Genomic DNA, 457,735 nt, shown 5'->3' with positions numbered 1-457,735 from the left:
GGAGCATTTCCGCCATGCCGGCGTTCAGGAACCCGGCCAGAGCCAGCCACGCCGCCATCCGGTAAAAACGCCCCTTATTCATCATTCCGGGAGTACGGGAAGCAGCATTCCGTTCTTTCAATAAAAGAGGAGCGCCGCAGGCCCCTGCGGGAACGGAAGATAAAGGCGGGCGGCGGTGATTTTTTTCCCAAGAACAGGACGTCCTGACGGATGTATTCATTTCAGCCGGCGCAAGGGTTTGCGGCGCTCCCCGCCCTTTCTTTAAAAAAGGCGCGGCCATGTTCGCCGCGCCCCGGGTTAAATCCGTTTTTGCGCCTATTTGCGACCGCCAAAGAGACCGCCCAGGCCTCCTCCAAGCCCACCAAGGCCTTTCAGGCCGCCAAGACCGCCGCCCATGCCGGGAAGGCCGGGCATCTTGCCCCCTTTCCCCTTCATGGCGCCCATCTGTTTCATCATGGCGCCCATCTTGCCCTTGCCGGACATCATCTTGCGCATTTCGGAAAAGTTCTTGATGAGCTTGTTCACCTCCATCAGGGAGCGGCCGCAGCCGGCGGCAATGCGGCGGCGGCGGGACGGGTTCAGCAGGTTGGGATTGCTCCTTTCCTTGGCCGTCATGGAGAGCACGATGGCTTCCATGTGCTTCATCCTCTTGGGATCTAGCGCGCCGTCCGGAAGCTGCTTCTTGATTTTGCCGAAGCCGGGGAGCAGGCTCAGCAGGCCTTCCAGCGGCCCCAGGTTCTGCATCATCTTCATCTGGTCCAGGAAGTCGTTAAAGTCAAATTTGCCGGACATCATGCGGTCCATGGATTTGGCCGCCTGTTCCTCGTCAATGCGGGCGGCGGCATGCTCCACCAGCCCCACGATGTCACCCATGCCCAGGATGCGGTCCGCCATGCGGCCGGGGACGAAGGGGCCGAACTGGTCCAGCTTTTCCCCCTCGCCGGAGAATTTGATGGGCTTGCCCGTCACGGAACGCATGGAGAGGGCAGCGCCCCCGCGGGCGTCCCCGTCCAGCTTGGTCAGGACGATGCCCGTGACGTTCACGGCCCGGTCAAAGGTCTGGGCCACGTTCACGGCCTGCTGGCCCGTGGCGGCGTCCACCACCAGAAGGGTTTCCCGCGGGGAGAGGAAGGCGTGCAGGTGGCGCAGCTCGTCAATCAGGGCTTCATCCACTTCCTGGCGGCCCGCCGTGTCAAAGATCATGACGGTCCCGTTCTGGGTCCGGGCCCATTCCAGGGCCTCACGCGCCACGGCCACCACGTCCCGGCTGCCGGGAGCGGGCTTGTACACGGGCACTTCTATCTGTTCCGCCAGCGTAGCCAGCTGGTCCACGGCGGCGGGGCGCACCAGGTCGCAGGCCACCAGCAGGGGGCGGCGCCCCTCGTTTTTCAGGCGCAGGGCCAGCTTCGCGCTGGTGGTGGTTTTGCCCGCGCCGTTCAGGCCCACTACCATGATTCTGGCGGGGTCCGTCAGGTCCAGTCCCACGGCGTCTCCGCCCAGCAGGGCGGCGATTTCATCACGGAAGATTTTGACGATCTGTTCCCCGGGCTTGATGGATTTGAGCACTTCCTGCCCCATGGCCCGCTCCTTCACGCGGCCGATGAATTCCCGGGCCACGCCAAATTCCACGTCCGCTTCCAGCAAGGCCAGCCGGATGTCCCGCAGGGCGTCCGCAATGTTCTTTTCAGAAATCTTGCCCAGGCCCCGCAGCTTCCGGAACGTGTTATCCAGTTTATCAGCTAAAAGTGAAAACATAATCGTATGATGCGCCAGACTGTGCCACATTTCCCGCCCCCCGTCAACAAGTGCGCCCTGCATGGGACATGATGCTTGACTTGCCGGGGGCTTCCCCCCATCTTTTCCCGCATGGCACCTTTTGACCTGAAAGAGGAAATTTTACGCCTGAAAAAAGAACGCAACGCCATCATTCTGGCGCACAGCTACCAGACCGGGGACATCCAGGACATGGCCGACTACGTGGGCGATTCCCTGGGGCTGGCCTACAAGGCGCAGCATACGGATTGCGACGTGATCGCCTTCTGCGGCGTCCATTTCATGGCGGAGACCGCCAAGATCCTCAATCCGGACAAAACCGTCATCCTGCCGGACGCGGACGCCGGCTGCTCCCTGGAAGCCTCCTGCGACGCCGGGGAACTGGAAGCCTTCCTGAAAGAGAACGCCGACAGGAATTATTACGTGGTGGCGTATGTGAACTGCTCCATCGGCGTGAAGGCTCTGGCGGACGTGATCGTCACCTCCGGGAACGCCGTGAAGATTGTCTCCCAGGCTCCGGAGGACCGTCCCATCCTGTTCGTGCCGGACCAGAACCTGGGCGCCTGGGTAGGCCGCCAGCTGGGACGCCCCATGGAGTTGTGGAACGGGGCCTGCCACGTGCACATGGAGTTTACGCGGGACCAGATTCTGGCCCTGAAGGAGAAGCACCCCGGCGCGCTGGTGGTGGCCCACCCGGAATGCACGGAGGCCGTGCGCCTGCTGGCTGACCACATCTGCTCCACGGAGAAGATGATTCCCTACTGCACGGAAAGCCCGGCTTCATCCTTCATCATCGTCACGGAATCCGGCATCCTGCACCGCCTGCGCAAGCTGGTGCCGGGCAAGGAGTTCATTCCCGCCCCCACGGAGCAGTGCTCCTGCAGCACCTGCCCGTACATGAAGATGAACACGCTGGAAAAACTGTACCTGGCTCTCCGGGACCTTTCCCCCGCCGTGGAACTGCCGGAAGACCTGCGCAAGAGGGCGGAAGCCCCGCTGCTGCGCATGCTGGAGCAGTCCAAATCCTGACCTGTTTCCCCCGCATGATACGCCTTTCCGACCACATCGCGGCCGCCGGCGGCTGGCTTTCCCTGGAAGCCTTCATGCAGCTGGCCCTGCACCACCCGCAGGAGGGGTATTACTCCACCGCCATTGAGAACATCGGGAGCCGCGGGGATTTTTCCACCACCCCCACGCTGTCCCCCATTCTGGCAAAGGCCGTCGCCGCACGCTGGAAGGAGGCCTGCGCCCGCTGCGGCAGGCGGCTGCCCCTGCTGGAGATAGGCGCCGGTTCCGGAGCCCTGGCCGTCAAGGTCCTGGAACAGCTGGGCTTCTGGAACCGCCTGAATACGGATTACGTGATTGTGGAGTCCCTCCCGGCTGCGCGAATTCCAGCACCTTCTGCTGGGGAGCCAGGCCAAGATTTACTCCACCATGGAAAAGGCGCTGAAGCACTGCGGCGGAAAAGCCTTCATTTTCTCCAACGAGCTGGTGGACGCCTTCCCGGCCCGCGTGTTTGAGTACACGGAAGAGGGCTGGCGGGAAGTGGGGCTTACCGTAAAGGACGGAGCCGTGCGGGAGGAACTGCGCCCCGTCCGTCAACAGCCGCTTTTTTCCCACATGCTGGAATATGATTCCCAGCCGGGGCAGCGTCTGGAGATTCACGATTCCTACGCGCGCTGGTTCACCGGGTGGCTGCCCCTCTGGAACATGGGCGTCATGACGGTCATCGACTACGGGGACGAAATGGAGCGGCTTTACTACCGCCGCCCCCAGGGTTCCCTGCGCGGGTATAAAAGCCACCAGGTGCTGACCGGGGAGGAACTGTACCGGCACCCCGGCCTCACGGACCTGACCTGCGACGTGAATTTTACGGACCTTCTGGAGCTTTCCCGCAACTGCCTGGGGGATACGGTCACCCTGATGACCCAGCGGGATTACCTGCTCCCCTACGCGGAGAACACGCCGCAGGACGCCTTCCTGACGGACGAACACGGCGCAGGAGGCCATTTCCACGTGCTGATCCAGGAACGGCTGTAATGTTCGTCATTCCTTTCCCGAATTTGCATCGTTAAACTTCCTGTGTGCCCCTATGTTCGATCTTTCCGATTTTTTGAAAGATATTTTATCCTCATTGATTGGACCTCCCGGGAGTGGCAGGGATGACGAACAATCCCGGAGGCGTCAATGGACGGGTATTATTCTCCTGGCAATCGTCATGGAATCTCTGCTCTTATGGATACATATGAACAGCATGGCGGCTCTTGTTCTCGGCATGGTCTTTGCCTTTTGGCTGATCGCTTATATTATTGTCCAATCCCTCCGGAATCATGACTATAAATAAAATTGCCGTGGTTATGCCTAGGGGAAGTTTAGATACGAAGGCCGGGAGGCCTTCGTTCCCAGGCGACCGCTTCTCATGCATGTCATTGGAATTGTCCCATCCCGGATTTCCTATCATGACCGCGCTTTTGGGAACAAGGGCCTCCCGGCCCTTGTAAATAAGTTAGTCCATAACATCCCGGCCTTCCGATAACAAAGCTCATCCACCAACTTCCTCCTTCCAACTCCTTTCACAAAACCATGTTTGACCTTCTTTCCTTTCTGCTGGATATCCCGTCCCTTCGAGCAGAGTTTTCCCCGCGCGCCAGACATGACGGGGAATCCCCGTACTGGCGTTTCATGGGCATCCTTCTTCTGGGAGCGGACCTGGCCGTGCTGTTGTTAGGAGACATCACGGAAAGCATGCCGGCTCTTTTAGCCACTATTGCCCTCAGCCTCTGGCTAGTCGCGCACCTTGTCATCCGCTCCTCCCGGCACAGGGATAACCGAGGATAAAGCATCCTCCCTCCTTCCCAAAAGCACCCTTCACGCCAACATTGCAGGGAAACCGGGTCTACCCTCTATTTCCACTTTCAGGGCAGTAAAAACATGATGCATTCATTCTCAAAGCATCCTGTATTTCCTTCCATGGGCCTGTCATAAAATTTTCTCCTTTTTGAACGCAAGCCCCCACCCGGGACTCTAACCTGCATCAGTAACAAACCGGGCGGCGGGAGGTAGAGAGACCGCCACCCATTATGGGGAGTTCTGAGTTTCATAGGTAATATAGTTGGATAAAAACCCGCACGGGGGAAACCCTGTGCGGGTTTATTCATCCCCGCTCCGGGGCACCCGGAAAACAGGGCCGGAACAGGCCGCAGAAAATCATGGCTGAACCAAATTAAGGCTTGAGAGTTGAAGGCATCTCGCTAATCTGGCTTCAGCAAGAATCATCTGTTATCATGGTCACCACGAACGAACCGAATGTTTACGAAACAGGAGTACTGGACTCCAACGCGGAAGGCAATTTTGTCTACACCACCCTGGACGCCGCCATCAACTGGATTCGTAAAAATTCCCTCTGGCCCATGCCGATGGGACTTTCCTGCTGCGCCATCGAGTTCATGGCCGTGGCCTGCTCCCGGTATGACCTTTCCCGCTTCGGTTCGGAAGTAACGCGCTTTTCCCCCGCCAGGCGGACGTGATGATCGTGGCCGGCACCGTCACCTACAAGATGGCCCTGGCCGTCCGCCGCATCTGGGACCAGATGCCGGAGCCCAAGTGGTGCATCGCCATGGGCGCGTGCGCCTCCACCGGCGGCATGTTCCGCTCCTATTCCGTGCTCCAGGGCGTGGACAAGATTATTCCCGTGGACGTTTACATTTCCGGCTGCCCTCCCCGCCCGGAGGCCATCCTGGAAGCCCTGCTTACCCTCCGCAAGAAGCTGGATACCCAGCAGCCCGCACGCACGTTCTTCAAGAAGGAGGAACCGCGCGAAGCCAACGCCCCCGTGCCGGTCGAGACGGAAATGCCTCTCGAATAAACCTTTTCCGACCGTTTTACTCCGTTCCATCTTTTACCATTTCTTCTCCATGCCTTCTCTAGAATCACAGATCAAGACCGCCGCAGACAACGCCCAGAACCGCTTTGGGAAAGACGTCATCACGGACCGCTACGAGTTCCGGGGCGACATCACGCTGACCGTCGCGCGCCATGCCGTGGCGGACGTAGTCCGCTGGCTGCGGGATTCCGCCGGATTTGACATGATGGTGAACCTCTGCTCCGTGGACAACATGGGGGAAAGCCCCCGCTTTGAAGTCAATTATACGCTGACGCAGGCGGAAACGGGCGTGAACCTGAGCCTCAAGACGAAGGTGGACGACGGAGAGGAAGTGCCCAGCGTCACGGAAATCTTCCAGTCCGCCAACTGGCACGAGCGTGAAGTATGGGACCTGATGGGCATCAAGTTCTCCGGCCACCCGGATTTGCGCCGCATTTTGATGTGGGAAGGCTATCCTTATTTCCCCCTGCGAAAGGATTTCCCCGTTCAGGGCGTACCTACTGAACTGCCGGGCGTCGCCTTTACGGAGGCGGCCCCCACCCAGGGAGCGCCGTTCGCCACGGAACAGGGCCGCTGCCCCAGCGCCTGCCGCGAACCCCGGTCCCATAAATTCTAGCCCATTTTCCAGCCCCGCAAGGCGGGGTCCCTCCCATGACCCGACTCCCCCTCATCCTGCCCGTATGTATCATCAGCCTGCTCAGCGGCTGCCAGGACGCCAACCCGGCAGAGCGGGAATGGAAGGACCAGTTATATAAAAACCTGGCGATCGTGGGAGCCAGAAACTGGATTGTCATTGCGGAGTCCTCCTTCCCGGCCTATACGGGAGCCGGCATCAAGACCATGGTCTCCGACAAGACGTCCGATGAAGTGCTTCTGGACGTGCTGAACATGCTGGAGGAGGAAGCCCACGTGGTGCCCCGCATCATGATCAGCTCGGAATTGCGCAGCGTTACGGAGGATTACGCCCCCGGCATCAAGCGCTACCGCAATAATATCAATAAAATGCTTCCGGGACGCCAGCATTTTGAATTGATGAGCCGCACGATCAATTCCCTGATCGAAGACGCCGCCAAGCAGTTCAACGTGCTGGTCATCAAGACCAAGACATCCCTCCCCTATTCCAACATTTACATTGAACTGGATTCCGGGTACTGGAATTCGGAATCGGAGACGGCGCTCCGCAAATCCCTGGAGGCCAAGGATGCGGTCAACCGCCGCGCGGCCCAGGACAGGGTGCTGGACGTGCCCCTTACGCCGGGAGCCGCCCCTGCGCCGCAGGACCGCAAGGAGAATCCCCCGGCGCCCGGCGCGCCCGCATCCACCCCCACGGACAACCTGCCGGAGCTTCCGCGGGAAAACCGCCAGCCGGCCTCCCCCGCCGGGAACCAGGCTCCCGGTGTGCCCCCGCCGCCCATCAAGGATCCGCTGGGAGGGAAAACCGCCATTGCCAGATTTTCATGAACCATCATATGGACAAGGCCACAGAAGAACGCCTCCGCGTGGAGGCATGGGTAGGGGACGCCATTCTGGCGCTGTACGTCAGGGAATGGATTCTGGCGGAGGAAGGAGCGATCAACGGAAAGCTTTTCATCGAATTCACCAGCAATGATTTCCTGCGCCGCACCGGCAACGCCACAGGCGTGGAAGCGGAAATAGGCCGCACCTTCAAGGCAGGAGGCCTGGAAGCGGCCTATGCCTGGATTGAGCATCATTTGAAGCCCCGCATGGAGGAACGCTGGCACACCCTGCGCAGAAAAGCCCTCCGGTAGCCTGCCGCCGCCATGTCCGCCTCCGGAACACCCCTGCCCTGGGACCGGGACAACGGCCCCTGCGTGATGGCGCCCCCATTTGAGGGATTGGGCGGAAGAGGCCGCCGCCTTCCTTTCCCGCCGGGGCATGGATGGGGTCACGGCCTTTGCCACGTCCGGTTCTTCCGGTTCGCCGCCCAAAGCCATTTTATTCACCCGGCGCGCCCTGGACGTCTGCGCGCGCGGAGCCCTGGAACACCTGCACGCGGAATGCGGGGACTGGTGCTGCCCCCTGCCCGTCTGGCACGTGGGGGGCGCCATGATTTACCTGCGCGCGGCCCTGGCCGGGACCGCCGTCCATGCGCTTCACGGCAGGTGGAATCCCCAGGCCTATGCGGACCTGATGAAAAGCTCCGGGGCCTGCTGGTCCTCCCTGGTTCCCACGCAGGTGGTGGACCTGGTCAATCTGCGCCTCCGCGCGCCTTCCACCGCCGGATGCATCATCGTAGGAGGGGGGCGCTGGACATGGAGACGGGCAGGAAAGCCCGCGCCCTCGGCTGGCCCGTGGTGCAGAGCTACGGCATGACGGAGTCCGGCTCCCAGCTTGCCACGGCTTTCCCCGGCGATCCGTACCACACGGACTGCCTTTCCCTGCTGCCCCACTGGGAGGCAAAGACGGATGAGGACGGCCTCCTGCGCTTCCAGGGGGAAGGCAAGCTGTGCGGCCGCCTGATGACGCAGCCTCATGGAGGTTTTCTGCTGGAACGGGTGGAGCCGCAGGAGTGGTGGAGTACCCGCGACCTGGTGCGCCTGGAGGGGCGTCTGCTGACCTTCCTGCGCCGGGCGGACAGGCTCGTCAAAGTCCTGGGGGAACTAGTGGACCCGGACGCCGTCCAGGACGCGCTGCGCCGCCGTGTTCCGGAGGCGGTAGTGGAGGCCGTTCCGCACCCGCGGGCCGGAATGGAGCTGGTCGCCTGCGGTCCCGCCGCTGTGCCGCTGGAACGAGCGTGCCGCGAATGGAATGCAGCTGCTCCCGGCCCCCAGCGCATCCGGGCCGTCATGGAAACGCCCATTCCCCTGACGGTGATGGGAAAACTGGACCGCCGCCAGCTGCGCGCGCTGCTGGAGGAATACCCGGAAAAACTGCGGGAGGTTTAGTGAGGCGCATCCTCCCGGGGCTCTTTTTTAAATAATCCGGACTGGATGGACTGGATGGACCGGATGGACGGAAGGGGCACAGGGGAGGCTTAATATCCCTTGTTTACTTTGTCCATTCCGCCTTTCCCGGCTATCATTATCCTTTGCCTTGGGAGCTGCCGCACACGTGCCCGGAGCCTCCCGTCACAGCTTCATTTGTCTTCTTTAAAAAAAGAACGTGACATCATCAATAATTAAACATTCAGGCACGTGAAAAACGCTTGTAGGGCAGAGGTTTTTCCTGTTAGAAAAGAGTTGATCCATGCGTGCCCGTCTTCTGCTTATTCCCTTTATTTTTTCCGTTCCGGTTCATGCCCAGGACGTTCCGTCCCAGGCAGGGGCAAATCCACCCGTGCAGGTGGAGCAAGTCCCGGTCCGGGACCTTTCCCAGCTGCCCATGGACGGCGGCTGGACGTACGGGGAATTGCTCGGCAAGGCTGCCGCGGGAGACTTCCGGGCCAACATGCTGGCCGGGGAGTACTGGATGGGGCTTTATTACCTGAACCGGGGGGACCTGCCGCTGGCCTGCCTGGAGCACATGCAGCATTTCTTCCGTGAAGCGGCCGCCAAATCCGGTCATCCGGCTCCCAAGCTCATGATGACGGACCCCTACGGGATTTTCGGGATTTTCAAGGCGCAGTCCATGCAGCCGGAGCACGCGGAATGGCTGGACGCCTGCCGCAAGCTGGCCGAGAAGGGAGACCTGGACGCCGTCACGGCGCTGTACACCGTTACGGACCTGCCGGAAGCCGAGTTGAAGCGCTACCTCGCCCCTCTGGAAAAGAAAGCCGCCTCCGGCGACCAGGACGCGCTTGCCCAGCTCGCCTTTATCAGGGTGGACTGGCTGAAGGAAGACCCCGGCAAGGTGCTTGAGTCCCTGGAGAAGCACCGGAAAAACGCCAAACCGGTTCTTCTGGCCCGGATGGGGGAACTGGCCCTTTCCCTGGGCGGGGGACCCTCCGGCAACGATCCGGACGGCAGGGAGTGGCGGAACATGGCCGTCCAGCCCCTTTCCCAGGCCGCGGAGAAGGGACACGCGGCAGCCATGCGCCTGCTGGCGGAGATGACGAAGGGTACTGCCGCGGAGCAGTCCGGAAAGCTTCTGGCGGAATTGCGCTCCAGGGGAGATTTGGAAACCCTGCTGGGCGACCTCTCCGGCTGCATGAAGGAGAAAAGGGGAACCGTGGACGGCTACCTGCTCCAGACCCTGTTTGACCAGGCCCGCAAGCTGGGCAGCAATAATGCCTATGCCTGGTACGCCCAGTTGGTTTCCGAAGCGAAGCCACCGCAGGAGCAGGAGCTGCGCAAGGCCGCCCTGGACCTGCTGGCCCTTCATGACGAACGGGGCATGCCCTTCCTGAAGGAACCGCTTTCCCTTCCCCAGAAAAAGCTCAACCAGCTTCCCCCTATGCCAAAACGCACAAGGAGCTGGAGCTGGCCTCCCAGCTTGGAGACGCGGATTCCAGCGTCCAGCTGGGCGAGCTGTGGAAGGAGGAACTGGCCAATACCATGGATTCCATAGGCAAAGCCCATGAAGCGCAGGAGAACATGCGCACGTGGTACAAGCAGGCGGCGGAAGAAGGACATCCCCTGGCCAAGCTGCGCCTGGCCCAGATGGAAAACCCGGATTTGATGGACAAGCCGGCCGCGGAACCCGCCAGAACGCTGCTGAACGACTGCCTGGCGAAAGCCGCCTCCGGGGACTTCATTACGCTGAGAGGCATTTCCGAATACGTCACGCCGGAACAGTGGGAGGAGCTGACCGCCAGCCTCCGCAAAAAAGCTCAGGAAGGGGACGCCCGCAGCCAGGCGGACCTGGCCTACCTGATGCTGTTCAGCTACAGGAGCGAGGAATCCGGCTATCCGGAAGCCCTGGCCTGGGCCCGGCTTTCCGCCGGACAGGGGGATCCCTGCGGCATGTACGTGCTGGGCCGCGCCCTTATTTACGAATTCGGCTTGGAAAAACGCATGGCGGAAGGGGATTCCTGGATGTTCCGGGGGGCCCTGAAGGGCCATGTGGACGCGGCGGACATGTGGAGCTCCAATAATGAAAACCTTCAGCCTTACAGCGCCATGATGCACGGCCTGGCGGCACGGGGCCACATTCCCTCCCTGCTCTTCCTCGCCAACCAGGCGGCCTATCCCCAGGATACGGCGGAAACGGCGGCGCAGAACGCCAGCCGGAATACCTCCCATTCCGCCTACCAGCAGGTCAAGCTGAGCTTGAATAGCGAGGAAGGAAACACCCCGCCGTGGCTCCGCAAGCCGGGGCAGAAGGATAACGCGGAAGATACGCTGACGGACGCCGGAGCCGTCCCCCCGGATGACGCCGTCCGGCAGGGAACGCCAGGCCCCTGCCCCGAAAACCATCAATCCGGAAGCCGTGAAGTTCTGGGAACAGGCCGTGGAACTCGGCAGCCTGACCGCCCTGGACGAATTGGCCAATTATTATGAAACCGTGGCCGGGAACGTGCAGGACCCTGCGGAACGGCAGCAGCTGCTGGCCTCCGCCATGACGGCGGCCACCGCGCTGGTGAAGAAGGAGGACGTGCGCGGCCTCAAGAGGCTGGCCCGGTATTACGAGCAGGGGATCGGCGTGCAGCCGAACAAGGAGCTTCACAAGGATTATGTGCTGAAAGCCGCCGCAACCAAAGACCCGGAAGCCCTGGTGGAAAAGGCGCGCCTGCTCATCAAGGGAGAGGATATGGAGCCGGACCCGAAAACGGCGATGGACATCCTGACCAAGCTGGAACAGAACCAGACGCATGCCGTGCCCGGCATGTATTTCCTGCTCGGCTACCTGCATGAGGAAGGGCTCGGCACTCCGCAGGATATGGCTCTGGCCTACCAGTTTTACATTAAGGGAGCGGAACAGGACGACGCCAAGTCCATGAACAACCTGGGCTCCATGTACGAACGCGGAACGGGCGTGGCCAAGGACCTGGCGGAAGCCAGGAAGTGGTATGAACAGGCGGCGGAGCTGGGGAATGAAGACGCCCGCGCCAATGTGGAGCGGGTGAAGGAAAAGATTAAGAAGAAGGCGGGGAAATAGGCTGCGCCTTTGCCCGGTGAATGCCCCGGAATGGGTTTGCGGGAGCAGGGAGCGCCGCAGGCCTCTGCGGCCGGCTGGGAATGAGGTGAGGAAAGCGAGCGCGATTCTTCAACGGGACATTCCCTGTTTTTAAGATGAGGAGGCCCATTCAAGGTTCGTGCATTCTGCCATGCGTGGCTGTTCGGGCCGCCCGCATGGGTATATGGCGCTCCCTGTTCCGGCCATGCCGTGCCGGGACGGATTTTGCTTTCCAAGGCGTAAGCAGGGGCGGAAAGGCACCTCCACAAGGAGGGCTGCTGAAGTTTTCCCGTGTCACTTTCAGGCGCAGGAAGCGCCGCTTCATGGCGCTGTCCTGCACGGGCTCCGCATCCCGGAATTCGGCAGACGTTTTTCCGGCGGTTTCCACTTCCCCCAGGGAAGTCCAGTTAACCAGGTCCGGGGAGACTTCCACTTCATGCTTTACCTCCGCCGCCTGAGGATTTACCGGCCACCGCAACACCAGATGCCTGCTTCCTTCAACGCCTTCTTCCACGGATACCTTCGTCACGCTTCCGCAGGGTTTCAGCGGGTCCAGGCCCGTGGCGTATTTCATCAGGTTGGTGACGCCGTCCCCGGCGGGAGCGGCATCCGCAGCCGTCCGGTCCGCCGTGGCGTCCGGCGGGAAGGAGTCCTGCACCCACTTGTCATAGCCCGCCAGGTCAGCCCCGGCCTGCGTGACGGTGACGGCGCATTCCTGCTTGTCGGAAGCGCGGAACACCACCGTTCCGGACCGTCCGGCGGCAGATTTGTTTTCCGACGCCGTCAGGATGACCGTGGTCCGGCCGATGCCGGAAGCGGCGGAAACGGAAATCCATTCCGGGGAGTCCGCCACCACCCAGCCCAGGGCTTCCTCTTCCATTTGAATTTCCACATCCACCGCCCCTCCTGCGGCGGGAACGGACGCCCCCACCCGGGACAAGCCGAACGGTGAAGCCGTGACGGGAAACGACGTGGAAGACACGTAGCGGTTGGCGGCGCGCAGGAGGGAATGGCGGTCAAAGTAGTTATTGCTTCCGGAAGCGTCCGCCACGTCCAGCCCCATGTCCCAGTACATGAAGCCGGCCAGCTTCTGGTCGCTGATGTATTTGGCTTTCTTTTTGACGGTGGTGACGCCGTTGTAATGGAGCGTCAGATTGAGGCCGGAATAGGAATAAACGGCCGTGTCATGATCGGGGTTGTCCGCTTCCGGACAGTTGGCGGCTATGTCCCTGTAGCCCTTGATGTAGTCCCCCGGCTTTTTGCCGTCAGGCAGCCCGGCGGTTCCGGGCGTTCCCTGGAATGGGGCGCTCAGGATGATTTTGTTGTCCGGAAAGCCCTGATTCCGGAATTTTCCGCAGGCGGAAACCATGCTGTTATAAGTATTCACGTCAATGGCCGGCCCGTAGTTCTGGAAGGTGAAGTAGTCCACATACTGCATGTACGCGGCGGGGAACCAGTAGGCGACGGTATGCAGGGAGATGGAAAAGAACATGTCCGGATTCGTCTCCCGGATGGCCTGGGCCAGTTGCCCGTAGTTGGTCCACTTTCCATCCCCCTGGTACAGCCATTCAAAGTCCAGGTCCACGCCGTCCAGCGGATATTTTTTCAACAGGTCCCTGATGCCGTCCGCAAACCTCTGGCGGGCGGCGGCAGCCGGCAGCATGGCGCTCCACGCGCCTCCGGCAATGCCCAGGCGGATGCGCATGCCTCCCACCCCTTCCGTCATGCTGCGCAGCGTGCGGACATGTTCCGCCCAGGAGGCGGTATCACGGCCGAAGACGTCGCTGTTCCCCCAGTGAGCCACGATGAGACGGTCATTCCAGTTGGGCTGTACTTCCGTGCCCAAACGGTTGACGGGCCGGGCCAGATGCCACACGCGCATGTCGTCTATTTTCCCCTTCAGGTTCCGGCCCACGACGGCATTCGGCGTGCCGTTCATTTCCCCGGCGGCGACCGCTGCCGTCTGCAGGGGGAACCGTTGACGTAAAAGATGCCCGTCCCCGCCGTGGAATTGCGGATGAAGGCCAGCCAGAAGTATTCATGAAGGGCTACGGCGGGCAGGTCCGCCTCCCAGGCAGCCGTGGAGCCCGCCTGCAGGCGCGCCTTGTAATGGCCGTCCGCCCACGCCAGCGTCATGGACACGCTGTCGTTTTCAAACAGGGTGACGTTCTGCTCCCCGGCGGATAGAGCCAGGTTCACTTCAATCGTGAACGCGTTGGCATTGCTGCCCGCCAGCAGTCCGTTGCCCACGTTCATATAAGCGTCTTCTCCGGTGAATTCCAGAACGTTCGTCCGCGCGCCGTCAGCGGGGAGAAGCTGCACGCCCCGGCTTTCCGTCACGTCGTTGTCCGGGTAGGAAAAGCTGATGTCCCCATTGGCGGCGGCGGAAGCGGCGCCGATGTAAATGATATCCGAGTTATTGATCATGTGGGGCCGGGACGGCCAGTTCCACATGATATGGCTTTCGCGGACGTATCCGGTCACCAACATGTAGCGGAAGGCGGCGTTGTCCGTGACGATGGAGAATTCCGTGCCGGACGGCGTCACCGCCTGGTACGGGCGGGTGAAGGAGCTGCCCGTTTTATCCGCGAATTCCGTCCACTTGGCGTCCCGGAAGTCTCCGTCCAGCCGCCACAGCCCCACCAGGCGGCCATACCTGGGGTGGGCCATGGGCAGCGGCCCCGTCAGGAAAAAGTCGTCCGCTCCGGTCCCCAGCTCCGCATTCCAGAACCGCAGTTCGTCCCGGGCGCCCTTGAACTGCGCAGCCAGCACCAGGCCTGTCCAGCCGTTTTTCATGGAGGCCAGGTAAGGCGCGGCAGGAGCGGTTCCCGCCAATGTTCCGTCCACATACAGGCTGACGTTTTCCGTTCCCAGGGCCACGGCCACATGGTGCCAGGTTCCGGCGGCGAAGGGCTGGCCGGAAGCCTCCACGGAGGCGGGAGTTTCCGCATTCCCGGATTCCAGATGCAGACGGCCTCCGTTCAGGGAGAGCGTGGAAGCCCCCAGGGAAAGAATAGCGCCGGAGGCGGCGTCCCCATCCGGCCTGACCCAAAGTTCGCAAGTCATTTCCCCCGTTCCGGTCCAGGCATCCGCAGGCACGGGAAGCGCCACCGGGGAGGAAAGAACGGTCAGCGCCCTGTTGTGGAGCACGCTGATGTGACCAAGCATAAATAGGCGAAAGGGTGAAACGGTAATTATCCGAAAGGGTCAACCCGGAAAATTTGAAAGGGTCAGGAGCGTGTTGTGACACGTGTCACTGCTTGGTGGAAGGGGACGGCTCACGGGTGGAGAAGCGCATGAGTTCCGCTTCAAAGTGGAGCGGTATGTCCCCGGTGGGGCCGTTGCGGTTTTTGGCGAGGTGAAGGCTGGCCTGTCCTGCCAGTTGTTGCCGCTGGGCCTCGTCGTCCGCGTAGTAGTCAGAACGGTAAAGCAAGCCTATCATGTCCGCGTCCTGCTCAATGGAACCGGACTCGCGCAGGTCAGACATGCGGGGAATCCCCACGCTATTTCCGGTGCGCGTTTCCGGTCCCCGGTTAAGCTGGGCCAGGACGATGACCGGAACCTTGAGTTCCTTCGCCAGGGCTTTCAGTCCCGCGGAGATTTCCGCGACTTCGCGTTCCCGGCTGTTGGCGGCTTGCTTAGACGTGGACCGCATCAGTTGCAAGTAGTCTACGCCAATCGCGGCAAGGCCCCCCAGGTCCCGCATGACGCGGCGGGCCTTGGCCCGTAGCTCGTTGATGGAAATGGCCGCTGTATCGTCAATGACCAGCTGGGCCGCCCCAAGGTCCGATACGGCCCGCTTGAAATGCTGCATTTCCAACTGGGTGAGAGTACCGCGCCGGACAATCTCCCCGCGGCGGACGCCGGAACGGGCGAAAAGAAGACGCTCCGCAATCTGCACGGCGGGCATTTCGCACGAGAAAAGCAAGGTTGGCTTCTTCTTGTTCAGGGCGATATGCTCTACGATATTAAGAAGAAAAGAAGTCTTCCCCATGGAAGGCCGGGCCGCAATGACGAACATGTCCCCAGGCTTGAGGCCGTTGCTCTTGCGGTCCAGTTGGTCAAACCCAGTGGAAAGCCCCTGAATCTGCCCCTTGCTGGCAATGAACTGTTCAAAGTTGGTGACGGCCTCCTTGACGATGGAAGCCAGACTTTGGCCGTCCGCGTGATTCTTGGCCCGCTCCCGGATTTGAAAGATATGAGTCTCCACGGCATCCAGGAGGGCCGCCACGTCCTCCGGATTGTCGAAGGCCTGCGTCATGGACTTGGTGGAAGCGTCAATAATGGACCGCAAGAGGGACTTATCGCGCAGGGCGCGGAGATAATGCTCAAAATAGGCCCCGGTGGTGGTGAACGTGTAAATGTCCGCCAAGCCTGCGCTCCCCCCACGGCGTCCAACTGGCGCATGTCCGCAAGAGCTTGCGTTATGGAAATAATATCCAGGGGCAAATTGGCGTTGTACCGGGCGAGGAACAACCGCCACAGTAACTGGTGGGCCGGGATGTAGAAAAAATCCTCCGTCACGCCGAACGTGACGGCCTGGGGCATGTAAGTCGCCGGGTCCATGACCAGCAAGGCCAGGACGCCCTTTTCCGGGCCGGGGGCCTGGGGAATGTCCCTGCACCCGGCAAGAACCGCGGAGGAAGGATCGTGAAAGGAAGTCATGAATCAGTAGCGGCGAAGGGTTGGCGGAAGGTCCGCGGCGGCCCGGCGGAGGTTGGACATGACCGTCGCGCGGGCAAGGGAAGGAAACGGGGAATAACAGGGGTTGCCCGTCGTGACCACGTCATAGCGTCGGGCGTAGGTGGTTGCTTGGGCCTTGCCCCCGCATCCCCACCGCCATGCGGTAAACAGGCCGTCCCACCGCTCCGGCGTCCACGGGTAGTACATCTTGCTACCGTCGTAGTGGTCCAGGATGTAGCGGCCTATCGTAATATCCTCCGGACAAATAGGAGAAAGCGGGGCGTCCTGCATGATGGCGGAAAGCTCCCTGGCGATATGGCCCCGGAGGGCGTAGCAACAACCGTAGGCGGCTTGCCGCTCGTCCCCGCATGCGGAAAAAGGAATCTCCGGATTGGTCAGCATGGGCTGAAGCCAGGAGCGGCCAATAAGGGCCGTATCCGGGTCAACCTTGAGGACAATATCATCATCCGCCGCCTCATTGGACAAAAGCGCAAGAATCCCCCTGACGGCCTCCGGGCCGTTGAGGTTGCGCCCGCGGTCAAAATCCGTCGTGACAATGTCCGCACCATAAGAACAGGCGTCCCGGTACTGCTCCGGCATGGGTGAGTTGGAATCATCAGCGACAATGACGCGCGCCTCCGGGAACGTCCGACTGGCACACGCTACACACTCCACGGCCTCCGGGCCGTTGCCCGCATAGGTAGGTATATATATAGTAGTCATAAATCTTACTCGGCGGGGCCAGGAGCGAAAAACGTGGCGGCGTCAAAAATGCAGTAGACGGCCCCCAGCGCATACTGCTTAACGGAACCGTCAGCCGCCACATCAGCCAGATGAAAGGCGTATTGCCCGCGGATGCCCGTTGCCTCCGTGGACAGGATAAACGGCGTCAGTGTGGCCGTGCTCGGTTGTTCCGGGGCCAGCCACGCACCCTCGAAAACGCCCCACACGTCAAATTGCACGACAAGCCAAACGGCCCCGGAAGTGGCGGAATGAGTAACCCAGCCGTCAGCGTCTCCCTCCAATGCGGACGTGCAGAAACGCCCCTGGAAGTAAACGTGGCCGGGCCGGACTTTTACCGCCGTAATTTTGCCAGTGTCGTCTTTTTCGACTTTGACGCGGAATCCTTCGTTGCCGTCTTCCGGCTTGGCCTCCTGCACGTCGCTCTTGGCAAGCTCACAGAACACGGAACCCAGGATGAACTGGCGCACATTGACGAACGAGGCGGGGTTGCCGTCATCCTGGAAAGGCTCCGCGCACGTGCTGATCGTCGCCAACTTGAAGCTATAGGAAACGCTTTTTTGTTTTTCCCCGTCCTTGTCCAAGCCGTCCGCTCTAAGCGGGGTTTCCTCGCCCTTGGAAGTTGCCAAGGAAAAACTTTTATAATTACCGTCCCCATCACATTTGACATTGAGCCAGATGTCCCCCTCCTTGGCAGGAGCAATTTCCCAATTTGCCGAGGCCTCCGAAACAAGCTTGCCGAACGCATAAATGTTGCCGCGCCGCAAGTATGCGGCGGACGGGCCACCGTCCTTATTAGCCACGGCCAGCACACGCCACCCCTCGTTACGGGAGCCATTGGCGTAAGTAATGCACCCGGTCAAGTAAGACTCATACGTGATGTCATCAATAGACGCCCCAGACCCGGAATTGGCACCAACGAACTTACCCAAGACCAACCGCACAAACCGTCCTCCGGGCTGTGAATCTCTCGTGGAAATAGTGGCGGATGTGATACAGTCGTGGCTACTGTCTCCCCACACCAAATCAAGATAGACCTTTTTGTTTTTTTCAGCTTTTAAGGAAGGATAAGGGACAACGTCCATCTTGACGCTGTTTATCCTGGGAATGATGATCCGTGTACCACCCGCGTGGACCTCCAGAATCCTACCAGGATTGAAATAGGCCGTCCAGGTTTGCCCCTCCTTGGTCATGGAGCGTAAGGAAAAGCCGCCCTTGTTGTCTGCATACCGCCCGCCTGTCCAGCGTCCAGAATTAGGGACAGAAGGAAGCATCGTCTGAAAATCGGACGACCTGTTTAGCGCGTCCTGGATGGCATCGACACTGTTATTCCAATTGGCCGCCGTCAGAACAGTGCCCTTAACCTTGTGGGGGAGTTGATACATAAGGCTATTTTCCGTAGATTTCTGAATCCCAATTGCCGCCAATGTAGGTAATTTGCGTGACCGTCTTGCCGTTGCGGCGAGTAACACCCCCACCCGCGCAAAGCCAGACCTGACCCTCCGGCAAGTTGGGCAATCCAGCACGGGAACTAATTTTCCCGGAATCGGAAATATCCACCTTGCTGGGGATGGTCAGACGACACTGGGTATAGGCAGCCTTGTAGTGGGTCTGCCCGCGCAAAATTTTAGAAAGTAGGGAGGGAGGCACTTTGCCGTTAAGCTTATCTGTCAAGCTGACGCCTTTTTCATCAGACAACTGACCTCCCATCAGGGCGCACAGGTCTTTCAGGGTGGTGTTGTCCAGGGCATCCACTTCCCCCTTGTAAAGTTTGCATTGCGTGATCGGTTCGTCGACCAGGGCCACGGTGATTTCACTTTCCCGGCCGTCAAATTCAAAAGTGGGGTCATCAGGATTATCCGGATTGTCCGGGTCAGGCGGCTCTTCCCGCGTGGCTGAATAAGTCAAAGTAACAAAATCAATCTTGTTGCTTTCGTGGGTTTCGATGCTGATGTCTGTCAGGGGTAATCCTTGCTTGATGGAATGGATGCGTGGAACTAATGAACGAGCCTCACCCTTAGGACACTTAAAATACTCCTTGAGAGATTGGGTGTCATAAGTCTCATTGTATTGGGACGGCTTCCACCATGTCAGCACGCCTGACGGGATACCTAAAATGTCATTGTTCATATTAACCTAAAACAGCTAGGGCACCGCCCTGTTTCTGCAGCAGCTTGTCGAGTAGTTCGTTGGTCTTTTTCTGCTCGGCGAGTTGCTTTTGCGGCACGTTTTCAGCAGAGAGCATCATCCGGCCATATCCACCACCGCCAACTTTGGCGAGAGACCCAGCCAGCACGGTTTCCCAACTGACTTTAATTTTGGGGGTATCATCTACGGTTTTTTGACGCTGGGGTTTACCCTTGGCGGCATCTTCCTTTTCTTTGGCAGTCCGTGCCGCATCCTGTTTTTCAAGTGCTCCCGTGATGCGGTCGCTGATAGATGCCATCTCGGCTTTAATGCCGGAGGTGTCCATGACATCCGCCGCGCTGGAAAAACCTTCGGAAAAGGCGTGTTGTAAGGCGGAAAAGTTATCAACAACCTGTCCAAGAATGCGGTCGCCGTAGGAATCAATAAATGACTTGGCGGCCCCTCCCGCCTGAGCGGCACCCTGGTCAGCGTCCTTTTCAAACTCGCGGGAAAGACCGTGCATCCAGGCGGCTTGCTTCCCCATGCCGGGGATGTACTCAATCAAGTTGGCGATACCCTCCGACAATAACGCCAGGATACCATTGACGGCTGTCCGCATGACGCCGACAAAAGCGTTACCTACCATGCCCCAAAAAGCAGCATCCGTCAAAATGTCAAAGACCATGACGCCAGTCTTGAAGGCTTGGATGAGAAATTGAGGGATAGCTTGGAAAGCTCCCATCAGGGTGCGCCATAAAAAATTCACGCTCTCCTGAAAAGCGAGAGTCAAGCCCAGCTTGGCGAGATTCCAAGCCTCACCCTGTTTGAACGCTTCGATCATGAATCGCATGGCATAAGCAATAGTTTCCCCTATTTCACGAGCCTTGACCGCCATATTTTCGATAGTGCTGATACCGTCGTCCAGCAGAGGCTTGAGTGCGTCCATGATGGGTTCTCCAAATTGGGCACGGACCTCGGACCAGGCGTCTCCCAGGGTTGAAAGCTTGCCGTTCCACGTTTGAGACTGCAATTCCATCCCTCCGGAAAAGCGGGCCAAATCCTCCGCGGCCACCCTCCAAACCTCCGACCCCTTCTTGCCCTCCGCCTGGAGCTTCTCCAGCTTGGTCCGAACCTCCGGAGTGATGGCTCCAACCTCCTGGAGACGCTGCATAGCTTCCCCTACGGGACGGCCTGAATCCAATCCGGAATACAGGCGGCCAATGGTCACGGCGAGCTCTTCAAAGGGCGTGTTAGTACCGGAGGCTACGTCGCCAACCATCGTTAGCCCCTGGCCCGTGGACAGCGCGCCATCTGTCAGGGTTTCCAGGGTGCGCGAGGCTGCGGCAATCTCCGGTAACTGGAAGGGTGTGTGTGCGGCAAAATCCGCCAGTTCCATCATGCGATCCTTGGCGGCCTTGGCCGAACCAAGAAGCGGGATGAATGCAGTCTGCATCGTCTCCCGGTCCGCGGCTTCACCAACGGCAGCCTTGGCCTCCGTCCAGGCGGCATGAAGCCCTTTGACGGCCAGCGCGGCCCCGGCCACAGCCGCGCCGACAACAGCCATGGACCCGACGCTGAACGTCTTAAACCCGCCAAGAGACGACCGGGCCTCGGTCAAAGGTCCGTTAAAACCGGAGTTGTTCAGCCGGAGATTATATTCTACGCCGTTGCTCACGATAGGTTTTTCAGAAGTTGAAGCTCTAAAAAGGAAAGGCCTCCGGAATCCGCGCCATTGCGCTGGGCAATGGCAGCCCTTAGACACAGGGCGCGGGCCACGGCGATATCCAGGACGGCGTCAAGGCTCCATCCATACTCGGAGCAGAGCAAATCCACCAGGGTCAGCCACCAGCCCACACCCGAACAATTCACGGTTTGCGGCCCGTCGCCTTCTTCTTTTTCCCCGTCCTCCGCTGGGGCAAAGGACGCCTTAATGACATCCGCAATCCTGCGCCCAGCAGCAGGTAGCATGGAAGGGGAAATGCTATCCGCCCATACGTGCAAGTCCTCTTTAAACGTCCCGGCATCAAGGGCAGCGGCAAAGGCGTCACGGTCCGCGAACAACCACATGAACGCGGTTATTTCGTAAGCGGAGGGCTGGCCGCCAAGTGCGACAAAATTCACGCCAGCAGATTCAAGGAGCAGCAAATCCCGCATGGTCAGGGATTGCCTCTTAGCAAAAGCATCCTTAACAACATCCGGGAACAAGGCGGCAGTGGCCGCGGCAATATTGGTAGAGGTCTTAGACATGCATTGACTATGGCACAAAACAGGCCTCAGCTTGTCCACTGCGGCCTGGATGGCAAATCATACCGTCATGAAGTGATTGAAGAACGCCACAGCGGCAGAGTCCTCAATCAGCAGGGAGGGGTCATCATCAGGTGTAAAAGTGCGGATTGCCCCGGTGCCGTCCTGCCGGGCCTCCACCTGGAGAGACACCTTGTCCGGGCCAGCCTTGCGTGCCCATACCTGCGTTGCAGCCCAGTTTTCTCCCTTGCCCTGGATAGCTCCGGCAAGGGCTAAATAGATAGGGGCCTGTTCTTCTGGCAACTCCACAAGGGGCATTTCATCACCATAACTCCAACCGTCAGGCTTGGGGCCTAAAAATCTGATGGTGCCTTTCAGGGGGTCAAATGCGGTGCCTTCCGTTTGGGAACGGTCATAAATAATGTGTATTAACATGATAGTGTAGCGTTAAATTAGTTAAGTGCTCTAGTGCCGATATAGACTTTCCCTGTATCGGACGTGATATAAAAAGTAGTCGCGCCTTTTTCGGGGAGGGCGGCATATTGTTCCTCTGTCAAGTCCGTTCGGACTTGAGCCCAGCGGGCATCTCCCTCTGCCCTGTTAAGCAGTGATTTGTCAGTAAGGCCAAGACTTCCGGCATTTGTCTTAGTGATAGACGTCGAAAGGGGAATGCCATCTTTAAATTCAATACAAATGTTCCTAACGCCGTTAGCTTTGCTAATGACCATTTTGCCAGAATTTGCATACACACGAGCCTCACTGCCCATGGACGACAATATTAGAAGCCCATCGTTTAGAACAAGCCTCTTGCAAAAAATATCGCCCTCCACATTTAGCGATTGCTCCATCGTCACCCCTCCGGAAAAAGTAGCCCCGCCAAAATTCCATGTCCCACTTGTCGTCGCCCTGGTTGGATTGTCCGGGTCAAAACCGATGCTATTAGGACCAAATTGAAAAGTACTAGCCGCACATGCCCCATCTATATCAATGGGAGCCAGCCGTGGAAGGCGAAGAGCAGAGCCGGGAATAGGGAGTAAAATATCTACATACTTGTCCGCAGTATTATATTTGATACGGCAAAATCCTGACCCACCGCTATGACCTAATTCCACCCCGCTCTCGTCCGGACTAATGTACAACCCGGTTATTGTCGACGCTTGAATGCCATAATCATCATAGCAGACAATGGACCCGCCAACCCCCAGACCACCCTTTAGGGTTGCCAGCCCCTCCACCGTCAAAGACTGCGCCAGAGTGACGCCCCAAGAAAAAGACGCCGGACCAGCAACGTCAATACGCTGGACAGAGATATTAGCCGTGATGACATTACCAAGAGTAGTTGTTTCGCCTGTTGCCGTAACCCCCCCCAGGAAGGATTGAGCACCAGACCATGTATTACTTGCTCCCAGTCTGCCATACCGCGCATTAAGCTGTTCTTCGGTCAATCCGTCTTTCCCCGGTTCCCCGGCGTCCCCCTTCGGCCCCTGGGGGCCTTGCGGCCCCGGTTCCCCGGTTTCCCCCTTCGGCCCCTGGGGGCCTTGCGGCCCCGGTTCCCCGGTTTCTCCCTTCGGCCCTTGGAGTCCTTGCGGTCCCGGTTCCCCGGCGTCCCCCTTCGGCCCCTGGGGGCCTTGTGGCCCGGTCAAATCCTGTTCAACCATGTACCTTGCTTGCTCATAGGCCCACCACGCCAAATCAACGGAGTCAACGGACACGGTCACGGCGTCGCTAAGGCGCACAATCATACGGTGTGTGGACGGGTTGCCGCCATCCCTAGGGTCAATCCGTTCCGCCACCGTCACCAATCCGGATAGGATGCGTTCCCTGGGCGTTTCCGGTGCAGCCTGCAACCAGACTTCCCAGGACAACATCCCCAGACCTTGAGGGGGGATATGCACCAGAACGACCCCATCAGCGGCAATGGTCATATCCAGGCTGGTTACGGTTTCCCCTGTCTTGAGCGTGGCGGCGAGGTCGGCGGCGGACAGGTCCAGGGGAACGCCTGCTGCGTCCTGGATAAGGAGGGAGACGTCATAGGCAGTCCCCCTGGCAAGGGACAGATTGGCAACGGCGGCAATCATGGCGGCAATTAGACTGTCTCTTCCGAATTCTCCGCCTGGGCTGGTTCCTGGGCTGGTTCGACAGGGTCCTTAACGAAGGGCAGATGCAGCAGTTCCACCGTGTATTTCTGCGCGCCTGTGCGCTCCCTGGAATCGTCCAGATTTTCCACGTAATAGTTTTTACTTTCAAATTCTACCTTGTCCCCAATCTGGGGCACAGGCAGGGAGGATGCTTTTTGACCCTGTTTGCCTCCGCGGATGACATCCAGCGTCACGGTCTCTTGCGGGTCCCAGTAGACCACGGATTCCGTGTTTCCGGATTCCCCAACGAATTTTTCACTGGAACGGGACGGCTTGCGTTTGACGGATGTGACAACGCCCCAGGGGACGGTCACGCCGTCAAGCCCGAAGCAGATGTCATTACCGCGCACGATGTAGGAATTTTGTTCAGCCATATATTATATAGTGTATGAGGTTAGAATTCGGTTTCAAAAGACGTGACTTCCACGGTCATGGTCCAGACCGCCCGGCCCGGCGCGTCTTCCCAGACGATGGACAGGGGGGCCGCGGTTCGGGGCTTGCAGATGACCAGGCCATCCTGACCCAAGGAATTCCACATGAGCTTCTGCAGCACGCGGTCAGTCATGTGGTTGGCGGTGTCCATGTCTCCGCCGGGAACGCCAGTAGCGGCGGCGGAGATGAACAAGGTCACTTCGCGGGAAATGTCCGCCTTGATGGGCATCCCTCCCTCAATATCGTGGGAAACGTTGAGGGCACCGGGAAGAACGAAAATGACGCTGGCCGGATATTGGTTGAGGTCCGCCAGGGCGGCCTCGTAGGTCAGGACATTGGGAGCCGTGACGCATTGGGCGATTCCGGCTTGTTCGAGTTCCGCAGTTACGGCGCGGAGCAACCATTGTGTGTCTGTAATCATATGATTTTACGGTTGGAGCCATAAGCAATGGCTCCGGATTTTTTGCCGCAGGAAGAGGGGAAAGGGAACGTGCCGTCCCTAACCTCCTGCAAGGCTTTAAGTGCTGCATCATAGGCGGTCCGCTGGTCGTCCGTCGTCTTGTGCAGCAGCTTGACCAGATCGAACACGGCGATATCCCTTGCCCATCTGGTCATGAGATTGGCCGGAACCTCGCGGCCCTGGCAATATCCATCCACCAGGGCCGCCGCACTGAGCATGTTGTCTGCCACGGGGTCTTCCCCTGCCGGGGCCTGCTTGCGGATGTCGGCGAGCTGGCTGGCCGTCAGGGAGGCCAGGAGGTTGGATTCTGTCAGGAGTGTTTTCATGGGAGGATATAGGCCCGGCGCGCTGGCAAATCGGCAGACACGCCGGGCAATTCATGCGGGGTTAATTTTCTTATGCTCCAGCCGGGATAGCAGGCATCAGAATCAAAGCATCATTGAGTCCGACAGCAGACCCGAAGAAACATTCAAAGGTCAAGAAGTGCTTGCCCTTGCCCTCGGCGTAATGGCGGCGATAGGACAGGGTAATTCCGGTGTCGGGGTCCGTGATCGTTCTGGTTTCGAGGTAGGCTTTGGGTTCGCTGGGAGTCACGGCACGGGTGGCAACCGCCATGGCGGCAGGATGCACCACAAATCCGTTAGGGGCAGCAGCCGAAGGCGGCAGAATAGTAGATTCGAAAAGGTCAAAACCCAACAGGCGGGGAATGACCCCGTCGCGAATGTATTCCGTGCCGCCGTAAGCCAGCGCAGATGCAACCTGAACGGAAGAATCCTTAGACAGGGCCGTATAAGCGGAGGGAGAGGGGAAATAAGTGCGGTTGGTCTTCGGCACTTTCAGGGTCCCCATCTTTTCCCGCGCCAGCACGAGCAGGTCGGCAACCGACATTCCCGCCGTCGGCGTTAATGTCGTGGGATAATTGGCTTTGGTCATTTTCGCGAACGTATCCGTGATGACCTTGGCTGCCACAGCATTCCCCATTTGTCCGGCCCATATTTTCAGGTCGGCAGCAGAGCTTTCCAGGAATTGTCGGTCCGTCAAGCCAACTGTGGCTTTGGCATAGCCATCCAGCGAGACCGATACCGCCCCAAGTGTCCCCGTGTCGGTTTCATAGTCGTTTTCTTTGTCGGACGCTTCAATAGACCCAATCAAGGGCACCTTCAACGTGTCACCGCGATTGGCCGCGTCCTTGGAGTAATTCCGGGAAAACATGTTGAGAGCCGCAAGGGATTCTTTGAACGCTTCCAGGCCGTCAGTAACGATGATGTCATCGTTCAGTTTAATATCAATAGTAGTAGACATAGCTATTATATATAGTGTGTGAGTGAATTTTCAGGGCTGTTAGTGCTTCGAAGAAAGCAATTCTTTCCGGTGCTTCGCGAAAAACGCTGTTCGTGCAGCAGGGTCTTTAATGGCATCATAAGAGGCCAGCAGGGCTTGCCCCTGGGGATTGCCGTCCTTGTTGTCCTCCGGCTTGTAAGCCGCCTGGAACACAGGATTGACAGGCAGGGAGGCCAGCAGTTTTTTTGCATCCGGATTTTTCAGGAGGGTTTCCTTCCAGGATGCTTTCATATCAGGCGAGATTTTCCCCTCCGCGCAGGCGGCTTCCACGGAATCTTCCGCGGCCTTGGCCTGCATGTCGGAAACAATCTTCTGCGTTTCTTCCAGTTGCTTTTTCAGGGTGGCGTTTTCGTCCTGTAAAGCTTTGATTTCTTCGTCGGTCATGGTTGTCGTTTCTGTTTTTGTGTTTTCAGGACCACCGCCCGCAGGGGCGGAGGCAGAAAGGGATTGAATGGCTCTGAATGCGGCCCGGTTGACCAAACCGCCCATGTTGGCGGAAGTACCTGTCACGGTGCAAATGCCGTCGCCGTCCGGCTCGGAGAGGTCGAAAGAAGGAGAAAAACGCTTGAGGGACTTGCCCTTCTTGGCCCGCCCCTCATCGGTCCAGGAGACTACCAGGCGGATGCCTCCCGTCTTGGGGTCATCCCCTCCCCAGTACACGCGGTTAACCCAGGCGGATGCCTCGCCATCGGCATGCAGGAAATCAATATAAGGTGCATCTCCCGTCCCGGCGTCAAATTCAGCCTGGTACCTGGCGCGGCATTCTTCCACGCGTGCTGCCGCGGCCTCGTCAACCAGGATGGTCACGGTTACGACCTTGCCCTCCGGAGTGTGTGGGGAAACCGTCTGGACGCCGGGGGGCATCCACTGAATGTCGTCCGTATCGTCATCCGTCAGGCCGGACGCGGAGAAGTTGGCGTAAAACATCATGCCCTGACTATGCCACAGACGGAGGGTCAGCTTGGACACCGAGGCCTGAATGGTAATCAGGGGCGTCCCTGGCGGCGAAGAAAGATGCGGGCGGCACTGTTGACTGCCTTCAGTACTTTGTCGTCGGGAGGCAAAGCCCGCGGGTCTTTGGGGATGCGTTGCCCTCGCTTGAATACATAGTACATTTTTTGTCCGAGAGCCAACCCCACCGGGCGGCCTCCGGACCAGACAGACCGTAGGTCTTTAATGACGCGGGGACTTTTTCCGTGGGCTTCTGCTGTGACCGGGATAGCCAACATTTTGGCTTTCTTGGGGGTAATGTTCCCCCGTAAATGTGGATAGCCACATGGGGATGGTTAATGCGGACCATGATGCCGCTACCTCCTACCATGGGAGCCGTGCAGGAATTAGCGACAGCCAGCCAGAAATTGGTCCGCGTGCCCCCCAGCCGGTTCGGCCTGGCGTTCTTGGCCCGGAAATGGCTGATGAGCGTGTTCCTCATGGAAATCCCCATGATTTTTTTTAGGGCAGGCTGGCGTGAGGCCAGTCGTTCCAGTTCCGGCGTCACCGTGTCCCTAGTCAATTTCAGGTCAATGCTCATACGCGGGGGACGGAGGTTTTGCCGATAACTGCCGCCGTGCCCATGGCGTGTTCCATGGCTTCCGCCAGGGCGGCAGGATGCAGGCTTTTGAGCAACTTGCCGGATGCCAGGTAGTCGGCCACCATGCGCCGGAATTCGTCGTCCGTGAGGGTGTCGTCACAGGCGGCGCGGGTCAGTTTTTCCAACCCTGGCCGGGCATCCCCCAGCCAGGCGTCCAGGATGTCCGGCAGGTCCCGGAGGATGGACTTGTTCAAGGCTGCCAGTTGGTCGTCCCTGGTCATAGAGAGGCAGCCGCTTTGTTGAGTTCCCCCAGATAGTATTCCCTGGCCGCGGAGGGCATGCCATCCAGGGCTTTTGCCATCAGGGCCGGATTGCCAATCCCGGAGGCGGGAGGCGTGATAACGGCTTCCCCTGCCGCGGGGGCTGGGAAGCCCATATAGCTGTAGGCCCATGCCTGGGACACGGGGAGGCCGTTGCTGACCATGGACGTTAACGCCAGGGCTTTGGGATATACTTTGTCGTCTCCCTGGCTTTCAAACAATTCTTCATCATCACCGGGCATAGGAGCTTCAATTGTCTCGTAGACGTAGCTCTTGGACAAGGGTATCCCCTTGTCGAGTATTTTGCCGATACGGTCCACGGCGGCATTGCGGTCTTTGACTTCCTTACTAGTGGGGGCGAAATAAGGCAAAGACGAATCTTCATTTCCAGCTGGTCCGTTAAAATCGAAAACGGCAGTCAATAACTGTTCATTCATGACTTCCGCGACCCAGTCCGCGGCGGCGTCAATGATGTCGCTCCGGACATTGTAGTGGACTTCTCCCAAGGCACGGCTCCCGGCTTCGCCCGGCGAGGAGGTCAAGGTCTGCCCCAATATCAGCAGGTCGCAGGCGGTATCCGCCATATCAATCATCTGGTTTTGCGGGTTATCGCTGCCCTTGTTGGACGGCTCCTTGAGTTCAAGAGTGCTGCCAGTAGGTGCGGCAGCCCAAGCGGCGGCACCCATGTTTTCAAGCATGGACTCCATAATATCCTTTAACTCCGGGTCACTCTTGTCATAAGTAGCCCAGCGGATCGGTTGCCCAAAAATTTGAGCGAAATTTAGCAGCCAGTCCGCGCTAAAATTGGCCGCGCACCAATACCAAGCAAGAGAGCGCAACAATGCCCCGCCGGACGGATGGCCGAAAGAGACGTTATTGACAGCCACTAAGAATTTGCTCGGGAGGAAATCCCCTAGGGTATCAGACCCAGGGGACCGCATTCCGAACAATCCGCTTTCCACGTCCCATCCATACCAGCGGGGATGGACTTTCCGCGTTTGGCGAGGAAGCCACGCTTGCGGCATGTGGACACAGCCACGAACTTCCCAGTCAATTTCCCATACTGTGACCCCGCAGAACCAGCCGTCAAGCAGTCCGTTGACTGTCCCACGCCAACCTTGGCCGTTCTCGCGGTAGTTACCTTTCATCCCGTCCCTGGTACGTTCGGCCAGATGTTTCATCTCTTCCCGTCCTTCCTCATCCTGGACATTCCACTGCAGGCCGCACACCGCATTTTTCAGTTCGGTTACATTCTTCACCAACCGCGGCCAGGTCCGGCACATGAGGTCATACAGGGCATGTTCTTCTTCAGGGCAATCTCCGTTCAGGGATGCGTCAAGTACGCGGGCAATGTAATCCGGAGTTACCCAGGCTAGGTCCGGCATCATCCAGCGCGGACGCGCAGGGGGTATGAGGATGCGTTGTAGGTCGGATGCCTGACGGGCGTTTTTAGCCGCTAAAATCTGCTTGACGGTCATTGACCCGGCTGCGGGTGGCAAGCTCGCGCTAGAGGGTCCGCGGTGCGCCGCGGAGGCAATATTCTTTTTGAGGGTGATGGTCATGTTTATTTACGGTTTAAAGTTCTTCTCTTGTGGTGGTATTTACCCCGGCCACGGCCCATGATGACGCCGTCCACCGTTTCACGTGTCCAGGTGCCTTCTTGCGCTTTCATTGTCAGGGAATGATAGGCGAGAGCCAGGGCCCAGAAGAGGTCGGCGTGGCCGCTGTCGGTCCGGTCCGCGTTGTAACAGACCAGTCCCGTCTTGGTGTAGCCTTTTTCAATAGCGGCAATATGAGCTCGCAGGAGGTCGTGGTTGGGGATGATGATTTTTCCGGCTTCCATAGCCCGCGCCAGATTGGATGCTAGTTCTTCCTTTGTAGCATTATTGAAAATGACGCCGCGCACTTTGTGCCCGTTCTTCCGTTCCTTGGCGTCCATAACATACTTGTCGCCTATACTTGTCTGGTCGATGACTACCAGCTTCACGCCCTCCGTTCCGGTCATCTCGTCGAGTTTTTTGTCCCGGCTTTTCCAGGAATGGTCTTTGTGATAGTACACCAAGCGGACGATAAAGCGGTCGTGCCAGGGCTTGAGCGCAATGTAACAGTGCAGGTCCGACATGCGCGCCACGTCCACGCCAATCCCAAATTCTCCTTCTTCCTCCGCAATATTCCCCGCGGCGGAAGCATAACGTTCATTGGTACATGCAATGATCGTGTCCCAGGGGATAAGCTGCCCCGCCGTATCCTGCGGTACGCACATGTATTCTTCCAGATAATCGGCTTCTGTAAGACATTTTGCCCGGCAGGATTTGAGGAATTCCTCATGGGTCATTGACTTGCCCGTCTTGGCGTTGATGCGTTCGACAATGCCTGCATTCACCGCGTCCACAATGGTGACTTTATGGAAGCTCCATCCCATCGGATTGCCGTTATTGACACAATCGTTAATGAGCTGGTTAAAGACGGATTGTTTGCCGCGGTGAGTCGAGATGACGATGCGCTGGCCGCCCCACTGCGTCACGGCGGAGGATACCTTCAACAGTTTCTGCTGCTGTTTATGAACCGCATATTCATCCAGTACCACACAACCACGCTTGCCTGCCAATACATCCGGGTTGCTGGACAGGGCAAAAATGGTCCGGCCTGTGGAAAAAGTAATGCTGAAGACCGTTTCGTCTTCAATGATTTCTTCTCCGAGTTCAACGGCCCCAAGATTATAGATTTCCGCCCATTTTTTGCAGTCATCGACAAACAGTTTTGCCGCAGTCTTGTCCCGCGAGCATATCCACCAATCATATAATGCGCCTTTTTTGACGCAGGCACGCACCGCCTTGAGGGCGGTGTATTCCGAAAAGCCCTCCTGGCGGCCTTTTTCCACCAGAATATTGTCGCTTTCGTCTTCCAGGTAACTCGCCTGGTAAGACATGCTCCGCGGCATCCGTTCCGCCTTCTTGATAACATGGACCTTGCTCATGGCGTTAAATCAGGTTCATGGCATTTTCAATGGCGGCAATTTGTTCTTCCGTGAGGCCATTGCCGGATTGGGCCTTTTTCTGGCTGGCCGCTTCCGCCGCGGCGGCTTCGCGGTTTTCCCGGCGGATGTCCGCCATTTCCCGGCGAAGGGACATCATGAGTTTGATAATATCCAGCATCTTGCCGGGCTTGTCGGCAATCATGGTTTGGATGTCGGACACGTCCAGGCCGTCAAGTGCGCCTTCCAGCATGTCCATGGCAGCCGCCAGTCCGGCTTCCGCAGGGCCTCCCTCTTCCGTGTATTTTTTGAGCAGGTCCACTTTCCAGGCATAGCGGTCACGGGCGGCAACCAAACGTTCCTGGCGGGCTAACCAGTCCTTGTGTGCGCCCTTGCGGTAATTGGTGACGTTCTGGGCATTAACATTGGGGTATCCCTCCGCGGCACACAAGGATGCCACATCACGCCAGGTTCCACCGTCGGCCAGACATCGGCTGACGGCATCCTGGACCCTGGCAGGCATGCGGCTGATTGCCGCCGCGGCTGTCCGGACGGTGGTCATGACAGCAGGGCCTCCTTTCCCGCGGTGAGAATTTTCCAGCGGACGCCAAACGGAGAGGGAGGCAGGCGGAGGACATATCCCAGGGCAGACAGGGTTTCCAGTTCCGCCTCTACCTGGCGGTGGTCAAATCCGGCAAGCCTCACTTCTGTAACCAGTTTTTCCGTGGACATGGAGAGGCCACCGCTGATGTTCAGCAGTTCAAGGATAAGCTGTCTTACTTTCTGCGCTTCGGTCATGATGGTGGGATTTTAAAACAATTCAGGCCGCGGCTTGCACACCGCGGCCTGAATGGCAGTTACTTCTCCGTAAGGCGGCCCCCTTCCAGGCGGCCTATTGACCGTTGGAGGCCCTGTAAATATTCGTTGGTGTCGTTTCGTATCTTGATGATTTCCGTGATGATGTCTTTTTTGTCCTGGGCCTGCGTTTGTTCCAGCCTGTCAATGCGGCCATCAATGCCATTGATACGCTTGTGCAGCACTTTCACATTGTCCATTGTGGCGGCTTGACGGCTTTTCAAGATGGATACAGGCTGCTTTTCAATCTCGACGGATTGTGGTTTCCCCTGGGACTTTAGCCGCACCCACGCTTGCAAGGCGTTACCGACAACAGACGCGACGGTGACGGCCTGCCACAGGAATTCACTGTTTTCCATGTTGGGGCTAGTAGTTGGCAATGCCTACGGCAATGGCTCCGCACAGATTAGAGGCGTTTTCAAGGGCCGTTTCATAGTCGGCATCGTTGTCGATGAAAAACGGCTCTACAATGACGCAGGGAGCCACGGTTCCGCGTAGCTGTGCGCCGCCGCGCTCTGTCCCGGTAATGGGCTTGATGCCCCGGTCCGGCAATCCCAGGGCCTTGACCATCTGCGTCTGGATGCACTGGGCCAGACGCTTCCCGCGGGGGGACGCATGCCAGTACAGGGTTTCCGTGCCGCTGGCCGTCTTGTTGAAAGCATTGGCATGCAGGGCCACAATCACGTCGGCGTTGGCCTCATTACAAGCCCGCACGCAGGCAGTCATGCCCGTGCCTCCCCCTTCCGTTTCCCGGTTGACGATAACGGCCCCGTGGCCGTAACCGTTGAGATAGTTAACCAACAACTGGGCATACGACTTCCAAAAACGGTACTCGCTCATTCCGTAATGGCTATTTTCCGCGCCAGGCGCGGACGGGCAATGTCCGATGTCGATACATACTTTCATGATAGTTTTTCCTTTCTATACAGGTTCCGGGCGGGATGACCCCGCCCGGAAAGGTTGGGGTTACTTGACTTGCTGGACAACGGGAGGGACGGACGTTTCCGGGGCGGCCTGCGTCCAAACCAGGGCATGCGTCTTATCGTCCCAGGTCAGTGTCCGGCCATCACGGGTGAGGGTGTATTGACCGTTCTGGATGCTGATTCCGGTATGGCCCGGAGGGTCGGCCTGCGTCTTGGAAGCGCAAGACGACTGGGTCAAGGACATCCAGGCGACGACGGCTCCAATGATGGCCCCGGCAAGGACCTTGGCCCAGTTGGAGGGGATTCTACACGCCATCAGGATGCGCGTGATGATTCCGGCAGCTTCTTCCTTGTTAATGTTATTCATGGTTCTTCATTTGTTAATTACCCTATTTATAGGAGGGCGCCATTTTGGCACAAAAAAGGCCGCACCTTGTACGGCGCGGCCTGCATGGTAAAATGTTGTGGAGTTTTTAGTTGTTAAGCTCTTTTTCAGTTAATTCCTTGACAAACTTGTAAACCTTGTATGACCTTTCTCTATAGGTATAAACACCAATGATGCGTGCTTCTATGTCCACAGAATCACCTTCCGCTAATGGTTTTCCCTTGTATTTGTGCAGCAGCACAACCCTGCCATAATCAGGCTCCCAAGTGACAATGGTACGGCCAGCAAAGGCAGTCCAGCTTGCGCTCCCCATGTACATGAGCATGCCTTGAGGCACTTTTTGATTAAAGTACATTCGTATCTTTACAGGTTTTTCCTTAGCTAATTCTTCTTTAGGCAACGGCTCAAAGGTGTATTCTTTTTCCTCTGCCTGCCCCGTCCAGGAAAATGCCAAAGCTAAAAACAAAATAACGTAACGCATGCCAACCATATAGGATAATCGCCCAACACCTACAAGCCTAAATCTTCTTAATCCATCCCACCATAGCGTCTTTCAGCAGGCATAATTTTTCCTCCGCCTGCAATGCCCTATCCCTCCATATTTTAACTTCTGACGCCATTCCTTCTTCTTGAGTTTGCAGCAAGATGGAGAGGATTTTGTCCCGCATGCAGGATGATACATCCCCGCCATTTTCCAAGCGGACGATATGCAAAACGCTATATCCGGACAACTCTGCAAGGTTCGACAAAGTCAATCTTGTCTTTTCTCTCAACGTCTTAAAGTCAATCTGTTTACACATAGGACTAACACCTTACAAAGGATGACTTGTCCCGGCAATGTATCAATTCTTCAATGTGTCTCACGTGAGACACGTTTTTTCGGCGTTAACGATTAACAATAAGTACTTATACTTTAAAGGCAACTGTTCACCCGTGAACAAGTGAGCTAAATTTTTTTAAGCCATCCCTGCATGGCTGATTTGAGTTGATTGAGCTTTTCCTCTGCGCGTAACGCTCTATCTCGCCAATGCTGAATTTCTGTTTTGTCACCTTCTTCTGTTTTTTGTAACAGGATAGACAGGATTCTATCTCTCAGTCGTTTACTTCCTATGTCATTTAATTCTAATCCATTTATGGATGCAATGCTATAGCCAGACAACTCTGAAAGCTGGGAGAGAGTCATTCCAGATTGTTCACGGAGGCTCTTGAAATTTACGAGATTTGTATTTTTCTCTTGCATGTTTACGAAATATGTAATACGAAAAGTGTATGTTAACGCGTGTACACATTAAAAGCAATCGCCAACTCTCCCCGGAGGTTTTGGCCGCGCGGGAAATTTTGAAGAGGAAAGGGTGGTCTTATAGGACTGCGGCCCCTTTCCTTGGTGTTACCTACCAGCAAATAAGCTTTGTCCTCAATGGACATAGGCAAAGCATATCCCTTCTTCGTCGCATTCATGCCCTCCCATATCGGAGAGGGAAATAACAACTTCAACCCCAAATACGAAAATGAACGAACATCAACGCAAATATGCCCGCCGTGACCGGGAGGACAAACAGAAAGCCCTATATGGCTGCCCTCTGGTTTTCGCGCCAGAAGAAGAAAAACACGCTATCCGCTGGGGAGCCGTCATCCTGGTCGCCTGCCTGGGTGTGTTCCTCTGGATTGTCGCCTTGGCCGTCATCGACTGTATTATTTACCGCTAATAATCATGACCGCGCCACTTACTGACAAGGACTGGGATGCCGTAAGCCCGGAGTTAAAGGTCCTGTGCCTGCTGCGTCTGCTGCGCCGTCCCGCTGTAAGGAAATGGGCGGCGCGTGAATTCGGTTTCCCTCCATCCGGTTCCCTCACCCAGCGGCAACTGGCCGCCTGGTGCGGCGTGGATGAATCCACTATCAGCCGATGGGAACGGGACGCCATCATTAAAATGCGTGGAGCCGCCAGACGATGTGGCCTCACACAAGAAATTTCACAATACAAACACTAAAAAATATGAGCAAAAAAGACATTACTCAAAACATGCTGAATTGCCTGGCGGAATACGCCAATAACGTGCGACGTGATTTAACATCCGCTTGCGCCAATGCGCTGAAAGCTGGGGCCTACCTCAACCATATCCGCACGACGAACAATATCCCCATGACGGACGCCCTGTCCCGGATTGGATTGAGCCGTGCCACCGCCTATCGCTGGATGGACGCGCACAATACCGCTTGCAAAATCCTCGAACTACAGGCTACCCCCTCCGTTCTGGATGCGGATTTCGCGGGCCATTTGGCCGCTCTGGACGACATTGCCAAGGGCATGAGCCTGTCCCGTCTGGCACTGGGGGCTCCGGCTCCTAGCTCCGACATTGCTCGCTTGGACATCCTCCAAACAGGGGCGGAAACCGCAGAAACGGAACAGGAGGAAGAACTCTATAAGCAAGCCGTGGAAAACGTAGAGTCCGGGAAATGGACTCTTATTCAGGCCATGCGGGCAGTCGGGGAAAGGCTGCCCAAGACATAGCCATCGAACGCCGTAAAGACCCCGTGTATATCGAAATCGACGAGGAAAGCAAGAAGCCCGTCGGAATCCTCCCGAAAGCCATCACCAGTCTTAAAACGGGCCTCCAAAACTGGAACGTCTTTGACGGTGAAGCAAAACGCGTCTTTGCCCAACTGTTGAAGGAAGTTCTTAGTGACCTGCCGGAAGAGCTTAAAAAGTACCTCTAACTTTACGCGACTATGAATCACGACGATTTGATAGCCAAACTTCAAAAGCTGCTCGCCCTCGCCCAGCGTGGCGAGGGCGGGGAAGCCGTCAATGCCCGCGAATTGCTGGACAAGATGATGGCCAAATACGGCATCGACGAGGCCAGCCTGACCGACATCCGCACCTTGAGATGTGCCACAGACTCCGACGCAGAAAAGGAACTTCTGATTGTTGTCATCAGTTTTGCCCTGCAAATTCCAACGGTCCAGGTGGAAGCAGACATCATCGTCCGCACAGATGATTTTGGGATGGACCTGAAAATGACGGTGGAACAACATGGATTGACTGCCGCTTTATTCCAACATCACCGTGTTGGGCTGGGAAGGTCCATTGAAAAACTGGCCTCAGACCAATCCAGGCAGGCAGCCTTAATCCATGAGGAAATAGGCCGTCTGACCTCCAAAATAAGAGACCTGAAAGCCATCTCCGGCAACCTCAAAAAGACCCAGGAGAAGGCCCTTCAAATGGCCGTGTGCGCGTATGTCAACCTCAACAACCTGGTTGATTATGCTGGGTGGAAAAACGCCACCTCCGACGGTTCTGACGCCATCCAGTCCGCCATGGCTTCATGCGTCCAAATGGACACCAACCCCAACCAACTTCCGGCACAACGCCTGGGCAACGATAACCAATCCGATGATTGATTTACCCATCATAGAACGGCAAATCCGTCTTAGGGCGGCCTATCGTTCCCTACGCCATAGTATCTACAGTGACCGTGAATTGTCCCGTATGGAATGGGAGCGTGATTGCTGCCGCTATCCCCTGCGCGGCTATTTCAGGCAAAGAATGTACGAGAACATTAAAGCAGCCTGGTTCCTACGTAGCATCAGCAGGGGGACGTACCGCATCATCATGCGGAGTCAAAACGCATCTTGGGATGATGCCACCATCAACCTCGGCAAGGGCAAATGCCATTTTTCTAAATAATTCCTGATTCAATTTATCATGGCAATACTTCCAGACCATTCTTTCAACGCCTTTTCCGCAGGCCGTTCCGGGCGACCTCGGAAAGTGGAACTGACGGAGGAACAGAAAAAAGAACTGGCAGCCCTCTACCTGGCGACCAACGCCACCAGGAAAAGCGGCAGCATGACGCTGGCGTGGTCCATTTTTGCCAGCCAACACCCGGAACTTGGATGGGATGCCGCAGCCAAATCCAGCAAGCACATCATTCCAGCAGTGGCGCGGGATGTTATGAAACATGCCCGGCCCATGGTTGGATACCATCGTGGAGGAGAACGCAAATTAAGGGAATTAGCCTATTCCCCAGGACTCCTCCGCCGCAACCTGGACGGAGGACTGCTGCGAGCCGGACAACGCGCGTCCTGGGACGACGCCACCATTAACTTTGGCGTGTGCGTCCCATGGCCTTGGAGGGGAAGCGGCGACAAGTGTGCTGAAAAATATGGCGTGCGCCTGGGACGCTTCCAACTTTTGGTCTGCCATGACGACGCCACCAGCTTCATTCCCGCCTACTCTTATATTATCAGATACGAGCAAACCTACCGCGGGGAGGACGTGGCCGGAGCCATGATACGCACCTGCCGGGACGTAGGCATTTTTGATTCCTTCGTATTGGAAGGAGGCGTCTGGAAAAGCGACCGTGTCCAGCGGTTGCTGGACGGCTTAGGCATCCGCCACATTGACGCGAAAGGAAGACCCCAATGTAAATTAGTAGAAAACTTCTTCAATCGTCTCTGGTCCGTCCTCTCGGTGGTGCCCGGCCAGGTTGGCCGCTACCAGGCGGAAAACAAATCAACCAGCGAAAAATACGTCGCCTGCCGCAACGGACGCCAGGACCCGCGCACCCTTTTTCCCATGCTCACGGACGCCCTGGCCGCCATTGACTGGGCCATTAACTACCTCAATACACATCCGGTGGAATCCCGCGAGTACGGCAAGTGGATTCCCCGCGACCGTTGGGAGGCGGACCTTGCGGCGCATCCCATGCGCCAAGTGGATGCCGATTTCTCCTGGTTGCAGGCTCCGGCCATCGTGAAGCGCAAAGTGGTCAGGGGAATGCTCCGGGCTACCGTCCCCGGCCCTCTGGGGGTGCCGCAACGCTGGACCTTCAGCGCGCCGTGGCTCTGGACCGAAGAAGGAAAGGAACTCATGCTCCACTTTGACCCCTTGGGCGAATGGCCGCTTTCCGCCGTCGTGACGGCTCCGGGAAGCGTCAAAGTCCTGGGAGAAGTCTCCTGCACCAATCCGGTCAGCATGGGTGGATGTGGCGAAGACATTTCCCTTCAAATCCGCCAGATTGTTCGCACGGAATATCGCCTTTTGACTGCTACAGGAAAAACGGGCCGGGAATCCACCCTCCGCGCCCTCAACGGTCAAACCTCTATTGCCCAGGGCGTCAAAGGACAGGACGGCGACGTCACCGCGGACACTCCGCCGGACGCTGTCCAGGTTCCCGCTAAGGTGCGCGCTTCCAAGCTGGCAGACCCTCTTTCCCGCGCCGCGGCAGAGGACAGCCGCTCCACTGTTCCCCAACCAATCACCCCCGCCACGCGGGACGACTTCGCCGCCATGCGCCGCCGCGCCCGGCAGGCAAACACAGCAACCACCCTCAACTTCTAAAAAATCATGAACAAATACGAATTATCAACACATCCGGACGTTGGCAGCCTGGCGGACAGGCAAGCCAGCCTCCACCTCAATGACCAGGACTTCTGCCGCCGTGTAGGGTTCTCACTGGCCGCATCCTCCTGGGGTAAAATCAAGGCCGGCACCTGGTCCGGCAATTGCGACAATGCCCTGGTGGCCGTCCAGCAGGCCCTTGCCTCCGGTGACGACCAGCCAGCCGCGCCCGTCGTGGATGGGGACACCGTTCTTCTTCCTCATATCTCCCTGGCCGTGGACGCCGTAGAAGCGGCCTCCTGCACCAAAGACGAGCATCGGTTGGTTTTCATCGTCGGAAAAACAGGTTCCGGCAAATCCAAGACGGCGGCCTATCTGGCCTCCAGATTCAACGGAGCTATCATCAACGCGGCCCCGGCTTGGGAAAAAAGTTACCTGCACGCCCTGGCCTCCATCGGCGCGGGGCTGGGCATCGGCAACTCCTGGCGGTCTGCGGGCGACGCGGAACGCTCCATCATTCAAGCCCTCCAGACAGCCCCGCGCCTCATCATCATTGACGAGGCCAACCACTTCAACAGGGCAACTCTCAACTTCCTGAAAACCGTCCTCAACCTGACGCGGTGCGGCTTGGTCCTGCTGACCCTCCCGGACCATATGGCCCGCATGTCTGCGGACAGCCGCGAAGAATTCCCCCAGCTCCTGCGACGCAGCATCGCCATCATCCATATCCCCAGCATCACTGGGGAGGAAGTATCTGCCATTCAGCGCGGACTATTCCCGCAAATGGATATCCGCAACACCTCCCCCATTTGCGCCCTTGCCAACCAGTTCTACAACCTGGACACCGTCCGTCGCGTGCTGGAAGAAATCGACGCCGGACAAACGCCGGACGCCGCCGTCAAGGCGGTGCGCCGCCAAATTCAGGCCATCACTCCAACCCAATCCCTCAACTAGCATGACCGCTCCCGCCACCATTGAAACGGAAACCGCCGCGCAATTCATCAGCATGGCTCTCTCCACTTATGGAGTGCCGTTCCAGGTACTTTCTCCGACTCCTTACCCCGACAAAATCGGCATCCGTCTGCACCCAGAAGAGCAATACTGTATCGTCCACGCGGAAGCTTTCCTGGCCTGGATGTCCACCACACGGCCATCCCTTGACAAACTCCGCGCCACTCTCGACAAAAAAATCAAACTAAACCGTCGTCATGTCTAACTGGACCGTAACCGTCCGCAGGAAGAACGAGATGAAGCCCACCCACCATCTCTGGCTTAACAGGAACATATGGTGGCTGGTCATCTCCCTATATAATAAGGAAACACGCAAAACGATGCGGCACCGTCAAAGTCTCCGGACGGAGGACCAGGCCGTCGCCATCAAACGGCGGGACAAAGTTCTGCAGGCTCTCTATGCCGCCTACGGAAAGGAAGAAAAATAATATGGTCAGAGAGCCGGAAGCCATGCCCTTTTGGGAAGCCCTATCCCTCTTGGAAGGGAAAGAAGCCGTCGCCTCCGCCATGACCACGGCGGAATGGCGGCGCATGCCCGTGGCTGTCCGGCTCAAATCTCAATTTTCCGCCACGCTCACTTCCGTAAAAGCCGCCAAGGCCATCACGGATTACCTGACGGGCTATGTCCGCGGAGACAAGGCCGTCAATGACCTCGGCCAAGAATACCAAGTGTATCAAGGCCGGGCGGAATTCGTGGCCCAAATGAGGGACATCATGATCGAGGAGGGCTTCGGCAAAGTTCTTCATGACGGGACGTTGGACCCGGAAATTCATGACAACGACCTCCGGGACCTGCGCGGCTGCCGCCGCCTTCAACTCATCTTTGACACCCAGACGGAGCAGGCCGCCTCCTACGCCCAATGGCAGGAGGGACAGGACCCGGACATTCTGGACATCTTCCCCTGTCAAAATTCGTCCGCGTCCGTCCGGTTCACACGCCGCGCCCTTACCATGATGCCGCTATTGGCACCATCCGCCGCAAGGATGACCTGGCCTTCTGGGTTTCCCTCAATCGGGATTTTCAAGTTCCATGGGGGCCTTGGGGCTTCAACTCCGGCTGCGGTGTGGAGGACGTGGACCGCGACGAGGCAGAGGCGGAAGGCGTCATCAAGCCGACAGACAAGGTCCAGCCAATCGCCAAAGACTTTTTGGAAGGTCTGAACGAATCCATCCGTGGCCTGGATGACCAGGCGCGCCGCTATATTCAAGCCCAGCTTGATAATCAGGTCCGCTTCCTGGGTGATTCCGCGTTTTTCAACCCCAAGGACCAGCCGCTGCCCGTTGACCCGGCACAGATCCCGCCCGTGCGTCCGGCCAAAACTCCGGAGCAAATCGACGCCCAGAAAAAGCGCATTGGAGAAACCATTGCCGCTCGCCAGCAGCGGCAGGCAGACCAGCGCGCCGCCGTGGAAAAAACAGCCAAGGAAGACTTCCGCGCCCGCAGGGACGCCGCCCTTGGACCTCTCCGGGAACACAGGGACAGCTTGCTCCAGCAAGTGGCGCAAGACAAATCTATTGAGTCCTGGATGGCTTATAGAGCCGCGGATGAAGCTTACATCAAAGCGGCGAAATCCTGGAATCCCGGAGGCATGCTTCACAAAGCCATGATTAAGGACATTGCCCAGCGTCAAGCAAAACTATGGGACAAGACCTATCGCGACTCCCTCCGCTTCCTAGGCACGGAAGGCATGCTTGTGCCTAAAGACAAGCGAGGCATGATTGCCCCGTCCTCCGTCATCATTGACTCACATCTACGCATCAAGGCAGACAAGCCGCGCAAACTCTCCCCCAACATCCGCAAGGGGCTGGACCTCGTTACATCCATTGTCCCGGCAGACAAGCTCCCTTCCGGGCTGGGCCTGCAAATCGTCAAAAACAACAGTCTCCGCGCTTTCCAACTGGACGGAAATATTAAAATATCCGACCAGCACGCCCCGTCTGTCGTCGCTCACGAGCTGGCCCATGCCATCGAATTTTCCAACCCTGACGTTCTCCGTAAATCCGCAGCTTTCCTGTACGACCGCGGGGAGGGGATGCCTGCAAAATCCTTATCCAAACTTGAACCGGGAGTTAAATACAAATCCGTGGAAAAAGCCCTGGAAGACAAATGGAAGGAACGGGGAGGACGGGCTTATATTGGCAAAGTTTACGTAAGGGGCTATCATTCGGAAATGAAAAGGGAGGACTTTGTGGCAAACGTCCAAGGCTCTGAAATCCTGTCCATGGGAATTCAACGCCTACTGGAAGACCCCGTCAGATTCCGCCAGCAGGACCCGGACTATTTTAACTTCATTAAATCCCAATTAAGCCGCATATGATGTATCTTACGAAATCCCAGATGGATAAAATGGATGCTCTTTTTGACGCCCAGGAACTCCCGGACACGTTTCCCGAAGACATGGAATATGCCTTCATGGACTTGCTCGCTCCGGAAATGACCCTGGAACGTTATCTTGCCATGCCGGAGCAGGAGCGGAAGAAATGGTGGATTAACTGTGACACCCAGCCCGCAGCACCTACGGGATTCACGGACCCGGAAAACGGAGAAGAAATCTACGCCACCCACTACTACTTTGAGCCTGCCAGTCCGGAAATCCTCGACCGAATTTATTAATATGAAAAAAGCAAAACAACTCGAACTTCCTATTGCCTATCCTGAAAGCGGACGCTGGTTCGTTCCGGTCCGGCAATATAAAATAGACGAAAGGACCTATGCCCTCCGCATGGGCAAGCCTGTCCAGTTGGGCACCTCCTACGAAATATCCCGTGAGTTCCGCGTTGGCCGCCGTGTTCTGGCACGTCTGGCTGATGCTGGATTCATCGAACGTCTTCGTCCCACTCCATTCATGAGCATGTACTACTATGCCGACGTGGCTTCTTTTTTGGAACGCACGCGCCAAGACCCCAATTTCTGGACGGAAGCGCGTCGGGAGGCTTATCTGAACGGAGAAAATCCAGAAGAGGCTTCCATTATTCATTAGAGGCACGGAGATTATCCAGGGCGAGCCGTACAAGGCCGCCCTGTTTTTTTATATACTCCGCCGCATGTTCACCAACTCCCCTATTATCTGCGGTGATTCTCTTCCGGTCATGCGCGGTCTTCCGGACCAATCCTATGATGCTATCATCACTGACCCCCCTTATGCTTCCGGAGGATTGACGACCGCGGAGCGCAAGACTTCCCCGGCACGCAAATACATTTCATCCGCCAAATATCTTTCTTTCGAGTCGGATACACGGGACCAGCGTTCCCATTTCCTCTGGTCTGTCATGTGGATGCAGGAGGCTTTCAGGCTCACCCGCCACAGCGGCTGGTTCATGTGCTTTACAGACTGGCGGCAATTGCCGACAACCAGTGATGCCTTGCAGGTGGCAGGCTGGACTTGGCGTGCCCTCGTCACGTGGGACAAGACGGAGGCTTGCCGCCCGCATCAGGGTATGTTCCGCAACCAATCGGAGTTCATCTTGATTGCTACACGCGGGAGCATTGGCAAAGAGCAGGACCGCCCGCGCGTCTTTCCGGCTGGCGTCTGGCGGGAATACCTCCGCCCAGGGGACAAGATGCACCTCACAGGCAAGCCCGTCAATCTTATGACCCATCTCATGAGCGTTCTTCCTGCGGATTCCTGCCTTCTGGACCCCTTTGCCGGGTCTGGCACTACTCTTCTCGCTGCCCGGCAACTGGGCCACACGGCCCACGGCATTGAGCTTTCCCCTGACTATGCCCGTATCGCCAGAGACAGGCTGGCAGCACCCGCCAACTAGCCGCGGAGACTCCGCGGACGCCTCGCCACTCCGCGCGGAGAGCGACCCAGAGAGCGTGGAGAGGGTGTCCCACATGGGACAAATGACCCTTTCAGAATTTCAGGTTTCACCCTTTCAGGGAATTATGTGTGTAAATGCTCCCGTGACCCTTTCGTCTCCCCTCAACAACCTAGTAATTTCAAGGCTTTTCAACCTTCTTCAACCAATTTCCACCCTTTTCAACTATTTATGCTTGGTCACACTGACGGGCTTCGGCTCCGGAGCGGGAGGGGCCGGGGTATCATCCGTGCGGACAGTCAGCGCATTCAGATTCAGGGTTCCGGTTCCGGCGGAGCTGCCTTCCTTCACCACGTCAAAAACGAGCGTCCCTGCCTCATCCGCTGCCGCGGTCCATTCCACCGCCATGTAGGTATCCGCGTCCGCCGTGTTGACGCCCCCTTTCCACGTGTCTTCCGTGCGGGAACCGGTGGAGGTCTGAAGCGCCTTCACGTCCACATGCTCTCCGGACACCAGGGAAACGGACTGGTACGCCGGCTTTCCGTTGCCCAGGAAAAAAGAAACGGCATATTCCTTGCCCGGCGCCAGTCCGGAGAGGGAGACGCGCACCGTCCCGGCCCGGACCGCCATGCCGTTGGTAAACAATTGCAGACTCGTATTCAGGGCTTCCCCATGATTCGGAAAGGAGAAGGCGCTTTCCGCCTGCAGCACGCCGCCCGGCTGCCCTCCGCGGGTTTCCCCTTTTCCCGCCACGTTGAATTGGCGTTGTTATAGCACATGTTTCCCACGCTCGCTTCCGATTTGGCCGTTACCGCCAGATAAACGGAGCGGCCAAACAGCGTTCCAGCCAGCACGGGGAGGAAGAGGCTTCCAGGTTATTCCTCCGCAGGGGCACGCTTTTCAGCGTGGAGGATGGCGTGGTGGTCACCACCCCCATATTCGTCCAGCCCGGCTGTGCCGCAGAAGCCGCATTGCCGAAGTCCACGCCAAAGGATTCCACCGTTCCCGCACCCTGCCCCGGATTCCCCAGAGCGGAGAGAGCCACCGCCACAAGGACGCCGAAGAGAGATTTCTTTTTCATAGATATAAGGTTATTAAATAATCTAACAGATAGACTTCTGCAAATAAAAAATGCCGGAAAGGAGGGATGAACAACATGGGCGGTCCATCCCTTCTTTCCGGACATCTCGTCAAAGATAATGCTGAATGCTCCTTAGTTTTTGCGCCGCCGCAACAGCAGCGCCGCCAGTCCGAGCAACCCCAGGGATGCCGTGGCCGGTTCGGGAATGGGTTCGGTTGCCAGCATGAATCCGTTCAAGCTGACATCTGCATTTACCACATCCGCGGCCGCTCCGGCGGAGCGTTCATAAGTGAGCGTCACCTGGCCCGAATTGTTTGTGGTGAATGCCCATTCCATCCCCACGCCGGAAGAATCCGTCGTCCCCTGGAAGGTTGAACCGGTCACCGTTCCCGCTCCTTCATAGCCGTCCATCAGGCTGCCTGTGACATTGCTGACACCGCCCGAGAGGGCCATGCTGGTTTTATTGGTTGAGAAACCGTTGTTGCCCAGAACGTACAGATAATAGGTGGTATTGGCCGCCAGGCCGCTCAACGTGAATTGCAGGCCGACGGTCTGCCCCTTCACCCCGTTGCACTTGCCGGAAATGGAAGATTGCGCCATGCTGTCCGGGAAGAGGGAGTTGATGGAGGGGGACGTGCCTGTCGCGTCCAGGTAACCCGCATTCATGGCGGCGGTGCTTTTGTACGCCATGGTGAGCGTGACGTCCTGACCGCCCAGATTGCCGAGAACCACGGACGGGGAAACATTTCCCCCGTTTTTGCTCAAGGAAGCAATGGAGGCGTAGGAGGCGGCTTTTCCTCCCGTGATGGAGGAAGCCTGGGTAGCCACACTGATCCAATCCGGATCCCCCGCAGAGGAAGAACCCAGATTAATTTTCAGGGAAGCCGCAGAAGCCGCGGAGACGGCACCTGCCAATAATAGCAGAATGAATGATTTCTTCATGGTTTTAGCCAATTCACAAGATATATGCCGGATTTGGAATCCGGTATGGATGTTACAGCCGTGAAAAATTGTTCTTCCTGATGCTCTGCAACATTTCCCCATCCCCCTTTTCACAGCCTTATACCGCCGGCCCTGACGGCTACCGCCGCCAACATGCAGAGACGGTCAGTAATGATCGCCGGAACAAAAAGAAAGCCTGTTATATCAGGAAATCCCTACGGCAATTTCCAGGATATTGCCAAGCCAAATTTCCTTAAAACGTTTTTCTTTCAATTTTGTAGGCTTGACTCCGGATTCCAAATCCGTCCGTTTTATAACCCTGTCCTGACCAATAAGTTATTTTTTATCATTTAAAACCGGAATATTTATGATTTCCAGACTTGACCAAATATTCTTTTTCTGCATTTCCACGAATTCCATTAATTATTCCGTTTTTCATGGAGGAAGATGGTTGCAGCCATCTACGGTTCCACATCCGGAACCAGCAATAAAAAACGGACGGTTTCCCGTCCGTTTTCTGGAAATTGAAGTGTTGAACTACCGGATCAGTAGTCCAGTTCACCTCTCATGACCCGGCGCTCGAATTCGGCCACGTCCACCACCTGGCCGGTCAGCCGGGCGTGTTCCGTGGCAAAGGCCATGACATGGGAGTGGGCGGATTCTTCAATGGAGGTGGTCATGTCCGCCGGAGAGGGAACCGTCAGCATGTCATCGTAAAGGGCTTCCACCAGCCCCCAGTCACCGCCGCCGTGGCCCTGGTAGCCGCCAGCCAGTTCCTCCAGCTCCACCACGCGGGTTTTTCCGCCAAAGTGGGGCGTGACGGTGATTTCACCGGGGCCGTTTTCCTTGTAGAAGGCTCCGGCGCGGATTTTGCCTTTGGTGCCGTATACTTCAATATGGCGGCCCTGTTCAAAGGCCGTCATCGTGAAGGTGCCGGTCAGGCCGCCTTCAAAGCGCATGATGGAAACCTGGTGGTCCGGCTGGTCGTTGTCGCACTGGAGGTAGTCCCTGCCCCACGGGGAGGTTTCAAGCCATTCGCAGATTTCCTCTGCGGTGGCTTCCTGCGCGCGGTCGTAAACCATGCCCAGCCAGCGCTTGCATTCGTCGTCCGTGGCGTATTTGCGGGCGTCCCAGGGGTCTTCCCCCACCGGGGTGGTCCAGTCCGTGCAGCGTTCCGGCCGGGGGGAGGAGCGTTTTTTTCGTGAAGAAGGTGAGCTCCCCGAAGCTGGCTACGGAGAGGCACTTGCGCCGCCCCATGAGCCAGTAGAGGATGTCCATGTCATGGCAGCATTTGGCCACGATCATGGGGGTGGAGGTTTTGCTGTTGCCCCAGTGGCCGCGCACGAAGGAGTGGGCGAAGTGCCACGCCCCCACGCCTTCATTGGCGTTGAAGGTGATGACGTCCCCTATTTCCCCGCTGGCGATGATTTTTTTCAGGGTGCGGTAGAACTGGGTGTAGCGCAGCACGTGGCACACGGCCACGCGGCGTTTCAGCTGGCGCGCCAGGTCGCGCAGTTCCAGCGCTTCCTTCAGCGTCTTGGCGATGGGTTTTTCCAGCAGGACGTGGTAGCCCAGCTCCATGGCCTTTTTGCACGGGGCGTAGTGGTAGTCGTCCTGCGTGCCGATGATGGCTACGTCCGCCAGGCGCGGTTCCTCCAGCAGGGAGGCGGCGTCCTTGAACAGGCGGATGGAGTCCCGCTCCTCCTCCGGGGCAAAGTCACGCACGGCTTCCGTGCGCTGCTTCACGGGGTCCGCCGCGGCGGCGATGCGGTAGCGGTCTTTTTGTTCCATGGCCAGCTTCATGTAGGTGCGCGTGCGGGAGCCGCACCCGATGCCGGCGAGAGAGAGTCTTTTTTGTTCAGGCATGAGGGTTATATTAGAGATTGATTTAAAGGACGCCGGATTTGACAAGCAGAGCTTCCGCGTCCGGATCACGGCCCATGAAGTCGCGGTAGAGTTCCGCGGCAGGCTTGCTGTTGCCCTTGCTGAGGATGCAGCGGCGGAAGTCGCGCCCGGTCTGCGGGTTGAGCACCCCTTCCTTCAGGAAGCGGCTGAAGGCGTCCGCTTCCAGCACTTCCGCCCATTTGTAGGAGTAGTAGCCGGAGGCATAACCCGTGGGGTCCGCGAAGATGTGGGTCAGGCGGCGCGCCACGGAGGGACCGCGGTGGGTCATGGGCACCCGGTAGTCCGCCAGGATGCGTTCATCCGTTTCCTCCAGCGGAGCGCCCTTGTACTGCGGCCAGTTCACGTGAAGCTCCAGGTCCAGCTTGCCGAAGCAGAGCTGGCGCATGAAGTCCGTGCCGCTCATGTAGTTGCGGGCGGCGCGCATTTTGGAGAACAGTTCGTCCGGGATTGTTGCACCCGTTTCATAGTGCGCGGCGAAGAGGTCCACGGATTCCCGCTCCCAGCACCAGTTTTCATTGATCTGGGAGGGCAGTTCCACAAAGTCCCAGGCCACGTTGGTGCCAGCCAGGGATTTCACCTCCACATCAGAGAGGAGCTGGTGCAGCAGGTGGCCGAATTCATGGAAGATGGTTTCCACCTCCCGGTGGGACAGCAGCGCGGGCTTGTCCCCAACGGGCTTGGTCATGTTGCCGACCATGAGGCCCAGATGGGGCACGCGGGGCTTGCCGCCGCGCGGGGGTTCCCCCACGCTGAGGTAGTTCATCCACGCTCCGGCGCGCTTGGAGTCCCGCGGATGCCAGTCCGCATAAAAGGAACCGAGATGTTCCCCGCTTTCCGCATCATGCAGTTCATAGAACAGGACGTCCGGGTGCCATACTTCCACCGCGCCTTCCGGCACTTCCCCGGATTCACCGGGCTTGAACGCCACCGTGGGGCGCGGCGTTACCGTGATGCCGTACAGGCCGGAGTAGATGGAGAAGAGGCCGTCCATCACCTTTTCCACAGAGTAGTACGGGCGCAAATCTTCCTCGTCAAAGGAGTAGAGCTCGCGGCGGCGTTTTTCAGACCAGTAGGCGGTTTCCCACGGGGAGAGCTTTTCCACGGGTTTTCCGGTTTTTTCCTCCTTGTACCGCCGTACGGCTTCCATGTCTTTCAGGAAGGAGGGCTTCACCTTGTCATGGAGGTCATTAATAAAATTCAAGGCGTTGGCTCCGCTCCCGGCCATGCGGCGGGAGGTGGCGTAGTCCGCAAAGCAGCCATACCCCAGCAGATGGGCCTTTTTATCCCGCAGTTCCAGGATTTCCGCAATGAGGGCCTCGTTGTCATATTCCCCGTCCTTCCCTATGGAGCAGGAGCCTTCCCACATTTTACGGCGCAGTCCGTCCGAGTCCGCAAATTGCATGACGGGCTGGAGGGAGGTAAATTTCTGCGTGAAACGCCAGCGGGGGGCTTCTTCCGTGCCGTGGCCGTTGGCCAGGGCGTCCAGCCGGGCGGCTTCCTTCGCGGAGTCCGGCAGGCCGGAGAGTTCCGCTTCATTTTCCACGATGAGTTCCCAGGCGTTGGTGGAGTCCAGCACGTTTTCCGCGAATTTCTTGGTCTTCAGGGAGAGCCGGGCTTCTATTTCCGCATATTCCGGCTTTACCTCGTCCGGCAGGTCCGCCCCGCTTTCACGGAAGTCCGCCAGCGTTTCCTGAATGAAGCGCTGCCTGACGGGGGAGAGGTTTTTCACCCAGTCACAGGCCGCGGCTGCTTTCAGGACCGTCCACAGGCACGGGTTCAGCGGAACGGAGGAGGAGAAGGCGACCACTTCCGGCAGCATTTCCCCGATGGCTTCCCGCTGGGCAGGTTCGTCATTGACGGAGTCCAGATGCATGATGCGGCCCCAGCCGAGGTGCAGTTCCTCAGAGGCTTTTTCCAGAGCGCCGAAGGTGCTTTCATAGGTCAGGGAGTCCAGCGGCTGGTCGCAGATGGCCTGGATGTTCGCCCTGGCGCGGGCGATGGCTTCCATAACGTCCGGCTTGATGGCGTCCGGCGTGAGCCGTGACCAGGAAACGAGGAAGGAGGGGTCCAGATAGGGATGGTTCATGTTGCTTGATGTATTTGTTATTGAAAATGAAGATGGCCTTATTCCGGGAATACAGGAGTTCATGGGAGCTCCGGCCTTCCCTGCGGCGGCCATGAAAAGATGAAGTTTACCATGTTTTAGGAGAATCCGGAGGAGCGGCGTTTGCCTGTTAAATATTTTTAATGAATGCTGCGGGGTTCCCGCCTACCAGGGTATGCGGACCGACATCCTTCGTTACGACGGAGCCGGCGCCTACGATAGCCCCTTCACCCACCGTGACGCCGGGACAGAGAACCGCCCTGGAACAGATCCACGCCCCTTTTTTTATCACTACAGGCTTATTTTTCAAGATGAACAAGTTGCCGGCATCATGATTGGACGTCAGTATGGAGACCTGCGGCCCGATCAGCACGTCATCTTCTATCGTGACGCTTCCCGCGGCCATCACGTCCAGGCCTTCATTGATGAATACGCGCTCGCCCACCGAGACGCAGTGTCCGCGGTCAATCTGGAAGGGGGAGAGATGTTGGAGGATTCGGGGAACCTGCCCTCAAAGAGTTCATTCACGAGCGCCCGCACTTCCCCGTCAAACGGTGGGAGCGAATTGATTTTCTGGCAAAGCGTGCGGCTTCTCACCGTTTCCGGCCACAGTATTTCCTTGAATTCCCTGGTGTTGATCGGTTCTCCGTTTTTCAGTCTTTCGTAAATATCCATGTTGTTCGCCTTTCCAAAGTTTTTATTCATCCCAGTCCCTTTCCCGTCTAGTCTCCAGTCCGTTCCATGAGAAACGGCAGGATGGCAGGATGGATTATTTTCCGGCGGCGCGGGCTTGTTTCAGCGTGTCCAGCACTCCGGCATGGTTCGGGAAGCGTTTGAGCGCCTGTTCGCACATGTCCGCGCATTCCCGGTATTTCCCGGCCTTCAGATAGGCGCGGGCCAGCTTCCATTCCACGGGGTACGGCACCACGGGGGGCAGCAGCAGGGAGGAGAAGCGCTGGCTCCCGATGGCCTCGGACATCCAGACGCTGGCGGAGTCCGGGAACATGAGGGAGCGGATTTCAGAGGAATACAGGCTTCCCATCTGGAGGCAGCGAGCCCAGTAGGAGACGCTCATCTGCCGCCGGGCGGCGTCCGCGCCGTCCATGAGCAGGCGCAGAACGCCGGACAGTTTGTCAAAGGCGGACGCCACGGCGCCCGGCCTGCCCTGCCTGGCAGAATAACAGGCGCCCATGTATTGGGTGACCACTGCCGCCATGCCGTTGCTCAAGTCCGGAAATCCCTTGGGCAGCGGTCCCGGAGAAGCCTTGAGCACAAGAGCCTGCGCGGGCAGGTCAGGCCGGGCCAGCATCAGGCGCGCGGGCAGTGTCCTGGCCTCCCATATTTGCAGGAGGGTGCCGGGGGCCAGCGGATGCTTTTTGTCCAGGGGAACGGAAGCGGCGCGGGCGGCGACGGCGTTCGCCTGCCTGTAATGTCCGGCGCAGAATTCGGAAACGGCCCGGTAAAGGATGGAGCGGAACCAGGCGTCATCCAGCGCGGGGGAACGTTTTCCGCCTTTTCCCAGGCCAGGCACAGGTTTTCAGAGTCCTTGAAGGCGGCGCATGCCCCTTCATAGTCCCCCGTGCGGAACAGGCAATGGCCCAGCAGATGATGGGCGGACGCGGAGAAGGGGTTGGCGGCCACGGCCTTGCGGGCGGTTTCCACCGTTTCCGGGGAAATGACGGGAGCCACTTCCTCCAGCAGGGCGCGCATGAACAGGGCGGCCTGGGAGCCAGGGCGTTCTTTCAGGACGGCGTCCACCACGCGGACGGCCTCTTTCTGCCCCTCTCCGGGGTTGCCCTGCCCGTCAAAGCCGTCCCGCAGGAGCATGGCGTAAAAGAGGGGTGCGTAAGGGTCGCGCTTCCAGGTGGAGCAGATGGTTTTCCACGCTTCCTGCGCCTTCACGGGCCCGTTCATCAGCAGCACGGCCAGGGCGTCCGCATAGGCGCGTTCCTGTTCCGGACAGTCCGGACGCAGCGCCAGCTCCTTCATGCGCTTCATGGAATGGACGCGCTGGTCCTGAAAAGCGGGTCCGGCGCCCATCAGGCTCATGCACCTGCCCCAGTGGGCCATGAGGCAGTCCGGGTCCAGCCGGAGCGCGGCGTCAAATTTCCGGAAAGCACGCATGTCCCCGAAGGTGAGCAGATGCGTCATTCCTTCCAGCACCAGCATTTGCGCGGCAGGAGAGGAGGAGCCCACCATCATCGGCTCCACGCCGGGCGGCAGCACGGCAGGCTGTGCCGGAACGCCGGCGCGGAAGACGGCCTCCCGCCAGCCGTTCAGGGACGGGCTGCTCATCCAGTACCCGTGTTCCCCGCCTCCAGCAGCGGAACAGAATCCCGCCATGGCGGCGGCCAGCAGGACATGGCGGAAAGAGGTGTTCATAAGGAAGAAACGGTTACATTCTGTCCGGAAGCTGGATGCCCAGCAGGCCCAGCCCGTGCTTGAGGGTGCGGGCCGTCAGCTCGCACAGGGCCAGGCGGGAGTGCCGCACCGCCCCTTCCGATTTCAGGACCGGGCACGCCTCATAGAAGGAGTGGAAGGCGCGGGCCAGGTCAAACAGGTAGGCGGCCAGCACGTTCGGGCGGCAGTCGTCCAGCACCTGGGGCACCACTTCCCCGTAGCGGGCCAGGAGGCGGGCCAGGTGGATTTCCGCATCTTCTGAAAGCTGAATGGGGGCGGACCAGTCCAGCGGGCTGCCGTCCAGCTTGCGGAAGATGGAACGGACGCGCACATAGGAGTTCTGGAGGTACGGGGCCGTGTCCCCCTGGAGGGCCAGCATTTTGTCCCAGTTGAAGACGTAATCCGTCATTCGGTTCTGGGAGAGCTCCGCAAATTTTACGGCTCCTATGCCCACGACTTCCGCCACGCGCTTTTTTTCCTCCTCCGGCATGTCCGGGCTTTTTTCCTCCACTACGCGGGCGGCGCGTTCAATGGCTTCATCCAGCACGTCCTGGAGGGAAACGGTGTCCCCGGAACGCGTCTTGAACGGCTTGCGGTCGTCTCCCAGGATGGAGCCGAACGCGATGTGGCGGTAATCCCCATCCATGCCGCGGCGGCGCTGGGCGGAGAATATCTGGCGGAAATGCAGGGCCTGCGGTGCGCCCACCACGTACCAGATGGAATCCGCCCCCCACGTCCTGATGCGGTGGTCCAGCGTCGCGAGGTCCGTCGTGGCGTACAGGAAGCCGCCGTCCGCCTTCCGGATGATGCAGGGGTTGGCGCGCCATTCCCCCTTGTCCTGCACGAGGAAGGGGTCTTCATTGGGCGGCACGGAGCCGTCGGAAAACACGCAGATGGCGCCGTCGCTCTCCCGGGCCATTCCGGCGGCGATCATGCCGTCCACCAGCGGAGCCAGGGCGTCGTTGTAAAAGCTTTCCCCCAGCCAGTAGTCAAAGTGGATGTCAAGCTGGTCGTAGATTTTGGAAAGGCCGGATTTGGAGACTTCCACGCAGCGCTTCCAGATCGCCAGGTTTTCCCCGTCCCCGGCCTGGAGCTTCACCAGCTCCGCCTTGCAGGTGTCCAGCAGTTCCGGCTTTTCCTTGCACATCAGGTTCACGTCCTTGTACACCCGCAGCAGTTCGTCAATGGGGTTGGCGGCCAGGGCCTGCTCGTCCAGAATGTTCTTCCAGCCCCACAGGATCATGCCGAACTGGGTGCCCCAGTCCCCGATGTGGTTGTCCGTAATCACGTTGTGCCCCACAAAGCGGGCCACGCGGGAGAGGGCGTCCCCGATGATGGTGGAACGGATGTGGCCCACATGCATGGGCTTGGCGACGTTGGGCGCGGAAAAGTCAATGACGATGGTTTTGGGGTCCTGCACCTTCTCCACCCCCAGACGGTCGTCCGCCAGCATGGCCAGCAGGCGCGCGGCGTAAAATTCCGGCTTGATGCGGAAGTTGATGAACCCGGGTCCGGCGATTTCCAGGGAACAGACGCCGTCCTGCCCCATCCGGTCCACCACCTGCTGGGCCAGAGCGCGGGGATTCGTGCGGCACCGCTTGGCAAGCACCATGGCGGCGTTGCTCTGGTAGTCCCCGAACCGCAAATCCGCGGAGGGCGTCACCGAAGCGCAAAAATCAGCGGGAAGCTCCTCCCCCAACACCGCTTTCAATGCGGCGGACAACTTTTCTTCAAGAATTCCGGGTATGGTCATGTCTGCCCAGATGAACGGACATTCCAACGCCGTAGTCAAGGCGCAACTGTCATGAAGACATATCTTTTGACCTGCAACCCAGCCCGGAAATTGCCCGGGAGGACCATTGGGACGAATGAGACCGGTGAGACAATTGCTTTTACGAGCTTCCCGACTTTCTCCTCTGCTTCCGCAGCCGGGTCATTCTCTCCCTTAAGCCTCCCTCCTGCAAAAACCGTTCTTCCAGTACATTCAATTGTTTTTTCAAGAGAAAAGCGGCCTGATAAATCAGACAAACCGCCATATTCGCGAACACTTCATCGTTTCTGGAATGAGCCAGATTTAAAAACCATTCCGAATGGTCATGCCGCAGGGAGGCCTTCCGCATCAACAGAGATTCGGGAGAATCCTTATCCCATAGCCTCAACCCGCGCATACGCAAATAATCTTCATAGTCCAGCAGAAGCTCTTCCAAGCTGGCCCGGGCTACATTGGTCAGCTTGATTTCCGTTTCACGGGAAGTGGCGGAAGCCATGCTCCCCTCCGCAATATTCTGCTTGCCGGAACGCGCCGCCTGCACCATCTGGTCAGTAGTACGCGCATCACGACTCAAGTAGCGTCGCAGAAAGCTACCGTCAAATCGTAAATGATTTGGGCGTTGCGGAATGAAAGAAGCCGTCTGTAGCCGCCTCCCTTAGGCAGTAAACGCCCGTCATCCATCTGTCCTCCCTTCCCTCTCCGTCCCAAAGGACCCAGCCGTCCCCATCGTCCCATTCACGCGCTTCATCGTTTTATGGTACGATGAAAAAAGGGAGACTCAATTTTTTTCTCCCCGTCCCTCCCCGCGAACCGGGCGGCCAGCGCCCGAATCCGCCTTTTCCGTCAGCAGGCCTTTTCTAGAAGGACCGCATTCTGGAAGCCTTCAGCCATGCTTCCAGTTTCCTGGAGGCCTTTACCTCTTTTTCCCGTTTCTTTTCCGGCACGGACTTTCCGGAGAAAGCCTTCGCCAGAACCAATGCCAGTTTTCTTTTCATTTTCATTCTATTTTTCTATAGGGTTTGCTCCACCGGGAGCGGAGGAATTCAGGAAGAATCCCTGCCGTATCCCTTCGGGGAACACCGCCTACTTACTGTATGCAGGAAGTTTAGTCCATTAGAAAAAAAACGATTCCTTGTCATACTTGATACAATAAGGAAGAGAAAGCCCGCAGGCCGTTAATCAAGAGACTTTTCCAGCAGGTCCGCATCCTTGGCCGCAGAGGGGTCAAAGGGGCGGCCTATCTTTTTCATCTCCATTTCCACACGCTGGTGTGACGATTCGCCCTCCATCATGACGTCCAGGGAGCGTTTCAGGGAAGCCAGGTTGGACGTGTAAAGCTTCTGCCGCGCCGCCGAACGGGAGGCCAGCACGCCCCGCCGGTCAAACAGGGCCAGCACCGTATAAACGTCCCCGTTTTTCCCTCCGGCAATCAGGCCGACGCCAAAGAGGGGAATATTGCCCAGGAAGTCGTTTTTAGCCTTGTGGTAGCGGTAGGTCCACAAGACGCCGTTTTTCATGGTCACCACGTCGGAGGGCTGGCCCAGAGCGTCGTAAACGTCCGCCTTGGAGGATTTTCCCGGCGCCAGCCTGCCGTATACTTCCGGGGACGCCACGGATTTGTTGCCGTATGTGACGGAACAGGCGGCCAGGGCCAGGCAAAGGGCTCCCAGGAAGGGCAAGAGGACATAACGCATCTGCATGGAGGAAAGGTACGTGGCCCGGATTCCAAGTCAATCCCGCAGCCCATCATTTCCCGTGGATGCACCGGAAAGGCCGCCCCGGGAAGAAGCTCCCGCCCGGAGGCCCCCCCTACTTCTCGCCGAAGTCATATTTCTCCGTCTTCCACAGGAACATGCGCCGGTACAGGTGGTATTCCGTCACGCAGAGGACGGGCATGCCGATGATTCCGATGAACGGCAGCAGGCGGAACAGATGGCGGCACAGGAAGAGCACCACCATCAGGAAGCTTTCCCTGAATACGGTCATGTACAGGGAATACGGGTTGATGAGCGTCCTCTTGTACAGGGAGGAGGCCAGCAGCGGCCCCAGGATGGGAATGATGCCCAGCACGACCACGGCCGCAAAGGTCCAGCCCCTGCGGCGCCCAACATACGCATCATACTGGTCCACGGATTGTTCCCCCTGGAGCACCGCCTTTCCGCAGGCGGGGCAGCGCTGGTTCAGCGTAGGCTCATGGAGCGGCTGGCCGCAGTAGAAGCACCGCCGGTAGCTGCGGAGGACTTCCTCATGCCTTTTCCATCCGGTGGACGGAATCACGGTGCGCAGCCTGGAATAACCAATCCAGTTCAGGGCGCGGGGTTTGGGATTGGACGTGCCGCACTTGGGGCAGTGCAGGCCGCACGGGTACATCATGGTGCCGCATTTGGAGCAGAAAATGCGGTGGTCGTATTCCCGGCGGCGGCAAAAAAGGTAGTAGGCCCCCAGGGCCAGCCCGCCCAGGAGGCCCAGCGCGATCACCACCCACGGATACAGCAGGGAGTAGGCCACCAGGTATTCCGTCCAGGAGTGGTCGGACTGGTGCATGAGGGATTCCGGGCCGATGGGGTTCTGCGCCACGTCCGGAAGGCCGCTCACGTATTTTTCACCCATGTCCCTCAGCGGCCCCGCGGGGAGCCATTGTTGTATGGGAATGGGTTCTCTCATGATTTGGCATGCATGCAGGGTTCACAATACAGACAGGATTTCCCCCCGGTTTCCGTCAAAAAAGCCTGTGTCATCCAGCATACGGCGTCCCCGGCGGAATAGGGAGGGGAAAGTGGGCCATGGACGGAAAATTCCGCCGGGAACGTGGAAGAGGCCCTTTTCATCCGGGGCTTTTCCGTGTAATATTCCCGCCATGCCAACACTCCGCCAAGCCGCCAAGGACGACATCATGCTGATTCATGAACTGGCCCTCCAGGCTTTTCCGGCCACTTACCGGGACCTCCTTTCCCAGGAGCAGATGGATTTCATGATGGACTGGATGTATTCCCCCGCCAATCTGGAGAAGCAGATGGAGGAAGGGCACGTGTATTTCATCGCCTCCCATCAGGGGGAGGACTGCGGCTACCTGTCCGTCCAGCCGGAAGGCCCCGGCGTCTTCCACTTGCAGAAAATTTATGTTCTGCCCGGCTTCCAGGGGCTGCACATCGGCAGCTACCTGTTCCGCCAGGCCGTCAGCTACATCAGGAGCATCCACCCGGAACCGTGCCTGATGCGCCTGAACGTGAACCGCTATAATACCCGGGCGGTGGAGTTTTACCGGCGCATGGGGATGCGGGAACTGGAACGCGGGGATTTCCACATCGGCCACGGTTATTACATGACGGATTACATCATGGGGCTGGATATTGCCTGAAGCGTTTTTCCCATGGGAACGGGCCGCCGGGCTTCCCCGGACCGGAAGTGCGCAGCCCGTCGAAACAGAACAGGCGGGACAGCCGAGGAAACAACCGGAGAAGGCAGCGCGGGGCGCGAGCTTCCTTCTTGACACTCAATGCGGGATTCTGCATCATTCATCCTATGAAAACCTTTACTGCCCTCATTCTGTCCGGCTCCATTGCCGCCATGACGGCCCCGGCTTTCCTCCACGCGGCGGACAACGGGAACGGCGCCAAAGTCACCTACCCATCCTTTGACGAAGGCAGCCACCTCCACGGGCCGAGAATCAAGGCTTCCGACCTGAAGGGGAAGGTGGTGTTTTTTGAATACTGGGGCATCAACTGCCCTCCCTGCATCGCCAGCATGCCGCATTTGCAGGAATTACAGGACAAATTCCAATCCAAGGGTTTCACCGTGGTTGGCAGTCACCGCCAGGGGCTGACCCCCAGGGTGAAGCAGTTCCTGGAGGAAAAGAAGATTACCTTCCCCGTCTATCAGGGGCTGGATATTCCGGCGGCCTCCTGCCCGGGCGGCCTGCCGCATGCGGTGCTGATCGGGGCCAACGGAAAGGTGGTGGCCAAGGGGCATCCCACCCAGCTTTACGACCTGGTGAAAAAGGAGGTGATGAAGGTGGAACGCGGCCTTCCCATCCTGGAAGGCGTGGAGCTGGACAAGTACAAATCCCTGGCCAAGACGGTCGTTTCCAACGGCAGCAACATCGAGTCCAAGATCACGCCCCTGCGGAAGAAAACGGACGACGAGGAGGCCCAGGCCGTCTGCGCCGCTTTTGACGAATGGCTGGGAGACGCCAAGGACATGGTGCAGGCCCAGATCCAGTCCAACCCGCTGGAAGCGGTGACGGCCATCACGCGCCTCAAGACGGCGGTCCCCTCCGTCAAGGAGTTCGACGAACCGCTGGCGACTCTGAAGGCGAACAAGGACCTGCCGAAGCTGGCCGACCTCAACAAGAAGATTTCCGCCCTGGAACAGCGCAAGGCGAAAGGGAGAAAGGTTTCTGAATCCGACCTCAAATCCCTGACGCAGGCCGTGGACAAATTCGCGGAGTCCGATAATGAAGCCACGCAGACCGTTGCGGGCAATCTGAAAAAGAGCCTTTCTTCCCTGGCTGTGCCAGAGGCTCCGGAAGATAAATAAGCCTTTCAGCCGAACGGCATTTCATCCGGAACAAACAGGCGTTTACGGACGCCTGTTTCTTTTTCTCCGGAAGCTTTTTTCTTCTTCCCGGATAAGACATCCGGAGCGGAGAGAACGGAACAGGTTGCCCGGACAAAGGAGGAGAGAGCCCGGTCATCATCCAGTTCCGTCATCAGGAAATGCGGCCTGGCGCCGGGATAGGGACTGCCCTGCTCCTGCTGCGGAAGCAGCTTCAGGCCCGGCTCCGTGATTTTGACAAATAATTGGTTGTCACATACCAGGCCGAAATATTTCCGGTCACAGTACAGGCCGTATTCCCCAAACATTTTTTTGAAGGAAATGTCCCCGGCATGCCGGAGCTGGAAACAGATATATTCTACAACATCCGGGGAAGAAGCCATGCTCCATGTTCTCATACCTGCCCCGCCTTCTGCAAGCAGCAAACTCCGGCCTGCGGCCTACCGGATTGGAAAGCCCCGGCACGGTACGGAATGGGGCGCTTCCTCCCTCTCTTTTCCGCCGGGATTTCTGCACCCCGGAATGCCCCGTCTTCCACCGCTTCCGCATCCGGAACCTGCATTTTTTCCAAGAGCAGGCGCAGGAACGGCCAAAAGGCGGTTTTTACCCGTCCACGCACATTTTTTCCCAGTCTCCGGAAATTCGGCGGCGTTCTAATAAACATTGACAGTGACGGCTAAAAACGCCATTAAACACGCCGAAGCAACGGGGAATTCCGTGAGAACCGGAAACAGTCGCGCTGCGGTATCGGGTTACAAACCCTCAAGGAACGCTTTTCCGCCAGCGTTCCGGTCAGCCAGTCCTCCCATTCCGGAGGGTGAAGGCGAGGGGGAGGTTGGAGACCCGGAGTCCGAATATCCTTGCTCCGGTTCACCATACCTTATCAACGCATGATTGAAGCATCCTCTTACGTACCGGGGGCATTCCTGCCCCTTTCCTCCGTTTTTCTTGCAGGACTCACCCTGTTTTCCCTGCCTGTGCTTTCCGCCGCCCCATGCAGGGCGGAAGCGTCCCCCGCCCCGGCGGAACAGGCGGCGCCGTCACGGCAGGAAGGGCTTCTTCTCGTGGCCTTCGGGACCAGCCACCAGGACGCTACCGTCTCCTACAAGGAGCTGGAGAAGGACATGCTGGCCCATTATGCCCCGGACCGCCTGAAGTGGAGCTATACTTCAAGCATTATCCGCAGGAAGCTTGCCGGACGCGGAACCCCCGTTCCCTCCGTGGAGGAAAATCTGGAACAGATGGCCCGCAAAGGCATACGCACATTGCGCGTCCAGTCCCTTCACATCGCCCCCGGCGAGGAGTTTTCCCGGATGGAGAGGCAGATTGTCAGTTTCCTGGCGCGCCATCCGGACAGCTTTGACCACGTGTTCATCGGCCGCCCCCTGCTGGAAAGCGAACGGGACAGGAACGAGGCCATCACGGCCCTTCTGGAGCATTTCCCCGCGGAACGGAAGAAGGATGAAGCCATCCTGCTCATGGGGCACGGCCAGCAGGAAGGACGCTGCGACATGGTGCTTTCCGACTTCGCCCGCGAGCTGAACGACCGCGACAGCCTGGCGTTTTTCGCCACCGTGGAAGGAACGCGGGGGTGGCCCCCATTCTGGAACAGCTTAAAAAGTCCGGCGCCAAGACCGTCTGGCTGGCCCCCTTCATGCTGGTGGCCGGAGACCACGCCAAGAACGACCTGGGCGGGGATGAGGAGGATTCCTGGGCTTCCATGCTCAGGAAGGAGGGCTTCACCGTCAAGACCCACCTGCGTGGGCTGGGGGAAAACCCGGGCATCCGCGCCGTTTTCTCCCGCCATGCCCGGACCACGGAGGACGACCTCATGACCCCCAAACAAGCGCATTGACATGGCCAGCCCTGGAAAGTTCTACGGGGTGGGCATCGGCCCCGGAAATCCGGAATACCTCACGCTCAAGGCCGTCAACGTCTTCCGCTCCGTGGACGTGGTGTTTACGGTGACCGGACCCAACAGCGATTTCAGCATTTCCGAAGCGGTGGTGCGTTCCGTGGGCGGCGTGAAGGCGGAGTTCCGCAAGCTGGTTTTCAGCATGTCCCGCGACGCGAGAACCAGGCAGGAGCAGATTGAAAAGAATACGGCCATTATTGAGGGAGTTCTTTCCCGCGGCCTGGACTGCGCCTTTGCCACGCTGGGAGACGCCATGACCTACAGCACCTTCGGCTATATTCTGAGCCTCCTGCTCAGCCGGAATCCCGGCCTGCACGCGGAAGTGGTGCCGGGCGTCACCTCCTTCTGCACCCTGGCGGCCCGCAGCCGCCAAATACTGGTGGAAAACGGGGAACGGCTCCGGGTCATTCCCGCCTTCAAGCCGGAGATGGCGGATTCCCTGGAGTTCCCGCCCGGAACCACCACCGTTCTCATGAAGACCTACCGCAGCCGCGCGCGCCTGATGGAGCGCATCCGGCGGGAAAAGGACATCCGCGTCATTTACGGGGAAAGGCTCGGCATGCCCGACGAGTTTATTACGGACGACATCGACGTCATTGACGCAAGGCCGGAAGAATACCTTTCCCTGATGTTCGTCAAGAAGGCATGAACCGCACCAGGCACTCCCGCACCTATCCCTGGCGCCGGCCCCTCCGCTGGCTCTGGCTGGCGCTGGCCCTGGCAGCCTCCGGAGTCATGGTGGTCCACATGCCCGCCGGCATGGGCGCCGGGGGATCGGGAAAAGCCCGCACAGCCATGAAGCCTGCCGGGGAATCCACCCGGGAAACGCAGGCGGGAGGGGAAAAGACGGAAGCCGCCGCTTCCAGCCCTGCCCCGCCGCCCAAAAAGAGCCATCATTCCCGGAACACCCAGGTTCCGGAGACAGGCGCGGGAAAAATTCTGGCGCGCCTTCCCCAGATTGGCAGCCTGATCGGCCTGGTGGCCGTGGCGGCCTTCATCGGCGGCATTGCTGAAATCTTCCGCTGGCATCTTGCCCTGGGCAAGCTGTTCGGCGGACTGGCCCGCTGGGCCCACCTGCCGGAAATCATCAGCCTGTCCATCCCCACGGCGCTTTATTCCAATGCCGCCGCCAACGGCATGCTGGTGAGCAGCCACGCAAAAGGCAAAATTACTCATTCCAACCTGATTGCGGGCGGCATGGTGAACAGCTACCTTTCCTACGTCTCCCACTCCCTGCGGGTGGCGTATCCGGTCATCGGCGCGGTGGGGCTGCCCGCCATCTGCTACTTCGGGTGGCAGATGGGCTTCGGCTTCCTGTTCATAGCGGCCGTGCTGTTCCTCCACCGCAGGAAGAGCCCCGCCGCCGTGCCGGATTCCGGGAATGCCGGCGCCGTGGCCGCCGCGGAGCACGCCTCCCCGGAATGGCGCACATCCCTGCGCCAGACGTGCCTGCGGGTGCTGGCGCTTGTTTTCCGGATGCTCTGCCTGACGGTCCCCCTGATGATCGGCGTGGAATGGCTGATGAAAAACGGCCTGTTTTCCTGGTGGGAGGAACATGTGCCAGACTGGGTGAACCGCATTTTTCCCGCGGAGCTCATGAGCATCGTCGCCGCGCAGATGGGCGGCCTGGTCCAGGCCGCAGGGGTGGCCGCCAACCTCCGCAGCCACGGCATGGTCACCTCCTCCCAGATTCTGCTGGCCATGCTGGTAGCCAGCGCCATCGGCAACCCCATCCGCGCCCTGCGGCGCAACCTTCCCTCCGCCATGGGCATCTTCCCCACGCGGGATGCCCTGACCATCGTGGTGGTCATGCAGCTTTCCCGCATGATCGGGGCCATCCTTCTTATTGCCCTGACGGGACTTTTCATCCACTATACCCACTGACTTCTCATGACCTCTGAATTTAACATCCGCTGGGACATGCCCCCCGCCGCCATTGAGGCGGAAAGCTTTGCCGCCATTGAACGAGAGTTCCACGGCTGGGAAGAGCTGCCGCCTGCCGAATGGAAGGTCATGCGGCGGCTCATCCACACCACGGCGGACCTTTCCATCGGCGAGGGGCTGGCGTTCCGCCATGATCCCATTCCCTCCGCCCTGGAGGCGCTCCGCAGGCACTGCCCCATCTTTTGCGATTCCAACATGATCCGCGCCGGACTTTCCGTGGAACGGCTGAGGCGCGCCCATCCCGGCTACGCACGGGAGGACATCCACTGCCATATTTCCGATGCCGACATTGCGGAACAGGCCAAATCCACAGGCAGGACGCGCGCCATCTGCGCCGCGGAAAAAGCGCGCCCCATCCTGGACGGAGCCATCGTCCTCATCGGGAACGCTCCCCTTTCCCTGGCCCGCATCGCCCGGTACGCGCTGGAGGAAGGCATCAGGCCCGCCCTGATCGTAGGCATGCCGGTGGGCTTCGTCAACGTCGTGGAATCCAAGCTGCTGACCGGGACGTGCCCCGTCCCGCAGATTGTCCTGGACGGGCGGCGCGGCGGGAGCGCCCTGGCCGTGACCACCCTGCACGCCATTCTGGAAAACCTGCCCGCCTCCTAAGTTTTCCGCATTCCAAAAAGCCGTCCCCCATCCATGTCCGCCCCCCTCCGCCAGCCGCTCCGGAAAGGATTTTCCACAGGAGCCAATGCCGCCGCCGCCATCACGGCCGCATGGAAAACGCTGAACGGGGAAGAAATCAACGGACCGCTTCCCCTGCTTTTCCCGGACGGGGAGACGAGAACGCTTCCGCTGGCAGACTGCGCGCCGGGGTTCGCCCGCATCGTCAAGGACGGAGGGGACGACCCGGACTGCACCCATGGAGCCGTGCTGGAAGCGCGCGTAAGCGCAGCCGTGCCGGAGCAGGCCGCCCGGGAAGATTATCTCCTGCCCATTGGCCGGGCCCTCCTCATCCTGCGCTCCGGCGGAGGCATAGGCCTGTGCACGCTGCCGGGCCTGGACTGCGAGCAGCACAAATGGGCCATCAACCACGGACCGCGGCGCATGATTACGGACAATCTGGCACGCGCCGGCATGCGGGAAGGGTGCTGGCTGGCGGAAATTTCCGTGCGGGACGGGGAAAAGCTCGCCGGGAAAACGCTCAATCCCCTGCTTGGCGTGGTGGGGGGCATCTCCATTCTGGGCACCAGCGGCATCGTTCGCCCGTACAGCCATGAAGCCTACATCGCCACCATCCGCATCTGCGTGCGCTCTACCCGGCTTTCCGGCTTCAGGAAGGCCGTGTTCTGCACCGGGGGCCGCACCGCCGCGCTGGCGAAGACCCTCCTGCCGGAATACCCCTCCATTTCCTTCATCTGCATTGGGGATTTCATTGCGGAAAGCCTCCAGAGCGCAGGTGAACAGGGCATGACGGAAGCCGTAGTGGCCTGCATGCCGGGCAAGCTCTGCAAGTACGCCGCCGGATTTGCCAACACCCACGCCCACAAGGTGGCCCAGGACATGCCGCTCTTTCTCCGCACGGCGGAACGCCATGCGCCGCTTTCCGGGAAGCGCGCCGGGGCATCCTGGCCTGTTCTTCCGTCCGCCAGGCGCTCTCCCTGACGCCGGAAGAGGCCCACCTTTCCATTTACCGCGACCTCGCCGCGGAAGCGCAGCGCCAGTTCCAGCGCCACGTGCCCGGCCTTCCCGTCCGTTTCCTGATTTCCGGCTTTTCCGGCAACCTCCTTCTCGACATACCTCCATGCCACCCCTGACTGTTTTTTCCTGCGGCACAGGCCCGCTTCAACCGTCCCCGGCCCTGCTTGGCAAACTGGCAGAGGCACAGAGCATTTACGCCTCCTCCGCCCTGCTGGAAGCCTGTCCCCCTTCCGACGCCCGGCGCATCCCCATCGGCAAAAACGCGCGGGAACAGGCGCGGGAAGCCCTGGAAGAAGCACGGCACGGCAACAACGTAGTGGTGCTGGCCTCCGGAGACGCCCTGTTCCACGGCATGGGCGGCACGCTCCAATCCCTGGCTTGTGACGGAGACCGGCTGGAATTCATCCCCGCCCCCACGTCCTTCCAGGCCCTGTTCCACCGCCTGGGCATGGCGTGGGACCGCGCACGCTGCTTCAGCGCGCACAGCACGGAATATATTCCGTGGGGGAAATTCTGGCCCAGCCGCTCGCCGTCATCTACGGAGGCCATCCCTTCACCGCCTGCCGCCTGGCCGCGGCGGCCATGGAGTTCCATCCGTCAGCGGCGGGGCGTTCCGCCGTGGCGGCCCAATGCCTGGGAATGGCTGACGAGCGCATTCTGCAAGGAACCCTGGCGGAGCTGGCCAGGGAGGAATGCTCCCCTACTTCCATGCTCCTGCTGCTGCCGGACAACCGCCCCGGAGCCGCGCCCGTCCTGCCTCTGGGACTGCCCGCGGATTTTTATGAAAAGGAGAACAACCTGATTACGGCGGAGGAAGTGAGGGCGGTCATCCTGTCCAAGCTGCGCCTTCCGGCCTGGGGGGTGCTGTGGGACGTGGGAGCCGGGAGCGGCTCCATCGGCCTGGAAGCCGCCGCCCTGCGCCCCGGACTTTCCGTGTACGGGCTGGAACGGCAGGCTGGCCGCCTGGAACTGATGCGCCGGAATTGCCGGCGCCTGGGCTGCGTGAATTACACCTGCATGCAGGGAGAAGCGCCGGAGGCCCTGGACGCGTTGCCCAAGCCCGACCGCATTTTCACGGGAGGAGGGGGCGCCGGGCTGGAATCCATCATGCAGGCCTGTTTTGACGCCCTGAACCCCGGCGGCCTTCTGGTAGCCTCCGCCGTAACCACGGAAAGCGAGCACCTGCTTTACGGCTGGAACGCCGCCGCACGCACGGGGATGTTCTCCCTGGACATCGCCTCCGAATCTCCCATTGCCGGAACCTACCACCATCTGCGGCACGGCAACCGCATCACCCTTTTCACCTATTCCCGCGCATGAATACCGCCCGTTTTCCCATCCATTTCATAGGAGCCGGCCCCGGAGCCGAAGACCTGATTACCGAACGAGGCGCCGCCCTCCTGAAGGAGGCCGACGTAGTCGTGTATGCCGGGTCCCTGGTCAACCCGGCGCACCTCAAGCGCTGCCGCCCGGAGGCGGAACTTCATGACAGCGCCAGAATGAACCTGAAGGAACAGGTGGAAGTGATGGCCCGGGGCGTGCTGGAAGGGAAAAAAGTGGTGCGCCTCCACACGGGGGACCCCTCCATGTACGGAGCCGTCGCGGAGCAATTCGACCTGCTTGACAAGAAGGGCATTGAATCCATCGTGGTGCCGGGAGTCAGCAGCGTTTTTGCGGCGGCGGCGGCCCTGCGCACGGAACTGACCTATCCGGGACTCGCCCAGAGCCTGGTGCTGACGCGCACCCCGGGAAGAACGCCCATGCCCTCCGGGGAGGCCTGCGAGGCCTTTGCCAAGACGGGCGCCACGCTGGCGTTCTTCCTCAGCGCGGGCAAGCTGGACGAACTGGCCGCACGGCTGGTCTCCGCCGGGAAATCCCCCGATACGGCGGCGGCGGTGGTGTACCGCGCCACCTGGCCGGATGAAAAAATCATCCGCGGCACGCTGTCCACCATTGCGGCGGAAACGGCGCGGGCGGGCATCGGCAGGCAGGCCCTCATCCTGGTGGGTGACGCCATCGGCGCGCACGACTGCGGGCAGTCCCTGCTCTATCACGGCCAATTCAGCCACGGCTACCGGAATGAGAAGGAAGACGAACGGTTCGACGGAAGCTGCGCGTTTTACGCTTTCACGGAAAAAGGAGTCCGCAAGGCGCAGGAGATTTCCCAGTCCCTGGGGAAAACCGTTATCCATTCCGTAGGCAGGGCCGGGGAAACGGAAGGTGTCAAGCGGGTTCCCCCGGAGGACTTCGACCCGTTGCTTGCCCGGCAGTGGAACCTGTTTGACGCGCACGTTTTCATCGGGGCCACGGGAATTGCCGTCAGGAAAACGGCTCCCCTGCTCCGGGACAAGGCCACGGACCCGGCGGTAGTTTGCTGTTCGGAGTCCGGCTCCCACCTCATTCCCCTGCTTTCCGGCCACCTGGGCGGCGGCAACCGCCTGGCGCGCAGGCTGGCCCGCATCAGCGGCGGGGAGGCCGTCATCACCACCGCCACGGACACGCGGGGAATCACCGCCTTTGACGAAGCGGCAGCCAGGGAAAAGGCCTGCGTTCTCAACCCGGACGCCATCAAAACCCTGAATGCGGCCCTGCTTGCCGGAGACACCGTATCTTTTCACGGTCCGCAGGAAATCCACGAACGGTACTGGCGGGACTGTCCCCAGGTCATTCCGGCGCGGGCGGATGGAGCGGAAGCCGCGGAAAAACCGTACGTTCCCGCCGTCTATTGGGATGAAGAGCCCCCGGAATCTGCGGGGGAGCTGCCGCCCTGCTTATTCAGTCATCCTCCTTCGTGCTTGGAATAGGCTGCAAAAAAGGAACGGAACCCGGGCTGCTGCAGCAATACGCGGAAGGCTTTCTTGCCCGGCAGGGAATCTCCCGGTCCCGTATCAAAGCCCTTGCCTCCTGCACGCTCAAGGAGCAGGAACCGGCCATCCTGGCCCTGGCCGCAACATGGAATGTGCCTTTCCATGTCTTTGAGCCAGCCGAGCTGGACGCGGTGGAAATTCCCACGCCGTCAGACGCCGTCTTTGAAAAAACGGGGACTCATTCCGTTTCCGAGGCTTCCGCCATTCTGGCCTCCGGGGGTAAAATCAGCACTCCTAAAACCGTTTGCGGCGGGAACGTCACGCTGGCCCTGGCAACGTGCCCTCACGGCAGCCGGAACAAGGCCCGTCAAGGAGCCGGAAATGTCATCGTCATCGGGCTGGGGTCCGGGTCTCCGGGCCAGCTTACGCCGGAAGCGGCGGCAGCCATGGAGCAATGCACCTGCATAGCCGGCTACACCAAATACCTGGATTTCATCCGGGAACGCATCCACGGAAAAAAGATGATCCAGACCGGGATGATGGGGGAAGTGCCGCGGTGCACGGCCGCGCTGGAAGCGGCTCTGAACGGGGAAAATGTCTGCATGGTCTGCTCCGGTGACCCGGGCATCCTGGCCATGGCCGGGCTGCTCTACGAAATGAGGAAGGAAAACGAACGCTTTTCCCCGGTCCGCATTGAAGTGCTCCCGGGAATTACGGCGGCCAGCATTTCCGCCTCCGCGCTGGGGGCGCCCCTCCAGAACGGCTTCTGCCTGCTCAGCCTGTCCGACCTGCTGGTCCCTGCGGAGGAAATCCGTGCCAACCTGGAGCAAAGCGCCGGAACGGCGCTGCCCGTGGTCCTTTACAACCCCGCCGGACGCAAACGCCGCCATCTGCTGGAGGAGGCCCTGCGCATCTTCCGGAACCAACGCGGGGGAAAACCCTCTGCGCCTACGTGAAGCACGCGGGGCGCCCGGCCCAACGGAAATGGGTGGGGACGCTGGACGAATTCCCGCTGGAGGACGTGGACATGTCCACGCTGGTGCTTCTGGGAGGCCCCCGGACCATCAGGGACGGAGACGTCCTTTTTGAACGGAGAGGCTACGCCGACAAGTACGGAATATCCTGACCTGATCCGGAAAGACAGCATCCGCAGAATTTGCCTGTTTCCCATGAATAAGCCTTTTCACGCCTTCTGCATCGCCTCCACCCAGTCCGGGGGAGGCAAAACCACGGTATCCCTCGCCCTGATGGCGGCGCTCTCCGCCCGGGGATTACGCGTGCAGGCCTTCAAGTGCGGCCCGGACTACATTGACCCCTCCTTCCACCGGCAGGCGACGGGATTGCCTTCCTTCAATCTGGATACGTGGATGATGGGGAAAAACGGAGTCCGTTCCCAATGGGCACGGCACGCCTCCTGCGCGGACATCGCCATCTGCGAGGGAGTCATGGGCCTCTTTGACGCCAGAACGCCTGAAAGCCTGGAAGGAAGCACGGCGGACTGCGCCCTCACGCTCGGCCTGCCCGTCCTGCTGGTGGTTCAGGCGCGCGGCATGGCGGGGTCCATTGCCGCCGTCGTCCGCGGCTTCTCCCAGCACCATCCCGGCCTGAACATAGCGGGAGTTATTGCCAACGGCGTGGGAAGCGCCGCGCACGCGGACCTTCTGCGCCGGGCGCTGGACCACCACAGGATGCCGCCGCTGGTGGCGGCGTTCCCCAAAAACGCGGAATGGACGCTCCCGGAACGGCAGCTGGGCCTGGTTCCCGCGGAAGAGGAAGCCCGGCAGCAATCCTGGTTCCTCCGGCTGGCGGCAGAGGCAGAAAAGCGCGTCAACTGGGAACTGCTGATGAACATCACGGAACGCAGACGTCCGGAACCGCTGAAAGTTCCCCTGCCGCCCGCCCCTCCCCGCGGGATTCTGGCCGTAGCCCGGGATAATGCCTTCTGTTTTTACTACGGGGACAACCTGGAACGGCTGAAGCAAACGGGCTGGGACATCACCTGCTTTTCTCCGCTGGAAGACACCGCCCTTCCGGAAGGAACCCAGGCCCTCTACCTGGGGGGCGGCTATCCGGAAACCTTCGCGGGCCGTCTGGAAAGCAATGAGGCCATGCGGAACGCCATCCTGGAATTTGCCAAGAACGGCGGAGAAATCTTTGCCGAATGCGGGGGATACATGTACCTTTGCAAGGAACTGGCGCTTCCGGACGGGACAAGCAGGAACATGTGCGGAGTCATTGACGGAACGGCCCGGATGGGGGAAAAGCTCCGTTCCCTGGGATACCGGGAAGCCGTGATGGAAACGGGAGCCCCGTTCGGGCTGCCTTTCACCCGCATCCGCGGCCATGAATTCCATTGGTCCCGAATTGAACTGAACCGGCCCTACCCGCCCCTTTACACAGTGACGGACAAGAATGGAAACAAGAGCCGGGAAGGAGTGGCGGATGGGAACGTGAAGGCCGGCTACATCCACCTGTACTGGGGAACGGAAACCCCGGACCACCCGCAGGAGCCTCAGCCGGGGCTGGGGCGCGTCATCCTGCTCAACGGAGCCTCCAGCGCGGGGAAAAGCACGCTGGCCCGGACCCTGCACCGCCTCATGGAGGAGGACTCCATGATTTTTTCCATGGACGATTATCTGGCCATGAGCCGGGGAAGGCATGAAAACGCCCTGGACGCCGTCCGGGAAACCGGGCTCCCCTTCATCGAGTCCTTCCACGCCGCCATTGCAGAGGCCGCGCGGAAAGGCGCCCTGGTCATCGTGGACCACGTCATCGGCGAATCCCGCGCCTGGGTTCAAGACCTCCTGAACCGCCTGAGCGGCATTCCCCGCGCCCTCATCAAAGTGGACTGCCGGGAGGACATCCTGCTGGAACGCGAGCGGAACCGTACCGACCGGACTCCGGACCCGGCCCATGCGGAGCGCCAATACGGATGCATTCACCAGAATTTCCCGCATGACTTCTCCATAGACACATCGGAAGCGACGCCCCGGGAATGCGCCCAGAAACTCATGGAACAACTTCCACCGGAATTCAGGGCGACGCAGGAATGAAGAGAGGAATGGCCGACGGCGGAGAACAGGTTTACCTGAGAGTTTTCAGAAGAGAATATCTTAAAACTCAACATTCCTCTGAGCCTTGATTCCCTGCTGAAAGGCATGCCTGACGCATTCAATCCGGCTCACGGTATCGGCCACGGCGATCATTTCCTCCGGAGCATCCCGGCCTGTCAGGACAACGACCTTTCCGGGGGTAATTTTTTTCAAAGCATCCACGACTTCCGCAACGGAAATGAAGCCGTAATTCAGGGGGTAAAAAATCTCGTCCAGAATCACGGTTCCCACGGACTCATCCGCCAGCTTCTCCCGGGCCACCCTCCACCCGTCCCGAGCGGCGGAAGCGTGGCGTTCACGGGACTCTTCATCCCTGGCGCGGCCCGTAAATCCGGCCCCGGAACACACCACCTCCGCATTCGGAAACTGCCGGAGAGCCACCACCTCCCCATAGGAACCGTCGTGCTTGATAAACTGAATTACGGCCACTTTCCCACCATGCCCCAACGCGCGCAGGGCCATGCCGAAGGCGGAAGTCGTCTTTCCCTTGCCGGGCCCGGTCAGGACAAGAATGCGGGAGCCTTTCATGCCCGGCATTATACAGCCCCTGAGAGTAATACCCAACCCAAATTCCCCTTGATTCCCGGCGTAAAATGCACTACCGGGCTCCGCATTCCCCTGCTGGTCAGGGAGAAAGCATCTCCACCGGCAGCACAAAATTTCATGAAGCACAGGCACTCATGCCATCTCCGCAAACCTGCGGGCAGACGTGAATAGGACTTTACAGAACCGCCCTCCTCACGGTAGCTTATGCCCGCGCTTGTTGCATGGAGAGATGGCAGAGCGGTTTAATGCAGCGGTCTTGAAAACCGCCGTGGGGCAACCCACCGTGGGTTCGAATCCCACTCTCTCCGCCAGTTTTCAGATTTTAAGATGAGTAAAACCCTTGGTTTCTCAAGGTTTTTCGTTTCCAGGCTGTAGTGTTCTGTGCTGTGGCATGAATCTCCTGTATATCTTTTCAAAAGGGACCTATATACTTAGTAACAAGTAAATAACTCTAATTTTTATCTATCTTCCATGATCCATGCGTTCAGATCGATATATTCCGGTGGGGCGGATTTTCCTTTCAAGTCGTCAAAACAGCAATCCGCCATGCGCTTGAATATTTCCGGATATTGCTGAATGAAGTTTTTTGCACTCTTGCATTCATCTTTTTCCCCCAACCGCAGGGGGGCGAGAAATTGTAAATGATCTGGAGAGAATCAAGGAGATTCCGGAGATTGTTTTCCACTTGTTCCGGGTTACTGTTGCTTACATGGAAAGCGTACGCACAAGTATCGATTCCTTGCGCCCGGTTTTCCTTAAGCAGCAACGACGGATTGACCCGGAGACGTTTTTCTTGAGGACAGTTTTCCTCTGTATGCCGGCTTTCCCGGCCGACGTTCCACGGCATTCCAAGAATTCCCGTCCGGACGGAAGGATAGCGTTTTTTAATGCATGAAGCGAGAAGAAGGCAGGCAACGGCTTCTTCCGCCCTCCCTGCCAGGAGAATGCGCTTCGCATGCGGGGTGGCGGCGAGAAATTCAAGGATATCCCGTTTCATGTTGTCCAAATGGTCTTCCAGGTTCCAGGAAGAATAACGGATACGAACGACGGGACGCCCCGTTGAATGCAGCCACGGTTTTTCCGGGGCGCCGCAGAGAGCAATGACATATTCATCCGCAATAGAAGAGTCCGGCGCCATGAATGAATAGGAAGAGAACCAGTAATTACCGTCTTCTCTGCGAAGAAAGGTTTCCTTTCCCCAGTAATCCCAGCCTATGACGAGTTTTTTGTCCGAGTATTCAAGGATTTCGCCTCCATCGTTGCAATTTAAACGCTTTCCCCTGTTTCCCGTGATGCACAAGCCATCCGTCCAATCCTGCTGGCGCAAATGAATAAGGGAGGAGGCATGGGGAGGAGATTGAAGGAAGGCGGCTTCTTCCTTCTTCCGTAAACGGTAGGCGCCTTCTTCCATTTTCGTAAAGGTTTCCACGCCCCATTTATCCCATTTCAATGTGATTTCCACTCCGGTCAGAGACAGCACGTCGGCTTCATCCCGAGGGCCGTCCAGGCGCATGGCCCGTCCATTGCTGATTTTCATGCATCCTTTCCAGTCAGAATGGATGATGTCCACGAGGTGTTCATCATTTCCGGCATCTGTAGAAGCACCGTTCTGCATTTTCCGGAATTCCTCGGAAACAGTACCTCCCCGCATGATGGAAGCATTGCTTTTTTGCATAATCAGATGGCTGTGAATTCCCCGCTTTTTCAGATAGGGAGCTATGTCAGCACACCCGTGTTCCAGCATGACGGTCTGGAATAGCTGATCTTCCGCAAAGCCAAATTGATAGAATCCCGTTTGCCTTAAACAACGGTACATGGCTTCCTTCATAGCCGCGCGGTCGGTTTCCCAAGCCAGCAGATCCTCCATGACCCGCCGCGACATGACTTGAGCCGGCCCCAGGGCCAGCAGGAAGGATTTTTCCAGATAAGGGTATCCTTCATGCCGTTTCAGCCACAGGCCCTCCCCACGGTGGCAGCTTGAATAACCATCGGGCAACAGGGCATGAAAATCGGCAACATGCCGGAAGTAGTCCGGGTCATAGAAGTCATCATCGTCAATCTTGGCAAAAAGGTCATAGGATGAAATATCCAGGCCACGGACGGTATCCATAAAGTTGGTAAGCTGGTTTCTGTTAGGGCAGAGGCGCAGCGTCACTCTTCCGGCATCGATGAACGGCTGCACATGGGGAAGCAGAATCCTGCGGGCCGTTTCAGCCGAAACTCCCTTAACTGCTGCAAATACATGCAGATGTGGATAGCTCTGGTTCATCATGCAGAGAATCTGGCGAAGGAGGTCTTCCACCCGCTTGTATGATGCAATGCATGCCGCCATATTGAATGGCCGTCCAAGTGGCCGTTTTTGAGAAGGAGAAACTGTTTCCGAAACCGTCCATGGTTTCCCATCGTCATACCGCGGCATAAAAACTCCCCCGTGAAGCAACGGTTCGTCCTTTCCCTCCATGGAGGCAGGCTGCCGCCCGGCTTTTCCCTCCCTGAAAATTTTCTTGAAAAACAAGGCAGCTTCATCCAGCAGGCCATCCACGCCAATCTGTCCCTCGTCAAACAAGGGGCCCTTGAAGTAGGAGAGGTATTCGTCAACATTCCTGTCCAGGTGCTCCACATACCGGACCAGTTCCGCATGATTGCGAAAATCACGAGCATTGATGAACCGCCCGGGGTTGAATTCGCGGCAGGCATCCGGTGCTCCCCAGTAGACGGGCAGGCTTCCGGCAGCAAAAGCATCCGTCAGTTTTTGCGTTATGTAACCGGGGGAAGCATAGTTTTCAAACGCTATGGTGAATTTGTACCGGGAGCAGAATTCGACTTTGTCTTTAACGATCATGCCCGTGTTGTTCAGAAGCTGGCCGGAACTGTCTACGTATTTGTATTGGGAAAGAGTTTCCAAAAAACGGACGGCCTCCCGGAATTCTCCCCGGAATAGACGAAATTACAGAATTTTTCATGCCGATTGAGAATATCCCCTGGAACGGAGGAGTATTGTTCAATGTGACCCGTCCTGCGGATATAGTCGGCGTTTAACCACGCAGGAAAACGAAAATGACGGTCCCCGGAAAGCGTTCCATCTCTCAGGCTTGTCAGGGAATAGCATCCTTCCTTCCAGCGCGGCAAAACAGGTTCTTCCGTATAAAACAGACGAGGACCTTTAAAGGAACGTGCGGCATTTCCAAAGATTGAATAAATCAGCAAGTCGGCACGGGCCAGGTCATCCACAAAAACAGCGCCCAAACGTTCTTTCAAGATCAGGCCCAGAATGTGGTTTTGCGGTTTGAACCCGGATTCAAAGTCGGTAAAAGCTACGCAAACGGGAGAGTCCATCCGAGTGGCGTGAGATAAGAGTTTTTCCGAGAAAACATGCGATTTCCTGTCCAACCGGCATCAAACGGAACTAGTCCAGGCGGAGATGCGCATACGGGCTTTTTGCCTCCTGCAATAACGGCAGAATACGAGAGAGAAAGCACTCCTGCAGAGCCGGATTTTGAGAAAGAGGGATGACTTCATCGTCATGAAATTCCCGGATGACATTTTTGTATTTAGCCGCTTTCATGAAGTGCATCCAGCAGGCATCAGGATAAGGGGTCACCTGCGGATGAGCGGTTATATCCACTTCGTAAAGCGCCGCAATTCCAAAGCGGGGCAAGTTGTTCATGCCGCAGATGAGGGAGTCGCCACCGCCATTTACCGGCCGAGGACCATAAATCATCAATCTTTGCTGATGAACCAGGGTATTGTGCCCCCCGGATGGAGACGCAATCCTCCGGACCGGATATCATTTGAAAGGCCGCTTCCAGTTCCCGGGTAAAATAAATTTGGTCAGCGTCTATTTTAGAAACGCAAAACAGCTGCCCTTCATAAAGACGGCGAATGAATTCCATGCCGAAATTCAAGTAGGTGTCAATTCTGTTTTCCCGGGGAAGGCTCCTCAAGTCATCCACGGAATGAGGAGGAACGACATGATGCGGATAATGAAGAAAGCTGACCCGGCATTGACAAGCGTGGCAAAGGTGATGTTCCCATTCCTTGACCAGATCAATGCTGCGGTCATCCATATCCGCCCAGAGCACCACAACGTGGTCCAGAACGGGAGCTACGCTCAACGAACATGGGATAACTGCGTTTTCTTCATTGAGAACACGGAGAAAACCTATCCGTTTCATGTTTTCGGCCAATTTTGTTTTTTGTGATTGGCATTCCATTTTTTTGATTAGGGATTTTTAATTATTGAGGGATTTTGCGAAACGCCTAGGCGGATATACGCAGATTTCTCACCTCCCCATGGTTCCCGCTTTCCGTTTCCATCATCCGGAACATTTCTTCAATCCAGGATTGAACCAATGCCGGCTTTTCCTTTACCAGATGTACGATTTTTCCGTGAACAACAGTATGATGTTCCTTGCTGCCAGCCTGATAGGCATATGTTTTCAGAAGGTAAGGAGCCAATCTGTTCGTCGCTTCTTCATCAAGAGTCCAATGTTGACTGGTACTGTAAAAGGCAAACAAACAAAGTCCGGAGGATTCCGGCTGCTGAAGCAGTTTGAGTGGATCTCCATAACGCTCCAAAAGATTTTTAAACGGTCTTTTTTTCCTTATCTGTTCATGAGATGGGGAAACTTTTATTCCCCGGTATACAGGAGACTGTCCACTTAAATCCACCGGCCATGGGCATCCCCACACGCCAATATGAAGATGCGGGAAATCCTTTTTCAATCGCTGCGCCAGAATAAGGGCTGCAAACGCATCCTTGCAAATCCCCATCAGCAGGACGGATTGAAGCCGGGGCATCTTTCGTATTCCTTTTTCAACATCACGATACATGCGTTCCAGCAGCAGCAACCCCTCCCATTGATGATACCTCATGCCGATAAAAGGACGGCTGGAATGCCGGAACACGGAGTTATAGCCGTCATACGGGTTGATGAGCAATTCCCGCGCGTATTTGTTCACTTCATTGATGGTAGAAGAATAATGATAGTCAAGGTACTGATATTTACCCTCTTCCATCCTCAGAAATTCTTCAGTCCCCCAGTTATCCCATTTAAGAACGAGTTTGTTTTCATCATGTTGAAGTATGGTTGCGTGGTCATTGCGGTGAAGCCGGCGTCCCCGTTTTTCATTCATCTGAAATTGGTCTGTCCACTGAGGATGGCTGATGAGAATGGTGTCCACGGGAAGCAAGTCCGGTGCGGGAACATTCCCCTGGGAAGAAACCGGCGGCGCCGGGGCGGAGTAATGAAATTCACCGGCGGCATCTTCCAGAATGGGAATGACTCTTCCGCTGTCAATGAGGGACTGCATGTAGGCATTTTCCGTTGGCGCATGATGCTTTGAAGAACCCGCAGCCCTCAGGTTCATATCCGTATCTCCCAAATAGTAAAGCTGGGCTTCAGGGAATAAATAGTCCGCCAGACAAAGCGCCTTGCTCAACGTGGTAAAATTGCCCGTGCTGCGGTGAACTTCCCCCGGCATGAATTTCCAGTTTTCCAGCCCTTCCCTACAAGCAAATTCATTGGAATAGCCCAATTCTTCATTGTTGAAGTAAATTTCCGGGACTCCGCGTAAAATTTCCATATGCCTTTCCTCAGGGGAAAAAGCCAGGTATCCGGCGAAGCAGGAAACAAGAACAATATCCGTCCTTTTTCCCGCCAGACCGGAATTCAAGTTATCCATTTTGCTGATTCTCATTACTTTGTCGCAAGAGTCGACAAAAGAGGAATAGTTGCGTTTCAAATCACGTTTATTTGAGACGATGCAAATGCGTTTTTTATGCCCTTCTGAAGCCAGAAAACATTGCCAGTCTTTAAATTCACCTAACCGTGACAAGGCTTTCCACTCTTCTTCCGTATCAATTTGCAGACAACAGGGAAAATCATTCGGGTAAGGGCAGGAGCCGTCATCAAACATCGTACCCGATTCCAGAAATTTTTTCCGGGTAACAACATTAATATTTCCGTCAAAAAAATAGAAAATTTCTTGGCGTCCTGTTCCCGATGCGCCAGATGGAAATGTCCCTCCATGTGACCAATCATTTTGGTTTTGCGGGCCGTGTAGGCGGATTGAATTTTCCCTTTTTCCATGTCTTCCGCCATTTGGCGCAACAGGCCCCGACGACGGAAGGGAGAAGTCGGCTGAAGTACGGCGAATATGTCACAGGAGAAACGGGTCAATACCTGGCGTACGCAATTTTCCATTCGGCGGTCGTCCACCGTCTCCCGGAAGCACCGGATGCCTTCCCGACGGCAGCGTTCCAGAACTTCTTCACTGTCCGTACTGACAACCGGAACAAATCCTTCCTGGAGGGCATAGGAAACGGAATACAGGAACAGGGGCCTTCCATTCAACAAGCGCCTGTTTTTATCCGGACAGCGCTCCGAATGTTTTTTAGCCGGAATAATGGCCAGCTTGCGGATGAATTGGGAAGCCGTGTCCTTCCCTTCCGGACAGAACACGGGAAACGGAGTTGCCGCCAGCGATTGGGGCAGCAGAAGTTCCGCCTTTCCCGTCCATTGTTTTCCGTCATCATGACGGGACATGACGGGATAGCCGTGATGCAGACGGCAAGCCTCCGTACGCGGCCTGCCAGTCCGGCATATATTCCCGCTGCATGAAATCATGGAAAAGAATTCTGCCAGACGGTTCATATATTCTCCGATGTCCGGCTGGCCCGGTACAAAAACGGGACCGTCCATATAACTGAGGTAAAGGTCTTCATCCTGATCAAGACGAATCACATATTCAGCCAGGGCCTCCGGGGTGGAAAAGTCCGCGGCATTGACGAACCGGGATGGATTGGCCTCCATCCCTGCATCGGGGGCTCCCCAATAAATGGGAAGGGAAAGAGCGGCAAGAGAATCAAACAGTTTTTCAGTCACGTAACCAGCAGCCGGATAGTTTTCAAAGGCAATCGTGAATTTGCAGGAGGAGCAGAAAGCTATTTTATCCCGAACGCAGGAGCCCATGTTGTTCATGACCATCCCGCCGCAATCTACATGCTTGTACCGGGAAAGCAGGCGCAGGAAATGAATTCTTTCCGGAGCATTCCCATTGGAATACACAAAGCTGCAAAATCGGGTATGCCTGGACAGAAGGGATTTTCTGTCTTTGGAGTATTGTTCTATTTTTCCCGTTCTTCTGACAGGGCCATTGTTCATCCAGCAGGGCATCCTCAAATGACATTCGGGATAAGGAATATCTCCCTTCATGAATGAAATGGCATAATCGCACTCATCCCAACGCGGTTTGACGGATTCCCCCGTATAAAAAACTCGAATCCCCTTAAAGTTCTGATGTTTTTCTCCAAAAACGGAGTAGATTAAAAAATCCGCCTGATCCTGGTCATCCACAACGGTCATGCCCAGTCTTTCCGTCAAAACCGCGGACAGAATATTATCATGTGGATCAAATCCCGGCCAGAAGTCCGCAAAAGCGGCACGTTTGACCTGCCGGGAATTTATATCTGTTGCCTCAACCATGCGTGACCCCCGTGTTTTTGAAGAGATTTATCCTTTACGATCATTTTTACTTTCGGTTTGATCGCCATGAGATTTTTTTGATTAAAGTCCAATGTTTCAGGGAATAAATATTCAGGAGATAAAACAAGGGGATGCCGGCCAATCACATATTTATTGAGGTGGCTTTCATCGTGCCAAACGGCAATGACACCGTCCTCAAGATCCCGCCTGACGGCATCCGCCAACTCCCGGCACATGCGGAGATAGTCTTCAGCCCTTCCCCCGTTAAAGCCTCCGGCGACATAATATTCTCCTTCGGAATGGAGCACCCGCGCCCGGGACATTCCATTTTTTTCGTAGGGGTAAGTGGAACGGGGGCGTTGGTAGTACCCCGGATGAAGCGTCACCATGAGACCCTGCCGGTTCATCGGGAAAATTTCCTGACCGACAGGCCCTACGGGAAGCAAAGTTCCATTCATGAAATAAATGTAGTCATATTGCTGCAATTCCTCCCGAACGGTTAAAAAAGTCTCAAACCTTCTCAAGGTTTCCATGGGCCACGGATAAAACGGCTTGCGGACAAGAGTCACGTCATCGCCGGTTTCCACTTCCGGATGATCCGTGAACAGAAAATAATGCACATCATGCCCTGTCAGGAAATATTGTTTGGAGGCCGCATAAAACTCCTCCCAGAACGTCATATAACGCCCTGTGGCTATAAACAGGACAGCCACTTTTTTCCGGGGAGAAAAAGGTTCCTCCTGTCTGCCGCCGCTCGACAAATAGAAGGTTCCATCCTCCATCTTTTTAAACGCCTCCACGCCCCAGCAATCCCACTTGAGAGTTATTTTCTCATCAGTGACGGAGAGGACGTCCGCTTCGTCGTCCCGTTCAAAACGGCGCGCCCTGTTCCCAAAGACACGGACAATATCATGCCATTGCGGATGATGCACTTCCATGAGACGCTCCTCATTAACCTGATTCGTAGAAATGTTCCAGTTTCTGCCCCGGAAATCTCCCGGAACCAGCCCTCCGCGCATCACGGAAGCATTGCCGGTCTGAATCGCCAGATGCATTGGCAGGGCCATTTCCTGTACATACCGGGTGCGGTTGCTGCTTCCGGTATCCAGCATCATCATGTGCATGAAGTTGTCTTCCGTAAATCCATACCCGGCATGACGGAGCCTGGGCGAGATTTGGGATATCATGTGAGGATTGGTCTCACAAATTATTAATTTTTCCAGCACATCCCGGCTCAATACCAAGGTGGGGCCAAAGCAGCCGAAAAATCCGTTTCCGGAGAAGGGATACCCTCCACGCACGCTTAGATATTCGCCCGGCCCGCAATAAAAGCTGCTGAATTCCGGCGGAAGATGCAGATGGAATTTATTGACTGACTTGAAATAATCCCTTCCGTACAAATCATCGTCGTCAATTTTGGCGAAAAGATCGTAATCGGAAACGTTCAAATCCCTTATCGTGTCCAAGAAATTGGATAGCTGGTTCTTGTTGGGGAAAAGCCGCATCGTCAAACGGCCTTCGTGAATAAAATGTTCAAAGAGAGGGAGCACTGTTCTGCGGTACGTGCCTTCCGGTATCCCCTTGACAGCTGCGAACACATGAAGATTCGGATAGCTCTGATCCATCATGCACCAAATCTGCCTCTGCAAATCCGTCAGACGCTTATAGGATGAGAGACAAACAGCAATTTTGCAATCGGGTCTCTGCTTAGTCCGTTCGTGCTGGTAAAACAGATTGTGGCGGGCCACACGGATCTTGAGGTCTCCATGGCTGTTGGCAGCCTCCAGGGCAATATCAGTCGGCAACCGGTAATCGGCAAAAACCCGGGCCACCCTGGGGCGTCGGGCAGCAGGGATGACGAGAGCATGCGTTCCCCATACGTAGGAGGTATTGGCATCCGTCTTTCCCGTTTTGAAATCTTCAAACAAGATTTCATCAGATTCCCCCGGAGCCCCTTGCGGAGACCATACTGCATGATGGAACAGCCGGAAAATATCCGTCTCCGGATGCTCCTTCATTTCCTTCCTGAGAGCCGTTTCCAAGCGGGAAGAAGCCACCATCGGCACGGCATCGCTTTCTCCGAAAATAATCAGGTCACTCCCAGCATAATTTCTGTCCTCCAGAAGACGTATGAAAGATGCCCTCAGAGAACGGACGTGCGAACGTTCCGCAGACGCCGGGGACCGTCCCAGGTAGGATGCACTTTCCTCTTCCCGCGCATCCCTGAGGGGGAAAGATCCGCGGTAGAGGGATAGAGCTCCAGCTCGTAACCCATCCGGTGCAATTCCGAAGCTCCCTCCGACTTTTCCCCAGGAGACACAATCAAAACACATTTCATAAAATGTACCTGTTAAAGTTTAATCCATTGCGGGCAGAAAATGTCCTGCTCGTCCTCAATCTTTCCGGTAAACCACTGTTTTTGAATAAAAACCCTCTGCTGGTCTCCAAGCCATGCCCCCCACCAGGAAAAGGAGGAACAGGAAAGGACGAGTTCCTGCATGGACGTCAATTCCCGGAGGGCGTCCAGCGTCTCATGCTCATCCATGACTATTTCAAAACGCGTTGCTTCCGGAACGCCCTCCATCAATTTCCGGGCCAATTCCGGAGAATCGGAAAAGACGACCAGCTTACTGATGTTGCCGGAAAGCCTCCGTAAAGCTTCATTAAGAAAGGGAACATCCGGCGTATGGTACATGTCTGTACGGTCAAGATAGTCCCCCATCCTTATATGAACGCCGGCCACGCCCTCCTGGACGGGAGCAATAAGAGGAGCAAACAGGGAACGGATTTCTTCCGCAACATCCTTGAAATACCGCTCACTCTGGAAATACCCTCTCAAGGCGCCGTAGCGAACCGTTTCAGGAATGGGATGGTAGGAAAATCCGGGCTCCCTGTATGTCACGGGATCGTTATATCCGCCGTCCGGGCACAGCGAACAGGCCTCACCCAGATAAGTCATCAGCTCCCAGGTCTCGGAACTGTATCTCCAGGGAATACGGCATCCCACACCCAGCCGGAGAGCATGCGCATAGGCAGCAGCTATCTGGAACAGATGATTGCACGTACGCGAGCCGGGCATAAACTGCGTCGTGACGTAACCGGGAGATGCCGGAACAGAAGCGGGACGCAAGGATAAAAATTTACCGGTAACAGTCTTCTGCGGTTTCCGGGCATCCAGGCAAACCGTGCCCAGCAGGTCAAAAGGATGTTCATCCCTGTCGGATCGCCTTTCAAGACACTGAAGGTGCAAATGGCGGGAATTACCCGGAGCATGCTGGGAAACCTGGAACCCCAGCTCTTCCAAAACATAACTCAGGAAATCGGCAGACCACAGGGATTGTTGCTTGTAGACTTCCATAAATGCACACAAATCATTCTCCGGAGTGTGATTTCCTTTCCCCTGTTTCTTCATGTATTGCCTGAACGCAGGCGTCATCACCCCGCGCATCAGGCGCACGTCCCGGAAACTTAATCGTAAGATTCCTCCGGGTTTTAGAGCACGGAAGGCTTCCGTGAAAAATCGGCAGGCCTCTGCAGACGTTACTGTTCCAATGACATGCTCCAGATAAAAAGCGTCTACGGAATCGTCCTTCCACGGGAGTGGCCTGGTAATATCATAATTGGGAGCGTCCAGATTCAACCAGCCATTCAACCTCCGGGTGCCGCACCCCAAATGGATATACAGCAGAGGAGATTGGTCCATGATTTCCACGTTGCCGAAAGAAAGACGGCGTTCAGCCCATAACCGGGCCAGGGACGGCATGTCCGACCGCTGGAATATCTCCGTTTCAGACCCGATAAACCGTTCTCCCTCCAAAAGGAGCTGCTCCATAGGCCACATCTGCCATTTCAGCTTCAGTTCACCCTTGGAGCCAATGCTCCACCAGCCATAGCAGGAAGTATCCCGCCTCCTGAACGCCCCGTTGGAATAAAACAGCATTTCCCCTTTCCAATGAAGATGAACAACATCGCACACAGCGGAGGGAATTTTGTAATTAAACGAATACAGGGCCTGCATGATGTCGGGAGAACACCAGTGGGCCGTTACCATGTCATTATCCCGTTCCGGGTAATAAACATTGGACATGTAAAGCCGTTTCGTGGATTTCAAGCGGCCTCCGAGCCTGCCTGCCAGTTCACCTACGATCACATCCTCTGCCCCGCATTCCGCAAAACCCGGCGCATTCACCAGCTTTTCCACCATGCTGCGCTTCAGCAGGTAGCCCGCCCCTCCGCTCGGTGAATTGCGAAGCGCAACCATCGCATCCCCAATCAGATCATAATCTTCATCTATCAAGGAGGTCAACCGGCTCAATTCCAAATACGTATCGTCATCACATTTAAAGAGCCATTCAAATTCGTAATTCTCCAGCGCGTAACGAAAGAAGGATTTCACTTTTGCGGGGAGCTCATTGTAGCCATCGGGCGCATCAAGCCCCACCGTATCTTCTTCTTCCCCTCCGGAACCCGGTTTCCTCCTACAAAGAACATGCATTCAACGTTCTGCGCGGGATGGGCCAGCCAGGTAGACCTTACCGCTTTCCGTTTATCTCCCGTTCCATGGCATGAACAAATGCCTACGACAATATTTGTTTTCTTTTTCATGGTTTTTCCTCCCATTTCTAAGCCGGCAGTTTTTCCACCGCGTCAAAGACTTCCTCCCAGCTGGCTACAGACGCTTCCAGCCCTCCAAGCTCCAGTCCACGCTCCCGCGCCGCGTGGGCCATGTCGGACCTCAGGTTGGGCTCGTAGGCCATCTTGCTGGCGTAGTAGATAAAATCCCTTTCATGGTCGCACAGCCATCCGGTCTTGCCATGCTCCACCATCTGCCTCCAGCCTCCACGGTTGTCCACCACAAGCACGCTTCCGCTTGCCATGGATTCAAAACCGACACGCGGCCAGTTCTCCGTCGTGTCCGTCGGCTGGAGCACGATTTGGCAGTGCTTGTAAAAGTCCTGCTGGCTCACCTCCCTCTGGTCGCGGGCCGTGCGTATCCAACTGTAAGGCTCTCCGATTTTCTCCCGGCTCCTCTGGTCAAACCCCAGAAAAAGGCCACGCTTGAAGACAGGCGCCACGAAATATTCATAAATATGGAGCGTATTGGCCGCAAATTTGCTCGCGTCCTGGCGCGAGATGCGCCCGCAGCCGAAGTATTCCTGCGTCCTCTCCTCAATGAAAGGGAAGGATTCGTTGTGGAAGTAAGGCTTGAACGTCATGAAAGCAATGGTAGGGTCGTCGTTGCAGCGCTTGAGCAGGGGCATGTTCTTCTGCCTGACTTCCTCGTTCTGGTAAAGGAACATGGCAATGAGCCCCTGCTTCATGAGTTCCTTTTCCTTGTTGAAAAGCCAGGTCATGCAGTTGACAAAGATGGTGCGTTTGGTGCGCTGGCGAATGGCGGGCATGTTTTCCAGAAATTCTCCGTTGCAAAATCCGATGATGGCATCCCCTTCCTGCAGGACTGTCCAGTCATTGGGAGCGTGGATATGGACGCCCAGACGGATCATTTCCAAATAAAGGGCTTCATTTTCAAATCCGCCGTTGGTGGGGATGATATGCACGTCAATACCCATGTGGAGCCAGACCAGAATCTGGTGGTGGAGTTCGGTTCCCGCGCCCCCGTAGAGACTGGGGAACCCGTTGACATAGATCTTTTTCAATGTGGTGCTCATGAAATAATGGAGTTAGATGTTGAACGAATTCATTGATGGACGCTAGCACGCTGCCTTTTAAGCTGGCAATGGGTAAATTTTGAAAATATGGCAAAGAAATACGTGCCACCGGAGAAGAATCCCCTCCCTTTTCCCACGTTGCCATCCGCCTCAAAAACTCACCAAATATCATAACGTTCCCGACGTGTTTACGTTGCTGGTTTTTGATTCATGGTAGTCGCAACCATTGAACAAACATCATTTCATTACCATGAACAACACTTTCAATATCGGCGCCATGGACACCGTCTATCCCTTCATTCCCATGTACCCCAACGGACAGCCCCAGGGCAACTTCCTGGTCAACGGACTCTCCGCTCCCGTCCTTATCCCCAAACGAACTGCTTCCAACAACACCCGGCACGAATAGTCCGGATACCTCAAGGTCATGGCTCCCGCCACCTGTTTTCTCCACCTTCACGCCCACTCCTCCATCTCCCTTTCCATCCCCACCAAGGATCTGGAACTCTCCACGGAGCCGGGTTCAGACGCATGGTATAACCGAACATCATTGCTTATATTAATTTTATTATTTATTTTAAATATATTATATTTTTTATAAGTATTTTATTATATGATGAAGAAAATCAAAATTTGAGTAAATATTATAGCTTGCACTCTTTCTCTTATTTTCATGATTATAGCATCTTCAATGTGCTGGGTGAAGCCGTGGACGAACGCGGCGCGCTCTCCTGCTCCGGCATGAAAAGCATTCACCGCAGCGCTCCGCCGCTGGACGAGCAATCCACCAGCACGGAAGTGCTGGAAACGGGCATCAAAGTAATCGACCTCATCTGCCCTTTCGCAAAATCGGCGCCTTCGGCGGCGCGGGGGGGGAACGCACCCGTGCAGGGAACGACTTGTACAATGAAATGATAGAATCCGGCGTGATTAACCTGGAAAAGCCGGAGGAATCCAAGGTGGCCCTGGTCATTGATGGTTTTACAGTGAGCCAGACGAACCATGCGGGCATTCATTCCTCGCAGGAACGCTCCTATACCTCTACAGGCATGATTCTGCATCAGACGGATGCCCGGGGCAATGCCACAACGATTGAAACTGACTTAGACGGACGACCAGTCAAATCCACGGATGCAGCCGGCAACGTAACCACCACCAGCTACCTGCCCTGCTGCGATGCTGTGGCTTCCATCACCGATTCCATGGGAGGTACTACTTGCTATTCCTACGACATCCAGGGAAGAAAGATAGCCGAATACGGCACGTCCCTCCAGCCGGCCAGTTTCGCCTACGATGAAGCCGATCGTATGGTCTCACTGACTACTTTCAGGGTGGACGAAGGGGACATCATCACTGATCCTTCCGGCCGCGCCGACGGGGACACTACCACCTGGCTCTACGACGAGGCCACGGGAATGGAACTGAAGAAAACCTATGCCGACGGCTCCTGCGTTCTCAGAACCTACGACCAGTTCAACCGTCCGGAAACCGTCACCAAGGCCAGAGGCATTGTCACGACGTACGCCTATGCTCCATTGACAGGAGAACTTGTCTCCGTCTCCCACAGCGACGATACTCCGGGATGGGAGTTCTCCTGCAATCATCTCGGGCAGATGACTTTTATCCGGGACGCCTCCGGCCTCCGGGAACTTTCCCATGACAGTTACGGCAGAATGGTTCGGGACACTTCCTTTGGAACGGTAGAAAGCAGCCTTCAGGAAGACTTCGACACGTTCGGACGTTCCACCGGCTACCGCCTCATGACCGGAACCCGCACGGTGCAGCACTCCCATCTTGACTACGATCGGAAAGGTGGCATGATTGGGATGAATCTGGATGGTTTGGCCTCTTCCTTCACTTGGGAATACGATGAAACCAGCGGCTTCCTCAACCGGCTCACCTACCCCAACGGCATGGTTCGCAGCAACATCTATCTACCATCCCAAGCTCAACCTCGTGGCTTCCATTGGCTATGAGAAGCAGGGAAATGGAGGCATGGCCGCCGGCCATGAATACCAGTATGATGCCCTGACGCGTCCAGTTCAACGCCGGGACTCCTGGGATGGAACCACTCCTGCCACGCTAAGAGATTTTACCTACAATAGCCGCAGTGAATTGACTGGAGATCAACTCAGGGAGAGAGGCAGCTACAGCTACCGGTACGACAACATCGGCAACCGCAAGACTGCACGGGAACTGGAGGAAGAAGTATCCTACAATGCCAACCGGCTCAACCAGTACACGGACATTACCAGAAATACGGAACCATTCATTCCCACTTACGATGCAGACGGTAATCAGACCAGGATCAAGACCTCGACAGGCATTTGGAAAGTGAGCTATGATGCCAATGACCGCCCTGTGTTATTTTACTGAAGAAGACGGAAGAACCGTGATTACTTGCTCCTACGATTACCAGGGACGCCGCTTTGAGAAAAAAGTAGCAGTTAATGGTTCAACTGTCAGCCATGCATGGTATCTATACCAGGGCTATTTGCAAATAGCTGAACTGGATTTGATGCGTCCTTCTTACAGACTTGTGAAGACCTATCTGTGGGATCCTACAGAATCGACTGCTACGCGCATCCTGATGATGACCAACTGGAAGGAGGATGGAACAAGTGTCAACGAGCATCTTTACTTCATGCATGATATGCTCAAAAACGTCACTTCCATCTTCGACTGTAAGCAGACGCGAAGGGCGCGCTATGAATATGCCTCCCTTGGAGCCCTAATCACGGCGCAGGGCGACAGGGCTCAGGAAAACAAGTTCAGGTTTTCCTGCGAGTTCATGGACGACGAGCTTGGCCTGATCTACTACAATTACCGCTACCTGAATCCTACAGATGGCAGGTGGATTAACAGGGATTCTATTCGGGAATACGGAGGACGAAACTTATATGGATTTATCAAAAATAGAATTTTTAAACAACTTGATTAACTTGGTCTATATATATTAATTAATGCTACTGAATCTGTAAAATACATATATCATGATGGACTGGTTTTTCCTTCAAATTTGTCAGATGCCTATGAAGGAACAATAGGTCATTGTCCAAAATGCGGATGTGTGTTAGTATGGATCCATGGTTATAATACTACTCTAGCAGAAGCGATGACAAGATTTGAAGTGGTTGAAAAAGCTTATAAGAGTTCGGAAGGAAAATGCGATGTTTATGGGTTTGCGTGGAACGGGAATCCTGGTGCTTCAAACTTTAAAGACGCGGTAAAAGGTTCTAGATTTACAGGATCAGGTGCATTTTCTCATTTTCTTAGAGATTTAAAAGCCAAATGTCCTAACATAAAAGTACATATCGGAACTCATAGCTTAGGAGCTGGAGTAGCTCTTGAAGCATTGGCTCATGGGGAAGATATCGGCAATATAGGCAATGTTTTCTTGGCCAATCCTGCAGTTGACAATGAGTCTCTGGAACCAGGAGAAGAATTTGAAAAAGCTCCTGCTAATGCTGATTCTATTCATTTAGCAATCAGCAAAGAAGATGATATTTTAGAATTCGTTTATCCACTTTCTGAATTCAATGTGGCTCTGGGAGAGAATGGCCCAGATCATCCCGAAAATGTGCCAGCAAATGTAATAACTCATGATTTTACGAATGACTTTGGCGACAACCATGGCGCTGTTTATATCCCTTCTAATAATTCGAATTTTTGGAATATAGCCAGCGGATTATTTAAATGATGAATAAATTACGCATTTCTCATAATTTAATTATGCTAGTTTTCTATGAAAATAAAAAAAATGAACAATAAATTGGGAATAGTAAAATTTCTGGTTGGAGTTAGTATATTTATAATTACATTATTCATATTTTTTCCTCTTCCGTTGGTTTATACCTGTCTTTATATCAAATATAGCGTAAATCCATCCGACATAACCCCAGAAGTTTTTGAAAAAACAGTTGATAAGAAACCAAAAGATTTACATAGCTTGTTAAGCATTTTTCGTAAGAAAAGCACATCCATGAATCAATATCTTTCTAAAATGAAAAATATTGATGAAATCCGCGATGACTTAAAGAAAGGAATGCCATACCTAATGAATAAGGTTAAATTTGATAAAATTAATTGGTTTTTTAGTGAAAAAGATAAAGAAAAAGTAAAATATATATACGACATCCCCCTCTTCTCAACATGGTCTCAAGCAGAGGGAATGGGTAATTATGATGCAGTTGGTTACTTTTTTCTTGATGATGAATTGAAAATTCTGAGGATGGAGTATAGGATGTATGATATTAGGTTCCCAATATCTTGAGGGAAGAGCCACGCCTGATATTTATAAAGTGCATCCAAGTTATATGATTCCGATACATATTTTTAATCCCAATGATTCTTTATTGAAGGCAGAAGAGTTATCCAAATTTGCTTGTTGTGTTAAATGAAAATTAAAGAAATATCATTCTGTAAAAGCTGTTTACAAATCATAAAATATTATTTACCTATTTTAAATATAACAAAAAATCTATGCATGATTCTTGTTTTTTTCATAAAAATCATCCACATGAACTTTAAAAACTACAAGTATATCATAAATTATTTAACATGAAAACTAATATTATATTCCTTTCGATTTTTTTAGCATTAAACTTATTAGGATTCTTGTACATCCATAACCCCCAAAAAAGAAGAAACAAGAAATCCCTATATTCCACCTTATTATCTACATTACAATACTCCTGCCTACATTGTAGGAAAAGATATGATTAGAAATTCATTACAATCATACTGGGATTTGTCGTCAAACATGACTCCACAACCAAATCTTAATCCGTATGATAAAAAATGGAATGGAAGCGAAGCAGCCCTTATGTTAGCGGCAGCTATCGGGGATATTGATACCATGAAGAAATTACTCGAATTAGGGGCTGATATTAATGTTGCTTCAAATGAAATGAAGCTACCCTCTATGACCTTTCCCTACAAAGAAACTGCCTTACATTATGCTGCTCGTACAGGACAAATAAGTGCCTACAATTTTCTGATTAAACAAGGAGCTAACCAGAATTTGAAAAATACTGACAGAAAAACAGCCAAGCAATTACTGGAGGCTAAATTAAAAAATAATTAAAATTATCCTGTCTCTTCGGAATGAAATTTATAATAAAATGGATAAAAAATAATAAGAAAATCAGTTTCTCTATTATAGCATTATTGGCTTTGCTCATCTTTGTCCTTTATCCTGGCAATGATATTACATGCCTGGACATAGTACCCCCTGCGACAGCCAATGTTCAATCTGCCCAGGCCGGAGATGTGTTAAAAATGGATATTCCCCATTCGGAACACAAGCTCACCTTGATTTTCATTCCAAAAGGAAGTTACCCAATTACAAAATCTGGCCATCGTACGGAAATTACTTATCCCTACTGGCTGGGGAAGTACGAAATCACACAGGAGGAATGGGAAAAGATGATGGGATGGATCCCGATTCCGGAATTGGAAGACAGATGGACCATCACAACGGGCGCACGGTACCCCATGTGCCAGGTATCCTATGATGAATGCCTGGATTTTTGTGATCGATTAACCGAGATTGCACGACAACAGGGGATTCTTCCGGAAGGATATTGCTTTTCCCTGCCTACGGAGGCACAGTGGGAATTAGCCTATTCCTGCGGCAAGGAAATCGTTCTTCCCGATAATCTTGAGAAAGTAGCATGGATGGATTTTCACGATGCCAATACAGGGGCCTATCCTGTGGGACAAAAAGAACCCAATGCATGGGGGTTTCATGACATGTTGGGCAATGTATGGGAGTTATGTGCGGATTTTTATCATTCTCATCGTTTGCATGGCCGCAATCCCGTCAACTGGAAAACGGATACCGGCAATTTATCAACCGATACTGGTTTATCAGTCACCTCCCTCGGGGAGGAGTGTTTTCTTTCATACCTGATAATGAGAAAGAGATACCTCGTGAAAGATATCATGCTGATTCAAGAAGAGCCAGTACCGGATTGAGAGTAGCGTTAGTCCCGGTTCAGCAACATCAATTACTGAAAAAAAGGTTAAAACACTTACACCCTGTTCCGGATTGGTTGATGGACATTAGGTACTCATTTGAACTAATCTACATGTATATGAAAACATATTGGAAGACTTTAACGAATTTATGATCATTTGAAAAATATTCCTGTTTTTGTTTTGGACTATTTCCCAAATGCCGTACCAGTTTAACAGCCAAGCTTGGCGATTGTCGTTTTCAGACGCAGGAAATGCCAGTACATTGTAACACGGATAGTGTTCGGTTTGACAGCAGCGAACGAGCCGGCTCCTATTTCCGGCAAATCTGTTTCCCTTGCGCTCTGTGAATGCACTGGTTAACGAATTTCTCGCAGTCTTTCACAGCAGCAGCACTCTGGAAGGAAGTTAGCCTGCGGTCATCTGGGGCGGTAAGACGCCTACAAAACTAGAGAAATCTTTACGATGCCTACGAGAAGGGCGCTGCCATCCTGTCTTTTCAGAGAGGACTCATCAGAATAGCGTGAGGAAGAGGATTTTCGGAAATTCCCATCATCTTATTGCACGCTGCATTACCGGCGCTGATCACTTGATTTCCTTCTGCATGTAAACAATGTCAAAGGTGCGGCCCAGTTTAAAGCCGATGTTTTTCAGGCGCCCGGCATGGATAAAGCCCTGGCTAGCGTGAAAGGACATGCTTTGTTCGTTTTCAGAGGATATTTCCGCAATGATGTGGCGGATGCCCTGCTTCACGGCATCCTCTTCCAGACGGCCCAGGCACATCCGGCCAATGCCCCGGCCAAGATGGGAGGGAGCAATGAAGTAAGTGACGGTGGCCGTTTCCCGGAATGTGGGTACAGGCTTATACGCACTCAGGAAGCAGAAGCCCACTACTTCCCCGGTCCGGCAGTCCACCACGGCATACGCCGGATAACCTTTCACGCGTTCCAGAATATGGGGATAAAAGGATTCCGGCAGTTCCGCATCCGAGAAAGCAGCCGTTCCGTTCATCACGTAATGGTTGAAGATACGGATGACGGCCTCCCGGTGGGAGTCTGCCAACGGTTCAAATACTATTTTTTCCACCATATTCATTGCTTATTGTTTCACCGCAGTGCAAAGATTTTCTAAAGAATGGCTTTCATGCCTTTACATCCGTTCCCGCCTGCCTCTCCGGTATTTGCCAACCACTGCCGCAGGAATAAAAGGGCTTATGCGGAACACAGCCTTGCACTTCCTTTAAGACATTTCCAGCAGTAATTCCGTTCCGCCATTTTCAGAATAGCTGATTTTTCCTTTAAAAGCATTTCGGCGCCCTGTGACCAGGCCAACGCCCGCCGTCAGCCTCCATCCGGTCCTTTTCTCCATATAAAAGGACCGTTCCAGTAATTCCGGAACGGTCCTGAAAGACAAGGTTTTTGTTTTAACGGGTTACACGCTGTCCGGTTCCAGCTCCCGGCGGATGTATTCCGCCGTGGGGAGTTCTTTTTGGCTATCTGCTCCGGGGTTCCTTCCGCCACGATGGTTCCTCCGGCTTCACCGGGGCCGGGGCCCATGTCGATGATGTAGTCCGCCTCCGCCATGATTTCCGTGTTGTGTTCGATGACGATGACCGTGTTTCCCTGGTCCGCCAGACGGTGCAGCACATCGATGAGCAGCCGCACGTCTCGCGGATGCAGGCCGATGGAAGGTTCTTCAATGAGGTACAGGTCGCCAGGCAGTTCCTTGCCCTTCATCAGGGCGTTCCGGCTGACGCGCCGCCCCTTGATGAGCTCCGTCACCAGCTTGAGCCGCTGGGCTTCCCCGCCGGAGAGCGTATTGGAAGCCTGCCCCAAGGTCAGGTAGCCCAGGCCGGTTTCCGCCAGCAGTTTGAGCGGGTCTGAGATGCGGGGCTGGCTTTCAAAGAATTCCGCCGCTTCCGCAAAGTCCATCTGGAGCACGTCCGCAATGGTTTTCCCCTTGTACCTCACGGTCAGGGTGGCGGCGTTGTAGCGCTTGCCCCGGCAGGTTTCACACGGCACGTAGCAGGGGGGCAGAAAGTCCATTTCCAGCTTTTGCATGCCCGTGCCCTTGCAGGATTCACAGTTACCCTGCCCCGTGTTGAAGGAAAAGCGGCCGCGGTCGAAGCCCAGTCTGCGGGCGTCCGCCGTTTGCGCGAACAGGGTCCGGATGTCGTCCAAAAAGCCCACATAGGTGGCGGGCGTAGAACGGGGCGTCTTGCCGATGGGGCTTTGGTCCACGCCGTACACCATGCGCAGCGTGTCAAACCCGGAGGAGGTTTTCCACAGCTTTTTCTGGTCCCGAGTGAGCTTGTCGCCGATGGCCTGGCGCGCCGCCAGCCGGATGGTTCCCGTCATCAGGGAGGTTTTCCCCGCGCCGGATACGCCGGTGAGCACCGTCAGCCGCCCCTTGGGAATGGCCGCATTCACGTCCTTCAGGTTGTGCAGGCGGCAGCCCTCCACCCGCAGCCACGCGGTTTCATCTTTTCTGGCCGGAACCCTGCGCCTTTTCCCGCGGTAGGGATGGCGCGGCTTATGATGCAGGGCCGCGCCCGTGACGGAGTCCGGCATGGCTGCCAGTTCCTCAAAGGTGCCCTGAGCCATAATCCTGCCGCCATGGATGCCGGCTCCCGGCCCCATGTCCACAATGTGGTCCGCACGCTTCATGGTGTCTTCATCATGTTCCACGACCAGCAGGGTATTGCCCCGGCGCTTGAGTTCATCCAGTGTACCCAGCAGCAGTTCGTTGTCCCGCGGATGCAGGCCGATGGTGGGTTCATCCAGCACGTAAAGCACGCCGCGCAGGTGGGAGCCCAGCTGGGATGCCAGGCGGATGCGCTGGGTTTCCCCGCCGGAAAGCGTCGTGGCGCTGCGGTCCAGGGAGAGGTAGCCCAGCCCCACCCGCTGGAGGAAGTTGAGGCGCTGCGTGATTTCCGCCACCACGTCACGGGCAATGAGAGCTTCCTCCCGTTCAAATTTCCATCCTTTGACCAGTTCCGCGGCGGCTACGGCAGGCAGGGAGGCGATTTCACCGGGAGTCACTCCCTGAAGCCGCACGGCGCGCGCAAATTCATTCAAACGCACTCCCTGGCAGGCGGGGCAGATTTTCACCCCTTTGTCATCGTCCGCCTGCCGCGCCAGTTCCTTGTCATATTTCAGTTCGGCTTCCAGCAGAGATTGCGCCTGGTCTTCCTTCATCTTTCCCTTGCCCACGATGCCATGCCCGCGGCACACAGGGCACCACCCGCGTGGAGAGTTGAAGGAGAACGTGTACGGTTCCAGTTCCGGGAAAGATTGCCCGCAGGAGGCGCACGCAAGCTTGGTCCCCATCAACTCCGGCCGGCTGGAACCGGGCGGAAGCACTTGCAGGAAACCTTCCCCCATTTCCAGCGCGGCATGCACCGCTCCGGCAAGTTTTTCCGGGTCCAGGAGGCCTCCGGACGTGAAACGACCAGGTCCAGGTCATGGCTGGAATAACGGTCCAGCGGCTGGAATCCGCTCAACGGAACCAATTTGCCATCCACCCACATTTCCTCATATCCCTTTCCTTCCGCCCAGCGGGCCAGGTCCGCGTAATGCCCCTTGCGTCCCCTGACGAGGGGAGCCAGCAAGGCCAGACTGCCGTGTTTTTTCAGCTGCCGCACCACCAGCTCCACCACTTCGGATTCCGATCTTTTGCCCACCGGCACGCCGCACTGCGGGCAGTAGGCCTGCCCCAGCTTGGCATATAGCAGACGCATGAATTGCCAGATTTCCGTCACGGTGCCCACAGTGGATTTGGTGCCGCCGCGGGACATGTTCTGTTCAATGGCCACCGTGGGGGGCAATCCGGTCAAGCGGTCAATGTCAGGGCTTTCCAGTTGTTCCGTGAATTGCCGGGCGTACGGGGACATGACGTCCATGAAACGCCGCTGCCCTTCCGCAAAAAAGATGTCGAAGGCCAGGGAGCTTTTCCCGGAGCCGGAGAGCCCGGTCAGCACGGTCATTTCTCCGCGCGGCACGTCCAGGTCCACGTTTTTCAGGTTATGGTGGCGCGCTCCCCGCAGGGCCATCACGCCTTCCGGTATGTCCACGTCAGCGGATTCCGGCATAGCGGCGTCCGCCGGATCGTAAACGGAAGGGCGCCCTTCCAGCACATCCCGGAGGTATTTGCCCGTATATCCCTTCCCGGAGGCTACAATTTCCTCCGGCGTTCCCGTGGCTACCACATGGCCGCCGCCTGCGCCGCCTTCCGGCCCCAGGTCGATCACGTAGTCCGCGGATTTGATGAATTCCGGGTTGTGCTCGATGACCAGCAGGGTGTGCCCCTGCTCCACCAGTTCCCGGAACACGGCCAGCAGAATTTCAATATCGGCAAAGTGAAGTCCCGTTCCCGGCTCGTCCAGAATCAGCATCTTGGGGCTGTTCGCGCCGGATCCAATCTGGTCCAGCAGGATTTTAGCCAGCTTCAACCGCTGGTTTTCCCCGCCGGAGAGAGTGTTCAGCGGCTGCCCCAGGGTCAGGTGCCCCAGCCCTACGCGCTGAAGCACGCCCAGCTTGGAAGCAATGCGGGAGGCCTTGGCCCCTTTTTCCGCTCTGAAGTATTCCAGCGCGGCCGCCACCGTCATGCCGAGCACGTCCGCAATGTTCCTGCCGTCGCGGTACACGCTCAGCACTTCACTTCCGTACCGGGAGCCGTGGCACAGCGGGCACTGCACGAAGATATCTGAAAGAAATTGCATTTCCACCTTTTCACTCCCCATGCCCATGCAGCGCGGACAGCGGCCGTCGCCGCTGTTGAAGGAGAAGAAACCGGGCTTCATGCCGCGCGCACGGGCCGTTTCCGTCTCCGAGAAGAGGGAACGTATTTCTTCAAAGACCCCGGCATAAACGGCAGGAGTGGAGCGCGGGGTCCGGACGATGGGGCTCTGGTCCACCATCACCACTTCATCCAGTTGTTCCCAGCCCTTGATGGATTTGACATGGGCGGGTTCATCCTCGCATACGGCCCCTTTTTCCACCAGAGCGTTCAGGTACAGCACGTCGTGCGCCAGGGTGCTTTTTCCAGACCCGCTGACGCCGGTCAGGCAGGTGAAGACGCCCAGAGGCACTTTCACGTCCAGCTTGTGCAGGTTGTGGCGCGTGGCGCCGGATACGGTCAGAAATTGACGCGGCTTGCGCCTCTTTTTAGGCACCGCGATGCGCCGCCTGCCGGAAAGGAACGCCCCCGTCAGGGAGTCCGCAACTTCCCCAATCCGGGCAGGTTCTCCGGAATAAACCAGTTTTCCCCCCTCCCGGCCAGAGCCGGGCCCCATGTCCACCAGGCTGTCCGCGGCACGCATCACCGTTTCCTCATGCTCCACTACCACCAGCGTATTCCCGCGCTTTTTAAGCCGGTTCATGGCGGAAATCAAACGGGAAGTGTCGCGGGGGTGGAGCCCTACGGTGGGTTCATCCAGCACAAACAGAGTATCCGTCAGGGAAGCGCCCAGGCAGGTCGTCAAGCTCACGCGTTCAATCTCCCCGCCGGAAAGGGAGCGCGTGGGACGGTCGGACGTCAAGTAGCCGAGACCCACTTCATTCAGATATTCCAGGCGGCTTCTGAGTTCCGCCACGGCATGCTTCAAGCCGGGGTCTTCATCCGCGCGCGGCGTGACGTATTGATCCACCCAGGCCAGGAGTTCGTCCATGGGCATCCCGGAGAGTTCCGGCATGCTTCTGCCGCCCACCTTGAATTGCAGGGCTTCCGGCCTCAGGCGCAAGCCATGGCAGGAGGGGCATTCCTGATAGGTGCGGAAACGGCTCAGGTACACCCGCACATGCATTTTATGCGTGCGGCTTTCCAGGTACCTGAAAAAGCCCGCAATGCCGTACCACAGGCCTTGTTCATACATTTCATCCGGATCCTCTCCGTCCCCGTACAGCAGCCAGTCCCGTTCCCACTGTTTCAAATCCTTCCACGGTACATCCAGACGAACTTTGCGGGCATTTTTGCGCCAGCCGCGCATCAGGTCCTTCTTGCATTCGGAAAACACCTTGCTTTCCCCTTCAAAAATATGGATGGCCCCGTCATTGACGCTGAGCTCCGGCTTGATGCACCGGTTGTAGTCAATGGTGATCACGCGGCCATAGCCGCGGCACTCCGGGCATGCCCCCGGGGGGAATTGAAGGAAAACAATCCGGGCCGCGGCTCCATCAGCGGATGCCAGTCCCCGCGGAATTTCATGGCGGGCAGCCAGATGCCGTCCACGCGGGGAATCACATGGGCCACGCCGCCACCCAGGCGCATGGCCGTTTCCAGCGCTTCCAGCCTGCGCTCCCGCTGGTCTTCCGCCAGCCTCACGCGGTCTTGAATCACCAGCAAAGGAGCCCCGTCTTCCAGGGTCCATTCCTCGTCCTCCAGCCGGAGGGCCTCTCCATGCGCAAAGGCGCGCAAATACCCCTGCGCCACCAGGTTCCTTTTCAGCGTGGGCAGGTCCACGGATTCGGGCCGCGCCACTTCCAGGCAAACCATCACCTCCGTTCCGGAAGGAAATTCCTCATGCAGCTTTTCATCAATGGAGCCGGGTGTTTCCGGCTTGATTTCCCGTCCGGTTTCCGGATATATCCCCACGGCCAGACGGGCGAAAACGAATTTCCAGTAATCGTTCAGCCCTGTCATGGTTCCCACCGTGGAGCGGGACGTCCTGACGGAGTTGCGCTGATGCAGGGCGATGGCCGGAAGAATGTTCTCCACGGCATCCACGTCCGGCTTGTCCATACGGTCCATGAACTGGCGCACGTACGGGGAAAAGGTTTCCATATAACGCCTCTGCCCTTCCGCATACAGCGTGTGCATGGCCAGACTCGTTTTCCCCGATCCGGAAGGTCCCGTCACCACTGTCAGCCGCCCCAGGGGAATGTCCACATCCACATTCTGCAAATTATGCTCACGGGCGCCGCGGATGCGGATGCGCCCATCCTCACAATGACTCATAGGGTAATTATATCATCAATTTGGAATCATTCCAAGAGAAGTACCTGTCATGAACCATGGGCCATCACACGGTTCCACAACAAAACCGGCCAAAAAAAAGTTTACGTTTATCCTCTTTCCCAACTGATCGTCTGCCTCTTTCCATGTATGACGCAGCCGGAATGCAATGGCATGCGCCTCCCGTTTCATGCCTAGTGCTCAAGCGCCGGCTTACATGCTCATGCACGGGCATTCTTCAATTAATGCAGGCAAAATTTCCTCCTCCGGACAGGAACGGAAGTCTTCCGGAACCGGAAGTATCATGGCCGGAGGACCGCCTTCCGGAATCTCCATGGAAGGCAGCCGCACGGGCAACATTTTTCCGGGGCGCCTGTTCCATGAATAAGACCGGCCATGATCGTTCCCATCAATCCGGATGAGCACGGCCCTTCCGGCACGAATCATCTGGCTGTCCTGTTTGATCTCCACGTCTATCAATGCTCCTTTCAACGCGGAGCATCGAATCTCCAAGGAGACGGAAGAAAACCTTTTCCGGCTCGTAACCGCGTACATGAATGGGGAAGGAAGAGAACTCTTTCCCCTTTCTTCCAAAGGATAACAATAATAGGTGACGGATTCGATATCCGAAATCCACTTTCCATGAACATATTGTTCCCGGTCCGGCCTGAGCCAGGGAAACAGGTATTCCACGGAATCATCCAGAAACGCAGTTTTCCTGTTCCTCAACGAAAGCCTCATCCATTTGAAAAACAGCTGTTCATCATCACAATAACGGCGCAAGAGCCAATAGGCTCCCAGAACGGCCATGCATCGGTTGATGAGGACGGCGTTTTCCCCGTTCCCTCCATCGTCCAGCCATGTTTCCTTCATCGCGCCGGAAGCGTTGCAAATCACATGGAAACGCAAAGAACGCTGCGGATCTACCCTATCCAGCATATCATCCAGAATATCCTTTTGCCGCGCCTCCACGATGCACTCCGCCAGTGAGAAAAACTTCCCCCGTTCTCCAACCCGTGAACCATGCTGGAAAATCCGGCATTTTCCAGCCGCACCATGCCCGCCTTCGGCAGGTAAGAAGCGTCATGTTCCATCACCAGGCGCGTTCCCCGAATTTCATCGGGCATCCTCTCCATCAGGATGCGGTACGCTGAAAAGCCGACGGCGCAAACGGCCAGCACCGCACATCCCATCCCCAAAAGAGGCTTCATTCCGCCTTCATACCACAAACAAGCGCCTCCACACAGGAATTTCCGTTAACATTCAGATAACAAAAACGTCTCTGAACGGAACCTCCCTCCATTACTATTTATGTTTCTCCCACCCTCCCAAATTTATTCCGCACAGGGTAATATCCACGGAATCCGTTCCCTCGGGCCATGGGACAACAAGCCTGTAACCGTCCGCATAAGGCACCTTCCGGGAAGCTCCGGGAGTGGAATGAGTATACAGAGCAATGCGCATTTCATTCCCCTTCATGGAAACTTCCGCATACAAATCCCCGTGGTAATGGGAATCAAGTTCAAAATGCATGAAAAGGTTGCCGTCCTCATCAATCCCCTCGGACAGCAAATTCACTTCCTGCTGTTTTACGGCGCCGTTTTCCTGGCAGCCGGCCATCATGCAAACAGCCGGCAGAAAAAGGGCCAGCCCGGCGGAATGGAATACTCCGTACATGCTCATTCTCTCCTTTCCCCTATACACTCCTACAGGGAAAAGGGAGAGGCAAGGAAAAACGGAAGGAAGACAGAATGATGCCGCCCAAATCCAACCTATTACGTCATCATCAAAGCAAATGGAGGGCCGTGCTTGCAATTCTTCCGGCAGCCGCTAGTATTTTTCGATTCTTAGACCGCTGAAAGCGACTCTACCTCGTCAATTTTCAACAAGACAAAGATGATTAAGTGGATTCTAACCAAGATTGTCGGTACCAAAAACCAGCGTGAAGTGCGCCGTCTGCGCCCCATTGTGGAACAAATCGTCTCCATTGAAGAATCATGGAACGGCAAGGGTCAGGATTTCCTGCTTGAAAAAACGAAGGAATGGCAGGGCTATCTTCACCGCTTCCTCCCCATGAAGCTCCCCCGTGCGCATTGTGGAAGCCGCTCCCAGGGAAGAGCTGGAGGAAATAGCCGCCAAGCTGAACGCACGCTTTGAATCCCTGAAAGACGAATTTGCCGCCCTCCCCACGGTGGAAGCCACTCCCGCCTCCATTGAAGAGGGGAAGGCCGCCTGGAATAACATCACCCCCCAGTTTGACAAGCTGCGCGAACGCTACCTGAACCAGATCCTGCCGGAAGCCTTTGCCGCCGTCAAACACGGCGCCCGGCTGCTCTGCGGGGAAGAACGCGATATCTGCGGACAAAGACAACTGTGGGACATGGTCCACTTTGACGTGCAGCTGCTGGGCGGCATCGCCCTGCACCGCGGCTACATTGCGGAAATGGCCACGGGGGAAGGCAAAACGCTTGTCGCCACCCTTCCCGTATACCTGAACGCGCTGACCGGCATGGGCGTGCACGTGGTGACCGTGAACGACTACCTGGCGCGCCGCGACTCCGAATGGATGGGGATGCTCTTCCAGTTCCTGGGGCTGACGGTCGGCTGCATCCAGAGCATGATGCCCTCCCAGCTTCGCCGGGAGCAATACGCCTGCGACATCACTTACGGCACCAACGCCGAATTCGGCTTCGACTACCTGCGCGACAACGGCATGGCGACCTCCAAATCCGAGCAGGTGCAGCGCGGGCACTACTTCTCCATTGTGGACGAAGTGGACTCCATCCTTATCGACGAAGCCCGTACGCCTCTCATCATTTCCGGTCCCGCGGTCGTCACCCGGGAACAGCAGTACGATACCCTGCGCCCCGCCATTGAACGCGTGGTGAAAGCGCAGACGGACCTTTGCAACGAGCTCATGTCGCAGGCCCTGAAAGCCCAGGAAGAAGGCCGCACGGAAGAAGTGGGCCGCTGCCTGTTCAAGGTGAAGACAGGCCAGCCCCGCCACCGCGCCTTCCTGCGCGCCATGCAGGATCCCGAGCTGCGCCGCATCGTGGAAAAATATGAACTGACCCTTTACCAGGATACGCGCAAAAAGGAACTCTACAAGCTGAAGGAGGAAATGTTCTTCACCGTGGATGAAAAGACCCACGACGCCGACCTGATGGAAAAAGGCCGTGAAGTCATCTCCCCCGGCCACCCGGAGGACTTCGTGCTGCCGGACCTGGGAACCGCCTTTGCGGAAATGGATGAAGACCCCCGCATGACGGAAAAGGACAAGCTGCGCCGCAAGAATGAACTGACCAAGCAGCTTGATGAAACGGGAGCACGCCTGCACACCACCTCCCAGTTGCTGAAAGCCTACTGCATTTACGAAAAAGACGTGGAATACGTCGTCAAGGAAGGCAAGGTCATCATCATTGACCAGAACACGGGCCGCGAAATGCCGGGGCGCCGCTGGAGCGACGGACTGCACCAGGCCGTGGAAGCCAAGGAAGGCGTGGAAGTGGAGCGTGAAAACCAGACCTACGCGACCATCACTATCCAGAACTACTTCCGCCTGTACAAAAAACTGGCGGGCATGACCGGCACGGCGGAAACGGAAGCCGCGGAATTCCATGACATTTACAAGCTGGACGTCCTCCCCATCCCGACCAACCGCCCCTGCATCCGCAAGGACCAGAACGACCTCATCTTCAAATCCCGCCGTGAAAAATTCAACGCGGTGATTAACAAAATTCAGGAACTCCATGACAAAGGCCAGCCCATCCTGATCGGCACGGCCAGCGTGGACGCCTCTGAAACGCTCTCCCGCATGCTCAAAAGGGCCAAAATCCCCCATGAAGTGCTGAATGCCAAAAACCACCAGCGCGAAGCGGAAATCGTGGCGCTGGCCGGCAAGCGCGGAGCCGTCACCGTCTCCACCAACATGGCGGGCCGCGGTACGGACATCAAGCTTGGCGAAGGCGTGGCCGACCTCGGCGGCCTCTTCGTCCTGGGCACGGAACGCCATGAATCCCGCCGCATTGACCGCCAGCTGCGCGGCCGCTGCTCCCGCCAGGGAGACCCCGGCGCCTCCCAGTTCTTCATCTCCTTTGAAGACGACCTGATGCGCAACTTCGGCGCGGCGGAACGCATGACGAAGATGATGGAACGCCTGGGTGTGGCTGACGGCGAAGCCCTGGAACACAGCTTCCTGAACAAATCCGTGGAATCCGCCCAAAAACGCGTGGAACAGCGCAACTACATGTGGCGCAAGCACGTGCTGGACTATGACGACGTCATGAACAAGCAGCGTGAAATCGTTTACGGCTACCGGAATGAAGTGCTTTCTACGGAAAACCCGCGGGAAATGATTTACGACATCCTGGAAGAAGTAATCGCCACCCGCGCCCATGAATTCCTGGATCCGGACTCGGAAGGCCTGACCCATCCGGACGAACTGCTCGCCTGGATGAACTCCTCCTTCCCGCTGGGACTGACGGCGGACGCCGCCAAGCTGGAAGAACGCCAGATGGATGACACCATCGCCTTCCTCATTGACAAGGTCAAGGCCACTTATGAAGACAAGGCTTCCCGCGAACGTCCGGAATACCTGGACCACATGGAACGCCAGATCATCCTGGGGGCTATTGACAAAATGTGGCAGGAGCACCTGTACAACATGGACTCTCTGCGGGAAGGCGTTCGCCTCCGCGCCCAGGGCCAGAAGGATCCCCTGGTGGAATACAAGTCTGAAGCCTACGACCTGTTCGTTACCCTGATGGAAAGCATCAAGGGTGAAGCTATCGGCAACCTCTTCAAGAGCACCACCAACCTGGATGCGTTTGAAGACTTCCTGGCCAGTCTGCCCCAGTTTGATTCTTCCGATGAAAATCAGGAAGACGGCGCCAACCTGCCGGAAATAGGTTTTGACGGCATGCCCAGCGACCTGCTCTCCGCCCTGCGGGAACAAGTCTCCCGTGCACGGGAACACCAGTCCGCACAACAGCCGGAACAGGAAGAAGCTCCAGCCGTCATTTCCGACGCCACCACCATCGGTGAAGGTTACCAGCCCGCTGTGGCGGAACCCAAGCTGGTCATGCCCAGGCGCAAGGTCAGCGTCGTGCTCCGCAAGGAGGGAGCCGCCCAGGCGCCGGCGGAAACGCCTGCCGCCGGTGAGGAAGAAGAAATCGCCGTCACTCTTGACTCCCAGGACTTCGCGGAAACCATGGACAACCGGGATTCCGCCGATACCCGCACGTTCTAAAACATTACGCATCACTTACAGGACGGAGGAAACGGGTACAGCCGTTCCCTCCGTCTTCAAGCTTCCGGGCCGCCCTTGACCACGCTCCCTCCCAACAAATCCACCAACGTCCGTTCCGTGCTGGAGTACGTCCCGTACTTCAGGGACAAAATCTTTGCCGTGCATGTGGAACGCCCCCTGGTGGATTCCGAAGAGCTGGTGGACGCATTGCTGGACCTGGACGCTCTTCAGGAAATAGGCGTCAGGCCCGTGCTGATAGTGGAAGGAACGGACGCCTCCGCGCTGTACGAACACACGCGCGTTTGTGAAATGCGCTCCGCCCTGGTGGAAGCGCCGTTGAAAGGCGGTCAGCTTGTCCGGGAAAGAGTCCGGGAAATCCTGGGGAGGCATCAGATCCCCGTGGTGGCCTCCGGCCGTTCCGGCTCCTTTGACCCGGAATCCGTCCGTATGGCATTCAGCCTGGGAGCCTCCAAATACATCGCCCTGCTCAACGACCATAAGGTTCCCTCCCGTGACGGACGCCCCATTGCCGCCATTCTGGAATCGGAAGTGGCGGGCCTGGAAGGAGAAGTAACCCACCGGGAACTACTGGACCAGGCGGCTGAGGCCTGCCGGACGGGAATCCCCCGGGTACACCTGCTGGACGGCAAAATGCGAGGCGTACTGGTGGAGGAACTCTTCTCGGAAGAAGGCGTAGGCACCATGGTCCACACGGACTCCTACCGGGAAATACGCCCCTTGAAGGAGGAGGACATTCCGGAGCTCCTCTCCATGATTGCCCGCTCCGTAGTGGACTCCAAGCTGGTCAACCGGAACTATGAGGACATCGCCGCCAGAATGGATGACTACTACGTGCTGACTCTGGACGACAGCATCGTGGGCTGCGTTGCCGTCTATCCCTACCCGAAGCACCGCAGCGCGGAACTGGGCTGCCTGTACATCAAGCACCGCCATGAAGGCCGCGGCTATGGCCGCGCCCTGTGTGAATTCGCCAAAAGAAAAGCGGAGGAAATGGGCATGGAATTTATCTTCGCCCTCTCTCAAAGCGCCGTCCACTACTTCCGGGACCGCATGCACTACGCGGAATTCTCCCGTGACTGCCTCCCTCCGGAACGCCTGCGCGCCCTGGAACTCAGCGGCCGCAAATCCGGGGTTTTTGGACTGAGACTTAAATAAAAACGCGCTTTACCTGTTTATTCAACTTCAGTAGCTTCGCCATTCTCGCGTCTATTGACTGGAATTGAGGAAATCTCTTATTTTCTGACGGTTCTTCTTTACCGTTTGCCCCCATGAAGACCATTCCCCAAATAGGAGCGAATACAGGGCAGGCCATCTAGGTATTCCTTCAACTTTCCAGGTTGACGTTCATTGCAACTCACGAGTCATTATTCATTGAGATTTTTATGAAAGTTTTTATAACTAGTCTCATATAAAAAATCTTACGCCTCTCTTATAGATTTTCATTGAATAATTAGCGCAGACAACTAGTTAGTTTTAACTTAAATAACAATTATCAAATATATGCGACACATATACCGGGGGGAAATCGGGGAGATCAAGTGGCGCAATGCTCGCATGTCTTGTGCCTATGCCCTGATGGCCATGCGGACCAAGGCGGGTATTTCTCGGAAGATGATGGCTGCGGCTCTTGGATATTCTTCTCGGTGTATTTTCGTCCATCGAAATGGCAAACAACGAAAAGATCCATATGCCTGCCCTCCTGAAATACGTGGAGGTGACGGGATTGCCTTTCAAGGTGTCAACCGTTCCGAAGAAGAGGAAACCAGGAACTTCCAGAAAAAAATGACAGTTTGAGGAACAGGTTTTCTTGCAATAGCCCAAAAACGGAACGTTTTTTCGTGGAAAGGCGAATGCTATTTTTCCAATTGCGAACACAGTGGATTTGTCTTTGTGGGGTGGGTTATATAATATTTGCCGAGGACAGTGAGGAGGGCTGGTAGCGCAGGAGAGGGATGGCACTGGGATGGACTTTTGTCCTAGGCTTTACAGGTTTTCGCAACACGCTCTTGCGAGATTTCCTTCCCTTCGGTACGGAAGACACGGCAATAACCCTACCGTCTTCCAACTGAACCTTGAAGGGGAAGCCCGTCACCTCCACATACTTCAGAACGGCGGCCATGCTCATCTTGTCATTGGTCGCGCTTTCAATCGCGGAAATGCGCGGCTGGGAACAATCGAGTGCCGCAGCCATCATATTCTGCGAAATTCCTGCCTTGACGCGCATATGGGCAAGAGCCGAGGAAACGGTGGAAGCGGCAGCGATCCGTTTGGCTTCCTCCATGATCTCGGGCGATACACAGTCTCTCAGGTCATCTTCGACCGTTGCATAACGCTTGTTCTTTGACAGATCGATCGGAACGTATTCTTTATTTTCCATGGTTACAGAAGAGGTTGAATTAAAATTGTGAGACATAATCCTTGCAGTATTTATTATCCTTGGACTGTCTTTGTTTGTCTCCGGCACAAATCAGATGCAACTCGTAAGCTTGAACATAACAGTAAAAACATGTAGGCAAGTTTGAGCAGCGGATGCGAGCGGTTGCTGTGCGATGGCGTGGCAACCCGACGTATTCCCGGTGAACGTAGGAATACTCCACCATTCGCATGGGATTGCCGTAATCTTCCAGATGAGCCCGGTATTCGTCCAGGTTGCGAATCATTTGCGCGGTCTCCCGAGGATAACGTTTACCCATCCACTTCATATCGCGTACAAATTGATCACTCGGAATAACCTTCCACTCGCTCATGTCGTCAACATAATCTGCAGATGATGTTTTATCAGGCAATCCTCACAAAATTTCAACATCGTTCCTCGCAAATCATCCCTCGTCCCTCAAAAAAGCTCCTCCTCTCCCCTACCAGCCCCCGCAGCATATTAACCTGTCTCTCGAAAATCGGTTCCTCTACCACCGCATTCATTCAGTCGATAATAACAAAGTGCTAGTAAGTGATGATTATCATTGACTTGTCTATTATTGTATTTTTAACTAAGGAAAACTATGAAAATACTACTTCTTTTTGATGTTGATTTTGAAATCAATAAAAACAGAATTTGCGACTTTCTTAATAATAAAACTACGCATCTTAAATTTGTTAATGGCGGCGATATAAACATAGATTCTGATATAATATCAAAACCGGATTCCTTTATATCCATTTTAAATAAAATTAATAAAAAAATTCATGAATTTGATAAAATTTTTTGTTTTACAGAAAAACAATATATAGATAATTATTTTTTCCATGAACATAAAAAATTGTCCATTTTTTCTTTTTGGGGATGGATTTATTTAACGGACTTATCGAAGAACAATGGCTTATTATATTTTATTGTTGATTATTTGGCATTATATATTGATGATACAGCTTTTAGACATAAAATCACAACAGGTTGCATATATGATTTTTTGCAAAATAAGACAGGAATTGATGATGGAATGAGGCAAGCCAGGATTTGCCCAACTTGTCTAGAACGAATTTCTAATAATTTATCTTCGCCTGAACAAATTAATATTTTGGAGGATTTAAAAATTCTAATGAATTTTCTTTCTGATTCTTCAAAGTGGAATCAAGATATATTGGACCTCGTAATTCCACAACATCAAAGTATAAAGAAAAGGAAATCTAAAAAATCTGGAGAGATAAATGTTGTGATAGCTTCACCTAGTGATGCTTGGTTAGAACGGAAGAATTTATTGGAAAAATTAGAAATTCAATTTAGACGTGGACATCATGAATCATATTGTTGTAAACGTTTAATCGTACATGGTTGGGAAGATTTAGCATCTCAATCAGGGTATTCTCAAGATATTATAAATCGTCAAATAATTTGCAACGTTGATTTTGTTGTCGCAATATTCAAATATAAACTGGGAACTCCAACAATTGATATTGCGACAAACCAAGAACGTTCCGTTTCAGGTACAGCGGAGGAGTTATTAACAAGTTTGAATAATTCGATGGCCGACAAGCCTCTGGGTATGGCTTATTTCTATTCAAAAGCTCCTTCCGTTTCTGTTGATTTAGATGATCTTGAAATAATAAAAAATGACTGGGATAATTTGCAGAAATTCAAAAAAGATATACAAAACAAAATACTATATAAGCCGTATACTGAAACTGGTGATTTATTGCAGATTATAATTTCCGATTTGGAAAAAAATATAATTGATTATTTCGAATAGATTTCAAGTTTAATTAGTGTTAGTTCAATTCGATTGTTTTTAGTATTCTCTATGAGGGGAAGACATGGGGGAGTCAAAGATATGCACCATTCCGAATTGAGAACAACAAACACAGGTATGCATTTTCATAAATTTGTATGTCAGGCTTGATTTCTCGCCGTACTTCTTACCACAACTCCTCCTTCCACCCGCGCCCCTTCGCCTATTGTGTGTATTGTATCATCACGCATTGTAAGTTAAAATGTCTATCTTATTTAGAGTTTCTTTCAGTACATTTAACTGATCTTCATCAAGGCACGGATACACTTGGGACAAAGAGCGACAAGATCACGCTTCTCCATCTCAATGGGGTCTTCACTGCATGCCAAGGAACAATCATCTCGGAAAACTTCTCCATCGCCTCCTTGCGTTGATCGTCCGAAGGTCGGATATGCAGCTGGTGAGACATCCCGGAATCATGCCCCACAATCTCGCGGGCAAGAGCATGATCCGCCCCTGCCGCATGCAGAACCGTGGTGGCTATTGCCCGCAGTGAATGAAACGTATTCGGACAAAATAGGCTGCACATACTCATCCACCCACTTCAAGGTAAAATATGCTTTTCCAGGAGAGCGATGATTGGGATACGCATTTTCAAGAATGGCTCTCTCGGACTCTGGTATTGATCCCGCCAATACAACCGCCTCATCAGCCTGCTCGAATTAAGTAATTTCACCTGTCCATTGCTTCCAAAAATGATTTCAGTGTCTTGCATTCTGTCTTGCATTTTCACCAAAAAAAACCGCAAGTGCTGATAATCAAGCACTTGCGGTTATAAAAAATGGTAGCAGGGAGGTGATTTGAACACCCGACCAAAGGCTTATGAGTCCTCTGCTCTACCACTGAGCTACCCTGCCGTTAAGTGGTTGGTGCTGGAAAGCGGGGAGATATTTAGCCCGGATTGGAAAGAATGTCCAGATTTTTTTATGGGTCAGGAGCATTTTATCACGACAGCCCGCTTCTCCATCCAGAAAAATCATTGACGATGAATCGTTCTTTTCCTCCAACCGTTTCACACAGCCTGCCGCCCAGGCCGTTTCCTGCGTCCGGACACTTGCGGCGCAGAGCGTCCTTATTCCTCCAGTCCCACGCCATTTACAGAGCGGGACAGGAAATAGAGGCCCATGAAGATTTTCGGGTCTACCACTTTTCCCTGCCCTGTCTGGTCCATCAGCCAGCCATGCACCAGCGGAAGAGGAATGCGGTGCACGGTGATGTTTTCATGAGCCACCCCGCCGCCTTCCGATATTTGGTGTAGCCCTTCCGCCAGGTAGAAGGATACCATTTCCGTGGTCAATCCGGGGAGGAAGGCCCCGTGAACAGGTACGTCCAGGCATCCGCCCGGTATCCCGTTTCTTCTTCCAGTTCACGCCGGGCGGATTGCAATGTGCTTTCCTCCCCTTCATCTCCGGAGATGCCCGCAGGCAGTCCGATGGTGAGGGCATGCAGGGGAACCCGGTATTCCTCCACCAGCAGCAGTTCGCCGTCCTCCGTCACGGCCACGATCATGACGGCTCCATTGGCATTGACCCGGCGCACGTATTCCCACCTTCCTTCTTTCAAGAGCTCCAAAATTTTCCCCGGCAGAGGGAATAATATGTTTCCCCGGTTTGTTCCATCTGTTCCATGATGCAGCCACGTTAGGTTTCCCGGCGCCTCTTGTCAACCATCCCGGCTGCCCCCTTTCGGAACCTCTCCGGGACCTTCTGGTCCGGTGCCTGTAAGTGCTTGATTTACGGCGGCGTAATTGTTTCCTTTTCGTCACACACCCCAATAACAAAGTAGTAATTCACTGATAATAAAATAATTATAGTGTCATTCAAAGAATATACTCAGGAGGACTAAATTATTGAAGGAAGCAAGACTAAAATATTTTTTGGTGTGGAACCCCCGTGGAACGTAGAGCCGCGGAACGATGACTCACGCTGCTTCAAAAAGATATTTTTTCCTCAGGCGCAAATCAGTACTTTGGCGCTTCCGTCGACCGGGGTGTCGAGCTGAAAGCGGATGAGTTCGCCTTCTCCATCCCGATGGACGCCACGAGCTGTCACGGCTGCGGATGAACCCATTCCGGTTCCATCCGCGGGCGGCCTCGTAGCGAGACGGAAGGCCTCACAGCCATTTATAACCAGCAACATCTTTTATTTTCACAACAATGACGCCACCATCAGAATTGTCAGCCACCTGGTCCAGGATCACGGGAGCCCTGCAAACAATCATGTCTCCGGAGGTGTATGGATTGTGGTTTCCCAAGTTTTCCCTCCTGGAGGATTCCGGAAAGACGCTGACGCTGGTGTGTGACGATCCCATGGCCGCCCTCTGGGTGGAGAACAGCTATACGCCGGAGCTGAAGCAGGCCGCCATGCTGGCCCTGGGCACGGAGCGCCAGGTGAAGTTCATCTGCGCGGACGAGGTGGCATCCCTGCCGGCCGCCGAAGGCCAACCACAAAAGGCTTCCTCCCGCTCCAAAACGCCCCAGGTGCAGGATTCCCCTGCCGCTCCGGCCAAAAAACAGCGCAGCCAGGGAACCCGGGCATGCCTGAATGATTTGTACACGTTCGATTCGTTCGTGGTTTATGAAGACAGCCGCTTTGCCTATCAGGCAGGGCTGTCCATCGCCCAGTCGGAACGGGCCCTGTTCAATCCCCTTTTCCTGTACGGGAAGTCCGGCGTGGGGAAAACGCACCTGCTCCAGGCCATCGGCCATGAGGTGCTTCACCAGGATTCCTCCGCGAATGTGGTGTACGTCACGGGCGAACAGTTCGCCAATGAGTTTATTGACGCGTCCCGCACCCAGAACGGGCAGAGCTTCGCCAAGCTGCGCCGCAAGTACCGCAAGGCGGACGTCCTGCTGGTGGACGACGTGCAGTTTATTTCCGGCAAGGAGAAGACGGTGGAAGAGTTCCTGCATACGTTTGACGAGCTATTCCACGCCCACAAAACGATCGTGATTTGCGCCGATGCCGCCGCATGCGATATTTCCAACCTGGATTCCCGTCTGGCGGCACGCCTGGAGTCCGGCCTTACGGTGGAGTTGAATCTTCCGGATGATGACGCCCGGCTGGAAATCCTGCGCAGCAAGCGCGACCGGGCCGGCATGAACGTGTCTGACGAGATTCTGGAGTTCCTCGCCAGCCGCATCCAGAAGAGCGTGCGCCGCCTGGAAGGGGCCCTGCTCCGCGTAGCCACCTTTACCTCCCTGTCCGGGGACATGCCGGACATCGCCAAGATCGAGCAGCTTTTGCGCGATATCCTGCGGGAAGAAACCAGCCGCATCCTGACCGTGGATTCCATCCAGAAGCGCGTGGCGGATTTTTACGAGCTCAAGGTGAGCGACCTGACCGGCAAGCGCCGCCCCAACAGCATCGCCTTTCCCCGGCAGATTGCCATGTACCTGAGCCGCCGCCTGACGGAATGCTCCCTGAAGGATATCGGCCAGGCCTTCGGAGGCCGGGACCACGGCACCGTGATCCATGCCAACAAGCTGGTTGCCTCCCGCATGGAGGAGGACGTGCGCGTGCGGGATATCGTCCTGCGGCTGGAGGAGGATTTGAAGGATTGATTTTCCTTCCCGGCAGCCCTTCCCCAGTAATGTTGGAACAGCCGCTGTTCCTTTTCAGCATGTGGTGCTTTTCAAGCGGCGGCGGCGTCTCCGCGGCACAGGGGAGAATAAGCTTGAGACGGGAGCGGTTTGGATTAGAATCACCCTGTTCCCATTGATTCCATGATCCACGCCGACCAGCTTTCCAAAGAGTTTGGCCGCTTTCAAGCGGTAAAGAATGCCTCCTTCCAGATTGAAAAGGGGGAAATCGTAGGGTTCCTGGGGCCGAACGGCGCAGGCAAGACCACGACTTTACGCATGCTGACCGGCTACCTGCCCCCCACTTCCGGGACCGCCACGATTGCGGGATTCGACATCGTTAAAAATCCTCTGGAGGCGCGCAAGCACCTGGGCTACCTGCCGGAGCACGTGCCTCTTTACGACGACCAGCGCGTGACGGAGTACCTGAAGTTCCGCGCCAGGCTTAAAGGCATTTCTTCCAAGCAGATATGGCCCGCCGTCTCCAAGGTCGTGGAGCAATGCGGCCTGGACCCCGTGCGCCGCAAGATGATCCGCACCCTTTCCAAAGGCTACCGACAGCGCGTGGGCCTGGCGGACGCCCTGCTGGGTGAACCGGACCTGCTGATTCTGGACGAACCCACCAACGGCCTGGACCCTAACCAGATACGCCAGATACGCGAGCTGATCAAGGGGCTGGCGGCCAACCACACCATTATTCTTTCCACCCATATTCTGAGTGAGGTGGAGATGATCTGCAACAAGGTCATCATCATTGACCAGGGGACCATCAAGGCAGCGGATACCCCCTCTAACCTGACGGCCAACCTCCGCGCCGCCGGCAAGATTACGCTGGAGTTCCGCGGGGATCTGGAGCTGATTACGCAGAAGCTGGAAAGCCTGGAACACGTGAAGAAGGTCATCCATGAAGGCACGGACGCCGATGGCTGGCATACGCTGACCGTACGCGCGGAGGCCGGAACGGATACCCGTGAGAAGGCCGCGCGCCTCCTTGCGGAACAGGGCTGCCCCCTGCGCCATATTTACCGCCACACCCCCACCCTGGAAGAGGTGTTCGTGGAAATGACCCGTAAAGATTAACCGCCCGTTTCTTCTCCCTCTCTATCCACCACCCCGCATTTTCCTTTTCTCCCCATGTCTCCGGTACTTACCATTTTCAGAAAAGAACTCAGAAGCTACGTGATGACCCCGTACGGATGGGTCATCCTGGCCTTCGTCATGGCCCTGCAGAGCGTTTCCCTGTCCGGCACGCTGAAGGCGTTCCAGCTGGCCCCGCAGAAGGAAGGCATTTTGTTCTTCATCCTGCATTCCCCCATGTTCTGGTTTTATTTCCTGTTCATTTTCCCGCTGCTTACCATGCGTTCCCTGGCGGAGGAAGAGAAGACAGGAACGCTGGAATCCCTGCTGACCACGCCCATCAAGACATGGCAGGTAGTCCTGGGCAAATATTTCTCCGCATACGCCTTTTACATCATCCTGTGGCTGCCCATGCTGCTGTACCCCCTTCTGGCGGACTGGTCCAACCTGATCGTGCAGTGGATTTACGGGTATGATGCGGGCATGGTCCTCCCCTACCGCCTGGCGGACTGGGCCGGGGCGTACGCCATCCTGCTGCTGGTCGGCGCCTGGTTCACGGCCATCGGCATTTTCGCCTCGTCCCTGACGGGCAGCCAGATCATTTCCGGCATCATCACCATCGGCCTGCTGGTGCTGATTTTCTTCATGGGGCTTATTCCCGTGGTATGGGAGAATTCCCCGCAGCGGGGATTTTCCACTACATGTCCTGCTCGGAACATCTGGACCGCTTTTCCGCCGGGCTGGTTGATACGCGCCCTGTCGTCTTTTACCTGACCATGACGGTCTTGACGCTGGCCGTCACCATCCGCATCATTGACCACCGCCGCTGGAAGCACTGATCTACCCCGCCTTTTCCCTTTCACCCCTTTTCATTTTTATCTATGAGCGAAGCACCAGACAACCCCGCCGCGGCCACGGAATCCCCCCTCCCTCCCGCCCGCAAGGTCAGACGCCCCTGGATGACCTGGATCAAGCTTTTCCTGCTGTTCCTCATCGTCGTATGCCTGAATTACGTGGGCTGCCACGAATATTACCGCCGGGACCTGACGGAAGACCAGCGTTATGAGATTTCCCAGCAGAGCATCAACATGCTGAAATCTCCGGAAATCCAGAACCGCAAGACGCCCGTCAAGATCACGTTCGCCTTCCTGCGCACCACGCAGAATTACACCCGCATGCGCTCCCTGCTTGAGGAGTACGAACGTTATTCCAACGGGAAGGTGAAGGTGGAGTACGTGGACCCCCTCCGCCAGCCGAACAAGGCCCGGGAGATTGCGAACATTTACGGGATTGAATTCAAGAAGAACCTGGTCATCATCGATGCCCGGGAAGACACGGAAAAAGCGCTCAAGACGTTTGAAGGCACCCAGGTGGACGCCGCCCACGTGCGCATCCTGCCCGGAGACGCCTTCGTGGTGTACGCCCCCAGCCCGGACGGCAAGAGCATGAAGGCGGTGGCCCTCCAGATTGAAGACATGATGACCGCCGGCATTTACGGGGCGGCCAATGGAGAACCCCGCAAGATGTATATTGCGGCGGACAAGAGCAATTTCAACGAGGCGCTGAGCAACAGCCAGGAGGAAAGCATTTTCACCACGCTGGGGAAAATCTGCCGTTCCGTCAACCTTCAGCTCGTTCCCATCCGCATGAGCGGCTTGAAGGAGATTCCGGAAGACGCTGCGGGGTTCATGATCATCGGCTCCAAGTACGACCTGTCCCCGCAGGAGGCGGAAGTGCTCCAGCGGTACTGGGCGCGCCCGAACGCCGCCATCCTGGTCATGCTAGAACCCCAGCAGGATACGCCCAAACAGCTTTATCGGTTCCTCCGTGAACAGGGCCTGCGCCCACAGAATGACCGCGTGATGCTCCGCAACAGGGGCAACCGCTCCGTTTTCGAGATTAACGCCATTTTCGCGCCCTCCCTGAACTGCACGCGCGAATTCTGGAATTCCAGCACCGGGCTGGAAGGGGAGAGCATTTCCCTCATCCTGGATTCCGACAACGCGGCCATGGAGCAGAAGCGCATCACGCCATACCCCCTGCTGGTGACTACGGAGGATTATTACGGGGAAACCAAGTACAACCAGTTCCCGGCCCAGTTTGACGCGCGGGAAGACAACCCGGGGCCCCTGATGATCGGCGCGGCCCTCATCCGCGGGAACGCCGGGGACGTAAACCAGAACAAGACCACCGGACGCCTGGTGCTGCTGGGGAATACGGACCTGCTCCAGCCCAGGCAAATCAAGCCGGAACAGCGGGACTTCATGCGCACGCTGGTTGGCTGGATGACGGACCGTGAAGAACTGCGCGGCCTCGGCTCCCGCCATGACCTGACCGTGAAGCTGAACCTGGACCGCAACGCCCTGGGCATTCTGGAACTCCTGACAAACATCGGCCTTCCCCTGCTGGCGCTTCTGATTGCCCTGATTATCTGGAACACGCGCCGCCATTAACTCCACCACGCCCATCACCGGAAGCACATGCGCACATTCCGCTTCATCCTTCTTATCCTCGTCACCCTCGCCGCCATCGGCGCGGCGGTGCTCCTGACCATTGACGGCAACCTGTCCCGCATCATCGGGCGCACCGCCTTCAGTTCCGGAGAACGGCTTTTCCCCTATACCCGGGAGGAGATGAACGAGGTTTCCTGGATGCGCATCAATTGCATGGGGGACGTTGCGGAGTTCCGCCGCAAGCCCAACGGCGTCTGGTGGTGCGAGAAGCCGTGGGACGACCGCATGGACCCGCGCGCGGCGGCGGCCATCCTCCAGTACACATATTCCACCAGCATCGTGGACGCGCTGCCCCTGCACAAGATTGATTCCGCCTCCCTGAAGGAGTTCGGCGTGAAGACGACGCCCGTCACCATCACCCTGAAGGAGATGAGCGACGACGGCAAGCGCTCCTCCACCGTGGCCCGCTACACGCTGGGGTCCCTCGCTCCCTGGCTGGTGGACGATCCGGAGAACAAGACCACGGACGATACCACCTACATGCAGACGGATTTCTACGGGCGGGACACCCGCATCCTGGTGGGCACCGGCAATATCCTGCCCCTGTTCAAGTCCGGCATCCGCCAGCTCCGGGACCACCGCCCCCTGCTCCTGCATCCGGCCATGCCCGCCTCCATTGAAATCAACAACCGAGGCCAGCGCATCGCCCTGGAGCGCAAGACTCCCGGCAGCCCCTGGAAAATCACGTACCCCCTTTCCCTGGATACGGACCCGGCCATGATGGACGTGCTGCTGGGCACGCTCCAGAAGCTGACCGCCGTGCGCGTGTATAATCCGGAGGAAACCAGCGTGCCGGACATGACGGACGACCAGATCACCTCCGTCTCCATCAGGAATTTCACAGGCCGCCCCACGGAGGACGGCAAATCCCTGCAAACGGAGGAACAGCCCGTTACGTTCGCATTTACCCCCCTTCCGACAACGGAAGCCTGTCCGAACTGGTGAAGGCCACCGTTTCTGACCGCAAGGCCGTCTTTGAACTGGCGCAGACGACGGAGACCAACAAGGAGGTGCCCGGCGTGCGCAACATTCCGCTGGACCTGGGCCTTCTGCGCTCCAAGCAGTTGACGGACATCGGGGATTACAAGATCACCGGGCTTTCCATCCGCAAGAGTTTTCAGGATTACCCCACCATCGCCCGCTTTATTCAGGGTGATGAGAAAAAGGGCATCAAGCCCACCTGGCTGTACACGGCGGAAGGCTCCCGCTACCAGGAGGCCAATCCGGAGCATCTCGTTTCCCTGCTGAAAACCGTCAAGCTGGGGAAGGTGGCCGGCTTCGCCTCTGACAAGGCTACGGACCTTTCCGTGTACGGGCTGGACAATCCCAGGATGACGCTCACCATGTCCCTGCTGCCCAAGCCCGGTGAAGAACCGCGCCCCCCGTGACGGTGTTTTTCTCCAAGGGAACGGACGGTTCCTGGTACGCCCGCCAGGCCGGCAAGCCCACCGTCGTCATGCTGGACAGCGCCTACATGAAGGACCTGCTGACGGACGCCCTGGCCTGGAAGAAAAAGATGCTTTTCTCTTTCAGCAGGTTCGACCTCAAGGAAATGCATCTGGAACGCATCGGCTCCGGCGGTCCCCTGATCCTGAAATTCGACCGTCTGGACGATTCCTGGACCGCTGCCAAGGATGGGAAGGATGAAACCCTGAACATCAATCCGAACCGCGCCAACCGCTATCTGGACGAGCTGGAAAAGATGGAGGTGAGCACCTGGCTGCCCTATACGGACGCCACGGCGCACGAGGCCCTGAAGAACCCCGTTTTCCGCCTGAAACTCATCCTCCAGGTTTACAAGGAGGCGGCCCCCGTGCAGTCCCAGGCCGGCCCCAGCGACATCACCTTCGCCCCGGAACCGGAGACGGAGGAAAAAGTCATCACGCTGGAAATCGCTCCGGCAGGAGAGGCCGGATACAGCAGGTTTTATTACGGCAGGGTGAATACATCCCCCAACTACTTTATCCTGAACATGGACGCCGTGCGCCTGCTCGGCGCCAGCCTCTCGGAAGACAACTGACCATTCCTCCCGCATGAGTATTGATCTGCAAACCGTTACCGCTTTTCTGGACGGAATCCTTTCCGTGGATTCCATTCCGGACGCATCCCGCGCCCTGAACGGCCTTCAACTGGAAAACGGAGGAGCCGTTTCCAGGGTAGCCGCCGCCGTGGACGGCTCGGAGAAGGCTATCCATGCGGCATTGGAGACGGGGGCGGACCTGCTCCTCCTTCATCACGGCATTTTCTGGCAGACCATGCAGCCCATTACCGGCATTGCATACCGGAAGCTGAAAGCCGCCATGGACGGGAACCTGGCGATTTACGCCGCCCACCTTCCTCTGGACGTCCACCCCGTGTACGGAAATAACGCCCTGCTGGCGAAGGCCTGCGGAATCCGGCCATGTTCCAATGAAGGACTGGACTACCACGGCGTTTCCCTGGGTACGCACGGGGAATTCCCCGGCACGTGCCGGGAGCTGGCGCAGCGGCTGGAAACCGTCCTCGGAGCGTCCATTCAAACTTTCTGGGCGGACTCCCCGGCTGCCCCGGCTGGCGACGTCTTCGTCTGCTCCGGAGGAGCCGGGGACGACCTTGTCCAGGCCGCAGCCCTCGGCTGCCGTACCTACGTGACCGGGGAGGGTTCCCACTGGAACATCCCCATGGCCCATGAACTGGGCGTCAATCTGGTCTTCGGCGGCCACTACTTCACGGAGACGTTCGGCGTAAAAGCCCTGGGGCATCTGCTCAAGGACGTTTACGGTCTGGACTATGCCTTCATCGACCTGCCGCCCTCCGCCTACAGCCATTGACCAAACGCCACGGATCATGAATCTGACCACGGACGATGCCGACGGGAAAATCCGCCTGGACCAATACCTTGCCGCCCACCTTCCGGAGCTTTCCCGTTCCAGAATCCAGAGCCTGATCAAAAGCGGGGACGTATTGGTCAACGGCACTCCCGCCAAGCCTAAAAACCCAGTTTCCCGCGGTGATTCCATCACCGTCCGCATTCCGGAGCCGGAACCGGCGGAAGCACGGCCGCAGGACATTCCCCTGGACATCCTGTATGAGGATGAAGACGTGGTGGTCATCAACAAGGAAAGCGGCATGGTCGTGCATCCTGCCGCCGGCAACCCGGACGGCACCATCGTGAACGCCCTGCTCCACCATTGCGGGGACCTCTCCGGCATCGGCGGCGTGGAACGCCCCGGCATCGTCCACCGCCTGGACAAGGATACGTCAGGCTGCCTGGTCATTGCCAAGAACGACGGAGCACACCAGTCCCTGACGGCGCAGTTCGCGGCCCGCAGCACGGAAAAACGGTACCTGGCCGTTGTCCAGGGCATTCCCTCCCAAAGCTCCGGCACGGTTTTCACCCACATTGGGCGCCATCCCGTGAACCGCCTGAAAATGGCGGTGGTCAATCCGGGCACCGGGAAAGCCGCCATTACGGACTACGACCTGCTGTGCGCAGACCCGGCCACGGATTCCTCCCTGGTCCTGTGCACGCTCCACACGGGCAGAACCCACCAGATACGCGTGCACATGCTCCATCTGGGCCATCCGCTCATCGGGGACCCCATTTACGCCAAACCCGCCCGGCAGAAGGCGAAACCCGGCAGGCTCATGCTCCACGCGTGGCGGCTGGGCTTCGACCACCCGCGCACGGGAAAGCGCATGGAGTTTGAAGCGCCCATCCCGCCGGAATATACGCCGTGGCTCCAGCTCTTTCCCAACGGGCTTTACGGAGCCGTTCCGGAGCCGCGCCCGGTGAGGAAAAACGGGGAGCAGAGCTGAAGCGGCCCTGTTTTCCGTATTTCGGAAACGGCGGAGGGAGCGCCAAAAGGCAAAGGAAGCCCCTATTTTTTGCCTTCCTCCGGCTTGCAGAACTTGCGCCAGTCTTTCAGAAGCGTGGCGGGATGCCCTGTGATGATGATCTTGCCCGTGCCATCCACAATTCCCAGCCGTGGAATGGAGCCTCCCGGCTTGTAACCGGGAATACCGTTCCCTTTCTTCGGCTTGACGATGGGGAATTTCATCCGTTCCTCCTTGGCCCATGCCTTGGCGGCCTCCTCCGTCTTGTCACAGGAAAACAGCACCAGTTCCACATCATCGGTCTGGCGGATCTTCCGGTAGGTCCGCACCACGTGGGGCATTTCCCGGCAGCAGGGGCCGCACCAACTGGCGGAATACAGGAAAAGATAATATTTGGCTTTTGGGTTCGGCCTGTCCTTGGTTAAAAAATCGGCTTTTTCCAGAGCCTTCCCCACGGCGGAAACGGCAGCCTCCCCGGCCTTGGGAGCCGGAGTATCCGCGCTGGCGGAAAACATTCCGGCCACACCGCATCCGGCGAGCATGAGAGCAACAGAGCACAGTTTGATGGATTTTTTCATAGACCCATCATTATCAATAAAAAAATAACGGTCAAGCAAGATTATTCGCCGGAGCGTATTCTGAAGAGGAGGAAAACAGGCAGGTAATGCCGGCTTCAGAAGGCCGGGAAAAAAGCTGAACGAAGGAACAGGAATTTGCATTTGTTTTTCACCTGCCGGGAGCGGGAAAAGAAAGAATTCAGCGGCGCGCCGCACCACGGTTCTTCAGGAAGAAGGCCGGAACCTAACTTGGCGGCTGGACAGAAAACGCACAAGAGCTAAACCGCCGATTTTTTGGCGGCCCCCATTCTCCCGGCAAAGGCTCAACAACCGCCCCCGCGTCCCATCAACAAACAGCCAACCGGGAACAAGGGCCTCCCGGCCCTTGTAAAAAACAGTCCAACATAAAAATATTCCCTTATGCCCCCTTTTTGGGCGGAGCATTCAAATCCACGGTCACCTTCACGGGAACATCCATGGCCTTGACGCCCTTGCTGGCCACCACCGTAGCTTTCATTTTAGCGGGCATGTTCTTTACCTGGTACGTATAAGTGCGGGAAGGAACGGAACCGAAGCTGAACGAACTTTTGGACACGCCGGGTATCTCCAGTTTGCCGCCCTCCGCGTCAGTCAGCGTTATTTCCTCCACATGGAGCGTATCACTGAATTCCAGTTCCACCTCACCGGAAGCCTTGCCGTGGTCCTTTGCATCCTTCACGGTGATTTCCATGCCCTCCACCTTGAATTTGGCGCCCTTCCGCGCGTCAAACTCCTGGCCCGGAAAAGTCCTGCTTCCTTTGGAAACCTTCATGTTGACCACTCCGTCCAGCTTCAGGGGAAACACAGGTTTCTGTTTCAGCCTCAGGGAATGTTTGGCAAAGGCTCCGGAATCCGCAATACGGGTAAAAAAATTGTCGAATTTGGCTTTTGTCCTGGCGCCGCGGCCATCCGTAACTTCAAGCTGTGAGTCCTCACCGCCCTTAACGAATTTACAGCCCTTGGGAGCAACGAAACCCAGCACCACCTCCACGGCATCCTTATTTCTGTTAAACATGTCATCCACGCCGGCAGGATCAGGGAAGGACAGGGAGACCTGGGAGACATAAACGTTCACGGCCTGTCCGCTGGCGCAGGCTATCTGGGAAACGGCGCCCAGGAAACATGCCACGGCAGTCGGCAACAATGTTTTTTTCATCATATTAAAGAGAGGCAAACCTACCCTGCATCTTCCGTGCATGCAAGAAAAATCCGCCATGGAGAAGCCCCCCCTTTAATCTTGATTTGCCCCCGCGGAACCGCTACCCTGACGCGGCTTTAAACACACAGCTTTCACAGAGACATGGAGAACACTCAACACGGGGATTCCGCCTCCCCGGCCAATCCCCCCCGGCAGCAGAAAAGCGGAAACACGGATGAACAGACCATCGCCCTGACGAAGGCGCGTCTGGCCATTGACGAGGTGGACGCCCGGATTGTGGAGCTGCTTAAGAACCGCGCCGAATGGGTGCATGAAGTCGGCCGCATTAAAAAGGAGGGGAATTCCCCCATCTTCGTTCCCGAACGCGAAACGGCCCTGCTCAGCAAGCTGAACCGCCTGAACGCGGGCGTGCTGCCGGAGGCCTCCCTCCAGGCCATTTACCGTGAAATCATCTCCTGCTCCTTCTTCCTGGAAGGGGGGCTTACCATTGCCTACCTGGGCCCCAAGGGCACATGGAGCCACCAGGCGGCCCTCAAGCAGTTCGGTAAAAGCTGCGAACTTATCCCGTGCCAGAGCTTCAAGGACGTGTTTGACATGGTGGACCGCGGGAAGGCCCAGTACGGCGTGGTGCCCGTGGAAAACTCCTCGGAAGGCTCCGTGACCGCCGTGATGGACCTCTTCGTCACCTCTCCCCTCAAAATCTGCGCCCAGATCAATCTGAACATCCGCAACAGCCTGATGGCGGACATCCCGCGGGAACACATCCGCATCCTGTATTCCCATCCGCAGGTTCTCGGCCAGACGCGGAACTGGATTCTGCGGCACTTCCCGAACGCGGAGCTCGTGGAAACCTCCTCCACCACGAAGGCCAGCATCCTTGCCAAGGAGAACGCCTCCATGGGCGCGGCGTCCCTGGGCTGCCCGCTGGCCGCGGAACTGTTCGGCCTGAACATTCTGGAAGAAGACGCGCAGGACCAGGCCTGCAACACCACCCGTTTTGCCGTCATCGGCCGCCAGGAAACGCAGCCCAGCGGCAGGGACCGCACATCCCTGCTCATCCGCATCCAGCACAAGCCCGGCACCCTGGCGGAAGTCATCAACTGCTTCCAGCGGCACAACAACAACCTGATCCGCATTGAATCCCGCCCCTCCAAGGTCATCAACTGGGAGTACGTCTTTTACATAGACGCCGTAGGCCACATTCAGGAATCCCCCCTACGGGAAACCCTCCCGGAGCTGGAACAGCACTGCTCCATGCTGAAAATCCTGGGCAGTTACGCGGATACGGACGTCATTTGACCGGCTTAATCTTTCTCCCCCGCTTCATACCACCCTGAAAAACCATGAAAATCGCTACGATTGCCGCCCTGGCCCTCACCCTGGCACTTCCCTCTCTGGCCCAGCAGTCCGCCACTAAAATCGTTACGGAGAACGGGCAGCCCACGCTGGCCCTGGATGAACAGTTCGCGGCCCGGCTGCGCAGCGGCAGGACGGAACAAAACGCCCCCGCCACGGTTCCCTCGGAATTCTCGGCAGCCGCCCCCGGACTTCCCCTCCCCGCGGACGCCAACCACGCCGCTGTGAAGGAAACGGCGGAAGAGCGCAACCGTCGCATGGAATGGTGGAGGGACGCCAAATTCGGCATGTTCATCCACTACGGCCTGTATTCCGGGCTGGCCGGGGAATGGAAAGGCAAGCCCGGCGGTTCCGAATGGATTCAGAAAAACGTGGAAGTGGACACGGATTCCTACGCTGCGGAAGCCCTGCCCCTGTTCAAGCCCAAGGAAGGGCTGACGGAAGAATGGGCCCGGCTTGCCCGGGACGCAGGGTGCCAATACGTGGTGCTCACCAGCAAGCATCATGAAGGCTTCGGCCTGTTTGACAGCGCCCAGACGGATTACGACTCCAAAAGCGCCGTGAACCGGGACATTATCCGCGAATACGTGGACTCCTGCCGCAAGCGCGGCTTGAAGGTAGGCCTTTACCACTCCGTCATCGACTGGCACCACCCGTCCTATGACAACACCATCTGCCCGGACCTCTGCTATCCCGCGGGACAGGCGGAAATGCTTAAAAGGAAAAACATCCCGCGGGACCACGCCGCCTACCAGAAGTACCTGCACGCCCAGGTCCGGGAGCTGATGACCCGTTACGCTCCCATTGACATCATGTGGTGGGATTATTCCCAGGGAGCCATGGAAGGGGCCAGGGGCTGGAAAGCGCCGGAACTGATGGACATGGTGCGCTCCATCAATCCCGGCGTCATCATGAACAACCGCCTGTACGCCTATTCCGGCCTGAACCGGGACCAGGCCGGCACGCTGGACCTGCGCTGCGGGGACTACATCACCCCGGAACGCTTCATCCCCCGGCGCGGCTATCCCGGCGTGGACTGGGAATCCTGCATGACGGTGAGCGACAAATGGGGCTACAACCGGTATGACACCAACATCAAGTCTCCGGAAACCGTCATTGAAAAACTGGTGGAATGCGTCACCAAGGGAGGCAACCTCCTGCTGAACGTGAACCCGATGGCGGACGGAACCGTTCCGGAAAAAGTGGCCGCCACCATGCGCGGCGTGGGCCAGTGGCTCAAGATCAACGGGGAGGCCGTGTACGGCACGCGGGCCTTCACGGAACTGGACCAGCCCGCCTCCATCAACCGGCAGGGGGACATCTTCGTCTTCCTGGTTCCGCCGCCGGACAAGGGACCGGCCCAGCCTCCCAGCGAAGGGACCATGAAGGAACTGACGGAAGGCGCGGAATACGCCCGCATGCAGCCGCTGGATTCCACCGGATACGAGGACGAGGAAGGAACCTCCGTCTCCCTCCCCGCAGGCTACTCCAAAGCGGTGCTGCTGGGAGACAACACCGCCCTGCCCGTCGTCAACGGAACGGTTCTGTTCAAGGCGCACGAACACTCCAAAACGCCCTGTTCCGTCATCAAACTGAGCAAATAGCCCTCTTTTCCACTCATTTTCCTTATGGAGGAAGACCTTTTTTCCCTGGCGGCCGGCAAGCAGCCGTCACAGCAGGCAAAGGATGAAGCGGGATCCCAAGCCGGAGAACCGCAGGAAAGCGCCGCCCCCGTCCAGCCCGGCAAGACGAAGGAAGACGTGCGCAACCGCGTGGACTACCTGCGTTCCGAACTGCGCCGCCACAACCGGCTGTATTACGAACAGGCGGAACCGGAGATCTCCGATGCGGAATATGACGCCCTGTTCCTGAAGCTTGAAAAACTGGAAAAGGCCCATCCCGAACTGGCGGAGCCGGATTCACCCACGCGCCGTGTGGGGGGCGCCGCTCCAGGGCTTCAACCAGATCAGGCACGCAGTGCCCATGCTGTCCATTGACGACATTTTCGAGCAGCGCGACGCCCCTGTTCCGGACGAGGAACTGGTGGAATTCTACAACAAGCTGGTCAAGGCGCTGAAAACGGAAACGGTGCCCGTCTCCGTGGAACCCAAGATTGACGGGGTAGCCCTCTCCATCATGTACCGCGACGGGCGGCTCGCTTATGCGGCCACGCGCGGGGACGGAGACGTGGGGGATGACGTGACGGCCAACGTCCGCACCATCCGCAGCGTCCCCCTCACCCTTCCCGCTGGGGCCCCTCCCGTGCTGGAGGTGCGCGGAGAGGTCTTCATGCCCAATGAAGCCTTTGCCAAACTAAATGAGGAACGGGACGCGGAAGGTCTCCCCGCCTTCGCCAACCCGCGCAACGCCACCGCCGGAACCCTCAAGCAGCTGGACCCCCGGCAGGTGGCCGCCCGTCCCCTGGCCTTCCTGGCCCACGGGCTTGGCGCGTATGAAGGGCCGGAACTCACGAATGTAAAGGATTTCTGGGACATGCTCCGCCACTGCGGCATTCCCTGCAATGATCCGGTGTATTATACGGACAGCCTGGAATCCACCCGTCAGGCCGTGCGGGACATTGACAGGCTCCGCCACACGCTCCCCTACGGCACGGACGGCGCCGTCATTAAAATCAGCTCCATGGCCACCCGGGAGGCCCTGGGAGCCACGGCGCGCGCCCCCGCTGGGCGGCGGCGTACAAATTCCCCCGGAACAGAAGGAAACCGCCCTGCTGAACATCATCGTGCAGGTGGGCCGCACCGGGGTGCTGACGCCCGTGGCGGAACTCAAGCCCGTGCTGCTGTCCGGCTCCACGGTGGCGCGAGCCACCCTTCACAACCAGGATGAAATCGACCGGAAGGACGTCCGCATCGGAGATACCGTGCTGGTGGAAAAGGCGGGGGAAATCATCCCCGCCGTTCTGAAAGTGAACCTTTCCAAACGTCCGGCGGATGCCAGGCCCTACAGCATTCTGGAAGCCACGGGGGGCCTGTGCCCCGCGTGCGGCAACCCCATCATGAAGGAGGAGGGAAAAGTGGCCTGGCGCTGCACCAACTTCACCTGTCCTGCGCAGGCCGTGTCGGGCATCACCCACTTCTGCTCCCGCTCCGCGCTGGACGTGGAAAGCATCGGCTCTTCCGTGGCGGAAGCTTTGAGAAGCTCCGGCCTGGCTGCCTCCGCGCTGGACCTCTTCTCCCTGAAGCTGGAACAGCTCGCCAACCTGAACCTGGGCACGCCGGAGGAACCGCGCCGCTATGGGGAAAAGAACGCCCAGAAAGCGCTGGACGCCCTGCAAAACGCGCGCGAGCTTCCGCTGGAACGCTGGCTCATCGCCTTCGGCATTCCCCTGGTAGGGGAAGTAGTCGCCAAGGCGCTGGCGGACACGCACCCGGACCTGGAGCATGTGGCGGACTCCTCCTACCTCCGGGACATCGTGCGCCTGGACGAGCTGATGGAACAAGCCGCCAAAACCAACCCCAACACCCGTGAAAACAGAAAGGCGGTGAAGGAAGGCGCGCTTTCCGCAGAGGCGGTGCAGGAGCGCCATCAGGAACTGACGGATGAAATCGACCGCCTGACCGCCCCCTATCTGGAAACGGGCTACCTGCGCAAGAACACGGCCAAGTTCAGCTATGGCTCCGAAATCGGCGTGGCGGCGGCCAAATCCCTCCAGAGCTTTTTCACCTCCGCAGCGGGGAACCATACGATGGACGTTCTGCGCGGCCTGGGCATCAATCCCCAGTCCCAGTCCTACCGGGCCAACCTTCTGGAAATCCCGGCGGGGGCCCTGTCCGGCAAGACCTTCGTCATCACCGGAACGCTCAGCCAACCGCGGGACTACTTTGAACAGCTCATTGCCGCCCACGGGGGAAAGCCACCGGAGCCATTTCCAAATCCACCTCCTACCTCCTGGCAGGCAGCGGCGGCGGCTCCAAACGGGACAAGGCCCTCAAGCTGGGCGTTCCCGTCATCTCCGAGGAAGACTTCAACAAGCTGGTCGGGGAATAGGCCGCCATCCCTACCCTACTCTGTTTCCCATCGACGCTACAGAAACCCGTTCCCTGCATCATGCCGCAGGCTTCCGCCTGTTCCATCCCGCCGGAGCTCAAGGCAAAAACGCCCAATGTGCCCCCTCCGTCCACCCCTTCTCCCTTCCATGGTCCGTCTGATTTTTTCCGTGTGCCGCATTCCGGGAATTTAATTCCTGAATCCTGCAAAAAAGCTTGCTACGGACCGTCATCTGCTCCCTAATAAACCGCGTATGCTGAACCTGCCTAACGCTATTACCCTGACACGGATTGCCCTGGTAGTCGTCTTCACGGCAGCAGTCAGCATCGCGGACCAGTATTCCTGGGGATACCTGGCCGCACTGGTCACCTTCATCCTGGCGGCCTGCACGGACTGGCTGGACGGCTACCTGGCCCGCCGCCTGAACCAGGTCACCACCTTCGGCAAGCTCATTGACCCCCTGGCGGACAAGATTGCCGTTTCCGCCGCCTTCATTTACCTGACGGGCGTGGGGCTATGCCCCGTCTGGGTCACCATTCTCATCATCAGCCGGGAATTCCTGGTCACGGGCCTGCGCCAGATTGCCCAGGACCACGGCGTCATCATTCCCGCGGGCACGTCCGGCAAATGGAAAACCGCCTTCCAGCTGGCTTTCTGCATCGCCTCCCTGCTGGCCCTGACCTGGACGCACACGCCGGAATACCTGCCCTCCTTCCTGGACCAGCTTGCGGCGCTCTGCCTGTGGCACGGATCCGGAGCTTCCAATTTCCTGTACCAGTTCACTCTGTGGGGCTCCATCATCCTGACCGTGTATTCCGGGGCCGTTTACTGCGTGGGCGCGCGCAAATTCTTCCAGCACTAAGGGTTCCCCGCCAGGTTCCCGGCTGTTCTTCCCTCCGCATGCCGGAAAGAGGAATGTACATCCACAGCTTGAAACCGAACAGGGGAATCTTCTCCCCGGGTACCCCGGCGCCCTTTCATCACCATCCCATATGCCGACAGAAAAATGGAAAACAGCGATAAAAAAGGCAGCCCATGAAAGGCAGCCTTTTCATTATTTTCTGAACTCCATTCAGGCAGATTATTTCATGATAAGGGTTAGTGCCGTAACTTGCTTGTTTTATCTCACGAGCTAGCCAGAGGCGATTTGCAGAAGTTTTCCCAGCTCAAATACGGCAGGCTTTCTGCCGCTTCCTTCTCTCACCTTCCGCACCAACCCGGCTTCGATGATCTGATTCAGGAGATTGCGAACAGTCATGTCTTGGCAGGTGTTTTCCTTCTCCTTCATTTTTTTAATAATTTGAGGCCTCGTAAAGATGGGGGTCTCGAAAATGCAATCCAGAAGCAGATGAGAGTATTCGGAATGGGTGATGTTCCTGAAAGCATCTTCTAGTTCGTTATGAAGTTTGTTGATCTCTACGGCGCGGTTGATGTTTGCCGTGGCCTGCTCCACCATCGCCCGCAGGAAAAAGGAAAGCCATTCGTTCCATTTATTTTCTTCATGGACGGCATTCAAGCATCTGTAATATTCGTCCCGGTGAGCTTCCAGATAGGCGGACATGTAAAACATGGGACGGTGCAAAATGTTCTTGGCATAAAGAAAAAGAGGAATCATGAGCCGTCCGATTCGGCCGTTGCCGTCCAGAAATGGATGAATCATCTCAAACTGAACGTGCATCACGGCTGCCCGAACAAGAGGGTCCAGCTGAGCTTTCTCCTCAATGCTCCAATCATTCACCATGTAGTCCAACCAGTTTTCCATCAAGGCTTCCACGTGCACCGGATCGGGAGGAATGTAGGAGGCCTGTTCAATCGGGCAGCCGTGGGAACCTATCCAGTTTTGTACCTCTCGGAAAAGGCCGGGGGACTTTGTGTTGCCGCGCACGCCTTCCAGCAGAATTCTATGGATTTCCTTGACCAAGCCAAGGCTCAACGGCCTTTCTCCGAGACTGCGGGATGCAAATTTCAAGGCTGACCGATAATTTTTAATTTCGTCAATGTCCTCCCTTTTGCTTTCGCTGAATGATATGCCAGCGTCTTGTTCGTACACTTCGTCAATGGTTGCCTGCGTGCCTTCGATTTTGGAAGACAGAACTGCTTCTTGAGTCATGAAGGGTGACAGGAGAATGTCAGGATTGACCAACGTCCTTACTATTCCATCATAACGAGCTACAGCTCCGTTGGCTTTTCCCAGGATATCGGCAAATGCGTTTGCATCAATTCTTTTTAGAACAGGCAGATATTCCGGAAGATAAGGTGTCTTCATCACAACTTTGTTGATAATGAAAGTAGGATTCAAAGTCAACAAATGATTTCGTTGACTTTATATTATCATCAAAACTGTTTATTTACATCAAAAAGGTATTTCACAGTCAACAAAGTATTTTGATGGTATTTTGTTTTCATCAACGAATAGTAATTCCGTTTTACGCACGGTTCTTACCGGAGGGCAGTCCATTCCTTTTGCCAGGCTCTTGTGAGAATTTGCTTGGAGGCTCCGTCAGTTTCCCAGCCTTCCGAGAAGGTGCAGAGAGGGTCGAAACCAGGAGAGCAAACATCTTGCATAGGCTCCATTGCCCAGGCTATTTCGCCAGTTCTCCTCTGCTATAGTTTCCATAACTATGCAACACACTTTCAAAGGAAAATGGGCACAGGGGCCGCACACTGCCGAGGTTCCGCAACGCGAATCTGACTCTCCTCAGGAGGCGTCCCGCCAGACTTCTCAGGAAAACACCGGAAAACGGAATCCTGACGCAATAGACGTTTTTATTTCTCTTGACGGATATTCTGCGCCGTGCTTATATCGTGCTGTTCCCGCCAAATGGTGCTTGGTTGTTGATTTTTGATAGTCATTTGCGGTTGGCGGAATACGGGCGTCTCCGTATTGATCCTTTCAGTATCGCTCCTGCGGGCTTCTTTTTGTTCCGCTATTGTCGTGATTCCGTCAGTTCATTGCAGCCGAGGCGCATTCACAGACACATCAATAAACATGGTATCAACCACATTCAGGGAGCTTGGCTTGTCGGCTCCCATTCTCCGCCAGCTGGAGAAACTGGAGTACAAGACCCCCACCCCCATCCAGGCAGCCTGCATCCCCCTGCTGCTGCAGAACAAGGACCTGATGGGACTGGCGCAGACCGGAACCGGCAAAACGGCCGCGTTCGCCCTGCCCCTCATTCAACAATTTTCAGAACATCCCAGAAAGCCGCTTGCCCGCCAGGTAAGGGCGCTCATCCTGAGCCCCACCCGGGAACTGGCCGCGCAGATTCATGACAACATCTGCGCCTATGCCAAAGGGCTGAACCTGTCCACCGCCGTCATCTTCGGCGGCGTGGGGTACGCCCCCAGTTCAAGAAGCTGGCCGGCGGCCTGGATATTCTGGTAGCCACGCCCGGCAGGCTGATTGACCATCTGGAACGCCAGACCGTCAACCTGGGCGGTGTGGAAACCCTGATTCTGGACGAAGCGGACCACATGCTGGACATGGGCTTCGCTCCGGCCCTGAAAAAGATCGTCGCCAAAATCCCGAAGAAACGCCATACCCAGATGTTCTCCGCCACCATGCCGGACAACATTCTGCAACTGGCCCAGTCCCTGCTTCAGGAACCGGAAACGGTGATGGTCACCCCCCGGCCGCCACGGCGGACAGGGTGGAACAGTCCCTCTGCATGGTTGGCTCCCAGGCGGAAAAAAGGCCCCTTACCCTGGATCTGCTGGAACAGCAGGAACAGCCGGGCCGCACGCTCATCTTCACCCGGACCAAGCACGGCGCGAACCGCCTGGCCTCCTTCCTGACCGGAAAGGACCACCCGGCCTCCGCCATCCACGGCGACAAGAGCCAGGGCACGCGTGAACGCATGCTCCGGGAATTCCGTTCCGGGGAAACGCCCATTCTCGTCGCCACGGACATCGCCGCCCGCGGCATTGACGTGAAAGACGTGCAGCTCGTCATCAACTACGATCTGCCGGAAGAACCGGAAGTCTATGTGCACCGCATCGGCCGCACGGCACGCGCCGGAGCCGCCGGGCAAGCCATCGCCCTCTGTTCCCCGGATGAAATCAAAAAAGCCAGGGACGTGCACAAGCTGCTGGGGCGCCTCCTTCCCGTCCATTCCTCCAGCGCCACCATACCGTCTGAATTGCAGACGGTTCCCGGCACGCACAGGGAAAGGAAAAACTCCATGCAGGAAAACCGTTCCGCCTCCCGCAGGGGGCCGCGGAAAAGTTACGGAAGGCGGAATTCCGCCGGAAGGCAGGGAAGCCGTGCGGGCGCATGATTTTAATCATTCAAAAAAACTTTTGAACGAAATCAGGGGCTGCACAGTCTCACTTGCTACAAACGGTTCACCGGACCGTTCCAGTCGGGAAGCTTCAACCGGAGTTTCAATCATGAAAATCATCTCGTCCATCATCAAGACACTGTGCGTGGGTACCGTCGGTTCCCTCGCCTGCCAGGCCGCCATGCAGGCTTACGCGGATGACGTTCCCTCCACGTTTGTGGAAGGCAACTATTCCCCGGAAGTAGCCCGCTACGTGCAGAGCATCGCAGGCGTGGCGCTGGCCTCAGGCATTCATGATTATGACGAAAACGCTACCAGCAGCTACCAGGTTCTGGCTCAGGTTCTCAACAGCGGCAATGCAACGGAATTGCCGGACGACCTGAAACGGGCCATTGAAATGCTGACCAGCTACGTCCCCGACCCGAACGCGACCATTCAGCCGATTCTGACTAAAAAACAGATTGAGAGGATGGAGCAGATGGCGGACCGTATTGAAAACCTGATGGAGGAAAAATACGGAGTGGACCTGGAAGACTGCATGAATATCATGAAACGTGCATTGGCCCCGTCCATTCCCGACATCCTCCGCTCCTGTGACATGGAAGGCACGCAGCTGCCGACCACCACCGTTTTCCGCCCCAGGCTGGGCAAGGCGCTGAATGAAGCTTATGCCAGGCTTGCCGCGTCAAAACTTCCCGCCGCCGGCACGGCTCAGTAACCGGACCACTTCAAAACGACCGGGAAGATGATCCCGATTCCACGGCATGCGGACCCCGTCAAGGTTCCCTGAACAGAAGCCGCAGGAAACGGAATGATCTTCCCCGTCGCCAGGAAAGGAAACAACAGCCAGCGCCGGCGACACCACGCAACACTCTCCGGATGTCCTCCGATGCAGGGCCAATCCTTCGGACCGCGGTGCAGCGATACGCTCACCCCCCTTCACTCCCAAGCAACGGCATGCAACATCGGCACAACCGGGTGATGCACCTGACAGGCCCCGTCCTTCCCGCACTGCGGCAGGAATGGGGCCTTTTTCATGCCCGCCTCCCGGAAGGAGCCTGCCTTCCCCTCTTTTGACGCCTCCGGCGCGGAGCACCTCTCTCCCGCAGGAGAATGCATTTTTTGCACCATCCGTGAAAGAAAGATTCTCAAGTCCGGGTATGTATGGCAAACTAAGGACTCAAATCCTTCCATATAATTACCATCCATGGATAATTCATCATCACGCCGTCGTTTCCTTCAGACCCTGGGTCTGGCTACTGGCGCCCTGGCTGCCGGTTCCTTCGCCAACGCCCAGGAAGTAGCTCCCCTGGCTCCCAAAAAGATCATCGTTCCGGACCCGAACAACATCGGTCCCATGACCACGTGGCCCCCGCGCAAGCCCGGCGCCATCTACATGGGCGGCTTCAGGGCCCCCAAGCTGGACAAGGTGCGCGTGGCCTTCGTCGGCGTAGGTGAACGCGGCTCCATGCACGTGGGCCAGATGGCCGTCATTGAAGGCGCGGAAGTCGTCGGCATCTGCGACCTGTACAAGGACTGGGCGGAACGCAACGCGGCGCTGGTGGAAAAGAAGACGGGCAAGCGCCCTCCCATTTTCACGAACGGCCCGGAAGACTACAAGCGCATGATGAAGGAAGTCAAGCCGGACGCCGTCATCGTCTGCCCCAGCTGGGAATGGCACTGCCGCGTCACCTGCGACGTGATGAAAATGGGCGCCCACGCCTTTGTGGAAGTCCCCATGGCCGTCTCCATCAAGGAACTCTGGGAAATCGTCAATACCTCCGAGGAAACCCGGAAGCACTGCATGATGATGGAAAACGTCAACTACGGACGTGAAGAACTCATGTACCTGAACATGGTGCGCCAGGGCGTCATCGGCGACCTGCTGTACGGGGAAGCCGCCTACATCCACGAACTGCGCGGCCAGATGAAGCAGGTGGACCGCGGCACCGGCTCCTGGAGAACCTACCACTACGCCAAGCGCAATGGCAACGTCTACCCCACGCACGGCCTCGGCCCCATCGCCCAGTACATGAACCTGGCCCGCAAGGACGACTGCTTCGGCAGGCTCGTTTCCTTCTCCAGCCCGGCCCTGGGCCGCGCCGCCTATGCCAAGAAGAATTTCCCGGCGGACCACAAGTGGAACAAGCTGGACTTCGCCTGCGGCGACATGAACACCTCCATCATCAAGACCACCATGGGCCGCACCATCCTGGTGGAATGGGATGAAACCAGCCCGCGCCCCTACTCCCGCCTGAACCTCATTCAGGGCACCCTGGGCACGCTGGCCGGCTTCCCGACCCGCGTGGCCGGTGAAAAGCTGGGCAACGGCAACTATCACGAATGGATTGAAGGCAACGAAAAACTGGCCCCCATTTTTGAAAAGTACGATCACCCGCTCTGGAAGAAAGTCGGCCCGCTGGCCCTGAAGATGGGCGGCCACGGCGGCATGGACTTCGTGATGCTTTACCGCATCATCGAATGCCTCCGCAAGGGCGAACCGATGGACCAGAACGTATACGAAGGCGCCTTCTGGTCCTCCGTCTCCGAGCTTTCCGAATACTCCGTGGCCCAGGGCGGCATGCCCCAGGTGTTCCCGGACTTCACCCGCGGAGACTGGAAGACGACCGCCCCGCTGGGCATCGTTCAGTAAAAAACTCATTCCCCATCCGGCCTGGAGCTTTTCCGCCTTTACAGCGGGCTTCCAGGCCGGAGCGGATTCCCCGTTCAGAAAACAGGCCGCTGCAAGGCGTGCCTGTTTTTTATTGGCGTGAACAGCGGTTGCAGGGGTAAAAGGAGGCAGGCTGTTCCATTGGCAGCCCCCCTGTTCCTTGATGGAACGGGCGCTCACGTTCATAAAGACGGAGCATGAAAACCCGCAATAAGCATTGGTTCCCTGCCTGCTGTTAGTGAAAAAGGCAGGAAAGGAAGAATGCCTTGCACCCGGAAGGTGCAACCGCACAGCCTGAATAATTTATGAAAGCACCGGCTCAACTCATTTCTTGAGGATTCTCTTTAGATTGGCGACGTCCAACAACAAATTCACCGTTTCAAAATTCCCCTTGTAAAACACGCCCCAGTTATTGAAGACGCAGGGCAATTCCTTTGCCTTTTGCAGCGTATCCACCCTGATGAGAGATACCGGAACATCGTTCTCTCCACAGTACCGTTTTATGATCTCAATGTTTTGATACACAAAGGGGCATTGCATATCATAATAAATTGTCAGCTCCCGGCTCTCAATTCTCCCCTTTTTGGCATTCGGCGCAAACCTCGGCGTTGTTCCGTCAAAGGAAAGAGCAAGCAGTTCATAGCCATGACTGGCAGCATCCACCGCCTCAAAGCCGAACTTCTTCGCAAAGGATTGATCGGCAAGCCACGCTTTCTGTTTTTCAGCTCCGAGCATGCAAACGCCGGATTTGCCCTTTTCCCTGGCATCAGCCAGACAATATTCCATCAGCAATTTTCCATACCCTTTCCCCTTGTAGCTGCCGGAAACCCACAAGCAATATATATAATAGTAGTTGTCCCCAAGGATGGGAACCCAGGCCGTCTCCAGAGGGGCATACTCAATGAAAACCACTCCCTTGGCATTTAACTTTCTAAAGACGTGGCCTTCCCTGATCCGGCCGGAAAGCCATTGCCGCTTTGCTTCAACGCCCGGATGGGGGGCCCGGCTGCGGATAATGCAGCATAAATGTTCACTGGCCAGATTGTCCGCCGTTAAATTGATAAAATCCGTATTCAAAGGCGCATCTTCCATTCTACTAATTTTAATATCCGCCTGTGGAAATGTCAAAAACTCATTCCATGCCCCGACTTCCCGTTACAGGCACAAGCCCTTTTGTTCATCCAGGCATCAGCGGGCGCATTACTCCCTTGGCAAATGGGGCACCTTACAACAGAAACAAGGCTGTACCTGCTGAAAAACAGCTGTAACGGCGTGAGAGACATCGGTCCTGAACCGTTCTGAAGATTCCTCAACTGCCTTTGACGGGCGTCTCCGGCGTCAGTTCATACGTCTTTTCCGTGCCATTGGCGGCCACCTTGACGGATTGGGCCACCGGGGAGGAAAGGCGGAACTGCGTTACCCTGCCGTCCTTCCAGTCCATGTCCACGGTAATGTTGCCGCGGGCTTTCAGCCCACGCACGCTCCCGTTTTTCCAGGCTTCCGGCAGCGCCGGCAGGAGATGCAGGCGGCCGGTGCGGGACTGGAGCAGCATCTCCGCAAAGCCGGCCACGATGCCCATGGTTCCGTCCACCTGCATGGGCGGATGCGTGGTGAACAGGCTGTCCATCATGCTGTGGCGCATCATGCCCCGAATCATCTCATAAGCCTTTTCCCCGTCCAGAAAACGCGCCCAGAGGCTGGCGCGCCACGCCCAGGTCCAGGAACGGCGGGAATCCCCCGTGGTTCCGCGCGCCAGCAGGGATTTGCGGGCGGCTTCCGCCCATTCCGGCGTCTTTTCCGGGCTGATCCGGCTGCCGGGATAAACGGCAAACAAGTGGGAGGTGTGCCGGTGGCGCGGGTCCCAGGAGCCGCCCGGCTTGCGGGCGATCATCCATTCCAGCAGCAGGCCGTCCTCCCCCACCCTGGGACCGGCCAGAAATCCCTCTTGGCGGCCAGTTCTTTCCTCCAGGCAATGTCCACGCCCAGGGTTTCCGCGGCCTGTACGGTATCATGGAACAATTCCCACACGATCTGCTGGTCATGCGCGCAGCCGTCCTCCCTGGGGCCGTGTTCCGGGGACCAGCCCATCGGAGCCACCAGCGTTCCTTCCTTCACGTCCTTCAACTCCCGGGAGATTATTTCCGGCGTCACCTTCCTGTCCTCCGTCCGGAAGTTGCTTCCTCCCGCGTGCAGGGGCTTGAGCTGGCTTTCCCAGAAACGGCAGATTTCCTTCATCATCGGGTAAGCCGTCGTTTTCAGATACTCCCTGTCCATCGTGAACAGGTAGCGTTCCCACAGATGCAGGGCATACCACGCGGAAGCGGGCTTGTTCCATTTAAATCCCTGGCCCCCGTAAATGTTCTGGGCCGTCCTGGACGTCCAGCCCGGAGCGGGCTTGCCGCCAGCCGTCCTGAACTCTTTCTCCTCCCGGGTGATTTTACGCGCGGCGGGCGCCATTTCCCGGATGTAATCCACCAGCGGGTCATAACATTCCGCCAGGTTGGAGGGGAGCACTCCCCAGTAGCACATCTGGATGTTGATATTATTGTGGTAGTCGGAATCCCACGGCGGAATCAGGCTGTAATTCCACAGGCCCTGGAGGTTGGCGGGCAGATTCCCCGGCTGGGAGGAGGAAAGGATGACGTAGCGGCCGAAGTTGAACACCAGTTCCTCCAGATCGGGATCACGGGCGTCCCTTCCGGCGTCCACCGCCTGCCTGTACCTCTTCAGCCTCTCGTTGACGGGGAGTTCCGCCGTGGCGTCCTCCGTCTCTCCCAGGTCCAGGGAAACGCGGTGGTAAAGCTTGCCGTAGGCGCCCCGGTGGGCGGCTTTCAACTGCTCCGGAGCCGCCTTGAGCGCACGGGCCAGAACGGCGTCATTCCTCTTGCGGGGCGGCTCCCCCTTCCAGTTCCGGGAAGCGTCCAGCACGTAATCCGTAGCCAGGGAAACCAGCACGCGGCAGGAATCCGCCCGCCGGACGGTGATGGAGCCGCCGTTAGCCGTGACACTTCCACCCCTGGGAAGAACGGCAATGCGCGCCTCATAGGTCAATCCGTTCTTCAGGGAACCCTGCATCAGAATCATTCCCCTGCCCCCTCCGGCCGTGGCCGTAATCCTGTCCTGAGGATGCAAGGTCGCCAGGCGGAAGGAGGCTTCCACGGAACGGGGCCTGTCCCCCTGCACCGTCATGGAAACCACCTGGTGCGGAACGCTGGCGAAATACTCCCTCCGGTAACGGACTCCCCCGGAGTTGTAGGACACGGAAGCCAGCGCCTCCGCCACATCCAGCGTCCTTTTATAATCCTGCACGTTCTCTGCTGCCGGATACGTGATTTCCAGCGTGCCGAACGGCTGGTAGGATCCGAATTTGACGGAATCCGGCCCCTTGTCCTTGGCTTCCGCACTGCAAAAACCTCCGGACCACATGCTGATTTCCGTCAGCTCCAGGCGGTCCTTTTCCACGCCTCCGTAAATGAGCGCTCCTATTCTTCCGTTGCCGATCGGCGTGGCGTCCTTCGCCCAGGAGTTGTCCCCGGTTCCCTTCTGGGGCCGCGTCTCCTTCCATTCCGCCGGACGGCTGAACCGGACCAGGGAGGATTTCCATGCCGTTGATTCCTCCGCCGCGCGCAGGACGTCCCCGTGGAACAGAACACCAAGAAGGAGAAAGAAGAACGGACGCATAACGGAAAGATACTACCATATATCCGGAGCCTTTTCAAAGCCATTCTTTCCGCCGGAAAGGACGCTTCCGGATGACGCCAAAAGCCGCAATTCCATGAAATTTTTCCTCACTGCGGAACCGTATGTAGGCTTGAGGAACGTCCCATGCGCACGCATTTTCCACCATTTTCCCCCGGAGTGGAACGCCGTTCCCCAAAACAGCACATACTGCCCCGCCATGCTTTCCTACTGCACCAACATCCATCCCGCCGAATCCTGGGCGGAAACCCGGGAAGCCCTCCAGACCCACGTTCCCCGCATCCGGCAGGAACTGGCCGCACTGAATTCCCCCTGAAGGACCGCCCCCTGGGCATCGGCCTGCGCCTGTCCGCCAGGGCGGCAGCGGAACTGCTGGAAACGCCGCACGCCGTGGAAGCCCTGAAAGCATGGCTGGACGAACACAACGCGCGCGTGGAAACCCTCAACGGCTTTCCCTACGGGAACTTTCACGGCCAGCGGGTGAAGGAACACGTTTTCCAGCCGGACTGGACCACGCCGGAACGTTTTGAATACACCTGCAACCTGTTCCGCATCCTGGCCCGCATCGGGGATGAAAACGCAGACAGGCTGACCGTCAGCACGCTCCCCGCCTCCCACAGCTGGTTCCATGCGGAGGAGGAGCGCATGTTCTCCCGTCTGGACGCCATGAGCGGATTCCTGGACGTGCTGAGCAGGCAGACCGGACGCCTGATGCAGCTTGGGCTGGAGCCGGAGCCATTCGGCCATTTCCACGATACGGAGGGCGCCATCCGCTTTTTCAACGGCCTGCGCAACCACTCCCGCCGCCCCGAACTCATTGAACGCCACCTGGGGCTGACGTATGACACCTGCCACTTCGCCATCCTGCGGGAGGAACCGGCAGACACCCTCTCCGCCTGGGAGGAAAACAACATCTCCCTCTGCAAGGTGCAGTTCTCCAACGCCCTGGAATGCCGCATACGCGGGGAGGAAGACCTGGAACGCCTCCGCCAGTTTGACGACGGCGTTTATTTCCACCAGACCAGCATCCTCCACCGGGGCAGAACCATGCTTTTCCCGGACCTGCCGAACGCCCTGGCCTACGGGCGGGATTACGCGGAGGAAACGCGGGATTCCCAATGGCGCATTCATTACCACATTCCCCTGTACGCCTCCCCGGAACCGCCCCTGCGGGGCACGGAGGATTTCATCCTGAAAACGCACGCCTTCCTCCGCAGCCATCCGGGCCTGAACCCCCACCTGGAGGTGGAAACCTATACGTGGAGCGTCCTGCCGGACCATCTGAAAATTCCCCTGGCCGCCCAGATTGCCCGTGAACTGCATTACGTTGAAACCCTGTAAGAGATGACCCGCATTCACAAACACGCCGCCCTGACCGCCGGATTCCTGCTGCTGGCCTCCGGCCTCTCCTCCTGCACCCTCCTTCCCGCTTCCTCCTCCGGCGGCCCGGATACCCCGCGGAGCCTGGGCGCGCGCATGGAAAAGCATACGGAAGTCCTGCAAAAAGACATCGGGCCCAGAAACGCCCGGCAGCCCAAATCCATGGAAGCCGCCGCCAAATACATCGCCGGAAGCTTCTCGGACATGGGTTATGCCGTCACCTTGCAGCCCGTTTCCGGAGGGGATGCGAAAAAGGGGACCGCCATCTACAACGTCCTGGTTTACAAGCCCGGACTGTATTCCAACAACCAGAGCATCGTAGTGGGAGCCAATTACGATTCCAGCGAACGGCTCAACAACGGAAGCGGAGCGGCCCTGCTGCTGGAAACGGCCAGGGGCCTCAAGGACATTCCCACCAACCACAACATTTACTTCGTCGCGTATGCGAACGGAGCGGAACCCGCATCCGCCTCCTCAGGAGCCTCCGTCCACGCCAAAACCCTGAGCGGCAGCATCGGCGCGGCCAACATCCTGGGCATGATCAACCTGGAACCGCAGGAACTGGCCGCCGCTGCGGAGCAGAAACAGCCGGAACCGGAATCCCCGCAGGAAGCCGTGCTGTTCATGACCACGCTCCGCGGCAAGGAATTCGCGGGCCAGTGCGCCACTCCCTTCACCAAATCCTGGGAGCAGGCTCCCCCACCTTCCACCGGGAGCCCTCCGCCATTGCGGGCAATGACCGCCATTACGCGGCGCTGGGCATCCCCACGGTCTCATGCCTGTGCAAGTACGCCATTACGGATTCCCATACGGAGGACTATGTGCACGCCCTGACGGACATGATTCACCAGGTGGCGGACAATGACGTGCCCAAACCGGAGAAAAACGCCGCGGCGGACCAGAAAAAACCCTGACGCCTCTTTCTCCCCCTCTTCTTTTACCGGGACAGCTTTCTTCTTCCGTGGCCGCCGCCCAGCATCAGCACGGGCATGAAGGAGAGCGCCACCAGCGCAATGACCATCGGCATCCAGTTGTCGGAATACCGCTGCATCAGGAAGGAGGTCAGGGAAGGCCCGGCCAGCGTGCCAATGGAGTAGCTCAGCAGCAGAAGCTGGTTCATGGTCACCAGCTCATCCCGTGAGGCCTCTTCACACCCCCAGGCCATGGCGACGGGGTACAGGGAGAAACCCGCCAGCCCCAGCGCGATCAGGGAGGGGGCCATCAGGCCGCCTTTCAGCACCAGCCCCGCGCATGCGGCCACCACCAGCAGGGACTGGCATTTCATGACGAAGGCGCGCCCGTATTTGTCCGCCAGCCGTCCCATGGGCCACTGGCCCAGAATAGCCGCGGCAATCAGCAGGGCCATCCAGTACCCCACGGAGGAGTGGTTCATGCCCTGGTGTTTCAGGAACAGGGGCATCAGGCAGTAAATGGTACCCAGCACTACGCCGGAAATCACGCACCCCACCACGCCCAGAAACACGCTGCGGCGTTTGAGCAGCGTCCGAACCTCCACATGGGTGGAAGACAGGGCGCCCGCGGAATCAGACTCCAGGCGGGCAAACAGCAGGGGAATCATGCCCACTGCGGACAGAACGCATACCTCCGTCACCACCAGGGACATGTCGCTGGGAAACCAGCCCAGGAGGAGCTGGCCCAGCACCGTTCCCAGATAATAAACCACCAGGTAGGAGGCCAGAAGAATGCCGCGGGTTTTCAGTGTTCCGGCCCTCAGCAGGGCGCTCTCCACCACCACCCAGACCAGGGCGCAGCTTATCCCCGTCAGCAGCCGGAGGCCGCTCCAGGCCAGCGCGCCTGGAAACACAAGCAGCAGCAGGGTGGACGCCGCGCATAAAACGCACGCGTACTGGTAGCTCCCCTTGAAGCCGGCCTTGCGGATCACCCCGCCGGCCATCAGCGTGCCCGCCAGGTTCCCCAGAAAGAAAAAAGCCCCCACCAGCCCGGCCTCCCAGGTGGCGGCGTCAGACTGTTCCATCCACAGCGGAACCACCGTATTCAGAACGGCAAACGCCACCGTCTGAAAAAGAAGCCCCGCCAGCAGCAGGGCAATAGGCCAGGTAAATGTACGCATCACGATAAAGCGGGGACTATAGCACCAAAGCCGCAGCAGTCAACCGCCTCTTCCTCCGGAAATAAAAACAGGGAAAGCATTCCCGCAGAACAATACATAAATTATTGATAATAAACTATCAATAAACCATTAAAAAATATAGTGGACTGTCATATCCCCCGGCGCAGGGAGGCGGGCAGAATCTTCATCTGCTCCCGGTACTTCGCCACCGTGCGGCGGGCGATGTTCACCCCCTGCTCCTGAAGCGCGGCGGCCAGCCTGGCGTCACTGAGGGGCTTGGAAGAATCTTCCTCCGCAATCAACCGCCGCATCAGCTCCTGAACGGCGCCGGACGCCACGGCCTCCGCGCCCGCTCCGCCCAGGGAAGCGCCCCCCTCCGCCGGAACGCCCGCGCTGAAAAAGGCCCTTAGCTCCTTCATCCCCCACTTGCACAGCAGGTACTTGTCCCGGCACGCACGGGAAACCGTGGACACGTGCACCCCCATTTCCTCCGCCACCTCCTCCATGCCCATGGCCTTCAGCCGGGACGGCCCGAACCTGAAAAAATCCTCCTGCCGCCGCACGATGGCGCGGGCCAGGCGCAGCACGGTCTCCTGCCTCATGTCCAGGGCGCGCAGCAGTTCCTGCCCTTCCCGGAATGCCTTGCGGAGATACTGCCGGAGCTCCCGGCTGCCGGAGCTCTCCGCCATCAGCTCCATGTACCGTTCATTCATGGACAGGCGCGGCAGGTACTCGGAAGTGAGGACTACATCCAGACCCCCGGAAGGCCCTTCCTCCACGATGACGTCAGGCAGCAGATGGGGATTGCCGCCGGGAGCATAGGCGCAGCCGGGGTCCGGCGTCAGGCTGCGGATCACTTCCAGAGCCTCCGCCACGGCTTCCGGCTCCACGTCCAGCAGGCGCGCGGCCTCCTCATACTTGTGCGCCGCCAGCTCCCGCCAGCAGCGCTTGACCAGGCGGAAGGCGAGCGAACGCTTCAAGCCGCGCTGTTCAAGCTGAATCAACAGGGAATCCCTCAAATCCGCCGCTCCCACGCCGGGAGGGTCCATCCCCCTCAGCACGTCCAGGGCTTCCTCCATATCCCTCATGCTGAAGCACTCCCGTTCTTCCAGCTCCTGCGGGGACTCCGTCAGGAAGCCGCGGTCGTCCAGGGCGTCAATCAGCAGGAACAGGGCGTCCCGGGCGCGCCCGGTCAGCGCGGAATGCTGCGCCTGGTCCGTCAAATGGGTTTTCAGGGATTCCGGAGCCACCACGGACTCATACATGAAATCGCGGCGTGCGGCGGCCTCCGCGGATGGGCGGCCTTCCGGCGTAAACTCGTTCCAGCCGTCCTCCCGCTCATTCCAGGCGTCTCCGTCCGGACCGTCCTCCAGGGCTTCCGGAGAAGCGTCCGGCAATTCCTCAAGCATGGGATTGGTCTCCAGCGCGTGGCGGAGAAGCTGCTTCAATTCCAGAGCGGAGGCCTGGAGAATCTGCATCCCGGCCTGCATGGACTGGGAGGCGGCCATCTGGCGCGCCATTCCATGCTGCAGGGATACCTCACTCATACCGTCACAAGCTACACCACCCCCCGGAATCTGGCAAGGGGGAACGCCCCGGCGCAAGAGCTGCCAGCGCACAGCAGAAGCGGAAAAAAACAACAACTTTTATGTAACGTTTTAAAAAAAACATGCGTATACTATGAAAGTAAATGAAAACCTTGCGTGCAATTGCGTTCTCCCTCCTGGCCTCCCTCTCCATGGCGACGGCGGCCGACCTGCCGTCCCCCCGCTCCCGTTGCCGCGGGAACAACCCCAATGGTGGAGGCAGCAGTATGAACAACAGGTAGAGCAGGTGAAAAACAATCCCTGCGGCGTCCTTTTCCTGGGAGACTCCATCACGGACTATTGGAAAAGAGAAGGAAAGCAAGTATGGGAAAAGGAATTCAAACCCTACCATCCCTGCAACTTCGGCATTTCCGGAGACCAGACCACCAACCTGATTTACCGAATCACGGATTCCGGCATACCGGCCCAGACGGAACCCAAACTCTGCATCGTCATGATCGGCACCAATAACACCGGCCATTTCAAGGCTGGGGAAGCTCCGGAAAAAACGGCCATGGGCATTCTGGGCGCCGTGGAGCACCTGCTGGTCAGGTTCCCGGACACCCATGTGCTCCTGCTGGGCATTTTCCCCCGCGGCACGGGGCCGCAGGACAAGCTGCGCCAGCACAATGACAAAATCAATGCCGTCCTGGCCCAGTGCAAACTGCCCCGCACCACCTACGCCAATATCAACAAGCGCTTTCTGGACCCCGCAGGCAAGCTCCTGCCCGGCATCAGCAGGGACAACCTGCACTTTACGGAAAAGGGTTATGCCATCTGGGCAAACGCCGTGCTGCCCTACATGAAAAAATACTGCAAGTAATCCTCTCCTTTCTTCTTCACCGCATGACGGACGGAAGAAATGTCCCTCTTCCAGCATTCAGTTTATGGAGCCGTAGCGCCGGGAATATCATTGGGGGAAATTTACGGCTCCTGCAGAAACATTTTCAGGCCTTTATGCTTGAGAATTTCACTACTCAGGATTAAATTACTTCGCTTAATACCCTTTGAAAATGAAATTTATTCTCGTTAGTGTAGCTATCTTCAACGTATTATGTGTATGTTCCGGACTTAGAGAACTGTGTTTTGATGAATGGTTCCATAGCACATTTTCTATTATATTTTCATCTATTGCCGCATTACTTTTTACCGTCTCATTCATTTTCTTAAGCAAGAAAATATGCAAGTAATCTAAAATATTGACTTTGAGTAAATTAATGAATAAACAAAATTTTTATCTATCAAGGGGAAATTCTAAAAACAGAGAACACCACGAATTTTCCCATTCTCATTATCTTCTTCATGACAATCGCTATTCCGTTGAATTACTGCACCTGGGCGTAAAAGAAACCGCCAACGCCAAATTAACTGATCCCCCGATCACGCAAAGGCTGTTATTCAGCAGTTTTTGCATTTGAAAAGAGTAATATTGCATAGGCGAATCTCCTGACGAAAAACGGGAAAGTCTCTCTACAACAGACTTCCATGCATTTGGGCAGTCCCTCATGGGGAATGTGCCGATTCTTCTCTCTCCCATGCACCCGGAACCCGGAAAAAACCGCGTGGAACAAAAAAATTGCTTTTTCCCGGGGATGTCCTAGAGTGCCTCTCCGCAATGAGCATGCCGCTTGCCGACTTGTTATTCCTGGCTTTTGCCCTCTCCGTAGACGCCTTCGTCGTGGCGTTCTCCTACGGCTTGCTCATTAAGCAAAAACGTTTGAGCAACGGAATCAAGCTTTCCCTCTCCACCGGGGCGGGACAATTCCTGATGCCCGTGCTTGGCTTCCTGCTCACGGGAACCGTGCACCAGTACATTGCGGCCTGGGACCACTGGCTGGGCTTTGTCGTCTTCACCTTCCTGGGGGTCAACGTCATCCGCGAGGGCTGGAACCACCGCAACGAAGAAGAGCAGATGCCCCACGTCACCAGCCTGACGCTGCCCACTCTTCTGGCCGTGGGAATTGCCACCAGCATAGACGCGCTGGTGGCGGGCGTCAGCATCTATCTCTCCTCCGCCCAGTGCGGCACCACCCCCACCCTCCACGCCGTTCTTCTTCCCGCCGCCGCCATCGGCTTCACCACCTTCCTGTGCACGGCGGCAGGCTTCTTCCTGACCCGGCGGCTGCACCGCTTCCCCACGTTCCACCTGGAAGCGGGGGCCGGGCTCATCCTCATCGGCCTGGGCGTCAAAATGCTCTGCGACCATTTGTGCTGAAAAATGCTCCGCAGCGCATGATAAAAATACTGTTCCGGCGCCGTAGTAAGTCGGAAAACAAACTGGCTCCGGCCCCTTTTTTCCGCTATCCTTAAACAAGCTTTTCCACATGAATATTTCACACCTTCTTCTCTGCACCGCCCTGCTCGCCGCACCCGTCTGCATGGCGCAGGATCTGACGGAACCTGAAACGGAAGCGCCGTCCGCCGCCGGCCAGCTTCCTGCCCCCCTGGCGCAGAAAATAGCCGCGGGCGACTTTGCCGGGCTGCAAACGGAACTCCGCTCCTCCCTCCTGAAGGCTGGGGAACAAACCAAATCCGGGCAAAAACTGCTTCAGGACAAGCAATACCGCCACCTGCTGAACATTCACGAACTCCTGCGCGTCACGGGACCGGACAACGTGAAGGCCGTTTTCTCCAAAAGCCCGCAGGACGCGGCCTTCATCAAGGCCTTTTTACAGGACCCGGCGTGGGTGGAACTCTACCTGGGCGCGGGCCTGATTCCGGAAAACTCCCCGGAAGGGCTTCAAATCCTTTCCGACATCTGGAAGGCGGACGGTAAAAACGCGGACTTCCGGGACTACCAATCCCTCGCCACCGGACTTGCCTCCGTCTTTTCCACAGGCCCCATGGCGGGAAAGCTGAAAACCAACTCCGCCAACAGCAACCCGGTGCGCCGTTACCAGATATTCAAGAAACTGCATCAGGAAAACAAGCTGCATCCCGGCTTCATCAAGCTGCGCCCGTGGGAAATGCGCTTCGTCGTGGGCCATACGTGGGACGACAAATCCTACGAATGGAGCAATGAGCACGTCAACCTCCCCTGGCGGCGCTATACGGACGCCTGCTGGGCCGCCCCCTACACGGGCAACAACTTCTTCGGAGACACCATCCAGGGGCCCCTCTTCTACGTGCCGTGGCGCGACGTCAACACCTCCGCGGAAAACACTCAAGTCATCGGCGGCGTCTGCGGCGGCCTCTCCTACTTCGGCACCATGGCGGCCCAGGCCCACGGCATCCCGGCCTACCCGGTGGGGCAGCCCGGCCACTGCGCCTATGCGGTGCGCGTGAAGCGCGGGGAATGGAAAGGCGGCTTCGGCGGACCGGACGGAGGCATGCACAACCACATCTTCGGCAGCCAGGCCCCCACCTCCTACCTGCTGATGGAAAACGTCTTTGCGGACAACGCCAAGGCGGACCAGGCCTACCTGTGGGCCGCGCAGGCCCGCCTGGACGAAGCCGCCGGCAACAAGGACAAGGCCATCCAGGCCTGGGGGAAGCGCTCAAGCAAACCCCGCTGCACCCGTTCTTCCGCACGGAGCTTCAGCGCCTGCTGATGGAAAAGGAAGGCATGCAGCCCATCGACTGGTACGTGTACGCCAAGGACGCCCTCTCCCACTACAAGGGGAACGGCTTTGCCGCGTTCGACATCCTGAAGGACGTGCAGAACAAGTTCCTGATGGACATCCCGTCCGAAGACCGGATCGCCTGGTTCCGGGACCTGCATGAAACCATCGCCACCACTCCCACCTCCTGGGCGGTCAAATTCCAGCCCGTGCTGGACTCCCAGTCCGCCTTCCTGACCAATCCGCAGGAAAAGGCGGCCTATCTGGAAACGGTCCTCTCCACGCACCTGAAAACGGGGGACGGCACCAACTTCGGCCAGGCGCTGGAATGGGCCGTGAAAACCTTTGTGGAAAACGGCCAGGCGGACGTCTTCTCCAACGCCTTCGCCAAGGTAGCCCAGCAGACGGGGGAAGCCGGAGCCTCCGGAAAAGCTCCCGATCCCAAGAAGCTGAAGGAAGCCTACGGCAAAGCCATCTATGCCACGGAAATGGCCCGCTCCATTCCGGCCTTCCAGACCCTGAGCAAGGCGGCCGCCTCCTTCTCTGACGCCGATACGTCTGCCAACACGGTCAATGCCGCCATCCCCCAGGGTTGGAAGCTGGTGCCCGCGGACGGCATGGTCAGGTGCTCCACCACCTGCCAGTGGGACAGCCCGTGGGACCACATCAACCTGCTGCGCCCCTGCGGCGGCTCCCAGCATACGGACAAGGAAGCGAACCCCAACGTCATTGTGGAACTGAAAAATGGCGTGAACCTGGCCGGGCTGGTGGTCACCAAGCGCAACGGCAATGAAGACCGGATGAAGAAGATGGAAGTCTCCACCTCCACGGACGGAGCCACCTGGTTCCCCCTGGCCGCCACGGAAAACATGCCCAAGGAATGGGTCATCACCGCTCCGGAAGGCACCAAGGCCAAGTGGATCAAGGTGGAAGCCAAGAACGCCCAGCCGGAATTCATGCACCTGCGCCACATCCTCGTTTACGAAAAATAACCCCTGCACCCTTTTCCATTAACGCCATGTTTCATCATCTCAACATCGTTCCCGGCCTGCTGGCCGCAGCCCTCCTCCTGTCCGCGCCCGTCCAGGCGGCCCTCCCGGCCTACAGCGCCGTGAAGGACGAGGCCAAAACCGTCAACAAATACATGATCGTCGTGTGGGCCGGCACGGACTGGTCCCCCAAATCGCGCGAAGTCACCCGCGCCGTGGAGCACCTGGCCAAGGACTCCCCGGAACCCGTCCTCTGGTGCATCCAGGATGAACGGGAGGAAATGACGGAAGAGGAAAAGAAGCTGCCCAAGCCTCCCGGTGAAATCTGGAACATCCCGGCCATCCAGGTGGTTTCCCCCGCCGGCGGCATGGTCTTCCTGTCCGAAGGCGTTTCCAAGGAAACGCTGCCCGCTGTCATGAAGCAGGCGCTGGAAGCCGTGAAGCAGCAGGAAAAGGCCAATGCCCTGTGGGAAAAGGCGGACGCCTCTTCCGGCGCGAACGCGGCCCTTCTCTACGGGGAAGGCCTCCAGCAGCTTCCCCGTACGCGGCCTCCGCCAGGAAGGACATTCTGGAAAAAATCAAGAAGGCGGACCCGGAAGACACCAGGGGCATGCACTTCAAATACACCTTCAAGCACCTGCCCTATATTGAAAAGGTGCAGCGGATGGTGGAAGACTCCGGCAAAAACGGCGGCCAGAAGGACTACAAGGCCGCCCATGCCTATGTGGACAAGCAGCTCAAAATCCCCGGCCTGACGCCCCTGCAAAAACAGCAGGTCATGGCGGCCAGATTCTGGCTCTACCGCAGCGAGGGGAAAAAGGACCAGGCGCTGAAAACCCTGGCGGACATCGCCAAAATCTCCCCCAAGACTCTGATGGGAACAGGCGCGCAGAACTACTACCGCTTCCTGACGGAACCCGTCACCCTCAAGGAGCCGCGCTTCACGGGCTATGACCTGCGCCCGGAATTTACGCCCACCCGCGTCAACATCGGCAGCATGCTCAACGGCCCCGGCAACTACAAGATCACCTTCAAGATGAACAGCGGCGGCTGCAACATCCGCAATCCCCGCTTCATGAGGGGCAGCCGTGTGGTCAGCGAACTGCCCAAGGACCAGCAGGACAAAAACGGCCGGGAATTCACTCTGCGCCTCTCCGGTTCCGAAAAGCCGGACCTGGTCTTCGACTGCCAGGGCCAGGGCTGGTTTGACGCGGACTGCGACATCATCGTGACCAAGGAGTGATCTCTTTAAGGACCGTTTGCAGTATTTTCTAATATTTTAACACAGCAAGCCATCCAAATGATGGCTTGCTTTTTAATAATTTATCTAGTAATCTATAGTTGTTATGGATAATAACCTATGGATTGATAACTTGATATCTAAAAGAGGTTTTTCAAAAGCTCAAGCAGAAGAGGTGCTTGGCGAGGCTAAGAGGTTCGTGAAAAGTGAAGTAAGCCTTGAAGAAATAATGGAGTATATAATTGAAGAGGAGATTGATGACGTAGAATATGCCGTCGAACTAATAGAAAACCAAAAAGATATTAGTTGGGCAACAGATGAAGATGGCAATGTTGCTACTTTCGATGAAATTTTTGGTGACGACTAGTAAAAAATAATGTTATCCGCAGGAGAGAACCAAAAAGTCTTTTTTTGCAGGCACCTTTTGTTAGATACTCAAAGAAAATTTGAATCTATTGCATCTAACAGACACTTACATGTATGAAGGTAAAACTAACCTTCTTTTTTAATTCTTCGTCAAAATCACTATATTTTACACTTAATTTCATCCATATATTGAAAATACGGCGGTATAAAATATATTCTAAACACTGTTACGAGACAGATATTTAAGGGTAGTTTTTCTAGTCTTTTGTCTTGTGGAGGATCTTTTCCGCCAGCTTGCGGCGGTATTCCATGCGCTCCTTGATGCGCAGTTCCAGCCCGTTTCCGGTGGGGGTGTAGTAAACGCGGCCTTCCGGCAGGTAGGCCTGGGGGACGTAATGTTCCGGGTAATCATGGGAATACAGGTATTCCAGCCTGGCGGCGTCCGCACCGCCGGCGGCGGCCAGCTTCTTGCGCGTGGGCGTCCGGAGGTGCTCCGGCACGGCCAGCGTTTTTCCGTTGCGCACGTCATCCATGGCGGCATTGATGCCCATGTAGGCGGAATTGCTCTTGGGGGCCGTAGCCAGGTAAACGGTGGCGTGCGCCAGCGGGATGCGCGCCTCCGGCATGCCGATCATTTCCGCCGCGCGCGCCGCGTCCAGCGCCACGCGCAGGGCGTTGGAGTCTGCCAGCCCCACGTCTTCCGACGCGGCGATGACCAGCCTTCTCCCGATGAAGCGGATGTCCTCCCCGGCTTCCAGCATCATCCCCAGCCAGTACAGGGCGGCGTCAGGATCAGAGCCGCGCATGGACTTGATGAAGGCGGAAATCGTGTCGTAATGGGAATCTCCCAGGCGGTCGTACTTGATGGCCTTGCGCTGGATGGATTCCTCCGCTACGGAGAGGTTCACATGGATAACGCCGTCTTCCCCGGCAGGGGTGGACAGAACGGCCACTTCCAGAGCCGTGATGGCCTTCCGGGCGTCTCCGTCCGCCTTGGCGGCCAGGTGGTTCAGGGCTTCCTCCTCCATGTCCACGCGGGAGGCTCCCAGCCCGCGCTCCGCGTCCGCCAGGGCACGCTTCAGCAGGGCGGCCAGCTCTTCCTCCGGCACGGGTTCCAGCGGGAAAACCTGGGAGCGGGACAGCAGGGGGAAGTTGATCGCAAAGTAGGGGTTCTCCGTCGTCGCGCCGATGAACCTGACCGTTCCCTTTTCCAGATGGGGGAGCAGGACGTCCTGCTGCGCCTTGTTGAATCGGTGCAGCTCATCCACGAAGAGGACGGTTTTCCGCCCGTGCATGCTCATCCTCATCTGCGCCTGGGCGATTTTCTCCCGGATGTCCGCCACGTTGGATTCCACCCCGTTGAGCATCATGAAATGGGCGTTCGTCGTCCGGGCGATGACGGCGGCCAGGGTGGTCTTCCCGCAGCCGGGAGGACCGTAAAAAATCAGGGAGGTGAACCTGTCCGTTTCAATCGCGCGCCTGAGCAGCTTTCCCGGCGCCAGCAGGTGCCTCTGTCCCGCCACTTCATCCAGAGTGCGCGGACGCATGCGCGCGGCCAGGGGCATGGCGGACATATCCGCTCCAGGCTCGAAGCCTTCTCTCGCGTCCGCTTCCTGTAAACTGAACAGATCCATTGGAGGTATTTTACCCGCTGGGAAGACCGGAGAAAAGGCCAATCCCCGGAATCCGGCAAGTTTCACGGAGGGAACGCCGTCCCCTCCCCGCAGAAAGAGGAGGAAAAAGAGAGGAGAAGAAATTACCCGCCCCGCCAAACGGCCATCAGCCAGGGGAGCCCGCGGCAACCGGACTCACGCCGCAGAATGCCCCTTCCCCGCGGCGTCCAGTGGAACGGTCAAGCCCCGCTTTAACCGGACACGGACCAGCAGGACAGCATCAGAACCATGCAGACAGGGGCAAGAATACTGAACAGAAGCCCCGTCACCGCCAGCATCCTGCGGTTCACCTCCCAGTAACGGAGGGAGGCGATCAGCATCCAGATGGGAAGCACAATCATGTGGATGAGCGCCAGAAGCCCCCAGCCTGCCAGCGCCAGCACGAAAAGCCAGGGTTCCGAGCCGTCCGCATCATTGCTCGGCATGAACAAGCCGAAGATACGGTACACGAATAAAAAGGAGACGAATGCGGCAAAAGGTATCCATCCCCAGCGGGCTTCCTCCTTCCGGCGGGCCATGACCAGTTCAAGATAGGGATCATTAAACGCAGCTAGATGATTGGCAGAAGTACTTCTGAAGGGATGCATATCGTTTTTGGTCTCTATTATTAACCCTTCCTCCTGTCAATGATATTCAATCCCGGCGACCGCCCTTCCTGTAAGAAATCTTTTTCTCTAACAAATACGAAATATCAACTTCCGCCAATCATCTTATTGTAGCTGCAAAGTATTGCCTCATTCCGGGAAACCTGCTTGATGATGAATGAATTTTCATTCCTATCGGAATGCTATGCTTCTGCCATTCCCATTATGGCAAAATGTCTTTTTGAATGATTCAGATGATAGCATCGGCGAAATTTGTCATACATGAGCCATTCCGGCATGAAAAAGACTGTCTCCGCCGCAGGAGCGGAGACAGTCCCTGAATGATGATGAACCGGAAATTCCGGAGAGTTACTTGCCCAGAATTCCCTTGAAGTATTCCAGCGTTGTCGCCAGGCCTTCCGGCAGGGTGTGCTTGGGCTGCCACCCGGCGTTGCGGAGCTTGTCCGCACAGGCGCGGGAATGCTTCACGTCGCCGGCGCGTTCCGGAGCATGGAGCACCTTGGAGGAGGAACCCGCGGCCTTGATGATGTTCTGCGCCAGTTCTTCAATGGTGATCTGGCCGCCGTACCCGGCATTGAACACGCCGGTGACTTCCGGATGCTCCGCCACGAAGGTGAGGGCCCCCACGATGTCCTTCACGTAAATGAAGTCGCGCGTCTGGGTGCCGTCGCCGTACACGGTGATGTCTTCTCCCTTGACGGCTTTTTCAATGAAAATGGGCACCGCGGCGGCATAGGCCCCCTTGGGGTCCTGCCGGGGGCCGAAGACGTTGAAGAAGCGCACGGCGGCCGTGTTGACCTTGCCTTCCGCCCGGAACATGTTGAGGTAGTATTCCCCGTCCAGCTTGGTGATGGCATAGGGGCTCTTGGGTTCCGGGTACATGGTTTCCAGCTTGGGCACGGTGGGGTTGTCCCCGTAGATGGCGGCGGAAGACGCCAGCACGATTTTCTTAACCCCGGCGGCGGAAGCTTCCTCCAGCACGTTCAGGAGGCCGTTGACGTTGATGTCAATGCACTCGCTGATCTTGCTCATGGATTCCGGCACGGAGACGAGCGCGGCCATGTGGAAAATGTAGTCCACGCCCTGCACCGCCTGGCGAACCAGTTCGCGGTCGCAGATGGAGCCTTCAATGAAGGTGTGCTTGAGCCCGTCCAGGTTCTTGAGGTAGCCCGTGCGCAGGTTGTCCAGCACGCGGATTTCCTCCGCCTTGTCCTGATAGTGTTCCACAATGTGGGAACCGATGAATCCGGCGCCGCCGGTTACGAGAATCTTCATGTGTTTTTCCGATGTTGGTAGGTATTGGTTAGTAGCGGTCCACAACGGCCTTCATTTCATCCATCTGCGCCTCGATGGATTCCACCAGGGCCATCTGCGTGCGGCAGCGGTCCAGGTTATGTTCCGGGCGGTGAATCTTGAAGTACACGTCTCCGGACAGGTAGTCCGTCAGGAAGCGGATGCCGCATTCCATCGTGAGCAGCTTGCCGGAGAACGGCAGAAGGCTCTTTTCCAGGGGCGTCAGGAAGCTCTTGGCGGAGCTCAGGTAACCTTGAACCAGGGCCTCAAACATGAACATGCGCATCGTGACCTTGGAGATGTCCTTTTCATCTTCCGCGGCGGGAGACGTGGCCGTGCGGATCATGTCCCCGAAGTCGTAAATGGCGGAGCCGGGCATCGTAGTGTCCAGGTCGATCACGCATATGCCTTCCCCGGTCACGTCGTCCAGCATCACGTTGTTCAGCTTGGTGTCGTTGTGCGTGCAGCGCAGGGGCAGTTCGCCGGATTTCAGGTAGTCCACCACCAGATGGCAGTCAGCCTCACGGGAAAGGTACCAGTCTATTTCCTTCTGCACTTCCTTCACGCGGCCCAGGGGGTCGGACTGGATGGCTTCTTTCAGAGCCGCCAGGCGGGAAGTGGTGTTGTGGAAATCGGGGATGGTTTCAAACAGGGGTTCACCGGGAAGGTCCGCCGTGAGCTTCTGGAACTCGCCGAAGGCGCGCGCCGCTTCCTGGCACTGCCTGGTGGTTTCAATCTGGTCATAAGTGCGTGCGCGTTCAATGAACGGGTACACGCGCCAGCAGTTGCCGTCCGCGTCCAGGGCGTACGGCTTGCCGTCCACGGAGGGAACCAGCGTGAGGGTGCGGCGGTAGGCTTCCGGGCACTGCTCCTCCTTCAGGCGCTTCAGGGCGTGGTCCGTCACGCGCTTCACGTTTTCCATCAGGGGGATGGGCTGCTTGAACACGTTATGGTTCACGCGCTGGAGGATGTAGCGGAGGCGCTGCCCCGCCTGGTCCACCCAGATGCAGTAGGTGTCGTTGATGTGGCCGCTGCCGTAGGAGTAACCGTGGACGAAGTCGCCCCGGAGATCGAACAGGGATGATACAGCCTTGAGATCGTGCATGGGAAAAGAGGCTTAGTTGAGCTTTTCAGGGTATACGCCCTGCTTGATGAGTTTGTTGATGCCTTCCACAACCATGGGCTTGTCCCCGGGATAGGTCATGCCGAACCAGGTGGAGGAGGTGGGAAGAACGGCGCAGTCCGCGCGGTCTTCATGAATCAGGGCGTCCACCACGGTGGGAATGAAGCATTCGCTCTTGGGTTCCTGGCCGTGTTCCTTCAGGAAGTCAATGAAACGGTCTTCCGTCAGCTCAATAAAGGAGGGGGAGAAGAGCCAGAAGTTCATGGAAACCAGTTCGCCGGGGTCCACGGGCAGGCGTTCGCCCTTCAGGTTGTTGCCGCGCACCACGCCGTCTTCATCAGCCTGGATTTTCACGAATTCCTCCACGCCGTCCAGCAGGCCTTCCTTGATGGAGCAGATGCCGCGGTTCACGTCCCCGTTGTCGGAGAGGGTGTTCTTCAGCGGATAGCCGATCATGCCGTAATGGGCCTTCCCGGGTTCATCCGTGGTGGAGGTCAAGAACTTGGCGGCCTGCACAAAGGCATCCGCCCCGTAAAAGTCATCCGCGTTCACCACGGCAAAGGGTTCCTTTACCACGTGGCGGGCGGCGCGCAGGGCGTGGGCGGTGCCCCAGGGCTTTTCACGTCCTTCCGGCACGGAAAAGCCTTCAGGCAGGTCGTCCAGGGACTGGAAGGCGTAATCCACCTCAATCTTGCCGGCAAAGCGGCTGCCGACCTTTTCCTTGAAAATATCTTCAAAGTCACGGCGGATAATGAATACCACTTTTCCAAAACCGGCCCGGATGGCATCATAAACAGAATAGTCGAGAACGACTTCACCATTGGGACCCATCGGGTCAAGTTGCTTGAGACCGCCGTAACGGCTACCCATACCAGCTGCTAAAACAAGAAGTGTAGGCTTCATAATACGCGGGTCATTATGACCAAGCCTCCCCGTTTGGCAACTGGAAAATGCCGGAAAACCGGAGAAATCCGCCCGTTAAAAAACGTAAGAGCACCAAAGGCCCAGCACCACTTTTTTGAAATCGTCCCGCCCGTAGCCGCAATACCACCCCAGGAAAGGCTCCAACCGCAGACTGCCGGAAACGGCCCACCGCGCGCCCGTGCGCACCATCAGTTCCTTCAAGCCGTTTCTCCCCAGGTAATCATGGGAAAACCCCAGGGAAACCGTATTCACCATGGCGACGGATTCACACAGCAGGGGCTGCCAGGTAACGCCCCACTGGGAGTACATCCCCTCCTGCCCGGAATCATACAGGAAAGAGCCGCTGAAGGACCAGGACGGCATGGGGTTCCACTTGAGGGACAGGCCGGGCTCCGTCCCGGTTTTCAGGGGGCAGGAATCATACCACTGCCCGTTGACAAACAGTCCGGCTGTACACTCGTCCGCCAGGTAATACTGAAGTTCCCCGTGCAGGGTGGTCTGGCTGAAATTGCGCCCCTGCCAGTTGCGGATGGCGAAGAGTTCCCCGCTGACCGCCCAGGAATCCGACAGGGAGGCCCCGCCGGAAATCTGGCCTTCCACGGAATTGGGCCCCATCTTTTCCCCGCGGTGGATGTAGTCCGAACGGTAGCCGCCCAGCAATTCCCCACCCATGCGGATGGGGGAACGGCCGTCCACCTCCGTCAGGGGCGGGGGTCCGTCATACCCCCGTACGGCCTGCACGGCGCAGCACAGGATGATGGGAAACAGCCTCATGAAGGCCTTTTAACACAATCCCCTGCACCGCACCAACGCCAAAACGGTGCATGCACATTCTCCGGGCTTGGCAAAAGGGGAATCTGCCCTTACCCTCTCGCGCATGATTCATTTCACCCTGTTCGGGATACCTGTTTACATCCGCCCCAGCTTCTGGGTGGTGCTGGCCATCTTCGGCGGCGCTCTCAGCATCAACAGTGTGGAAGGCCTCATTTATCCGGCCCTGTTCGTCATTGCCGGCTTCGTCGCCATCCTGTCCCATGAAATGGGGCACGCGCTGGTGGGCCGCAGGCTGGGCGGGGGCCAGCAGACGATCGTTCTGGAACTCTTCGGCGGCCTGACGAGCAGCCACGGCATGCAGCTGACCCGCGGAGGAAGGGCCCTCATGATTCTGGCGGGCCCCATGATGACCCTGCTGCTGGGCATCATCAGCCTGTGGATTACCTGGAACATCGTCGCCCCGGTCATGACCGCGCACAACCTGACCTTCTGGGACCTGGCCATCAGCCCCTTCACGGCGGCGGCCATCTCCCCCCAGCTTTACATCCTCTCCTGCCTCATCATGATCGGGGAATGGTGGACGATCCTGAACCTGCTGCCCATCTACCCCCTGGACGGCGGCCAGCTGATCGCCCAATTCATCCGCTCCCCCAAAAAAGTGTTCATGACCGGATTCATCACGTCCATCATTATCGGGCTGCTCAGCTTCCAGCTCTTCCACGGCTACTTCATTCCCATATTCATGGCCCTCTTCGCCTACAGCAATTACCGGGAATACAGAAACGCCCCCTTTTAATATTCCGAGCTTCCTTTGCGGGCCGCGCCCGCTCCATTCAACATACCATCCAATATGTCTCAACAAACTGCAATCACCCCCACCCGCGCCCAGGACTTTCCCGAGTGGTACCAGCAAGTCATCAAGGCCGCCGACATGGCGGAGAATTCCGAGGTGCGCGGCTGCATGGTCATCAAGCCGTGGGGCTACGCCATCTGGGAACTCATCCAGAAGGACCTGGACCAGCGCTTCAAGGACACCGGCCATACGAACGCCTACTTCCCCCTCCTGATTCCGATTTCCTATCTGGAAAAGGAAGCGGAACACGCTGAAGGCTTCGCCACGGAATGCGCCGTGGTCACCCACCACAGGCTGGAAGCGCAGAAGGATGAAGCCACCGGAAAGACCCGCATGATTCCCACCGGGGAGCTCACGGAGCCCTTCGTCATCCGCCCCACCTCGGAAACCGTCATCGGCGCGGCCTTCGCCCGCTGGACGTCCAGCTACCGCGACCTGCCCCTCAAGGTGAACCAGTGGTGCAACGTGATGCGCTGGGAAATGAGGCCCCGCATCTTCCTGCGCACGGCCGAATTCCTGTGGCAGGAAGGCCACACGGCCCATGAAACCCGGGAGGAGGCCATTGAGGAAACCCTCACCATGCACAAGGTTTACGAGGACTTCCAGCGGGATGTGCTCGCCATTCCCACCATCCCCGGGGAAAAAACGGAGGCGGAACGCTTCCCCGGCGCGGAACAGACCTACACGGTGGAAGCCATGGTGCAGGACCGCAAGGCCATCCAGGCCGGAACCTCCCACTTCCTGGGGCAGAACTTCTCCAAGTCCCAGAACATCTGCTTTGCCGGGAGGGACAATACCCAGCAGTTCGCCTGGACCAGCTCCTGGGGCGTCTCCACCCGCATGATCGGTGCGCTCATCATGATGCACTCCGACGACGACGGCCTGGTCTGCCCGCCCCGCGTGGCTCCCCAGCAGGTCGTCATCATCCCCGTTACGCCCAAGGAAGAAAGCCGCCAGGCCATTCTGGACCACTGCGAGGAACTGGCACGCACCCTCCGCGCCAAGAATTTCCATGGCCAGCCGCTCCGCGTACTGGTGGACAGGCGCGACCTGGGCGGCGGCGCCAAGAAATGGGAATGGGTGAAGAAGGGAGTGCCCGTGCGCCTGGAAATCGGCCCCCGGGACCTGGAAAAAGGCTCCGTCTGCCTCCAGCGGCGCGACCTGCCCGTCAATGAAAAATCCTTTGTTCCGGAAAAGGAACTGGTTGAGACCGTCACGGACATTCTCCAGAACATCCAGGATACTCTGCTTCAGCGGGCCATCGCCTTCCGGGACGCCCACATCCGCCCCGCCTCCACCCTTCGGGAACTGGAAGAAAACTTCTCCGGAGAAGGAGACGCCGATTGGCTCCAGGTGCCGTGGGACGGCTCCCCGGAAGAGGAAGAGGAACTCGCCAAGCGCCTGCGCATCTCCATCCGCTGCATCCCGCTCGGCGAACTGGGCCGCGGGGAACCCGCTCCCTGCATCCTCACCGGCCGCATGACGGAACGCCGCGTCCTCTGGGCCAGAAGCTACTAATTTCCCATTGACTCCCTCTCTTCACGGGACTGTTCCAGGGCACGGAAAACGCGCCTTCCGAAACAGCCCCGTTTTTTATGGAAACAGGGAGTTCTTCAAGATTTTACACATTCTTTCCGCAAAAACCGCTTCATTTCGGACACCGACGCCATTCTGCCGTTATAAGGGATAAATACATGCTCTTCCGGTTAAGACCACACCGAGATGCCGACCACAGTCATCCCTTGGAGGATTGCGTCCCCTGATGGCGGGACAAAAGGGACAACCTGCTGGCCTTCGCCCGGTTGAAAGCGCAGACCGGCCTGGACTCGGAAGACCTGCTGGCGGAAAACGTCAAGCGGCTCGTCCGCGCCGTGGCGGAAAACCGCCTGGCCCCGGAGCCGGATGAATTCACCCCGTACGCCTTTACCGTCATCCGGATGCCCCAGGCCCAGCAACTGCTGAAACCTACGGAACCACGCTGCAAACGATCGGTTAACGAAGATACGGCGCTCAAGAACACCATCTGCCGCGGCAATACGGAGCAGGTTAATTTTATCTGGAACAGGGAGCCAACGTCAATGCCGTACATAGGGGACGATTTCCATGCTGGACCACGCCAGGAACCGCCATGACGCCGCCAAGGAAAAACTGTTGCTGAAACATGGAGCCAAAACGGCCTCGGAACTGAACGAGCAACAAAACGCCGCCTTCCCCGAAGTCAAACCGGAACAACCGGAAAAAGCAGCATGGCACCTTCCCGTCCTCCCCGCTCCTTCCACAGAAGCATCAGTCCTCTTTAAAAGGTACGGCAGCATGGCCCTATTCCGGTGAACATGAATTTTTCTCTAAAAAAATCTTGCCAAATCCGGATAACCCTATATATTTTCTGCCACACGGATGCCGCAAGGCTCCGGTCATCCAAAGCGGATGTAGCTCAGGGGTAGAGCGCAACCTTGCCAAGGTTGATGTCGTGGGTTCGAATCCCATCATCCGCTCCAACAGTTTCTGTAAGAAAACCTACGCAAACCTTGATATTGCTAGGGATTATGAATAAAGTACACGTAAGAAAACTTACGTAAACCATATTACAAAACCCTTACAGGAAATATTACAGGTATGAGCAAGCCTTTCTACAGCGGCCGTCTGTCCATCAACAAGGAAAAATCTTCCCCTTACTGGATGGTAACATTCCAAGGGCCGGACGGCAAGATGCGGCGGCGCTCCACCAAGGTGCCTGTGAATGGCGGAGAGTTCGAGGGCGACCGCATCACAGCCAAGCTGGCGGAACGGCTCGCCTACCAGCGGGGTGTGCAGATTGCCTGTGCGGAGGCGGAAGAATATCAGGCGCACAATAATGTATCCGTGCGTGCCTGGTGCGACGACTACGTGAGGCGCAAGGCGGCGCTGGTGTCGGAAGACACGGCACGCAACGCCAGGACGGCCTACAAGCATTTCTACGCTTATCTGGGCGGTCGGGCTGATGCCCCGCTACGCCTGATCACCAAGGCGGACATCAAGGGCTTCGTGGCAGCCCGCCGTGAAGAGGTGCGCCAGAAGACGGTGGCCAAGGATTTGGCCGCCCTTTCCCAGGCATTCACGGACGCCGTGGATTCCGAAGTGATTGACCGCAACCCGTGCACCGGCGTTTCCATTCCCCCGGACCGCGCGGGCGAGAAACTGCACAAGGAAGCGTTCACCCTGGACGAGATACGCTACATGATTGAGCATTTCCCTCCCCTGTGGAGTTCCGCGGTACGCTGCTCATTTGAGACCTTCGGCCAGAGGCTGGGGGATATTTTGAGGTTGAATTGGAGTCAATTTGACTGGGAGCGCCGCGTCGTGCGCTTTGACACAGGCAAGACGGGGCGCTGGATGGACCAACCCATGAGAGAAGGCTTTTACCAGTGGGCGCTTGCCCGCTGGAAGGAAGAGGGGGAACCAGCGGACGCATTGCTTCATGCCCCGCTCCTTGCGTTAGGGGATGGGGCTTCCGCCCAGTTCGGGTTGTTATTGAGAACGCACGGCATCGGCGTGGTGCACGGAGCTGCCGGTGGCCGCCGTCGGAGAATGAACAGCAAGTCATTCCACAGCATCAGGGCGACGGCCGCCACCATGTTGCAGGCTTCCGGCGTTTCCCAGGGGCTGGCTATGGAACTGGTGGGGCATGATTCCACCGCCGTGCATAGCGTATACATCCGCCCCTCCGCGGACCAGTTGCGTTCCGCCGCTGAATCCCTGCCGGAACTCCTGCCTTAAAAAAGCCCTGCTCCCAGACCAGGAACAGGGCTTGCAGGTAAAAAGCCGGGTTGACTTCACGCACCCATCAGGCGCATGTACTTGGTTCTTACCTCGGCAAAGCGCGGATTGTCAGAATTGTGGAAGGCTGCGTAATCCGGGTGTTCCGGGTCGTGCATCATGCGCTGGGCTTCGCCGCGGGCCTGTTGTTCCTGTCGCCCGGGTGGAACCGGAAGGGCCGGTTCATCCAGGAGCCTGCCTACCGCATCAAGGATTTTGTACATGGCCGGATGATCGGCAATGCCCATCTCATTGAACACGCTCTGCTCGACTCCGGCCATGCGGCACAGGCGCGCAGCCATTTGAACCGCTCGCATCTGGCGGGCGTCGCTGTCACGGCCCCATTCGCCATCAAGCTTGCTCCACGCCTCATTCATGGCCGCCTCCTGGGCCCGCTGCTGTTCGGCCGCATTGGCCGCCATGCGGGTGTCCATGTCCTTAATGAAGGCTGAAAGCCCCTCAACGGGCAGCCCGTGAGCCTTGCCGGTTTCGGTCAGTAGATTCTGCAGCGTCTCGTCACCAGTGAACGTTTCGTCAAAGGCCAGCACGTAATCCTCCTGGGCGGGAGGTTCGGTCTTCCCAGGCTCCGGATTTGCCGGAGGCGGGTCAGCCGGTGGATTGGCGGGAGCCGTGTTTGGATCCGGCACGGGGTCGGCCAGACTGGGGCGGCCAGGCGCAGCGGGAGGGTTAGGATTCCCTCCGCCTCCATTATCAGGGGCTTCTTCACGGAGGAATCGGTTGTGGTATAATCTGAATAAGGACATAGTGGTTACTCTGTGGTTTCTTCTTCTGGTTCGTTGTTGTTGCCTACTACCATTTCGATGAACAAAATCATCTCGCGGTAGGCATCTCGGCGCATGGCGTCAAGGGGGTCGTAGGAACCGGCCGCCCCCTGGAAACAGGGAAGGTCGGTCTGGAAATGTTTCTTCAGCTCCGCCAGAACTTCCGGATTTCTGAAAGCTTCCCGGAAAATCCTTCTGCGGTGCTTCATGCGCTTTTCGTACTCATCCTGGGGATTTGTCTTCATGCTGTTTGTAAAGCTTGTTGCGCCTGGGCGTTATTCCTGTTTGCCACGGAGGACTGTTCCGCAAGGGCAGCCTGCGTGGCCGCTTCCTGCTGCTGCTTCCTCTCGGTCTCCTTCTGCTGCATCTCTTCTTCCGACGCCTTGCACTCCATCGGAGCGCCCTTGGAATCGTAAATCAGCTCTCCGGCCTTGATGAGGTTCACAATATCCAGCAACTCCGGCCGTCCGGTCATCTGGGATAGGGTGCCGATGGATTCGAGGGCCGTCATCAAGCCGTCCGTCTGCGTCCGGGCAATCGCCTGGGCGATCTTGCCCATAAACAGCACCTGTGGAACAGCCAAACGCGTGGGGACTCCCCGGCGGTTGGTCTCAAACACGCCTGGCACCGGGTCCGGCAGCTTGCCGGCGCGGTACAGCAATGCCATAATCCGCTGGCACATCATCCGGAAATCGCTCACGAATAACGTGAAAGAGGGGGTAAATCCAAGCACCTTTTCAGCTTCCCGGGCCGCTACCTCCGTGGCCGTCATCTGGCGGTCAATGCGGGAAACGGTCTCCAGCATGGGAACGTAAAAAGCCTCTTCAATCTTGGCGTACAGTCCGCGCAGGTATTCCAGTCCAATATCATACTGCCCTTGTGTACCCCATTCGCGTGGGAGCCCGAGATTGGCCGCTTCGGCAGAAATGGTGGTTTGGCCGCCGGCGCGCAAGTCTACATCACCGTACTGTGAAGCCAGCAGGAAAAGCCTTGGGTAAGCCTTCGTCTGTCCCAGCGTGTACAGAATCTTCTCCATGTCGATAGCCATGCGAATGGTGCGCCGTGCGTGCCACGCAGGACTCACCCCGTAGGGACTATCGCCCCAGCGCAGGAAGCGTGTTACCAGGAACGGAAACTCGTAAAAACCGCTCTCAAACACAATCTTCTTGTCGTCCAGGGAAATAATCACGTCCTGCCACGGCCTCTTCTTGGCTGGCAAATTATTGGAAAGCAGCCTGCCAGCCTGATTGGGAAGCACGCACTGAACAAACTCGAAAGAATCCGTATACCGGCGCTTTGCATCCTTGAGAGCTCTCCGTACCTTGGCCCCCAGGGCTTCTTCTCCCCATTTCTGTGCAGCCTGGTGAGCTGTCAGCCTGAACCAGCGCACCAGCGTGTCCACGTCTCCGGACTCCGATTCTGCAATGGCATAAGTGCCCGTGGGGATGTGCCTAAAAATCAGCTGTTTGTTGAGATTCATCTCGGAGAACATGCAGCCGGTCCCGGTCAGGCAACGGTCCAGATATACCTCGTGCATGACTGAATAGAAATTGGAAACGGCAAGCTCCCGCTCCATCACTTCCGTGGCCTTGTTGTACCAGTCATTCAAGGTCTGATTCCCATCCTTCTTGTAGCCAACGGGGCGAAGTGTGAACCATCGCCTGTCCAAAGGCGTGATGTACGTCAGGTGGGCGGAAGCCAGCTTTTTCAGGCTGTTATTGGCAACATCACTGTGCTCCAGTCCGCCGCCGTTGTCCGGTACGCTGTCTGGATGGGCATTGCCCGTGGCTCTGGGCATGATGATGCGGCGCATTTCATCCCAGCCGCCTTCAAAGGCGGCGCGTTCCGTGCACAGGTTATCCGCCAGGGCAATGTAATCGCGTACCTCCATGACTGTTATCCCAGGGTTTTGCGCAGCGTGGACAGGCCGCCGGACAGATTCGGATTATTCACCGTGTCGGACAGCTTCAATCTGCGCTTGCTCTTGGTCTGTACGTCCTCCGATGCGTCCGAAACGGACTTCTCCGTGGCGGCCGGGTTCAGAGGTTCTTCTACTGCCGGCGGGGTCGGGGCTTGTGTGACTTTGGGTTTGAAGATGGAGCCCATGGTAATTTACTGGTTGAGGTTATAGGCATCCACGCCCTGCGCGATGGCACGGGCAATGGCGCCGGGAGTATCGCGTAACACGGAAGCGTCTCCGGGGTTGGACAAGAAACCGCACTCTACCAGCACTGCCGGCGGCACGGTCTTGCGGAGCACATACAGGCTGGTCTTGTTTGGCTTACAGGACCGGTCAGGACGTGCCTGTACATGGTCAGCGCGCCCCGGCATGAGCTTGCACAGCGGCCCGGCAATGGCTTTGGCCAATGCTTTGCCCCGCGCAGAATCCGTGTAAGAACCGTCGCTGTGGTAATTGCGGTGATGGCAGACATGGGCACCGCAGGCAGTAGCTGATCCCGCAGAATCACAGTGTAGGGAAAGGGAAATATCATAGCCTCCGGCGTTGATGGCCCTGACGGTGGCGGCAAGGTCGTCGTCGTTATCCATGCGTGGAAAGTCAATGACGGTGACGGCGTGCCCCTGGGTCCGCAGCATGGGGGCGAGATGGTCCGCGATGGTCTTGGCCGTGGCGTGTTCTTCCAGTCCGTTGCCGCGGGAGCCGGTATTGTTGGCATGTCCGATGTCTAAAGCGATATTCATTTGTTCAGGTATTGGTTGATAAGGTGATCTGGTACGTCGTATTCCGCGTAGGTGCTGTTAAGGTGCCATTCTTCGTGCTGGGCCTTGTAGGCTGTACGCTGCTTTCTGCTCGGCAGGATGTGCATTTCCTGCTTGCGTCCAGGAGTTTTAATGACGAGTAGGTAAAGGTATTGTTCCGGCATGGTTAATTAAGTTATAAACTATTTCCTGTAGAACTGGTTAGAACTTGTAAGAAAAACTTTACAGTTGGGGGTAGTCCCGTTTTTGGAGCTGTTGCTGGTGGTAATTCTCCAAATGCTGGAGACGAGTATCCATCGTCCGCAGAATCTCCGCCGTATGAGCCGCGTTGGTAGTCTGTTCCTTCACCACCTCGCGGAAATCCAGGTAGATGAACACGGCTATCACAAAACCGCCGAAAGTGACGATCTCGCGCGTATAATCACGGATCACTCCCAGATATTCCTTGAGGGGTTTGCACATGGCCTTACTTTTTAAGGGATTGAACGACGGGCGGCACGTCAGTGGTGGGCTGGGCCTGGCTGTAGGACAGGCGCCCCGGTTCCAGCACCACGCACGCGCCGTCCCTGCATATCTCCGTCCGCTCCGCAGTCACGTCTATGGTATGCCCGCAGCCTCCCAGTAAAGCGGACGCCGCATAGGCCGCCCCCGCCAGGACCATCCACAAAAGGCGTTCCCACCATTTCAGGCCGGGTTTAGTTTTGCTTTTTTCGTAGGCATTCTTCATGCCCTGCTTCCCCGCCTCCAGGGCGGCCTTCTTTTGTTCGTCACTTAACTTACTCATGGTTTTGCTTTGTGAAGTATTTGAAAAATGCCACGGCGGCGGGGTCCGTGATGACGAATTCCGGGTAGTCCACCCGCGTGAACGTCCGGCGTCCGCCCTGGGTATTGACGGCCTCGACGGACAGCGCCACGGCATCGGTGGCAGTCGGCGGCCTGTCGACGTCATCTCCGTGAGTTGTCACCTGCACCAGCCTCGCCCATACCTGGGAGGCTTGCCAGTCCTCGCCCATGCTGGCAATCGCGGCCACCGCTGCCGCCAGGGCCGGGGCTTGGTCGGCTGGGATGCCGTCCTGCGTGTAGCGGTAGGAACACACAAAGCCGTTGCTGTCTGGAAATCTGGCGGTCATGACAAATTCGTCCCACTGTCCTGGGTTGGGAAACTGTAAATGTATCTCTTGCATGGTGTTATTGCGCTAATTGGTTGATTTCCACGACAGCGGTCTGGGCATAGTGGTGGCCGACAAAAACCCACACTTGCCGGGGTTGCCCGGTCGTGTTGGGGGCAAGCGTCAGGGTGATTTGGCCGCCTCCGGCTGGTATCTGCTCCGCGGATTGGCTGCACCATACGGCGGCGGGGTCATGCCCGCACATCGTGTCGTTAATGGCGTACACAGCCTCCGCCAGTGTGGAGGATACCGTCAGCGTTACTTCACCGCCTTCCGCTCCCACCTCCAGCGCGGAAGCCGTCACCTCCGGCACGGGCTTGACCGTCGCATCACGCATCACAACGCGCTCCATGATCGGCCAGACATCGTTGACTCCCAGCGCGGGGGCTGTGTCAATCCTCATGCCTCCCATCCGCAGCCCCACTTGCATGGTACTGCTCACCTCGTGAGCCTTGGCTTTTGCCGTGAAGCAGGCCGTGTTGCCGCTCCCGCAAAACAGGCTCGTCATCGGCATCACGTAGTGGCCGTCCACAAACATCTCCCAGCGATTCTCAACATTGGCGTGGTCAGCCGATTGCCGGGGAGTTATCGCCACAGAAAGATAAGTAACGCTGGGCGCCAATGCCCACATATACTGCTGATCACCTACATCCCGCCCGTAATCCGTGCCGCGCAACAGGCAGGACGTGCTGCTGCCCAGGTAGCCCTTGGGGTAGATCGTCACCTGCCAGGCGGGCGTCATGTCTCTGCTGGTTGCGCCGTTGACAGAGTTGATCAGCGGGTATCTGTAATTTGCATTATCCCAGGCATAATCTACCCAATGGATGGGATGCGCATAACAATCCGCCGCCGGATTGGTCGCCGAGGAATAGCCTTGCGCCGTACTCCCCAGCAGGATAGACACCTTGTCAGAGCCGATGATGCGCCACACAGAGGCGGCGGCATAATCTCTATTACGGCTATTGCCCATGTAGTTGGCAAACTTCCACGCCCCAGTGCTGCAACCAATCAGAGATACGCCGGCAGCCTTGGTCATCGTGACCAGCATGTCCTGCCAATCGTTACTGTATACGCCCTCCTTGATGGATACGTTGGCCGTGCCCACATTATAAGCGGCGAACATCTGCATCTGCCTCACAATGGTAGTTACCCAGGAGGGGATCAGGGTCTCCATGTAGTACCCCATCCGCCGCCAATCATCTGCGGCCCGCTGCTCTATCAGCGCCTCGTAAGAGATAGCCTCCTGGGCCGTGGCAGGCAGCGGCACGCGAACGCCGCCGTTGGCAGTAACGGTGCCCGTCGCAGTCAGACCGCCGGCCAGCGTCATGTTGCCCGCCGCGTCCACCTGCGGGATGGCGGCAAGGGCCTGCTGGGCTGCGGTGGCGGAGTCAGAGGCATTCTTGGCGGAGGTTGCCGCATTGGTTTCCGCCGTCTTGATTCTGCCTTCCGCCTGGTCTATTTCCCCTTTGGCGGTTTCAGCCTGTTCGACAAAGGGCGTGATTGCCTCCATGGCTTCCGCCTGGACCGTCTGCACTGCCTGCACGGCTTCCGTCTTTGCCGTTTCCACGGCTGTGACAGCAGCGCCTTGTGCGCTGGCTACCTTGTCCGTGGCGGTTTTCTGCGCTCGCCCTACAGCAAGAACGGAATCAGCTTGCTTGGCTTGTATGGCGGAAACAGCCTCTTCCCTGGCCGCGCTGATCGTCTGTTCTCCGTTGCTGACCGTCTGCGTAAAATCTGAAACAATCCCTTCCACGGCTGCCTTGGCGTCATTGGCGCTCCTGGCGTCACGGGCTGCATCAGCAGCGGACGTGCTGGCAGAGGCCGCTGAATTGCCAGCCGCCACCTTGGAGGCTTGAGCGGCGCCGGCATAGCCTTCCGCTTCATTGGCCCGTTCCGTGGCTGTAGTGGCTGCTCCGGTTGCCGTCGTGGCTGCCTGACTCGCTGTTTCCGCGTCCGTGCGGGTACTGGAAGCATCCTGCTGTGCCTGCTGGGCGGCGAGGGAAGCCGCCGTGTTGGAAAGCCACTGCGCCTTGATGGTCTTGCCTGCCTCGATAGGAATCGCAATGCCCATCACCGGAATATCGTATACCGTGGAAGCCTCAATGGGGGGACCGACTCCACGGCACCGATGTAACCCGCAAATAGCCGTAAATCCTCTCCGGATTCGTCCTGGGCGTGGATGGCATACGGCCAGCGGCCAATAGGAAGGGCGGGAAAGGTAAGCTCCAGGTAATTCTCCTGTTCGCCATGCTCGATTGTGATGGGCAGCTCTCCTTCCTCCGTTTTCACGGTGCCCGCAAAAGAAACGCCCGTTACCGGGAACGGAGATTGAGTCACGTCCTCACGCAAAAGCCAGCCTATGCGCTTGGCATAGCCGGCTGTCGTGGACAAATGGCGTGTAATCCCCAGAAAATTAAGCATGCCTCCTTCATGAGGCAAACCCGGAAAAATCTCAAGTTGCCGAGTGTCACTACTTTTTGCCGGACTTTACGGGAGGATCAAATGGCAGGGACGCCAAAAGAATCATAAAGTTCTCTCCTGCATCTACTTTCATCTTCTCTGGTGCATAGGCTCCATCCATCTTGTTGAGCTCGGCAATGGCTGCAATTTTCGATGGCATCTTGAATTTCATGCCATTTTCATCAATGGAAGACTCTTGGCAAAGCTCTGACGTGTTGTCAATATCACCGATGGGAGTTGTCACAACGCGGGAAAGCCATTCCATGCGTTCCTGCTTGGTCAGCACGGCGGATTTATTCAACTGGGCGTTCAATTCGTCAATCATTCGCACAATTTCAGCATCTTTGGACAAACGGGAAGCCGCCTTACTTGCCGCTTCATTGCTCATGTCCTTGCGTTTGTATGCCTTACGGTATGCGTCCGCCTTGGACAATTTTGTCTCTACCAAGAGCCTTGCAAACTCCTTCTTCTTCTCCGTCGTCCTGGATTTGTTACCCTCTCTCTTCATACCAATATTTTACCCTCCTGTTTTTCGGTGTGTCGAGTTGCCGAGTGTCAACGTTTCTTGCCAGTAGCATCAACCTGCTGGCTTTGAATCCTCAACTCCATCGAGGAAATCACGCCCCTGCTTGCTCAAATAATGCACACAGGGACGTGATCCCGTCTTCACCACGTCGCCAGTCTTTGCAAGGTAATCCAGCCGATGGGATACATTGCTGGGGTCCAGATGGCACCTGTCAGCAATCTCCCGTGACGTTCTTCCCGGATGATCTCGGACCTCCATCAGGATAAGCAGTTGCGACGGCCGCACCCTCTGGCGGACAATGTTCCGCAACAGGTCTTTTCTGACTGACGACTCGTTCATTCTCCCTCCCTTCTCATGTAGCGTTCAAAGCAGTAGTCCGGCGCGTCCTCGACCCTGCATACCACGTTTTCGCCCCGGTACAGGCGGGAGGCGATACGGGCATCCAAATGTTCCCCGATATGTTTCGGCAGCAGGTTGGAGGTGAGCATCGTCCATTTCCCGAGCCGTCCGTCAACAACACGGTTCAGCGCGGACAGAATGGAAGGCGTGGTGTTCTCAGCTCCGATGTCGTCCAGAATCAGCACGTACACCTCTTTGACCAGATACTCCACGAATGCCCAGTCCCCGGAACGAAGCATGGAAACCACCTTTTGCCACTTCCAAAGCTGGATTGGAATCGTGGGGCGCTCTTTGACCAATGCAGTCCTCACGGACTCCGCCAGATGCGTCTTGCCCACCCCGGAAGCCCCCAACAGGGAAAGCCAGCGGCGCGGACGAACCTTGTTCACCACGTCGTTGATGAACCACTGTGCCTCGCGGTGCATGGCTTGAACCTCTGGGTGCACTCGCTCGTCAAAGCCGCCCATATCGTACCGTACAGGCTTGTAATTGCGGACAATCCCGTTTTGAGATGGCGCAAGGGCAACTTGCCCAGCCAAGTGTTGAATATCATCCATCATTCGTATCTCCTTCCTGCGTTGGCGTCCTTCCGTCCAGATGGACCTTGTTGCCGCCCATGCTGCACATTATTGGTTGCCCAGGAGCGGGCATACTTGCGGGCCGCCGGCTTCCAATCGGCAAGAGGAATCCCCTTGCTGTCCCGCCAGCCACGGGCGCTGAAATCATCAAAAAACGACTCTGCGCACCGTTTCAGTTCGTCTCCCTTGGGAGTCATAAGCTGGGCCGCCATGAAAAGCCGCACTTCCTCCGCACTCCGTGGGAACTGTTCTACACCCCTGTTTACAGAGCACGGCTCCGACTCCGTATACGTCTTCGTCTCCGTCTCCGTATAAGCGGTGGATTTCCGTGACTCACCGTTATTCACCGTGGATTCCCGTGAACTACCGTGACTCACTGTATTACACGGTGAATCACCGTCAGGAAGCGGGAACTTGGGCTTACTCTGTCTGCGCTGCCCGAAATTGATGATCTGCACATAATCCTTGCCCCCGACACAGTATGCCCTTACAAGCCCGGCTTCCTCCGTTTCATGGAGGCAGTCTTGAATGTCCTGGTTACTGACTTTGTCAAGGTGCAGGGGAAATAAGCGAGTCCTCAATACCGTTGGTCGAGCGTCAAACAGGCCGTAGTCATCCGCCACCAGCAAAAGCCGATGGAAGAAACACTCGGTTCGCCACGACAAAGCCGCTACCTTTTCCGAATCGAGAAACCCTTCTCGTATCATGCGTGATGTTGCCATATCAAAAAAGCGTCAGTTGGGGGTTGTAGTTGAGCCACAGGCATTCAATCTTCTTGCCGCCCTGTGTGTCGTGGGAGACCTTGCATTCTTTCCGCCAGCCGTCCAGATAGGCGGAATAAAGCTCGGAATCGTAGCCGGATAGGACAACCTTGCCTTTCAAGGTCTGGAGGAAAACAAGAAGCCGTTCATGGTCCTCTTGGTCGTACTCATGCGCGTACCTCACGCGGTTGCCGAGGGTAGATTGCACATAGGGAGGATCCACGTAATGCAGTGTATCCGGCGTATCGTACCGGGACATGACCTGCAGAGCATCCATGTTGTTGATCTCGATATTCCGGTTCCGGAGTTCGGCCGCACATTCTCGCACTACGGCCGGATATTCCCGCCATGTCTGCGGGTAGGGTGTTGTTCTCAATAGACCATTACGTTTGAACCCCGGCTTGTGAATACCTCCGCCGTAGGACATCATGGAGTTGACGGCAAAGCGGAGAGCATCTTCGACTGGATCTTCCGCGATTTCAAATGACCTGGCATAGGCTTCTTGTGCGTATGGCGTCAATTCCAACAGACTGGCCAGCCGCGCGGATTTTTCCGTATCGCGCAAAACCTCGAAGAAGTTCACCACCCGGTCATAAAGGTCGTTATAGACCTCCATCCATGCAGGCTGCTTGTTAAGCAACACAGCCCCGGAACCTCCGAACGGTTCAACATAGATTTTGTGAGGCGGGAAAAAGCTGATAATCCAGGGGGCGATTCTGTTCTTGCCTCCAAGGTATCGGGCCAGAGCCCTTTTCCGTGGTGCTCTAGTGTTCATAATACAGCCACCTTTCCATGCCCCTGATTCTGCAATGTGTACAACAGGGGCGCTTCTTGGTTATCCCACGCCACAAGGCAACTCGGAGCGTTGGGCTGGTTGCCGGGCGTTTCTCCGTCCGGGCGGCAAAAGCGGATGCGGCCTTTCCAGAGGAACAGATACCGGGCACGGTGCAACACACACCGCTGAAACCAGCGCGTGTCCGACCTCATGAAAATGAGCGCCAGCCCTCCGCCCTGGTGCATACTCATGCGCTCCATGAACGCTTCTGCTTCATTCCCATAAGGAGGGTTAAGCCATACGCGCCCCTCCCATGGCATCAGAAGGCCGTTATCCTCCACGGTGTAGTTAACACGGGCACAATCCCACGGGCGCACAGTAGCGGCGCAGGGGTCCACATCAAAATGCCCCAGCAGATCCAATACGTAGCGCGGAGTGAGCCAGACGTTCGTGGTTTTCTCGGTTTTTGGAGTGTTAAACGTGTTCATTCTCCCTCCTTTCTCGGCTCCCAGTTATTGGGAATTTCGTCGTCAATACCTGTGCAACAAAAACAAGGGGAACCAGATTTCATGTCGCGATGAAGGTGCATGCAATTTTTGCAATTTCGCTCCTTTAAAGACATCCACGCCCTGCACGCGGCCCGCTTCCGCCATGTGTCGCGGATAAGTGCATTTAATCCGCACATGTTGCGTTGCATATGCCAAAAGGAAAGCCCCATATCGGGCACATCCGCGAAATACTTTTTGCTTCTGTGGGCTTTAAGCCAGCCGCGGGAGCGCCCATACTCAAACCAGGCTTTCTGCTCAGGCGTCATTTTCTTCCTCCTTGGTAGGGGTCCAATCACGACAGCAGTTTTTTAGATCGCTTATGATTCCGTGGGTGTAGCAAAAATAATCACCTTCGTTCATTTCACAGTTTGCACACGATTTTTTGAATGGGAACCTCCTTTCAAACACAATTTTTACCTGCCCTGCCTTCGCCAAGTCATGCACACGGTCAATCCCCGCACAATCCAGCGTCCTGTCGTCAATCCCCATGGCCTTGCAGGCTCCGTCCAGGTACGCTTTGCAGCGGGCAAGGCAGTTGTCCGCGTCCGGCTTGTTGCCCTTGAAGTACCAGATCACCCGGTAATGCGTCGGCTGCATCTTGTGGCCCTTCAGGGCTTCCTGCGTCACGGCACCGGCCATTGTTCGGGCGCGGCGCTTGGCAGACGTCTTCTTGTAGCCGGCCACAATGGCCCCCCTCTGCGTGAGAGGGGCCTTGGCGTTGGGCGACAGGCAGCGCGGCGTATGGGGCAAGGTAATGGTCAGCGTGGTCATCATGCCGCACCTCCCCCTATCTCCTTCACGGAGCCATCAGAGACTTTCACTTCTGCGCACCCTGCAAGCGTCTTCCGCAGCCAATCCTTGGACTCGGCTACCTTGGCGCCAGCATCCGCGGCCTTCCGCACGGAATGCACCAGCTTATCCAGGTCGGTAATCCCCACCTTGCAGCAGGACGTGAACGCCGGTGCCGTGATGCCATCGGGGAACAAACCGTTGAGGATTTGAAAGGCCGCCGCGGCATCCGTGATCGTAAACGCCTTCTTGCCGGGGGCCAGAACCAGCCCGGGAATATCCACTTCGGCTTTCAGATCCGCCTTCACTTTACCTTCCACGGAAGCCGCCCACTTCTTCGCCAGCTTGGCGAGGTCATAAGCTTCCCGACGCTTTTCGGGGGTCCACTGCTCCCAGGCAGCCGTTAAATCCCCGGACGTGACGTTCACCAGGGCCAGAGACACTGCCGGGCAGGAAGACTGGGCCCGGCAATACCGGCAAGCCTTCTCGCTGGGTTTCAGCGGAGCGTGTTCGTCCTGCGCCAGCTTGATGCAGGTTTGGAAAAACGCCCGTGCCTGCTCCACGCTCTCGCGAGTGTACCGGCACACGGCAGGTTCCTTCCGGCTCGCATAAGGCTGCAAAATGCAAACAAACACCTCATCTATCATTTCAAATTCAGGCAACCTGTAGCCACACTTGGAATCTGCCACCAGCACGGCCAGGGCGCTCAACTGCAAATTGCACTCGGCAGCCGCCACCGGCAGGTGGCCAAACTTGTAATCAATCACCAGCGCTCTGCGGCCCCAGTAAACTACCAGATCAGGCTTCCCGGAAAACATTCCATCCTTTTCAAAATACCGCACTTCGCGCATGAACTGTTCTCTCAACAAATCCTTGCTGAAATCCGACATTTCCAGGTACTTCTCACACAGGGAAATTTCCGTCTCGCGGCACCAAGCCACGGCTTCGGCGTCCTCCGGGTCCTCCGGCATTGTCCCTTGCTCCATGTGGACATGCAGCATGGTTCCCAGGGCGGCATCATCGCTCTCTTCGTCCACCGGGCACTTCCTTTCTGCATTCCAGCTTCCGGGGCAGAGGAAAAGCCTCTGCATCCCGCTGGCGCTGGGCAGCCCCTGCCGTTCGTCCTCGATGATCTCTGTATCAAACATAAGGTCAGTAAGTCAGGGGTTAATGTTCAAAAGTGCCAAAGGAGGGCGCATCCTCCGGTACATCCAGGCCGGGAATACCGTCTTCCGGCGCCGGAGCGGTTACAGGCGGCGGGGCCTGCGTCGTCTTGGGGGCCGCCTTGGGAGCGGGAGCAGATACAGGAGTCTTCGGCAGGTCGGGTTTCCTGGCGGGCTGGTCGTCATCCGGGAACACTTCCTTCACCCGCACCATACCATCAACAATGCCGTTATAAATATTGCTTAAATCTCGCAATTCATTTACGGTCATTTCTTCAAGCTTGTGCCCCAATTTGGTTTCGAGCAGGGCGCGCGTCACTCCATAAGCTAAAAAATTAGCTTCCAGGGATCGGAGAATATCAGCCTTATCACGCTTAAATCCACTCTCCTGCGTATTTTTTACGGCTTCCAGCGCTTCATCAGTCAACCAGCCGGGAAGTACCTGCAAGATGCAGGCGCGGATGCGGCGAGAAGCCATATTGGCGCACAGTTCGTAAACATCCCGTTCGTTATCAAGGGCGACACGCAGCATTTTTCCAGTCTTTTTCCCTTTGGAATCAGTCTCATTCTTATCGCGGGTATGAGGTACAGAGAAAGCAATTTCCCGGCGAACATTGGTCTCCTTGTCAAAACAATAGGCAAGACATTCGGACACATTGCAGCCGTTTCCATCTGCTCCCTTCGGGTCCCAATGGCGGGCAACTTCCTTCCATCCGGCTTCCGCATTGCCCCATGCGCCAATCAGCGCTTCCGCCAAGCGGATGCTAGGGCCCGTCACGGTCGTATTTCCGCGGGGATAGGAATAAGTGGCGGATTGCGCCAACTTCGGTTGAGCACAAGCCTGTTTCATTCTCAAGGTCACTTCAGCTAAATCCCGCGGAAACTGCTTGGCGATCCAAATGGAAGCCAGCACGGAAGTAACGGCTGCATTGCTTGTCATGGCAGCCAGGGCTCCGCCACTGGCGGGAGCCTGAACGGCAAAAGGATTGCCTGGTGCTTGATTGGTGAGTTCGTTTGTTGTATTCGTATTCACGTTATTAGTATTCTATTGGGTTAGTTATTGATAACAGGCCGGGGACCAGTTGGCGCTGGCCCCGGCCAACTGAATCAGTCTTGGCATTCCTCGCATTCGCAGCCCGCGATTCCGAGCATGTCTGCAATGGGATTTAAGCCAGCTCTCCTGTGGGCTTCCTTAAAAGCAAGCTTCACTCCCAAAGAAATAGTTTCGGGATTGCCGGAGAAACAAATTCCGGAGGCTTCCAAGTAGCCACGAGCCGCAAGCCATTCCGTACTTTTTGCGCCGGCCATTTTCGTAACAGCTTTGCAGGTAGAAGTCCTGCTGTTCACACTTTCACCCTTCTCAATCTTGATATGCAGAATGACAGGGGTCTTACACTGATTCACAAGCTCTTCCAGGCGGTTATACGCTTCTTCAATCATATCCACGGTGACGGGTGCTTGTTCGGCTACTGGATCGCAGCAGCATGCTTCGTCTGACGTGCAGGGCCAGGGCTGCGTATTCTTTTCTTCGGTGGTATTATCCATTGTATTGGTTTTCTATTGGTTATTGCTTTCCTCGAACCTCGAGGGGCGGGACGGTTTTGCGAAGCCGTCAAAAGCTTTCGGGCAGTCGGGCGTGAATCCGGAATGCGGACTCTTCCCCGCCTGTAGTTCGTTGTTGTCCATTTCCACGATGAGCCACGCTGTACCGGCAATGAGCAAACCACAGGCACCGCCAGCAATCAGGCGGCATGTACCAATGGCCAAGGCTCGAAGTAACGCCTTCATTTGCTCATTCCTCCTTCTCCATATTCCCGCAGGAGCGCTCTTCGGAACTGCTTGCCGTGCACCTTCATCTTGCCCTGCTTGCCCCAGTACAGGACCTCAATCACATGCCCCTTGTCCTTCAACTCATGGACGGTCTTCTTGATCACATCCCGGTCGGAATCGTACAGGAGAGCAAGAGTCTTGCAGTCGTAAAATTCTGTTTCAGGGTAGGTCATAGTATTTCATTAGGTTACAGTTCGTGCCAGCCGAGTAGCTTGAGCACATCAATCAGTTCGGGTTCCAGGTCAGTCATGGTGTCCGTCAGGGTTGTCCGTCGTGGCGTGATCCCGTTCGTACTGCACCAGGGCGTTTTCGAGGGCCGCCACTGCGGTTTCGTGCTCCGCCATCAGCTTTTCAGCGTCTGCGTGGCTCACGGCTACGTCGTCCACGCGGATGCAGCGGTCTTCGGTGTCGTATTCGATAATCATTGTTAGAATTGAATGGTTCCTGGTTATCGGGTACACTCTTGTGCATGGATTGGCACCCGTTCATTCAGCAGGCTCTCAAACTGCTCGGCAGTAAAAAGCTCGCAGCCATCATCTGCGTAACCTGGGTACTTCTCCACATCGCGACTGCATGCCCTTCTCAATTCGTCCAGCTCACGGCATTCTGCCAAAAAAACATGTACATGCTGGACCTGATCGCTTTGTTTAGTACTGCCTGTCTCATTGTTTCCTCCTTCACAATGGGGTGCAGATACCTCAACCCCCATTTGAGCAAGTTCTACCTCAAAAGAACGGCAGTAAAAAAAATAAAGCGCATCCTCAAAGCTCCGGAAAGCGATGACTATAAACTTCTCATGGCTCTTCACAAAACTCCCAATACGCATCTTAACGTCTATGATCCACTTGTTAAAAACCTGCGTTCCTACTGCGTCATCTGCAGGACAGGGGATGCCCTCCTTAGTGACAATCTCGTAACTTACAGAGGCCCTTTCGACCTTACTCACTTTGCCAGGCAATACATGAATACGCATTGCAGGCATTAACTGATAAAAGGTCTCCGGATTCTCTTCTCGGAACATCATCAGGTCTGTTCTTGTAAGAGGCCTATTCATGCCGCGGGCTTCTTGGGTTCGGGGTTCTTCTTCTGGGCTGAGGGAAGCCCGCGCCTTTTGAGAATGTCAAGGAAGGCGTCTTCCGGAGCCTTCCCGGATTCAACGCACTCTTGGATGAGTGCCTTGCTTGCCGCCTTGTCTGCGGCAATTTTTTCGATGGGGATTTTGATTTCGATCATGGCTGTAAATCGTGTTTCTGGTTTCTGTATTACGAAAAAAAATGTATCTGTCAACGATATTATTCAAAATATTTTGTATAACGCTCGCAAAAAGGACTTGCAGATTACTAAAAATCTCGTATTGTTAAGGGCATGGACGCCCTAAAGCAGGAGATTCAGGAATGGCTCAAAGTGACCGGGAAAAGCAGGAAGTGGTTAGCAGATCAGCTTTTTGTTGACAAACGAACTGTGGACGCATGGCTTTCTACTGCTGGTAAAATTCCTCCTGCCAAAGCGGAGTTGATTAAAAAGCTGATGGAGCCATTGTCTCCAGGCGTGACTGGTGAATGCCGTGGTGCCCTGGACCTTGTTCTGAAACTGGACGCTGAAACCTACGGTCAATTTGCTGCCTGGGCTGCGCAAAGCGGATTTGAACCTACGGCGGACGGTATTGCCAAATGGGCGGTGCAGGTGGCTCACATGGCAGGGGAACAGGGCTCCCGGTCTCCGCGCAAAACACAGGACGCAGACTAAGGCTCTTTCATAGCCAGGTATGTGGTGGTGTTGGGTTGTTATCTTCATAACTTGGTTTTTTATTGGATTGCGAAAACATTTTTTCTCTCATATCTAACAAAAGTCAATAAATATTTCCCATTGGAGAAAATATCCAAGAAAAGCCTTGCCAAGATTTCCTGTATGCGAAAAATGCACGTATGGATGACCTCAAGGCTAAAATCAGGGTATTTCTGAAAGACACCCGCATGACTCGGGAAGAACTGGCGCACCGCTGTGCTGTCAAAAAAGGCATGATAGACAAATGGCTGTCTACAGTCCCTATCCCCGCTGACAAGCAACGGCTGCTGGACAACCTCATTGATAGCCACTACGCCAAAGTATACAGGGAAACAGACGTCCATATCAGAGTATCTAATGAGCGTTACCGGCTTATCCAGATTGAGGCGGCCAGACGGGGTCTGACGACAGAGGAATGGCTTGATGCTACGCTGCATCTTCACACGACTATGCCGTACCGTAGGCAATAGTTTTCCACTATTAAAAAGTCCGCTATGGTGGTTGTTTGTTTTCACATTTTCTCAGAGTTGGTGAACTCAAAGTAATAAAAAGATGACTTCTAATCAAGAGGGAAAGTTGTTTTTTATTACCTTTCCCCATAATAGATTGACATTTAGTCATAAAAATATTACTCTTGTTTCATATGAAGCAAGACCTCGCAGAAGTGAAAAGCTGGCTCAAGTCCCAAAAAAAACATTACTCATGGCTTGCCGAACAATGCCACGTTTCAGAAGGGGCGGTCAAAAACTGGTTTTCTAAGGGACACATTCCCACAGCTAAGTTCCTTTTCATTCAACGCCTAATGAATGAAGTAAGTGGGAGAAACCCTATTTCAGGTATCACAATTGATTTCACGGATGAAGAATGGGAAGCTATTTCTAAGATACTGGCTTCCAGTAAGCAAACCTTCATCCAGTTTGTTAATCAGGCTCTTGCAAACGCCGCTCAGGAGTATTTCCAAAACGCAATCAAAGAAAAAGTGGTCTCCCTTAAGCAGTTTTCCCCGGTTGATTCATTGCCAGCTGTGGCCACCATAAATAACCAAAGTTACTCTCTGAACGTGATTGGCAATATCGCCGCCGGCGGCCTACAGGCAGGAGACACTGTTCCCTATGCTATCAAATCAACGCGGCCGCTTGGTAAAAATGAATACATACTGCGAGTAGAAGGCAAGAGTATGGAACCGATCATCATGGACGGCTCCCTGGTTGTAATGCGTAAGCACACTATACCGCCCATCCCCAAGGTCGGAACCATTGTCGAATATTATGATGAACGGGGAGTCACTCTCAAAAAGCTGGTCCGGAAAAAGAATCCGGAAACAGGGAAGCTGGAGTACACCCTGCACCCACTCAATCCGGAGTTTGGCGACATCGAGCCGATGGACGGCGGGAAGATATCCGGCGTGTACGTGGAGACCCTCGACAAGTGGGAAAAGGCGTAAATACCGAAATAATGATAAACGTGTTGCAATTTGTATCTTTTATGGTATATTACACACCTTTACGTTAGATTGCTTCGCCCCTTGGCCTTCGGGCCAGGGGGCTTTTTTATGAAATGGCATTATTGCGCTTTCTTCAAATCTAATAGTTGTACTTGTTGCTTATAATCTTCCCATATATCAGCCAGTGCGTGATATGTTGTTTCATATTCAGGAATAGGTTTCGCCTGCATAATCCAATAGCAATAAGGATAGTCTAAAAATTTATCTCCAAGTATAACTTTAACTACAAAAACGCCTGCAACATCTCGATGCTTTTCAAAGAATTTTGTTTCATCTTTCCATAGATTGCGTGGCTTTAGAGCGTCTAAAGCTACTGCGTCAAGCATGGCTTTCTTCTTTTCATCAGTTTTAATATGATATTTTATTTCTGTAACTATTTCACGAATTGCTTTCTCCTTGAAAGTGCTTCCAAATTGGCGATATGCGCCAGACTGAATATCCAGCCATGCCTGCCCAGGGTTATTCTTCACGACACTTTTAAAATGCAACATAAGAGCTTCAGAAGGAGATTCCGTATTGTACTTTTCTTGCTTAATACGCCTCCATACATCATTAATACGTCTTTTGTGAGCATTTCGCACTTTGTTTGAAAAGTCATTCCAAACAGCACGAAAATTTCTTTAGAGTTATTGAATATAGGAGCTTCCTTTCCTTGGCCCTTCCAATAAAGCCATGGATATTTAATGTTCTCTACTCCAAATAAAGCAGTGAATACGCCTATTCCTAAATCATATTCTTCGTCAGGCGTGGCTGGGGCCTGGTAGCCTTCCGCCTTCACCAGCCTTTTGGATTCGTCATCGGCGTCATCCCCCAGGGCCAATGCTGAAAATACCTTCAGGCGGCTTTCATCGGGCCTGAACTCCGGAAGCTTCCGAGAACTCGGCGCCTGTCCCCAATCCTGCAAGGAAGGGGAAGCGGTATTCTCCTGTAAATGGTCAAGGGAATCGGGAAGCAGGTTGGAATGCTTCGCATCCTGCGCCAGTGGGAAAAAGTCTGTCAAAGGACGATCTATTCCGTGGGATAAAGTAGTAAAAAGTATGGAAAAAGTGTAGAGCAAAGCGCGCATGGTAAACTCTACATACACCGTACACTCCTTAATATTCAATCTTATTCCGCCAACTTGAACCCAGGTTTGGATAAATTCGCCACTCCAGCCACGGACAGTAGCCAGGAGGCCACGGAATCAACCGCCTTGTTTCGGCTCCCGGTGCCCGCTCCGGCCACATAGGCGGCTGCCTTGGCATCCAGCAGAATCAATTCCGCCCAATCGGCAAACGTCATCTTCTTGTCTCCGGTGACAGTCTTCCACGTATTCCTAGCCGCCCGGTGAATCGCGGAATAATCAATCACTCCGGATGCGGTGCCCACGTAAATGCGCTGGCCAGTCGCCTGCTTGTAGCCAAACTCCACCGCCGCGCCCAGCATCGGCACGCCACCAATCATGGCAACGGGAGCCCCCAGCATGGCACCAAACCATCCTCCGTTCTTCTCCCACTCGTCCTCGTCATCCAGCAGGGCATGCCACAGGGCAATCACCGTCTGTTCGGCAACGGACATCACACCATATAGAGCAAGAGCCTGCCCCCAATTCCCGGCGCTCACATGGGACACGATCATCCCGACCTTATTCAGCACCTCGGAACTCATGAAACAGGCCATCTTCGCAAACAGGCTGGTGGAAGTCCCCAGCATGCTCTTCTGGCTTTGCGTCAGCGGCTGGGCCACCAGCTCCAGCGCCCTGGTCACGCTCTGCATGCACAAGGCGTGCATCTCTTCCTCCGTCATCGGGGAGCCGGTCCTTCTACCGGCCTCCTCCAGCTCGGCCCACTTTGCATTATACAGGGCAGCCATGGACACGGCATTGCTCCACACGTCCATCTTCTCAATAGCCCTCATGCCGGCCATGGAAAACCGAATCGCTCCGGTGTAATTCTGGTCGGAAGCATACCCCATCAACTGGCTCACCAGCTCCGCCTGCGCGTCATTGGATCTCGCCCGGAAAGCCTCCGTCTTCATCATCTCAAACACACCCATGCGTCCGGTCATGGACATCGTCTGCCCCAGATGCAGCAGGAAACTACCCATGCCCACCTCCCCGGCAAACATCCCGTGCATCAGGCCGCTTGTCTGCTTGATCATCGTCAGCACGTTCCAGGCCAGAAGAGCCACCGCCTTGGCGCTCTGGAAGCGGCTCGTCGCCTGGGCCCCGGCCAGCAGGGCACCCCCCTCCATCACTCCGGCCCCGTCGATCACGTCCAGCCAGTGCCGCAGCGAATCAATCCCGTGGCGTCCCATATGCTCCTTCAAGGACGCTGCCGCCTCCTTGTCCGCCAGGATGCCGCGCCAGCGGGAAGTAATATCCGCCGTGCAAATATAATTCTCCACCTCGGCGCTCGCTGCCTGGAACACGGCCTCGCAATCCATATTCCAGGCCAGGTGTAAATTGTGCTTCCGCCTGGGAATCAGCATCCCGTACTTCGCCCCGCCGGCCACGGCATTCGTCTGCTCCCCGAAGGACGCCTTCGTATCAAGCTTGTGGTCCGCCCGGAACACGGCCCGGAAATAATTCTCCACCGCGGGGAAGGGAACCCCCTCCCGCTCCTCATACACGCGGGCCAGCAGCTTTCCCTGCCGGTTCATCAGCTCCCGCAGACCATAGCCGAACGCCAGCCCTTCGGCGCCAACAAACTCGCGCAGGCGGGCAACCTCCGCTTCTCCAATGCCTTCATTCCGCATCGTCTCCACGTACTCGGCCTGCTCATAAAGTAAAATGGCATACATCGCCTGGGCACGGGAAACCTTCAACGTCTCTCCCTTCCTGCCCGGACGGACTACCTCCGCCTTCGCCGTAATATTCTTCCTTCTCCTGGCCCGTCCGTCTCCGGCCTTCACCAGTTCGTCCAGCTCGGCAAGCTGTCGGCGCATCTCCGGAATAAGCGCTTCCGGCACGGATGCCTTATCGTCGGAAAGCCCCCGGTCATTGTACTCCTTCTCGATTGCCCTGCGGCGCTCCTCCCTCTCTTCAAAAGACAGACCAACCCACTCGCGGGCCTCGGCGATCCTCACCGTGCGCTCCACCTTCACCAGCGGATTCAACACCACGCCGGAATCCCCGGTCTTCTTGAAATCAGAAAGAACTCTTGCCACGTCCCTGGTGCGTTGAACGCCAAAACACCGCTTGACCAGGGCCGTCACCTCCCGGTCCCGGGTATGCTTCATATTCCTCAACGCCACATTTGCTTCGGCAATCGCAGTAACCTCGGCATGCGCCAGAGCGCGCAGGGCGGGAATCTTCCTCCATCCATTCAACATCTGGGAATAGGACTGCAAGCCGTACTTCAGGTACTTGGCTACCTTCGTCTTCGTGGACGCCTTCGCATCCTCTTCCGCGTCACGCCCTCCCTGGGGCGTGGCCTGCCCAAGCCCTTCCACAATCTTCTCGGCCTTGAACTTCGTCCGCCGCCTCTCCTCGTCCAGCCTGGCGGACCAGGCTGTCCGCCCCGTCGTAATAAACAGGGCAAGGGCGCGCACGCAGGCGCGCGTCTGCTCCAGTCCCATCCCGGCCAAATGCCCGAACGTGTGCCAATCCTTCAATTCCAGCTCGGCCGCATCCCGTTCCTCTTCGGTGGACTGGTTGCTGGAAAGCACGCCCTCCAGCTCCAGCATCCGCTTCTCCTTCGCCTCCTGGTCCGTATTCATCATGGCGACTATCCCGTGCAGATGCCTGTAATCCTCCGCGCTCAACTTGCCCTTGTTAAACTTCCCGCTGGCCTTCTTCGTCGGCTGCACGGCCTTGATGCGGGCAACCATCTCCGTCCGCATCTGGTCGATGGCATACCGGTCCGCCTGTTCCAGCGTGCGGGCCAGCAGCTTGTCGATCACGGCATCCATGCGCTCGCTGGTATCGTCCATCAGCGTCTCCTTCTTCAGCTCATCGGAAAGCCATGTCTGTCCGTCCTCCAGACGGGTGGCAAGATTCTCGGCGGCTTTCATGTAGGGATAAAGGCCGAACCTGTACCCCTCCGGCAACGTCTTGTAAATGGACGCCACCACGGCCATCACCTTCCCGAAAGCCTCCGCTCCGTCGCCTGGCTTCAACTTGTTGGACGCACAAACCCGGCGCCATGTCTCCAGTGCTTTTGCCGTCTGGCTGCACAGCACCTCCAGACGGTTCTTCCGCGCTTCCCGTTCCAGCGTCACCCAAATACTCTCTTCTGTAGCAAGAGAGAAAGTTGCCTCCGGATCTGTGTAACCCTTCCACGCGCCACCCGTACTTTCATCCGCAAACTCCGTGATCTTGATGTCATTCTCGTCAAAAATCACATAGTTATACGTCTGTTGCAACTTTCCGCGGGATAGACTGTCTGCGTATTTAATCCCTTTGATTCCGGCCTCCAGCAAAGCAAGACTCGCCTCCTTTTTAGCATCCTGTTTAGTATCATCCCCTCCATCCCAGAAAGCGTCAACCAGCGCGACATAAATACCCTTGCCGCTTACATCCTCGCCACGGGCACCGGCCACATTTCTGGCATATTCAACGGCGTACCTCACCGCCTCCACCGGAGAGGAACTCAACAACTCTTCAATGTCGCGTTCCATGTACTCCCAGCCCAGCAAACTACCCTCATCAACATTCAGTTCTACTCGGTAGTTGGACGGACTGCCAGCAGCAACTTCTATTTCATCCAGATGGTCAACCAAAAACTGACAAACTACATTTTCTGCATCGTTCAGGTTTTTCGTATCGGGGTAATTTTTCGTATAATTCTCATTAACGCGTATATCCTCCCTCAATTTATCCTTAATGGCATCTATCTTCTTCTTGTCTCCTCTGGCATCAGATAAATCGCCAAGAACGGCATACACCGTATCTAGTGCACTATCCATAGCTACACGACTGATATTCTCCGGAAGTTTGATTCTATCGCGTAATCCTCGTGCCATATCATCCACGTTGGAAGCCTCCAAATCCTTGAACCTCCATGTCGCCACATCCTGCGCAAACTGGTTCATGTAGGCTTTATTTACCTCCTGATGCTCTGCAAAATACAGCCCCCATCCATACGCCTGTGCTCCCTCGCCTCTCCCCATTTCCTCCGTGGTGAACTTCCGAAAAGAATAAGGGGAGGCATGCAGGGCGGTAATGGAAAACGTCACACCCGGTTCTGTAATAACTGCATTTCCTGCTTCCAGATGCCCATCCCGGAACAGACCCTGCTCCTGCGCATTCGCGATAGAGAAAGACACAATCGCCTCACCAGGATATTCCAGTGTTTCATTGAACGGCTTTGACTCCCTGCGTTCTCCGTCCCACAGGATACGCCTCTGCACATTCCGACTCTCAATCTCACCAGCGGAACGCGCATAGCCATCAAGGCTCCCACTCTCATCCAGGCTACTCCCTCTGGCAAAGCCTTCAATATCCTGAATGGCGTGCTGAACCTCATGCAAAAGAGTGGAAAGCTGCGTCCCTATCGGCCCGATGTGGGCCAGATTGATCGCAATGGAGCGTTCTTCGGAATCATAATAACCACGGGCTGAATCCTTTCTATTCTTGTACGCCAAAATATACATCTTCCGCAAAGATGGATAAGCCTCATACAGCTCATCAAAATTCAGTACATCCTCAAGGCGCCCGCGCCATACGGGATTCTTCCTGTACCCCATTCCCTTGGACCACTCATCAAACATGCTCAAGAACGAAAAACCCTCCGGAGTCTTCAAGCTTGCCTGACTCGCATCAATCTCCGCCCGCATCTTGCCGTCGTCACGCCCTTCAAAAGCACGGTTGGTGTACTTGATCCATGTCTTGGCATTCGAACCAACCACGGAAAACGTTGCCGGAACAATGGCGCCGTCGTCAAACCGGCATTCCACTTCATTCACGTTGACAACCTTGGCCCCTTGTGGTAAGGAAGAAACATCTCCCCCGCCAGCGGATTGGGACGGCAGAGCGGCCTTGCTTGCTGATCCTGGACCTAGGCGCGCGGTGCCGCTATTCGCGTTTGCAGGTTGTCGCTCTGCAAGGGGGAGCTTCTTTCCGAGTGGCTTCTTGCCCTGCCGCACTGGATAAGCCGAGACAATGGAATAAAACCCGTCCTTCCGGTCCAATTGCAGTAGCATCCATGAAGAAGGCTGCCTGCCCTTGACCAGTAGCTCACGACCGGGCGCCACCTCGTAAAGCTCGCTCACATTCGTCAGAATGGAACTGATATAGCGTTCCGGGGAACGGTCTTGCCAGAAAGAAAACCCGCGGGAAGCCAGGATATGGGTCAGTCCATAACCGCGGTGTTCCCCAACATCGGACCCCACCAGCAGCCGCACCGGCATGGCGGGCTGCCCCTTACGACGCGGAACCACAAACCAATCAGGACTTCCGTCTTCCCGGGTGACGAACGTCTCCGGCCCCAGGACAGATCCGGAACTGTCCATGGCAACCACGGAAAACGTCGCCCCGGAAACGGGCACATGCTCGAACGGATTCACTTCACTCGTGCCGTCCCAGGCAAGGGCGCGGTCATGAAGGCGCAGCGCCGGGTCATGGGATTGCCATGCCCCCTTGGCTCTTTCCAAATCATGAATGGCCGCATTCAAGTCTGCGTCCGTCTCCAGACGGATGCCCATCCTGCCCGCCAAATCCTTCCGCCGGCTGATTCCTCTGGACTTCTTCAGGAGGGACAGGCGTTCGGTAATCAGGGCAATCCCCGGGCCGTAAAGCGGGCTACCTTCTCGCAATCCTCCTGCCAGGACGTATCGTTGCCGAATAGATCAAACGCCTCACCCTCCCGGGACTTCTCCGCAGCCACCCGGTCAGCCTCCTTCACATAGGCTGCCACGTAATCCCACGACTTCCCCTTCTCGCGCAACTGCATGGCAAGCATCTGCCCCGCCTCCATTCCGGACAAGTGGCATACCTTCCATGCTTCGTTATCCGTAATCACCCCGTTTTTCAGGCGGGTAAACACTTCATCTCCGGCGAGGGTGGCAATATCCCAGCCCATCACATTGGCCGACCCGGGGCGCAAATACCCCTGCGCCTCCATCTCCTCCCGGCTCATTCCGGAATTCCTGACAAAAAAGGCCACTTCCAGCGCGGACGCCTGGCCGTCCAGCATATTCTGGCCGACGTCGTGCATCTTTGCCCAGGTGGCGTCATGCGTCTCATCTTCCTGATACACATAGGCCGGAATAAACTCCACCCCGTCGCGTGCGGCCAGATCAAACCGGTGCCGTCCGGTAATCACATGCAGGGCTCCATCCCTGCGCCGCCAGACGGAAATGGGCTGGGCATCTTCCCGGAACCGTCCCTGGAGTTCGCGCCCCTTCACGGCTCCGCGTTCATTATGATCTCCCTGCTTGAACTGTTCCACGTCCGGAGCCAGGGCCAGGGAATCCACCCGCACCTGGGCAAACACGCAATCCGGCGCCACCCGCACAAACGCATGGTCGCGGAACCCAGCGCCAGCCTCTTCATCGTGTTCGGCCTCTTCTCCCACCCCTTCTAGGGCGCCTCCGGCATCCTCCACCAGTGGAGCGGGGGATGCTGGATTCCCGGTAATGCCAGTCACGGGATCCGTTCCCGCCTCCTCTTCCGCGGTATCTTCCACATCCTCCGCGGCATCCATCTGCGCCATGGACTCTTCCAGCGCCTCCAGCTCACCCAGCGTCATCGTGAAATCCCCCGGAGCCCTGCGGGAAGCAAGGTCCGCGTGCACCATCTCCACATCCAGCCCCTGCGCGGCATCCATCCGCGCCTGGCGGAAAACGCTCTCCGTACTCACGCCCACAGCTTTTAGAGCGTCTGCCAAACCTCCATGTTCTTCCATGAACTTCTTTCCCTCGTCTGTAGCTGCAAACTCATTCCATTGTTCTCCAACGCGCATGATGCGGGCGGAATCCTCCAGATTTTTCAGAGCGAACTCTGCGGTGTCCTTCACCCACTGGGGCACGGGCAGGTTCTCAATATCCGCCAGAGAGGAAGACAGGGACAGGCTGGAAAAACTCTCCACCACGTCCGAGGCATCATGCGCAGGACCTTCATACGTCCCCAGACTCACGCCATACCTTCCCAGCACGGCGTCCGCCGCCTGCAAATGCTCCCACAAATCCTGCCAGTCCTTCCCGGTCAGGTTCATGTAATGGACCAGGGCGGACTCCTGCACATCCTCCATCACGTTGGCTGTCCGGGCATGGCCTCCGGCGTAAAGCAGCAGGGAACTTCCCGGGTCGGCCGCCATCGTGAACCGGTGGGCGGCGCTGGCCGCCGTCGTGCCGCTCCTGATCTCCTCGGACCTTTCCCTCGTTATCTCACCGGAACGCACCCCCTGCTCAAGACGCCTCTCAAAAGCCGCCGCCAAATCGGCAATAGAACCAAGCTGTACTTTCCCCATCACTTCGGCATCCGTCCTGCTTCTGGCCTCCTGGAGGGACACGCCCTCTTCCCGGACAATCGCGTCAATCCGTGCTTGGGCACGGGCGGCTACATCCATGAACCCGGGAACGGTCATCCCTCCGGTTTCGGCCGCCGCTCTTCGGTACTCCGCAGGCGCTTCCTCGGAAAGCATATCCAGCGTCTCAATAAAATCCATCTTCCCGGCTTCTGAAACGACGGCATTCCCAAGCACGGCATCCTGCATCATGCGAACCCCATTCAGATAGGCTCCTTGCAGCACTACTTGAACAAGAGCATCCGTCTGCTCCTCGCTCATCTCCACGGTCCTGTCTTCCTCCATCTCCACGCCGTTCACTACAGCGCCCTCCCGCAAGCTCACTTCGTACCTGTCCGTTCCCTCCAGCTTGCGGATGCGGCCAATGTGGGCCTTCTCCAGCACCTTGTCCAGAGCGCCGGACATCTGGTACAGCCGGGCCTCCTGCCGGTCCGCCAGCTCGGCGCCGGCCTTCTGCGCCCGTTCGGCGGCTCCTTCGGGATCCTTCAAAATATCAGTCTCGAAATAACGTTGGGCCAGAGCCGCCTTGTGCTCCACGGTGGAAAAAGACGCCATCTCTTCGGCGTGCTTCTTCGTGTACCCGGCCAGCTGGGCCTGCTGGGCATCCGTCACGAACGCCGCCACCTCCTGCTTCATCCTCGGAGCGTGGCCGGCGGCCATGGCCGCCACAAACAACGCGCACCCGCCGGACTGCTCCACATCCCCCATTGCCTGAAGCACGGGCCCCACCACCTCGAAATCCTTCGGCTTCACCTCCATTCCCGTCATCCCGGACAACTTCCGGGCCGTCCACTCGAACACCTCTCCAGCCAGGGGTTCCGCTCCCATTTCTTCCACGTAGGCAAATGCCGGGGCAGAAAGCATCTTGCCGGTTCTCGTCCCGGCAAAAAACGTGCGCCCCGGTACCTTCGCGGCCAGTCTTGCAAGAGTGCCGGTGCCCGTCTTGGTCAGCAGCTTGTTGATGGCGCCCATGCGCCCAAACACGGAAAACACCCCGAACCCTTTTTCTTCCACCGTATTCCGCAGTCCGTTAATAGTCACATCCACCAGGGAATCCCCGTTGCGGGCGGCGGTATTCCCGGCATGCCCCATATCTCCGGCCATGGCCAGGGCCCAGCCTCCGGGAGCCATATAGGAAAGGCTCTGCCCGGTAATATTCCCGGATCCATTGATCGCCTTGACATACCAGGACGCATCGGGACTCGTGCCTCGCATCCGCTGGCCGAACTCGTGCATGATGTCCTGCATCGTATTCAGCGCCCCGCGTCTTTGCTCGTAACGGTCGTAGAGCTGCCTTTGCCCATCAAACGTCCCCTTCATGCCCAGTGCGGATGCCACGGTGTTGGAATACAGGTTCTCCATGCCTTCCATGCCCGGCGCATCACGCACGGCTTGGACCGTTTTGATGCCCAGGCTTTCCACGCCGCGTACTGTATCGGCAAAGCTCCCGTACAAATTGCGCCAGAAAGAAGTGGAGTCTGTTTGGCTCTCCTGAACCTTCCGGTCAACCGCGGTCATCAGCAGCCTCAACGCCTGCTGGTCCAGCACCTCATTTCCGTTGACATTCACCGTCAGCAGATCGGCCATGTCCAGAGCGTCGGAACGCCAGACATCCTCAAACCCGCGCCTCTCGACAAAAGCATACGCCCGCCGCGCCCGCATGATGGAATCGGCAGCCTCCTGCGGCCTCTCGGCATACTTCAACAAATCAGCAGGACACGCATCCCAGTTGCCTTCCTTCCCGGCTACGCAATCCACCATCCGGCGGGAAATTTCTTCCTGTTCCTGCTGGACTCTTTTCACCCGTTCCTTGTAGGCGGCATCCTCCACGCGTGTTCTCTCGGAAAAATCCTGCCACACAGCGCGGTGGGCACCCCCCATATCCTTGAACCGCGGCGCTTCCTTGCCTTGCCGGGCCCAATACAAATACGGGTCGGCGGCTTGGTCCAGACCAAACAGCGAAACGCACACATCCAGCCCCAGGCATGCTTCTTCGTCCGGCGTGGCCGGGGCTTGGTAGCCTTCCGCCTTCACCAGCCTTTTGGATTCGTCATCGGCGTCATCCCCCAGGGCCAATGCTGAAAATACCTTCAGGCGGCTTTCATCGGGCCTGAACTCCGGAAGCTTCCGAGAACTCGGCGCCTGTCCCCAATCCTGCAAGGAAGGGGAAGCGGTATTCTCCTGTAAATGGTCAAGGGAATCGGGAAGCAGGTTGGAATGCTTCGCATCCTGCGCCAGTGGGAAAAAGTCTGTTTCAAACATAGTAATTAGTTAAGCTTTAAGTTGGAAATAATATTCGGAAACTCCCTTCACCCAGTGGGAATTCAGTCCTCTGGGGTCATTGGACGCTCCGGGCGGGGCGTACTTCTTGCCGATGGCGGCAATCGTCGTCAGCCCCTGGCCCAGATAATTGCGGGCGAGCTGCCGGGCCATGTAGTCAATACCGGCCTCGACCGTCTCAAATGACCGCGGACCTCCACCGTTCGGACTCACGCCCATGGCGTTTTTCTTATTCCGGAAAGCGGAGCTGGTTCCGTTGCCCGTTTCATGGATGGCAATAGCCATCAGCAAATCAGGGTCCACGCCGTACTTCTCCCCGGCCCGCCGGAAGGCGGACTCGTACTGCTGAAGAGCCGGGGAAAGAACCTGGGCGGCCTTCTGCGGGGAGGAAACGGGCTGGTTCAGCACATCGGCCGCCCCCTGCTGCGGAGCATAAAGACTCTCCTGGTCCTCGTGAAGCTGTCGGGCATACGCGGTGGCATCCTCCGGAGAATCGAACACGCCCAGGTGTTTACCCGTCTTCTTGAACTGCTTCACGGCATCGTCTTCGGAAAGAACCTTGCCGTCCTCGGAAACGGTAGGAATCAGGTACTCCTTCCCGTCCATCTCCACGGAAATGGAACGCACTGTGCTGATGGAGCCGTCGGCATGGCGGACGACGGGGCGGGCGCTCAAATCAATATTGCCGGGCTCGATCATGCCGGGCACCTCTTCGGGGGCGAAACGGACGGTCGCATTCCCCTTGTCTCCTGCGAGCATGATCAGGCGGTTGCCGTACTCGTCGCCGGAAAGCTCAATTCCCCTGTTGGGGCCTTCGTAAAACCCTACCACCGGAACCTCATTATAGGCTTTGGACTGGTCCATGGTGGCTTTCAGGCAGGGGCGGCTTCCATACTTCTGGACAAGCTTCTGGTACATCTCCCTGGGCACATAGGCCCCGGCGCGCCTGCCAGCCACAAAGGACATGGGCACGGCCAGGGGAGCGCTGTCTTTCCCGACCTCCACCTGCGGCGTGTAGGGAACCTGATTCTCCTGGTAGTCCTTCCACTCCTTGTTCTTCCGGTCGATGAAATCCTGCCCTGAATCCGGTTCCCTCTCTCTGGTATCTCCTACCTGTGCTTCGCTGTCGAAAGCGCGTGAAATCTCCCTGGACTTATCTACGATACTCAAATTCTTCTGCTGATCGTATTCGTTCAGATCCTTGGCCTTCTCGGCGGCAAGCAGGAAAATCTGCATCCGGTCATCATGAATGCTCGCTTCAGGATTCCGTTCTCGCCAATATGCCATCTGGACGCGGACATGTTCCTCAATCTGGCTTTCCACCAAATTTCTGGCAGCCTCCTTCTCCTGAATCTTCTTTCGGTCGCCTTTCTTGTACGCATCCTCAACAGATGCGGACCTGTTCGGGATATACGCCCCGTCCGGAATATGGCGCAGCACCAGCCCGATGTCATTCCTGCGGGCTCCCTTGGCGGCATCCAGCCGGGAATCCAGCTTATCCATCACCACGGCGCGGATGTATTCCTCATTTCCATCATAAGCGCCAAGCTTGGACCACTTCTGTATGGTTCGGGTGGCAATCTGTCTTGCCTCATCCCGGTCCTTGGGGACAGGCAGTTTATCCAGCTCCATGCTGAAAGCTCCCCGTATCTCCACCTTGTCCTGTTCCGTGATCCGGCCTCCGTTCTTTTGAGCATTGCGGGCCCACTTCCACATCTGTTCGGTGGCTCCGTTGGGAAGCTGTTTTTTCAGGGCGTCAATATTCTTCTCCTGAATATTGCGGCGGTCCTCTGCGGTTAGAGGGGCGGGTGTAGCTATATCGGCCAGCCGGCGGCGTATCTCGCGTTTGGCCCGGTCCAGGTCAAGAGGATTCAGGTCATTGTAGAGCCCCTTGTTGACGGAAGACGCTGCATGAACAGGGTCGGCGGCAACGCTGGAAAACAAGGCCGTCTTTAAATTCTCCTGTTGCTTTTCATATCTGACCTTGCTCCCTTTAACACGCAGAAGTTCTGCTTTTTCAGGGGAAATGGTGTTGGAGTGCTCTGCATTTGAAATGGAAGACTCATACCCACCCCAATCTTCCTTCTCTTCGGCCAGCTTCAAATTGGTATCAAAAGCCTGCCTGGCAACACTCAACTGGTGCTTGGCAGCCAGCCCCCAATAGCGTTCCGGCAGACTCGCCTTCACGGACTCCATCATACCCCGTGCCTTGATGGCGCTCTCCGGGTTGAAAAACGTCCCGCCCAAATTCTCAATCCGCTGTCCGAACTTGTAAGCCAGATCATCCAGACGTCCCTTGATAATGGAGCCATCCTTGTCAAAAACACTATCCTTGGTCCCTGGAGCGTAGGAAAGCAACTTGGAAAACTCGGCGTCGGACTCGTCCCGTATGCGGCGTAGCTCTACCTCCTGCCGTTGCATCTCTCCGAAATCGGAAATCCTGGAAAACGCCTCGGCGCTTCCCTGCAAGCCCTGTTCGGCCTTGTGGATGGAGGCGCCCAGCATTTGACCCTGGTCCCCGTTGGCGGCATTAGCCGCAGTTCCGGGGTTCGCTTTGGCCGCCTGCAGGGACGGCCCTCCGTATAAAGGAATCTCTTTCATCGTTTCGTGTTATTGGTAAGTTGATCAATGGGAAAAACATGCACCTTCGGGCCGCGCAAAAAACGCTGCCAGGCCACATGCGTGAACCCTCTCCCGGCAAACTGCCGAGCCAGGCGGGCCAGTTCCCGCGGCTTCCCGGCGGCCCACCATACAAACAGGCACCCTTCCGGAAGTGGAGGAACCTCTTCGGGAGGGAAACTCAACTCTTCCAGCTGGTCGGCAGGCAGGGCCAGGCACACTTCATCCGGGGAAACAAACGCCAGCCCCAGGGAAGCGCAATCTTTCACATCCGTCCACAAATCCCGGCCCACCTCCGCATAAGCGGTCACGGTCGCATCAAAAGCATTCATAATCCCATGCTCCGGTAAGGATTCCACTTCTGTGTATAGTTATAAAAACTGAAATCACTCTTGGCCGGACTCGCCGCCCAGGCCCCTAGCTCCATCATGCCCAGGCGCGGGTCTGCCGTGGAACCGGGAAACACGCTGCCGGCCAGCCCTCCCAGGTTAAACCCGGCAAAAGCTCCCTGCGCGGCTGTCGTGGAACCGAACGCTCCCATCCCGGCGCCAATGCCTCCGGCCAGCGCGCCCAACCCCTGAATCCCCGTGGAAACCAGGGCTCCATTCGCCGCGGACCTGTAAGCCGCCGCCTGGTTCTGCGCACTCACCAACGTGGCGTCTCCCTCCCAGCGCTGCATGGCCGCCTCATGGCGCTTGTTCTGGTCATTGATAGCCGCCCCCAGGGACATATCGGAAATCTGTTTTTCCAAAATCTCTGCGGTCGTAAGCTCCGCCTGCAGTCCGCTTCCCTCCGTCGTCAGGCCGGACGCCCCGCGGGCGGCGCGCACCGAAGCAGTGGCGGCCGTCTGGTTGCGCCTGGCCGTAGCCATATTCTCGGCAGTGAGACGCAGAGCGGAAGCGGACTCGGCTTCCGTATTGGCTGCGTTCACGTAAGCGGCATCCCTCGCCGCACGTCCCTGCGCCAGGGCGCTCTTCGCGTTGCCCTTATTCGTCGCGTATGAACCAATGCTTCCCATAACCCTATAAAATGGAACGGTTTAAAATATCCATCAACGGATGCTGGTCATTGCTTCCCCGCTGGCTCACGTCGTGGTGGAGGGCGTCGGCAATGTAGCGCCTGTACAAATCCAGGAACACGCCCACATTCTGCGGCTTGCCCGTCACCGTCGTAGCCATCTTGGCGGCCAGCAGGCACTTCACGGCCTCCACAAACATTGGCGCATTGTCCGGCAGCGTCTCCGCCAGGGCCAAATCATTGGACAAATACCACACATAGAGGAGAGAATGGCTCTCCTCGCAAATTACCGTGCGGCCGGACATGCGCCAATGCCTGGCATCCACCTTCAACAGCTTCAGGCAATCCTCCGGCACTGTAAACCGTCCATCTTTCTCCGGGCATTCCAATACGGTTTCCTTCGTGGCAAACGACCACGGCCCGTAAGACACCGCCTCCAGCATCACGGAGGGAAACCACAAATCGCACGTTCTGGCCGCAGGAGAATCAAGCACATACTCCTGTTCCCCCAGCAGGGAAAGGCACTGTGAAAAAAACGTCAGCTTGTCCATCCCTCAAAAATCGCATGAGGGCGCACTTCGTTCAAGTTGCCGAGTGTCACTACTTTTTGCCGGAGGTGATTTACAGGCATCTCATGCGCGCGTCATACACCCGAGTAGAATAGTTGACAAAAACTAATTGGTATGTATAAATAAATGTGCGTCCGGGAAGAGTCGGTTCGACTCGCCGCCTGCTTAGGCAGGCCACCCTGGTCGCTTTTTTTTGTAAAATTACAGTCCTTAAAAAATCTCTCAGAACAATGTTCCTCTTTTACGTTGATGAATCCGGAACACCGGAAATACCGGGAGTTTCCGATCATTTTGTATTGGCTGCCATCGGCATTCCGGTGGATAAATGGACAAAATGTGATAAGCAAATCAATCAACTAAAGACCAGTTACAGCCTTTCGGAAGCTGAGATCCATGTCGGGTGGATGGTTCGCCACTACCAGGAGCAGGAGGAAATAGCGGATTTTGAGAAAATGACACCGGCAGAAAGAAGAGAAGCTGTCACAGTTATGCGTGAAAAAATCATTCAAAAACGCAAATCTGAAGGAAAGGACTACAAGCAATATAAAAAGAACTATTCTCAAACGGAATCCTATATACACCTTACTTACTATGAGCGACAGAGGTTTCTTCAGGAATTATCCTGCATGGTTGGGAAATGGTCGTCTGCCAGAATATTTGCTGAAATAATTGATAAAAACGAATACACTCCGAGAAAGCCCGCCCTGACTCCTAAAACACAGTCATTTGAGCAAATAGTTATTCGTATAGAAAAATACCTGAAAAGCATCTCAAACAGGGACGACGGAAGGGGTAAACGTCGTGGACTCATTATCCATGACAACAACCCAAGTGTGGCTCAGCAACACACGAAAAACATGAATTCCTACCATAAAAAAGGAACCTTCCTGGCAGGAGTTCATCATATCATAGAAACACCTCTCTTTGTCGACAGCACCCTGACAGGTATGGTGCAAATCGCTGACTTGTGTGCTTATGCGTTAAAACGATACGCAGAAACTGGAGAAGACGCTCTTCTAAAGCCTTTATTATCCAGAATAGATCGTGTTGGTTCGGATTTGGTTGGAGTAAGGCACTACACGAGCAGAAAATACTGTAAATGCTTCTTTTGTAAACCAGAGCGATTGCCTAAAAGCGTATTTCGAACCAGAAAGAAGTAACCCTTCTCTCAATAAAGCATTCCCCTCAGAGCATCAGGGCGTTTATGCGGCCTCCTCACCTTCTCCGCCACCCCGGCATGTCCGGAAACCATCCCGTGGCTCACCGCTTCGGCAAACGTCCTGGCTGCATCCGCGCCGTGGGAGCAGGCGTCATGCAACGGCATCTCCCTCACGCACCCGTTGGAACCCGGCGGCAGGCTGCGGTAATACTCCAGGGAACCTATCCCGGAAGGATACTTCTGCCCGTCGATCTCCGGGCGCCGGCTGCACCGCTCGTGGAACGTGCAGTAGCGCAGCATATTGCGCAGGGCGTTAATCCCGGTCCATATATCGGACGTACGCGGCACGATTGCCGTGCGGAACCCCGCCTTCTGCAGCACGGCATCAAAGGAAGTCTTGGAATAATCCCGCCTGGACGCATCATGGGGAAGCAGGTGCAGGGTAATGGGGCCGTACTCCTTCTCCCTCATCCGTATCTGCCCCACGTAATAATCAATCGCCTGGTTATTCCCGGCAATGTAATCCAGCACGTAATACTTCCCGCCAATCACCTGCCAGAGCCAAATAGCCATGAAATCGCTCAATCCCAAATCCCAGGAAGCATAAATCGGGGCCACATCATCCGCTTCAAACTCGGCGGCTACCCTCCCCTCGGCCCGGAGGGTGGAAATCCACCTGCCGTAAATGGCGCCCTCCACGGAAGTCTGAAGGGCTTCTTCCGGAACCGTCGGAAACTCCTGCTTCACCTCCGGCCCGTTGGCCCTGTACTGGGTGGCATACCAAGCCTTCTGCCCCTCGGTCAACTCAATGCCGTAGCGCTTCTTTAAATCGGCAAAATACTCCCTCAAAAAATCGTCCAGCCTCGGCTCCACCCCGTCCAGGGAATACTCCCGATGCTGGAGCCAGGAGAAAAAGAAAAACCTGAAATCCAGGCTGGAAAGAGGCTTGCCCACCACCTCCATGGCCTGTTCCATCAACTGGTAGGCCAGTCCAGCCTTGCCACCCTCGTGGGTGGACTCCATCACCACCACGCTATTCTTCCCGACGGCATTCAAAGCCCCTGTCCGAATCTTCTTCGCCCGGGCCGGATCGTGCAGGGCCGTATAGGAAAACTCGGAAATGTGAAGGAACTGGAGGGTGGAACCGCGCAGGTTCGTACCCACATCCACGGAGCCGTTCGTAGACCAGGCCATGCGCTGGGTCCGGCTCTCCACCAGCGGGCAGCTCTCCTTGATCTTCTTTCCCAAGGCAGCCAATGCCCGGTCTTCCATCGTCGGATTATCCGGCAAATAATCCAGATGCTCATACGCGAAAGCGATCTTGCGCAGCTTTGCCTGTCCATCCGGAAGCGTCTTGTCGATAATCCCGCAATGCTGGTTCTTTCCGAACAGGCAAAGGTCCAGCATGTAAATGGCGCAAAACGTGGAAATCCCCAGCTGGCGCACCTTCAGGATAGTATTGCGATACCAGAGGTTATTGAAAAGCTCCTCCTGGGCCCAGTTCGGGCGGAAGCGCACCATCTGCCCGTCCTTGTCCTCAATCCAGTAAAGATGATTCAGCCTCCACCACCGGTCGGCCAGCAGCTCCTTCCAGTCAGGTCTTGTCTCAACAGGCTCTGTCATTGCGTATCAATAGCTAAAAACTCAAGGGGGCGGTCCCGGAAACCCGGATGCCAAACTGCACGCCGCGCCGCCACAGGGAAGCGGGGAGCAATTCATGCCATCCGCGTTCCATCGTCCTGGTCTTTCCCAGCCGATCCCAGGTGGAGCCGTCATTGGAAACCTCAATTCCCGCCGGCGCCGTGTCGGAAGCAAAAAATACGCGCACGGCTGCAGCCTGCCTGTCCTTGCCCATGGACTCCACTACATCCAGCGCGTTCGTCACCACGGTAGAAGTGTAATCCCAGCTCCCTGCATCCACGAACGGGCCGTCCGGGTCAAACACCTCAATAAACCGGCCGTCCTCGCGTTCCGCAATGACGAACAGCAAATCCTCCCCGGTCCCGTTGGGCAGCACCACGGCGTTGGACATCCTGCCTTCGGTCCTGTGCCGGTGCCAGGCATGAACCTGATGCATGGAATTGTAGGTCATCAAGGCCATCGTGCCGTCCGCCAGAGTCATCACGGCACGCGGATGGGGCTTTCTCATGAAATCTCCGGAAGTAACGCCGCCGCCCTGGGCCAGCACATGATCGGCAAACACGGTCAGGTCACGGGAAACGTACCCGTCGGACTCGTAATCGTACCCGTACTGGTACACGCGGCCACCACCGCGCTCAATATACAGCACCTTGTCAGTCGCCATCATGGCCGGAACGTCGGAGGATCCCACAAAGCCGTGGTTGTCCGCCCGCGCGTTGGTGGCAGTCATCACGCCCTGACCACCGGAAACAGCCCACTCGGCATCCGCTGTTCCCAGCAACAGGCGGCTGGACTGGGCCATCAGCCAGCAAATCCGGTTCTGCGTCGTCGTGGAAAGCGTGAGAGCCAAGGCGCTGTCATCCTGTTTGCCCACCTCGAAATTGTTAAGGTCATCGGTCTTGCTCAACCACACCGTCTGCGGCTGGGCCTGTGTGGCAGCCAGGACAAGGCGCTGTTGGAATACATCCACCAGAGAAGGGAACCCGTAGACGTCCCGGAACGCGGCAAAACTCCACATCAGGGACTCCCCGGATGGGGGACGCCCTCCGGAATCGTGGACACATTGTCCCACAAGGAATACTCCGCGGAGGCCGTCAAGTCCGTTACCTCTCCCTCCAAGTGTCCTACACAAGCAGGAATCGCTGCGGAAGCCGCCGGCCACTGGATGACGCTGGAAAACGCATTGACAAAGGGGAGGTAAACCAGGTAAAAGCCATCCTCCGGAACCGTCCAGGAACCGGCAAGGGTCGTGTGCGTGGAAATGCTGTGAGAACCGCTGTTGGGGGTCCAACTTAAATACTTACCGACCATGGCGACCTGCTCGTTGCGCTGGCCGGCGTACATCCAGATGTACCCTTTCAATTTGACGACCGTCCCTGCCGGCAAGAACCGGGTCACCCATCGGGAGCCGGTCTGCTGGTTGGCTCCGATGGAAAAATTCTCGGCGGCCACATCCCACTCGACACGGACAGTCTGCCCTTTGACCAGATCGTCCGTTGTCAGCCCTTTGGGCTTGATGACCAGGTTATCTCCATCCACGAGGACAGAACCTTGGAACGTCCAGCGGCCCTGATCCATCACCAGCGCCTTGATGGAGGGCACCCCGGACTTGGAAAAATGAGCCTTGGCGGTAGGCTCCAGGGGCAGAGAAAAGCGCAGCACGTCGCAGGTGGACACGGAAGCCGGAGCGGGCGCATCCTCCTGGACCTCCGGCTTGACGACGCCGGAAGCCACGCCGGAAAGCTCGGCCTGGCACTCGGCAGCCTCCAGGGTGCTCCCATTATTGAGGGTGATCCGAAATGTATAAAACCCGCTGGAAGGCGTGGTATAAACATCTGTCTTGCTCTCCCATAGCGTTGTGTACTGCACATCCGCAGCGGAATAAGCCGTCAGCTTGACCACCGCGCCGCGTCCCCTGTTGTAGATGTCCGCCCCCAGGTTCACGTCAAATTTTGCTCCTGCAGGAAGGTAAACCGTCCGCATCCCGCGGGCGTCCAGGGCAATGCGCCCGGTCTTGCGTGGCTCCGTCCACCCAAAGCGGACCGTCTGCCCGTCGGCGAGATCATCCGCAGGAATCCCCCTGGGCGTCACATCAATGCCGGCCTTGCCAAGCGTCAGCACGGCGGAAGCTCCCGTCATCTCCACATCATCCACCCACACGCGGCTTGCCTTGATGGAGGATGCCGTACTTGTCAGGTAATGCCGCAGCGTCGGAGTTGCCGGAATCGTGAACCGCTGCACGGTGGCCGGACGGGCGCCGGAACGCAGCTGCAGCACCACGTCCTTGCGGTAGGCGTCCACCACCAGCTTATTGCCGCAGGCGTCAGCGGGGAACCCCTGGCTGGGGTCGGAAGCGTTGGAAAGCTGGGACTCATAGAGCATCAGGCGCAGGTAGCATTCTTCGCCCGCCTCGTCCCCGGTAATCTGTAAATTGGATGCCGCTCCAATCCTGGAAGTGGAGGAACCGAGCAGCTGCCAGTCCTCTTCCGGATAGCGGCGCTCTATAGCGTAGGTTCCGTACCATTCTTTATTGCACCAGAACTTCCACGTGCCCTTGCAGGTAATCGTGTTGGAATGGCAAATGACACCCTTGTGGAAATGGTCCGGGTAATCCGCCGGAGAGGTGAGGCCGTCCACGTAGTGGGTTGCCCCGTTGAAATCCTTGTCGCATGTCCACCAGGACCAGTAACTCCCCTCATTCACGCACAGCTTCTTGCCGGCGGTGAAGGCACTGGCCGTGGTAAAAGCCTTGGCAATCACCCAGCCCTGGCGGATGACCGCCCCTGTACTGTACCCGGTCTGCTGGGGCACCGTCACCTGGATGCGCATCACGTCCCCTTCGTTGGTGACGGCATCGGGATCCTCGGAATGATCACCGAAAGAAATCCTGTAGCATCCGTCATCCAGCGTCAGCCGAACCGGGAAATCCCGGTACTCCTCATACCGCCAGGGGCGGGCCTTAAACTCATAGGGAGCCAGGGAAAACGTGCCGTCGTCATCCCGCTTGAGAACCATGAGCTCGTGTGAGGGACAAGCCAGAAACAGCATGCTGTTGACCTGCTTGTGCCGCAGAGATGCAATGTCGGCCGCCGTCCAAACGGAAGGAAGGGAAGCCACCACATCGCCATCGACGGACAAGACGCGGAGCAGGGCTGGACTTACCTCGACAAGATAACGATCACTGGCGGAATACACGTAGGACACCATCATGGACCCTTCCAGCGCGGCCATCACCCTCTTCATGCCGTGCCGGCGGGAAACTCCACCCGTTTGGGAGACATCCACATTCTCCAATACCGACGCCCCCCGATGATATACATCCAAATCCGGACGCGCGGCAATCCCAGGCGAAACCTCGCCCCCGTTGAAGGAAATCCTCTTCATTTGCCTTCCAATATAAATGGAGGGTGAAAGCTGGCGCAAGTTGCCGAGTGTCACTACTTTTTGCCGGGAGAGCGAAAAGGGCCGCCCCCTTGCAGGGACGGCCCTATGGACAAACCAACGAGGAAGAATTACTGAATGCCGTAGGCAATGGCAAAGACAAGCTTCTTGCCGGCGGTTACTGCCGGCGTGCCGCCCACCTTCGCATAAAGCATCGTCGTGGAATCCATCGGCTTGCCGGAAACCGCCAGGGAACCCTTCGTCAGCTGGTAGGTTCCGGCCGCGGTTACGGTCAGGGAGGCGGAATAAGCATCCGCCATGTCCTGCGTGCCTACGGTCAGCTGCAGCGTCCCCACACCTTCGGAAATAATGTGGGAAAGCTGGGGAGCACGCGGGCGCCGCAGGGAACATTGCAGATGGCGATCAGGTCATCGGCCGCCACGGATGCGGGCATCGTGAATTCCGCCGTAGCCACATGGACCCCGGCTCTGGTATGGATGGCCGCAAGCTGCGGAACTGTTGGCAGACCGATGCGGTCCGCCAGGGCGAGCTGTTTTTCAGCAATGGTTGTTTGATACGTTGCCATGATGATTTAATGTAGGATTGAATGTTTTAAACAAGGGGCTTGCACTTGATCTGCAGGAAGGCTTCTTCGCGCATGCGAGTGGACCCCATGATGGTCTTGAGGCCGATCTGAATGGTATCTTCCTTGTCGGTTCGCTTCTCCACCGTCACCTTGTTCTGCTTCCAGGAGCCGAAATACAGGGAATTCTTCATCCACATGGGGCAGATGATGTTTCCTTCCTCGTCAATCGGCAGATTGGGAGCAATGACGAACTGAATGCCCATGATGGGGTCCAGGGCGCCGTTGGTCTTGCGAAGGGATGCAAAGCCGAAATCGGTCTTCTGCAGGCGCTCGTCATTGATCAGGGCTTCACGCATGCGGGGAGTGATGGCGCAGCACACCTGGTCGCCGTAGGCGTTGGAAGCGTCGTCGAGGATACCGTTCTCCTGCAAGAGCGTAATGCCCCGGTTGAGCTTTTCAATCGTCATCGGGCATTCCTTGGCCGTGCTTCCGGTGTGGTTGACAGGCACGACATTTTCAGCCAGCAGTTCCAGCTTGTCCATGCCGTCGTTGCCGGCAAACGCCGTTCCGAAAATGCCGCCCTTGGAGGGAACGTAAAGGCCGCCCTGCTTTTTCAGGCCGAACAGTACGTCGTCCATCTTGCGGGCCGCGGCATACTTGAGGGCATTGATGGTTTGGGTGACGGGGGCATCCAGACCATGCAGGAAAATGTCGTCGTCTTCATCGTAGCCCAGGTGCTTGGAGAAGCTCACCGGAAGCATCCGGCGCTTGAAGTAGTCAAGTTCATCCAGAACAATGTCCTGCATGCGCCCCTGCTTCTCGTCCAATTCCGTGGTGCCCACGAAGCTGAACTCCTGAAGCTTGCCCGTCAGGCCGGACTTGATCACGCAGAAGCGTTCCAGGCGGGAAGTAGCCTGCTGGATCTGCTCCTGCCACTGGTTGTCGTAAGTCTCCTGATAAAGATCGGAGATGGGAAGGGTGTAATTATTTGGCATGTCTCCATCAGGAGGCATGGACAGGACTTTTGCAAGTTGCCGAGTGTCAATTCAGTTGTAGATTTGACAATTCGCGGAAGGGTTATTGAAATCGAAGCATCCCGGCAGGCATCTTTTTTGTCATACAGGCATTACAAAAGTGTTACAGATTGGCGTAAATATCTGATTGTAATTTATCACAAACCCATCATCCGCTCCATTTTTTGCCTTCGGGGTTATTGCAAACCCCTCATTTTACAAGGCCTCCCTTGGTAGCAGATTGTGTGATATTCAGTCCTATTACATGGTTTTGTTATGCACTATGCTATACATCGACTTTTCGGTGCATAGCAGATTCAAAACCGCTAACACCACAACATTATGGCTGGAATTATCAAAAGAAAAGACACTTGGTACGCCTGTTTCCGAGTTGGAGGCAAACTCAAGGTTCGTACCACCGGCATCAAGAATCACTCCCTTGGTTACTCCAGGCAAATTGAAGAACGCCGCCATGAAAGAAGCTGAACTTCAGGCGCGCATCATTGCAGAAGAGCTGGAGAAGGAAGCAAAAGGGGCACTTCTAAATGCCGATGTTATCGTTTCACTCGCCGGGAACAAGGCCAAGTCCGTCCTGCGAAACAAAAAATACATGCCCAGCGTCAAGGATCATCTGCATCAATGGCTGGCGAACCGTCCCAACCGACGCGCCAATCTTCGTTACGGGAAGGCTATCCGGTGTTTTCTCGACTTTCTGGGACCCAAACAGGAAATGCCCCTGGACACGGTGACGGAGGCCCAGGCGCAAAGGTTCATGGAAAAATATTTGGAATTGCTGAGTTCCAAGACGGTAAGCATTTACCTATACGGTTTGAATGCGGCCTTTCAACAGGCAGTCAACGAACGGCTTTTTCCGTACAATCCTTTCAAGGGGGTGCGTCCCAGCAAGATCAACCGTGCCGATGCTACCGAAAGGCGCGCTTTCACAGTCGAGGAAGCTCAACGATTGACCGAAATCCTGCCGGGAGAATGGCCCGACATGATACGCGTCTGCCTTTATACGGGAGGCCAGCGTTTGGGCGACATCGCTACCCTCCAATGGAAGCAAATTGACATGGAGGGTGGAATCATTTCGATGACGACCCAAAAAACCAAGAGACACATGAACAACCCCATCATCTTGCCTTTGAAGGAAGTGCTGGACAGACGACTTGCCAACCGTGCGAGCGATTACGTATTTCCGGTAGCGGCAATGCGTCACGCGCAGGCGGATCATACGTCGAGCAAACTTTCCATCGAATTCAACGCTCTGCTGAAGAAATTCGGATACATTGAAAAGAATCCTCCAGCAGCGAAAGGAAACAGGCGGAGACTTGCACCTCTGAGTTTCCACAGTCTGCGCGCAACGGCAGTTACTGTTCTGCGTCTGGCGAATGTTCCTGCGGACTTGTGCCGGTTCATTGTCGGGCATGATCCTCCTTCTGCCAGCGGGGATCGGCAAGCATCCGGACCAGAGAAGCACGGCGGGATCGGACCTCCGGCAGGTCGCCATGGCGCCAGCCGGGGGCATAGGCATGCAGCGGAAGTTCTTCCGGTTCCGCATCATCCAGGCAGGAGGCGTCCTGCATGAAAGGAAAGGCTTCCACGGCATACCCCAGCCGGAGGAAGTCTTTTTCACCTTCCAGGAGTTCTCCCGGCGTCTGGAGCAGCAAGCAATGAAGAGGCATATTCATGGAGAGACAGGGAAACAGTCCCTAATCCTACTGATTTATTCCAAGAAAATCCACCATGAAAATGATACCAATCTCTCATTGATATTCTAATTCGACGCTTATGTAAAATTATCTCTACAAAGGGTTATCAAGTAGTTTAAGCAAATCCCGGGCTTGCTCATGCCCTTGCTGGGCCGCTTTTTCCAACCACTTCCGGGCTTCTGCCTCATTTTCTTCCGTTCCCCTTCCTAGTTGATAAAGCACACCCAATCGAAATTGCGCGTTAGCATTCCCTGATCTGGCCGCTCTTCCATACCATCTGAATGCCTCCTGATCATTCTGTTCTACTCCGGAGCCTTCCTGGTACATCCATGCCAGGTTATATTGAGCATCCACATGCCCTTGTTGAGCCGCGGCAGAAAACCATTTCACAGCCTCCTGAGCGTTTTGGGGAATACCATTTCCTTGAAAATACAACATTCCCAAGTTATTTTGGGCATCAGCGAATCCCTGTTGAGCCGCAAGGGAAAACCATTTGACCGCTTCTTTTAAATCTTTTTCAACTCCTTTTCCCTGGACATACAAAGTACCCAGATTATTTTGGGACGGAGCATATTGTTGCCTAGCCGCAGCAGAAAACAACTTGAAAGCTTCCCGCCAATCCTGTTCAACGCCCTGACCTTGCGCATACAATACTCCAAGATTGTGTTGCGCTGGAGCAAACTGCTGCAGGGCCGCAGCAGTATACCATTTCACGGCTTCTTTCCAATTTTGCTCCACTCCTGTTCCTTTTTCATAAAAAGCGCCCAGATTGTACTGAGCCGGAGCACATTGTTGCTGGGCCGCAGAAAAAAACAATTCAAATGCTTTTCTCAAGTCTTCTTTAATCCCTCGACCTTGAGAATACAACACGCCAAGCTCAAGTTGAGCCGGAGCATATTGTTGCTCCGCAGCTTTTGAAAGCCACTTGAATGCTTCCCTATCATCTTTTGCAATCCCCTGTCCTTGTGAATACATGATTCCAAGATTACACTGGGCTTTAGCATCTCCCTGTTGAGCCGACTTTTTTATTGAATCTATCTGCGCAATACTAGAACAAGAAGATGTCTGAGACATGGCAGAAGGAAGAGCCGCTTCCTGGGAAGGATATGCAACCGAAGTCAAAAAAAGACATGCAAATATGTTATATATATAAAATTTAATCTCCCTTCGCTTCAACAGAGAAGGGAGATTAAGAAATGGAATAGCATCAGGATAATTTGACATTACGATATACATATATCATAACACCAAAATATCAAGCATTTTTTAGAAAGTAATACTTATCCCTCCAAAAAACGTATATCCTACATGTCCTCCATTAGTTGGAATGTTAACATTTCCACCAACCCTCCATGAACCACCTCTACTGCCAAAAGAACCACTGGCACTTGCCCCGAACCCAACGCTTGGGATGGCTCCTTGGACTGGGCTGACATTTCCTCCTGTCGTAATCCCGTTTGAACCTATGTTCACGGTACCAGTTGCAGATCCCCCCATCCAGAATTTCCGATAGGGTGTGTAAAAGTGCCAGTGAAACTAATTTTAGTCCCTTGGTCTCCAGAGCCATCACCGCCACCTTTTCCCTTATCTGTTCCTCCAGTTTTTGAAGTAGTCTTCCCCAAACTATCTTCCGCCTTTTTGGCGATCATCATGGCAATTTCTTCCAGTTTCTTTTCCAGATCTTTGCCGATTTGGGTACAAACTTCATCCGGAGTTCCTTTGGGAGCATGCTTTTTACAAAATGCAATACATCTCTGCTGGGCTTCTGCCCGAGCCTTCTTCTCCAGTCTTTCTTTAAGTTGCTTCAAGACATTATCAAGCTCAATTAATCCAAGATAATCTATCGACAACTTATTACTTACAAAGCAGTAGAGATTGAACCCGGCATTTTCCGCCATCGGATCGCGGTTGATCCAGCGTCCATCAAGTACGTTGTAGTAGCGGTAATTGTAGTAAACCAGCCCAAGGTCGTCATCCAGATATTCGCTGGAGAATCGGAACGGATTGATCTCCGCCGCGTTTCCTTCCATCTTGATGATGTCTCCATAGGGGCTGTATTCATACAAGGCGCGCCTTCCTCCCTGGATGCCGAACAAGGCCGTCGTGTTCTTGAGCAAGTCGTGCGTGTAGTACAGGTCTTCCTGATAAACACCGGCTTCGTCAAAGACACTCATGGCAAGGATGCGAGTCGCTACGGACTCCATCGGGTCCCACAGATAGGTCTTGCGCAGGATGGGAGAGGCCGTCTCCGTCTCATTGGTGGCGTCCAGTTCCGCTACCTGCAAATAGCCCACGTAGATGAAACGCTTCCTGGACACCAACGTGTTCCCGTCGTAGACGGTCTTCTCTACACGTCGGTTCAGGTAGTCGTACACGCATTCAATGCGTTTAGTGTCCTTGGTGAAGGCTGTAGCCTGATTCTGAGCGTTGTAAGCTACCGTCCAAATTCCGGTTGCGGTTTTTACCAGGGTCTCGTTGCCGTCTGCATCATATTCCGGGAAAATTCTCCCGGCAGGGAGGCAGGTGCCGCATCGGGAATGGAGTTGATGATGACGTGAGGACGGACGGACGTGTATTGGTTGAGCGGATTGGTTACATAGATGACCATGTTGCCATGTTCCAGGGATGTGGTCCGGTTGCCCATGTTGTCATAATGGTAGCTATAGCTTCTGCCGCTGCCCAACGAATCGGAAATCACTTCACTGCGGTCATTGTAAGTGTAGGTATGAACAAGATCCGGAGTAGGAGTATTGAAATAATCCTTCTTCGTCGCCGGGCGTCCCAGTGCGTCATACGTGTAATCCACCTTGGCCGGGTAGTTCTGACTTCCTGGGCGCAGGTAGTCCATCTTGACCACCAGGTCCCGCTTCTCTTCCAGCGTGTACCATCTCTTCAGCGTATTGGGATAGTTCAGCGTCTCCAGCAATCCGTTGGCGGCATTGTAGCCATAGGTAAACGGAGTCGCCACCGCGTTGAGGGAAACCGTGGAAGGCCTTCCTGCGGAATCATACCCCCAGCCCGTTTGCAGAACAGTACTGCCTCCGTATTGCAGGCTGTAGCCTGAAGCTCGCCCGTAGGCGTCCTTCACTGCCGCTAGGGAACTTTCTACAAGTCCCAGCGTGCTTTCCCCTTCCACTTCCCCGTACTGGTTGTAGGTGAAGATGCGCGTCCCGCTGGCATCGGTAATGCCGGTGAGCTGGCCCAGATGGTTATAGGCCGCCGTGATGGAGGGAGTGCCGTCGCCATAAGTCTCGCCTGTCAGCAGCCCGGTCAGGACGTCATAGCTACGCGTCATGACGTTTCCTCTTCCGTTCGTAAAGGTGGAAACACGGTTGAGCGTATCGTAGCTTGTGTCCTCGTGGGTTTCATCCGCATAAGTCTTGCGGGTGGGCAACCCCGTAGCGGCGTTGTAAGTCCAGGCCGTCATGTCTCCATCCGTTCGTTCTCGCGGATCAGTCGTGATAGCTTCCGAGGAACCGCGGAACGTCGTCAGGCCGGTGATCTGGTCCGCATCGTTGTAAGAGAACACGGCTGGCTGAATCGCCGTTCCCCATTCGGCCTCCTTGCGTCCCCTGGCGTCATAGGCATAACAAGCCGTCTTGCCCATGGCGTCGGTGATGCAGGTAGGCTGGTCCAGCGGCTGCCCGTAGGCATAGGACGTGCTGTTTTCCGCGGCATCCGTCACGGAAAGGAGGCGCAGGGCTGTATCGTACACTTCCGTCGTGGTATTGCCGCGGCTGTCCGTATAGGCCATCGTCATGCCTTGGGCCGTATAGGAGTGGCTCTGGCTGGTGGAAATTCCTGCATAATCGGTCACAGTGGTGGTAAAACCGTCCACGGTATGAATCACGGCTGCATCCGATACTCCGGGCTGGGTCACTTTCCGCACCCTGGCGGCAGGTTCCCCGTATTCCGTCCAATCGGCGCTGTCATGCCCCCTGGCGTCCGTCGTAACCACCTTGCTTTCCAGCACGGGGTTCAATGAAGAAACCAGCGTAGCTTCCTTCCGGACAATGGGCGTGCCTTCCGCTGCGTATTCCGTCGTCGTGACAAGTCCGTAGACGCCCTCTTCCCGTTGTTCACGGGTGTAGGTATATTCCATAACCCGTGAATTGAGCGTGGTCGGTTCATCGGAAAGAGCGACGGTTTCCTTCGTCTTGTTGCCAAAGGAATCATATTCATACAGGGTGGGAGCCAGTGTTTCAAGCTGGTCGCGGACAAGCTGGCCTTTGGCGTTGTAAGTCAGATGGCGGTAATTGCTTCCATTCCTCGTATGCACCGTTGCCACACGGATTTGCTGGCCGAAGCCGTCCGTAATGACGCGTCCCCGGACAACGCGCGCCGTCCCGTTGAGAACGGTCGTTGTCACGCGGAGGCCGTCGCTTGCCATATCGGTTTCAAACTTGAGGTCCTGCTGGCCCGTCCCGTGCTGGCGCAGGATCGTTCCATCCGCATGGCGCTGGGTGATGAGCGTTCCTCCCATGGGAGTCGTGACGGTTTCCGTCAGGCCATTCGCGCTGTAGCTGTGAGTGGTTATCCGTCCCAGAGAGTCTGTCTCGCTGGTGATGCGTCCCAGCAGGTCGTAGGCCGTTTCCGTGGCGACGCTCATGGCTCCAGTGTCGGTCCGAGTCGCAGTGGCCCGGTCCAGGGCATCCTTCGTGTAACTGACGATGGTTTCCGGAGTTGTCGCTGTAGCGGAACGGATCGTCTCAACCAGCAGCCTCGCACTGTCGTAACCGTAGTCTGTCCGCACGCCGTCTTCATCCTTTTCCCAAAGGATGCGTCCGTCGCAGATGGATTCCTGTTCGGAGACGCGCCCGTTGCCACGGGTGCGCTTCGTCCAGCGGTTCATTGTGTCAAATTCATAGTCCGCGCTGTCCGTAAGCGTCCAGGTATTGTCGGAAAGCAGTACATGGCTTTCTTCCCTCACCGTATTGCCCTGAGGGGTAATGAAGGAGACTTTTCTGACGCTCAATCCCGGAACCACTTCTCCGTTGACGCGGGTTTCCTGCGTTTCCGTATAAGCGGCTCCATGCTGCGTCGTGGCGGCATATTCATAATGGGTCTGCACGCCATTGACGGCCTGGGTCATCTTGGTGCGGCCCTGCGCGTAGCTGTTGGGAGCGCTCCCCAGCCACGTTTCCTGCACTTCGAGCTGGACGGTCTCCGTCTCAAGAGCGGTCGTGCGGATTTCCACGCGCCTGACATGATCGGCTTGGCTGTACGTGTAGGTTTTCTTCCACAATTCAATGGGGTTATTGGAACCGTCGCGCATGAGGCGGCGTTCTTCGGCAACATCGCTGCTTACTTCGCTGTCTCCATCCCCGGTCACATACCGGTATGTCGTGTCCTGGGATTTGCCGCCGCACCAGGGCTGCCTTTCCAGCGTCAGGCGTCCCAGCATGTCGTAGGACCATTCCCATACGCCTCCATCCGGGCGCGTTTCCTTCTTCTTCCTGCCGTAGTAGTCGTATTCATAGATGGTCGTCTGTGCAAGATCGCTGCCATAGCCATCCACTTTGGTAAGAAGCAGGTCGCCATAAGCCGTCGTCTGGTACACTTCGCAGACATGGGAGGCGGCAGCTCCGTCTTCTCCCCTGGAAACCGCCGTAACGAGCTGCCAGGTATCTTTCTCCAGTTCCGTCCGCGTCCGGCGGGTCACGATGGCTTCAGCATCCGTTCCCTGCGCCATGTTCCAAGCTTTGCCATTAAGCCACCATTCCGTTTTGAAATCCAGCCTTCCCGGCGTCTGTTCGGTGACGGAGAAACGGCCCGTGGCGGCATCTCCGGCCATCACGAACTTCTTGAACGGTTGTCCCATAACAGTGTAAAGCCCCTGTTCATCCTGCCCGGTAATCTGGGAAGGAGTGTAAAGGGCAATCGTATAGCCGTCAGCCGTGACGGCTTCAATGTTGAGCAGGCCGTCCCAGAGGTTCCATACCTGGAGGAGGTCTCCTGCACTGTCCCTGTTGACGCGCAGATAGGCGCCAATCTGCTCGGCTGTGTAAATATTGCCCCACCTGGTCGTGTAGGAAACAAGGGCTCCGGTTCTGGCGTTATACACGGCAACGCTCTTGTCCGTCTTCATCCACTGGACGCACAAAACACCGTCCACCGTTGTGAAGAAGGCACGGTTCCCGGAAGACGTAAACTCGCCGACGATCGTCAGCGTTTCCCTGTCCACTTCACATTGAACGCAAACACGCCCGGCTCCCGTGACAATATCAAACGTGCCTCCAGCCACAATGCCGACTTCCGGAATATCCAGGAAGCTTGCCAGCATGGAGTCGTAGCAGAGGGCATGGGGATGGTTCAGCCCATCGGTGGAATCGGTCGCCAGCAACTCAATGGAGCCGGTGGAAATGCCGCCCAGCCCGCGGAAATGGCCGAAGTCAGCCCCCCAGTACATCAGGGAAGCGTCGCTGATTGCCTGTGCGTTTTCACCTCCGGAGGAAGTGTTCCCAAAAACGGAAGCCAGGCTCCTTGATCTTCCTGCCGGGGGCGGAGGGCAGCCCCCTCCTTGACCATCAAAATTGCAACAATCACAGGTTGGCTTTTTCTTACCGCCTGCGGTAGCGGGGCCTTCCTTGTCTATATAGGCTTTAAGATCGTAATCGCAGATGGAAAGGTTTTTTTCCTTGGGATCGTAGTCGATGTTGCTCTGTTCCACATGCAAGGTGTATTCACCGGATTTCAAGGTGAACTCACCGCTTTCCTGGGTCCATTTGGCATGTCCTCCCTGCGGGCCTTCTCCTCCAGAAGTCATGTCGATGGTTTGTTCCCCTACGGACATCTTGCCCCAGTCATCCACGGTAAGGGTCATGTTGCACGTCGCTTCCAGCGGTTCCGGGGATTCGGGGACAGGATTCTCCGTTGTTGGCTCGGGAACGGGGGCGGAGGGTACCGTAAAAGAGAAATCAACGGTCTCCATATGATCACCGCTGTCGGACGGCCCTCCCTTATAGTAGCTGCCGGAAGAGGAGAAATCCCAGATAACATGCCAGGGTTTGGGTTCAGGTTCGGGTTCCTCATTCAGAACCATGGCTCTTCCACGGGCTGCTTGAACCATTTTGGGGCTGGAATACCACCTCTGGTAGACGGGAACGGAGGAAACTCCGTTCTGAATGTTCATGGAATTATTTGTTTTCATGATTTTAATTTAATTTGTTGATGTTGATATGATAGTGCAGCCGCCCTGGAAAATGCCCGGAAGGCTGGCGGCTGCCAGGGACCTTTCCGGGAGAAATAAACAGAAAAAAAAGTGCAGTGGGTTATCTCCCTCGGCAATTCATGGGGTGTGATAGCATAACGTTGGATATTTTGTAAAATAATGGATTTTTTGTATTGTCTGAATAATTGATGATTTTTACTTTACAGACAAACATCCGGACACGTTATGCTATCGCACATTTATACCTATGCCTCTTTGCAGGGCATCAGGAAGACGGTCTTGTTGTCCAGGCGCGTGGCACCCAGGGCCAGCTTTCACGGTGATCTGTTCGCGCACGTCCACGTATTCGGAACGGGCCTCCACGCGGAACTGCGCGTCCCGCCACACCCGAACTTGACGCGCGAGCGCAGCCACGCGCAACAGAGCCGGTTACCCTGCTCATCAATGGGCAGCATGTTGGTCACCAAAAATTTCACCTTCAAAAACTCGTTGACTTCCCCATTAGTCAGGGAGGAAAAGCCGTAGTTCCTGTTTTGTGTTTGTTCCATGAGCACCATATCCATGTGCTGCTTGGGGGAAATAGCCACCACAATGTCGTCCCCCTTTCCGGCGCGCCAGGCGTTGATGATCTGGTAACGGCACTTAAGTTCGGCAATCTTGTCGAGATCATACCTGCAACTGTCCTGGTGCCTTTGGCGACAAAATCCACCGGGATCACCTGGAAGGAGTTTTCCGACGTGTCGATGGCCTCCACCGTGGAACCGTCATCCCCCGTATAATTGATTCCAAAACTTCCGCCGCAAATGCCTTCCTCCTGGGTGCGGATGCGATAGGTGTTGTCCGTGTCCTCCGTCATGCCCAGAATCACCTCGTCGTGCATGCGGGAGAGGGCGTTGCGCTGCTCGCCCATCAATTCCGCGGCCCGCAGGTCCAGCGTATCCATTTCCAAACAGCCAGGGGAATATCAACAGCATCACCAGTTCCAGGGACGGCATGCTGAGTTTCAGCCGTTCCTCCAACAACCTCACCATCTCCCAATACGGAGTCTCCCAGGTTTCCAGGAATGTTCGCGGAGAAGCCGTCCCGCAGGGAGCTCCCGTCAAGGTTTATTCCTACGAGTGGAACCCCGTCAAAGGGGCGATGATCATTACAAGCCGAAGCCCCCCTCCGGAATTCCGCCAGAAAGGAAAAATTGGACCATACCCATCCATTTTCCGTTCTTACCCGTTTTTCTACACGGAGCCGTCCCCCGGGAAACAGAAAACTGGGTTGAGACAATGGAATCCCCTTAAGTGGCATTAGCAGCGTTCATTTTCATTCCTGGCAGATAATACCCCGCAGCCGGAGAGCCATTCCGGGCGTTCTGCCCGTATGCTCCTGCTTTGCCGCTCAAAAAAGCGCCAGCATGAAAGCGGACGGCCTTTCCCATTCCATCCGGAAAGCGGTAACCGCTGTTAAGACAGACTCCGGCACCCCTATCTGCACCATCTCTTCAACGAAAGAGCTCTTTTTCTGGTCGTTCAGATAAGGTCGGTGTCGGCACTTCTATACGCCGTCCCAATTCTCAACCCGGAATAAACCAATGAATAATACGACTCAATCAGGGACCTCTCCAACAGGTCCCGCTACAACCAATAACGCTCCGGCGGTAAAATCCGTCCTTCGCATGGGGGTATTTACGCTCGCCATGATTAACGTTTCCGCCATTGTCAGCTTGCGCGGCATGCCGGCGGAAAGCACGTACGGACTCAGTTCCGTTTTTTACTATATTTTTGCAGCGGTCTTTTTCCTGGTGCCCGTCTCCCTGGTAGCCGCGGAACTCACCACCGGATGGCCGCAGAAAGGCGGCGTTTACCGTTGGGTAGGCGAAGCCTTCGGCAAAAAATGGGGGTTCCTGGCTATCTGGCTGCAATGGATTGAAAGCACCATCTGGTTTCCGACCGTGCTAACCTTCGCCGCCGTCTCCCTGGCTTTCATGGGACCCGGACAGCGATGGGATGAAGCTCTTGCCGCCAACAAGTGGTATGTGCTCATCGTGGTGCTGTGCGTGTACTGGGCGGCTACCCTGCTCAACCTGCGCGGCATGAAAACTTCCGCAGGCGTCACCAAATGGGGCACCATCATCGGAACCATCATTCCGGGCGCCATCCTGATTCTGCTGGGCCTGAGCTATTGGGCCGGAGGCAACCCGATTCTGCTGGACATGAGCTGGGACAAGCTGATACCGGATATGAGCAATTTCAACAACCTCGTTCTGGCCGCCAGCATCTTCTTGTTCTATGCAGGGATGGAAATGTCCGCCGTGCATGTGAAGGACGTGAATGATCCCGGCCGCAACTATCCGCTGGCCATTCTGATTTCCGCCATCATTACGGTACTCATTTTCGTTCTGGGCACGCTGGCCATCGGCTTCATCATTCCGAACTCCCAGATCAACCTGGTGCAGAGCCTGCTGATTTCTTATGACAGTTACTTCAGCTTCTTCGGCCTCGGCTGGATGAACTGGATTCTGGCGCTTGCGCTGGCCGTAGGCGTTCTGGCCCAGGTAACAGCGTGGGTGGGAGGTCCTTCCAAAGGCTTGTACCAGGTAGGCTTGGCTGGCAACCTGCCGCCCGTCATGCAGAAGCGGAACAAGAACAACGTCCAGATGGGCATCCTGCTCATTCAGGGCTGCATCGTCACCCTGCTTTCCATCATGTTCGTGATCATGCCTTCCGTGCAGTCCGCCTACCAGATTATTTCCCAGCTTACCATCATCCTGTACCTCATCATGTACATGCTGATGTTCGCCTCCGGCATTTATCTGCGCTACCGGGAACCGAATACGCCCCGCACTTTCCGCATTCCCGGAGGCAAGACCCTCGGCATGTGGATTGTAGGCGGCCTCGGCTTCCTGGCCAGCCTGGCGGCCTTCCTGGTGAGCTTCATTCCGCCGAACCAAATTACCGTCGGCAGCAATACGATGTACATTATGCTTCTGGTGATAGGCACCTTCATCTTCGCCGGCATTCCTTTCATCATCCATGTCATGGCCAAGCCCTCCTGGAAGCGGCCTGTGGATCCTGAAGACGCCTTCGAACCCTTCGGATGGGAAAAAACCAATGGAACCCATTCTACAGTAACCCCAATCCATACCATATCCCATGAGTAACGTCCCTTCCAATGAACAAATCCAGACGGCTGTGGACAACGCGTACGCCTACGCCAAAACGGTCCAGGGAGGCAAAAACGCCTCCTACATCCCCGCTCTGGCGCAAGTCCCCTCAGACTTGCTGGCGATTGCCGTAGTCACTGTCAACGGAGATATCCTGACCGCAGGCTCCGCGGACACGCCCTTTGCCATTGAATCCATCTCCAAGGCCTTCAACCTGGCCTACGTCATGGATCTGATCGGAATGAAGGAGCTGCGCACGAAGATCGGGGCAGACCCCACCGGGGAGCCCTTCAACTCCGTGATGGCGATTGAGCTGCACGGCGGCAAGCCCCTCAACCCCCTGGTCAACGCAGGGGCCATGGCGACAGTCAGCCTGGTCAACGGTTCGGACTCCGATGAAATATGGGCGAACATGATCCATAATTTCAACAACTTCGCCAATACGGCCCTGACCGTGAACCAGGAGATTTACAAGTCGGAAAGCGCCACCAACCAGCACAACCGCGGCATCGCGTGGCTGTTGGACAGCTACGGCTATTTTTACAATACGCCGCCCATGATCGTGGACCTGTACACCCGCATGTGCTCTCTGAACATCACCACCTCCCAGCTGGCGCTGATGGGCGCCTGCTATGCCAACGGGGGCGTCAACCCCGTCAGCAAAAAGCGGGTGGTGAAGGATGAGAACGTTTCTCCCATCCTCGCGGAAATGTGCATGTCCGGCCTCTATGATTCCACAGGGGACTGGATGTACAAGGCAGGCGTTCCGGCCAAGTCCGGCGTGGGCGGCGGCCTGGTGGCCGTGGTCCCCGGCAAGATGGCCATGGCGGCCTTCTCCCCGCCCCTGGACCCCGCCGGAAACACCGTCAAGGGCCAAGCAGCTCTTCAATCCATTATCAAGGAATTGAATCTGAACCTTTTCCGGAGCTAATCCGGGATGAGAAGGTAAACCCGCGGAGCCAAGATCCGAAAGGATACCCGCGGGTTTACTGTATCCCGGCCACACGAAATAACGCGCCGCCTTCCGCGCTTGCCGGAAATTGACTGTCCAGCCGCGGGCGTTAAGTCCTGTTTGAAAAATTGCACCGCTGCATGGATACGCCGTCTTCCATGGCATGGAAGCCATGCTTTTCATAAAAGGCGGCGTTCCTGCTCTCCTCCGGCATGATTTCAATGTACAGGTAGTCCTTGTACTTCTCCTTGACCATTTCCATCATTTTTCCCGCAATTCCCCTGCCGTGATAGTCGGGATGCACCAGGACATAGTGCATGTAGGCTACCAGCTCGCCGTCGTCCAGCAACCGCACCAGCCCGACCAGCCGGTCGCCATCCCACGCGGTAAATACCGTGGACGAATTCATCAGGGCCTTGTACAGCCGGGCCGGATACTGGCCGGAAATCCATCCAACGGACAGGAACAGCTCCTGCACTTTTTCCCTGGTAAACTTCTTTTCTTCCGTAAAAACAATCATTTTTCCCCTTGGTTCAAGATGATGGCCGGAATGCAGCGTGACACCCGCATGCCGGGCAATGGGGCAACGTCATCTGCCGCTCCCGTCATAGTCCTTATGATAAAGACCGCAGACCCCGGAGACAAGCAACTATCATCCCTTCCTTCATTCTTCATTAAACAGCATGAGGAGAGCCGGAGGGGCTTGAGGCACTCCTCCACATTGATCACATGGAAGTTGGCTTCCGGGCCAGCCCCGGCCGTTCTCCATGGAAGATTAAGCCAACGCGCCCTTGTAAAAGGCTTTCCTGCGCCGGAACCGCAGAAGTTGTTTTTCCGTGCCCTTCCCGTGTTTTAAGGACTTGCCACCACAGCATTTTTCCTTAGAGTCTTTCCGGTATGCTTGAAGCCCTGCAAAACGCCTTTTTCCAGACCGGGGACGCGCTCACAACCTGGCTGTCCGCCTTCAGCAGTTTCCTGTGGGGATGGCCACTGCTCATCATGCTGCTTGGCACTCACCTGTACCTCACCATCATCCTGCGCTTTCCTCAGCGCTACCTGCTGAAGGCTCTTAAACTGTACTTTGTGAAGGACCATACGGACAAAGGGGACATCTCCCCGTTCAGCTCCCTGATGGTGGCCCTGGCCGCCAACATCGGCGCGGGGAACATCATCGGCGTAGGCGTGGCGATTGCCGCAGGGGGGCCCGGAGCCATCTTCTGGTGCTGGCTCACAGGCGTACTGGGCATGGCCACGCGGTATTCGGAAGGTCTGCTTGCCATCAAGTACCGGGTGGAAAACAAGGACGGCAACATGAGCGGCGGTCCCATGTTCGTACTGGAACGCGGCATGAAATGCAAATGGATGGGCGTGGCCTTCGCCGTCTTCACGGCCATTGCCGCCTTCGGCATCGGCAACCTGACGCAGGGGAACGCCGCGGCGGAACAGCTCCATCACGCATTCTCCATTCCCTCATGGGGAACGGCCATCGTGCTGACTGTCCTCACGGCCATGGTCATGCTGGGGGGCATCCGGAGCATTGCCAGGGTATGCGCCTTCTTCGTGCCGTTCATGGCCGTCATCTACATTCTGGGGTGCCTGTATATTCTGGCCGTTCAGGCGGACTACGTCCTTCCGGCCATCCGGTACATTCTGGACTGCGCCTTCACGGGGGAAGCCGCCGCAGGGGGCGTGGTGGGAGCGGCCGTCATGACGGCCATGAGGACCGGCGTAGCCCGCGGCCTTTTTTCCAATGAAGCCGGGCTGGGCTCCGCCGCCATCGCCTCCGCCGCCGCACAGAACCGCAACCCCGTACGGCAGGCGCTCATCTCTTCCAGCGGACCGTTCTGGGATACCGTGGTCATCTGCGCACTCACGGGCATTGTGCTGACTACCAGCATCCTCGCCCACCCGGATATTTCGTCCAGTGACGGCCCCCGGCTCACTACGCTGGCATTCAGTAAAATTCCTTATGTGGGCTCCCCCTCCTGACGGTCAGTTTGGTCACTTTTGTAGTCTCCACCATCCTGGGCTGGTCCTACTTTGGGGAAAAAGCCCTGGAGTACCTGGGGGGCATCCGGCTGATCACGCCTTACCGCGTCATCTGGGTGGCGGCGGTCTTTACCGGCTGCGTTTCCAAGATAGACCTGGTATGGGTGTTTGCGGATTGCGCCAACGGCCTGATGGCCCTTCCCAACCTCATTTCACTGCTGGCCCTTTCCGGCGTGCTTGTCCAGCAAACGCGGTACTACCTCTGGCAGCACAGGCTGGACGATTATGACGATTCCCACATTCCGGAAGGCAGATAACGATTTTTTTAAACTCAGATTCAAATAATTCTTGCCTTTCGGCCTCCGGTAGTATTTACTTCGCCGCGCAGTCCCTGCAAACCTAAAAGTCGCGTTCGTCTAGCGGTCTAGGACTCCCGCCTTTCACGCGGGCAACACGGGTTCGAGTCCCGTACGCGATGCCAGCTTTACCGCCGCAGCAGTTACGATGCTTCCGCCCCTCCTTACCAGGGAAGGCATATTGGAAAGACGTAATGGCTGCGGTTTTCTTTTGGTCCGGTTCCTCCGGAATCAGGAAAGCGCGGACAGGACAGCAGGAAGCGGTATCCCCCTCCTTTTCAAATTCCGGAACATGTCTTACATCCCCCGGATTTGGCTTTCAGAAAGCCCTGTTATCTTTTAGAATTTCTTACACGCAAACGCCATGGATTACACACCTCTCATTGAAAAACGCCGCCAGCGCCTGGAAGAATTGGAAACGGTCATTGCCGAACCGGATTTTTTCAATGACCAGAAGCGGGCCTCGGAAACCATGAGGGAGCACCGCCGCCTGAAGGAACTGATGGAAACGTGGGATTCCCTGAATGCCACGGAACAGCAATTGGCGGACAATCAGGAGCTGGCGAAGACGGATGACCCGGAGCTGGCGGAACTGGCCGCCATGGAGATTCCCGAACTGGAAGCCGCGCTGGAAAAACTGCGCAGCGACGTGCAGTACAGCCTGCTTCCCCGCGACACGACGGAAGACCGGGACGCCATTATTGAAATCCGCGCCGGAACGGGCGGGGATGAAGCATCCCTGTTTGCCGGAGACCTGCTGCGGATGTACCAGCGTTTTGCGGAAGAACGCGGCTGGCGCTTTGAGCATCTGGAAAGCAGCCCGTCGGACGTGGGCGGCTTCAAGGAAGTCGTCTGCCGCATTGCCGGGGAAGAAGTGTTCCGCTTCCTGAAGTATGAAGGGGGCGTGCACCGCGTGCAGCGCGTGCCCGCCACGGAAACGCAGGGACGCATCCACACCTCTACCGCCACCGTGGCCGTCATGCCGGAAGCGGAGGAAGTGGACATAGAAATCCGCCCGGAGGACCTCCGCATTGAAGTGTGCCGTTCCGGCGGCGCCGGCGGCCAGCACGTGAACAAGACGGAATCCGCCGTGCAGATCTGGCACATCCCTACGGGCGTCTATGTCCGCTGCGAGGAAGAGCGCAGCCAGATGAAGAACCGTGAAAAAGGCATGAAGATTCTGCGCGCCAAGCTCTTTGAAGCCAAGAAGCGGGAAGAGGCGGAAAAATATTCCGCCGCACGCCGCAACCTCATTGGCTCCGGCGGCCGTGAAGAAAAAATCCGGACGTACAATTTCCCGCAAAACCGCCTGACGGACCACCGCATCGGCTATACGTCCCACAATCTGGACGGCATCCTGATGGGGCAGATGGAAGACCTGATCATGGCTCTCCAGCATGCGGAAATGCAGGAACGCCTGGCGGAAGCCGGCATGTCCTAACCCCCTTTTCCTTTCATGAAAACCCTACTGGAAGTTCTTCAGTCCGGCACGGACTACCTGGCGCGCCAGGGCTGTGACGAGGCGCGCGCCACCATGCAGCACCTGATGGCCCATGTTCTGCACTGCAACCGCACGGCTCTTTACTCCCGGTTTGACAGGCCTGTTGAAGAAGCGGAACTGGCTCCCCTCCGCGAGTTGCTGAAACGAAGGGCGGCGGGAGAACCGCTGCAGCACCTGCTGGGGTTCACGGAATTTTTCCGGAGGGATTTCCTGACGGACGCGCGCGCCCTGATTCCCCGCCCGGAAACGGAAGAACTGGTGGAAATGGTGTTAAAGAAAATCCCGGACCGTCCGGTACGCGTGCTGGACATGGGTACCGGTTCCGGCATCATCGGCGTCACGCTGGCTCTGGAACTCAAGGAGCGCGCGAAGGAAGTCGTTCTGGCGGACATTTCCCCGCAGGCTCTGGACCTGGCGCTGGAAAACGCCATGCGGCTGGGAGCCAGGGTCTCCACCGTCCAGACGGACCTGTTTGAAAACATCCCCCTGGAAAAACCGGTCCTGCGCCAGGAAGGAGCGGATTCTTCCGCTTCCGTGCCTGAGGAGGAAGAGAAGGATGCCGGACGGGAAATGCGCTTTGACGTCATCGTGGCCAACCTGCCCTACATTGCGGATGGAGAGGAGCTTGCCCCGGAAGTCATGAAAGATCCCCATACGGCCCTGTTCGGAGGCCCGGAAGGCTGGGAAATCATTGAACGCTTTCTGGCCCGCGCCCGGGACTACCTGAATGAAAACGGCTTCGTAGCCCTGGAAATCGGACATGACCAGGCGGCAGCCGTGACGCAGATTATGGACGGCTACGGCTATAATTACATTGAAGTGCTGAAAGACATGAGCGGCGTAGCCCGCTTCCCCTTCGGTTATCATTAACAATTATTCCTTCCCCCTTTCACTCCATGCAGGCGGCGCGCATTCTGGTTGACGGACAAAGCGATCTGGTGCTGGACTACGGCATTCCGCCGGAAGCGGGGGACGTCAGGCCGGGCTGCCGCGTGCAGGTTCCCCTGCGCAACAGGACGGCCACCGGCACTGTTCTTACGCTGTCCGAGCCGGACCCTGCCTGGAAGGACAGGCTCAAGCCCATTCTGAAACTGATCGACCCGGAACCCTTGATTTCTCCGGTCATGATGAATCTGGCTTCCTGGGCGGCGGACTATTATTCCGTAGCGCTGGACCAAATGATCCGCTGCCTGCTCCCGGAAACCGTCCGTCAGGAAAACACGGCGGAAAAAATGCGGAAAATGGTGCATCTGGAAAAACGTCCGTCCCGTGAGGAGCTGGATGCCCTGTACCGCAAAGCGCCCCGGCAGGCCCAAATGCTGGATTATTTTTCATCTGCGGAACAGATGGAAGCGCCTCTGGCCGCATTCGGCACGGGGGCTCTGAACATCGCCCGCAGCCTGGCGGCCAAGGGCTTCATCTCCCTGAAGGAGGAATCCGTGCACCGCGACCCCAGCACCGGAGAGCAGTTCGTCCCCAGCCAGCCCATGAAGCTGAACGACCAGCAGCAGAAGGCGCTGGAAGAAATCACGGCCATGTGCACGGCGGAGCACAAAAAACCGGTGCTCCTGCAAGGAGTCACCGGCTCCGGCAAAACGGAGGTTTACCTTCAGGCCGTCTCCCAAATGGTGAAATCCGGAAAATCCGCCCTGATCATGGTACCGGAAATCTCCCTGACGCCCCAGACCGTCCAGCGCTTCAAATCCCGTTTTGCGGAACTGCCCTCTTCCGTGGCGGTGCTGCACAGCCTCCTATCGGACGGAGAACGCTTTGACGAATGGCACGCCATCCGTTCCGGAAAAGCACGCATCGTCATCGGCCCCCGTTCCGCCGTCTTCGCCCCTCTTCAGAACCTGGGGCTGGTGATTGTGGATGAGGAGCATGACGCGTCCTACAAGCAGGAAAGCTCCCCCGCTACCACGGGCGGGACCTGGCCGTGCTGCGCGCCCATCTGGAAGACTGCGCCGTGGTCCTGGGCTCCGCCACCCCTTCCCTGGAAAGCATCCATAACGCCCTGACCGGAAAATATTCCCTGGTGAAGCTGACGGAAAGGGCGGACGGCCAGCAGCTCCCCCTCATCCGCATTCTGGACATGAAGACGGAGGGCAGAAACAAATCCGGCCCCAACGTCATCTCCGAGCGGCTCAGAATGTCCATCGACCGGCGGCTGGACAAGGGGGAACAGGTCATCCTTCTGCTCAACAGGCGCGGATTCGCACGCTCCATCCAGTGTCCGGACTGCGGCCACGTGGTGACGTGCCTGCACTGCTCCCTGCCCCTGACCTACCACCGTACGGAGGACCGCCTCATGTGCCACCTGTGCGGGTTCAAGGCCCTGCCGCCCCGCACCTGTCCGGAGTGCAGGTCCGCCAATATCATGCTCCAGGGGTACGGTACCCAGAAGGTGGAGGAAATCCTGCGGCGCACCTTTCCTGCGGCGCGCATCACGCGCGTGGATGCGGACGTGGCCCGGCGCAAAAACGCCGTCAGAACCATTCTGAACCAGTTCCGCGCCCATAAGATAGATATTCTCCTTGGCACCCAGATGATTGCCAAGGGGCTGGACTTTCCCAACGTGACGCTGGTGGGCGTGCTGAACGCGGACCTGGGTCTCCATATCCCGGATCCCCGCGCGGGAGAGCGCACCTTCCAGCTTCTGACGCAGGTGGCGGGCCGCGCCGGCCGCGGCGACCTTTCCGGGGAGGTCATCATCCAGACCTTTACCCCCCAGTCCCCTTCCCTGCAGTACGCCCGCCATCACGATACGGACGGCTTTGCGGCGCAGGAGCTGGAAATGCGCCGCTCCTTCGACCTGCCGCCTTTCACCCACATCGCCGTGCTGACCATACGCTCCCAGCATGAAAACATGGCGGAATTCGCCACGCGCACGCTCGCGGCGCGCCTCCGCGGCATGCTGCCCCCTCCAGCCACGATGACGGACCCCATGCCGGCGCCCATTCCCCGCGCACACGGCCAGTTCAGATTCCAGATCACGGTCAAGGGGCCGTCCGCCCGCATCCTCTCCCGCACCCTGCGGAAGCTGGTGCAGGAAGCCGGGCTGGGGGACGACCTGACCGCCGTGATCGACGTGGACGCCATGTCATTCATGTAAGCCGCCTTGCCAAATCCGGACGGCCGCATTAAAATTCCGGCACAACACAACTTACTATTATGCTGCTTCATTTCTACAAGATGACGGGCGCCGGAAATGACTTTGTCATGGTGGACAACCGTGACCTGGAACTTTCCTCCGTGCTGGACAAGGAGACCATTGAAGCCCTGTGCGACCGCCGCTTCGGCATCGGGGCGGACGGCCTGATTGCCGTGGAACCGTCCCGGGGCAAGGGGGAACCGTGCGCATGCGCTATTACAATGCCGACGGCGGAGAAGCGGAAATGTGCGGCAACGGAGCCCGCTGCTTCGGCAACTTCGCCGCGGCCCTGCTTCATCACGACAAATCCGCTCCCCTCCCCTTTGAAACGATGGCCGGCATCGTGACCGCCACCTTTGAAAAGGACGGGAATGTCACCGTGAACCTGACGGATCCCCACTCCCTGCAGCTCTTTGTGCTGAATGCGGACCCGGCGGTGGGGGCGGACGTCCACTTCCTGAATACAGGCGTTCCGCACGCCGTAGCGTTTCTGGACAAGCTGGACGGCCTGGACGTTCCCCGTCTGGGCGCCTACCTGCGTTACCATAGCGCATTCTCTCCAAAAGGCACCAACGCCAACTTCGCCAGGATCCTGTCTCCGGGGCACATCGCCATACGTACTTATGAACGCGGCGTGGAGGATGAAACGCTTGCCTGCGGAACGGGCATGACCGCCAGCGCGCTGCTGCACGCCGTATTGACGGATGCCCCTTCACCCATTCAAGTGGACGTAGCGGGAGGGGACACGCTCAAAGTAGGCTTCCAGCGCACGGGAGACCGCTTTACCAGCGTGACGCTGACCGGACCGGCGGACCTCGTCTTTACCGGAGACATAGAACTCTGACCGGCTCCTCGCGGAAAAACGCCGTTGTCCTCCGTCATCAGGGAGCATGCCTGTTCAGCAGGGAACACTCTGCCTTTACATAACCGCCGTAATTGTTGCAGAATGCCTTGTACACGGCAGGGCCCATATTCGTCTCGCAATAATACTTTACGGTAATGCAGTCCTTCTTGCGTTCCACATTCAGAAAACGGCTGGACAGCAGAACCAGGTTGCTCTGGTAATTCCACAGGGCCATGTCACGCGCCATTTCCTCATTGATCTTCTCACAAATAAAACTCTCCGGCGGGGGAAACAAAATGGCGCTGACAACGCTGATCAGGCAAATTCCGGGCACCACTCCTATCGCAAGCACTCCGTGGCACTTCCTGACAAAGGGGATGTGGTTCCGGAACTTCCGGAAGAGGAAGAAACGGAACAAATAACCCGCCAGCAGCATCACCGGAAAGGAAACATTCACGTACTCAAAAGCCAGGCTCATTACTCCAAGGGCAAAAAAGCCGATGCCCTTCCACACCTTCCTGTACACCGGGATGCAGGCGCAAAGAAACACGTACAGAATATATCCCAGCAGACAGAGGAACGGGAGAAGCGTTCCTGTAAATATGTGCTCCACCATGCAGTCCCACGGATATTCCCTGCTGGGAGCACATGCCTCATGAAAAAACATGCACACCATGCTCAGAATCACCAGCCCGGCAAGGAGGATGGCCTTTACTTTTCTTGATTCATACAGAAGCCACAGCAAAACGACGCCAAAAGGCAGTAAATAGCAGCCGATACTGCTGAACACAGTGGACAACATGGGAATGTGAGGAAAGAAATTCATGGCTTGGATAGGGACAACTGGCTGGTTAACGACTCAAAGGCATCTGTGACTGTGGCAACAATAATTGGAAATAAAATAAATTCAAACATTCGTTTTCAAATAATGCAGAAAAAATCATATTCTTCTCATAAAAAACCGTTCAGCACGACTCTCCAACTTGACAAAACAACCTTCTGGAAAAGATAATAACGCTCTGATGAAGCACTCTCTTTTCCTCCCGGCGGCCATCCTTCCTCTTCTCCTCTCTCTGCCCCAATGCAGCCGCAAGCCGCTCCTTCCGGAATACACGCCCCTGTGTGCCGGAATGGTGCCCGGAAAACACACCTCCCCCCGCGCCCTCCAGGCACGGGAAAACAGAACCTACCGGGTTGGCCCGAAAGGCGGTGTGTATTACATCAATTCCCACAATAAAAAAGTCTACATCAAATCCAGGAGGATTCAATAGAAGACCACGCAAACACCCCGTAACTTTCCAAATGGGAAACAAATAATTGCTTTACCCGTCCCTTATTTTATTTTTGAGAAAATATTCCGTCTAAAAAACTCATCAAACTTATTTTCTTCTTGCCAAAACGGAAGAGGACGGGTAATGTCTGCCGCACCACAACATTAAATGGTGTCGGTAGTTCAATGGTAGAGCCCCAGATTGTGATTCTGGTTGTTGCGGGTTCGAGCCCCGTCCGACACCCCATCCCCTTTCCTTCATGAAAAAGAGCACTTATGGTGCTCTTTTTACTATCCATCCGCATGCGCAATCCAGAATTCGTCAAAGCCGCTTTTTCCGCCATTGCGCCGCGCTATGTGGCCACCAACCATGTACTGAGCATGGGCGTGGACCTGCTCTGGCGGCAGCGCGTCGTGCAGCTCGTCTCCGAATGGAAGCCGGAACGCCTCCTGGACCTGGCGACGGGAACCGGGGATCTGGCCCTAGCCATCCTGAACGCCATGCCGGAAATCCGGCTGACCGGTTCCGACTTCTGCCAGCCCATGCTGGACGTAGCGGCCAGACGCGGACTGGACAACCTGGTCTGTGCGGACGCCATGAACCTGCCCTTTTCCTCCGCCTCCTATGATGCAGTCACCGTCGCCTTCGGCCTGCGGAACATGGCCAGCTATCCGGACGCCCTGCGGGAAATGGGCCGCATGCTGCGGCCGGGGGGCCATTTGCTCATTCTGGATTTCTCCCTGCCTGAAAACCTGCTGAAAAGCCCCTACCGTTTTTACCTGCACCGCATCCTCCCCGTCATTGCAGGCTGGATGACCGGCCACCGGGAAGCCTACGACTACCTGGCGGAAAGCATTGAAGCCTTTCCCAGCGGCCAGGCCATGCAGGACCTGCTCCGGGACTGCGGCTACAGCAACATCACGGCAGAACCCCTGAACGGGGGAATCGCCAGCATCTACACCGCCCAGCGATGAGTGCGGGTGACGCGAGAGAGGGCATTATCCGCGGCAGGGCGTCGCGCGCCCGCCTGGGGGGTAAACTTGCCGGACTGTCCCTGCCCCGCCAGATCGCCGTCATTGCCTTCTGGCCCTTCCTGGAACAGCTTCTGAGCTTCTTCGTCACCTCCTCCGACCTCTTCATTGCTACCAAAATCGGGCTGAACGCGCAGGACACCATCAACATCTCCGACGGCATGGGGGCCGTCGTCTTCCTCATGTGGTTCGGCTTCGTCATCCAGGGGTCCATCATGATGGGGGCCACGGCCATCGTCTCCCGCATGACCGGAGCCAGGGATTACCCCCAGGCGCAGCACGGGCTGCACCAGGCCGCCATGCTGGGACTGCTGGCCGGCATCATCTCCTGCGGGCTGCTCTTCGCATGCAGCGGCTTCCTGGTCACGCACGTGCTGACCATGAATGAAGCCGCCAGGGCCTACGCCCTGCAATACGTCTATGTGGCCGCCTTCGCGGCCCCCTTCAGCGGCGTGGTCTTTGCCATCAATGCCGCCCTGCGCGGCTCCGGAGACACGCGGCTGCCCTTCTGGATCATGATGGGCGTGGGCATCCTCAACGTCATTTTCAGCGTCACCTTCGTCTTTGCGGACGCCCCGCTGGGCGGCTGGCGCATCGGAGGCATTGCGGCGGGAACGGTCTGCGGCTACGGCATCAGCATGTGCGCGCTCCTCTTCATCATGCTGCGGCGCAGGAAAAAAATATTCGCGGGAAGAGAAAACGAATCCCTGGAAGAACTCGTCAAGGAACGCGGGGAACACTATGCTCCGCCGCTGTACCTCAGCTTCTCCCATCTGCGGCCGGACATGGGCATGCAGAAGCGCATCCTGAAAATCGGGCTGCCGCAGGCCGTGGAAGTCTTCGGCATGTGGGGCATCCAGATGTTCTGCCTCTCCATCATCAGCGAACTGCCCATCAAGGGCGTGCTGGGCGTCCACAACATCGCCGTCCGCATTGAATCGTTAAGCTTCCTGCCCGGATTCGCCATCGGCATGGCGGCCTCCACCCTGGTGGGGCAGTACCTGGGAGCCCGGAACGCGCTCATGGCCCGCATCACCATCTGGAAATGCATGCGGTACGCCATCATCTTCATGACGGGGCTGGGCGTGCTCTTCTGCGCCTTCCCCTCCCTCTTCATGGAGATATTCTCCAATGGCAACATGACGCTCATTGACACCGGCATTCCCGTGCTGCGCACCATGCTGCTGGTGGAGCCCTTCTTCGCCGCCTGCATCGTGATGAAAATGTCCCTGCGCGGCGCGGGCGACACGCGGAGGGTCATGTTCATCTCCTACGGCATCATGGGCTTCTTCCGCGTCGTCTGCACATGGGTCTGGTTCAAGCTGGCTCCGGAAACCATGACCCTGTGGGGCATCTGGCTGCTCTTCGCCTTTGAAATGGCCGTCCAGTCCACCATCCTCTATAAAATCGTCAAGGGCCGGAGCTGGACAAAATTGCAAGTCTAACCTCCCGGACGCCTTTCCCGGACGCGTGCAAATCCAAAACGTGATGCCTGCATAAAAACTTTGCTCTTCCCGTCAAATTCTGCTATCGTTTCTCCACGTTGTTCTTCAACGGGCTCGTAGCTCAGCGGTTAGAGCAGGGGACTCATAATCCCTTGGTCGTAGGTTCGAACCCTACCGGGCCTACCATTTTTTCTTGAGTGGCCTTACCTATGCCTCTATTTTGCAAGATTTTCCACCGCAAACGGTTCTTATGGCATTCAGATTTTGTCATGCTTTCCGCCACGCACGGCTTTTTCAGTTTATAATGGTTCCAAAATAACTGATGCACCATGTGATGGCTGAATGCACCAATGCTCACATAAAGCATTCCGGGCTAGGAGCGGTGAAACAGTTTTTTGTTCCACTTTTTCAAACCTGCCTCTAATTTTTCCCTGGGGGTTTTCTTCCTGCCACTCAAATTGCGGATGAAAAAATCCCTGTAGTTATTGACGCAAAATCCGTTTCCCCTTCTCCTCACCTGTTCCACGGGAGAAGTAAATATCTCAATTAGAGCTGCCTTCAGTCTGGCCTCCTTTTCCTGAGCCCGTTCAATCTGCCAGGGGAGCCGTTTGGGTTCAGCCATCATGGCGAGCCATGATTCATCATCTTCATCAATTCTTTTGATTTCCGCTACAACTTCGTCCAGAGATGAATACCGGTGGCAATTAATAAATGCCCTGGGATTATAGTCCTCCTCAATTAATGGATTTCCCCAGTAAATAGGGATGGAGCGGGCCAGAAAGCTCGTGATTATTTTTTCTGTTGAATAACCCCGGTACCAGGCATTTTCACACGCAAAGGAAAACTTATAGGGGTTTTTCAACAGAATACTTCCCTTGAGCCAGTCATCGGACTCCCTGGGAACGGAACAGGGTGTATTGTTCAAATGCTTTCCTATGGAATTGATCTTCTTGTATTCAGAAAGCCGGGAAAACAACTGGATGCGGTAGGGATGCCCTTCTCCATGGGAGTAGATATAATTGCAGAATCCGCTTTTCCGGTTCAGGACATCAGCCACATTTTCCAATGGCAGCTGATCCGCCTGGACACGGTAGGAGGATAAAAAAGGCATCTCCAGAACGCGCCCCCCATGATTGGCGGAATCAAACCCTATGTGATAATCGAACAAATTCAAATCTGGAGCGAGGGCTTCTCCATATACATCCATGATCGTAATTTTTCCTATGGAATCCTGTAAAAATTGAAGATATGTCTCTTTGGAAGAGGTATACAACCAAGGGAAGGCAATAAGAAAATCTGCGTTGTCCCTGTCTATTTCCAATTCAAGAATAGATGGATCTATCTTCCTGAAACGGCATAGAAAACCATCAATCTGCCATTCCTCAGCGCCCTGCATAAACCCGATTTTTACTTTCATTCCCTGTTTCTCAAATTGATGGGCATTATACAGTCCCATGTAAGCTAGTCAATCTGAACGAAGACAGACTCAACATCCTCATATATTCCATGCAAGCTTTTTAAATCCATCAGGGAGCCGTACAATCTCATAGTATATTTCCTCTTGAAAAAAGCAGGTTCACCGACCATAAAATACCAAATTCAGTCCACCTGTTATTGATGGAACAACCAACCTTGCCATCTCTCCGTGCCTCATATAATAGAACTCGTGTTTTTACATGGAATTCCCTCTTCCTGTAAAACGCCGCCCGGAAATCCTGAGGAGAATTTCCGGACGGCGGAGATTTACGCATGAATGGTGTTCACCATGGCGGCCAGGTCGTCGTCATACACGAACTTGCACTGATCCCCACGCTGCTTGAACAGTTCAAACAGGCGCGGCATGTCTGTATCCGGAACGGAGAAGCCCAGCGCATCCAGGCGCATTTTCACGGCATGCCTCCCGGAATGCTTGGTCAGGGGCAGTTCCGTAGCTCCCCAGCCAATTTCCTCCGGATCCATGATTTCATAAGTGCTCCGGTTTTTCAGAACGCCGTCCTGATGAATGCCGGAACCGTGGGCAAAGGCGTTCGCCCCAACCACAGCCTTGGAGCGCGAGACGGGCAACCCGCTCATGGCGGCCACCATGCGGCTGGTCCTCACCAGTTCCTTCGTCCGGATTCCGGTCCCCGCGCCGGAAAAGAAATCCGGGCGAGAATGCAGCGCCATGACGACTTCCTCCAGAGCGGTGTTTCCAGCCCGTTCACCGATGCCGTTGATGGTGCCCTCCACCTGCTGCGCCCCGGCACGGATGGCAGCCAGTGAATTGGCTACGGCCATTCCCATGTCGTCATGGCAGTGGACGGACAACCTGGCGCGGCTCACGTTGGGAACATTGGATTTCAGGTAGGAAATCAGGCGGTAGTATTCCTCCGGCATCGTGTAACCCACCGTATCCGGAATGTTGACGACGGCGGCGCCCGCATCAATCACGGCTTCCACCATTTCCGCCAGGAATTCCGGCTCCGTTCGGGAGGCGTCCTCCGCGGAAAACTGCACTTCCCCGCATAATCCGGAAGCCATGGCGACGGCCTTGACGGCCATCTCCCTGATTTGCCCGCGGCTTTTTTCCAGCTTGTATTTCCGGTGGATGGGGGACGTAGCCACCACCAGATGGATGCGCTCCCGGTCTCCGGCAGCCTTCAATGCCTCATGGGCGGCAATAATGTCCTTCTCCACACAGCGTGCCAGCCCGCAGACGCGGCTTTTTTCCGTGCGTTCCGCCACGGTGCGGACAGCGTGGAAGTCGCCGTCCGAGATGACGGGGAAGCCCGCCTCAATTACGTCCACTCCCAGAGCTTCCAGCTGCATGGCAACCTGTATTTTCTGCTCCACGGTCATCGCCGCGCCGGGGCACTGTTCTCCGTCTCTCAGCGTCGTATCAAAAATATGTATGTGTTCTTTCATTACAGTAAAAATGTTAAGGGTTCGTTCCTTCGGAAACTGCGCACGGAAAACGTTCCTGTTATGGAATCATTCCTTTGGCGCAAATCAAGACCAGCCGTTTACTTCCTTCGCGCCGGAACGGCTCACCGGCGCATATCAAGATATCTTCACGGACTACCGTCCGAGAAGCAGCAATAGACGACCTTGAAGGAACAGGGTGTTCATCTTGCTTATTTTTACCATAACTCCGCCCTGAATGGGGGAACAAGGCAGACGATGCATTTTTGACACGGTTTTGTCAAGAACGGCGGGATGCATGACTTTTTCCGCAGAAAAAACCGTGCACGTCCCCCTTGAGGAGAAGCTACATTTCCCGGTGGGAACGTATTTCCTGAATGGAGATGGACAGGGAGGCGCGGCCCCGGTACACGTTCCGGTCAATCGTAAAGGCGATGTCCCAGGGTGGATTGGGGAGTTCACGCTCCGCCCCGTTGAAGAAGATGGCGTCACGTTCCACCATTCCCTGCCGCATGAAGAGTTTCAGGTGGTTGGTTCCCACGCGCTTGGGCGGCTCCGTGGGGAAGACATCGGAACTCATGAAGAGGGGCTGGGGATTGGAGTTGCCGAAGGGTTCCAGCTTTTCATAGCTGTCCAGCAGGTCCAGCGTCAGCGCCTGGAAGGAGACTTCCATGTCTATGTTGAGCACGGGGCTGCGCTGTTCCTCCGTCGTGGTTTCCGAGACGTACCGGTTGAAGGCCCGGCGGAAGTCGTCCATGCGGGCTTCCTCAATCACCAGGCCCGCCGCCATGTCATGGCCGCCGCCGGAAACCAGCGTATCCGCACAGTGGTGGATGGCCTGCACCAGGGATACGCCGGGAATGGAGCGGCCGGATCCCTTCCCCACGCCGCTTTCATCAAAGGCGATGACGAAGGTGGGCTTGTGGTACCGCCTCATGAGCTGGGAGGCCACGATGCCCACCACGCCGGGATGCCACGCGCGGGAACCCAGCACGATGACGTTGTCCCGCTCCGGATCAAAGGAGTTGTGAAGCATTTCCACCGCATCCGTACGGATGGCTTCCTCTTCCTCCTGCCGCTTGCGGTTGTGGGAGTCCAGCATCTGGGCAAGCTGCACGGCGCGCCTGTTGTCCATGGTCAGCAAAAGTTCCAGCGCATCCATGGGGGAGTCCATGCGCCCCGCGGCATTGATGCGGGGGCCTATCCTGAATCCCACGTGCGCGGCGTTCAGGAAGCCCGCGTGGTTGGCGGAGTCTGAAGGGCGGATGCCCGCTATTTCCGTCAGGGTTTTCAGGCCCGTATGGCGGCTGTGCGCCAGCCTTCCCAGGCCGTGGCGCACCAGTATCCTGTTTTCATCCACCAGGGGGACGATGTCCGCCACGGTAGCCACGGCCACCAGGTCCAGATAAAGTTTCAGGTCAAAGGTTTTCAGCTTCCGCTCCTTCAGGAGGGCGTGCGCCAGCTTGAAGACCACGCCCGCGCTGCACAGGTAGGTGTACGGGCTGTTTTCCTCAATTTTGGCATTGACCACCGCTACGGCGTCCGGCCGGCCCAGCGGCCCCGCTTCATGGTGGTCCAGAATGATGACGTCTATTCCCAGGCTGTTGAGCATCTCCACTTCCTTTACGGAGGAGGTGCCGCAGTCCACCGTAATAAGCAGGCTGGGTCTTTCCGCACATTCGGAGAGACAGCGCTCTATGCCCGCCTCGCTGAGTCCGTAGCCTTCCCGGGAACGGACGGGTATGAAGTACTGGGGGTCCAGGTCATAGGACATCAGAATGGCTCGGAGAAGCGCCACGGAGGTGACTCCGTCCACATCGTAGTCCCCGTAAATGCACACGGTTTCCCCTTCGTCCACGGCCTGGAAGATGCGTTCCACGGCGGCCCTCATTTCCCCCATCAGGAAAGGGTCGCTCAGGTGGGAGAGCCTGGGGTCCAGAAAGAGCTCCGTTTCCGTCCCCCCGGTGAATCCGCGCTGCAGCAGAAGTTGCTTGACCAGCAGAGGCAGTTCCGCGGGAAACGCTTTCAAGACCGGATCATCCTCCTTCACGGAAGGGCGGAGAGTCCAATGAAAGCCCGGTGTCATGGCAGTATTTTAGCCCCGCATCCAACAGGGTCAAGGTTGTTTCCACAACAAGCTGCCAAAGCGGGAAGAAGAAGGTGCCTAACCTGTTTCCGGGAGAATGGCCGCCGTTCCCGCCGGAATGCGGGTTCCTCCTTCCCCCATAATGCATGGAAACGGCCTTCACGCTGCATTTCCATCTTTTCAAAGAGAAAAGCTCCGTCCGGGGAAAATCCGAACGGAGCCGCAGCATCAGGCATCAGCCCTGAAACAACTATTTCCGGGAGGAAAAGATCACCTCATTGATGATCGCGTCCGGCTGGGGGGCCTTGTAGGTCAGGCGCACGGCAGTGGTCCCGGCCGGAATGGCAAACTCGGAAGCTCCGGGTCCGGCGTTCCGCTTGCCCACCGGCGTCCAGGATCCCTCGCCGCGGCGCACCTGGATGGCGAAGGCGGCGGACCCTACCACGACTACCTTGGCAGCCTTGGGGTTGTCCAGATTGGGGACGATCACGTCCAGGGGCTTGTCAGCACGGTAGACCGTTTTCAGGTTCCTGTCGCTCAGGGAGACCAGGCTGGTGCCGGGGTCCGACGGGGGAACGTCAAATTTGAACATGTTCAGAACGATGTCCTGTTCCTTGCCGCTTTTGTTGACCAGTTTCATGCCCTTGATTCCCTTGGGGAGCTGGTTCGCCCTGGCAATGAAGTTTTTACCCTGCTTGTCCAGCTTCTGCACCACGGGCTTGGCGGAGCCTTCCACGTCCAGCTCCACTTCTGCCCAGGAGTTGACGTCATCCCGTTCCAGGTTGACTTCCAGCCAGGTGGCGTCCGTGGGGCCTTCCAATTGCAGGGAGATGAATTCGCCGGGCTTCATTTTGTGCGTTTCCATCACGCGGTTGATGCGCACGATTTTGTCGGATTTCTGCACGGAGACGCCTTCCAGCCCCGCCACGTTGGAGGCGGCCATGGCTGAAGGAGGCGTGTTGACGGCTATTTCACGCACGGCGGTCCAGACGGCGCGGCCGTTGTCCGTTTTCTTCGGTTCAATGACGCGGTAGCGCACGGCACGGAGTGAGACGGGCTTGGGCGCCTTCCATACCACCTGCATGCCGGAGGTTTCCGGTCCCAGCGGCTTCCAGGTTTTCAGGTCCCGGGAGCCTTCCAGCTGCCCCCTGGCTACATAGTCGCCGTCCTTGTCATTGCGGCCCATCAGCACTTCCACGCTCCGTACGGGAATCGGCATGCCGTAGTCCACGCCATACCAGTCTCCCGGCTCGCCGTAAGCGCCGGAATGCCAGAAGGAGCCGCGGTCTCCGTCACAAAAGAGTTCCGCCTTGTCCATATTGCCCCCCTTGACCAGGGGCTTGGGGGAAAGGGCCGGAGTGCCCGCAATAGCGGGGAAAACTTTTTTGGAAACGGTGTCCGCCAGTTCATTGACGGCGGGGGTCATCACCCGGGAACCGGTTTTCACCACGGAGCGGTACAACTGGCCTTCCTGGTTGTGGCGGCGGGAAATGCCGTCCATGGCCGCCAGGGCCTGCGTGGCCTGCACCAGCTGGGTCACGGCGTCCCTGGTGTTGTTTTCCTCCAGCGCCGCCACGGCATGCTGGCCGGCGCGGCCCAGTTGTTCAAAGGCATCCACCCACGCGCCGATTTCCTTCATCAAGCGGGGGTTGTCCGCCTTGGCCCGGATGACGGGCGCGGCGGCGGCCATGCGGGCGAATTCCTTCTTGAGCAGGGCCGTATCCGCTTTGGCCACCTTGCCTTCCCGGGCGGCTTCCAGCACGCGCTTGACCACGGGTTCTATTTCCACGGATTCCTCACGGCGGTAACCGTGGCCGTTGGGCCCCTGGTCGGAGTTGTGGTTCACAAAGACCTGCATGGCTTCCGCCGCCTGCGGGAACAGGCGCTTGACGCCTTCCTTCCAGGATTCCTCCGATTTGAAGCCGTTGATATTCCAGGTGTAGTCCGCAAGGCCGAAGAGGGAGACCTTGGAGGCCTCCGGCTTGTCCATGGGGTTGGAGACGAAGCCGCCCATGGATTCCTTCGCGCCCGGTTCCGTGGCAAGGCCGTACACGCGGCCCATGCACAGGTTGGAGCGGCAGTAGTCCGTTACGGGGAAGTTCCACCAGACGTAGGAGGGACGCTTGATTCTCTTGTTCACCCACTGCTGGCCTTCCAGCGTGATGTCATGGCAGACGGAGTCCCCCGTCCACATGACGTGGATGGAGGGGTCCAGACGGTCGCCCAGAATGTCCAGGTAGGTTCCCGGCTTGGAGTCCGCCCAGCCGCGGTTGTACTCCGTAGGGCACATGACCAGGGGGGTGACGTCCTTTTTCACCTTGACGAATTCGTTGTTTATCTTGTTGAGCAGGAGCGCCTGCATGTCCCCCCTCTTTCCCTCGCCGAAGATGTCGTCAAAGAACACGGCAAAGGACCGGACGCCCAGCTTGTACATCATCTCAAATTTTTTGATGACGTTGTTCATGTCCTCTTCCGTCCACTTGATGTCCTTGCCGGGGTGGATGGCCCAGACAAAGTCCACGTGGTTTTCCTTCGCCACCTTCACCAGTTCCTTGATCTGGGCGGCCTGGTCCGCGGGATAGGGGTCCCGCCAGTGGGGGGAGGAGTGGTAGGGATCGTCCTTCGGCCCGTAGATGTATGTGTTCATCTTGTTCTGGCCGTAAAAGCGCAGTTGGCTCAAACGGGCCTCATGGCTCCATGGAGTGCCGTAGAAGCCTTCCACCGTTCCGCGGAATTCGATGTCCGGCCAGTCCGTGATTTCCCCTACGGGCAAGGTCACGCCTTCGCCGCCGGCCTTCGTGCCGAGCTGCCGCAGCGTCTGCATGGCGTAAAACGCGCCCCGCTCGTCATGGGCGCCTATGGCCACTTTGCCCTGCGGGGAGACGACCAGCTTGTAGGCCCCGGATTTTTCCGGAACGCCGTTCAGCAGCTTGCTGGCCGCCGTCTTGGCGGAGCGAATCACCACGGAAGGCTTTCCGGAGAAAGCAACCGTCTGGGAGGAGAGCTTGGACTGCTGGGGAACCGGGTACACGGCAGGTGACGCCGCAAGGGCGGAGCCGCCCAGCAGGGCAGCCACGCTCAAACCACATTGAAGAAGTTGAAAACCATTCATGATGATGCGCGATAATGGAATCAGAAAACACTTTCCACCTCAAGAAAAAACCGTCCGCACCCATTCCTCAATACGTCAACCCGGGAAAGGCGCGGAAGGAGGCTTCCAGGCGGCGCGCCTTCCGGTCTCTTCCCCGCGAACGCTTCCTGTGCCGCCTTGGCCCATTCCGCCCCCCGCATGAAATCCACCGCCGGGACGGCTCTCAGCCAACGGTTCCGTGCGGCTCTTTCAGGACAGGCGGCCATGTACCTTTTTGCGTCTTGCAGTCCCATTCTTCCGGTGTAGAATACATTTTCCCTACCCCTTCCCTCCCCATGGAATTTTTCATTCTTCTGCTGGTCCTCGGCCTGCTTTCCGGAATGGTCTTCACCTTTGTGAAGGCCTGCCAGGTCGTTTCTCTGGAACAAAAAGTCCGCACTCTGGAAACGGAAGTCTCCGAATTAAAGGAACGTCTGAATTCCCGTTCCTCCCCCCAGAGGCCCCCCGCGGAAACCAGAAAGAGCCTTCCGCCCCCTGTGGAAAGTCCGGTGCAGCCCATCCGTACGCTTCCTGCCGCCGCCCCGGTACGGGAACCCGCCTGCGCCCTTCCCTCCCGGCACAGCCTGCAGCCGGTCCGGAACGCCAGGCCCGCACCGTCGCGCCCCGCGTCCTTTTCCTGGGAATACTTCATCGGCGCCAAGCTGCTCTCCTGGATAGGAGGATTTGTGCTGTTTCTGGGAACCGGGTTCTTCGTCAAGTACAGCATTGACAATGATCTGATCTCTCCGGAATGGAGGGTAACCCTCACGTATCTGGCTGCCGCCGGCCTGCTGGGCGCCGGCCTGTCGCGGCTGAGGAAGAAGTACCCCATCCTTTCCGGCACGCTGACCTCCACGGGCATCCTGGTCCTGTACCTGGCTACCTGCGCCGGACGCATGTTTTACGAGCTTCCCTTCTTCACGACGGCCATCGCGACCGTTCTGCTGGCGGCCACCACGGCGGCGGCCTTCATCCTGGCGGTGCGCCTGCGGTTCCGCATAATCGCCTTCCTGGGCATCATCGGCGGTTTTCTGACCCCGGTCATCCTGTCCACCGGCCAGGACCATACGGCCTCCCTGTTCCTGTACATGACCATCCTGAACGCCGGGTTGCTCGCCGTCGTAGCCGCAACCAGGTGGACAGGAGCCGGAGGAACCGGACTGGCTGCCTATACCATCCTGCTGATGGGCTGGTTTGACGAATACGGCGGCCCCTCCCATATTCTCGCCGTCGTCATCCTGTCCATCTGCACCCTGCTCCTGTACGGGGGCTACGGCCTTTATGCCGGCACACGGCAGGCTGAACCGGACCGGAAGGGAGGTCCCTTCCTGCTGGCCTTCTGCGCCATTGCGGTCACCTGCCTGACGGCATTCCGCCTTCAGGCGGAGTGCAGCTTCCGGTTCCTTTCCCCTTCCTCCCACCTGCTTCTCCTGCTGGCGGGCATGCTCCCCATGATCGCCCTGCTCCCGCTGGCCCGCGCCAAAAGCACGTATTGGTCCTGCTTTCTTCCCATGGGGCTTTTCACCATTTTCTATTTTTACCAGTCTTCCGCGGAAGAAGCCTCGCAATCTGCCCTCTGGATATCCTCCCAGCTCCAGGGCCTTTTCTGCCTGTTCATGATTCCGGCGTCTTATGCGGTGCTGTCCGCACGCACGCCTTCCGGAGGGGCCTACCTGGCGGAGCTTCAGCCCGGCGTCAGGATTTCCTGCTTCGCCACGGCGGCTCTCGCGTGGCTGCTGGTCATGCACCCGCTTTCACCTTCCCCCTTTTACGTTTTCCTGACGGCGGCCACGTTCTGCGGAATGGCGGCATGGCACCGGAGAGGGCAGGCCCTGATGGCCGCGGCGGCCGGGTACACGATTGCGGCGTCCTATCAGGACATCCACCCTGCCGGTTCCGCGGTGATTTTCCTGGCGATCTTCCTGCTGCCCCTGCTGCTGGTCCGGCGGTTCCGCAGCGGCTTGCTGGCCTGGAGCGCCTCCGCCCTGGCATTCCCCCTCTTCTACCTTTCCTGGTGGCTCTTCGGAACGGCCCACCATCCGGAGGCCACCCATTTATGGGATTCCACCGTCGCGCTTGCCTGTGCGGCGCCTCCGCTGCTGGCGGCCCTGGCCCTGCGGCGGCTACCGGAGGAAACGCTTTTGAAGCGTTCCGCCATCCTCTGCTTTTATTATGGAGCAGCCATCGGCATGCTGACGCTGGCCATCGGCCTCCAATGGACGGGCGCCCCCCTGACCGTAGCCTGGTCCCTGGAAGGGCTGGCCCTTCTGCTGCTGTGCGGCAAATTTCCCCTGCCCAGACTGGCCTGGACGGGATTTTTCCTGCTGGCCTTCCTGTTCGTCCGCAACGGCCTGTCGCAAGCCTTCGTGCAACTTGACCCTGCCGGAATGCAGGCCCTGCGCACGATGTTCGCCACCATGGTTTTCTGCTGCATGGCCGGAGCCTGGTGGGTCCAGAAGAAAGTGACGCCACGCCTGCCGGGGGGCCGCAGCTCCGGCCTCCGCGTTCTTGTCGCGGCCCTGAATATTTTCGGGGCCATCCTGCTTTTCATCTGGATGAATACGGAAATATCCTGCGGCTTCGCCGCGCCGGGAGACCGTCCGCTGATGATCCAGTTCGGGAGCAGCGTGGCGCAGGACCTCACCATTTCCATTGCCTGGAGCCTCTTTGCCCTGGGCCTGATCGCCACGGGGTTTGACATCAGGTCTTCCAGGGTGCGCATGGCGGGACTCGCCCTGCTGGGCATCACCCTGCTGAAAGTCGTCTGTTATGACATTTCCAGCCTCGGGCAACTGTACCGCGTGGGAGCCCTGGTGGGGCTGGCCGCCATCGTGCTCATCTCCTCCTTCCTGTACCAGAAGTTCACCATGAAGCTGAGGAACAAAAAGAAGAGCCAGGGAGAGGCCCCGAAAAGTTAGCGTCATCTCACTTTGGAAGACAAATTTGACCATTGCATCACTTGAAGGGCGGTTCATAATGCGGAACATGCTCCGGCGCATTCTGATTCCTTTTCTGTGTCTTCTGGGCCTGTTCTGCACTCTTCAGGCCCAGGACGCCCCCGCCCTGAAAATCGCGACCCTGCACCCAATTCTGGGGGATATGGCCCGCGCCATCGGCGGCAGCCACGTGCAGGTGGCGGACCTGCTGCGCCCCAACGGCAACCTGCACAGCTTTGAACCCGCTCCGCAGGATATCGCCGCCGCAGGGCAGGCGCGCCTGGTTCTGGCCTCCGGCAAGAATCTGGAGCCGTACCTTCCCAAGTTGAAAGACGCGCTGGGCGGCAGGGCGCAAATTCTGGACCTGGGGGCCTCCATTCCGGACGTTCCCGTGGCGGCGGACACCGCAGACCATGACCATGGGCACGACGGGGACTGCTGCGCCCACGGCCCCAACGATCCCCACTGGTGGCACACCCCGGCCAATATGAAACGCGCCGCCCGCGCCCTGGCCGCCGCGCTCACGCGGATGGACCCGGCCCATGAGCAGGATTACAAGGCCGGACTGGCCCGGTGGAACAGAAAAATGGACCAGCTTTCCTCCTGGGCCAGGAAGGAGCTTGCGGACATTCCGGAAGCGGACCGCATCCTGGTGACGGGGCACGCGGCCATGAACCATTTCTGCAAGGAATTCGGCTTCCGCAGCATCAGCATCCAGGGGGTGAGCCGTGAAGACGAAGGCAATTCCGCCCAGCTGGCCTCCACGCTGAAGAAGCTGCGCGCAGCCGGGGTAAAGGCCCTGTTCCCGGAATATTCCTCCAACCCCAAGAGCCTCACGGAGATCGCCAAATCCCTGAACATCCCCGTTGCCAAGCCGATCAATACCGACGGGCTGGCTCCGGACGGCCATACGTTCGAGTCCATGTTCAAGCAAAACGTCGGCATCATCAAGGAAGCCCTTTCCCCGTCCCCCAGGCCATGACCAGCACACCCCTGCGCCAGTTTTTCCCTACTCTGGGAGTCGTCATCCTGCTGGGGTTCTTCCTTTATAACATGACGGCAGGCACCCCCGGAGCACAGGAAGCGGACCTCTCCTCCCCGCGGCGCAGGCCGCGGACGTTCCCACGGTCATCACGGTCAGGTGCGCCCACCGTCCGGAATTTCTTTCCATCTCCCATGGAGGCCGTGTCCTCTGGCAATCCGGGACGCCCGGCCTGCATGAAGAAGTGGAATGCGGCCTTCCGCTGGAAGACGGCTCCGTGACGCTCACCGTTTCCGCCCGCTGGCCGGAAGGCACGCCGGACACCCCCGTTACGCTGGAACTGGAACCGGAGGGCAGGCCGTCCTCCTCCGCCACCCGCTGGTCCTTCGGCCCTTCCCTGAACGACAGCTACTTCTTCTCATGGAAATAAACAGTCCAGCCCCCCACTGCGCCCAGGACCACATCTGCTGGGGCGCGCATGCCAGCCACCCGGACCGCCACCGGCTGGAAGTGCGGAACCTCAGCGTGTATTACGGGAGCCTTCTTGCCCTGGACGGCATCAGCTTTTCCATCACCTGCGGCCACACGCTGGCCCTGATGGGCCCCAACGGCGCGGGAAAATCCACGCTGATCAAGGCCTTGGCCGGACTGCTCCGTCCTGATTCCGGGGAAATCCTGTGGAACGGCAGCCCTCTTCACGATACGCCGGGAGAAATCGCCTACCTGCCCCAGCGTTCCGACGTGGACTGGTCCTTTCCCATCACCGTCCGCGCGCTGGTGGAAATGGGCCGCTATCCGTCCCTGGGACTGTGGAAAAAATTCGGGCGCCATGACCGGGACATCGTAGAAAAATCCCTTCACGCGCTGGGCATGGAATCCCTGGCGGACCGCCAGATTTCAGAACTTTCCGGAGGGCAGCAGCAGCGGGCATTCCTGGCGCGCGCCCTGGCGCAGGAAGCCCACGTCCTGCTGCTGGACGAACCCTTCACAGGGCTGGACGCCCCGGCCTGCCAGTCCCTGGGGCGGCTGCTGGATTCCCTGGCGGCGGAAGGACGGCTGGTCATCGCCTCCCATCACGACCTGAACACGGCGGCGGACATTTTTGACACCATCCTGCTGATGAATCGCGAGCTGGTCGCCTTCGGCCCCCCGGGGGAAGTGCTTGCTCCCTCACGCATCCGGGAGACGTATGGAATGGAACCTCAACCGGAAACCCAAGTTTCATGATGGACGACTTTCTTCAATTCCTCCGCGAACCCATCGCGCAGCGCTCCCTGCTGGCATGCGTCATGATCGGCTTCGCCAACGGCTTCGTCAGCGGGCTGGTCATCCTGAAAAAATCGGCTCTCCAGATCGGCACGCTCTCCTGCGCCCTGCTGCCGGGCATAGCGGTGGCGGTGCTCCTCTTCGGCCTCACCCGCTGGAGCCTCCTGACGGGGGCCGTGGTGGCCGCCCTGCTGGTGGGCCTGGGTTCCCTATTCGTCTCCCGCACGTCCCGGCTGAACCAGGATACCGCCCTGTCCATCCTGCACACCACGGCCTTCGCCGCGGGTTTCATCGTACTAGTGCGGCTGGGCCTGCAACAGAAAATTGACGACTGGCTGTTCGGCTCCATCATGAGCCTGTCCGACTCCGACCTGTGGATCGCCTTCGCCATCAGTTCCGTCAGCGTCCTGATCCTGCTTCTCTTCCGCCGCCCCATCCTGATCTACCTCTTTGACCCGGACATCGCCACCACGCTGGGCATTCCCTCCCGCCTCATCAGCTACGGCATCTTCACCCTCATCATCCTGGTGCTCGTCTCTTCCCTCCAGGCCGTGGGGGCGTTCCTGACGCTGGGGCTTCTCGTCGGTCCCGCCGCCACGGTGTACATGCTCACCAACAAGCCTTCCCACCTCTTCTGGGGGGCGGAATCATCGGTGGACTGGGCTCTTTGCTGGCCTTTTACCTGTCCTTCCCGCTGGGCTGGCACCTGGGCGCAACCATCATTCTGGTGCTGGGAACCTTCTTCTGCGCAGCCTACTTGTATTCATCACGGTGCGGGCTTCTAAAACAGCGCAGAAAGAATTCTTCCTCCATACAATAACAAGGCCCGTTTTCATGACAATCCATGACACGCAGACTACTAGTCCGCCGTGGGGGTCGCCATTATAATGCGGGTTGTGAAAAAATGTGAGATATGCTCTGCACCGGCAACGGTGTTCCTGACACAGATCATCAACGGGAAATCCACCAAATTCTGCCTCTGCGCCAAATGCGCCCAGGAGCGGGGCCTGCTGGACCCGGACGCCTTTGATCTGGCGGAGAAACTGTTCCCGAACCTTCAGGGCCAGTTCGGCAAGGAAGGCGCGGCGGACCCCGCCGCCCCCATTCCGGCCCTGCAGTCCCTACCGCTCACAAGCTGCCCGATCTGCTCCTTCACCCTTCAGGATTACAAAAATGTAGGACGCCTGGGCTGCAGTGAATGCTACAACGTCTTTGAAGAAGAGATACTCCCTCTTCTCACCCAGATTCAGCCTGATTCCCACCATCACGGAAAAACGCCCGAACGGGCGGAAAAGCGCGAAACGGAAACCCATACCATCAGTGATCTGGAACAACAACTTTCCCTGGCAGTGGCAAGAGAGGATTATGAACGCGCGGCCAAGCTCCGCGATCAAATCAAGCAATTGCGCACGCCGACCAATTAACGTACATGCTCTTTGACGACTTACTAAACAACCCCGCCAAATGGATGGTGGAATCACGGGATGAACACGACATCGTTCTCACCTCCCGCATCCGCCTGGCACGCAATCTGACCGCCACCCCTTTTCCCGGCTGGGCCACGCGCCAGCAGAGGGAGGAAACGCTGAAGCTCACCTCCGGTGAAGCGCGCCAAATCCCCGTCATGAAGGGAGGCTATTACGCGGAACTCTCCGGACTCACCCAGCAGCAAAAACAGCTGCTGGTGGAACGCCACCTCATTTCCCGGGAACTGGCCGCGCGCTCGGAAGGCTGCGCCGTTCTCATCTCACGCAGCCAGAACGCCAGCATCCTCTTCAATGAGGAGGACCACCTGCGCCTTCAGTACATCCTGCCCGGCATCCAGCTTAAAAAAGCATGGGGAGCCATCTCCAAAATAGACTCCGAACTGGAAGCCAGGCTCCCGTACGCCTACAACACGCGGCTGGGCTACCTCACCGCCTGCCCCACCAACCTGGGCACGGGCATGAGGGCCTCCGTGATGATGCACCTGCCGGGCCTCGTCATCTCCGAACAGATGCAACAGGTCGTCCAGGCGGCCGTGCAGCTCAACATCACTGTCCGCGGCCTGTACGGAGAAGGGACGGAAGCCACCGGCAACCTCTTCCAGATTTCCAACCAGACCACGCTGGGAGACAGCGAGGACCAGATCGTGGAACGCATGACCCGCTTCACCTCCGACCTGGCCCACCAGGAATGGAACGCCCGCAGGCGGCTGCTCCAGGCTTCCTCGCTCCAGGTAAAAGACCGCGTTTCCCGCGCCTACGGCCTCCTGACCAACGCCACCCTGCTATCCACGCAGGAGGCGCTGGCGCTGCTCTCCTTCCTCCGGATGGGAGCATCCCTGGACATCTTTTCCCACCAGGCATTAAAAAACGTCAATAAAACCATACTGAACATTCAGCCGGCCCACCTGGCCCGCCTGTCCACTACGGACCAGACAACTCCCGAAGACAGGGACCAGATCCGTGCGGACATTATCCGGAAGGAACTTTCCGGAAACTGATGCAACAACAAAACTTCTTTACAATACATGAACAATTTTACGCCTAGGGCGCAACAAGTGCTGGCGCATGCGCGCCGGGAAGCGGACCGCTTCAATCATCATTACATAGGGACCGAACACCTGCTCCTCGGGCTGCTCAAGCTGGGCAAGGGCGTAGCCGTCACCATCCTGGAAAACCTGGGGGTGGAGCTTACCGCCGTGCGCAGGCAGGTGGAGGAACAAATAGGCCGGGGCACGGAGCCCCAGGCGGAGGGCAACATCCCGTACACCCCCAGAGTCCGCAAGGTCCTGGCGATGGCCAACCGGGAAGCCCAGGAACTCAACCACACGTATGTGGGCACGGAGCACCTGCTCCTGGGCCTCATCCGGGACGGAGACGGCGTGGCCGGACAGATTCTGCGCCACTTCGGCGTGGATTTGGAACAGGCGCGGCGCGAGCTGCTGGACGTACTGACGCCCAAATACCAGATGGATGCGGATGAAGACAACATCATCCCGGACGACGATGACGACGAGGAGGAAAATGAATCCCCCGCCATCCCGACGGACGAGCCTTCCTCCCCCTCCTACTCCAGGCAGCAGAAATCCAAGACCCCCGCGCTCCAGGCCTTTGGCCGGGACATGACCCAGCTGGCCCGGGACGGCAAGCTGGATCCCGTCATCGGCCGCGCCTCGGAAATTGATCGCGTCATCCAGATTCTGTGCCGGAGGAACAAAAACAACCCCGTCCTGCTCGGTGAAGCCGGGGTGGGCAAAACCGCCATCGTGGAAGGGCTGGCCCAGGAAATAGCCCAGGGCCATGTTCCGGAGCTCCTGCGCAGCAAGAGGGTCATCTCCCTGGACCTGGCGCTGATGGTGGCCGGCACCAAATACCGCGGCCAGTTTGAGGAACGGCTCAAGGCCGTAATGGATGAAATACGCCGGGAAGGCAATGTCATCCTTTTCATTGATGAACTGCACACCATTGTAGGCGCCGGATCCGCGGAAGGCTCCATGGACGCCTCCAACATCATCAAGCCCGCCCTCTCCCGGGGTGAGCTCCAGGCCATAGGCGCCACCACGCTCAACGAATACAGGAAACACATTGAGAAGGACGCCGCCCTGGAACGCCGCTTCCAGCAGGTGCAGGTAGGGGAACCCTCCGTGGAGGACACCATCCAGATTCTTGCCGGCATCCAGCCCAAGTATGAGGAACATCACAAGGTGCATTATACGAAGGAAGCCGTTGAAGCCGCAGCCAGGCTCTCCCACCGCTATCTGACGGGCCGCTTCCTGCCGGACAAGGCCATTGACATCCTGGATGAAGCAGGGGCGCGCAAGCGCGTCTCCCAGATGACCCGCCCGGACCACATCAGCGACATGGAAACCCGCATTGCGGAAATCAAGGAACGCAAGGACAAGGCTGTGGAAACCCAGCTTTTTGAGGAAGCAGCCCGCCTGCGCGACGAGGAAAAACAAGCCAGGGCGGAACTTCAGAACATGCTGGAAACCTGGCGCAATTCCTATGAGACCAATTACGTTCCCGTGACGGATGAAGACGTGATGAGCGTGCTCGCCAAATGGACGGGCATCCCGCTGGCCCGGATGGAGGAAAAGGAAACCGCCAAACTTCTGCGGATGGAAGAAGAGTTAAAAAGCAAAGTCATCGGCCAGGACGAGGCGGCCTCCGCTATCGCCCGCGCCCTGCGGCGCAGCCGCGCGGACATCAAGGACCCGCGCCGCCCGATCGGCTCATTCCTCTTCCTGGGTCCCACCGGCGTGGGTAAAACCTATCTGGCCCGCAATCTGGCGGAAATCATGTTCGGCACCGCGGACGCCCTGATTCAGGTGGACATGAGCGAGTACATGGAAAAACACACCACGTCCCGTCTCATCGGTTCTCCTCCCGGCTACGTAGGCCATGACGAAGGCGGCCAGCTCACGGAAGCCGTCCGGCGCAGGCCCTACTCCGTCATCCTCTTTGATGAAGTGGAAAAGGCCCATCCGGACGTCATGAACCTGCTTCTCCAGATTCTGGAAGAAGGAAGCGTGACGGACTCCCTGGGACGCAAGATCAACTTCCGCAACACCATCATCATCCTGACCTCCAACGTGGGGGCCGCCTCCGCCAAGCGGCAGAGCGCCATGGGCTTCGGGGCCATGGCCGCCGACAACGCGGACTACGCCGCCATGAAGGGAAAGATTCTGGAAGAAGCGCGCAGGCAATTCCGCCCGGAATTCCTGAACCGCTTTGATGACATTTCCGTCTTCCGCATGCTGGAACGGGATGACCTGGAACGCATCGTGCATCTGGAAGCGGACAAGCTCATCTCCCGTCTCAAGACCAAGAATATCACGCTGGCCCTGAGCCCGGAAGCCCTGAGCCTGATCATCAAGAACGGCTACGACCCGCAGTACGGCGCACGCCCGATGCGCCGCGCCATCGAACGCCTGCTGGAAGACCCGCTGGCGGAATCCCTGCTGAGGGGAGACGTGAAACCCGGCGATAAAATTGAAGCCGTGGAAACGGACGGAACGGAGACGCTCACCTTCCTGCACATCAAGGATAAAACCCCGGCAAAGCCCAAAACGCCGCGCAAAAGGGCTCCACGGAAGCCCAAGGCGGAATAAAAGCTTTCCGGTTTTTCAACCGAGGCCCCTGCATGCTGGCATGCAGGGGCTTTTTCTTTGACGGATTACGCAAATATCCGTTTTTCGCTGAAAGAACCATTTACCAGCCTGTGATATATTATAAATATGACCTTTTACTTCTCAAAATTCTATTCCTTTTCATGCTGACAAATCTGTTTGTCTTCGCAGAAGATATACAGAAAAACAGGGAGCGGGAAGCAGCGCGTTCAGTAATCATGCGGACCGTTCCGTCCCTGGCCAAAGCCCCGGAAAAACTGCAATTGGAAATTATTGAAAAAGAAGACGGGCACGATGTTTTTGAAACCAAGGCCTCCGGCGGAATACTGAATATCCGGGGAAGCAGCGGTACAGCCCTCTGCCGGGGATTCTATGATTTTCTGAAGACAAACCGTCTGGGAATGGTCTCCTGGGATAATAAAGATATCCGCTGGCCGGCGCAACTGCCGGACGCCGCGCCGCGCCGCATCGTTTCCCCTTTCCGCAACCACTATTACCTCAATGTGGTCACTTATGGCTATACGATGCCTTACTGGACCTGGGAACGCTGGGAAAAAGAAATAGATTGGATGGCTCTGCACGGCATAGATATGCCTCTGGCCCTGGTTGCCACGGAGGGAATCGCCATACGGGTATGGAAACGGCTGGGACTGACGGAGAAAGAAATAGAAGAATTCTATACAGGGCCGGCACACCTCCCCTGGCAGCGGATGGGGAACATCGTCAATCATGACGGCCCCCTGCCCGCCAGCTGGCACAAGGAACAAATCGCCCTGCAGCACCGCATCCTGCACAGGATGAAATCCCTGGGCATGACCCCCATTTGTCCTGCTTTTTCCGGTTTCGTTCCCCGGGGAATCCTCCGCCTTTATCCGGAAGCGAAGCTTCACCGGCTGGGGTGGGGAGGCTGGCCTCAAAAAAACCACGCCCATTTTCTTTCTCCGGAAGACCCCCTTTTCCTTAAAATAGGACGCCTGTACATGCAGGAATGGCAGAAGGAATTCGGCAGAAACACCTATTTTCTTGCAGACTCCTTTAATGAAATGGAACTTCCTGAAAACAAAGGAGGAGCCGAAGCCCGCAACAACATGCTCAGTTCCCTCGGAGAACAAATTTACCGCTCCATTTCCTCCACCAACCCGGATGCGGTATGGGTCATGCAGGGATGGATGTTCGGATACCAGCGCAATATCTGGAACGCAGATACCCTGAAGGCTTTGCTCAGCAAGGTTCCGGATGATAAGATGCTCCTTCTGGACCTGGCGGCGGATTACAACAAGACCTTCTGGCGCAACGGCATGAACTGGGACGTCTTCAAAGGTTTTTTCAATAAACCGTGGGTTTACAGCGTGGTTCCCAACATGGGCGGCAAATGCGCCATGACCGGGGTAATGGATTTTTACGCCAACGGCCATCTGGAAGCCTTGAACTCTTCATCCAGGGGGCATCTCTCCGGAATGGGCATGGCCCCGGAAGGGATAGAAAACAATGACGTTATCTACGAACTGGTTACGGACGCCGCATGGAGGGACCGCCAGGAGGACGTGGAACAATATCTGGAAAATTATTGCCGTGCCCGATACGGAAATTATCCGGACAGCATGAAGGAAGCCTGGAATCTGTTCCGCCGCACAGCCTATTCCAACTTAAAGGACCATCCCCGTTTCAACTGGCAAATGAAACCCGGCACCCGCGGCTGTTCCGTAAACACAAGCGAAGATTTTCTGAAAGGCCTTTCCCTGTTCGTCAACACTCGCGGCCTGGAACAGTCCCCCTGTTCCGCCAGGATGCCGTTGAGATGACCGCCCATTACCTTGGCATACGCATGAATGAAGCCATCCTGGCCGCTCTGGAAGCCCTGGATGAACAAGACATGGAGAATACGGAAAAATGCATGGAATATTTCCGCAAATACGCCCTTCGGGCGGATTCCTTTCTGGAAGGACACCCCACCTGGAGGCTGTCGCGCTGGTTATCATTTGCCCGGTCTCACGGAACTTCTCCGGAGGAAAAAAACAAGTATGAACAAAACGCCAGAAGGCTGGTGACCAGATGGGGGCCTCCCGTAGACGACTACGCCGCCAAAATATGGAGCGGCCTTATCAGGGACTACTATCTGCCGCGCTGGGAACACTTTATTCAAAGCCGTCTTTCCGAAAAAAATCCGGATATGGGAGCATGGGAGGAAAAATGGGTCCGTTCCACTGGCGTAAGCGCGGCGCACGCTCCCGGAGATCTGGTCAACGCCTGCCGCCAGGCTATCCGGGAGGCGCCGCCCCTGCCTTCTTCCCTGAAAAGAAAAGCAGCCGGGTCAATTATAGGAAACTGGACCTCCGCAACGGTATCCACGGAATGGAGTTATCTGGACTGGCCCGTTTCTTCCGCTGATCTTGAAAAACTCCGGGGGTGCGCTTCGTCTTCACTTCCGGCAGCCATGCCCTGGAAATAGACGGCGTCGAACTCCTGGAAAACGGCAAAATAATCGCCCGCGACCAGCACGCCGGATTGGCAGGCAAGCCTTCCCGCGGGAATTTCTACAAACTTTCCCTTCCCAAGGGAATCCATGCCAACAACGGATGTTCCCTCAGAGCCAGGGTCCGCTCCGTGGGAGGAAAATCTTCCAATGGAAAATTGGAACTGATTAAAGAATGAACGGCTTGAATTTCATTCGCTTTCCGGAAGGAGCCTCATGAATCCGTACCCGTGCCGTTTCCTGACCGAACCAGGAAACGGCACGCCCGGCGTCCCTCGGAAGCCCCGCACAGAACAATCGGACGGAAAGTTACATTTCGAACCGGTGCAGGTTTTCCACATGGGAATATCCCATCTTCCTGAGCGTTTCCAGCGCCTTGTCCGCCCTCTTGCCCGTACGGCAATACAGCAGAATCACGGCGTTTTTATCCGGAAGAAGCTGCGGAGCCCGTTGTTCCACCTCATCTGCCGGAATATTCAAGGCTCCCTCCTTATGTCCCGTGCGGTACTCATCCGGAGTTCGGACATCCACCAGCACAATAGGGCGCGCCATGCCGCTTTCCGGAGACACCACCATGGCGGCGGGAACAGGGGCGCGTTCCGCATTCCTGCCTTTCAGCCAGACGAAGAGGGCTGTCAGCCCGGTCACCATGACCACATACAAAACCACGTTTTTCACGCGGCCACTTCACTAAACCGCGGCGAAGTAATCAAGAGAAAATACCGCCCAGCCCCCGCACGCAGGCGTCATCTGCCCTCCGGCCCGCTCCGGCGGCCCCGTTCCACGGGAAAATAACGCTCCGTCCGCAAAAGCGGGAAGGGAAAGTTCTTTCCCTTCCCCCCATATTCGGAAAGGCCGGAGAATTGTCCCCCTACCCCTCATCATCAATCACCACAGCCTGGGAGGCGAATCCAAAAGCGGGGCTTCCCCATTCCACTACATCCCCGGGTTTTAAATATACCGGAGGCTTCATCCCCATCCCCACGCCTCCCGGAGTTCCGGTGGAAACCACATCTCCGGGCCATAAGGTCATGAACCGGGAAACATAGGCAATCAGGCGCGGAACAGGCCAGATCAAGCCGTCCGTATTGCCGCTTTGGCGCACTTCCCCGTTCACCTTCAATTCCAGGGGAATGCCGGCTCCGTCCCCAAGTTCATCAGCGGAAATGAACGTGGGGCCCATTGGGGCAAAGCTGTCATAACTCTTTCCCTTGGTCCACTGTCCGCCATGTTCCAGCTGGTTGGCCCTTTCCGAATAGTCGCACATCAGCGTATAGCCGCTGATAGCCCGCGCGGCCTCCTCCGGGGAAGCGTTTTTCAGCACCTCCTTAATCACTACGGCCAATTCAATCTCATAATCCAGCTTGTCGCAGCCGGGCGGATACAAAACGACATCGCTGCAGGAAGTAATGGCGGAAGGCGATTTCAGGAAAACAGCCGGTTCCTGTACGGAATCCCCGTCAAACTCCTTCGCATGGTCTGCATAGCTCTTTCCCAGGCACACCAGCTTGGAAGGGGAACAGGGCAGCGCGGTATCAATCGTCCATTCAGGGTCAACAGCTTTGGCGGCGGTATTATCCAGAAACGCGGCAATGCGCTTTATTTCCTCCCCGCAGGATCCCGTTTCCCCGCAAATGCAGGCATCCACCTCGGCAAGCACGGAGTCCGCCGCCAGGTATTCTCCGCGGCTTTCGCTCCACAGAGCCATGACGCGCTCCGCCCGGTCATTCAGGTAAAATCTGATCTTCACCCTTCCATCCTACAAAGCTCCTCCTTTTAGGCAAAGGGAGGTTCCGTCATTCTTTGCTCCGGAGGTTCTCTTCCGCCGCCCGGACGCTCTGTGAAAGCATGCAGCGCGTAGGGCTTGCGTTACCGGAGCAAAACATTATCATGCCACCGCTTAACATCATTAACCTATGTCCGATCAAATCTATTTTTTTGACACTACCCTGCGCGATGGAGAACAATGCCCCGGAGCATCCATGAACCTACGCGAAAAGCTGGAAGTGGCGCGGCAAATGGAACGGCTGGGCATGGACGTGATTGAAGCCGGCTTTCCCTGCATCTCCGACGGCGACTTTGAAGCCGTGCACACCATCGCCCGCGAAATCAAAAAATGCCGCATCGCAGGGCTGGCCCGCTGCGTGAAGGCGGATATTGAAGCGGCGGCCAGGGCCCTGGAACCCGCCGGGGAACGCGCCCGCATCCACATCTTCCTGGCAACCAGCAAGCTGCACATGCAGTTCAAATTGAAAAAAGCGGAATCCGAAATTCTGCGCATGGCGGCGGAAGGCGTATCCTATGCCAAGCAATTCGTGCAGGATGTGGAATTTTCCCGGAGGACGCTTCCCGCACAGACCTGGATTTTCTGACCAAAGTCGTGGAAACAGTCATCGACGCCGGCGCCACGACCGTCAACATTCCGGATACTGTGGGCTACACTACTCCGGACGAATTCTACCGCATCATCCGCCACCTGAAAGAAAATGTGCCGAACATCGGCAAAGCCGTCATCTCCGTGCATTGCCACAATGACCTTGGGCTGGCCGTAGCCAACTCCCTGGCAGCCGTCCGCGCCGGAGCCCGCCAGGTGGAAGGAACCATTAACGGCATCGGCGAACGCGCCGGAAACGTGGCTCTGGAAGAAGTCATCATGGCCCTGCGCACCCGCGCCGGGCAATTCGGAGACGTCACGGACAACATCAACACGAAGGAAATCGTCCGCACTTCCCGCATCGTGGCCCGCATGAGCGGCATGCAGGTGCAGCGGTCCAAAGCCATCGTGGGGGAAAACGCTTTCGCCCACTCTTCAGGCATCCACCAGCACGGCATCCTCAACTGCCGGGAAACCTATGAAGTCATGGATCCGCAGGCGGTCGGCTGGGGCGCCACGGAACTCCCGCTCACCAAGCATTCCGGGCGCGCTGCCGTCAAATCCAGGCTGGAACAGCTGGGCCATGTCCTCACGGAAGAGGAAGTCAACACCGTCTTTGAACGCTTCAAGAAAGTGGGCGACTCCAAAAAATTCGTTTATGATGATGATCTTTCCGCCATTGTGGACGACTCCCTGCATGCCTCCACCGGCCTATGGGAACTGGACTTCCTGCAATTCGTGGCGGGCAGCCACGCGCGTCCCACGGCTACGGTGGGACTGCTCAAGGAAGGCAAGAAATTTGAAGACAGCTCTACAGGCAACGGCGCCGTGGATGCCGTCATCAAGGCTATTGAGCGCATCACTAAGCGCAAAGGCACGCTGAAAGGCTACAGCGTCAACGCCGCTTCCGAAGGGAAGGACGCTCTGGGAGAAGTCACGGTTCATGTGGACTTCGGCCAGCCCAAGCCCATCGTGGGCAAGGGAGCCTCCACGGACGTCATTGAAGCCTCCGCCCGGGCCTACCTGAACGCGGTCAACCGCTCCATCCGCATGGAAAACATGCCTCAGCCCAACAATCTGGACGCAGGAGCCATCTGACCCGGAGCGCCCCGGTACGCATGCGCGAACGGGGCGCACCTCCGCACGGCGTCCGCAGGACAGCTCCTATGGCTTGCTTTTCTCCTGCTTCCGTGCCATAAATTCCAAGCCTTTTACACCGTACAACCCCATGAAAGCAACACTACTCCTTCTCTGCCTGGCGTGCAGCGCGCTGGCAGCTCCTCCAACCAAAAAACAGCCGGAGCCGGCCAAACCGCTGCCTCCGCTGGAAAAAGCCACCATTGCCATTGACGGCCACCCGGAAAGCGTGGCTGCGGACGCGGAGGGCAACATCTACTTCACCTGCATCGGCGCCAAACTGGCGCCCACGGAAAAGGACAAGGACGGCTACCTGGGCGTTATCCCGCACGGCTCCACGGAACCTAAAAAGATCACGGACGTGGACACCCTGGACGCTCCCAAGGGGCTCCTGTACCAGGACGGCTTCCTGTACTGCACGGATGTGGACATGGTCTACAAGATAGACGCCAAAACCGGCACCATTGAGGGGTATGTGGACCTGTCCCCCTCCCGCATGAAATTCCTCAACGACCTGGCGTTCATCAACGGCAGGCTCATGGTCTCCTCCACGGATACCGACCAGATTTTCTACGTGGACACGAACACCAGTTCCTACGGGGAGCTGGTCACCAAGCAGCCCATCTACAAGCCGAACGGCCTGGCCTGGGACCCGGAAAGAAAAGTCATCTACCTCTGCGAATACGCCACGGATGAAAAAGGCAAGCCCAGCGGCCGCCTGCTCTCCATCAACCCCGTCTCCCGGGAAGTCACGGAACTCTCCAAGGAACGGGGGCAATACGACGGCCTGGTGTACCGTGACAACGCCCTTTACTACAGCGACTGGTCCAAGGACAAAAAACCGGAAGCCATCCGCAGGCTGGACCTGAAAACGGGGCGTTCCGCGCCGGCAGCCACCGGTCCCATTGAAGGCGCGGCGGACTTTATCCTGTATGACTCCATGATCGTGGTTCCGGGCATGGCGGAAAAGAAAATCCACATCATGCCCATCGGCGGGAAAAAATAAACCGGGCGGTTCCGCTCTTCAACTCCCCTCTCCGGGCCGCCGGCGGGCATTTCCCGCGCTGGCGGCCTTTTTCAATTTACGGCTTGAAGTACACGTGGGGATGCGCTTAGTTAATGGGGATATGAGCAAGATTTCAGACCAAATCATGGAAGGGATGAAAACCGCCATGAGAGCAAAAGACTCCGTCACCCTCAACACGCTGCGCGCCCTCAAGACGGCTCTGACGAACACGGCCATCGCCAAGGGAGGCCTGGGAACCCAGTTGGAGGAAGCGGAAGAACTGGCCGTGGTCCGCAAGCAAATCAAGCAGCGCGAAGACTCTACGGAACAATTCCGCTCCGCCGGACGCCCGGAACTGGCCGACAAGGAAGAAGCGGAAATCGCCGTCCTCAAGCAATTCATGCCTGCTGAACTCACCGCAGAGGAAACGGAGGCCATGCTGGAAGCCGTCCTGAAGGAAACGGGAGCCTCCACCAAAAAAGACATGGGACAGGTCATGAAACTCATGCAGGAACGCACCGCCGGCAGGGTCAACGGCAAGGAACTGGCCCGCATGGTGTCAGCCAGACTATCATGAAATGCTGTGCCGCCATCATTGTAGCGGCCGGGTCCTCCCGGCGCGCCGGATTTGACAAGCTGCTGGCCCCCCTGCACGGCGTCAAGGTGCTGGAACGCAGCATCCGGGCCTTTGCCAACTGCCGGGAAATCACGGAAATCGTGGTCGTCTGCCCGGAAGAGCGCTTCCGCGCCATTGATGCTGCGGACCTGGAGACGGAAATACCCGTCACCCGCGTGGACGGAGGAGCGGAACGGCATGAATCCGTTCAGAACGGCCTGGCAGCCCTTCTCTACACGCCGGAACTTGTGGCCGTGCACGACGGAGCGCGCCCCCTTATCACGGTAGAGCAAATCTCCCGCTGCATCCAGACTGCCAGGGAATGCGGAGCGGCCGCTTCCGCGCATCCCGTGACGGACACCTTGAAGCGCGCGGACGAAGAACGCTTCACCCTGCCGGAGCAGGTGGACCGGGACGGCCTGTGGTGCATGGAAACCCCGCAGGTCTTCCAATACCCGCTCCTGCTGGATGCGTATGTGGAAGTCACGGAACGGAACATGCAGGTGACGGATGAAGTAACCGCCCTGCAGCTCATCGGCCATCCCACGCGGCTGGTGCACAACCATGAGCCAAATCCCAAAATCACCTGGCCGGAAGATGTCTCCCGGGCTGAAACGCTGTTGGAACTCAAACACCTCCGCAAAGACTCATGACCGGCCTTCTGTGTACAGAACCCCGCGCCGTCCTCATTCTGGGAACGGGCTACCTGGGAAAAGCGCTGGCGGAGAGCCTGCGGAAAGCCGGTCACACGGCCCTTACGGCGGACATTGACGCACAGAAAGCCATTTATGAAGCGGACGTCACGGAGAGAGCCTCCATGCACAGCCTGGCCGCCCGCATCCCCTCCCCCCACATCATCGTCATGTGCGCCAGCACGCGGGGAGGCTCAGAGGAAGCCTACCGCAGCCTCTACATCCGCGGAACGCAGAACACGCTGGAAGCCTTCCCCGGAACGCCGGTCATCTTCTGCTCCAGCACCTCCGTCTATGGCATCACGGACGGACGCTGGATCACAGAGGAACATAACGTCTACCCCGCCTCCGGAAAAAGCGGCCTCCTCATTCAGGCGGAACAGGCGGTTCTGGCCGCGGGAGGCACCGTCGTCCGGCTGGGAGCTCTCTACGGGCCGGACCGCTGCGTGCTCGTCTCCCAATACTGCAAGAAGGGCGCGGCCCTCCCCGGAAACATGGACAGGTGGATCAACTACATCCACCGGGATGACGCCGTGGCCGCCCTGCACCTGCTCTGCACGCTCCGGGAACCGCCCACCGGCATCTACAACCTGACGGACCGCACCCCCATGCAGCTGGGAGAAATTTACTCCTACCTCTCCGGACTGCTGGGCATGCCCGCGCCACAGCCCGAACCGCTCCAGGCGGAAGCGCGCCGCGGCTTTTCCAGCCAGAGAATCTCCTGCTCCCGCCTTCTGGCCCTGGGCTGGGAGCCGCTCTACCCAAGCTTTGCGGACGGCGTGCACAACGTGCTGGAAGCGCTGGAAGCGGGGGAGAATAAACTCCCGCCGCCGCTTCTTCTCTTCATGCCCAGAAAATGCTCCGGGCAGGCATGAAAAGAGAGAGAACAAACGCAGGACGCATACCGGAACAGGCGAGGCGCCCGGCCAGCCTCCCCGCCAGTCTTTGACTCTCCCCTTTCTTGACTTGCCGGGCGCGAACAGGCAAAATCCTGCGCGCAATGCGTATCATCACAGGACTTCAACCCAGCGGCAAGCTGCATGTCGGCAACTACTTCGGAGCCATGGAACCAGCCGTCCGCATGCAGGAACGCGGAGAATCCTACTACTTTCTGGCGGACTACCACGCCATGAGCACCGTTCACGACGCGGAGACCCTGCGGGAAAACTGCAAAAACCTGGCGACGGACTTTCTGGCCGTGGGCCTGGACCCTGGAAAATGCGTCTTCTTCCGCCAGTCCTCCGTGCCGGAAGTCAATGAACTGGCCTGGATACTCGGCACCGTCTGCCCGGTGGGCCTGCTGGAACGCTGCCACTCCTACAAGGACAAAATCGCCAAGGGGTTCTCCCCCAGCAACGCCCTCTTCACCTACCCCGTCCTCATGGCGGCGGACATCCTGATGTATGACTCCGACCTGGTGCCCGTAGGCAAGGACCAGAAGCAACACCTGGAAGTCACCCGCGACCTGGCAGGCAAAATGAACGAACAATTCGGCGAAGGCACCTGCAAGCTGCCGGATGCGCTCATTGCGGAAAGCACGGCCATCGTGCCGGGGCTGGACGGGCAAAAAATGAGCAAAAGCTACAACAACACGCTCCCCATCTTCGGTGAGGAAAAAGCCGTCCGCAAGCTCATCATGAAAATCCCCACGGACTCCACCCCTGTGGAAGATCCCAAACCCACGGAAGGCTCCGTCATCCTGCAGCTCTACAAGCTCTTCGCCTCTGCGGAAGGCTATGAAGACATGGTCCGCGACTTCAAAAACGGAGGCTGCGGCTATGGCGACTTCAAAAAACGCCTCTTTGACGCCTACTGGGAATACTTCCGTCCCGCGCGCGAACGCAGGGCGGAACTGGAAGCCAACCAGGACTACGTGCACCGGACGCTGGAAGAAGGGGCCCGCAAGGCGCGGGAAACGGCCTCCGTAGTGCTGGACAGGGTGCGCCGGGCCGTGGGCCTGATCTGAACCGGGAATGGAATGCCGGGAGAACCGGGGACAGCACACGTTTTTTAGTGGCATGGAAAAGCACGGAATGTTATACAGGAAGATATGAAGAATATTCTGGTAGCCATTGATTTCTCCAACGCCACGGACGCCGTCATTCATCAGATCGGCAAACTGGCTTGCCCCAACGACAGCATCATCCATCTGCTCCACATTGTGGAACCCAGCATCTGTTATGAAGTCTCCGGCGTGCTGCCGGATGAAGTGCCTGTCCCCGTGATGGACCAGACGGAGGAAAACGAAGTCATCTCCATCGCAAAAAACCATCTGCAAAAAACGGCGGAAAAACTCTCCCGGCTGACGGACGCAACCATCATCCAGGCTGTGGAAGACGAATTTGAAATCAGCGAAGCGGTCATCAACTATGCTGAAAAACACCACATTGACATGATCGTGGTGGGCAAGCACAACCACGGCTTCCTTTCCACCGTCTTTCTGGGCAGCGTAGCCAGCTCCGTCATGCGGAAATCCCCCGTGCCCGTGCTGGTGGTTCCCGTCACCAAGGAAGAGCAGTAAAAACCGCCATCCGCACCAGTCCCGTCCCACTTCATGATTACCATACTCTTTATAGGCGATGTGGTCGGCGAACCTGGCCGCACCGCCGTGAAGCACATGCTGCCGGAACTCAAAAAGGAGCATGGGGCGGACTTTGTCATCGTCAACGGTGAAAACGCGGCCGCAGGGCGCGGCATTACGCCCCGTCTGGCGCAGGAACTGCTGCATGCGGGAGTGGACGTCATCACGACGGGGGACCATGTATGGGACCAGGCGGAACTGGCTCCTTGGCTGGACTCCGAACCGCGCGTGCTGCGCCCCGTCAACTACCCGCAGGGGACACCGGGACACGGAAGCGTGGTGGTGGAAACGCCCAGGGGAAAAATAGCCGTCATGCAGGTGCAGGGACGTTCCTTCATCCAGCCGCCGCTTGAAAACCCCTTCCTCATCTCGGAAGCGGAAGCCAAAAGACTCAGGGAGGAAGAAGGCGTGCAGGTCATCTTTGTGGACATGCACGCGGAAACCACCAGTGAAAAAATCTCCACCGGCTACAATCTGGACGGACTGGTCTCCGCCGTCATCGGAACGCACACCCACGTGCAGACGGCGGATGAAACCATTCTGGAACACGGCACCGCCTACCTGACGGACGCCGGCATGTGCGGCCCCGCCGTCGGGGTGCTGGGCCGGGAACGGGAACCCATTATCCAACGCTTCCGCACCTCCATGCCGGCCAAATTCCCTGTGGCGAACTGGCCCGTGCGCCTCTGCGGAGCCGTCGTGCAGGTGGATGAAGCCACCGGGAGGGCCCTCAACATCGCCCGCATCAGCAAAATCGTGGAAAAACCGGCCTCCTGACCATGCAGACTGCCACCGCCTTCCTCTTATCATGCCTGTTGACGGCGCTCTGCGGATGTTCCGGACACAACGGAAACGCCGTGAGGGACTACCAAAACATGGCCCACAGGGAAGGCTGGCATCGGCTTCCCGCATCCTGCTTCCTCACACCGGACGGACAGCCGGCGCTCCAGTACAGCCTGCTCCGGCAGCATCCCTCACTCACCCTCACGGAAAAGCGGGATAACCGGCAGCCCGTCACCCTCTCCTGGAACAACGGAAAACTGGCCGTAGCATGCAGAAATACGGCTGCCATCGCCATGCCCTCCTGCGGACGCATGGTCCTCTTTACCGTCCGGCAGGACGGCATCGTACGCTACCAGGATAAAAAAGACGGCATCCCCCAGCAAAACGGGGGTGGATGGGACATGCTGATTGCTGTGCATGGAAACACCTGCCTCATCTGCTGGAACCGGGGCGCAGGCCTTCCCGCCTCCTGCCGCCCGGAACAAACGGCTTCCCCCCGCTATTATATCTTCACGATGGAAAAACGGAAGGGCCCTCTGGCACCCGTCTTCTCCTTAATTCCCCACTCCGGCTCAAACACGCAGCCATGAACTATGAAGCCAGATTCGGCGGCATAGGCCGCCTGTATGGAAGGAGCGGGCTGGACATCCTCAGGAACTCCCGCATGGCCGTCGTCGGCATTGGCGGCGTGGGTTCCTGGGCGGCGGAAGCCCTGGCGCGGTCGGGCGTCGGCGCCATTATCCTGATGGACCTGGACGACCTCTGCATCACCAATACCAACCGGCAAATCCACGCTCTGGAAACCACGATCGGACAATCCAAGACGGAAGCCATGGCCGCCCGCCTCCGGCAAATCAACCCGGAGGCGGAAATCATCTCCATCAACAGTTTCTACACGGCCTCCAATGCGGAAAAACTGCTGGAGACGAAACCGGACGTTATCATTGACGCCATTGACTCCCTGATTCCCAAGGCCCATCTTATTGCCTCCTGCTACCGCAGCAAACAGCCGCTGGTCACCTGCGGCGGCGCGGGAGGACGCGTCAACCCCGCAAAAATAGAAATAGGCGACCTCTCCCGCACTAAGGGAGACCCCCTGCTCTCCAGCCTGCGCTACAAGCTCAAAAAAGACTACGGCCTACCGCTGGGGGAAAAAGCCCGGAAACTGAAAATCCCCTGCGTCTTCTCCCAGGAAACTCCCGTCTACCCCACCTGCGACGGAGAAACCTCCTGCACGCGCGACCCGGAATTCCAGGGGAAAATGGGCTGTGACTCCGGATTCGGCTCCATCACCCACATCACGGGCACCTTCGGCTTCTTCGCGGCTTCCGCCGCCATTCAAACGCTCTTAAACAAGAAAAAAACACCATCACAGCCATGAACAAACTCCTGCTTCCCCTGCTGGGGGCCGTCCTCCTTCCCGCATTGACCCAGTGCAACTCCCTGGAAAAAGACATCGCCGGCATCAACGCCCGCAATGCGGAAATCGCCCGCGAACCCAGGGGCAACTACTTCGTCGGCCGCCGTTACCATGTGCCGGCAACGCGTTTCTGGGGGTACCTGCGCCAGCCGGGCCAGACCTGGAGAACGGCCCAGCTCGTCATCATGGATGAAAGCTCCTGCCGGACTCCGGACCGCCTGCCGGAATACGCCGGGAGCCCGCGCTACGCCTATGATAACAACTATGAATACAGGGTCTACGGCAAGTACACGGGCAAATACGGCTACGAGCCTAACTCCAACCTGAGGCTGCCCATCTTCAAGCCGACCAGGTTTGAAGCTGTCAGCACCGATCCCGGCTGGCTCTTCAAACCCTCGGAAAAATATGACACCAAGGCCGTCACCCTGCGCCCGGCCATCATGCCCGTGGCTACCTCCCTCCCGGTCCGCTAAGAAAATCCCTCTTCAAAAAACGGAATCGAAAGGATAAAAAGAAGAAAAAGCTTGATATCTTCGTTCCTCTGCGCTAAAAACTCCCCGCCTTAAGGCACCCATGCTCGGGTGGCGGAATTGGTAGACGCGCTAGACTAAGGATTTAGTGTCGATAAGACGTAGGGGTTCGAGTCCCCTCTCGAGCACCATATAACCTTCTTTAAGTTAATTACTTAGAGATGGTTACTTGTTTTTGGGAGAGAGGAGCCAAAATTTTATTTTTTGACGAATTGGGGGACATTCAGGGGACATACTTGTTGTCGAAAAGCATTGTAAAATAAGAAGAAAATACTCTTTTCTCTAGATGAAAATCTACACTAATTTGTAGCTGTCTACAATGTAATGACGAAGAACCCAATTTCTTGGGTTATCGGAGATATTCAATTATCTTTGCTCCATGTACTCAAATCGTACATAGCTCTCTCGAATAGATGATAGTTTCCGGGTACCCATGTGGCTTGGACACTCGGGAACCAACATGACGGAAAAGCACTACCGGGAAGGCGTTCGTGCTGCCGAAGGCAAAGCATGGTTCAATGTGTTGCCGGAAGAAACAGGTCATCAACATGCTGTTTTTGTTGATCTCCATCTTCAGATGTAGTAATCGATTTCTGTTGTCCGTTAGTCGCCATCGAGCGCAGGACTCCTTGACTCTCTCAAGCGTTTCATTGGGTTTTCTATAAACCCGGGACGTACAAGGAATGGTGGTCTAGCTCCTCATACCAGTTCTTTGAGTTCCACCTCCAGCGAGTTCGCCGGGGTTCCACGACAGGGGCATTTTTCATATTACTTAATAAGGTTAATTGTCCTGCGTTCTTGATGAAGGCAGGCACTCCGGCATAGCCGGGAAGGAGACTCGCTGAGTCTCATCACACTTGAACGGGATATCCAAACGAGATCCCTCAACTTTACTTTAACACCCCTTCAGCACAAGTACCTGAAGGCACCATTTTACCACCGAAACCTATTCCAGCTTCACAATCAACAATGAATAATTCTGCTATATATATTACTGTAGGTAATCCGTACCAAAATTCATCAGAAGTTCCTCTTACCCACGAAGACGCAATTCATGAATTAGCCAAAGATGCTTTCACGCTAAACGGTATCACCTCTCTTCCCAGAATCACTGTGGACAAGATGGTTTTTTCTGCTACTTACACATTACAAATCGACCCTGCATTTTCGACCATTCAAGAGAAACACTCCATTCTCAAGCATTTGGTCGAGACACTCAGTAGCTCGACCAACTGGAAGGAAAATACGCCCTATCCAAGGGGACTAATATACGGAGGATACTCCGACATTGAGGAAGAAGAAAAGGCATCACGAAAGCCACGTTTTAGTGAAACGAGTATCAGGAAAATTGGTTACAAGGTACATCCAAGAAAAGATTATCAGCCTTATTACTGCACAGGACGATTCCCGGATAAATTTTCCTTTATCTCACCAGCAACTCTGGCGGAACCAGCAAAGCCTGATACATTAACTAAACAGCTTCATCTCCCGGTAGAAGATGAGAAAAGCTTCGATCAAGGCCATTTTTACAACTATATGAATATTTGGATAAAGACGGCGCCATTATACACTGCGAGCTGAAGTGGACAGTCAACATATTCTGCAACCCGCAAAGATCACTTTACCATCACCCGGAGCTTTCGACAGAATGGAGTAATACGCCAGAGGGAGTAATACGTTCGTTCTACAGGAATCCTGAGATCAAAGCAAACAAGGACAACATCATTCCCGGAGACATGAATCAGGATATCTTTATCCAAGGGATGAAGAACACATGTGCTGGAGTATTGCGAATTGCCCACGAATCTTTGGTTCATGCTGTTAATGAAACTCGGATGAAGGAATTCGTGTGTGATGGCTATTTATCTTGGGAGAGCTCTTTGTCTAGTGGTGACATCAAGCTCGTTGAGACAGACTGGGCATTTCCCTGCAATGATGCTCCCTGTTTTATTTCAACCTTGCGCAAAGTGTTAAAGTCGACTGGGAAAAAAGTTACATCCCGAGATTACGGGAAAAACAATGCTACTGACGAACCTCGAAATGCGGTTGTCGCCTACTGCAAAAGAGGAGTAGAGCTGTCTATTTACGCAGAAAGCTTGAACATGATCCGTGCAGAGCTGCGACAAAAAGGAAAAACAGGACTTAATGCGTACAGGATAGGCGGATGTTCTATGGCAACATATGTTAATCCGCCTGTTTTTGAAGCACTCATGGAAAGAGTTTTTTCTGGCAATGAGGTCAGCACATCATGCATTGAGTAAGATAATAGACAGTATCCCTGCTTTTGAATTTAAGGATCCACAGGAAGATCCTAGTGGATTCATCGCTTGGATGTGGCAAAGTGAGCCCAGAGAAAAGCATCAAGAAACCGTGCAGGAAATTATCAAATGGTCCATATCTGGATGTGACCTTCACACTAGCAGTCTGTCGAAGAAGGCCCAAAATTTATTACGTCGCCTCGCTGCTAAAAAAGCACTTCTTAGTTAGATCAAAAACATTCTATCCTCTCTTCTAATCCTGAGCTCAATAACTGTAAGACATAGCCTTCCGGGGCAGGCATACGCCTCAACGGTTCAATGCTACGATACGGGTCTCATGGTTACAGCCGAGCGAAGCCACCATCCCAAGAACCCATGAATAATTCTCCCATCGACGTATTCATTGACCTGCCTTCCTCCCCGGGGCCTGTACCAGCAGGCAGGCTATGGGCGCACTTTCACCACGTCACGCAACACGCTTTTCACGTAACGCACCCATCAGAAGATAAAAAAATTGCATGCCCCCGCCAGGAACTCACACGAAAGCGCAAGTTCCTGGCGGCTATAGCTGATTATCCAAACGCCGGAGTTAGTATTCTGGCCGGGGCAGCAGTGCCTTCTTCCTCTCGCGGCTGAACCGGAGTCACCATAGGCACTTCGACAGGAGGTTGCGCCGGGGCAGCGGTTGCCTCGTCTGCGACAGCAGACTCGACAAGCTCTTCTGACCTTGCCTTGTCGACTTTTTCGCTGTGTAAGACGACAAGCGCTCCCTGGCGCCCTTGACAAGTCCTCAGGATGACTTGACGCCTTTATAGACACCTCCCTCCATCTTATGGCTTACATGGCGTGTGACCTCACACGCAATAAGAGCCATCACAGAGGCAGTGACGATACTGGCTTCGACAACATTCGTGATGCTGTCCGTAACAGGATATTCGGATTTCGTATTCATGATCTTGGATAAATGATTCGAGTATAATTACTCTCATCAAGTATACATAGCACGAAAACGCCTGTAATTTCACAAATAAAAAGCCCCGGCTCGAAAGTCGGGGCTGCTCTATGAATATATAGGCAATGGAAGTTATTCTTCGTCGTCAACAACGGTGAGTCCAAGCCCATGAGGTCCTGCCGGATTTCCATCCGGAACAGGGTAAGCCGCCACAGCCTTTGGCGTCGGCGCAGGCGACATCTTATCCTCCGGTTCTTCCTCCTCAAGGCCGGCCAGGGCCTCTTCATCGGTCGGATTGCGGAACTCCTTGAGCAGGTCGCGCATGATCTTCACACGGTAAGCGCAAGGCATTCCGAGGATGTTCGTATTGCCTACCGTGATGATGCAGCCGTGTTTGGCGACAAAACGGATATCCTGGGCGTACTCCCGCAGAGCGTTTCATCCAGCCGCCTTACCTGATGGGAAAGACTGTAGATGGACATAAATTAACACAATATGCTGATATTGTATCAATTATATATAACGCGCAGAATTTCCGTTTTACAAAGAGGTCAATTGGGCCGTCCATTGTGTGATCCGTATGACAGAAATGCATTGTGAAATAAGGGTAAAAACGGCCTGAAAGTGTACACACTTTGTACCCAGGTTGGGGTCGTTTCATGAAATTGACCACTTCCCCATCAAAAACAAGAAACCCTCTCCAAGCTATTTACTTGAAGATGGTTATTGTTGGTGTACCTGAAAGAATTCGACTCTGTACTCCTTTCAGACCAGAGTTTACTTGGCAGATTTCCGAATTGACCTATCTGCGAGGTGAAGCTGCAGAGGAAACGAATTAAAGAGTATCGCCGAACGCTTCTCTGAAATTTGTTTTCACAGGAGCCTTGATTCCTCCGGGGTTTGGTTGGGTAATCTGGTTGTTGGATGGTGGGGTATAAGTACCTGTATGTTGGGCAATCATATTCTTCAATGTCTTATTCACAGAATGCTGTGAAGCAGCACTCAGCAATGAAAAATCCGGAGTCCATGTTCCGTCAGATTGTTTGGTAAAATGGCCGCGAACAAGGATGCCGCTCCCCACAAGACGAGAATCAAGCATAATGGTTTGAGCGATATCAGCTTCATGTACGATATCTACGAGGCGTTCTTCATGAATAATTCCAATTTTACCGGGAAGGCCAATGGGATTGACTGTATAGCCTTTGAGTCTGGAGGAAGATATGTGTCTAAGGTGTCTAAGCACATATTGAACAGTGGCTCCTCCCAGAGAATGCCCGACAAGAATAAACTGGTGTTTGGGATATTTTCCCAGAAGTTCGCGAGTAACTCGTAAGGCTACTATAAAGCGCCCCATGTGTTCCAGCTGCTCATCAGAAAAAATCATTTGCCCATCGTCCAGGGCATCGGCAAGAGTCATGCTGCCCCTGAAAAGAATATAGACAGTATTCGTTATTTCAAGGTTGCCGGGATAGGGGGAATTCAGAGAACGATTCGCCTTGGCCATCAAGGCATAGGTCAATCCCTCATCGTTCAGGTTCGGTTTTTCCAGAAGGAAATATCCCTTGTCCTGCAGACGAGTTAAATCATTGCCCCAAGCGTTCGCATCCAGATAGACAAAGGAAGCCATTTCCGTCATATCAATCAATTCCTGCCGCTCCTCGTAAGGAAGAGTATGAAAGAGGGTCATGGAGTTCCAGGGCGATTTGTCTACTACTTCCTGTTCAAAGAGTTTGATAAAAACTCCAAAGACGATCAACATCATAGGAATGTACAGGAAAAATGCGACAAACGGCCCGAAGCTCTTTGATATGATCTGGTAAGGCAGCTTTAAGATCGTAAATGCGGTTGACCCGAAAAATTTGATTAATCGGGCAAATACGGCAAAAATACCCATAGCATTCAATTATCTGCTTCGTCCCTCTTGTTCCCGGCTGCGTTCCTTCTCTTCGAAACGTCCCTGCTTTTCTTCCCGAAAGCGATCTTGTTGAAACCGTTCACGTTCCTTTTGGCGTTCCTTCTCGGCTTCCTCATGCTGTCTGGCTCTCTCTTTTTCACGACATTCCTCCTGCCACTGACGATATTGCTCTTCCTTTGCCTCTTGAGTCTTACGTTGTTCCTCCTCCCATCTCTGTTGTTCCGTGTGGTCGTCTTCCCGGCCCTGGTTCATTTCCTTTCGATTTTCCATGCTCTCTTGCCGGGCTTTTTGCTCCATGGCTTTGGCACGATCCAGTTCCATTTGGGCTTCATGTTCCTCCTGTTTGGCCTTTTCCACCTCATTATTCAGTTCTTCAAGCTTTTTCTGATGTTCTTCGAGGCGTTCGTTGAAGGGACGTCCATCATCCGGAAAATTATCCTGATGTGCATTGCGTTTAGATTCGATATTTTTGCGTTTTTCTTCGCATTCACGTAAACGATCTTCTGCCTGTTCTCTCATTTCCATGGCTGTCTGTTTATTTTCTTGTGAAATTGTTGCTAAAATAGGGGTTGGAGGAAGCTTTTCCAGAGAACATGTGATCGCTGTAATAAGTAAGGCGTTCCGCCAGAATGGGAGGAATACCCTGGACGAAAGTGAGCACAGCTTCGCGATTCAGGCGACGAACTTCGTCTGGATTGAGAAGGTTTCGTGTAATTTCCGAAAATGATTCGCTTTCACTCTTATTTTTGACAAATTCCGTAAACTTGCCGCTTTGACTGTGAGAAACGGATTTGCTGGTTATGGTGGCCGCCCCCAGCATCTCGGAGATATACTTGGCCGTTTCGTGATCGTTAATACCGAAAAACTGCTGAATCTTGGCATTTGCCAGAAAGGTAGGCCAGTCGTGTTCATACAGTGCTTTAAGCTGGGAAAGATCCTGCCATACCATCCAGATGCTCATGCCGTATCCGGCCAGCAGACTCACCGCTTGTTTCATCATGGGCAAAGAACCCAGCTGGGCCATTTCGTCCAGCATGAAGAGAACAGAACATCCGTCTACCGGTTTCCGGCTGCACCTGGTCATCGCGGACATGGCCATCGTGACCCACAGACGAATAAGGCGCGAATAGCGTACCAGATGCTGCGGAGGAATAATCATATAAATGGAAACCCCTCCTATGTTTTTGAGATCGGCCAGGTCATACGTACCGATACCACCGTCATTCATATCCCCCAGAGATTTGCAGGCCAGCCCCGAGTCCAGGAATTCCGTGTGCTTGAGGGCATTGGATATGATGCTCTTTAATTCTTCATTGCCGGTGGAGAGGATTTCATTGCCCGCACGGCTCAGCAACCCTCCTACAGCAACCGTGTCCTGGCACATGGAATCCAGAATGAAATTCCCAATGACGTGGAAAGGTTGAGCCAGTAACTCCCGCACTTCGGACAGATGACGCAAGCGGTGCGGACCTTTCCCGCAGATAACGGCAAGAATAAGTCCTCTGAGCAGGGTACGGGCCTTGTCATCCCAGTGCGGATCCTTGGCGCCGGCATCTCGCACAATGATAGCATCGGCAATATTGGCGGCGATATCGCCCAATTCCGGATTTTGGGTGAGATAGGTAGACGTTGGTTTCCGATAGTCGACAAGGCTGTCAAGCGGGTTAATGCTGTCCGTTTCTTCCGTCATCACATGGAAAGGATCCAGACAAATGATTTCCTGACGGAACATTTTGCGGCGGAAGTCAGCCGTAATGGCGTAATTTTCCCCTTTCGGGTCAATGACCAGTACAGAGCCGGGATAGTGCAACAGATTCGGAACTACCAGACCTACGCCCTTGCCGGAACGCGTAGGGGCTACTGTAATGATATGACCATCTCCTGACCAACCCAAAAGCTGATTTTCATGTCCATTGCTGATCAGGCTGAACAAACCGGACATCAGTGACCCCATGGAAGCCTCATAGCCCTGACGTATGCCGGATACCAGTTTTTCAGGATTGACCAAACGTCCCAGCACCATGCAACGATTGGCCGGTTCCCGTTCCACAAAGTCCCGTCGAATTCGGCTGTTGATAAAACAATCCGGCGAATGTTGGAAATTGGGGAAAGTAAACAGGCCTTCCTCTGCCAAATCATGAGCATTCGCCCATCGGGCACTCCCGTAACAGTCTGTATTTTTATTGGCCATACATGTATTATTTGCTTTCCGTCACTCTCTTCTGTGAAAGAATCCACAGAAGAGGATCTTCTACGCGCAAAGCCGGCTCCTTTGTGCTGACGCCGAAGAAAAGCTTTCGAGTGAATACTTTGCAGGCTTCCATAATGTTCACATCAGCCGCTGCCACCCAACTTTCCATTTCACAACTCACCGTTTCCATTTCTTCCTGATCAAGCGAGCCCCGGTACGAGCTATCGCGGCATACCAGACGTTCGGTTGTTTTCAGTCTCCAACGGCCTGTGTAATTGATGTCCGGGCATGCCAATGCATCAAGTTTGGAAACGGCAACAGCCAGCGGTACTGCAGGACATGCACGCCCCAGCTTCAAGAGGAGACGATGGGGTTCCGTTCCGTTCAGAGGCGGCAAAACGATGTTGGTTGTTTCCAGTTCATTCCGCAGTGCTTCAACCTGCAAAGGATCCACAAGACAAACAATACCCGAAAGCGCTGTCATGAGGGCGGGAGAAAGCTTTTCTTCGGTGACTTCGGCGAATACGATCAGGCGTCCCTTGTCTGACTTTCTTTTACGAATCAGATACATGGAATTTTTGCTTGAGCCAGCATCTTGTTCCATAATCGTCCAGCCGCATATCTCACTAAGCTTGCGAAGTTGATTGATCACAGCGCGGATATAACTGCTTTTTCCTGAACCGGCCGTACCGGCAATGGCTATGATGAGCGGCTTGCCCTCTCTGTTAGCCGATATGCCCCCTTTACAAATCGGGCACGCACGGAATGACAGGATACGGTCGCAGATCTTGCAGGTACTTTTGTTATTTCTGGTGCATGAAATGCTTGAAGGCGTACCGCCGATTCCCAGCTTTTGCAAAACGGAAGGGGCGGGGGGAGGCAATTTATCTCCGCAAGAAGGTTTGAAAAACAACAACTCCTTGTCGTTGATTTGCTTGTAACAATGTGGGCAATATAATTCGCCAGCCATATGTTTATTCTATGGAAAGAGATTTGCGATTGAAAATCAAATCGTAGTGCGAGTCTTCAGATACAAAGGGCATGAAGCAATTACCGGTTGCAACCATGTTATCCGGAATGGAGACTGATGCCCGGGATTGTCCGGAGGCTTCAACTGCCAGAGCTTTCTTCCCATCCTGTCTGGAAAGAGGAAATACGCGACGAGCGCACCGTACCTCCATGGCAGGAATGCCTTTTTTGCTTTTTACTTCAAATACCCACCCTTGACCACGTTTAGCTATCCGGCAGTTCACCCTGTTCCCTCCGCCCGGAGCGGGAGAATACACGTTGCGCGGGGCAGACCAGCTTGAAGAGGACGTATGCCCCACTTGCATGAAAACGGAAAAATAATAATCCTTGTCTTCCATGACGGGAATAATGAGCTCATGTGCTTGTTCGGAGCCGTTACGTTTGGAAGTACGTATCTCATTGGCGTTCAAGTCATCCGGATTTTCAACGAATGATTTGTTTCCATAGACTATGGTCACTTCGCTGCAGCCTTCCGGCCAGGTCCATTGGAGGTATATTCGGCCTGGATTTCTGCGCAGGCGAAGATTTTGCAATCCGCCGTGCCGGCCCGTACATATGAGAGCAGTATCACCCTTGATCACCAGAGGAATGAGGAACTTCCCGCAGAGATTGATTTCTCGAAGTATGGTAACCTGGGCATCCTTGTCGGTTTCTCCGACTGTTTTGAAACGATTGGCTGTTACTATGCTGCCTGGGGTAATCGGCACTTTGTCGGAAACCATCCAGCGCACTTCATCAGCGCCGGAAGGCAGTTCCCAATGAATACGGATATCTGTTCCCAAACATTTGTAATTCCACTGGTCAAGTTCCAGTCTCGGCGGGGGAAGTTGAGGCGTACCGGAACCATGGGCGGTTAATTCGTGTCCGCTGCCATACAATACCAGCAGATATCCGTACTCCCGGCCATTGGTCAATCCGGTATCATGAAAACTGTTACTGCCTCCATCGACCGGCAGGCGTGTGCCATCATTGATGGATTCAGGTTCTCCCCCTTCTTTTCGGATGAGAGTGGCAGACCACCCTTCCGGTAATGCGCACCATGTGAGCCGGGCGCTGCCATCCCCCATGGAAACATGGAAATCCGCTTCCGGCAGCACCATGCCCTTGCCGCCCGCAAGGCCCTTTAGAATGCGCTTGTTCACTACGGCAAAAACGGCGTAGCCATATTCCACGCCAGGTTTTGCCAGCTTGTCCGTACAAGGAGAGGCCGCACCGCCGCCAAGCTCTTCTCCATCATCCGGACTAACGGGAATCCCATTGCGTTTGCGACGCAGCATGTAATTGATCGGAGTACCGTTGGCATCCGGCAGGCGGTCAAGTTCATTTCCTTGATGGCGAGCCTTGAGCCAGACGATTTCCAGCTCTTTTCCTGATGCCCGCACACTCTTGATGACCGGAGGTTCCAGCGTATCCAGCAATTTGGCTGTTCTGGCTTTTCCCAGTTCATCCAGAAGCGCACGGGCCGGCACATAATCCGGGTAGGTACGCAGAATCCCTTGTATTTCTTTCTGAGCCGTATCCAGTTCTTCACTGCTTCCCTTAAGACTATTTCCGCATTTTTCCAGACTTTCATACACTTTCCGGGCAGCATCAAAGTAGGTGCCGCACTGACGGCATTGTGGGCTTGAAGCATGAATGGGCTTTCCGCATTTCGGACACATGATACGGAATAATTCACCGCATTGAGAACATCGGCTGCTGTTGGCTTCATTTCTGGACTTGCACTTCGAGCACTCCGTGAATTGTTCCTGCCACGGGAAAGGAACCTTGTCCTTGCCCTGACAACACCGGCGGTATACCAGCCACTGCGCGTCTGCGGCATCCAGCCCCTCGGCGCATAGGGTATCGTATAACCTGGTGTAGTATATGGGCGATATGGTACCGGGTGAACCCTCCACATAGTTTGGAAAGGCAGCAAACACACGTTCGCAAATTTCCTGCCCCCGCCATGCGTAATCGTAACGTTTCTTTGATTCTTCGTTCTTGAAGTATTTGGCGCCAATAGTCGTAATCTCTACCTTAATGGTATTGATCGGATTATTGGCGGATCCACCCTTGTTGGGTTCTCTGCTCTTATCCGAATTGATTTTGAGCAGTTGCTCGGGCGAAAGAGAATTCTTGCAATTCAGATACTCATAAATACTAGCTTTTCCCGCAGCTTCCAGGCAACATTTCAATTTCTGAATATCGCGAGACGCAGAAATCAGGTATACAGGATGGCCGTTTGCCGGTTGGGGAGGGACCCTGAGAGCTTTACATGATTTGTCAACCGCCTGACTGCTGATGACAATGCCCAGTTCATCGGCAAGAGAGGAAACCGAATCTATTTCCAGCTGTACATTATTGCAGATGTTCCGGAAGATTACCCTGGAAATCTGACCGTCGACAGCGGCGTTTTGCAGGAAATTTCTGACTCGTTTTTGTTCATTCTTCAGGGCTTCTTCTGCCTGCTTTTGAAGAGATTGAGGATTTGAAAGAACCTTTTCCATCTCGGGAACGGCTTCCATCCATGTCTTCCTCAAAACATCATCCTGAGGGGCGCTGCTCCACTCGGCAGTGCATTGCTTGAGCCTGGCCAATGCGTTGTCAACATTGGTCTCCAGAGGATTGAGGGATAAATTCAGGATTTCAAAGTAATTTCTTTTTTTCATACCCGTTTCAACAGAAAATAAAGTGAGTGGAAAACTCTCAAGAGAGAAGTTATTCGATGGTAGCTCGCTCCAACTCTTTCCTCATGGCGTTCAGCTGTTCCGCCGGAATTGTACAGGCCGTCTGAACTTCTCCTTTGATTTCCTGACCGGAGGCAGGATCCCGTGAGAAGATGGTGAGCAGCCCGCTTTCATCCAGCTTGAAAACGGTTTCTATGGGAGACTCAGCCGGGAGTCCCGGTTGAATAGGCAGATTTCCTTCCCAGATGAGACGAGCGTCGTTGGGATCAATTCCTTCTCTATTGAGTTTTCTCTCTTCTTCGGGTGTGGCTGGATATTCAACCAGATTATCCACTACTTGTATATGTACGGTACTTTGATTGTCTTCAATAGTATAACTGGGCATGTTTGCTTCGACAGGCAGGTTGGTATTCCGGTAAATGAGGTTATAAATACGCGACACCTTATCGGAGTAACGGAGTAAAATTTGACCGAAGCTGCGGCTGCATACATTGGAACATGGAGTCAGTATGTTGCTGACCGCTTCCAGGGTAAATCCGCTGTCATCCGCCAACTCCTGAAGCTTCCCTTCCGTTTCCAGCGTAAATTCACCGGTATCGTCTGCTTCTAGAGTGAATCCATCTCCAATCTGTTCGCGCATCAGATGAGCCAGTGCGGAGATAGCTGCACCCTTGGCTACCGATTCGTCCGGATCATAGGAAATGGGAGTAATCCCCAATTCTCTTTCAACTGCAACGGAAACCTGAGGCATGTAGGTACTGCCTCCCACCAGAATGATTTCATCGATTCTGTTTACTCCCTTTCCCCGGGCAATATCCAGGGCGCGTTTCGTTCCACTGATTGTACTTTGAAGAAGGGATTCCGTCTCTGAATCAAATTCTTCACGTGTGATGTGGGCGTATAGTTTTTCGCCTTCGAATTTATAGGAAACCTGTGCCTCTGTACGAGATGTAAGTGTTTTCTTGGCCTTTTCAGCTAATAACTGCATATCCTGACTGGCGGCAGGGTCAGACAAGAGGTCGATTGCGCTTTCCGACGACATCTGCAAACGGTCCACCAGCATTCCTTGCATGACTTCATCCCAGTTTTTTCCACCCAAGTGATGATTGCCATCGGTACAGACTACATTCAGTCCCTTGGGGGAAACATTAATAATGGTCACGTCGAAGGTTCCTCCACCCAAATCGTAGACCAGAATATTGCGTTCTTCGGCATGGTGGTTTTGGGTGAGTCCATAGGCCATGGCGGCGGCAGTGGGCTCATTGAGTATTTCCAGAACATTGAGGCCGGCAATCTCCCCGGCCGCCTTGGTGGCTTCGCGCTCCTGATGGGAAAAGTAGGCCGGACAGGTAATAACCACATCCTGAATTTCCTGACCCAGACGCTCGGACGCATCATTCACCAGTTTACGCAGAATGCAGGCCGAGACCTGCTCCGGCCTGTAAGAACCCTTTGAACAGGAAAAGCGGTAGTTCTCCGAACCCATTTCGCGTTTAATGAAGGTACACACTTCGCCGGGACTCATGGAAGCCTCCTGCTTGGCTTCATCGCCTACGACAATTCGATCGTCATCGAACCAGACAACGGAAGGCGTCGTGCGTTCGCCTTCACTGTTCAGCAAAACCTGGGGTCGGCCATCCCTGCCCACATATGCCACACAGCTGTATGTTGTGCCCAGATCAATTCCCACGGCTATCCTGTTCATGATTTATGTTGGTTAATCGACCATCTCCAGATCGGCTACAACTTCCTCCAGCTTTTTCCGTTCTTCTTCACTGAGGACTCCTTCTACCTGGAAGGGCACAACAATTTTCTTGTCATTAGTAACATCCCGGGCAGTCAATTCGAGCCGGCCTTCAGGATCCAGCGCGAATGTTACTTCAATAGGAGCCCCTGCGGGCAAGCCGGGAGTCAATTCCATGGTTGCTTTACCAAGTTCCAGGCAACAGTCCAGATCCGCCTGTTTTCCCACAATGTTATTGGAATAGACGATGAGAGGCAGAGTGGCTGCATTAGCGGCAGAAACAGGGAAAGCTTGAGTATTGTTACAAGGAACTTCATTCTGTTTTTCGATCAGGTTGTAACAGACAAATTTACCTTCCTTGTTCTTCACCCGAATACCGATACTTTTGGAAGCCACCGTAATCATCTCGGTGTTAACCGCAGTTTCAATCGTTTCAGGTGCCAACGAAAATTCGTCTGCAACTTTCTTATTTGCCTCGTCTTCGAGTTTTCCTGTCGGGGTATCGGGATTTTTTTCCTTCAGATCTTTAAGAACCTTTTCATAAAGATCCCTGATAGCCTTATTATTCCCATAGAGGGCAGCGCCCTTGGAAACAGCATGGTTGGGCTCATACAGTTTGGGCTCTACCCTCAAAGTGTCCTTGTAGCGGCTGTTAACCATCTCCATCACCTGCGGCATATAGGTAGAACCGCCGACCAGCAGGAATTCATCTATTTTTTCCACACCTGTTTTTTCACGAGCCATGGCAATCATGGCATCCGTGAATTCTATCGTACGGTTAAGCAGAGGCTGAGTCGCTTCATTGAATTCCTCCCGAGTCACACTCACCTTGCTCTTGCTGCCGTCGCAGCAGGTAATGCGGGCAGTAGCTGTTTCTTTCTGGCTGAGACTCATTTTTGTCTTTTCCACTGTCGTGATCAAGGCAGCCCTGGTTTCCGGGTCGGCCATCAGGTCACCTGCCTCGGGGTTTTCTATGAGAAGCTTTTCAAGCAACAGGTCACGCAGAGCGGCATCCCAGTCAGCCCCCCCAGCTTGTGATCTCCATCGGAGCAAATGACCTTTACTCCCTTGGGAGAAATCTCCACGACGGTCACGTCGAACGTACCGCCGCCCAGGTCATAGACGATGATCTGCCTTGTCTCCTGTGTTTCTCCCTGATCGTTTCCGGTTATCCCCATTCCGTAGGAAATAGCTGCGGCAATGGGCTCGTCCACAACGGCCAGTACATTGAGTTTTGCCAGTTCGCCGGCTGCTTTCGTGGCCATGCGTTCGGCTTCATTGAAATAGGCAGGGCACGTGATGACGACATCCTTTACTTCGTGGCCGCTCATTTCAGCGCCTTTCACCATGTATTTAAGAATGAGGGAAGAAATGGATTCGGGAGAATGTTCCTTATCCAGGAAAGTTTTACGCCAGGTTGTTCCCATTTCACGCTTGATCAGGTGGACAAAGTTATCCGGATCGGTATAGGCGGATTCCTTGGCACCTTCCCCGACGACAATACCGCCATCTTCAAAGAAGACGGCGGAAGCTGTAATGGAACCGCCGTCCGGGTTATTGATGATTTCAACATTGCCGCTGTCGCCCACATGGGAAATGGCGGAATACGTGGTACCCAGATCGATACCGTATACTTTGATTTTAGTGTTTTCGCTCATAATGAAAATATGTGTGATGTCATGGAATGGATGGCAGAGGAAAAAGTGATTATTCCGTTGCCAGTACGTAGACGGCTACTTTTTCGGGGCGGATGACTTTTCCGTCTTTTTCGAATCCCCAGCGCAAAGAGGCCTGAATGGTTTTGGCCAGGGAAGGATCGTCGGTCACAACGGTCTTGAGTACGCTGTGGCGTTTGTGATTGAAAGCGGCCCCTGCTTCGGTACGAAAGGAATCGATGTCGTTGTTTTCGAGCAGGTCGCGCAGGTCTTCGGCATGGGCCAGGACCAGTTTCTGGAGCTTGGCATAGTTTTCCGGAGTGGCTTCCAGAGCGCTGTAATGTTCGGCGCTTCGTTCCGCACCGTCGATCTCAGCAATAAGATCCATCACGATAGCCTTGTTGAGTTTTTCATGTATTTCACGGCGGTAGGCATCGAGTTCCTGATATTGCCTGTCAATGATTTCCTTTTTGGAGGCGTCATAGCGCATTTTGCTGTTGAACTCTTCCTGAAGGCTGGATATTTGCGATTGCAGGGTGGTCAGGATATTCAGTATGGGAGTCTGGTCAGCTGTCGCCTGGTGAGGGGTTGGCTCTTCAATGACGGACTGAGGAGAAGAATCCGGGGCAGCTTCCGGAGAGGATTCCAATTCAGGGCTTGTCTCCGAATGAGTATCTGACGCAATTTCCTCCGGCACGGCTGCAGGAACAGACTCTGGTGAGGATTCCGCTTCAGCATCTGATCCGGTTTTGCTCTCCGGTGTGAATTCCTGCCGCAGCTCGACTTCGGAGACGGGGCCTTCTTCCGGCTCCATTTCCTGTGGAGATTCCGGTTGATCCTCCTGCTCCGAAGCGGTTTCCGGAACGGAAGAACCTTCCATACCGGAATTTTCTATTATGATATTTTCTTCAGCTGATTCAAATATGCATTCGCTGATGCAGTCTTCTGGATTATTCTGGTTAGTCATGATGGTGGTGTATGAATTGATGGAGAGGGAAAGATAAGTGCGGGATCAGGCGGGAATATTTTGTAACAGCCATTTGGCGAGAGCGTAAACGCCGGGACATTCGTTCAATTCCTGGTCGCTGGAGGAGATGGAAAAAAATGCCGTATTTCGGAAAAGATCGGCTTTTCCGAGAACATCAGCCCATTGAAGGTCATGAAGGAAATGACGGCAGGCGGCTTGATCCGCACCGGCATCAAGCTCACATGCTCCATCAAAGGGAAGAATCTTGCCATTCGACCGGATGACCACGGCGCATTTAAGCTTTTGCAATCTTGCTTTGTAGGCCGTGCTCATCAGTTCATGCCACTTGTCGAAGGCTTGTGCAAATGAGGCGCTGCCAGCCGTTTCTTCCACCACAAAAACGGCGCCTTGCAAAAGAGAGTAGAAGGGCATGGCATCCAACGAATTAATAGAGGCCGCATCGCTTCCTTCGAAATCGCAAATTTGCAGGCAAAGCGCAGGTTGTTTGTCGTTTCTCTTGCGGCTGAGCAACAATTCGATGTAGTTGTATCTGGGTTGAGTGCAGGTGGAATTGATGCGAGGAGTATCGTACGCGTACCACCGGGGTACGGATACGTTTCCCAAGGCTGAAACAAGGGCTCGCAAAAGAGAAGTCCTTGTTGTATCCGAACCGGCTACACAGGTGACAGGCAGCATGCGGACCCCATTTTCATTCGTTTCTTCGCTGGAAAAACGGGAAGTTTGCAGTTTAAAGAAAGATAGAGGAAGAATGAAGAGTGCGGACAGGAGAGCATATGCAGCCAGAACAGCCAGAGAAACGATCGGGCGCATGATGTAGACTTCCACCATGGATACCAGCCTGACCAACAGGTTTCCCTGAGCAGATAGCTCCCGGTAAACCTTGACAGGGGCAACGATGCTGGCTTTACCGGCTCCCAGAAGTGTTTGCGACCAGATTTGCAGAGCAGTGTTCAGTCCCTTGCTTCCGGCATATTTATGGCGTGTAATACGGTTGATTGAGAGAATATTGGACAGAACCATTCCCAATACCCACAGACTGTATCCTGCGTAGAAACCGTACTCGATCGAGATATCTGCCACTCTGCGCGTTTCCTCCTCCAGATAACCGGAGATGATAAAACTATACAGCAACGAACCACCGATAAGAAGAACAAAGGCGAGACGGCCAAAGTTGATGTTGGACGGTTTATTCATGTACCGTTATCACGTAGGAGACAAACGTAATGAGGAAGCTGGCTACATATTTCCCAGTTCTGCCTCAATATCTTTGATTGCCGCGTTGATCGATTCCTTATCCTGTAGTGAGGAAGAGGCTTCCTTGCGGGCTTGCAACTCGTTACGTTTTTTCAGAAGATCGTTTCGAGTATTAGCGTAACTACTTGTCGTCTTTTTTATCTTATTGTATGTCGCTTGTTTGATCGACTGTTCCGACAGTAGACTTTGACGGCGCTCCATAGCCTTATCGGGAGACCAGAAAATACCTCCTTGGGTGGGATCTCCGGTAGTGCTGCAGGAGGAGAGCAAGGAACAAGCGACAACAAAAACGCTTGTTAGACAGAGGTGATTGTTCGTATTCATAAGAAAGGCAGGTTCATTAAATGGGAATTTTTTCGGAAATATAAGATTCGTGTCTTACCGGGCCTGGTGGAGCCAAGCCCGGTAAATAATTTTTGACTTTTATGCAGAAAGGGTAGAAAGAGCTTTCTTGTGTTTTGCCAGAGAATTGATTTCATGACTGAGCGTGCTGATTTTGCCTCGCAGAGCGATTTTTTGATTGCCGGAAGCATTATCGGCTGCTTTTCGCGCCAGGGTTACTTCTTCATTGAGAATAGAAATGCGCTTATCTACTTCCCTCGTCATTTTTTGTGATTTTGTTTTGACGTCGGAAGAGGCGAGATGCCTTTTTTCTTTTTTCAGATTGGCAATAGACTGAGCCAATTCCGCGTTTCTGGATTTCGTCTGTGCAATGAGCTTGTCCATAACCTGATTGCTGTGTCTGATTTGTTCTTCTACACTGGCGTATTCTTTTTTCTGCTGGACAACGTAATCCCCCCAGAACCAGCCGGCGATTGCGCCAATGCTCCCCCAATGGCAGCTCCGATAACAGTAGATTTAGTATCACCTCCTATAGCCTGACCTGCCAGAGCTCCCACACCAGCTCCGCCAGCTGCTCCTATTCCCGTAGCCTGAGCATACGTCTTTGTTGTATCTGACATGTTGGCACAGGAACCCAGACCGAAGGTTAGTACGCCGGCTTCCATGAGTAATACGAATGATTTCTTAAAGTAATGTTTGTTGTTCATGTTTATTGGTTGTTGCTGATAGTTTTCTGTCGGGAGTATTCAATGGGGGTGAAACCTTTGCTTAGTTCGGCAGGAGTATCCTGAATGTCATCAGACAATCCTGTGATTTGACCCTCCGCATCCAGCATGACAACGGTCTTGCCATACACATCCAGCCGCGCTCCGTCTGCATCCAGAAAGATTCGTCTGGTATTTATTTCCAACATCCGGTCTTTTCTTCCTACGGAGGTTAGCCTGACAACGCGTACGGGAAATCTGGCAAGGAACCCGTTCATACTTTCCAGAATATCGTCACGGGATGTTTTGATATCCAATGACATATTAAGGATTTCTTCTGAAAACATGGTAGAAATGGATTCTCCCTCAGGATACCTGCCGACCAGAAGGTGCAGCATATGATAGGCCTTCTTTTCCAGTAATTCGGGGGTTAGTGCTTTCGGTTCTGCTTTCGGTTCTGCTTTCGGTTCTGCTTTCGGTTCTGCTTTCGGTTCTGCTTTCGGTTTCGGTTCAGAGGAAAGTGGAGTTGCCGGGTCAAGAATTATGGGAATGAACTCTTCTGGTTCCTCGATCTGCCTGTTCAGTCGATCTGCAATATTGTAGTGGTTAAAACAGAAAACAGCAGCCATGCCGGCCAGAATGAAGAACGGCAGCAGAGGACCAGTTTGTGAGAGATAACGAGCTGTAGAATGGGGCAAACCGCAATGGCTGCACACATCGCCTCCATGCGTTTGATTGCAAATACATTTAACCAGTTGACCCGATCCCATAAATTTTCTTGTCGGAGAATACGATACAGCATTCATAATGCTGATTCCGTGTTTATTCTTTGATAACCAAACATTAACAGGAATAACCCATGACAATTTCATCCATAATTCACGGAAGAATCAGAGAAAAAAATCCCCTTAAATCCTTCCCAATTATTTCAAAAATATCATTTTGATTTTTTTTTGACATCAGCATTATGAATGAAGAACTCACTGAAAATCTCATTGCAAAAGAATTACTGAAGAAGGTCGACCTTACACAGTGCGATTTGGCTCGTCTTGTACTAGAAGCTATTGAAAATCTGGGGAATTTGGCTCGGGGGCTCAACCGGGTAGAACTGATTGTTCTTCTGCGCAACACGTTGCAAAAAGGAGTGTCCGTTGTAAAATCTGCCACTCATACAGTCACTTTGGAAGTAGCAGCCTGGGCAAGTGTCGATGCCCGGAAGGATTTGAGGCCGTCATCGAAAAGAGACTTGCGCCATTTCGTTCGTCGGATTCTACGTGTCGAGGGTATTGCCCAATTGCCTTTGCGTTCCATGACTCCTATTCAATGCAAGAAAATTTTAGAGACGGCATTCGGTTCAAGTCCAAGCAGTTATACGAAGGGTCGCGTCATTCTTCACAGCATATTTACTTACGGCATTCGCCAGGAATGGTGTGATGTAAACCCGGTAATCCGCATTGAAGTGCCCAAGATAAAAGAAAGGTACATTGAGCCGCTTTCCCTGAAGGATGTGGAAAAACTGAAGGAAGCAACTACACGCCCCGAATTCAGGAATATGCGTTTTTCCTTGAATTTGATGCTTTACGCCGGAATCAGGCCGACTGAGGTAAGCCGTTTGCAGAAAACTGACTTCCAATGGGATGAGCGTCTGGTAATCGTGCGGTCTACCGTCAGTAAGACTGGCGGCGGCAGAGCCGTACCTCTAAGAGGGATTCACAATATCAGGAAGAAAGACCGCTATATTCCTCGAAATTGGAAACGCAAATGGAAAGCTTTGCGCAGAGTTGCCGGTTTCCAGAGTAACTGGGTGCCCGATATTTGTCGCCACACGTTTGCAAGTTATCACGCTGCTTATTTCCGAAACCTGTCGGAGTTACAGATGGAAATGGGACACCGTGACACCTCACTATTGAGGAGCCGCTATATGGCTCCTGTTCTGCGAAAAGATGCTGCTGCGTTCTGGCGAGAAGCTAAATAGTAAGGCAAGGGACTCGGTATGCGAAACCAGAACGCAAGTGCTTTTCCTGGTGCCTCACCTGATGGCGGAGTACATAGAATGGAGTCATGGGTACATGACGGCAGGTAATAAGCCGTCACATATAGATGACGCGAAGGGAATAGATTTTTCAAATATGATTGATAAAAAATGGATATGGAAACATTTTATCAATCATATCAGGACATTCATCCTATGTCTTGATTCATGATGCCATTGATCGTGCTCATCAATGAATCAAAAGGCTCCGGCTCATCAAAGAGCATGGCAGAAGTCTGTTCGTAGTCCCTTTGCCATTTTTCTCGCAATTCAAGAGAATCCGGGATCAGTTTCAAATCCGAGGGAAGCAATGTATCGTAATCGACCCATGTCTGCCAATGGTAGAGCTTGCGTTTGTCCCTTACATCGAAGAATAGCTCCTTATCAACATATCCCGCTCGGATAAGGGCTGCCGCATCATAATAGTGGCGTGCCAGCCTGGCCTTGATATTCCATCCTTCATGCGGACGGGTATTATTCTCATGGAGAATGAAACACTTCTCCCAGAATGTTCGGAAAGGGCTAATCGTTCGTACTTCAGTCGAATCTGAAAACTCCGGAAATCCTTCCCCAATGTAAGAATCGACCATCCTGGCTTCGGATGGTTCCGTCTGAGCTCTCCCGCTCAATTCGATTTTGACAAAAGGACGAATGTAGAGGCTTTCATTCTGTTCGAACAAGGATGGATAATGGATTAAGAGGACAAATGGATCACGGGCCGTGGACAGATCTTCCAACTCGATATGCACATTCTTGATTCCCATTTCTTTCATCCTCTCCTCCATGAGAGGCAGGAGAACATGCTCCATCATCCTCCGGTAGTGGGGGCGAATCTTACGCAATTTAGCATCCCTCTGGCTGGCGGATTGAAACGCTGTCGGCTTATCTTCTTCACCCAGTTCAGTGAAGAAACGGGGAGATAACGCAACATCGATATCCTCAGAGAAACGGCGTATGATCTTGTACGCTTTGGAGAGGGACGTCCCGCCTCTGAAGCATAGATAAGGATTCAAGGAGTCTTCCCGAAAAAGGATATTCAGAACCCGGCATACCCAGAAATCCTTTTCAACAATAGAAGGAATGATACCCAGCTGCTCGCCAATGTGGCGGCACAGGAATATTCAATCTTCGGATGGGAGACCAAGGAAATCACTCATGGGAGACAGGGGGCGCTATGACTTGTTGTAGAATGGGGCGCATCCATACAGGAACAAGTTCCATATCACGAGATAATTGTTCCTTTTCCGTATCGGAAAGCCGCTTGGTTAATTGAGTGACCACAAAATCACGATCTATCGACTTCCTGCCCAGCGAGCGCAACGCTTGAACGACCAATCCCGTAATACTCCCCGACAGGCGCATCAGTTTCGGAGATGTCTTCTTGAAGCGGAGTTTCCATCCACCTACGTGAACCGTTGCAGAAGGTCGATCCGTCAAATACTCGTACCGCCCGGCCATTTGGTCGGAAAGCCACAAAGCGTTAGCGGCATGGATTCCATTAGGTAAAAGACGAGCTTCATTTTTCCTTGCCCAGGCTTTCGCTACCTGTTCCGGGTCAGTTGGTACAGGCAAATTAAATCTCTTGTTGGTCGCTGGGATCTCATAGATACCGGGAAGGATACGCTTGAGCTCGCCATCCCTTGCCATGCGAGAAAGCGCTTGATCTACTGCTGTCCTGGGCCAGAACGCAAGAAAATCGGAAGAGGTAATAACCTCTCCTTTTGCCTTCTCGGAAAATATTTTTTCCCTCAGCTGGCTCCTGATGCTCCCCTTCATGATTAAAAAGTATTGTTTATCTGACTAAAGTCAATAAAAAATGCTGTTTATCTGACTAAAATGACTGAAGCAAAGATCAATTAACCGCATCCGGGATGATAGAAAGGTATGCTTCAGCATCCTTACGGGAAACACCCTGCCTGTAGTGGGATTCGGTCATCTGCGTTCCACTATGTCCCATCCAGCGGGCAACATCCGGCAAGGGATGGAGAGCTGCCTGATAGGAAGCGAATGAGTGTCGCAACGCATTCTTTGGTATCGTGATGCCGGCTTTGGCTGCCAGCTGGTCCAGGCGATAGCCATATCTGAGTTCGTCATCCCGGGTCATTGGCTCCCATTCTCCTGCGGCCAGCCATGCCTTGATTTGCGGGGAGGTGGGTATGTAACGATCCTTCGTTTTCCCCTTGGGTCCCTTCGCGATCTCACGCGAAACAAAGATATCGTCATGTCCATCCGGTTTGTCCTTGTATTGAACAACCTCTGAACGTCTTAGCCCGCACAATCCCTGTAGAACAATACGGGAAAGCATGGGGCGGTCATATTTTAATGCCGCCTCAAGCAATTTCCGGAATTCGTCCGGGGTAAGAATCCCGATGGAGATGTGATCCCTGGAAGGAGCGACGGTCAAGGAGACCGGGTTTTTCTGAATCAGATCGTGCTGAATGGCCCAGAGAAAAAAGGCATTCAGCGTACCCCGGTACCTGTATTTGCTGGTATTCGAGAGGGGCTTTCCCTGATACCGGAACGAATCCAGTTTGTCATTGATTTCGGCGGCGGTGATTGATGACAACTCCCGGTTGGTCCAGCCTTGCTGCCATTTATCGAGTTCATGAAGGACGTTCTTATGGTGGGCCGGCTGGCATTGGCCCCGATCCAGCATCAGCTGCCTCTCCTTTCGATACTGAGCCATGGCGTCATCCAGAGATATACCCGTCGAGGGTGGTTTCGGGGTAGTAATGTCAACATGATCAGCAATGACGCTTAATTGTGATCCGAGTAAATCCTTGATTTCCTGCTCTTTGGTATCCGTGAGAGCATCTTTCCACCACGAAAGGAGATCAGTTGCAAATGCCTTTACCTCTTCCGGATCTTCATGCTGGTACAAATATTGAAGCGTATGTTGCAGAAGGTTGTTGTCCCTACCAAATTTTCTCCACAAGCGGATAGCGAACATTTCGACCACGGATTCTCCCTCTGCAACCATATTGAATATTGCCAGGGCATCGTCGATATGCCCCTTGTCATACATATCGTAGAGAGCCCGGGCTTCGTCGTAATCGCGGAAGGTGCGCTCTTTCCATTCTCCCGTGTCCTTGTCAACAAAGCGGAGCCGCCAGACTGAAGGGCGACCTTTCTTCTTTACTTCAGTGAGTTTGACTTTGCTGCCATATCGGCCTTTGGCATGCTTCCTCTTCATGTAACGAGAGTAATGGTTTACAGAAAAAGCTTCAAGACGAATTAGGGGACAAACTGGGGGACATATTCGTAAATTGCTTACAATGAATAAAAGTGTTTAGATTCAGGTTCTAGTGGGGGTTCCCCGTGAAGGTTCGAGTCCCCTCTCGAGCACCATCCCTTTTATACCGCAAGTTGCTGTTCATAAGCGCTTGCGGTTTTTGTTTATCGACAATTGCAAGACAAACCGCAGTATATTTATACAACTTTTATCAACACGAAACGGGAATGTGCTGCAAGAAATGAAAGGTCCTCCCTCTTGTTTACTCGCTGGAAACAGTTCAGGTAAAAACCAATGAGGGAAGCTGTGTATTTACGATGCCCTTCAAACGCCCCCTGCCATCAGGGCCAGGACTTCCACGCGGTTCGGCATGGAGCGGATGGCTCCCTTGCGCGTCGTCACGATGGACGCGGCGGCGTTGGCGAATAAAAGCATGTCCGCCAACTGTCCGTCCGTCAGGTTTTCCAGCCCTGTTTCCAGAATCCAGTCCAGGCAGGAACCAAAAAAGGCGTCTCCGGCGCCCGTCGTGTCAATGGTATTGACCTTCAGGAACGTAGGCTGGTAAACCAGCGTGTCTCCATAGGAAGCCCAGCTCCCTTCCCTGCCCCCTGTTACGAGGATGAGGCGGAGATTGCTGAATTCCCTTTTCAGGGCATCCAGCCCTTCCTTCATGGAGGAGCACCCGGTGAGGAACAGAAGTTCCTCCACCTCTATTTTCATGACGCTGCACGCGCCGCAGCCGTAGAGCATTTGCTCCCGGGCCAGCTCCAGGCTGGGCCAGAGGGGAGGCCGGAGGTTGGGGTCAAAGGAGACGAGGGCACCCTTCTCCCGGGCATGGCTGACGGCATGCCTCGTGGCGCGCCGCACGTCGCCGTGCGTCATGGAGATGGTCCCGAAGTGGAATACGCGCGTGTTTTCCACCAGCGCCATGTCCACCTCCCCGGAGGTCAGTTTCATGTCCGCGCCGGGATTGCGGTAGAAGGAAAAATCACGGTCGCCATGTTCGTCAATCTGGACGAAGGCCAGGGTGGTGTTGACTTCCCGGGAAGAGACCAGCCCCGAATCGTCAATGCCTTCCTCCTGAAGCGTGCGCCGGAGCATTTTCCCGAACATGTCATGCCCCACCTTGCCGATGAAGGCGGTCCTGCGCCCCAGCCGGGACAGCATGGAGAGGACATTGCAGGGGGCTCCCCCGGATTGGCCTGGTAAACGGGCAGTTCCTGGGCGCTCACTCCGCAGGGGGTGAAGTCCACCAGCAGTTCTCCGAGGGCTACGACGTCATACATGCTTTTCCAAATGTTGAAGGTGGTCCTTCCGGCATAAAGGAAAGCCGGGAGAGATAGTAAAGCATAGAACGCGCCGCCTGTTCCGGGAAAGGAAAAAGAGGTTCATTCCAGTCATGCCGGCAAAGGACGTACTGCCGGGGTCCCATCGCGCCCTGTGGAAACCGTGCCCGTAAAAAAATCCGGGATTTTTCCGTGAACGGTCCCCTGCGGCGCGTGATCAATCCGCCGGATAGGGAAAAAGTCTGGCATATCCCTAACACCCGCCTCTCCGGAAATGCCCATTAGTATGAGACGGCAAATACCATACCTCATTTCAAGATGATGAAGAAGGAACTGAAACGACAGGGCAAGGCGAAGATTCCGGGGGCTCCCGTCCCCTATGACAGGACAACCATTCAGCCGGGGATAGTCCATATAGGAGTGGGCAACTTCCATCGCGCGCATGAAGAGTTTTACACGAACCAGCTTCTGGGCATGGGCGGCCGTGACGAATGGGGAATTTCCGGAGTGGCGCTGCTGCCTCAGGACGAACCCCTTTACAAGGCGCTGAAGAGCCAGGACGGCCTTTACACGCTGACGGTCTGCGGCCGCGACGGCAAGGACGAGTTTTATGAGATAGGCTCCCTGGTGGATCTGGCGTGGGGGCCGAAGGATCCCGAAAAGGTCATCGACAGGATTGCGGACCCCCGCACTAAAATCATCACGCTGACCATTACGGAAGGGGGATACAATCTGGATAAGGAAACCGGTGAGTTCATGCTCAACAGCAAGGACGTGAAACATGACCTGGAACATCTCGACCATCCCCGGACGGTTTTCGGGTTCCTGGCCGCCGGATTGCGGAAGAGGCGCAAGGACGGCGCAGGCCCCGTAACCGTTCTATCCTGCGACAACCTCCAGCACAATGGAGACACGGCCCGGAAAGCGTTCACTTCCTTTATCGAGGCCCAGGATCCCGGGCTGGCGCAGTGGGTGAAGAAGAACGTGACATTCCCCAACAGCATGGTGGACCGCATCACGCCCGCCGTCACGCCGGACGACGTCAAGCGACTGGACGCGCAGAGCGGCGTGGAAGACGCCGCCCCCGTCTATTCGGAGGATTTCATCCAGTGGGTGATTGAGGATGATTTCATTGCCGGGCGCCCGGACTGGGAAACCGTGGGCGTGGAGTTTACGGACGATGTTTCCGCTTATGAGAATATGAAGCTCAGCCTGCTGAACGCGTCCCACTCCCTGCTGTCCTACCCCGCCTTTCTGGCCGGGTACCGCCGGGTGGACGAGGCGGTAGGGGATGAACGGTTCGCCCGCTACTTGCGCCTTTTCATGGACCGGGACGCGGGCCCCTACGTTCCGCCTCCGGGGAATACGGATTTGGAGCTGTACAAGAAGACCCTGCTGGAACGCTTCGGCAACAAGGCGGTGAGCGACCAGATCAGCCGCTTGTGCTTTGACGGCGTTTCCAAGATTCCCGTGTATGTGATGCCCGTTTTAACGAAGATGATCAGGGACGGCGCCGACCTGGAACGCCTGGCGTTTTTCGTGGCCGCCTACCGCCATTACCTGAAGCACGGAAAGGATGACCGGGGCCAGGCTTATGAAGTGAACGAGCCCTGGCTGACCAAGGAGGACCGGAAGCTGATCGCCAGCGACGACCCGCTGGATTTCCTCGCCCTCTCCCCCTTCCGGAGCACGGATTTGAAGGCGGCGGACAAGTTCGTCAGCCAGTACCTGGGCATGGTGGAGAAGCTTGAAAAAGACGGCGTGCTCTCCGTTCTGGAAAAATTGGTTCTTCCGTAGTCATACAATCCTTCATGCAGCCCGTCTCCTGTTCCGGGCTGCATGAAGACACCTTCCCGACCTCTTCCTTTCCGCCGCATTCTCACCCTTCCCTCCTCTCATGGAAACACAACCGCATTCACGCCTGGGTCCCTTCCTTGCCCTGACTTTCATTTATTTTCTCGTCGGGTTCCTGTCCACCGTGAACGGCCAGTTCCAGGGGCCTTTGCAAAGCGCCTTCCTGCCGGATGCCGGCGCCTTGAAAAACACGTTCATCACGCTAATTCCCTTTTTCTTTTTCCTGGCGTACCTGGTGAACGGAAATATCGCCTCCCGCTGGATCAACCGCTACGGCTACAAGACCACGCTGATACGGGGGCTCCTGTTCATGGTGCTTGGGCTGGCCGTCTTTTTCCTGTCCGCATGGTTCACCGTCCAGTTCGGGGACCTGCGCACGACGATCGCCGGGGCCAGCATCCCCTACGGCTATTTTATTTTTCTGGCGGGGTCCTATGCCATGGGCACCTCCGCCACGGTTTTGCAGGTCGTCATCAACCCCTACGTGACGTCCTATGAATTGAAGGGAACCCAGCCCGTCCAGCGCCTCAACATCGTCTGCGCCGTGAATTCCTTCGGAACGACGATCGCGCCGTTTTTCGTGACCGGCATCCTGTTCGCTGGACTGCCCATGGAGAGCGTCCACGTGCGGCAGCTGATGCTTCCCCTGCTTATCCTGGGCGTCCTGATTGCGCTGGTCACCCTGATGACGAAGCGCCTTTACCTGCCCAACATCCGGGACACCACGGCCGGAGAAGGAGAAAAACTGGAACGCAGCATCTGGTCCTTCCGGCATTTGACATTGGGCGTGATCGCCATTTTCTTTTATGTGGGCGCGGAGGTGTCCGTGGGCATCAACGTGAACCTGCACGCCCTGGAACTCAGCAATTCGGATGAACCGCTGCTGTTTCTGGGCTCCAGCAACCTGGTGGTGTGGGGGGTGGACCTGGGCATTCCGGCCCTGCTGGCCTCCCTGTACTGGGGCGGACTGATGGTGGGGCGCATCGTTTCCAGCTGGCTGAACCATATCTCCCCCCGTGTCCAGTTGACGGCGGCAACCTCCGCGGCGGCCATCCTGACGCTGGTCGCCATTTACACCCATAACCTGTGGGTGCTGGTTTCCGTAGGGTTGTTCCATTCCGTCATGTGGGGCTGTATTTTCACGCTCGCCACCGTGGGGCTGAAAAAATACACCGCCAAGGCTTCCGGCATTTTCATGATGGGCGTGTTCGGCGGCGCCGTTTTCCCCTTCCTCCAGGGAGCGCTGACGGACGCGCTGGGAAGCTGGCGCTGGTCATGGATGCTCGTCTTCCTCTGTGAGCTGGTCATGCTTGCCTATGCCCTTGCGGGTTCCCGCGTCAGGAAAGAAGACCTGCTGGAAGGAACGGACTGATTTCTTTTCCGGGGAGAAGCCGGGTCCGGCGGAACAGCCCGTCCCATGCTCCGGGAAGTTGATTTTCCCTCAGGGAAAACCATCATGTCCTCCGCCTCTTCTTCATGGAATGATGCGCTCTCAACCATTTCATTAAGAAGAATCATGAAAGAAATAAAATCATTCAGTCAGGGACAGTTGATTCGCCAGACAGGGAATATTTATCCTTCCGGAATATGTCTGGGCCTGGTCACTTATTGGCTCATTGCATGCCATCGTCATGAAGAAAGTCAATTCTGGGCCGATATTGAACACAGCATCAGTACGCCTCGTAATCAGTCCATTTCAAAGGCATCCCTTATCTATGGAGAGGGATACGCGGCAAAAGCCTCCGTTTTCCATGAACAAAACGACATGGCGGATGTCATTGTCCGTAGCCGTGAAAAAATGGCTATTGAAGGGGGAATGCGGATGCTGCATAACGAAATGGTCCCAGTAAACTTCTTCCAAAATAATTTTATGGATTACGCTATTTCCAAGATTTTACAACAGGACGTCACCTACACTATTTTAGCCATTCGAGGAGCCGAACCTAATGGACACGCCATCGGCATTCACCACGAAAAGGGGAAGGTGCACATTTTTGACCCCAACTTCTTCGTTCTGGAATGCGACAGCGAGACCGATCTGCCAGGAGAACTTAAAGAAGCATTTCTAACCATTGATCATCGCTACCAAGGCAGGTTTAACAATATCTTTCACCTGGATGCTTTTTATTAAGGAAAAACTACCACTCATTCCTGGGATGAGTCCTCCGCAGCAGGAGGCAAATTATTGACGGTAATCCTTCTCAACTTCCATGAGAAGTTGAGAGGGATTTTCCTTTTCCATAATCGGCAAGTCTTCATCTCAACCCTCATACCTCACCGGCGCGAAACCATGTCCCGGAACTGGCGGCAACCAGGTTTATTTCGCATTTTTCTTCATGATTTCCCTCTCATCCTGTAACATGCGCCCATGCAAGACAGAAGCAGCGGCTTTCAATGGCCTGCCCAGTGGACCCCTGATATCCTCGCCACCCTGATGTTTGTGGTGCAGGACGGAAAGATTCTCCTGATACGCAAGAAGAGGGGGATCGGCGCGGGGAAGGTGAACGGACCCGGCGGGAAGTTTGAGCCGGGGGAAACGGCCCTCCAGTGTGTGCTGCGGGAGGTCCGGGAGGAACTCTGCATTGACGTTGCGGACGCCCGGGAAATGGGCGTGCTGAATTTTTCCTTCACGTGCGGCACCATTCCGGAAATCCGCTGCCACGTGTTCATGGCGTCCTCTTTCAAGGGCACCCCTTTGGAAACGCCGGAGGCAGAGCCTTTCTGGTGCCCGGTGGACGGGATTCCCTACGATTTCATGTGGCAGGATGACCGGTTCTGGCTTCCCGCCATGCTGGACGGGAAACGGTTTGAGGCGTTTTTCACGTTTGAGGGGGACCGGATGCTGGAGTTTTCCCTGAAAACCGGGGATTGCCCCGGCAAGGAAAAACAGGCGCCCTCCGCCTCCCCTTCCCTCTGAGCCATCCGGGAGAAACCGGACTTTTTTTCCTTCCGGCTCTCCCCCGGCAGCATCAATGTTCAGAAGGAGACGGAGACGCCCAGCGCCGCCTGATGCTCCAGGAAGGATTCCCTGAAATGCGCCTGGTAGGAGGCGAAGACGGAGCATCTGTCATTGAAGACCATTCTGGACAGCAGCTTGACTTTGAATGACTGCTTTCCGGGAGAGTAGCCCTTCCCCTTGTACCGGGATTCCCGGTATTCATCCCCTTCCCACCAGCCGTCCCGGAACGTGTAATGGGGATCGTTCCGGTAGATGTCCGGGCAGTAGCTCCCGGACAGGGCATTGATCCATACGGTGTTTCCGGACAGGCGGAGAACGTGTTCCAGCGTCACCCCCATCGCCAGGGACACATTGTCAAACGTGCCCCGGTTGTCCCGCCGCTGGTTATCATCATCGTCATCGTCCCAGTCGTCGTCGTCCCACCAGTAATCCCCCCACCAGGAGGAATCGCCGTAACCGCCCCGGTCATCCCTTTTCACCTTGTTGGCTCCGTGCACATACGTTACTCCCATAAAGGGGATCACGCTGAAGGAGTTCGTCACCTGATAGCGCCAGGAGGCGGAAAGCCCCGCCTGGAACGTTTCCGAGTTCCACTTGGAGGCGTTTCCCCACGCATCACTGTGGCGGCATTTGTTTTCCGTACTGCCGAAGGCCGCATTCGCGGCAAGAAGCAGGCTGGACCGCGGGCCCGTTTCCCGGAAGAAGGCGCCGTACAGGTTGGCCATCCACGCAGACTGCCGGAAGCGGTCTCCCTCTAGGGGACCGTCCGGATAGTCCGGCATTTCCTGAATGTTCTGGTGCCCGAACATCTGCCCGAACGCCAGACCCAGCAGGGAACCGGATTTTTCTCCATACGTGCCGTAGTCATACCCCAGCGCGTAGCCGGCGGCTGAGTAGTCAAAGGAAGGCTGGTTGTTCCGGATTCCGGCATCGCCAAAGCTGCCCAGAGCGCCCGCCCACAGGTTGGACGGTCCCTTCTGCTGAAAACGGGAGATATTTATCTGGGCGGAGGAGGCTTCCACCAGCGTCTGCACATAAGCCGCGGACGCCCACATGGAATCCAGCGTGGTTTCCGGACCGCTTTCCGGGAACTGGTTCCAGGATTCGGCGCGCACGGCAGGCAGGCATCCTGCCAGGGTCAGGCTCCATAAGGAAATACGGGATAGTTTCATGATCGGGTATGATGGGTTTAATGGTCGGATGTTGGAACCGGCCTTCATTTTTCAAGCGCACGCTGATGCCTGTTTTGTGTATCAAATGCATTTCCCATACTCCGGAGAACTCCTCCCTGCCCGTCCCCGCCTGCCGTTCATGCATTCCGGACCGGTTAGTATTTTTCCTGTTTTTCCCTGTTCTTTTTCTTCAGGAAACGCACCCCTCTGACCGGCTCCCGTTTTTCCCGTCACCGCGGGATAAGCGGAGGGGTTCCGCTTCTCCGTTCCGTCCTCTCCCGGCCTTCAATTTGTGTTCTTTAAGCTTTTCTTCACGGCTCAATAATGATAAAGGTGCGGGAGCAACCGTGTGATCCTTGATCGTTCACTTGCTGGCTATTTCAATTCATATTCCATTATTCGACATGTATACCCCCGAATTCAAAAACATCCTCACTTCCACCCTGGACGGACTGCGTGCGGAAGGTCTGTACAAGGAAGAACGCTTCATCGCCTCCCAGCAATATTCCCAGGTGACGCTAAAGGACGGACGCTCCGTCATCAACATGTGCGCCAACAATTACCTGGGCCTGGCCAATAATCCGGAAGTGATGGAGGCCGCCAAGAAAGCCATTGACGAATGGGGCTTCGGCATGGCTTCCGTGCGGTTCATCTGCGGCACGCAGACCCTGCACCGCCAGCTTGAGGAACGCCTTTCCCAGTTCCTCGGCACGGAAGACACGATTCTGTTCCCCTCCTGCTTTGACGCCAACGGCGGCCTGTTTGAAGGCCTCCTGACCGCGGACGACGCCATTATTTCCGATTCCCTGAACCACGCCTCCATCATTGACGGCGTGCGCCTCTGCAAGGCCAAGCGCTTCCGCTACGCCAACAACGACATGGCGGACCTGGAAGCCAAGCTCCAGGAAGCGGATGCCGCCGGAGCCCGCGTGAAGCTGATTTCCACGGACGGCGTGTTTTCCATGGACGGCATCATCGCCCAGCTGGACAAGATTCACGAGCTGGCCGCCAGGTACAACGCCATCGTCCATTTTGACGACTGCCACGCCACGGGTTTCCTGGGCAAGCGGGGCCGCGGCACGCACGAATACCGCGGCCTGTTCGGCAACATAGACATCACTACCGGCACCCTGGGCAAGGCCCTGGGGGGCGCCTCCGGCGGCTATGTTTCCGGCCCGAAGGAAGTGGTGGACGTCCTGCGCCAGAAGGCGCGCCCTTACCTGTTCTCCAACAGCGTGGCCCCCGCCATCGTGGCCGCCTCCATCAAGGTGCTGGACCTGCTGGAACAGTCCACGGAAGCGCGCGACCGCGTGGAAGCGAATACCAAGTATTTCCGCGACGCCATGACGGCCGCGGGCTTCACCATCGGCGGCAAGGACCACCCCATTTCCCCGGTGATGCTGGGGGACGCCGTGCTGTCCCAGAATTTCTCCGCCCAGCTTCTGGACGAAGGCGTGTACGCCGTCGGCTTCTTCTACCCCGTCGTTCCCAAGGGGCAGGCCCGCATCCGCACGCAGATTTCCGCCGCCCACACCCGCGAACAGCTGGACAAGGCGATTGAAGCCTTCTGCAAGGTGGGCAAGAACCTGGGAGTTATTTCCTGATTCCTGCACCCTCCATGACTTCGGACGCATCACCCATGCCCGGCGGCAATCTGCCGACGCTGCCCGTCAAACGGGTGGTGCGTCCCACTCCTTCCATTCCGGACCACGAAGTCGTGCGCCAGATAGGCAGCGGCGCATACGGGGAGGTCTGGCTGGCCAGGTCCCTGACCGGGGCGTGGCGCGCCGTGAAAATCGTCTGGCGTGAGGATTTTGAGGATGAGCGCACGTTCAACCGTGAGTTTGAAGGCATCCTGCAGTATGAACCCATCGCCCGCAACCATCCGGGGCTGGTCCACATCCTGCACGTGGGGAGGCACGACCAGGATTCCCCGTTTTACTATTACGTCATGGAGCTGGGCGACGACGCCCGCACCGGGGTCCACATCACGCCGGACGAGTATATTCCCCGCACGCTCCAGACGGACAAGAAGTTTTCCGGCAACAAGCCGCTGCCCCTGGATTACTGCCTGGAGGTAGGCAGCCAGCTGGCCCACGCCCTGCTGTACCTGCACAGCAAGAACCTGACGCACCGGGACATCAAGCCGGCCAACGTCATCTTCGTCAACGGACGGCCCAAGCTGGCGGACATCGGCCTGGTGGCCCATCTGGACCAGCGCAGCTTTGTAGGCACGGAGGGGTTCATCCCCCCGGACGGCCCCGGCACCCGGCGGGCGGACGTTTACGCGCTGGCCAAGGTTTTATATGAAATCAGCACGGGAAAGGACCGCATGGATTTTCCCGCGCTTCCGGATGATCTGCCGGAAGGCACCGTGCGCAAGAAGTGGCAGGCGTTCAACACCATCATCTGCCAGGCGGCGGAACCCCGCGTGGAGGAGTGCGCCATTGATTCCGCGGAAGAGCTGGCGGAGAAAATAGACGTTCTGCGGGGGTATGAAGTGCCTACCCGCTTCCGCCTCCAGAAGAAAAAGAAGCGCCGCAAGCTCAGGCGCACCCTCCAGCTGCTGGCCGCCGCCGTCGCGGGAGCCCTGACCGCCTACTGGGGGGCCCTGTGGCTCAACAATAGCCAGCATCCCGCGGAGGAACCTGCCGCGGACGTGCGCCCGGAAACCCACTCCTCCGCACCGGAGGAGGAGTCCCGGACCGGGTACGTGCTGGTGACCAGCTCCCCGGCGGGAGCGTCCGTTTATGATGCGGACGGCAATTACCTGGATGAAACGCCCTACGGCCCCATTGAACTGCCCTCCGGTTCCTCCGTGGCCTATACCATCAAGAAATCGGGCTTCGCGGACAAGGAGGAGGCGGGAACCGTCAAGGGCGGCTCCACGCTGGCCCTGGGCGGCGTGCTGAAGGAATACCATCCCCCCACGGACAGCCAGCCGTGGAAGGATACGGAGGGAGTCACCTACATTCCCGCGGAAACGCGCCATGTGGCGCAAGGCCCTCTCACCGCCGCCCTGTTCAACAAGTTCCTGAAGGAGGACCACCAGAAGGGAAACTACCAGATGAAGAGGGAGCAGGCGGAACCGGGCCATCCGGAAAAGGACGTGGCCCTGCTCACGCAGGACGGCATCACGGCCTACCTGGCGTGGCTGAACAAGAAATGCGAACGGGAGGGACTGCTGGGCAAGGAGTTTTCCATCAATGCGGACCCGCTGCCGCAGACGTCCGGCAGCGCGGACGGCCACAGCGCCTACGTCCTGAACGTCACGCGCGTGTTCCAGGTCCCCATCACCGTCACCACCAATCCGCCGGGCGCCAGCGTCTTTTTCAACAACAGGCTGATCGGCCGCACGCCCATTGAGGAATACGTCAACCAGGTGCCCTACGTGATTGAAATCAAACTGCCGGGGCACGCCACCATGCGGCGCCGGGGGCTGGACCCGCAGGATTTATACCTTTCCCTCCAGCTGGAGCCGGACAAGTCCGTCGTCTTCGGCTCGCCCTGGACCAACAGCCTGGGCATGGACCTGGCGCCCGTGGGAGGAAACGCGCTGGTCATGTCCCATGAGGTGCGCGTGAAGGACTTCCAGCAGTTCCTGAAAGCCACGGGCAGGAAGGCTCCGGCTCGGCCCGGCTTCCCCCAGGGGGAAAACCACCCGGTGGTAAACGTCAGCAGGCAGGACGCGCGCGCCTTTGCCAAATGGCTCACCAACAAGGAGCGGGCCCAGGGCCTGATCGACCAGCACGACTCCTACCGCCTGCCCAAAGACGAGGAATGGAGCTCCTGGGTGCGCCTGACGGATGAAAAGGGATCCTCCCCCTATGAAAAGACGCTGCCCCATGAAAACTCCCGGGAGGTGTTCCCGTGGGGGTTCTCCTGGCCGCCGCCGGACAGAACAGGCAATTTTGCGGACCAGTCCGCCCTGATTTACCTTCCTTCCTCCCGCGTCATCGTGGGGTATGAGGACGGGCAGCCGTACACGGCCCCCGTGAAGACCTTCCCGCCCAACCATCTAGGCCTGTACGACCTGGAGGGGAACGTCATGGAATGGGTGGACGATTCCTACGGAGGGCCGGAGTCCCTCCCCATCCGCAATTACGGAGTGGCCCGCGGAGGCAGCTACCTCTCCTTCCGCCCCAAGCAGCTCACCACCTCCATCCGCACCCCCCTGCCGGAAAACACGCGGGATGACGCGCTGGGCTTCCGCCTCATCCTGTCTTCCGACCGCCCCGCCGTTCCCACGGCACCCTGACGCCGGGGCACACCGCCCCCGCAGCAGCAGATTTCCCCTGCTCCTCCGTTCCACGCAACAAGCCGTTCCCTAAAGGGAAAGGTCCGCTGCAGCCCGCAGGCCGCCCCGCCTCTCCGGGAAAATGGTTGAAAGGGCCTCCCGTTATGCTACCTTTTCCCCGCACCCTTTTCCCGAATGAAAATCATCGCCATCGCCAACCAGAAGGGGGGAGTGGGAAAAACCACCACGGCCATCAACCTGGCCGCCGCCCTGGCCCAGCTGAAGAAGAAAATCCTTGTCATTGACCTGGATCCGCAGGCCAATGCCACCAGCGGCATGGGCATTGACGGAAAAGACATGCCCAGCCTGTACCCGGCCCTGCTCGGCCAGCTTGCGGCGGAAGAGTGCATCCTGCCTTCCGGCAGAAAACGGCTGGACATCATTCCCTCCACCATGGACCTGGCCGGCGTGGAAATAGAACTGGCCCGCTCCGGCAACCACCTGACCCGGCTCCGGGAAACGCTCGCTCCCCTGCGGGAGTCGGATGCCTATGATTACTGCATCATGGATACGCCTCCTTCCCTGGGAGTCCTGATGACCTCCGCCCTGGCCGCCTGCGACGAAGTGCTGACTCCCCTGCAATGCGAATGGTTCGGGCTGGAAGGATTGGCCAAAATCCTGCACGTGACGGCGCAGATCTGCGCCAGCGGAGCCAATCCCCGCATCAGGCATGAAGGGGTGCTGATGACCATGTACGACGGCCGCACCAACCTTTCCCGCCAGGTCATTGACCAGGTGGAACAGCACCTGCCCCAGATGCTGTACAAGACGGTCATTCCCCGCTCCATCCGGCTCGGGGAAGCGCCCAGCTTCGGCCACACCATCTTTGAACACGATCCTTCCGGAACGGCGGCGGAAGCCTACCTGAAAGCCGCACGGGAATTCATCAGACGCCACAAATCCTGAAAACGCGAAGGAACGGCTTTCACGGGAACGGACTTCATGAACATGGCGTACAGGAAGGACAAGGCAGAAAGAATCCCCCGCCTTCATCTCTCCCTTTAGGTTTATTCCTTCCATTCTACTTGCGCCGTTTTAGATACTACGCACAGGCGGCAGTCCTGATACGGAGGAAAACAGGCATTCACCTTGACTTGCCGCACCCGGCATATGAGAATGCCTCCAGCTCCGCTTCAGGAACTTTCCCTCATGCCAGCAGAAGAAGGCCAGCCAGACGACCAGCCCCGGACGACAGGGCAAGTCCCGCCTCCCGCTCCAACGACAGGCCTGGAACAGATTCTGCCCGGACGCCCCCCTCTCCCCCACGCGGAAGAAAAAGGCGCCTTTTTCGTTTACCAGAGGGAGCTGGCCCCCGGCACGCGCCTGGAACAGTATGAAATCATCCGCGTCCTGGGCAGCGGGGGCTTCGGCATCACCTACCTGGCGAAGGACCTGTTCCTGAACCGCAACGTGGTCATCAAGGAAAACTTCCCCTCCAGCTGCTCCTACCGGGACCCGCTGACCGGGCATATCCGGCCCAACAACGAGCACGACCTGGAAAACTACACCTGGGCCCTGAAGAGTTTCCTGAGCGAGGCCCAGACGCTGGCGGAGCTCAACCATCCCGGCATCGTCAGAATCCTGTCCGTTTTTGAAGCCAACGGCACCGCCTACTTCGCCATGGAGAACATCACCGGGCTTTCCCTGGACTACCTGGGGGAGAAACTCCACAGCACCGGGCACCGCTACACGGAGGACGAACTCAAGGGCCTGCTGACCCGCCTGCTGCGGATTCTGGACTACCTCCATTCCAGGCACATCTACCACCGTGACATCAAGCCCGGCAACATCCTGCTGACGGAGGAAGGCACGCCCGTGCTGATCGACTTCGGCGCGGCGCGCCATGCCCTGAAGCTGCATGCCGCCACCGTCCTGACCACCCAGGGGTATTCCTCCCCGGAACAGGCGCTGGGGAAAACGAACATCGGCCCCTGGAGCGACCTTTATTCCGTAGGCGCCACCTTTTACGCCCTCCTCACGGGCCACCCGCCGGAACGGGCGGAAGTGCGCCTGACGGAAGACGGCATGCCGCCGCTGCACAGCGACCCCGTGCTCACCCGCTATTACTCGCGGCAGTTCCTGCTTTCGCTGGACAAGGCGCTGGCTCCCCAGACCAGCTGCCGCTACCAGACGGCCCGTGAATGGATTCACGACATTTGCGCCATTTCCGGGGAAGAATCCTCCGCCACCATCCAGGTATCCCCGGCGGACATCCGCCACATTCATCCGGAAGGAATGCCGCATCCCTGCGCGGAGAAGAATTCCGGGAACAAAAAGGCCACCGCCGGGACGGGCGGACTTCATTCCTCCTCCCGCAGGCTGTCCGCGCGCACCCTCCGCCGCAACCGCCACATGATGTTCCTGATGGTGGGGAGCGTCTGCACCCTGCTGCTGGGCGCAGCGGCGTTCTACCTGATGGACTACCTGAAAAAGGCCCCCATGGGCACCACCATCAATACCATCAAGGAGGCCATCCAGCAGCCGGCCGCCAACGGGAAGGAATTGGCCCCTCCGCCCCGGGACCTGGCATCCATCCGCATCCCGGAGCTCAGAATGACGGAAGACGCGGCGCTGGAACCGCGGACGCTGAAGGAATTCCAGCTGCGCCTGGACGATACGATTCTGACCCGTTCCGGCATCCCCTCCATCCTGCCGGAAAAGCTACGCATCTCCTGCATCTACCTCCAGATTATCCCTCCGGCCACCGGAGGGGAGGAACTGCACCTCACCATCCGGGACTCCAACGGAGCCCTGGTGGACCGTTCCGTCAACTCCGTCCCCTCCTTCACGGTGCCGGGGCAATCCACCTCCACCTTCTTCTTCCCGGCCCTGCCGGAGCTCTCCACGGACCGCGCCTACACATACGCCTTTGAAACCGCCGCCCACAAGGCCGTCCCCATGCAAATGGCGTGCTTCAAAAGCGAGACGGAACGCACGGAGGAGGCCTTCCCTAAAATCCGCTTCATCATCGCCCCCGCGGCGCCGGAACCGGCCCTGATGCATGACCCTGCCTACAAGGGGCTCGTGGCGGCAGTCACCACGCCTTCCCCGGGGCACGGGAACGTTCTCGGCCTGGCGAACGCCACGCCGGACATGCTGGCGGCTCTGGAACAACTGTCCAAAGCCGGCTACCCGGTGGCCCAGCAGGTATTGGGGAAACTCCTCATGTCTCCTGACTGCCCCGGCGGCCCCAGGCCGGAAGAAGGGGTGGAATGGCTCTACCGTTCCGCCACCGGAGGATGCTATGAGGCCATGAAGGAGCTGGGCATCCTGCTCATGGACATCCCCTCCTATTTTCCCCGCCTGCCACAGCAGCCCCCTCTGGCCTCCCGGGATTACGCCCAGGCGGCGCGGTTCCTGAGAATGGCGGTCCAGTACCGGGACCAGGAAGCCCTGTACCTGCTCTCCCTCATGTACTCCCAGGGCTGGGGCGTGCCCGCCTCCCCGGAGCTTTCCGGCCTGATGATGGAACGTCTCAACGGATCCGCCTACCTGACGGACAGCCTGAACCCGGAGGCGCCCATTGCGGCGTACTGGCTCCCCCTGCCGCTTGCCAGGGGGAATCCACCATCCTGCGCTTCACCGTTCCGGGACCGTTCGCCCCATCCCAGCTCAAGGGCGTCACGCTGCATAACACGGGCATGAAGGATGCCTTCTCCATCAGCAAAATCAACATTCTCCAGCACGGACGCCTCATTCTGGACATCATCTCCCCCCAGGAAGTGCTGCCCGGCAAAAGCTCTGCCCCCATCGGCATCTCCATCCCGGAAGGCCTGCTGGCGGATACGTCCCTGCCCCTGGAGGTGGAAATCCTGCTGACGCCCGGAAACAGCAGCGGCGTGGTGGAAATGCCGCCTCCGGCGGAAAAGAAACGTTCCAGAAACGGAACCGATTAAGATTCAGCATCTTTTCATAAGAAGCAGAAGCCGGGGACCCGTAAAACAGCCTTGATTCCCGTCACGGGAATGCTACAAAAGGAACATGACTTCCCTTACTTTCCTGCGCCGCACGCTCCCCTTTCTGGCCGCCTTCCTGATGGCCTCCTGCGGTGACCCCACCGTCTCCTACTGGAAAAAGGCGGCGGACATCAATACGGAATACTCGGAAAAAAGCGATGCGCTGGTGCAGCGCCTCCTGAAGCTGAAAAAGAATCCCACCCTTCCCGGCCTGGCGGAAAGCAGCAGGGACGCGGCGGACCTGCTGCGGGAGCGGGACGAAGAACTGGCGGACCTGAGCACGAAAGACGTGGACCCCGCCGTGGCGGCCTATGTGGAAGAAGACCGCAAGCTCTTTGCCAGAGGGCGGGAACTGGCGGAACGCTACCAGCAATACTTTGAAAAATACCTCAAGGGAGGTCCGGAATTCACGCCGGACCCGTCCCGGGCCGTTTCCCACATAGGCCGCGGGCGGCAGGAAATACGCAAAATCCTGGCTGAAGCCCGGAAACTGGAAGAACGGGCGGAAGCCCTGAGGAAAGAAAAATCAGCCGCGTTTGAGGAGGAGCTTCCTCCGCTGCACTTCCGTCTTCCGGAAATGAAGCAGCTGCTGTCCAACCGTTAAAAACCGCCATAAACCATCTTTCCGGCTCCGGCTTTGCACGGGAGGCGCCTCCGTATCCCTCCCCCTTTTCGTTCATCAGCCATCCATGAAGCTTCTTCCGGCCCTTTTCCTCCTGCTCATTCCCTCCCTTTCAAGGGGGAGCGGCATGAAACATTCTGCAGAAAGGCCATCAAGCTTCAACTAACCAGCTTCTTTCCGAAATACCGTTATTTCCTATTCACCGGCAGTTACACTTCCCCCCGCGCCGTACTCTCTGCAGCTGCCAGTCCAACAGGACTGAGCATCAGAAGCGGAAATGGAATTTCTTTGAAAGACACGTCCATCAGCATTTCCCATCATTCCTATGAACAGGAAACAGGCAAAGGCATATTCTCCCTGGGCCTTCTGGTTAAGGACCGCCCCTTCCCCCAAGACGGAAGAATCCAGATCAAGGGAAAGGTGCCGGTGAAATGCGCGCGGCTGGCCACTCTGCCAGAAACGGAAATCGATCTCCGTCCGAACGCCGCGTATTCCATCCCTCTCTGCATCTCCTCCTTTCTTGAGGAAGGGACGGACGTAGCCAATCTGGAAAAATGCCCGCATCTGGACATAAGGGTGAATCCGTATACGGAAACCAACACATGGAGCATCGGGCTCATTTATCCTGTGAGCTTCCCCTATGCCGGCATGGTATTCCTTGACCGGGAGGGACACAGGATCCCCGTGAAAACAGAAATGGCGCGATGCCGTTCGGGGCCGATCGAATTCCACCCGTTCACCTGCACTTTCCCGGAAAAATATGATCGCGTCCGCCTTGTCATTCACTATGCGGAAAAGCAGGAAACCAGGAACTTGCCCATCAACGCCGCCGTCTCCCGGGAAGACGCCTTGAAAGCAATGCCGCCCCATCCGGAAGGTGGCCGGATTCCCGGACAGCCTTCCGCAGAAACAGCGCATCTTTTCCAAAAACGAGATTGACACCCGCGGTTCTTTCCCCTAGTATCCGCGCACAACATCAGCGGCGGGGTAGCCAAGTGGTAAGGCGACGGTCTGCAAAATCGTTATTCGCGGGTTCGATTCCCGCTCCCGCCTCCATGTTTACTTTCAAACGTTTACGCCTTTAGCGTAGCAAGAAACGTAGTAAACCTCTTGTTTTTAGCTCCACATTCGGAGCAAGTCTTGTCCCGGGAGGGGGGGTACGGTATGAGTTCCAGCCCCTCTGTTATCCACGCTCAAGGAGACGCGCTTGACTACCTGTTGCATGCGCACGGAGAAACACAGGAGCAATGGAGCGCGCCTTTTGACGCCACGCCCATCCTCCCGGAACTCTCAAAAGCACTCTATGAATGCGGTCTAAACCACCATCAACTTGACGTGGTAAAAGAAGAAATAGCGGATGCCCGTTTGCATATCCTTATCGGTATTTTCACTATCCTTTTTCGCAACGGCCATCACCCGCAACGCGTTACCCGGAACGTTTACAAGCTTGCCAAACTCTACTGTCCAAAATCCGTAGAAAACTTGTCGCATTCTGACCTTGCTCTCCTGACCAGTGATACCATTTCCGCATCATCCATGCGGGCGCACGCCTGCAACGATTTCCTTGACTCCTTAACACCCGATCAAGCGCAAGCTCTTATCGGGAAATACGGGAAGACTGCCCTGCGCAAGCTTGCACAAGTATCTTGGACCAGCCGGAAGGCTCAAAAGAAATCCCGCAAAAAAAGAAGCAGGACGCCCCCAAACCGCGCACCCGCAAACACCCGGAACTCAACCTTGATCTGTAACGGAAAAGGACGAAGATGGACACGAAAGCAAGATACCCCGCTATAAGCTCACCCAAGCTTCCAATAAACGCTTTTCCTTCCTGCTCAATTCCACTTATGGCGGCAAGACGTTCCAGTTAAATGACGGCCGCACCGTCAAATGGGACTCCCGCGGAAAAAAGCGAAGTAAGAAATACACTTTCCAAATTACTTGATAAAAGCTGATAAAAGCTGATAATATTTATCTTGACAAAAAGTGGTTCTAGCACATATTGGCATTACTACTAGTTCGTGTATCGCATACACCTCTAAAAAATCGCCCCAGCCTGCGTCACCAGGCCGGGGCTTTCTTTTAGCTAGTCAGAACAATAATAAGTTCCATCAGCCGTACTACTAATTCGGGGTTAAGTATCACATGTTACACCTCCTTTCTTTAGTCCGGGACCAACCCGGCAAGCGGATATACAGGAATATCCCCTTTATTACAATTTATTTACAACCGCGCAAACTGAAAGTGCATCCAGTCATAATCCCGCTCCCGCCCCAGGGACACGCCGCCTTCATCTTCCACGAACTCCCAAAAGGCATCATAATCCGTTCCAGAAAGGCGTGCCTGCGGCCGATGAACTTTTAGGCCGTTATGGTCAGGGTCCATTCTACCGCAATCCCCCAAGAATGCATTGACGGCCGGCTAATGGTCATTCGGTAGCTTCCGCCATTGCGCCAGGCCGCCGCCCCTTGGCTTCTCAAGCTGCTGCCCGGACACAGGAAGTGCTGCACTCCTTGGCAAAAGTGACAGTTAGAGTTAGAGTTTAGACAACAAAAAAGCCGTACCCTGTGAGGACACGACTAGAGAGAGGAAGGCAATGTGACTTATCAGGCGTATCTATTTGTAAAAGAAAAAGAAATGAGCGTAAGAATTGCTAAAATTCCAATGATTGCGTATCCTGTGAATTGAGCGTTTCTCAGTCTTTGCTGATGCTTATCTTGAATATCCATTTTTTGCTTGTTGATGTCACGGCGGACGTCGCTAAGCCTGGTTTCTAAAATTTTTTGCGTCCAGTAGGTCGTTAATTGTGTTCTGAAGCTTTTTAACGGAGAGTTTGTGTTCCTCGTGGAGTTTTAGAAGGTCCTGGTGTGCTTTTTCTCCTACGGGCACTTTTGCCACGAATTCTTCAGAGTGTTCAAGGTGTGCAACTGGTTTATTATGCGGAGAGTTCAATTGCATAAATTTTTCTTCCGCCCGGTCCATTTGGACCAATTCTTTTTCCATAGTATCTATGGATTCCATGAGTTTTCTGTTTTGCAGGGCAACCGCTTTGTTCATGTTCCTGTGCTTTTTTTCCATGGCTTCCTTGGCTTCAATGATTGCATAAGAGGTTCCACGGCCTCCAGCCCTTCCGCTTGCCATTGATGCGCGGGCGGCGGACCTCATAGCGTCTTCCCGTCTTGCTATGTCTTCCGTATCACGTTTAATGATGTCAGCAAGTTTCCTATTATTAAGAGTTATCTGTTGTTTATTTTTATCAAGTAATTTAGCTATTCTGCCCGTCGTGTTTTAAAAGTCGCCAGCGTGACTTCCCATTCCTTAGCAGTTAATTCACGGTTAGCTAGTGCTGTTTCCACAGCGGCCTTTTTACGGCGTAAAGCCCGTTCCGCGTTCTGTTGTGCTGTTCGTTCCTGTTGTGCTTGTGTTTGTTTGAGGATAGTTTCTAACGCATCCCTCTTGTTCCGGAATGTTTCTTCTTCCAGGTCAAGAGTGTCATAAGATTCCTTTATCTTTCTCTCCAGATTATTGATTTTGGGCTCTGTAGTGAGTTGCAGCTTTTCCAGTTGAGAGTTCAGTTCATTTACGTTCTGGTCGTGTTGTACTGTCAAATGGTTATTGTACCATACTGTTCCAATGATGGCTAGGATAGTAAGGATGGATAGCAGATAGCGCATAGTTTTTGTAGCAGATACCGCCGTTATATATTGGCATTATTTGGCATGCAAGTTTTTTGTATTGGCTTGGTATTGGTGAATCAGGTTGTTTTCACACTTTCAAGAATGAGGGAGGGAACTCCCGTAAGTACGCTTTTTTGCGGCCTTGGTTAAATAGTTCTTGCCTTTTGCGCGGTGGTTGTGTTTACTCCGTCGCGCAGTCCCTGCAAACCTAATGTCGCGTTCGTCTAGCGGTCTAGGACTCCGCCTTTCACGCGGGCAACACGGGTTCGAGTCCCGTACGCGATGCCAGTTTTTTCTTTTCCTTCCGTCTTGAACCGGAATCTTTTTTACGCCATCCCCCCGGTATGTTTCTGGATTTTTCCACCCGTTGTGGTATGGTTACTTCCGCCATGGCAGCCCAGAACGAAATTATGCTGAACGGAGCCCCGTATGGACTGGCGGAACCCTGTTCCGTTTCCCGGCTTCTGGAACTCTTGAACATGAACGGCAAACCCGTCGTCGTGGAGCACAACGGCTCCGCGCTCCTGCCGCAGGATTTTTTCCGGGTTACGGTTTCTCCCGGAGACCGGGTGGAAATCGTCTCCATCGTCGCCGGCGGCTAGGCTCCCTTTTTCCTTTATTTCCCTTCCCAATCCGTCACCGCCATGCCCTCCATCCACGTCATGTCCCCCACTCTTGCCAGCCAGGTGGCGGCGGGCGAGGTGGTGGAACGCCCCGCCTCCGTCGTGAAGGAGCTGGTGGAAAACAGCCTGGACGCCGGAGCCAGATCCGTGCGGGTGGAGATACGCCGCGGAGGCGTGGGCCTGATCAAGGTGACGGACGACGGCTGCGGCATGTCCCGGGAAGACGCGTGCCTGTGCGCCAAGCGGCACGCCACCAGCAAGCTTTCCTCCCTGGAGGACCTGTTTGAAATCACTCACCTGGGCTTCCGCGGGGAGGCCATTCCCAGCATTGCCAGCGTCTCCCGCTTCAAGCTCTGCACCAGGCAGCAGCAGGCACTGGAGGGCTGGGAAGTACGCATCGACGGCGGGCTGGAGCACGAGCCGAGAAGTTCCGGCGTCTCCCCCGGCACCGCCATTGAGGTCTCCGACCTGTTTTACAATACCCCGGCACGCCGCAAGTTCCTGAAATCCGCGGAGACGGAGGCTTCCCATGTGGAGCACCAGATACGCCTGCATGCCCTGGCCTATCCCCAGGTGCGCTTTACCTACAAGCGGGACGACCAGCTCGTCTTCGACCTTCCGGCCACGGCGGACCTGCGCGTCCGCATCTCCGCGCTGACGGATGCGGCTACGGCGGCAGCCCTGATTCCGATAGAAACGACCATCGGGCCCGGCATTTCCGTCACGGGCTTCCTGCTCCCGCTTTCCGAGGCCAGGCGCACCAGAAAGGGGCAGTACGTCTTCATGAACACCCGCCCCGTGGAGGACCAGCTCATCAACCGGGCCATCCGGGACGGTTACGGCGGTTTTCCCACCGGGCTGCATCCGGCGCTCTTCCTGTACATGGAGGTGGAGCCCGCGCTGGTGGACGTCAACGTGCACCCCGCCAAGAAGGAGGTGAGGTTCCGCCGTTCCGCGGACGTGGTTAATACCATTGTGGAGGCGATTGCCAACACCCTCCAAAAACACGCCCGGCAGGAAATTCACGCTTCCGCCGCCGTGCCGGAGACGGACGGCGGCCCTCCGGAACCGCCTTCCGCCGCGCCGCATGGGGAAACACCCTCCCGGGCGGACAATTCCCAGGCCTTCCCTCCGGCAAAACCCCGCACGGCCCCCGCTCCTTCCTCCAAACTCCCTTCCCTTTCTTCCCCCGCCCCCAGCAGGCAATCACGGGAGGCTGTTCCTCTTCCCCCTGCGCCCCATTCCCCTGAAGCAGGTTCCCGCCACCCAGGGGAAACTGGATTTCCAGCATCAGGCGGAGGGCGGCGGCGCAAGGGACGCCTGCGGAAAGGCCGCTCCGGAGAGGGACGCCACCGCCGGGTTCACCTATATGGGAACCCTCCACCAGCAATTCGCCCTGTTTGAAACGCCGGAGGGCCTGGTGCTGATGCATCCCAGGGCCGCGCGGGAACGCATCATCTTTGAACGGCTGCGGGCGCACCGGGAAGCGCCCATGCCGTCCCAGCAGCTTCTGGACCCGGTGATACTGGACCTGGACCCGCGGGATTTTGCCGTTATCCAGCAGTTCGCACCCCACTTTGACCAGGCCGGAATGACCGTCACGCCCTTCGGCCAGAACACGATCAGGATAGAATCCCTGCCCGCCCTGCTGGAACTGGAGAACGCCCGCGCCTTCCTGCTGGAGCTGGTGGACCGCCTCACCCAGTCCGAATTCAGCCGGAACGCCAAACGCATGGCTTATGAGACCTTCATCGGGGAAATCGCCAGGAAATCCGCCTGGAAGGAACGTATTTCCCCGCACCGCGCCCCGGCCATCCTGAAAGAACTGCTGGCCTGCGAAGTGCCGTACTGCACCCCGGGCGGCAAGCCCACGCTGGTGAATTATTCCATTCCGGAGATCAAACGCAAATTCGGCATCCAGGCGTAACGGGCCGGGAAAGCGGAAGGCCGGATACCTGGTCTTTCAGCTCCACATTTGAAATGGAAGGCCGCGCAGAAGAGCAGCAGGCCTTTGCCGCGGCCGAAAGGAAACCGGGAGCCAGCGAAGGAATGTTCAAGAGAATGAAGGAATACGGTTTTTGAAAGTGCGGCCTTTGTCCGTGCATTCATTCAGAAGCATGCGGCGCTTCCTGAAAGCCTTCTTTCAAAACAGGAGGTAAATGCCATCCTTCCATGAAAGCCGTTTTTCACTCCATTCCTTTTATCTCCCTTTCCTCCCCCTTTTCCGGCCCATCCGGTTTTAACGCGCGGGCCGCCGCATCCATCCCGTCCTGTACGGAAGCTTGCTCTTGGCAAGGGGGGGTCCCGCGTTTATAATGTTACCTTCCCTGTCGTCATCCAGCCCGTTCCCAGCCATGCCAGACCCCGCCCCCAGCAAGCCTTCCGCACCACGCATTGCTGAAACCGCCGCCGGAAAAGCCCTGATGGCCCTGCTGGCCCTTTTTTACGCCCTTCTGGCGACGGCGGCGGCAGGTGGGGAGTGGCACACCCTTTTTCTTCCCGCCTGCCTTCTGGCGGCGGCCCTTCTGCTGTTCTGCTTCTGCATCCTCCGGGGGTACAAGATTCCCAGCCCCGGGCTGCCGGGATGGCTGGCGCTGGGGCTGGGAGGCGGCTATTTCCTCCTGCGGGCGTGGTTTTCACCCTGGTTTTACTATGAGGGAGTGGCGGACCTGGGCCTCATCGTCACGGCCATGGCCATGTTCATGGCGGGGGCGTATGCCGGAGCCGGGAATGGGGAAAGGAGCGTTCTTCCCGTGCTGGCGGCGGCGCTGGGATTGCTGAACGCCCTGCTGTGGGGGTACCAGAACATGACGGGTACGGAGGCCTCCTGGTTCAGGCCGGATTATTCCCTGTTCGGAACGGAGCTGCGCAACATCGGGCTCTTCGGGTACAAGAATTTTCCGCTCATTTCCTGTCCGTCACGGGATTTTTCCTCTGCGCGTACAGCATGGCTTCCGCCAGGAAATGGGGCATCAGCCTGTTCACGGGGCTGGCGCTCGTTCTCGTTTCCTTCACCTGCAGTTCCCGCGCCGCCTTTCCGAATGCGCTGGCTGGCGTCACCCTGTGCTTTTTCATTTATACCTCCAGCGTTTTCCGCAATAACAGGAAATTTTATACGGCGGCCATCCTGTTCATTCTGCTTCTCTTCCTGGGAGCGGCTTATGCCGTGCTGGACCTGGCCAACGGAGCCGGAAAGCTGGCCTCCCTGCTGGATACGTTTTCCTTCGGGAGCCGTCTGGACCTGTCCAGACTGGCGTGGGCGCTGGCGGACCAGGCCCCATGGTTCGGCCACGGCAGCCGGATGTTCACCAACCTTTCCACGGAATTTTTTGCCGGGGCCAGCCTCCCCAATTTCGCCCACCATGAGTACGCGCAGGCCGCCTGCGACTACGGCTATGCCGGGCTGGGGCTGATGCTGGCCCTGCTGGCCCTGTTCCTCGTTTCCGGCTTCCGGAGCGTGCTCCAGCTGGCGGGGGAGCGCCAGCGCGCCAATCCCCTGGGGCCGGCGGCCTTCTGCGTGCTGTGCATCGCCGCCTTCCATGCCTATGGGGAGTTCATCTGGCACAATCCGGCATTGCTGGGCGCCAGCGCCCTGTGCTGCGGCATTACCTGCACCGCCTCCCTTTCCCGGGTGAAGGCCTCCCGGCGCGCCGGACGCTGGTTCCAGGCCTCTGCCGCGCTGCTGCTGGCGGCGCTGGCCCTGTGCTACGCGTTCCGGGCTTTCCCGGTCTGGAAGGCCTCCCTCCGGCCCGTTCCGGTTTCCTCCAACGAACGGCTTCCCATGCTGGAAGAGGCCGCTTCCAGCAGCCTGGACCCGGACCTGGTGCGGCGCAGCATCCTGCATGCCGTGGGCAGTCCTGCCGCTCCAGACGAGGCGCGGCTCAGGGAACTGGAACGGCAGGAGGAAGAGGCGGAATTGCGGAGTCCCGGCAATCACGGCCTGGCAGCGGCCAAAAGCCTGCTTTACATCCGCCAGGGGCGCCTTGCGGAGGCGGAGAGGCTGCTGCGCCCCTATGTGGAGAGTCCCGGCAGGTTTGACGACCGCATGTTCGCCTGGACCACCATTTACAGTAATATGCTGTATTCCTGGAGCGCGGCCATTGCGGCCCAGTCTCCGGGGCAGGCCCTGTCCATGGCGCTGACGGCCCAGCGCCTGATGTCCGCCCAGACGGATCAATGGCTGTTTCACGGCTCTCTGAATCCCCAGGTCAGGAAGGAACACGACCTGCGCCTCAGCGAGCTCAAGATGCTGATCCTGACACTGCAATACCGCGGAGCCGTACCCGATGCCTCCTGGCGGAAGTAGGGGCGTCCTGATATTTTCAGGCCAACCCCGTTCCTGCGTTTTCTAAAATGAAGTTCTGATAAAAGAAAATATGAAATACTTGAATCAAGAAATAGAAAGCGAATTAAGAAACCGGGGAGCGGAACTGATACGTTTTGTCAGCATATTCCATTTAGACGAAAAGCAAAACAGGCAACTCCCGAACGCCATTGTCTTTGTACTCCCGCTGACCGCAGAGTATGTCAGGACGGTATTTGATACTCCCGATTACGTACAAGCGCGGATAGATAACAATTACGATTTCGATGATGATGAATTTTCACAAACTGAACATAAGGCGGGGGAAATAGCAGACGATTTAGCCAGGTTCATTGCCGGAAAGGGTTATAAAGCCATATCGCAATCCGATACGGGGCTGGTGGCTGATGACGTATTCAATGATGAAACCAAAGAGTCAGTATTACCTCATAAAACAGTCGCGCTACTTGGCGGATTAGGGTGGATTGGAAAAAACAACCTGTTAATTACTCCCGAATATGGCGCAGCACAATGTCTCGGTACGGTTTTAACTGATGCTCCACTGGAAACGGTATTACATGAACCTCCATTTCCAAAGTGCGGAAGGTGCAGCGCTTGTGTCAATATCTGCGAGAGAAAAGTTCTTAAAGGTAAAATTTGGAGCATCTCTGTTTCAAGAGATGAGATCGTTAACATATATGGATGCAGCACCTGCCTGAAATGCCTTGTGCATTGTTCCAGAACACAAATATATAAAAAGAGGAATATTAAATAAAGAGTTTCAGGATTTATGCCGGTGAACTATTCCTGAAATGAAACAGGCGACTGGATAATCATGTGAATCAAGCAATTATCCCGCGCGGAGCGCCAGTTTATTTCCCTTGAATTCCCCGGACAGTTTCTGACGAAGAAGGGAAACCCGCGTCCTTCATTCATTTAGCCCATGCTTTGGAGCAGGCCTTCAATGTTACTTCCGGTCCAGCAGCTTATCTCCCCAGGGTAATTTTATAAAATTTCTGTATTCATCGGATTTTCAATCCGTTGTCAACAATAATTCATTTAAGGCAAGATTTTTTAAGCCTTATCCGGTACGCTTATTCACTTTTTCCGGACACGAGGAGGAATAGGATGAAAGAGAAATAAACCCTTGGTTTCAAGTTCATAACGCTGTCTCTGCGGATTGAAAATCCCCCAGGCTTCGGGAAGTTTTGCGGACACAGCCGCAAAACCCAATCCAAGAACAAATTCCAAATTAATGACTCCGAGACTTCCTCTCCCCCTCCTCGCCGCCCTGCTCCTGTCACAGGCCGTGCCCCATGCAGCCGCTTCCAGCCCCATTTCCTGGGATGACCTCGTTCGGGACTGGCAGGACGAGTCCATCACTGAAACGGTACTTGACCTGAGCGGGGACGGTTCCGTTGCAGAGGTAACAAGCAACGGGGGCGCCGTCACCGTCTCCCAGGGAACTTCCCTGGCGCTGAATGGAGGCCACCACACCATCTCCTCCACCAAGCAGAGCGCCCAGGTTTTCACCAGCAGGGCGTTTGACAACCGCGGCACACTGGAAATCAGCGACTGCACCATCACCGGCAATTTCAATACCGCCGTGAGCTGGTTTTCCTCTTCCTCCGGCGGCTCCATCGCCAACGGTGAGAACGCCAGGCTGATTCTTTCCGGATGTTCCTTTTCCAATAACGGAATGGTTTCCCAGACAGACGGAGAAGGAGGCGCGCTTGCCGGGGCGGCAGGTTCCGTGATGAGTATCCAGGGGTGCGATTTCACCAATAATTACGTCTCCTTCCATGAACCGTGTCTGAACAGCCCCCAGCAGTACGGCGGTGCCATTGCCAGCTTTGGCGCCGTTACCCTGAGCAACTGCCGTTTCTCCGGTAATTACACTTCTTACCTGAATGCCGGGGCCAATGGCATGAGCACGGCGGCGGGAGGCGCCGTCTCCATGGCCACGTACGGGGCGCGCCTGGAAGGGGATGCCCTGGAATTCCACGGGAATTACGCCATGGGTTATGCAGCCTCCGGTGGAGCCGTGAACTTGAATAACAATGCCTCCATCAAGCTGAGCAATGCCTCTTTTACAGGGAATTATGCCTTCTGCACGGCTCATTCCACCAGCGCAGGCCGTGCGTGGGGAGGCGCGCTCAACCTGGAATCCGGGTCCACGGGCACGCTTGTTTCCTGCGTCTTTAACGGCAACCATGTCTCTTCCATGACGGAGACGGCATCAGGAGGGGGGGCCATCCACAATTTTATCGGCTGCACGCTGACGCTGGTGAATTGTTCCTTTTACGATAATTACGCTTCTTCCGCAGATGCGTCCCTGGCGCAGGGAGGAGCCATTGCGAATGAAGGGCGGCTCCGGATTATCGCCAACGGGCGGGACAGCATTTTCCGAGGCAACAGGGACCACGTTCCGGCACTGGGGGGCGGCGGCGCTTCCAATGCCATCCACTCCCTGTTTTCCACCGGCATCGCCCTTTACGCCGGGAACGGCGGCTCCCTGGTCTTTTACGACGGCATCCGGGGGAGAACGACAGGAACATATTGACGATCAACAAGCCCGGTGCGGAAGGCTATCCCGTGGACGGAACCGTCTTTTTCAAGGACGGAGCTTCCATTGACGGATTCAACACGGAATTGTACCAGGGAAGCCTGTGCATGGGGGAGGGAACGGCCATCCGCGGCTCGCTGGATGCATGGCAGGGAAGCAGTTTCATCATTGAAGGCTTTACGACGATGGACGGCCAGTACAGCGTGCATGCCGTGAAGCCGGGTGCCGTCCATACCGTGCTCGTCAGAATGACCGATTCCATGGCGGCGGCCACGGAAGAGAATCCCGTATGGAATTTTACGGAAGGTTCCTCCATTGCCGCCTTTGCGGGTTCCCTGGAGTTCGTTCTGGACGTCAGCCGCCTCAGCATTCCCTATGATGAATTGCACCCCTTCATTTTTTCCCATGAGGGGCAGACGCAGGAGCTGATGGACAGCGTCAACGGAGCCAAAAGCGTGCGGCTGGTGGATGCCGACGGGTGGAGCTACAGCGTGGACGGTTCCTTTTTCGATTACCTTTCCGGACAGAATAGAGGCCTTGTTCCTTCCGGACCGGACACGGGGGGCTGGCGGCCCCCGTCCGGCGTGGGAGGCGTGCAGGGCAATTCCCAGTGGACCGCCGTGCGCAGCCTCCGCAGTTTTGCAGAGGCCGCCAGAACCAGGGAGGGAGAACGGCTGAAGCCGGACGGGCGCGCGGCTTTCTGGATCACGGCCACGGGGGATTATTTCACCCAGGCCTCCCAGGCCGCGGTGGAAGGCTACCGCTTCCGCTCCCACGGGTATTCCGTGGGCGGGAGTTACGATCTTTCCCGGTCTGGACGGCGGGGGCGCCTTCGGCCAGAGCTTCGGGACGAACGATGTGAACAATGACCTGGGCAGCTTTGACCAGGACGCCGTCATGGCCCTTTTCCAACTGGCGCGGTCCGTGCAGGTGAACGCGGAAGATTCCCTGCTTCTGGGCGTGCAGGGGGGCTATGGCACCGCCCGCAGCAAGGGGGGCGTTATTTCCCCGGACCTGGCCGGAGACCGCCTGGAAAGCTCATGGAAGGACAGAACCTGGCTGCTCGACGTACAGGGAGCATGGACAAGGAGGCTGAACCGGAAAACGCGGCTGGGCCTTTATTCCGGCCTCCAGTACGCGGGGAGCGTTCAAAGCGCCTCCACCGCCGCAGGGGAACGCCATGCCTACCATCTGGAAGACAGCTCCGCGAATGTCCTGCGCGGTCGCCTGGGGGTGGAGTTCCACCGGAACGGCTCCCTGCTGGGACGGGAAGCGGCAGGCTACGTCCGCACGGGAATCGCGCACGATCTGGACCGGAAAACGCCGCATGTTTCCGTACGTGGAACCTCCCGCTCCTGGACGGCCATGGCCGTCAACCCTGGCCGTACCGTCCTGGAGGCTTCCGCCGGATTCCATGTCAGCCTGTCCGGCAACTGGAGCGCGGGCGTGGATTACAGTCTGGAAGCCGGCAACCGGCAGCTGAACCAGAGCGGAAGAGCAGGCGTTATGATGGAATTTTAAGTGTCTTCAGCCACATGTTCTCCGGCACCGTCCCCTCTCCGGAACGGTGCCGTTTTTTTGCCGTTTTCCCCATCACCAAGCCGTTTCCATTCACGGCATCGGGCGGCGCATGTCCCGACGCAGCTCAACAAAAGCAAGCCTTGCCCGCTCTATTCCTTCATCAGACTTTTTTCGTATGAATATAACCATCAAACGAATTTATGACCCGAAGGAAACCGGAGACGGCTACCGCGTGCTGGTGGACCGTCTCTGGCCCCGCGGGATTTCCAAGGAAAAGGCTTCCTGGGATGAATGGCTGAAAAATGTGGCTCCGTCCACGGCGCTCCGCCAGTGGTTTGCGCATGATCCGGCCAAATGGGACGCCTTCCGCCGGAAGTATGACGAGGAACTGGACGGGAACAAGGAGGCCGTTTCCCATCTGCTCCAGCTCGCGCGGAAGGGAAAGCTTACGCTGCTGTATTCCGCCAGGGAGAGGGACCACAATGAAGCCGCGGCCCTGAGGGATTATCTTATGCAGCGGTCTTCTTCATAAGCAGGCGCGCATTTTTGAACAAGCGCCGTTTACAGGCCCAAATGCTGTCACAGGGACCTATGATATGGCCGGATTTCTTCTCTCGTTCATGAACAGGCGAAGAAAATGGAAAGGAGGTGAAACAACATGGCAAGTAGTTCCCACATGGGTGGAAATCACAAAAGCGGTTCTTCCAAGAAGCGCTCCGAAACCACCACGAACAAAACCGGGCAGCGCGTCAAGCGCGATGCTTCAACCGGGCAGTTTATGAGCGATAAAGGCTCAAGCTCCAAGGAAAAACATTAATTCCCCGTGAGCTCTCTGCTTAATTCAGGTTCCGGACTTGGTCCGGAACCTTTTTTTATCCCTGTCCGCTCCGGAAAAAGCGGAAGAGCGCACCCCGTCAGCGCAGGTCCAATTCTTCAAACGCACGAAGGCCGAGGGCCCCGGGCTCCTTCCGGTCCCCGCGGACCACCACGGCAAAAGGTTCTTCCCTGCCCGGCGCGTAGTACGCCGCACGCAGGACCAGTTCATCCCCTTCCAAACGGGCGTAAACGCCCACGGGCGTGGAACAGCTCGCTCCCAGGCGCACCAGGAAGGCGCGTTCCGCCAGAGCGCAGGCGAAGGCTTCCGGATCGCTGATTCCAGCCAGCATTTCCATCGTCTCCCGGTCGGAAGAGCGGCATTCCATGCCCACGATGCCCTGCCCCACGGCGGGAATGAAGGCTTCCACCGGCAGGGGGCGCATGTAGAGCTTCCTCCCCTCCACGAGGGTTTCCGGCGCATACAGCCCCAGGCGTTCCAGTCCGGCCCTGGCCAGAATTACGGCGTCCCAGCCGGGATGCTCCGCCAGCTTCGCCAGGCGCGTGGGCACGTTGCCCCGCAGGTCTTCAAACCGGAGGCCGGAACCCCAGTACGTGCGCGCCATCAGGCGGCGGCGCACGCTTCCGGTAGCCAGCGTGCCGGAGCCGTTCCAGTCCGGCTCCCTCGTAATAAGCACGTCTTCTACGGCGGCGCGGGGCAGCACGGCGGCCAGCGTGAAACCGGGGGCCAGCTCGCTGGGCACGTCCTTGAGGCTGTGCACCGCCACGTCAATGCGGCCTTCCAGGAGGGCGGTTTCCAGTTCCTTGATGAAGATTCCCTTGTCCACGATGCCGGAAACGCGGGCCACGTCCGCCAGCGGCACGTCCGTGCGGCGGTCCCCGGTGGTATGGATGATTTCCCGGCGCACGTCCAGTTCCGGATAACGGAGGGAGAGGGCGGCCCGGACCATGTCCGCCTGGGCCAGCGCCAGGGCGCTCCCGCGGGTGCCGATGATAAGGGTGTTTTTACTGGTCATAAAGCGCGGAGTCCGGAAAGTATTTGGAGATGTTGTCCTGGATGATGGCTTCGCACCGGGAGACTTCCTGCTCCCGGCTGCGCTTGGCTTCATCCGCCAGCTGGGTGAGGGTGTCGATATCGTAGAGGTACACCTCGTCAATATCCGCCACGTCCGGAGAGATGTTGCGCGGCACGGAGATGTCAATCAGGAAGAGGGAGCGGTACTTGCGGGGCGCGCGCAGCGGCAGCAGCGTCTCCCGGGTGATGATGCAGTGGGGGGCGGCGGTGGCGGCCACCACCACGTCAATGTCCCTGAGGTAGTCCCCCCACACGTCGTACCGGATGGCCTGGCCGCCGATCATGCCCGCCAGTTCCACCGCCCGGTCAAAGGAACGGTTGGCTACATAGATGCCCTCCGCCCCGCGGGCGTGCAGGGCGCGGCCCGTGACGCGGCTCATCTCCCCGGCTCCCAGGATGAGGACGCGGGTGCCGGAAAGGTCGCCGAAGATTTGTTCCGCCAGCTCCACGGCCACGGACCCCACGGAGGTGGCTCCGGCGTGAATCTGGCTGTCCGTCCGCACCCTCTTGCCGATGGTGAAGGCTTTCTGGAAGGTCTTGTTGGCGCAGGCCGCGGTCACTCCGGCGTCCAGCGCCATCTGGTAGGCCGTCTTCACCTGCCCGAAGATTTCCGTTTCCCCCAGCACCATGGAGTCCAGCCCGCTCAGGACGCGGCACAGGTGCTCCAGGGCATCCGCCCCCAGATGGCTGTAAAAGTGGGAGGCCATGTCCACGTTCCCGCGGCCCGCTCCCAGGAAGTGGGACAGGATGTGTTCCTGCGCGCTTTCCGGCCTGTCAGACCAGTAGTAGATTTCCATGCGGTTGCAGGTGGAAAGCACTACGCACTGGTCCACGTCCGGCAGGGAGCGGATGCGCCGCCCCTCCTCCTGGAGCCTGTGGGACGGCACGGCAAAGCGCTCCCGTATTTCCACGGGAGCGGTCCGGTGATTCAAGCCTAAACAAACCATTCTCATCAGCTTACCAGGAAAATGCTCATGGATGCAATAAAGAGGGCCACACAGCAGTAGGCCAGGGCGCGCCCCGGCATGCCGCGGCGGTAGATGAACCACAGCAGAATGCTGTAGCCCAGCGTCAGCAGAATGACGATGGAGGTTTTGGCCCCGTTGATGGGGAGATGCCTCTGCCAGCCGAGCCATTCCCCGGCCAGAAGCAGGAGGAACGCCACCAGAACCAGACGCTTCATGCTGGCTTCCAGCGTGCGGATAGGGGGCAGAAGACGGCAGGTGCCGGGTATCTGCCGCCTTTTGAGGCATTCGTTCTGCATGCAGAACGCCACGCCCGCAGCGGCGGCCAGGCCTCCGGCTCCGTAGGACATCATGGCTACGCCCACGTGCGCCGTCACCCAGAAGTCATGCGTGCCCTGCACATCCGCGCCGTACAGGCCGATCAGCAGGGAAAGCGCCGTCAGCACGGCAATGGCCGGAGCGGTGAAGATGCCCAGCACGGACATGCGGTAGGCGCGCCCCAGAAGAAGGTAAAAGAGGTTGATGGTCCAGGAGAGGAAGAAGAGCACCTCCGACGCGCCGCGGATGGGGCACATCCCCGTCTGGTACGCCTTGACGCAAAGCGCCCCCGTCTGGAGCGCAAAGAGGCACGCCATCCAGAGGTGGGCGTATAAAAACCGGCGGCCGGAGGCCAGCAGGCGCCAGCCAAGCCCCGTAAAAGCCAGGGACAGGACGAGAGATGCAATGGCCCACCAGTTGTCGTTCATAAGTCCTGTACGGAAAGCAGCTCAGGAACGCAGGTCCCGTTCAATGACGGCATACGCCTGGTGGTTGTGGATGGATTCAAAGTTTTCCGCCTCCACCCGGTACCAGCTGAAAGCGGAGTGGCTCTGCGTTTTCAGCGCCACGTTGCGCACCAGGTCTTCCACAAAGACGGGGTTTTCATAAGCCTTTTCCGTCACCCATTTTTCATCAGGCCTTTTCAGCACGCTGTACAGGGAACAGCTGGCGCAGGATTCCACCAGGTCAATCAGGTCTTCAATCCAGACGGGCCGGGAGGCGAAGCGCACGGAGTAGGTGACCAGCCCGCGCTGGTTGTGGGCCCCATAGGCGCTCATGGCCTTGGAACAGGGGCAGAGCGTCGTCACCGGGACGACCACCGTCAGCTTGAAGTCCGCCAGCTTGTTATCCGCTTCCGCCTCCATCTCAAACCGGACCACGTAGTCCATGAGTCCTTCAATTCCGGTTACGGGGGCGTTTTTGGCGCGGAAGAACGGAAACTCCATTTCCACATGGGAGCGGCGCGCGGACAGGCGGCGGAGCAGTTCCCGGGGAATGGCCAGGGCCGTATGCACGTCCAGCAGGGGGCCGTGCTGGTGCAGGGCCTCCACAAAGCGGCTCATGTGCGTGCCCTTGAATTCCTCCGGCAGGTCCACCGCCAGGGAAACCGTCGCCACGGTGGACTGGATGCGGTTGAGCTTGTCCTGGATCTGGATGGGAAAGCGCAGCCCCTTGACGCCCACCCGGTCAATGGAGATATTGCGCGTATCCGTCTCGGACTGGGTATCTTTCAGTTCCTGCATGCGGAAGGAGGATGTTGGCTGGAAATAAAGCGGGAGTCTGCCCTGTTACCGGACAAACTCCCGCCTGCAAAGACAATTTCTACCGAAAGAGATTTCCTTGGGGCTTGTTACGGCAGAAGGTTGATGGAACGGGCCCGCTTGATTTCACGGGTCACCTTGCGGTGCATCTTGGCGGACAGCCCGGTCACGCGGCGGGGAAGAATCTTGCCGGTTTCAGAGGTGAACTTGGACAGGAAATCGGGGTTGAGCAGATCGACCTGATCCATCGGGATGTCGAGACGGCGGCGCGGCATCTGGCGATTGCACGTGCGGAAACGAATACGACGTTCTACAGTCTTGGGTTCAGTGGACATAGTAATAAAGATAATCGATGAGCTGGACCGCGGTTAACGCATTTCACGATGAAGCGTGCGGCGCTTCAGGAAAGGATTGTACTTAACCTTTTCCAGGCGGCCGGGGGTACGCAGGCTCTTCTTGTTGCGCGTGGTGACGTAGCGGGACGTAGGCTTTCCTTCGGCTTTAGCCTCGGTGCATTCGAGGATGATGATGTCTCTTGGCATGATGAAAATGTGTTACGGGGGAGGATTTATACACTATTCTTCGTCATCGTCAAGAGAAACAGATAAATCTACATCATTTTGTCCTCCCGCAAAGCCCAGGGCCACTCTGGGGCGGAACCGGGCGTTCTGCCCTTTTTCCTTTTCCCACTGGGCCTGGCATTCCACCGTGAGCCGCGCGAAGGGAATGGCCTCCAGCCGCAGGATGGGAATGACCTTGTATGACATTTCACAGATGCCGTACGTTCCGTTGTCAATGCGGGCGAGCGCCTGTTCAATCTCATACAGGCCGTCCTGTTCCTTGGAAAGCAGGCTGAGCGCAAAGTCGCGGTCATAGGCGTCGCTCCCGGCATCTGCCTGGTGTTCTCCGGAGCCGGAGGCTTCACTGCCTTCCGGATGGTTCCGGAGGGTGTCGCGGGCCACGCCGCTCATGTTGTCCAGGGCCCTGTCGCGCAGGTCCATCAGATGCTGGCGCTGCATCTGCACAAAGGGTTCCCATTCCGGATTGGCGGCCAGTTCAGCCTTGGCGGCGGCGATGGCTTCCGTCTGCTCATCCGTCAATTCATTCTTTGCGGCAGCGGGAGCCGGGGCGGCGGGGGAGGAAGCGATTTTTCTGGCCGGGGCCTTCCGGGCCGTTTTCGGTTCCGTCTTCTTTTCCACAGCAGCCGCGGGGGCAGCGGCCTTTTTGGCGGGCTTGGCGGCTTTTTCCGGTTCAGCGGCCTTTTTCCTGCAGCACTTTTTCCTGGCCGGAGCCTCCTGCTCTACAGCGGTCTTGCAGGCGGACTTCCCGCAGGTCTTTTTCTTGGGGGCCGGAGCTTCCTTGGCGACGGTCTTGCTATCGGTTTTCTTGGGAGTAGGCATAGGAGGTGTCTCTATGGGCTGAGGTTGACGATGTTTCACGAACAGCGGGCGAAACCGCCCAACTGACTAGACTATGAGACACTACAAGCGCTCAAATGTTCATTCAAGAAAATTCAGCTATGAAACAAGTCATTTTTCCCGCTGCCCCGCCTGCCTTTTTTTTAACGGAAGCATACTTCTTTTAACCTTTTCAATGCCCGGCAAAATTCTATATTGGTACCATATGACAGCTTCAACCATTCCCTCCATCGGCATTGACTTCGGGGGCACCTCCATCAAGCTGGGGGTCGTCAAAGGCACGGAAGTGATCGCGCACGCGCCTTCCATCGCCACCCAGGAATACGGCAATCCCGACCAACTGATTGAAGCCATCGCCCAGTTCGTGAACATGCTGCGGCTGAACCATCCGGAAGTGCAGGCCATCGGCATGGGGATGCCCGGCTTCGTCAATTTTTACCAGGGCACCGTTTATACGCTCACCAACGTGCCCGGCTGGAACAACGTTCCGGTAAGGGACATGCTCCAGGCCGCCTGCGGACTGCCCGTGTACGTGGAGAACGACGCCAACTGCATGGCCTACGCGGAGTGGAAGCTGGGAGCCGGAAAGGGGAAAAGGCACCTGGTCTGCCTGACCCTGGGCACCGGCGTGGGCAGCGGACTCATCGTGAACGGGGAGCTCCTGCGCGGGGCCACCTGCTCCGCCGGGGAACTGGGCCAGACCAGCATCGACTACCGGGGGCGGCTGGGCCATTACGGCAACCGCGGTTCCCTGGAGGATTACGTGGGCAACCGGGAAATAGCGGCGGACGCCCGCACCCTGTATGCCAGCCACGGCGTTGACAAGGCCATTGTGGACTGCAACCCCATCGCCCTGGAACGGGCCGCGCTGGCGGGGGATGAAGTAGCCGCGCAGGTCTGGCGCGACCTGGCCGTAAAGCTCTCCTGCGCGCTGATGAACTGCTGCTACCTCCTGAACCCGGAGGCCATCATCATCGGCGGCGGCGTGGCCAAGGCCAAGACCCTGCTCTTCCAGCCCCTTCAGGAGATCATGAAGACCCAGCTTGCCGCTCCGCTGGTGGAGCATCTTGAAATCCTCCCCGCCCAGTTCGGCACGGAGGCGGGTATCCTGGGGTCCGCCCATCTGGCGCTCAACACCCATTTCGGCGAAACGTTCCGGGCCTGATCTCGTGTCCACCTCCCAAATACTGAGGCTCACCCGCAAGCTGGAGCTGACAGCGGAACAGGAGCAGGATTTTCTGGACGCCATGCAGGCAGGGGACCGTTCCAGAAGCGCGCTGGTCATCACCCCGAAAGCTCCGGAAGGCTACCTGCCGCCCCTGCCGGCGGAGGAAACGCCGCGGGACTGGGGCCACCCTTCCATCCTGGCGCTCCCGGCGGGAGAAGCGGAGGCCAGACCCGGCTCCCTGCCGGACTACGAACGCGGCTATTACTATCCCCTGGACCTCTCTTCCGTCTGGGAGACGGCTCCGCTGGCGCATCTGCCGTTCCGGCCGGAACGCTGCCTGGACATGTGCGCGGCTCCCGGCGGGAAAAGCATTCTGGCCCAGACGCGGATCGCCCCGCGGGAGCACGTCTCCAACGAGGTGCACCCGAAGCGCCTGGGCATTCTGCGCCACAACCTGCTGCGCTGCGGCTTCACCGGCGTATATACCCAGCGTCTGCGCCCGGACCAGTGGGCGGAGCTGGCCCCGGGCTGCTTTGACCTCATTCTGGCGGACGCCCCGTGCAGCGGTCAATCCCTGCTGGCCAAGGGCATTCCCAACCCCGGCTGCTTCAACCCCTCCGTCACCGGGGGCAACGCCAAGCGGCAGCGGGGCATTCTGCTGGCGGCCCTCCAGTGCCTGGCGCCCGGAGGCTATCTGCTGTACACCACATGCACTTACGCCCCGGAGGAGAACGAACGGAACGTCCTGTACCTGCTGAAACGCTGTCCGGACCTGCGGACCGCAGCCGTGCCGGAGCTGGAGCCTTTCCGTTCCGCCCTGACGCAGGAGGCCTGCTACCGACTCATGCCTTTTCACGGCGCGGGCGCGGGCGGCTTCACCTGCCTGCTGCGCCGGGAGGGAGAGCATGCGCCCCAGCCTCCCCTGCCGGACGAATTGAAGGCCTGGCCCATCCATGCCATGAACCGACCAACACCATGAAGATAGGCGTTTTTTCCGACATGCACGACCGCACGGACCACCTGGAGCTTGCGATGCGCCAGATGCGCCTGCTGGACTGCGGACATTTCATGTTCCTGGGCGACTGCACCACCCCGGAGAGCTTCCAGCGCCTGATTGAACTGACGTGGGGCCTCCCTCTGGACGCCGTTCCGGGCAACAACGACTACGAGCTTGCCATTATGCGCCAACTGGCCGTCTGCTCCCCGGCGGCGCGCCTGCACCCGGAACACGTCCTGCTCACCAGGTACGGCATGAAGTTCTCCCTCTCCCACTATCCCAAATACGCCATGCAGGAAGCGCGCAGCGGCAGTGTGGACGCCGCCCTGTACGGCCACACCCACCAGGCCGTGCGGGAAATGTACCGCGGGTGCCTGCTGGCCAATCCGGGGAACTCCAGGGCAGGACCGGCCGCATCGGCTTCGGCATTCTGGACACGGATTCCCGCATCATGAACCTGCATTCTCTGGATTTCAACGCATGATGAACATCCTGGACGTCTGCTGCGCCCTGATTGAACTGCCCTCCGCACAAGGAACCCTTCTCCTGGGAGCCAAAAAGAAAGCGGGGCAGTCCAACGGGCTTTTTTATGAATTCCCCGGCGGAAAGGTGGAACCCGGAGAGAACGCCCGGGACGCCATCATCCGGGAAATACGGGAAGAACTGGGATGCGCCGTCCATCCCGTCCGCATGCTCACCCCCGTCCGGCACCGGGAAAGGGAACGCATCATCCGCCTCATCCCCTTCCTGTGCCGTCTGGAGCCCTGCGCCCTGCCCCGGCCCCTGGAACACGAAAGCCTGGGCTTCTTCTCCGGCCGCATGCTGGAAAAACTGCCCTGGGCTCCCGCAGACCTCCCCGTTTTAAGGCAGTGGATGGAAGAAAACCGCTGACAAAACGGCAGCCCGTTCAGCTTCAACCACTCCGCGGAGGATTGCCTGCGCATGTCTGAAAAGATTCCAAAAACACCTTGGATCATTCCCCCTTCTGGGGTATATAAGGTGGTGGCTGCTGCACTCGTCATTACCTGGCAAAGTGGCCCGAACCGATATTACAACCTAATGGGGGCAGCCCCGACGCAGGGCTGACTATGTCCTATACCGGAAAAGTCAAAACAGCGGCGGAAGTCCCCGCTCTATTGAGGCACGGGAACGTGGCTCACAGCCAGAGACGGTGCAGCGGTGTCTTTCTCTTTCCCTTGCAGCCGGGAACCCCGCCGGGGCCTGTTTTCCCGATGGCCCCTCTTGAATCCGCACCGGAATCAAAGCATTCCGGCACGGCTGCTTTTATTGCTTTTCCCCGCACCTCTGCGCCCCACGGCATTTCCTGGCAGGAAGCGCACACGCGCTTAAAAGGAACGCATGCGCGCGTTCGCCACCATGGCCTTCAAATATTTCCGGGCCTTCCGCTCCCGCTCCTTCCGGGGCGGCCGGGAGGAACGGCAGAAGGAATGAAGCAGCCTGAACATCAGGTCAAATAAATCGTTCTTGTACATATGGTTGATTGGTTGTTTCCGGATCGTGCGATCCTTCATCTTGTATCCAGCAAGAAGCGTGCCAATTTTTACCCATGGATGAAACACGATGGTTATCAATTCATTCCTGGGACCATTCCGGAAACGGCCTTCCTCCATATTCTTACAAATCCATAAAAAAGGGACAGTCCATTACGATAATGTAATATTGTTAGTTTATAAATAACAACTGTTAACGAACAAAATAAACCCTTAGACATTTCCGGAAATCATGGTAGGATCACGCCCTGTTGCGAAAAAGTTTTTAACATCTGTGCAACTTTTTCATTATTGCGAAGTATATTATAGTCGTGAAGGGATTCATCAAACTCATCATCGTCATTGCCGTTCTCGGAGGCATCTGGTTCGCCTGGGAACAGTGGAAGGGGAACGAAGCGATCCAGGTGGACTACCAGACAGAGCCTCTTGAGAAGGGGGACCTGATGATCACCATTGACGCGACCGGCGTCACGGAACCTGATGAACTGGTGGACGTGGGCGCCCAGGTCAGCGGCATCATCATGGAGTTCGGCAAGGATCTGGACGGCAAGGTGGTGGATTATTCCAGCCCGGTGAAGGCGGGCCAGATGCTCGCGGAAATTGACAAGCTGCCCGTGCAGCTGGACGTTCAGCGTGCGGAAGCCTCCAAGGCGCAGGCCATCGCCGGAATCGCCCGCGCCAAGGCGGACATCCAGCAGGCCAAGGCCAAGCACCAGCAGGCCAGGCTGGACCGCGAACGCGCGGAAAAGCTGGGGCCAGGGGATGCCCTTTCCAAGTCCAGCTACGACCAGTACATTGCGGATGAAGAGACCGCACGCGCCAACGTGGCCGTGGCGGAAGCCTCCCTGCAGGAAGCGGAAGCTTCTCTGAAACAGGCGGAAGCCGCGCTTAAGAAGGAAATGCGCAACCTGGAATACACCACCATCCAGTCCCCGGTGGACGGCGTGGTGGTCAAGCGCCTGGTCAACATAGGCCAGACGGTGGTTTCCAGCATGAGCGCCTCCAGCCTGTTTTACATTGCCACAGACCTTTCCAAGCTGAAAATCTGGGCCGCCGTGAATGAGGCGGACATCGGCAGCATCCGCAAAGGGCAGGAAGTCCTGTTCACCGTGGACGCCTTCTCCGGCCGCAAATTCAAGGGAACAGTGGACAAGATACGTCTGGACGCCACTATGACCTCCAACGTGGTCACCTACATCGTGGACATTGACGTGCCCAACCCGGACAAGCTCCTCATCCCCTACCTGACGGCAAACGTCCAATTCGTGGTGGAGGACATCCGGGACGCCTTCCTCGTCTCCAACGCCGCGCTCCGCTTCCGTCCGGAAACGGAACTGGTCAGCGCCGAGCAGAAGGCGGCCTTTGAACGGATGCAGCCGGAACTGGCCGCTCCCGCCCAAAACGGCCAGAAGAAAAAAGCCGTGGTCTGGGAACTGCGGGACAATCTTCTTTACCCCCACCTGGTCACCAGGGGGAAAGCAACGGCATGCTGACGGCCATCACGGGAGAAACGCTCCGGGAAGGCATGGAAATCGTCTCCACGGCGCAGATACTGAACCGCTCCGGCAACTCGGAGGACGAAGCTTCCGCCTCCGCCGGCGGGGAAAATCCGTTCGCGCCCAAGATGCCGCCGCGCCGCAAGCCGAGCACAGGCAACACGAAGGCTCCCTCCGCCTCCGGCAACGGCGGCCCGCCCCCGCCTCCCTGATCCGGGGAAACGCCTCCATCCACCCGCTCAACCATTCCTTTTTACCGCTTCAAGCACTACAACAACGTGATCCGCTTACGTGACATAACCAAGGTGTACCACCTGGGGGAAATAGACCTTCAAGTGCTCAAGGGCATCACCCTGGACATCAAGGAGGGGGAATTCGTCTCCCTCACGGGGGCTTCCGGTTCCGGAAAGTCCACTTTGATGAACATCCTGGGTTGCCTGGACCGCCCCACCTCCGGCCATTACTACATCGCCGGGGAAGACGTAGCCAAATTCAACGCCGCAGAGCGCGCCACGCTCCGGAACAAGCGCATCGGCTTCGTCTTCCAGAACTTCAACCTGCTCTCCCGCACCACCGCCCTGGAAAACGTGATGATGCCCGCCGTGTACGCCCACCCCACCCTCAGCATGAAGGCCATGCGTGAGCGTTCGGTGGAGCTGCTGAACCTGGTGGGCCTTTCCGACCGCATGGACCACACCCCGGCCCAGCTCTCCGGCGGCCAGCAGCAGCGCGTAGCCATCGCCCGCTCCCTCATCAACAACCCCAGCATCCTGCTGGCGGACGAACCCACGGGGAACCTGGACTCCACCACCTCCAAGGAAGTGCTGCACATGTTCAAGGACCTGAACCGCCGCCAGGGAATCACGGTCATCCTGGTGACGCACGACCCCAAAATAGCCGCCTTCACGGACCGGGCCATCAACATGGCGGACGGCCTCATCTGCGAAGGGATTTCCGACACGCTAAGCAAAGACGACGTATGAAATTCCTTCCCCTCCTTAAAACCTGCATCAAGGCCCTGGTGCGCAACCCCATGCGCGCGGCGCTCACCATTCTGGGCATCATCATCGGCATTGCAGCGGTGATCGCCATGGTGGAAATCGGCCAGGGGTCCACGCTCCAGATTAAAAACACCATCGCCTCCATGGGGGCGGATACGCTGAACATCCGCCCCGGCGCCATCTCCAAGAGCGGCGTCAATACCGGCGCAGGCGGCCGGGCCTCCCTGACCAACGCGGACTGCGAGGCCATCGCGAAGGACTGCCCCATGGTCCTGCGCGCCACGCCCGTAGTGCGCGCCAGCGGCCAGGTCATTTACGGCAACAAGAACTGGAGCCCGGAAACCGTGGAAGGCGGTTCCGTGGAATACCTGAAAATCAAGAGCTGGTATGACATGGACCGCGGCCAGCCCTTCTCCGAGGAAGACGTGGAGCAGGCCAGGCGCGTGTGCGTCATCGGCCAGACGGTAGCCAGGGAGCTCTTCGGGGATGAAGACCCGCTGGGCAAGGACATCCGCATCAAGAACGTCATGTTCAAGGTCATCGGCATCCTCCAGAAAAAGGGCGCCAACATGATGGGCCGCGACCAGGACGACTTCATCATCCTGCCCTGGACGAGCATCCGCTACCGCCTCCAGGGCCTGGGCGGCGGTTCCGCCTCCACTTCCTCCGGCAAATCCACCACCACCTTCAACCGGGCGGACAAATACACCGCCAATTCCGTGGATTACTACACGGAAACCACGGACCAGCCCTACACGGACGCCCCCCACCCGCGGCGCTTCAACAACATTGACTCCATCATGGCGCAGATTGCGGACCCGGAGCGCTCCTCCGAGGCGATCGACCAGATCACGGAAGTCATCCGCGCCAAGCACAACCTCAAGGACGGCCAGCTGGACGACTTCCGGGTATGGGACATGGCTGAAATGTCCCGCGCCATGAGCAGCACCACGGAGGTAATGACCAACCTGCTGATGATCGTGGCCATGATCTCCCTGGTCGTAGGCGGCGTGGGCATCATGAACATCATGCTCGTCTCCGTCACGGAGCGCACCAAGGAAATCGGCCTGCGCATGGCGGTGGGCGCCCGTCCGCAGGACATCATGCGCCAGTTCCTGCTGGAAGCGGTTCTGCTCTGCGTGGTGGGCGGCGCGCTGGGCATCGCGCTCGGCAAGGCCATCTCCATCATCGTCAGCCGCACCATGAACTGGGCCACCGCCTCCTCCCCGGAAGCCATGGCCCTGGCGGTGGGCGTCTCCGTGTTCATCGGCCTGGCCTTCGGATGGTATCCGTCCTGGAAGGCGTCCAAGATGGACCCCATCGACGCCCTGCGACACGAATAACACCTTACTTCTTCCTTTCCCATGTCATCCATGTTCAAACATCTCCCTCTCCTGGCCGCATGCTGCCTGAGCTCCTGCATGGTAGGCCCGGACTTCCGGCCGCCGGCCAACGACCTCCCCGCCGCCTGGGCGGAGAGCAGGCCCCCCCGCAGCTCTGACAAGGACCTGCGCTCCTGGTGGAACATCTTCGGGGACCCCCAGCTCAACCGCTTGGTCTCCGCCTCCCTCAACAACAATCCGGATATGAAGGTAGCCCTGCTCCGCATCCGGGAAGCCAGGGAAAGGCTCCGCGTCTCCCAGGCCTCCCTGCTGCCCTCCGCGGATGCCAGCGCCGGCTGGAGCCTGTCCCCGGACCGGGGCTTCCGCAGCTCCACCTCCCAGGACTTCACCCTGGGGGCGTCCACCTCCTGGGAGCTGGACCTCTTCGGCGGCAACCGGCGTTCCATTGAGGCCTACCGCGCCTCCCTCATGTCTACGGAAGCCTCCGCGGGCGCCGTGCGCACGGCCCTGCTGGCGGACGTCGCCACGGCCTACTTTGACTGGATCACCGCCTGCGAACAGCTCCGCATCGCCCGGGAACAGCTGGAAATCCAACGCAACACCCTCACCATTGCGGAAAAACGCTACAAATCGGAATTCGCCCCCCGCCTGGACGTGGAACAGGCCACCTCCACCGTCGCCTCCACGGAAAGCCGCATCCCGGCGCTGGAAGCACAGGTGGCCTCCGCCAAAAACCAGCTCTCTGTGCTGCTGGGCACGTACAACTCCCGCGTGGAGCTGACGCTCCCCAAAGCCTCCGTCTTTGAAAAAACGCCCGTCGTGCCGGTCGGCCTCCCCTCCGAACTCCTGCGGCGCAGGCCCGACGTCATCGCCGCTGAAGCGGACCTGCACGTGGCCGTAGCCAACGTAGGCGTAGCCGTGGCGGACCTGTACCCCCGCTTCAGCCTGACGGGATCCCTCTCCAGCCGCGGCGGAGACTTCGGCCAGCTCTTCCGGGAAAACAACAACGCGTGGTCCCTGGGCGGCAACCTGCTCCAGCCCCTGTTCCAGGGCGGAGCCCTGAGAGCCACGGTGCGCGCCCAGAAAGCCGCGGCGGAACAAGCCGCGGAAACCTACCGCAAGACGCTCATCACCGCCGTCTCCGAGGTGGAGGACGCCCTGATCGCCTACGGCAACTACACCTCCCAGATGCAATACCTGCACAAGGAAAACAACGCCAACAGAGAAGCCTTCCTTCTCTCCCGCACCCTGTACATCAACGGCCAGACGGACTTCCTGAACGTCATCACCGCGCAGCGCTCCTGGCTCAGCTCCGAGGAATCCTTGGTCACCATGAAGCAGAACATCCGCAAAGCCGTCGTGCAGCTCGCTCGCGCCCTGGGCGGCGGATGGTAAAACCTGCTCCATTAAGTAGGCAAGAATTTCCATTTCTGAAAAACGGGACTCTGATTGTTGAATAAATTGAGAATTGCCGATTTTTCGGGTCAGATTCTTGTTTTCGCATTCATTGATCCTGTAAAACTTTCCGGTTCCCGGTAAATTCAGCTACCAAATGAAATTATGATGAACCTCTTGGCCCATAGGTTTGAAGCTCCTTGCTTCTCCATTTCTACAGAAAATAAATCAAAAGGGGAAAATAATAAAATCATTTGATACGGATGCCTCATGCAACTGTAAACTGTACCTGGATTCTGTGAAATGAGAATGGAAGCAAGAATGTTCAGCAACAGGTAAAAAGAATACCGAAGCACATCAAAATCGGTTGAAGTCCGGCAACCAACAATCAGACAATCACTGTCCTTGTTATTAATTGATGAAATGCCAGGCAGAAGAGATTTGTCATCTCTTCTGCCTGTTTTTAGGAGTGTGATTACTATCTCAGGAAAAGACGGTAATATTTTTGACGTCTCCGGCGTGTTTACTTTGCTGGTTTTTGTTCTCATGGTAACCGCAACCATTTAATAATTTTACCTTCATTACCATGAACAACACTTTCAACATCGGCGCCATGGACACCGTCTATCCCTTCATTCCCATGTACCCCAACGGGCAGCCCCAGGGCGACTTCCTGGTCAACGGCCTCTCCGCTCCTGTCCTTATCCCCAAACGAACTGCTTCCTCCCCCACCCGTCACGAATGGTTCGGGTACCTCAAGGTCATGGCTCCCGCCACCTGTTTTCTCCACCTCCACGCCCACTCTTCCATCTCCCTTTCCATTCCCGCCAAGGATATGGAACTCTCCACGGAGCCGGGCTCTTCCACGCCTCTCCGCCGCCAGATCCAGTTTGAACAGGGATACTACTGGTGCCATATCGTCCACCAACACCAGCCTGCCGCGGAGGACCAACAGGAGTTCTGCATTGCCCTGGTAAGCGACAAGGAAGGAGAGCCCGACCTGGACTATTACCTGCTGGCGGAAAACACGCCTGCCGGCAAGGAAGGAGAAACCGTCCTGACTCTGGTCAACCTGTACCAGGAGGTGGAAGAAGGAGATTCGTCGAGCAGTTCGGCAGGGGGAGGAGATTCGTTTGAGTTTGATCCCAAGCCCAGCAGCAGCTCGAGTTCTTCTTCCAGCAGTTCGAGCTCTTCCTCCTCCAACAGTTCGTCTTCCAGCTCCCTGCAGAGTTCTTCGGCTCCCGAGCCTCCGGATTCCTCCAGCAGCGCGCCGCCTTCTTCTTCCAGTTCGTCGTCTTCCAGCAGTTCGAGTTCTTCCTCGTCATCTTCTTCCAGCAGCTGGTCGTCTTCCAGTTTCCACAGCAGTTCCTTGCCGCCCCAGGAGCCGGATTCTTCCAGCAGCGCTCCGTCTTCCAGCTCCTCCTCGAGCAGTTCGAGTTCATCGTCTTCTTCCAGCTCGTCTTCCAGCAGCAGCTCTTCGTCATCAAGTTCTTCGAGCTCAAGCTCATCTTCCAGCAGCAGTTCAAGTTCCCTTTCCTCTTCTTCCAGCGAGCCGGACCAGGAAGAGGAACCCTGCCCCTGTGAATGTGAGTGCAATGAGGAAGGGGACGAACACTGTGTCCAGACACAGCCCACTCCGGGGGATCCCGAGGGAGAGCAGGATTGCCAGGGCAACGCCTGCATCAACCCTTCCTCCCCGGCAGGACCCACGCCTCCGGCTCCCGCCAAGTTCATCAGGACGGCACGCTCTGCCACCACTAATGCCCCGGCTTCCAGCGGCTTTTCCATGCGCTACAACCACCCCATGGCCTGGAGCGCTTCCTTCTCGGCTGACGAGCGCCGCGTCACCGTCAAGCGCCCCTCCGGAAGCCATCTCTATTTCAAAGCTAACGAGGGAAGCAGCGATGCTTCTCCCATCGGCTCTTCCAGGAAGGTCAACTACCGTGTGAGGCTTCTCAACGAAGATCTTACTCCCAACCTCCAGGGTACTCCCGCCTTCATGGACATGGTTCTTCCCGGCGGCATGGTCCTGCGCTTCTCGGCAGCCACCGGAGAGGTCGTGTCGGTCACCAGCTCTTCGGGCCATGTGATCTCTGCCGAGGAGTACTTCAGCAAGGTCCAGGTCACTTACCATCAAAACGGCTCCCTTGCCAGCGTTTATTCCCGCGCCCAGGGGTTGATGAGAAGCATTCCCGAAGGCGACAGGCTCACCCTGGAGTGGTATGCTCCCGGCAAGACCATCCCAGACGGGGAAGGCGGATTCACCGTTACCGGAGAGCCCTACAAAACGGCCGTCTATGAAACCTCGCTTGAAAACGGAGTCAAGGTCACCCATATCACCAACCGGCGCGCCGGTCAGGAGCCGCATTTCATCGAACGCCGCGAAGAAGGCAACAAGGTGACCATCGTCAAGGGGGAGGGAGAGGAGCGCATCGTTCGCACCATTGAACGCAATGCATTGACCGACTCCAAGTGGGAGCGCATTGAAACCATCCAGGGCATCAACGAGGAAGCGCCCGCCTCCTGTACCCGGACAGTGAAGAAGTATACCGACGGCGGCTGGCTGACCATCAGCCGGACGGAGGGATACAAGACCCCTCTGGCCCGGACCACCCTCTATACCTACAACGACCAGTTCCGGATGTCCCTGGAACTCAAGCCCAATGGCGGCTATACGCGCTACGAGTACGACGAGCAGGGACGAGTAGTGCTGCAGGCCTCTCCCTGGGCCGGAGGCGGTGAAAAGGGAACACGCACGACTTACGCCGACTTGCGCTTTAACGACTTCAGACCCGCCACGGAAACTGAAGTAATCATTGCCGAGGACGGGACGGAAACGGCGCTTCTCAAACGCACTTACACCTATGAAGACAGCCCGCAGGTGAACCGCACCACGGTCACGGAAACCGCGCTGGGAAGCGACCAGGTTCATACGAGTGTAGAAGAGACTTATGGGGAAGGAGCCGAATATCCCTACGCCCGGGGCAGGCAAAAGATGAGCCAGAGTATTGACGGGGTGCAAACCGTTTATACTTACGAAGCCGCCGCGGAATACGGAGCCATTCACCAGGTGACGGAGACCGTGCAGGCCAACGGAAGCATCGTTCCGGGACAAAGCACACGAAACGTGGAATACATCGCTGAAAACGGCGCCACCACCAGGAGAGAACAATACGTTCACACCGGAGAGGACTGGTCGCTGATTGCCTCGGAGGACTACGAATACGACGACGAGCAGAGGCTCATCAAGACGACCAAGGGCAACGGCAGGACCAGCACGACGGAGTGGATGTGCTGCGGCCCGTTGAGGGAAACCGACGAAGACGGCATCACCACCGGCTACGGCTACAACTCGGCCAAGCAGCTGGTGGAGACTATTCGGGCTGCGACGGAAACCACGCCCGAAACGATTATCTCCTACACGAAGGATGCGGCGGGAAGGACAATCGCCACGCGGCGTGACGTGGGTCCCATGACGGCGACGGAAAGCACGGAGTACGACGATTTGGGGCGGGTGATTTCTTCCACGGACATGCTGGGACGCACCACCCGAACCGGGTACGGCGAAGACGGACTCACCACTACCACCACCACCCCGGCAGGCGCTACGCTGATTACCAAAAAGTACTATGATGGAACCATACTCTGGCAGGGAGGAACGGGGCAAAGAGAAGTGGAGACCAAGCTGGAGTTGAGCGAAGAAGGCATCCTGACCACGACCTTGTCCAAGGGAGTTGTGCTGTCGCGGATTCTGAAAAATGGCTTTGGTCAAACCGTCCGGCAGGAACATCCCAATACCAGGGGCGGCTTTATCGTCACCAGGAACTTCTACAACGACAAAGGACAATCGGTCCGCTCTCAAACGGAGGATCTTGCTCCTACCCTCACGGATTACAACGAACTGGGGCAAGCCGTGAAGCAGACCGTTCTTCTGGATGAACTTCATCCCAATGACACCACCAGAAACAGGATATCGGAAAGTTCCTCCTGTTACCGGGTTCGGGAAGACGGCGTCTACCAGGTGCAGACTTCCACCACCTGCAACGCCGACGGATTCCCCCTCACCCAGACCACGGAAAACATGGTTTCCAGACTCAGCGCTGTACTGGAAAACAAATCCATCACCACGGACGTCTACGGCCAGCAGAACATCCAGTGGACGGAGTACACCTCTCCAACCAGGCGCACTTGGTTCAGCCGCATTCCCACTTCGGAGATCACAGCTGAATCACTGGTCGTGGACGGTTTTGAGACCAGCCAGACCGATCACGCTGGAATCCGTTCTTCACAAACCCGTTCCTACGCCTCCACGGGCATGGTTCTCAAGCACACGGACGCCAGAGGCAATGTCACCACCACGGAAACCGACCTTGCGGGACGTACTGTCAAAGTCACCGATTCTGCAGGCAACGTGACCACCAACAACTACCTGCCCTGCTGTGACAATCCCGCCTGTATCACCGATGCCCTGGTGGGAACGACCTGCTATTCCTATGACATCCGCGGCAGAAAGACAGCCGAATATGGCACCGCCATTCAGCCGGCCTGCTTCGCCTACGACGAAGCCGACCGCATAGTGGCCCTGACTACCTTCCGTGCAAACGAAGGCGACATCACTTCCGATCCTTCCGGCCGAACCGACGGAGACACCACCACCTGGCTCTATGACGAGGCCACGGGGCTGGAATTGAAAAAGACTTATGCCGACGGTTCCTGTGTTTCCAGAACCTATGACGAGCTCAACCGTCAGGAGACACTTGTCAAAGCCAGGGGGCTTGTCACAACGTATAAGTATGCTCCCTTTACAGGAGAACTCATCTCGGTTTCCTACAGCGATGGAACTTCTCCCTGGATCTTTTCATCCAACCATCTAGGGCAGATAATCTCCGTCTATGACGCTTCGGGTCTCAGGGAATTTTCCTATGACAGCTACGGCAGGATGATTCAGGACACTTCCTTTGGACAGGTGGAAAGTTCTCTTCAAGAAGAATACGATGCCCAGGGGCGTTCCAACGGATACCGCCTGATGCTCGGCACACGCACCGTGCAGCACTCCCATCTTGACTACGATTCCAAAGGCGGCATGATTGGGATGAATCTGGAAGGCATCGCTTCTCCCTTTACCTGGCAGTACAATCCAACCAGCGGCTTCCTCAACCATCTCACCTACCCCAACGGCATGGTCCGCCAAAACACCTACCATCCCACACTCAACCTCGTAACCGCTATCGGTTATAAGATGGAGGGAAATGAGGAAACAGTTGTTGGGCATAAATATCAGTACGACGCGCTGATGCGTCCCGTCCAGCTGCGGGACTCGTGGGATGCTACCACTCCTGAGACGATAAGAGATTTTACCTATAACAGCCGCAGTGAACTGCTGGAAGACCGCATCAGCCGGGGAGGAAGCTTTGCGTACTGCTATGACAACATCGGCAACCGCAAAACAGCCCGGGAACTGGAGGAAGAAGTAGCTTATGAATCCAACCGGCTCAACCAGTACACGGATATTGCCGGGGGAGAAGAAGATTTTAACCCCGTCTACGATGCCGACGGCAACCAGACCCGCATCAGGACCTCAACGGGCATATGGGAAGTGTCCTACGACGCCAACGACCGCCCCGTCGTCTTCGCCAGCCAGGATGGCAGAACAACCATCACCTGCGGCTACGACTACCAGGGCCGCCGCTTTGAGAAAAAAATCACTATCAATGCAGTTACCTCTTCTCATTCCTACTATTTATACCGAGGCTATTTACAAATAGCTGAGCTGGATCTGATGCACTCGGAAGCCATGCTGACGAGAACCCATGTATGGGATCCGACGGTGCGTACGGCTACACGCGTCCTGATGACGACCAGATGGAAAAGGGGAGTGACAACGGAAGAGAATTTTTATTTCATGCACGATGCTCGAAAAAACGTGACTTCCATTTTCGACGGCCAACGAACGCGAAGAGCCCGCTACGAGTATGCTCCTTTCGGCGCCCTGCTTACAGCGGACGGAGACATGGCACAATCCAACAAGTTCCGTTTTTCCTGCGAGTTCACAGACGATGAATTAGGGCTTGTCTACTACAACTATCGCCATCTTAATCCGCTCGACGGTAGGTGGATCAACAGGGATCCCATACGGGAACAGGCAGGACGTAATCTTTATGGATTTGTCAGCAATCATTGGGAATGGGATTTCCTGGGACTTCTTCTAACAAAGGATGATATTAATGTCACTGGAACAGATGAAGTAAATGTTATAGAAACGCCTGCTGGATTCATTCCAGAAGGAGTGGGAGAAGATTCCATATTTAAAATTCAAGCTACTGATCCCAACGTTTTTGCAAATACTCAAGTAAAAATAAACCGGGCATCAATCTCTGTTATATGTGGTAAGGCAAAAGCTGCCAAAGCAAGCCCGTGTGAAGTAAAAAGTGTTTCTCTCCAAGCCAGTGTGATTATTGTGATTAATCAGCCGGAAGATTTGACGTATTATAATATTGTTGCGGAGAATGGCATGGTTTTTAAAATTTCAAGTGACTATGTTTACAAATCTGTTGGCGCTACGAATTCCAGTGTTTATGCTCCATATGACTGGGTTTACAGTAAGGAGATGGATCATGTGAAAGATTTTAAAGCTTGGTTAGCCGGGGAGGAATTGAAAACTGCAATTGTTGAAGAATTGAGTAATGGCATTATTTATTTTTTTACCTATGGAAGTTGCAAAGAGAATGCAACTAAGCGTACTATTTCTGTTCTGGATAAGCAGTACAATACGGCAATAGCAAACACAAAAGAAACTTATGACAATGGTCCAAATGCTCCTCATACTTGGAAACGAGTGAATTATCCAGAAATTTCTGATGAGATTGCAAATATAGTGAAGGATCAAGTTGAGGGTGCTCTTTTACCAAGATAAGAAAAATGATGAAAAATAAATTCATACTGGAAATCATCTGTTTAATGCTCTTTTTTCCTATTCATGCCGGGGCATGGACAGTTCAGAATGAAATAAGAAATGACCGAACCTCAATAAGTCTACAATGGGTACAAACGTCATTTGCTGGTTGTTTTGAGAGTTTGCCCTCTTCTGTATGGAGTGAACGCTTGATTCCAAGGAAGGTTGAAGGGGAAGTGTACCTCGGTTTTTTTCTGGAGAACGTGTCTTCATCAAATATTGCCATTTCCGATGTATCTTTTGAGACGTTCGAACTTTTTCGGAAAGAAGGAAAACAGTGGGTAAGAGTCTATCCAGAGCAAAAATTAGGGCGTTGCGGAATAAGTTTGCGTGAAGAAATTGCTCCTAAGACAAAAATGATGATCTTCTTTGCCGTACCTTCTTCACTTCTTGCAAGTGGTTCGTACATGATCAAAAGCTATTGCAACGTTGAACATGACGACAACATGCTGGGCACTATATCATGGCTGACGGGAATATTTGTAATCCCCAAAATTTTGGAAATAAAAAGTTATGGGGATACAACCGGCCATGAGGGAATCTTAGAATGTACCGGCATCGTAGCTGATGAATCGTCGCGGACCCCTCAATTTTATTTGTCAGTCGTTTTAAAGAATGAGACGGATCACCCCTTACAGGTTCCTTTAACCGGGTATACGGGACCTTTGAACGTTGACATGAATTTTCGGTTGGTGGAAGTAATGGAGAATCATGAAAAAATCATCGGGGAAGCTGGCAGGGAAACAAAAAAAGAAGACAGGAAAATTCTGTTGCCGGGAGAACGTTTGTACATTCGAAGTGACGGATTTCAGAAGTATACGGCTGACGCGCACGATCGAAAATTCTTCAATCCTCTAAATTGGAAGGATTTGATTGGTAAAAGATTGAAAGTTACATCCATAAAATGGAGTTCTCAGGAATTTTCTATCAATAGACAGGGAAAGCTGGTAAAAGCGGAAGTCAAAGAATGAAATTGGAAACGGGCTTCTTCAAGAGATAAAAATAGGTTATTTTCTACTGCGGAAAGAAAAATCCAGCTTAAAATTGTTCAATCGAAAAATCTTGTCTATTCCCTTGGAGCGAATCTGGGAATTAAAAGCAAATCAAGGGACTTCATCCGCTTAATGTTTTCTATCTAGCTGCTATGGAAAAGGAAGCGGCATTGACAAGAATTATAATAAAAACGTTCTACTGGACAGCAAAAGGGACTCAACAAAATACTTCCTCACCTTAATGGAGAAGGTGGAAGACGCTCTGATTGCCTACGGCAACTACACCTCCTAGATGCAATACCTGCACAAGGAAAACAACGCCAACAGAGAGGCTTTCCTTCTCTCCCGCACCCTGTACATCAACGGCCAGATGGACTTCCTGAACGTCATTACCGCATCTCACTGCACTATCCCTTGCGGATGGGCAGCGAGATGCGCTTTTACATACCGGAATGCATCAAGACATGCTGCCGGAAAACAATGACCAGCATTGGAATTTTCATCATCCCACCCCTGTTTGAAAGAAGCATGAATAACCGTCTTACAAATATCACTATTGTTCTCCTCGCTGCCGTCTCACTCGTGGAGGGGAGCATTATCTGGCATGAAAAGAGCATCCGCCTCGATTCTCAAAAGGCTGGAACGGAAGAAAAAAGCGAGTGTGCCGACCATAGAGATGACGATTTCGTTCCGGATATTTCTTCCCAGTTTCCCCATCTCTATTTCAAAAACCAGGAAACGCAGGACTCTCTATCTGCTGAAGTAGGAACTCTTATTATTGAAAGAACCCAATCCAGACAATCCGCTGAAAATAGGGAATATGCCGAGACGGAGACGCATTTTATCAATCCCAATGAAACCGCTCATCTTCCTCCGGAAATAAAAAATACGTCTGTCTTATCCATTCTCTGGACATCCGACTCCGTCACCACCAAAACGGAAGAGAATTCTCTTTTCATGGAAATCGGCAAAAAATCATTATCCCCTTTGAAACTAACACTCACCCTAAGGGCCAAAGACGGAATGGGCCGGGAATGGAAACTGGCATGGGTGAAAGCAAATGAAGATTAACCTGATATCCGCCGCATCAGGAACACAAGCTCCCGTCAAATCATGTAACAGCCACTGAGGCGCGAATAGGACTCTATTACCATACGGAAAAAGATCATCACACATATATAATAATGAAAACCTTTAAAACGATAGCTTCACACAGGACGGAATATGAACATCCCATCAAATTGAAAAAGGGGGAAAGCGTTACGCTGGGGGAAAGAGCTCCGGAGGAAAACTGGAAGGACTGGATATGGGCGGAAAACAGTAAAGGGACAGGAGGCTGGGTTCCCGTTCAATTGATTGACTTTCCGGGAGACGGAACGCGGGGAACGGTGCTGGAAGATTACAGCGCCAGGGAATTGGACGTAGACCCGGGGGAAGATATCCTCAAGATCAGGACGCTGAACGGGTGGACGTGGGTCCGGAGAACAAGCGACCGGGAGGAAGGCTGGATACCCAATGAGACCATTGGAGAGGGAGCGGCGCAGGCTTCCGAAAACAACCGTACTTGAAAGAGACGGCGCATACGGAAAATCTCCCTCCTACTCAGGAAGAACGGTTTTTCTTCCTCTGTCCTCCGGTTCTTTCCGGGAGAAAGGTCAGGCCCCCGGCCTCTCCTCCATTTCCTTCATCACTGCGCTGATAAGGTTCCGGGTCTTCACGCCGGGCAGCACGTTCAGGTCCATGCGGTTCATCGCGTAGCCGAAGGAGAGGCCGCAGACCGGGTCCGCAAAGGCGTGGGAGCCGCCCGCCCCGGCGTGCCCGAAGCCGCCGGAACCGAACAGGCGGCGCAGCTTGCGGCCCGTGACGGGATCCGCGGGATCGTGCATGAAGCCGCAGGAAAAGGCAGTGGGCGTTTTCAGGGTCAGGTCCGGGCCGTCAATGACAATGTCCTGCATCCAGCCGCGCACGGCGGAAGGGAATATCCGTAGTTCATCCAGCCCCAGGCAGGCCTGGTAGAATTGCGCCATGCCGCGGGCGGAGGCCACGCCACCGAATGCCGGGGCTCCGGACGTCCACGCTTCCGGCGTGTTCATCTGGCGCACGCTGTTCAGGCCTGTCAGGGTGTTGAACGCGCGGTTCACGGGCGTTCCCTTCTTCATGTATTCCTGATAAAACGGCGTGCCCATGTTGGACATGTCCATCTTGCCGGGGTACAAGGTCGCCACCCGGCTGAATTCGGATTCCGGCAGGCGGATGTAAAAGTCCAGGTCCAGCGGCGTACGGATGTATTCCTCCCAGTAACGCCAAAGGCGTTCCCCGGTCAGGCGCAGCATGAGTTCATCCAGCATCACGCCGTAGGTATGCGGATGGTAGCCGTGCTCCGGGGCTGCCACGCCGGAACGGTTTCCTCCAGGGCGCGCACGCAGTCCTCATGGTCAAACACGCTGGCCGTCCGGGAAAAGGCTGCCAGGCCGCACTGGTGGGACATCATCTGCGCGATGGATGCGTAAGGCAGCGGGAATTCCGGCCACAGTTCCCCCATGCTCATCTGCGGTGAGGCTCCCTGCCGGTGCAGGGCCAGCAGCAGGGCGGCGGAAGAGGCTCCCTTAGTAGCGGAGTAAACGGGCACCAGCGAGTGTTCCGTCCACGGGCGCGTTTCATCCGCTACGGCAAACCCGGAATGAAGGGAAACGATTTCCTTTCCGTCCTTCCAGACGGAAACGGAGGCGCCCAGTTCCCCGTAGTCACGGAAGTTCCTTTCAAACGCTTCAACTATCTGACGGTCACTGTTCATCCCCTTAAACACCCCGTCGCTACCTCCGGAGTCCGGGCGGAAGGTTACTCCCCCCGGTCATGTAAAGCAAGCCCCGGCCCTGCCTTGAAAAAGACCCCTGAAACAGAGGGCGGGAGCCCATAGAACGCGGCAGAAGGAAAGTTTTCCGGTACCTTGCATCTTCCACTTCCTCCTGGCGCAGCCTCCTGAGTCCTCCGGGGCCAGCCACTCCGGCATCAAGGGAGAGGAGTTGCAGGCAAAAGAAAAAGCGCATCAGACACGGGAGAAGAAGCAGTTTTCCATACGATTTCCCCCTTCCAGCGATGGCATGCTGCTCGCATCATGCCTCCCGCGCCGTACTTCACCCAGCTTTGATTTCATGAAGGGCCAGCACCAGCAGCCGGCTGCCTTCCACCCTGAATTTCACCTCCCAGCCGGAAAACAGGAGGCCGTAAACCCGTTCCGGATCGTCCTGGTACTGCGGGCGCGGATCCAAGGCCAGCGTATCCGCCAGCGCTTTCCGTTCCTCCGGGGTCATGGTGCAGCCAAGAGCGGCGGGGATTTCCACGTCCAGCCGTTCATAGGGAACAGCCGTAAATCCTTCCGAAGCCTCCGGAATGCAGTCCGCCAGCGGAACATATGGCTTGATGTCCAGAATGGGCGTGCCGTCCACCAGATCCACGCCGGAAAGGTGCAGCACCGGGCCATCCTGCGGGTGCAGTTCCACCTTTTCCAGCCTGACGGCGGACAGGCCGATGGGGTTGGGACGGAACGGCGCGCGCGTGGCGAACACGCCCATGCGCACGTTGCCCCCCAGCCGCGGAGGCCGGACCGTAGGGCTCCATCCCTCGTTTACGCTTTCACTGAATACCCAGATCAGCCACAGGTGGGAAAACCCTTCCAGGCCGCGGACGGCATCCGGATGACGGAACGGCGGCTCAAATACCAGCCGCGCACGCGCACCCGGAACCAGCCCGCTCTGGCGCGGTACGCCGAACTTGTCCGGATAACACGTGCTGACGCGGGCGACAGGATGCAAGCGGCAGTTAATAGCTAATAGTTAATAATTAACAGTCTCCGGTCTTTCTGCGTTACGCTTTCGTCAGAAGCAGTGGAGCTGTTCTCCGAGCACTACGGCTTCCACCTTCCCTTTCAGGGTTTTGCCCAGGAAAGGGGTGTTCCGGGCGCGGCTGCGGAGCGTTTCATCCGTGACGGGCGTTTCACCCTCCGGGTCAAACACCACCAGATTGGCCGGAGCGCCTTCTTCCAAAGAAACGGGAGCCAGCCCCATGAGCCTGCGGGGAGCGTCACTGCAGGCGCGCGCCACCGTCTGCCAGGACATTTTCCCGGGTTCCACTAGATACTGGTAAATGGCGGGCAGGAACGTATCCAGCGCAATCATGCCCTGCGGCGCGACGACGAAGTCCTGAAGCTTGGAGAACGGCGTGCAGGGCGTGTGGTCGGAGACGATGCAGTCAATGGTGCCGTCATTCACCGCGGCGATCAGGGCGTCCACGTCCGACTGCCCGCGCAGGGGCGGGAGCGTCTTGTAGTTGGTATCGTAGCGGCCCACGTCTTCATGCGTGAAGAGAAGGTGGTGGAGCGCCGTTTCCGCGCTCAGCCCGGCGGTCACCGGTTTGCAGCGGCGCAGGATGTCCACGCTGCCGGCGGTGGAAACGGTCTGGACGTGCAGGGAGTTGCCCGTCTCCACGGAAAGGCGGATGATGGTTTCCATGCCTATTTCCTCCGCGCAGGAGGGAGAGCCCGTCAGCCCCAGGCGGTAGGAGGTGGTGCCCGGGTGCATGGTGGCCTTGGCCGTCAGGGACGGCACGTCCCCCCGCAGGGCGAAGGTGAGGTTCAGGTTGCTGGCGTACTGCATGGCGCGGTACAGCAGCAGCATGTTGTCCGGCGTGCGGTCCCCGTCCGTGATGAAGCGCACGCCCTTGGCGCGCAGGGAGTCATAGGAGGCCTGCTCTTCCCCGCCGTCCCCCTTGGTCAGGCAGCCGGAGGGGATGACCTCCACCAGCGCGTCCGTGCGGCATATTTCCATGAACGTGGTGATCTGGGCGGCATTGTCCATCACGGGATCGGTATCCGGCATGGCCATCAGGCCGGTCACGCCGCCATGCAGGGCCGCCGCGGTAGCCGTGGCCACGCGCTCCTTGTCTTCCCGTCCGGGCTGGCACAGGTGGGCGTGAAGGTCAAACAGGCCGGGCAGAACCAGCTTTCCGGAGGCGTCTAGCACCTTTTCTGCGGCATCCTCCGGGAGCGTCCCGGCGGGGGCCTTTGCGGCGATTACCCCTCCGGAAACCAGAAGATCCACCGGAGCGGAACCGTCCGCCGTCCGGGCATTGCGAATAAGTACGGAAGTTTTCATGAGCAATCAGTGCTGGGTTTGCGGGGTGAGATGGTAAAGGATGGACATGCGGCAGGCGATGCCGTTTTCCACCTGCCGGTTGATCAGGCAGCGCTCATAATCCATCGCCAGGTCGCAGATTTCCACGCCGCGGTTGACTGGGCCGGGGTGCATGATATACAGGCCTTCATCTGAAATGCGCTTCAGGCGTTCTTCCGTGACGCCGTAAATCTTGTTGTATTCCCGGGCGCTGGGGAAGAAGGGGGCGTCCTGCCGCTCCTTCTGCACGCGCAGCAGGTAAATCACGTCCGGCTTCCAGGCGAACGCCTCGTTGAAATCGGAAAAGCGCGGGATGCCGGAGTGCTCCGTGCGCGGCACCAGGGAGCCCGGCCCCAGGTAGGCCACTTCCATCCCCAGCCTCTTCATCAGCAGGGAAGTGGAGCGGGCCACGCGGGAATGCAGGATGTCCCCCACGATGAGCACGCGCTTGCCCCTTACCTCCGGAAACACCTCCCGGATGGTGAAGGAGTCCAGCAGCGCCTGGGAGGGATGGGCATGGGCCCCGTCCCCGGCGTTGATCACGCTGGCGCAGGTATGGCGCGCAATCACATTCGGCAGGCCGCTGTTGTAATGGCGCACGATCACGTAATCCACCTTCATGGCCTGGAGCGTGGCGATCGTGTCCTGCACGGATTCCCCCTTCACCACGGAAGAGGTGGACACCGTGAAGTTGGTCACGTCCGCGGACAGGCGTTCCGCCGCCACCTCAAAGGAGGAGCGGGTGCGGGTGCTGGGCTCATAAAAAAGCGTCAAAACGGACTTCCCTTTCAGGGCAGGCACCTTTTTGACGCTTTTGGTGAAGAGCTCCTTCATCGGACCGGCCGAATCCAGCAGCGTATGAATTTCCTCGTCAGTCAACGAGGAGATGTTGAGAAGGTCCTTGCGGGGATTCATGGAAAACGGGTAATGGATTGAAAAGTGTCTAGTGGGAGGAGATGATTACGCGGTCCTCGCCGTCGGCCTCCTTCATGCTCACGATGACCTTGGCTCCGGCGTGGTCCAGCACATGGCCCGTGTAATCCGGCTGGATGGGCACTTCCCGCCCTCCGCGGTCAATCAGGCACGCCAGTTCAATGCGGGCCGGGCGGCCGTAGTCGAAGAGGGCGTTCAGGGCCGCGCGCACGGTGCGGCCCGTGTAGAGGACGTCGTCCACCAGCACCACCCTCATGTCATCCGTGGAAAACGGCAGGTTGGAGGAACGGAGGGAGGGGCGGGCCTCCAGCTTGAAAATGTCATCCCGGTACAGGGAAATGTCAATGGCGCCGTACTGGGCTTCCACGCCCAGCTCCTTCACCTTGTCCACCAGCCTCCGGGCGATGACGTCCCCCTGGCTGAGCAGGCCGACGATGGCGAGCGGTTCCCCGGGAAAGCGGGCCACGATGCCGTGGGCCATGCGCTCCAGCGCACGGGAAATCCCCGGGCCGTCCAACACGATTTCCTGTGACGGAGGAGGAGTCATCTGATGGGAAAGGAGTGAACGTTACAGGCCGGCCAGCTTCAGGATGCGGTGGGCGGCCATGGCGGCATTGACGGGGGTCTTCTTGTGCAGGCCCACCGTGGTGCAGGGCACTCCGCCCGGGCACTGGGCGATCGCCAGCAGGGCGTCAATGCCGTTCAGGGGGCCTCCGGGAACGGGCACGCCGATGACCGGAAGGGAGCAGCTCATCACCACCACGCCGGGAAGGGCGGCGGACAGCCCGGCCACAGCCAGAATGACGGCCTTTTCCCCGCTGGCTTCCAGCTCACCCAGGAACTTGACCAGCTCCGGGAGGTCGCGGTGGGCGGACAGGACGGTTTCTTCATACGGAACATTCTCCTGCGCAAAATACTCGCGGGCGGGTTCCATAAAGGGCTTATCATTCGGGCTGCCGTAGATGACGATGACTTTCATGGCTGTGTGTGCGGTTGTGAAACTTGCAGATTATGGCCCCAAGCCCCCTGCCCTGGCAAGACTTAACCTTCAAAAAAAACGGCGGGGGCCGCGGGCGTGAAGGATGCCCGGACGGAGGCGCAAAAACTCCGGAACGGCCTCACCGGGCACACGCCTTTTCCCCCATTTCACCCATCTCTTTCATGGTCTGCCTGTGAAACCGCCTCTTCCCCTGTTCCGCGTCTCCACTGCCCGGAGCTTCCGGAAGGGTCTCCCGCATCCTCCGGAATAACCGCCTTGCCTGACTCAAGGTCCTTTTTCCACTGGTAAAGGCGCTTCAAAAGGTCAGGGGCGCTTTCCCCTCCCTCTTCATCGTCCCACGGTCCAGCCAGTCAATCAACGCATTCATGGAGCGGCCCAAATCATATTGATGGTCAAACCGTTCCCTGGCCTCGTCCAGACTGGCCATGAGATTCTGCACAACGGATATGTCTTTCCGGGAAAAATCTCCCTTCCAGTATTCATCCACCATCTTCAGGACGTCAATATACGACTCCCGGAAATCAGGCGGACATTCCGCCTCAAACCGTTCCGGCATGAGGTCAAACATGCTTTTACTCCTGTCACCGGACGGAGTTCCCCGTTCCAGGGAAATAATTTCACAGCACAATTCAAGCATGACACGGTACTTGAGGATAGCCGCGCGGGCTTTCCTGAACTGCTGCACTTCCAAATCCACATTCGGCATGAGCGGTTCCACAACGTCCTGTCCGCTCAATACGCCACAACCGCATCCCCATGCCATACCCGCCAGGGAAAACCATTTGAATAATTTCATCGCCTTTTCAGCGGTGAAAACCTTTTTTCTTTCCCGCACCGGAAACAGCAACAAGCCCAGCCTTCTCATCCTTCCTTCCTCTCTTGGGATATAAACTCCACAGGAACAGCCAGTTTCCCGGACTCCAAATCCTTCTTCAACCGGAGCAAATCCTTCAGGAATATTTCAGGGGCATCATTCCTTTTCCCGGTCTCCAACCGCTTATCAAGCCATTCATTGGACAAATAAATCGCTCGTTCTATTCCATACCGCTCATCCAGGCGTTTCATCACAGCCTCTATCGCAGCACATTCCTTTTTCCCTTGCGGCGTCTCCATCCATTCGGGATTTTCATTCAACGCGGCTTTTATTTTTTCCACATGCTCCATCCATTCTTTCCGGAACATCTCCGGACACCCGGCTGAAATATTTTCAGGAAGCAGATTCAGCAGCCGCTTGCAAAGCAGCCCCGCATTAACATTTCCCTTAATATCAGATTCCAGGATGGCAATCCGCCCGCACAAGGTCCAGAAAAACATGTACCTGGCAACGGCGGCACGTTCCCGGGCAAATTCCGGCGTCTGCCGGTACCTGTCCACATTCGGCATGGAGGGTGACGCCACATCCTGCCCCTGCGCCATTCCCAGGCAGCAGCCCGCCAAGCCTGCGGCTAAAATCAGCTTGATCATTAGTTGATAAGAGCATCTGCCGGGGATAAAGTCCATCCTTATTCCTCCTTCTCCCCACACTTTTTCTCCGGAGAGACAGCCCCTTCTTTTTCCGGAGGAGGAAGACTGCGTTCCACATCCTCCATCTGCTCCATCAGGGCCGTGATGAGCGCTTCCCGGTCTGTGGCCGCTTTCATCTGCCTTCTGAGCTCCCGGTCCACCTGCTGAAACCTTTCGGAAAGCGGATACCGGGAAACGACGGGAAGCAGCAATTCATTGCATGCCTTAACATAAACGCCGTACTCCCGGATCAATTCCTTTCCCGCCAGCTTCTCTTTTTCCATACGCTGAAGAAAGGCCTTGCTCATGGCATCCACCAGCCAAAACACCTTGCGGTAATCCGGGGGACATTCCTCCACCAGTCTGACGGGAACGGCTATGTACGATTCCAAAAAAGCGCGGTGCACGCCCTCCATCGGCATCCGGTCCAGCAGCGGCGCCCTTTTCTCCAGATACAGCATGCTCCACATCATGAGCCGGATAATGGCGTCCCGGTCCCTGAACAGTTTTTCCTCCGCACTCTGCGCCTCCCGCACGGACGGTTCCTGCGTAAAAGCAACATCCTGCCCCCGCACCATTCCCAGCCAGCATGCCCATGCCAGAACTGCACAGAAAACTACATTCAGCATCATCTTATCAATCCGGTTTCTTCTTCCATTCCTTCATTTTCCCCTGGAATTTTCAGCTTTCCGGCAATCAGGTCGTCCTTCATTCGTTGAAGCGCCTTCATGCGCTCCTCCCTGTTCAATCCTATCACCTTGCTTTCCAGCATCCGGAAAAAAGAGAACTGCGTTCCCTCAAACGGTATTTTTCCATCATGGGAGCATTCATTTCATTGCATCGGTTGCAATATTACTTAAAAACCTTGTCGAATTGTTCATCATCCATTTTTTCCGTCTTCATCCTGTCCAGCAGTCTGGCGGATTCTTCCCTGCACGCCTCAAAGGTTTTCCGGTAATCAGGCGGGCACAACTCCAGCATCCGGGGAGGCGGCGCAGAGTTCATGCGAACAATCATGGCGGCCACGATTTCCCGTGTCTCCCGGCCTTTCATCTCCAGCCTTATCATCGTTCCCAGAACGCATCCCAGCATTTCCACCCGGTCAATGGCTTGCTGATACCGTTCCAGGGCCTTCCCTTCCTCCGTCTCCAAATCCACGTTCGCCATGGAAGGCGCCGCCACATCCTGGGACATGGCGGGGAACGCCGTCAGGAATGCAGAAACCACCACCCGCCGGAACAGACTTAACATGAAACCACGTTACAGGAGCCCTTCACATGCGGTCAACATTATTCTCCCTGTCCGCTACTGCGGAAAACCAGACAGGCAGGTCCGCAGCAACCACAGCAAACGCCCTGAAGGCAACGAGGGGGGCTGCCCGGTAAAAACTGCTCTTCCTCCTCTCGCCGCCCAGCTTCTATCCCTCCTGCTTCTGCATGATTTCCGCAGGAATAACCACTTCTCCGGATTCCAGCTTTTCCTTGATTCCTTTAAGACGTTTGAGCATTTCCTTTTTGCCGGCGCCATCCTCCATCTCCAGGGCAGAAATACCCGCCTTCTTCATCATCCAACCCATCACCGGCTGTATCGCCTCCTGCACCATGTATTTTTCCATCAGCAGGCGTACGTCTTCCCACGCACCCATCTCCAAGTCTCCGGGAACGGCTCCAGACTCCTCCATCTTTTTCTCACACGTATCCTTCCATTGCCGTACTGCGCATCTGAAATCTTCCGGACACCGGGCAAGCGCGTTCATGGGAATGAACTCCCAAAAATGTTTTATTCTCTTTTGCAGATCCATTTTCTCCGCAGGATCCTCTTCCAGCATTAAAATCATCTGATTCAAAACCAGTACAACCATAAAACCGCATATGGCGGCACGCTCCTCCTGAATTTTTTTCCCGGTCTCGGAATCCAAATCAACGACAGGCATTCCCGGTGAAGCAATATCCTGAGCACGGGAGAAAGAGGGAACGCCCCGCATAATAATAAAACAATCAATAAAAAGCGACTCATGCCAGCCATATTCACAGCATACCACGGGACCGTCCGCGGGCAATAAGTTTTCCGCCATTCCGTGCCGGGGCCGCTTCTTTTCCCATTCATGGACCTTCCCGCACAGCCGCCCATACGCCGGATGCCGTGGATTCCGGGCATCCGCCGCAACAGGCTTGCCCTTTCTTCCGGAAAAACGCCGGAGCGGAACAACTACCGGACTTATTCCTCCACCGTCTCCGGCATGACGAGGCGCCCTGAACGGACATGATCGCGAAATTGCTTGAACGCTTGGGCAAACGAGTCCTGGTCCATGTTGCCGCGGGCGTTGACTTCCCGCTCCATCCAGTTCAAGGCCTGGCGGCACATGTCCTCCATGCCGTATTCCGCCAGAAAGGCCAGAACCTCCGGGTCTTCCGGATTAAACGGCTCGGACTGCAAATCCCTTTTTCCGTCCGCCGCCTCTTTCAGAGCCTGAACCCTGGCATTCATCAGCTTTTGGAGCTTTTGCGGGCATTCCTTCAATTCCTGTTCAGGAAAAGCCGCCAGTATCAGGGGATAAAGGTCCTTTTCCCTGAATACCTCGCCCTGGTTTTCCACGACCGGCAGGAGAACGGCTAAATAAAGCAGCACGAAGAATTTGCGGATAGTCGCCTTCTCCGCCGCCAGCTTCTGCCCGGAAGGCGTTTCCAAATCCACATTCGGCATTCCGGGCGCCCCGACATCCTGGGCGGCACCGGACAGCGCAAACAGCACGGGGCACAGCAATAAAAAGTTCAGGGGCATTCTCATGGTTCACTTTTGGACAGCGGGGCTTCCCGATCGTTCGAAATCTGCGGTAATCCCTTGTTCCTTTAATATTTTACGTTTCCGGGACGTCTTCACCGGGAAAACTTAAAACCTCCACGTTGCGGAATGGGAGCCGCGGAAAGCAATCCATCCCTTCCACGGCTTTCCGCACGTTCGCTCCACCAGGGGCAGATTCCGCCACCGGGCAGGAGGTAAAACGGAAGATAACGGCTTTCTTCTCAAACATCTTCCATCACCTCCCCGTCCTCCATTTCCTCAGCCTCGCCAATATTTTCGGGAACCACGACTTTCCCGGCCTCCATCTCCTCTTTCAGTTCACGGATGCGCCGGGCTTTAAACGCGGGGGTGTCACTTTTCCTGAAACCCAGCCTGGAAGTTACCCAGCGTGCAATCCGTTCCTCTTCATCCTTCAAGCCGTACTTGAACAGCAAGGCGGCCACTTCTTCATCCGCCACGTAAGGCCAGACAATATTCTTTTCAAGCCCGTCCAGGAATTCCTGTATCTTGCTCTTTTTTACAACGACCAGTTCCTGAAAATCCGCAGGACAGCGTTTCAGGGCATTTTCCGGGAATTCCTCCAGGATTACCTGATAAAATTCCGTAGCCAGTCCGTTGCCGCCTCTGATTATTACTTCAAAGGAAGGAAGGTTCCGGACAAGGCACAACTGGGCAAGAAAGCTTCGAATTTCTTTACGATTCCTTTCCCGCACCCTTCCTTCCTCCGTATCCCGGTTCAAGTCCGGCACGGCGGGAGGAGCAATATCCTGGGCGGCCGCCATTCCCGATAAACTTAAAACGATCAGAAAACGAACCATCTTACCCATGAAGACACCATACCACAAACATGCATTCCGGCAATACCGTTCCTCCAGCCGCTTCCCTACCGTCTTGCACGCCCCAATCATTTCCGGAACTAAAGGCTGTTTTTACAAGGCCAACGGCGGGAATGCCGGAATTTGCACGGCAAAGCTTGAAAAGGGATTCACGGAGCGCCGCATCCCTCAACGGGACATCTGCCGCGCCATGGCCTCCGCGCAGCGGCGGCCGTCCAGGGCGGCGGAAACAATGCCGCCGGCATACCCGGCCCCTTCCCCGCAGGGATACAGCCCTTCCAGCCCGGGATGCTCCAGCGTGGCGGGGTCCCGCGGAATGCGCACGGGGGAACTGGTGCGCGTCTCGCAGCCGATGAGCTGGGCGGAGGCCCCGGCAAAACCGCGCCATTTATGGTCAAACTGCCGCAGCCCTTCCCGCATGCGCCAGACGATTTCCCCCGGAAGCAGTTCATGCAGGGGGTGGGATGTAATGCCGGGGTGGTAGCTGGTGGGAAGCAGGGAGGAGGAAACGCACCCGTTCAGGAAATCCTCCACTTTCTGGGCCGGGGCCTTCTGCATGCCTCCGCCAGCGCGGCTGGAAGCGGTCTCCAGCGCCTTCTGGTACGCCACGCCCGCCAGCACGCCGTGCTCCCTGCAGAAGGATTCCGTATCTTCCGGATGCACGCTGACCACAAAGCCGGCGTTGGCAAACGGGGAATCCCGCCGGGCCAGGGACATGCCGTTGACCACCACCTCGTCATTTTCCGTAGCGGCGGGAACAATGAAGCCTCCGGGGCACATGCAGAAGGAGTGGACGCCGCGGTCCCGAATGGTGGTCGTCACGGAATAGCGCGCCGCCGGAAGCTGTTCCGGGCGTTTCCGGTCCGGGCGCAGATGGTACTGGCGGGCATCCACGAACGCCTGGGGATGTTCAATGCGCACGCCCACGGCAAAGGGCTTCTGTTCCAGGGCCAGCCCCTCCGCCAGCATCATGCGGTACACGTCCCGCGCGCTGTGCCCGGTAGCCAGCAGAACGGCGTCCGCCGCAAATTCCCGGCCATCCGCACAGACCGCGCCGCGTATGCGGCGGCCGTCCGCGGAACGGAGCAAATGCTCCACCCGCGCGTTGAAATGGATTTCCCCGCCCGCGCTCAGGATGGATTCCCGGATGGCTTTCACGACGTTGGGCAGCAGGTTGGAGCCGATGTGCGGATGGGCGTCCGTCAGGATTTCCCGCGGCGCGCCGTGGGCCACGAAAATTTCATAAACATCCCGCACGGGGCCGCGCTTGGTCGCGCGCGTAAACAGCTTGCCGTCCGAGAACGTTCCCGCGCCGCCTTCCCCAAAGCAGTAATTGGAATCCTCCATCACGGTGCCCTGCCGCAGGATGGGGGCCAGGTCAAACCGGCGGGAGGAGACGGCCTTCCCCCGTTCCAGAACTACGGGCTTCATCCCCAGCTCCAGGCAGCGGAGCGCGGCGAACATTCCGGCAGGTCCGAATCCCACAATCAGCGCCACCGGGGCGCCGGGCCTGACGGGAGGATAGTCCCGGGAAAGAGGTTCTTCCGGAGGCAGCGGGCCGTCCACCCCCGCCAGCAGACGAAGCTGGAACAAAATGTTTTTCTGCCGGGAGTCAATGGATTCCTTCACCAGCCGCAATTCCCTGATGCGGGAGGGGGAAATGCCCAGCTTTTCCGCCACGGCGGCGCGGCGCGCGCGGTCGTCGCCGGCCTTCTCCATCGGCAGAATCACATCCACCGTTACGCCTTCCCCTCCGTTCATGGGGCCTCCTTCCTCGGCCCAGGCTGCTGCTGCGTGATGCAGTGGATGGCTCCGCCTTCCAGCACCAGCTTGCGGGCGTCCACGCCGACTACCTGTTTTCCGCTGAAGCATTCCCGCAGAATGCCCAGGGCGCGGTCGTCATTCCGGGGCTGGTTGAACACGGGAACGATGACGGCTTCATTCACGATGAGGAAATTGGCGTAACTGGCCGGGAGCTGGTCCAGCCGCCAGTCCTCCGCATGGAGGGGGTCCGGCATCGGGAGGGGAATCACCTCCACGCCGGAACCGTCCACGCCCCTCAAATCCTGCAGGCGTTCATTATTTTCCGCCAGGGCGCGGTAATGGGGGAGGATGAGTCCGTCTCCACGATGGAGACCACGGCATCCCGGCACACAAAGCGCACCATGTCGTCAATGTGCCCGTCCGTATCATCCCCCTCAATGCCGGAACCGAGCCAGAAAATGGACCTGGCGCCCAGCATGCGCCGCAATTCCTCCTCAATCATGGCACGGCTCCATTCCGGGTTGCGGTTGGGATTCAGCAGCACGGATTCCGTCGTCACCAGCAGGCCGTCCCCGTTGCCTTCAATCGCGCCCCCTTCCAGAACCATGGAGGAGCTGCGCACGGGAAGCCCCAGGGAAGCGCCGATCAGGGAGGGAATGCCGTTGTCCAGGTCCCACGGAGCAAATTTGCCGCCCCAGGCGTTAAATTGCCAGTCCGCCAGCATCAGGGAGCCGTCCTCCATGTCCTGCACGAAGACGGGGCCGTGGTCCCGGCACCAGACATCGTTGGCCGGATGGTTGAACAGGCGGTACTGGTCCTCCCGCACCCCGGCGGCCTGCATCGCCTGCCTGATGCCCGGATGAAGGGGTTCCGCGGCATTCACGCACACGCGGGCATGCGGGGCAATGGCGGCGGCTACGCGCCCGTAGGTCTGCTGCAATTCATCCAGGCCGCCCTGCCACAAATCCCTGCGGTGGGGCCAGGAGAGCCAGACGGCGTCCTGCGGTTCCCATTCAGCGGGCCAGCGTACATCGGGTTCCTTGCTCATGGCGGTACGGGGGGTCAACTGGGCTGCTCCTGGAATTCGTAAGGCTCTTCAAAGGCCTTGCGGAAACTCATGAACCCCTTGAAATCGTCCAGGGAATCCTCCGGCTGCTTGGAAAACACATCCTCCTCAATCAGCAGGAAAACCATCTCTCCCACATTTTTCCCGTTTCTCAGCCCCCATTCCTTTAATACGGTGGAGGCCATGGGGCCGAACTGGGCGAGGGCGTAATCCCGGAAGCCTTCCAGCAATTCCTGCCCGCTGACATGCCGCTGGGAGCCGTTTTCCTGCTCTTCAATGCGCTGCATGGTGAAATCCAGCGCATCTTTCAGAAAGGAATACGCCCGTTCCGCAAAACGGGGATCCTTCCGCACAATGCGGCTCACGGCATCTTCAAACGTAGGGGTGGTCATAACGGCTCACCCCTACCCTATACGGGCCCCTGTGAAAATCAAGATTTTTGGGAGCGCGCAAACTTCACGGCTTTCCTTCCTTTTTCCCGCATTCCGGCCCTTCATAAGTTCCCATGAACAGCACGGCCCGGTCCTCCGGGCTGTAAATGAGCCACAGGAAAGGACGGTTGAATTCGATCTCCGGCCCCCTGCCGCGGGGAGGAGCGCCGGCAAATGGATCCATCTCCCCGGCAGTGGAAGCGGACGCATCCAGCCCTTCCTCCCGCACTCTGACCGCGCATTTCTGGTACACGCCATGGATTTTCAACGGCTCCGGCGCGCAGCTCCCCATCCGTGAAAAATCGGCGCGGCCGGTAAACGCGTCCTTCATTCCCAGCGCCTCCAGGGCCTTTTTCAGGGAAAGCGTGGGGGAAGACTGGGAGAAACGCGGCAGCCGCAGATGGTATCTGGAATATTGCTCCAGGGGCTTTCCGCCGGGCTTCCGCGTTTCCTCCGCGGCATCCCGGGCGGACAGGGAGGACAGGATGCCGTTCCATTCCTCTCCGGTCATCCCGTCAATGAATTGCTTCATCTTCCTCCCCTCCGGAGGAAGAACGGCCATGAAAACGGGCGCGCCCTTCCCTCCCGTAAAGAACAGGCTTGCCCCCCGCACGCCGTCCTTTTCATAATACATTCCTCCCTGCCGGGGCCATGACCTCCCCTCCGTGAATACCTGCTGCTTCATCATGGGCACCTGGCAGGCAGAGCCGTCCTCCCGGACAAAGGTCCGCGGCGCGGTGTCCCGCCCTTCAAATTTACTGTCCCAGAACGCCCTCAAATACATGGCGTTCACCAGCACAAGCACCGTCCGGTCACTCATCCGCTGCGGATTCAGAAGATTCCTGATGCGGTTTCCCGTATTCGTTGCCGCCCAGGCGTTCACCTGCCGCACGGCTTCCGCCATGTTTTCCCGGAAGGGCGCCTGAGCCACGGCATCCGGCCCCACGGCCTTTTTATAGGCGTCTTTCAACTCCACGGACCGGTCTGCAAAAATGCGGTTGGCGGAATAACAGCGCAGCGAGCGCGAAAAATCACCAGACAGAAAAGTCCAGTCCCTCCTGATTTTTCCGTCTCCGGGCAATACGGCCGCCATCTGCTTCTCCGTTTCCCCCGCCGCTCCCGGAAGCATGTAACGGAGAACTTCATACAGGGAAAAAGGGGAAATCATGACACTGCCGCCGCTTTTCTCCATGCATGCCCGGAACAGGCGCAGCTCCGGAGGAGCGGAAACACCGGGAGACGGAGCAGGCGGAATATCCGCCCATGACACGGAGCCCAGAAGAAACACATATGCCAAAGTCCTGAATATCATACTTCTACCTTATCAGATAGATACATCGTGGCAAGTTTTACGGACTGATGCCGCCAAAAAGCTCCATAAGCAGGAAGGAAACCTTGCCAGCCTCTGGTCCGTTTGTTATGAATGGAATGCTTTATGTTTCGTCCCTCCATCATGCTTCTGGCAACCATGCTGTGCGTTTCCTGCGTATCGCACCGGCCTATCCAGGACAGCAGTTCTCCGCCCATTGACGCGGCCAACCCGCTGGACGGCACCCCCGTGGCCCTGGCGTGGAGCTCCGGAACGCAATTGATGATGGGGGTGGACACGGGAGCGGTCCAGACGTCCCTGCTTTTCTCCCCCGCGGTGGAATCCATCGGCGCCCGCCTGCGCGGCAGGGGCGCCATGCGCACGGCCAATGTGCCCGTTTCCCTGAAGGATGACGGAGAACCCATTTCCCGGAAGCAGGACGTGGTGATGGTGGACCAGGCGCCGTATGACGGACTGCTGGGCTGGGAGTGCATCCGGAAGTACGTGTGGAACATCAACTATCCCAAACGCTCCCACCGCTTTTTCAACAAACTGCCCTCCAAAATACGGAGCTGGCACAAGCTTTCCCTGATACCCGGTTCCGACTACCCGCAGATTGCGGACAAGCACGGCCGGCGCATCATTCTGGATACGGGCGCGCCCCATGCCGTCTACATCTCCAAGAAACGCTGGAACGCCATCAAGCAGGCCTATCCGGACGCGTTCGTCAGCGTTTATTCCGGCTACAGCCCCGCCGCGGGCGGCTTTTACGCCCATGAATGCATGCACGTGAGCTCCTTCCAGCTCGGCCCCCTGGAATTGAAGAACATCCTGCTCTGCGAAAGCTTCGCCAATCCGGAAGTGATGGGCATTCCCGACGACATCGACATCATCCTGGGCTACGGCGCGCTGGCCGCGCGCCAGTTCTGGCTGGACGGCCCGGGGAACGCCCTTTATTTCAGCTCCACCAGCCACCGGATGCCCGCGCCCTCCTCCTTCAACCTGATGGGGGGCACCTTCATCCAGGACCGCAACGGGAACGGCCCCATGAAGGCTTACGTGGCCGAATGGTCGCCCGCGTGGGACGCCGGCCTCAGAACGGGGGACGTGCTCGTTTCCATCAATGGGAGAAAGAATCCGTATCCGGACCTCGTAGAATATGTCACCACCCAGCGGGGGGCACAGGCAAGCGTTGTGGTCCAGCGCAGGAACAGACTGGTGCGCATTCACTGGGAAGTTCCGGCCGCGCCCCCTGCCGGGGATTATTACCCCACGCCCCAGGCCATTACGGAGCAGGAGTTTGAAAACCACGTCAAGCAGCAGGAGGAAAAGGAACAGCCCCAGGATGCCGCGGGAGACCAGCAGCCCGCGCCCGCCGCGACGGAAACTCCAGAGGAGGCCGCCCTCGCGCCTGACGGGAAAACGGACAAGACCCCCGCGGCCTGAGCCAGCCCCTATCCAGCCATCTCTCTACCACCGGCATGAACGACGCACAGCAACAGGATTCACAGGAAGCCGCCGGCGACTGCCGCATTCCCTCACCCTTCCAGAAAAAGACCTGCTGGTACGCCCTGACGGGCGTCGCCATCCTGGTGATGCTGTGCATCGCGGCCTTCGTCATCTTTGAAGTGGTGAAACTCTTGGGCTTTCTGGAACCGGTGCTCCTGCCCATCCTGATTGCCGCCGTGGTGGCCTACCTGCTGGAACCCATCGTCTCCTGGCTGGTGCACTTCAGATTCTCCCGCCCCTGGGCCGTGGTCACGGTCATGTTCGCGGCTCTGGCCGTCCTGGTGGGCTTCGGCGCCACTATCCTCCCTCCCCTGATCCGGCAGACGGATGAGCTGATCGACAACCGGATGGAGCTCTGGGACAAGACCTCCGAGCTGATTGACTCCACCATTGAAATTCCCTTCATCTCCCGCACCATTGACAGCGTTTACAGCACCAGCCTGCGGGAACTGAATACCGGCCATTATACGGACGCGGAGGTCCACGACCTGAGAAACGCCCGGACCGCCCGGGAAAAACTGGGGGCGTACATGACCATCAATTCCTCCTTTTACCAGGACAAGCTGATGAGCTGGCTCACTTCCGGCGGAAGGGCCCTTTACAGCACCATAGGCATCATGGTGAGCATCCTGATCACGCCCATTTTCGCCTTTTATTTTCTGCTGGAAGCGGATAAGATCAGGGAGAAATGGCCCAGCATCCTGCCGCTGAAGGCCTCCAAATTCAGAAAGGACGTGGTGGACACCATGGAGGAAATCAACGGATACCTGATTTCCTTCTTCCGCGGCCAGATGCTGGTGAGCATCATTGAAGGCATCCTGATCGCCATCTGCCTGAAACTGCTCGGCCTGCCGTACGCCGTCACCATCGGCGCGGCGGTCTGCGTGCTGGGCATCGTGCCCTACCTGGGCATCATCACCGCCTTCATTCCCGCGGTCCTGCTGGCCTGGTTTACGTGGGGAGACTTCCAGCACGTGCTGATCGTTTCCGGCATCTTCCTGGCCGTCAACCAGTTTGACGGATGGGTCATCCAGCCGAAAATCGTGGGGGATTCCGTGGAGCTTCATCCGCTCACGGTCATGTTCTCCGTGCTGATCTGGACGCTTATCCTGGGCGGCCTGATCGGCGCGCTGCTGGCCGTCCCGCTGACGGCCGCCATCAAGGTTCTCTACAAGCGTTACATCTGGCAGAATGCCAGCATGCGCCCCATGACGGAGCCCCTGCCGCCGCCGGAGGAGCCTCATTAAAAGCGCCAGTCAAGACCGCGCGGCCCTTCCCCCGGCAGAATCCCGGCATTTTTCCAACCATCTTTTGATCAACCGCAACACCACACACCTGACAACATGAACAAACCCGCATTACACCTGATGCTTGCCCTGGCGGCGGCAGCGGCCTGCCCGGCCGCCACCACGCCCCAGGTCAAGCCGCCCAAAGCCATCGTCATGATTTACGCTGACGACCTCGGCTATGGAGACGTAGGCTGTTATGGAGCCAAGGGGATTCCCACCCCTTCCATTGACAAGCTTGCCAAGCAGGGCGTCCGCTTTACGGACGCCTATTCCACCACCTCCGTCTGCACTCCCTCCCGCTATGCCCTGTTCACCGGGGAATATCCCTGGCGCAAGGAAGGCACGGGCATTCTGCCGGGGGACGCCGCCCTGATTATTGACACCAAGAAGCCCACGCTGCCCAAGATGCTCCAATCCCACGGCTATAAAACCTACATGGTGGGCAAGTGGCACCTGGGCCTGGGGGAAAAGGGAAAGAAGATTGACTGGAACAAGCACATCGCCCCCAGCCCTAACGAAATCGGCTTTGATGAAAGCTTCATCTTCGCCGCCACGGGCGACCGCGTTCCCTGCGTGATTCTGGAAAACGGCAACGTCCGCAACCTGGACCCGAACGACCCCATTGAAGTGTCCTACCAGCACAACTTCCCCGGTCTTCCGAACGGGAAGGACAACAAGGACCAGCTCAAACTCATGTGGAGCCACGGGCACAACCAAGCCATCATCAACGGCATCGGCCGCATCGGCTTCATGAAGGGCGGCAAGAGCGCCCTGTGGAAGGATGAGGAAAACGCGGATGTGATCACGAACAAGGCCATTGAATACATCCAGAAGAGCGCCAAGGCCAAGGAACCGTTCTTCCTGATGTTCGCCACGCATGACATCCACGTGCCGCGCTGCCCGGAAAAACGCTTTGTGGGCAAGAGCCAGCATGGCGTGCGGGGGGACGTTACCGTGGAACTGGACGACTGCGTCCGCCGCATCACGGAAGCCCTACAAAAAGCCGGACTGGAAAAGGACACCCTGGTGATCTTCTCCAGCGACAACGGCCCCGTGCTGGACGACGGCTACAAGGATTTTGCCGTCCGGGACAACGCCACCCACTCCCCGGCAGGCCCCTTCCGCGCCGGCAAATACAGCATTCTGGAAGGTGGCTCCCGCATTCCGTTCATCGTCAAATGGCCCGGAGTAGTCAAACCCGGAGTGACGAGCAAGGCCCTGTTCAACCAAATGGACCTGGCCGCCTCCCTGGAACAGCTTCTGGAACCCGGTAAGGCCAATTCCTTCCGCGACTCTGAAAACGTGATCCCCGCCCTCCTGGGCAAATCCGCCAAGGGACGCGACTACCACGTCATCAACAGCACCGGCAAGGCTCTGGCTATCCGCCACGGCAAGTGGAAGTTCATTCCCGCCGGCGTAGCCATCCGCGACGGGATCAACGGACTGGGAGCGAAAATGACCAAGTCCCCGGAAGGCGGCAGCCTGTTCGACCTGGAAAAGGACCCGAAGGAACTCAACAACGTAGCAGCCCAGCATCCGGACATCTGCGAGCAGATGAAAGCCAAGCTCCAGGAAATCCGCCAAAGGCCGGAAACCAAGGCCGACAGGGCGGACCTCCTTCCGCTGGACGACTAACACCCATTCAGCCTGAATCATGAGAGAATCCGCCACATGCTCCCTGTGCGGGCACGGGTATACCTACCCGGCCGGGCTGGATGAAAAAGCCGGCATGCACTGCACGGCGTGCGGCGTACTGATTCACGTTAAAACGGGGCTTCCCTTTGGGGAAGCCCCCTCTTCCCCCTCCGGGCAGAAACCGGAAAACGCCGTAAAAACACCGGCATCCCTGCCCCCCGTCAAGAAAAAGCAGCCGGCTTCTTCCGGACGGGACGCGGATGGGCGCGACCTCAGGGAAACAAGCCGCTCCCGGCTCACTGCCGCTGGCTCCGGCACTGCCGTCCCCGCCGTGTCCTGGTTGGCATGGGGCCTGGCCCTGATTGCACTGGTCATGGCTTTCATCTTCCCCTCTTACGGGAACGACTCCACGGACCCGCTATATATGCTCCAGCGCCTGCCCTCCATGGTCTTCGGCTGCACGGCGGCCATTCTGTTCATTCAGGGGCTTGCGGCCATGCGTCGCTAGCAGAAGCCGGGCTTCCGCAGTTCCCTGGGAAACAATCCGGAACAGGCACCGGCTCAAAGCCGGCCAAACGGCCCGGCCGCCTTCCCGCAAATCCGGGATTTTAAGCTTGCCTGTCAAATTCGCAGGTTCTAAGTTACTCCCCGGTAATTTATGGAACGGGAGGCAGAGGCGCAGGACAACAGGTGGAGAACCAGGCTGGACGCCGTCCTGATGCACAGGATATGGGGTTCCCTTATCTTCCTGTGCATCGTTTACATCATTTTCTTCCTGAGCTTCGCCATCGGCGACCCTCTGGTCAGGCTCATCCAGACAGGCACGCAGATGTTCAGCATCTGGGCCTGCCGCATGCTGGAACCGTGGCCCCGCCTGCAATCCCTGCTGGGGGAAGGCGTGGTGGGCGGCGTAGGCGGCGTGCTGGCCTTTCTTCCCAACGTGGTGCTGCTCTTCGGAGCCATCACCCTGCTGGAAAACAGCGGATATATGATGCGGGTCTCCCGCCTCATGAGCCGCATCATGAAAATCATGGGCCTGAACGGCAGCAGCTTTGCCCCCCTCCTGCTGGGCTTCGGCTGCTCGGTTCCCGCCATCCTGTCCACCCGGAGGATTGAAGCGCGCAACGACCGCCTGGTCACCATCGCCGTCCTGCCCATGATGAGCTGCGCGGGTCGCCTGCCGATTTACATGATGTTCGTCTCCGCCCTGTTTCCCTCCCGCCTGCAGGCCACCGTATTGTTCGGGATTTACGCCAGCGGCGTCCTTCTGGCCCTGTGCTGCGCCCGGCTCCTGAAAAACACGCTCTTCAAGACCGCCCAGAGGGACTCTCTCCACCACATGAAGCGCCTGCGCCTCCCCTCCCTGCGGAAGGTGGGCGCCCTGATGTGGTCGCGGGCCTTCATGTACGTCCGGAAGGCGGGAACCTTCATTCTGGGGGCCTCCATCATCCTGTGGTTCCTGAACACCTACCCCAGGCCGGAGGAAGGAACCGCGCCGAATGCGGCAGCGGCCATGGAACATTCCTACGCCGGACAAATAGGCCACTGGATGGAACCCGTCACGCAAGTGGCCGGATTTGACTGGAAGATCAATTCCGCTCTTCTGGGCGCTTTTGCGGCCAAGGAAATCTTCGTCACCCAGATGGGCATTCTCTATGCGGTGCAGGACGGGGACTCCGGCCCGGCAGCCCAGCAGACCCTGAACGCCCGCCTTAAAGCCAGCTACACCCCCCTCCAGGGCATCAGCATCATGATGTTCTGCCTGATCGCCCTCCCCTGCATCGGCACCGTCACCGTCGCCAAACGGGAAGCTGGCACCTGGTGGTTTGCTCTGGCGCAATTCGGTGGATTGACCCTGCTGGGGTTTCTGACAGCTACGCTGGTGTACCAGACAGGACTGTTCCTGTAAGAGCCGGATGCGGAAAAAACGGCGGCAGGAAATATTTCCGGCAGGCCGGAATGGCGGGGAAATGCCATACGCCCCTGGAAAGTCCGTCCCTTCCCGGCAACGCTACTGGCCCCCCTCCTGGGAGCGAAGGCCATCCGGCCTTCGGATTCGCTCTGGCTTCACAGTCAACGGAAGAGAGCTTTCCTTCTTCCGTTTTTTGCCACCGCTGGCAAGAAGCAAGAGCCACTTGTTCCCAGGGAGGAGCCCATCGTGTACCGGGAACAAGGAAACCTCGTTTCCGGCAGCGAAGGGAATTCCCTTACATACAAAAACCGGAGGGATTGTCCTCCCTCCGGTTCCGAATACGGCCGATGAAGCCGTTTAAATCGTCTTGATGACGGAAGATTCGTCGTCCTCCCTGTCATCGGAGGAAGCGGCCTTCCTGGTGGGCACAGGCGTCTTCCTGACCTTTTCCAGGGCCTTGTCCACCGCCGTAATTACCTTGTCTTCCCCGGTTTTCTGGCTGGCCAGCTCATTATAGATTTTTTCCTTGGCTTCATAATCAGCCTTGGCGGCGGCATCGTTCGGGTTGGCCTTGAATTTGTCCTCTGCCTTGAACAGGGCTTCCTCTGCGGCCTGGAACTTGGGTTCCACCACATTCCTGTGGTCTTCCGCCGTCTGCTTGATGCGGCCCAGCAGGCGGATCACATAGGGGCGGTTGCTGAGCCTCTTGAAGGCGGAAACCAGGAACTGGCGGCGTTCGCTCGTCTTGGCGTCCGCTATCAAGGGCTCGAACAGCTTGAGCGTGGCGTTGTCATCCCGGTCACGGTCCACGGAGAGCACGCGGAGAATGGAATCATGGGCCTGGGAACGCACGCGTTCATGCAGGGATTCATCCTTCCACGCCTTGAACAGGTACGGAACGGCGTCATCCGTGTTCCAGTCCCCCCAGGCGGTGATGATGGCGAGCGCCTTCTTGGGGTCTTCCTTGTAGCTCTTTTCCATCATGTCCAGCACCTTGGGATCGCCGGTGCGGGCCAGCAGCTTGTAGAGGACCTTGACGTTTTCCTCCGGCATGTTCTTCTGGTACTGGAGCAGCTTGGAAGAGAGTGCCATGCGCTTGGCCGGGGGGCTTCGTCAATCAGGTAGCGGGCCGTGCGGAAGGCGGAGGAAACCAAATCCTGGGAAGCATCCTTCTGCTGGAGAATCTTCATGACGTCGTCCAGGTCGTCCAGCTTCATGGCAAAGCGCATGTACTTGAGCACCACGGCCTGCTTGTCCTGAATTTTCTTGTTCTTGCTATCACTGATGGAGGCGTACAGGTCTTTCAGCATGTCGCGCATGGCGGGGCTGGAAGATTTGGCCAGCAGCGTCACCATCATGGAGTATTTCTCCTTGCTGTACCTGCCGACGTTTTTCTTCATGTCTTCCACCACCTGGCGAGCGATGTTGTCATCCATCTGGGCCATGATGGAAACCAGGTGGGCGGCGCCGGGCCAGTTTTCCCGGTTTCCCTTGGCTCCCCTCACATTGGCTAGGAGCAGGGCGGCGTCCTCCGCATTGGGCACCACCTTCACGTCCGGAACACGGCTGAGATTTTTGGAATCAAACAGGCGGCTGCGGCCCAGTTTGCCGCCTTCCACCACCAGTGCATTCAGGCGCGCGTTTTCCCCTTCCACCTGGTCTTTCTTGCTGTTGGTATGCCAAGCATAAATTCCTACCCCGGCAGCGGCAAGCACCAGGGCGCATACCCCGTAAATGACGCCCCTCAGCAGGGATTTGGATTTATCCACGGAGGCGACCATTTCCCGGGTGGTTTCCGTGCCGGCAGGCGGCTGGATGCCGCCCGTGCCCGCAAGAGGAACGCTGGCGGTGGGAGAAACGGATGCGGCAGCCACGGGCTGGGAAGCCGCGGCAGACGCCACGGAAGGAACGGGCGCGGTCCCCACAGGGGATTTCAGCACCTTCAACCGGGGCACGGCGCTTTCCGCCGGGGCGGCGGCAGGGGCTTCCTCCGCCGGGGCAGGAGCCGGGGAAGTCTTTAAAACTTTCAATTTGGGAATGGAGCCTGTGGAAGCCGCGGCAGACGCCGGAGCAGCCGGTTCAGACGCCTGAACGGCAGCGGGAGCCACGCCGGCGGCCTGCGCCAGGGCAGCGGCCTGCGCGTCCGCCAGGGCTTTCTGGGCCTCCGCCACCTTGGCAAGGGCATCCTGAATCTGGGCATCCACCGCCGGACCGGGCAATGGTTGGGAAGCGGCTTCCTTTTCCTCCTGTTCCGCAGCAAGACGGGCCCTTTCCTCTTCCGCCGCCACACGGGCCGCTTCCTTCTCCGCGGCAATGCGAGCGGCTTCCGCGGCCTCCTGCTCCGCCCTGATTCTGGCGGCTTCCTCCTCGGCGGCTATTCTGGCCGCCTCTTTTTCCGCAGCGATGCGGGCGGCCTCCTGCTCGGCTGCCGCCTTTTCCGCCGCAATCCTGTCCGCCTCCGCCTGTTCTGCGGCACGGCGCGCGGCTTCCTCCTGTTCCTGGGCCAGCTTGGCCTGCAATTCAGGAGTGAGGAAACGCGGTTTGGCAACTTCCACGCCTTCCGCGGCGGGGGAAGCAAACTTTACTTTGGGCGCTGCCGCAGGGGCTGCCGTTACCAGGCGGCGGCGTAATTTGGGAGCCTCTGGAGAAGACGGGGTTTCTGGCTGGTCGGTCATGATGATAAAATGGCTGGAAGATTGGGGCGATTTTACACGATCCCTCCGGCTCCTGCAATCTCAAAATCCGGACTGACGAAGGGACGCGAAATTCTCCGGAACTCCTGATTCAACAAGGAATTCAGGGAAAAAGACTTCATGCGGCGCAGAAAATAAAAAAGCGTTTAAACATCCCGCAAGCGCCCTTGCACGGAATGTTAAACAATTCAAATTTTAAATAATAAAAATCATGAATAAAATAAGCATATTACCTCTGAACGTCAACAATATGCCCCCTATATTTAAACAGTCTTTTAAATTATGTCAAAATACTTGCTCTTTTTGCTTGCTACCCTACGGACCTTTGATTAAACAAATAGCCACTCGTCAATATCATGAACTCCAACGACAGCACCAAAAACAAGAGGCGCTATACGCCTGAAGAAAAACAATCCGTTCTTGACTTCATCGCTGAACGGAAAACTCAGAACAAAAGAGGCGCCCAGAAGGAAGCCGCTGAACGCTTCGGCATCAGCACGGTAACCATTTCAAGCTGGATGAAGGCCACCAAGGCCAAGCGCGGCCGCAAGCCCGGCACCAAAAATACAGCCGCTCCCAAAGCTCAGCCTCTCGCTGCGGCCCAGCCCGCGGACCTGCGCCGCCTGGCAGCAGTCCTGGAAGAAATCGCCGACCTTGAAGCCCAGACAACCAAGCTCGACACCCTGCGCGCCGAAGCGGAGGAACTCAAAAACAGACTTACGGCCAAACAGGCCTGATTGCGTTTAGCCATTCCTTTTTCCGGTAACCGGCTTTCCTTAACGGAAGGCCGGTTATTTTCTTTCCGGAGATCGCACTTGCCCCTCCGGAACAATTCCTTTAATATTTGCGCCCGTGACTCAACCCGCCCACATTGCTCCCGCGAGCCAGTCCGTGGAAGGCATGTATGCCGACTACTTTCTGGATTACGCCTCGTACGTCATCCTGGAACGGGCCGTACCCAAGATCAATGACGGGTTCAAGCCCGTGCAGCGCCGCATCCTGCACGCCATGGACCGGCTGGACGACGGGCGCTATAGTAAAGTGGCGAACATCGTGGGGGACACGATGAAATTCCACCCGCACGGCGACCGCTCCATTGCGGACGCGCTGGTGGGGCTGGGACAGAAAGGGCTGCTCATTGACACGCAGGGGAACTGGGGCAACATCCTGACCGGGGATCCCGCGGCGGCCTCCCGCTACATTGAAGCGCGCTTCACCTCCTTCGCCCGTGAGGTCGTCTTCAGCCCCAAGGTCACGGAATGGCAGCTTTCCTATGACGGCAGGAACAAGGAGCCGGTCAGCCTTCCCGTCAAATTCCCCCTGCTCCTCGCCCAGGGAGCGGAAGGCATTGCCGTAGGCCTTTCCAGCAAAATTCTTCCCCACAATTTCAACGAACTGATTGAAGCCTCCATCGCGCACTTGCGCGGCCAGCCCTTCCAGCTTCTGCCGGACTTCCCGACCGGAGGCGTGATGGACGCCACCAACTACCGGGACGGGGAACGCGGCACAGGGCGCGTCCGCATCCGGGCGCGCATCCTCACGGAATCGAAGAAGCTTCTCCGCATCACGGAAATTCCGTTCGGGGTCACCACGGAAATCCTGATTGATACCATCGTCTCCGCCGCGGAAAAGGGGAAGATCAAAATAGCCCGCATCGAGGACAATACGGCCCAGCACGTGGACATCCTGGTGCATCTCCCGGCCGGAGTGGACCCGGAGCAGACCAGGAAAGCCCTGTTCGCCTTCTCCGCCTGCGAGGTCAGCATCTCCCCGAACGCCTGCGTCATCGTGGAGGAAAAGCCCCGGTTCATGTGCGTGAGCGACATCCTGCGCTACAACACGGACTCCACCAGGGAAATCCTGCGCCAGGAACAGGAAATACGCCTCAAGGAACTGAACGAGGCATGGCACCAGGCAAGCCTGGAAAAGATTTTCATTGAAAACCGCATTTACCTCTCCATTGAAGATTCCGAGACGTGGGAGGAAGTCCTCGGCACCATTGACCGGGAATTGCAGCCGTTTGCCGCCCAGCTGCGCGCGCCCATCACCAGGGACGACCTGGTGCGGCTGACGGAAATTAAAATCAAGCGCATCTCCAAGTTTGACGCGTTCAAGGCGGACCAGCACATCCGGCAGCTTGAAGCGGACATTGAACAGACGCAGAAGAATCTCAGCCAGCTCACCAAATTCACCATCCGCTGGTTTGAAGCCCTGCGCAAGAAGTACGGCGCAGCCTATCCCAGGAAAACGGAAATCTCCTCCTTCGGCTCCGTGGACCGCGCCCAGGTGGCCGTGGCCAATGAAACGCTGTATATTGACGAAGAAGGCTTCGCCGGGTACGGCGTCAAGAAGGGAAACCCCGTCTGCAAATGCTCCACGCTGGACGACGTGCTGGTCATCGACAGCACGGGCGTGCTCAAGATCGTGCGGATTCAGGACAAATTCTTCGCCGGTAAAAACCCCCTTTATATTTCCGTCATCAAGAAGGATGATGACCCCGTGTTCAACCTGATCTACCGGGACGGAAGGGACGGCCCCGTGTACGCCAAGCGCTTCCGCATAGGCGGTTTCACCAGGGACAAGGAATACCCGCTCACCCGCGGCGCGAAGGGAACGCGCATCTTCCACTTCTCCGTGCATGAAACGGAGGAAAACAGCTCCCAGATCAGCGTGAACGTCTATCTGAAGGCCGTGCTGAAGCTCCGCAACCTGGTCAGGCCCTTCCACTTCGCGGACCTGAGGATTAAAAACCGCGGGGTCCAAGGCAACATCATTACCAAACATCCGGTGGAGCGCGTCTCCCGCATCATGCCCCCGGCGAAAACCGGAGACGAGGAAACGGAGGAAGAAACGCCCTCCCCTTCCGCTGCCACGGAACAGGCGGAAAACACGTCCGTTCCGGATACGGAGACGCCGCAGGCCGGAACATCTCCCGGACCGGAGGAACCTCCTGCCGGACCGGCACTGGAGCAGGGCTCCCTGTTTGACTCCTGAAGCGGTTAAAATGAGGCGCGCCATGCCTGCCACCCCATTTTCGGCTTGCCACCATGGGCCATCTTCTGTAGATATGGGCCACCTCATTCACCACGCCGCTTTAGCTCAGTGGTAGAGCACCCGCCTTGTAAGCGGACGGTCGTCAGTTCAAATCTGACAAGCGGCTCCATTATAAACCCCTCAAGTTCACCGCTTGAGGGGTTTTCTTTTTCTTGCCAGGGAGAACCCAGTCCCACGTCAGGCCGCACGTCAAAACGGAAAAGGCCGTTCCCTCCGGATTTGTCCTGAAACGGGAATGCGCGGCATGCCGTTTCCGGTTACGCCCATCCTGAACCGGAAACGGAGCCAGGAGTTCATACTGCCCGCAGTATCCGGAACACGACGGGCCGCATTCATAAAAAAGCCCCCTGGCACAGAGGCCAAGGGGCGAAGTATCCTAACGTAAAGTCCTTTGACAGTGGCACCATTCCCAACGGGACGCAAGACTTAATCATCCTTTTTGCGCATAATAAATTCCGGGTGCACCGAAGCAGTCGCGGAAACCCCCTGTGCCATGCTTCGGAGAGGAGCGCCACTTTCCTGAATGGCTCCCAGAGTCCGGGGAATATCCGGAAACGATTCCACGGCGTCTTTAATGCCGCCAATCTCCGGAAATGGAAGGAATCACTATCCCTCACCGGGTTTTGTGAATTTCAGGCGTTATGCTTTTTGTTTTCAATGGTTCATGAATAGCCTAGGAATAAAGGGCCCAGCGCCGCCGGGGAAAGAACGGCACCCCCATACAGGGACGCATCAAACCGCTCCGGAGACGCCTCATTTATCCCCGGCAGCCGTGCATGCAGCTCAAGCGGCGGACCGTTCATTGATGGAAAACGGCAGGTCAAAAAGCCATTCCCCCCTTGAAGACGCATTCATTGCAGGTCCGCCGAACCTCCACCATTATTGGAACCTATGAATACTACAGAAAAAAAGATGGCTGCGGCCATTCTCCGCTTTGAAGACGATCGCGTCACCGGGCCGGCCTCCCTGCGCGTTTCCCGCCTTCCTGCCGCTGACAAGGGCGGCAAGTGGGAAATCTGCGGCATCTGCGACGGCTTTGAACCCGCCGTATTCAACCGCCTCAAAGCCTTGCTTGACGCCGGAAAACAGGAAGAAGCCTGGGAAGGCTGTCTTCAATATATTCTGGACAATACCGCCGCCGTCCGTTCCTGGATTGGTTCTGACGCCCATCCGGGCATTGAGTTCTTCCTGCGGGACCATTATTTCAATTCCGGCAGCAAGAACACCGGGAAGATATTGCAGCGAGCCTTGAACGACCACGGCGCCGGAATTGCCGTGGACGGCATTCCCGGAAAACAAACCCGGCAAACGCTGCAAACCGTTCTTGCAGAATCCGGAGAACGCAAACTCCTTGACAGCCTTTACGAGCGACGCGAGTCGTTTTATTGTTCATGCAGGCAGTTCAGCACCTTCGGTAATGGCTGGCGGAACCGTTGTAAAAATGCCTACGAGTTCGCCGCCGCCCTGGCCTAGCAGGACTTTCACCAGAAATGCCGCGAACCGGGAAACGGCCGGCGCCTTTGAATGCCTAGAATGCTTTCATCAGGGCGTCCTCCAGCATGCAACAAAAGCATCCATGCGGTTTTCCGCATGGATGCTTCCGTTTCTTCAACAGGGTCAGGAGAGCGGTCCGGCAACCGCAGACGCCGCCAGCAGGCGGCAGAACCGGGAAGAAGACAACTTCATCAGCCGCCCGTCCCCGCGCTTGCCATGCTGGGTCAGAATCCATGGCAGGGAAAGAATTTCCCGTTCATAAGTCAACAGTTCCCGCACCTCTCCCGCCAGAAAATGGAGATGCCAGGCGTCGCACCGTTCCGGTTCAAACCGGCAGCGGACATCGATAATCCTGCCGAAAGGAGCGGAGGAATCCACCCGGCGCGCCATCAGGACAAGCTCCGGGGTACGGACATAGACATCCTGGCAGCGCCCATCCTCATCCATCTCTTCTTCCCTCCTGCCCGCAGCCAGATAATAGGCGGCGGCGGCTGATAAAGCGTTCATGCCATCCCCCTTTCGCCACAGGCCATTCACTTCCGCAATTCCCGCCGGGACAGCTCATGCAGAACCGCTTGTCCCGGCAGGTTGCGGACCGGACGGCACGGAATCATTTGCCTTTCCGGATTCTCTGGATCACAGGCTGTACCTCCGTCTCCGGCTGGGCCTGGGAATAGGACAGGCGCCCCGGTTCCAGCACCAGGCAGGCGCCATCCCTGCATATCTCCGTCCGCTCCGCAGTCACGTCTATGGTATGCCCGCAGCCGGAAAGGAGGGAGGACGCCGCATAGGCCGCTCCCGCCAGGACCACCCACAGGAGGCGTTCCCACCACGTCAATCCGGGCCGGTACTTGCTTTTCTCATAGGCGTTTTTCATGCCCTGCTTTCCCGCTTCCAGAGCGGCTTTCTTTTGTTCTTCCGTCAGATTGAGCTTCATCGGCGGGCGGGGGCAAGGGGTTCAAGGAATTCAGGTGCGCGCTGCGCCGCAGCGGTTCCGCAGGGAAAGCCCGCGCCATGGCAGGATTGTTCATTGCTGTTCATCTCGTTCATTTGTTGGTTCATGGCCTTGAAACGCCCCCTGCCCTGCACGGGACAGGATATCCGCAGCCTGCCGGAAACCAGCGCGGCGGCAGCGGGCCGTTCAAGGCACCGCCATCTTTGACCTGCCCGCGGGGTGGGGCGCAACACGCCTGACACGTCCGGGAACATGGAGGATGAAACCGGCCGCACAAGCGGGAATTTCCGCTGCGGATAACAAATACCCTGTTGAAAACGGAACCGGTTCATGCTAGTTTCTTCCCTGCTATGGCAAAACCGGCTCTGGGGAAAGGCTTTGACGCCCTTATCAATCAAAATCTGTCTCGTGAATCCTTGGCGGCTCCCCAGGCGGGAGACGTTGTGCATCAATTATCCCATGCCTCCATTATTCCCAGCTCCCTCCAGCCGCGCGCCATCTTTACCCCGGAACAACTGGCGGAGCTGGTGGACTCCATCAAGGAGCACGGCATCATCCAGCCGCTGATCGTCCGGAAAACGGAAAGCGGCAAGTATGAGCTCATTGCCGGGGAAAGGCGCTGGCGCGCTTCCGGCATCCTGGGCCTGTCCACCGTGCCCGCCATCATCCGGAAGGCTTCCGACAAGGACGTGCTGGAGCTGGCGCTGATTGAAAACCTCCAGCGTGAAAACCTCAGCCCGCTGGAAGAGGCCTCCGGCTACATGCGCCTGAAAACGGAATTCCGCATGAAGCAGGGGGACATCGCCAAGCGGGTAGGCAAATCCCGCGCCGCCGTAGCCAACAGCATGCGGCTTCTGGATCTTCCCCAGGCGGTCCAGGACATGCTGGGCAACGCCTTCATCAGCGTGGGACATGCCAAGGTGCTCCTGTCCCTCAAGAACCAGGACCAGCAAATCCAGCTCGGGCGCGACATCGTCAACAAGGGCTACACCGTGCGCCAGACGGAGAAAGCCATCCAGAAGCTTCTCAATCCTCCGGAACCGGCGGCTCCGCCAGAAAGCCCTCCTCCCCGCAGTACAAGAAGATTTCCAGCGTGCTCGCCAAACAATTCGGCACGCCGGTAAATATTTCCGGACAGGGAAGCCGGGGCTCCATTGAGATCACCTTTTCCAGCAAGGCCGAATTCGTCCGCATTCTTGAACTTCTGGGCCAGGATGAATGGTCCGCTTCCAAGTAAACCTTCCACTCCGTCTTTTTCCCATGACGCCCCGCATCGGACTCATCCTGCTCACGGCCCTGCTGATGCAGTGCGGAAATCCCGTGGAAACGCCCCTTCCGGGTGCGGAAACCATTCCCGCCCGGCTCCAGGAAACAACCCACTTCAACGGAGGAAACGCCATGTTCCACGCCGCCCGGATGACGGAGATGGGGGACCGGGGTTCCGGCACTCCAGGCTACCGCCAGCAACTGGACTACCTGAAGAAGGAACTGGCCAAACACGGCTGGACCTGCCAGGAGCAATCCTTTGAACAGGAAACGTCCAAGGGCCCCATCCAGTTCGTCAACCTGCGGGCCCGGTTTGGCAAGGCGCCGGATTTCCAGGCTCCGGTCCGGGGACTGCTGACCTGCCATATCGACACCAAGCAGGGCATTGCCGGCTTCACCGGGGCCAATGACGGGGCTTCCGGCGCAGCGGCCATTCTGGAAACGGCCCGCATCCTGGCCGGGGAACCCGCGCGCGCCGGGGAATTGGAGCTGGTGTTTTTTGACGGAGAAGAGAGCTTTGCGGAACACATGGACAGTGACGACGGCCTGTACGGCTCCAAGCACTATGCCGCCGCCATGCGGAAGCCGCTGCCCAAGTGGATGATCAACCTGGACATGGTGGGGCGGCAGGGAAAAAAGATACGCATCCCGGTCATGACGCCCCAGTCCATGTACCGGGTTTATTCCCGCGCCATTCGTGAACTGGGCTATTCACCGGAGGAATGGGGGGTCTCCGGCTACGCCATTCTGGACGACCACGTCCCCTTCATGGACCTCGGCATGGATACGCTGAACATCATCGACGATTTTCAGGACGGCAACTGGTGGCACACGTCCAAGGACAACATAGGCATTCTGGGTGAGAAATCCTTCAAGCAAACCGGAGAAATGACCCTGCATATCCTCCGCCAGCTGCTGCCCGACCCGCCCTCTACCTGACAACCAGGCCTGAATCCCCAACTACCCCTATCCTCCCATGTCCTTCACCTCTCCCTGGCTGCTATGGGCCCTCTTTGCAGCCTCCATTCCCATCATCATTCACCTGGTCAACAGGTGGCGGCACCGCTCCGTCCATTGGGCGGCCATGGAATTCCTGCTCCGCGCCGCCAGGGAAACCCGCGGGACGAAAAAACTGCTGCACTACCTGATTCTGGCGTTGCGCGTCCTGGCCGTGGCGGCGCTGGTGACGGCCTTTGCGCGGCCCCTGCTCAGCAGCTTCTTCGGCTGGGGGAGTTCCGGACTGAATGAAGTCCTGCTGGTTCTGGACCGTTCCGCCTCCATGGACGCACGGCCGGACAAAACCAACTCCCTGCGGGACGCCATCCCGCCGCTGGTGGAATCCACCTTTGCGCAGCTTGGCCACTGCCGCCTGTCCCTGCTTGATTCCGCCACCGGAACCGTCACCCAGATTCCCGCCCCGGAAGCCCTGGCGGACCTGACCGTCAGCAAAACCACGGACGGCGGCGCAGACATTCCGGCCCTGCTGCAAAAAGCCATCCCGTATCTGGAGGAGTCCGGTTCCGGAAAGACGGAAATCTGGATTGCCTCAGACATGCAGGCCTCCTCCTGGAGGCCGGATTCCCCCTCTGGCCCGGCGTGCGCCAGCGGCTGGCCGCTCTGGCCATTCCCCCCTCCATCCGCATCATGGCCCTCCGCGACAGGCCGGAAAGCAACCGCGGCATCAGGGTCAGGCAGGCCCAGGTGAGCAACGGCAGGCTGGTGCTGGACCTGGAGGTGCTGCGCCAGGGTTTCAACCCCAACCAGCCGGAGGACGTGCCGGTACACCTTTCCGTGGATAATGCCGCCGCCTCCGCCACGCTGCAACTGGCCGGGGAAAGCACCGCCATCAGGAAGGAAATTCCGCTGCCGCAGGGGAAGGAATCCGGCTTCGGCTTCGTTTCCCTGCCTCATGACGACTTCACCAGGGATGACATTTCCTTCTTCACCTTCGCCCCCCGACCCCTCGCCAACATCCTGATCTGCGGCCCTTCCGGAGAAGTGGGGAAAACCCTCTCCCTGATGTCCGCCCCTCCCGGCCTGCCCAACAGGAAGGCCACGATGCCCGGCAACACGCGGGCGGCGCAGGCCGCTCTGGCCTCCCAGTCCATGGTCGCCTGGTACGGACCGCCGCCGCGCGCGGAAATGGAAGAAAAGCTACTGGCCTTTATTGAAGAAGGGGGAATCGTCCTCTTCCTGCCGGACGATACGGCCCACGGCACGCGGCATCCGTTCCTGGGCGTCTCCTGGGGAGCGATGGAAACGGCCCCGCCCGAGGAGTACTACCGCCTGGAAACATGGGACCGCCAGCGCGGCTTCCTCCGGGACGGTTCCGACCAGGCGGCCATTCCCGCCAACCGGCTCCGCGCCGTGCGCCGGAAGCCCCTGCTGGGCAAATACCGCACCCTGGCCTCCTGGGATGACGGCACCTGCGCCCTGGCCCAGGTCAGGGCCGGAACGGGTTCCGCCCTGTTCCTGGGGACTCTGCCCAGATATTCCTGGTCCAACCTGGCGGACGGCCACCTGCTGCTCCCCCTGCTCCAGCGCATGGCGGACCGCGGGGCGGAACGCTTCTCCACTTCCATCTCCCTCCGGGTGAATGACCCGGCCCTGCCGCAATCCGCCACGGACATCCCCGTGCGCATGGACAACGCCCAGGGCAGCCACCCCTCCGGCTCTCCGGCGGACACGGCAGGCGTGTACCGCCTGGGAGCGCAGACCTATGCCGTGAACCGCCCCTGGTCGGAAGACAATCCGGACCAGATTACGGATGAAAAGCTCCGCCTCCTTCTGCCGGAGGCCTCCATCAGCTCCATGCAGAGCACGGCGGAAACGCCCTCCCTGGTGCAGGAGGCCTGGAAACTCTTTCTCATCATTTCCCTCGCCTGCCTGTTGCTGGAAGCTTTCCTGTGCCTGCCCAGGCACACGGCCAAACGCCCCTCCCCCACCATCCGCCCATGAGCCTGAGCCTTCAACCTACCGCTTTAAGCGTCCTCCTGGCCGTCCTGGTCATGGCGGCCGGCGTCTGGATGAGCCGCACCGCCTGCAAACGCAACCGCCGTCCGCTGACGTTCAAGCTGGAACTCCTGCGCCTGGTGATTCTGGGGGCCATCTGCTTCCTGCTCTTCCAGCCGGAATGGGTCGTCACCTCAGCCCCGCAGGAGAAGCCCAAGGTCTCCATCCTGGAGGACCGCTCCGGCTCCATGGAAACGCAGGACGTGGAAATCACCCCCCAGCACGTCGTTACCCGCACGGCCTACGCGCAGGAGCTGATCAAGGGCAACAGCACGGAATCCCTGAAAGACACGCACGTGGTGGAATCCGCCGCCTTCGGCTCCCCCCTCCGCCGGATTCCCCGGATTACGCCATGGCCTGCACGGACCTGGCCAAGCCGCTGGAGGACGCCATGCAATCCTCGGACAACCTGCGGGCGGTCATCATGTTCACGGACGGCGGCCACAACGCCTCCTCCTCCGTGCTGACGCAGGCCCAGCGCATGCGCACCAGGGGCATTCCCCTCTTCATCATTCCCGCCGGCAGTCCGTACCCCCTGCCCGACCTGGCCCTCCAGGACGTGAAAGCCCCCACCTACGGCATCATCGGGGAGACGGTGCAGATCCCCTTCACCATTAAAAGCACGCTGGGCAAGGAAACGCGCACCACGCTCACCCTGGCCTCCAGGGACACCGGAAAAACCGTCACCCGCACGGTCACCATTCCGGCCCAGGGGGAAGTGTCCGACGCCGTCCTGTGGAAGATAGAAAAGGAAGGGGCGGAAACGCTGGAGCTCAAGCTCCCCGTCCAGCCCCAGGAACGGATGCACAACAACAACGCCTCCTCCTTCAGCATCGCCGGCAGGAGGGAATCCATCAAGGTGCTGGTGATCGACACGCTGCCGCGCTGGGAGTACCGCTTCATCCGGAACGCCCTGTACCGCGACCCGGGCGTGGACGTGCATACCCTGCTCTTTCACCCGGGGCTGGAGGAAATGGGGGAAGGCCCCGGCTACCTGGTCAAATTCCCGGACAGGATGGAAGACCTGGCCCAGTATGACGTCATCTTCATCGGAGACGTGGGGCTGGGCCCCAAGGGGCTGACGGAGGAACAGGCCGCCCTGCTCAAGGGCATGGTGAAAAACCAGGCCAGCGGCATCGTCTTCCTGCCCGGCTACCAGGGCAAGCAGATGGAACTCCTAAAATCCGAGCTGGGAGACCTGATGCCCGTCACGTTCCTCACCGCCAAGCCGGAGGGAACCACCCAGCCAGCCCCCTCCCCCTCATCCTGACGCCGGAGGGGCGCGGCTCCCTCCTTACCATGCTGGCGGATACGGAGGGTGAAAACGAGGAAGTGTGGCGCAACCTGCCGGGCTTCAACTGGTACGCCCCGGTGGAACGGCCCAAGGCCGGAACCACCGTCCTGGCCGTGCATGCGGCGGACAAAAACGCCTACGGCCGCATTCCCCTCATCGTCACCCAGTCCTACGGCAACGGAAAAGTCCTCTTCATGGGGACGGACTCCGCCTGGCGCTGGCGGCGCGGCGTGGAGGACAAATACCACTACCGCTTCTGGAGCCAGGTGGCCCGCTGGATGAGTTACCAGCGCAATATGGCCGCCGGGGAAAGAATCCGCCTGATTCCCAACCCGGAACGCCCCCGCCTGGGGGATACGCTGACCGTCAACGCCATGGTCTCCGACAAACTGGGGGCGCCTCTCCAGAACGGGGAAGTCTTCCTGGACATCACCGCCCCGGAAGGCACCGCCAGCCGCGTGCAGATGGACAACATGGACCACACCTGGGGTTCTTTCACCGCCTCCGTCAAAATCAACCGCCCCGGCACCTGGAAGCTGACCGCTTCATCCTCCGCGGAACCGGACAAATCCGTCACGCTCCCGGTCATCACCATGGGCGAGACGCTGGAAAAAACCGGCCAGCCCGTCAATACCGCCCTGATGGAGGAAATGACCTCCATCACGCGCGGACGCATGGTGAAGGCGGAAGAAATACAGCAGCTCATCAAGGAAATCAAGGAGCTGCCCGTGCCGCCGCCCATGGAAACGCGCATCCTGCTCTGGTGCAGCCCGTACACGCTCGCGGCCCTTCTCTTCCTGCTCACCCTGTTCTGGATAGGCAGAAAGCTCAACGGCACCATCTGACCCGGTGCGCTCCGGATTTTCCGGAAACCGGAGGCTTTTCCACCCCTCCTTCCGTCATTTCTCCGCCGCCTTTTTCCCGTCCGCAGCGGAAGGGGCGGACGGTGAAAACTTCAGCTTCACGCCCAGTTTTTTCCAGGCTGCGGCCATTTCCCGCTCCACCTCTTCCGGAGCCTTCCCGTCCAGCAGAACGGCGTGCGCCCCGTTGACGTCCTCCGCATCCCAGGCTTCCAGGTAACGCCTGAGGCGTTCCGCCTTGCCGTCCCCTTCCAGATGGCACCAGTACACCGTCCATAACAAATCGGCCCAGTACCGGGACGCGTCCCCCTTTGAAGGGAGGCCATGGCCTGCGGCGGAATGAACGGAATCCCGCGCCAGCAGGTCCGCCAGGGCAGGCAGCGGCTCCCTGCCCGTGCGCACGGCGCGGGGAAGCATGGCAGCCAGCCTTCCCGGAAGCTTCCGGAATACCATCGCCTCCTTCTCCATGGGAAGAAAAGCCATGTACGCGGAAAAACCGTCCACCAGCCAGTGTTCCAGGTCCATGGACTGCGCCACCCAGTGGGTGACGGCAAAGCGCGGATCCACCGCGTCCAGCTTCAGCGGCTTTCCCTTTTTATCCCGCAGCAGCAGGGCCGTAAAACTGGTGGGGGAAAACTTGAGCCTCCCGTTCCGCAGGCCCGGCGCCTTGTTGAAATCCTCTTCCTGAAAACATACCCTCACCAGATACTTGCGGGAGGGGCGGCGGGCCACCGCCAGATTCATGGGAACGGCCGCCAGGGCGGACAGAATGGTTTCAAAACGCCGCGCCAGGGCCATGCGTTCCGTTTCCGGCAATTTTCCGGGGGACTCAATGACGAAATGGTCCGTTTCATACACGCTCAGCTCATCCGTCTCCTGCACGGCCTTCACCAGCAGATAGCCGGGCGCGGCCGCCCTTTCCGGCCACGGAGCGTCCCAATTCGGCTCCAGGGGAACGTAACGTCCGCCGGACGCACCCTGCGCCGGAGGGTTCTCCGCCCCCACATCCGTATCCGGAAGCGTGCCGCCGGACTTCACCCATTCCAGGATATACGCCTGGTCGGCGCCGGAAAAAACGTTCTTGGGAACGGCTACTATCCGGCCGTCCTGAAGCTTCAGGTCCACCTCCGCATCACGGACGGCCACCAGCACGGCTACGACGGTAGCGCCCCGGTCATTCGTCCAGATGCGCGCCTGAACGCTTCCGGCCAGGCTCAGTCCTGTCAATACGGACAGTATCTTTACGGGCACGGTCATAGGGCTCCCTTTGTCCGCACAAGCTACCACATTGTCCCGCGGACGCAATCCTTTTTCCGTCCACCCTTGCTCCGCCGGAACCCGTTCCGCCAAAAGAACATGGAGCGGCTCCGCGTCATGGCTTTCCTCCGGAGGGGTTGACACGTCCCAGTAAAACCCATAATCTTATGGAAGAAAGGAAAAGCAGGCATGCACATCAGTCCCCTCAGAAAAAACATTCCGCTGACCGTCGTCACCCTGGCGGCCCTGGGCATCATGCTCTTCCTGTTCTTCATGCACCCCTCCACCCCGGAGGAATCCCTGGAATTCTACACGCCGGACGGCAACGGCGTAGGCTCCTTCCGGGTGGAAATCACGGACATGCCGTCCAACCCCGCCTATACGGAAGTGAAGATCATCCCGGAGGACATGGAGCCCTTCCAGCGGTTCATGTCCAAATTCCGCAACAAGCCCGTCACGGCCAAAATCCCCTCCTACGGCAGCCATGTAGTCGTTCCTGGCCGGGACATGCAGTGCGACGGAGTCCTGCGCCTGGCCGGGCATTGACCGGCAAGCGGAGGCTGCCTTACAGCTTGTCTCCCTTTCCCACGTCCTTCGCCCACTTCCGGGCCAGGAAGGAACAGACCATCAGCTGGAGCTGGTGGAAAACCATGATGGGAATCACCAGCAGCCCGATGGGCGCTCCGGCAAAAATCACGTTCATCATCGGGATGCCGGTGGCCAGGCTCTTCTTGGAGCCGCAGAAAATAATCGCGATGCGGTCCTCCCGGGAGAAATGCAACTTGCGGGAAAGGAAGGCCGTCAGCCACAGGGCCGCGGCCAGCAGAATGCCGCAGAAGACAAGCACCTCCACCAGGGAGAGCCAGGGCAGGTTCTTCCACACGCCGTTAATCATCGCATGGCTGAACGCCGTGTAAATCACCAGCCAGATCGTGCTGTGGTCCGTCCAGGAAGTAATGTTCCGGTGCGTGACCACCCATTTGCCGATCCAGCGCTGGGCAACCTGCCCGGTCACAAAGGGCACCAGAATAATATAGCAGATGTTCAGGAAGGTGGAAAAATCCACGCCTCCCTCCCCTCCGCGGGACCACACCAGCCCCACCAGCAGAGGCGTGAGGAACACTCCCAGCAGACTGGAAACGGAGGCGGAGCAGATGGCCGCGGCCACGTTCCCGCCCGCCATGGAGGTGAACGCTATGCTGGACTGCACCGTGGAAGGCAGCATGCACACGTACAGCATGCCCATGCACAAATCCGGCCCCAGCACGCTGTTCCACAGCGGCATGCTCAGAATGCCCAGCAGGGGGAAAATCACGAAGGTGCTTGCAGCCACCAGGCCCTGGAGGCGCCAGTGCATCAGCCCCTCCCACACGGAGCGGCGGGAAAGCTTGGCCCCGTACAGGAAAAAGAGCAGGATGATGGCCGCATCGCTCAAGCGGCTGAACACCGTATCCCACACGCCGGAACAGGGAATCAGAATCCCCGCGCTCACGCTGACGATGAGGCCGACGGTAAAGCGGTCCAATTTGGAAAGGAATCCCAGCATGGAGGAAGGAAGAAAGGTGAATGCCGTTTCCGGCTCCCTACTTGAAGCGCACGGCGTGCTTCTTGCTCAGGCGCAGAACGCTGCCGGGGGCCAGCTCCGGCACGGCGGCGGGGTCCGTCACCTTGGCGTCGTTCAACTGGATGGCGCCGGGCGTGAAATGCTCCTTGCGCAAAACGCCGTTGGACTTCTTCACCTGGAAAACGTTCTCAAAAAGGAAGGCCACCAGGGCCAGCGCATTCATGCCGGCAGGCAGGGAGGCGATTTCCACTTCCGGCAAATCCGCGGCGGCCAGGTCCCTCTTGGAGAAACGGGTTTCCCAGTCCGCGCGGGCGGCGTCCGCGGCGGCGGAGTCGTGATAGCGGGCCGTAATCTTCCAGGCCAGCAGCTTCTTGGCTTCCATCGGGTGCAGACCCATGTCCCGCTTCTCGCCCAGCAGCACCTGGTAATAGCGGTCCATCAGCTCGTCGCTGGCGCTCATCATCTTGCCGAACATCATTTCCGGCGCTTCGTCCACGCCCACGTAATTCCCGTAGGACTTGGACATCTTGCGCACGCCGTCCAGGCCTTCCAGCAGGGGCATCGTCATGGCAATCTGGGGCAGCATGCCCTCCTCCTTCTGGAGGTCGCGCCCTACCAGGATGTTGAAAAGCTGGTCCGTGCCGCCCAGTTCCACGTCCGACCGGATTTCTACGGAATCCCAGCCCTGCATGATCGGGTACTGCATTTCGTGCAGGCGCACCTCCTTGCCGCCCTCCACGCGGGCCTTGAAATCCTCCCGGGCCAGCATTTGCTGCATGGTCACGCGGGAATTGAGCTTCAGCACTTCCTCATACGTCATCTTGCGGAACCAGTCCCCGTTGTAGACGATCTCCGTCCTGTCCCGGTCCAGAATCTTGAACGCCTGCTTGGTGTACGTCTCCGCATTCTCCAGCACCTGTTCACGGGAAAGAGGGGGCCGCGTGACGGAACGGCCGGAGGGATCCCCGATGGTGGCCGTGAAATCCCCGATGAGCAAAATGGCCTGGTGGCCCAGTTCCTGGAACTGGCGCAGTTTTTCAATAGCCACGGTATGGCCCAGGTGAATATCCGGCGCGGTGGGGTCCACCCCCAGCTTCACGCGCAGGGGACGGCCCAGCTTGAGGCGCTCCTTCAACTCTTCACGGCTGATCACGACGGCGGTACCGCCCATCAATATGTCTAATTGCTCATCTATAGTCATTGATCTGGCGCATAGAGTGCCGGGGGCACCGCGCCTTTTCAAGCTTATATCCTGTGCGCGAAGCATCAGGCCCGGCAAAGGGCCCTCCGGAGCCCGTGCCGGTACCGGGAAGCGGGCGGCCCGGAGGTGGTATCCGTGCCACGCAGGGAACGGCATGCCAAAACTGCGTCCCTTCACACGCCCTTCCCGCCAACGCCGCTCCATGGTTTACGCTGCCCTTTTCCGCAAGCGGCGGCGTTCCTGCGGAACCGCAAAAACTACATGAGCTGGTACAGGCGGGGATAGGAAGCCTGATTGGCGGTCACGTAATGCGGGCGGGGCTTGGGACCCGGCCTGTTCTGCCCGTGATGCCAGCCGTTGTTATAATCATTATGGTTATAATGGTGCGACGGACCGGGGCGGTAATAATCATTATTATTATGGCGATGGTGGCAGCCTGCGGCCAGGACGGCTACGGCTGCTGCTGCAAGAATAGGTATTATTTTCATATTCATCTTTCTAAATGGTAAGACCACCCTGAAAGAGGAATGCGAACGAAAAAAGTCTGTCACCCGAGCAAACGCTCCCTATTGACAAAGAAAACGGCCCCCAGCACGCATAAAAAAGCCCACAGGTAGTCCCACTTCCATTTCTCCCCGATGTAGAACAGGGCGAAGGGGATGAACACGCACAGGGTGATCACCTCCTGCATGATCTTGAGCTGGGCCACGTTAAGGCCTCCCGCATTGCCCAGGCGGTTGGCGGGAATCATGAAGCAGTACTCGAAAAACGCCACGCCCCAGCTCATCAGGATAATCAGCAGCAGGGGCTTGTCGTCCGCCGCGGAACCCTTCTTCAAATGCCCGTACCACGCCCACGTCATAAAAACGTTGGAGACCACCAGCATGGAAATCGTTAAAGCAACCTTCATTGTCTTTTATTCAAAAGCGTCAATCCTTGGAAGACTTGGGGTCCAGGGCGTCACGCAGCCCGTCCCCCAGGAAATTCAGCGCCAGCAGGGTAGCGGAAAACAGCAGCGCCGGGAACAGGAGCAGTTCCGGGCTCACCTCCATGCGGTCCGCCCCCTCCTTGATCAGCGTGCCCCAGGAAGAATTGGGAGCCTTCACGCCCAGGCCCAGGAAGGACAGGACAGCCTCCAGCAGCATGATGCCGGGAACGGCCAGCGTCGTGTACACGATGACGGACCCGAACAAATTCGGCGCAATGTGGCGGAACAGAATCTTCATGTGCCCGATGCCCAGGGAGCGGGCCGCCTCCACGAACTCCTGCCCCTTCAGCTCCAGCGTCTGCGTGCGGACGATGCGCGCCAGCGTCAGCCAGCCCAGCGCGCCGATGGCGATGAAGAGGGGAATCAATCCGGTCATGGGACTCACCATCTCCACGGACCAGCCCGTGACGCCGGAAACCCACTGCGTCAGCTGCTGGGCGGGTTCCTCCACGGACAGGGAGAAAATAATCACCAGCACGATGAACGGCAGGGCGAAAAGCACGTCCACCAGGCGCATCATCAGGGCGTCCAGCCTGCCCCCGGCATAACCGGAAACCAGCCCGTACGTCACGCCGATGACCAGGGAAACGCCCGTGGCCACCACGCCCACCAGCAGGGAAATGCGGCCCCCGTACAGCACGCGCGCCAGCAGGTCCCGCCCGAGCTGGTCCGTGCCGAACCAGTACTGCCAGGAAGGACTTTCCGCAATGCGGGACAGGTCCTGCACATTCGGGTGCGGCAGCCACGGCAGCAGCGGACCCAGAAAACAGGCCGCCACAATCAGCGCCAGCGCCAGCAGGGAAAACATGGCCGCGCGGTTGCGCGAAAGCCGCAGAAAGGCGTCTCTCCACAGGGAGGAGCCCTGCTCCTCCATGCTGTTCCATTCCCTGTTCTTCATGACTCCGCCCTCAATCTGGGGTTGACGGCCATCTGCACCAGGTCCACGGCCAGGTTGGCCGCGACGATCAGGATGCCGTAAAACAGGACAAGCCCCTGGATCAGGAAATAATCCCGGTCCGTGGTGGCGTTCACGAAATGCTGGCCCATGCCGGGAACCTGGAAGCAGGTCTCCACTACAAAGGAGCCGGTAATCATGGCGGCAAAGGCCGGCCCCAGATAGGAAAGGGCCGGAATCAGGCCGCCGCGCAGGGCGTGCTTCCAGACCGTGCGGAAGGGGCCCGCCCCCTTGGCGCGGGCCGTCCTGATGAAATCCTGTCCCAGCACCTCAAGCATGCCTCCGCGCGTCAGGCGCGCTAGGTACGCGGCATTCACCAATCCCAGCGTCAGCGCAGGCAGCACCACGCAGCCGGGAGAATCCCATCCGGCAACGCTCAGGCCGGGCACATGCATGCCCAGCGCCACACCCAGCAGCGGAGCCACCACGAAGGCGGGAATACAGATGCCGGCCATGGAAACCAGCATCACCCACCAGTCCATCCACCGGTTCTTGTACAGGGCCGCCACGATCCCGGCGGGAATGCCCACCAGAATGGAAATCACCATGCCTATGACGCCAAGCTGGAGGGATACCGGGAATGACTGGCCGATCATGTCCGCCACGCTGATGCCCTCCTTCACCAGGGACGGCCCCAGGTCGCCATGGACCAGCATGTTCCACCAGTAGCGCCCGTACTGGACCAGGGAGCTCTGGTCCAGCCCGTAGCTGGTCTGGAGCTGCTGGAGGACGTGCTCCGGCAGCTTCTTCTCCCCCATGAAGGGGTGGCCCGGCAGCAGGCGTATCAGGAAAAACGTCACGGTCTCCAGCACCAGCAGGACCAGAAGCCCCTGCCCCAGGCGTTTCAAAATCATCCTGGTCAAGGCGCGGCCTCCTTCCCCTGCTCCCTGGGCGCGCCCAGGCTGATGTCTTCAAACAAATGGTTGTCCAGCAGCAGGGGATGCCATCCCCGCACCTCCGGACTCTTCAAATAGGACCGCCTGGCCCAGTACAGGGGAATCACCGGAGACTCCGAAAGCATCAGCGCTTCCGCACGGGCCAGCAGGGCCATGCGCTTCTCCTGGTCTCCCGTGGCGCGGCTCTCCGCCAGCAGGCGCTCATACTCCGGGCGGGACCAGCCCGTGTTGTTGTTCCCGGAGGCGGAGCTCCACAAATCCAGAAAACTGGACGGGTCCAGATAATCCCCGGACCAGGAGGAGGAACTGAAATCATACTGCATGGAATTCTGCGCGAACTTGTAGGCCGTCCATTCACAGGAACGGATATCCACGTGAACGCCCAGGTGCCTCTTCCACATGCCCTGGATGGCTTCCGCCATCGTCTTCTGCACCTCCCTGGACGTGGTCATCAACTCCAGCCGCGGAAACCCCTTTCCGCCGGGGAAACCCGCCTGCGCCAGCAGGGCGCGCGCCTTCTCCGGATTGAACTCCACCCCGTGCGGCGTCTTGTAGCCTGCGCCGTCCGGCGTAAAGCCGAAGCACGGCTGGCCGCCCCCGCACACCACGTCACGCACCAGGGTCTCCCGGTCCACGGCCAGGGAAAGGGCACGCCTGACGCGGGCGTCATCCAGCGGCGCGCGCGACGTATTTAGCCGGTAAAAAATAGTCACGTAATAATCATCCTGGCAGAAATCACCGCCGCCGCGCTCCCGCGCGTACGCCGTCATTTCCGGGGGAACGTTATTGGTGACATGGAGCTTGCCGTTGAAAAACATGCGGGTTTCCGTAAAGCCGTTCACGGTGGGTAGAAAACGGACCCCGTTCAGCCGGACGGAGGAGGCGTTCCGGTAGCGGGGATTGCGCCGCACCTCCACATAATCATTGAAACGGTGCTCCGCCATCAGAAAAGGACCATTCCCCACAGCCTTGCCGGGCCGCGTCCAGCCCCCCGTCCTGTCCAGCATGCCGCCGTGGGCTTCCACCGCATGGCGGGGAACCGGAAACCAGGTGCAATGAAGCAGCAGCAGGGGAAGCTGGGGCATCGGAGAACGCATTTCCAGCTCCAGGGTATGATTGTCCGCGGCGCGCACGCCCACACGGGCCTCCTCCCACAAATCCGGTCTTCCGGCCCGGACATCCTCCAGCATCCGGGCCGCGATTCTCCGCGCGCCTTCCTCCGGCATTCCGTCCGGCCACTCCATCCGGGAAATATCCTTCCGCAGCGCCTCCAGCTCCCGGGCGCCCATGCCGTCCAGCCTCTCCCAATCCACCCGTGCCAGAGCCTCTCCATCCAGCCCCGCTTCCCCGGCCAGCCGGGAACCGGGGCCGCACAGCAGCAGGCTGCGCCTGTTCCGGTTGTAAGCCTCCGCATTCTTCAGCGGATAAAGCATGTCCGCATACCTTCCGCCAAACTCCGGATGAAGCAGGCGGTGGTAGGCATAAACGAAATCATGGGCCGTCACCGGAACGCCGTCGCTCCACACGGCGTCCTTCCGCAGGGAAAAACACCACTTGTCCGCCTCCGGATTATGCGTCCAGGACTCCGCCACGGCTGGATGAAAAACGGCGTCATCCCTGGAATCCCCGCGCAGCAGCCCTTCCATCACGGCATTGATAATCTTGAAATCGGAAACGGAGGTGGCAATATGCGGATCAAAACTCTGCGGTTCCGCATTATTGCCCACAATCAGCACTCCTTCCTCCTGCGCCCGTTCCACGCTGGTACGCGTATCGCATCCGGCGAGCAGCAGCATCACACAGAACATCATGAACAGGCGCATGGCGGGATTCTGTCAGGTTTCCTTCCCCCGCGCAAGGCTTCACCTCAAGAAATACAACCGCCGCTCCGCGGCTCACGGAATCTTCCCGGAAATCCCTCCCTCCGCTACTGCCGGGCATCATGCCGCTCCGTTCACGGCCGGCCCGTACTTGTGGACATTCCTTTGCCGGCAGGGAGGTGGTTCCTCTCCTGAACCAAACCAACAACGGGCACGAAACACTTCCCGAGGGAAAAACCGGCCGCCGCAGGATATCTTCACAAAAACCGTCTAAAAGAGACGCTTGCGCGCCGGGAAGCCTGGGCAAATACGCCGCCTGTCCTCCCCCGCCTCAGATGCATGACGTGCCGCCTTCCCATCCCCCACAGGATTCTACCGGAAGGAAATCCCGGAAACCGCCTCCACTGGTCTTTTCTGAAACAGTCTTTTTTATCCTGTTTTCCCAACTGTTCCTCCCTTAATTTTTCCCCATGTTTAAACTCAAAAACCATGCCTTCTGTCTTCTGACCGCATTTGGGGGGATGCTCCTCACTCCGGCCTGGGGAGAGCCCGTAGCTCCGTGGCTCAGAGCCTACATTAACGGGGAGGAAGTGGTCGGAACCACGCTGGAGAGCCGCTACAGCACTCCTGAGGACGAACCCGCCAGCCCTGTCATCCAATGGGAAAAAGCGGATTCCCGGACCGGAAAGCCCGTGCTGGTGCAGCAGGGCAAGGACGCGGAATCCTACACCCTGACGGACAAGGACGCCGGAAAATATTTCCGGATCATCGTGGGCGGCGGCACGAAGGATGCGATTGCCAGCCCGTGGATAGGCCCGGTCATTACGGAAAAGCAGGCGGAAAGCATCAACAATCGTTTTGACCCCGGCAAAAGCTATCAGGAAAACGTGGACGCACTCCAGAAGGAGCTGTCTGAAAAGCTCAAGGACGCCGTTTATTTCACCGTGGACACGGACAAACTCCACGGTGCCCCCTACGCGATGGCGGCCAACGAACGGATAGCCCTGCCGGAAGACATCAGGCCCTTCCGGGAAAACGGGAAAATCTATGTAAACCACCCCTTTGTGCAGGCCGTTTTCAAGAAGGAGCTGCCGGACGAAATCATGGAGGAAGCGGGCGGCCAGAAGGCCTACGAAATAGGGAACGTGGCCAGGGCGCTGAAACTCAACCTCTGGCTGGGAGACAAGGAAAAGGCTCCCCTCCCGAACTTCCGCATGCAGCCCATGGCGGAAGGACTGGTGGTTCTTTCCCCTGAAAAAAACGTCTTTTCCCCGGTCGCGGACCGCGACCTGATCAATGAAGCCGTCAACAGGCTCTTCGACTTCAAGGCCAGTGACGAACAGTTAAAATGGTTCCGGGACGCCAAATTCGGCCTCTTTGTCCACTGGAACCCCTCTTCCCTGCTGGAACGGGAAATCAGCTGGGAACGCAATGCGACGCGCCCCAAGGACAGCGCAAGCGGCCATAAAAACATCATGGACTTTGAATATGACTCCGCCCACCGCCGCTTCAATCCCAAACAATACGATCCCCGGAAGTGGATGTCCGTCGCCAAAAAAAGCGGCATGAAATATGCCGTGCTGACCACCAAGCACCACGACAGCTTCTCCAACTTCCCCTCCGACTACGACACCTTCACCATCGCCAATACCCCCTACGGCAAGGATATCGTGGGGCAATTCGCGGCGGCGGTCCATGCGGCAGGGCTCAGGCTGGGCTTCTACTATTCCGGGCGGGACTGGTACAACCCCTACTACCTGACCGACCAGCACTACCGCTACCTGGAATACTACTTCGGCCAGATCAGTGAACTGCTCACCCGCTACGGGCAGGTGGACGTGCTGTGGTTCGACAGCCTGGGCAACAGCTCCCTCAACCAGTGGGATCCCCGCACCATGATGCGCCGCATCAAGCAGTACCAGCCGGACATTCTGGTCAACAACCGCATGAACGGCACCCGCGGAGGCAACAAAGGTCCGCTGCCCGACGACCTGAAAGGAGATTTTCTGACGCCGGAATGCAAGCTGGGGCCGTTCAACGACAAAACGCCCTGGGAAAGCTGCATGACCGTGGCGGACATCCCCGGCACCCGCTGGACGGGCAACTGGTCCTACACCTCCAAGGCGAAGGCCAAGCCCGTGGAAACCTCCATCAAATTCCTGATCAACAACACCGTCAAGGACGGCAACCTGCTTTACAACATCGGACCCACGCCGCTGGGCACGTTCGACCCGAAACAGGCTGAAACCTTCCTGGCCATGGGCAAGTGGATCGCCCCCTACCGGGAAGCCATTTACAACACCCGCGGAGGTCCCTACAAGGACCAGCCCTGGGGCGGCAGCTGCTACAAGACGGACCGGCGCGGCAAAAAAACCGTCTACCTGCATGTCAGCCCGCTGATTGCTCAACAAGGAAAAGAGCTGAAAGGCTCCGAACCTCTCTTCATCAAGGACATCGGCGAGAAATTCACAAAAGCGACCGTCATCGTGAACGGCAGTGGAAACGGAAAAGCCGCCAAGCTTGAAAAGGAAGGAGCCCAATACAAAATCACGCTGCCCGCAGGCGTGGCCTGGGACAGCCTGGACACCGTCATCAAGCTTCAATAACGCCCTTTTTCTCCCACGGAGAGAGCATACAGCCAGCCGGCCCGGCATCATGCCGGGGCCGGTTTTTTTATTCCGCAAAACAGGCATGCATGCTCCACAGGATTCCTTTCTCTTCCATAACCGGGCTTGGCGGAAAGAGCGGCGCGGCGCGATGCTCCCTTCTCCGCAGCCGCGTGTAAAAGAGGAACAGACGCCTTCAAGGCAGGCTGCACCCGGCGGGAACTGACGGGCACCCTCTCAACGGAAGCCGCTTAAGCGAGCAGCTCATGGCAAAAAAAGAAAAGCCCCGCAGCGGCATGAACCGCTGCGGGGCCGTTTTCCAAAATCAGGGAATCAAGGAAAGGGAGCTTTTACTTACTTGCTCTGGGCCTTCTTGGCTGCTTCAATCTGAGCTTTGATCTGGTCCTTGTTGGCAAGAATGCCGGCCTTGATGCGGGGAGCACGCTGCCCGGCTTCCGTACCCGGCATCAATTCGGCCACCTTGTCCAGAATCAGCACGGCTCCGTCTACGTCACCAGTGGAATTCAGGTAGGTCCCGAACTCCATCATCAGCAAATCCTGCTGGGTTTCCGGCAGAAGCTTGTCACGGTCGGGATAAGCCTTGACCACCTGGAGGGCTTCCGCAGGCGTGGTCTTGTCCGTCAGCTTGCCGGCAAGATAATCCTGGACGTCCTTCTGTTCCTTCTTAAGCTGGTCGGCGTGCGCGTCAGCGGCTTTCAAGCCGGACTTGTCATCCTTGTCCAGCTTCTTGATTTCCGCCTTCACGTCGCCGTAAAAATTGTCCACATACTCCTGGGGCGCCAGCTTGAGCACTTCCATCAGGGCGGCAACCTTCGCTTCATCCGTGGTGGCCTTGGCTACATTTGCCTCAGCGGCGTTCAGGGCTTCCTTGTTCTTCAAGGCGTCCTGCATGGCCTTCATCACGTCATCCTTGGAACGGCCGCCCACAAATCCCCCGAAGGGCTTGCCGGAAGCGTCCGCAAACACAATCGTCGGGAACCCCTGCACGCCGTACTGCTGGGCAAGCTTGTCATTGGCGGCTTTCATTTCCTTGGACTGTTCCTTGCCGCGCGGATAATCCAGCTCCACGAGCACGAAATTCTTCTGGGCGTCCTTCTGGAAATCAGGCTTGCTGAACACGTTGGCGCGGAGCTGCATGCAGGGCGGGCACCAGTCGGAACCGGTGAACTCGATCATGAGGTCCTTCTTCTGTTCGGCGGCCTGCTTCTTGGCGGCATCCATATCGGTAATCCATCCTTCCGCGGCAAAACAGGGAGCGACGCAGGCGGCAACAACTATTGGCAGAATTTGTCTAATCATATCTACAGTTCAATATTGAAGAGTCCGACATCCAGCGTCAATCTCTTGTTCAATCATTTTTGGAAAATTTCCAAAAGGCCGCGCCTTCCGCAAGGAAAACGCCGTCCGGCAGCCGACGGGAACAGCCATTTGGACCGTGGGAAGGCAGTGTCATTATTGCACCAAATCCGGGGTTGCCTTTCAAACTGTTTTCACTTATGTACTGGGCATATCATGAACACGGTTTTAATCATTGGAGCAGGCGGCGTCGGACATGTGGTAGCCAACAAATGCGCCCAACTGCCGGACATCTTTCAAAACATTCATCTGGCCTCCCGCACGAAAAGCAAATGTGACGCCATTGCGGACGATGTACGCGCCAGAACGGGCGTCAATATCACCACCCACGCCGTGAACGCGGACGACGTGCCCGCCACCGTGGCCCTCATCCGGGAAGTCAAGCCGCAGCTGCTGATCAACGTGGCCCTTCCCTACCAGGATTTGAACCTGATGGACGCCTGCCTGGAAACCGGCGTTAACTACCTGGACACCGCCAACTATGAACCCCGGGACGTAGCCAAATTCGAATACTCCTGGCAATGGGCGTACCAGGACAAATTCCGCAAGGCCGGACTCTTTGCCCTGCTGGGCTCCGGCTTTGACCCCGGCGTCACCAACGTCTTCACGGCATGGGCGCTCAAGCACCACTTTGACGAAATCCATACGCTGGACATCATTGACGTCAACGGCGGCAATCACGGCAAGGCCTTCGCCACCAACTTCAACCCGGAAATCAACATCCGGGAAGTGACTGCCCCCTGCCGCCACTGGGAAGACGGCGCCTTCCGAGAAACCGCCCCCATGAGCATGCACCGGAGCTTCACCTGCCCGCAGGAAGTGGGCACCTATGAAATCTACCGCATGTACCATGAAGAAATGGAAAGCCTGGTCAAGCACATCCCCACCATCCGCCGGGCCCAATTCTGGATGTCCTTCTCCCCGAACTACCTCAAGCACCTGGAAGTGCTCCAGAACGTGGGCATGACCCGGATTGACCCGGTCATGTACAATGGAGTGGAAATCATTCCGCTTCAATTCCTCAAGGCTGTGCTGCCGGACCCGGGGGACCTGGGCAAGACCACGAAAGGAAAAACCTGCATCGGCAACGTCATCACCGGAACCAAGGACGGCCAATTCAAGGCCGTGTACATCTACAACATCTGCGACCATGAAAAATGCTTTGAAGAAGTTGGATCCCAGGCCATCTCCTACACCACGGGGGTTCCGGCCATGATCGGCGCGGAAATGATCCTTACGGGCAAATGGTCCGGCGCTGGCGTCTTCAACATGGAGCAGAACGATCCGGACCCCTTCATGGACGAACTCAACAAGCGCGGCCTTCCCTGGCACTGCGTGGAACTCACGGATGAACAGGCCAAAGCCCTGCAAGTCCATTGACAGCAACCTCCGGCCGAAGCCGTCCGCTCCATCAAAAGCCGGGCATTGACTTCTCAAATGCCTGGCTTTTACTCTCTCAAATCTTCACGATGCCCATAATCATTGGCAGTTCCCGGGCGATGCCTTAGCAGGAACGAATCCATGAAAGCATATCTTATCCTGTTGCTGGCGATTGTTCTGGAAACAATCGCCACCTCTTTCCTGAAGCAGAGCGAACAATTTACCAGGCTCCTGCCCACCATCATAACCGTAGCCGGATATGCAGGCTCCTTCTACTGCCTCAGCCTGGTGCTGAAAAACATCCCTGTGGGCATTGCGTATGCCATCTGGTCGGGAATGGGCATTGTGCTGATCTCCGCCATCGGGTGGGTGGCATTCAAGCAGCACCTGGACTTGGCAGCGATTTCAGGTCTGGCGCTCATCATTGCCGGAGTATTGGTAATCAATATCTTTTCCAACTCCGTTTCCCACTGATGGGAAAAAACGGAAAAGCATTCCCTGCAAGGGGATGACGGCCCTCCCCTCCGGGCAGCGGCAACCGGAATAGAAAAACGCCTCTTCACTGAAAAGAGGGTAAAACCTTCCGGAGGCCCGGCAAGCCGGTCTTCACAATGGCTCATTCCTCCGCCAATAAAATCCGTCAAAGGACCTGTTTCTCCGGTGAAAAGAGTATCCCTCTCATGGTTCTAACTGCTGTGGAGCTTTTCCGGCCAGCCCCGAACTGCCACCTTTAAAAGGAAAAAGAGAAGCACCCGTCCGGCCTTCTTCCGGCGCATGCATAATTTTCTGGCCTGGAAAGCAGGCGGGCGGTAAAAACGGGGTGCCATGAAATATCTTGCGCTATTTCTCATCTTTCTGTTTCAAGCGGTGCACGCGGAGGAACCCGCTCCGTGGAGAATCGCCATCATCGGCGACACGCATGACTCCCCCAAACGCATGGAAGGAAGCGAAGGGGTAGCCGTCAATTTCATCAAAACCCTCTATGGGGAAATCCTGAAGCACCAGGTGGACATGGTCGTCCAGGTGGGGGACATGGCGGACATTGAAGGAAGCGCCCCCGTCAACGGACTCGCCAAGCGCAAGGAACTCAACAAGATGCTGGAGGAAAAAGGCATCCCCTTCTACGCCGTGCGCGGCAACCATGAATCGCTGCCCTTCCGCGCGGAACAATTCAGGGAACTCTTCCTGCCTACCCGGAAACAGGGCGCCAAAGGGCTGGCCACCAGAAAACTGAACTACGGCATCCGCCATAAAAACGCCTCCCTGTACTTCATGGACATTGACCTGACCCCGGACCAGCTCGTAGACTTCAGCGCGTGGGTCAAACGCAACAGGAGCAAGGCCAACACCGTTCCGCGCCATTGCCTAATTTTCACCCACCGCACCCTGCAAACTCCCATGCAATTCCGGGAATGCCTGTGGGGCCGCTACAACGACAGCGCGGCGGAACAGCAGAACATCTTTTACCGCAACCTCCGGGACGCCGGCGTGCGGTTCGTCATCACCGGGCACCTGCATGCCCACGACCTGTACATGATTACATCCCCGGACGGGAAAAACACCCTCACCTCCCTCATCTGCGCCCCCGCGGGCAACAAGGTGCTGCCCATCCCCTTCCTTCTGCCCGCAAAATCCCGCGTAAAAACCCTGCAATACCGCTCCGGCATCACGGCCTACTACATCCTGAACATCTACCCGGACTCCATGACTCTGGACACCTATGCCGCCCCCAACAACGGCATCACGGACCAAGGCCCGCAAGGCAGCGAATTCAAAAAACTGCACTCTTACGCGATTCCGATGAATTGAAAAACTTCCTACCCATATTTTTCTTTCCATCCCGGAACAAACTGGAGTCCGCCACGCTTTCCGGGCAAGCCTGAAGACTCTCCTGTCCACGCAAAGAAATAGAAGCCTTCCTCTTTTCCGGATAGTTCATGTTCCTGCGTATTATTCCAAACGCCCGGAACCGTGAGGCTCCAACTTTCTATCGTGCTGGTGTCCGCGGCCTCCCTTATATAAAAATTCCGTTCCGCCCTCACGCCCGGCAGCACGGTCATCAATCAGGCCTCCGATTTCCTAATCAGCGTATCCGGCCTTTTTAAAATACTTGACCTCTTCTCCGGCCTGGCCCGGATAAAAGTGAACCAGCATCTCCACAAACGCAGCCTCCAACCTCTTTTCCAATTCGTACTTGCAACTGTCGTTTCTTTTTTAATTGCTCATCAACTTATTATTGCAGTAGAGAGCCCAAGGCTCCTGTTCCCGGTTCAATTCCGGATCATACCGCTCCCGGAATGTTTCTAACACAGTCGCTCCATATCCCGGTCAAATCACTTCTTTTCACACGGCATCGAGTGACAATTCCAGATATATCCAAGGCTAAACCGTTCATCCGCCTCACCACTCTGGTCTTCAATTCATAATCCATGCTGCCACACAGCAGCCAAATTTGGTAATCGTCACGATATCGTACCACTGTGGTCCTCAAATTTCCCGCCTGTAAAATTCCGCAAAACAAAAATGGCATCGCGCTTTCACGATCTCGTGGCCATCAAGGCTTTCCGAGTCCTCTCCCTCCTCCCATCATGGATGCACACCAGGAACACACCCAGTCCCACGCTTGGGAAATGGGAATGTTCCAAGTCGACGGCAAAAATCCCCCCCGTGACATTATCCTACAATTGATTCGTTGCAAATACTTCTATGACTTCATTCGCACCATTCTTGGAATAACCTGAGTCGAAATCCGTACCGGAAGGCTCCTCCCTTTTGTCCCTCTCAATAATTTTGACATAGCGGAAGCTCCTATAACGGTGGTCGCACCTTCCGGAAACCTCTTTGTCACCGTTCCTCCATCCTTATATTCTGCCCTAATCTCTTAGGAAACCACTATGATCTTTGCCTATTCACTACTCATTAGCAAAACTCATAGTTTTCTTTTCAAAAATAACTATAATTTATTTCTTCTTTCCAGTCTGTTGCCGGAGCGCCTGTTCATATCTGCGTCCTCAATCACCCTTGTATAGGAATTTAGTGCTTGCATCCCTCCCTACAGTTCGATTGATCAATTCGTCCATCGCCTTTCCTTCATATCCTGCCAGTTTAAGATATTTTTCCACCTCATTTTTATCGCCCGGAAAACATTTCAATAAAATTTTCATTAATGCCGGCTCAAGTGAATTTTTGAGATAATGGGCAGCTGAATAATTTCTAACTTCATTGGAAGCTATTTTATTATAATAATATATACGCTTTTTTTCAATATCACCAGAACCCCAAACTCCATCTCCCCTATGCTTCTCTGCATACTCCTTTAACCGTTTCTGTACTATTTTTTCGTATTCTCCAGCCATCTTTGCATGTTTCTCAGGCAGCTTCTCATTATAATCATCACGCACAGTTTTAGTCATTGCAGCAACATACAAAGATAATAATTCTACCAGTTCTTTTCTTTTCAGGTCATGCTGAGAAACAATTTCCGGCAGGTTCCAGCACATTCTTACCCCTTCAGTAGCTAAATTGTCTCTTTCTCTGTAATCCAAACCTTCATGGTTGATAGAATCTGTACTTTCATCATAATCTACCTGAAAAGCAGGAGCTTTGGCGACATAATAACATATCCATAAAAATTTATTGAGATCCCCTTCTTTCAATTCCTCCCAATTCATTTCCTCAATAAATTCCTGAGACTTATGGACCTTCTGATAAAATTCCTTCAATTTTCCATCTCTCAGCAACTGCGCCCATCCCTGGACCAATTCCGGTTCCTCCTTGAAAATAGGGATAACATCCGGAGCTTTAATTATTATCGTTTGCGCTGCATTAACATTCATGACAGACGCGAGGATAAAAACACCTATGATTCTTAAATAATTTTTCATTCTGTTATTTTTTCTCTTCAGGACCGAAAAAATATCTCAAATTCAATGTATTCCTTGTGACAAAACAGCCAAATTTGTTTATAGAAGAATTTAAATAAGAATGACCATTGGCAAGAGCCAATTTTTCAAATACAAAATATTGATTTTCTTCTACGATTACTGCACCGTCCTTATTTTTACTGTCCAATCCTCCTCCATAATGAACTCTCCATTGACATGCCCAATGCCACTTTTGAGGCAACTTATGCAGAGGAGGAACTCCATTAATCTCTATTACAAAACGGACATCCACACTTGATGTAGCTCTATCCCAAAATTTATTGCCGGGCAAAACATCTATTCTCGCATCACAGCCTGTTGCAGGCGTATGCCTTGAATCTATGCTTTCACTTATACTTCCTTGATCCTTGAAAGAGCCCAAGTCCCTTTCAATCACATCTATTTCAACAAAGCTCACCTTCAATGGCTGCACTCTTAATTCTAATAACATGGAAGCTCCCATCGTCAACTCATCCTGAAAAGAGGCAGGAACTCCTCCTTGGGCATGCTTGCTCCACATTTTTTCAGGAAAGAGAACCTCTATCTCCAACTTTTTTGTCCTTTTCCCATTTAATTCTGCCTGAACCACAACCTTACCGTCTTTCTTTTTCCCTTTTTCATCTAATGAATCTTTCAGAAATTCTTTTTTTGCTTCTACATTCAAGGTTGACCTTCCATCAGTATTTTTTGGCCATTCTTTCAAATACTCTTGGCCACTTAGAAGGTGCCACTTAATATTTTTTACGTTCTGGGCATTTTGCCCCTCGACAAGCTTGCCTGATAATATCAACTTGAATCTTTCTCCAATTCCGACCTCTTTTCTTTCATAAGCCTTTTCTTCATCCCGGTGAATATTCAGGACGAATTCCGCAGAAGGCTGTTCTGTTTTTGTTATAATCTTCAACAAAGAATCATTCCAGCATTCCTCCTCATCTTCTGCATGAAGAGGAACATTGATACAGAGCACGCACAGCAGAAATATCATCCCATATTCCCACAATTTTTGAATTGCTGATGAACCAAGAAAATATTTCATATTCTTTATTATTATTTAATTTTCTAATTTTTCAATAAAAATTTTCCTAACTCCATAATACACAGCCGCGCCCCGGTTGACGTAGTCTTCCGGGTTTTGCGACAGGTCCACCCAGAAGATGAAGGAGCACCACGGGGAGGGTGGAACGAGGGGAGGAACCACAATTTCCCGAAAGCCGGCCTTTTTCTGTTCCAGAATCAGGCGGACGCGCTTTTCATGCTGCTGGAACAGAAGCAGGTGATCGTGAAGGGTGGAAAGAACGCATATTCCGGACAGCGCCAGAAAAACAGCCACAGTCATCCGCGGACGGGGCTCCGCGGCGGGAATGCCGTACCACACACGGAGAAGAGCCAAAACGCCAATGCCGAACAGCAGGGTGGCGGAGAACATGGCATGGTCCGCCGGAACGACGGCGGCGGCAAAGGAAAGAGCCATGGCATACGCCGTCAGAATGTATGCTGCCGCTGTTCCGATGAAAATTTTCCATGGCCGTAAGGCATTCCGGTTCCTGCGGAAGCTTCTCCACAGCATCCAGGCAGCCACCGCACCCAGCAGCAGGGGAAGGGCCAGGTATTCATGCATCCGGAGCAGGAGCGCGGGGACCGCTTCCCATCTGTCCCAAACGCCGGAGAGGGGTTCCGCGCAGCCGGGAGTGGCGGAGTGCATCCGCGCAGAGAGGCCGGGCGCAAGCAACATGCACAGAGAACCCGCTACCTGCGCCGCAACGCCCGCATAAAACCACAAGGGAAGTTTTTCCTTCCGGACCAGGCGGACGAAGACAAACAAGGCTCCCAGCAGAAGCCAGGTTCCCGGAATGTTGTTTTCATTAGTCATGCCTGCCAACAATCCCAGTGCCACTACGCCAGCCCACTGGCCGAAACCCTTTTTAGCAGGCTTTCCTTTTTCCCGTTTTCCCGATTTTCCAGCAATTCCCGGTACAGGCACAGGAAACCGAGCCAGAGGGCGGCTCCCCAGGAATAGTTGGTAGCGCCGGAGAGCCAGTAAATCGTGACGCCGGGCCGGGCCGTACAGGTGAAGAGCAGGAGAAGCGCCAATCCGAAGAGCCGCACGTCCGGCCAGGAACGGGGGTCCACCCTGCGCCCGGAGGCCAGATAGAACATCATCAGCGCGAGGCAGACCTGTACAAAGGGGTTGAGCAGAATGAAGAGCCATTTGCCCGCTGTCGCCACAGCAAAGGCCAGGTATTCCCCGATTCTGGGGTTCCAGCTCATGTAGGAGGCCACGCAGCGTTCCCAGACCAGGCTGAGGGAGAAACGGTGTTCCATGCCCGTCAAGGCGTGATGGTACGTGTCTGAGGTGAAGGGGCTCCACCAGCTAAGCAACGCCACATACAGCAGGGCGGCTGCAACCAGCGCCCAAAACCATACCATGGACGTACGGGGAGACGGCATCAGCTCGGGTCCGGTTTCTTCTTCCGCAGCGCCGGGGGCAGGTCCAGGTCTTCCCCGTCCAGAATGAGGGGGCGTACATGGGCAAAGAGTCCGTGTCCCGCGCGCTCTTCCTCTCCTTCTTCCGGGGGAGTTCCTTCTTCCAGTTCCTTGATGTCGGGAACCGGGTCCAATTCCTGTTCCGCATCCGCTCCGAGTTCCTGCGCTGCAGGCGCGGGTTCCGGGAACGTTTCCTCCACGTCCGGCACGGAGGGAACAGGCCTTACAGGCACCAGTTCCTCTTCCAGTTCATGGTCATCCCTTCTGACGGAGGGAATGGAAACGGGAGGTTCCGGCTCCGGACGCCGTTCCGGTTCGGAAACCACGGCGGGAGCCACAGGCTGAATGATGGTTTTCCCATCCCCGATGAAGGGTTCTTCCTCCGGCACAAGAACTGTCTGGAGCTCCGGTTCCCTACGGAAAACGGGAGCAGGAGAAATTTCCGGTTCATTCACGGGCACAACGCCCAGCACGGTCAGGGACAGGCGGTCTTCCGGCTGTTCCGCCACGGAAGCGCCGATATGGAGGCGCACGCCGCTCCCCAGGATTTCCGCCACTCCGCCAGCCAGCGCTTCCAGGCGTTTCAGGGTCAGGGAATTGCCGCCGCGCACCAGCACCAGAACGTCGTCCACTTCCCCCAGCCGTTTTTCCAGGAAAAGGGGAGAGTGCCGGACCTGGTCCAGCATGTCCGCCGTGGAAACGTCCGCGGACGCTTCCCCTACGCCGAAGGAGCAAATTCCCTTCCCTGTTCCGGCCACGCGGAGCAGGTCATCCAGCCCCACGCGGAGCAGGCTTCCGGAAGAGTTGAGAAGGGAGGGCACGATGAGCACGGCGCGGGCAATGAGAGCATTGACCACGGAAAAGGCTTCCAACACTCCCTTGTCGGGATCAATCAGGCTTTCCATGGCGTCATTGTCAAACCGCAGCACCATGTCGGAATACAGGGCCAGCCGTGACAGCGCCTCGTCCGCCTGGGCGGCGCGGCGGTCCCCTTCAAACCGGAAGGGGCGGATGACGACGCTGACGACGTAGGAGCCCTGCTCCTTGGCCAGCCGCGCCACCTCCGGCGCCACGCCGGAGCCTGTTCCGCCTCCCAGCCCGGCGGCGAGGACGGTCAGCGCACTGCCTTCCAGGGCCCGGAGGATGGAGGATTCACTTTCACAGGCGGCCTGTGCCCCCACGGAGGCATCCCCTCCGGAGCCGAGCCCCCGGGTAAGCCTGGCCCCCAGATGGACCTTGCACGGAACGGCGGAGGCGTTCAGCAAACGGGCATCCAGATTCATGGCGCACACGGAAGCCGCCTGCGGAGCCAGCAGCAGAACCTCCTCCATCACCTTGGCGCCTGCGGCTCCAATGCCGCACAGGCAGATTTTTCCGGATAGCCCGGACGGGTCCTGGGGAGAAAATTCCAGCATGGTTTTTAATTGGGGTAGAGATTGATCAGGAGTTCTTCCTGCCGAAGAGGCCCAGCACGCGCCCCAGCCAGCTCCGCTGCTGCGGCAGTTCGGCATCCAGAATCTGGGCATACCGTATCAGCCCGATGGCCGTACAGTAACGCGGGTCATCCAGATAGGAAGGCGCTCCGTTTTTGACCAGCGTGGGACGGCTGATCGCCACGCCGAACACGTGGGAGGCCAGTTCCCCCACGCCGCGCATCAGGCTGGCGCCCCCGCACAGGTAGACGCCGTGGCAGCGGTTGCCCTTGAAGGTGTCCTTGGGCAGGGAGGATTTGACCAGATTGAAGATTTCCAGCAGGCGGGAACGGATGATTTCATTCAGAACATTGCGTTCGATGGCGGCATCCTTCATATTCCCTTCTCCGCGCACGCGCACCATTTCATTGGTCTTTCCGGAAAAGCTGTTGGCGTCCCCCTCCGTCTTTTTGAGCAGTTCCGCCTGCGCCAGCGGTATGCCGGTCATCAGCGTGATGTCATTGGAAATATGGTCGCCGCCCAGGGGCACGCAGCCGGAGGCCACCAGCTGGCCGTCCAGGTAAAGGACGTAGTCCGTGGTGCCCGCCCCCATGTCAATGAGGAGGGCGCCCGCCTGCTTGACCTGCCTGTTGAGCACGAACTGGGCCGTGGCGATGGGGGCGAAGACCACATCCGCAATGTCCAGGGGCACTTCCCGCACGCAGCGGAAGGAGTTGGTGATGCGGGATTTGATGCCGTGGATGATGTGGCAGTCTATGTCCAGCGTCCTGCCGGTCAGCCCGGCGGGGTTGGTCAGGTTTTCCTGCCCGTCCACGGAGAAGAGGCCTGGCACGCGGTGCAGGACGAATTGTTCCGGCCCCAGCGCAATGTCACGGGCGATTTCCGTCACCTCATCCATGTGTTCCTGGGAGATGATGCTTTCATCCGGAGGCAGGCGGAAAGTGCCGCGGTTGTTCTGCCCCACGATGTGGGCCCCGGTCACGGACAGGTAGACGGTCATGATGTCCACGTCCGCATGGTCCTGGGCCATGTTCCAGGCATCATAAATGCACTGGATAACCTTGGAGGTGTCTTCAATCTCGCCGCGGACCACGCCCTCGCTAGGAACTTCACCCACGCCGATGATCGTCACGGTCGCGTCAGGCTTTACTTCGCCCACGACCATGCAAGTCTTGCTTGTCCCTATCTCAAGCCCTACGTGAATTTTTGTCTTAGCCATGAAAGTCAAGGAACTATCAACGTCCTAGCACCTGATAGCACATTACTTTCCATTGTTCAAGAAAGCCTGCGCGAACATACGCAAAAAACGCGGTTTTCCGTTGCGCAGGCCCGGATCAGAGACCCGTGGGGTGGCGCACCAGGAAGTTCCGGGCATTGCGGCCGTCCACCCTCCAGCGGGGGCCTTCGCCGCGGCGGCCGCTTCCGGTGGTGTCAAACCGGAGGCCGCAGATGACCATGAATACGTGCCCGTTCTTGGCATAGACGGAAATCCAGTCCCCGGCGCCTTTCTGCCCGTAGTTCAGGAACAGCTTGGAATGGCGGGTGGAGGTGAGCAGCCCGGCTTCCTTCAGCACAAAGGAGGTGCTGCCGGAGCAGTCATAGTGGGAGTCATAGTGCTTCCTGTGGCCGCCGCCTAGGCGGTAGGGCTTGTTGACCAGAGAATTGGCGGCCGCAATGGCGCGCTTTACCTGCGGGGGGCATTCCTGGGGGGAATGGCCTTCCCGTTGTGCAGCACGGCCGTTTTTCCCGGTACAAAGTGGTAGGCGGGGAGCCGTGCCGGAGCTTCGACTTGTTGGGAGGTGGAGGAGCAGGAGGAGAGGAGAAGGCCGGCCAGAAGGGCACCGGCCACGGAGAGAGTTTTGTGGACCGCAAATGTCATAAGAATTATAAACTGCGGAATTCCTGCCCCCTTGGCAAGAAAATAAATTTCCCCCGTCCACATTACATGGTAGACGGGGGAAAGAAATCAACAACATTTAGCCGTTGGAACGGGCGAGAGCGTCCTTCTCCACGGCAGCCCACAGGGAGTCCAGGGAGGCCTGGACCGCCGGCAGGGCTTCCTTCACCGGAGCGCCCGGTTTCCCGTGGCCGAAGAGGTAGTACTTGATCTTGGGTTCCGTTCCGGAGGGGCGCACCGCAAAGCTGCGGCCGTCCGCCATATCCACAAAGATCATTTTTTCCGCCGGAATGGGGTCGCCCTCCGCATCCACCATGTCACCCTTGGAAAAGTCCCGGATGCCGCTGACGGCCACGCCGTCCAGTTCCGTAGGAGGATTGGCGGAATAGGAGGTGGAGAGGGCGGCGATTTTTGCCGCGCCGTCTGCGCCTTCCATGACCAGGGATTTGCCCATTTCCAGGTACACGCCGAATTGTTCAAAGAGTTCATGAAGCAGTTCCAGCAGGCTCTTGCCGACACTTTCCGCATAGGCGGCCAGCTCCGCAAAGATGATGGCGGCGGAGTTGGCGTCCTTGTCGCGCACGAAGTCCTGGGCCAGGTAGCCGTAGCTTTCCTCCCCGCCGAAGACAAAGTAGCGGCTGTATTCCAGGCGCAGGGCGCGCGTCTGTTCCTCGCTCATCTTCCGGTAGCCTTCCCGCTTTTCCGCAGGAATGGCTTCTTCATATTTGCCGAGCTTCTGGGCGATGTACTTGAAGCCCGTGAGCACGTTGACCACTTCATAGCCGAAGTGGTGGCCGATGGCGTCCTGAAGGCCCGTCGTCACAAAGGTTTTCACCATCACGGCGCGGGAACGGTTGGAGTCATTGATGATGCCCAGGTCAGACATGCTCATGCAGCGGTACCACGCCAGCAGGGAGCCGATCTGGTTGCCGGTCAGCAGGTGCATTTTCCCATCTTCCCCGCGAACGGCCACACCCATGCGGTCCGCGTCCGGGTCCGTGGCGATGACGATGTCCGCGCCGGAAGCGTCCGCCTGCTCAATGGCCAGGGCCAGGGCCGGCGGGTTTTCCGGGTTGGGGGAGGCCACCGTCGGGAAGCGGCCGTCCTGCACGTCCTGCGCCGCCACGGTCTGCACGTTGCAGCCCAGTTCCTTCAGCAGGGGAACGATGATATGGCCGCCCGTGCCGTGGAGGTTGGAGTAAACGATTTTGGCGCCGCCCTTGCTGAAGAGCTCCGGACGGAGCAGCACGGTTTTCAGGCGGTCCATGTAGACACGGTCAAAGGAGGCGTCCAGCACGTGAAGGGTGCCGCGCCGGTCTTCCGGCAGCGGTTCATATTCCTCAGAGGTCAGGGAGTTCACTTCCTCAATCACGGCCTTGTCATGCGGAGGCACCAGTTGGGCTCCGTCGTTGAAATAGGCCTTGAAGCCGTTGTCGTGGGAGGGGTTGTGGCTGGCGGTCAGCACCACGCCGGAATCCGCATTGAGTTCACGGATGGCGAAGGAAACTTCAGGGGTGGCCCGGGGGCTGTCGAACAGGTAAATGTCACAGCCTAGGTCCGTGCCGATTTTCGCGCAGAATTCGGCGAAGTCACGGGAGAAGTGGCGCGTGTCATGGCCGATGACCAGCCGGGGCTTCCTGCCCGGGTCCGTGGCCTCCACATGCTTTTTCACGTAAATGATCAGGCCGCGCATCGCTCGCCCCACATTGAAGTAGTTCATGCAGGCGGTTCCCACGCAGGGATATTCCGGGCGGCCGTTCACGCCGCCGTTCCCCTGCTCCGCCCGGGTCACGATGCTGCCGATGGTGCGGCCGCGCAGCCCCCCCGTACCGAAGGCCAGGGTCTTGTAAAAACGGTCATTCAATTCCTGCCACTCCCCGGCGGCGGCCAGTTCCTCTACGGCCTCACACGCTATGGGGGATTTGGTTCCGGCCAGCAGAAGGCGGATATTGGTCAGGGAAGACTCCAAAAGCTTCCCCTCTTTAACGGCATTCGTCAGGGATTCATCCAGTGTATTCATGCTGGCGGAATAGTACATCATGGCCCTTGTTTGACAATAGCTCTTTCCACCATGGCCTGAGAAAAACCGCCATGTGCGCCACGGCACGGGCGCGGGAAAAGCCTTCCGTCCCCGTCCCCCCTTTCACCTAGAGGGACTGGCGGTCATACAATTCCCGGTACAGCGGGCAGGAGGCATAAAGTTCCGCATGAGTGCCGTCCCCGATGATGCGGCCGCCCTCAAACACCAGAATGCGCGTCGCCACGCGGATGGAGCTGAAGCGGTGGGCTACGATGAGAGCCGTCCTTCCCTCCACCAGGCGGTCCAGCTCCTGCTGGATCTGGGCCTCGCTTTCCGCGTCCAGGGAGGCGGTGGCTTCATCCAGAATCAGGACGGGGGCGTCTTTCAGGAAGGCGCGGGCAATCGCCACGCGCTGGCGCTGGCCGCCGGACAGGCCGCTGCCGCCGTCGCCAAGCATGGTCTGGTAGCCGTCCGGCATCCCCATGATGAAGCCGTCCGCGGCGGCGGCGCGCGCCGCGGCCATCACTTCCTCATCCGTGGCGTCCTGCCGCCCCAGCCGGATGTTTTCCATGATGGTGCCGTGGAAGAGCACGGGATGCTGGGAAACGAAGGCAATGTTCTTGCGCACATCGTGCAGGGAGGCGTCTCTCACATCCACGCCGTCCATGCGCAGGGTGCCGGAACTGACGTCGTAAAATCTGGGCAGAAGGCTGGCAAACGTGGTTTTCCCGGCGCCGCTGGGGCCTACCAGGCCCACCACTTCCCCGGGGCTGATATGAACGTCAATGCCGTCCAGCACCTTGCGGGCGCCGTCGTAGGAGAAGGAAACGCCGTCATAGTCCAGACGCCCGGAGGCTCGCCCCAGGGGAACGGGATTGGCGGCTTCCGGCATGGTGTCCGGCTCCTTCAGCAGGTAGTTGATGCGTTCCAGGGAGGCATGCGCGCTTTTCAGGTTGGTCAGCGTCACGCCCAGGCGCTTGAGGGGGTCGTAACACATGAAGAGGGCAGCGGCCAGGGCCGTGAAGTCAGCCTTGGTGATTCCCATTTCATGGCCCCTCACCAGCAGAATGCCCAGGCCCAGCGCCGTCACCATTTCCAGCACCGGCACCAGGAAGTGCCTGTACTTCACCGTTCTCAGATTGATCTTGAAGAAGCGTTCGATCAGCCCCAGGAAAAGCCCCACCTGCTGTTCCTGCATGCCGTAGGAACGGATTTCACGCTGGGCCGCCAGGTTTTCCTGGGCGGCGGCCGTGATATTGCCCAGCTCGTCCTGCGCCTGCTTGGCCTTCTTCATCACGCGGCGGCCAAAGAAGCGGATGGGCCATATCGCCAGCACAACCAGCCCCAGATTCATCAGCACCACCGCCGTGTTCGGGTCAACAAAGACCTTGTACACCAGGAAGGCGAGTGCGGTCAGCAGGGTAAGGGGCTGTTTGATGATGTCATTGGCCGCTATTACCAGGCCTCCCTGCACGTTGGCCGCGTCATTGATGAGGCGGCTGATCAGGTCCCCCCGTTTCTGGCGGTCAATGAAGGAGAGGGGCAGCGTTTGCAGTTTGGAAAAGGCGTCCAGCCTGATTTCCTCCAGCACCTTCATGCTGACGATGCTGATCCAGTACACATTGAAGAACGTGCCTATGCCCCGGATGGCAAAAACCAGCGGCAGCAGGGAACATACGGCCACGAGCACAGCGGTGTGCATGTGCTCCGGGGCCACCAGATGGGCGATGATGTTCTGAAGCTCCGGGGGAATCTGCGTATTGTCAAACACCACCGGAAACACCTTGGCAATCATCAGCGGGAAGCCGAAACCGCTGGCGGCGGCGGCCAGCGCCCCGGCGGCCAGCGCGGCGATGAACAGCTTCATCACCGGCTTCAAATACCGCGCGTACTCAAAAAACTGTCTTAACATGAAGCGCCTCCTTCCTCTTCCGCAACCATCTGCTGCTTGTTGTAAAGTTCCCTGTACAGGGGGAGGAGGCCATCAGCTCCTCATGCGTGCCATCCGCAATGACGCTCCCTTTTTCCAGAACCAGAATTCGGTCCGCCATCCGGATGGTGCTGAACCGGTGGGCAATGATGAAGGCCGTGCGTCCGGAAGCCAGCTTTTCAATCTCCTTCTGGATGAGTTCCTCGCTCTTCATGTCCAGGGAAGCCGTGGCTTCATCCAGCACCAGGATAGGCGCGTTTTTCAGAAAGGCCCTCGCCAGGGAAACGCGCTGCCGCTGGCCGCCGGAAAGCCCTTCCCCCATTTCTCCGATCATGCGGGAATAGCCTTCCCCCGTCTCATTGATGAAGCTGTCCACGGCGGACATGCGCCCGGCTTCCTCCACCTCCGCGTCGGAAGCGTCCGGACGGCCGATGCGGATATTGTCCGCCACGGATCCGCGGAACAGCACGGGATACTGGGAAACCAGCGCGATATGGGAAAGCAGGTCCTTCTTGGCCATCTCCCGCACGTCGATGCCGTCCACCTTCACGCTGCCGGAAAGTACGTCGTAAAAACGGCACAGCAAATTGATGAAGGTCGTTTTCCCGGCGCCGCTGGGGCCTACCAGGGCCACCACCTGGCCAGCCGGGATGCGGATGTCAATGTTCTTCATGACGGGAGCATCCTGCTGGTAGCCGAAGCACACATTGCTGAACTCCACTTCCCCCTTCCAGGCTTCCGGACTCTTCGGGTTTTCCGGTTCCGGAACGTCGTCCGGAGCGTCCAGCACATGGTTGATGCGCTCCAGCCCGGCATTCAGGGTTTCCGCCTTGTTGTGGACCGCCCCTAGCTTCTTGACCGGTTCATAGCAAAGGTACATGGCCGTAGCCAGCGCGGCGAAGTCCCCCATGTTCATGCCGTTCATGTTGCCGACAAAGAGAGTGGCCGCCATGGCGATGGCGCTGACGAATTCAATCAAAGGCGTCAGCAGGCTCTGCCACCTGACCGCACTGATGGAAGCCTGGATGTAACGGTGAATCCTGTTCCTGAACAGACTTGTCTGCTGCTCTTCCAGTTCAAAGGCCCGGATGTCCCGCTGGGAGGAAAAGTTTTCCTGAAGCGTGGAGGAAAGATCCCCTGGCTGGACTGCACCACGCGAGCGCGGGCGAGCATTTTCTTGCCGATGTAGCGGATGGGAATCACGCAGACGCCCACCAGGAGCATGTTCGCCAGCAAAATAAGGAACTGCTGGCTGACGGAGGCCCTGTAAATCAGGAATCCCAGCGCGGCCAGGAGGGTCAGGGGCTGGATAATCAGGTCATTGGCAATCTGCACCAGGCCGCCCTGCAGGAACTGCGTGTCCTGCATCAGGCGGCTCAGCAGGTCTCCCTTCTGCTGGCGGTCATGAAAGGCCAGGGATAAATCCTGGTATTTACGGTACACCTTGAGCCGCAGCGTTTCCAGCACGCCCAGCCCTATTTTGGAAAGCAGGTAGACATTGACGAAGGAGGAGAGGCCGCGCACCACCACTACCATCGGGAGCATGGCCGCCGTGGCCCACACCGTCACCCAGGGCAGGTTTTCCGGACTCACGTACCAGAGGAGCACGCGCTCCGCCCACGGGGGCAGCGGCTTCCCGTCAAAGATCACGGGGAACATTTCCTGCAAAATCACCGGTATGCCGAAGCCGCTGGAAACAGCGGCCACCATGCCGCCGATCACAGCCCACACCAGCGTGCCCTTATAGGGGAGAAGATATTCGCGCCATAATGCTACGGCGCGCTGGATGGAGGATTCCTGCCCCTCTGTTGACTGTTTCCTCATAAGTAATTCCGGATTGATGCGCCCGGGAACGGACGGCGCGCAATCGGTGCAGATCATACCATGAAGATCGCGGATGACAAGCTCCTTGCGATAAAAACTCCTCAGGAAACGCCCGGAGGGAAAGCCGCCGGGCATCCCGGCTTGCCCGCCTCCCCGGAATGGTCTACCCTGCCGGCGCATGCTGAAGACAGGATTAATCCAGCCGGAGACCATCCCCGGCCATTTCCCCAGGAACCTCAGAACCATCGTGGAACTGTACCGTTCCTGCGTGGACGGCGGGGCGGAGCTCGTTCTTTGTCCGCCGCTGGCCCTCAGTGGCGCGCACACCGGGGAACTGGCCCTGCGCAGCGGCTTCCGGTCCCAGCACAGGGCGGCCCAGGCCTACCTGGCGCGGGAAATAGCGGACGTCCCCCTGCTGCTGGCAGCAGCGGACGCGGACGGCAGCCGCTTCCACATGCTCCGGAACGGCCTTTCCTTTCCACGGCAAGCCGTTATTTCCCCAGCCGCACACGGAACGGAGGCCGTTCCCGTTTTCGGCATCTGCCGGACGGCGGATGAAGCGGGTTTTTCCATCATTTCATGGCCGGAATCTTCCCCGGCATCTTCTTCCGTACCCTGCCTCTTGCTCCGCACCCATTCCGGCGCGTGGCATGAAGGACTGCTGGAGCAGGATGAGGAGGAAGCCTGCCGGCTGGCGCGGGAAACAAGGCTGCCGGTCCTCACTGCCCGCCTGGCCGGGGAGAAGGCCCGTTTCTGTTACCCGGCGCGTCTTCCGCATGGTCCGCCCACGGGATTCTCCTCAAACGGCTGCGTCTTTTTGAACGGGATTCCGCCGTCATTTCTCCGGAAAATTCCACGGAGGCGTCTTCTCCGCTTCCCGCTCCGGAAGAACAGCTCCGGCACGCCCTCCGGAAAGGCACGGCGGACTTCATCCTGAAAAGCGGGCATGGCGCCGCCTGCCTGAACCTGCTGGAAAGCTCCGCATCCCTCCTGCTGGCTCAACTGTTAAAAGAGGAACTGCCTTCCCTGCCCTTGACGGGCTTCATCCCCCGCCTCCCCGGCATTCCGGAACAGGACACTGCCCGGGCGCAAGCCTGTGCGGACAAGCTGGGCATTCAGGCCCGGATGCTGCCTCTCCCCGCAGATGCGGCGGCCGGAGGACCGGATGACCTGTTCACGGCCGCATGGCTCATGCGCCAATGGACCCAGGAGGAAGGTGCCCTGCTGCTGTCCGCCCTGACCGGAACGGACATCATGACCGCTCCCCGCCTCCTTCCGCCGGCCCTGGCCGCTGACTTCATGCCGCTGGGGGATTTATATGAAACGGAACTGGCGGACCTGTTCCCCGGCTTCCTTTCTCCTGCGCCGGATGCGGCCATGCGCGACAGCCTCCTCATCCGTCTGCACCGCGCGCATGAATCCGCCACGCCGCTGGCAGGCCTCTTCCCGGAATCGGAGCTTGAAATCCGCCGCTGGCAGCGCCGGGCCCGCGCCTCCGAATGGATGCGCCGGAAACTGCCGCCGCGCCTCACACTGCGATCCATTCCCGGTGCACCGGAAACGCCTTACGTCCACCGGCTGACGGATTGACGCGGCGCGTTGCTTTTCTTCCCGTGGCGTACATTGCGCTTGCTCTTGAAGTGGAAGAAGTGATTAGTAGAAGCCATGCAATTCTATGTAGCCACCATGATCGGCCGCGCCGCTCTAAGGCTGGTTGACCGCCTGGGGTCAATCGGATTGCTGCTTTACCAAGTGACCGCATGCATGTGGTCCGGCAAATTCCGGATGCGCGTTCTTGTGGAGCAAATTGCAAAAATCGGGGTGCAGTCCCAGCCGGTGGTCATCATCACCGGCGCGTTCACCGGAGCCGTGCTGGAAGCCCAGACCCTGTTCCAGCTCCAGACGGTGAGGATGGAAACCATGGGGGGCGCCGTCGTCGCCGTGGGCATGTTCCGGGAACTGGGGCCCGTCATTACCGGGCTGATGCTTGCGGGCCGCGTCGGGTCCGCCATGGCAGCGGAAATCGGGACCATGAAAGTCACGGAACAGGTAGACGCCCTTAACTCCATGAACGTGGACCCGGTGGACTACCTGGTGAAGCCCCGCATCCAGGCCATGCTCATTTCCATGCCTATCCTGATGATGGAAGCCGTGCTGGTGGGCATCGCCTCCGCCTACATCGTCAGTATCACCTCCTTTAACGTGGACCAGGCTTACTGGATGCACTTCATGAGCAAATTCGTCACCATGGGGGACATCACCGTGGCCCTGGTCAAAGCCCTGGTCTTCGGCCTCATCATCTCCACCATCTCCTGCCGGGAAGGCCTGAACACCACGAACGGAGCCGTTGGCGTCGGCAAATCCACCATGCAGGCCATGGTGTATGCCTCCGTGGCCCTGCTCATCGCCAACTTCATTCTGACCATGATTCTCAATTCCATCTTCCCCATGGGATTCATGAGATAACCCTTCCGCGCCGCCATGCAGCCATTCATCCGCGTCCACCAGCTCAAGCAAAGCTTCGGTACCCAGGAAGTGCTGAAAGGCGTGAGCTTTGACGTGGGAAAGGGAGAGCTGATGGCTCTGATCGGCGGGTCAGGGGCTGGAAAAAGCGTCATCCTGAAACATCTGGACGGCCTGATGGACCCGCTGGACGGCTATGTGGAAATAGACGGCAGGCGCATCAGCGGAGCGCCGGAAAAAATCAAGAAGCAAATCCGCGGTAAAATAGGCTTCATGTTCCAGCAGGGGGCACTCTTCGACTCCCTCAGCGTAGGGGAAAACGTCGCCTTCCCGCTGCGCGAGGAAGGAATCCGGAATGAAAAGGAGCTGGACGCGCGCATCTCCGCCGCCCTGGACTCCGTGGACCTGCTGGGGCAGCAGGAAAAAATGCCGGCCAGCCTCTCCGGAGGCATGATCAAGCGCGTAGCCGTAGCCAGGGCCATCGTCACCACACCGGAATGCCTGCTGTATGACGAGCCCACCGCAGGCCTGGACCCCATTGTCACGGACAGCATCAGCTTCCTCATCCGGCAAATCTGCAAGGACAAGGGAATCACGACCGTCATCGTCTCCCATGACATGCCCAGCGTGATCCGCATTGCGGACAAAATCGTCTATCTCAGGAACGGGGAAGTTTACTGGACGGGAACCCCGGAGGAGCTGCTGCATTCCAGGGATGAAAACCTGCAAAGGTTCCTGTACGGGGATTCCGGGGAAGACTGGGCCTCCCTGACCGGCAGGCATGAAAACTTTCAACGGGTTCTGCTGGAACGGGCGGAACGTGAACGGAAACAATAACCATCTTACCACAGAGCCATGAAGCAGAAACTTAAGCCGGAAACCTGGGTGGGCATCTTCCTGATTGCCGGAATCCTGATGATCATCGGCGTCATCCTGGGGTTCGGCAACATCAAGACCTCCAAGGAGCAAACCTACCCCATCAACATCATTTTCAAGGACGCGGCGGGCCTCATCAAGGACTCCCAGCTCCGCCTGGGCGGCGTTACGGTGGGAAAGGTCACCAAGGCGCCCGAACTCCTGCCCTCCGGCAATGAAGTCATGCTGGAAGCCAGCATCCTGAGCGACGTGAAAATCCAGGAAGGCTCCGTCTTCCGCGTGGACATGCAGAACATCCTGGGAGACAAGTACATCGACATCGTTCCCCCGGCACGCCCCACGCACGAATACATCCCGCCCCATGCCACCATCATCGGGCAGCCTGAAAGCGACTTCAGCAAGATCAAGAATAACGCCGTGGGCGCCACGGAGGAAATACTGAAAATCCTCAAGCAGATTGAAAAAAATTCGGACAACATTGACGAGGCCATTCTCAACATCGGGGAAGCGGCCAAAGGGCTGGCCCAGACCACCAAGCTGATCAATGAAGGCATCCTGAGCCGGGAAAACCTCCGGCACCTCAACAGCGTGCTGGCTCAAATGAACAAAGCGGGCGAACAGCTCCCCGCGACAATGGCGGCCATGAAAGACACCGTCAGTGACGCCCGCAGAATCATCGCCGGAGCGGAAGAAAAGCTCAACAGCCTGGACCCCGCCATCAAGGAAATCCCCCCCACGCTGACCGCCCTGCGCAAGGCTTCCGAGCAAATCGCCTCCGTCACGGCGGACGCCCGGAAAAACCAGGGCTTCCTGGGGCTGCTCATGTACGATGCGCGCTTCCGCGCCAATGCCCAGGAATTCATCCGTAACCTGAGGGACTACGGAATCCTGCGGTACCGGAACCCGAACGAGCCCCAGGCCAAACCAGACCCCCGCGGCGGTTTTTCAGGAAGCCGCCGCTGAGGAACGCGCACAATTCCGGGTGAAGCCGCTTTACACACTTGCCAATAGAGGGAAGCGTGCTAAATAATTCCCAATGTGAGAGGCGAAAACATGTAAGCCGACATGTTTTTCAACAGGAACCAACCCTTAACACTCTAATCAACCATGCAAGACAACCAAACCGAACTTGAACCGACCGCAGCAGCAAACGACACCGCCTGCTCCTGCCCTTCCGCCCGCGAGCTTGCCGTAACCAGATTTCAACAGGCCAGGGCCTTCGCCGCGGCCAAAGTAAACCAAATCCGCAAGGCGGCTACGGAACAGGCCAGCACCATCCGTGACTACGCCCAGGAAAAAGGAGAAGTCATCCGTGACAAGGCCAAGAAGTTCCATGAAGCGGGCGAAGAATACGTGAAGGAAAAACCCACCCAGTCCGTGCTGATCGCCATGGGCGTGGGCCTTCTGATCGGCATGCTCATCCGCCGCCGTTAACCCTCATTCCGCGCCATGCGCATCAAGCGCATGGCGCCCTCACCCCTTCAAACCGAGCCATGGGACTGATTGACAAACTCAAACGCACCTTCGTCGCCCCCATTGTGGAGGAAAAGGAAGAAGGAGCGGCTATGGTCCGGTCCCTCCGGGAAACCGGAGCGGCGGCGCTTGACCATGTGGAAGCCCTGGCCGCGCTGCTCAAGCTGGAACTGGAGGAAGCGTCCAAAAGGCTGGGCAGGAAAATGGCCCTGCTCCTGCTGGCCGCCTTTATGGCCATCTTCGGCTATCTGTTCCTGTGGTGCTTCCTGACCATGGTCATGGCCCACTTCTGGGGAATCATTGCCGGACTTGCCGTAACCACCGGCATCCATCTGGTGGCGGCTGCCGTGGCCCTCATCCTTTTCAGCCGAACCCATGTAACGCCCATCGCCCCGGCGACGGCGGAAGAACTTAAAACGGATTTATCATGTCTGCAAATGGCTCTCAAGAAAAGCTCGCACTCCTGATGCGGGTGGCTTCCTCCCGGCTGGATATCGTCAATGAGACGGATACCCTGGTCCAGAAGACGCAGCAGCAGGCCGACCACTTCCGGAAGCTGAAAAAAAAGGCCATGTCCCTGCCTGTGATCGGCTCCATTGTCGGCACGGTGGGAGGCATTCTGCTCATCCGCATGTTTACGGGAAAAAAAAGCCATCCGGCGCCCCCGCGTCCGCATGTTTCCGGAAGCTGGATCAATTCCCCTATCTTCCGTTTCATCATTGAAATCCTGGTAACCCTCGCCTTCCCGTCCCTGAAAAAAATGGGCTTCGACCTGGCAGGCAAGAAATTCTTCAACCTGTTCAAGTAACAGGATTTTCCGGTCGATGCGGCGCAGCCTTTTCAAGCCGCTGCTTTAAAAAAGAACTCAGGAATTCCGCTGTTGCGGGAGAAATGTCTTCATATCCCTGCGGCGTCAGATGCGCGCCGTTCCGGGAATATCGTCCCCCCTGCAGGACAACTCTTCATGCAGACGGCCGCGATACCTCATAAAATAACGACCTGTCGCCAAAGAAAACAACGCCCCTTTGTTCATACGTACCTCGCCAGGCTGGACAGGCATTTCGGCATGGTCCATGCGGCGATATTGGAATGAAACAGGAGACCAGGGCATGCCTGACCCCAAAAAGGCATCGGCAGCTCAATTCCCCTTTCCAGCGCTTTCCGCCATGAACAATTCCTGCCAAAAATAACAGGGCACAATCAGGAAAAAAGCTACCTGGCCATGAAAGGGAGGCCCCAATATAGGAAGACGACCATCATGGCGGAAACATGGCCTTCCCAGTCATCGCGGCGGCGGGGAATTTGGAAATGTTCCTTCCGTGTCCCCGTTCGGAGGAACAGGAAAAATTGATGAAGAAAGTCATTTAAAACAATATCCCGACCTTTCCCCCGGAGGCAAAAATGCAACCGCGCCATAGACTTGTCCTCAATGCCGCCATTTCACATTTAACCATGAAAACAGCAGCGGGATTGCTGTCGGCTCTTTCCGCCATGCCAAACGTATGCCTCTGCCGGGAAAGTCCGTGAAAAACCGCGATCCCTCAGGATCCGGTTCCCGAAACGGCAGAAAAACATAAATGCTCTTTCCCGCTCCCGGAAATAAACTTTTGCGAGCCTTCCTCAAGGCTTCTCTCCAAAAATCCTCCCCCGCCACGGGACGGCACAGGGCCGCCTGCACAGAAATCATTTCCCAAACATTTTTTGCTGGTCAAAAAAGCCCCGTTTTCGTTAGTATGTAGCTTTATCAGTTTGCTGCATTCACAACATGAGCGAATACATTTTGCCCCACGTCGACGGATATCTTAAGCTTGGACAGGACTTTGACTGTTCCGATATCCACCTTGCCGTCAACAGCCGCCCCACCTGGCGCCGGTTCGGCCAGCTTCTCCCCATCTGGGAGGAAGCGCCCAATCTCACGCCCCAGGACACGGAAGTTCTGGCGAGGGGCTTTCTGGAAGACCCGGAATGGAACCGCCTTCAATTAAAGGGGGACGTGGACTTTGCCTATGCCAACGACTTCGGACGCTACCGCGCTTCCGTGGTCAAGCAGCGCCTGGGCTATGACATCTGCTTCCGCATCATCAACACGCGGGTGCGCACCATGGAGGAAATCGGCCTGCCGACGGAATACGTGGTGCCCCTCACCCGCTACACCAACGGCCTCATTCTGGTGACGGGCTCCGTGGGTTCCGGTAAATCCACCACCCTGGCCTCCATCGTGGACTTCATCAACCAGGACCGCCACGACCACATCATCACGCTTGAAGACCCCATCGAATACCTGATTCCCTCCAAAAACTGCCACGTCAACCAGCGTGAAGTGCACAAGCACACGGAATCCTTCGCGCGCGCCCTCCGCGGGGCCCTCCGTGAAGACCCGGACGTCATCATGGTAGGTGAAATGCGCGACCTGGAAACCATCTCCCTGGCGCTCACGGCGGCTGAAACCGGCCACCTGGTGCTCGGCACCCTGCACACGGGGTCCGCAGCCCGCACGGTGGACCGCGTGCTGGACGTCTTCCCGGTGGAGCAGCGCGACCAGATCCGCATCATGGTCAGTGAATCCCTGCGCGGCATCATCTCCCAGCAGCTCGTTCCCAGGGCGGACGGCAACGGCCGCGCCCTGGCCATTGAAATGCTGGTCAATACACCCGCCATCGCCAACTGCATCCGCGAAGGAAAGACATTCATGATTCCCGGCTGCATCCAGACCGGGAAGGCCCAGGGCATGATCCTGATGGATGACTCCCTCCGGGCGCTGCACCAGGCAGGTCTCATCACCACGGAAGACTGCATCTTCCGCGCGGAAGACAAAACCATCATGAAATCCTTCCTGGGAATCAAGTAACCTTTAACTTTGACACACTCCTGTTATGGCTGTTATCGACCAATACTTCAAATACCTCGTAGAAGCGGGCGGCTCCGACCTTCACCTCAGCGAAGGCCAGCCTCCGAAAATCCGCGTCAACGGGACCATCTCCGCCATCTCCGACGAAAACCTGGAAGGCCAGTCGTTCAAAAACCTTCTCGCGGAAATATGCGACTCCCAGGCCTTCCAGAAATACCTGGAAGAAGGGGATCTGGACTTCGCCTATGAAATGGATGAAACCTCCCGTTTCCGCTGCAACTACTTCAGGCAGCAGCACGGCCTGGGAGCCGTCTTCCGTCTCATTCCCACAAAAATCGCCACGCTGGAAGAACTGGGCGTGCCCACGGTCGTCAAGGAATTCGCCCACATGAGATCAGGGCTGGTGCTGGTCACGGGGCCCACGGGCTCCGGTAAATCCACCACCCTGGCCGCCATCATTGACTACATCAACAGCAACCAGGCGCGGCACATCATCACGGTGGAGGAACCTATCGAATTCGTTCACCCCAATAAAAAATCCATCGTCACCCAGAGGGAAGTGCCCCTCCAGACACCCTCCTTCGCAGACGGCCTGCGGGCTTCCCTCCGTGAAGACTCCGACATCGTGCTGGTGGGTGAAATGCGCGACCTGGAAACCATCTCCCTGGCACTCACGGCGGCTGAAACCGGCCTTCTGGTATTCGGCACCCTGCACACGAACAACGCCAGCAAAACCATTGACCGTATCATTGACGTATTCCCGTCCGACCAGCAGTCCCAGGTACGCACCATGCTTGCGGGCTCCCTCCGCGGCGTCGTGGCGCAGCTCCTGATGAAGCGCAGCGACAAGCCGGGACGCGTAGCCGTCAATGAAATCCTCTTTGCCACGCCCGCCGTGGCGGCCATCATCCGTGAAGGCGCCACGCAGAAAATCCCTGACGTCATCGTCGGCGGAAAGGCCATGGGCATGCAATTCATGGATGACGCCATCTGGCAAAAACTCCAGCAGGGCGTCGTCTCTCCGGAGGAAGCCTACATGAAGTGCATTGAAAAGAAGAGGTTCCGCAACTTCCTTCCCCGGAATCCGTCCGTCTGGCAGACTCCGGCGGTGGAAACTAGGCCCTTTGCTCCTTCCCTGTCCCTCCCATGTCCCCCACTGGAAAATTCACGTTCAAGCTCGTGATTTATGGAGCATTCCTGCTCTATCTGGTGGGGGATTTGTTTCTCTGGCACGGCTTCCTGGCCGGCAGGATGGACGCCTACCTGAAACCGATGCCGGGACCGCCCGGAGACAACTCCGCCCGGATTGCGGAAGTTTACGGCGAACCCGTCACCGCCAACCAGCTCTCCCGGAGGGTTGCGGAACTCCGGCTCCTGCGCCAGCCTCCCGTTCTGGACATGGACGGAGGCATCAGGCTCACCCATGAACTGGACGTAGCCGGAGACCTGGCTCCGCGGGCCAGGTACGATCTGATCGGCTCCTCCCTCCTGCGCCTGAAAACCAGCGTCAACGACCTTCAGCTTCCCAACCGCAATGCGGAAGCCGCGCACGCCGCGGAACAAATCCGTTCCCGCTTTGACGGGAACACGGAACAATACCTGAAAACCCTGCATGACCAGAAATTCACGCAGCAGCAATTCCAGGAAAAAATAGCGGCGCGGCTCAAGCAGACGGAACAGCTCTACCGGGCGACCGCCCAGGCGGCAGAGCCGTCCGACGAAGACCTGAAAACCTATTATGATTTGATCCGGGACCAGCTTAAAACCCCTGACCTCCGGAAAACCAGGCACATCTTCCTGGCTACCCTTCACAAGGATGAAACCCAGGTCAAACAGGCGGCGGAAACGCTGCTGGCGCGCCTGCAAGGCGGGGAAACCTTCTCCCGGCTTGCCAGGGAATTCAGTGAGGACGAGCGCTCCGCGCCCGCAGGCGGGGAACTTGGCTGGGTCAGCCCCGCCCGCGCACGGGAAACCCTGGGCCTGGAGCTGGCAAACGTTCCCGACAACAAGCCGGTGCTTCTTAAAAGCCGGTGGGGATGGCACCTTGTGGAAGCCTCCCCCCTCAAAAAAGGAAGTATCCCTTCCTACGAAGAAGCGCTTCCGGCCCTGAGGAATGCAGCCCAAAGCCTCAGAAAAGCGCAGGCCGTGGGGCTGTACATGGAGGGCCTTTTTGAAGAAGCCCACCTCAGGAGCCGCATTAAAAACAAGCGGGATCGCTGATGCCCCAGTTCCAATGAGCGCCCCTTCCTCCTTCATTACAGGCATCTCATTAATCCGCATCATCCTCTGCCTGATGATCTGCGCCTTCCACTGGGCGCGCTGGTCGCCCGTTGCGGGCTCCGTGGGCGTGGACTGGTTCATCGTCCTCTCCGGATTCCTGATGACGTTCACCCTGAAAGAAAATTCGTTCAGTCCGCCCTCCTTCTACATCTCCAAATTTGCGCGGCTGTGGCCGCTCCTGTTCACGGCCATCCTCCTGTCCAGCCTGGTCTCCTACAAGGAGCAATTCCAGCTGGACAACCTGCTCGGCGTCCTGCTGGTTTCCTTCGGCGGCAATCAATTCATGAACCTGCACACGGGAGACAATTATGCCTTATGGTACATGAAGCTGGAAATCCTCTTCGTCCTTATCTTCCCTCTCGTGGCCTATGGAAGGAAACGCCTTCCCCTGCTGCTGGCGCTGGGCCTTGTAACCGCTGTCGCCTGCACGTTCCTGGAACCCGTCGCACGCCTTTACTTCTTCCCGCCCTACCGTTTATGGCAATTTCTCGCCGGCTGCTGCGCGGCACGGCTCTATAAAAAACACGAACGCTTCTTCCGGTGGAGCCCGGCTGTGTTCTCCTTCGGGGTGCTCTACCTTCTCTACCAGACTTTCATCGGCGCCTTGTGGGGCTCCGGCGGGAAAGTTGCCTCCCTGGCCTTCCTCCTTCCCGACACGCTGATTGCCGTGCTGACCATCGCCAGCGCGTGCTCACTTGCAAAATCCCCTCAGCCGCCGGCTGTTAAAATTCCAGCGGTGCTCATCCATTTGACCAACCGGGCCAGCCTCCTGACCTATGCCGTCTTCCTGCTGCATGTTCCCCTCCTGCAATTCATGCAGTACATCTGGCCGCAGGACCGGTACGGAACCCGTCCCATCCTCTTCTGGATATGCGCCGCGCTCCTGTTGATTGCCGTGGGAGCCGCCATGCATTACGGCATTGAACAACCATGCGGAAAATGGCTTTCCTCCCGCTTGAAACGTGCCTTTGCCAGAGTCCGGAACATCAAATTCACCGCTCTTTGAACTGCCGTCCGCTTTCTACGGGAATACAGGCATTCCTTTTCCCGGTTCCCGTATTGCGCCGTCTCCCGGCCCTTTCCGGAAAAATGAATCTCCCCCCTGCGGCAGACTTCCGCCGGACAGGAAACGGCGGCATGCGGAGAAGGAACACGAAATCTTCCATCTTATTTGCGTTGCCTGACGAATTCCTCTTGCTTTCAGGCGGCGGATGGAATAGATTCCCCCCGGTATTTTCCACGGGGTATTAGCTCAGTTGGTAGAGCGTCTCGTTCGCAATGAGAAGGTCAGGGGTTCGAATCCCCTATACTCCACCATCCATCTCTCTTTCCCGCCATTGTCTTTTATGCGGGAATCACGGGCAGCCCTATGAATGGTAATTTATTTAAAATTGTACTGATTTCAGTAGTTGCCATTCTCCTAGCCATCATAGGCGGTGTCATGTCGGCGGATGGAGACCCCTTTTCCATCGCCCTGGCTGTTTCCCCCTTCCTCCTGGCCGTCCTTTTCCTGATGAAGGAAAAGGTATGGTACCTGTGGATATGGCTTCCCCTGCTCTTCCTGCCCATACCGGAACTAAAGGACTACGCACCCCTCTTCGCCTACGGCATTACCATTCCCTTCTACTTGTGGAATGCCATGCTCAAGCGTTCAACCCTGACATGGAATGCCGCCCCTCTCCTGGACGCTGTCATTCTCGTGCTGTTCATGCATGTGGGCTACGTCTTCCTGAGCCACCCCTTCGGCCTGGGCCTGAATGTGCTGGAAGACTACTACGGGAGCAAGGGATACGTCCTCTTCCTTCAGGCGCTCCTTGCCTATCTTTGCCTCTCCTCCCTGAAAACCACCAGCAATGAACTGGGAAAGGTGCTTCAATGGGCCGTTTTTCTGACCATTATCTTCACGCTGATCTCAACCGCCCAGGGCATCCTTTCACCGAATTCTGCCGGAGCGAACCCGGCGGCGGCCGCAGTCTCGGCAAGCGCCGCCTCCGAAGACACGCGGCAATCGACCTTCCTCCAAATTTCCCTATTGGCGGTTCAACTACTCATCATCAACTACTCCGTATGGCAGATGATCAAACGTCCCTGGTGGGGCGCCCTTCTTGTCCTTGGAACCATCGGAGTCCTGTTTAGCGGATTCCGCTCCTTTATTGCGCAGCTTCTGCTCCTGTTTTTCACAATATCTCTGATCTACAAAAGATGGTTCTTCTGCATCCTGGTTCCCATCTTCGGAATGCTTTTGCTTCTGCTCCTCTCCTCCTCAGGAATGCTCCATTCCTTTCCTTACGGTATCCAGCGCACACTTTCAGCCCTTCCTTTCCTGGATGTCAGCATGCAAGCCAGAGAAAACGCGGAAGCGTCCATGAACTGGCGCTTTGAAATGTGGGAATGGGCTCTGGACGACCGCGAACACTTCATTCAGGACAAGGTATTCGGAGACGGCTTTTCACGGGATATCAGCATCGTGAAAGCCAACATCTATGAGGAAGCCTACAACCTCAGCCAGGACCAGTCATCCTTTGCCTGGAACGGGCTATGGCACAGCGGCCCCATTTCCACCATTCAAACGCTTGGCTACGTGGGGCTTTCCCTGTACCTCATTCTGTCCGTCATCGGCATGACCTATGCATGGATTGTCAGCAGAATCTACCGCAACCACAAATACAAGCTGGGCATTCTTTACGTTTCAACCGTCTACTTCATCAAGCCGCTCACCTTTCTGCTGATCTTCGGGGATAGTACCACCATCTCCATGGACATCATCTCCCTGGCCATCATCAAGGTACTCTTCTCCTGCGCCAAAAAGGAAGGCCTGTACGTATCCCTCCACATCCGCAAGGAATACATGCCGCTCATTATCCGGAAGACGGAGGCAAAACCGCAGCCTGCCGCCGCGCCCGCCATTTCCGCCTGACCGTTCCGCCCCTACTCCGGAAAAACGGGCGCATCTGATGCTTGAGGCTGGACTAATTCAAGGGGAGTTGCTACCTTTCGATGCGTTTCCTCTTCTCATGGCAGCAGACTCTCCTCATCATATCATCGGCCTCATCCCGTCACGCTGGGGGTCCTCCAGATTTCCGGGCAAGCCGCTTCACCTCATTGCAGGAAAACCGCTTGTCCAGCACGTATGGGAACGCGTTTCCCGCTGCTCCCGCCTTGACGACATCGCCATCGCCACGGACGACCAGCGCATCTTCGACACCGCCGTGGCCTTCGGCGCCAAGGCGATCATGACCTCTCCGGACCATCCCAGCGGCAGCGACCGCCTGGCGGAAGCGGTGCAAGCCTTCCCCTCCGCCACTCATGTGGTCAATATCCAGGGAGACGAACCCCTCATTGACCCGGCCCTGATTGACAGGCTGGCGGACGCGCTGGTTTCTGACGGGGCCCTGTCCATGGCTACCGTGGCCTGCCCCATCAGCGCGCAGGAAGACCTGGACAACCCGAACATCGTCAAAGTGGTCCTGGCCGGCAACGGCGACGCCCTGTACTTCTCCCGTTCCGTCATTCCCTATGCCCGCCATCCCCGCGTCACCCCCCCGCTGCGCCATCTGGGCATTTACGCCTACCGCCGGGACTTCCTTGAAAACTACGTGCGCTGGGAACCCACCCCCCTGGAACAAACGGAATCCCTGGAACAACTGCGCGCGCTGGAAAACGGCGCCAGAATCAGAGTCATTCTGACGGACCATGTCAGCGTGGGCGTAGACACGCCGGAACAGGCGGCCCAGGTGGAACAAATCTTATTAAACATACATTAAGAACCATAATCATGAAATACATCTTCGTCACAGGTGGTGTTGTCTCCTCTCTCGGCAAAGGACTGGCGGCGGCATCCATCGGTACTCTGCTGGAACGCTGCGGTCTCAAGGTCACCCTTCAAAAATTCGACCCCTACTTGAATGTAGACCCCGGCACGATGAGCCCGTTCCAGCACGGGGAAGTGTACGTCTTGAACGACGGGGCGGAAACGGATCTGGACCTGGGCCATTATGAACGCTTCGTCCATTGCAACCTCTCCCGTCTTAACAACCTTACTTCCGGCCAGGTCTTTGAAAGCGTGCTGCATAAGGAACGCCGGGGAGACTATCTGGGTAAAACGGTTCAATACATTCCGCACGTCACGGATGAAATCAAAAACCGCCTTTATGAAGTCACGGAACAATCGGACGTGGACATCATCATCACGGAAATCGGCGGCACGGTAGGGGACATGGAAGGCCACATCTTCCTGGAAGCCCTGCGCCAGTTCGCGCTGGAAGTGGGCCGCGACAATGTCTGCTTCATCCACGTCACCCTGCTCCCCTACATCAAGGCCGCCGGGGAAATGAAAACGAAGCCCACCCAGCAATCCGTCGCCAAGCTCCGGGAAATTGGTATTCAGCCGGACGTGATCATCTGCCGGACGGAATACGATATGAGCGAAGACGAAAGGAGGAAAATCGCCATGTTCTGCAACGTGGAAGCCAAAAATGTCATCGCCTTCCGCGACGTTAAAAACACCATTTACGAATGTCCTCTGGACCTCAGCCAGGACAAAATAGACCGCATCGTCACCAAGCGCCTGGGGCTGGACGTTCCCGCTCCCAACCTGGCGGACTGGCAGCGTTACGTGGGGCGCGTCATCAGCCCAAGCCACTCCGTAAGGATTGCCGTAGTCGGCAAATACATCGCCCTTCAGGACGCTTACAAATCCATCTATGAATCCTTCACTCATGCCGGTGCTGAAAATGACACTCGCGTGGAAATCCTCCGGATAGACGCGGAAGAAATTGAAGAAAAAGGAGCGGATGCCCTGATCGGTTCCGTGGACGGCATTCTGGTGCCGGGCGGCTTTGGAGACCGCGGCATTGAAGGAAAAATACAAACAGTGGAATATGCGCGCACCAAGGGCATCCCGTTCCTGGGCATCTGCCTGGGCATGCAGGTAGCCGTCATTGAATACGCACGCCACATCTGCGGCATGGACGATGCCAACTCCACGGAATTCGACCAGAAATCCACCCACCCCGTCATCAGCCTTCAGGAAGAGCAGAAAGGAATCAAAGCCATGGGGGCCACCATGCGCCTGGGCTCCTATAAAGCCCTGATCCAGCCCGGAACTCTGGCGCACAAGCTGTACGGCAAGGACAGCGTCACGGAACGCCACCGCCACCGTTACGAATTCAACCCGGCCTACCGTGAAGAACTGGAAAACGCAGGCATGGTCATCAGCGCCGTTAATGATGAACACGGCCTGGTGGAAGTCGTGGAACTTCCCTCCCATCCCTTCTTCATTGCCTGCCAGTACCATCCGGAATTCCAGTCCGCACCCAACCGGGCTCATCCGCTCTTCTCCGGTCTGGTTTCAGCCGCGCTGGAACACAAGAGCCGCTCCTGACCCTTCACCCAGCCCGGGGCCTTTTCCGGAAACCCTGTTCCGGAAAAGGCCTTCTCTTTCCAGGCATGTTCACGGACCTCCTTGTCATCGTCGTCTACTTTCTGGCTATCTTCTGCATTGGCATCTATGCGGGACGCAGGCAGAACTCCCTGACGGACTATGCCCTGGGCAACCGCTCCCTGCCCTGGTGGGCCATTCTGGCCTCCATCCTGGCGGCGGAAATCAGCGCGGCCACCTTTCTGGGGGCTCCGGGGGAAGGCTACCATACCCGCAACTTCACGTACGCCCAGCTCTGCATCGGCACTATCCTGGGCCGCATCATCGTCGGCAAGCTCTTCCTCAAACCCTACTATGACTACAAGGTGGTCTCCATCTATGAATACCTGGAAAAAAGATTCGGGCTCCTGACGCGCCGCACGGCCTCCATGGTCTTCCTGGTCAGCCGGGTGCTCGCCAGTGGAACAAGACTTTACTTTGCAGGCATTCTGCTGGTCATTGCCTACCAATTCATGACGGACACCACGGCGGACGCCAACCAAATTGTCCTGCTTTACATTGCCGCGCTGGTCGTCATCTCCATCGCCACCACCATTTACACAGCCATCGGCGGCTTGAAAGCCGTCGTCTGGACGGATGTCCTCCAGGCCGTCGTGCTGGGCGTCTCCATGCTCTCCGCCCTGTGGGTTCTCTTCTCCCACATTCCCGGAGGGTGGAACTCCATCTCAGCCGCCATGAACGGAGGGGACGACTGGAAATTCTTCTCGTGGGGCACCAAGGAAGGCCTGGACTTCCTCCAGCAATGCGCCCATGTCCTGGGTCAGGAATACACGGTATGGGCAGCCTTCCTGGGAGCGACCTTCATCACCATGGCTACACACGGCACGGACCAGGACATGGTGCAGCGGATGCTGGCCGCAAAAAGCAGCAAGGCGGGAACGCGGGCAGTCATCGTATCCGGGCTGCTGGACTTCCCCATCGTCATCGTCTTCCTCTTCACGGGCATTCTTCTCTACGTCTTCTACCAGTACAATCCGGCGTCCCTCCCCGCAGACACGCCGCAGCTCCATGTCTTCCCTTACTTCATCATCCATGAACTGCCCAACGGCATCCGGGGGCTGCTGATCGCCGGGCTCCTGGCAACCGCCATGGGTTCCCTGTCCACCGCTCTCAACTCCCTGGCAACCACCGCCACCAAGGACTGGTACCAGGGAGTATTCAAACCGGAAGCCACGGAACGTCAGCTCCTCCGGTGCGTGCGCTGGGGAACGGCCGGCTTCTCCCTGCTGCTCATCCTCGTCGGTTCCATCACGGCGTGGTACGTGGTGCACCACCCGGAAGTCCGCATCATTCAAATCGCCCTGGGCATCTTCGGCTACACCTACGGCTCGCTGCTTGGCATCTTCCTGCTCGGGATGCTGACGCGCACCAGAGGAAACGATTCAGGAAACATCATTGCCATGGCGGCAGGCTTCCTGGTCATTGCCTTGCTGACCGAACTCATCCCCCTGCCCGCCGACTGGAGGCAATATATTCCGGAAATAGCCTTTCCATGGCGCGTAACCATCGGCACCCTGGTCACCTTTGCCGTCGGCTTCGGTTTCAGGAGCCGCCACATCTCCGCACGCTGAACGGCATCCGCCGTTACCCGGCTTGCGTTCCGGCTTTCCCCTATTAAGGAAACTTGAAACCTTATTGCAGTTTCAGGACATCCCGTTATCCATTCGACGCCTCATTCTTCTGAAAGGCATGTTGACCACCACTCCTTTGCCCATAAAAAATGCATTCTCCAGCAGCGCTCTTCCCGTTACCGGAACAGAAAAGCAAAAATGAAGGTATTCTTTGCAAGTCTCCAACATATGAAACCGGCTGTGGAATAAACTACCGCTTTTATCTTTCCAGGAAGGCCCCCTCCTTCTATCCAACGGCACCTATCCTCTCCCAAGGAGAGGAAAAGAAACCTGGTTAAGAAATCGTCACAATCAGCAACGCATTGGCAGAATTACAGTTGTGCAACACCCCCACTTCCCGTCTTCCATCCCGTCCCTATTGTCTAAATAGTCCATCTTGTCTACCGGCAGAACCCCGCCGTAAAAACAATCCCTTCCCTCCCTCTTCCCTATTCCTCCCCCTTAAGCACAAAAAGAGCCGCTCCCCGTGGATGGGAAGCGGCGCTGGCCGGGAAGAAGAAAAAGAACTCTCTCTTTTATTACACCTCCTCGGGAGACAGCCAGCGGAAGGAGACGATGTTGAACTTCCTCCCGAACGCCTTGTTCACCGCGCTCAGCTCCGTCTCCTCCAGCGCTCCGCTCTTCATGTTGATCTTCTTGACCGGCGTCTCCGGGCTGTCCACCGGGTCCACGTAGTTGATCCCCCTCTGCACCACCGCCTCGCACCACGCCCGCGACAGCACCACACCCTCGCGGTTGGTCAGCTCCCCGTAGGCCCGGATCGTAAACGTGTCGTCGCGCGTCGTTAAAATATTGCCCAGCACCGCCAGCACGTCGGACTGGATCAGGTAGCCGGGCGCCGCCGTGTACACCAATCCCTTGGCCGCGTCCTGGTTCGGGTACCCTCCCTTGGGCGTGATGACCATGTCGGAGAGTTCGTCAAAGGTGCTGTTGATGGAGCTTTCGTCGATGGCCGCCTGAAGCGCCCCCTTCACCCCCATCTCCCCGCTCTGCAGGCGGCGGTTGACGAAGTCGGACATGTTCAGGAAGGGGCCCCTCTTCTTGACCTCCTGGACCATGTTCCGGGCCAGGGACTTGATCTGCGAGTCGCTGAGCGTTCTGAGGTCGGACCACGCCATGGCCTCCCCGTCCGGGATGCCCTGGGTTACGCCCACCGAGCCGTAGTCGTCCACGTGGGACTTGTCGCTGCTGGCCACCCCGAAGCGGGAGAAGGCCGTCTGGCTGTTGTTGAGCACGGAGGGGGTCCCGCTCCGGGAGTAGAGGAGCTTGCGCTTTTTGAGCCCAAGCAGGGTGGCTTCCCAGGCGCGCTGGGAGGTGGAGTTGACGTTGAAGCCCCCGGCCACGGTGAGGTACTTGGAGGCGTGCTTGTAGCCTTCGTCGGTCTTGGAGAGTTCTTCGACGACGGCCTCGGAGGGCTTGCCCTGGAGGTCGGGCACGAAGCGCCTGTTGGCAATGCCGGCGGCCCTGTTGGAGGAGGCGTCCGTGGAGAAGGCCTGTTGAAGCACGGTTTTAAGTTCCTCCCTGCCCGTGCCTCCGATGCTGGAGGGGCGCGCGGCCAGGGAGGAGGCGAACCAGGAGTCCCAGAGGGCGTCGTTGACCATCAGGCCGTGGTCCCAGAAGTCGCCCAGGGAGGCGTCTCCCATGATTTCATTGTGGGAGAAGACCTTGTCGGGCGGGAGCATGGGGTCGGCAAAAGCGTTGCCGATCCCCACGCCCGGCACGCCGGACTGGTAGGCGAAGCGCTTGGCGACGGCCGCCTTGGAGTCGCTCCTGTACCATCCCGGGGTGAGGCGGCAGCCTGCGAAGCCGGCGAGGCTGGAGGGCTGCTGGAAGGGGAGTTCCGCGGCCACGATCTTGTTGACCTGCTCGGCGCCCGGTCCGCCGAAGGGGGAGAGCCTGGTGCCGTCGTTGGAGAGGATGTTGGAGATGGTGATGGGGAAGAAGTCGCTGTTGGCATTTTTGACTTCAAACTGGTAGGGGCTGTAGAGGCGTCCGAGCTCGGAGGCGGTGGGCATCTGCCCACCCCAGAAGAGAGGGCTGGAGTGCTGCCATGTCTTGGCGCGGTAGTCCTTGCCTTCCGGGTAGGCTCCAATCACCGGAGGCTTGCCCCATTTGACCGATACCCCGTAGTAGGCGATGAAAAGAGCGTCCGGATCCGCCTCGCCATAATAGCCCTGCCTTTCCTTGTTCTCTTCCGGTCCGGTATTGTTTTTCCACATGTCCGCCGGGAATTTGATGTTTTCAAGCAGAGGTTTTTCCCACGCGCCCCAGTTCAGGTTCAGCACGGCGGGCATCGTCTTGGAGAAGATGGCGGGGTCTGCCGTATTGGCGCCGTTCAGCTTGGTGGGTTGTCCCATCTGCTCCGCTCTCATGAGACCGGCCCCCATCGTGAAGGTTCCCAGTTTTTTGGAACCGGCTCCGAATTCGTCCGTATATTTATGGCTGAGGATGTGGTCGGAGGGTGTCCGGTCGGCGGTCGTGCCGGACCAGCCTTTCAGGTCGTCATCATTCTGGGCGAAAATGGCGGAGGCCATGAACGGGTCTCCGTCCAGGTACTTGTTGCCGTCAAAATTCTGGTATTTCAGGCCGGAGTACATGTTGACGGAGTAGCCTGTGGTCTGGGCGGAATCCAGGGACCAGCCTTCCTTCATGGCAAAGTTATCCGTTTTAATGTCAATACCATTATCTTTGGACCGGTAGACGGAGTTGCCGTGGAAGGGGTTGGACACGTCATCAATCAGGGGAATAGGCTGAGCGAAAATGACGATTTCTCCGGCTTTCAGGGTAGAAGGATTACCCTTGTTGGTTGAGCCGTTCGACTGGTAGGTGACTTTGTCACGGAAGGACGCGCCGAAGTCCGCCACCTGGCGGTCGTTTTTGTTTATGGCATTTTGAACGTAGGGAGTCAGGGGATGTTCCGTATAGTTGCCCATGGCCCCCACACCGCCGCCGTTTTTGATGTTGTGGGAGAACATCAGGGGCATGAAGCGGTGTTCGCCGAAGTAGGCCCCCCATACTTCTCCATTGGCCCCCTGGAATTTCATGTCTACGTTGTATGGGTTCCACCATACATAGACGGGAATGACGGAGAAGGCCAGATTGATGAATCCGCCATTTACGGAGGGATTCTGGCCGTTTGTTCCTTCGAATCTGGCGTACTGGACGCCGACGAAGGAGTAGAAGCGCAGCAGAATAGGATGGCGCATGTACGTGTAGCGGTTGTCCATCATTTCCATGTTCGCTGTGGCGTCAGACGCAATCAATGTGCTGGGGGAGGTCCCGTTCCACTGCAATGTGGCGGAAGCGTCCTGGCCTTCCCTCTTCGTGGAGGAGTCCCACACGTTGGCCCACAGGAAGAGCTGGTTCCAGGAGGCAATGGGCCGGTTCTGCTCGGTCGGGCTGCCGTCCTCGGACGTATACGGCCGGAGACCGATGTCTGCGGTGTCGCTACGGAATTCCTCAGGCAGCTTTTCTTGAGAGAATATGATATTCAGGTCTTTTTTCAATCCACCGAATTTAGAATCCGATTTTTCTTATAAATACCATAATATAAGATTTTAAGAACTGATTATCATAAAAATGCATTCTCCCCGCTTCCTTCCTCCTTCCAGATGGTTTCTCCGTCAATTTATTCTGCCTGCAATGCGCTTGTTTGAAGCAATTTTGAGCTTGCATGGACTGCCTCTTTTTTGTATTGACTAGAGTTAAGAATTGGCTCTTCGCACCTTCGTGACAGTGGGGATTTTTATACCCTCAAACTTGAGCGGAAAAGTGCACGCCGGAACCCACCATTTTCATGAAGATTAAACATTTCACTAAACGTCCTATCAGGCATGTCAGCAAAGGTTTTGCCCTGATTGCCACCATCACCCTGATGATGCTCCTGGCCCTTCTCAGCGTTGGCCTTCTCACCATCGCATCCTCACAGGTCCGCATTTCCGAAAAACAGCTCTTTGCCGCGGAGGCCAAATCCCTCGCCAGGTTTTCCCTGGAAGTGGCCCTCGGGCAGCTCCAGTGTGAGCTGGGGCCCGACCAGCGCGTTTCCGCCAACTCGGGCATCCTTTCCTCCGGCGCCAGCGAAGGCAACGCCCCGTACATCCTGGGCGTCTGGAACAGCTGGGATACCTGGCTCAACAAGACTAACTCCCAGGGCATGAACATTTCTTCCACCTACGATACGGGAAGAAAGTCCATGTTCCGCCGCTGGCTCATTTCCGACCCGGACCTGCGCAGGCTCAGCACGCTGGAAGCGGGCAAAAGCCTGCTGGGCAAACGTTCCCTTACCAACCAAAATTTCCGCAGTGTCGCCTTGGTGGACCATGGCACGGTGGGAACGCCCGTAGGCGCCAAGAACCAGGACAAAAAGGAAATCTACGCCCGCATGGTGCGCGTGGACGATTCCTCCAAGACCATGGGGCTGAAAAAGAACGCCAACTCACGCAAATACATTGCGTGGTGGGTAACGGGAGAAAACCAGAAGGCGCGCATCAACCTGATGCCGCATGCCTCGGAAGAAAGCACGGATGCCCTGACGGTGATGCGCTCCACGTGGGACACGCCCGGTCCTGATTTGGAGCCCCTCAACCTTTCTTCCATGATGGCATCGAGTTCCGGAAACGACATGTCCACAGTCAGAAAACTCATTTCCCTTGATTCTCTGCTGGCTAACAGTAAAAACGGCCGGCTGAAAGACTTGGGAGAGGTGTACCATGACATCTCCCTGGTTTCTTCCAGCCTGCTGACGGATTCTAAATTCGGAGGTCTTAAAAAGGACCTCAACATTATGTTTTCCCAGGAAAAGCTGCCTGAGGACTTCCGCGGAGACACCTCGGATATCGGTCTCCGGCCGTATACGTCCGAGGACGGAAACCCATCGGAACAGAACCGCCCGATCGGTTCCTGGAACCAGCTCTACCTGTGGGCCAACGTGTGGGACTCCTCCACGAAGAGGGACGGACAAGATTCTTCCGCCACCCTGCAATGGAATGGGCGCACCCCCAGCACATTGATTGCGGCGGACTCTGCGGCCAGTATGGAAATGATGGACAACCGCTACACGTACATGCGCCATCCCATCCTGCTGCGCTTTTATTCTTTCGTGGGACTTAACTATGTCAAACACGGCAACAAGCATCCCAACCGCGGTGGATGGATTGACTTCCGTATCGCCGTCATTCCGGTGTACGTCTGGTGGAACCCCTACAATGTGGATATGAAACTGACCGGAGCCGACGGCGGCGTCTGGGGCGCCTACTTCGGTGAACACCGTTTCATGCCCCTGCTGCTTTCCCACAATATCAAATTCGCATGGAACCAGCTGGATGAAGGCCAATTGTCCAATTACGGGGAATCCTGCCTGGTCCCCTACTTGAATGCTTCTTATAACAACCGCCAGGTAGCCGACTTTGGCGCCTCTTTCCGCACCACATCCAAACTCAGTGGAGATGGGGCCACGATCAAGGGAGAACCTTCTACCTTGAAGGCTGGAGAAATCGTTGTCTTTGCCCAGCCGGTCGTTTCCAACATTGCCAATGGCAATGAGGTTTATAAGACAAAACCCAACAGCGGTGATTTCAAACCGGACAGGTTCCCGCTCAAGGAAGGTTGGTCCCAGGAGCCTGGCCAGGTCAGCTCCTATGCCGTCAACCTGACGGACGGTGTTCGCTACGAACTGCTGGACGGCAGTGGATATAATCAGCAGGGCATCGCCAAGGCTTCCATTATCTTCGCGGAAGATACCAGCCAACTCAATGGTACGCCCGATAATCATGTCCTCGCCGTCAAATACGGGGACAAGGGAGCATCAAAGGCCTTGGGAACCTTCGTCATGGGGGCCGGTCTCATGAATCCCAACAAGATGAACAGCTCCTCCTCCCTGAATGGGAAAAACACGGCTGAAATCGACATCTTCGCCAAAACCATGCCGGCTATCCTCAACCTGAACTGGGGCGCGTGGGAAAAACCTCTGGTCGACCAGATTAAGCTTCCGGCGGAAATGTGGGAACAGGAACATAATGAAGGAACCGATGAAGAGGCCAAGAAGTCGGGCCAATACGGAACTCCCTCTTTGGATTCCACGTTCATCGCCTACTACGGGGTATCGGTCAAATGGGGCAAGCCTCCGGTGATTGGAGCCTACCCGGAAGGCAAGGACTACCGCGCCAAGACATGGCAGCACTCCAGCCCTCTCTTCTGGGGTGGGCAGATGCCCACCGCCTCCGAGCTCGGACGCCTCTACAGCCCCTACCAGTTTGAAGTCAAAAATGCCAACAGCGACTTCTTCCCCATCACCATCTCCAACATCCTCTCCAACGACGGCACCAGGCTCTCCCCCTTCGGCGGACCGGGCGCCGAGCAGGTCAACAAGATCGTGGCCGCGGAACTCCCCTTCCAGCAGCCCTCCAGCCTCGCCGGCTTCGCAGGCTGCCGCCTCACCCCGGGATGGTACAGGAGCGACTCCAAGGCGGCCGTCGCCAAGCGCTTCGCCTACCAGTCCGGCGTGCCGGGCGTGGGGATCGGCAACGCTTTTGCCGACCCCATGCTCCCGCCCGACAAGGTCTTCTCCCACAATGAAATCATGGGAGACGCCTCCCTGGGCGACTTCTGGGACCACGGCCTGATGGTCAACGACGCCCTCTGGGACTCCTGGTTCGCCTCCTCCCTGGCCGCGCGCCCCTCCAGCATCGGAGGCACGGGCAGGGAGGAACTTAAAACCGTGCTTCAACAGGCCTTCTCCACGGACGCCTCCTCCAACAGGGCCGCCGGCATTGCCAACAGGCGCTTCGTGCCCGACCTCCAGGGCAAGCCCTCCGAGGCCGTCGTCGAAGAACTCTCCAAGACCGACGAAGGCTACAAGCACGCCTCCAAGTACCTCACCGTGGCCGGGGGCTTCAACGTCAACTCCACCTCCCAGCGCGCCTGGGAAGCCACCCTGCTTGGGCTCAAAAAGCGCAAGCTCCTCTACTCCCGGAGCGGGACCCCCTCCGTGCTCAACAACAGCCAGACGGCCTTCTCCCGCTTCGGGGTGGCCAGCAGCGACAAGTCCCACGTGGACGACTACGGCTCGGTGGGCGTAACCCAGGGCATCCCGGACGGGGAGGCCATGGCGTGGTCCGACCTCAGAACGCTCAGCGACTCGCAGATCAAGTCCCTGGCCCGGAACATGGTCCAGGAGGTCAAGAAGAGGGGCCCCTTCCTGAACATGTCCGACTTCGTCAACCGCCGCCTGCAGAGCGGGGAGATGGGGGTGAAGGGGGCGCTTCAGGCGGCCATCGACGAAAGCTCCATCAACAGCACCTTTGACGAACTCTCCGACATGGTCATCACGCCCAAGGGAGGGTACCCGAACCAGGACGCGGCCAAGGGATTGGTGTACACGGCGGCGCCCGGCTACCTGATCCAGTCCGACGTGCTGGCGGTGCTGGGCAATATTTTAACGACGCGCGACGACACGTTTACGATCCGGGCCTACGGGGAGCTGACCAACCGCGAGGGTGTGGTGCTGTCGCGGGCGTGGTGCGAGGCGGTGGTGCAGAGGGGGATCAACTACGTGGACCCGGTGGACAGCCCGGAGACGCCGGTCAAGAAGATCAACATGAAGAGCGGAGCGCTGGAGGAGACGGAGCTGAGCGCGGTGAACAAGGCGTTCGGGAGGAAGTTCAACATCGTCTCCTTCCGCTGGCTGTCTCCCGAGGAGGTGTAATAAAAGAGAGAGTTCTTTTTCTTCTTCCCGGCCAGCGCCGCTTCCCATCCACGGGGAGCGGCTCTTTTTGTGCTTAAGGGGAGGGAGGAAAAGCAAGATAGGGGTTATAAGGTTTATAGGGGTAATAGGGATAATGGGGGGGGTGCAATTATAGACGCATATTTTTTAAGTGAGCCTCCATTTGAGAATTACGAAAAATATAAATCTGCAAGTACGAGGCCGGCTTGCTGACATGTTTACTATCCAGAAAGAGAAGGAACGTCTTTTGTTCGAGGAACTTACAAGGCAGCCAATTAAAGAAAACAGGCCTTCTGAAATCCTGGCAAAATGGGCCTTTGCGGATTTCAAGCCGCGGGGGCCTGCATCTTTTATCCCGAACCTCCGAAAGAGGGTTTCTATCATTCCATGTAACCACCCCCGGCATGAGAATTATTCCACTGCATTCCAGAGCAGTTTTTATGTGAAGCGGGAACGGCTTTTTCACGAAATCCATCGCGACAGACAGACCAGTGCAGAGACTTCTGCATTTTTGCTCGATGGGGAAGACCTCAACGAACGAATTTTCAGGCTTTTCCCGAAGGCGAAAAAGTGAAAAGTTGTAAAGCGGATATTATTTTACTCTCCTTGCCGTTATTTAAAAGAGCCAAAGACAAGGTACAGCCCACATTCCATAGGGACGTCATTAACCCGCTTCTATAAACGTTATCCACCACTTATTTTTTAAGCTCAGCAACAGCCACTTCATGCAATATGTCAAATTCAGCAGGAGCAATTTCAGCAAGCAGTTTCATATGCTCCTGTTTCCGTGCCTATATCAAGCATATTCCGGCCACTTACACATAGTTTGCGATTGATGATTTTATCGTAAAATTCCTGCGGATAAATATCACGGAACATTGCACAGGATGCCGAAGTTCCGCCCCAGTCAAATGCTTTTCCTCCGCAGATGTCTTTATCTCACTTTTTCCGCCAAGAGGGCCCTTCCCACAAAACGCATCTTACCCGGCCAAGGCGAATAACCAAGGCTTCCTATCCTTTAAATGCAATTATTTTCCTGTGGAGATGTCACATAACTTGTTTTTCATCATTACTCCATGTACCTGCACATAAGCCATTTTATTCATTCAGATACTATTTTACCCTGTGCAGATGAGGTCATGCGTAACAGAAATGCTGAATCCGCAGGCTTTCCCGGCAGAAAAAGGGGGCCAATTACCGCTGGAATTTTCTATTTTTTATCTTCAACATCCCTACTTTGAGCTTGCACGGCCTTCCTCATTCCTGTACTTCACAAGGGATATAAAGTCCATCAAGGCTTGCGTCCGTACCCTGTTGCACGCCCCGATGGATTCAGCCTGCTGCATTCTCTCCCGCAAGACTGTCCGTCAAGGGTCCATGCGCCGGCCAAAAGCCCCCTTTTATTTTTCACTCCCCCGAATATATGCGCATTTTACCCATCCTCGCCTTTACCTGCCTTCTCGGAAGCGTTTCTTTCGTCCATGGACAGACCCGCACTCCTTCCAAGCCGGAGCCGGCTAAACCGGAAACGAACGCCCCGGCGGCTGATACCGTGGACAAGTCCCTCTCCCCCGCCGCCGTCAACGGCATCCGGTTTGTCCTTAAGACGCCCATGCCCCTCCCCTCTCCCATTTACATGCCCATTGATTCCAAAAGGCTGGAGAAAGTGGAAATCCGCGCCGCCCTTCCCGGACGCCGCAGCGTTTATCCCAGGAGCAAGATTATTACCCTGTTCGGTGGCCTGGACCAGAAGGGGATGCCGACCAACAAGCTTGTCAGCAAGCCCCTTCCGACCGACCTTGGCCCCAAAACCCTGGCGCTGGTAGGCAAGAACAGCAGCGGAGAGTTTACCCTGGATTTTATCAATGAAGCGGAACTTCCGCTTAATTGCGTTTACATTCAGAATCTGACCGGGCGCACCTTCACTCTGGAGCTTCCCAAGCCCCCCGCGGGAGAAAAGAGCGCCATTGAATTGCCCAGCAAGTCCATTTACATTTTCGGCAAGGACTCTACGGACAGCAACGTTTCCCGCACCACTGCCGCCAATTTGACGTACATGACTCGTTTGAAGAACGGCAAAGTCGTGAAGGTGAAGGACAGGGGCATGATGCTGACCACCTACCCCGGGCGGAAAGTAGTGATGATCATTTCCCCGGATTCCACCGGACGCACCGTCGTTCTAACGGAGCTGATGATTTTCAAGGAAAAACCGGTGGCAGCCTCTTCGGGCAAGTAAGTTTTCCCCTCAGCCTCCGGCAATACGGGGGCGAAAGATATTCAAGAGCCGGAAACCAATCCGGTTTATTCGGAAAAACGGGCATTACTGCCCGTTTTTTTACGCCATCATCCCATCCTGCCGCCATTCCCGGTGAATAAAATGCTCCGCGTTTTCCCGGCAGGAGAAATTGCCGCCGCCATTTAGTTTCCTCATGCGGCAACCCATTCCTCCGGGACAACAACGGCACGATTCCCACAAGAGAAGGAAGTAAAAACAGCAGGTAAGGCAGAAAGTTCCTCCCGGTCAAAACCGGACGGCATGAAGAGCACGAAGATGCCTCGAATACTCCAGGCTCCCGGGCGGTTCATCTCTTCACCTCCCGGAAACCAACCGAGCTTAATAGACCTTAGGCACCAGTCCCTGGCGGCTCATCTTGTCCTCCACCTTGCGGCGGTTTTCCTCCAAGCGCCGTGCGTCATAGGAGTCGTCCACAGGCTGGGCATCCGGAATGTTTTCTCCGCGGCCGGCCTGGTACTGCTGCACCTGCGGAAGCACCCCTTCCACCAGTTCCCGGCATATCCAGGAGGGGAGAATGTAGGTTTCCGTACGTCCGGCGCGGCTCAGGGCCAGCCCCACAAATTTTCCGTTAACGTCAATGACCGGGCATCCGGCGCGTTCCGGGAACAACGTCATGTCCGACTGGATGACCAGCGGGAATTCGTCCCGCTTCAGGCTCATCCGGTTGCCCATGGAGTTCATCATGTCCAGGCGCTTCTGGGGGAATTTCATCACTTTGGGCCTGGGGCCCGTGAGGAGCTTCCCTTCAACCACCTGATCCCGGCGCTTCACTTCCACGGGAACCGTCTCACCGGGGCGCACCCCGACCATGGCGGCACGGATGGAGTACATGCCGTCCACCGGCTTCCCATTCAGCTTCATCAGCACATCGCCGGCCAGCAAACCGCTGCGGTGCGCTCCGCTTCCGGCCTCCACGCCGCCGATCATGACTCCCTCCCCGTCCCAGCGGGGATCGGAAACGATGCCCAGGTAAGGCTGGTCGTCCGCCCGCAGGCTGCGCTGCGCCACGGAAACAACCCCGAAGTCACTGACATGCCCCGTGGGGGACACGGCCGCAATCACGTCCCCTTCCTGCGCCTGCACGTAGGAGTTCAGGTCAATGGGGGAGCGGGAAGCCCCGGGACGTCCATCATCAGCAGATCGTGTTCCGGCAGGGCAAAGAGCACCTTGGCGTCATACACCCGTCCGGAAGAGTCCACCAGCATGACCGGCCGCCGTTCCTTCTGAAGGTCGCTCAACTTGGTAAGCACTTTCCCTTTCCCCACCACCGTTCCCAGGGCCACCTGGGTATTGCCGGCCACCAGCGCCACCACGGACTGCCCCACAGGTACAGCCACCTTGTCCCATTCCCGGAAGATTTCCTTGGCCTGGCTATCCAGCACGATTTTGTCCTCCGGGGCTATCATCTGGTCCGGAGGGAGCGGGGACGCTATTTCCTGGGCACACGCGGAAGCCGCCGCGAATGCCGCCCATAAGTATTTCATGATCATCCTTGAGTTTGTTCCTGGTATTTCAGGCCGGACATCAGATCGCCGCGCCTGCCGAATGTAAGATCCGCCTTGTAGGCCGTACCTTTCCTCACCACTACCACCGGAACGGTTTCCCCGGGACGGTGCCTGCCCAGCTCACGGAGCATGTCCCGCACGGAACGGAGGCTGCGGCTGTCCATGTGGGTGATGACGTCCCCCGGCTTGATGCCCGCGGTATCCGCCGGAGAGTTGACCACCACGTCTTCCACTACCACTCCGTCCACGCCCAGCACGTCCATCATGGCAAATCCCAATACGGGGGATTCCGGGTCAGCCATGGGATGAAGTCCAAGCTGGCCCCAGTGCCGCCCGGAGAGCAGCTTGTCCCAGTCCCTCCGGAATACGGAGACGGGGACATGGTTGTTGATTTTCAACATGGGGCCGATGGAGGAATGAATGCCCACCAGTTTGCCGGACAGGTCAAAGAGAGGGCCGCCGGAATCCCCGCCGATGAGCGTGCATTCCGAGATGAGAAAGCGCTGTTTTCCGTCCGTGCACAGCCTTCCCATGCGGATGGGCGCGCGGCGTTCCGGGTCAAAGCCCTTGGAATGGCCCAGGGCCACCACAAAGTCCCCCACATGCAGGCCGTCGGATTCCCCCAGTTCCACATGGGGATAATTTCCGCCGTCCATGATCTGCACCATGGCGGCGTCCCGCGTAAAGTTGGCCCCCAGCACGCGCCCCTTGACTACGCGCCCGTCGGCAAAAACCACGCGCATGATTTCATCGCCGCCCACCACGTGGGCCGCCGTCAGGATGAGCCCCTGCGGAGTGACAATCACGCCGCTGCCCGTCTCCCCCGTCGGAAACCAGCGCTACCGTAGCGGCCGTGACCCTGGAAGCCACCTGATGCACATGCTTCTGCAAGTCCGCCATGGAAGAGACATTCCCCGCAAGACTCATTCCTCCTAACAACAGGGACACAAGCCCCCCAACGACCAAGTAATAAAAACTCGTCATCCTGAATGCTGATATCATGAAATTATCGATAATCGAATGATAGGACATATCCTACCAGATAAACGTTCAAACCGGTACGAATTTGTCTAAGGATTGCGACATGACGCTCCATCTTTTGCTTAGACCATTCCGGTTGTTTATGATAAAATTCCCTCACGGATGGGTTTAAACGACAAATCACGGAAACGAAATGCCGGCTCCTGGCGGGAACGCATCCAGGACGGTGAGGCGGCTTCCCGTCCCCAAACGGAACGCAAAAAAAGGCCTGCGCCCCGTCCGTCCTATCCCGGGCTGCCGCAGGAAGATCCCGGTCCGGCAGTCATTCCCGGCCCCACCCGCAGAACAAGAAATTCCCGCAGCGGTTCTTCCCGGCATGACACACCGCCCCCGCGCCCGCGGCGCGCTGCCCGTCCGGCTCCGCAGGAGGAGTATGAGGACTACCCTAAGCGGAAGGAGAATCCCGTTCCGCACGCGCAGGAAGGCCGCGCAAGCCGCGCTTCACGATTTTCGGCGCCCTGCTGTTTGTCCTGCTGATGCCGTTCCGCTTCATCGGCTCCCTGACGCGGAATATCCGCTGGTTCATCAGCTGGCCCCTGCGCATCCTGCTGGGGTGCTGCTTCGTCGGCATTGTAATCGGTTCCATCCTGGTGTTCCTTTACGGAACCATTTCCAACCGCTATGACATTTCCGAGGTCAAGAGCAACATTCCGGAACGCACGGTGATTCTGGACCGCAAGAACCGGACCATCGGCACCCTGCACGGGGAAAACCGCAAGCGGGTGTCCCTCCGGGAAGTCCCCCCATTTTCATCGACGCCCTGATTCTGCGTGAGGACAACCGCTTTTACGACCACGGCGGCGTGGACTGGATAGGCGTGGGCCGCGCCTTCGCACAGGTGCTCAAGCACAAGAGGGCCACGCAGGGAGCTTCCACGCTGACCATGCAGCTCGCCAAGATCACTTACAACCACCGGGAGCGCAACCTGCATTCCAAGCTGACGGAGGTGGCTCTGGCAAAGCGCATTGAAGCCACCTACACGAAGGATGAGATTCTGGAGACCTACATCAACCGCATTTTCTGGGGACACACTTTCCTGGGGATTGCGGCGGCGGCGCGCGGGTATTATGACAAGGAGCCCCGCGACCTGTCCCTGGCGGAATGCGCCACGCTGGCCGGCATCATTTACGGCCCGAATGATTTTTCCCCCATCAAACACCCGGAGGAAGCCAAAAAAGTGCGCGACATCGTCCTGGGACTGTTGAAAAACGAGGGCAAGATCACGGAGGTGCAGTATCAGGCGGCCCTGGCGGAACCCATCGTCACCCGGACTCCCCAGTCCCGGTCGGAGGAGAATTACGCCATGGACCTTGTGCGCCGGGAACTGGACGCCATTCTGGAAGAAGAAGACATCCGCCTGGGCGGTCTGGTGGTCCACACCACGCTGGACCTGGATTTGCAGAACGCCACGCTGGACGCCATCAACAAGCATATGGAAGCGCTGGAAGCGCGCAAGGATTTCAAGAAGCACCTGGCGTCCCTGCAAGCCAAACGTGAGAAGAAGGGAATCCTGAAGAACAAGCTGACCACCAAGGCAGAATATGAAGCAGCCCTGGCCGCCTGGAAGGCGCTGCCCGCGGAACGGAAGGAGGGAATGCAGCCTCCCATGCCCAATTACATCCAGTCCGCCGCCGTAGTCATGGACAACGCCACGGGGGCCCTCCTCGCCGTCGTCGGCGGACGGGATGCGGAGGAATCCAAGCTGAACCGCGCCATCCAGTCCAGAAGGCAGACCGGCTCCCTGTTCAAGCCGTTCATTTACGCCACGTTTTTCCAGCAGGGCAATTCCGCGGACACCCGCATTTCAGACGACCGGATCGCCTACGGGGAAGTACGCGGAGCCGCCAACTGGTCCCCCCGCAATTCGGACGGCACGTACCGGGGCATGAAGCCGGCCTCCTTCGGCCTCATCCTTTCCCGCAACACCATGTCCGTGCGCATCGGCAACCGGGCCGGGCTGTCCAACGTCATCCAGTCCGCCCAACTGGCGGGCTTCCACGGGAATATTTCCCGCACCCCGGCTCTTTACCTGGGCACGTGGGAGGCCTCCCCGCTGGACATCGCCAGCGCCTACAGCGTCTTCGCCAACGGCGGCGTGCGCCCCACTCCGTACATCATTGACCACATTACGGATTCCCAGGGCCAGCCGCGCTTCGCCATCACCAAGAGCAAGCGCACCGTGTATTCCCAGCGGGCGGCCAACATCACCTCCTCCATCCTCCAGCAGGTCTGCAAACCCGGCGGCACGGCGGGCAGGATCACCGCGCTGGGCTTCAAGTCCCCCTGCGGCGGCAAGACCGGGACCACGAACAATTACACGAACGCGTGGTTTGCCGGATATACTTCCAATCTCACGTGCAGCGTATGGGTGGGGTTTGACTCCTCCACCAAGATTCTGGAGAAAGGCTACGGCGGCACGCTGGCCCTTCCCGTCTGGGTGGACATCATGCTGGCCGCCCAGAAGGAGGGCTACCCCGCCAACGCCATCCGCACGCGGCCCGGTTCGGAAGGACAGGCCGTGCTCGTCTGCCGGGAGTCCAACCAACTGGCCCATTCCGGCTGCCAGTATGCCAAGACGGCGTATTTTGAAACTTCCGCCGGCTACCAGGCCCCCACCAGGATGTGTGAAAAGCACATCCCCATGGCGGAACCGGATACAGAAGAGAATATTCCCTATGCGGAGCCGCTGGACGGCAGCGACGACAATATTCCCCTGGCCGAACCCGTAGAAGAAACGGACGCCATCCCCTACGCCACCCCCATCTGATTGCCTTACCCTTCTTATGACTTCTCCCCTGATTCCCTGGTTTCTCGCCCTTCTGCTGCTGGCCGCCTGCGTGGCACTGCTGATTCTGCTGCTGCGCTACCGGGACCGCTCCGTCCGGCTTGAAGCGGAATCCCGCTCCTGGCAGGAACGGGCGGAGGATAGAACACAGATGCTCCACCGGGCGGAAGAGGTGCTGAAGGATTCCTTCGCCGGCATTAGCGCGGAAGTCCTCCGGAATTCGGAAAAACAATTCCTGAACCTGGCGGAAACGCGGCTGCAAAGCCAGCGCCAGCAGGCCAACCATGACCTGGAATCCCGCAAACAGGCCATTGAGTCCATGCTGAAGCCGGTGAGCGAGTCACTGAAACTCGTGCAGTCCCGGCTGGGAGAGATGGAAAAGGAGCGCGTGGGCGCCTATACGGACCTGAAAACGCAAATCCGCTACATCCTTTCCGGGAATGAAGCCCTGAAGAATGAGACCGCCAGGCTTTCCCAGGCCCTGCACCACAACAGCTCGCGCGGCCAGTGGGGGAACTCCAACTGCGCCGCGTGGTGGAGCTGGCCGGAATGGTGGAATACTGTGATTTCACGACGCAGGAGACCCGTTCCAGGGAAGAGGACCGGGTGCGCCCGGATATGGTCATCCACCTGCCGGGAGGCCGTTCCATCATCATTGACGCGAAGGCCCCCATGTCCTCCTACCTGAATGCCGGGCAGACGGACAGGCTGGAGGAGCGCAGCCAGTGGATGTCCCGCCACGCCGCGGACGTAAAAAGACACCTCCAGCAGCTGAGCGCCAAGAATTATTTTGCCCAGTTTTCCCCGTGCCCCGAATTCGTCATCATGTTCCTGCCGGGGAAGCCTTTTTCCAGGCGGCCCTGGAAGCGGACCCCTCCCTGATTGAATTCGGCGCGGAGAACAAGGTGATCCTTTCCACGCCCTCCACCCTGATCGCCCTGCTGAAAGCCGTCGCCTACGGCTGGAAGCAGGAGCAACTGGCGGACAACGCCAAGAAAATCTCGGAAGCGGGGGCGGACCTGTTCAATACCTGCTCCATCCTCACCGGCCATTTTTCCTCCCTGGGCAAGAGCCTGAACCAGGCAGTGACCCAGTATAACAAGACCGTTTCCTCCTTTGAGCACCGGTTCATTCCCCGGGCGCAGAAGTTGAAGAATCTGGGCGTCACTTCCACCAAGGACCTGCCCGGCTCTCTGGAAGACATCACCGTGCAGGCCAAATCCGCAGATATTCCGGACATTCCGTCCTAAACGCGCAGCAGCAACACGGCAGCCATGCCCGCGTCCGGTTCCGGGCCGGGAATGCCGCCAGCCCTTGCGTTCACTGAATTTCTTTGCATCCGCAGGATGCGCTGGTGTTCAAAAAAGCGTGTTCGCGACTCCCGCATTGTTTTGGATGCCGCAGGCCACGGAGCGCTCCAGGATTTTCAAGGGATCGTCCTGTGGGCGGAAACGGGAAACGGCAGGCTGTCTTCATCCCGCAGCCGGGCGGACAGTTCCGTTACAGAGGCGCACACCGGCACACGGAAGACGTCCAGCGCGGCGCGGGAACTGTAGCCCCACCCTACCAGAACAAGCCGCGTTCCGGCGTTCACGGCCGTGTTGCCGTCGTGGGCTGAATCCCCCACCATGCACACCTGCTCCGCTTCATTCCCCAAGAACGGACGATGGACAGCAGGGAATCAGGCTCCGGCTTGCGCGGAAAGCGTTCGGAAAAGCCCATCACCTCCCGGAAGGGCACCTCTGGCAGGATATGGCGCACCAGCGGTCCCGTGACCACATGAGGCTTGTTGGACAGAACGCCCAGGGGGTGGCCTGCAGCGGCCAGTTCCAGCAGCATTTCACGGATGCCTGGGTACGGCACCGTGCCGTCCTGCCAGGTATGGGGGTATTCCCGCATGAATCCCCGGTGCACCGCTTCAAAGGCTTCCTCCGGCACTTCTCCGTTGAAACAGCCTTTCAGGGAAGCCAGGCAGAGTTCCCGCGCGCCCCTGCCCACCATTCCCCGGATGGCATTCACGGAGTGCTCCGGATACCCCAGGGACTTCAAGGCCAGGTTCAGGCCGCGGGCGATGCCGGGAATGGAGTCCACCAGCGTTCCGTCCAGGTCAAAGACAAAACCTGTTTTCATGGCCTCAGTGGCAGAAGCCCCGTTCGGAAGTTTCCACGAACTTGACGATTCTTTTCAGACAGGCATTTTCCGCGTAGTCCGAGTTCCGGAGCTCTTCCAGCGCTTCATGAACGGTCAGCTTCTTGTTGACGAAAAGCTTTTTGTAGCACATGCGTACGGCCCGCAGGTCTTCCTCGGAAAATCCGCGCCTCTGCATGCCGATGGAGTTGACGGAGCGCGTCACGGCCGGATGGCCTTCCACAATGGTGTACGGCAGCACGTCCTGGCTCACGCGGGCCATCGCGCCCACCATGGAGTGCTCCCCGATGCTGACGAATTGGTGCACGGCGCAGCATCCCGCCAGAATGGCGTAATCCCCCACCGTAACGTGGCCGGCGGCAGTGGCGAAGCCGGAGAAAATCACATGATTGCCGATCTGGCAGTCATGCCCGGCGTGGCAGGAAACCAGGAAGAGGTTGTTATTCCCTATCCGCGTCGTGCCGCCGATGTCCGTAGCCCGGTTGATGGTGGCGTTTTCACGGAAGACGTTGTTGTCCCCCACTTCCAGATAGGTCGGTTCCCCCTTGTATTTCAAATCCTGGCTTTTCAGGCCGAGGACGGAAAACGGAAAAAATTCGTTGCCGCTTCCGAAGGAGGAAGGTCCTTCAATGACCACATGGCTGTGCAGCACGCAGCCCGGGCCCAGCTTTACATGTTCTCCGACAACGCAAAAGGGACCGATTTTAACATCATCCGCGATCTCCGCAGTAGGATGCACTACTGCCGTTGGGTGTATTTCTGGCATGGCTGGGACGAGTATGAAACAAATTCAGGTGATTAAAAGGCTAAATCCCGCGCGGCCGGTCTTTTTGTCACATTTGCCCGGAGGCGCCCATGTACGCCTCCATTTCCGGCAGCCAGGGAATCAGCAGCACGTACATGACCTGGAGGCACAGGATGACAAGCACCAGCGTCATCACCACCTTGCGGAGGGTGAGTGAGTCGTTCAGCACGTCCGTGGTGCCCAGCTTCCTGTCCCAGGGAGTGAAGCCGAAGCGGCGCACCCACCACCAGGAAAAGAACAGGGCCAGCAGCATCAGGGAGGGGGCAAAGCAGCCCAGCCCCAGCACCATGACGAACAGGGAGCGCCGGAACGCCGTGGAGAAGGAAAGGCGCTTCCCCCGGTAGTCCCTGACGGAGACGCCCAGCATGGCTTTCCCCGGAGTGGTGCCCAGCGTTCCCAGAAAGGCGGTTTCAATGAGCACCATCGGGAGACAGAGGTAAAGGAGGGCTTCATAGGAACCGGGAAGAAAATCGGGGCTGAAGGCCAGGCCGAAGATCCTGAGCACGGCCAGATACAGCGTCATGTGCATCATCACGTCCGCCATTCTTCCCAGAAAACGGACGTACGGGTAGGGAACTACCAGAGGCGTGCCTTCCTCCACAGCCGTTTCCTCTTCTTCCGGCAGGGAATCCGCGTCCGTGGTGCCGGCGGCGGCATCTTGCGCCGCTTCATCCTCCGGCACATCTTCCTCCACATTACGCCGTTCTTCCTCTTCCTTGCGAACGGCGAACATTTCCTTCAGCGCCGGCAGGTCATGGATGCGCACCCATTCCGCGCATCCGGCATGCCACGCCCGGGCGGTTTCCGGAATGAGGCCCGCCTCCAGCATGGAGATTACCTCCACCTCCGGCAGGGGGCCCTTCTTTTCATGATCCTGAATCCAGTAAATATCCATGGGCGGTTTCCTGTTACATGCTGCGCAGGGAGCGGGCCGGGTCCTGGCGCGCCGTGATCAGGGCCGGAATGATGGAGGCCACCACGACCATGACGAAGGCTTTCACCGCCTGCCACGCCAGCTCCGCCCAGTCAATCACCACCGGAATGTTCGCCGTGCCGTGGAAAGCCACGGGGAACGGGTCAAAGCCTATTCCCGCCAGAAAGCCCTGGATCTGCATGCGGTATTCCAGCACCAGCAGTCCCAGGCCCACGCCCAGGAGAGCTCCCACAAAGCCGATGATGACCCCCTGCCACAAGAAGACGCGCACCACCTGGAACGGCGTGGCGCCCAGGGCCTTCATCACGGCGATTTCCTTTTTCCTCTGGATGGAAACGGTAAACATCACCGCCATAATGCAGAAGGCGGAAATCAGGGAGATGAAGGACAGCACAAAGCTCATCATCATGCGCTCCTTCTGCATGAGTTCAAACCACGCGTTAAAGCGGTCATGCCAGGTTTCCAGCGTCCACGCGGAAGAGGGCTTTTCCTTTTCCAGAGCCTGCATCACGGGGGACAGCATCGTTTCCACATGGTAGGGGTCGTTCACGCGCAGGGCCACGGCCTGCACCACGTCATCCTCATAACCCAGCAATTCCTGGCCGATGACCAGCGGAATGAAGAGATCCGGGCTGGGCGTATGCTGGGAGGCCCGGTAAATGCCGATCACCTCCAGATCCTTCGGCATGACCAGCTCCCTGATCTTGCGGAAGCATTCCATGTCCGCCTCATTCCTCTGCCCCGCCTTGAAGCCGCCCAGAATGGTTTCCCATTCCTTCCGCGTGCCTTCCGGGAAGGCCACCCTGCCGTTGTCCACGGCTTCCCCGTCATTCAGCACGGCAAGCAAATCCATCAGGCTGGAGCGCTCCGCATCCCTGCGGGGGACGGACAGCAGCCCGTTGAGCAGGGTGAATACCTTGTCCACGGAGGCCTTGCCGGCCGTTTCACGCTCTCCCTCCCTTTTCAGGGACTTGCCCCACTCCTTCAAATCATTGAGTTCCCGGGCGTTCTTTTCCGCCAGCATCGGCAGTTCCGTCTGCTGGTAGGCGTGGGAAATTTCCTGGAAATTGCGGGTAGTGTACACCCGGACCACATCCCCCACGTTCAGCCCCATGTTCTCCGCCACGATGGAGGAAACCACAGCCTTTTCCCCCATGTCCAGCTCCGCATTGCCGGCCACCACCAGGTGCTTCAAATCTTCCAGCTGGGCGGCGTTTTCCGTATCGATGGCCCGGAAAAAGCAGGGCCTCTGCCGTCCCTGCACGTCTACCAGCGCGTAGTCTTCTATCAGGGCATACGTGGACTGGACTCCGGGAACGTGCTTGAGCTTCTCGCTCAATTCCATCCAGTCCGGAATCACCTCCCTCACGCCGAAGTCATTCCGGTAGCACACCTGGACGTGCGGGGAGTGCGCAAACAGGTTCCCCTGGATTTCCTTCTGGAGGCCGCCCATGACGGACAGCACGACGATAAGCACCATCACCCCCAGCGATACGCCCAGCAGGCAGATCAGGGTAATGATGGAAAAGAAAGTCCGCAGCGGGTTCAAATACCGCAGCGCCAGGCTCAGGCTGATGTACCGGCTCAATAGGTTCTTCATGAATAACGCGGCACACCTTGCCTGATAGCGGCCCCCTTTCCAAGCTTAAAACATGTTCCGGGGAAGGCCGTCCGCTACTTGGCGGCGGCGGCCTGCCATTCCGTGCACAGCCAGCGGGCCATGGAGGCGATCACCTTCTCGCAGGCGGGAGCGGAATCCTTTGAATCCATGACGAACACGGAGACCGCCATTTTCCGCCCATTGGGAAGAACGATGATGCCGACGTCATTGACGGCGGTGATCACGCCCTCCGGAGTGGTGAAGCCCGATCCGGTCTTGTGCGCCACCACATAATCCTGCGGCAACTTCCCTTTCAGGCGCGTAGTCCCCGTAGCGCAGCCGGCCATCATGTCCCAGAGAAGCCGCTGCGTGTCCTTGTTCAGTATCTTACCCTCGTCAAACGCGCGCAGCAGGGCATTCATGGCTGACGGACGGCTCGAGTTGGCGTACTGCAATTCATGATTCCGCAGCATCTCGTCTTCCGTAAACCGGACGTTGATGCCGCTGATGCCCCATTCCTTCAAATCCTTCTGCACGGTCTCCGTCCCGCCGATGAGGGCAAACAGGAGGTCGCACGTGTTGTTGTCGCTCTCCTGAACGGTCACGCGCAGCAGTTCCTTTAAAGAAAAATCACCGCCCTGCGGAAAGCGCTCCCGCAGGGGACTCCACGTGTCTTTTACCAACTGCTCCGGGCGTATATGGATGATCTGTTCCAGATTCAGGGCTCCCTGGTCCACCCGCTTGAGCACGGACAGGGCCAGCACGAATTTGAAGACGCTCTGCATGGGATAGGCAGTCTCATCACCTACCGCCACGGCCTCCCCCGTGTCCAGCATCACTGCGGCCATGCCCACACGGGCTTTCAGGGAATGAGCCAGCTTCTGCACAGCGGCGGAATCAGCCGCGGGAGACGCGGCCACCACGGGCATAACACCCAGAGAAAGAGCGCAGGAGCACACCATGCAGCCACGCAGAAAAGAACCGGTGAAAGTCATGGGCGCCATTCCATACCACGCTCGCAAAAACCGCAACAGCAATCCATGCACTTCCCCCCTTTTTTCCGTCATCCGCAAGCCGGGCAGAAGCCTTGCCACACGCCTCCCTTCCTGATAAGAAGGGAGGCATGCCACCCGTCCTTTCAGAAACCCTCGTCTGGTGCGTCACCCTGCTGCTGTTCGGCATGGGGCTGATCGGCACGCTTATTCCCATGCTCCCCGGCATCATTATCATTGCGGCAGGGTGCATCTGGCAGGGAGTGATGGGCAGCAGGCACCTGGCGTGGTGGGAATGGACCGTCCTGGCGCTGATGGTTGCGGGCGGCCTGGTCATTGACAAGCTCTCCGGAGGCATGGGGGCCAAAAAATTCGGCAGCACCGCCGCCGGCATCTGGGGAGCCATCATCGGCGCCGTGGTGGGCGGCATCCTTTTCACCCCCATCGTGGGCCTTCTGTTCATGCCGTTCCTGGGGGCGCTGCTGGCGGAACTCATCTTTGCCAGAAAAGACATCATGGCCGCCTTCAAGGCAGGCTCCGGCGCGGCGCTGGGAATGCTCACCGGGCTGCTGCTGGAATTCACCTGCGGCCTGCTCATCATCGCCTGGTTCTGCTCCTGCTACTTCCTGTTTTGACGCAAAAAACAGGCCGCGGCGCTGCCTTGCGAAAGCTTCCGGCAGAAAAAACAGACGCTTTTTCTTCCGCTGAAAAAAAACCATTTCCCTAACGTATTCCCTTAAAGACCACTCTACGTACTTATCCGGGCGAGTTGCCGCGGACTTTCATTTCCCCCATTTTTCCGGCTTATGGATGCACCTATTCTGATACCCGTCGCCATGATGGCAGGCTTCATCATTCTTGGAGTCATTCTTTCCATGGGAAAATGCTCCTTCCTCATCGCAGGCTACAATATGATGAGCAAGGAACAGAAGAAGCAGTACGATGAACGCGCGCTGTGCCGGTTCATGGGAAAGCTCATGTACTGCCTGGCCTTCGCCATGCTGCTGTGGCTCATCAGCATTATCCTCCAGAATTCCGTGCTCCTGTCCGTCTCCCTGTGCCTTCTGGTGGGCAGCATAGCGTTTGCAGTCATTTATGCCGGTACCGGAAGCCGGTTTAAAAAATAGCGGCTTTTTACATCAACCTCCTCTTTTACGGGACACCCATCCTCTCTCATGACTGTCTCTACAACCTTGAAATATTTCTTCCTCCCCTGCCTTCTTGCGGCGGCCGTCCCTCTCCGGGCCGCTCCCGCCCCCATGCAGGCCACTTCCACCGAACCTGCACGGATCTGGACGGATGGCTACGGCACGGGCAACGGAAGGCTGGGCATTCTTTCTTTTGGCGTTTTTCCGAAGGAAATCGTCGTTTTCAATGAAGGAAGCATCTTCGCGAAGAAGAATTTCCAGATGAAGGAAGGCGCCGCGGAGGCCCTGGACAAGGCGCGCGAACTTTGCAAGGAAGGAAAATACCGGAGCGCGGACCAGGTGTTCCGGAAGGATATCCTTCCCCCGGCAGCATCGCGGGGGATTACCAGCAGGGAGGTCTCCTCCAGGTGGAATTCCAGGGGCTTCCCGCCGCTGCCTCCTACCGGCGCACGCTGGACATGCAGCGGGGCAAGGCTTCCACCCGCGTTCAATTCGGCACGGGAGAATTGTCCACGGAAATCCTGGCGGCTCCGTCCAGCGATTGCGCCGCTTACCGCATCACCTGCACCCTTCCGGCCGGGTGCCACGTTGCGCTGGACTTGCAGCATCCGGACCCGTCCGCCCGGATTGACGCACGGCCCGATGGCTGGGTCCTGACGGGACAGGGAAGCAACGGGGGCACCCGGTTTGAAAACAGGGTGGTCATCCTGGCTCCCGGCGCCGCCATATCCCGCAAGGGGAAAACGGTCGTTCTGGATTCCGCGCGGGAAGTGCTGGTGCTTTCCTCCACCTCCACGGATTACAATATCCGGAAGCCGGAAGAGCCCCTGACCCATTCCCTGGCAGACAAGAACAGGCAAATTCTGGCGAAGGCACAGAAAAAAGGCTGGAAAAAACTGGCGGCGGAAACGGAAGATTATTTTTCACGTCTCATGATGCGCTGCCAGGTGGACCTGGGGGATTCCCCTCCCGAGGTTTCCGCCATGACCACCCCTGAGCGGCTGGAACGGGTCAAACAAGGGGAAAAGGATCCGGACCTTCTGGAACAGCTTTTCCAGTTCGGCCGCTTTTGCACGATTGTCCACACCAGGCCGGGGCAGCTTCCCTGCGGCTTGCAGGGATTGTGGAATCCGGAGCTGCGGGCGGCGTGGATGGGCTGCTATTTCCTGAACATCAACAGCCAGATGAACCAGTGGCCCTCCTATGCCACCGGCCTGGGGGAATTCCAGCAGCCCTATCTTGAATTCGTCCGCAGCCTGCGCCCTCATGGAGAGGAATTTGCGCGCTTCATCAAACGGGACGGATTCTGCTTCGGCCATTACACGGACTGCTGGAAACGCACCTATTTTTCAGGAAATAACCCGGAATGGGGGGCCAGCCTCATGAACGGGGCGTGGGCGTGCGCCCACCTGGTGGACAGCTACCGCTTCACCGGAGACAGGGAAGACCTGAAGAAGTCCCTGCCCATTCTGGAATCCAACGCGCGTTTCATCATGTCCTGGTTTGAGGAGGACGATCAGGGGCATTACCTTTCCGGCCCCGGCGTCTCCCCGGAAACCGGATTTTACGCGCCGGACGGCACAGGCCCCAACGTGCTTTCCTACGTTTCCAACGGGACTTCTCATGACCAGCTTCTGGGCAGGGAGTCCCTCCGCAATTACATTTACGCCTGCGGAGAGCTGGGCATACGGACGCCTACTCTGGTTAAAGCCGTTCAATTCCTCAAAAAGATTCCCCAGCCTGCCATTGGCTCCGACGGGAGGGTGCTGGAATGGAGGCAGCCTTTTGAAGAAATGCAGAAGGGCCATCGCCATATCAGCCATCTTTACGGCTTGTTTCCCGGCACGGAATGGGACGTGCTCAATACGCCTGAATATGCCGCCGCCGTGCGCAAGTCCGCCGATTTCCGGCGCAAGTACGCGGACAAGGGGAACAACGGCATCAGGACCGGCTGGAGCACCGCATGGCTCATCAACCTTTATGCCGCCCTTGGCGACGGAAACGCCGCGGAGGACAGGATGTACGCCATGCTGAGGCATTACATCAATTCCAACCTTTTCGACCTGCATCCCCCGTTCCAGATCGACGGCAACTTCGGCTTTGCCTCCGGCGTGGCCCAGTGCCTGATTCAGAGCCAGATCACGCAGGACGGCTTCCAGGTTATCCTGCTGGCTCCGGCCCTGGCGGACGATTGGAAGAAGGGTTCCGCCACGGGGCTGCGCACCCGGGGAGGGCTGAAGGTGGACCTGTCCTGGCAAAACGGCAGGGTGCAGGCCACAGCCACCGCCACCCGTCCCGGCAGGTTCCGGTTCATGCACCAGGGCAGGAAAAAGGATCTGGCCATGAAAAAGGGGGAAACGGCGCGGCTTGATTTTCCGCCGCTTCCCCACTAGCATTCCTTCCTCTCCCCACCCTCCAACTCCCCCATGAATGTCTCATCCAGAACTCTCAAGTACGGGCTGCTCACCGCGGCGGCCTGCGTCGCCCTCGGCTCCTGCTCCAAGCTTTTTTCCCCTGCGGAAGCGGAGAAATTCCGGACACGGACCAGACGGAAACACTCCTGAAAGCACACGTGTTCCATCTGGCGGATTCCATCGGGGAACGCAACGTCTACAAACCCGGCACCATGGAGCGATCCGCCCGCTACATTGAAAAAACCCTGGCGGACATGGGCTATGCCGTCACGCGCCAGGCCGTGAACATTCCGCCCTCCGGGGAATTCGGCGCCGTGAAGGACAGGACGGCGTACAACCTCATCGCCACCAAAAAGGGAACATCCCTCCGCCCCAGAATGCTCATCGTGGGCGCGCATTACGATACCAAGGTAGGCATGGACAACTGGCACGACCACGGTCCCGCCAGACCCGCCCGTACCGGAACGCCGGGCGCCAATGACAACGCTTCCGGCGTGGCCGCCCTGCTGGAAACGGCGCGCGCCCTGACGGCCACTCCCACCCTGCACGACGTGTGCCTGGTGGCTTATGCCAATGAAGAGCCGCCCTTTTACCAGACGCCCTCCATGGGCAGCGTGGTGCACGCCAAATCCGTCGCACGCCATCCGGGCAAGGACAGAATCATCGGCATGATTGCCCTGGAAACGCTGGGCTGCTATTCCCCGCGGGTGAACAAAAAACGCCAGTCAGCCGTGGTTGCCGGATTGGCCGGGCTGCCGGACCGCTGCGACTACGTGGCCTTCATGTCCACCAACACGGGCCGCAAGCTGGCCCGCTCCTGCGCGGAGGAATTTGCCGCTTTGAGCCGCTTTCCGGTCCGTTCCGCCGTGTTCCCGTATTACACCCGCGGCGTTTCCTGGTCCGACGACTGGGGATACATGAAGGAGGGCATTCCCTCCTTTGCCGCCACGGACACGGCCTTCCTCCGCTGCGACGACTACCATGAAACCAGCGACACGGCTGAAAAGCTGGATTATCCCCAGTTTGCGGAAGTGGTGCAGGGCCTTTCCCAACTCGTCATCTCACTCGCCAATAAACCATGAGCATGAAGCTTGCCTTCCTCCTTCCCGCCCTTTTCCTGGCCTTCCCTCACGGCCACGCCGGAGCCGCGCCGTTTGAACCGTCCGTGCTGGAGGCCCTCCAGCCGCCCGCGGAACACGGAGCCTTTCATTCCGGGTGGATTTCCCTGGGGCTCAAGGCGGCGGACCTGGAGGAGAAACAAGTATCCCCCGGACATATTACGGACGTGGGGGAAGCGCAGATGCAGCTCTACTTTCCCGCCGGATGGAAGCCGCAGGACAGGCGCGCGGCCCTGTGCATTTTTCCGGGCGGGGGCTATGCCATCCAGGCCATTGAAAAGGAAGGCGGCCATATCGCCCGCTGGGCGGCGGAGCACGGCATGGTGGGCGTCGTCGTAAAGTACCGCGTTTCCGGGAGCAATGATGCCGTCGGCAGGTTTCCCGGCCCTCTGCTGGACGCCCGGCAGGCTCTGCGCGTAACGCGCCGGCATGCCTCCGCGCTGGGGGTTGACCCGCACCGCATCGGCGTCATGGGCTTTTCCGCAGGCGGCCATCTGGCTGCCATGGCTTCCACGCTCTGGAACCGCCCCCTGCCGGAAGAAGCGGAAAACCCGCTGAAAAGCGTTTCCGCCCGGCCGGATTTCTCCCTGCTCATCTACCCCGTCATCACCATGGACCCCAAAACCACCCACGGGGGCACCCGCAGCAGGATTCTGGGGCCTGCCCCCGGCGCGGATCTGGCGGAGCTGTGTTCCGCGGAACGGCAGGTGACGCCGCAGACGCCGCCCGTGTTCCTCGTCCACGCGCTGGACGACGGCGTAGCCAGCGCCAACAGCAGGCTGATGGAACAGGCCTGCCGGGAAAAGGGCGTTCCCTCCAGCCTGCATTTTTATCCCTCCGGAGGGCATGGGTACGGCATGGAGAAGCGCGGCCAGCCCACGGACAAATGGCCGGAGGCCGCGGAACAATGGCTCGCGGAACGGGGAATTCTCCCCTCCCCGGCTCCTGCCTGCGGGAATGCGCCTTCCGGTGCGGGCACCCCCCCCCGGAACACGGCGGGAATGAATGCGCTAGGCCCTGATTTGTGCCGCACCGCAGGGTTGACCGGAAACGGGCCCGGTGCTACCTTTTTCGGGCATGAGTGCGCCCGAAAAGAATTATAAAGACACCATCCTGTTGCCGGAGACCGGCTTCCCCATGAGAGGGGACCTGACGAAAAACGAACCAGTACGCCTGAAAAAGTGGGAAGACACCGGGCTGTACGAACGAATTTTGTCCCGCAGGATAGAACAGGGCGCACCCCGTTTCCTCCTTCACGACGGACCTCCCTTTGCCAACGGAGACGTGCACATGGGCACTGCCCTGAACAAGATTCTCAAGGACCTCGTCCTGAAGTCCAAGACCATGGCCGGCTACGCCGCCCCCTACGTTCCGGGCTGGGACTGCCACGGCCTCCCCATCGAATTCAAGGTGGTGCAGAAGGCCCGTGACCTGGACGCGGCTGAAATCCGCCGCCGCTGCGCGGAATTTGCCGAAGGCTTCATTGACATCCAACGGACTTCCTTCCGCCGCCTGGGCGTTTTCGGTGACTGGGAGCATCCCTACCTGACCATGAAGCCGGCGTATGAAGCCAACATTCTGCGCGTGTTCGCCAAGCTGGTGGAAGACGGCGCGGTCTACCAGAGCCGCAAGCCCGTCCAGTGGTCCTACGGGGCCTATACCGCGCTGGCGGAAGCGGAAATCGACTACAAGGAGAAGATCAGCTCCTCCGTGTTCGTGCGCTTCCCTCTGCTGGACAATCCCCTGGACCTGAAGGCCTCCATGGTGATCTGGACCACTACCCCGTGGACATTGCCTGCCAACGTGGGCATCGCCCTGCATCCGCGCTTCACGTATGTGGCCGGCAAGTTCATGAAGGACGGCCAGACGGAAACCCTCATCATCCTGAAAGACCTGCTGGACGCCTTCGCGCAGAAGACGGGCTGGGCCCTAGCGGAAACCATCCGCGAGTTCAAGGGCGCCGAGCTGGAAAACTGCGAGGCCCGGCACCCCTTCCTTCCCCGCACGTCAAAAATCATCCTGGCGGACTTCGTGACCACGGACACCGGCACCGGCGCCGTGCACATCGCTCCCGGCCACGGGGCGGACGACTACAACGTAGGCCGCCAGTACGGACTGCCCGTCCTTTCCCCCGTGGACGACGACGGCAAGTACACGGAAGAAGTGGGCGTTCCCTCCCTGGTGGGCAAGCACGTCTTTGACGCCAACAAGGACATCATCTCCATGCTGGAGAAGGACGACAACCTTTTCGGCGTGGAGGAATACCGCCACCAGTACCCGCACTGCTGGCGTTCCAAGACGCCCATCATCTTCCGCGCCGTGGAGCAGTTCTTCATCTCCATGGACAGGCTGCGACCGCAGGCCCTGGAAGAAATAGACAAGGTGCAGTGGCTGCCCGCCTGGGGCCGCAACCGCATTTACGGCACCGTGGAGGCGCGCCCGGACTGGTGCATCTCCCGCCAGCGCACCTGGGGCGTGCCCCTGCCCGTCTTCTTTGACGAAGACGGAAAGGCCGTTCTGGACGCCGCCCTGGTCCGCAAAATCGCGGATATGGTGGAGGCCCACGGCTCCAACATCTGGTTTGAGCTTTCCGATGAAGACCTGTGCGAACGCCTCGGCCTGCCGAAGACCTGGAAGAAGGGCAAGGATACGCTGGACGTCTGGATCGATTCCGGCTGTTCCCACATGGCCGTCATGGACGCCCGCCCCGGGCTGGACGCCCCGGCGGACCTGTACCTGGAAGCCACGGACCAGCACCGCGGCTGGTTCCAGAGTTCCCTGATGCTTTCCGTCGCCTGGCGCGGCAAGGCCCCGTACAAGGCCGTGATGACCCACGGCTTCGTGGTGGACAAGGACACCGGGAAAAAGACCTCCAAGTCCGACGCCAAGAGCGGCAAGCCCATTGACGCCGCCTACTACTACGACAAGTACGGCGCGGACATCGTGCGCCTGTGGGCCGCCTCCGTGGACTGGCAGAATGAAGTCCCCTTCGGGGAAGACCTCTTCAAGCAGGTCACGGAGCCCTACCGACGGCTGCGCAACACCCTGCGCATCCTGCTGGGCAACATCAGCGGGTTTGACTTCGCCACGCAGGCGGTCGCCCCGGAACACATGCCCATCCTGGACCGCTGGATTCTGGAACGCCTGAACGCCGTCATCAAGGAAACGCTGAAAGCCTATGAAGCCTATGACTTCCGCAAGGCGTTCAGCGTCATCAACCAGTTCTGCACCAGCGACCTTTCCGCCCTGTACGTGGACACCACGAAGGACCGCCTGTACTGCGACGACGTCACCTCCGTGCGCCGCCGCGCCACCCAGACGGCCATGACCATCGTCTTCAAGGCCCTGTGCCGCCTGCTGGCCCCTATCCTGGTCTTCACGGCGGATGAAGCCTGGGAATACGCCGGGTATGAAGGCAGCGTGCACGAGCAGGACTTCCCCGCGCCGATGCCGGAGTACGACACCCAGGAGGCCTCCTCCGCCATTTCCCGCCTCCAGGAAATCAAGTCCGTCATCCAGGTAGCCATTGAAGAGCAGGTGAAGGCCAAGGCGTTCTCCAAGAACAATGAGGCCTCCATCACCCTCACCGTTCCCACGAATGAAAGCGAGGACGTGGTGGCGCTGCTGGAAGACCGCGCCTTTGCCACGGAATTCTTCATCATTGCAGACCTGGACGTGAAGAGCGGTCCGGAGCTGGCGGCCACCGCCGCCAAAACGGAACACGCCATGTGCCCGCGCTGCCGCCGGTATGAACCCGCGGCGGACGGCAGCGACGTGTGCGAACGCTGCTCGGAAGTCCTTTCCTGAACTGAAACCATTCCCCGATTTTTTATGGATACCCAGACGGAAAAGGAACCCGGCCCCCATAAGAAAACGCCTCCCGGCTGGCTCTGGTGGAGCCTGCTGGGCGTAGGGCTGTATGTACTGGACCAGGCAAGCAAGCTGTGGATCGTCCACCGCTTCCCGCTGAACTACCTGAACGAGAAAGTCCACAAGTACGCCTACCTGCCGGACTTTCCGGGCTTCCACCACGTCAATGCGGACGGCACGCTGGACTTCGCCACGAACGGGCACATACCGGCGGCGGACATGGCGCAGTTCCAGGACCTGAACCCGAACACGGTGGACGCCCTGAACAGGCTGAGGGAGCTGGAACCCATTTCCTTCCTGGACGGAACGATGAACATCACCCGCGTGCACAACACGGGCGTGGCCTTCGGGCTGGGCAACGGAACGGCATGGTCCAGCTACCTGTTCCTGGCGATTCCCGTGCTCGCCATCGTGGCCCTGGTCGTGCTCTACCGGAAAAACTTCTTCCATACGGTATGGCTCAAGCTGGCCTATGTGCTGCTGCTGGCCGGGGTGGCGGGCAACCTGACGGACCGCCTGATGCAGGGCTTCCTGATTCCCTACGAACAGCCGCACGGCTTCTTCACGAAGCTCATGAACGGCTACGTGGTGGACTTCATTGACGTCACCATTCCCCTCTTCAACTACCGCTGGCCCGCCTTCAACGTGGCGGACTCCTGCATCTTCGTGGCGGCGATCATCTTCTTCATCGCCAGCATCTTCTCCGCCAGGAAGAAAGAGGAAAAACCATCCTGAAACGACCATGACCATCCGGACCATTATTCTGTCAGGACTGCTGCTGTGCGGGGGCCTCGCCTCCGGCAAAAATGAACTGTCCTTCAAGGAAACGGTGGTTCCGGTAAAGGTGGCTCCGGACCAGGACAGCATCACGGCCTCCTTCCCCTTCACCAATACCTCCGGCGTTCCCGTCACGATCAGCAAAATCCATGTCTCCTGCGACTGCACCACCGCCGGGGCGAAAGATAACAAGCTGACGTACGCTCCGGGGGAATCCGGCGTCATCAGCGCCGTGATGAAGACCGGCAACTTTTCCGGCACCGTGGACAAGGACATGACGGTGCACGCCAACGGCTCCGCCTACAAGCTGGTGATACGCGCGCAAATCCCGGACATCATCCGAATGGAACCCCGCAAGCTGGAATGGACCAGGGGAGAAGCCCCTGCCCCCAAGACCATTAAAATCACCATCTCCAAGGAACTGCCCGTCAACCTGACCACGGTGGACCTGACCGGGGACGCCTTTGACTATGAGCCCGTGACCGTGAAGAAAGGCAGGGAATACAAAATCATCATCACTCCCAGATCTACGGCCAAGCCGGCCTTCAACACCATCTGGGTGCGCACGGATTCCACCGTGCCGCGCTACAAGCGCCAGATGGGGTTCCTGACCATCAAGGAAAACTGACCTTCCCCACATGAGAGACGCCCTTTCCACCGCCCTGAAGCTCCTGCTGGCCGTATTCCTGCTGGCCGTGGGCATCGCCGCGCTGGACCTGCGCGTCATCCAGCCGTTCCGCACGCCGCCCTGCAATCCGGAGACGCTGGAGGAGGGGCACGTGTGCCTGGCCCAGGTGCTGAAGGAATGGCCGGGAAAAGTCATCTGGATAGACGCCAGAAAACAGGACGACTTTGAACGCCACACTATCACGCAGGCCCCCGTCTACCCCATCCGTCCGGCGGACGCCAATTACCAGGAACTCCTGGCCAACGCCATGGAAGCCCTGATGACGGCGGAAGACAAGGGCTGCTGCATCGTCATCTTTTGCAGCAGGGACTGCACCTCCAGCGCAGCCGTAGCCAATGAACTGAAAAAGCCGGAATACGGCATCCGCGCGCCCATCTTCATTCTGGAAGGGGGCTGGGACGAATTGCGCAAAGAACCTTCACTCGTACCATAGCCATGCTTGACACAGCAACCATCCGCCCGCAGTTTCCCATCCTGGAAACCAGCGTGCACGGCAAACCGCTCATTTACCTGGACAATGCGGCCACCACGCAGAAGCCCCTAGCCGTCCTGGATGCCACCCGGAATTATTATGAAACGCAGAACGCCAACGTGCACCGCGGCTCCCACTACCTGAGCCAGCTTGCCACGGAGGCGCATGAAGAGTCGCGGGAAACGGTGGCCCGGTTCATCAACGCGCCGGAAACGGCGGAAGTCCTGTTCACCTCCGGCTGCACCATGGGCATCAACCTGGCGGCAGACACCATCGCTAGGTCCGGCACGGTCAAGCCGGGGGACGAAGTTATCCTGACCGCCTGTGAGCACCACTCCAACATCGTCCCCTGGCAAATGCTCTGCGAACGCACGGGCGCGGTCCTCAAGGTAGTCCCGCTGACTCCGGGCCAGACGCTGGATATGGAGGCCTACCGGAACCTGCTTTCCCCCGCACCCGCATCGTGGCCGTGGGCCACGTCTCCAACACGCTCGGAACAATCAATCCCGTGCAGGAGATCACCGCGCTTGCCAGGGAAAACAGGCCGGACACCATTGTGCTGATTGACGGCGCCCAGGCCGTCTCCCACATGAACGTGGACGTTCAGGAACTGGGATGCGACCTGTACGCCTTTTCCGGCCACAAGCTGTATGCTCCCACCGGCATCGGCGCGCTGTGGGGAAAAAGGGAGCTGCTGGAAAAGCTGCCGCCGTGGATGGGCGGCGGGGAGATGATCAAGGAAGTCACCTTTGAAAAAACCGTCTACAACGACATCCCTTTCAAATATGAGGCTGGGACGCCCAACATTGGCGGAGCGGTAGGTCTGGCGGCGGCCATCCGCTACGTCTCCGGACTGGGGCTGGACAACATCGCCGCCCATGAACAAAAACTGACGGACATGGCCGTGGAAGGCCTCAAGGCCATACCGCGCCTGACCGTGCTGGCCCCGGACGTGCCGCACAGCGCCGTGGTCTCCGTCCTGGCGGAAGGCATCCACCATTACGACCTGGGCACCCTGCTGGACCAGATGGGCATTGCCGTGCGCACCGGGCACCATTGCTGCCAGCCTCTCATGTGCGCCCTGGGAACTACGGGAACCACCCGCGCCTCCTTTGCCCTGTACAATACGGAAGAGGAAGTTCAGACCTTCCTCAAGTCCATGAACCGGGCTCTGGACATGCTCTCCTGACCTCTCCGCCCCCTTCTCTCCTTGTTCATCATGAAAACGGCTTCCGCCCTTCTTCTAGGCCTTCTCATGGGCCTTTCCGGCTGTTCCCTGCACCACCAGCAGCAGGAAAGGGCGTACGCCCATTACCAGGATGACGCCGTAGCCATCCGGGAAGCCCAGGCCGCATGGCTCATCCTCTCCTCTCCCCACCGCAGCAGGGAATGGCCGGAAGCCAGAAAAAAATACAACGCATGCATCCGGAAGCTGGCCTCCCACCTGAAAGAGGCCAAACGGGAGGGCGGCATGAATGAGAAGAAGCGTCAAAGCCTCCCCTTCATCATTGAAAAATCTCCTTACGCCAAGGACAGCAACCCCTGGTTCTACGAGGCCATCTTCATGTCCGACGAAGTGGACCCCACCTTCCGCCTGCGGGAAAGCGTAACCGTGGAGGGAATGGGCATTCCCCTGGCGGGCCTGGCGCCCCAGGGCGTCTCCCGGCCCCATGCCAACGTGCTCAAGGACAACGGGAACGTGCACACGCTGACGGCCATCCTGGACTTTGACCGCATGGTGGACGGGAAGCCCACCCTCCGCACCATTCCCCGTCTGATGAATGAGCACGTCTTCATCGGCAAAAACAAGGTGCGTCAGCCCCTGGCGGCCAACTTCTCCGTTCCCATCGCCCTTTTCTGGAAGCTTTCCGACGCGGACGGAACGGAACTGCTGGGCGCGTTCCGTCCCAAAAAGGCCATCAATACGATGGGGCTTTATTTTTCCGAACCCTATGACCCCCGGAAAATTCCCGTGGTCTTCACCCACGGCCTGATGTCCGGCCCCGCCACCTTTGCCAACCTGACCAACCGCCTTCTGGTGGATCCCGTCATCCGGGAAAACTACCAGTTCTGGTTCTTCGGCTATCCGTCCGGCCTGGCCTGGACCATTCCGGCCAGCAGGCAGCGGAAGGCCCTGGAGGAACTCATGCAGGAATACAATCCCCGCGGCGACTCCAGGGAAATGAACAACATCGTCATGGTGGGGCACTCCATGGGCGGCCTCATCACCCGCTTCAACAACTCCACCAAGCCCTGGACGCTGATGAAGGGCCTCTTTGAACTTCCCCCGGAAACCTTTGCAGACATGACGCTGGAGAACTGGAAAACCGGGCTGGAACCCCTGCACTGTGACGAGCCCATGCTTGAACAGCTCCAGAACAATTTTATCTTCTCCCCCGCCAGGGGCGTCACGCGCATCGTGTACATGGCCACCCCGCACCGCGGCTCCACCTTTGCGGACAACTGGATAGGGCGGCTGGGCCAGCGCCTGATCGACCTCCCGGCGGACATGCTGGAGGAAGTCACCCGCATCGCCACCCTCAGCCGCGGCATGTTCCTGCTCAACCCCCTGCAGCTGAAGGACGAACTCACCAGCATCCGCCAGCTTTCCCCGAACTCCTCCCTGGTCAAGTACATGTCGGAGCTGCGCGGGGACCCGAACGTTCCCGTCCATTCCATCATCGGGGACAGGGGCAGGAACGATACGCCCCACTCCTCCGACGGCGTGGTCAAGTACCGCTCCTCCCATCTGGACTGGAGCGCCAGTGAAAAAATCGTCCCGTCCGGGCACAGCGTGCAGGACGACCCCGCCGCCGCCGTGGAACTGCGGCGCATCCTCCGGGAGCACCTGGCCAAGGTCAAGGGCCGCCAGGCGCTGGAGGAAGCGGACGCACGGGCCGCCACCCCGGTATGGCAGTCCAACCCCGCCCCGCCCATCATCCTGAAAAGGCCGTAACAGAAACCGGAGCTGCTCTTCCAAAGAATCGTCCGTACCCTTTGTCTCCGGGGAAAAGGATTTCTTCATTCCACACAGTTCCTCCCCTTGCCCGTGCCGGCAAACTTAAACGGACTATACAGGCAAATTTTAAGAAAAATGTATATCGTCTTTCATCCTATTGTGGATTTTTTCTAACAAATAGATAATATTAATGTCTGTAAAAGGAAGGTACTGAGCGTAATAATTATTATATTATTTTTTGATGGAAAAAATCGTTATGTTTCATAGGCAAACAAAAATTTGCAAATAAACTTTATTGACACTGGCTCTGGATCATGCTACTGGGAAAATGATCATGGAGGATTGCTCTCCTCTAATTTCATCATCAATCCCAGTTCTTTAATGCCTTATGAATACTCCAACTACTTCTTCTGCCGGCACCCCTTCTTCCATCCCCGCTTACCGCAAATGGTACTTTGGCTCTACGGCCAAACCCATGCCGCGTGGCATGCGCGCCTCTCCGGAGCCCGATCCGCTACCGTTCGAGGAAATCCACGAACACGATGAAATTACCGTGGGACCGCCCAGTACGTCGGCGGATGGACACAGTGCTCACGGTTACTTTACCATTCCGGAAGGAGCGGACGGTAAAAAGCTCTACGGCACCTGTTCGCTCTTCCTGGGGGTGGACGACTGGGGCAGCCTGGAAGTGAAGGACTCCAGCGGCAGCGTGGTGGCGCAGGTGGACCTGAAGAAAGACTCGCAGACGGCAGGCAAGCAGGGCGGCCATAAATACCACACGGGGACCGGCGGGGCGCAGCTGCCCTCCGGCTCCTACATTTGGGAAGTCAACCAGACCAACATCGACTACAAGCCTGAAAAAGACAACGTCTCCATCTGCAACTATAGCATCGACGTGGTGCCGACGGAGCCGGGAGGCAAGGAGGAGCCCGAGAAGTGCCCGTGCGAGGGAGACACGTGTGATAACAGCGGCGGAACGCCGCCTTCCCCGTCGCTGGCCCGGTCGGGCTCCGCGGTGGGGAATAGCACGCTGGGAAACTACTCCTCCGCAGGGTGCAGTGTGAGTGCGGAAAGCACGGCCACCCTGATGTACTGGTCCTGCAACTTCGGAATGTTCCGGGGACTGGGAGGGATTCCTGCGGGCCTTGTGGAACTGAGGGCTGAGGAAACTGTCTCCGGCCTGGAAAGCCCCTCCTCACTGGCCTACAACCATCCGTTGAACAGCCGCCTGGACGTGCCCGAAGGGGGAATTGTACCCGGAGTGCGTTTTGATCTGGTGCAGGGAGACCGGGTGATTGCCATGCGCTGCTATATGAACGGGTCCGTGCTGCCCGTTGGCGTGGACACGTCGGGCGGAGGACGGGCAACGCTGGACACGGTGGAAGGACAATCCTGCCTCCGCTGGATTGTGGAAGACGGCAGCCAATACCTCTTCTCGGCGGAAACAGGAATGCTCCTCTCCTACACCACCACCGACAAGCAGGTCATCTCCAACGCGTCATCCTACCTGGACGTCAAGCATGCCGAAGACGGCTCGCTGAGGCAAATCTGGAACCTGTGGGACGGCCTGCTCAACGTGGAAAACGTCACCTCCACGGGCTACATCATCGCGCTCTACACGCCTGGGCAAATCACCGGAACGGACGAACAGGGATTTTATACGGTCACCGGGACACCCTTTAAAACATTCAACCTTTCCCTTTCCGCGGACGGCCACTTCACCGTCACGGAACAGGCGCCGGCTAGGCAGCCCTACGCCGTCACCTGGTGGAACGACGGCCTGGCGTGGAACATGCGGCAGGGCACGGGGGAAGACGCCGTCACGACCATCCGCACGCGCACGGAGCTGGAACCGGAAGACTCGGTCTGGCAGCTGGTGACGGAAATCTCCAAAGGAGGTATCGTGGCAGAGCGCACCTGCTCCATATATCAAACGACGGACGTAGGCGATCTGCTGCTCACTCAAGTGGAAGGCTATCAAAGCCAGGAAGCCCAGACCACGCAATACGCCTACGACCAGTGCGGACGGCTCAAGACGGAAACTGCCCCGGACGGCAGCCAAATTCATTACGCGTATGACCTCTACGGACGCCTGCTCTCCCGCGACGAACCGTGGGCGGAAAGCGGCAGGCGCATCACGCGCTACACCTATGCCTATTCGGGAGAAGCCGACTTCAACGACGAACCCGCCACGGAAACGGTAGACCTGCTTCCGCTGGAAGGACACGTCAAGACGCTGACCACCATTGCCTACAAGTACACGACGGCCAATCACGTCAAAAGGACGGAAAAGCGGGTCACCGGACTGGGAGTAACGGGCACGCGCCTGACGGCCACGGAACAATGGCTGGCCGGCGCGCCCGACGTCTATGCCCGCGGACGCACCCGGATGACCCGGGACCTCACCGGCGTGCAAACCTGGCACGACTACGCGGCAACGACGGAGCACGGCGCCCTCTACACGGAAACGTTGGAAACGCGCGTCAACGGGGAAACCGTGCCGGGACAGAGCACGCGCACCACGACCTGGATCACGGCGGAAGGGCAGCGCGTCAGGGAAGAAAGCTACGCCCTGCTCACCGGCGGGGAATGGGCGCTCACGGACAGCGCCTCCTATGAATTTGACACGCAGAACAGGTGGGTGAAGCGGACGGCGGGCAATGGCCGAATAACGGAGCGCGAGCTGATGTGCGACGGGCGCCTGTTGTGGGACATTGATGAAAATGGTGTAAGAATGGACTATGCCTACGACACGGCGCGCCAACTGGTGGAAACCACGCGTTCCGCCGTAATGGACGGGGAAACCGTCATCACGCCGGAAACCATCACCACCTACACCCTGGATGCGGCGGGGCGCATCCTCTCTACGCGCCGGGATACGGGGGCCATGACGACCAGCGAAAGCTCGGAGTACGACTTGCTGGGGAGGATAACTTCCTCTACGGACGTCCTGGGACGAGTCACCACCTACGCCTACAGCGAAGACGGTCTGACGACGACGCAAACCACTCCCTCCGGAGCCACGTTCGTCACGCGCAACGCGCCGGACGGAACGGTCCTGGAAGAATCCGGCACGGGACAGCGGCATATCATCTATTCCCTCGACTTGGTTGCCGACGGCGTTCGGACCTTCACGAAAGCCGTCTCCGGGGAAACGGAAACCGAACTGCAGCGCAGCGTCGCCAACGGTGCCGGGGAAATTTGCGCACGGGCCGGCCCAACACCATCGGGGGAGTCATTTACACGAGGAACACCTATAACGCCAAGGGACAGCTGACCAAGGAACAGACAGATGCGGAAACCGCAGCTACGACGATGGCGCCGACCCTGTGGGAATACGACGACTTCGGCAATAAGGTCAAGGAAACCTGGAAGCTTGCCGATCCGGCCACCGTGTCCAACTCGCGCATCACCACGTGGAGCTATGGCGTGGAACAGGCGCAGGACGGCGTCTACCGCGTCGTCACGGCGACTAGGAACAACGGCCAAGGGACTACCTATGGCGAAACGCAGAAGACGCTGGTTTCCTCCCTCTCGTCCACGCTGGAAAGCAAAACCGTCTTCATCGGTCCCAGAGGAAATATATCCACACAGTGGAGCGAATACGGAACAGGCGCCCTGCGGACGCAAAAAAGCAGCATCCCCACTTCCAATGTCACGGCCACCGCGACGGTCATCGACGACTTTACTACCACGCAGACGGACCACGCGGGCATTACTTCCACGCAGACCCGAGCCTATGCGGAAACCGGCATCATCTACACTAACACGGACGGACGGGGCAACACCATTACGACACGTACCGACATCGCCGGGCGCACTGTTTCCGTTACCGACGCGGCGGGCAACACGGCTTCTACCGCCTACGATCCCTGGTTTGACCAGCCTTCCGCCGTCACCAACGCCCTCGGGAAAACGACATGCTACAACTACGATCTCCGGGGCCGCAATACGGCGCAATGGGGAACGGGCGCCCAGCCCCTGCTCTTCGGCTACGACGAAGCCGACAGAATGGTCAGCCTTACCACCTTCCGGGAGGACGCGGGCGACATCACCACCGACCCCACGGGACGCACGGACGGAGACGTCACCACCTGGAGCTATGATGAAGCCACGGGGCTGTTGGCGCGTAAAACCTACGCGGACGGAACGCATGAGGACACCGCCTACAATGCCCTGAACCTCAAATCCACGCTCACAGACGCGCGCGGGGTGGTCACCACCTGGGGCTACAATCTAAGAAAGGGGTCAACACCTCCGTCTCCTACAGCGACTCCACGCCCGGCATCCAGTACGCCTACAACTGCCTCAACCAGCTGACCCAGGTGACGGACGCCTCAGGCTCTCGCACCATCACTTACACTCCCTACAACGAACCGGACACCGATAGCATCACCATAGGAGGCGCCTCCTGCCAGCTCCAGGAAAACTACGATGCCTACGGCCGGTCCTCCGGCTATACCCTGAAACAGGGAACCGACGTCCTCCAGGAAGCAAGCCAGGGCTATGAAGCCAACGGGAGGCTTGCCGGCGCCGGAATCGTGCACGGAGGAGAAGAACAAACCTTCGCCTACGGCTACCTGGCGGGAAGCAGCCTGCCCTCCAGCCTCGCGATGCCCAACGGCATCGTCCGGGAACTTGCCTATGAAGAACACCGTGACCTGGCAGTGGCCATAAGCTGCCGTCTGGGGGAACCGCGCTGGTCTCCCGCAGCCAGAGCTACGACGCATTGGGACGCCCGGTCACCCGCACCCAGCAGCGGGGAACCGAAGCAACTCGTACTGACAGCTTCAGCTACAACGGCAGAAACGAACTCACCGGGGCTACTCTGGGAACAGCCCCCTACGGTTACAGCTACGACAACATCGGCAACCGCAAGACGGCGCGGGAACTGGCCGAGGAACTTTCCTACGCGGCCAACAACCTCAACCAGTACACAAGCATCGAAGAAAAAGCGGAGGCGCCTTTTGTGCCGACGTACGACGCCTCGGGCAACCAGACCCTCATCAAAACCTCGACGGGCATTTGGACAGTAGTCTACAACGCGGCCAACCGCGCGGTGAGCTTCACCAGCCAGGGCGGCAGTACGGTGGTGGAATGCGGCTACGACTACCAGGGACGCCGCTACATGAAGAAGGTCACCGTCAACGGAACGGTCGTCAGCCATGAACGCTACCTGTACCGTGGCTACCTGCAACTAGCGGCGTTGGACATGCTGGACAACCGGAACGTGCTTCGGACACTGCTGTGGGATCCACTGGAACCGGTGGCAACGCGTCCCCTGGCCCTGGTGCAGGAAAATGCCCTTTACTGCTATGGAGTTGACTTTAACAAGAACGTCACGGAGGTGTTCGCTGGAGAGGGAGCTATTGCGGCAACTTATGACTACTCGCCATACGGACAGGTTGTTTCCACGGGGGACCTCGTCCAGCCGGTGCAGTGGTCCAGCGAGATGAACGATGTAGAACTCGCCCTGGTCTATTACAACTATCGTTATTACAATCCCGCAGACGGCAGGTGGATCAATCGTGACCCCATCGCTGAAGAAGGCGGATGGAATTTGTACGGGTTTATAGAAAATGTTGTAATAAACAAATATGACGGTTTAGGGTTAAAAAAGGGATTCACAAAAACAGGCGATCCGTGTCCGAAATGTTGTAAAGGATGTGAAAGATCGCAGGAAAGGCCAGTTATTAAAGATGCAGGAACAAAAGGAATTGATGTTAAGGCATCAGTTGAAAGTCCTATGTTCACATCCAAATGCGAACATAATGGTACATGTAATGAAAATTGTTGCTATGTAGTTTATACTTGGTTTGATTGCTATAACAAAACATGTTATAGTCAAACAGGTGATACTTTCAATAGAAAAGTCCAACCTTTGAGAGGAGTAGGAAGAGCTCGGAGTGCATTAGGAGTAAGCGTTCAAGCCTATAAATGGTGTTCCTGTAATAAGGGAAAATGGGAATGCCATAATGTATTGTTGTTAAGTAATACATTATTATATCAAGTAGATAATCCGAATAATCCGAAAGAATGGATTCTTATAATTCCTAATAAAAAATAATTAATAACTATGAATAAAATATTTTATGTAGCTTTTATATTGTTATGTACGCACTGTTCTGACATTAAACAACAAAATGTTGAGAAAAACATTTTTAGTGAATTAAGTGATAAGGCGCATTTTGATCTTATTTATACAGAATGGTTTATGTACCAAGCAGGATCCCTTCGCAATCTCGTTCCAGGAAAATATAATTTCTCTAAATTTGATGTTACTCCAAACGATATCATCGAATTTCAGAAATTAGAAATTAAAAACAAGTATAGTCAGAAAAATGATTCACAAAGAAAGAAACAAATAGAGACTTGGATAGAAGATCAAAGAAATGCAATTGCTGCATTAAATATGGAGAAGCATATAAAATTAGAAAAAACAGATATTCAGAATTTAATAAATATGCTTAATGAACAGGCGAAATATGTCAATAAGCTGTATTTACAAATGTCAGTACTGGATTTTCCTGAGAAAATAAATACTCCAACTTATGATTGCGCTGGGGCATCCGACTACCCGCACCCAGTAGCGGAAAAACGAAGTAGTCCATAGCGACAGCTTCAGCTACAACAGCAGGAACGAACTCACCGGAGCTTCTCTAGGCACGACGCCCTATGCCTCAGCTAGACAACATCGTCAACCGCAAGACGGTGTAGAAACTGGCCGAAGAACTCATCTACGCGGTCAACGAACTCAAGCACAGTACACTAGCATCACCCTCCACTCTGGATCTGGATCAACCCTTTGTTCCCGACTATAACGCTTCGGCCAACCAGACGCTGATTAGAACTTCAACGGGCATCTGGACCACAGTATACAATGAAGCTAACCGTGCGGTGAGCTTCATCAGCCAGGACGGCAGTACGGTGGTGGAATGCGGCTACGACTACCGAGGGCGCCGTTACATGAAGAAAGTAACTGACAGAGTTGAAACGATATCTATGAATCGTACATCGTATTTGGTGTTTTTGATCAGGCAATAGGCAAGTTTATACAAGAATTATCGACAACGTTAAAATGTATGATTCTTCGTGATAGGCAAAAAATACTCATCAAGAAAGAGATCAACGGCTCCAGTGCCTGGAGACATCCAATTTCTCCATAACATCTTCCTTACATACCCTGCATGACCTGCCCCCTCCCTCGGGATCAGGCATCCGCAGTCGCGGAGGCCTGGGAACGCTCCCGCCTCTCCCCCTCATCTACTCCAACTCTGAGAACGAACGCTTCCTCATTGAAATTTCAGGAAAAACCCTGCGCGTCTTCTCTCTCGCCTCCGCGAGGAATTAGTCCAATTTGACGCGGAATTCGGGAGGAAAAGGCTCTGCACAGGAAGCGAGTAAATAAGCTTCTCCTCTTCATCCATCCGGCATACCCCGCATGTTCTGAAACGCGAAAACTATCAAAGGAAGTTCGAACCCTGCTCCTTCAAGGTCCCTTGACGCCACCCCGGCCACCGAAGAGTTTCTGAGGCGTTCAATGATAAGATTAACTTGAGGCTGCAAAAATTGAAGCTTTATCTTTCACACCCAGATTTACGATGTACTGGGACGATCGGGTTCCCTATCATGCAGAAAAGGCCGTAATGCCCGCGCTTATTTCCCGAAATTCCCCCGTTCCGCCCCATGCATGACATCCTATGGCTGCTCCTGACGTCCCTGCTGACCGGCTGGATGATGTTCAGGACAAGGAAGGAAGAACATTTTTCCGGTAAGAAACAGGTTCAGGAAATCGTTAACAAATACAAACTCCTTGCTGAGTTTGCCGGCTCCCTATTCCTCATTCTGTTATGCCTGTTGCTCGCATCCGCCGTTTTCCTGTCAAACGGATGTCCGGAAACGGCTCTTTTCCTAGCCACCCTGTACATGGTGGCTTTAACAACCGCCACAGTTATCCACCTGCTTTGCCGCATCCGCAAGAATTGGGATGAACATGATTTTTACATGGCCATGGCCAATCGGACAGGAATGTCTCTCAGGCGCCTGAAGCAACTGAAATTTTTCCTGCTGATTGCGGCTTGCTCCGGACTGGTTTGTTCAGCCTTCCGGGTTTTGCCCAGCAGGTAAGGAAAAAGTTATTTCCCGGCCACGGAATGAAGAGGAAACAACCCTTCCTGAAAACGGAGGGGGCATCCGGCTTTTCCAACAAACTTCCCCGTCAGGAAAAACCATTGCGCCAGCGGAAGGAACAGGCCCGTCAACCGTATGGATACGGAAAGAACGGCCCCTCGGGACGCCTTCTTCAAAGGAGAGCGTCCGCCCCGCCCGGAAAAGGCCGTTCCGGCCCGGCACGAGCGGTTTCCGTTCAGCGTCAGGACATCCCGCCAGCAAAATATGCCCGCTTATAGAGTTGCTTCCGGCAAGGATTTTAAGGTAGACTGTTTGCCGATACTATTCCACCTCCCTTTTCCATGCCTGCCGACGATTCCCTTTCCATGGACCAGATTTCCGCCCTCTTCCCCCAGCTGGAAAACATCCAGCTTGTCGGGGCCAAAGGCCCCCAGCAAATTTTCACCGCCACCCTGAAATCCAATTTCGCTCCCGTCATGCTGCGGGTGGTTCCCACGGAGGAAGCCGGAGTCTTCGGCTGGGATCCGGAATTCATCGTCCGCTCCCTCACCATTGTGGAACAGGCGCACCAGGGCCTTCTGCGCGTTTACGAAGTGGGACAGGCAGGACCGTTCACCTTCATCATTTCCGAACACTCCCCCTATCCGCGCCTGGCGGACCTGGAAACCCTCCCCCAGATATCCCCCCAGGCGGCGCTCAACCTGGTGCGGAACATGGCGGAAGGCCTGCTGACGCTGCACCGGAAAAACATCTTTCACGGCGGCATCACGCCCAAACTGATTTCCCTGCGCGCGGACGGCGGAGACGCCCTGCTGCTGCCCATCAACATTTATCCCGCGCAGCCCCCGGTAGACATGGGGGACTTCGCCTCTCCGGAATGGGTCACCGGGGCGGAAGCCGCCTTCACGCCGGGCATGGACATTTACGCCCTGGGGCTGACGCTCTACATCCTGCTGACCCGCAAGACGCCGATGGAAGCGGGCTTCGCCATGCCCTCCACACTGATCAAGTGCAGCGACGCCGTGGACGCCGTGGTCTCCCGGGCCATCAATCCGGACACCCGCGAACGCTACCGGAACCTGGGGGACTTTATCACGGACCTGGACAAGGCCATCGCCAGCCCCACGGGAAGAAACGCGGCAGCCATTCCTCCCCGGCCGTCCTCAACGCCCGTCCCCGCCATGAATATGCAGAAAGGGCAGACCAATGTTTACTACTACCTTATCCCGGCCCTGATCGTAGGCATTGTGCTGACCTACACCTGCATCCTGTACAAGAAGGACGTCGTCAGAATGCGCAATGACTACAACGAACAGGTGCAGAAGGAAAACAACGCGAAGGCGGATGAGGCGAGAAAAGCGAACAGGGAAGCGCGCCGCCATGCTCCGGCAACGCCTGCGCCCTCTGCCCCGGCCGTCGCGGAAAACACCACTCCGGCCCCTGCGGTTCCCGCACCTGCCCCGCTCCCGCATCCGGAACCCGTGCCTGCAGCTCCCAAACCCTCCGCCGAACCCGGCAAAGTCAACTGGAGCCTTCAGCCCGGCGTCAAGGTGCGCCAGAGCTCCAACCGCAACATGCTGGGCGCCTACGGTCCGGAAAAGGCCGTGGACGGCAATACCAGCTCCGAGCTTTCCGACGTTTCCATCAGCGCCACCGGCGTGGCGGAAGGAAAAACCGCCTGGTTCGGCATCGACTTCGGCAAGGAGACCAACCGCACCATAGAAAAAGTGGTTATTTACACGCCAGCCAACCTGACTCTGCTGGGCACCATGGAGGAATTCAAGGTGATTCTGTACGACAATGACAAGAACGTGCTGGCGGAAAAAACCTTCAACACCACACCCTCGGAAAAATCCACCAACGTCACCACCTGGAAGCTGGAAGCTCCGGTCAAGGCGCGCGCCCTGCGCGTGGAATCCACCGATCCGGCCCATCCGCTGGCGCTGACGGAAGTGGAGGCATACGGCCCGGAAGAAGCGGCGGAAACACCGGCCCCCGCACCTGCGGAAGAATAATGCCTGCGGAACCGTTTTCAGCCGGAATTCCGCCCCTCCGGAAGCTCGGCGTCCTCTTGTTCCTCCTGTGCCTGTTTGCCCTGACGC

General features: G+C 57.2%; 439 protein-coding genes, 11 tRNA genes, 12 pseudogenes and 1 riboswitch (2 of these 463 cut by a window edge). Of the genes and pseudogenes, 249 read left to right on the top strand and 213 right to left on the bottom strand.

Annotated elements, in window-relative coordinates; all coding sequences use genetic code 11:
• Both PVA48_RS12445 and ffh read right to left on the bottom strand, forming a co-directional pair.
• Positions 1–85, bottom strand: partial view of a beta-N-acetylhexosaminidase gene (locus PVA48_RS12445; protein ID WP_102728088.1) — the start only. It extends 1,565 nt beyond the left edge of the window; the window shows 85 of its 1,650 coding nt (coding positions 1–85); the start codon lies at positions 83–85; the stop codon falls past the left edge of the window.
• A gap of 230 nt (positions 86–315) precedes the next feature.
• Positions 316–1,755, bottom strand: coding sequence for a signal recognition particle protein (ffh, locus tag PVA48_RS12440; RefSeq protein WP_102728087.1), 1,440 nt, complete (start codon positions 1,753–1,755; stop codon positions 316–318).
• 111 nt (positions 1,756–1,866) lie between these two features.
• On the opposite strand from ffh, the gene nadA reads away from it, so the two are divergent.
• The 14 genes and pseudogenes from nadA to PVA48_RS12370 all read left to right on the top strand — a co-directional run bounded on the left by nadA (position 1,867) and on the right by PVA48_RS12370 (position 11,653).
• Complete coding sequence (nadA, locus tag PVA48_RS12435) at positions 1,867–2,802, top strand: quinolinate synthase NadA (protein ID WP_102721530.1); 936 nt, start codon at positions 1,867–1,869, stop codon at positions 2,800–2,802.
• Between the two features lie 14 nt (positions 2,803–2,816).
• Positions 2,817–3,293 (top strand): hypothetical protein, encoded by a 477-nt coding sequence (locus PVA48_RS12430; RefSeq protein WP_423231833.1) that lies wholly within the window; start codon positions 2,817–2,819, stop codon positions 3,291–3,293.
• Positions 3,208–3,813, top strand: coding sequence for an SAM-dependent methyltransferase (locus PVA48_RS12425; protein WP_309557161.1), 606 nt, complete (start codon positions 3,208–3,210; stop codon positions 3,811–3,813). The genes PVA48_RS12430 and PVA48_RS12425 overlap by 86 nt, the downstream gene beginning before the upstream one ends.
• A 52-nt stretch (positions 3,814–3,865) precedes the next feature.
• Entirely contained in the window at positions 3,866–4,117 is a 252-nt protein-coding gene (locus PVA48_RS12420) for a hypothetical protein (protein ID WP_102721506.1), read from the top strand.
• A 239-nt stretch (positions 4,118–4,356) separates the two neighbouring features.
• Positions 4,357–4,611 carry a hypothetical protein gene (locus PVA48_RS12415; RefSeq protein WP_102721505.1) on the top strand — a complete coding sequence of 85 codons (255 nt, stop codon included), beginning with the start codon at positions 4,357–4,359 and terminating at the stop codon, positions 4,609–4,611.
• A 446-nt stretch (positions 4,612–5,057) separates the two neighbouring features.
• A pseudogene (gene nuoB / locus PVA48_RS12410) lies at positions 5,058–5,638 on the top strand (NADH-quinone oxidoreductase subunit NuoB).
• 49 nt (positions 5,639–5,687) lie between these two features.
• Positions 5,688–6,272: an NADH-quinone oxidoreductase subunit C gene (locus PVA48_RS12405; RefSeq protein WP_022397387.1), complete on the top strand. Its 585-nt coding sequence runs from the start codon at positions 5,688–5,690 to the stop codon at positions 6,270–6,272.
• Between the two features lie 35 nt (positions 6,273–6,307).
• Positions 6,308–7,117, top strand: a complete 810-nt coding sequence (locus PVA48_RS12400) for a hypothetical protein (protein ID WP_022397388.1) — start codon at positions 6,308–6,310, stop codon at positions 7,115–7,117.
• A gap of 8 nt (positions 7,118–7,125) precedes the next feature.
• A complete protein-coding gene (locus PVA48_RS12395; protein WP_102727091.1) occupies positions 7,126–7,425 on the top strand; it encodes a hypothetical protein in 300 nt (99 codons plus the stop codon).
• A 127-nt stretch (positions 7,426–7,552) separates the two neighbouring features.
• Positions 7,553–7,990, top strand: a complete 438-nt coding sequence (locus PVA48_RS12390; protein WP_423231832.1) for an AMP-binding protein — start codon at positions 7,553–7,555, stop codon at positions 7,988–7,990.
• Complete coding sequence (locus PVA48_RS12385; RefSeq protein ID WP_423231831.1) at positions 7,930–8,562, top strand: hypothetical protein; 633 nt, start codon at positions 7,930–7,932, stop codon at positions 8,560–8,562. Before PVA48_RS12390 ends, PVA48_RS12385 begins: the two co-directional genes overlap by 61 nt.
• A 301-nt stretch (positions 8,563–8,863) precedes the next feature.
• Positions 8,864–10,123 (top strand): hypothetical protein, encoded by a 1,260-nt coding sequence (locus PVA48_RS12380; protein ID WP_423231830.1) that lies wholly within the window; start codon positions 8,864–8,866, stop codon positions 10,121–10,123.
• Complete coding sequence (locus tag PVA48_RS12375; protein ID WP_423231829.1) at positions 10,111–11,055, top strand: hypothetical protein; 945 nt, start codon at positions 10,111–10,113, stop codon at positions 11,053–11,055. Before PVA48_RS12380 ends, PVA48_RS12375 begins: the two co-directional genes overlap by 13 nt.
• A complete protein-coding gene (locus PVA48_RS12370; protein ID WP_423231828.1) occupies positions 10,985–11,653 on the top strand; it encodes a tetratricopeptide repeat protein in 669 nt (222 codons plus the stop codon). Before PVA48_RS12375 ends, PVA48_RS12370 begins: the two co-directional genes overlap by 71 nt.
• Before the next feature lie 148 nt (positions 11,654–11,801).
• Here the strand turns inward: PVA48_RS12370 and PVA48_RS12365 are convergent, their stop codons facing one another.
• The 11 genes from PVA48_RS12365 to PVA48_RS12315 all read right to left on the bottom strand — a co-directional run bounded on the left by PVA48_RS12365 (position 11,802) and on the right by PVA48_RS12315 (position 22,911).
• Complete coding sequence (locus PVA48_RS12365) at positions 11,802–13,610, bottom strand: glycosyl hydrolase family 18 protein (protein WP_423231827.1); 1,809 nt, start codon at positions 13,608–13,610, stop codon at positions 11,802–11,804.
• Complete coding sequence (locus PVA48_RS12360) at positions 13,607–14,839, bottom strand: LamG domain-containing protein (RefSeq protein WP_423231826.1); 1,233 nt, start codon at positions 14,837–14,839, stop codon at positions 13,607–13,609. Before PVA48_RS12360 ends, PVA48_RS12365 begins: the two co-directional genes overlap by 4 nt.
• 85 nt (positions 14,840–14,924) lie before the next feature.
• Positions 14,925–16,043, bottom strand: a complete 1,119-nt coding sequence (locus PVA48_RS12355; protein ID WP_330019949.1) for a replicative DNA helicase — start codon at positions 16,041–16,043, stop codon at positions 14,925–14,927.
• Positions 15,929–16,237 carry a DnaB-like helicase N-terminal domain-containing protein gene (locus PVA48_RS12350; protein ID WP_423232529.1) on the bottom strand — a complete coding sequence of 103 codons (309 nt, stop codon included), beginning with the start codon at positions 16,235–16,237 and terminating at the stop codon, positions 15,929–15,931. The genes PVA48_RS12355 and PVA48_RS12350 overlap by 115 nt, the downstream gene beginning before the upstream one ends.
• A 102-nt stretch (positions 16,238–16,339) precedes the next feature.
• Positions 16,340–17,077, bottom strand: coding sequence for a glycosyltransferase family 2 protein (locus PVA48_RS12345; RefSeq protein WP_146019235.1), 738 nt, complete (start codon positions 17,075–17,077; stop codon positions 16,340–16,342).
• A gap of 5 nt (positions 17,078–17,082) precedes the next feature.
• The gene (locus tag PVA48_RS12340; RefSeq protein WP_102726881.1) at positions 17,083–18,480 is read right to left on the bottom strand and encodes a hypothetical protein; all 1,398 of its coding nucleotides are present in this window, start codon (positions 18,478–18,480) and stop codon (positions 17,083–17,085) included.
• Between the two features lie 4 nt (positions 18,481–18,484).
• On the bottom strand, positions 18,485–19,225 hold the full coding sequence (locus tag PVA48_RS12335; protein ID WP_102726882.1) for a hypothetical protein: 741 nt from the start codon (positions 19,223–19,225) through the stop codon (positions 18,485–18,487).
• Between the two features lies 1 nt (position 19,226).
• On the bottom strand, positions 19,227–20,897 hold the full coding sequence (locus PVA48_RS12330; protein WP_102726883.1) for a hypothetical protein: 1,671 nt from the start codon (positions 20,895–20,897) through the stop codon (positions 19,227–19,229).
• Positions 20,894–21,508 (bottom strand): hypothetical protein, encoded by a 615-nt coding sequence (locus PVA48_RS12325; RefSeq protein WP_423231825.1) that lies wholly within the window; start codon positions 21,506–21,508, stop codon positions 20,894–20,896. Before PVA48_RS12325 ends, PVA48_RS12330 begins: the two co-directional genes overlap by 4 nt.
• An 18-nt stretch (positions 21,509–21,526) precedes the next feature.
• Complete coding sequence (locus PVA48_RS12320) at positions 21,527–21,901, bottom strand: hypothetical protein (RefSeq protein ID WP_102726886.1); 375 nt, start codon at positions 21,899–21,901, stop codon at positions 21,527–21,529.
• Positions 21,902–21,918: 17 nt separating this feature from the next.
• Positions 21,919–22,911 (bottom strand): hypothetical protein, encoded by a 993-nt coding sequence (locus tag PVA48_RS12315; RefSeq protein WP_330019957.1) that lies wholly within the window; start codon positions 22,909–22,911, stop codon positions 21,919–21,921.
• A 432-nt stretch (positions 22,912–23,343) separates the two neighbouring features.
• On the opposite strand from PVA48_RS12315, the gene PVA48_RS12310 reads away from it, so the two are divergent.
• Complete coding sequence (locus PVA48_RS12310; RefSeq protein WP_423231824.1) at positions 23,344–23,556, top strand: hypothetical protein; 213 nt, start codon at positions 23,344–23,346, stop codon at positions 23,554–23,556.
• Here the strand turns inward: PVA48_RS12310 and PVA48_RS12305 are convergent.
• The 16 genes from PVA48_RS12305 to PVA48_RS12230 form a co-directional block, all read right to left on the bottom strand.
• On the bottom strand, positions 23,553–23,978 hold the full coding sequence (locus PVA48_RS12305) for a hypothetical protein (protein ID WP_102726888.1): 426 nt from the start codon (positions 23,976–23,978) through the stop codon (positions 23,553–23,555). The genes PVA48_RS12310 and PVA48_RS12305 overlap by 4 nt on opposite strands.
• A 20-nt stretch (positions 23,979–23,998) precedes the next feature.
• A complete protein-coding gene (locus PVA48_RS12300) occupies positions 23,999–24,457 on the bottom strand; it encodes a hypothetical protein (RefSeq protein WP_102726889.1) in 459 nt (152 codons plus the stop codon).
• The gene (locus PVA48_RS12295; RefSeq protein ID WP_102726890.1) at positions 24,454–24,822 is read right to left on the bottom strand and encodes a phage protein Gp36 family protein; all 369 of its coding nucleotides are present in this window, start codon (positions 24,820–24,822) and stop codon (positions 24,454–24,456) included. The genes PVA48_RS12300 and PVA48_RS12295 overlap by 4 nt, the downstream gene beginning before the upstream one ends.
• Before the next feature lie 70 nt (positions 24,823–24,892).
• The gene (locus tag PVA48_RS12290) at positions 24,893–25,798 is read right to left on the bottom strand and encodes a hypothetical protein (RefSeq protein WP_102726891.1); all 906 of its coding nucleotides are present in this window, start codon (positions 25,796–25,798) and stop codon (positions 24,893–24,895) included.
• 39 nt (positions 25,799–25,837) lie between these two features.
• On the bottom strand, positions 25,838–26,806 hold the full coding sequence (locus PVA48_RS12285; protein WP_102726892.1) for a hypothetical protein: 969 nt from the start codon (positions 26,804–26,806) through the stop codon (positions 25,838–25,840).
• Positions 26,807–27,364: 558 nt separating this feature from the next.
• Positions 27,365–27,622, bottom strand: a complete 258-nt coding sequence (locus PVA48_RS12280; RefSeq protein WP_423231823.1) for a hypothetical protein — start codon at positions 27,620–27,622, stop codon at positions 27,365–27,367.
• A 23-nt stretch (positions 27,623–27,645) separates the two neighbouring features.
• Positions 27,646–29,250 (bottom strand): phage portal protein family protein, encoded by a 1,605-nt coding sequence (locus PVA48_RS12275; protein ID WP_102726895.1) that lies wholly within the window; start codon positions 29,248–29,250, stop codon positions 27,646–27,648.
• A gap of 2 nt (positions 29,251–29,252) precedes the next feature.
• Positions 29,253–30,665, bottom strand: a complete 1,413-nt coding sequence (locus tag PVA48_RS12270) for a terminase large subunit domain-containing protein (RefSeq protein WP_102726896.1) — start codon at positions 30,663–30,665, stop codon at positions 29,253–29,255.
• A 4-nt stretch (positions 30,666–30,669) separates the two neighbouring features.
• Positions 30,670–31,224 carry a hypothetical protein gene (locus PVA48_RS12265; RefSeq protein WP_102726897.1) on the bottom strand — a complete coding sequence of 185 codons (555 nt, stop codon included), beginning with the start codon at positions 31,222–31,224 and terminating at the stop codon, positions 30,670–30,672.
• Complete coding sequence (locus PVA48_RS12260; protein ID WP_102726898.1) at positions 31,221–31,460, bottom strand: hypothetical protein; 240 nt, start codon at positions 31,458–31,460, stop codon at positions 31,221–31,223. Before PVA48_RS12260 ends, PVA48_RS12265 begins: the two co-directional genes overlap by 4 nt.
• A 59-nt stretch (positions 31,461–31,519) precedes the next feature.
• Positions 31,520–31,876, bottom strand: coding sequence for a hypothetical protein (locus tag PVA48_RS12255; protein WP_102726899.1), 357 nt, complete (start codon positions 31,874–31,876; stop codon positions 31,520–31,522).
• 7 nt (positions 31,877–31,883) lie between these two features.
• Positions 31,884–32,423 (bottom strand): N-acetylmuramoyl-L-alanine amidase, encoded by a 540-nt coding sequence (locus PVA48_RS12250; RefSeq protein WP_102726900.1) that lies wholly within the window; start codon positions 32,421–32,423, stop codon positions 31,884–31,886.
• Between the two features lie 60 nt (positions 32,424–32,483).
• Entirely contained in the window at positions 32,484–32,807 is a 324-nt protein-coding gene (locus PVA48_RS12245) for a hypothetical protein (protein WP_102726901.1), read from the bottom strand.
• Positions 32,808–32,913: 106 nt separating this feature from the next.
• Entirely contained in the window at positions 32,914–33,306 is a 393-nt protein-coding gene (locus PVA48_RS12240) for a hypothetical protein (protein WP_146019236.1), read from the bottom strand.
• Between the two features lie 37 nt (positions 33,307–33,343).
• Positions 33,344–33,598 (bottom strand): hypothetical protein, encoded by a 255-nt coding sequence (locus PVA48_RS12235; protein ID WP_146024312.1) that lies wholly within the window; start codon positions 33,596–33,598, stop codon positions 33,344–33,346.
• Positions 33,599–33,771: 173 nt separating this feature from the next.
• On the bottom strand, positions 33,772–34,065 hold the full coding sequence (locus PVA48_RS12230) for a helix-turn-helix domain-containing protein (RefSeq protein WP_102726904.1): 294 nt from the start codon (positions 34,063–34,065) through the stop codon (positions 33,772–33,774).
• Positions 34,066–34,333: 268 nt separating this feature from the next.
• Here PVA48_RS12230 and PVA48_RS12225 point away from each other — a divergent pair, with 268 nt between their 5' ends.
• From PVA48_RS12225 to PVA48_RS12155, 15 genes are all read left to right on the top strand, one after another.
• Complete coding sequence (locus PVA48_RS12225; protein WP_102726906.1) at positions 34,334–34,531, top strand: hypothetical protein; 198 nt, start codon at positions 34,334–34,336, stop codon at positions 34,529–34,531.
• Positions 34,532–34,536: 5 nt separating this feature from the next.
• The gene (locus PVA48_RS12220) at positions 34,537–34,815 is read left to right on the top strand and encodes a helix-turn-helix domain-containing protein (protein WP_102726907.1); all 279 of its coding nucleotides are present in this window, start codon (positions 34,537–34,539) and stop codon (positions 34,813–34,815) included.
• 5 nt (positions 34,816–34,820) lie between these two features.
• Positions 34,821–35,336 (top strand): hypothetical protein, encoded by a 516-nt coding sequence (locus PVA48_RS12215; RefSeq protein WP_423231822.1) that lies wholly within the window; start codon positions 34,821–34,823, stop codon positions 35,334–35,336.
• Between the two features lie 23 nt (positions 35,337–35,359).
• Entirely contained in the window at positions 35,360–35,542 is a 183-nt protein-coding gene (locus PVA48_RS12210) for a hypothetical protein (RefSeq protein ID WP_423231821.1), read from the top strand.
• Between the two features lie 12 nt (positions 35,543–35,554).
• Positions 35,555–36,226 carry a DUF2786 domain-containing protein gene (locus PVA48_RS12205; RefSeq protein WP_102726909.1) on the top strand — a complete coding sequence of 224 codons (672 nt, stop codon included), beginning with the start codon at positions 35,555–35,557 and terminating at the stop codon, positions 36,224–36,226.
• Complete coding sequence (locus PVA48_RS12200; protein WP_102726910.1) at positions 36,219–36,512, top strand: hypothetical protein; 294 nt, start codon at positions 36,219–36,221, stop codon at positions 36,510–36,512. The genes PVA48_RS12205 and PVA48_RS12200 overlap by 8 nt, the downstream gene beginning before the upstream one ends.
• Before the next feature lie 18 nt (positions 36,513–36,530).
• Entirely contained in the window at positions 36,531–38,168 is a 1,638-nt protein-coding gene (locus PVA48_RS12195) for a hypothetical protein (protein WP_146019237.1), read from the top strand.
• A gap of 6 nt (positions 38,169–38,174) precedes the next feature.
• Positions 38,175–39,122: an AAA family ATPase gene (locus PVA48_RS12190; protein WP_102726912.1), complete on the top strand. Its 948-nt coding sequence runs from the start codon at positions 38,175–38,177 to the stop codon at positions 39,120–39,122.
• 1 nt (position 39,123) lies between these two features.
• Positions 39,124–39,384, top strand: a complete 261-nt coding sequence (locus PVA48_RS12185; RefSeq protein WP_102726913.1) for a hypothetical protein — start codon at positions 39,124–39,126, stop codon at positions 39,382–39,384.
• A complete protein-coding gene (locus PVA48_RS12180) occupies positions 39,377–39,607 on the top strand; it encodes a hypothetical protein (protein WP_102726914.1) in 231 nt (76 codons plus the stop codon). Before PVA48_RS12185 ends, PVA48_RS12180 begins: the two co-directional genes overlap by 8 nt.
• A gap of 1 nt (position 39,608) precedes the next feature.
• Positions 39,609–40,340, top strand: coding sequence for a hypothetical protein (locus PVA48_RS12175; protein WP_423231820.1), 732 nt, complete (start codon positions 39,609–39,611; stop codon positions 40,338–40,340).
• Complete coding sequence (locus PVA48_RS12170; protein WP_423231819.1) at positions 40,244–41,497, top strand: hypothetical protein; 1,254 nt, start codon at positions 40,244–40,246, stop codon at positions 41,495–41,497. Before PVA48_RS12175 ends, PVA48_RS12170 begins: the two co-directional genes overlap by 97 nt.
• Complete coding sequence (locus tag PVA48_RS12165; RefSeq protein ID WP_102728076.1) at positions 41,494–41,793, top strand: hypothetical protein; 300 nt, start codon at positions 41,494–41,496, stop codon at positions 41,791–41,793. The genes PVA48_RS12170 and PVA48_RS12165 overlap by 4 nt, the downstream gene beginning before the upstream one ends.
• A gap of 1 nt (position 41,794) precedes the next feature.
• Positions 41,795–42,160: a hypothetical protein gene (locus PVA48_RS12160; protein WP_102726917.1), complete on the top strand. Its 366-nt coding sequence runs from the start codon at positions 41,795–41,797 to the stop codon at positions 42,158–42,160.
• Positions 42,161–42,224: 64 nt separating this feature from the next.
• Positions 42,225–42,944: a DNA-methyltransferase gene (locus PVA48_RS12155; protein ID WP_102726918.1), complete on the top strand. Its 720-nt coding sequence runs from the start codon at positions 42,225–42,227 to the stop codon at positions 42,942–42,944.
• Between the two features lie 222 nt (positions 42,945–43,166).
• Here PVA48_RS12155 and PVA48_RS12150 read toward each other — a convergent pair whose 3' ends face one another.
• From PVA48_RS12150 to PVA48_RS12090, 13 genes and pseudogenes are all read right to left on the bottom strand, one after another.
• Complete coding sequence (locus PVA48_RS12150) at positions 43,167–43,694, bottom strand: hypothetical protein (RefSeq protein WP_423231818.1); 528 nt, start codon at positions 43,692–43,694, stop codon at positions 43,167–43,169.
• Between the two features lie 55 nt (positions 43,695–43,749).
• Positions 43,750–44,022 carry a hypothetical protein gene (locus PVA48_RS12145; RefSeq protein ID WP_423231817.1) on the bottom strand — a complete coding sequence of 91 codons (273 nt, stop codon included), beginning with the start codon at positions 44,020–44,022 and terminating at the stop codon, positions 43,750–43,752.
• A 132-nt stretch (positions 44,023–44,154) separates the two neighbouring features.
• Positions 44,155–44,964: a PEP-CTERM sorting domain-containing protein gene (locus PVA48_RS12140; protein ID WP_022397394.1), complete on the bottom strand. Its 810-nt coding sequence runs from the start codon at positions 44,962–44,964 to the stop codon at positions 44,155–44,157.
• Positions 44,965–45,509: 545 nt separating this feature from the next.
• Positions 45,510–46,046: a hypothetical protein gene (locus PVA48_RS12135; protein ID WP_423231816.1), complete on the bottom strand. Its 537-nt coding sequence runs from the start codon at positions 46,044–46,046 to the stop codon at positions 45,510–45,512.
• The gene (locus PVA48_RS12130) at positions 45,991–46,830 is read right to left on the bottom strand and encodes a Gfo/Idh/MocA family protein (protein ID WP_423231815.1); all 840 of its coding nucleotides are present in this window, start codon (positions 46,828–46,830) and stop codon (positions 45,991–45,993) included. Before PVA48_RS12130 ends, PVA48_RS12135 begins: the two co-directional genes overlap by 56 nt.
• A gap of 22 nt (positions 46,831–46,852) precedes the next feature.
• A complete protein-coding gene (locus PVA48_RS12125; RefSeq protein ID WP_102728073.1) occupies positions 46,853–48,955 on the bottom strand; it encodes a M3 family metallopeptidase in 2,103 nt (700 codons plus the stop codon).
• A gap of 160 nt (positions 48,956–49,115) precedes the next feature.
• A pseudogene (locus PVA48_RS12120) lies at positions 49,116–49,223 on the bottom strand (acyltransferase); the annotation flags it as partial.
• Between the two features lie 519 nt (positions 49,224–49,742).
• Positions 49,743–50,282, bottom strand: a complete 540-nt coding sequence (locus PVA48_RS12115; protein WP_423231814.1) for a tetratricopeptide repeat protein — start codon at positions 50,280–50,282, stop codon at positions 49,743–49,745.
• Positions 50,282–51,355 carry a tetratricopeptide repeat protein gene (locus PVA48_RS12110; RefSeq protein WP_423231813.1) on the bottom strand — a complete coding sequence of 358 codons (1,074 nt, stop codon included), beginning with the start codon at positions 51,353–51,355 and terminating at the stop codon, positions 50,282–50,284. The genes PVA48_RS12115 and PVA48_RS12110 overlap by 1 nt, the downstream gene beginning before the upstream one ends.
• 13 nt (positions 51,356–51,368) lie before the next feature.
• The gene (argS, locus tag PVA48_RS12105) at positions 51,369–53,126 is read right to left on the bottom strand and encodes an arginine--tRNA ligase (RefSeq protein ID WP_102728238.1); all 1,758 of its coding nucleotides are present in this window, start codon (positions 53,124–53,126) and stop codon (positions 51,369–51,371) included.
• 139 nt (positions 53,127–53,265) lie between these two features.
• Positions 53,266–53,718, bottom strand: coding sequence for a four helix bundle suffix domain-containing protein (locus tag PVA48_RS12100; RefSeq protein WP_215451215.1), 453 nt, complete (start codon positions 53,716–53,718; stop codon positions 53,266–53,268).
• Positions 53,719–54,319: 601 nt separating this feature from the next.
• Positions 54,320–54,844, bottom strand: a complete 525-nt coding sequence (locus PVA48_RS12095) for a hypothetical protein (protein ID WP_102728070.1) — start codon at positions 54,842–54,844, stop codon at positions 54,320–54,322.
• A gap of 109 nt (positions 54,845–54,953) precedes the next feature.
• Positions 54,954–55,808 (bottom strand): hypothetical protein, encoded by an 855-nt coding sequence (locus PVA48_RS12090; RefSeq protein WP_102728069.1) that lies wholly within the window; start codon positions 55,806–55,808, stop codon positions 54,954–54,956.
• 193 nt (positions 55,809–56,001) lie between these two features.
• On the opposite strand from PVA48_RS12090, the gene PVA48_RS12085 reads away from it, so the two are divergent.
• Both PVA48_RS12085 and PVA48_RS12080 read left to right on the top strand, forming a co-directional pair.
• The gene (locus tag PVA48_RS12085) at positions 56,002–56,502 is read left to right on the top strand and encodes a GNAT family N-acetyltransferase (protein WP_102721495.1); all 501 of its coding nucleotides are present in this window, start codon (positions 56,002–56,004) and stop codon (positions 56,500–56,502) included.
• 164 nt (positions 56,503–56,666) lie between these two features.
• Positions 56,667–57,680 (top strand): TlpA disulfide reductase family protein, encoded by a 1,014-nt coding sequence (locus PVA48_RS12080; protein ID WP_102728068.1) that lies wholly within the window; start codon positions 56,667–56,669, stop codon positions 57,678–57,680.
• A 5-nt stretch (positions 57,681–57,685) separates the two neighbouring features.
• On the opposite strand, the gene PVA48_RS12075 is transcribed toward PVA48_RS12080, so the two are convergent.
• Complete coding sequence (locus PVA48_RS12075; protein WP_423231812.1) at positions 57,686–58,081, bottom strand: TfoX/Sxy family protein; 396 nt, start codon at positions 58,079–58,081, stop codon at positions 57,686–57,688.
• A 268-nt stretch (positions 58,082–58,349) separates the two neighbouring features.
• Positions 58,350–58,576, top strand: a riboswitch (cobalamin riboswitch).
• Positions 58,577–58,588: 12 nt separating this feature from the next.
• Here PVA48_RS12075 and PVA48_RS12070 point away from each other — a divergent pair.
• From PVA48_RS12070 to PVA48_RS12015, 12 genes and pseudogenes are all read left to right on the top strand, one after another.
• Positions 58,589–59,191, top strand: a pseudogene (locus tag PVA48_RS12070) (sirohydrochlorin cobaltochelatase); the annotation flags it as partial.
• A gap of 98 nt (positions 59,192–59,289) precedes the next feature.
• Positions 59,290–59,553 (top strand): sirohydrochlorin cobaltochelatase, encoded by a 264-nt coding sequence (locus PVA48_RS12065; protein WP_423231811.1) that lies wholly within the window; start codon positions 59,290–59,292, stop codon positions 59,551–59,553.
• 1 nt (position 59,554) lies between these two features.
• Positions 59,555–60,262, top strand: a complete 708-nt coding sequence (gene cobI / locus PVA48_RS12060) for a precorrin-2 C(20)-methyltransferase (protein WP_102721490.1) — start codon at positions 59,555–59,557, stop codon at positions 60,260–60,262.
• Positions 60,259–61,497: a hypothetical protein gene (locus tag PVA48_RS12055; protein ID WP_102728065.1), complete on the top strand. Its 1,239-nt coding sequence runs from the start codon at positions 60,259–60,261 to the stop codon at positions 61,495–61,497. The genes cobI and PVA48_RS12055 overlap by 4 nt, the downstream gene beginning before the upstream one ends.
• 6 nt (positions 61,498–61,503) lie before the next feature.
• Positions 61,504–62,166, top strand: coding sequence for a precorrin-8X methylmutase (locus PVA48_RS12050; RefSeq protein ID WP_102728064.1), 663 nt, complete (start codon positions 61,504–61,506; stop codon positions 62,164–62,166).
• Positions 62,167–62,199: 33 nt separating this feature from the next.
• Positions 62,200–63,165 carry a cobalt-precorrin-5B (C(1))-methyltransferase CbiD gene (gene cbiD, locus PVA48_RS12045; protein WP_423231810.1) on the top strand — a complete coding sequence of 322 codons (966 nt, stop codon included), beginning with the start codon at positions 62,200–62,202 and terminating at the stop codon, positions 63,163–63,165.
• 139 nt (positions 63,166–63,304) lie between these two features.
• Positions 63,305–64,003, top strand: a complete 699-nt coding sequence (locus PVA48_RS12040; RefSeq protein ID WP_423231809.1) for an SAM-dependent methyltransferase — start codon at positions 63,305–63,307, stop codon at positions 64,001–64,003.
• Complete coding sequence (gene cbiT, locus PVA48_RS12035) at positions 63,910–64,521, top strand: precorrin-6Y C5,15-methyltransferase (decarboxylating) subunit CbiT (RefSeq protein ID WP_423231808.1); 612 nt, start codon at positions 63,910–63,912, stop codon at positions 64,519–64,521. Before PVA48_RS12040 ends, cbiT begins: the two co-directional genes overlap by 94 nt.
• A complete protein-coding gene (gene cobM, locus PVA48_RS12030; RefSeq protein ID WP_423231807.1) occupies positions 64,518–66,005 on the top strand; it encodes a precorrin-4 C(11)-methyltransferase in 1,488 nt (495 codons plus the stop codon). Before cbiT ends, cobM begins: the two co-directional genes overlap by 4 nt.
• A complete protein-coding gene (locus PVA48_RS12025; RefSeq protein ID WP_423231806.1) occupies positions 65,993–66,964 on the top strand; it encodes a cobalamin biosynthesis protein in 972 nt (323 codons plus the stop codon). Before cobM ends, PVA48_RS12025 begins: the two co-directional genes overlap by 13 nt.
• Positions 66,961–67,134: a hypothetical protein gene (locus PVA48_RS12020; protein ID WP_423231805.1), complete on the top strand. Its 174-nt coding sequence runs from the start codon at positions 66,961–66,963 to the stop codon at positions 67,132–67,134. The genes PVA48_RS12025 and PVA48_RS12020 overlap by 4 nt, the downstream gene beginning before the upstream one ends.
• Before the next feature lie 43 nt (positions 67,135–67,177).
• Entirely contained in the window at positions 67,178–69,061 is a 1,884-nt protein-coding gene (locus PVA48_RS12015; RefSeq protein ID WP_102721484.1) for a cobyrinate a,c-diamide synthase, read from the top strand.
• 60 nt (positions 69,062–69,121) lie between these two features.
• On the opposite strand, the gene cobO is transcribed toward PVA48_RS12015, so the two are convergent.
• Positions 69,122–69,649 (bottom strand): cob(I)yrinic acid a,c-diamide adenosyltransferase, encoded by a 528-nt coding sequence (cobO, locus tag PVA48_RS12010; protein ID WP_180971792.1) that lies wholly within the window; start codon positions 69,647–69,649, stop codon positions 69,122–69,124.
• Between the two features lie 241 nt (positions 69,650–69,890).
• Here cobO and PVA48_RS12005 point away from each other — a divergent pair.
• A tRNA-Ser gene (locus tag PVA48_RS12005) sits at positions 69,891–69,978 on the top strand.
• 209 nt (positions 69,979–70,187) lie between these two features.
• Here the strand turns inward: PVA48_RS12005 and PVA48_RS12000 are convergent.
• The 3 genes from PVA48_RS12000 to PVA48_RS11990 all read right to left on the bottom strand — a co-directional run bounded on the left by PVA48_RS12000 (position 70,188) and on the right by PVA48_RS11990 (position 73,334).
• Positions 70,188–72,572 carry a glycosyltransferase family 10 domain-containing protein gene (locus PVA48_RS12000; protein ID WP_423231804.1) on the bottom strand — a complete coding sequence of 795 codons (2,385 nt, stop codon included), beginning with the start codon at positions 72,570–72,572 and terminating at the stop codon, positions 70,188–70,190.
• On the bottom strand, positions 72,542–73,003 hold the full coding sequence (locus PVA48_RS11995) for a hypothetical protein (protein WP_309557173.1): 462 nt from the start codon (positions 73,001–73,003) through the stop codon (positions 72,542–72,544). The genes PVA48_RS12000 and PVA48_RS11995 overlap by 31 nt, the downstream gene beginning before the upstream one ends.
• Positions 73,004–73,073: 70 nt before the next feature.
• Positions 73,074–73,334 carry a hypothetical protein gene (locus tag PVA48_RS11990; RefSeq protein ID WP_102749440.1) on the bottom strand — a complete coding sequence of 87 codons (261 nt, stop codon included), beginning with the start codon at positions 73,332–73,334 and terminating at the stop codon, positions 73,074–73,076.
• Positions 73,335–73,458: 124 nt separating this feature from the next.
• On the opposite strand from PVA48_RS11990, the gene PVA48_RS11985 reads away from it, so the two are divergent.
• Positions 73,459–73,869, top strand: a complete 411-nt coding sequence (locus PVA48_RS11985) for a hypothetical protein (protein ID WP_418390835.1) — start codon at positions 73,459–73,461, stop codon at positions 73,867–73,869.
• Between the two features lie 58 nt (positions 73,870–73,927).
• On the opposite strand, the gene PVA48_RS11980 is transcribed toward PVA48_RS11985, so the two are convergent.
• The 5 genes from PVA48_RS11980 to PVA48_RS11960 all read right to left on the bottom strand — a co-directional run bounded on the left by PVA48_RS11980 (position 73,928) and on the right by PVA48_RS11960 (position 82,811).
• Positions 73,928–75,586 carry a hypothetical protein gene (locus tag PVA48_RS11980; protein WP_423231803.1) on the bottom strand — a complete coding sequence of 553 codons (1,659 nt, stop codon included), beginning with the start codon at positions 75,584–75,586 and terminating at the stop codon, positions 73,928–73,930.
• The gene (locus PVA48_RS11975) at positions 75,493–77,154 is read right to left on the bottom strand and encodes a glycosyltransferase family 10 domain-containing protein (RefSeq protein WP_423231802.1); all 1,662 of its coding nucleotides are present in this window, start codon (positions 77,152–77,154) and stop codon (positions 75,493–75,495) included. The genes PVA48_RS11980 and PVA48_RS11975 overlap by 94 nt, the downstream gene beginning before the upstream one ends.
• Entirely contained in the window at positions 77,133–79,172 is a 2,040-nt protein-coding gene (locus PVA48_RS11970; protein ID WP_180973626.1) for a hypothetical protein, read from the bottom strand. The genes PVA48_RS11975 and PVA48_RS11970 overlap by 22 nt, the downstream gene beginning before the upstream one ends.
• A gap of 332 nt (positions 79,173–79,504) precedes the next feature.
• Positions 79,505–81,649, bottom strand: a complete 2,145-nt coding sequence (locus PVA48_RS11965) for an alpha-1,2-fucosyltransferase (protein WP_423231801.1) — start codon at positions 81,647–81,649, stop codon at positions 79,505–79,507.
• 127 nt (positions 81,650–81,776) lie between these two features.
• Positions 81,777–82,811: a glycosyltransferase gene (locus PVA48_RS11960; protein ID WP_423231800.1), complete on the bottom strand. Its 1,035-nt coding sequence runs from the start codon at positions 82,809–82,811 to the stop codon at positions 81,777–81,779.
• 262 nt (positions 82,812–83,073) lie between these two features.
• Here PVA48_RS11960 and PVA48_RS11955 point away from each other — a divergent pair, with 262 nt between their 5' ends.
• The 9 genes from PVA48_RS11955 to PVA48_RS11915 all read left to right on the top strand — a co-directional run bounded on the left by PVA48_RS11955 (position 83,074) and on the right by PVA48_RS11915 (position 88,802).
• Positions 83,074–83,232, top strand: coding sequence for a hypothetical protein (locus tag PVA48_RS11955; protein WP_022397449.1), 159 nt, complete (start codon positions 83,074–83,076; stop codon positions 83,230–83,232).
• Between the two features lie 284 nt (positions 83,233–83,516).
• The gene (locus PVA48_RS11950; protein WP_423231799.1) at positions 83,517–83,738 is read left to right on the top strand and encodes a hypothetical protein; all 222 of its coding nucleotides are present in this window, start codon (positions 83,517–83,519) and stop codon (positions 83,736–83,738) included.
• Entirely contained in the window at positions 83,735–84,799 is a 1,065-nt protein-coding gene (locus PVA48_RS11945; protein WP_215709519.1) for a hypothetical protein, read from the top strand. The genes PVA48_RS11950 and PVA48_RS11945 overlap by 4 nt, the downstream gene beginning before the upstream one ends.
• Positions 84,780–85,199, top strand: coding sequence for a hypothetical protein (locus PVA48_RS11940; RefSeq protein ID WP_423231798.1), 420 nt, complete (start codon positions 84,780–84,782; stop codon positions 85,197–85,199). The genes PVA48_RS11945 and PVA48_RS11940 overlap by 20 nt, the downstream gene beginning before the upstream one ends.
• A complete protein-coding gene (locus PVA48_RS11935) occupies positions 85,165–85,764 on the top strand; it encodes an RHS repeat domain-containing protein (RefSeq protein ID WP_423231797.1) in 600 nt (199 codons plus the stop codon). The genes PVA48_RS11940 and PVA48_RS11935 overlap by 35 nt, the downstream gene beginning before the upstream one ends.
• 78 nt (positions 85,765–85,842) lie before the next feature.
• Positions 85,843–86,523, top strand: a complete 681-nt coding sequence (locus PVA48_RS11930) for an alpha/beta hydrolase (protein WP_180975138.1) — start codon at positions 85,843–85,845, stop codon at positions 86,521–86,523.
• Between the two features lie 60 nt (positions 86,524–86,583).
• On the top strand, positions 86,584–87,096 hold the full coding sequence (locus tag PVA48_RS11925) for a hypothetical protein (protein ID WP_423231796.1): 513 nt from the start codon (positions 86,584–86,586) through the stop codon (positions 87,094–87,096).
• 489 nt (positions 87,097–87,585) lie between these two features.
• Positions 87,586–87,909: an ankyrin repeat domain-containing protein gene (locus PVA48_RS11920; RefSeq protein ID WP_423231795.1), complete on the top strand. Its 324-nt coding sequence runs from the start codon at positions 87,586–87,588 to the stop codon at positions 87,907–87,909.
• A gap of 20 nt (positions 87,910–87,929) precedes the next feature.
• Positions 87,930–88,802 (top strand): formylglycine-generating enzyme family protein, encoded by an 873-nt coding sequence (locus PVA48_RS11915; RefSeq protein ID WP_423231794.1) that lies wholly within the window; start codon positions 87,930–87,932, stop codon positions 88,800–88,802.
• Between the two features lie 585 nt (positions 88,803–89,387).
• Here PVA48_RS11915 and PVA48_RS11910 read toward each other — a convergent pair.
• The 4 genes from PVA48_RS11910 to PVA48_RS11895 form a co-directional block, all read right to left on the bottom strand.
• Positions 89,388–89,897 carry a GNAT family N-acetyltransferase gene (locus PVA48_RS11910; protein WP_205597338.1) on the bottom strand — a complete coding sequence of 170 codons (510 nt, stop codon included), beginning with the start codon at positions 89,895–89,897 and terminating at the stop codon, positions 89,388–89,390.
• A 245-nt stretch (positions 89,898–90,142) separates the two neighbouring features.
• Positions 90,143–92,185, bottom strand: coding sequence for a hypothetical protein (locus tag PVA48_RS11905; RefSeq protein WP_423231793.1), 2,043 nt, complete (start codon positions 92,183–92,185; stop codon positions 90,143–90,145).
• Positions 92,131–94,902: an ATP-binding cassette domain-containing protein gene (locus PVA48_RS11900; protein WP_423231792.1), complete on the bottom strand. Its 2,772-nt coding sequence runs from the start codon at positions 94,900–94,902 to the stop codon at positions 92,131–92,133. The genes PVA48_RS11905 and PVA48_RS11900 overlap by 55 nt, the downstream gene beginning before the upstream one ends.
• A complete protein-coding gene (locus tag PVA48_RS11895; protein ID WP_423231791.1) occupies positions 94,899–95,756 on the bottom strand; it encodes a hypothetical protein in 858 nt (285 codons plus the stop codon). Before PVA48_RS11895 ends, PVA48_RS11900 begins: the two co-directional genes overlap by 4 nt.
• Before the next feature lie 393 nt (positions 95,757–96,149).
• On the opposite strand from PVA48_RS11895, the gene PVA48_RS11890 reads away from it, so the two are divergent.
• Positions 96,150–96,743 carry a hypothetical protein gene (locus PVA48_RS11890; RefSeq protein WP_423231790.1) on the top strand — a complete coding sequence of 198 codons (594 nt, stop codon included), beginning with the start codon at positions 96,150–96,152 and terminating at the stop codon, positions 96,741–96,743.
• A gap of 315 nt (positions 96,744–97,058) precedes the next feature.
• Here the strand turns inward: PVA48_RS11890 and PVA48_RS11885 are convergent, their stop codons facing one another.
• Complete coding sequence (locus tag PVA48_RS11885) at positions 97,059–97,430, bottom strand: hypothetical protein (protein WP_146019206.1); 372 nt, start codon at positions 97,428–97,430, stop codon at positions 97,059–97,061.
• Between the two features lie 219 nt (positions 97,431–97,649).
• On the opposite strand from PVA48_RS11885, the gene PVA48_RS11880 reads away from it, so the two are divergent.
• The 5 genes and pseudogenes from PVA48_RS11880 (at position 97,650) to PVA48_RS11860 (ending at position 102,816) form a co-directional block, all read left to right on the top strand.
• On the top strand, positions 97,650–97,910 hold the full coding sequence (locus tag PVA48_RS11880; protein ID WP_423231789.1) for a hypothetical protein: 261 nt from the start codon (positions 97,650–97,652) through the stop codon (positions 97,908–97,910).
• 34 nt (positions 97,911–97,944) lie between these two features.
• A pseudogene (secA, locus tag PVA48_RS11875) lies at positions 97,945–99,942 on the top strand (preprotein translocase subunit SecA); the annotation flags it as partial.
• Positions 99,916–101,001, top strand: a complete 1,086-nt coding sequence (locus PVA48_RS11870) for a hypothetical protein (protein ID WP_423232528.1) — start codon at positions 99,916–99,918, stop codon at positions 100,999–101,001. The pseudogene secA and the gene PVA48_RS11870, both read left to right, overlap by 27 nt.
• 75 nt (positions 101,002–101,076) lie before the next feature.
• The gene (locus PVA48_RS11865) at positions 101,077–102,177 is read left to right on the top strand and encodes a GNAT family N-acetyltransferase (protein ID WP_102721467.1); all 1,101 of its coding nucleotides are present in this window, start codon (positions 101,077–101,079) and stop codon (positions 102,175–102,177) included.
• Positions 102,178–102,522: 345 nt separating this feature from the next.
• Positions 102,523–102,816: a hypothetical protein gene (locus PVA48_RS11860; RefSeq protein WP_215442697.1), complete on the top strand. Its 294-nt coding sequence runs from the start codon at positions 102,523–102,525 to the stop codon at positions 102,814–102,816.
• 106 nt (positions 102,817–102,922) lie between these two features.
• Here PVA48_RS11860 and PVA48_RS11855 read toward each other — a convergent pair whose 3' ends face one another.
• Both PVA48_RS11855 and PVA48_RS11850 read right to left on the bottom strand, forming a co-directional pair.
• A complete protein-coding gene (locus tag PVA48_RS11855) occupies positions 102,923–103,399 on the bottom strand; it encodes a helix-turn-helix domain-containing protein (RefSeq protein WP_102728048.1) in 477 nt (158 codons plus the stop codon).
• A 19-nt stretch (positions 103,400–103,418) separates the two neighbouring features.
• Positions 103,419–103,769 carry a hypothetical protein gene (locus PVA48_RS11850; RefSeq protein WP_102728047.1) on the bottom strand — a complete coding sequence of 117 codons (351 nt, stop codon included), beginning with the start codon at positions 103,767–103,769 and terminating at the stop codon, positions 103,419–103,421.
• A 252-nt stretch (positions 103,770–104,021) separates the two neighbouring features.
• Here PVA48_RS11850 and PVA48_RS11845 point away from each other — a divergent pair, with 252 nt between their 5' ends.
• Entirely contained in the window at positions 104,022–105,206 is a 1,185-nt protein-coding gene (locus tag PVA48_RS11845) for a hypothetical protein (protein WP_146021075.1), read from the top strand.
• Positions 105,207–106,027: 821 nt separating this feature from the next.
• Here PVA48_RS11845 and PVA48_RS11840 read toward each other — a convergent pair.
• The 3 genes from PVA48_RS11840 to PVA48_RS11830 all read right to left on the bottom strand — a co-directional run bounded on the left by PVA48_RS11840 (position 106,028) and on the right by PVA48_RS11830 (position 106,817).
• A tRNA-Met gene (locus PVA48_RS11840) sits at positions 106,028–106,102 on the bottom strand.
• A 215-nt stretch (positions 106,103–106,317) separates the two neighbouring features.
• Positions 106,318–106,530, bottom strand: a complete 213-nt coding sequence (locus PVA48_RS11835) for a hypothetical protein (RefSeq protein ID WP_423231788.1) — start codon at positions 106,528–106,530, stop codon at positions 106,318–106,320.
• Between the two features lie 8 nt (positions 106,531–106,538).
• Entirely contained in the window at positions 106,539–106,817 is a 279-nt protein-coding gene (locus PVA48_RS11830; protein ID WP_423231787.1) for an NUDIX hydrolase, read from the bottom strand.
• Between the two features lie 583 nt (positions 106,818–107,400).
• On the opposite strand from PVA48_RS11830, the gene dnaA reads away from it, so the two are divergent.
• The 9 genes from dnaA to PVA48_RS11785 all read left to right on the top strand — a co-directional run bounded on the left by dnaA (position 107,401) and on the right by PVA48_RS11785 (position 116,213).
• Positions 107,401–108,807 carry a chromosomal replication initiator protein DnaA gene (gene dnaA / locus PVA48_RS11825; protein ID WP_102721424.1) on the top strand — a complete coding sequence of 469 codons (1,407 nt, stop codon included), beginning with the start codon at positions 107,401–107,403 and terminating at the stop codon, positions 108,805–108,807.
• Between the two features lie 162 nt (positions 108,808–108,969).
• Positions 108,970–109,905, top strand: coding sequence for an ABC transporter ATP-binding protein (locus PVA48_RS11820; protein WP_022397090.1), 936 nt, complete (start codon positions 108,970–108,972; stop codon positions 109,903–109,905).
• A gap of 54 nt (positions 109,906–109,959) precedes the next feature.
• Positions 109,960–110,676, top strand: coding sequence for an ABC transporter permease subunit (locus PVA48_RS11815; protein WP_423231786.1), 717 nt, complete (start codon positions 109,960–109,962; stop codon positions 110,674–110,676).
• 107 nt (positions 110,677–110,783) lie between these two features.
• Entirely contained in the window at positions 110,784–112,355 is a 1,572-nt protein-coding gene (locus PVA48_RS11810) for a DUF7088 domain-containing protein (RefSeq protein WP_102728044.1), read from the top strand.
• Positions 112,356–112,382: 27 nt separating this feature from the next.
• Complete coding sequence (locus PVA48_RS11805) at positions 112,383–113,360, top strand: hypothetical protein (RefSeq protein ID WP_423231785.1); 978 nt, start codon at positions 112,383–112,385, stop codon at positions 113,358–113,360.
• A complete protein-coding gene (locus tag PVA48_RS11800) occupies positions 113,357–113,803 on the top strand; it encodes a hypothetical protein (protein WP_423231784.1) in 447 nt (148 codons plus the stop codon). Before PVA48_RS11805 ends, PVA48_RS11800 begins: the two co-directional genes overlap by 4 nt.
• A complete protein-coding gene (locus PVA48_RS11795; protein ID WP_423231783.1) occupies positions 113,800–114,435 on the top strand; it encodes a DUF4340 domain-containing protein in 636 nt (211 codons plus the stop codon). The genes PVA48_RS11800 and PVA48_RS11795 overlap by 4 nt, the downstream gene beginning before the upstream one ends.
• Before the next feature lie 13 nt (positions 114,436–114,448).
• A complete protein-coding gene (locus PVA48_RS11790; protein WP_102728043.1) occupies positions 114,449–115,225 on the top strand; it encodes a Nif3-like dinuclear metal center hexameric protein in 777 nt (258 codons plus the stop codon).
• Between the two features lie 16 nt (positions 115,226–115,241).
• Positions 115,242–116,213 carry an RluA family pseudouridine synthase gene (locus PVA48_RS11785; protein ID WP_022397085.1) on the top strand — a complete coding sequence of 324 codons (972 nt, stop codon included), beginning with the start codon at positions 115,242–115,244 and terminating at the stop codon, positions 116,211–116,213.
• A gap of 62 nt (positions 116,214–116,275) precedes the next feature.
• Here the strand turns inward: PVA48_RS11785 and PVA48_RS11780 are convergent, their stop codons facing one another.
• Both PVA48_RS11780 and PVA48_RS11775 read right to left on the bottom strand, forming a co-directional pair.
• Complete coding sequence (locus PVA48_RS11780) at positions 116,276–116,773, bottom strand: TlpA family protein disulfide reductase (protein WP_180975137.1); 498 nt, start codon at positions 116,771–116,773, stop codon at positions 116,276–116,278.
• A 433-nt stretch (positions 116,774–117,206) separates the two neighbouring features.
• Entirely contained in the window at positions 117,207–117,956 is a 750-nt protein-coding gene (locus PVA48_RS11775) for a hypothetical protein (RefSeq protein ID WP_146021074.1), read from the bottom strand.
• Positions 117,957–118,127: 171 nt separating this feature from the next.
• On the opposite strand from PVA48_RS11775, the gene pheA reads away from it, so the two are divergent.
• The 6 genes from pheA to pgsA are packed head-to-tail and all read left to right on the top strand — an operon-like array spanning position 118,128 to position 124,212.
• On the top strand, positions 118,128–119,285 hold the full coding sequence (pheA, locus tag PVA48_RS11770) for a prephenate dehydratase (protein ID WP_102721419.1): 1,158 nt from the start codon (positions 118,128–118,130) through the stop codon (positions 119,283–119,285).
• Between the two features lie 44 nt (positions 119,286–119,329).
• Positions 119,330–120,946 (top strand): alpha-L-fucosidase, encoded by a 1,617-nt coding sequence (locus PVA48_RS11765; RefSeq protein ID WP_102728041.1) that lies wholly within the window; start codon positions 119,330–119,332, stop codon positions 120,944–120,946.
• Positions 120,947–120,970: 24 nt separating this feature from the next.
• Positions 120,971–121,339 carry a DNA ligase LigA-related protein gene (locus PVA48_RS11760; protein ID WP_423231782.1) on the top strand — a complete coding sequence of 123 codons (369 nt, stop codon included), beginning with the start codon at positions 120,971–120,973 and terminating at the stop codon, positions 121,337–121,339.
• Entirely contained in the window at positions 121,326–122,189 is an 864-nt protein-coding gene (locus PVA48_RS11755) for a hypothetical protein (protein WP_423232527.1), read from the top strand. Before PVA48_RS11760 ends, PVA48_RS11755 begins: the two co-directional genes overlap by 14 nt.
• A complete protein-coding gene (locus PVA48_RS11750; protein ID WP_423231781.1) occupies positions 122,086–123,543 on the top strand; it encodes a hypothetical protein in 1,458 nt (485 codons plus the stop codon). The genes PVA48_RS11755 and PVA48_RS11750 overlap by 104 nt, the downstream gene beginning before the upstream one ends.
• 60 nt (positions 123,544–123,603) lie before the next feature.
• The gene (pgsA, locus tag PVA48_RS11745) at positions 123,604–124,212 is read left to right on the top strand and encodes a CDP-diacylglycerol--glycerol-3-phosphate 3-phosphatidyltransferase (protein WP_102728039.1); all 609 of its coding nucleotides are present in this window, start codon (positions 123,604–123,606) and stop codon (positions 124,210–124,212) included.
• A 270-nt stretch (positions 124,213–124,482) separates the two neighbouring features.
• On the opposite strand, the gene PVA48_RS11740 is transcribed toward pgsA, so the two are convergent.
• Positions 124,483–125,616 carry a Fic family protein gene (locus PVA48_RS11740; protein ID WP_102728038.1) on the bottom strand — a complete coding sequence of 378 codons (1,134 nt, stop codon included), beginning with the start codon at positions 125,614–125,616 and terminating at the stop codon, positions 124,483–124,485.
• A 723-nt stretch (positions 125,617–126,339) separates the two neighbouring features.
• Here PVA48_RS11740 and PVA48_RS11735 point away from each other — a divergent pair.
• The 4 genes and pseudogenes from PVA48_RS11735 to PVA48_RS11720 all read left to right on the top strand — a co-directional run.
• Positions 126,340–126,869 (top strand): annotated as a pseudogene (locus PVA48_RS11735) (DEAD/DEAH box helicase); the annotation flags it as partial.
• Positions 126,870–127,018: 149 nt separating this feature from the next.
• Positions 127,019–127,627, top strand: a complete 609-nt coding sequence (locus PVA48_RS11730) for a helicase-related protein (protein ID WP_423231780.1) — start codon at positions 127,019–127,021, stop codon at positions 127,625–127,627.
• A 112-nt stretch (positions 127,628–127,739) separates the two neighbouring features.
• A complete protein-coding gene (locus PVA48_RS11725; RefSeq protein ID WP_022397077.1) occupies positions 127,740–128,348 on the top strand; it encodes a hypothetical protein in 609 nt (202 codons plus the stop codon).
• Between the two features lie 489 nt (positions 128,349–128,837).
• On the top strand, positions 128,838–130,283 hold the full coding sequence (locus tag PVA48_RS11720; protein ID WP_022397076.1) for a Gfo/Idh/MocA family protein: 1,446 nt from the start codon (positions 128,838–128,840) through the stop codon (positions 130,281–130,283).
• Positions 130,284–130,625: 342 nt separating this feature from the next.
• Here PVA48_RS11720 and PVA48_RS11715 read toward each other — a convergent pair whose 3' ends face one another.
• From PVA48_RS11715 to PVA48_RS11705, 3 genes are all read right to left on the bottom strand, one after another.
• Positions 130,626–131,378 carry a GNAT family N-acetyltransferase gene (locus PVA48_RS11715; protein ID WP_102728037.1) on the bottom strand — a complete coding sequence of 251 codons (753 nt, stop codon included), beginning with the start codon at positions 131,376–131,378 and terminating at the stop codon, positions 130,626–130,628.
• A gap of 232 nt (positions 131,379–131,610) precedes the next feature.
• Positions 131,611–132,222 (bottom strand): glycosyl hydrolase family 95 catalytic domain-containing protein, encoded by a 612-nt coding sequence (locus tag PVA48_RS11710; RefSeq protein ID WP_423231779.1) that lies wholly within the window; start codon positions 132,220–132,222, stop codon positions 131,611–131,613.
• Positions 132,189–133,982: a glycoside hydrolase family 95 protein gene (locus PVA48_RS11705; protein ID WP_423231778.1), complete on the bottom strand. Its 1,794-nt coding sequence runs from the start codon at positions 133,980–133,982 to the stop codon at positions 132,189–132,191. The genes PVA48_RS11710 and PVA48_RS11705 overlap by 34 nt, the downstream gene beginning before the upstream one ends.
• Before the next feature lie 330 nt (positions 133,983–134,312).
• Here PVA48_RS11705 and eboE point away from each other — a divergent pair, with 330 nt between their 5' ends.
• Together eboE and PVA48_RS11695 are read left to right on the top strand one after the other, a co-directional pair.
• Positions 134,313–135,341 carry a metabolite traffic protein EboE gene (gene eboE, locus PVA48_RS11700; protein ID WP_423232526.1) on the top strand — a complete coding sequence of 343 codons (1,029 nt, stop codon included), beginning with the start codon at positions 134,313–134,315 and terminating at the stop codon, positions 135,339–135,341.
• A 3-nt stretch (positions 135,342–135,344) separates the two neighbouring features.
• On the top strand, positions 135,345–136,214 hold the full coding sequence (locus PVA48_RS11695) for a hypothetical protein (RefSeq protein WP_423231777.1): 870 nt from the start codon (positions 135,345–135,347) through the stop codon (positions 136,212–136,214).
• 103 nt (positions 136,215–136,317) lie between these two features.
• On the opposite strand, the gene PVA48_RS11690 is transcribed toward PVA48_RS11695, so the two are convergent.
• Both PVA48_RS11690 and rpoN read right to left on the bottom strand, forming a co-directional pair.
• The gene (locus tag PVA48_RS11690; protein ID WP_102726718.1) at positions 136,318–137,472 is read right to left on the bottom strand and encodes an MFS transporter; all 1,155 of its coding nucleotides are present in this window, start codon (positions 137,470–137,472) and stop codon (positions 136,318–136,320) included.
• A 149-nt stretch (positions 137,473–137,621) separates the two neighbouring features.
• Positions 137,622–139,019, bottom strand: a complete 1,398-nt coding sequence (gene rpoN, locus PVA48_RS11685; protein ID WP_102728034.1) for an RNA polymerase factor sigma-54 — start codon at positions 139,017–139,019, stop codon at positions 137,622–137,624.
• Between the two features lie 286 nt (positions 139,020–139,305).
• Between rpoN and PVA48_RS11680 the strand changes: the two genes are divergently transcribed.
• The 7 genes from PVA48_RS11680 (at position 139,306) to PVA48_RS11650 (ending at position 145,214) form a co-directional block, all read left to right on the top strand.
• Positions 139,306–139,881: a GDSL-type esterase/lipase family protein gene (locus tag PVA48_RS11680; protein WP_423231776.1), complete on the top strand. Its 576-nt coding sequence runs from the start codon at positions 139,306–139,308 to the stop codon at positions 139,879–139,881.
• 792 nt (positions 139,882–140,673) lie between these two features.
• Positions 140,674–141,273: a manganese efflux pump MntP family protein gene (locus PVA48_RS11675; protein ID WP_102729619.1), complete on the top strand. Its 600-nt coding sequence runs from the start codon at positions 140,674–140,676 to the stop codon at positions 141,271–141,273.
• A 109-nt stretch (positions 141,274–141,382) separates the two neighbouring features.
• On the top strand, positions 141,383–142,609 hold the full coding sequence (locus PVA48_RS11670) for a hypothetical protein (protein WP_423231775.1): 1,227 nt from the start codon (positions 141,383–141,385) through the stop codon (positions 142,607–142,609).
• On the top strand, positions 142,609–143,610 hold the full coding sequence (locus tag PVA48_RS11665; protein WP_423231774.1) for a discoidin domain-containing protein: 1,002 nt from the start codon (positions 142,609–142,611) through the stop codon (positions 143,608–143,610). The genes PVA48_RS11670 and PVA48_RS11665 overlap by 1 nt, the downstream gene beginning before the upstream one ends.
• Positions 143,611–143,636: 26 nt before the next feature.
• Positions 143,637–144,362 carry a hypothetical protein gene (locus PVA48_RS11660; protein ID WP_423231773.1) on the top strand — a complete coding sequence of 242 codons (726 nt, stop codon included), beginning with the start codon at positions 143,637–143,639 and terminating at the stop codon, positions 144,360–144,362.
• Positions 144,272–144,850: a hypothetical protein gene (locus PVA48_RS11655; protein WP_423231772.1), complete on the top strand. Its 579-nt coding sequence runs from the start codon at positions 144,272–144,274 to the stop codon at positions 144,848–144,850. Before PVA48_RS11660 ends, PVA48_RS11655 begins: the two co-directional genes overlap by 91 nt.
• Positions 144,851–144,953: 103 nt before the next feature.
• Positions 144,954–145,214, top strand: a complete 261-nt coding sequence (locus PVA48_RS11650; RefSeq protein WP_102728029.1) for a hypothetical protein — start codon at positions 144,954–144,956, stop codon at positions 145,212–145,214.
• 256 nt (positions 145,215–145,470) lie between these two features.
• Here PVA48_RS11650 and PVA48_RS11645 read toward each other — a convergent pair whose 3' ends face one another.
• From PVA48_RS11645 to PVA48_RS11620, 6 genes are all read right to left on the bottom strand, one after another.
• A complete protein-coding gene (locus PVA48_RS11645; protein ID WP_423231771.1) occupies positions 145,471–146,847 on the bottom strand; it encodes a replication-associated recombination protein A in 1,377 nt (458 codons plus the stop codon).
• A gap of 230 nt (positions 146,848–147,077) precedes the next feature.
• Positions 147,078–147,404, bottom strand: coding sequence for a hypothetical protein (locus PVA48_RS11640; RefSeq protein ID WP_102726724.1), 327 nt, complete (start codon positions 147,402–147,404; stop codon positions 147,078–147,080).
• Between the two features lie 435 nt (positions 147,405–147,839).
• A complete protein-coding gene (locus PVA48_RS11635; protein ID WP_102728028.1) occupies positions 147,840–148,766 on the bottom strand; it encodes an NAD-dependent epimerase/dehydratase family protein in 927 nt (308 codons plus the stop codon).
• Between the two features lie 28 nt (positions 148,767–148,794).
• Positions 148,795–149,889 carry a phosphotransferase enzyme family protein gene (locus PVA48_RS11630; RefSeq protein WP_102728027.1) on the bottom strand — a complete coding sequence of 365 codons (1,095 nt, stop codon included), beginning with the start codon at positions 149,887–149,889 and terminating at the stop codon, positions 148,795–148,797.
• Between the two features lie 12 nt (positions 149,890–149,901).
• Positions 149,902–150,810, bottom strand: coding sequence for a nucleotidyltransferase family protein (locus PVA48_RS11625; RefSeq protein WP_180972565.1), 909 nt, complete (start codon positions 150,808–150,810; stop codon positions 149,902–149,904).
• A gap of 75 nt (positions 150,811–150,885) precedes the next feature.
• Positions 150,886–151,605 (bottom strand): hypothetical protein, encoded by a 720-nt coding sequence (locus PVA48_RS11620; RefSeq protein ID WP_102728026.1) that lies wholly within the window; start codon positions 151,603–151,605, stop codon positions 150,886–150,888.
• Positions 151,606–151,708: 103 nt separating this feature from the next.
• On the opposite strand from PVA48_RS11620, the gene PVA48_RS11615 reads away from it, so the two are divergent.
• From PVA48_RS11615 to PVA48_RS11590, 6 genes are all read left to right on the top strand, one after another.
• Positions 151,709–152,401, top strand: a complete 693-nt coding sequence (locus PVA48_RS11615; protein ID WP_102721397.1) for a site-2 protease family protein — start codon at positions 151,709–151,711, stop codon at positions 152,399–152,401.
• Positions 152,402–152,455: 54 nt separating this feature from the next.
• Positions 152,456–153,976 (top strand): proline--tRNA ligase, encoded by a 1,521-nt coding sequence (proS, locus tag PVA48_RS11610; RefSeq protein WP_102728025.1) that lies wholly within the window; start codon positions 152,456–152,458, stop codon positions 153,974–153,976.
• Positions 153,977–154,260: 284 nt separating this feature from the next.
• Positions 154,261–154,590: a hypothetical protein gene (locus PVA48_RS11605; RefSeq protein WP_102728024.1), complete on the top strand. Its 330-nt coding sequence runs from the start codon at positions 154,261–154,263 to the stop codon at positions 154,588–154,590.
• Positions 154,562–154,789 carry a hypothetical protein gene (locus PVA48_RS11600; RefSeq protein WP_102728023.1) on the top strand — a complete coding sequence of 76 codons (228 nt, stop codon included), beginning with the start codon at positions 154,562–154,564 and terminating at the stop codon, positions 154,787–154,789. The genes PVA48_RS11605 and PVA48_RS11600 overlap by 29 nt, the downstream gene beginning before the upstream one ends.
• A gap of 92 nt (positions 154,790–154,881) precedes the next feature.
• Positions 154,882–154,956: transfer RNA gene (locus tag PVA48_RS11595), tRNA-Gly, on the top strand.
• 118 nt (positions 154,957–155,074) lie between these two features.
• A complete protein-coding gene (locus tag PVA48_RS11590; RefSeq protein ID WP_102733282.1) occupies positions 155,075–156,214 on the top strand; it encodes a tyrosine-type recombinase/integrase in 1,140 nt (379 codons plus the stop codon).
• Positions 156,215–156,270: 56 nt separating this feature from the next.
• Here the strand turns inward: PVA48_RS11590 and PVA48_RS11585 are convergent, their stop codons facing one another.
• The 23 genes from PVA48_RS11585 to PVA48_RS11475 form a co-directional block, all read right to left on the bottom strand.
• Positions 156,271–156,900 (bottom strand): hypothetical protein, encoded by a 630-nt coding sequence (locus PVA48_RS11585; RefSeq protein WP_423231770.1) that lies wholly within the window; start codon positions 156,898–156,900, stop codon positions 156,271–156,273.
• Between the two features lie 122 nt (positions 156,901–157,022).
• A complete protein-coding gene (locus tag PVA48_RS11580) occupies positions 157,023–157,280 on the bottom strand; it encodes a hypothetical protein (RefSeq protein WP_102733280.1) in 258 nt (85 codons plus the stop codon).
• A complete protein-coding gene (locus PVA48_RS11575; RefSeq protein WP_215709518.1) occupies positions 157,277–158,926 on the bottom strand; it encodes a portal protein in 1,650 nt (549 codons plus the stop codon). Before PVA48_RS11575 ends, PVA48_RS11580 begins: the two co-directional genes overlap by 4 nt.
• Positions 158,927–158,931: 5 nt before the next feature.
• On the bottom strand, positions 158,932–159,141 hold the full coding sequence (locus PVA48_RS11570; RefSeq protein WP_102722413.1) for a hypothetical protein: 210 nt from the start codon (positions 159,139–159,141) through the stop codon (positions 158,932–158,934).
• Between the two features lie 6 nt (positions 159,142–159,147).
• A complete protein-coding gene (locus tag PVA48_RS11565) occupies positions 159,148–159,735 on the bottom strand; it encodes an N-acetylmuramoyl-L-alanine amidase family protein (protein WP_423231769.1) in 588 nt (195 codons plus the stop codon).
• Positions 159,732–159,917, bottom strand: a complete 186-nt coding sequence (locus PVA48_RS11560) for a hypothetical protein (RefSeq protein ID WP_102733277.1) — start codon at positions 159,915–159,917, stop codon at positions 159,732–159,734. Before PVA48_RS11560 ends, PVA48_RS11565 begins: the two co-directional genes overlap by 4 nt.
• A 58-nt stretch (positions 159,918–159,975) precedes the next feature.
• A complete protein-coding gene (locus PVA48_RS11555) occupies positions 159,976–160,215 on the bottom strand; it encodes a hypothetical protein (protein WP_215709517.1) in 240 nt (79 codons plus the stop codon).
• Between the two features lie 4 nt (positions 160,216–160,219).
• Positions 160,220–160,537, bottom strand: a complete 318-nt coding sequence (locus tag PVA48_RS11550) for a hypothetical protein (protein ID WP_215709516.1) — start codon at positions 160,535–160,537, stop codon at positions 160,220–160,222.
• Entirely contained in the window at positions 160,530–160,937 is a 408-nt protein-coding gene (locus PVA48_RS11545) for a hypothetical protein (protein WP_215709515.1), read from the bottom strand. Before PVA48_RS11545 ends, PVA48_RS11550 begins: the two co-directional genes overlap by 8 nt.
• Before the next feature lie 4 nt (positions 160,938–160,941).
• The gene (locus tag PVA48_RS11540) at positions 160,942–162,996 is read right to left on the bottom strand and encodes a hypothetical protein (protein ID WP_423231768.1); all 2,055 of its coding nucleotides are present in this window, start codon (positions 162,994–162,996) and stop codon (positions 160,942–160,944) included.
• Positions 162,993–163,343: a hypothetical protein gene (locus tag PVA48_RS11535; protein ID WP_423231767.1), complete on the bottom strand. Its 351-nt coding sequence runs from the start codon at positions 163,341–163,343 to the stop codon at positions 162,993–162,995. The genes PVA48_RS11540 and PVA48_RS11535 overlap by 4 nt, the downstream gene beginning before the upstream one ends.
• 49 nt (positions 163,344–163,392) lie before the next feature.
• Entirely contained in the window at positions 163,393–163,890 is a 498-nt protein-coding gene (locus PVA48_RS11530; RefSeq protein WP_423231766.1) for a terminase small subunit, read from the bottom strand.
• A 69-nt stretch (positions 163,891–163,959) separates the two neighbouring features.
• Positions 163,960–164,247 (bottom strand): MarR family transcriptional regulator, encoded by a 288-nt coding sequence (locus PVA48_RS11525; RefSeq protein ID WP_423231765.1) that lies wholly within the window; start codon positions 164,245–164,247, stop codon positions 163,960–163,962.
• Positions 164,244–164,732, bottom strand: a complete 489-nt coding sequence (locus PVA48_RS11520; protein WP_215709511.1) for a DnaA ATPase domain-containing protein — start codon at positions 164,730–164,732, stop codon at positions 164,244–164,246. The genes PVA48_RS11525 and PVA48_RS11520 overlap by 4 nt, the downstream gene beginning before the upstream one ends.
• Positions 164,733–164,863: 131 nt before the next feature.
• Positions 164,864–165,607, bottom strand: a complete 744-nt coding sequence (locus tag PVA48_RS11515) for a hypothetical protein (RefSeq protein ID WP_215709510.1) — start codon at positions 165,605–165,607, stop codon at positions 164,864–164,866.
• Between the two features lies 1 nt (position 165,608).
• The gene (locus tag PVA48_RS11510) at positions 165,609–166,421 is read right to left on the bottom strand and encodes a DNA adenine methylase (RefSeq protein WP_215709509.1); all 813 of its coding nucleotides are present in this window, start codon (positions 166,419–166,421) and stop codon (positions 165,609–165,611) included.
• The gene (locus PVA48_RS11505) at positions 166,418–166,909 is read right to left on the bottom strand and encodes a DNA N-6-adenine-methyltransferase (protein ID WP_215709508.1); all 492 of its coding nucleotides are present in this window, start codon (positions 166,907–166,909) and stop codon (positions 166,418–166,420) included. The genes PVA48_RS11510 and PVA48_RS11505 overlap by 4 nt, the downstream gene beginning before the upstream one ends.
• Before the next feature lie 315 nt (positions 166,910–167,224).
• On the bottom strand, positions 167,225–167,743 hold the full coding sequence (locus PVA48_RS11500; protein WP_215709507.1) for a hypothetical protein: 519 nt from the start codon (positions 167,741–167,743) through the stop codon (positions 167,225–167,227).
• Positions 167,740–168,906, bottom strand: coding sequence for a DUF2800 domain-containing protein (locus PVA48_RS11495; RefSeq protein WP_215709506.1), 1,167 nt, complete (start codon positions 168,904–168,906; stop codon positions 167,740–167,742). The genes PVA48_RS11500 and PVA48_RS11495 overlap by 4 nt, the downstream gene beginning before the upstream one ends.
• Positions 168,907–168,925: 19 nt before the next feature.
• Positions 168,926–169,954, bottom strand: coding sequence for a hypothetical protein (locus tag PVA48_RS11490; protein WP_215709505.1), 1,029 nt, complete (start codon positions 169,952–169,954; stop codon positions 168,926–168,928).
• Between the two features lie 74 nt (positions 169,955–170,028).
• A complete protein-coding gene (locus tag PVA48_RS11485) occupies positions 170,029–170,466 on the bottom strand; it encodes a hypothetical protein (RefSeq protein WP_215709504.1) in 438 nt (145 codons plus the stop codon).
• A gap of 239 nt (positions 170,467–170,705) precedes the next feature.
• Complete coding sequence (locus PVA48_RS11480; protein ID WP_102731760.1) at positions 170,706–170,924, bottom strand: hypothetical protein; 219 nt, start codon at positions 170,922–170,924, stop codon at positions 170,706–170,708.
• Between the two features lie 69 nt (positions 170,925–170,993).
• Complete coding sequence (locus tag PVA48_RS11475) at positions 170,994–171,176, bottom strand: hypothetical protein (protein WP_215709503.1); 183 nt, start codon at positions 171,174–171,176, stop codon at positions 170,994–170,996.
• A 44-nt stretch (positions 171,177–171,220) separates the two neighbouring features.
• Here PVA48_RS11475 and PVA48_RS11470 point away from each other — a divergent pair, with 44 nt between their 5' ends.
• The 5 genes from PVA48_RS11470 to PVA48_RS11450 all read left to right on the top strand — a co-directional run bounded on the left by PVA48_RS11470 (position 171,221) and on the right by PVA48_RS11450 (position 173,980).
• The gene (locus tag PVA48_RS11470; protein ID WP_423231764.1) at positions 171,221–171,736 is read left to right on the top strand and encodes a super-infection exclusion protein B; all 516 of its coding nucleotides are present in this window, start codon (positions 171,221–171,223) and stop codon (positions 171,734–171,736) included.
• A 183-nt stretch (positions 171,737–171,919) separates the two neighbouring features.
• Complete coding sequence (locus PVA48_RS11465; protein ID WP_215833354.1) at positions 171,920–172,129, top strand: hypothetical protein; 210 nt, start codon at positions 171,920–171,922, stop codon at positions 172,127–172,129.
• Positions 172,117–172,497: a hypothetical protein gene (locus PVA48_RS11460; protein WP_215833355.1), complete on the top strand. Its 381-nt coding sequence runs from the start codon at positions 172,117–172,119 to the stop codon at positions 172,495–172,497. The genes PVA48_RS11465 and PVA48_RS11460 overlap by 13 nt, the downstream gene beginning before the upstream one ends.
• A gap of 179 nt (positions 172,498–172,676) precedes the next feature.
• Positions 172,677–173,006 carry a hypothetical protein gene (locus PVA48_RS11455; RefSeq protein WP_215833356.1) on the top strand — a complete coding sequence of 110 codons (330 nt, stop codon included), beginning with the start codon at positions 172,677–172,679 and terminating at the stop codon, positions 173,004–173,006.
• 173 nt (positions 173,007–173,179) lie between these two features.
• Positions 173,180–173,980 (top strand): S24 family peptidase, encoded by an 801-nt coding sequence (locus PVA48_RS11450; protein WP_215833357.1) that lies wholly within the window; start codon positions 173,180–173,182, stop codon positions 173,978–173,980.
• 119 nt (positions 173,981–174,099) lie between these two features.
• On the opposite strand, the gene PVA48_RS11445 is transcribed toward PVA48_RS11450, so the two are convergent.
• Genes PVA48_RS11445 through PVA48_RS11410 form a run of 8 tightly spaced genes read right to left on the bottom strand, consistent with a single transcriptional unit; the run spans position 174,100 to position 188,954 of the window.
• A complete protein-coding gene (locus tag PVA48_RS11445) occupies positions 174,100–174,510 on the bottom strand; it encodes a hypothetical protein (RefSeq protein ID WP_423231763.1) in 411 nt (136 codons plus the stop codon).
• Positions 174,507–175,106 carry a hypothetical protein gene (locus tag PVA48_RS11440; protein ID WP_423231762.1) on the bottom strand — a complete coding sequence of 200 codons (600 nt, stop codon included), beginning with the start codon at positions 175,104–175,106 and terminating at the stop codon, positions 174,507–174,509. The genes PVA48_RS11445 and PVA48_RS11440 overlap by 4 nt, the downstream gene beginning before the upstream one ends.
• Positions 175,107–175,147: 41 nt before the next feature.
• On the bottom strand, positions 175,148–180,775 hold the full coding sequence (locus PVA48_RS11435) for a hypothetical protein (protein WP_423231761.1): 5,628 nt from the start codon (positions 180,773–180,775) through the stop codon (positions 175,148–175,150).
• Positions 180,733–184,749: a hypothetical protein gene (locus PVA48_RS11430; RefSeq protein WP_423231760.1), complete on the bottom strand. Its 4,017-nt coding sequence runs from the start codon at positions 184,747–184,749 to the stop codon at positions 180,733–180,735. Before PVA48_RS11430 ends, PVA48_RS11435 begins: the two co-directional genes overlap by 43 nt.
• Before the next feature lie 9 nt (positions 184,750–184,758).
• Positions 184,759–187,368 carry a glucosaminidase domain-containing protein gene (locus PVA48_RS11425; RefSeq protein ID WP_215833360.1) on the bottom strand — a complete coding sequence of 870 codons (2,610 nt, stop codon included), beginning with the start codon at positions 187,366–187,368 and terminating at the stop codon, positions 184,759–184,761.
• A complete protein-coding gene (locus PVA48_RS11420) occupies positions 187,365–187,718 on the bottom strand; it encodes a hypothetical protein (protein WP_215709497.1) in 354 nt (117 codons plus the stop codon). The genes PVA48_RS11425 and PVA48_RS11420 overlap by 4 nt, the downstream gene beginning before the upstream one ends.
• On the bottom strand, positions 187,715–188,404 hold the full coding sequence (locus PVA48_RS11415; RefSeq protein WP_215709496.1) for a hypothetical protein: 690 nt from the start codon (positions 188,402–188,404) through the stop codon (positions 187,715–187,717). Before PVA48_RS11415 ends, PVA48_RS11420 begins: the two co-directional genes overlap by 4 nt.
• Positions 188,405–188,408: 4 nt before the next feature.
• A complete protein-coding gene (locus tag PVA48_RS11410; RefSeq protein WP_215709495.1) occupies positions 188,409–188,954 on the bottom strand; it encodes a hypothetical protein in 546 nt (181 codons plus the stop codon).
• Between the two features lie 248 nt (positions 188,955–189,202).
• Between PVA48_RS11410 and PVA48_RS11405 the strand changes: the two genes are divergently transcribed.
• Positions 189,203–190,132, top strand: coding sequence for a DUF3800 domain-containing protein (locus PVA48_RS11405; protein ID WP_215709494.1), 930 nt, complete (start codon positions 189,203–189,205; stop codon positions 190,130–190,132).
• Positions 190,133–190,140: 8 nt separating this feature from the next.
• Here PVA48_RS11405 and PVA48_RS11400 read toward each other — a convergent pair whose 3' ends face one another.
• The 6 genes from PVA48_RS11400 to PVA48_RS11375 all read right to left on the bottom strand — a co-directional run bounded on the left by PVA48_RS11400 (position 190,141) and on the right by PVA48_RS11375 (position 196,734).
• The gene (locus tag PVA48_RS11400; protein ID WP_215709493.1) at positions 190,141–191,754 is read right to left on the bottom strand and encodes a hypothetical protein; all 1,614 of its coding nucleotides are present in this window, start codon (positions 191,752–191,754) and stop codon (positions 190,141–190,143) included.
• 13 nt (positions 191,755–191,767) lie between these two features.
• A complete protein-coding gene (locus PVA48_RS11395) occupies positions 191,768–192,790 on the bottom strand; it encodes a hypothetical protein (protein ID WP_423231759.1) in 1,023 nt (340 codons plus the stop codon).
• Positions 192,790–195,015: a hypothetical protein gene (locus tag PVA48_RS11390; protein ID WP_423231758.1), complete on the bottom strand. Its 2,226-nt coding sequence runs from the start codon at positions 195,013–195,015 to the stop codon at positions 192,790–192,792. The genes PVA48_RS11395 and PVA48_RS11390 overlap by 1 nt, the downstream gene beginning before the upstream one ends.
• Before the next feature lie 269 nt (positions 195,016–195,284).
• Positions 195,285–195,509 carry a hypothetical protein gene (locus tag PVA48_RS11385; RefSeq protein WP_423231757.1) on the bottom strand — a complete coding sequence of 75 codons (225 nt, stop codon included), beginning with the start codon at positions 195,507–195,509 and terminating at the stop codon, positions 195,285–195,287.
• A complete protein-coding gene (locus tag PVA48_RS11380; protein ID WP_423231756.1) occupies positions 195,491–195,739 on the bottom strand; it encodes a hypothetical protein in 249 nt (82 codons plus the stop codon). Before PVA48_RS11380 ends, PVA48_RS11385 begins: the two co-directional genes overlap by 19 nt.
• Before the next feature lie 26 nt (positions 195,740–195,765).
• Positions 195,766–196,734, bottom strand: a complete 969-nt coding sequence (locus PVA48_RS11375; RefSeq protein ID WP_102731745.1) for a phage capsid protein — start codon at positions 196,732–196,734, stop codon at positions 195,766–195,768.
• A 301-nt stretch (positions 196,735–197,035) separates the two neighbouring features.
• On the opposite strand from PVA48_RS11375, the gene PVA48_RS11370 reads away from it, so the two are divergent.
• Positions 197,036–198,340, top strand: a complete 1,305-nt coding sequence (locus PVA48_RS11370) for a tyrosine-type recombinase/integrase (RefSeq protein WP_423231755.1) — start codon at positions 197,036–197,038, stop codon at positions 198,338–198,340.
• A gap of 217 nt (positions 198,341–198,557) precedes the next feature.
• Here the strand turns inward: PVA48_RS11370 and PVA48_RS11365 are convergent, their stop codons facing one another.
• The 5 genes from PVA48_RS11365 to PVA48_RS11345 all read right to left on the bottom strand — a co-directional run bounded on the left by PVA48_RS11365 (position 198,558) and on the right by PVA48_RS11345 (position 206,578).
• The gene (locus tag PVA48_RS11365; protein WP_418378925.1) at positions 198,558–199,688 is read right to left on the bottom strand and encodes an SEL1-like repeat protein; all 1,131 of its coding nucleotides are present in this window, start codon (positions 199,686–199,688) and stop codon (positions 198,558–198,560) included.
• Between the two features lie 245 nt (positions 199,689–199,933).
• On the bottom strand, positions 199,934–200,839 hold the full coding sequence (locus PVA48_RS11360; protein ID WP_423231754.1) for an RHS repeat domain-containing protein: 906 nt from the start codon (positions 200,837–200,839) through the stop codon (positions 199,934–199,936).
• An 86-nt stretch (positions 200,840–200,925) separates the two neighbouring features.
• Positions 200,926–205,614, bottom strand: coding sequence for a sugar-binding protein (locus PVA48_RS11355; protein WP_423231753.1), 4,689 nt, complete (start codon positions 205,612–205,614; stop codon positions 200,926–200,928).
• A gap of 335 nt (positions 205,615–205,949) precedes the next feature.
• Positions 205,950–206,222, bottom strand: coding sequence for a phage capsid protein (locus PVA48_RS11350; RefSeq protein ID WP_423232525.1), 273 nt, complete (start codon positions 206,220–206,222; stop codon positions 205,950–205,952).
• The gene (locus PVA48_RS11345; RefSeq protein ID WP_102749433.1) at positions 206,141–206,578 is read right to left on the bottom strand and encodes a hypothetical protein; all 438 of its coding nucleotides are present in this window, start codon (positions 206,576–206,578) and stop codon (positions 206,141–206,143) included. Before PVA48_RS11345 ends, PVA48_RS11350 begins: the two co-directional genes overlap by 82 nt.
• A 639-nt stretch (positions 206,579–207,217) precedes the next feature.
• On the opposite strand from PVA48_RS11345, the gene gadC reads away from it, so the two are divergent.
• Positions 207,218–208,786 carry a putative glutamine/gamma-aminobutyrate antiporter GadC gene (gene gadC, locus PVA48_RS11340; RefSeq protein WP_257228589.1) on the top strand — a complete coding sequence of 523 codons (1,569 nt, stop codon included), beginning with the start codon at positions 207,218–207,220 and terminating at the stop codon, positions 208,784–208,786.
• Positions 208,779–209,720 (top strand): glutaminase A, encoded by a 942-nt coding sequence (gene glsA / locus PVA48_RS11335; RefSeq protein WP_022397049.1) that lies wholly within the window; start codon positions 208,779–208,781, stop codon positions 209,718–209,720. The genes gadC and glsA overlap by 8 nt, the downstream gene beginning before the upstream one ends.
• Positions 209,721–209,850: 130 nt before the next feature.
• Here glsA and PVA48_RS11330 read toward each other — a convergent pair whose 3' ends face one another.
• Positions 209,851–210,261 (bottom strand): GNAT family N-acetyltransferase, encoded by a 411-nt coding sequence (locus PVA48_RS11330; protein ID WP_102728015.1) that lies wholly within the window; start codon positions 210,259–210,261, stop codon positions 209,851–209,853.
• Positions 210,262–210,638: 377 nt separating this feature from the next.
• Between PVA48_RS11330 and PVA48_RS11325 the strand changes: the two genes are divergently transcribed.
• The 9 genes from PVA48_RS11325 (at position 210,639) to dapF (ending at position 217,582) form a co-directional block, all read left to right on the top strand.
• Positions 210,639–211,730 (top strand): alanine/glycine:cation symporter family protein, encoded by a 1,092-nt coding sequence (locus PVA48_RS11325; RefSeq protein ID WP_423231752.1) that lies wholly within the window; start codon positions 210,639–210,641, stop codon positions 211,728–211,730.
• An 8-nt stretch (positions 211,731–211,738) separates the two neighbouring features.
• A complete protein-coding gene (locus tag PVA48_RS11320) occupies positions 211,739–212,047 on the top strand; it encodes an alanine:cation symporter family protein (RefSeq protein ID WP_423231751.1) in 309 nt (102 codons plus the stop codon).
• A gap of 88 nt (positions 212,048–212,135) precedes the next feature.
• A tRNA-Glu gene (locus tag PVA48_RS11315) sits at positions 212,136–212,211 on the top strand.
• A gap of 239 nt (positions 212,212–212,450) precedes the next feature.
• Positions 212,451–213,527 carry a peptide chain release factor 1 gene (prfA, locus tag PVA48_RS11310; protein ID WP_102728013.1) on the top strand — a complete coding sequence of 359 codons (1,077 nt, stop codon included), beginning with the start codon at positions 212,451–212,453 and terminating at the stop codon, positions 213,525–213,527.
• Between the two features lie 15 nt (positions 213,528–213,542).
• The gene (gene prmC / locus PVA48_RS11305; RefSeq protein WP_022397045.1) at positions 213,543–214,457 is read left to right on the top strand and encodes a peptide chain release factor N(5)-glutamine methyltransferase; all 915 of its coding nucleotides are present in this window, start codon (positions 213,543–213,545) and stop codon (positions 214,455–214,457) included.
• A gap of 26 nt (positions 214,458–214,483) precedes the next feature.
• Positions 214,484–215,605 (top strand): DEAD/DEAH box helicase, encoded by a 1,122-nt coding sequence (locus PVA48_RS11300; protein WP_423231750.1) that lies wholly within the window; start codon positions 214,484–214,486, stop codon positions 215,603–215,605.
• Entirely contained in the window at positions 215,524–216,699 is a 1,176-nt protein-coding gene (gene priA / locus PVA48_RS11295; RefSeq protein WP_423231749.1) for a replication restart helicase PriA, read from the top strand. The genes PVA48_RS11300 and priA overlap by 82 nt, the downstream gene beginning before the upstream one ends.
• A gap of 59 nt (positions 216,700–216,758) precedes the next feature.
• Entirely contained in the window at positions 216,759–217,085 is a 327-nt protein-coding gene (locus PVA48_RS11290; RefSeq protein WP_423231748.1) for a hypothetical protein, read from the top strand.
• Positions 216,983–217,582 (top strand): diaminopimelate epimerase, encoded by a 600-nt coding sequence (dapF, locus tag PVA48_RS11285; RefSeq protein WP_423232524.1) that lies wholly within the window; start codon positions 216,983–216,985, stop codon positions 217,580–217,582. The genes PVA48_RS11290 and dapF overlap by 103 nt, the downstream gene beginning before the upstream one ends.
• A gap of 37 nt (positions 217,583–217,619) precedes the next feature.
• Here dapF and PVA48_RS11280 read toward each other — a convergent pair whose 3' ends face one another.
• Positions 217,620–218,384: a hypothetical protein gene (locus PVA48_RS11280; RefSeq protein ID WP_022397042.1), complete on the bottom strand. Its 765-nt coding sequence runs from the start codon at positions 218,382–218,384 to the stop codon at positions 217,620–217,622.
• A 220-nt stretch (positions 218,385–218,604) separates the two neighbouring features.
• Here PVA48_RS11280 and PVA48_RS11275 point away from each other — a divergent pair, with 220 nt between their 5' ends.
• The 5 genes from PVA48_RS11275 (at position 218,605) to PVA48_RS11255 (ending at position 221,515) form a co-directional block, all read left to right on the top strand.
• Complete coding sequence (locus PVA48_RS11275) at positions 218,605–218,853, top strand: hypothetical protein (RefSeq protein WP_022397041.1); 249 nt, start codon at positions 218,605–218,607, stop codon at positions 218,851–218,853.
• Positions 218,854–219,024: 171 nt separating this feature from the next.
• A tRNA-His gene (locus tag PVA48_RS11270) sits at positions 219,025–219,099 on the top strand.
• Between the two features lie 56 nt (positions 219,100–219,155).
• The gene (locus PVA48_RS11265; protein ID WP_102721379.1) at positions 219,156–219,827 is read left to right on the top strand and encodes a ubiquinone/menaquinone biosynthesis methyltransferase; all 672 of its coding nucleotides are present in this window, start codon (positions 219,156–219,158) and stop codon (positions 219,825–219,827) included.
• Positions 219,824–221,329, top strand: a complete 1,506-nt coding sequence (locus PVA48_RS11260; protein WP_102728012.1) for an MATE family efflux transporter — start codon at positions 219,824–219,826, stop codon at positions 221,327–221,329. Before PVA48_RS11265 ends, PVA48_RS11260 begins: the two co-directional genes overlap by 4 nt.
• A 110-nt stretch (positions 221,330–221,439) precedes the next feature.
• Positions 221,440–221,515, top strand: a tRNA-Ile gene (locus PVA48_RS11255).
• Positions 221,516–221,702: 187 nt separating this feature from the next.
• Here the strand turns inward: PVA48_RS11255 and PVA48_RS11250 are convergent.
• From PVA48_RS11250 to PVA48_RS11235, 4 genes are all read right to left on the bottom strand, one after another.
• On the bottom strand, positions 221,703–222,785 hold the full coding sequence (locus PVA48_RS11250; RefSeq protein WP_423231747.1) for a glycosyltransferase family 10 domain-containing protein: 1,083 nt from the start codon (positions 222,783–222,785) through the stop codon (positions 221,703–221,705).
• A gap of 287 nt (positions 222,786–223,072) precedes the next feature.
• Entirely contained in the window at positions 223,073–224,233 is a 1,161-nt protein-coding gene (locus tag PVA48_RS11245; RefSeq protein ID WP_102728010.1) for a 2-isopropylmalate synthase, read from the bottom strand.
• 343 nt (positions 224,234–224,576) lie between these two features.
• Positions 224,577–226,316: a single-stranded-DNA-specific exonuclease RecJ gene (recJ, locus tag PVA48_RS11240; RefSeq protein ID WP_102728009.1), complete on the bottom strand. Its 1,740-nt coding sequence runs from the start codon at positions 226,314–226,316 to the stop codon at positions 224,577–224,579.
• Between the two features lie 250 nt (positions 226,317–226,566).
• A complete protein-coding gene (locus PVA48_RS11235) occupies positions 226,567–229,428 on the bottom strand; it encodes a beta-N-acetylglucosaminidase domain-containing protein (RefSeq protein ID WP_102728008.1) in 2,862 nt (953 codons plus the stop codon).
• 314 nt (positions 229,429–229,742) lie between these two features.
• Here PVA48_RS11235 and PVA48_RS11230 point away from each other — a divergent pair, with 314 nt between their 5' ends.
• From PVA48_RS11230 to PVA48_RS11175, 12 genes are all read left to right on the top strand, one after another.
• Positions 229,743–232,364 (top strand): DUF2339 domain-containing protein, encoded by a 2,622-nt coding sequence (locus PVA48_RS11230; RefSeq protein ID WP_180975135.1) that lies wholly within the window; start codon positions 229,743–229,745, stop codon positions 232,362–232,364.
• Between the two features lie 67 nt (positions 232,365–232,431).
• The gene (locus tag PVA48_RS11225) at positions 232,432–233,364 is read left to right on the top strand and encodes a metal ABC transporter substrate-binding protein (RefSeq protein ID WP_180973719.1); all 933 of its coding nucleotides are present in this window, start codon (positions 232,432–232,434) and stop codon (positions 233,362–233,364) included.
• Positions 233,361–233,645 (top strand): hypothetical protein, encoded by a 285-nt coding sequence (locus PVA48_RS11220; protein WP_423231746.1) that lies wholly within the window; start codon positions 233,361–233,363, stop codon positions 233,643–233,645. Before PVA48_RS11225 ends, PVA48_RS11220 begins: the two co-directional genes overlap by 4 nt.
• Complete coding sequence (locus PVA48_RS11215; protein ID WP_423231745.1) at positions 233,642–233,794, top strand: hypothetical protein; 153 nt, start codon at positions 233,642–233,644, stop codon at positions 233,792–233,794. The genes PVA48_RS11220 and PVA48_RS11215 overlap by 4 nt, the downstream gene beginning before the upstream one ends.
• Complete coding sequence (locus tag PVA48_RS11210; protein WP_218957705.1) at positions 233,785–234,591, top strand: metal ABC transporter ATP-binding protein; 807 nt, start codon at positions 233,785–233,787, stop codon at positions 234,589–234,591. Before PVA48_RS11215 ends, PVA48_RS11210 begins: the two co-directional genes overlap by 10 nt.
• Positions 234,588–235,415, top strand: a complete 828-nt coding sequence (locus PVA48_RS11205) for a metal ABC transporter permease (RefSeq protein ID WP_423231744.1) — start codon at positions 234,588–234,590, stop codon at positions 235,413–235,415. The genes PVA48_RS11210 and PVA48_RS11205 overlap by 4 nt, the downstream gene beginning before the upstream one ends.
• 147 nt (positions 235,416–235,562) lie before the next feature.
• Positions 235,563–236,054, top strand: a complete 492-nt coding sequence (locus PVA48_RS11200) for a UvrB/UvrC motif-containing protein (protein WP_102721371.1) — start codon at positions 235,563–235,565, stop codon at positions 236,052–236,054.
• Between the two features lie 5 nt (positions 236,055–236,059).
• Positions 236,060–237,115, top strand: coding sequence for a protein arginine kinase (locus PVA48_RS11195; protein WP_102721370.1), 1,056 nt, complete (start codon positions 236,060–236,062; stop codon positions 237,113–237,115).
• Positions 237,116–237,142: 27 nt separating this feature from the next.
• Positions 237,143–239,725: an ATP-dependent Clp protease ATP-binding subunit gene (locus tag PVA48_RS11190; protein WP_102728003.1), complete on the top strand. Its 2,583-nt coding sequence runs from the start codon at positions 237,143–237,145 to the stop codon at positions 239,723–239,725.
• Positions 239,726–239,961: 236 nt separating this feature from the next.
• Positions 239,962–241,545, top strand: a complete 1,584-nt coding sequence (locus PVA48_RS11185; protein WP_423231743.1) for an alpha-N-acetylglucosaminidase TIM-barrel domain-containing protein — start codon at positions 239,962–239,964, stop codon at positions 241,543–241,545.
• Between the two features lie 23 nt (positions 241,546–241,568).
• On the top strand, positions 241,569–242,192 hold the full coding sequence (locus tag PVA48_RS11180; protein WP_423231742.1) for an alpha-N-acetylglucosaminidase C-terminal domain-containing protein: 624 nt from the start codon (positions 241,569–241,571) through the stop codon (positions 242,190–242,192).
• Positions 242,150–242,395 (top strand): hypothetical protein, encoded by a 246-nt coding sequence (locus tag PVA48_RS11175; RefSeq protein WP_423231741.1) that lies wholly within the window; start codon positions 242,150–242,152, stop codon positions 242,393–242,395. The genes PVA48_RS11180 and PVA48_RS11175 overlap by 43 nt, the downstream gene beginning before the upstream one ends.
• 130 nt (positions 242,396–242,525) lie before the next feature.
• Here PVA48_RS11175 and PVA48_RS11170 read toward each other — a convergent pair whose 3' ends face one another.
• Positions 242,526–242,894 (bottom strand): rhodanese-like domain-containing protein, encoded by a 369-nt coding sequence (locus PVA48_RS11170; protein ID WP_205596323.1) that lies wholly within the window; start codon positions 242,892–242,894, stop codon positions 242,526–242,528.
• A gap of 193 nt (positions 242,895–243,087) precedes the next feature.
• On the bottom strand, positions 243,088–243,966 hold the full coding sequence (locus PVA48_RS11165) for a fumarylacetoacetate hydrolase family protein (RefSeq protein ID WP_102728002.1): 879 nt from the start codon (positions 243,964–243,966) through the stop codon (positions 243,088–243,090).
• A 166-nt stretch (positions 243,967–244,132) separates the two neighbouring features.
• Between PVA48_RS11165 and PVA48_RS11160 the strand changes: the two are divergent.
• The 15 genes and pseudogenes from PVA48_RS11160 (at position 244,133) to PVA48_RS11090 (ending at position 255,616) form a co-directional block, all read left to right on the top strand.
• Positions 244,133–245,688 (top strand): annotated as a pseudogene (locus PVA48_RS11160) (2-isopropylmalate synthase).
• 130 nt (positions 245,689–245,818) lie between these two features.
• Positions 245,819–246,733 carry an SMP-30/gluconolactonase/LRE family protein gene (locus PVA48_RS11155; protein ID WP_022397020.1) on the top strand — a complete coding sequence of 305 codons (915 nt, stop codon included), beginning with the start codon at positions 245,819–245,821 and terminating at the stop codon, positions 246,731–246,733.
• A 121-nt stretch (positions 246,734–246,854) separates the two neighbouring features.
• A complete protein-coding gene (locus PVA48_RS11150; protein WP_022397019.1) occupies positions 246,855–247,310 on the top strand; it encodes a GatB/YqeY domain-containing protein in 456 nt (151 codons plus the stop codon).
• On the top strand, positions 247,307–248,002 hold the full coding sequence (ispD, locus tag PVA48_RS11145) for a 2-C-methyl-D-erythritol 4-phosphate cytidylyltransferase (protein WP_102726756.1): 696 nt from the start codon (positions 247,307–247,309) through the stop codon (positions 248,000–248,002). Before PVA48_RS11150 ends, ispD begins: the two co-directional genes overlap by 4 nt.
• Entirely contained in the window at positions 247,999–248,916 is a 918-nt protein-coding gene (locus PVA48_RS11140; protein WP_423231740.1) for an NAD-dependent epimerase/dehydratase family protein, read from the top strand. The genes ispD and PVA48_RS11140 overlap by 4 nt, the downstream gene beginning before the upstream one ends.
• A gap of 125 nt (positions 248,917–249,041) precedes the next feature.
• Complete coding sequence (trpS, locus tag PVA48_RS11135; protein ID WP_102727999.1) at positions 249,042–250,007, top strand: tryptophan--tRNA ligase; 966 nt, start codon at positions 249,042–249,044, stop codon at positions 250,005–250,007.
• 84 nt (positions 250,008–250,091) lie between these two features.
• Positions 250,092–250,562, top strand: coding sequence for a universal stress protein (locus PVA48_RS11130; RefSeq protein ID WP_022397015.1), 471 nt, complete (start codon positions 250,092–250,094; stop codon positions 250,560–250,562).
• Between the two features lie 33 nt (positions 250,563–250,595).
• Positions 250,596–251,399, top strand: coding sequence for a TIGR00282 family metallophosphoesterase (locus PVA48_RS11125; RefSeq protein ID WP_102721361.1), 804 nt, complete (start codon positions 250,596–250,598; stop codon positions 251,397–251,399).
• A 2-nt stretch (positions 251,400–251,401) separates the two neighbouring features.
• Entirely contained in the window at positions 251,402–251,995 is a 594-nt protein-coding gene (locus tag PVA48_RS11120; protein ID WP_022397013.1) for a hypothetical protein, read from the top strand.
• Positions 251,992–252,786, top strand: coding sequence for a tRNA cyclic N6-threonylcarbamoyladenosine(37) synthase TcdA (gene tcdA / locus PVA48_RS11115; RefSeq protein WP_102721360.1), 795 nt, complete (start codon positions 251,992–251,994; stop codon positions 252,784–252,786). The genes PVA48_RS11120 and tcdA overlap by 4 nt, the downstream gene beginning before the upstream one ends.
• Positions 252,783–253,298 carry a hypothetical protein gene (locus tag PVA48_RS11110; RefSeq protein ID WP_022397011.1) on the top strand — a complete coding sequence of 172 codons (516 nt, stop codon included), beginning with the start codon at positions 252,783–252,785 and terminating at the stop codon, positions 253,296–253,298. Before tcdA ends, PVA48_RS11110 begins: the two co-directional genes overlap by 4 nt.
• Before the next feature lie 102 nt (positions 253,299–253,400).
• Positions 253,401–253,486 (top strand) — tRNA-Leu (locus tag PVA48_RS11105).
• Positions 253,487–253,815: 329 nt separating this feature from the next.
• Positions 253,816–253,938: a hypothetical protein gene (locus PVA48_RS11100; protein ID WP_257228590.1), complete on the top strand. Its 123-nt coding sequence runs from the start codon at positions 253,816–253,818 to the stop codon at positions 253,936–253,938.
• Positions 253,939–254,324: 386 nt separating this feature from the next.
• Positions 254,325–254,936, top strand: a complete 612-nt coding sequence (locus tag PVA48_RS11095) for a hypothetical protein (protein WP_102749432.1) — start codon at positions 254,325–254,327, stop codon at positions 254,934–254,936.
• Entirely contained in the window at positions 254,900–255,616 is a 717-nt protein-coding gene (locus tag PVA48_RS11090) for a hypothetical protein (RefSeq protein ID WP_423231739.1), read from the top strand. Before PVA48_RS11095 ends, PVA48_RS11090 begins: the two co-directional genes overlap by 37 nt.
• Before the next feature lie 1,081 nt (positions 255,617–256,697).
• Here PVA48_RS11090 and PVA48_RS11085 read toward each other — a convergent pair.
• From PVA48_RS11085 to PVA48_RS11015, 15 genes and pseudogenes are all read right to left on the bottom strand, one after another.
• Positions 256,698–256,889 carry a hypothetical protein gene (locus PVA48_RS11085; RefSeq protein ID WP_102727997.1) on the bottom strand — a complete coding sequence of 64 codons (192 nt, stop codon included), beginning with the start codon at positions 256,887–256,889 and terminating at the stop codon, positions 256,698–256,700.
• A gap of 511 nt (positions 256,890–257,400) precedes the next feature.
• Positions 257,401–258,459 carry a DUF2974 domain-containing protein gene (locus tag PVA48_RS11080; RefSeq protein ID WP_102727996.1) on the bottom strand — a complete coding sequence of 353 codons (1,059 nt, stop codon included), beginning with the start codon at positions 258,457–258,459 and terminating at the stop codon, positions 257,401–257,403.
• A gap of 9 nt (positions 258,460–258,468) precedes the next feature.
• Positions 258,469–259,005, bottom strand: a complete 537-nt coding sequence (locus PVA48_RS11075) for a hypothetical protein (protein ID WP_146021069.1) — start codon at positions 259,003–259,005, stop codon at positions 258,469–258,471.
• A 10-nt stretch (positions 259,006–259,015) separates the two neighbouring features.
• Positions 259,016–260,671, bottom strand: coding sequence for a type IV secretory system conjugative DNA transfer family protein (locus tag PVA48_RS11070; protein WP_102727994.1), 1,656 nt, complete (start codon positions 260,669–260,671; stop codon positions 259,016–259,018).
• Positions 260,672–260,678: 7 nt separating this feature from the next.
• Positions 260,679–261,641, bottom strand: a complete 963-nt coding sequence (locus PVA48_RS11065; protein WP_146021068.1) for a hypothetical protein — start codon at positions 261,639–261,641, stop codon at positions 260,679–260,681.
• 4 nt (positions 261,642–261,645) lie between these two features.
• Positions 261,646–264,351: a zinc ribbon domain-containing protein gene (locus PVA48_RS11060; protein ID WP_423231738.1), complete on the bottom strand. Its 2,706-nt coding sequence runs from the start codon at positions 264,349–264,351 to the stop codon at positions 261,646–261,648.
• Between the two features lie 49 nt (positions 264,352–264,400).
• The gene (locus PVA48_RS11055) at positions 264,401–266,074 is read right to left on the bottom strand and encodes an Hsp70 family protein (RefSeq protein WP_102727990.1); all 1,674 of its coding nucleotides are present in this window, start codon (positions 266,072–266,074) and stop codon (positions 264,401–264,403) included.
• Between the two features lie 12 nt (positions 266,075–266,086).
• The gene (locus PVA48_RS11050) at positions 266,087–266,518 is read right to left on the bottom strand and encodes an Hsp70 family protein (protein WP_423232523.1); all 432 of its coding nucleotides are present in this window, start codon (positions 266,516–266,518) and stop codon (positions 266,087–266,089) included.
• A gap of 219 nt (positions 266,519–266,737) precedes the next feature.
• Positions 266,738–267,771: pseudogene (locus PVA48_RS11045) on the bottom strand (Hsp70 family protein); the annotation flags it as partial.
• 49 nt (positions 267,772–267,820) lie between these two features.
• A complete protein-coding gene (gene grpE / locus PVA48_RS11040; protein WP_102727988.1) occupies positions 267,821–268,735 on the bottom strand; it encodes a nucleotide exchange factor GrpE in 915 nt (304 codons plus the stop codon).
• 45 nt (positions 268,736–268,780) lie between these two features.
• Positions 268,781–269,950 carry a hypothetical protein gene (locus tag PVA48_RS11035; RefSeq protein WP_102727987.1) on the bottom strand — a complete coding sequence of 390 codons (1,170 nt, stop codon included), beginning with the start codon at positions 269,948–269,950 and terminating at the stop codon, positions 268,781–268,783.
• Between the two features lie 42 nt (positions 269,951–269,992).
• Entirely contained in the window at positions 269,993–270,334 is a 342-nt protein-coding gene (locus tag PVA48_RS11030) for a hypothetical protein (protein WP_146021067.1), read from the bottom strand.
• A gap of 99 nt (positions 270,335–270,433) precedes the next feature.
• Complete coding sequence (locus tag PVA48_RS11025) at positions 270,434–270,736, bottom strand: hypothetical protein (protein ID WP_423231737.1); 303 nt, start codon at positions 270,734–270,736, stop codon at positions 270,434–270,436.
• Positions 270,737–270,765: 29 nt separating this feature from the next.
• Complete coding sequence (locus PVA48_RS11020) at positions 270,766–271,059, bottom strand: hypothetical protein (RefSeq protein ID WP_423231736.1); 294 nt, start codon at positions 271,057–271,059, stop codon at positions 270,766–270,768.
• 2 nt (positions 271,060–271,061) lie between these two features.
• A complete protein-coding gene (locus PVA48_RS11015) occupies positions 271,062–271,928 on the bottom strand; it encodes a hypothetical protein (RefSeq protein WP_412673835.1) in 867 nt (288 codons plus the stop codon).
• A 95-nt stretch (positions 271,929–272,023) separates the two neighbouring features.
• Between PVA48_RS11015 and PVA48_RS11010 the strand changes: the two genes are divergently transcribed.
• A complete protein-coding gene (locus PVA48_RS11010; RefSeq protein ID WP_102727983.1) occupies positions 272,024–273,031 on the top strand; it encodes a tyrosine-type recombinase/integrase in 1,008 nt (335 codons plus the stop codon).
• A gap of 206 nt (positions 273,032–273,237) precedes the next feature.
• On the opposite strand, the gene PVA48_RS11005 is transcribed toward PVA48_RS11010, so the two are convergent.
• The 4 genes from PVA48_RS11005 to PVA48_RS10990 all read right to left on the bottom strand — a co-directional run bounded on the left by PVA48_RS11005 (position 273,238) and on the right by PVA48_RS10990 (position 277,487).
• The gene (locus PVA48_RS11005; protein ID WP_423232522.1) at positions 273,238–274,122 is read right to left on the bottom strand and encodes a nucleotidyl transferase AbiEii/AbiGii toxin family protein; all 885 of its coding nucleotides are present in this window, start codon (positions 274,120–274,122) and stop codon (positions 273,238–273,240) included.
• A 115-nt stretch (positions 274,123–274,237) separates the two neighbouring features.
• A complete protein-coding gene (locus PVA48_RS11000; protein ID WP_046437630.1) occupies positions 274,238–274,864 on the bottom strand; it encodes a DUF6088 family protein in 627 nt (208 codons plus the stop codon).
• 76 nt (positions 274,865–274,940) lie between these two features.
• A complete protein-coding gene (locus PVA48_RS10995) occupies positions 274,941–276,281 on the bottom strand; it encodes a tyrosine-type recombinase/integrase (RefSeq protein WP_102727981.1) in 1,341 nt (446 codons plus the stop codon).
• Positions 276,282–276,644: 363 nt separating this feature from the next.
• The gene (locus PVA48_RS10990) at positions 276,645–277,487 is read right to left on the bottom strand and encodes a carbohydrate kinase family protein (protein WP_423231735.1); all 843 of its coding nucleotides are present in this window, start codon (positions 277,485–277,487) and stop codon (positions 276,645–276,647) included.
• 437 nt (positions 277,488–277,924) lie between these two features.
• Between PVA48_RS10990 and PVA48_RS10985 the strand changes: the two genes are divergently transcribed.
• From PVA48_RS10985 to PVA48_RS10970, 4 genes are all read left to right on the top strand, one after another.
• Entirely contained in the window at positions 277,925–279,403 is a 1,479-nt protein-coding gene (locus PVA48_RS10985; protein WP_215451171.1) for a mannitol dehydrogenase family protein, read from the top strand.
• Positions 279,404–279,503: 100 nt separating this feature from the next.
• Positions 279,504–280,832, top strand: coding sequence for an MFS transporter (locus PVA48_RS10980; RefSeq protein ID WP_102727979.1), 1,329 nt, complete (start codon positions 279,504–279,506; stop codon positions 280,830–280,832).
• Between the two features lie 84 nt (positions 280,833–280,916).
• Positions 280,917–281,591, top strand: a complete 675-nt coding sequence (locus PVA48_RS10975) for a YopT-type cysteine protease domain-containing protein (RefSeq protein ID WP_180973720.1) — start codon at positions 280,917–280,919, stop codon at positions 281,589–281,591.
• A 237-nt stretch (positions 281,592–281,828) separates the two neighbouring features.
• Positions 281,829–282,377 (top strand): 8-oxo-dGTP diphosphatase, encoded by a 549-nt coding sequence (locus tag PVA48_RS10970; protein WP_423231734.1) that lies wholly within the window; start codon positions 281,829–281,831, stop codon positions 282,375–282,377.
• 59 nt (positions 282,378–282,436) lie between these two features.
• Here the strand turns inward: PVA48_RS10970 and PVA48_RS10965 are convergent, their stop codons facing one another.
• Entirely contained in the window at positions 282,437–283,591 is a 1,155-nt protein-coding gene (locus tag PVA48_RS10965) for an autotransporter outer membrane beta-barrel domain-containing protein (RefSeq protein ID WP_022397004.1), read from the bottom strand.
• A gap of 404 nt (positions 283,592–283,995) precedes the next feature.
• Between PVA48_RS10965 and kbl the strand changes: the two genes are divergently transcribed.
• From kbl to PVA48_RS10920, 9 genes are all read left to right on the top strand, one after another.
• Positions 283,996–285,195 (top strand): glycine C-acetyltransferase, encoded by a 1,200-nt coding sequence (kbl, locus tag PVA48_RS10960; protein ID WP_022397003.1) that lies wholly within the window; start codon positions 283,996–283,998, stop codon positions 285,193–285,195.
• A 14-nt stretch (positions 285,196–285,209) separates the two neighbouring features.
• A complete protein-coding gene (locus tag PVA48_RS10955) occupies positions 285,210–287,849 on the top strand; it encodes an SUMF1/EgtB/PvdO family nonheme iron enzyme (RefSeq protein WP_102727977.1) in 2,640 nt (879 codons plus the stop codon).
• Between the two features lie 174 nt (positions 287,850–288,023).
• Positions 288,024–288,794 (top strand): ParA family protein, encoded by a 771-nt coding sequence (locus tag PVA48_RS10950; protein WP_022397001.1) that lies wholly within the window; start codon positions 288,024–288,026, stop codon positions 288,792–288,794.
• A gap of 243 nt (positions 288,795–289,037) precedes the next feature.
• Positions 289,038–291,533 (top strand): serine/threonine-protein kinase, encoded by a 2,496-nt coding sequence (locus PVA48_RS10945; protein WP_423231733.1) that lies wholly within the window; start codon positions 289,038–289,040, stop codon positions 291,531–291,533.
• On the top strand, positions 291,530–291,784 hold the full coding sequence (locus PVA48_RS10940) for a hypothetical protein (protein ID WP_423231732.1): 255 nt from the start codon (positions 291,530–291,532) through the stop codon (positions 291,782–291,784). Before PVA48_RS10945 ends, PVA48_RS10940 begins: the two co-directional genes overlap by 4 nt.
• Before the next feature lie 85 nt (positions 291,785–291,869).
• Entirely contained in the window at positions 291,870–292,448 is a 579-nt protein-coding gene (locus PVA48_RS10935) for a hypothetical protein (RefSeq protein ID WP_022396999.1), read from the top strand.
• Between the two features lie 306 nt (positions 292,449–292,754).
• Positions 292,755–293,405, top strand: a complete 651-nt coding sequence (locus tag PVA48_RS10930; protein ID WP_102727975.1) for a hypothetical protein — start codon at positions 292,755–292,757, stop codon at positions 293,403–293,405.
• A 42-nt stretch (positions 293,406–293,447) separates the two neighbouring features.
• Positions 293,448–293,522: transfer RNA gene (locus PVA48_RS10925), tRNA-Cys, on the top strand.
• Positions 293,523–293,630: 108 nt separating this feature from the next.
• Positions 293,631–294,260: a hypothetical protein gene (locus PVA48_RS10920; RefSeq protein WP_423231731.1), complete on the top strand. Its 630-nt coding sequence runs from the start codon at positions 293,631–293,633 to the stop codon at positions 294,258–294,260.
• A gap of 963 nt (positions 294,261–295,223) precedes the next feature.
• Here the strand turns inward: PVA48_RS10920 and PVA48_RS10915 are convergent.
• The gene (locus PVA48_RS10915) at positions 295,224–295,628 is read right to left on the bottom strand and encodes a hypothetical protein (protein ID WP_423231730.1); all 405 of its coding nucleotides are present in this window, start codon (positions 295,626–295,628) and stop codon (positions 295,224–295,226) included.
• A gap of 104 nt (positions 295,629–295,732) precedes the next feature.
• A complete protein-coding gene (locus PVA48_RS10910; RefSeq protein ID WP_102727972.1) occupies positions 295,733–296,137 on the bottom strand; it encodes a hypothetical protein in 405 nt (134 codons plus the stop codon).
• 216 nt (positions 296,138–296,353) lie between these two features.
• Between PVA48_RS10910 and PVA48_RS10905 the strand changes: the two genes are divergently transcribed.
• The 4 genes from PVA48_RS10905 (at position 296,354) to PVA48_RS10890 (ending at position 298,690) form a co-directional block, all read left to right on the top strand.
• A tRNA-Glu gene (locus PVA48_RS10905) sits at positions 296,354–296,428 on the top strand.
• Between the two features lie 101 nt (positions 296,429–296,529).
• Positions 296,530–296,742: a sulfur carrier protein ThiS gene (gene thiS, locus PVA48_RS10900; RefSeq protein ID WP_180975134.1), complete on the top strand. Its 213-nt coding sequence runs from the start codon at positions 296,530–296,532 to the stop codon at positions 296,740–296,742.
• 42 nt (positions 296,743–296,784) lie between these two features.
• A complete protein-coding gene (mutL, locus tag PVA48_RS10895) occupies positions 296,785–298,167 on the top strand; it encodes a DNA mismatch repair endonuclease MutL (protein WP_423231729.1) in 1,383 nt (460 codons plus the stop codon).
• On the top strand, positions 298,133–298,690 hold the full coding sequence (locus tag PVA48_RS10890) for a hypothetical protein (RefSeq protein WP_249853069.1): 558 nt from the start codon (positions 298,133–298,135) through the stop codon (positions 298,688–298,690). The genes mutL and PVA48_RS10890 overlap by 35 nt, the downstream gene beginning before the upstream one ends.
• 723 nt (positions 298,691–299,413) lie before the next feature.
• Here the strand turns inward: PVA48_RS10890 and PVA48_RS10885 are convergent.
• Positions 299,414–299,572, bottom strand: coding sequence for a hypothetical protein (locus PVA48_RS10885; RefSeq protein WP_423231728.1), 159 nt, complete (start codon positions 299,570–299,572; stop codon positions 299,414–299,416).
• Between the two features lie 138 nt (positions 299,573–299,710).
• Here PVA48_RS10885 and PVA48_RS10880 point away from each other — a divergent pair, with 138 nt between their 5' ends.
• The 6 genes from PVA48_RS10880 to PVA48_RS10855 all read left to right on the top strand — a co-directional run bounded on the left by PVA48_RS10880 (position 299,711) and on the right by PVA48_RS10855 (position 305,685).
• Positions 299,711–301,069, top strand: a complete 1,359-nt coding sequence (locus PVA48_RS10880) for an O-antigen ligase family protein (protein ID WP_423231727.1) — start codon at positions 299,711–299,713, stop codon at positions 301,067–301,069.
• Positions 301,070–301,139: 70 nt separating this feature from the next.
• The gene (locus PVA48_RS10875; RefSeq protein WP_102721347.1) at positions 301,140–301,841 is read left to right on the top strand and encodes an epoxyqueuosine reductase; all 702 of its coding nucleotides are present in this window, start codon (positions 301,140–301,142) and stop codon (positions 301,839–301,841) included.
• A gap of 480 nt (positions 301,842–302,321) precedes the next feature.
• Complete coding sequence (locus PVA48_RS10870; protein ID WP_423231726.1) at positions 302,322–303,629, top strand: hypothetical protein; 1,308 nt, start codon at positions 302,322–302,324, stop codon at positions 303,627–303,629.
• Positions 303,626–304,501 (top strand): hypothetical protein, encoded by an 876-nt coding sequence (locus PVA48_RS10865; RefSeq protein WP_423231725.1) that lies wholly within the window; start codon positions 303,626–303,628, stop codon positions 304,499–304,501. The genes PVA48_RS10870 and PVA48_RS10865 overlap by 4 nt, the downstream gene beginning before the upstream one ends.
• Positions 304,491–305,153: an autotransporter outer membrane beta-barrel domain-containing protein gene (locus tag PVA48_RS10860; protein WP_423231724.1), complete on the top strand. Its 663-nt coding sequence runs from the start codon at positions 304,491–304,493 to the stop codon at positions 305,151–305,153. Before PVA48_RS10865 ends, PVA48_RS10860 begins: the two co-directional genes overlap by 11 nt.
• 175 nt (positions 305,154–305,328) lie before the next feature.
• Positions 305,329–305,685, top strand: a complete 357-nt coding sequence (locus PVA48_RS10855; RefSeq protein ID WP_102721345.1) for a DUF488 domain-containing protein — start codon at positions 305,329–305,331, stop codon at positions 305,683–305,685.
• Positions 305,686–306,067: 382 nt separating this feature from the next.
• Here PVA48_RS10855 and hemC read toward each other — a convergent pair whose 3' ends face one another.
• From hemC to PVA48_RS10820, 7 genes are all read right to left on the bottom strand, one after another.
• Entirely contained in the window at positions 306,068–307,003 is a 936-nt protein-coding gene (gene hemC, locus PVA48_RS10850; RefSeq protein WP_180971773.1) for a hydroxymethylbilane synthase, read from the bottom strand.
• The gene (gene hemA / locus PVA48_RS10845) at positions 306,993–307,994 is read right to left on the bottom strand and encodes a glutamyl-tRNA reductase (protein WP_240454337.1); all 1,002 of its coding nucleotides are present in this window, start codon (positions 307,992–307,994) and stop codon (positions 306,993–306,995) included. Before hemA ends, hemC begins: the two co-directional genes overlap by 11 nt.
• Positions 307,995–308,014: 20 nt before the next feature.
• On the bottom strand, positions 308,015–308,773 hold the full coding sequence (gene ccsA, locus PVA48_RS10840; protein WP_022396982.1) for a cytochrome c biogenesis protein CcsA: 759 nt from the start codon (positions 308,771–308,773) through the stop codon (positions 308,015–308,017).
• A gap of 21 nt (positions 308,774–308,794) precedes the next feature.
• Entirely contained in the window at positions 308,795–309,589 is a 795-nt protein-coding gene (folE2, locus tag PVA48_RS10835) for a GTP cyclohydrolase FolE2 (RefSeq protein WP_102721342.1), read from the bottom strand.
• Positions 309,590–309,696: 107 nt separating this feature from the next.
• Positions 309,697–309,942 (bottom strand): 30S ribosomal protein S18, encoded by a 246-nt coding sequence (gene rpsR, locus PVA48_RS10830; RefSeq protein ID WP_022396980.1) that lies wholly within the window; start codon positions 309,940–309,942, stop codon positions 309,697–309,699.
• A 33-nt stretch (positions 309,943–309,975) separates the two neighbouring features.
• The gene (rpmG, locus tag PVA48_RS10825; protein ID WP_022396979.1) at positions 309,976–310,149 is read right to left on the bottom strand and encodes a 50S ribosomal protein L33; all 174 of its coding nucleotides are present in this window, start codon (positions 310,147–310,149) and stop codon (positions 309,976–309,978) included.
• 33 nt (positions 310,150–310,182) lie between these two features.
• Entirely contained in the window at positions 310,183–311,007 is an 825-nt protein-coding gene (locus PVA48_RS10820) for a TraR/DksA family transcriptional regulator (protein WP_180975133.1), read from the bottom strand.
• 223 nt (positions 311,008–311,230) lie between these two features.
• Here PVA48_RS10820 and PVA48_RS10815 point away from each other — a divergent pair, with 223 nt between their 5' ends.
• From PVA48_RS10815 to PVA48_RS10800, 4 genes are read left to right on the top strand one after another with little or no spacing between them, the layout of a single operon-like run.
• On the top strand, positions 311,231–312,190 hold the full coding sequence (locus tag PVA48_RS10815) for an ROK family protein (protein WP_022396977.1): 960 nt from the start codon (positions 311,231–311,233) through the stop codon (positions 312,188–312,190).
• A gap of 4 nt (positions 312,191–312,194) precedes the next feature.
• A complete protein-coding gene (locus tag PVA48_RS10810; RefSeq protein ID WP_102727969.1) occupies positions 312,195–313,172 on the top strand; it encodes an RsmB/NOP family class I SAM-dependent RNA methyltransferase in 978 nt (325 codons plus the stop codon).
• Entirely contained in the window at positions 313,169–313,645 is a 477-nt protein-coding gene (locus PVA48_RS10805) for a metallophosphoesterase family protein (protein ID WP_423231723.1), read from the top strand. Before PVA48_RS10810 ends, PVA48_RS10805 begins: the two co-directional genes overlap by 4 nt.
• A 25-nt stretch (positions 313,646–313,670) precedes the next feature.
• On the top strand, positions 313,671–314,081 hold the full coding sequence (locus tag PVA48_RS10800) for an NUDIX domain-containing protein (RefSeq protein WP_102727967.1): 411 nt from the start codon (positions 313,671–313,673) through the stop codon (positions 314,079–314,081).
• Between the two features lie 455 nt (positions 314,082–314,536).
• Here the strand turns inward: PVA48_RS10800 and PVA48_RS10795 are convergent, their stop codons facing one another.
• Positions 314,537–314,683 carry a hypothetical protein gene (locus tag PVA48_RS10795; protein ID WP_180975132.1) on the bottom strand — a complete coding sequence of 49 codons (147 nt, stop codon included), beginning with the start codon at positions 314,681–314,683 and terminating at the stop codon, positions 314,537–314,539.
• A gap of 329 nt (positions 314,684–315,012) precedes the next feature.
• Between PVA48_RS10795 and PVA48_RS10790 the strand changes: the two genes are divergently transcribed.
• The 5 genes from PVA48_RS10790 (at position 315,013) to PVA48_RS10770 (ending at position 319,936) form a co-directional block, all read left to right on the top strand.
• Positions 315,013–316,194, top strand: coding sequence for an efflux RND transporter periplasmic adaptor subunit (locus tag PVA48_RS10790; protein WP_309557202.1), 1,182 nt, complete (start codon positions 315,013–315,015; stop codon positions 316,192–316,194).
• A complete protein-coding gene (locus PVA48_RS10785; RefSeq protein WP_423231722.1) occupies positions 316,188–316,409 on the top strand; it encodes a hypothetical protein in 222 nt (73 codons plus the stop codon). The genes PVA48_RS10790 and PVA48_RS10785 overlap by 7 nt, the downstream gene beginning before the upstream one ends.
• Before the next feature lie 66 nt (positions 316,410–316,475).
• On the top strand, positions 316,476–317,180 hold the full coding sequence (locus PVA48_RS10780) for an ABC transporter ATP-binding protein (protein WP_022396971.1): 705 nt from the start codon (positions 316,476–316,478) through the stop codon (positions 317,178–317,180).
• Positions 317,177–318,541, top strand: coding sequence for an ABC transporter permease (locus tag PVA48_RS10775; protein ID WP_423231721.1), 1,365 nt, complete (start codon positions 317,177–317,179; stop codon positions 318,539–318,541). The genes PVA48_RS10780 and PVA48_RS10775 overlap by 4 nt, the downstream gene beginning before the upstream one ends.
• Before the next feature lie 30 nt (positions 318,542–318,571).
• Complete coding sequence (locus tag PVA48_RS10770) at positions 318,572–319,936, top strand: efflux transporter outer membrane subunit (RefSeq protein WP_022396969.1); 1,365 nt, start codon at positions 318,572–318,574, stop codon at positions 319,934–319,936.
• 146 nt (positions 319,937–320,082) lie between these two features.
• On the opposite strand, the gene PVA48_RS10765 is transcribed toward PVA48_RS10770, so the two are convergent.
• The 3 genes from PVA48_RS10765 to PVA48_RS10755 all read right to left on the bottom strand — a co-directional run bounded on the left by PVA48_RS10765 (position 320,083) and on the right by PVA48_RS10755 (position 321,724).
• Entirely contained in the window at positions 320,083–320,484 is a 402-nt protein-coding gene (locus PVA48_RS10765) for a hypothetical protein (RefSeq protein WP_146020088.1), read from the bottom strand.
• A complete protein-coding gene (locus PVA48_RS10760) occupies positions 320,481–320,852 on the bottom strand; it encodes a hypothetical protein (protein WP_180975131.1) in 372 nt (123 codons plus the stop codon). The genes PVA48_RS10765 and PVA48_RS10760 overlap by 4 nt, the downstream gene beginning before the upstream one ends.
• A gap of 92 nt (positions 320,853–320,944) precedes the next feature.
• On the bottom strand, positions 320,945–321,724 hold the full coding sequence (locus PVA48_RS10755; protein WP_418338193.1) for a hypothetical protein: 780 nt from the start codon (positions 321,722–321,724) through the stop codon (positions 320,945–320,947).
• Between PVA48_RS10755 and PVA48_RS10750 the strand changes: the two genes are divergently transcribed.
• The 4 genes from PVA48_RS10750 to PVA48_RS10735 all read left to right on the top strand — a co-directional run bounded on the left by PVA48_RS10750 (position 321,723) and on the right by PVA48_RS10735 (position 329,448).
• The gene (locus PVA48_RS10750) at positions 321,723–326,849 is read left to right on the top strand and encodes an RHS repeat-associated core domain-containing protein (protein WP_423231720.1); all 5,127 of its coding nucleotides are present in this window, start codon (positions 321,723–321,725) and stop codon (positions 326,847–326,849) included. The two genes, PVA48_RS10755 and PVA48_RS10750, sit on opposite strands and share 2 nt — an antisense overlap.
• A gap of 5 nt (positions 326,850–326,854) precedes the next feature.
• Positions 326,855–327,859 carry a hypothetical protein gene (locus PVA48_RS10745; RefSeq protein WP_102733189.1) on the top strand — a complete coding sequence of 335 codons (1,005 nt, stop codon included), beginning with the start codon at positions 326,855–326,857 and terminating at the stop codon, positions 327,857–327,859.
• 501 nt (positions 327,860–328,360) lie between these two features.
• Positions 328,361–328,951 carry a hypothetical protein gene (locus PVA48_RS10740; protein ID WP_102729122.1) on the top strand — a complete coding sequence of 197 codons (591 nt, stop codon included), beginning with the start codon at positions 328,361–328,363 and terminating at the stop codon, positions 328,949–328,951.
• A gap of 113 nt (positions 328,952–329,064) precedes the next feature.
• Positions 329,065–329,448, top strand: a complete 384-nt coding sequence (locus tag PVA48_RS10735) for an SH3 domain-containing protein (RefSeq protein WP_102721088.1) — start codon at positions 329,065–329,067, stop codon at positions 329,446–329,448.
• 87 nt (positions 329,449–329,535) lie between these two features.
• Here the strand turns inward: PVA48_RS10735 and PVA48_RS10730 are convergent.
• The 8 genes and pseudogenes from PVA48_RS10730 to PVA48_RS10695 all read right to left on the bottom strand — a co-directional run bounded on the left by PVA48_RS10730 (position 329,536) and on the right by PVA48_RS10695 (position 336,145).
• Positions 329,536–330,674, bottom strand: a pseudogene (locus PVA48_RS10730) (serine hydrolase domain-containing protein).
• Between the two features lie 340 nt (positions 330,675–331,014).
• Complete coding sequence (gene tsaA / locus PVA48_RS10725; protein ID WP_102729125.1) at positions 331,015–331,692, bottom strand: tRNA (N6-threonylcarbamoyladenosine(37)-N6)-methyltransferase TrmO; 678 nt, start codon at positions 331,690–331,692, stop codon at positions 331,015–331,017.
• Between the two features lie 63 nt (positions 331,693–331,755).
• On the bottom strand, positions 331,756–333,030 hold the full coding sequence (locus tag PVA48_RS10720) for a dihydroorotase (RefSeq protein WP_146021205.1): 1,275 nt from the start codon (positions 333,028–333,030) through the stop codon (positions 331,756–331,758).
• Between the two features lie 6 nt (positions 333,031–333,036).
• The gene (locus tag PVA48_RS10715; RefSeq protein WP_022397465.1) at positions 333,037–333,963 is read right to left on the bottom strand and encodes an aspartate carbamoyltransferase catalytic subunit; all 927 of its coding nucleotides are present in this window, start codon (positions 333,961–333,963) and stop codon (positions 333,037–333,039) included.
• A 28-nt stretch (positions 333,964–333,991) separates the two neighbouring features.
• Positions 333,992–334,528 carry a bifunctional pyr operon transcriptional regulator/uracil phosphoribosyltransferase PyrR gene (gene pyrR, locus PVA48_RS10710; RefSeq protein WP_102721084.1) on the bottom strand — a complete coding sequence of 179 codons (537 nt, stop codon included), beginning with the start codon at positions 334,526–334,528 and terminating at the stop codon, positions 333,992–333,994.
• A 21-nt stretch (positions 334,529–334,549) separates the two neighbouring features.
• Positions 334,550–334,960, bottom strand: a complete 411-nt coding sequence (locus tag PVA48_RS10705; RefSeq protein ID WP_022397467.1) for an AIR carboxylase family protein — start codon at positions 334,958–334,960, stop codon at positions 334,550–334,552.
• A 316-nt stretch (positions 334,961–335,276) separates the two neighbouring features.
• Positions 335,277–335,699 (bottom strand): hypothetical protein, encoded by a 423-nt coding sequence (locus tag PVA48_RS10700; RefSeq protein WP_423231719.1) that lies wholly within the window; start codon positions 335,697–335,699, stop codon positions 335,277–335,279.
• 143 nt (positions 335,700–335,842) lie between these two features.
• Complete coding sequence (locus tag PVA48_RS10695; RefSeq protein ID WP_215709488.1) at positions 335,843–336,145, bottom strand: hypothetical protein; 303 nt, start codon at positions 336,143–336,145, stop codon at positions 335,843–335,845.
• A 115-nt stretch (positions 336,146–336,260) separates the two neighbouring features.
• Here PVA48_RS10695 and PVA48_RS10690 point away from each other — a divergent pair, with 115 nt between their 5' ends.
• Positions 336,261–336,452, top strand: a complete 192-nt coding sequence (locus PVA48_RS10690; RefSeq protein ID WP_215709487.1) for a hypothetical protein — start codon at positions 336,261–336,263, stop codon at positions 336,450–336,452.
• Positions 336,453–336,483: 31 nt separating this feature from the next.
• On the opposite strand, the gene PVA48_RS10685 is transcribed toward PVA48_RS10690, so the two are convergent.
• The 9 genes and pseudogenes from PVA48_RS10685 to PVA48_RS10645 form a co-directional block, all read right to left on the bottom strand.
• Positions 336,484–337,116 carry a hypothetical protein gene (locus PVA48_RS10685; RefSeq protein ID WP_022397470.1) on the bottom strand — a complete coding sequence of 211 codons (633 nt, stop codon included), beginning with the start codon at positions 337,114–337,116 and terminating at the stop codon, positions 336,484–336,486.
• Positions 337,117–337,336: 220 nt separating this feature from the next.
• Positions 337,337–337,735 (bottom strand): hypothetical protein, encoded by a 399-nt coding sequence (locus PVA48_RS10680; protein ID WP_102729129.1) that lies wholly within the window; start codon positions 337,733–337,735, stop codon positions 337,337–337,339.
• A 166-nt stretch (positions 337,736–337,901) separates the two neighbouring features.
• Entirely contained in the window at positions 337,902–338,558 is a 657-nt protein-coding gene (locus tag PVA48_RS10675) for a hypothetical protein (protein WP_423231718.1), read from the bottom strand.
• Positions 338,559–338,701: 143 nt separating this feature from the next.
• Entirely contained in the window at positions 338,702–339,271 is a 570-nt protein-coding gene (locus PVA48_RS10670) for a hypothetical protein (RefSeq protein WP_146021208.1), read from the bottom strand.
• Between the two features lie 236 nt (positions 339,272–339,507).
• Positions 339,508–340,113 carry a hypothetical protein gene (locus PVA48_RS10665; protein ID WP_022397474.1) on the bottom strand — a complete coding sequence of 202 codons (606 nt, stop codon included), beginning with the start codon at positions 340,111–340,113 and terminating at the stop codon, positions 339,508–339,510.
• Between the two features lie 177 nt (positions 340,114–340,290).
• On the bottom strand, positions 340,291–341,883 hold the full coding sequence (locus PVA48_RS10660) for an NAD(P)/FAD-dependent oxidoreductase (RefSeq protein WP_102729132.1): 1,593 nt from the start codon (positions 341,881–341,883) through the stop codon (positions 340,291–340,293).
• Positions 341,880–342,934, bottom strand: a pseudogene (locus tag PVA48_RS10655) (agmatine deiminase family protein). The gene PVA48_RS10660 and the pseudogene PVA48_RS10655 overlap by 4 nt, the downstream one beginning before the upstream one ends.
• Before the next feature lie 14 nt (positions 342,935–342,948).
• Positions 342,949–343,344: a Minf_1886 family protein gene (locus tag PVA48_RS10650; RefSeq protein ID WP_022397477.1), complete on the bottom strand. Its 396-nt coding sequence runs from the start codon at positions 343,342–343,344 to the stop codon at positions 342,949–342,951.
• 64 nt (positions 343,345–343,408) lie between these two features.
• A complete protein-coding gene (locus PVA48_RS10645; protein WP_423231717.1) occupies positions 343,409–344,653 on the bottom strand; it encodes a serpin family protein in 1,245 nt (414 codons plus the stop codon).
• Between the two features lie 165 nt (positions 344,654–344,818).
• Between PVA48_RS10645 and PVA48_RS10640 the strand changes: the two genes are divergently transcribed.
• The 5 genes from PVA48_RS10640 (at position 344,819) to PVA48_RS10620 (ending at position 351,034) form a co-directional block, all read left to right on the top strand.
• A complete protein-coding gene (locus tag PVA48_RS10640) occupies positions 344,819–346,138 on the top strand; it encodes a PDZ domain-containing protein (protein ID WP_146024333.1) in 1,320 nt (439 codons plus the stop codon).
• Positions 346,139–346,173: 35 nt separating this feature from the next.
• A complete protein-coding gene (locus tag PVA48_RS10635; RefSeq protein ID WP_022397480.1) occupies positions 346,174–347,448 on the top strand; it encodes an AI-2E family transporter in 1,275 nt (424 codons plus the stop codon).
• 96 nt (positions 347,449–347,544) lie between these two features.
• Positions 347,545–349,125, top strand: a complete 1,581-nt coding sequence (locus PVA48_RS10630; RefSeq protein WP_102729134.1) for a sulfatase family protein — start codon at positions 347,545–347,547, stop codon at positions 349,123–349,125.
• Between the two features lie 19 nt (positions 349,126–349,144).
• A complete protein-coding gene (locus PVA48_RS10625; protein ID WP_102729135.1) occupies positions 349,145–349,633 on the top strand; it encodes a hypothetical protein in 489 nt (162 codons plus the stop codon).
• Between the two features lie 150 nt (positions 349,634–349,783).
• A complete protein-coding gene (locus PVA48_RS10620; protein ID WP_022397483.1) occupies positions 349,784–351,034 on the top strand; it encodes a ferrous iron transporter B in 1,251 nt (416 codons plus the stop codon).
• Positions 351,035–351,394: 360 nt separating this feature from the next.
• Here the strand turns inward: PVA48_RS10620 and PVA48_RS10615 are convergent, their stop codons facing one another.
• Both PVA48_RS10615 and PVA48_RS10610 read right to left on the bottom strand, forming a co-directional pair.
• Positions 351,395–352,129 carry a hypothetical protein gene (locus tag PVA48_RS10615; RefSeq protein ID WP_423231716.1) on the bottom strand — a complete coding sequence of 245 codons (735 nt, stop codon included), beginning with the start codon at positions 352,127–352,129 and terminating at the stop codon, positions 351,395–351,397.
• Positions 352,018–353,712 carry a hypothetical protein gene (locus PVA48_RS10610; RefSeq protein WP_423231715.1) on the bottom strand — a complete coding sequence of 565 codons (1,695 nt, stop codon included), beginning with the start codon at positions 353,710–353,712 and terminating at the stop codon, positions 352,018–352,020. Before PVA48_RS10610 ends, PVA48_RS10615 begins: the two co-directional genes overlap by 112 nt.
• Positions 353,713–354,086: 374 nt before the next feature.
• On the opposite strand from PVA48_RS10610, the gene PVA48_RS10605 reads away from it, so the two are divergent.
• The 4 genes from PVA48_RS10605 (at position 354,087) to PVA48_RS10590 (ending at position 358,257) form a co-directional block, all read left to right on the top strand.
• On the top strand, positions 354,087–354,467 hold the full coding sequence (locus PVA48_RS10605) for a hypothetical protein (protein ID WP_022397485.1): 381 nt from the start codon (positions 354,087–354,089) through the stop codon (positions 354,465–354,467).
• Between the two features lie 115 nt (positions 354,468–354,582).
• The gene (locus tag PVA48_RS10600) at positions 354,583–356,724 is read left to right on the top strand and encodes a DNA gyrase/topoisomerase IV subunit A (protein ID WP_249853072.1); all 2,142 of its coding nucleotides are present in this window, start codon (positions 354,583–354,585) and stop codon (positions 356,722–356,724) included.
• A gap of 94 nt (positions 356,725–356,818) precedes the next feature.
• A tRNA-Thr gene (locus PVA48_RS10595) sits at positions 356,819–356,893 on the top strand.
• Between the two features lie 782 nt (positions 356,894–357,675).
• Positions 357,676–358,257, top strand: coding sequence for a putative peptidoglycan-binding domain-containing protein (locus PVA48_RS10590; RefSeq protein WP_249853073.1), 582 nt, complete (start codon positions 357,676–357,678; stop codon positions 358,255–358,257).
• A gap of 144 nt (positions 358,258–358,401) precedes the next feature.
• Here PVA48_RS10590 and PVA48_RS10585 read toward each other — a convergent pair whose 3' ends face one another.
• Together PVA48_RS10585 and PVA48_RS10580 are read right to left on the bottom strand one after the other, a co-directional pair.
• Positions 358,402–358,785, bottom strand: a complete 384-nt coding sequence (locus PVA48_RS10585) for a hypothetical protein (RefSeq protein WP_022397488.1) — start codon at positions 358,783–358,785, stop codon at positions 358,402–358,404.
• A 103-nt stretch (positions 358,786–358,888) separates the two neighbouring features.
• Positions 358,889–359,215 (bottom strand): hypothetical protein, encoded by a 327-nt coding sequence (locus PVA48_RS10580; RefSeq protein WP_022397489.1) that lies wholly within the window; start codon positions 359,213–359,215, stop codon positions 358,889–358,891.
• 368 nt (positions 359,216–359,583) lie between these two features.
• Here PVA48_RS10580 and PVA48_RS10575 point away from each other — a divergent pair, with 368 nt between their 5' ends.
• Genes PVA48_RS10575 through PVA48_RS10540 form a run of 8 tightly spaced genes read left to right on the top strand, consistent with a single transcriptional unit; the run spans position 359,584 to position 365,650 of the window.
• Complete coding sequence (locus PVA48_RS10575) at positions 359,584–360,357, top strand: ParB/RepB/Spo0J family partition protein (RefSeq protein WP_423231714.1); 774 nt, start codon at positions 359,584–359,586, stop codon at positions 360,355–360,357.
• Positions 360,327–360,470, top strand: a complete 144-nt coding sequence (locus PVA48_RS10570; RefSeq protein WP_423231713.1) for a hypothetical protein — start codon at positions 360,327–360,329, stop codon at positions 360,468–360,470. Before PVA48_RS10575 ends, PVA48_RS10570 begins: the two co-directional genes overlap by 31 nt.
• 23 nt (positions 360,471–360,493) lie before the next feature.
• A complete protein-coding gene (locus PVA48_RS10565; protein WP_022397491.1) occupies positions 360,494–361,438 on the top strand; it encodes a M28 family metallopeptidase in 945 nt (314 codons plus the stop codon).
• Between the two features lie 37 nt (positions 361,439–361,475).
• Positions 361,476–362,204 (top strand): vWA domain-containing protein, encoded by a 729-nt coding sequence (locus tag PVA48_RS10560; protein WP_423231712.1) that lies wholly within the window; start codon positions 361,476–361,478, stop codon positions 362,202–362,204.
• Entirely contained in the window at positions 362,096–363,457 is a 1,362-nt protein-coding gene (locus tag PVA48_RS10555) for a hypothetical protein (protein ID WP_423231711.1), read from the top strand. The genes PVA48_RS10560 and PVA48_RS10555 overlap by 109 nt, the downstream gene beginning before the upstream one ends.
• Positions 363,454–363,978 carry a hypothetical protein gene (locus PVA48_RS10550; RefSeq protein WP_423231710.1) on the top strand — a complete coding sequence of 175 codons (525 nt, stop codon included), beginning with the start codon at positions 363,454–363,456 and terminating at the stop codon, positions 363,976–363,978. Before PVA48_RS10555 ends, PVA48_RS10550 begins: the two co-directional genes overlap by 4 nt.
• Positions 363,864–364,781, top strand: coding sequence for a hypothetical protein (locus tag PVA48_RS10545; protein ID WP_423231709.1), 918 nt, complete (start codon positions 363,864–363,866; stop codon positions 364,779–364,781). The genes PVA48_RS10550 and PVA48_RS10545 overlap by 115 nt, the downstream gene beginning before the upstream one ends.
• A gap of 29 nt (positions 364,782–364,810) precedes the next feature.
• The gene (locus tag PVA48_RS10540) at positions 364,811–365,650 is read left to right on the top strand and encodes a hypothetical protein (protein WP_423231708.1); all 840 of its coding nucleotides are present in this window, start codon (positions 364,811–364,813) and stop codon (positions 365,648–365,650) included.
• A gap of 54 nt (positions 365,651–365,704) precedes the next feature.
• On the opposite strand, the gene PVA48_RS10535 is transcribed toward PVA48_RS10540, so the two are convergent.
• The gene (locus PVA48_RS10535) at positions 365,705–367,066 is read right to left on the bottom strand and encodes a hypothetical protein (RefSeq protein WP_102749529.1); all 1,362 of its coding nucleotides are present in this window, start codon (positions 367,064–367,066) and stop codon (positions 365,705–365,707) included.
• A gap of 45 nt (positions 367,067–367,111) precedes the next feature.
• Here PVA48_RS10535 and PVA48_RS10530 point away from each other — a divergent pair, with 45 nt between their 5' ends.
• Positions 367,112–367,468 carry a hypothetical protein gene (locus PVA48_RS10530; RefSeq protein WP_022397495.1) on the top strand — a complete coding sequence of 119 codons (357 nt, stop codon included), beginning with the start codon at positions 367,112–367,114 and terminating at the stop codon, positions 367,466–367,468.
• A 19-nt stretch (positions 367,469–367,487) separates the two neighbouring features.
• Here the strand turns inward: PVA48_RS10530 and PVA48_RS10525 are convergent, their stop codons facing one another.
• The 7 genes from PVA48_RS10525 to PVA48_RS10495 form a co-directional block, all read right to left on the bottom strand.
• Positions 367,488–368,468, bottom strand: coding sequence for a bile acid:sodium symporter family protein (locus tag PVA48_RS10525; RefSeq protein WP_102729143.1), 981 nt, complete (start codon positions 368,466–368,468; stop codon positions 367,488–367,490).
• A 37-nt stretch (positions 368,469–368,505) separates the two neighbouring features.
• Positions 368,506–369,687, bottom strand: a complete 1,182-nt coding sequence (gene tyrS, locus PVA48_RS10520) for a tyrosine--tRNA ligase (RefSeq protein WP_102721061.1) — start codon at positions 369,685–369,687, stop codon at positions 368,506–368,508.
• 257 nt (positions 369,688–369,944) lie between these two features.
• Positions 369,945–370,175, bottom strand: a complete 231-nt coding sequence (locus PVA48_RS10515) for a hypothetical protein (RefSeq protein ID WP_146017944.1) — start codon at positions 370,173–370,175, stop codon at positions 369,945–369,947.
• Positions 370,176–370,234: 59 nt separating this feature from the next.
• On the bottom strand, positions 370,235–370,597 hold the full coding sequence (locus tag PVA48_RS10510) for a DMT family protein (protein ID WP_102721059.1): 363 nt from the start codon (positions 370,595–370,597) through the stop codon (positions 370,235–370,237).
• Between the two features lie 19 nt (positions 370,598–370,616).
• Entirely contained in the window at positions 370,617–371,573 is a 957-nt protein-coding gene (locus tag PVA48_RS10505; RefSeq protein ID WP_249853074.1) for an ABC transporter permease, read from the bottom strand.
• Positions 371,570–372,484 (bottom strand): ABC transporter permease, encoded by a 915-nt coding sequence (locus tag PVA48_RS10500; protein ID WP_102729144.1) that lies wholly within the window; start codon positions 372,482–372,484, stop codon positions 371,570–371,572. Before PVA48_RS10500 ends, PVA48_RS10505 begins: the two co-directional genes overlap by 4 nt.
• A gap of 5 nt (positions 372,485–372,489) precedes the next feature.
• Positions 372,490–374,349 carry a peptide ABC transporter substrate-binding protein gene (locus PVA48_RS10495; protein WP_423231707.1) on the bottom strand — a complete coding sequence of 620 codons (1,860 nt, stop codon included), beginning with the start codon at positions 374,347–374,349 and terminating at the stop codon, positions 372,490–372,492.
• 467 nt (positions 374,350–374,816) lie between these two features.
• Here PVA48_RS10495 and PVA48_RS10490 point away from each other — a divergent pair, with 467 nt between their 5' ends.
• Positions 374,817–376,952 carry an alpha-L-fucosidase gene (locus tag PVA48_RS10490; protein ID WP_180975280.1) on the top strand — a complete coding sequence of 712 codons (2,136 nt, stop codon included), beginning with the start codon at positions 374,817–374,819 and terminating at the stop codon, positions 376,950–376,952.
• 354 nt (positions 376,953–377,306) lie between these two features.
• On the opposite strand, the gene PVA48_RS10485 is transcribed toward PVA48_RS10490, so the two are convergent.
• Positions 377,307–378,272: a thioredoxin family protein gene (locus PVA48_RS10485; RefSeq protein ID WP_102721055.1), complete on the bottom strand. Its 966-nt coding sequence runs from the start codon at positions 378,270–378,272 to the stop codon at positions 377,307–377,309.
• Between the two features lie 213 nt (positions 378,273–378,485).
• On the opposite strand from PVA48_RS10485, the gene PVA48_RS10480 reads away from it, so the two are divergent.
• The 3 genes from PVA48_RS10480 to PVA48_RS10470 all read left to right on the top strand — a co-directional run bounded on the left by PVA48_RS10480 (position 378,486) and on the right by PVA48_RS10470 (position 381,518).
• Positions 378,486–379,709: a saccharopine dehydrogenase family protein gene (locus PVA48_RS10480; protein ID WP_102729147.1), complete on the top strand. Its 1,224-nt coding sequence runs from the start codon at positions 378,486–378,488 to the stop codon at positions 379,707–379,709.
• A gap of 141 nt (positions 379,710–379,850) precedes the next feature.
• Positions 379,851–380,183: a DMT family transporter gene (locus PVA48_RS10475; RefSeq protein ID WP_022397508.1), complete on the top strand. Its 333-nt coding sequence runs from the start codon at positions 379,851–379,853 to the stop codon at positions 380,181–380,183.
• A gap of 393 nt (positions 380,184–380,576) precedes the next feature.
• A complete protein-coding gene (locus PVA48_RS10470; protein ID WP_423231706.1) occupies positions 380,577–381,518 on the top strand; it encodes a metallophosphoesterase family protein in 942 nt (313 codons plus the stop codon).
• 1,202 nt (positions 381,519–382,720) lie between these two features.
• Here PVA48_RS10470 and PVA48_RS10465 read toward each other — a convergent pair.
• The 12 genes from PVA48_RS10465 to PVA48_RS10410 form a co-directional block, all read right to left on the bottom strand.
• On the bottom strand, positions 382,721–383,593 hold the full coding sequence (locus tag PVA48_RS10465; RefSeq protein WP_423231705.1) for a hypothetical protein: 873 nt from the start codon (positions 383,591–383,593) through the stop codon (positions 382,721–382,723).
• 4 nt (positions 383,594–383,597) lie between these two features.
• Complete coding sequence (locus PVA48_RS10460) at positions 383,598–384,668, bottom strand: hypothetical protein (RefSeq protein ID WP_423231704.1); 1,071 nt, start codon at positions 384,666–384,668, stop codon at positions 383,598–383,600.
• 15 nt (positions 384,669–384,683) lie between these two features.
• Positions 384,684–385,526, bottom strand: a complete 843-nt coding sequence (locus PVA48_RS10455; RefSeq protein WP_423231703.1) for a DUF6056 family protein — start codon at positions 385,524–385,526, stop codon at positions 384,684–384,686.
• A complete protein-coding gene (locus PVA48_RS10450) occupies positions 385,526–386,080 on the bottom strand; it encodes a DUF6056 family protein (protein WP_423231702.1) in 555 nt (184 codons plus the stop codon). The genes PVA48_RS10455 and PVA48_RS10450 overlap by 1 nt, the downstream gene beginning before the upstream one ends.
• Entirely contained in the window at positions 386,080–387,531 is a 1,452-nt protein-coding gene (locus tag PVA48_RS10445; protein ID WP_180975281.1) for a cell division protein FtsZ, read from the bottom strand. The genes PVA48_RS10450 and PVA48_RS10445 overlap by 1 nt, the downstream gene beginning before the upstream one ends.
• A 25-nt stretch (positions 387,532–387,556) precedes the next feature.
• Positions 387,557–388,768 (bottom strand): cell division protein FtsA, encoded by a 1,212-nt coding sequence (gene ftsA, locus PVA48_RS10440; RefSeq protein WP_102713795.1) that lies wholly within the window; start codon positions 388,766–388,768, stop codon positions 387,557–387,559.
• A gap of 115 nt (positions 388,769–388,883) precedes the next feature.
• On the bottom strand, positions 388,884–389,123 hold the full coding sequence (locus PVA48_RS10435) for a hypothetical protein (protein ID WP_423231701.1): 240 nt from the start codon (positions 389,121–389,123) through the stop codon (positions 388,884–388,886).
• Positions 389,124–389,233: 110 nt separating this feature from the next.
• Positions 389,234–389,398, bottom strand: coding sequence for a hypothetical protein (locus PVA48_RS10430; protein WP_423231700.1), 165 nt, complete (start codon positions 389,396–389,398; stop codon positions 389,234–389,236).
• A gap of 127 nt (positions 389,399–389,525) precedes the next feature.
• Positions 389,526–391,466, bottom strand: coding sequence for a phospho-sugar mutase (locus tag PVA48_RS10425; RefSeq protein WP_423231699.1), 1,941 nt, complete (start codon positions 391,464–391,466; stop codon positions 389,526–389,528).
• A 127-nt stretch (positions 391,467–391,593) separates the two neighbouring features.
• Complete coding sequence (locus PVA48_RS10420; protein WP_423231698.1) at positions 391,594–393,378, bottom strand: ABC transporter ATP-binding protein; 1,785 nt, start codon at positions 393,376–393,378, stop codon at positions 391,594–391,596.
• Positions 393,359–394,486, bottom strand: a complete 1,128-nt coding sequence (locus PVA48_RS10415) for an ABC transporter ATP-binding protein (RefSeq protein ID WP_423232521.1) — start codon at positions 394,484–394,486, stop codon at positions 393,359–393,361. Before PVA48_RS10415 ends, PVA48_RS10420 begins: the two co-directional genes overlap by 20 nt.
• Positions 394,381–395,220, bottom strand: a complete 840-nt coding sequence (locus PVA48_RS10410) for an ABC transporter transmembrane domain-containing protein (RefSeq protein WP_423231697.1) — start codon at positions 395,218–395,220, stop codon at positions 394,381–394,383. Before PVA48_RS10410 ends, PVA48_RS10415 begins: the two co-directional genes overlap by 106 nt.
• Before the next feature lie 178 nt (positions 395,221–395,398).
• On the opposite strand from PVA48_RS10410, the gene PVA48_RS10405 reads away from it, so the two are divergent.
• The 17 genes from PVA48_RS10405 (at position 395,399) to PVA48_RS10325 (ending at position 412,171) form a co-directional block, all read left to right on the top strand.
• Positions 395,399–396,157, top strand: a complete 759-nt coding sequence (locus PVA48_RS10405) for a hypothetical protein (protein ID WP_423231696.1) — start codon at positions 395,399–395,401, stop codon at positions 396,155–396,157.
• A gap of 95 nt (positions 396,158–396,252) precedes the next feature.
• Positions 396,253–396,810, top strand: a complete 558-nt coding sequence (locus tag PVA48_RS10400) for a hypothetical protein (RefSeq protein WP_423231695.1) — start codon at positions 396,253–396,255, stop codon at positions 396,808–396,810.
• 75 nt (positions 396,811–396,885) lie between these two features.
• Positions 396,886–397,686, top strand: coding sequence for an MlaE family ABC transporter permease (locus PVA48_RS10395; RefSeq protein ID WP_022397524.1), 801 nt, complete (start codon positions 396,886–396,888; stop codon positions 397,684–397,686).
• 15 nt (positions 397,687–397,701) lie between these two features.
• Positions 397,702–398,520: an ABC transporter ATP-binding protein gene (locus PVA48_RS10390; RefSeq protein ID WP_022397525.1), complete on the top strand. Its 819-nt coding sequence runs from the start codon at positions 397,702–397,704 to the stop codon at positions 398,518–398,520.
• An 18-nt stretch (positions 398,521–398,538) separates the two neighbouring features.
• Entirely contained in the window at positions 398,539–399,522 is a 984-nt protein-coding gene (locus PVA48_RS10385) for an MlaD family protein (RefSeq protein ID WP_022397526.1), read from the top strand.
• A gap of 144 nt (positions 399,523–399,666) precedes the next feature.
• Positions 399,667–399,993: a DUF883 family protein gene (locus PVA48_RS10380; RefSeq protein WP_022397527.1), complete on the top strand. Its 327-nt coding sequence runs from the start codon at positions 399,667–399,669 to the stop codon at positions 399,991–399,993.
• 59 nt (positions 399,994–400,052) lie between these two features.
• Positions 400,053–400,499, top strand: coding sequence for a phage holin family protein (locus PVA48_RS10375; protein WP_022397528.1), 447 nt, complete (start codon positions 400,053–400,055; stop codon positions 400,497–400,499).
• A complete protein-coding gene (locus PVA48_RS10370; protein WP_022397529.1) occupies positions 400,499–400,840 on the top strand; it encodes a hypothetical protein in 342 nt (113 codons plus the stop codon). The genes PVA48_RS10375 and PVA48_RS10370 overlap by 1 nt, the downstream gene beginning before the upstream one ends.
• Positions 400,841–401,797: 957 nt before the next feature.
• The gene (locus PVA48_RS10365) at positions 401,798–402,880 is read left to right on the top strand and encodes a type IV pilus twitching motility protein PilT (RefSeq protein WP_022397530.1); all 1,083 of its coding nucleotides are present in this window, start codon (positions 401,798–401,800) and stop codon (positions 402,878–402,880) included.
• A gap of 25 nt (positions 402,881–402,905) precedes the next feature.
• On the top strand, positions 402,906–404,063 hold the full coding sequence (locus PVA48_RS10360; RefSeq protein WP_423231694.1) for a type IV pilus twitching motility protein PilT: 1,158 nt from the start codon (positions 402,906–402,908) through the stop codon (positions 404,061–404,063).
• On the top strand, positions 404,027–405,100 hold the full coding sequence (locus tag PVA48_RS10355) for a peptidylprolyl isomerase (RefSeq protein ID WP_102729152.1): 1,074 nt from the start codon (positions 404,027–404,029) through the stop codon (positions 405,098–405,100). Before PVA48_RS10360 ends, PVA48_RS10355 begins: the two co-directional genes overlap by 37 nt.
• Before the next feature lie 13 nt (positions 405,101–405,113).
• Positions 405,114–406,166 (top strand): acyltransferase family protein, encoded by a 1,053-nt coding sequence (locus PVA48_RS10350; protein ID WP_022397533.1) that lies wholly within the window; start codon positions 405,114–405,116, stop codon positions 406,164–406,166.
• Between the two features lie 235 nt (positions 406,167–406,401).
• Positions 406,402–406,477: transfer RNA gene (locus PVA48_RS10345), tRNA-Ala, on the top strand.
• A 124-nt stretch (positions 406,478–406,601) separates the two neighbouring features.
• The gene (locus PVA48_RS10340; RefSeq protein ID WP_423231693.1) at positions 406,602–408,077 is read left to right on the top strand and encodes an O-antigen ligase family protein; all 1,476 of its coding nucleotides are present in this window, start codon (positions 406,602–406,604) and stop codon (positions 408,075–408,077) included.
• Between the two features lie 97 nt (positions 408,078–408,174).
• Positions 408,175–408,924, top strand: coding sequence for a 3-deoxy-manno-octulosonate cytidylyltransferase (gene kdsB / locus PVA48_RS10335; protein WP_102721039.1), 750 nt, complete (start codon positions 408,175–408,177; stop codon positions 408,922–408,924).
• A gap of 11 nt (positions 408,925–408,935) precedes the next feature.
• Positions 408,936–410,543: a CTP synthase gene (locus PVA48_RS10330; RefSeq protein WP_022397536.1), complete on the top strand. Its 1,608-nt coding sequence runs from the start codon at positions 408,936–408,938 to the stop codon at positions 410,541–410,543.
• Between the two features lie 65 nt (positions 410,544–410,608).
• Complete coding sequence (locus PVA48_RS10325; protein ID WP_022397537.1) at positions 410,609–412,171, top strand: sodium:solute symporter; 1,563 nt, start codon at positions 410,609–410,611, stop codon at positions 412,169–412,171.
• 578 nt (positions 412,172–412,749) lie between these two features.
• Here PVA48_RS10325 and PVA48_RS10320 read toward each other — a convergent pair.
• A complete protein-coding gene (locus PVA48_RS10320; protein WP_423231692.1) occupies positions 412,750–415,737 on the bottom strand; it encodes a hypothetical protein in 2,988 nt (995 codons plus the stop codon).
• A gap of 290 nt (positions 415,738–416,027) precedes the next feature.
• On the opposite strand from PVA48_RS10320, the gene PVA48_RS10315 reads away from it, so the two are divergent.
• The 3 genes from PVA48_RS10315 (at position 416,028) to PVA48_RS10305 (ending at position 422,187) form a co-directional block, all read left to right on the top strand.
• Positions 416,028–419,933: a hypothetical protein gene (locus tag PVA48_RS10315; RefSeq protein ID WP_423231691.1), complete on the top strand. Its 3,906-nt coding sequence runs from the start codon at positions 416,028–416,030 to the stop codon at positions 419,931–419,933.
• A 232-nt stretch (positions 419,934–420,165) separates the two neighbouring features.
• On the top strand, positions 420,166–420,525 hold the full coding sequence (locus PVA48_RS10310) for a hypothetical protein (RefSeq protein WP_102729056.1): 360 nt from the start codon (positions 420,166–420,168) through the stop codon (positions 420,523–420,525).
• An 849-nt stretch (positions 420,526–421,374) separates the two neighbouring features.
• Positions 421,375–422,187 carry a hypothetical protein gene (locus PVA48_RS10305; protein WP_022395928.1) on the top strand — a complete coding sequence of 271 codons (813 nt, stop codon included), beginning with the start codon at positions 421,375–421,377 and terminating at the stop codon, positions 422,185–422,187.
• Positions 422,188–422,565: 378 nt separating this feature from the next.
• Here the strand turns inward: PVA48_RS10305 and PVA48_RS10300 are convergent, their stop codons facing one another.
• Genes PVA48_RS10300 through PVA48_RS10290 form a run of 3 tightly spaced genes read right to left on the bottom strand, consistent with a single transcriptional unit; the run spans position 422,566 to position 424,558 of the window.
• Positions 422,566–423,330 (bottom strand): PDZ domain-containing protein, encoded by a 765-nt coding sequence (locus PVA48_RS10300; protein WP_423231690.1) that lies wholly within the window; start codon positions 423,328–423,330, stop codon positions 422,566–422,568.
• Positions 423,331–423,338: 8 nt separating this feature from the next.
• Positions 423,339–423,731, bottom strand: a complete 393-nt coding sequence (locus PVA48_RS10295) for a hypothetical protein (RefSeq protein WP_423231689.1) — start codon at positions 423,729–423,731, stop codon at positions 423,339–423,341.
• Positions 423,732–423,733: 2 nt separating this feature from the next.
• Positions 423,734–424,558 (bottom strand): S1C family serine protease, encoded by an 825-nt coding sequence (locus tag PVA48_RS10290; RefSeq protein WP_423231688.1) that lies wholly within the window; start codon positions 424,556–424,558, stop codon positions 423,734–423,736.
• A gap of 711 nt (positions 424,559–425,269) precedes the next feature.
• Between PVA48_RS10290 and PVA48_RS10285 the strand changes: the two genes are divergently transcribed.
• The 3 genes and pseudogenes from PVA48_RS10285 to PVA48_RS10275 all read left to right on the top strand — a co-directional run bounded on the left by PVA48_RS10285 (position 425,270) and on the right by PVA48_RS10275 (position 428,828).
• Complete coding sequence (locus PVA48_RS10285; protein WP_423231687.1) at positions 425,270–425,557, top strand: hypothetical protein; 288 nt, start codon at positions 425,270–425,272, stop codon at positions 425,555–425,557.
• Positions 425,539–427,560, top strand: coding sequence for a transglycosylase domain-containing protein (locus PVA48_RS10280; RefSeq protein ID WP_423232520.1), 2,022 nt, complete (start codon positions 425,539–425,541; stop codon positions 427,558–427,560). The genes PVA48_RS10285 and PVA48_RS10280 overlap by 19 nt, the downstream gene beginning before the upstream one ends.
• A 16-nt stretch (positions 427,561–427,576) precedes the next feature.
• Positions 427,577–428,828, top strand: a pseudogene (locus tag PVA48_RS10275) (DNA recombination protein RmuC).
• 176 nt (positions 428,829–429,004) lie between these two features.
• Here PVA48_RS10275 and PVA48_RS10270 read toward each other — a convergent pair.
• From PVA48_RS10270 to bla, 6 genes are all read right to left on the bottom strand, one after another.
• Positions 429,005–429,208, bottom strand: a complete 204-nt coding sequence (locus PVA48_RS10270; protein WP_423231686.1) for an HAD family hydrolase — start codon at positions 429,206–429,208, stop codon at positions 429,005–429,007.
• Entirely contained in the window at positions 429,169–429,708 is a 540-nt protein-coding gene (locus tag PVA48_RS10265; RefSeq protein WP_423231685.1) for an HAD family hydrolase, read from the bottom strand. The genes PVA48_RS10270 and PVA48_RS10265 overlap by 40 nt, the downstream gene beginning before the upstream one ends.
• A gap of 4 nt (positions 429,709–429,712) precedes the next feature.
• A complete protein-coding gene (lpxA, locus tag PVA48_RS10260; protein WP_102727233.1) occupies positions 429,713–430,492 on the bottom strand; it encodes an acyl-ACP--UDP-N-acetylglucosamine O-acyltransferase in 780 nt (259 codons plus the stop codon).
• A 67-nt stretch (positions 430,493–430,559) separates the two neighbouring features.
• Complete coding sequence (locus PVA48_RS10255; RefSeq protein WP_102721027.1) at positions 430,560–431,426, bottom strand: RDD family protein; 867 nt, start codon at positions 431,424–431,426, stop codon at positions 430,560–430,562.
• A gap of 13 nt (positions 431,427–431,439) precedes the next feature.
• Entirely contained in the window at positions 431,440–433,065 is a 1,626-nt protein-coding gene (locus PVA48_RS10250; RefSeq protein WP_102721028.1) for an ABC transporter permease, read from the bottom strand.
• Between the two features lie 74 nt (positions 433,066–433,139).
• Positions 433,140–434,060, bottom strand: a complete 921-nt coding sequence (gene bla, locus PVA48_RS10245) for a class A beta-lactamase (RefSeq protein WP_180975269.1) — start codon at positions 434,058–434,060, stop codon at positions 433,140–433,142.
• Between the two features lie 128 nt (positions 434,061–434,188).
• On the opposite strand from bla, the gene PVA48_RS10240 reads away from it, so the two are divergent.
• The 15 genes and pseudogenes from PVA48_RS10240 (at position 434,189) to PVA48_RS10170 (ending at position 451,823) form a co-directional block, all read left to right on the top strand.
• Positions 434,189–434,692, top strand: coding sequence for a DUF456 domain-containing protein (locus tag PVA48_RS10240; RefSeq protein WP_022395939.1), 504 nt, complete (start codon positions 434,189–434,191; stop codon positions 434,690–434,692).
• A 171-nt stretch (positions 434,693–434,863) separates the two neighbouring features.
• The gene (locus PVA48_RS10235; protein WP_022395940.1) at positions 434,864–435,184 is read left to right on the top strand and encodes a DUF3784 domain-containing protein; all 321 of its coding nucleotides are present in this window, start codon (positions 434,864–434,866) and stop codon (positions 435,182–435,184) included.
• A gap of 48 nt (positions 435,185–435,232) precedes the next feature.
• Positions 435,233–435,499 (top strand): annotated as a pseudogene (locus tag PVA48_RS10230) (glycoside hydrolase N-terminal domain-containing protein); the annotation flags it as partial.
• Positions 435,500–435,510: 11 nt separating this feature from the next.
• Positions 435,511–437,598, top strand: a complete 2,088-nt coding sequence (locus PVA48_RS10225; RefSeq protein ID WP_423231684.1) for a glycosyl hydrolase family 95 catalytic domain-containing protein — start codon at positions 435,511–435,513, stop codon at positions 437,596–437,598.
• 33 nt (positions 437,599–437,631) lie between these two features.
• Complete coding sequence (locus tag PVA48_RS10220) at positions 437,632–437,769, top strand: hypothetical protein (RefSeq protein ID WP_423231683.1); 138 nt, start codon at positions 437,632–437,634, stop codon at positions 437,767–437,769.
• An 8-nt stretch (positions 437,770–437,777) separates the two neighbouring features.
• On the top strand, positions 437,778–438,701 hold the full coding sequence (locus PVA48_RS10215; protein ID WP_423231682.1) for a M20/M25/M40 family metallo-hydrolase: 924 nt from the start codon (positions 437,778–437,780) through the stop codon (positions 438,699–438,701).
• Positions 438,698–439,840, top strand: a complete 1,143-nt coding sequence (locus PVA48_RS10210; RefSeq protein WP_102749405.1) for an alpha/beta hydrolase — start codon at positions 438,698–438,700, stop codon at positions 439,838–439,840. The genes PVA48_RS10215 and PVA48_RS10210 overlap by 4 nt, the downstream gene beginning before the upstream one ends.
• Entirely contained in the window at positions 439,815–442,544 is a 2,730-nt protein-coding gene (gene ileS / locus PVA48_RS10205; protein WP_102729062.1) for an isoleucine--tRNA ligase, read from the top strand. The genes PVA48_RS10210 and ileS overlap by 26 nt, the downstream gene beginning before the upstream one ends.
• A 24-nt stretch (positions 442,545–442,568) precedes the next feature.
• The gene (locus tag PVA48_RS10200) at positions 442,569–443,342 is read left to right on the top strand and encodes a signal peptidase II (RefSeq protein ID WP_102721035.1); all 774 of its coding nucleotides are present in this window, start codon (positions 442,569–442,571) and stop codon (positions 443,340–443,342) included.
• 7 nt (positions 443,343–443,349) lie between these two features.
• Positions 443,350–444,012, top strand: coding sequence for a DUF1573 domain-containing protein (locus PVA48_RS10195; RefSeq protein WP_102729063.1), 663 nt, complete (start codon positions 443,350–443,352; stop codon positions 444,010–444,012).
• A 10-nt stretch (positions 444,013–444,022) separates the two neighbouring features.
• Positions 444,023–444,505 (top strand): rhodanese-like domain-containing protein, encoded by a 483-nt coding sequence (locus PVA48_RS10190; RefSeq protein WP_022395947.1) that lies wholly within the window; start codon positions 444,023–444,025, stop codon positions 444,503–444,505.
• A gap of 2 nt (positions 444,506–444,507) precedes the next feature.
• Positions 444,508–445,733, top strand: a pseudogene (locus tag PVA48_RS10185) (aminotransferase class V-fold PLP-dependent enzyme).
• Between the two features lie 30 nt (positions 445,734–445,763).
• Positions 445,764–447,500 carry an esterase/lipase family protein gene (locus PVA48_RS10180; RefSeq protein ID WP_146021197.1) on the top strand — a complete coding sequence of 579 codons (1,737 nt, stop codon included), beginning with the start codon at positions 445,764–445,766 and terminating at the stop codon, positions 447,498–447,500.
• A gap of 391 nt (positions 447,501–447,891) precedes the next feature.
• The gene (locus PVA48_RS10175; RefSeq protein WP_423231681.1) at positions 447,892–450,780 is read left to right on the top strand and encodes a hypothetical protein; all 2,889 of its coding nucleotides are present in this window, start codon (positions 447,892–447,894) and stop codon (positions 450,778–450,780) included.
• A complete protein-coding gene (locus tag PVA48_RS10170) occupies positions 450,705–451,823 on the top strand; it encodes a hypothetical protein (protein WP_423231680.1) in 1,119 nt (372 codons plus the stop codon). Before PVA48_RS10175 ends, PVA48_RS10170 begins: the two co-directional genes overlap by 76 nt.
• A 17-nt stretch (positions 451,824–451,840) precedes the next feature.
• Here PVA48_RS10170 and PVA48_RS10165 read toward each other — a convergent pair whose 3' ends face one another.
• Positions 451,841–452,233, bottom strand: coding sequence for a hypothetical protein (locus tag PVA48_RS10165; RefSeq protein ID WP_423231679.1), 393 nt, complete (start codon positions 452,231–452,233; stop codon positions 451,841–451,843).
• Between PVA48_RS10165 and PVA48_RS10160 the strand changes: the two genes are divergently transcribed.
• From PVA48_RS10160 to PVA48_RS10140, 5 genes are all read left to right on the top strand, one after another.
• Entirely contained in the window at positions 452,233–453,570 is a 1,338-nt protein-coding gene (locus tag PVA48_RS10160; protein WP_423231678.1) for an RHS repeat domain-containing protein, read from the top strand. The genes PVA48_RS10165 and PVA48_RS10160 overlap by 1 nt on opposite strands.
• A gap of 9 nt (positions 453,571–453,579) precedes the next feature.
• Positions 453,580–454,116, top strand: coding sequence for a hypothetical protein (locus PVA48_RS10155; RefSeq protein ID WP_102729066.1), 537 nt, complete (start codon positions 453,580–453,582; stop codon positions 454,114–454,116).
• A gap of 1,073 nt (positions 454,117–455,189) precedes the next feature.
• Positions 455,190–455,630, top strand: coding sequence for a hypothetical protein (locus PVA48_RS10150; RefSeq protein WP_102729067.1), 441 nt, complete (start codon positions 455,190–455,192; stop codon positions 455,628–455,630).
• Between the two features lie 344 nt (positions 455,631–455,974).
• Entirely contained in the window at positions 455,975–457,648 is a 1,674-nt protein-coding gene (locus PVA48_RS10145) for a discoidin domain-containing protein (protein ID WP_102729068.1), read from the top strand.
• Positions 457,648–457,735 carry the 5' end (the start) of a DUF4328 domain-containing protein gene (locus tag PVA48_RS10140; protein WP_102729069.1) on the top strand. The gene runs 689 nt beyond the window's last position, so only the first 88 of its 777 coding nucleotides appear in the window; it begins with the start codon at positions 457,648–457,650; the stop codon falls past the right edge of the window. Before PVA48_RS10145 ends, PVA48_RS10140 begins: the two co-directional genes overlap by 1 nt.

The sequence above is a fragment of the Akkermansia sp. JRP_AM1 genome, assembly GCF_049262625.1.
GTDB lineage: Bacteria > Verrucomicrobiota > Verrucomicrobiia > Verrucomicrobiales > Akkermansiaceae > Akkermansia > Akkermansia massiliensis.
The sequence above is the reverse complement of the archived record's forward strand: the minus strand, read 5'-3'. Positions and strand labels throughout refer to the sequence as shown.

What these genes read in the sequence shown, in the direction of transcription:
- ffh (WP_102728087.1), bottom strand. Translation starts at nt 1,755, where the DNA reads ATGTTTTCACTTTTAGCTGATAAACTGGATAACACGTTCCGGAAGCTG.
- nadA (WP_102721530.1), top strand. Translation starts at nt 1,867, where the DNA reads ATGGCACCTTTTGACCTGAAAGAGGAAATTTTACGCCTGAAAAAAGAA.
- PVA48_RS12430 (WP_423231833.1), top strand. Translation starts at nt 2,817, where the DNA reads ATGATACGCCTTTCCGACCACATCGCGGCCGCCGGCGGCTGGCTTTCC.
- PVA48_RS12425 (WP_309557161.1), top strand. Translation starts at nt 3,208, where the DNA reads ATGGAAAAGGCGCTGAAGCACTGCGGCGGAAAAGCCTTCATTTTCTCC.
- PVA48_RS12420 (WP_102721506.1), top strand. Translation starts at nt 3,866, where the DNA reads ATGTTCGATCTTTCCGATTTTTTGAAAGATATTTTATCCTCATTGATT.
- PVA48_RS12415 (WP_102721505.1), top strand. Translation starts at nt 4,357, where the DNA reads ATGTTTGACCTTCTTTCCTTTCTGCTGGATATCCCGTCCCTTCGAGCA.
- PVA48_RS12405 (WP_022397387.1), top strand. Translation starts at nt 5,688, where the DNA reads ATGCCTTCTCTAGAATCACAGATCAAGACCGCCGCAGACAACGCCCAG.
- PVA48_RS12400 (WP_022397388.1), top strand. Translation starts at nt 6,308, where the DNA reads ATGACCCGACTCCCCCTCATCCTGCCCGTATGTATCATCAGCCTGCTC.
- PVA48_RS12395 (WP_102727091.1), top strand. Translation starts at nt 7,126, where the DNA reads ATGGACAAGGCCACAGAAGAACGCCTCCGCGTGGAGGCATGGGTAGGG.
- PVA48_RS12390 (WP_423231832.1), top strand. Translation starts at nt 7,553, where the DNA reads ATGGATGGGGTCACGGCCTTTGCCACGTCCGGTTCTTCCGGTTCGCCG.
- PVA48_RS12385 (WP_423231831.1), top strand. Translation starts at nt 7,930, where the DNA reads ATGGAGACGGGCAGGAAAGCCCGCGCCCTCGGCTGGCCCGTGGTGCAG.
- PVA48_RS12380 (WP_423231830.1), top strand. Translation starts at nt 8,864, where the DNA reads ATGCGTGCCCGTCTTCTGCTTATTCCCTTTATTTTTTCCGTTCCGGTT.
- PVA48_RS12375 (WP_423231829.1), top strand. Translation starts at nt 10,111, where the DNA reads ATGGATTCCATAGGCAAAGCCCATGAAGCGCAGGAGAACATGCGCACG.
- PVA48_RS12365 (WP_423231827.1), bottom strand. Translation starts at nt 13,610, where the DNA reads ATGAACGGCACGCCGAATGCCGTCGTGGGCCGGAACCTGAAGGGGAAA.
- PVA48_RS12360 (WP_423231826.1), bottom strand. Translation starts at nt 14,839, where the DNA reads ATGCTTGGTCACATCAGCGTGCTCCACAACAGGGCGCTGACCGTTCTT.
- PVA48_RS12350 (WP_423232529.1), bottom strand. Translation starts at nt 16,237, where the DNA reads ATGGACCCGGCGACTTACATGCCCCAGGCCGTCACGTTCGGCGTGACG.
- PVA48_RS12345 (WP_146019235.1), bottom strand. Translation starts at nt 17,077, where the DNA reads ATGACTACTATATATATACCTACCTATGCGGGCAACGGCCCGGAGGCC.
- PVA48_RS12340 (WP_102726881.1), bottom strand. Translation starts at nt 18,480, where the DNA reads ATGTATCAACTCCCCCACAAGGTTAAGGGCACTGTTCTGACGGCGGCC.
- PVA48_RS12335 (WP_102726882.1), bottom strand. Translation starts at nt 19,225, where the DNA reads ATGAACAATGACATTTTAGGTATCCCGTCAGGCGTGCTGACATGGTGG.
- PVA48_RS12320 (WP_102726886.1), bottom strand. Translation starts at nt 21,901, where the DNA reads ATGTTAATACACATTATTTATGACCGTTCCCAAACGGAAGGCACCGCA.
- PVA48_RS12305 (WP_102726888.1), bottom strand. Translation starts at nt 23,978, where the DNA reads ATGGCTGAACAAAATTCCTACATCGTGCGCGGTAATGACATCTGCTTC.
- PVA48_RS12300 (WP_102726889.1), bottom strand. Translation starts at nt 24,457, where the DNA reads ATGATTACAGACACACAATGGTTGCTCCGCGCCGTAACTGCGGAACTC.
- PVA48_RS12295 (WP_102726890.1), bottom strand. Translation starts at nt 24,822, where the DNA reads ATGAAAACACTCCTGACAGAATCCAACCTCCTGGCCTCCCTGACGGCC.
- PVA48_RS12290 (WP_102726891.1), bottom strand. Translation starts at nt 25,798, where the DNA reads ATGTCTACTACTATTGATATTAAACTGAACGATGACATCATCGTTACT.
- PVA48_RS12275 (WP_102726895.1), bottom strand. Translation starts at nt 29,250, where the DNA reads ATGACCATCACCCTCAAAAAGAATATTGCCTCCGCGGCGCACCGCGGA.
- PVA48_RS12270 (WP_102726896.1), bottom strand. Translation starts at nt 30,665, where the DNA reads ATGAGCAAGGTCCATGTTATCAAGAAGGCGGAACGGATGCCGCGGAGC.
- PVA48_RS12265 (WP_102726897.1), bottom strand. Translation starts at nt 31,224, where the DNA reads ATGACCACCGTCCGGACAGCCGCGGCGGCAATCAGCCGCATGCCTGCC.
- PVA48_RS12260 (WP_102726898.1), bottom strand. Translation starts at nt 31,460, where the DNA reads ATGACCGAAGCGCAGAAAGTAAGACAGCTTATCCTTGAACTGCTGAAC.
- PVA48_RS12255 (WP_102726899.1), bottom strand. Translation starts at nt 31,876, where the DNA reads ATGGAAAACAGTGAATTCCTGTGGCAGGCCGTCACCGTCGCGTCTGTT.
- PVA48_RS12250 (WP_102726900.1), bottom strand. Translation starts at nt 32,423, where the DNA reads ATGAAAGTATGTATCGACATCGGACATTGCCCGTCCGCGCCTGGCGCG.
- PVA48_RS12245 (WP_102726901.1), bottom strand. Translation starts at nt 32,807, where the DNA reads ATGAATAACATTAACAAGGAAGAAGCTGCCGGAATCATCACGCGCATC.
- PVA48_RS12240 (WP_146019236.1), bottom strand. Translation starts at nt 33,306, where the DNA reads ATGCGTTACGTTATTTTGTTTTTAGCTTTGGCATTTTCCTGGACGGGG.
- PVA48_RS12230 (WP_102726904.1), bottom strand. Translation starts at nt 34,065, where the DNA reads ATGCAAGAGAAAAATACAAATCTCGTAAATTTCAAGAGCCTCCGTGAA.
- PVA48_RS12225 (WP_102726906.1), top strand. Translation starts at nt 34,334, where the DNA reads ATGAACGAACATCAACGCAAATATGCCCGCCGTGACCGGGAGGACAAA.
- PVA48_RS12220 (WP_102726907.1), top strand. Translation starts at nt 34,537, where the DNA reads ATGACCGCGCCACTTACTGACAAGGACTGGGATGCCGTAAGCCCGGAG.
- PVA48_RS12215 (WP_423231822.1), top strand. Translation starts at nt 34,821, where the DNA reads ATGAGCAAAAAAGACATTACTCAAAACATGCTGAATTGCCTGGCGGAA.
- PVA48_RS12205 (WP_102726909.1), top strand. Translation starts at nt 35,555, where the DNA reads ATGAATCACGACGATTTGATAGCCAAACTTCAAAAGCTGCTCGCCCTC.
- PVA48_RS12200 (WP_102726910.1), top strand. Translation starts at nt 36,219, where the DNA reads ATGATTGATTTACCCATCATAGAACGGCAAATCCGTCTTAGGGCGGCC.
- PVA48_RS12195 (WP_146019237.1), top strand. Translation starts at nt 36,531, where the DNA reads ATGGCAATACTTCCAGACCATTCTTTCAACGCCTTTTCCGCAGGCCGT.
- PVA48_RS12190 (WP_102726912.1), top strand. Translation starts at nt 38,175, where the DNA reads ATGAACAAATACGAATTATCAACACATCCGGACGTTGGCAGCCTGGCG.
- PVA48_RS12185 (WP_102726913.1), top strand. Translation starts at nt 39,124, where the DNA reads ATGACCGCTCCCGCCACCATTGAAACGGAAACCGCCGCGCAATTCATC.
- PVA48_RS12180 (WP_102726914.1), top strand. Translation starts at nt 39,377, where the DNA reads ATGTCTAACTGGACCGTAACCGTCCGCAGGAAGAACGAGATGAAGCCC.
- PVA48_RS12175 (WP_423231820.1), top strand. Translation starts at nt 39,609, where the DNA reads ATGGTCAGAGAGCCGGAAGCCATGCCCTTTTGGGAAGCCCTATCCCTC.
- PVA48_RS12165 (WP_102728076.1), top strand. Translation starts at nt 41,494, where the DNA reads ATGATGTATCTTACGAAATCCCAGATGGATAAAATGGATGCTCTTTTT.
- PVA48_RS12160 (WP_102726917.1), top strand. Translation starts at nt 41,795, where the DNA reads ATGAAAAAAGCAAAACAACTCGAACTTCCTATTGCCTATCCTGAAAGC.
- PVA48_RS12155 (WP_102726918.1), top strand. Translation starts at nt 42,225, where the DNA reads ATGTTCACCAACTCCCCTATTATCTGCGGTGATTCTCTTCCGGTCATG.
- PVA48_RS12145 (WP_423231817.1), bottom strand. Translation starts at nt 44,022, where the DNA reads ATGAAAAAGAAATCTCTCTTCGGCGTCCTTGTGGCGGTGGCTCTCTCC.
- PVA48_RS12140 (WP_022397394.1), bottom strand. Translation starts at nt 44,964, where the DNA reads ATGAAGAAATCATTCATTCTGCTATTATTGGCAGGTGCCGTCTCCGCG.
- PVA48_RS12135 (WP_423231816.1), bottom strand. Translation starts at nt 46,046, where the DNA reads ATGGTTTACGACCGCGCGCAGGAAGCCACCGCAGAGGAAATCTGCGAA.
- PVA48_RS12130 (WP_423231815.1), bottom strand. Translation starts at nt 46,830, where the DNA reads ATGCCTGAACAAAAAAGACTCTCTCTCGCCGGCATCGGGTGCGGCTCC.
- PVA48_RS12125 (WP_102728073.1), bottom strand. Translation starts at nt 48,955, where the DNA reads ATGAACCATCCCTATCTGGACCCCTCCTTCCTCGTTTCCTGGTCACGG.
- PVA48_RS12115 (WP_423231814.1), bottom strand. Translation starts at nt 50,282, where the DNA reads ATGCTGGCCCGGCCTGACCTGCCCGCGCAGGCTCTTGTGCTCAAGGCT.
- PVA48_RS12110 (WP_423231813.1), bottom strand. Translation starts at nt 51,355, where the DNA reads ATGAACACCTCTTTCCGCCATGTCCTGCTGGCCGCCGCCATGGCGGGA.
- argS (WP_102728238.1), bottom strand. Translation starts at nt 53,126, where the DNA reads ATGACCATACCCGGAATTCTTGAAGAAAAGTTGTCCGCCGCATTGAAA.
- PVA48_RS12095 (WP_102728070.1), bottom strand. Translation starts at nt 54,844, where the DNA reads ATGCAGATGCGTTATGTCCTCTTGCCCTTCCTGGGAGCCCTTTGCCTG.
- PVA48_RS12090 (WP_102728069.1), bottom strand. Translation starts at nt 55,808, where the DNA reads ATGAGAGAACCCATTCCCATACAACAATGGCTCCCCGCGGGGCCGCTG.
- PVA48_RS12085 (WP_102721495.1), top strand. Translation starts at nt 56,002, where the DNA reads ATGCCAACACTCCGCCAAGCCGCCAAGGACGACATCATGCTGATTCAT.
- PVA48_RS12080 (WP_102728068.1), top strand. Translation starts at nt 56,667, where the DNA reads ATGAAAACCTTTACTGCCCTCATTCTGTCCGGCTCCATTGCCGCCATG.
- PVA48_RS12075 (WP_423231812.1), bottom strand. Translation starts at nt 58,081, where the DNA reads ATGGCTTCTTCCCCGGATGTTGTAGAATATATCTGTTTCCAGCTCCGG.
- cobI (WP_102721490.1), top strand. Translation starts at nt 59,555, where the DNA reads ATGGCCAGCCCTGGAAAGTTCTACGGGGTGGGCATCGGCCCCGGAAAT.
- PVA48_RS12055 (WP_102728065.1), top strand. Translation starts at nt 60,259, where the DNA reads ATGAACCGCACCAGGCACTCCCGCACCTATCCCTGGCGCCGGCCCCTC.
- PVA48_RS12050 (WP_102728064.1), top strand. Translation starts at nt 61,504, where the DNA reads ATGACCTCTGAATTTAACATCCGCTGGGACATGCCCCCCGCCGCCATT.
- cbiD (WP_423231810.1), top strand. Translation starts at nt 62,200, where the DNA reads ATGTCCGCCCCCCTCCGCCAGCCGCTCCGGAAAGGATTTTCCACAGGA.
- PVA48_RS12040 (WP_423231809.1), top strand. Translation starts at nt 63,305, where the DNA reads ATGCCACCCCTGACTGTTTTTTCCTGCGGCACAGGCCCGCTTCAACCG.
- cbiT (WP_423231808.1), top strand. Translation starts at nt 63,910, where the DNA reads ATGCTCCTGCTGCTGCCGGACAACCGCCCCGGAGCCGCGCCCGTCCTG.
- cobM (WP_423231807.1), top strand. Translation starts at nt 64,518, where the DNA reads ATGAATACCGCCCGTTTTCCCATCCATTTCATAGGAGCCGGCCCCGGA.
- PVA48_RS12015 (WP_102721484.1), top strand. Translation starts at nt 67,178, where the DNA reads ATGAATAAGCCTTTTCACGCCTTCTGCATCGCCTCCACCCAGTCCGGG.
- cobO (WP_180971792.1), bottom strand. Translation starts at nt 69,649, where the DNA reads ATGAAAGGCTCCCGCATTCTTGTCCTGACCGGGCCCGGCAAGGGAAAG.
- PVA48_RS11995 (WP_309557173.1), bottom strand. Translation starts at nt 73,003, where the DNA reads ATGGACTCTCCCGTTTGCGTAGCTTTTACCGACTTTGAATCCGGGTTC.
- PVA48_RS11990 (WP_102749440.1), bottom strand. Translation starts at nt 73,334, where the DNA reads ATGAACAACTTGCCCCGCTTTGGAATTGCGGCGCTTTACGAAGTGGAT.
- PVA48_RS11980 (WP_423231803.1), bottom strand. Translation starts at nt 75,586, where the DNA reads ATGTTTGATGACGGCTCCTGCCCTTACCCGAATGATTTTCCCTGTTGT.
- PVA48_RS11975 (WP_423231802.1), bottom strand. Translation starts at nt 77,154, where the DNA reads ATGGTTGAGGCAACAGATATAAATTCCCGGCAGGTCAAACGTGCCGCT.
- PVA48_RS11970 (WP_180973626.1), bottom strand. Translation starts at nt 79,172, where the DNA reads ATGAAGGAGCATCCGGAGACGGATATTTTCCGGCTGTTCCATCATGCA.
- PVA48_RS11965 (WP_423231801.1), bottom strand. Translation starts at nt 81,649, where the DNA reads ATGCATGTTCTTTGTAGGAGGAAACCGGGTTCCGGAGGGGAAGAAGAA.
- PVA48_RS11955 (WP_022397449.1), top strand. Translation starts at nt 83,074, where the DNA reads ATGAACAACACTTTCAATATCGGCGCCATGGACACCGTCTATCCCTTC.
- PVA48_RS11945 (WP_215709519.1), top strand. Translation starts at nt 83,735, where the DNA reads ATGATAGAATCCGGCGTGATTAACCTGGAAAAGCCGGAGGAATCCAAG.
- PVA48_RS11935 (WP_423231797.1), top strand. Translation starts at nt 85,165, where the DNA reads ATGATGCCAATGACCGCCCTGTGTTATTTTACTGAAGAAGACGGAAGA.
- PVA48_RS11925 (WP_423231796.1), top strand. Translation starts at nt 86,584, where the DNA reads ATGAACAATAAATTGGGAATAGTAAAATTTCTGGTTGGAGTTAGTATA.
- PVA48_RS11920 (WP_423231795.1), top strand. Translation starts at nt 87,586, where the DNA reads ATGACTCCACAACCAAATCTTAATCCGTATGATAAAAAATGGAATGGA.
- PVA48_RS11915 (WP_423231794.1), top strand. Translation starts at nt 87,930, where the DNA reads ATGAAATTTATAATAAAATGGATAAAAAATAATAAGAAAATCAGTTTC.
- PVA48_RS11910 (WP_205597338.1), bottom strand. Translation starts at nt 89,897, where the DNA reads ATGAATATGGTGGAAAAAATAGTATTTGAACCGTTGGCAGACTCCCAC.
- PVA48_RS11905 (WP_423231793.1), bottom strand. Translation starts at nt 92,185, where the DNA reads ATGGGGGAAGGTTTCCTGCAAGTGCTTCCGCCCGGTTCCAGCCGGCCG.
- PVA48_RS11895 (WP_423231791.1), bottom strand. Translation starts at nt 95,756, where the DNA reads ATGAGTCATTGTGAGGATGGGCGCATCCGCATCCGCGGCGCCCGTGAG.
- PVA48_RS11890 (WP_423231790.1), top strand. Translation starts at nt 96,150, where the DNA reads ATGATCGTTCCCATCAATCCGGATGAGCACGGCCCTTCCGGCACGAAT.
- PVA48_RS11885 (WP_146019206.1), bottom strand. Translation starts at nt 97,430, where the DNA reads ATGTACGGAGTATTCCATTCCGCCGGGCTGGCCCTTTTTCTGCCGGCT.
- PVA48_RS11880 (WP_423231789.1), top strand. Translation starts at nt 97,650, where the DNA reads ATGATTAAGTGGATTCTAACCAAGATTGTCGGTACCAAAAACCAGCGT.
- PVA48_RS11860 (WP_215442697.1), top strand. Translation starts at nt 102,523, where the DNA reads ATGCGACACATATACCGGGGGGAAATCGGGGAGATCAAGTGGCGCAAT.
- PVA48_RS11855 (WP_102728048.1), bottom strand. Translation starts at nt 103,399, where the DNA reads ATGGAAAATAAAGAATACGTTCCGATCGATCTGTCAAAGAACAAGCGT.
- PVA48_RS11850 (WP_102728047.1), bottom strand. Translation starts at nt 103,769, where the DNA reads ATGAGCGAGTGGAAGGTTATTCCGAGTGATCAATTTGTACGCGATATG.
- PVA48_RS11845 (WP_146021075.1), top strand. Translation starts at nt 104,022, where the DNA reads ATGAAAATACTACTTCTTTTTGATGTTGATTTTGAAATCAATAAAAAC.
- PVA48_RS11835 (WP_423231788.1), bottom strand. Translation starts at nt 106,530, where the DNA reads ATGGTATCCTTCTACCTGGCGGAAGGGCTACACCAAATATCGGAAGGC.
- dnaA (WP_102721424.1), top strand. Translation starts at nt 107,401, where the DNA reads ATGACGCCACCATCAGAATTGTCAGCCACCTGGTCCAGGATCACGGGA.
- PVA48_RS11820 (WP_022397090.1), top strand. Translation starts at nt 108,970, where the DNA reads ATGATCCACGCCGACCAGCTTTCCAAAGAGTTTGGCCGCTTTCAAGCG.
- PVA48_RS11815 (WP_423231786.1), top strand. Translation starts at nt 109,960, where the DNA reads ATGTCTCCGGTACTTACCATTTTCAGAAAAGAACTCAGAAGCTACGTG.
- PVA48_RS11810 (WP_102728044.1), top strand. Translation starts at nt 110,784, where the DNA reads ATGAGCGAAGCACCAGACAACCCCGCCGCGGCCACGGAATCCCCCCTC.
- PVA48_RS11805 (WP_423231785.1), top strand. Translation starts at nt 112,383, where the DNA reads ATGCGCACATTCCGCTTCATCCTTCTTATCCTCGTCACCCTCGCCGCC.
- PVA48_RS11790 (WP_102728043.1), top strand. Translation starts at nt 114,449, where the DNA reads ATGAGTATTGATCTGCAAACCGTTACCGCTTTTCTGGACGGAATCCTT.
- PVA48_RS11785 (WP_022397085.1), top strand. Translation starts at nt 115,242, where the DNA reads ATGAATCTGACCACGGACGATGCCGACGGGAAAATCCGCCTGGACCAA.
- PVA48_RS11780 (WP_180975137.1), bottom strand. Translation starts at nt 116,773, where the DNA reads ATGCTCGCCGGATGCGGTGTGGCCGGAATGTTTTCCGCCAGCGCGGAT.
- pheA (WP_102721419.1), top strand. Translation starts at nt 118,128, where the DNA reads ATGGAGAACACTCAACACGGGGATTCCGCCTCCCCGGCCAATCCCCCC.
- PVA48_RS11765 (WP_102728041.1), top strand. Translation starts at nt 119,330, where the DNA reads ATGAAAATCGCTACGATTGCCGCCCTGGCCCTCACCCTGGCACTTCCC.
- PVA48_RS11760 (WP_423231782.1), top strand. Translation starts at nt 120,971, where the DNA reads ATGGAGGAAGACCTTTTTTCCCTGGCGGCCGGCAAGCAGCCGTCACAG.
- PVA48_RS11755 (WP_423232527.1), top strand. Translation starts at nt 121,326, where the DNA reads ATGCTGTCCATTGACGACATTTTCGAGCAGCGCGACGCCCCTGTTCCG.
- pgsA (WP_102728039.1), top strand. Translation starts at nt 123,604, where the DNA reads ATGCTGAACCTGCCTAACGCTATTACCCTGACACGGATTGCCCTGGTA.
- PVA48_RS11740 (WP_102728038.1), bottom strand. Translation starts at nt 125,616, where the DNA reads ATGAAGACACCTTATCTTCCGGAATATCTGCCTGTTCTAAAAAGAATT.
- PVA48_RS11730 (WP_423231780.1), top strand. Translation starts at nt 127,019, where the DNA reads ATGGTTGGCTCCCAGGCGGAAAAAAGGCCCCTTACCCTGGATCTGCTG.
- PVA48_RS11725 (WP_022397077.1), top strand. Translation starts at nt 127,740, where the DNA reads ATGAAAATCATCTCGTCCATCATCAAGACACTGTGCGTGGGTACCGTC.
- PVA48_RS11720 (WP_022397076.1), top strand. Translation starts at nt 128,838, where the DNA reads ATGGATAATTCATCATCACGCCGTCGTTTCCTTCAGACCCTGGGTCTG.
- PVA48_RS11705 (WP_423231778.1), bottom strand. Translation starts at nt 133,982, where the DNA reads ATGCGTCCGTTCTTCTTTCTCCTTCTTGGTGTTCTGTTCCACGGGGAC.
- PVA48_RS11695 (WP_423231777.1), top strand. Translation starts at nt 135,345, where the DNA reads ATGACCCGCATTCACAAACACGCCGCCCTGACCGCCGGATTCCTGCTG.
- PVA48_RS11690 (WP_102726718.1), bottom strand. Translation starts at nt 137,472, where the DNA reads ATGCGTACATTTACCTGGCCTATTGCCCTGCTGCTGGCGGGGCTTCTT.
- rpoN (WP_102728034.1), bottom strand. Translation starts at nt 139,019, where the DNA reads ATGAGTGAGGTATCCCTGCAGCATGGAATGGCGCGCCAGATGGCCGCC.
- PVA48_RS11675 (WP_102729619.1), top strand. Translation starts at nt 140,674, where the DNA reads ATGAGCATGCCGCTTGCCGACTTGTTATTCCTGGCTTTTGCCCTCTCC.
- PVA48_RS11670 (WP_423231775.1), top strand. Translation starts at nt 141,383, where the DNA reads ATGAATATTTCACACCTTCTTCTCTGCACCGCCCTGCTCGCCGCACCC.
- PVA48_RS11665 (WP_423231774.1), top strand. Translation starts at nt 142,609, where the DNA reads ATGGAAAAGGAAGGCATGCAGCCCATCGACTGGTACGTGTACGCCAAG.
- PVA48_RS11660 (WP_423231773.1), top strand. Translation starts at nt 143,637, where the DNA reads ATGTTTCATCATCTCAACATCGTTCCCGGCCTGCTGGCCGCAGCCCTC.
- PVA48_RS11655 (WP_423231772.1), top strand. Translation starts at nt 144,272, where the DNA reads ATGGTGGAAGACTCCGGCAAAAACGGCGGCCAGAAGGACTACAAGGCC.
- PVA48_RS11650 (WP_102728029.1), top strand. Translation starts at nt 144,954, where the DNA reads ATGGATAATAACCTATGGATTGATAACTTGATATCTAAAAGAGGTTTT.
- PVA48_RS11645 (WP_423231771.1), bottom strand. Translation starts at nt 146,847, where the DNA reads ATGGATCTGTTCAGTTTACAGGAAGCGGACGCGAGAGAAGGCTTCGAG.
- PVA48_RS11640 (WP_102726724.1), bottom strand. Translation starts at nt 147,404, where the DNA reads ATGGCCCGCCGGAAGGAGGAAGCCCGCTGGGGATGGATACCTTTTGCC.
- PVA48_RS11635 (WP_102728028.1), bottom strand. Translation starts at nt 148,766, where the DNA reads ATGAAGATTCTCGTAACCGGCGGCGCCGGATTCATCGGTTCCCACATT.
- PVA48_RS11630 (WP_102728027.1), bottom strand. Translation starts at nt 149,889, where the DNA reads ATGCACGATCTCAAGGCTGTATCATCCCTGTTCGATCTCCGGGGCGAC.
- PVA48_RS11625 (WP_180972565.1), bottom strand. Translation starts at nt 150,810, where the DNA reads ATGAAGCCTACACTTCTTGTTTTAGCAGCTGGTATGGGTAGCCGTTAC.
- PVA48_RS11620 (WP_102728026.1), bottom strand. Translation starts at nt 151,605, where the DNA reads ATGAGGCTGTTTCCCATCATCCTGTGCTGCGCCGTGCAGGCCGTACGG.
- PVA48_RS11615 (WP_102721397.1), top strand. Translation starts at nt 151,709, where the DNA reads ATGATTCATTTCACCCTGTTCGGGATACCTGTTTACATCCGCCCCAGC.
- proS (WP_102728025.1), top strand. Translation starts at nt 152,456, where the DNA reads ATGTCTCAACAAACTGCAATCACCCCCACCCGCGCCCAGGACTTTCCC.
- PVA48_RS11600 (WP_102728023.1), top strand. Translation starts at nt 154,562, where the DNA reads ATGCTGGACCACGCCAGGAACCGCCATGACGCCGCCAAGGAAAAACTG.
- PVA48_RS11590 (WP_102733282.1), top strand. Translation starts at nt 155,075, where the DNA reads ATGAGCAAGCCTTTCTACAGCGGCCGTCTGTCCATCAACAAGGAAAAA.
- PVA48_RS11580 (WP_102733280.1), bottom strand. Translation starts at nt 157,280, where the DNA reads ATGAAGACAAATCCCCAGGATGAGTACGAAAAGCGCATGAAGCACCGC.
- PVA48_RS11575 (WP_215709518.1), bottom strand. Translation starts at nt 158,926, where the DNA reads ATGGAGGTACGCGATTACATTGCCCTGGCGGATAACCTGTGCACGGAA.
- PVA48_RS11570 (WP_102722413.1), bottom strand. Translation starts at nt 159,141, where the DNA reads ATGGGCTCCATCTTCAAACCCAAAGTCACACAAGCCCCGACCCCGCCG.
- PVA48_RS11565 (WP_423231769.1), bottom strand. Translation starts at nt 159,735, where the DNA reads ATGAATATCGCTTTAGACATCGGACATGCCAACAATACCGGCTCCCGC.
- PVA48_RS11560 (WP_102733277.1), bottom strand. Translation starts at nt 159,917, where the DNA reads ATGCCGGAACAATACCTTTACCTACTCGTCATTAAAACTCCTGGACGC.
- PVA48_RS11555 (WP_215709517.1), bottom strand. Translation starts at nt 160,215, where the DNA reads ATGTGCAAACCCCTCAAGGAATATCTGGGAGTGATCCGTGATTATACG.
- PVA48_RS11550 (WP_215709516.1), bottom strand. Translation starts at nt 160,537, where the DNA reads ATGAGTAAGTTAAGTGACGAACAAAAGAAGGCCGCCCTGGAGGCGGGG.
- PVA48_RS11545 (WP_215709515.1), bottom strand. Translation starts at nt 160,937, where the DNA reads ATGCAAGAGATACATTTACAGTTTCCCAACCCAGGACAGTGGGACGAA.
- PVA48_RS11535 (WP_423231767.1), bottom strand. Translation starts at nt 163,343, where the DNA reads ATGCTTAATTTTCTGGGGATTACACGCCATTTGTCCACGACAGCCGGC.
- PVA48_RS11530 (WP_423231766.1), bottom strand. Translation starts at nt 163,890, where the DNA reads ATGAAGAGAGAGGGTAACAAATCCAGGACGACGGAGAAGAAGAAGGAG.
- PVA48_RS11525 (WP_423231765.1), bottom strand. Translation starts at nt 164,247, where the DNA reads ATGAACGAGTCGTCAGTCAGAAAAGACCTGTTGCGGAACATTGTCCGC.
- PVA48_RS11520 (WP_215709511.1), bottom strand. Translation starts at nt 164,732, where the DNA reads ATGCACCGCGAGGCACAGTGGTTCATCAACGACGTGGTGAACAAGGTT.
- PVA48_RS11515 (WP_215709510.1), bottom strand. Translation starts at nt 165,607, where the DNA reads ATGGCAACATCACGCATGATACGAGAAGGGTTTCTCGATTCGGAAAAG.
- PVA48_RS11510 (WP_215709509.1), bottom strand. Translation starts at nt 166,421, where the DNA reads ATGAACACTAGAGCACCACGGAAAAGGGCTCTGGCCCGATACCTTGGA.
- PVA48_RS11505 (WP_215709508.1), bottom strand. Translation starts at nt 166,909, where the DNA reads ATGAACACGTTTAACACTCCAAAAACCGAGAAAACCACGAACGTCTGG.
- PVA48_RS11500 (WP_215709507.1), bottom strand. Translation starts at nt 167,743, where the DNA reads ATGATGACCACGCTGACCATTACCTTGCCCCATACGCCGCGCTGCCTG.
- PVA48_RS11495 (WP_215709506.1), bottom strand. Translation starts at nt 168,906, where the DNA reads ATGTTTGATACAGAGATCATCGAGGACGAACGGCAGGGGCTGCCCAGC.
- PVA48_RS11485 (WP_215709504.1), bottom strand. Translation starts at nt 170,466, where the DNA reads ATGGATAATACCACCGAAGAAAAGAATACGCAGCCCTGGCCCTGCACG.
- PVA48_RS11480 (WP_102731760.1), bottom strand. Translation starts at nt 170,924, where the DNA reads ATGACCTACCCTGAAACAGAATTTTACGACTGCAAGACTCTTGCTCTC.
- PVA48_RS11475 (WP_215709503.1), bottom strand. Translation starts at nt 171,176, where the DNA reads ATGATTATCGAATACGACACCGAAGACCGCTGCATCCGCGTGGACGAC.
- PVA48_RS11470 (WP_423231764.1), top strand. Translation starts at nt 171,221, where the DNA reads ATGGATTGGCACCCGTTCATTCAGCAGGCTCTCAAACTGCTCGGCAGT.
- PVA48_RS11465 (WP_215833354.1), top strand. Translation starts at nt 171,920, where the DNA reads ATGAGTGCCTTGCTTGCCGCCTTGTCTGCGGCAATTTTTTCGATGGGG.
- PVA48_RS11460 (WP_215833355.1), top strand. Translation starts at nt 172,117, where the DNA reads ATGGACGCCCTAAAGCAGGAGATTCAGGAATGGCTCAAAGTGACCGGG.
- PVA48_RS11455 (WP_215833356.1), top strand. Translation starts at nt 172,677, where the DNA reads ATGGATGACCTCAAGGCTAAAATCAGGGTATTTCTGAAAGACACCCGC.
- PVA48_RS11450 (WP_215833357.1), top strand. Translation starts at nt 173,180, where the DNA reads ATGAAGCAAGACCTCGCAGAAGTGAAAAGCTGGCTCAAGTCCCAAAAA.
- PVA48_RS11440 (WP_423231762.1), bottom strand. Translation starts at nt 175,106, where the DNA reads ATGCGCGCTTTGCTCTACACTTTTTCCATACTTTTTACTACTTTATCC.
- PVA48_RS11430 (WP_423231760.1), bottom strand. Translation starts at nt 184,749, where the DNA reads ATGTTTGAAACAGACTTTTTCCCACTGGCGCAGGATGCGAAGCATTCC.
- PVA48_RS11425 (WP_215833360.1), bottom strand. Translation starts at nt 187,368, where the DNA reads ATGAAAGAGATTCCTTTATACGGAGGGCCGTCCCTGCAGGCGGCCAAA.
- PVA48_RS11420 (WP_215709497.1), bottom strand. Translation starts at nt 187,718, where the DNA reads ATGAATGCTTTTGATGCGACCGTGACCGCTTATGCGGAGGTGGGCCGG.
- PVA48_RS11415 (WP_215709496.1), bottom strand. Translation starts at nt 188,404, where the DNA reads ATGGGAAGCATTGGTTCATACGCGACGAATAAGGGCAACGCGAAGAGC.
- PVA48_RS11410 (WP_215709495.1), bottom strand. Translation starts at nt 188,954, where the DNA reads ATGGACAAGCTGACGTTTTTTTCACAGTGCCTTTCCCTGCTGGGGGAA.
- PVA48_RS11405 (WP_215709494.1), top strand. Translation starts at nt 189,203, where the DNA reads ATGTTCCTCTTTTACGTTGATGAATCCGGAACACCGGAAATACCGGGA.
- PVA48_RS11400 (WP_215709493.1), bottom strand. Translation starts at nt 191,754, where the DNA reads ATGACAGAGCCTGTTGAGACAAGACCTGACTGGAAGGAGCTGCTGGCC.
- PVA48_RS11395 (WP_423231759.1), bottom strand. Translation starts at nt 192,790, where the DNA reads ATGTGGAGTTTTGCCGCGTTCCGGGACGTCTACGGGTTCCCTTCTCTG.
- PVA48_RS11390 (WP_423231758.1), bottom strand. Translation starts at nt 195,015, where the DNA reads ATGAAGAGGGTGATGGCCGCGCTGGAAGGGTCCATGATGGTGTCCTAC.
- PVA48_RS11380 (WP_423231756.1), bottom strand. Translation starts at nt 195,739, where the DNA reads ATGGCAACGTATCAAACAACCATTGCTGAAAAACAGCTCGCCCTGGCG.
- PVA48_RS11375 (WP_102731745.1), bottom strand. Translation starts at nt 196,734, where the DNA reads ATGCCAAATAATTACACCCTTCCCATCTCCGATCTTTATCAGGAGACT.
- PVA48_RS11370 (WP_423231755.1), top strand. Translation starts at nt 197,036, where the DNA reads ATGCTATACATCGACTTTTCGGTGCATAGCAGATTCAAAACCGCTAAC.
- PVA48_RS11365 (WP_418378925.1), bottom strand. Translation starts at nt 199,688, where the DNA reads ATGTCAAATTATCCTGATGCTATTCCATTTCTTAATCTCCCTTCTCTG.
- PVA48_RS11355 (WP_423231753.1), bottom strand. Translation starts at nt 205,614, where the DNA reads ATGAAAACAAATAATTCCATGAACATTCAGAACGGAGTTTCCTCCGTT.
- PVA48_RS11345 (WP_102749433.1), bottom strand. Translation starts at nt 206,578, where the DNA reads ATGGATACGCTGGACCTGCGGGCCGCGGAATTGATGGGCGAGCAGCGC.
- gadC (WP_257228589.1), top strand. Translation starts at nt 207,218, where the DNA reads ATGAATAATACGACTCAATCAGGGACCTCTCCAACAGGTCCCGCTACA.
- glsA (WP_022397049.1), top strand. Translation starts at nt 208,779, where the DNA reads ATGAGTAACGTCCCTTCCAATGAACAAATCCAGACGGCTGTGGACAAC.
- PVA48_RS11330 (WP_102728015.1), bottom strand. Translation starts at nt 210,261, where the DNA reads ATGATTGTTTTTACGGAAGAAAAGAAGTTTACCAGGGAAAAAGTGCAG.
- PVA48_RS11325 (WP_423231752.1), top strand. Translation starts at nt 210,639, where the DNA reads ATGCTTGAAGCCCTGCAAAACGCCTTTTTCCAGACCGGGGACGCGCTC.
- prfA (WP_102728013.1), top strand. Translation starts at nt 212,451, where the DNA reads ATGGATTACACACCTCTCATTGAAAAACGCCGCCAGCGCCTGGAAGAA.
- prmC (WP_022397045.1), top strand. Translation starts at nt 213,543, where the DNA reads ATGAAAACCCTACTGGAAGTTCTTCAGTCCGGCACGGACTACCTGGCG.
- PVA48_RS11300 (WP_423231750.1), top strand. Translation starts at nt 214,484, where the DNA reads ATGCAGGCGGCGCGCATTCTGGTTGACGGACAAAGCGATCTGGTGCTG.
- PVA48_RS11290 (WP_423231748.1), top strand. Translation starts at nt 216,759, where the DNA reads ATGCTGCTTCATTTCTACAAGATGACGGGCGCCGGAAATGACTTTGTC.
- dapF (WP_423232524.1), top strand. Translation starts at nt 216,983, where the DNA reads ATGTGCGGCAACGGAGCCCGCTGCTTCGGCAACTTCGCCGCGGCCCTG.
- PVA48_RS11280 (WP_022397042.1), bottom strand. Translation starts at nt 218,384, where the DNA reads ATGTTGTCCACTGTGTTCAGCAGTATCGGCTGCTATTTACTGCCTTTT.
- PVA48_RS11275 (WP_022397041.1), top strand. Translation starts at nt 218,605, where the DNA reads ATGAAGCACTCTCTTTTCCTCCCGGCGGCCATCCTTCCTCTTCTCCTC.
- PVA48_RS11265 (WP_102721379.1), top strand. Translation starts at nt 219,156, where the DNA reads ATGCGCAATCCAGAATTCGTCAAAGCCGCTTTTTCCGCCATTGCGCCG.
- PVA48_RS11260 (WP_102728012.1), top strand. Translation starts at nt 219,824, where the DNA reads ATGAGTGCGGGTGACGCGAGAGAGGGCATTATCCGCGGCAGGGCGTCG.
- PVA48_RS11250 (WP_423231747.1), bottom strand. Translation starts at nt 222,785, where the DNA reads ATGGGACTGTATAATGCCCATCAATTTGAGAAACAGGGAATGAAAGTA.
- PVA48_RS11245 (WP_102728010.1), bottom strand. Translation starts at nt 224,233, where the DNA reads ATGAAAGAACACATACATATTTTTGATACGACGCTGAGAGACGGAGAA.
- recJ (WP_102728009.1), bottom strand. Translation starts at nt 226,316, where the DNA reads ATGACACCGGGCTTTCATTGGACTCTCCGCCCTTCCGTGAAGGAGGAT.
- PVA48_RS11235 (WP_102728008.1), bottom strand. Translation starts at nt 229,428, where the DNA reads ATGAATGGTTTTCAACTTCTTCAATGTGGTTTGAGCGTGGCTGCCCTG.
- PVA48_RS11230 (WP_180975135.1), top strand. Translation starts at nt 229,743, where the DNA reads ATGGAATTTTTCATTCTTCTGCTGGTCCTCGGCCTGCTTTCCGGAATG.
- PVA48_RS11225 (WP_180973719.1), top strand. Translation starts at nt 232,432, where the DNA reads ATGCTCCGGCGCATTCTGATTCCTTTTCTGTGTCTTCTGGGCCTGTTC.
- PVA48_RS11220 (WP_423231746.1), top strand. Translation starts at nt 233,361, where the DNA reads ATGACCAGCACACCCCTGCGCCAGTTTTTCCCTACTCTGGGAGTCGTC.
- PVA48_RS11210 (WP_218957705.1), top strand. Translation starts at nt 233,785, where the DNA reads ATGGAAATAAACAGTCCAGCCCCCCACTGCGCCCAGGACCACATCTGC.
- PVA48_RS11205 (WP_423231744.1), top strand. Translation starts at nt 234,588, where the DNA reads ATGATGGACGACTTTCTTCAATTCCTCCGCGAACCCATCGCGCAGCGC.
- PVA48_RS11195 (WP_102721370.1), top strand. Translation starts at nt 236,060, where the DNA reads ATGCTCTTTGACGACTTACTAAACAACCCCGCCAAATGGATGGTGGAA.
- PVA48_RS11190 (WP_102728003.1), top strand. Translation starts at nt 237,143, where the DNA reads ATGAACAATTTTACGCCTAGGGCGCAACAAGTGCTGGCGCATGCGCGC.
- PVA48_RS11185 (WP_423231743.1), top strand. Translation starts at nt 239,962, where the DNA reads ATGCGGACCGTTCCGTCCCTGGCCAAAGCCCCGGAAAAACTGCAATTG.
- PVA48_RS11180 (WP_423231742.1), top strand. Translation starts at nt 241,569, where the DNA reads ATGAATGAAGCCATCCTGGCCGCTCTGGAAGCCCTGGATGAACAAGAC.
- PVA48_RS11155 (WP_022397020.1), top strand. Translation starts at nt 245,819, where the DNA reads ATGAAAGCAACACTACTCCTTCTCTGCCTGGCGTGCAGCGCGCTGGCA.
- PVA48_RS11150 (WP_022397019.1), top strand. Translation starts at nt 246,855, where the DNA reads ATGAGCAAGATTTCAGACCAAATCATGGAAGGGATGAAAACCGCCATG.
- ispD (WP_102726756.1), top strand. Translation starts at nt 247,307, where the DNA reads ATGAAATGCTGTGCCGCCATCATTGTAGCGGCCGGGTCCTCCCGGCGC.
- PVA48_RS11140 (WP_423231740.1), top strand. Translation starts at nt 247,999, where the DNA reads ATGACCGGCCTTCTGTGTACAGAACCCCGCGCCGTCCTCATTCTGGGA.
- trpS (WP_102727999.1), top strand. Translation starts at nt 249,042, where the DNA reads ATGCGTATCATCACAGGACTTCAACCCAGCGGCAAGCTGCATGTCGGC.
- PVA48_RS11130 (WP_022397015.1), top strand. Translation starts at nt 250,092, where the DNA reads ATGAAGAATATTCTGGTAGCCATTGATTTCTCCAACGCCACGGACGCC.
- PVA48_RS11125 (WP_102721361.1), top strand. Translation starts at nt 250,596, where the DNA reads ATGATTACCATACTCTTTATAGGCGATGTGGTCGGCGAACCTGGCCGC.
- PVA48_RS11120 (WP_022397013.1), top strand. Translation starts at nt 251,402, where the DNA reads ATGCAGACTGCCACCGCCTTCCTCTTATCATGCCTGTTGACGGCGCTC.
- tcdA (WP_102721360.1), top strand. Translation starts at nt 251,992, where the DNA reads ATGAACTATGAAGCCAGATTCGGCGGCATAGGCCGCCTGTATGGAAGG.
- PVA48_RS11110 (WP_022397011.1), top strand. Translation starts at nt 252,783, where the DNA reads ATGAACAAACTCCTGCTTCCCCTGCTGGGGGCCGTCCTCCTTCCCGCA.
- PVA48_RS11100 (WP_257228590.1), top strand. Translation starts at nt 253,816, where the DNA reads ATGACGGAAAAGCACTACCGGGAAGGCGTTCGTGCTGCCGAAGGCAAA.
- PVA48_RS11095 (WP_102749432.1), top strand. Translation starts at nt 254,325, where the DNA reads ATGAATAATTCTGCTATATATATTACTGTAGGTAATCCGTACCAAAAT.
- PVA48_RS11085 (WP_102727997.1), bottom strand. Translation starts at nt 256,889, where the DNA reads ATGCGCGACCTGCTCAAGGAGTTCCGCAATCCGACCGATGAAGAGGCC.
- PVA48_RS11080 (WP_102727996.1), bottom strand. Translation starts at nt 258,459, where the DNA reads ATGGGTATTTTTGCCGTATTTGCCCGATTAATCAAATTTTTCGGGTCA.
- PVA48_RS11075 (WP_146021069.1), bottom strand. Translation starts at nt 259,005, where the DNA reads ATGGAAATGAGAGAACAGGCAGAAGATCGTTTACGTGAATGCGAAGAA.
- PVA48_RS11070 (WP_102727994.1), bottom strand. Translation starts at nt 260,671, where the DNA reads ATGGCCAATAAAAATACAGACTGTTACGGGAGTGCCCGATGGGCGAAT.
- PVA48_RS11065 (WP_146021068.1), bottom strand. Translation starts at nt 261,641, where the DNA reads ATGGCTGGCGAATTATATTGCCCACATTGTTACAAGCAAATCAACGAC.
- PVA48_RS11060 (WP_423231738.1), bottom strand. Translation starts at nt 264,351, where the DNA reads ATGAAAAAAAGAAATTACTTTGAAATCCTGAATTTATCCCTCAATCCT.
- PVA48_RS11055 (WP_102727990.1), bottom strand. Translation starts at nt 266,074, where the DNA reads ATGAACAGGATAGCCGTGGGAATTGATCTGGGCACAACATACAGCTGT.
- PVA48_RS11050 (WP_423232523.1), bottom strand. Translation starts at nt 266,518, where the DNA reads ATGATTACGGTGGCTTCCAAAAGTATCGGTATTCGGGTGAAGAACAAG.
- grpE (WP_102727988.1), bottom strand. Translation starts at nt 268,735, where the DNA reads ATGACTAACCAGAATAATCCAGAAGACTGCATCAGCGAATGCATATTT.
- PVA48_RS11035 (WP_102727987.1), bottom strand. Translation starts at nt 269,950, where the DNA reads ATGAATAAACCGTCCAACATCAACTTTGGCCGTCTCGCCTTTGTTCTT.
- PVA48_RS11030 (WP_146021067.1), bottom strand. Translation starts at nt 270,334, where the DNA reads ATGAATACGAACAATCACCTCTGTCTAACAAGCGTTTTTGTTGTCGCT.
- PVA48_RS11025 (WP_423231737.1), bottom strand. Translation starts at nt 270,736, where the DNA reads ATGGACAAGCTCATTGCACAGACGAAATCCAGAAACGCGGAATTGGCT.
- PVA48_RS11020 (WP_423231736.1), bottom strand. Translation starts at nt 271,059, where the DNA reads ATGAACAACAAACATTACTTTAAGAAATCATTCGTATTACTCATGGAA.
- PVA48_RS11015 (WP_412673835.1), bottom strand. Translation starts at nt 271,928, where the DNA reads ATGAAATTGTCATGGGTTATTCCTGTTAATGTTTGGTTATCAAAGAAT.
- PVA48_RS11010 (WP_102727983.1), top strand. Translation starts at nt 272,024, where the DNA reads ATGAATGAAGAACTCACTGAAAATCTCATTGCAAAAGAATTACTGAAG.
- PVA48_RS11000 (WP_046437630.1), bottom strand. Translation starts at nt 274,864, where the DNA reads ATGAAGGGGAGCATCAGGAGCCAGCTGAGGGAAAAAATATTTTCCGAG.
- PVA48_RS10995 (WP_102727981.1), bottom strand. Translation starts at nt 276,281, where the DNA reads ATGAAGAGGAAGCATGCCAAAGGCCGATATGGCAGCAAAGTCAAACTC.
- PVA48_RS10990 (WP_423231735.1), bottom strand. Translation starts at nt 277,487, where the DNA reads ATGCTGTCCCGGCTGGGGCGCAGGACCGCCTTCATCGGCAAGGTGGGG.
- PVA48_RS10985 (WP_215451171.1), top strand. Translation starts at nt 277,925, where the DNA reads ATGATGAAGAAGGAACTGAAACGACAGGGCAAGGCGAAGATTCCGGGG.
- PVA48_RS10980 (WP_102727979.1), top strand. Translation starts at nt 279,504, where the DNA reads ATGGAAACACAACCGCATTCACGCCTGGGTCCCTTCCTTGCCCTGACT.
- PVA48_RS10975 (WP_180973720.1), top strand. Translation starts at nt 280,917, where the DNA reads ATGTCCTCCGCCTCTTCTTCATGGAATGATGCGCTCTCAACCATTTCA.
- PVA48_RS10970 (WP_423231734.1), top strand. Translation starts at nt 281,829, where the DNA reads ATGCAAGACAGAAGCAGCGGCTTTCAATGGCCTGCCCAGTGGACCCCT.
- PVA48_RS10965 (WP_022397004.1), bottom strand. Translation starts at nt 283,591, where the DNA reads ATGAAACTATCCCGTATTTCCTTATGGAGCCTGACCCTGGCAGGATGC.
- kbl (WP_022397003.1), top strand. Translation starts at nt 283,996, where the DNA reads ATGTATACCCCCGAATTCAAAAACATCCTCACTTCCACCCTGGACGGA.
- PVA48_RS10955 (WP_102727977.1), top strand. Translation starts at nt 285,210, where the DNA reads ATGACTTCGGACGCATCACCCATGCCCGGCGGCAATCTGCCGACGCTG.
- PVA48_RS10950 (WP_022397001.1), top strand. Translation starts at nt 288,024, where the DNA reads ATGAAAATCATCGCCATCGCCAACCAGAAGGGGGGAGTGGGAAAAACC.
- PVA48_RS10945 (WP_423231733.1), top strand. Translation starts at nt 289,038, where the DNA reads ATGCCAGCAGAAGAAGGCCAGCCAGACGACCAGCCCCGGACGACAGGG.
- PVA48_RS10940 (WP_423231732.1), top strand. Translation starts at nt 291,530, where the DNA reads ATGAAGGATGCCTTCTCCATCAGCAAAATCAACATTCTCCAGCACGGA.
- PVA48_RS10935 (WP_022396999.1), top strand. Translation starts at nt 291,870, where the DNA reads ATGACTTCCCTTACTTTCCTGCGCCGCACGCTCCCCTTTCTGGCCGCC.
- PVA48_RS10920 (WP_423231731.1), top strand. Translation starts at nt 293,631, where the DNA reads ATGAGTTCCAGCCCCTCTGTTATCCACGCTCAAGGAGACGCGCTTGAC.
- PVA48_RS10915 (WP_423231730.1), bottom strand. Translation starts at nt 295,628, where the DNA reads ATGAGGTCCGCCGCCCGCGCATCAATGGCAAGCGGAAGGGCTGGAGGC.
- PVA48_RS10910 (WP_102727972.1), bottom strand. Translation starts at nt 296,137, where the DNA reads ATGCGCTATCTGCTATCCATCCTTACTATCCTAGCCATCATTGGAACA.
- thiS (WP_180975134.1), top strand. Translation starts at nt 296,530, where the DNA reads ATGGCAGCCCAGAACGAAATTATGCTGAACGGAGCCCCGTATGGACTG.
- mutL (WP_423231729.1), top strand. Translation starts at nt 296,785, where the DNA reads ATGCCCTCCATCCACGTCATGTCCCCCACTCTTGCCAGCCAGGTGGCG.
- PVA48_RS10890 (WP_249853069.1), top strand. Translation starts at nt 298,133, where the DNA reads ATGGGAACCCTCCACCAGCAATTCGCCCTGTTTGAAACGCCGGAGGGC.
- PVA48_RS10885 (WP_423231728.1), bottom strand. Translation starts at nt 299,572, where the DNA reads ATGTTCTGGTACCCCCACAGCAGGGCGTTCAGCAATCCCAGCGCCGCC.
- PVA48_RS10880 (WP_423231727.1), top strand. Translation starts at nt 299,711, where the DNA reads ATGGCTTCCGCCAGGAAATGGGGCATCAGCCTGTTCACGGGGCTGGCG.
- PVA48_RS10875 (WP_102721347.1), top strand. Translation starts at nt 301,140, where the DNA reads ATGAAATACTTGAATCAAGAAATAGAAAGCGAATTAAGAAACCGGGGA.
- PVA48_RS10870 (WP_423231726.1), top strand. Translation starts at nt 302,322, where the DNA reads ATGACTCCGAGACTTCCTCTCCCCCTCCTCGCCGCCCTGCTCCTGTCA.
- PVA48_RS10855 (WP_102721345.1), top strand. Translation starts at nt 305,329, where the DNA reads ATGAATATAACCATCAAACGAATTTATGACCCGAAGGAAACCGGAGAC.
- hemC (WP_180971773.1), bottom strand. Translation starts at nt 307,003, where the DNA reads ATGACCAGTAAAAACACCCTTATCATCGGCACCCGCGGGAGCGCCCTG.
- ccsA (WP_022396982.1), bottom strand. Translation starts at nt 308,773, where the DNA reads ATGAACGACAACTGGTGGGCCATTGCATCTCTCGTCCTGTCCCTGGCT.
- folE2 (WP_102721342.1), bottom strand. Translation starts at nt 309,589, where the DNA reads ATGCAGGAACTGAAAGATACCCAGTCCGAGACGGATACGCGCAATATC.
- rpsR (WP_022396980.1), bottom strand. Translation starts at nt 309,942, where the DNA reads ATGTCCACTGAACCCAAGACTGTAGAACGTCGTATTCGTTTCCGCACG.
- rpmG (WP_022396979.1), bottom strand. Translation starts at nt 310,149, where the DNA reads ATGCCAAGAGACATCATCATCCTCGAATGCACCGAGGCTAAAGCCGAA.
- PVA48_RS10820 (WP_180975133.1), bottom strand. Translation starts at nt 311,007, where the DNA reads ATGCCTACTCCCAAGAAAACCGATAGCAAGACCGTCGCCAAGGAAGCT.
- PVA48_RS10815 (WP_022396977.1), top strand. Translation starts at nt 311,231, where the DNA reads ATGACAGCTTCAACCATTCCCTCCATCGGCATTGACTTCGGGGGCACC.
- PVA48_RS10805 (WP_423231723.1), top strand. Translation starts at nt 313,169, where the DNA reads ATGAAGATAGGCGTTTTTTCCGACATGCACGACCGCACGGACCACCTG.
- PVA48_RS10800 (WP_102727967.1), top strand. Translation starts at nt 313,671, where the DNA reads ATGATGAACATCCTGGACGTCTGCTGCGCCCTGATTGAACTGCCCTCC.
- PVA48_RS10795 (WP_180975132.1), bottom strand. Translation starts at nt 314,683, where the DNA reads ATGTACAAGAACGATTTATTTGACCTGATGTTCAGGCTGCTTCATTCC.
- PVA48_RS10785 (WP_423231722.1), top strand. Translation starts at nt 316,188, where the DNA reads ATGCTGACGGCCATCACGGGAGAAACGCTCCGGGAAGGCATGGAAATC.
- PVA48_RS10775 (WP_423231721.1), top strand. Translation starts at nt 317,177, where the DNA reads ATGAAATTCCTTCCCCTCCTTAAAACCTGCATCAAGGCCCTGGTGCGC.
- PVA48_RS10770 (WP_022396969.1), top strand. Translation starts at nt 318,572, where the DNA reads ATGTTCAAACATCTCCCTCTCCTGGCCGCATGCTGCCTGAGCTCCTGC.
- PVA48_RS10765 (WP_146020088.1), bottom strand. Translation starts at nt 320,484, where the DNA reads ATGAGAACAAAAACCAGCAAAGTAAACACGCCGGAGACGTCAAAAATA.
- PVA48_RS10760 (WP_180975131.1), bottom strand. Translation starts at nt 320,852, where the DNA reads ATGGCACCAGTAGTATCCCTGTTCAAACTGGATCTGGCGGCGGAGAGG.
- PVA48_RS10750 (WP_423231720.1), top strand. Translation starts at nt 321,723, where the DNA reads ATGCGCTACAACCACCCCATGGCCTGGAGCGCTTCCTTCTCGGCTGAC.
- PVA48_RS10755 (WP_418338193.1), bottom strand. Translation starts at nt 321,724, where the DNA reads ATGGAAAAGCCGCTGGAAGCCGGGGCATTAGTGGTGGCAGAGCGTGCC.
- PVA48_RS10745 (WP_102733189.1), top strand. Translation starts at nt 326,855, where the DNA reads ATGATGAAAAATAAATTCATACTGGAAATCATCTGTTTAATGCTCTTT.
- PVA48_RS10740 (WP_102729122.1), top strand. Translation starts at nt 328,361, where the DNA reads ATGACCAGCATTGGAATTTTCATCATCCCACCCCTGTTTGAAAGAAGC.
- PVA48_RS10735 (WP_102721088.1), top strand. Translation starts at nt 329,065, where the DNA reads ATGAAAACCTTTAAAACGATAGCTTCACACAGGACGGAATATGAACAT.
- PVA48_RS10720 (WP_146021205.1), bottom strand. Translation starts at nt 333,030, where the DNA reads ATGAAAACTTCCGTACTTATTCGCAATGCCCGGACGGCGGACGGTTCC.
- PVA48_RS10715 (WP_022397465.1), bottom strand. Translation starts at nt 333,963, where the DNA reads ATGAATCCCCGCAAGGACCTTCTCAACATCTCCTCGTTGACTGACGAG.
- pyrR (WP_102721084.1), bottom strand. Translation starts at nt 334,528, where the DNA reads ATGACTCCTCCTCCGTCACAGGAAATCGTGTTGGACGGCCCGGGGATT.
- PVA48_RS10705 (WP_022397467.1), bottom strand. Translation starts at nt 334,960, where the DNA reads ATGAAAGTCATCGTCATCTACGGCAGCCCGAATGATAAGCCCTTTATG.
- PVA48_RS10695 (WP_215709488.1), bottom strand. Translation starts at nt 336,145, where the DNA reads ATGGAGCATGTGGAAAAAATAAAAGCCGCGTTGAATGAAAATCCCGAA.
- PVA48_RS10690 (WP_215709487.1), top strand. Translation starts at nt 336,261, where the DNA reads ATGGCAATCCGCCCGCACAAGGTCCAGAAAAACATGTACCTGGCAACG.
- PVA48_RS10685 (WP_022397470.1), bottom strand. Translation starts at nt 337,116, where the DNA reads ATGATGCTGAATGTAGTTTTCTGTGCAGTTCTGGCATGGGCATGCTGG.
- PVA48_RS10680 (WP_102729129.1), bottom strand. Translation starts at nt 337,735, where the DNA reads ATGTTAAGTCTGTTCCGGCGGGTGGTGGTTTCTGCATTCCTGACGGCG.
- PVA48_RS10675 (WP_423231718.1), bottom strand. Translation starts at nt 338,558, where the DNA reads ATGGCGGAAAACTTATTGCCCGCGGACGGTCCCGTGGTATGCTGTGAA.
- PVA48_RS10670 (WP_146021208.1), bottom strand. Translation starts at nt 339,271, where the DNA reads ATGAGAATGCCCCTGAACTTTTTATTGCTGTGCCCCGTGCTGTTTGCG.
- PVA48_RS10665 (WP_022397474.1), bottom strand. Translation starts at nt 340,113, where the DNA reads ATGGGTAAGATGGTTCGTTTTCTGATCGTTTTAAGTTTATCGGGAATG.
- PVA48_RS10660 (WP_102729132.1), bottom strand. Translation starts at nt 341,883, where the DNA reads ATGAACGGAGGGGAAGGCGTAACGGTGGATGTGATTCTGCCGATGGAG.
- PVA48_RS10650 (WP_022397477.1), bottom strand. Translation starts at nt 343,344, where the DNA reads ATGACCACCCCTACGTTTGAAGATGCCGTGAGCCGCATTGTGCGGAAG.
- PVA48_RS10640 (WP_146024333.1), top strand. Translation starts at nt 344,819, where the DNA reads ATGTTTCGTCCCTCCATCATGCTTCTGGCAACCATGCTGTGCGTTTCC.
- PVA48_RS10635 (WP_022397480.1), top strand. Translation starts at nt 346,174, where the DNA reads ATGAACGACGCACAGCAACAGGATTCACAGGAAGCCGCCGGCGACTGC.
- PVA48_RS10630 (WP_102729134.1), top strand. Translation starts at nt 347,545, where the DNA reads ATGAACAAACCCGCATTACACCTGATGCTTGCCCTGGCGGCGGCAGCG.
- PVA48_RS10625 (WP_102729135.1), top strand. Translation starts at nt 349,145, where the DNA reads ATGAGAGAATCCGCCACATGCTCCCTGTGCGGGCACGGGTATACCTAC.
- PVA48_RS10620 (WP_022397483.1), top strand. Translation starts at nt 349,784, where the DNA reads ATGGAACGGGAGGCAGAGGCGCAGGACAACAGGTGGAGAACCAGGCTG.
- PVA48_RS10615 (WP_423231716.1), bottom strand. Translation starts at nt 352,129, where the DNA reads ATGGCACTCTCTTCCAAGCTGCTCCAGTACCAGAAGAACATGCCGGAG.
- PVA48_RS10610 (WP_423231715.1), bottom strand. Translation starts at nt 353,712, where the DNA reads ATGACCGACCAGCCAGAAACCCCGTCTTCTCCAGAGGCTCCCAAATTA.
- PVA48_RS10605 (WP_022397485.1), top strand. Translation starts at nt 354,087, where the DNA reads ATGAACTCCAACGACAGCACCAAAAACAAGAGGCGCTATACGCCTGAA.
- PVA48_RS10590 (WP_249853073.1), top strand. Translation starts at nt 357,676, where the DNA reads ATGAATACTACAGAAAAAAAGATGGCTGCGGCCATTCTCCGCTTTGAA.
- PVA48_RS10585 (WP_022397488.1), bottom strand. Translation starts at nt 358,785, where the DNA reads ATGAACGCTTTATCAGCCGCCGCCGCCTATTATCTGGCTGCGGGCAGG.
- PVA48_RS10580 (WP_022397489.1), bottom strand. Translation starts at nt 359,215, where the DNA reads ATGAAGCTCAATCTGACGGAAGAACAAAAGAAAGCCGCTCTGGAAGCG.
- PVA48_RS10575 (WP_423231714.1), top strand. Translation starts at nt 359,584, where the DNA reads ATGGCAAAACCGGCTCTGGGGAAAGGCTTTGACGCCCTTATCAATCAA.
- PVA48_RS10565 (WP_022397491.1), top strand. Translation starts at nt 360,494, where the DNA reads ATGACGCCCCGCATCGGACTCATCCTGCTCACGGCCCTGCTGATGCAG.
- PVA48_RS10560 (WP_423231712.1), top strand. Translation starts at nt 361,476, where the DNA reads ATGTCCTTCACCTCTCCCTGGCTGCTATGGGCCCTCTTTGCAGCCTCC.
- PVA48_RS10550 (WP_423231710.1), top strand. Translation starts at nt 363,454, where the DNA reads ATGAGCCTGAGCCTTCAACCTACCGCTTTAAGCGTCCTCCTGGCCGTC.
- PVA48_RS10545 (WP_423231709.1), top strand. Translation starts at nt 363,864, where the DNA reads ATGGCCTGCACGGACCTGGCCAAGCCGCTGGAGGACGCCATGCAATCC.
- PVA48_RS10540 (WP_423231708.1), top strand. Translation starts at nt 364,811, where the DNA reads ATGCTGGCGGATACGGAGGGTGAAAACGAGGAAGTGTGGCGCAACCTG.
- PVA48_RS10530 (WP_022397495.1), top strand. Translation starts at nt 367,112, where the DNA reads ATGCACATCAGTCCCCTCAGAAAAAACATTCCGCTGACCGTCGTCACC.
- PVA48_RS10525 (WP_102729143.1), bottom strand. Translation starts at nt 368,468, where the DNA reads ATGCTGGGATTCCTTTCCAAATTGGACCGCTTTACCGTCGGCCTCATC.
- tyrS (WP_102721061.1), bottom strand. Translation starts at nt 369,687, where the DNA reads ATGACTATAGATGAGCAATTAGACATATTGATGGGCGGTACCGCCGTC.
- PVA48_RS10515 (WP_146017944.1), bottom strand. Translation starts at nt 370,175, where the DNA reads ATGAAAATAATACCTATTCTTGCAGCAGCAGCCGTAGCCGTCCTGGCC.
- PVA48_RS10510 (WP_102721059.1), bottom strand. Translation starts at nt 370,597, where the DNA reads ATGAAGGTTGCTTTAACGATTTCCATGCTGGTGGTCTCCAACGTTTTT.
- PVA48_RS10505 (WP_249853074.1), bottom strand. Translation starts at nt 371,573, where the DNA reads ATGAAGAACAGGGAATGGAACAGCATGGAGGAGCAGGGCTCCTCCCTG.
- PVA48_RS10500 (WP_102729144.1), bottom strand. Translation starts at nt 372,484, where the DNA reads ATGATTTTGAAACGCCTGGGGCAGGGGCTTCTGGTCCTGCTGGTGCTG.
- PVA48_RS10495 (WP_423231707.1), bottom strand. Translation starts at nt 374,349, where the DNA reads ATGCGCCTGTTCATGATGTTCTGTGTGATGCTGCTGCTCGCCGGATGC.
- PVA48_RS10490 (WP_180975280.1), top strand. Translation starts at nt 374,817, where the DNA reads ATGTTTAAACTCAAAAACCATGCCTTCTGTCTTCTGACCGCATTTGGG.
- PVA48_RS10485 (WP_102721055.1), bottom strand. Translation starts at nt 378,272, where the DNA reads ATGATTAGACAAATTCTGCCAATAGTTGTTGCCGCCTGCGTCGCTCCC.
- PVA48_RS10480 (WP_102729147.1), top strand. Translation starts at nt 378,486, where the DNA reads ATGAACACGGTTTTAATCATTGGAGCAGGCGGCGTCGGACATGTGGTA.
- PVA48_RS10475 (WP_022397508.1), top strand. Translation starts at nt 379,851, where the DNA reads ATGAAAGCATATCTTATCCTGTTGCTGGCGATTGTTCTGGAAACAATC.
- PVA48_RS10465 (WP_423231705.1), bottom strand. Translation starts at nt 383,593, where the DNA reads ATGAAAAATTATTTAAGAATCATAGGTGTTTTTATCCTCGCGTCTGTC.
- PVA48_RS10460 (WP_423231704.1), bottom strand. Translation starts at nt 384,668, where the DNA reads ATGAAATATTTTCTTGGTTCATCAGCAATTCAAAAATTGTGGGAATAT.
- PVA48_RS10450 (WP_423231702.1), bottom strand. Translation starts at nt 386,080, where the DNA reads ATGCCGTCTCCCCGTACGTCCATGGTATGGTTTTGGGCGCTGGTTGCA.
- PVA48_RS10445 (WP_180975281.1), bottom strand. Translation starts at nt 387,531, where the DNA reads ATGCTGGAATTTTCTCCCCAGGACCCGTCCGGGCTATCCGGAAAAATC.
- ftsA (WP_102713795.1), bottom strand. Translation starts at nt 388,768, where the DNA reads ATGGCTAAGACAAAAATTCACGTAGGGCTTGAGATAGGGACAAGCAAG.
- PVA48_RS10425 (WP_423231699.1), bottom strand. Translation starts at nt 391,466, where the DNA reads ATGAATACACTGGATGAATCCCTGACGAATGCCGTTAAAGAGGGGAAG.
- PVA48_RS10420 (WP_423231698.1), bottom strand. Translation starts at nt 393,378, where the DNA reads ATGTTAAGACAGTTTTTTGAGTACGCGCGGTATTTGAAGCCGGTGATG.
- PVA48_RS10410 (WP_423231697.1), bottom strand. Translation starts at nt 395,220, where the DNA reads ATGAGGAAACAGTCAACAGAGGGGCAGGAATCCTCCATCCAGCGCGCC.
- PVA48_RS10405 (WP_423231696.1), top strand. Translation starts at nt 395,399, where the DNA reads ATGCTGAAGACAGGATTAATCCAGCCGGAGACCATCCCCGGCCATTTC.
- PVA48_RS10395 (WP_022397524.1), top strand. Translation starts at nt 396,886, where the DNA reads ATGCAATTCTATGTAGCCACCATGATCGGCCGCGCCGCTCTAAGGCTG.
- PVA48_RS10390 (WP_022397525.1), top strand. Translation starts at nt 397,702, where the DNA reads ATGCAGCCATTCATCCGCGTCCACCAGCTCAAGCAAAGCTTCGGTACC.
- PVA48_RS10385 (WP_022397526.1), top strand. Translation starts at nt 398,539, where the DNA reads ATGAAGCAGAAACTTAAGCCGGAAACCTGGGTGGGCATCTTCCTGATT.
- PVA48_RS10380 (WP_022397527.1), top strand. Translation starts at nt 399,667, where the DNA reads ATGCAAGACAACCAAACCGAACTTGAACCGACCGCAGCAGCAAACGAC.
- PVA48_RS10375 (WP_022397528.1), top strand. Translation starts at nt 400,053, where the DNA reads ATGGGACTGATTGACAAACTCAAACGCACCTTCGTCGCCCCCATTGTG.
- PVA48_RS10370 (WP_022397529.1), top strand. Translation starts at nt 400,499, where the DNA reads ATGCGGGTGGCTTCCTCCCGGCTGGATATCGTCAATGAGACGGATACC.
- PVA48_RS10365 (WP_022397530.1), top strand. Translation starts at nt 401,798, where the DNA reads ATGAGCGAATACATTTTGCCCCACGTCGACGGATATCTTAAGCTTGGA.
- PVA48_RS10360 (WP_423231694.1), top strand. Translation starts at nt 402,906, where the DNA reads ATGGCTGTTATCGACCAATACTTCAAATACCTCGTAGAAGCGGGCGGC.
- PVA48_RS10355 (WP_102729152.1), top strand. Translation starts at nt 404,027, where the DNA reads ATGTCCCCCACTGGAAAATTCACGTTCAAGCTCGTGATTTATGGAGCA.
- PVA48_RS10350 (WP_022397533.1), top strand. Translation starts at nt 405,114, where the DNA reads ATGAGCGCCCCTTCCTCCTTCATTACAGGCATCTCATTAATCCGCATC.
- PVA48_RS10340 (WP_423231693.1), top strand. Translation starts at nt 406,602, where the DNA reads ATGTCGGCGGATGGAGACCCCTTTTCCATCGCCCTGGCTGTTTCCCCC.
- kdsB (WP_102721039.1), top strand. Translation starts at nt 408,175, where the DNA reads ATGGCAGCAGACTCTCCTCATCATATCATCGGCCTCATCCCGTCACGC.
- PVA48_RS10330 (WP_022397536.1), top strand. Translation starts at nt 408,936, where the DNA reads ATGAAATACATCTTCGTCACAGGTGGTGTTGTCTCCTCTCTCGGCAAA.
- PVA48_RS10325 (WP_022397537.1), top strand. Translation starts at nt 410,609, where the DNA reads ATGTTCACGGACCTCCTTGTCATCGTCGTCTACTTTCTGGCTATCTTC.
- PVA48_RS10315 (WP_423231691.1), top strand. Translation starts at nt 416,028, where the DNA reads ATGAAGATTAAACATTTCACTAAACGTCCTATCAGGCATGTCAGCAAA.
- PVA48_RS10310 (WP_102729056.1), top strand. Translation starts at nt 420,166, where the DNA reads ATGTTTACTATCCAGAAAGAGAAGGAACGTCTTTTGTTCGAGGAACTT.
- PVA48_RS10305 (WP_022395928.1), top strand. Translation starts at nt 421,375, where the DNA reads ATGCGCATTTTACCCATCCTCGCCTTTACCTGCCTTCTCGGAAGCGTT.
- PVA48_RS10295 (WP_423231689.1), bottom strand. Translation starts at nt 423,731, where the DNA reads ATGAAATACTTATGGGCGGCATTCGCGGCGGCTTCCGCGTGTGCCCAG.
- PVA48_RS10285 (WP_423231687.1), top strand. Translation starts at nt 425,270, where the DNA reads ATGCCGTTCCGCTTCATCGGCTCCCTGACGCGGAATATCCGCTGGTTC.
- PVA48_RS10270 (WP_423231686.1), bottom strand. Translation starts at nt 429,208, where the DNA reads ATGGTGGGGGATTCAGCCCACGACGGCAACACGGCCGTGAACGCCGGA.
- PVA48_RS10265 (WP_423231685.1), bottom strand. Translation starts at nt 429,708, where the DNA reads ATGAAAACAGGTTTTGTCTTTGACCTGGACGGAACGCTGGTGGACTCC.
- lpxA (WP_102727233.1), bottom strand. Translation starts at nt 430,492, where the DNA reads ATGCCAGAAATACACCCAACGGCAGTAGTGCATCCTACTGCGGAGATC.
- PVA48_RS10255 (WP_102721027.1), bottom strand. Translation starts at nt 431,426, where the DNA reads ATGGATATTTACTGGATTCAGGATCATGAAAAGAAGGGCCCCCTGCCG.
- PVA48_RS10250 (WP_102721028.1), bottom strand. Translation starts at nt 433,065, where the DNA reads ATGAAGAACCTATTGAGCCGGTACATCAGCCTGAGCCTGGCGCTGCGG.
- bla (WP_180975269.1), bottom strand. Translation starts at nt 434,060, where the DNA reads ATGACTTTCACCGGTTCTTTTCTGCGTGGCTGCATGGTGTGCTCCTGC.
- PVA48_RS10240 (WP_022395939.1), top strand. Translation starts at nt 434,189, where the DNA reads ATGCCACCCGTCCTTTCAGAAACCCTCGTCTGGTGCGTCACCCTGCTG.
- PVA48_RS10235 (WP_022395940.1), top strand. Translation starts at nt 434,864, where the DNA reads ATGGATGCACCTATTCTGATACCCGTCGCCATGATGGCAGGCTTCATC.
- PVA48_RS10220 (WP_423231683.1), top strand. Translation starts at nt 437,632, where the DNA reads ATGAATGTCTCATCCAGAACTCTCAAGTACGGGCTGCTCACCGCGGCG.
- PVA48_RS10210 (WP_102749405.1), top strand. Translation starts at nt 438,698, where the DNA reads ATGAGCATGAAGCTTGCCTTCCTCCTTCCCGCCCTTTTCCTGGCCTTC.
- ileS (WP_102729062.1), top strand. Translation starts at nt 439,815, where the DNA reads ATGAGTGCGCCCGAAAAGAATTATAAAGACACCATCCTGTTGCCGGAG.
- PVA48_RS10200 (WP_102721035.1), top strand. Translation starts at nt 442,569, where the DNA reads ATGGATACCCAGACGGAAAAGGAACCCGGCCCCCATAAGAAAACGCCT.
- PVA48_RS10195 (WP_102729063.1), top strand. Translation starts at nt 443,350, where the DNA reads ATGACCATCCGGACCATTATTCTGTCAGGACTGCTGCTGTGCGGGGGC.
- PVA48_RS10190 (WP_022395947.1), top strand. Translation starts at nt 444,023, where the DNA reads ATGAGAGACGCCCTTTCCACCGCCCTGAAGCTCCTGCTGGCCGTATTC.
- PVA48_RS10180 (WP_146021197.1), top strand. Translation starts at nt 445,764, where the DNA reads ATGAAAACGGCTTCCGCCCTTCTTCTAGGCCTTCTCATGGGCCTTTCC.
- PVA48_RS10175 (WP_423231681.1), top strand. Translation starts at nt 447,892, where the DNA reads ATGAATACTCCAACTACTTCTTCTGCCGGCACCCCTTCTTCCATCCCC.
- PVA48_RS10165 (WP_423231679.1), bottom strand. Translation starts at nt 452,233, where the DNA reads ATGCGTCGTAGCTCTGGCTGCGGGAGACCAGCGCGGTTCCCCCAGACG.
- PVA48_RS10155 (WP_102729066.1), top strand. Translation starts at nt 453,580, where the DNA reads ATGAATAAAATATTTTATGTAGCTTTTATATTGTTATGTACGCACTGT.
- PVA48_RS10150 (WP_102729067.1), top strand. Translation starts at nt 455,190, where the DNA reads ATGCATGACATCCTATGGCTGCTCCTGACGTCCCTGCTGACCGGCTGG.
- PVA48_RS10145 (WP_102729068.1), top strand. Translation starts at nt 455,975, where the DNA reads ATGCCTGCCGACGATTCCCTTTCCATGGACCAGATTTCCGCCCTCTTC.